This is a genomic window from Epilithonimonas sp. (assembly GCF_036780765.1).
Lineage (GTDB): Bacteria > Bacteroidota > Bacteroidia > Flavobacteriales > Weeksellaceae > Epilithonimonas.
This window is the reverse complement of record NZ_DAIQCG010000003.1, coordinates 57,672-387,912: the sequence shown is the minus strand read 5'-3', so window position 1 is coordinate 387,912 and position 330,241 is coordinate 57,672. Positions and strand designations below refer to the sequence as shown.

The following is a 330,241-nucleotide window of genomic DNA, read 5'->3' as shown; positions in this document are numbered from 1 at the left end:
GCATTGAACAAAATGAGCCTTTCCAAAAGTTGATTAATCAAGGGATGATTTTGGGTATGAGTGCTTTTGTTTATAGATTGGTTGTAAACTACAGAATTCCAACTAAAGAAAACTCTTTTGGAATGTTAGAGTCACAAGTTGTTAATCTAATAGTTTCACCAAAATTAAAGAAGTACTTTACAACTGTATCTAAGGACGAAGAATTCAATTTAAAGCAAAAAGAAGTCCTTGACTTTTATTCACCATTTATCACTACTCAAATTTTAGAAGTATTAAAAAAAGATGGAATAGAATCATTTAATTTAGATGTTTTTCCAGGAACTTTTAATTTTCAGAAAATACATATAGATATATCATTGTTAAAAGGAACATCTGACGAATTAGATGTTGACGCATTTAAAAAATGGAGACAAGAATTTTCCGATGCTGAATTTGTTTTAGATGATGAAGGAAAATACATTACTGAACGTGAAGTTGAAAAAATGTCCAAATCAAAATACAATGTTGTCAACCCTGATGATATCTGTAATGAATACGGAGCAGATGGTTTAAGATTGTATGAAATGTTCCTTGGTCCATTAGAACAATCCAAACCTTGGAACACGCAAGGTCTTAGCGGTGTTTATGGTTTCCTGAAAAAATTCTGGAATCTATATTTTGATGGTGATAATTTTTCTGTTTCTGATATAGAACCAACAAAAGAAGAATATAAAGTTTTGCACACGTTAATCAAGAAAGTGGTTTACGATATTGAGAATTTTTCTTTCAATACTTCGGTGTCTTCTTTTATGATTGCAGTGAACGAATTACAGAAATTAAAATGCAATAAACGCAATATTTTGCAACCTTTGGCTGTTATTATATCACCATATGCGCCACATATTTGCGAAGAGGTGTGGAATTTGCTGGGAAATAATGCCTCTATTGAATTTGAACAATTTCCAAGGCTTGATGAAAGCTATTTGATTGAAAATGAGGTAGATTATCCAGTGAGTTTCAATGGGAAAATGAAATTCAAAATCAAATTAGCCGCTGACTTAGGTAAAGAAGAAGTTGAAAAACTAATGATGGAGAATGATGACGTGAAGAAGTTTTTAGGAGAAAAATCAGTTAAAAATTTCATCTTCGTTCCAAAGAAAATCATTAATATTGTTATCTGATTTTAGAGAATCTTAAGAGATATTAAGAAAATTTATTATTCTTCAAATTGGAAAATGCTGGAATAAGAATCATAAATAATGGAGTGTAATTTTAATTATATTTCCTTAATGTTTTGAAAAGAGATAAAGAATTCATAAAAACCCTGCTTTTATTTAATTAATATTTAAAGTAAGTTAATTTAGTAGATAAAAAAATTAGAAGTCAAACCCGAAATAATTTTGCATTTTTCAAAAAATTGACTTTATTTTACACGATAAAATTTAACAATTATAATTTAGTTTTAATATGGAAATGAATGTTTCAAACACGGATGAGCAAGTAGTTGCTAGAAAAAAAGGAGGTCTTAATCCTGCGGTAATTATACCAATCTTATTTGCAATTGGTATTGCAATCTTTTTATTTGTTTTAGGTAATCCATCTAACTTTCAAGAGGATGCGCGTACAGCTGGCACAGCTTCAGTGGCATTTGCTGATATCAAAGGGACGGAATTACACCCTCACGGATTAGGCGTTATTTATATGGGAGGAGTTCTTGTTCCTGTGTTGATTACTTTTATGATTATCGTTATTGTTTTCGCTATTGAAAGAGCTATTGTATTGAACAAAGCTTCTGGAACTGGAAATGTTGATAATTTTGTTGTAAAAATCAGAAGCTTGCTTAACAAAAACAAAATCGATGAGGCTTTGGAAGAGTGCGATAAGCAACAAGGTTCTATCGGAAATGTTGTGAAAGAAGGTCTTACTACTTACAAAGCATTAGCTCACGATACAACTCTGGACAAAGAACAAAAAATGGCAGGTCTTAACAAAGCTATTGAAGAGGCTACAACTCTTGAGATGCCAATGTTAGAGAAAAATATGAACATCCTTTCTACATTAGGAACAGTTGCAACGTTGGTAGCATTGTTAGGAACAGTATTAGGTATGATTCGTTCATTCCAAGCGTTAGGAGAAGCAGGTGGAACACCAGATGCTGCTGCATTATCAATCGGTATCTCTGAGGCCTTGATGAATACAGCTTTAGGTATTGGTACTTCTGCAATTGCAATTATTCTTTATAACTATTTCACATCAAAAATTGATGGTTTGACTTACAAGATCGACGAGATCTCTATGAGCATCCAACAATCTTTTGCTGAGTTTCACTAAGAAACTGAGTGTTTTCTTAAAATGTAGTTTTATTACATTTTAAATTTCATCAAATAGTTAAATAGACAAAATAATGGCGAGAATTAAACCAAAAAGACATGGTGTAGCTCTAGATATGACAGCAATGTGTGATGTAACATTCTTACTTCTTACATTCTTCATTATGACTACCCAGTTCAAAAAGCCCGATGTGGCACAGATAAAACCGCCTTCTTCTATATCAGAGAAGTTACTTCCTGATGCTAGTCTTATGACTGTAAGTGTTACTCCGGATGGTGTGTTTTATTTTCAGCCTGTAGATAACGGGTCAGAAAAAATACAACTTTTGGATAAAATGGGAGCAAAGTACAATATGACTTTTACAAACCCAGAAAAAGCTGCATTTGCAAAAGTAGAAGCGGTAAGCGTACCAATGGGACAATTGAAAAGTTTTTTGAATCTGCCTGCAGAACAACAAAAAACTTACAAATCAAAAGAAGGTATTCCTATGGATAGTACAAATAAGCAATTAATTGATTGGGTAGAGCAGAGTCTTGCTGTTAATCCTAACTACAAGTTAGCGATTAAAGGTGATGTGACTACAAAATATCCAAAAGTTAAAAGCTTGTTTGAAGGTTTAAGAGATATTGATTTTCTTAAATTTTGGTTGATTACATCACAAGAGACAAATAAAAATTAATCAGTAAATGGCAGAAGTACAAGTAAAAGAGGATTCCGGGAAAGGCGGTAAGGTCCGCTCGAAAAAGCACAATCCCCGTGTAGATATGACTCCGATGGTTGATTTGAATTTCTTGATGTTGATGTTCTTTATGTTCACCACAACATTTAGTAAACCAAATGTGATGGATCTTGGTCTTCCGGCTAAGCCAAAGGAAAACCAGAAACCACCAGATACAGAAATCAAATTAAATAATTCAATTTCTATTATCATAGGAAAAGATAACAAAATTTTCTATCACCAACAAGATCAAGCTGGTCTTAACGATCAAACACTTGTTGAAACAAACTTTGATAGAGAAGGTATTACGAAAGTAATTGAGAGAGCAAAAGCTGGAGCCTCTGATAAAGAAAAATTCACAGTAATTATCAAGCCAACAGACGATGCAGTATATAAGAATTTTGTAGATATTCTTGATGAAATGGCTATCACTAAAAATGAAAGATATGGGGTTACCGATATCAAACCTTGGGAGTTAGCTATTTATAAAAAGAAAGTTGGAGAATAATTTCTTTCTACAAATATCATATTTAATATTATTAAAATGGCAGACGAAAATTTGAAGTACGATCTTTCTCTTGACGAGATTGTATTTGAAAATAGAAATAAAGAATATGGTGCGTACGATCTTAGAACTGCGTATCCTAAGTTGCTTACCAGATCTTTCTTGATAGGAACGGCTTTCTTTATTCTTCTTGCGGTTTCTCCTCTTGTCTATCTGAAAATTCAGCAAATGAATGCTAAAGATGCTGTGGAAGTAGATGCAAAGTTGGTAGATATCTTAGAAGATGAACCAATTATTGAGCAACCTAAAGAAGAAGAACCACCACCACCGCCGCCTCCAAAAGAGCCTGAACAGCAAGAGGTAATTCAGAATGTTGTTCCAGAGCCTAAAAAGGCGCCAAAGATTGAAACACCACCTCCGCCAATTACAAAACAATTGGAAACAACAACTGGGCTTGCTAACCAAGAAGGGGTTAAAACTCCTGCTTATACGCCACCACCGCCACCACCATCTAGTGGAACGGGTAAGGTTGCCGAGGTAAAACCTGTAACTAATGAAGTTTACGAATCTGTGGATCAAAATGCAGAATTCCCAGGTGGAACAAATTCATTCAGATCCAAATTCCAAAATAACTTTGATGCTAGTAATTTGGAAGGAGAAGGAACTCTTAAAACAGAGATTACGTTCGTTGTAGAAAAAGATGGATCTTTGACTCAAGTTAAAGCAACAGGTCCTAACTCAGATTTCAACAGAGAGGCTGAATCTACAGTTAAAGGAATTAAAACCAAATGGACTCCGGGTAAAGTTAATGGACAACCTGTAAGATCTAGATTTAGATTCCCAGTTACAATGAATTTCCAATAAGGATTTAATTTGTATTATTAATATATTATATAAAAGAGAAGTTTTTATAACTTCTCTTTTTTTTATTAAATTTGTGATATGTATAAATGGCTTTCTCTAGTTGTAGGATTTCTCTACATTGCTTTCGGTATCTTTATTATTGCTTATAGGTATCTGGAAATCGTAATATCTTATATTGCTTATCCTCTCGGAGCTTTATTAATTGTTTATGGTATTTTCAGATTTGTAAGAGCTATTATTGCGCTCAAAAATGATAATTAGAATGAAAAAAATATTTTTTCTATTCATGGCAATTCTAGCTGTGATTTACTCGTGTTCAAAAGATAAAGACGTTGACAATCCTAACAAAGGTGAAATTACCATAGAAGCAGACGAATCTTTCAAAAGTGTCTCAGAAGCTTTAGTAGAACGTTATACAGCACTCAACCCAAAAACCAAGATTAATCTTGTTATTAAAAAAGAAGATTTTGGACTGCTTGATCTTTTAGATAGAAAAGTAAGAGTGATTGTTATGTCTAGAGAATTATCTCAAAAAGAAAAAGAAGCTTACGATACTAAAGTAGATTTACCTTGGAAGCCTGCGAAATTTGCTGCTGATGCCGTTTTGTTTGTCGTTCCAAAAAATTCGCCTTTAGAATCTATTTCTATGGATGAGATTGCTAGCGAACTTCAGTCTGAAAAAAAACGTTTTATTTTTGATGGAACTAATTCCAGTAATCTTAATTTTATCGCGCAAAAATTTAGTAAAAACCCGTCCGATTTAAAATTTTCTATCATCAATGGAAACGAAAATGTTGTAGAACAACTTAAAAATTATCCAGACAAGATAGGTGTGATAAGCTACAATACAATTAGTCGTCCTTATGGAAAAGAAGCTGAAAAACTTCGCAACGAATTGAAAATACTGAAAGTCGTTAAGGGCAATAAATCGTATGATGTTTCCAATGATAGTTTAAAAAATATGACTTATCCATTTACAAGAATTTTATATTTCTTAACCAATGAAGGTTATTATGGCCTAGGGAATGGATTTATTAGATTTTCATGCCAACAATTGGGACAGATTGTTGTTGAAAAAGAAGGTCTCCAGCCGTATAATATTTTTAAAAGAGAGGTTCAAATGAGATAATTGAACTTTTAATATTTATTTAACAGAAAGTTTAAACATAAATTTTTATTTTGGTCTAAATATTGCGACTAAAAGAAATTTATAGTTAAGAAAAATGAAAACAGAATATATAATGAATTTATCAAAAAAGATTGCTGTAACAGCAGCAGTAGGGTTTTTTACAAGTTTTAGTTTTGCACAATCTTTACAAGACGGAATTAATTTTGTAGATAGCCAAAAATATGCGAAAGCAAAACAAAATTTTACAGACCTTATTAATCAAAATCCTAAAGACGCCAATAATTATTTCTACTTAGGTAATACATACTTAACTCAATTCGATCCCAATTTTGATTCTGCACAAGAAAACTTCAACAAAGGACTCGCTGCAGATCCTAAAAGTTATTTGAATAAATTAGGCTTAGCTTCTGTTAAATTAGGCAAAGGTGATAAGTCAGCAATTGCAGAGATCCAACAAATTGTAAAAGACTCTAGAGAAAAAGATGCAGAAGTTCTTTTCCGTGCGGGTGAAGCATTGACATTATTTGAAAAAAATAGTTCTCCAGACTTAGCAATTACTTTTTTGAATAAAGCTATTGAGAAGGCAGATAAAAAAGGTGTTCCTGCTAACTATTATTACGCTCTAGGCGATGCTTACAGAATCAAAAAAGATCCAGGAAATGCAATGACAGCTTATGATAAAGCAGAAGCTGTTGCTAAAAATAAAGCCTCTGTTTACACAAGAAAAGGCACGCTTTGGATTGCTGCTCAACAATGGCAACAAGCAAAAACCAATATTGATAAAGCGATTGCAGTAGATCCAACTTATGCTCCAGCTTACAAAGCTTTGGCAGGATTTAATATCAAGTATCAGAAAAATGCAGAAGCAACTCAGAATTTGATTAATTATACAAAGTATGCGGATGAAGATCCATATACACAATTAGAAATTGCTAAACTTTATTTTACTAATGAAGACTATGCTAATGCAAAGAAGACATTAGATGCAGTTTTCGATAAAGTAGATGATGCAATCAAATATAGATTGCGTGCTTATATCCAATATGCAGATGGGGATTATGCAGGAGCTCAGCAAAATATCGAAACTTTTTTATCAAAAGCAGACAAAAGCAGAATCCAACCATCTGATGAAGGTTTGCAAGGTCTAATTGCAGCAGGTATGGCAAAGGGCGAAAAAGATGCTGCTAAAAAAGCACAATTAGATGCAATTGCTCAACAAAAAATTGCTATTGCAAAAGCTGCAAAAGACGAAACACTAAAATGGGACGAAGAACTTGCAAAAGTAAAAGGAGGAATCAATTCAGCATCTGTAGAGCAAGGACCTACCTCACCAGCAATAGAAGCTCTTAAGAAAAAGATTGTAGAAAATCCTAGTGATACAGATTCTCTTTACAAATTAGCTACAGAGTATCAGAACGTTCAAAACTGGAATGGAGCTATCTTAACTTGGGGGAAAATGATTTCAGCATTGCCAGAGTGGGCGCCGGCATATTACAGCCAAGGCTATGCTTATCAGCAAGCTAAAAATAATGATATGGCTAAAGCTTCGTATGAGAAATTTATTTCTCTTGTAAAACCAGCAGAAATAGAAGCTAGTAAACCGAGTTTGGGTTATGCGTATTTCTTTGTAGCATTTATGGAAAAAGATGCTAATCCTGAAAAAGCAAAACAAGATGTTGCAAAATCTCTAGAATATGAACCAACATATCAGGATGCAATCAATCTTCAAAAAACATTAAATAAATAATCTAAGTTATTAAATTATAAAAACTTCCCAACCTCCAAAGTTGGGAAGTTTTGTTTTTACTAATTTTGTAAAAATATTTTTAAAATGAAATGTGATTTTTTGGCGATTGGTGCGCATCCAGATGATGTAGAATTAGGTTGTGGAGGAACAATTATAAAATTAATTTCTGAAGGAAAAACAGTCAGCGTTATTGATTTGACGGAAGGGGAATTAGGAACCAGAGGAACAGCTGAAACACGTGCTGAAGAAGCTGCTGAAGCTGCTAAAATATTAGGAATTAGTTCAAGAGAAAATCTTAAGCTAAAAGATGGTTTCCTTAATAATTCAGAAGATTATCAACTTAAAATCGTTGAGAAAATAAGAAAATACAGACCGGAAATTGTTTTGGCTAATGCAATTGATGACAGACATCCTGATCATGCAAAAGCTGCAAAATTAGTTTCCGATGCTTGTTTTCTTTCTGGTTTGAAGAAAATAGAAACTTTCGATAATGGTCACTCACAAGAAGTTTGGAGACCAAAACATATCTTCCACTATATCCAATGGAAAAACGTGGTTCCGGAGTTTGTGATTGATATTTCTGGATTTATGGAGCAAAAAATAGAAGCATGTTTAGCATATAAAACTCAATTTTATAATCCGGATTCCAAAGAACCAGTTACACCAATTGCAACAAAAGATTTTCTGGAAAGCCTGACTTACAGAGCACAAGACTTGGGAAGACTTTCTGGAGTGGAATATGCGGAAGGCTTTACAACCGAAAAATTGATTGCTCTGAAAAATTTCGATGGAATTATTTGTGATTAACAAAGAAAATATTATATATTTGCACACGCAAAAACGGTGATTGTAGCTCAGTTGGTTAGAGCGCCGGATTGTGGTTCCGGAGGTCGGGGGTTCGAGACCCCTCATTCACCCACAGATAAAAAGCATTTCATTTATGAGATGCTTTTTTTATTTTTTAATCTTCTTTATATATAACAAAAAAGCGCATTCTAAAATGCGCTTTTATTTTGTTTTAAACTTCGTCGTCAGAATCAATCGTAAATGATTTGGATTTGAAGTCTTTATCGTGTCTTTCAGAGATTACATCTTCGCCTTTTTGCTGGATGATAAAGTCTGTAGATTCATTAAATAATTCCTGAAAACTTTTGAAATCCTCTTTGTAAAGATAGATTTTGTGTTTTTCAAAAGTTGCCTCACCGTTTTCCCCGAAGTTTTTCTTACTTTCTGTAATGGTCAAATAATAATCACCCGCCTTTGTCTCTCGCACATCAAAGAAATAAGTTCTTCTTCCTGCTTTCAACACTTTAGTGAAAATCTCATTCTCATGTCGTTCCTTAAATTCACTCATTGTTAAATATTTTTTAGAAATCTGTTCTAACAAATATAACAGAATTCTCGGAATTTCAAAATATTTTGTTAAAAAAATCTGTTAAATCAGCTTTTTTCTTAAAATTTTGATAAAAATATTAATGATATTGTAGTTGAATTTAATTGAGATATAAAATTTCGTCTGCTCTTTTCGCGCTTGATTCTCTGTGGGTTATAATTATAGAAGTTGTGGTTTTGATGTCATTATCAATATTCTGTAAGATATTTTCTTCTGTTTCTGTATCCAAAGCAGAAAGACAATCATCAAAGATTAGAATATTGGGTTGTTTTATCATTGCTCGGGCAATGCAAATTCTCTGTTTTTGCCCTCCAGAAAGCATCACACCACGTTCACCGACCATCGTTTCATATTGTTCTTTAAACTCTTGTATGTTTTTGTGAACGTCTGCTTTTTTCGCCATTTCTACAACCAAGCTACGATTTGGGTTATCCACAGCGAAACCAATATTGTTCTCAATCGTATCTGAAAAAAGATAACTTTCCTGTGGCGTATAGCCCAATTGGTCTCGATAAAGTTTCAGATTATGAGTTTTCAGATTCTTTCCGTCAATTAGAATTTCACCTTCGTCAGGGTCAATTAATCGGCAAAGCAATTGTGCAATTGTAGATTTTCCGCTTCCTGTTTTACCCATTATCGCAAGAGATTTTCCAGCATCAATTTTGAAACTTAGATTTTCAATAGCTTTGATTCCAGTATTCGGATAAGTGTAACTCACATTTCGGAATTCGATTTCTCCTGTTATTGGATATACTTCATTATTGGTATTAATAATGTCGGATTTCATATCCAAAAATTCATTGACACGTTGCATACTAGCGTCAGCTCTTTGATTGACAGATGTTACCCAGCCCAACATAGAGAAAGGAAAAATCAACATATTGATGTACATGAAGAAATCTGCAATTGTTCCAACACTCATTTCTCCTGCAATGTATTTTTGTCCGCCAATGTAAAGAATGGCTACATTCAGAAGTCCGATGACGAAAATAATAATCGTGAAAAAGTAAGCTTCGGTTCTTGCCAAATCCAGCGCTTTGTCCTGATAATCTTTAACCTTGATTCCATAATTTTTCTCGATATATCTTTCCTTACTGAAAAATTTCACCACTCGGATTCCTGAAAAACTATCTTGTACAAAAGTCGAAATACCAGACTGGCTTTTCTGCATTACTTTCGATTTTTTATTGATAATGTCACTCACTTTGTAGATTCCGTAGGATAGAATTGGTAATGGAACCAAAGTCCAAAGTGTCATCTGCAAGTCCGTCATAAACATATAAGTGCTCGTGATAATCAATAAAATAATCAAATTCACCACATACATTACGCCCGGACCAAGATACATTCTGATGGCAACAACATCCTCGCTCAAGCGATTTAGTAAATCTCCAATTGTCGTTTTTTTGTAATCTGTGATGGAAAGTTCCTGATAATGACGGTAGATTTTGTTTTTTAATTCATATTCAATCCTTCTGGATGTAACAATAATGGTTTGTCTCATCATAAAAGTAAAAAAACCGGAAAGTAGAGAACAGCCAATTAATATTCCAGAATTGATAAAGATTATTCTGAAATAAGTCCAATTATTCTTGACATTATCAATAAGGCTAAGGTCAGAAGATAGGTTTAGTGTAGAATAATTTTTCTCGATAATATTGATAGTCTGACCAATATACTGGATTTTGTAAATCGCAAAAAAATTACTCAGAATGATGAATAAAAATCCCCAAAAAAGTAAGACGCGATGTTTCCAGAAATAGGGATTCAGTGTTTTTAAAGCTTTCATTTTTTACACTTCGATTTTCCAAAGTCTTTGCAAAATTAATGATTTAAAATTTCAGAAAAGACTTTAAAGGCAGATTTGAGATTTCTTAACAAATGATAAGATATTAAAAAAGTGACGAGGCACAGAAGTTGACATTTATCACTAATTTTGTATCCGAAAAATCTAAATAAATGAATCCAAAACCTAAATACGATATTGCGTTGGTAGGCGGTGGAATTATGAGTGCAACTTTGGCAACAATGCTTCACGAATTTGACCCAAGTCTGGAAATCGTAATCTTCGAAAGACTGGAAAAAGTAGCCAAAGAGAGTTCTTCTGCTTGGAACAATGCTGGGACAGGACATTCTGCTTTCTGCGAACTGAATTATACGCCTGAAAAAGAAGGCAAAATCGATATCAAGAAGGCGGAATATATCGCTGAACAATTTGAGGTCTCTAAGCAATTCTGGTCTTACTTAATCAACAAAGGAATTATTGATAATCCGAAAGAATTCATCAATTCTTGCGCACATATGAGTTTTGTCTTTGGCGAAAAAGATGTGACTTATCTTAAAAAAAGACACGAAGCTTTGCAAAAATCGCCTTTGTTCCAAGGGATGGAATATTCTGATAATCATAAAAAATTAGAAGAATGGCTTCCGCTGATGATGCAGAAAAGAATGGCAACAGATAAACTGGCTGCTACGAAAATGGATCAAGGAACGGATGTTGATTTTGGGAATTTGACTACGAAATTAATAGACCATCTCAAAAAAACTGAGTCTGTAGAAGTTTTCACTTACCAAGAAGTAAAAGATATAGAAGCAGACGGCAACGGAGGTTGGAACTTGAAAGTGAAAGACAGAAAAAATCTGCATAAACAAACAGTGAATGCAAAGTTCGTTTTCATAGGTGCGGGTGGATATGCACTTCCGCTTTTGGAAAGTTCAGGAATTGAAGAAAGTAAAGGTTACGGTGGTTTCCCTGTGAGTGGGCAATGGTTGGTAACCACTAACCCAGAATTGGTTGAAAAACATCATGCTAAAGTTTATACGCAAGCCACCGTTGGCGCACCACCAATGTCGGTTCCGCATCTTGACCTTAGAATAATTGATGGCCAAAAAGCCTTATTATTCGGTCCTTTTGCCGGATTTTCTACTAAATTTTTGAAAGAAGGAAGTTATCTGGACTTGCCAGAAAGTGTTAATTTCAAAAATATACGTTCTCTGTTTGGTGCTTGGTGGCACAATATGCCTTTGACAAGATATTTGATTCAGCAGGTGACGATGAGCAAATCTCAGAGAATGTCGCATCTAAGAGATTTTGTGAAGGATGCCAAAGATAAAGATTGGGAATTGAAACACGCTGGACAAAGAGTTCAAATCATCAAAAAAGATAGATTCGAAGGAGGAAGATTAGAGTTTGGGACAGAAGTGGTCGTGAACAAAGACAAAAATATCGCATCACTTTTGGGCGCATCTCCTGGGGCAAGTACTTCTGCTTTCGCAATGATTATGGTTTTGGAAAACTGTTTTGCCGATAAATTGAAAACCGATTGGAGAGACAAATTGGTAGAAATGGTTCCTAGTTATGGAAAAAAATTAGCTGAAAATCCCGAACTTATCAATGAAATCAGAACTTATTCTAAAGAGAAATTAGAATTGGAATATTAATGAGCGAAACTATCGTAAAACCAATTATTGCTGAAGAAATTCTGTTGGAACTTCAATCCAAAATGAAAGAAGAGAAACAGGTTATCCTGCATTGCTGTTTCAAATCGGATTTCATTATGGAAGAAAAAATCAGGATTTGGTCATCAACATATCTTATTGACAGGAATTCTGATCATATTTCTAAGCTTATCCATTTTGAGAATATCAGTCTTTTCCCGACTTGGACAGAAGTTCCTATTGCAAAAGAATATTGGTTTACCTTGGTTTTTTCTGGATTACCAGATGATTGTAAGGTTTTTGATTTTATAGAATTGATTCCTCAGTCCGGCGGTTTTTTTCAAGAAGGCATTACGAGGAATTCCTCCGATATCTACAGAATTATCCTTGATATATAAAAAGAAAGGTTCAGAAATCTCTGAACCTTTTTTATTGTTTTAAATTATCAAATGCTTTTTGCAATTCGGGATTTGACGAAAAAGAGTAATTATTTTTGTCCATCAAAGTTTTGGAATAATTCATTCTGTCTTTGGTCAATGGATGGGTTGATAAGATTTTTGGAACTTCCAGATTATCACTTCTTTCGAGTGTTTTGAAGAGTTGATACATCCCTTCCGGATTGATTTTATTTTGTTTTAAAATCTGATAAGAACCTTCATCAGCCGATTGTTCAAATTCTCTGGAAAAAGACAAATTGTTTAGCTCATTGGCGTTATTCGCTAGAGTTGTCATAATTCCATTCACATCGCCAACAACTAATGAAACGATGGCATATCCGGCGATACTTCTTGCCAAAATTTTTGTACTGTGTCTTTCTTTGATGTGAGTTGCTTCGTGTCCTAGAAGAGCTGCTAATTCATTCGGATTTTCAACTTTTGAAAGCAAGCCGGAGTAAACAACAATAGTTCCATCAGGCAAAGCAAAAGCATTCATTTCTTTATCATTAATAACTTTGAAATGGAGTTTTCTCTCGGTTCCAAAATTGATAAGATTAGCAAATTCCTGAAGTTTTTCAGACTTTTTTTCATCAATATCAGAAGTCGATTTGATTTGCTGAAAACTGGTGTTTCCGATTTCTTCATCGAAACTAATTGGTAAAATATCAGTGATTTTTTCGCTGACATACGGAATGATGAAAATGTAAAAACAAGCGATAAGTGTGATTACGGAGACAAGAGCCGTTAAATAAAACTTCGGACCGAAATCCAAAATGTTTTGATACCACGATAGATTTTGGGAAGTTTTTGCAGACTTATAGATTCTATCAACAGTTTCGGGATTTTCGATTTTGATAATTTCGTGGAGGTTGTCTTTTTTGGTGATAGACAGTATTTCTCCATTTTTTTCAAATTTAATATCCTGAAAATTCCATACAAATCTTCTGTTTTCAAAATAAAAAGTTACCTGATTATGCAGAAAAACTTCTAACTCCACAAAATGCGGTTTAGAAGTTTTTCCGTCAAAATATTTTGCTCGTGCCGTGATTTTCATTTAGATGATACCAGAAAGGTCCATTGCATCCAAAGCCTCGTCGCCAAAAGCATTTTTGTATTCTTCTTCTGTTTGCTGAAGCGAGTCCAAATTGATGTTACCTACCATCTCCAGACTGCTGAAAAGCTTAGTCAAAGTTCTTACTTCTACAAAAGCATATCCTAAACCTAATGTAAACATCAAAATCAACATATTGATAATCAGTAATTCGAAGATGTCTCCAGCGGATAATTTGGATTGGAATCTTACTTTCTCATTACCATTGTGTAAAGTCAAATGATCAAAATAAAATCTCAAGATATCTCTCTGGAACCAAAAACTGTAGATGCCTAAAGTAACGTATGTCAAAATAATACCTTTGACATTCAGCCAAAAATAGTCACTTCCACTAGCTTTATATTTGAACTCAGCGCTTCCAAATTTCACATTGCTTAACGTATAATTACGAATATCCGTCGTCATCCAGAAACTATAAATTCCGAAAGTAATAATCGTAAGGAATAAATCTTTGAAATATATTTTCATTAATGTCCCTCTGTCGCCTCTGTATCCAAATCTTACGCCTCGCCAGTTGGTTCTGGACATTCTGTATTTGTAAAATCCGTGGATGGCAAAAGGAATAATTACTAGAAAAAACATATAAAATAGAAAGACAGAAATCCCCATCAGAAATGTATTTTGAGTTTTTATCGCAATAATAATTCCGATGTAAAAAGCCGCAACAATTCCAAAAATCTTTATAAAACCAATAAACATCTCTTTTCCGGTTCCTGTGAACTGAAAATTATCGCCTTCCAGATAAGAATTGGCGTAAAGATATTTGAGTGTTCTCTCTTTTGCCCAAGGATAATAAAGTCCTAGAGTAATGATTGTCAAAAGCCAGTTTACGACTACAACGCCAAAAAAATCGCTGCCTTTTCCTTTGAAAGAAAAGTTGTAAGTTTTAATCTGTGTTTCCATTAGTTTTTAATTTAGTTATGTGGATTTAATGTTCTAATTTTTGCATTTCTTCTTTTATCTTTTCCTGAAGACCTTCCGAAGCTGGAACCAATGGAAGTCTCAGGTAGTTTTTAATTAAACCTTTTTCAGCAAGAATGGTTTTCACACCACAAGGATTACCTTCTGCAAAAATCAATCTTGTAATTTCTACCAAAGAATTGTGAATCTTGTAAGCTTCGTCCACTTCTCTGTTACGAGCCAGTTTTACCATTGTAGAAAACTCTTTTGGATAGGCTTGCCCGATTACAGAAATCACGCCATCGCCTCCAGCCAAAGTTACAGGCAAAGTATACTCATCATCGCCAGACATTAATGAAAAGTTTTCAGGTTTTTGTCTCAAAATATCGAAATACTGAAGAATATTCGGAGCGGCTTCTTTCACCATAAAAAGATTCGGGAATTCATTCGCTAGACGCAAAGTTGTAGAAGCTTCCACATTTTGTCCTGTTCTTCCTGGAACATTATAAATAATGATTTTTTCACCAGTCTCTGCCAAAGCTTTATAATGCTGATAAAGTCCTTCCTGATTCGGTTTGTTGTAATAAGGAGAAACTGATAAAACAGCGTCAAAATCGGATAAATCTGTTTCCTTGATTTGCTTTACAACTTCAGCCGTATTGTTTCCACCAATTCCTAAAACTAGTGGTAATCTGTTATTATTGATCTTCGTGATGTGTGCAACAACTCTGTCCTTTTCTTCCTTAGAAAGTGTTGCAGCTTCTGCTGTAGTTCCCAAAACAACTAAGAAATTGGTTCCGTTGTCTATATTATAATCGATTAATTTGGTAAGAGAATCAAAATCTACGGATAGATCTTCATTGAAAGGTGTTACCAAAGCTACACCTACGCCTTTTAGCTGACCCATTTTTTATATTAAATTTTATTTTTCCAAATTTATTATTTTCAGAGAGTTTATGACTTATATAATCCGAAAAATTTTCTAATTAATGTTTAAGTTGGAAAATGGTGATAGAATCGTATTCTTTTTGCCAGGTTTTTATAGGGTTCTTATAAGACTTTGTAATGCTATAATTTTTCAAATCCAAAGAATCTAATTTTTCTTTTGTCATAGAATTTTTGATAAAATAAGTAGGTTTACCTTTTCTTACCTTTACAAAAATACCAATGAAGCTGTAATCGTCATCTGCAATGAAAGCTGATGGGAGATTGATATAATTAATATTGTTCTTTTTTAAAAACTGATCAAATTTCAAAGTAGAAATTTCATTAAAGAAAGTTTTGTTAGCAACTAGTCCATCTGCAGGAATGATATTAAGATCAGAATAAAAAGCAAGTTTTCCGGGAAAATCATACGTGAATATCCTTGAATTACGTGGTAAAGTACTTTTAAGTTCCTCAGCAAAGACTTTTACTTCATCTTGTTTTTTATCTGAGATTTCAGATTTTTTATCTAATAAGGTAAATTGAATACTGAAATTACTACTCATTTTAAAATACCCAATAAGACAAGAAATTAAAATTCCCGAAATCAGAATAGGATAAACAAAGTAATTGGAATTTCTACTTTTTATTAATAATAAAATAAGGTCTCCAATCAATAAAATTAAAACCAAAATTTGCGCAACATAATACCATTGCCCAATTTGAGATTGAAAACCAATGTTATAAAGAATTTGAAATAATGAACCTAGTGCAAAGAAAAATTTTAGAGAATGATATTTTGTATTCTTTATAAATATTAAAAATAATATAGCGATAATATTGATTGCTAAGAAAAACTTGCTAATAATAGATAACGATAGATTAGGTTGTAGATGTGGGAAAGAACTTTTTATTCTTCCACTAATAGGGACAAAACTTCCAAACCAATAAAAATTGCTTAATAGATAAGTTCCCACAATTAATAAAATTATAATTCCGGATTTTAAGAAAACTCTATAGTCCCATTTTCTTTGAACTAAATAATAAAGCCCTAGAAATGCTAAGAGGAAAATATTATCCAATCTGCTAAGAAAAACAAGTGAAAACAATAACCCGAAAACCCAATCATTGCTTTTTTGTCTTGCTAAGAACCAAAGTAACAAGCAAAAACATAAAAGATTAAGATGAGCCTCGATAAGATAAAGGGTTCCTAAGCTGAAAAATAAAATACTGATGCAGGAAAATCCCAAAATTTTACCAATAAGATTATCTCTGAAAAAGACCTCTAGCTTTTTGAAGCTTAATAAAACAAAAATGACTTGGAAAGCCCAAAGTATATAAACTACATTTTGTTTTGCAAACGGATTAATGAATTCTGCAATGACACAACAGATCATCCAAAGAGGATGATAACCATTAGTGAGATAAAGATCATTAAAATATGAACCTCTGCCTTGTACAATATTAAACGCAATCTGCGGATAAAAAAAACCATCATCCGATGGGAATTTTGCAGGATTAAAAAGAAAGAATATTGAAGAAAAACAAAACAAGAAATATCCGAAGTAACTATTAATCGTGGTTTTCATTAATTAAGAATCAATAATGTGGCTATAAAGATATAATAAATAAAAAGATTTTTGATGTCAAACTAATGACATAGTTTTTATGTTTTTATCGGAAAATTAATAATTCTATGATTGTCAATTTAAATTATTTAAGGATAAAATCATTAAATTTGTAATCAAATTTTTTTCAATGAAAAATAAAATTTTTGGACTTGGTATTGCCAGTTTGTTGTTGATTGGTTGCAAAACGCCGCTCAACATCGCAAACATCCATACCGAAAAGAATATTTACATTACCAGTGATCTCAATGAGGATAAGGAAATGGCTGCCATCATCCAACCTTATAAGCACGAGCTGGAAGGTAAAATGAATACCAAAATTTCTCATACCAATACAGAACTTAATAAATCAGGCGATAACAGTAATCTTGGAAATCTTTTGGCAGATTACACTTTTGAAGGGGCTGATGAGTGGGCAAAAAAGAACAATGTTCCGCCAATGGATGCTGCAGTTATTAATATTGGAGGAATCCGAACCATCATTCCAAAAGGTGATATTTTGACGAAACAGATTTATGAAGTAATGCCATTTGAAAATGAAGTGGTAATTATCAAAATGAATGGTAAAGATGTAGAAGGTTTGTTTGATTATTATTTGAAAACTCAGAAAAATAATCCGGTTTCTCATTTGGTTATTGAAACAGAAGAGAACAATTCAATTTCTAAAAAATTAATCAACGGAAAAACTATCGATTATAATAAGACTTATTACATCGCAACATCAGATTATCTGGCTTTGGGAGGCGATAATATGTTCTTTTTCAGTAAAGGCGAAATGATATCGACAGGAATAAAAATGCGTGATCTTTTCCTAGATAAGTTCAAACAAAACCCAGAGGTTTCTTCTCCAGACGATGTAAGATTGATTTTCAAAAACAAAAAAGTGCAAGAATAATGAAAAGAAAAGAATTTCTAAAATATATCGGTGGCGGAAGTCTTGCTTTGACGCTTGCACCTAATCTTTTGTTGGCAGAGCAATTTGATATTCTGAAAAATGAATCAGCACACAAGTTGACAATTCTACACACTAACGATCAACACAGTAGAATCGAACCATTTGATGCTTCTTATACCAAAAATCCAAATCAAGGTGGATTTGCGAGAAGAGCTTCATTAGTTAAGAAAATCAGGAGCGAAGAAAAAAATGTTTTGCTTTTGGATTCAGGAGATATTTTCCAGGGAACGCCTTACTTTAATTTTTTCGGTGGCGAGTTGGAATTTAGACTAATGAGTATGATGCAATATGATGCTTCTACAATGGGAAATCATGATTTTGATAATGGTTTGGATGGTTTTCTAAAAGTCCTTCCGAATGCAAAATTTCCTTTCATCTGTTCCAATTACGATTTCAAGAATACAATCCTAGACGGAAAAACTGAACAATATAAAATCTTCAACAAAGGCGGAATCAAAATCGGGATTTTTGCTGTAGGAATCGAACTGAATGGCTTAGTTGGTAAGAAAAATTATGGAGAAACAATTTATCAAAATCCAATAGAAGTTGCTCAACATTATGCTGACTTTTTAAGAAATGAGAAAAAATGTGATTTGGTAATTTGTTTATCTCACATCGGTTTTGATTATAAAGATGATCCGGAGAAAATATCTGATAAACATTTGGCTGCAAAAACTTCAGGAATAGATTTAATTTTAGGCGGACACACGCATACTTTCTTAAAAGAACCATTAATTTTTCAGAATAAAATTGGTAAAAATGTCATTGTCAATCAAGTAGGTTGGGCAGGGATTTTATTAGGAAGATTAGATTTTTATTTTGATAAAAATAAGAATGTGAAAAATATTTCGTGGAATAATCAGTTAATAGATGAAAACATAATTGTTTAGAATGAAGAAAATTTTATTAATTATATCAGTTTTTACAGCACTGATTTTTCACGCGCAAACCAGCAAATGGAGCGATCTTTTCTCATACAATAACGTCCTGAAAATAAGAGAAGATGGTGACAGATTAATAGCTGCCACAGAAAACGGAATTTTTTATTATTATCCAGGAACTGGCGAAATCAAAAAATTGTCAAAAGCAAACGGACTTCACGAGGTGAAAATTTCAGCGTTTGATTATAATCCAGCAACTCAAATGGGAATTATTGGTTATCAAAATGGTTCTTTAGATGTAATCACACCTAACGGGATTTTTTTGATTGTAGATATTCCTTTGGCAACAGGTTATAATGGAAGCAAAAAGATTAATCATATTTCAATCAATGGAGATCGAGCCGTAATCTCTGCTGGTTATGGGGTTTCTATCTTCAATATTACCAAAAGAGAGTTTGGAGATACCGCATTTTTTTCAGCCGGAGGGATCTATGAAGCTGTAAATTCTGCTGTTGAGAAAGATAACACTGTTTATGTAGCCACTGATAAAGGTATTAAGTTTCATCCAATCAACGCAACATTTGCTTTATATTCTGAATGGAATACCAATATTATATTCTCGGGCTCTTTCAAAAAAATTGATGCTACAGGTGGTACTATTGCTTTTGCTGATGCAACGCAGGTAAGATATGGATCTGGGACTAGTTTTTCTACTATTCCAGGAACTTTCAGTGCGATTCAAGATATTAAAGTTACCAATAATCAGATTGTTGTAACAGATCAGACTCAGGTTTATGTTTACGGAACAAACGGTATCCAACAAAAGAATTTTAACGCTGAGGAATTAATAAATACAGCATTAATTTACAATGACCAATTATTTACAGGAACTCAAATTTCAGGACTATATAATGAACTGAAAAATGGTTTCAAGCCAGACGGTCCTTACAATAATGCCTCCTATAGGTTATCATTATTGAATGATCAAATATGGATATCTTCTGGAGGTCGAGATAGTTATAATAATGCCATAGTAAGGAATTTAGGTTATTATCATTTTGATGGAAGTAAATGGATTTATCCAGAATATTTTAAAGTGAATATGGGTTTTAATGTTTTAGACGTGGTTCCAAATCCATCTAATGTTTCAGAAGTTTTTTTTACAAATTATCGTCCAGGATCTGATCAAAAAGGAATATTTAAAATGCAAAATGATCAATTTTCAAAGTCTTATATTACTGATGGCTCGTTTTATAATCGCCCTGTTGGATTATCTTTTGATGATCAAAATAGATTATTTTGTAGTGCAATGCTTTTGAATATTGGAAATGGGACTATGGGATACTATTTATATAATAAAACTTCAGATAGCTTTATTTTAAATCCTGTTGCGAATGTTGGAGGTGCTCAAGCTCCTGTTACTAAAGATGGAGTTTTATATATTGCTTCTCCTTTTTCAGGTGATGGAGGTCTTTTAATGTATAACTATAATAATACAGATTCAACCTCAGATGATTCATATAAAGTTTTAAAAACAACAAATAATTTACCTGTTAATGGGACTTCAAGTGTTATTGTAGATAATAATGATGATGTTTGGATCGGATCGAGAGAAGGATTAAGGATTATATCAAATCCAAAAGCAGCAATTTTAGAGGAAAATCCTCAGACAGATCCCATAATTATTGAAGAAAATGGTTTAGCTGAAGAGCTTTTTAGAGATGCTGAAATTTTACAAATTGCTGTGGACTCGGGTAATCAGAAATGGGTTTCGGCCAATGGTGGTGGAGTATTTTATATAAGTCCATCTGGAGATAAAACAATCTATCATTTTACAAAATCCAATTCTCCATTGCCTAACGATACTGTTACTGATATTAAGGTTGATAATAACACGGGAAAAGTATATTTTGTAACATTAGATGGAGTGATGGTTTATCAAGGTGATGCTTCTGAGGTTACATCCAATTTTGGAAATGTCCTAGTCTACCCAAACCCAGTAGTTTATGCTCAATATAAAGGTAATGTGAGAATAAAAGGTTTGGCACAGAAAACCAATATCAGGATTACGGATGCTGCAGGTAATCTAGTCCATTCTGCAGTGGCGAATGGAGGCTATTTTGAGTGGAATCTTAACAACCAAAGAGGAGTGCGGGTAGCTTCAGGAATCTATTATGTTTTGATGACCAACGAGGATGGAACTGATACTGCTACAGCCAAAATTGCTGTCGTAAATTAAGAAATGACCCAAGAAGTTTTTTTACTGTCTTATACGAAATATGGAGATCACGATGCTGTTCTCCATTGTTTTTGCAGAGAAAACGGATTCGAAAGTTTTTTTGCCAAAGGTATCTATGCTCCCAAAAATAAAAAAAAGGCATTTCTTTTTCCTCTAAATGAACTATTGGTTTATACTTCTGACAAAAAAAAAAATATCCAGAATGTTATCAAATTAGAACAGAAAAATTCTGAACTTTTCACGTCTGATATTAGAAAGAATTCGATTTTATTTTTCATATCTGATTTGTTGCATCAAGTTCTTAGGAATGAAAATCAGAATCAGAATATTTATTCGGAAATTTCTCTTTTTCTGAGTCAATTACAAATGGATAATTTCCAATCACATTTGATATTTATTTTCAGATTATTGAAACAGCAAGGTTTACAGCCGTTATTCTCTGATAAAACTTATCTGAATCCTGAATCAGGAAACTTTGAAGACATCGAGTCTCACCATTTTTTTAATCAAGATATTTCAGCAATTTGGAAGGAGCTGATTGTCTCGCAAAATCCGTATGACATTAAATTAAGCAGATTAGGGAAACAGAATTTTCTGGATTCGGTTTTAGTCTACTTTCATTATCATTTTACAGATTTCCGAGAACCAAAATCCTTGGAAATCATCAAAGAAATTTTTTAAATTATGATTATTAAAGCCGAACAAAAAGACATCTCTGTTATTCAAGATTTAGCAAAAAAATCTTGGAGTTTTGCTTATGCTGATATTTTGGAACAGGATCAGATTGATTATATGTTGGATTTGATGTATTCCGAAGAAACGCTTAATGAACATTTTGAAAATCCGAATTATCATTATTATTTGATACAGGAAGACAATCAATTTTTAGGCTTTGTTGGGTTTGAATTCCATCTAGAACCGGAAACCACAAAACTTCACAGGATATATTTTTTAAAAGAAGCGCAAGGAAAAGGATTGGGCAAAAAAGCTTTGCAGTTTATTATCAATGAAGCTGAAAAATCTGGTGATAAAAGAATTATATTGACAGTTAATAAAAATAACCAAGCCAAAAATTTCTATCAATCTCAAGGTTTCAAAATCTATGATGAAGCGATTTTCGACATTGGAAACGGCTATGTGATGGATGATTTTCTGATGGAACTGCTTTTGAAGTAAAATTCTTATAAACTTCCAACTTTCTAACTAATCTGCGACCATTTATTTTTTCCTTTGTATTGGCGGATATAGTATTGTTTCATCACCTGATTATCGGGATGATTGAGAAGAGAATCTTTCTCCAGAATTCTTTCTACAGTTAGTTTTGAAGCTTTGATAATGGCAGAATCTTCTATCAGACTTAGTTTTTTGAAATCCACAACACCACTTTGCTGAGTTCCCAAAATGTCGCCTGGACCGCGCAATTCCATATCAACTTCCGATATTTTGAAACCATCGTTCGTCTGAACCATTGTTTTGATTCTGGTTCTGCTTTCTTTGCTCAGTTTATCATCTGTCATCAGGATACAATAACTTTGCTCTGCGCCTCTTCCAACACGTCCTCGCAACTGATGAAGCTGTGATAATCCAAATCTCTCGGCGCTTTCAATCACCATTACGGAAGCATTCGGGACGTTCACACCAACTTCTATCACTGTTGTTGCCACCATAATTTGAGCATTTCCGGAAGCAAAGAATTGCATATTAATATCTTTTTCTACAGGTTTCATTCGTCCGTGAACCATTGTTACATTATAGCTTTTGAAAAAATTCATAACCTGATCCATACCTTCCATTAGATTTTTATAATCCAAGGTTTCAGATTCTTCAATCAAGGGATAAACGAAATAAATTTGACGACCTTTCTCTATTTCTTCTCTGCAAAATTGATAAACAGAAAGCCGGTCTTTTTCTCTTCGGTGGGCGGTAATAATCGGTTTTCTATTAGCCGGTAATTCATCAATCACAGATACATCTAAATCAGAATAAAAACTCATCGCCAAAGTTCTAGGAATTGGTGTTGCCGTCATTACTAGAATGTGTGGTGGAATATTATTTTTTGCCCAAAGTTTCGCCCGCTGAGCTACTCCAAATCTATGCTGCTCATCAATAATTGCTAATCCCAGTTTATGAAATTTCACTTTATCTTCTAGAATAGCGTGTGTTCCAATCAAAATGGAAAGTTGTCCATTTTCCAATTCCTCGTGAATAATTTTCCTTTCCGAAGTTTTGGATGAACCAGTCAAAAGTTTGACGTTGATATCTGTATTTTTTAATAATTCTTTAATTGAATTGAAATGTTGCTGAGCCAAGATTTCTGTCGGAGCCATAAGACAAGATTGGAAGCCGTTGTCCATCGCAATCAACATTGTTAATAATGCGACCATTGTTTTTCCAGAACCAACATCACCTTGCAACAAACGATTCATTTGGGTCGAACGTTTCATATCGGTTCTGATTTCTTTCAGAACTCTTTTTTGAGCGTTGGTTAATTCGAAAGGAAGATTGTTATTATAGAAATTTGTGAAATGATCGCCGACAATCGGAAACGGATTTCCGAATGATTTTGTTTTCTGATGCAGTTTTTTCAGTCCATAACCTAATTGGAAGAAAAACGCTTCTTCGAATTTCAATCGTCTGTCAGCCGCTTCAAAATGTTTAAAATCTTTTGGGAAGTGTATGTTGTAATAAGAATTTAATCTTCCCATCAACTTCATCGATTTCAAAATATAATCTGGCAAATTTTCTGAAATCAGTTGAGGTAAATCTTTTAAAATGTTGAAGATAATATTCTGAAAAAGCTTATTATTAATTCCTCGCTTACTCAGTTTTTCACTTCCCGGATAAACGGGCAAAAGTGTTCCTGATAATGCTTTTTTTTCGTCCGCTTCAATCTCAGGATGTGGCATAGAAAAATTGCCGTTGAAAAAGTTGACTTTCCCAAAAATAAAAATTTCTTTATTCAGTGGAATCGAGTCTTTCATCCAATTGGTGTATCGGAACCAAACCAAATCCATCGTCCCGGTTTCATCCCGAAATTTTGCGGACAAACGTTTCCCTTTTTCGTAAACAACTTCTTGGATATCCGTGATTTTTCCCTTCAACTGGATATCTGCATCGGGTTCTTTTGTCAAATCCCCAATTTTGTAAATCTTACTCTTATCGATATATCGAATCGGGTAGAAGGTCAATAAATCTTCCACAGTCGTGATGCCCAACACGTTTTTGATGAGTTTTGCGCGTTCGGTTCCGATGTTTTTGAGAAATTCTATAGAAGTTTCTAAAGTCAAGAAAGAAAAATTTGTTCCGACGAATTTCGGGAAATTTTATTGTAAAATAAAATAGGGGATATAATAAAAAACATCCGAATTCGGATGTTTATATAATTAATCTTTAATCTTTGACTTGAACTTCTTCTGATAGCTTTCCCATTCATTTCTGGTTTTGATCGTTTTGTACTCATCAGAAGCAATCATAGAAAAATAGGGTTCTACTTCTTTCGCTTTCAGAAATCCGGAAAGACTAGTAATCGGATCTGTTTTTTCATCCAAGAAAACCATTGTCGGAATCATATTGATGTTCATATATTTGGAAAACTGATGAAGTCCGTTTTTAGATTTTTTGCCTTTATAATCAGGATTTGTGAATGTGTGTGCGGCAAAACTAACCGTTTCGTTCCCATCACTTTCAAACTTAACGGCATAAAATTTTTCATTGATAATTTTAGCAATCTCTGGATGATTGAAAGTGAATTTGTCCATCTCTTTACAAGGTGCACACCAATTTGCATAGAAATCGATAATAATTTTCTTTGGTTCTTTTTTCTGTGCTGCGAGCGCCTGAGTCATCGTCATCCAATGAACTTGAGCAAACCCAGAAACTTGAATCAGAAATAAAGTTAATAATAATATTTTTTTCATCTGCGTGTTTTATATTTCGGTTAATTTCTCATAGTCATAGACGTCTGAATGGTTTAAATTACTTTACACCCTGCATTAGTTTTTTTACAAAAGGTGAAATCAAAATTAATATTACTCCGGCAATCAAGGCATATAATCCCAATTGTTTATATCCATCGGTGTAAGTGATAAGAGCATCATAGTTATTAGCTCCGGATTTTACTTTTGCTAATCCAGCTCCAATTTGTCCCGCAACGTATTGCCCGTAAGCAGATGCGAGAAACCACATTCCCATCATCATTCCTTGTAACTTTTCTGTAGATAATTTTGTCATAATGGACAATCCAATTGGAGACAAACATAGTTCCCCGAAGGTTATCACAAGTAGCGCAATGGTAAAGATATTAAGAGACGTTATTCCTTGAAGATTCGCGAAAAACTTAGTTCCAAAAAGAACATAATAGCCTAATCCTAATAATATAAATCCTAATCCAAATTTGTTGATAGTGTTTGGCTCCAGTTTTTTTTTGCTTAACCAAATCCAAAATAATCCTACTAATGGCGCTAAGAAAATGATAAAGAATGCACCTCCAGAGTTATTAACACCATTGGGATCCAATCCGAAAAGGTCTTTGTTTAGGTTATTGGCTGCGAAAATACTCAATGAACCACCACTTTGCTCGTAGATTCCCCAGAATAGGATTGAGAAGATAATGAAAATCAAAGCTGCCCAAAGTTTTTTTCTTTCAGAAGAATTCACTTTTGTCATCTCATAAAAAAGATACAATAATGTCAAAGGTCCGACTGTCCACATAAAATAATCCGTGTATTGTGGAACAGAAACCATCGTCATAATCAACGGAATAAAGACTAATGATAAAATGTAAACACCATATTCTTTCCATTTTTCAAGAGGCGAAAAAGTGCCGTCGGAATTCAGTTTTTGAGGAGCAAGTCCGATTGGACCTAATTGTCTTTGAGTAAAAATGAAATTAATCAAACTAATAACCATTACAATTGCTGCCAAACCAAAAGCAACGTTCCATCTTTTATGTTCTGGAATTAAATCAGAGAACATTTCTCCTTTTCCTATAGCAATGCAAAGATATCCGCCTAGAAGTGCTCCAAGATTGATTCCGGCATAAAACAAAGAGAATCCGGCATCTGTTCTTGTATCATTGGCTTTGTATAATTTTCCAACCATTGTGGAAATATTCGGTTTAAAAAATCCTGTTCCTACAACAGTGAACGAAATTCCCAAAAAGAAATAATCGTGCGGGTTAGTGGCAAGAATAAGACTTCCGATAATCATCAAAATTCCGCCCCAAAAAAGAGATTTTCTGAATCCTAAAATTTTATCAGCGAACAAACCACCGACAAAAGTAAAGGCATAAACAAAAGCCTGTGTTGCGCCGTATTGAAGATTGGCTTGTTCATCGCCGAATTTCAGTTGAGAAATCATAAAGAAAACGAGCATCCCTCGCATCCCGTAGAAACAGAAACGTTCCCACATTTCTGAGAAAAATAAAGACCAAATTTGTTTGGGATATTTTCCCTTGAAACTCTGGATTTCTTCAAGTGTAAGATTCATCGAATATAATTTTGTTTTATGTTAAAAATACAAACAAATTTAAATAAAAAAACCACCTAAACGGTGGTTTGAATTTATAAATAAATGTGAAAGTTTTTACTTCACACCGTGCATCATTTTTTTCAAGAAAGGAGAAATCAATGCTAAAATAATTCCTGCAATTCCACAAAGAACAACGAATACCATAAAGAATTCATAAAGATTATGGATTTCAAATCCTGCAAAAGTGTGATTTGCTAATGGGATTTGATTTTTTGTGAGCAATTCTGTTTGAGCTGTACTCAATGTTACTTTTTTGTCCAAAACATCTTGAAGATTAACTCCTAATTCTTCCGCTTTTTTAAACTTATCTCCTGTTGCTGGCATAATTGAACCAAGTGTTCCTGCTAGTGCGTAACCAGCTGCATTCGAGATAAAGAAAACACCATAAAGTAAAGATGCAAATCTCTTAGGCGCCAATTTTCCAACCAATGATAATCCGATTGGGGATAAACAAAGTTCACCGCAAGTCTGCAAGAAATATAGTAAAATCAACCATTTAATAGCTAATAAGCCTGAGCTTCCCAAATCTTTTACATTATGTGCAAGTATAAAATAACTGATTGCTATAACAACTAATCCAATGGCTTGCTTCAAAGGTGAAACCGGTTCTTTTCCTGCGCCTCTCAACTTATCCCAAAGGAAACTGAAAGGAACTGCCATTACAACAATAAATAATCCGTTGAAAATCTGAACCATTGATGGTGGCATATTCCAGCCAAAGAAGTTTCTGTCGGTTTGATTATCTGCAATGAAAGTTAAAGATGATCCAGCCTGTTCAAACGCAGCCCAAAAGAAAATTACAAAAAATGAAACGACATAAATAACCAAGATTCTGTCTCTTTCGATTTTAGTAATAGATGAATCGGAAATAATTAATCCAGCTAAAGTTAGGCCTGCAGAATATACTAGTGAATAAACAACATTTTGTCCAATTCCGTAATGGAAAAGAAGCCCTAACAATACAAAGGCGATAACAGCTCCAATAACAGATTTTTGAGAAAATGATGCAGATTGTGCTTCTCCTTCTTCAAAGTCATCAACAGTATTGTTTTTTGGAAGTCCACCAATTGGTCTGCCTTCTGGCGTTACTACATATTTGTTTTTAAGCAATAGGAAAGTAACTGTACCTAAAAACATTGCCAAAGAAGCGGCTAAGAATCCCCATTTGAATGCGTGGATATCTCTGATTCCGTCAACACTTTTCACATCGCCTAAAATTGGACAAATCAACTGACCCAAGAATGCACCTAAGTTGATTCCCATATAGAAAATGGTAAATGCAGAATCCAATTTGTTCTTTTCCTGTTTTGGATAAAGACTTCCCACCATAGATGAAATGTTCGGTTTGAAGAATCCATTACCGAAAATAATAATACCCAAACCTACCCAAAGTAAAGTTTTTGCAAGGTCAAGATTTTCTCCAAATAATGTTGCACTAAAGAATAGAATCAACTGCCCAACTCCCATCAGCGTTCCTCCAAGAAGAATACAATATCTGTTTCCAAGATATTTATCAGCGATGAAACCACCCAACATTGGCGTTAAATAACAAAGAGCCAAAAATCCACCATAAATAATAGAGGTTTCTGACTCGATAATTCCAAGGGAATTAATCATAAAAAGCGTCAACAACGCTCTCATTCCATAGAAATTAAAACGCTCCCACATTTCTGTCCCGAAAAGGACCCACAAACCTTTAGGATGTTTTGAATTAGTCGTAACTGTATCCATATAAATTAATTGTTAAATTTTCTTAAAGGTAACAAATATAGTTTTTTTTCATAAACGTAGGCGATTCCAGATGCTGTTTATGCAAGATTTAATAAATCATATTTTACCAATTTACCTTAACTTTGTCTTTTATGGAAATGAATTTAGAATTTAGAAAAGCAATTTCAGAAGATTCTTCAGCGATTTGGGATATATTGCAAGACGCTATTATAAGAAGAAAAAATGATGGTAGCAGACAATGGCAGGATGGCTACCCGAATCTTGAAACTGTGAAATCCGATATAGAAAAGGGATTTGGCTATGTTTTATTAGTTGATGGAATTGTTGCAGGTTACAGCGCATTAATTTTTAATGATGAACCTGCTTATAAAGATATTGAAGGAGAGTGGCTGACCAATGGTGATTTTCTGGTAGTTCACAGAGTGGCAATTTCGGATAAGTTTGCAGGAAAAGGATTGTCCAAAAATATTTTCAGCTTTATCGAAGATGTTGCCAAGGAGAATAATACTTTTAGTATTAAAGTTGATACCAACTTTGATAATCCTGCAATGTTATCCATTCTAGAAAAATTAGGATATCAATATTGTGGAGAAGTCCATTTCCGAGGAAGTGCTAGAAAAGCGTTCGAAAAAGTCCTTTAAAACTAATTTATAACTCAAAAAAAGCGAAATTAATCAGATTAATTTCGCTTTTTTAATTTAGAAAAGGAACTTTAATTATAATTAATGTCCGCTTTCTCTCATAATTTTATTTAATCTCTTCAACATCATCAATCCCAATAACGTTGCGAAAATCAAAAGTCCAAAATTAACCAAGAAATAATTGGCTTTATTTTCATAATTGTACCAAGTGCTTGCAAGGATTCCGGACAATTTGTTCCCAACCGAATTAGCTAAGAAAAATCCACCCATCATCAAAGCTGTCAATCTTGCTGGAGATAGTTTGGAAACGAATGATAATCCCATCGGTGAAAGACAAAGTTCGCCAATTGTTACAACACCATATCCAGCAATCAACCAAAGTGCAGATACTTTTTCAGCACCATTGTTTCCTGCATAAACAGCGCCAACCATTACCAAACAAGATAAACTGGTGATGAATAATCCCAACACAATTTTACTCGGTGTCAAAGGTTCTTTTCCTCGTTTTCTAAGCATTGCCCAAACACCCACGATGACAGGCGTTAAAGCAATTACCCAAAATGGATTGATGGATTGGAATAATTCTGTGTTATAAAGGAAAACAGGCTTGTCAGTTTTAGTTTCCAGTTCAGCTCTTCTTTCTGCCGAAACATTCCTGAAATAAATATCTTTTCCGGTTTCTTTCAAAGTTTTTCCGTCAGGATCTTTCTGAGAACGAAATTGTTCATCATAAATCGGAGTTTCTTTATCTGCATAGCTTTTTTCTTCAACCAAATAAAGTGAAGCCAAAGGTTTTTCAACAGATTCTGAAACGCTTCTATCTGTGTAATAATTGGCCCATCTTGTCAACGCAGTTCCATTTTGCTTGAAAACCGCCCAGAAAAACATACTGATTAAGAATATCGAAAGCAAAGCGCCAATCGCAGGTTTCTCCAATGGATTGGATTTGAAATAAAGCGAAACATAGAAGTAAATCACAGGAATACAAGCGAAAATAAATGCATCCGTATTTGTGCTACCAAAAATATTAGTTCCAAAAATCATGGTAGGAACAAACCAACCGATAACGCCTGCTATAATCGCGGGAACAAAAACTTTCATTAGAATTTCGGATAGTTTGGTGTCACCTTCTTGGCTCGGCTTCATAACCGCCGCGTGTCTGTAATGTTTCATCCCGATGGTGAAAATTACTAACCCAAGCAACATCCCGACTCCAGCAGTTATAAATGCTTCGCCCCAACCGAATTTGTTACGCATAAACGCTGCAATAATATTACAGATAAACGCCCCGATATTGATTCCCATATAGAAAATATTGTAGCCAGAATCTTTGTTGGCTTTATAAGGTTCTTCGGAATAGAGATTTCCCAAAAGTGTAGAAATCGTCGGTTTGAAGAAACCATTTCCAATAATAATCAATGCGAGAGAGCCATAGAACAAAGGCAAATCTTTGAAAACTCCAACGCCAATATAACCTGCGGCCATCAAAACGCCCCCCAGATAAATGGATTTGATATAACCTAAAACGCGGTCAGCTAAAAAACCGCCAAGAAAAGGCGTAAGATAAGTCAGAGCTATGAAAGTTCCGAAGATATCATCGGCATCTTTATCAGGGATTCCCAATCCTCCGGCAACGCCTTGAGGTTCTATCAAATAGAGAACAAAAATTCCGAGAATCAAATAGTACCCGAAACGTTCCCACATCTCGGTAAAAAACAAAAAGGGTAAACCTTTTGGATGTTTAGTCTTCATAGTGTCAATTTTCACAACGTTTCCAAAAATAGTATTTTAAATTTAATAAATAAGAAAGCCTTTCAAATTTGAAAGGCTTTTGGTTATTTTTTTGTTGACATCGGTGGTGGTGGAGAAGTATATTCAATAATTTCTGCAGTTTTTGATTTTTCAGCTTTTACCAGACCATTGATGAAATTTTGCATTTCTGCTTTCCCTTTATCAAAACTATTTTCATATGAAAAAGCAAAAGAACTAGCATAACCTTCTTCTGTAAGATAGTAATTTCCAATGTATCGGAAATCTATTCCTTTTGTATTGACAGAATAATCCAGAAACAAAACTTTGATTCCATTAACCGTTCTATACTCTGTCTTATTAATCTTAAAATAATCTACAGATCCTTGTAAAGTTGATATTTTAAGTTCCAGCAGATTTTTAAGGGTTTGTATAGGAACAATTTCAGAAATCAGACAACCCATCATCATTACATTTGGATTTTCCGAGTTCTGGAATGTATATTCTGCAGTAGGAAGGTTGGATGTTTTAGAAGTTCTCCATTTTTTTGGATTGATATAGATTCCGGCTTCAATTTTTTTACTTTTCAGAAGAAAAGTAGATTCTTTTGATTTTACAAATGCAGTTTCATTTGTTTCAATTCCATCCAATGTTTTTTCATCAGTTTCATTTACAAAACGCCAAGTTTTATTATCAAAAAGTACCACTTCTTTTCCATCTTCGGTAAGTGCTTTTACTTGAGAGCTAGACAATGAATAAATTGTTATAAATAAAAATGTAATAATTTTTTTCATGGTTGTTTGGAGTAAAATTTTCCCAAAAATAAGTCTTTAAATTTTAATAAATAAAAAAGCATTCCCAATTATCGGAATGCTTTTTTATTTTATTAGAATTAATTCTTACAAATTCTCCAAAATAAAATTCGTCATCTTCTCATAAAGCTGAGGTCTGGTTTGTCCGCCATAGATACCGTGATTTTTATCCGGATAAGCCATAAAATCAAACTGTTTTTTGTTTTGAATCAAAGCCTCAGAAAACTCCATTGAGTTCTGGAAATGAACATTGTCATCGGCTGTTCCGTGGATCAAAAGAAATTTCCCTTTCAACAAATTAGCAAAAGTTGTTGGTGAGTTTTGGTCATAACCTTCCGGATTTTCCTGTGGCGTTTGTAGGAATCTTTCGGTATAGATGCTGTCATAATATCTCCAGTTGGTAACCGGTGCAACAGCAATTCCCATTTTAAAAACATCAGCACCTTTTGTCAGAGCCAAAGAAGTCATATAGCCACCAAAACTCCAACCGAAAATCCCGATTCTAGATTTGTCAATATAAGACTGGTTTCCAAACCATTTGGCGGCAGTAATTTGATCTTCTATTTCATATTTGCCTAATTGTTTGTAAGTTACTTTTTTGAATTTTGCACCTTTATAGCCCGTTCCGCGTCCATCTACACAGGCTACAACGTAACCTTTCTGAGCTAGCATTTCGAACCAAATTCCGTTTCCGCCATCCCAAGAATTGGAAACCTGCTGAGAACCCGGACCAGAATATTGGAACATAAATAATGGATATTTTTTATTAGGGTCAAAGTTTTTAGGTTTGATAATCCAAGCGTTCAATTGGTCTCCAACAGAATTCGGAATGGTAATGAATTCTTTGGTTACGAAATTATCTTTCTGAAGTTTAGAAAGCAACTCGTTATTATTTTGAAGTTCTTTAATTTCCTTTCCGGAAGCATCTTTCAAGACATATTTGTTTGGAGAAGACGCTGTTGAATTAGTATTAATAAAATAATTGAAAGATTTGCTGAAACTTGCAGAATTATTGCCTTCCGGATAAGAAATCAAAGTTGTTTTTCCAGAATTGATATTCAACTTGGAAACGACTTTATTAAGACTTCCTTTTTCCGTTGTCTGGATGTAAGCTTCTTTGGTTTTTGGGTTGTAACCATAGTAATCTGTGATTTCCCAATTGCCTTTCGCTACTTGTTTTTTTAGCTTCCCTGATTTATCGTACCAATACAATTGTCTGTAACCATCGCGCTCCGAAGCCCAAAGGAAAGAATTGTCGTCTAAAAACTCCAAGGTCAAGTTGTCGGTTTCTATCCAAGCGTTATCGGTTTCTGAAAATAATTTGGTTAAGTTTCCAGATTTTGTATCCACTTTTATCAAATCTACTTTGCTGTGATGTCTGTTGCTTGTTGCGATGACAATTTCGTTTGCATCGTTGGTTTGCCAAAGTTGTGGAATGTAATGATTCTCGAAACCTGAAATATTTAACGCAGTTGTTTTTGCTGAATTTAATTGATAGAGATTAGCAGAAACGGTTGAGTTGGTCTCTCCTGCTTTTGGATACTTGTATCGCATCTCCTTTGGATAAAGCGATTTTCCGTAGATTGGAATATAGATTTCCGGAACTTTCGACTCATCGAATCTCACGAAGACAATCGCATCACCCGCTTTGTTCCATTGGTAATAATCTGCATGAGAAAACTCTTCTTCATAAACCCAATCTCCTAATCCATTAATTATAGAATTTTTCTTTCCGTCAGTTGTAATCTGCGTTATTTTTCCGGAAGTCAAATCCTGATAGAATAAATTATTATCAGCAATGAAAGCTACTCTGCTTCCGTCTGGAGAAAATTTCGGTTCCTGAATCCAGTTTCCATTATTAAGTGGTGTTACTGTATTCGATTTCAAATCCTTCACATCAAATTTCCCCAAAAAAGAATGTCTGTAGATATACTGACTTTCTTTTTGTAACAAGATTTTAGACTCATCTGCTGAGAAAGTATAAGATTCGAAGCTTCCATCCACAATATTGCCAGATTTCTGAGATGTTTTGTAATTATATTTGGCAATACCATCTTTCTCAATTGTAGCATAGTTTTCACCGTCGTTAAGGGATGCAATTCCTGCAATGCCTTTTCCACGATAGTATCCGGAGTATATTTTATCAAGTGTAATTTCTTGTGCATCAATGTTTTGTGAGAAAACTGCTGTCATCATAACAACAGAAACAAGGATTTTCTTCATTTTTCAAATTTTAATGACGTAAATATAATAAAGATAAATTGTTTTGAATACAATCTTTGGAACATCGAATTGTAAATGCGTGAGGGATAGTAGTGGAAATCCTTTTCTGTTTATAAAACAGAAAAGATTGTAACGGATAGCCCGACCCAAGATGTGGCTTTAGAATGGGAGAGGGACACGCCGAAAAACTGACAACTATCAACCAATAACTATCAACCAAAAATCCTTATCTTTGCACCATTATTTTTCTCACTTAAAACGTTTATAGCATGCAACTGTACAACACCTTAAGCGCAGAAGAAAGAGCTCGACTTATCGATGAGGCCGGACAAGAGCGCCTTACATTGTCTTTCTATGCGTACGCCAAAATTGAAAATCCCAAAAAATTTCGCGACGATTTATTTATAGCCTGGAATGCGCTAGATGCACTCGGCCGTATTTATGTGGCGCACGAAGGAATCAATGCTCAGATGAGTGTTCCCGCTGAAAATTTTGAAGCCTTCCGGGAGACGCTGGAAGTTTATGATTTTATGAAAGGCATCCGCCTGAATGTCGCTGTTGAGCAGGATAATCACTCTTTTTTGAAGTTAACTATCAAAGTTAGAAACAAAATTGTTGCGGATGGTTTGAATGACGAAACTTTTGATGTCACCAATAAAGGAATTCACTTGAAAGCTCAGCAATTCAATGATATGTTGGCGGATCCAAATACAATTGTAGTAGATTTCAGAAATCATTACGAAAGTGAAGTGGGTCATTTTGAAGGTGCAATTACACCTGATGTTGAGAATTTTCGGGAAAGTTTGCCGATTATTAATGAACAATTACAAGATTTCAAAGAAGATAAAAATCTTTTGATGTATTGTACTGGTGGAATCCGTTGTGAGAAGGCAAGTGCTTATTTCAAACATCAGGGTTTCAAAAATGTTTACCAATTAGAAGGCGGAATTATTGAATATACACGTCAAATCAAAGAAGAAAACATTGAAAGTAAGTTTATTGGAAAGAATTTTGTGTTTGATCATCGTTTAGGAGAAAGGATTACAGACGATATTATTTCTCAGTGTCACCAATGCGGAAAACCTTGTGATAATCATACGAATTGTGCCAATGATGCTTGTCATCTATTATTTATCCAATGCGACGAATGTAAAGCAATAATGGAAAATACTTGCTCAACAGAATGTAACGAGATAATCCATTTACCTCAAGAAGAACAAATTGCTAGAAGAAAAGGTCTTCAGGTAGGCAACAAAGTTTTCAGGAAAGGAAAATCCGAAGCTTTGAAATTTAAAAACTCCGGAGATTTATCAACTCAGACTTTAGCCAAAGCTACAAAAGTTGAAACGAAAGATATTCGACAAAAAATTAAAGTTAAAAAGACTTTGGTTGGTAAAGCAGAACATTATTTTACCAAATCTAAGATTGCACAGTTTTTAATTGAAAATAATGAACTTTCTGTAGGCGATAAAGTTTTAATTTCTGGCCCAACAACTGGAGAACAGGAAATCACGATTACTCAGATTTTTGTTGATGGCGCATTTAGCAATACAGCTAAAGTTGGAGACCAGATTACTTTTGAGCTTCCGTTCAGAGTTCGTTTGTCTGATAAGTTATATAAAATTTTAGATTAAATCATTTTTACGATGAATCTTAGTCTCACCAAAAAGGAACTTAGAAGCATTTATAAAGAAAAAAGAATGGCCTTATCTCAAGATGAGGTCAATTTTTTGTCCAAAAAAATCTTTGATAAGTTTGTTTTACAATTTAATATTATTGAAAATCAAAAGGTTAGTGTTTTTCTACCTATTGAAAAATTTAATGAGATAAACACTCAGATTTTTATAGATTATTTTTTTGATAAAAAAGTTCGTGTTTTTGTGCCGAAAATTCAAGGTGAGAAAATGATTACTGTGGAGATTTTTCATAATTCAGAATTTGAAATTAACAATTGGGGAATCAAAGAGCCTATTTCTAATATTGATGCTAATGTTGAATTAGACTACGTTTTAACACCATTATTATATTGTGACCAATTTGGAAATAGATTAGGCTATGGAAAAGGTTTCTATGATTATTTCTTTTCAACAGATTTGAAGATTCTTAATAAAATTGGTCTAAATTTCTTTTCTCCAAATGAAGACATCGCTGATGTTTTTGAGAAAGATGTAGCTTTAGATGGATTAATTACACCTATTAGATATTTTGATTTTTGATTTAAGTTATTGATAAACAGTGCTTCTTATTTGTAAAAATATTTACAATGATATTACAAGTTATTTAGTAATGATTTTTGTCAGACCGTTCTACCTTTGTCTTGTAATTATGAATGAATAATTAACGAATAAAATATATAATAATTAATTTAAATTTTTAGAAAATGAAAAAGTCATTATTTGTAGCTGCTATCGCTGCTATCGCCCTTGTAGCTTGTAAAAAAACTGATAACGTAGAAGCTGCTGCTGTTGATTCAGTAGATGCTGTTGCTGATTCTGCAGTAACTGCTATCGATTCTACTGCATCTGCAACTGTTGATTCAGTTAAAGCTACTGCTGACTCTGCTAAAGCTGAAGTAAAAGCTGACGAGAAAGCTGCTAAAGAAGAAATCAAAAAATAATTAGATTCCAAATCTAGTTTTAAAACAAAACCCGCTAATTAGCGGGTTTTGTTGCTTTTATAGTGTCAGAATCCTTTTTGTAGAAATTGGTAAAGTAAAACTTAAACTCTTTCTGAAATTTGACTGGCGATGCTTTCAGTGTATATTGTGCTTTTCTGTTGACTGTTGTGATGTAAGTTCTTTTGTTATCGTAATATTCAACATCGAAGTTTGCAAAATCCAAAGTGTCGTTTTCTTGTATCGTTTTTGAGGTAGAAAGTTTACTCACTTTAGCGAATTTCACTTTCAAACTATCCATTTCTTTTAACAAAGGAGTCAAGTTACTGGAATCTTTTGATAAAAAATGAGCCTGCATTTGTGTGTAAATAACAGAATCTATTTCTGTGTCTTTATTACCAGAAGTGTAAAGCGCAGATAAGTCTAACAAATCCTGAACTTTTTGAGTCGTAATTAGATTAATTGCCTGCAAACTATCCAATTTTGTTTTAGAATAAGTTCCATTGTTGTTGGCATTTCTGATAATTTCTATAGAATTTTCGTCGCCTTCATATTTTTTATTGCACGAGATTACTGTAGCGGTTATTATAGTTAAGCCCAATATCCAACAATATACTTTATTTTGTTTTTTCATCGTCAGTGATTTTAAATTTAATCATTACAATTTTTCCGTTTTTCATTTGAGAATCTATCACTTCCAGATTTTCCAAACTCGTAGTAGGAAGCGTAACCAGCGAGATATATTTCTGCTTGTCCATCGTTTCTATTCCATAAATATCACTATCAACGACCTGATAAATCAGTGCATTATCACTAATTAATCTGTTCAATTGCTGCGTTTTTTTCTTGAAATCCTTTATCGATTTTGAGTAATAATATAACTGAACAGCATATTCATTAGGTTTCAGCTCGATATTTTCTGTTTCAGGTGCATTTGTCAAATCCCGTGTAATTTCCTCAGACTTATAGAAAGGAGAAGAAATAATCATCTTCAAGCTTTTACTCTTTGTTTCATATACGAAAGGAGAATTCGGTTTCACCTTAAAAAGAATTGGAGATTCATTTTCTCTGATGATTTTAACATCTAGTTCGCCTTTTATTGATGAGTTCCTGTCCGCATCTGTAAAAGCGTAAGTATATTTTTTATAGAACAAATTGTCATAAAATATTAATATCAAGACAATTGCGAATAGGAAAGCCGAAATTCCCAACCATAGATATCTTTTTAAGAAATTTTGTTTTTGACTTTTGAAATTGATATTTTTATTAATCTCATCAAAAGCTTGATTGTCAATAGAAACTGGAGGCTTTTCCGTAATTGGATTTTGAATTGGTTCTACTGTAACTTTTTCGATTGGATCTTCTATTGCAGGTTCGGAAACTACCACAGTACTTGTTTCTTCTACAGTTTCTGCTATCGGATTTTTCTTTTTAAAATCAGACCATGAATTAAAGCCGGAATAAACGGATAAGATATTCAGCATATCAATTCTAGGGATTTTTTCCTGAGAATTATTCTTGAAGTAAGTGTAAAAAGTTTTCTCGCTGATATTCCCTTTTGCTTTTTGTCTCAAATCTTCCTGAAAATAAATAATATCTATTCCTTTCCATTTGGAAATATCATCATAAGCTGGGGAATGTGTCTCAAGATATTTGTCCTGAACAGCCTTTTTTAAGGATTGAAAATGTAAAAATTCGGTATCGCTCAAAATTCTATTTTATTCTTAATTTATTGATTTACAGTATTTGTTATTTGTAAATCGTGTTTTACAAATATATTACAATTAATTTTCAAAACAAAAATATTTTATCGATATAATTTTGCCCTGTTCAAATAATGGACAATCTATTAACTAACAATTTAATTAAATTATTATGAAAAAGTCATTCTTCGTAGCTGCTATCGCTGCTGTAGCTCTTGTAGCTTGTAAAAAAACTGAAACTGTTGATACTGCTGCTGCTGATTCAGCTGCTGTTGATTCTGCTGTTGCTGTAGTTGATTCTGCTGCTACTGCTGGTGTTGATTCTGTTAAAGCTACTGCTGATTCAGCTGTTGCTAAAGTAGACTCTGCTGCTGCTAAAAAATAATCTTAACCAAGTTAAGAATTTGAAACCGTTTCTTTCGAGAAGCGGTTTTTTTTATTTCTCCAATTTTTGTCTCAAGATTTCATAACAAGTAATAGCAGCAGCATTGCTCAGATTTAAAGAATCTATACTTCCGGACATTGGAATCAAAACATTTTCTCCTTTATCTTTCCAGAAGTCACTTAATCCGGAATGTTCTGTTCCGAATAAAATCGCAGATTTTTCTTTTAAATTTTTTGTATGAATATTTTTTGCATCTTCACTCATAAAAGTTGTAAAAATTGGATATTCGTAAGTTTTCAAAAATTCTAAAGTTTCCTCATTGGATGCTTGAAAGATGTTCATCCCGAAAAGACAGCCAACACTGGAACGAATGACATTTGGATTATAGAAATCTGTTCTTGGGTCGGTTACAATCAATGCATTGATGCCAAAAGCTTCACAACTTCTCAAGATTGCACCAAGATTTCCGGGTTTTTCTACACTTTCTAAAATGATTATGGCTGAATCTTGTTTTGGTTTGAACTCGTCAAGATTTCTTTGTTCTAATTTATAAATTCCAATAATTCCTTCGGTTGTTCCACGGTAGGAGATTTTTTCATAAAGCTTTTCCGAAACGTAATGGATTTTGGAATTTGGCAATTTCCCATTGAAAATAGATTCGCAGATGTAAAATTCTTCTGGCTGATTACCAAAATGCATTGCTCTTTCGTTTTCCTGCTGACCTTCTACAATGAAAACACCGGCTTTTCTTCTGTCCTGATTTTTGGTTAAAAGTCGGGTTAGTTTTTTGATTTTTTCGTTTTGAAGGCTTTCTATGAGCATTTTGAGAATTTTTGCAAAGATAATAAATTGTAAAACTTTAACTTCCATCTTCTGACATCTGTCTTCCAACAAAAAAATATATATCTTTGTTTTATGATTTTACGAGGAGAAAATTTAATCAAGGAATACGGACCGAAAAAAGTGGTGAAAGGCGTGTCATTGGAGGTTCAACAAGGCGAAATCGTCGGACTTTTGGGGCCAAACGGAGCAGGAAAAACAACATCGTTTTATATGATTGTTGGATTGGTGAAGCCTACTTTGGGAAATGTTTTCTTGGATAACCAAAATATCACGAAAGATGCGATGTACAAACGTGCGCAGAACGGAATTGGTTATTTGGCGCAAGAAGCTTCGGTTTTCAGGAAACTGTCTGTTGAGGATAATATTTTGGGTGTTTTGCAATTAACAAAACTTTCCAAAAAACAACAGCAAAAGAAATGTGATGAATTGATTGAAGAATTCCACCTGGAACACGTTCGTAAAAACCGTGGCGATTTGCTTTCCGGAGGTGAAAGACGTAGAACGGAAATCGCGCGTTGTTTGGCAACAAGTCCTAATTTTATTCTTTTGGATGAACCTTTTGCGGGCGTTGACCCGATTGCGGTAGAAGACATTCAAAAAATCGTGAGGTCTTTGGTGGAGAAAAATATCGGGATTTTGATTACCGATCACAACGTTCAACAGACTTTGGCGATTACCAATAAAACTTATATTATGTTCGAAGGGAAAATCCTGAAAGAAGGTTTGCCAGAAGACCTTGCTAATGACCCAGAAGTGAGACAGGCTTATCTTGGAGAGAATTTTAGGTTTGAGAAGTTTTAATATATGGAAGATATTAAAGTTTGTCCAAATTGTTCTACTAAAGTTAAGGGCTTTTTTGCTAGTGGGCATATGTTGTCACAAAATAAGGTTGATTTTATAAATAAATATCATATAGAAAAAAAAGATAGTTATTGCTCTGTCTGTTCAACTCCTATATTACATAAAATAAATTCGACTTTGAATGAAAAGAAGAATGAGCTTAATAATAGGTTAAAAACAATAATAAAATTCTTACCTATAATATCATCTGAAGCTCCAATTAACTGGGAGTATGAAGTAATTGAGATGGTTTCTACTCAACAAACTTCAGGAACTGGTTTTGCAACGGAATTATCAAGAAGTTGGAATGATTTTTTTGGAACAGGTTCTAATGCTACAAATAAAAAGATTTATAATGCAACAGAACTTTGTAAAACTGATTTAAGAATTCAATGCGCTATGTTGGGTGGAAATGCAGTGATTTCAGCAGATATTGACTTTAATGAAATTGGAGCAGGTTCTACTAATATGCTGATGGTTTGTATGGCAGGAACAGCTGTACAAATAAAAAACTTAGACAATGCAAATATTCGTAATTACGAGTATTTATCAGAAATTATTGAAATATCAGAACAGCTAGATATTATAAATAATAAAGTTGATGAAAAGAATATAGCTTTAAATTCATAATTCAAAATTCTACTGACAAGCTATTGTCACAACTGCGCCATAAATTTGTATCAAATAAAACAAACTATTATGAACGCAAACGCAAAAGTCTTGGACTCACAACAACTTTTAATCCATTGGCAAGGTCACAGAAATCTTACTAGAAGAGTGATTGAAGCTTTTCCAGAGAAAGATTTATTCGAGTTTTCAATTGGCGGAATGAGACCTTTCGCAAAATTGGCTTTAGAATTATTGGCAATTGGCGGACCAGCTTTGAAATCAATTGTTGACGGAACAATTAATGCATTCGATGAATCTTTCAATCCAACAACGAAATCCGAAATCCTAGCAAAATGGGACGAAGAAACGGAAACAATCAACGAGTATTTTTCTCAAATTTCAGAAGAACGTTTTCAGGAGATGTTCAATCTTTTTGGACAATATGAGTTTCCGATTTATCAGAATATTCTATATTTTGTTGATAATGAGATTCATCACAGAGGTCAAGGTTATGTTTATTTGAGAGCTTTGGGAATCGAACCTCCGTTTTTCTGGGAAAGACAAAGATAATTTTATATGCTTGATTTGAATTTAAAGTCTGCTTTTTAGCAGACTTTATTTTTTATTCAAATTATCAGAAATCTTGTTCATTAAGTCATTCATCGTGTCTTTGAGATATTCTGGTTCAATGATTTTTGCAAAGTCTAAAAATGTAATCAACCAGCGAGGAAAACCTTCCTTAATCCATTCGGTTTCAAAAGTCAAAAGCATTCCATTTTTAGTTTCTTCTTCAGAAATCAACCCGTAATATTTTTTTGAATTGACAAGAAGTGGCATTATTTTCTTCTCGACCAATAATTCAACTTTTACTTTTTTACCTTCAGATTTTTTTCTGTAATCGCCGATATTGCCATATTCTTGAAGAAACGGAGTTTGAGTTTTCTCGATTTTCAAAATCCTGTCAATTCGAAATTGTCTGAAATCCTTTCGCATCGTACAAAATGCCATCATATACCAATAGTTGACTTCATAAAAAATCCCAACAGCTTCGATAACTCTTTCGCTCGCTTCGTCTTTTACGTTTTGATAATGGATTTTTAACTGATTCTTTTCAGCGATACTTTCCAGAATTGTAGGGATGATATTTTTAATAGCATCCGATTTTTCTGGTCGATAAGAATAGATATCAATCTGATTTTCGAGATTCTGAACCAAATTTTTCTCCGAACTTCGAATAACCGCTTTCACTTTTTCCATTGCAGAATTGTAATGAGAATCGAGACTTTCGTGAGAAAATTTCTGCATCAATTTTTCTGCAGTAATGAAACTCAGAACTTCTTCTTTAGTAAACATCACGGGTGGAAGTTTGTAGCCATCTACCAAAGAATAACCGGAACCAGCTTCTCCAAAAATCGGAATTCCCGCATTTTCCAAAGTCTTGATATCTCTGTAAATCGTTCTAATGCTTACATCAAATTTCTCCGCCAAATCCTGAGCACGGACAATCGATTTGGTTTGTAGTTGTGTGAGAATCGATGTGACTCGGTCTATTTTTTTTATGTAATGGTCTTCGTTCATTTGCTCAGATTCTGTGAAATTATCAATAGGAATGGGCTTTAGCCCATTTTATAAAGTGAAGTATAAATTGGCTTTAGCCAAAACTTAGTTTAAATTTCGGCTGAAGCCTCTCCAAAATCAAATATTTTATCATCGGGCTAAAGCCCGACGCAATTGATATAAATAATATTAATAAACTAGATTTCCTCCTTATAAGTTTTCACCAATCTATCCAGATTTAAACTTCTTGCGGAAGCATCGAAGATTTCGCGGTAAGTTCCGTCTTTTTCATACAATTCTTCGTGTGTTCCGTTTTCCACAACTTCGCCTTTTTTCATCACATAAATCATATCCGAATCCAAAATCTGCGACAACGAATGCGAAATAATAATCACAGTTCGGTCTTTTTTTATCGCATCCAGAGAGTTTTTGATTTGTTCTGTTGCAATAGCATCTAGACTTGCTGTTGGTTCGTCCAAGAAAATAATTGGCGGATTTTTCAGAAATAATCTTGCAATCGCAATTCTCTGTTGTTGACCACCGGAAAGTTGTGTGGCGTCGTGATTATAACCATCTGGCAAATCCAAAATCTGCTCGTGAAGATAAGCTTTTGTCGCAGCTTCTTTGATTTGATCTAATGTCGCTTCCAGATTTCCGTATCGGATATTATCTTCAATACTTCCTTTGAAAATGTGATTTTTCTGAAGTACCAAACCAAGGTCATCCCGCAGATAATCATTATCAAAATCATTCAGATTGTTGCCATCCAAAAGTATTTCTCCGGAATCTGGTTCATAAAATTTACAAAGCAAATTGATAATCGTTGATTTTCCAGCGCCACTTAATCCAACTAAAGCTGTGGTTTTCCCATTTTCGATTTTGAGAGAAACATTTTTCAAAGCTTTCATTCCGTTTGGGTAAGTGAAATCTACATTTTTGATTTCAAAACTGCCTTGAATTGGAATGTTATTGATGGTTCCATTTGGTTCGGTTTCGTCGTCGTCATTCAAGATTTCGAAATAACCTTCTGCGTAAATAAATGCATCATTCATATCATCATAAATCCTGTGAAGCTGACGGATAGGCGCGGAAACGTTGTTGAACAACATAATATGAAGCATAATTGCACCAATCGTCATTTGTTGGTCGAGAACCAAATAAACCGTCAAAAGGATAATTAAAACGACACCAAATTGTTCGATAAAAGTTTTCAAACCATCGAAAATAAAGCTGGTTCTTCTCGTGTATAATTGACTTTCCATCAATTGCATCTGGAGATTGTACTGTTTTTTGCCTTCAAATTTTTCCCGCACAAAACTCTTGATAACCATTATAGAATTGATAAGATTCAAAAGTCCGGATGTTTTTTGCTCCCGTTGATTTCGCAGGGTTCGTCTTACATTGCCTAATTTTTTAGCTTGTCTCGAGGTCACGTAAAAGTAAATCGGAATCACAAATGTCGAAACCAATCCAACATACAGATTCTGCATATACATTACAATCAAAGCAATAATTGCAGTTGAAAATAATGGCAAAATATCAATGAAAAAGTTTTGTACGAGTTTGGTTAAGCTTTCAATTCCTCTGTCGATGCGGATTTGAAGTTTTCCGGATTCGTGTCGGTCGTCGTTGTAATAAGCAATTCTGTAAGTCAGGATTTTGTCAATTGCGGCTTGTGCCAATTCTGAACTGACATTAATTCTAATTTTTTCACCATAAAATTTCTGCCCAAACTGAATAAAAATGTTTGCTAATTCTTTTCCCAAAAGTATAATAGAAATCAGAATCAAAACGTGGATTCCTTCGGACATAGGATGAGGAAGCTGTGTTAATTTCGTGACTTCATCAACTGTGTATTTCAAAACAATCGGATTGACTTGTGCAAATAAAGCGCCGATAAAAGTCAATGCCAAAGTTCCGAAAACCATCCATTTGTAAGGTTTTATGAAACTTTTAAGCTGATTGAAAATATGGATAAGGTTGGTTGTTTTCTGAAAAGGTTTTTTCATAACAGCAAGTTAAGAAATATTGGAGTTTAACACAAAAGCACAATTGTTTTTATTGTCATTGATGTGTTTTTAAGGCACAAGGAAAATCAAAGATTTTTTGCTAACAAAGTCAAACCTTGTGCCTTAAAAACATTCGAATACTTCAAATTAATTCTTTGTGCCTTTGTGTTTAACCTCTGTATTCAAATAAAAAAGTTAATTTTAAACTTTCGTAAAAAATAACAATGAAAATATATACAAAAACCGGCGATAAAGGCGAAACTGGACTTTACGGTGGAAGCAGAATCTCTAAAGCGAGCGCAAGAGTAGAATCTTACGGCAATATAGATGAACTCAATGCTTCGATTGGTGTTGCAAAATCTCACATTGAAGATGAAAATGTCATTGCTCAGCTTAAGAAAATTCAGTTTGATTTGTTTACAGTTGGCTCAGAAGCTTCGACTCCGATTGATAAATTGTTTTTGGCTAATGGAAAAGCAAGATTGCCACTCGTAATTTCTGATAAAGAAATTGAAGAATTGGAAACCTGGATGGACGAAATGGAAGAGAAAGTAGAACCTTTGCAATATTTCATTTTACCTGGAGGTGGAAAAGCGGCGACTTTCCTTCACGTAGCGAGAACGGTTTGCAGACGCGCGGAACGTAGTTTAGTTTTCCTCAATCAATCCGAAGAAGTGCGACCAGAAATGATAAAATATCTAAATCGTTTATCTGATTATCTTTTTGTTTTGGCGAGATATGTTTCGAAACTTCATAATGAGCCTGAGGAATATTGGAATCCTAATGATAGAAGCTAGAATTAGTAATTTGTCATTCAGAACAAAACGTAGTACAGTGAAGAATATAGATTTCTCCTTCGTCGAAATGACAACTGTGAAAATATGAAAATTAAAGCACTTCTTTTCATCAACGGAGATTCTCCGAAAACAATTCCCAATTTGTCTGGTTATGATTTGATTGCTTGTACAGATGGCGCTTTTCATTATTTGAAACAACTGAAGTTTCCTTTGGATAAATTGGATTTTATTTCGGGAGATTTCGATTCTCATAAAATTGAAGAAGAGATTCTTCGACAAGCTCAGAATCACAGTTTTGTTATTATAGAAACACCTGACCAGAACAAAACTGATTTTCACAAAGCTCTGGAAATTATTCTCGAAAAAGGTTTAGAAAATATCGATGTTTATGGCGGAAGTGGAGGAGAACAAGATCATTTTCTTGGGAATCTGAGTGTTGCTTATGCTTTTAAAGATAAATTGAATCTTCAGTTTTTTGATGAATACTCTTCCTATTATTTTATTCCTAAAAATTTCTCAATTTCTGATGTCAAAGGAAAAATGATTTCCTTGATGCCTTTTCCAATAGCCAAAAACATCGAAACAAAAGGACTGAAATGGCCTTTACATCAAGAAGATTTGATTTTGGGAGAAAGAATTGGAACGAGAAATGTTGCAGATAGTCAGGAAGTTTCAATCCAATATAAAGATGGCGATTTGCTAATTTTTGTGGGAAAATAATTCAGTAATTTTTATAGAATTATTAACGCAGAAATTCAGTTTATTTCATCATTTTTGCATCGTAAAACAATTAAATTTTTTTAGCCAGAAATGAAAATAAAATATTCTGAACTAATTGACCAAACGCTTTATTTTCCGACTGAAGAATTCAGTGTAGAAGAAAATAATCTGAAATTTCACGACATCAATCTGATGGAGGTTGTGGAAAAATTCGGGACTCCTTTGAAGTTCAATTATTTACCAAAAATATCTCAGAATATAGAAAGGGCAAAATTCTGGTTCAAAGAAGCTTTTGAAAAGAACGATTATCAGAAAAATTACAGATATTGCTACTGCACAAAGTCCAGTCATTTTGCATTTGTTGTAGAAGAAGCGTTGAAAAATGACATCAGTCTGGAAACATCTTCGGCTTATGATATGGATATCGTGAAATCGCTTTATGACAAAGGTAAAGTTGATAAAAGTATCGAAGTAATCTGTAACGGCTTCAAAACTGACGATTATTTGGCAAAGATTTCTGAGCTGATTAATAATGGTTTCGAAAATATTACGCCGATTCTTGATAACTACAGAGAGTTGGATAAATTGACGGAAAGTATCGACAGAACTTTTGACATCGGAATCAGAATTGCTTCTGAGGAAGAACCAAAATTCGAATTTTATACCTCAAGATTAGGAATTGGATACAAGGATATTATTCCTTATTACAGTCAAAAAATTGCGGAACATCCGAATGCAAGGTTGAAAATGCTTCACTTTTTCATCAATACGGGAATCAAAGACACGGCTTATTATTGGAACGAATTGTACAAATGTCTTCGTGTTTATGCAAGATTGAAAAAAATTGCTCCAGAAGTTGATTCGTTGAATATTGGTGGTGGTTTTCCAATCAAAACATCCTTGAATTTTGATTACGATTACGCTTATATGGTGAACGAAATTGTTTCCCAAATCAAGAAATTCTGTGAGGAAGAAGGTGTTGAAGAACCAAATATCTATACAGAATTCGGAAGTTTCACAGTGGGAGAAAGTGGTGGGCATTTATATAAAATTATTTCTCAGAAACGTCAGAACGACAGAGAAAAATGGAATATGATTGACTCTTCTTTTATGACGACTTTGCCAGATACTTGGGCGATTTCCCGTCATTTCATTATGTTACCACTTAATCGTTGGGATGATTCCTATGAGAGAGTTTTTCTTGGTGGATTAACTTGTGATTCAGATGATTACTATAATTCTGAGCAGCATACGAATGCGATTTATCTTCCTGTTTTCAATGAAACAAAACCTATGTATATTGGGTTTTTCCATACTGGAGCTTATCAGGAAACCATTGGCGGTTACGGCGGTGTTCATCATTGTTTGATGCCTCAGCCAAAACATATTTTGATTGATAAAGACGAGGACGGAAATATCACTTACGAACTATTCCGAGAAGAACAAAGACCAGAAGATGTCTTGAAACTTTTAGGATATTAAGATACTAAATGGTTTGTAATTTTTTATCAATTAATTTCAAATAACTGATCTAAATTCAAACACAAAAAAGGCTTTTCAATTTGAAAAGCCTTTTTTATGTTTGAAAGAAAACTTATTTTTTGATGATTTTCTCTGTCGTTTTATTATTATTGATATCAGTCATTATCAATAAATAATTTCCGCTTGAGATATTCGAGATATCAAATTCTCTTTCTTTAGCATCTAACGTTTTGATGATATTACCAGAATAATCAGAAAGCTTAATTTCTACGAATTTTTTATCTGTATCAATCTTCAAATAATTGGAAACGGGATTTGGGTAAACAGTTATTTTATTTGATTTCAGAAGATTATCTACGGCTAATGATTTGTCTTTTACAATCACAATTTTACCTGATGTAACGTTGGTGCTGTAATTGTAAGAGTACGTTGTGAAAGCGTAGCAACCAGCGCCACAAGAAGTCATCGATCTTGTAGATCCTTGAACGTTTGGAATTGGTGTACTGTCTTTCAATAAGAAAGTGTTTGGGTTGAATCTTTTGAAAGTGATATTTCCAGAAGAATATTCAGAACTTGCATAAGCTACAGATTGTGTAGCTGTGTCAAAAGCGTTTGCTCCTGTTGTGTTTGTAAATTGCCCCAGAAGAAACGGCGTTCCAGATGAGATATCAACTACTTTTCCGTCTGTAGAATAAAGAAAATTACCTTCTCTTATAAAATCAATACTGAAGTTGGAAAAAAGATTGGGATAGACAATTCCTTGCGTTGCTCCTGACGAGCTAATGTTGATTTTTCTCAAACCAAATTCCGTAGTCTCGTTATTGTATCCCCAAAGTAGATTGTTGCTTGAGAATTCGATTCTGTTACTGCCCGTATGATCCTGGGTGGTAGTCGGTCTCATCACATCGTTGTCATAGATTGCAACACCTTCGTGTTTTGGAGAAAAACCTACATTTCTTCTAGAGATGGCAATTGTATTAGGATTGCCTGGCATCACCTCCATATCTTCTACAAATAAAGCTCCAAGAGAAGGATCAGTACCTAATGAGAACTGTAGGTTTACAGATTTACTGGCGATATCCCATCTTCTTACAAGAGAAGCTGTTTCGAAACCAACATACAGATATTGATTATTGTCAGAAATGGCCAATACATTTGGCTCGCTGCCAATGAAGAACGTGTTTTCAAGAGTTTGACTTACTGGATCGATGACGCCGATGCTATTCCCGTTTGCACCATTTGCACTGGGAATGCTGGCGTAGATTTTTTTTGCATTAGAATCATAGATGACCTGATTGGCAATAATGTCAAGGACTTTTACTTCTAGCTGAGCATTGCAAAATAATCCTGCGAAAAGTAATGAAAATGATAGAGTTGTGCGCATTAACTTTTTTTTGGTAAAAATACAGTTTTTATCTACAAGTAAATGACTTCCAATTTAATTTCGTAAATTTTAATATTATTAAAAAAAAGCGTCCTGATATTTTCAGCACGCTTTATAATTTATTTGATTTCAGTAATGAACTCTTCTTTTGGAGTTCTGTACTTTTTCAGATTTACCAGCCAGTCTCCGCTTGTGTCTCTGTAACCTAGAGGTAAAATCACAACACTTTTCAATCCTTTTTCAGCGAGTCCTAATAACTCGTCAAGAGCAGCATTGTTAAAGCCTTCCATCGGTGTTGCATCTACTTTTTGCTCAGCAGCTGCAGCAATTGCTAACCCGAAAGAAATGTAAGCTTGTTTTGCAGCGTGTGTTGCGTGCCATTCGTTTCCAAGAGGTTCGTACATTCCCCAAAGTCTGGTTTTATAATCATCCATCGCTTCTTTAGGAATTCCTCTTTCTGATGTTGTTTTTTCAAAAACTTCGGAGATGCTGTTATGAGAGTAGCCATCCCAAGCTGCCCAAACCAAAAGATGAGAACCATCTGTAATCTGAGCTTGGTCAAAAGCAATCGGTTGTATTTTTTCTAATAACTCTTTATTCGAGATAACGAATAATCTGTAAGGTTGTAAGCCAGATGAAGAAGGTGCTAATCTTGCAGCTTCTACAATGTAATCTACTTTATCTTGAGGAACGGTTTCTCCGTTCATTTTTTTTGTTGCGTAACGCCAATTTAAGTCTTCTAATAAACTCATTTTTAGATGATTTTTTGATTTGAAGTGTCAAAGTTAAATAAGAAAAGTTTATTTTTGTAATCTAGTTACAAAAAGTTACCGTTACCAAAAAGTAACTTATTTGATAATTAGTTAGTTATGAAATAGTATTAATGATAATTTAATATTATGAATTTGAAAATAAAAGTCTAATATGAAAATTAAATGTTGTAAAACCAATCTTCTTGCTGTTCAGGATACGATGGATATTTTGAAAGGCAGATGGAAAGTCCAAATCATTGCAGCGCTTTGTTATGATAAAATGCGTTTTTCGGATTTGCAGAAAGAAATTGAAGGTGTTTCTGCGAAAATGCTGAGCAGTGAATTGAAAGATTTAGAAATCAATCAATTGGTAACGAGAACAGTTCTTAGCACACAACCAATAAGTGTGGAATACGAATTGACGGACTATGGACGAACTTTGAAAAAAATCATTGAACATCTTGCAGAATGGGGTGTTGAACATAGAAAAAAGATTATCGGAAAAGTATTAGAGAATTAGTCCGATTTCTATCTTGTTTTAAATGGAAATAATATTCAAAAATAAATCTGCGTATCTCTTGACTAATTTAAACAAAGCAATTCCAAAACCCGATATTGTCTTCTCGTCATATTTTTCAAACGGATTTTATATAGTTTTTCCAGATCATAATTATTCTTTTACAGTGATGTTTGGATTGATTCTTAGCAGTTCGTTTTTTAATTCGTCAAAATCTCTGGGCGAAATCACGATACTGCCGTCTTTATAATAGATTTCTACTCTTCCAATGATGCTTGGTGCTGGAGCAGAAAGTAGATTCCATGTTTTTTCTATTTTATGAATTTCTTTAATATCAATCTTCGTTGTTCCGAAAATTGAATTTTTGATGTACAGAAATTCCTGATCAATTGTGTATTTTATTGAGAAGCAAAGACCCAAAATCAACGCTAAAATAATGGCTGGAAAAATTAACGCATTCCATTCCAATGTGATGATTTGCTGATAACTGGAAAAAGTGAGTACTATCAAAATAAATAGTAACAATTCCCATCCGATTCTTACATTAATAGTTTTCATTGCTATTGTCGTTTTTTATTTTAAAGTTTTTTTACTTTCTCAATAAGGTCGTCCATTTTGTTTCTCATTGAAAAAAAACTTCCATAGTGGGAAGTTTTTATAAAAAAATTTAACATTAAACCTGAATCACACCTAAATTGAATTTTTCCGTAATTGGAGAATGATTAGCTGCTTCTATTCCCATACTAATCCATTTTCTGGTGTCTAGAGGGTTGATAATAGCATCTGTCCAAAGTCTTGCTGCGGCGTAAGTTGGCTGGATTTGTTTGTTATAATCTTTCAAGATTTTGTCAAGAATTTCTTTTCTTTCTTCTTCCGAAATTTCCTTTCCTTGTTTTTTAAGCGAAGATTCTTGGATTTGTAGCAATACATTTCCTGCTTGTGATCCACCCATAACTGCTAATTCTGCCCACGGCCAAGCAACAATTAATCTTGGATCATAGGCTTTTCCGCACATCGCATAATTTCCTGCGCCATAAGAGTTTCCTGTAATAACAGTGAATTTTGGAACCACAGAATTAGAAACTGCGTTTACCATTTTTGCTCCATCTTTTATGATTCCGCCTTGTTCAGATTTGGAACCAACCATAAATCCTGTAACATCCTGAAGAAATACCAAAGGAATTTTTCTTTGATTACAGTTAGCAATAAAACGTGTGGCTTTATCAGCAGAATCAGAGTAGATAACGCCACCGAACTGCATTTCACCTTTGCCGCTTTTTACCAATTTTCTTTGGTTGGCAACAATTCCCACACTCCAACCATCGATTCTGGCAGTTGCACAAATAATGCTTTTCCCATAATCGGGTTTATATTCTTCGTATTCAGAATTATCTACAAGACATTTGATGATTTCGAAAGTGTCATATTGCTCAGATCTCACAGCTGGCATTATTCCGAAAATATTATCTGGATTTTCTTTAGGAGGAAAACTTTCGGTTCTGTCAAATCCTGCTTTTTCAAAATCTCCAATTGACTTCATTATATTTTTGATACGATCTAAAGCATCTTTGTCATCCTTAGCTTTATAATCTACAACACCAGAAATGGAGCTATGCATTGTTGCTCCACCTAGAGCTTCATTTTCAATAGATTCACCAATTGCTGCTTTCACAAGGTAACTTCCTGCCAAGAAAATACTTCCTGTCTTGTCCACAATCAACGCTTCATCACTCATAATCGGGAGATAAGCACCACCAGCAACACAACTTCCCATAATCGCAGAAATCTGAATAATCCCTGCAGAACTCATTTTTGCATTATTTCTAAAAATTCTGCCAAACATCTCTTTGTCTGGGAAAATTTCATCCTGCATCGGCAAATAAACACCAGCAGAATCTACCAAATAAATAATTGGTAAACGGTTTTCCATCGCGATTTCCTGAGCTCGCAGATTTTTCTTTCCTGTAATTGGAAACCAAGCTCCAGCTTTTACAGTTGCATCATTGGCAACAACAATACACTGTTTACCGGCAATGTATCCAATTTTTACAACCACACCGCCTGCAGGACATCCGCCTTCTTTCTCATACATCTCGTAACCTGCAAATGCACCGATTTCTATGGTGTCAGAATTTTTATCAAAAAGATATTCCAAACGTTCTCTAACCGTCATTTTTCCTTGGTCGCGTTGTTTTTGAAGTGCTTTTTCGCCACCTCCCAATTTGATTTTCGACAAAATTTTCTTGGTGTCAGAAAGTTTTAGTTTGTTGATATCTTCTCTTTTATTGAATTCTAAATCCATAGGGTTTTCTTTGGGTCTAAAGATAAAATTTTTTGATTGATGGCAAAACGAAAGAATTTATTAATTGCAAAATCGAATTGTATTGCATTTAAAAATTAATATTAGTTTCTGTAATATATCTCTGGATTTTCCGTTTGAGTGATAAATGAAATAAATTTTTAGTTAGTTTATGTTTATTTTAATAAGTTTTCTTATTAGAGATCCGTATAAATTTTTGTACGGATTTTTCGTTGAGTCAATCCAGATTATTAGCTTCAAAACAAGAAATTTATTCTAATTTTGCAAATTGAAAATCAATATTTCTATGAAGAATTCTTATTTGCTGAGGTTGCATTTTATCGTGTTTTTATGGGGCTTCACAGCTATTTTAGGAAAGTTGATTTCTACGGATGCGCCACTTTTGGTTTTTTATAGAATGTCATTCGCTGCGGTTTTTCTTTACTTATATCTCAGGATTGTAAAAAAAGAAAGCATTAAAGTTACAAAAGGTTTATTACTAAAATTGGTAGGAATAGGAAGTGTAATGGCTTTTCACTGGTTGTTCTTTTTTCAGTCTATCAAGGTTTCCAATGTATCAATCGCGCTTTCCTGTTTATCATTATCAACATTATTTGCCTCTTTAATAGAACCAATAGTCTTTAAAAGAAAACCAGATTGGGTCGAGGTTATTATCGGAATCATTATTGTGATTTGCATTTCTTTGATTTTCAATGCAGAACTGAAATATAAAGAAGGCATATTTTACGGAATTCTTTGTGCACTTTTTGGAACTATTTTTTCTGTTTTCAATGGTAAAATTTTTGGAAAAACCAGTTCCGGAAATATTATTTTCTACGAGATTGCTGGTGGATGGTTGGTCATTAGTCTGTTTTTTATTGTCACAGGACAAATTTCTTCTCTCAGCGAAATAAGTTATACAGATATTGCGTTAATAGTATTGTTGGCATCTGTTTTTACGGCATATCCAATGTTTGAAAGTGTAAAGCTGATGAAGTTTATTTCACCTTTCACATTGATTTTAACCGTAAATCTTGAGCCTGTTTATGGGATTATTCTAGCTTTTTTTATCTTTGGAGCTTCAGAGCAAATGAGTCCCATTTTTTATATTGCTTCTTTGGTGATGATTACAGTAATTGTTATCAACGGAATTATAAAATCAAAACGAAAAAAAGAAGATACAATTGCAGAAACGAACCATCTGTAAACAGCTTTTGATGAAAAGAATTTTATTTTTTTTACTGATTATTTTTTCACAAATATTTGATGCACAAATCATCAGAAAATATTCTAATGAATTTTTGAATATTGGAGCTGGTGCAAGAGGACTTGCGATGGGTGGCGCTGTTATTTCTAATCAGGATGATGTTTATTCTCCTATGTGGAATCCGGCTGGTCTGATGAAAATCGACCGCGATTGGCAAGTCGCAGCAATGCATGCAGAATATTTTGAATCCATTGCTAAATACGATTACATCGCTTATGCCAAACCTTTGGATTATGGTAACGGTGTTTTCGCCATTTCATTAGTCCGATTGGGTGTTGATAATATTCTAAATACAACTCAATTAATTGATTCCGAAGGGAATATAGATTATGATAAGATCAGTTCTTTTTCTACTTCAGATTATGCGGCTTTATTTTCTTACGCGTTTCATCCTAACGGAAATCAGAAATTAGATGTTGGAGCAACTGCAAAAGTAGTTTATAGAAATGTGGGAAAATTTGCCAGCGGTTATGGATTTGGATTTGATATTGGAGCAGTTTACCGTACAGATACCGATTGGAATTACGGTTTTATGCTGAGAGACGCGACCACGACTGTCAATTTCTGGACAATCAATCAAAAAGAATTATCTGCAGTTGTGAATGGGGAAGAATTCAACCCAGCGCCAACAGATAAAATGGAAATCACAATGCCAAAGTTGAATCTGGGTGTCAGCAAAACCTTTGAGTTCAATAGAGATTTGAAGTTGTTACCAGAAGCAGGCGTTAATATCGATTTTGCGAAAACAGCAGCACTAATTTCTACAGATTTTGCCAGTATCACACCTTATGTCGGCGGAGAATTGATTTTTCAGGATATGATTTTCGTACGATTAGGATTGAATCGATTCCAATCTGTTACCGATATAGAAGACTTAAAAAGAAAAGTCTCTTTCCAGCCAAGCGCAGGTATTGGCATTAAATACAAAGGCTTGACATTGGATTATGCCATCACCAACTCAGGAATAGGAGGTTCTAATTTTTATTCTAATTTCTTTTCTTTGAAATTGGATATGCAAGGTTTCAGAAATTAATTATAATATTCGATATGAAAAATATTTCCATTTTTTTATTTGTTTTCTTGATTTCAGTAGTCAAGGCTCAAACTGTATCAGATTACAAATATGTTTTGATTCCCGCAGAGTTTAATGATTTCAAAGACAACAAAGATTATGGATTAGGCAATCTTTTAGAAAAATCTTTGAAAGCAAAAAAATATACAGTTCTGCCAGCTACTAAAAATGAGTGGCCGTCTGATGCGCTGATGAACCCTTGCGGTATTCTGAATTCCGAACTTCTGAATGACAAAAGTATGTTCCGAAATAAGCTGATTCTACAGTTCAAAGATTGCAGCAACAAGGTTATCTTCACTGAAAAAGGAAACAGCATGATAAAAGAGTTTGAACCAGGTTTTCAAGATGCTTTGAAACAGACATTAGTGAAAATTCCTGTATCTAATCCAACTACAATTGTCAATAAAGTTGCTGAAACAACATCCACTGAGCCTTTTAAAAATGAATTGCAGGGTTCAAAAGAAGCAATTTTACAAACATCGAATGCTGTGAGATATAGCAACGGAACATTAACTGTCCAAAAAATACAAATTGATAATAGTCAGTTTATTTTGGTTGATGGCAACAGTTCTGTACCTTTTGCAACATTTAAATCTACAACAAAAGAAGGTGTTTTTCGAGTAAAATTAGGTTCTGGAGAATCTACAATTGGTTACTATGAAAATGCCAATATTGTGATTGAAATGCCAAAAGCTAATGGCGATTATGCTAAAGAAGTTTTTGTAGCTAAGTAATAATTACAATCCATAATAAAAATAAAAAAGCTCAGATCAATCTGAGCTTTTTCTATGAAAAATCTGAAATTATTTATTCGGTTGCGGTGTGTAGCGCAAATAAGGTTTCACAACTTTCACCCCTTTTGTAAACTTTTTCTCTGCATCTTCTTGCGAAACAGCCGGCGGAATAATCACATCTTCTCCATCTTTCCAATCTACAGGCGTTGCAACGCCATAACCATCTACCAATTGCAGAGAATCCAAAACTCTAAGAATTTCTGTGAAATTTCTACCTGTAGAAGCGGGATAAGTGATGATGAGTCTTACTTTTTTATTAGGGTCAATAATCAACAAAGACCTTACCGTTAGAGTTGCACTTGCATTAGGATGAATGAAATCATACAACTCAGACACTTTTTTGTCTTGATCCGCAATTATTGGGAATTCAACTTCCGTATCTTGAGTTTCATTAATATCGGAGATCCAACCTTTATGATTGTCAATTCCGTCAACGCTTAACGCTAAAACCCTTGTATTTCTTTTATCGAATTCTGGTTTCAGTTGTGATGTTTTTCCCAATTCAGTTGTACAAACGGGTGTATAATCTGCTGGATGTGAAAATAAAATTCCCCAAGAATCTCCGAGGTATTCGTAAAAATTAAGATTTCCTAAACTGCTTTCTGCATCAAAATCCGGAGCGGTATCGCCAAGTTTTATAGACATATTATTAATATTTTTTGATTAATGAATAACAAATTTAATAATAAAAAATTCAATTCATACTAATTTAGTATTATTTATTTTTAGTCACAAAAAAAACCACAAATTCTGTGGTTTTAATTTATTTATGAGGTTGGGATTACAATGTTCCAACTTTAGTGTCATCAATATTGTATTTAGCAATAATCTCCTCGTAAGACAATTTCTTTAAATCTTCTGACGTACCATTTTTTCCATAAACCGCTGGGACTAACACCACTCTGAATGTTTGGTTATTCAAATATTGTGGAGTTGTACTAATATCATAGGTTCCTCCAGCATAAATCATAAAATCATTTTTAGAAAAATCAAAATCATAATCCAATTCTCCCTGATCTAAATAAAGCGTTCTTGGAATCTGTTGCCAAACTGGAGCGTTTCCAGATGTTCCTGTCTGTCTGAAAATAACTACATAATCTTGATCTAATAATGGATTATTAAAACTCTGGCCGTATGTCCATCCATCTGTTGCATTATACGAGAAATTAACATTTCGCAGATCATAAACAGCAGGATAATCTACCTGCACCTGTTGTATATCATCATTATCATCTTTACAACTGAAGATGAATAAGCTACCAACTAGCAATAATAAAAGGGGCAAAAACTTTTTCATAGGTATAAATATTTTACGTTAATTTTTAATTACAAATTACAGACCATAAAAATAGCTAATTTCCGAGGAATTAATATCTTTATGGAAACTTTCTAAATTTTAGATTTTCAAAATATGAAAAGGTTAAGTCTTCTTATAATAACTTTTATTTCGCCATTTTATTTCACCCAGTATCAACCTAAAAATATTTCCAATTCGGAGATTAAAAAAGCCAATGATTGGGTAGATAAAACTTACAACTCACTTTCGCAGGATGAGAAGCTGGGACAGCTTTTTATTGTAGCACTTTACACAAACAAAGATGAAGCTCATATCAACCAAGTTAGAAACATTATAACCAATGAAAAAATCGGTGGGTTGATTCTGATGCAGGACGATGCAGCAAGAGAAATCAATCTAGTTAATGAATTTCAGTCCCAATCAAAAGTGCCAATGATGATCGGAATGGATGCAGAATGGGGCGTTTTCCAAAGAATAGCAAAAGCACACAAATATCCTTGGGCAATTGCTTTGGGAGCGATTCAAGATAAAAACCTGATTTACGAAATGACTGCGAAAATTGCTGAAGATTGCCAAAGAATGGGCATCAATTGGGATTTTGCACCTGTTGTGGATGTGAACACCAATCCAAATAATCCGATTATTGGAAACCGTAGTTTCGGTTCGGATGTCAATAATGTTGTGAATTCTGCTTTGGCTTATTCGAACGGTTTGCAGGATAACAGAATTCTTGCAGCAATTAAACATTTCCCAGGTCACGGCGATACAGATACAGATTCGCATTTGGATCTGCCTGTTGTTTCTCACAACTTAGAAAGATTGGAAAAAATCGAAATAGCACCTTTCAAAGCTTTGATGAATAAAGGAATTGGCGGTGTTATGGTTGCGCATCTCTATGTTCCGACTTTGGAAAGTGATAAAGGAATTCCAGCTTCGATTTCTAAGAAAATTGTCACAGGACTTTTGAAAGAAAAACTAGGTTACAAAGGTTTGATTATTACCGATGCGCTTAATATGGGCGCTGTTGCTAATAAATTCAAAGCGGGAGAATTGGATGCGATGGCTTTCAAAGCAGGAAATGATATTATGTTGTTTTCACAGGATGTTGCTACAGGAAAAAAACTGATTCAAAAAGCGATTGATAATGGCGAAATCCAACAAAGTAGAGTAGAAGAGAGTGTTAAAAAAATTCTTTTGACTAAGTATTATTTAGGTCTTAATCAGTACAACAATATCAATCCTGTAAATGTGAACGAGGATTTGAATAATGCCTCACATTCGGCTTTAGTTCAAAAAATGTATGCGAATGCTTTGACATTAATCAAAGACGACAAAAAGCTATTACCCTTGGATTGTAAAGAAACGTACTATTACGTTCCGTTAGAAGAAGCACCTTATGAAACTTTCCTTAATCAAATCAATACAAGAACAACTGTAATTGTTAAAAAAGCTAATGAAATCAATACAATTCCAGCTAATTCAAAAGTGATTGTTGGTTTCCATAAAGATAATTCTACAGCTTACAAACCATACAAAATTTCTGATGCAAGCAAGAAAATTTTATTAGAATTAAGCAAAAATCAAAATGTAATGCTGGATGTATTTGGAAGTCCTTATGCTTTGAAAGATATGGATATTTCTAAAATTTCTACAGTTTTGGTTTCTTATGAAAATAATGACGACGCGATGAAAGCAACAGCAAACGGACTTCTCGGACAAACAAAAATCTCAGGAAGACTTCCGGTTTTGGTCAATGATAATTTGAAATTCGGATTAGGAATGGATGTAGAAGCGAAAATTCAAAATAAAACTGATAGAAAAAATAGTTCAGAAACGAAAAATTCTAAGATAGTAATGGAGTAAATTTGTTACGCTTTAAAAAGTAAAAAAAAGTCTTTATACTTTTTACATAATACATTGTACAAGAAAAAATGAAAATAGGAATACTTTGCTATCCAACTTACGGCGGAAGCGGAATTGTAGCAACAGAATTGGGAATGTCTCTAGCAGACAAAGGTTTTGAAGTTCATTTCATCAGTTCGGCGTTGCCGGCACGTTTGGATGTTACCAATCCAAATATTTTTTTCCATAAAGTCAACGTTCAGACTTATCCGCTGTTCCAATATCAGCCTTATGATATCGCATTGTCATCGATGATCTACCGAGTTGTGAATCTTTATAAATTGGATATTCTCCACGCTCATTATGCGATTCCTTATGCTTATGCTGCTTTTACAGCTAAGCAAATGTTGAAGGCAGAACAGAAAGATGTGCCTTTGGTGACGACGCTTCACGGGACAGATATTACTTTGGTAGGACAGCACCCAAGTTACAAGCATGCTGTCGAATTTTCTATCAATCAAAGTGATACAATTACGTCAGTATCAGAAAGTTTGAAAAAAGATACATTGCAGTTTTTTGATATTCAAAAGAATATCCAAGTGATAACCAATTTTATAGATAATTCTGTTTTTGATGAAAAGGGAAATGCCTGCCAGAGAAAGCAATTTGCGAGTGATGATGAAAAAATCCTGATTCACGTTTCCAATCTTCGTCCGGTTAAGAGAATTCAGGATGTTTTGGAGATTTTCAAAAATGTTAATAAGAAAGTCAAGTCAAAACTGATTATCATTGGTGAAGGTCCGGAAATGGAAAAAATCTCTGAGTTTATGGAAAATAATCCAGAACTGATTGGCGAAATCAAATTACTTGGAAAAGTCAACGATTTATACAGAATTTTACAACTTTCCGATGTCTTCCTTTTACCTTCTGAACAAGAAAGTTTTGGCTTAGCAGCTTTGGAAGCAATGGCTGCTAGAACGCCGGTTATTAGCAGTAATGCAGGCGGGATTCCAGAAGTTAATATCCAAGGTGAAACTGGATTTTTAGCAGAAACTGGAAATGTAGAAGCAATGTCAAATTATTGCATCAAATTGTTGAGTGATGATAATCTTCTCGAAGAAATGAAAAATAATGCAAAAGAACAGGCCTTTAGATTTGATCTTAAAAACATTTTACCACTCTACATAGAGATGTACGAATATACTATTACCAGATTTGAACATTCTAAACTAATAAATTCAGAAAATTAATTTAGAGTTCAATTTACTTTAGATTTCGGAATTTTTCTTAACTTAACCCTTTCAGAGTTTCAATTTCTGAAAGGGTTTTCTATTTCTGGAATTTAAAAACTATAACACAGATGAATGAAGACATATTGCAATATATCTGGAATTACAAAAAATTTCGCAGATTCGATTTCATCTCGGCAGACGGACGTGTTATCGAAATATTAGAATTCGGAGAGTGGAACAAAAATTCTGGTCCGGATTTTCTCTTTGCCAAAATTAAAATTGATGATATAATTTTTGCAGGAAATATTGAGATTCATACCAAAGCGTCCGATTGGTTTTTCCATAACCATTCTGGCAATCCTGAGTTTGAGAATCTAATTCTTCATGCCGTTTACATTAATGATTGTGATATTCCGGAATTGAACCAACATAACATTCCGACTTTGGAACTCAAAAGTTATATTGATGTAGAATTGATTCAGAAACATCAGAATTTGAAAGCTGAACATTCTTTTATAGCTTGTGAAGAGTTGTTTGATGAGAATAAAATTCCGTTATTTTTTGAAGAAACTGTTTTACTCAAAAAGTTGGAAGCCAAAGTTCAAATTTTCCAAGAATCACTTAACAATAATCAAAATAATTATGAAGCAGTTTTATTTCAAAATCTTGTTTATACTTTCGGATTGAAAGTGAATGCAGAAATTTTTCTTCAAATGGCGGAAAGTCTGGACTTTTCCGTGATTCAGAAAATTAAACAAAATGATATTCATTTAGAAGCATTGTTCTTTGGAATCTGTGGATTTTTGGATGAGTCAAAAGATGAAATAATGCAAATTTGGAAACGTGAATTTGATTTCTTAAAAGTGAAATTTAATTTATCAGATATCATAATTCATCCCAAATTCTCCAAACTTCGTCCTCCGAATTTCCCAACTATAAGATTGTCACAATTAGCCAATCTTTATCATTCTCAGCCTAATCTTTTCTCAAAACTGATTGAAGCCAAAACGATTGAAGACTTGTACAATATTTTCAAAAATGTCAAAGCTTCGGAATATTGGGATAATCGATTTAATTTTGGAAAAGTTTCGACAGTTGAAAGTAAGAAATATCTTAGTCAGGATTTTATTGATTTGATTATCATTAATACGATTTTGCCGTTGAAATATTTCTATCATAAAAATCATAATCCGGAAATAGTAGATGATATTTTTGATTTTTATAAACTGATGAAACCTGAGAAAAATTCTGTTTTGGATGAATGGAAACAGTTAGGAATGAAATTCGAAAATGCGTTGAAGACACAAGCTTTTCTCTATCAATACAAACTATTTTGCAATCATAAAAAATGCTTAAATTGCAGTGTTGGTTTTCAGTTGTTGAAGAGTGATGATTAATCAGATTAAAGAAAATGAAAGAGCCTAAAATTATCAATGGTTTGCGCCATAAAATGGAAAGAGAATGGTTTGGCGTTTTGACGAGATACGGAACCAAATTAGGAATTCCTGTTTCTAAATTGCGCGTTTTCTTTATCTATTCTACGTTTGCAACTGCTGGGATTTTCTTTCTTTTTTATCTTGGTCTTGCATTTATGCTTTGGATCAAAGACTGCATTGTGACTAAAAGACCTAGTGTTTTTGATTTGTAATTATTTCTAGCAGATTTACCAAATTTTATAGATTTCAATATAACATCATATTGTCATTCCGTAGGAATCTCTCAGTATAAATTGACTTTGTCGAACCACTTTGTTTGGTTTCCTACTGAATGACAAGCTTTGTGTTTATTGACAGATGTTGTTTTTATACAGAATTCCGCAGCCCGGCTTGAGCGGAAATCCTTTTTACGCAACGAAGTGAAGTGAAAAGATTGGGAGCGGAAGACGGATTAAGCTGTCCAAATAAAAATCCGATTAAAATTAATTAACCGGACTGTTATATTTCAGATATTTAAAATCTTAAGAATTAGCTGTAGAAAGTTTTGCTGTAACATATTCTCTGTTCATTCTTGCGATATTTTCCAGAGAGATTCCTTTTGGACATTCAACCTCACAAGCTCCGGTGTTGGAACAGTTTCCGAATCCTTCTTCGTCCATTGCTTTTACCATATTCAGAACTCTTCTTTTTGCTTCTACACGACCTTGTGGCAACAATGCGAACTGAGATACTTTTGCACCTACAAATAACATTGCAGAACCGTTTTTACAAGTTGCAACACAAGCACCACAACCGATACAAGCTGCTGCATCCATCGCTTTGTCTGCATCTTCTTTAGGTACAGGAATAGCGTTCGCATCCAAAGTGTTTCCTGAAGTGTTTACAGAAACAAATCCACCTGCAGCCATCACTCTGTCGAATGCACTTCTATCAACCACCAAATCCTTGATCACTGGAAAAGCAGCACTTCTCCAAGGTTCGATGTGAATCGTTTCGCCATCTTTGAAATGACGCATATGCAGCTGACAAGTGGTGATTCCTGTATCTGGACCGTGCGCTCTACCGTTGATGTAAAGTGAACACATTCCGCAGATACCTTCACGACAATCGTGGTCAAACGCAACTGGGTCTTTTCCCTCGTTGATTAATTGCTCGTTTAGGATGTCCAACATTTCTAAGAATGAAGAATCTGTAGAAACATCAGAAATTTTATAGGTATCGAATTGTCCCTTCGATTTATTATTTTTTTGTCTCCAAATTTTCAGCGTAAGATTTAAGCCTTTTTTTGCACTCATTTTTATATATTTTTGAATGGAGATTATTTGTAACTTCTTGCTTTAACTTCGATGTTCTCGTACACCAAGTCTTCTTTATGTAGCAAAGACTGATTGATGTCCATACCTTTATATTCCCAAGCGGCAACATATTTGTAATTCACATCATCACGTTCTGCCTCTCCATCCGGAGTAGAGTGGTCTTCACGGAAGTGTCCTCCGCAAGATTCATTTCTGTTAAGCGCATCAATTGCCATCAATTGTCCTAATTCCAAGAAATCTGCAACTCTGAACGCTTTTTCCAATTCTGGATTCAAGTTATCAGCATCACCAGGAACTTTTACATTTTTCCAGAAATCATTTCTAACTTCTTCGATTTCTTTGATAGCTTCTTTCAAACCTTCAGGCGTTCTTCCCATTCCTACTTTGTTCCACATAATGTGTCCCAATTTTTTGTGGAAATGGTCAACCGAATGTGTTCCTTTATTATTTAAGAAGAAATCGATTTTATCTTTAATTTCTTTTTCAGCATTGTTGAATTCTGGAGTGTCTGTAGAGATTTTTCCAGTTCTAATATCTGCAGAAAGATAATCTGCAATAGTGTAAGGAAGAACGAAATAACCGTCTGCCAAACCTTGCATCAAAGCAGATGCTCCCAATCTGTTTGCTCCGTGGTCTGAGAAATTAGCTTCTCCAACTACGAAACATCCAGGGATTGTAGATTGCAAGTTATAATCAACCCAAACACCACCCATTGTGTAGTGAACCGCTGGATAGATTTTCATTGGTGTCTTGTAAGGGTCATCAGCAGTAATCTTTTCGTACATTACGAATAAGTTACCGTATTTCTCCTCAATCCATGCTTTACCAAGGTCATAAATCTGCTGGTCAGTTGGATTATGAATATGCTTTTCGATAGCGGCTTCTTTACCTTTTTTCATGATTTCTGTTGAGAAATCTAGGTAAACGCCTTCTTTCGTATCATTATTTTCGATTCCGAAACCTGCATCACATCTTTCTTTTCCAGCTCTGGAAGCAACGTCTCTCGGTACCAAGTTTCCAAAAGCAGGATATCTTCTTTCAAGATAGTAATCTCTATCTTCTTCTTTAATATTTTCTGGTCTAAGCTTCCCTTCTCTGATAGCAACAGAATCTTCAATCTTTTTAGGAACCCAGATTCTTCCAGAGTTTCTAAGAGATTCTGACATTAGAGTCAATTTAGACTGCTGAGTTCCGTGAACAGGAATGCAAGTCGGGTGAATCTGAACATAGCAAGGATTTGCGAAATACGCTCCTTTTTTGTGGATTTTCCAAGCTGCAGAAACGTTGGAACCCATTGCATTGGTAGAAAGGAAATAAACATTTCCATAACCTCCAGAAGCAATTACAACTGCGTGTGCAGAATGCTTCTCGATTTCTCCAGTTACAAGGTTTCTTGCGATAATTCCTCTTGCTTTTCCATCTACAATTACAAGATCAAGCATCTCGTGACGGTTATACATTTTGATTCTGCCTTTACCGATTTGTCGGCTCATTGCAGAATATGCTCCTAATAATAACTGCTGTCCGGTCTGTCCTTTGGCGTAGAAAGTTCTTTTTACCTGAACTCCACCAAATGAACGGTTATCCAATTGTCCGCCGTATTCTCTACCAAAAGGAACACCTTGCGCAACACATTGGTCAATAATATTAGCTGAAACTTCAGCTAATCTATATACGTTAGCTTCTCTCGCACGATAATCTCCACCCTTGATTGTATCATAAAACAATCTGTAAGTAGAGTCTCCGTCGCCTTGATAATTCTTAGCAGCGTTAATACCACCTTGAGCTGCAATAGAGTGTGCTCTTCTCGGAGAATCTTGGTAGCAGAAAGCTTTTACGTTGTAACCTTGTTCAGCAAGAGTCGCAGCAGCAGAGCCACCAGCTAATCCTGTCCCAACAATGATAATGTCTATTTTGTCTCGGTTGTTTGGAGCAACCAAGTTCATATGGTCTTTATGATTTTTCCATTTGTCCTTAAGTGGACCGTGAGGAATTTTTGAATCTAAACTCATAATTTATTTTTTATTATTGAGTAACGAAGTGATAAATTGCGATGATGATAAAACCTGCAGGAATGATAACAGAATACCAGTTTCCGAAAGCTTTGATAAAAGGTGTGTACTTTGGATGTCTTGCTCCAACTGATTGGAAAGAAGACTGGAATCCGTGTGCTAAGTGCAGACCTAATAATACAAATGCAACAACGTAAAGAACAACTCTCCACAAATCGTGGAACTTGTGGTGTAGCTCTTCCCAATATCTCAATTCATCAGGATTGTTTCCTTGGATATACTTATAACTGATTTCTGGAACCCAAAAATCGTAAAAGTGTAACGCGATGAAAGCCAAAATAACTGCTCCGGAAATAATCATATTTCTAGACATCCAGGTAGAATTTGCAGAACCTTGGTTCATTGCATATTTCACTGGTCTTGCATTGTTATTTCTGATTTCCAGAATGAATCCCATCACGAAGTGGAAAACAACTGCAAAAATCAAGATTGGCTGCATCAGAAACTGAACCGCAGGATTGTATCCCATAAAATGAGAAGCAGCGTTGAAACTGTCTTCGCTAAAGATGGAAATCATATTGGTGGATAAGTGCATCACCAAAAAAATCAGCAAGAACATTGCTGAAAGTGCCATAGCATATTTTCTGCCTATAGAAGACGTAATCCCTGCCATAATTCTATTGTTATTTTGAATTTCCACAAATTTAGAAAATAGTTGAATCATATAACATTGAGAAATGTCAGAAAAATACAGTTTGTAATCTTTCTAAATAACTTTAATGGAATGTTAACAATATTTCAACTTTGATAATTATTCTATCTTAAATTTCAATAAAAAACCTCGAAAAATAATTCCGAGGTTGTGTTTTATAATTCTTTTCTCAATCTTGCGACTGGGATATTCAATTGTTCGCGGTATTTTGCAATCGTTCTTCTTGCGATATTGTAACCTTTTTCTTTCAAGATTCCTACAAGAGCGTCGTCTGTATAAGGTTTTCTCTTGTTTTCTTTATCAATAGCTTCCTGAAGGTGCATTTTGATTTCTTTAGTCGAAACTTCTTCGCCTTCATCATTGGTTAATGAATCTGAGAATAGGTTTTTCAAATAAACAATTCCGTTTGGTGTGTCAGCGTATTTGCTTTTCACAACTCTGGAAATTGTGGAAATGTCGAAGCCTGTAATATCAGCAACATCTTTCAGAATCATTGGTTTGATGTTTTTCTCATCACCAGAAATAAAATAATCTTTCTGAAGTTTCACAATCGCAGTAATGGTTTGCAGTAAAGTATTTTGTCGTTGATTAATAGCGTCTATATACCATTTTGCAGCATCCAGTTTTTGTTTGATGAAAAGTGCAGCTTGCTTGTGCTCTGTTGACTTTTTATCGTGAGAATAAGTCGAAAGGATCTCCTTGTACTCATCAGAAACTCGAAGGGTAGGTGCATTTTTGTTATTCAAAGATGGAATAACCTGATTGTCCTTAACTTGAATCACAAAATCTGGAATAATTTCTTGATTAATTGTAATCGTCTGCGTGTCGAAGTTTCCACCAACTTTTGGAGATAATCTGGAAATTTCGTCCAAAGCTTCCTTCAAATCTTCTTCTTCGATATCATATTTCTGAAGAATCTTGTTGTAATGCTTGTTTGCCAATGCATCAAATTGATTTCTCAAAATGTTTCCTGCTAAAATAACCGCAGAATCAGAGCTTACTTTTTTCTCAATCTGTAAAAGCAAACATTCTCGCAAATCTCTCGCTCCAACACCTGGCGGGTCGAGTTTTTGTACGTAGTTTTCAAGAACATCAGTAACTTTTTCAATGGTTGTATAAATCCCTTGTGAGAAAGCCAAATCATCAACAATAGATTTGATTTCTCTTCTTAGGTAACCATCTGTATCAAGGTTTCCGATAATATATTCAGCGATTTTCAAATCTTCGTCATCGATGTTTGAAAGTCTGATTTGTTCTAAAAGATAATCATAAAGCGATTGTCCTTCCGTTAATAAAGATTGATTGTCGAACTCTTCATCGTCGGCAGAGTAGTTGCTGCTCGCAGTTTTGTAGCTTGGTTCGTCATCATAAAGATATTCATCAACATCAAAATCGGTTTCGATGCTTTCGTTGCCTTCGCTTTCATATTCTTCGTCAGTTTTGGAGTATTCTTCCTCAGAATTTTCGTCCGCCACTTTTTCTAAAGCAGGATTTTCTTCCAACTCTCTTTCTAGTTCTTCTTCAAATTCCAACGTATGAAGCTGAATCAACTTCATCAACTGAATCTGTTGAGGGGCCAATTTTTGGCCAAGTCGCATTTGTAGATTTTGCTTTAGCATAATTTTTGGTGTTTGTCGATTAATGTCAACTTTACGAAGTTAGAAAAATATTTTTTAAAAACAACAAGTTTAGCACGATTTTTGATGAATGATATTTAACGTAAAAAAAACCTTCAGGATTTCTGAAGGTTTTTTCTTTGGTTTTTTACCAGATTTTTATGCGTTTTTCAGGAGCCACATACAACTTGTCTCCCGGTTTAATATCAAATGCTTTTTGGAACGCATCCATATTAACCAAAGGTCCAAAACTTCTGTAATAACCCGGCGAATGTGGGTCAGTTTTTACCTGATTGGTCATATATTTATCTGTAGATTTGGTTCTCCATACAGTTGCCCAACTCATAAAGAATCTTTGGTCTTGCGTCAATCCGCTGATTTCTCCGGGATTTCCGTGGTCTTTCAGATACATTTGCAAAGCTGTGTAAGCCACATTAATTCCGCCTAAGTCTCCAATATTTTCTCCACTTGTGAATTTTCCGTTGACAAAACTTCCTGCTACAGGTTCATATTTATCATATTGTGCTGCCAGTTGTCCTACTTTTTCATCAAAGTTCTTTCTATCGCTTTCTGTCCACCAATTATTAAGGTTTCCATCTCCGTCAAATCTTGATCCGCTATCATCAAATCCGTGAGAAATCTCGTGACCAATTACGCCACCAATTCCTCCAAAGTTAACCGCTGGGTCTGCATTGAAATTGAAAAACGGAGGCTGCAAAATCGCTGCTGGGAAAACAATCTCATTGTTGGAAGAACTGTAATAAGCATTGACAGTTTGTGGCGACATTCCCCATTCTGTTTTATCAACTGGTTTTCCTACTTTGTCAAGATTTTTTGCGTAATTCCATTCAGAGATTTTCTCAAGATTGTTGTAATAAGTTCCATTATTGGAAGTCAATTGCAAATTTAATTTAGAATAATCTTTCCATTTATCGGGATAAGCAATCTTCACTTTGAATTTTGATAATTTTTCCAAAGCTTTTTCTCTCGTCACAGGCGACATCCATTCTAGATTTTCTATGTGAAGTTTGAAAGACTTTTTGATGTAATCTACATAAGTTTCCATCTTTTGTTTGGCTTGTGCTGGGAAATATTTCTCAACATACAATTTCCCAAAAGCTTCTCCCAAAACACCATTGATTACGCCTAGTCCACGTTTTTCCATAGAACGCTGTTCTTGTTGACCTTGCAAATATTTGGAATAAAAATCAAAACGGGTGTTATCAAGGTTTTGGTCCAGATTTCCTGCGTTGTTATTCAAAAGGTCGTACTTCATATACTCTTTGATGAGTCCAATGTTTTTATCGGTCATCCAAGAGTCCATGTTTTGATAATATTTCAACTCGCCAATAATCACTTTTTCTGTGTTAACTCCAACTGATTTTAGGTAACTTGGAAGATTAACATTTTTTACTAGTGGTTTTAATTCCTCTATTGTTTTTGGATTGTAACGTAAATTGGCATCACGACCTTGTTCCAGAGTGAGAAGGTCTTGCGCTAATTTTTTCTCAAAATCTACAATTTGCTGAGCAGTTGCATCAGGAGTTTTATTTCCAAGAACTGTTTCCAGTTTAGCAACGTAATTTTTATATTCAGCTAATGTTTTGGTGTTGGCTTCATTCACTTTTTGATAATAGTCTTTACCCAAACCTAAACTTGGTCCGCCAAGATATACTGCATTCATTACCGAGTTTTTCATATCTGCACCAACTCGCCATCCATAAAAAGGGTTGTCGCCTGCAGGTGTAGCTTCAATAAGATATTTCTGTAAATCTTTTACATTTTTAATCGCATCGATTTTCGCTAGTTGAGATTTGATAGGATTGATACCTTCAGCATTTCTCTTATTCCAATCGATGAAAGTTCCATAAAGTGCCTGGATTTTTTCGCCTTCAGAATTTGAACTGAATTTTTCTGAAAGAATTTTTCTCAAAATATCCAATGACGCTACATCTACATCTTCTCTTAAAGCGTTGAATGAACCCCAACTTGGTTTATCAGAAGGAATGACGGCGGTTTTCATCCAACCACCATTCACATAATTGTAGAAATCATCATGAGGTCTAACGGACTTGTCCATATATGACAGATTGATTCCATTATCCTCTTGGACTGTAGATGTTGTTTGCTGCTTTTTACTTGGAGATGTGGTTTGGGCAGTAGAGTGATATCCCATAAAAAATGTGGCTCCGACTGTCAAAAGATAAGAACTTAATTTTTTCATTAATGATTTATTTTTTTTAGTATTTTCAAATTTAGCAATTTTAAATTTTGTTTACTATAAAAAAATCCTTCAGTTTAAACCGAAGGATTTTTTAGTGTTTATTTTTATTTTAATTAAAACTCTGCATTTTTAGGCGTTCTTGGGAAAGGAATCACATCTCGGATGTTGGTCATTCCTGTTACGAAAAGAACTAATCTTTCCAGTCCTAATCCGAAACCAGCGTGTGGAACAGAACCGAATCTTCTTGTATCCATATACCACCAAAGTTCTTCTTCGTCCACGTGCATTTCTGCCATTTTAGTTTTCAGAACGTCCAGTCTTGCTTCTCTTTCAGAACCTCCGATGATTTCTCCAATTCCTGGGAAAAGAACGTCCATTGCTGCTACGGTTTTATTATCATCGTTCAGTTTCATATAGAAAGCTTTGATTTCTTTCGGATAATCAAACAAAACAACTGGGCTTTCGAAATGTTTTTCTACCAAGAATCTTTCGTGCTCAGACTGCAAATCTGTTCCCCATTTCTCAACAGGGTAAACAAATTTTCCTTTTTTGTTTTCTTTAGAATTCAACAAGATTTCAATTGCCTCTGTATAAGAAACTCTCTTGAATCTTTTTGCAATCACATTTTCCAGTTTTTCGATAAGACCTTCTTTCGCTCTTTCTTTTTCTGGTTTTTGTTTTTGTTCTTCAGCAAAACGATTATCAAGGAAATCTAAATCATCCTTGCAGTTATCAAGAACATATTTAATAACATATTTCAAGAAATCTTCTGCCAAATCGATGTTATCTTCCAAATTGTTGAAAGCCACTTCTGGCTCAATCATCCAGAACTCAGCCAAGTGACGCGTTGTGTTGGAGTTTTCTGCCCGGAAAGTTGGTCCGAAAGTATAAATTCTTCCCAATCCCATAGCAGCTGTTTCACCTTCCAATTGTCCGGAAACCGTTAAGTTGGTTTTCTTTCCGAAGAAATCTTGAGAAAAATCGATGTCACCCTCTTCTGTTTTTGGAATATTATCAAGGTCAAAATTAGTAACACCAAACATTTCGCCAGCACCTTCTGCATCAGCTCCCGTAATTACAGGTGTGTTGATATAAAAAAACTGATTTTGATTGAAGAAAGAGTGGATTGCAAAACTCACAGCGTGACGCACTCTGAAAACTGCGCCAAACAAATTGGTTCTGAATCTCAAATGGGCTTGCTCACGCAACTTCTCCAAACTATGTTTCTTAGGCTGAAGAATAGTTGCCTGTAATTCGTCAAAGAAATTATCTCCAAGAACAGTGATTTTCTTAGCGATGATTTCAACAGTTTGACCAGCACCTTGGCTTTCCACAACTTCACCTACAACTTTCAAAGACGAAGCAGTATTGATTTTCTTGATAGTTTCTTCGTCGAAATTTTCAAAATCTACTACAACTTGCAAATTATTAATCGTAGAACCGTCATTCAATGCGATAAAGCGATTGGAACGAAACGCACGAACCCAACCCTGAACGGTGATGTCGTGATGCAATACTTTTTTGTAATCTGCCAAAAGGTCTTTAATTGTCTGTCTTTTCATCTTTAGATAAAATATATTTTCAAATCGAAATACACCATTTAAACAATGGTGTTTGATGGTTTAAAATTAATGATTGCAAATGTAATAAAAAATGCAGATAAAGCTGCGTTCCAATAGCTCTCGTGTTAATGTTCTTTACTCATCCTTTTTAGAAGGAACCAAGAAAACATCCATCAAACCTTCTGGCAGAAACATTTGGATAAATTTCTCTTCACGATTTACTTCCAAAATCCAGTCTTTGATAATCGGGATGATAATTTCTTTTCCGGCAAGGTCTAGAATGAAATAATTTTGAGCCGTTTGGTCATTGATAGAAACGATATTTCCACAGGTTTTTCCATCAGTTTCACGGATTTCGAAACCAATTACTTCGTGGTAATAGAATTTTTTTCCAGTCAGTGGCGGTAGAGTAGAGAGCGGAAGATAAACACCTTTTCCAATCGATTGATTCACCAAGGCTTCGGAAGAATTTTTGAAAGAGATAATTTTGGTGTCGGCTTTGGACCAGGTCTGTTTTTCCACAAAAAAAGGAACCAATAAACCATTGACTTCCACAAAAATCGATTCCAATTTGTTGTACATCTCAGGTTGATCTGTATCCAGTTTTAAGATAACATTCCCTTGTAATCCGTGTGTTCTGGTAATTGTTCCTAAAAAATAGCAATCTTCTTTTCTCATTATTTCAAAAAATTAATTTTCTTCTTTTCCCCAACCAAAAGGAAGGTAGAAACCTGGCGAAGTGGTTCGACGAAGTCAAAAATTAATTTGCTCCCTTTAGGGTTGGGGAAACAAATTGATTTTTTATTAAACAACAAAGACACGAAAACTTCGTGTCTTTGTTTTGTATCTTTTGTTAAAGAATTAAGCCTGAGTTTCTTCAGTTCCTTCTGCTTCAGCAGTTGGCTCTTCAGTAGCAGCTTCTTCTGTTGCAACTTCCTCAGCAGGCGCGTTAGCAGCCTCTTCAGCAGCTTTAGCATCAGCTTCTGCTTTAGCAGCAGCATCAATTCTTGCTTGGTTTACTTTAGCTTCAGCCTCTAGAGCCGCTTTTTTAGCATCAGCTTTAGCAGTAGATAAACCTTCAACTTTTCCTTGTACTTTAGCATCTTTAGCCTCAACCCAAGCAGCGAATCTCTTCTCAGCTTCAGCCTCGTCAAAAGCACCTTTAGCAACACCACCTTGAAGGTGTTTTTTGTACAAAGCACCTTTGTAAGAAAGGATAGCTCTTGCAGTATCAGTTGGTTGAGCTCCGTTGTTTAACCACTTTACAGCAGAATCAACATTCAAGTCGATAGTTGCAGGGTTTGTAATTGGGTTGTAAGTACCTAATTTTTCGATGAATCTACCATCTCTTCTAGCTCTTGCATCCGCAACTACGATGTGGAAGAAAGGTTTTCCTTTCGAACCGTGTCTTTGTAATCTGATTTTTACTGACATAAATTTTAAATTTGTGGGAACACGTCCCGGTTAAATGTTTAAGTTTGCAAAGATATAAAAAAAGTTCGATGTTCAATAGCTTGAATTAAAAAATATAAAAACCTTAAACATAGAACTTTAAACTTCCAATATTTAGGAGCCGGGAACCTGCTTTCCGTTGCAATCTTTTTTGCATCAAGATTTATCCATCAAAAGTGAAAGAAGTGCAAGCAAAAAAGGATTTTCACTACAATCAGGGCTACGGATTCGGGGTTACATTTCCTCGTTACTTTCGTAACCATAAAATTTCGGGATTCTCCAATGGTATTTTACGGCGAGCGTTCTGATGGTAACAATCAACAGAATTGTGAAAATCTGAACCAATGTATAAGAAAGCGTTGTGAATTTTGACAACAAAAGAAAAGTTCCTCCACCTACGATACAAGCAGTCGCATAGATCTCTTTTCGGAAGATTAACGGAATTCTGTTTAGCAAAATATCACGAATAATCCCCCCGAAACACCCCGTGATTGTTCCTAATGTTAAGCATATCAAAGGATGAAAACCTGTGCTCAAACCTTTTTGTACACCAATAATGGTAAACAATCCCAAGCCGAAACTATCAAAAATAAATAACGTTACTTTAAAATTTTTCTCAATCGATTTGAAAATCATTGAGAACACACAAGTGGTGAAAATCAATCCACAAGTCAGCATATCTGTCATCCAAAAAACGGGAACGTCTAGCAACAAATCCCGCACTGTTCCTCCCCCAACAGATGTTACAAATGCAATAATCAAAACGCCAAATGGGTCTAAACGTTTTTGCATCGCGGCAAAACTGCCCGACATCGCAAAGGAAATAGTTCCCAAGATTTCTATGATAAGATTAATTTGCTCGTGCACGATTTTTATAAATGATGATTGATGAATGATAAATTATAAAATTAGATGAAATAATCGCCGATGAAACATTAATTATCGATTATTATTTATTATCTATAAGCTCAACTCTACAAGAACTGGACAATGGTCAGAATGTTTGACTTCTGGGAGAATCACGGCGCGGGTCATTTTTTCTTTTAAAGGTTCGGAGACAAAGTTGTAATCCAAACGCCAGCCTTTGTTCCTTGCTCTGGAACCAGCTCTGTAGCTCCACCAAGAATATTGGTCCGGTTGGTCATTAAAATATCTAAAACTATCTGTTAAACTATTTTCAATCATAAAGTTGGTCATCCATTCTCGTTCCATTGGTAGGAAACCAGAAGTGTTTGCTAAACCGATTGGATTATGAATATCAATCGCTTCGTGGCAAATGTTGAAATCGCCGCTGATAATTAGATTCGGGATGGTTTTTCTGAGTTCTTTGATGTAAGCCAAAAAATCAAAACAGAATTGCATTTTGAAATCTAATCTCTCAATATTGGAAGCAGAAGGAATGTAAACAGAAATCACAGAAAAACTGTCGAAATCTGCGCGCATAATTCTCCCTTCGTTGTCGTAGCTTTCTACTCCGCAACCGTATTCTACGTGATTTGGTTTTACTTTAGAAGCGATTCCTACTCCGCTGTAACCTTTTTTCACTGCAGAATGCCAATAGCTGTGATAGCCTAATTTCTCCAGACTTTCTATATCGATTTGGTCATTTCCAGCTTTGCTTTCTTGGATGCAAATAACGTCTGGACTGGCGACAGCCAGCCAACCAAGGAAATCTTTTGTAAATGCTGCGCGGATTCCGTTGACGTTGTAGGAAATGATTCTCATTATTTTACAAATGGTAAGTTATATTTAAGACCTATTGATGCTGAATTTCTTTGTAAATAATTTTGACTAATATTTAGTAATCCGAAAATTTCAAAATCTTTATAACGGAAACCTGCTTCTATATTATTAAGAGTTAATAATTGTGATGCATTCTCTTTTACTATAGGATTACCTGAATAGAATGTTCTTGTAACATAATTACTCATCGACCAATCAAATGCATAAACCCCCACAAAAACTTTATATTTTTTAGTATTTAAAGGATAAAATCTTAACATTAATGCAACTTCAAACTGATTAGCAAGATTAGCATAATGAATCTCTGTCTTTTCTTCATCTCTATCAAATATTGTATAATTTGCAGCAAAAGCAATTGAAAAAGAATTATTCACAAATGGCATATTACGTTCAAACTCTAATCCAAAAGTATAAGAACTTTTAACATCATAAATATCATATTTCTCTTTACCAAAGTTTTTTGCTGCTACAACTTTTAGATAATTTTTAGTATAATCTTTTTTAATAGTTTGGTAAGTATCTCCGGCGCATTCATTAGCCTTTTTAAAAAACTTAATAAGTTCTGAATCAGAATATTTTACATAATTCACAGAAGCATCTTTACAAGCTAAATTTTTCAAATCAGTTCTAAACTCATTATTTTTAACAATTATACTCTCACTATCAGGATGATAATACTCTTTATAAAAAAGTGATTTCATCAAACCATCATTTGCAGAATAGAAGAATGCCGTATTTTTTTCATCCACAAACTTATAAAGCGTATTAGTTCCCTTAACTAAAATCTCTAAGATTAAGTTTTCTTTCTGAATATTAAATTTCCCATTATATGAAATTTTATTCTGAGCTTCATCGTGTCTAGAGATTTCCACATCAGTCTTCACAAATTCTCCGTAGTTATTAATATTTACACTTTTGATATCATTTTTATTAAAAATTTTTTCTGCAGAAGTTTCAGAAGCTTTAAATCTAAAGGATTGTGGCGTATGGTATGGTGCATTATAGAATACTAAACCAGAAATTTTTGAATTATTTTCTAATGTTATTTCTGCTGGTTTGAAATTTTGTGAAAAAGCATTCATACTCAGAAGCAATGTGAAAATTTGTAATATTAATTTCATAGTGTTAATTTAATTTTCACAAAAATATATAAAAAAGGCGGAAAAAGTTGCCTCTTTCCGCCCAATAAACCCAAATCAAATAAACTATGAAAAAACTACTTGGGTTCTAGTATGCTTATCGGGATGATGACCTCTTCTAAGGAAATTCCCCCGTGTTGATAAGTATCTTTGTAATAATTTACAAAGTGATTATAGTTCTTCGGGTATGCTAAAAATATATTGTTCTTGGCGAAAATATATTTGGAACTTAGGTTGCCTTTTGGTAGAAAAAGCTTGTCGGGATTGTTAATCGCCCAAACATCTTTGTCTTCATAAGTCAAACTTCGTCCGGTTTTGTATCTTATATTAGTTGACGTTTCTCTGTCGCCAACTACCTTACTAGGTTTTTTAACATAAATTGTGCCGTGATCGGTTGTAATGACCAATTTGAATCCATTTTCTGCTGCAGTCTTGATAATTTTCAGCAAAGATGAGTTCTCGAACCAATTATATGTCAAAGACCTGAAGGTTTTATCGTCTCTAATTAATTGATTGACAATATTATTATCTGTTTTTGCATGAGACAAAATATCGATGAAATTGTAAACGATAACTAGTAAGTCATTGTTCTTATGTTGGTTGAAATCGTCTAAAATTTTTCTTTCAAAGTCGGAATTCAGGATTTTCAGGTATTTCATTGATTTGCTAGATAGTCCCAAACGCTTCATTTGGTCTTCCAGGAAATCTCTCTCGTACTCGTTTTTGTTACCTTCTTCGTTATCATTGAACCAATATTCTGGGAATCTTTTTTCGATTTCAGAAGGCATCAAACCTGCGAAAAAAGAATTTCTTGCATATTGTGTCGCTGTTGGCAAAATACTGAAATAATAATCCTCGGAAGTTTTGTTGTAGAACTTGGTGAACAGAGGTTCTATGACTTTCCACTGATCGTATCTCAAATTATCAATCATCAGCAAAAGAACTTTTTCTTTTTCCAATTCTGGTTTCACTTTGTCTTTGAAAAGTGTGTGACTCATCATCGGTTTCTCATTGCTGTGAAGCCATTCTTCGTAATTATTCTCGATGAATTTTGAGAATTGAATGTTCGCTTCTTCTTTTTGATTTTGAAGCAAATCTGCAAACTCATTATCTGAAACTTTATCAAACTTAACTTCCCAGCTTAAGATTTTCTTGTAATATTCTGCCCAGTCTTGATATGTTCTTAGATATGACAATTCCATACTCAAGTTACGGAACTCTTGCTGATAATCTACAATTGTTTTTTGCTCAACTAGAGATTCGCTTTGTAGAATTTTCTTTAATGACAGAAGAACTTGATTTGGATTTACAGGTTTCAAAATGTAATCTGAAATCTGAGAACCAATCGCCTGTTCCATAATATGCTCCTCTTCACTTTTCGTAACCATTACGATTTTAAGCGCATTGTCTTTTTCCTTAATCATGGGAATCGCTTCTAAACCGGAGATTCCGGGCATATTTTCGTCAAGAAATGTTAACTCGTATTTTTCTTTTTCTATCATTTCCAACGCCTCATTCACATTATTCACCGGAGTAACGTTGTAACCTTTATTTTCGAGAAAAACAATGTGTGGTTTTAGCAAATCTACCTCATCATCTATCCATAAAATTTTTCCTGACATATATTTTTTAATTTAAGTTTATGTATCAAAGTTATGACCAAAATATCATAATTATAATTAAATAACAGAATATGGAAGTTAAATATTAGTTAAAGGAAATTTTATTTTTAAAACAAATATGCTTAATCAATTTTGAGCATAAAAAAAACAGACCTAAAAAGTCTGTTTTAATATTTTCTTTAATTAGAGAAACTCATCAATTCCTTTTTCTCTGCGTTATAGAGATGAAACTCTAACATCTTGAAAGAATCTCTCGGAATCACGGTCACCCATTTTTTGTATTTCAAAAACCACTTGTTTTGGATGCTGGCAAGACCTTTTGTAAGATAAGCTTCTACAAAAGGATGCACGTGTAAGTATAGTTTTCCTTTTTCTTTTTGCATAATAGTTCTGATAGAATCCTCCATTTTTTCAACAATTACGATTGGAGCAATAATTTCTCCATCTTTGTTGGGGTTTTCTTCAGAAGTCTCGATGTGTTTCTCGGCACGGACACGTTGTCTTGTCATTTGGATTAGACCAAATTTGGAAGGAGGTAAAATCTTGTGTCTGGCCTTATCACGCTTCATTTCGTCTCGGAAATGCTCGTAAAGCTCTTTTCTGTGTTCCGGATCCACCATATCGATAAAATCTACCACGATAATCCCGCCCATATCCCGAAGTCGCAATTGTCTTGCAATTTCCGTCGCTGCCATTTTGTTGACAGTCAAAGCGTGCGTTTTGTTGGTAGAAGATGATGAGATATTGTTTCCAGAATTCACATCTACAACGTGAAGCGCTTCTGTATGCTCAATCACAAGGTAAGCACCTTTGGAAGCCGGAATATTCACGTGCTTTCCAAAACTTTGTTTCAATTGTTTCTCGACATTGTAATACTCCATCAAAGGAATATGAGAATCATAAAACTGAACAATATTCTTACGTTCCGGCGCAATAACTTCGATGTAAGACTTCATATCCTCCACCATTTTTTCGTCGTCGCAAATAATGCTTACGAAATCCTGGTTAAAGTTATCTCTAAGGATAGAAGACGCTTTATCTTCTTCACTCAAAACCTTACTCGGAACCTTATTTTTCTGAATATTCTTAAACGTCGTTTCCCATTTTTTTACCAACTGATTCATATCATTGTGAAGTTCAGCTACTTTCTTCCCTTCTGCAACCGTTCTGATAATCACGCCGAAACCTTCCGGACGGATACTTTCTATCAATGTTTTCAGACGATTTTTTTCTTCGGGGTCGGTTACTTTTTTGGAAATTGAAATTTTGTTATCGAAAGGAATCAAAACCAAAAAACGACCTGTAAGTGAGATTTGCGTAGAGATACGCGGTCCTTTTGTAGAAATTGGTTCTTTGGTGATTTGAAGAAGGACTAGGTCGCCCGCCGTCAAAACTTTGTCAACAGTTCCCATTTTATCTATATCCTTAGCAGTTTCAAAACTTTTAAGGCTGGGAGATTGTTGTTTTTTCGATATCGTATTTTTCAGAAATCTTTGGTAAGATAGGAACTGAGGACCAAGATCCTGATAATGCAAGAATGCGTCTTTGTCTGTCCCGATGTTTACAAAAGCTGCATTAAGATTGGGCGCCAATTTTTTGATTTTGCCCAGAAAAAGGTCACCTACAACAAAATCTGACTTCGTCTCTTGCTCGTGAAGCTCAAAAAGACGGCCATCTTCCAACAAAGCTATTTTTGAAGCATCTCCCTCATTGGAAATAATCAGTTCTTTCTTCATAACTTCATAAAAAGGTTTTTATTAAGGATTAGGTTGTAAATATAAAACAAAAATATAGCTGGCAAAGTGCCAACTATATTTAATATGTTTAAGACTGAAAAAATACAGATTATTTTTTCTTTTTGTGTCTGTTTGCTCTTCTTCTTTTCTTTCTTTTGTGAGTTGCAACCTTGTGTCTTTTTCTCTTTTTTCCGCTTGGCATAATTTATATATTTTTTATACTGTTAATATTCAACTAATTTATTTTACTGCAACTTTAGTCTTAACTTTCTCTACAAAAGTTTTTGAAGGTTTAAAAGCAGGAATGTTGTGAGCAGGGATTTCTATAGCTGTGTTCTTAGAAATATTTCTACCTGTTTTAGCTGCTCTAGTTTTGATAATAAAAGAACCGAATCCTCTTAAATATACGTTATCTCCATTATACATAGAGGTCCTGATTTCTTGCATAAAAGCTTCGATAACTTTCTGTGTATCATTCTTTTCTACTCCCAGCTTGTTCGAGATGGTGTTTACCAATTCTGCCTTTGTCATTTTCTAAAATTCTTTATATTTTTGGTGTGCAAATATAAGACATATTTTTGAAAACAAACAAACAAAATGCTGATTTTCTTCACATTGGAAAAAAGCTCACAAAGTGGTATGATAAGAATGCCAGACATCTTCCTTGGAGAGAAAACCAGCTTCCTTATAATATATGGATAAGTGAAATTGTTTTGCAGCAAACGCAGGTAAAACAAGGACTCGGTCATTATCTTAGATTTATAGAAAGATTTCCGACGGTAAAGGAACTTCATCAAGCTTCTGAAGATGACGTTTTATTATATTGGAAAGGTTTGGGTTATTATTCCAGAGCGATTAACCTGCATAAAGCCGCGCATCAAGTTATTGAAGATTTTAATGGTGAGTTTCCCAATCATTATAATGATATTCTAAAATTAAAAGGTGTCGGGAAATATACCGCTGCTGCGATTGCAAGTATATGCTTTGATGAAAAAGTTCCTGCTGTTGATGGGAACTTCTATAGAGTTTTGTCGAGGATTTTTGCTGATGATTTTGATATTTCTAGTTCGAAGGCTTTTCAATATTTTTCTAATTTAGCTTTGTTAATTATGCCTGATGATAAATCCGGAGACTTCAATCAGGCGATAATGGATATTGGTGCTGAGATTTGCAAACCGAAAAATCCACTTTGCGAAGAATGCCCTGTTAATGATGATTGCATTGCTTTCCAAACCGGAAGAGTTTCAGAATTTCCTGTGAAAACGAAAAAAGTAAAAGTTTCTGATTTGAGTTTGAAATATCTCTTTGTGAAACATAAAAATCAATTCCTTATCAAACAAAGAGGCAATGACTTCATTTGGAAGAAACTGTATGAATTCCCGATTTTGATTCCTGAGAATTGGAATGGTTATATTATCAATTCAAAAATAATTAATCATAAACTGACGCATAAAAATCTTTCAATAGAAATCAATCTCGTTGAAATAGATTCCCAGAAAGAATTTAAAAAGTTCGCTTCTGATAATGATTTTATCATCGTAACAGAAAAACAAGCTGATGAAAAATCTTTTCCAAAACCATTGGAAAATTATTATAAAACAAATGGTAAACCTGAGATTGGAGAATTTCAATTTTAAGAATTATTAAAAATATAGACTCAACTTTATTATATTTGCAAAAAATTTGGTTCCGATATTTTCGGATTAAAATGGGAATGAAGTGCAATTCTTCAACTGTCCCCGCAACTGTAGATCGCTAAAATGTATCTTGCAATCTTGCCATTGTTCTAAAAAGGATGAGAAGGCGCAAAATCAGCGAAAGTCAGGAGACCTGCCAGAGATAAATTTTTAAATAAAGATGCTTTCGGTGGAAAGGCAGATTATGAAAAAACTTGTTTTTGCGCTCTTTTTCCTTTTATTACTGAATCAATTTTCCGCTCAGGAAACATTGATAGATTCTGTATTGATTGATAATCAGTACAGAAAAGTATCTAAAACTGCGAAAATTGAAAACATTAACTCTGATAAGATTTTACAAAATTCCACATCGTTATCGGATTTACTACGTTTTCAATCTAACATTTACATTAAGGAAAATGGTCGTGGCGCAACATCATCACCATCTTTTCGTGGAACAACCGCACAACAAACCGCTTTTGTCTGGAACGGAATTAATATCAATTCTGTTTTCCTTGGTCAAGGCGACATTAATACTTTGAGTCCGCTGAGTTATGAAAATGTCGGAGTTAAATATGGCGGGGGAAGTGTGGTTTATGGAAGCGGTGCAATTGGAGGCTCTATTCATCTCAACAATATTCTGGATTATAATAAAGGTTTTAGAGGGAATTTGTTTTCGGAATATAGTTCTTTTGCAACAATTAACTCGCTGGCATCTGCTAAATATAGCGATGAGAATTTCAGTTTTAATTTTAACATCAACCATTCTCAAAGTGAAAATGAGTATGAAGTGGAAGAAAAATATTACAAAAACAGAAATGGAGCTTATCAGAATTCTGCTTTCAATCTGGGAATTGCCTACAAAATATCCCCAAACAATGAACTTTATTGGCAAACTCAACTGTATGACGGTGTTCAAAACTATGCGCTTTTGTCTGAGTTTTCTACACCAACAAAATATCAAACCCAAAATTTCCGCAGTTTACTTGGTTGGAAATTAAAAAACAGGAAACTCAGCAACGAATTTAAAATTGCGTATTTAACTGATGACTATCAGTACTTTTCAAATTCTACAAAAAACGATTCTCAAAGCAGTGGCGCTTCTGAACAATATATTTTAAAATCAGATTTTAATTATGAACTAACTCAAAAATCTTCTTTCAACACCATTTTAGAATACAATTACCTCACTTCTGAAAACTTCAACACCCAAAGATTGCCGGCTAATAGAAATCAAGGTTCTATAGCCGTTTTGTACCGAAATAATGAACTGAAAAACCTTTTTGTGGAAGTGGGGGTCAAGAAAGATTTTGTAGAAGGCTTCAGTAGTCCTTATTTATTTTCTGCGGGAGCAAGCTATCAAGCAAAACCTTGGTATCAGGTAAAATTGAATCTGTCAAAAAATTTCAGAGCACCTAGTTTTAATGATTTGTATTGGGTACAGGGAGGCAATTTGAATTTAAAATCAGAAACTTCACATCAGGCAGAATTAGCTCAAACCATAAAGTTGAAAAATTGGAAACTTTTCGTCACTTCCTACTTTATGGACATCAAAGACATGATACGATGGCTTCCAAATATTACCGGAATGTATGAAGCCGCCAATACAGACAGAGTCAAATCTTGGGGATTGGAATCACAAGTTGGATATAATTATGTCAAAAATAATCATCACATTGAAACACAAATATCCTACTCATATACGCAATCTACTGATCAGAAACTGAAAAAACAACTTCCATACGTTCCCTTTCACAACCTAAGTGGTTATTTTTCTTACCATTATAAAAAGTATCAGATTTTTGCTCAGGGTATCTGGAATGGGAAAATATTCAGCGATTCAGAAGAGTCTGAAAAATTAGCTTTAGAATCATTCGCCGTAATTAATGGAGGTATTTCAATAGAAATCATCCGAGGTGTCAAATTAGGTCTCAAAGTCAATAACATTACAGACAAAGTTTACAGAACGGTTTACGGTTATTATATGCCGAAACGGAATTTTGCCATCCATTTGAATTTAAATTTTTAATCTATATATTATGAAAATCAGAAAATTACTCACAGGATTTTTTGCAGCAACATTACTTCTTACAACCGCTTGTAATGAAGACGAAATCATGGATAACGACATCATAAAAGGGGCTTATCAAGGTGGGATTCTTATGGGTGTAGAAGGTGGGTTTAACAAAAACCAGGCAGAAGTATCTTATCTATCTTCAGACTTATCAACTTTATCAGAAAATATCTATGCTAGTAATAATGACAATCAACCTTTAGGTGATGTTTTGCAAACTATAGCTTTCAAAGAGGACAAGGCTTATCTTGTAGTCAACAACTCCAACAAAGTAGAAGTGATAGACCGTTATACTTTTAAGAAAACAGCAACATTCCAGGCAGAACAAGCCAGAGGAATCGCTTTTGCAGGAAATTATGTTTATGTAACAAGCAATGATTTTTTCAGCACTTATGCAGTCAATGTTTACAATGCTACTACTTTTGCTCCGGTTAAAAAACTTTCTTTTGACAGATACGCAGAAAAAATTGTAAATGTTGGAGATCAGATTATTGTTCAGACAGATGGTTCTACTTATGAGATGACACCGCCTTATAACGAGATTCCATCCGGACATACAATTACTACAATCAATTCTACTTCCAATGCAGTTGATAAAACCATTACACTTACGGATAACGGCATCATCAATGATATGATATCAGCTAATGGTTTTGCTTATGTTCTTTCTACGGAAAACACAGATTCTTATATCTATGAAGTTAATACAAAGACAGGTACTTTCACCAGTTCTAAATTAGCCGGAATAAAAGCTACTAAACTCAGATTCGCAGATAACAAATTGTATTTTGCAGATTCAGAAGGTAATATTTACAGTAAAGGAACAGCATCTAACACAACAGCTACTAAACTTTTCAAATATACTAAGACGGCAGGATTATACCTATACGGTCTTAACATCATAGATGACAAAGTTTATATCTCTGATGTCAATTTCAACGGACCAAGCAAAGTGATGATTTATACTCTACAAGGCAGTTTGATAAAAACACTTTCTGCAGGAATAGGCGTAAATGCTTTCTATAAAAATTAATTTTACACAATTTGTGTTTTTAGAGCTCTTTCAAGTTTTTTTTGAAAGGGCTCTTTTTTTGTTTAAGTGATACAAATAATTGTTTTTAAAAATTTCAAGCATAATTTTTGCTATTACTGATGCAGATAAAAAAACCTTAATTTTATAAAAAAATTGCAATGAGGGAAAAGATTGTTATTATCGGAGGCGGATTTGCTGGTTTACAACTTGCAAAACATCTTAATAATCAAGGAAAATATAAAGTAATGGTCATCGATAAGATGAATCATCATATGTTCCAGCCGTTATTTTATCAGGTTGCAACAGGACGAATCGAGCCTTCTAATATCTCTTTCCCTTTCAGAAAAATCTTTCAAAAGTCCAAGAATATCCAATTCCGAATGACAGAGGTTAAGAAGATTATTCCTTCTGAAAATAAAGTGATTGGCGAAGATGGGGTTTTTACTTATGACAAACTCGTGATTGCGACAGGTTGTAAAACCAATTTCTTTGGCAATAAAAAGATGCAAGAATTGGCTTTGGGAATGAAAAACACGCAGGAAGCCATTACTATCCGAAATCATATCTTGATGACGTTCGAAAAGATGATTATCGAAAGAAAATCCAGCGATGATGGAAACTGGAATCTCGTGATTGTAGGAAGCGGACCAACCGGAGTAGAGTTAGCAGGTGCATTTTCTGAAATGAAAACCCATATTCTTCCCAGAGATTATCCTAGAATGAATTTCTCCGACCTTAATATCATTCTGATAAGTGCCGGCGATAAACCATTAGAAGCAATGAGTCAAGAATCTCAGAACGCTGCAGAAGACTATCTGAAACAACTTGGTGTCAAATTTTTAAAAAACGAACGCGTTACGGATTACGATGGAGAAATCATTAATATGGCAAGTGGCAATTCTATCCCTACTAACAATGTGATTTGGGCCGCTGGAGTTACAGGAAATATCATTGATGATTTCAATAAAGAAAACTTAGTTCGCAATCGATATATCGTCAATCGTTACAATCAGGTCAAAGGTTTTGACAACATTTTTGCTATCGGCGATATCGCTTATATGGAAACGCCAAAATATCCGCAAGGTCATCCTCAGGTGGCTAATGTTGCCATTAACCAAGGGAAAAATTTGGCTAAGAATTTCAAGAAAAATTCAGAAAAAGACTGGCAGGAATACGAATATATCGACCGTGGCTCTATGGCAACGATTGGGAAACACAGAGCTGTTGTTGACCTTCCGAAATTTAAATTTCAGGGATTTCTTGCGTGGTATCTATGGATGTTCTTACATTTGATGCTGATTCTGAGCGTCAGAAACAAACTCGCAATTTTCTTCAACTGGATGTGGAGCTACATCAACAAAGACTCTTCTCTGCGACTGATTATTGCGCCATCTAATAAAAACCCGACAGAACAATAGTATAAATGATGATTGGTAATTGATTTAATTTTATTCATCATTTATCAATTATCATTCATCAATTATAAAAAACATGAGAATCGATATCATCAGCGTACTTCCGGAACTTATGGAAAGTCCTTTCAGAACTTCAATCCTAAAAAGAGCAATGGAAAAAGGACTGGCAGAAGTTCATTTTCATAACATCAGAGACTGGAGCATTGGAAAACATCGCCAGATTGATGATGAACCTTACGGCGGTGGCGCAGGAATGATAATGATGGTAGAACCTTTGGACAAATGTATTTCTGAATTGAAATCCCAAAGAGATTATGACGAAATAATCTATCTAACGCCTGACGGAGAAACACTTAATCAAAGAATCGCCAACACACTTTCCATTAAAAAGAATCTGATTTTTCTTTGCGGACATTATAAAGGCATCGATCAAAGAGTTCGTGATTTGCATATTACCAAAGAAATATCTATCGGAGACTATGTCTTAACTGGCGGAGAATTAGCAGCTTGTGTTTTAGCAGACTCTGTCATCAGATTATTGCCTGGCGTTTTGAATGATGAACAAAGTGCATTGACAGATAGTTTCCAAGACGATCTTTTATCTTACCCAATCTACACAAGACCAGAAACTTACAAAGGCTTATCCGTTCCTAAAATTTTATTGAGCGGCAACTTCGGGGCAATCGAAGAATGGCAACACGACGAAGCAGTAAGAATCACAAAAGAGCGCAGACCAGACCTTTTGGAGTAATTCAAAAACTAAAACTAAACTTTTAACCAATTTCAAAACACAAATGAGAAATTATTTCAAAATTATTTCTGCTACTATTTCCGTCATACTAGTTTTATTAATTAGCTGTCAATCAAATAAAAAATTAAACGATATAAATAAAGAAATTAATTATGTTTTCTTTTTGCATAACAAATTTCTGGAAGACAATCCGGATGGAACGGATTTATGGTTTTTAGTGAAAAAAGAAAAACAAAAACCAATGGAATCCAATACGCTGAGAAAGTAAAATATCAAATTGACAGTTTAATTTCAAAGGGAATTAAGCCCAGTCAAATAACAATTATAGGAACTTCAAAAGGTGGCTATATTGCTCAATTCGTTTCCACTTTTGCTAAAAATCCAGATTTGAATTTTGTTTTTATTGGCTGTTTTCAGGATTCAGACATTGAAGAATTTCCTCAAATCCAATTTTGCGGAAATATTCTAACCATTTATGAAAAATCTGACATTTTTGGAGTTACCGCAATCAAACGAAAAGAAACTTCAAAATTAAAAATCAATCAATTCAAAGAAATCGAACTAAACACAGGTTTGCAACACGGATTTTTATACATCGCTTCCGATGAATGGATTAAGCCTTGTAAAATATGGGCGAAACGGAAGTATGATTTGATTGATTAAACCTTATTTTTAAAATTTCTAATAAAATCATTTAAAATTCCATATTTAGATAAACTCAATTCCAAAAAAATATTTTTTATCTTTATTTAAAATTGGATTTATGCAGAAGACATTTTATGATAAAAGTGAATTACGGAATTTTGTGAATGACTCTCTTTCGGGGAAAGTTAAAACATTGGAATTTTATCTCAATTTTTCTTTGGAAGCCAGCCGAGACATCAAAAAAACATCAAAATACGATTCGATAAGAGAGGAAATTCAAGAAGAGATTTATCATTTGGATAGACAAATGGTTTCTCTGAAAAGTATGCAAAACCAAATGCGAAAAGTCCTGAACTCAGAATCTGATGTTGTAAAATTGGGATCGCTTGTCATTACCAACAAAGCACGTTTTTATATTTCTGTTTCTTTGGGAGAATTTTTCTTTCAAGGCGACCGTTTTTATGCTATCTCTCCCGAAAGTCCAATGGCACAGATAATGCTGGGGAATAAAATCGGTGACGATTTTGTCCTTAATAAAATTCATCAGGAGATTGTGGAGATTCTTTAAAATCAGATAATGGATGTCAGATGCCTGAATATTCTCACTTTAATCTTTATCTTGTTCCTTTTTACTTTGCTCTTGTTTCTTCTTTCCCTTATCTTTGAACTATGGAAAACGCAACAATTCTCAAACATATTATAGAAGAGCGCAGAAGCATCTTCCCAAAAGATTACTCAGACAAAGAAATTCCACAGCATATTATTGACGAAATTCTCAGCAATGCCGTTCTAGCTCCGAATCACAAACGTACAAAACCTTGGCGTTTTAAAGTTTTCAAAGGAGAAGATAAGCAAAATCTAGGACAGGAACTTCAGAATATTTATAAGGAAATAACACCAGAATTTCAGTTTTTACAAAAGAAATATAATGATATAGGTTTTAAAATTTCAAAAGCTAATGCAGTAATTTCGATTGTGGTTGAGTTCAGTGGATTGGTTCCGGATTGGGAAGAAATCGCTGCAACATCTATGGCTGTTCAAAATATGTATCTCACTTGCACAGCCAACAGAATCGGCTGTTATTGGAGTTCTCCAAAATTAGTCAATCATCTCAAAGATTCTTTGAAAATCGAAGAAAATCAGCAATGTTTGGGATTGTTCTATTTGGGAAGTTTGGATTAATTTTTTATTGATTATAAAATTATCAATGCAAAAAATATCAATATTCTGTTTTCGCCAAGACCTTCGTTTAGAGGATAATAAAGGTCTGTCTGAAGCTTCGAAATCCAGATGAGCAGACGAAAAAATTCTATAAAGCGTTGAGATATATCCGAAAATGAAATCCCGATTTTGAGAAAAATGTTTTGGATGACAGAATCCTGGAACATAAATTTGCCAGAGAAAGAGCTTTGGAGACTTATAAGAAAGGAAAGGTTTGAGCTGATATTTTCCAAACCATAAAGCACAATTTTTTTTGTAGAAAGCACTTTTGTTATTCCTTAAAATTTCAAAAATCTAGATTCCTTTGAAATGATGTAATTCTGTTTTGTTGACAAATCTTTGTTTGGATTACAAATCCATAGCCCTGATTGATTCTTTCTTTTTATAATTATTTAAGGGAATCGTCTAGACTTCGTTTTGTAGCGGTTGCCCAGCAGTGATGACGCGAAGGAAGAAGAGCGCCAGAGCGAGGAGTGTGAGCGGAAAACAGTTCCTGCTCCTAAAAATAAAAAAGGACTGAAATTACTTTCAATCCTTTAAATTATTTCTTAGTGGAATTTTCCTCTCATTCTCATATTGGGGTTGTGCATATGTTTTTGCATCGTCGGCATTTTCATTTGGTCTTTCATCATTTTGATTTGGTCAGTCATCATTCCTGCAGAATCCAATTGTTTAGCTTCATCTAATAGTTTTTGAGCTTCATTTTTTCTACCTTTGGAAAGTGCCGCCGCCGCTAGATTCAGTTTTGCCATTGCTCTGTCGTGCTTCATGTTAAGGCCGTAATCTAAAGCTTTTTTCATTAATCCTTCTGTTTTTTGAGGATTATCCTGAGCTGTTGTTAACGCTTGTAGGTAATGGAAATAACCGTATTGGCTCTTGTGAAGCTGAGATTGATAATTGTTGATATTCGCCAAAAATTTAGAAGCTTTTTCCATATTTTGTTTTCTCAGTTGCCAAAAAGCTAAAAGAATATTTTCATTTTTGAAGAAAAGTGCGATTGGAATTGCAGATAGCACAACCAAAACAATTCCCCAGCCGATGTTACGGTTGAACATCAAATAAACGCCTAAAGCGATAATGATTGAAGCGACTACAAATTTTATGTATTTGTTCATTTTTAAAATTTAGGTTGCAAAGATAAGAATTAACAAGAAGATTTCCGATAGTTGTAATGTTATCAATTCTCCGAAGAATTAAAAAACTCCCAGACAATTTTTGCCTTGGATTTTCCAAGAATTTCTTCCAAAGTTACAATATCTGCTTCTTTTACTCTTTTTACAGATTTCAATTTTGATAAAAGTAATTCAATTGTTTTTCCACCAACGCCTGGGATTTCTTCAAGCTCAGATTTTATGGTAGAATTTTTCCTTCTCGTTCTGTGATGTTTTACACCAAAACGGTGGGCTTCGTCTCTCACGCGTTGAAGAATCTTAAGTGTTTCTGCTTTTTTATCAATATACAATGGGATCGAATCTTCTGGGAAATAAATTTCTTCCAGACGTTTTGCAATGCCAATAATTGTGATTTTCCCATAAAGTCCAAGCAACTTCAAACTTTTGACCGCGGAAGATAATTGACCTTTTCCACCGTCAATCAAAATAAGCTGAGGTAATGGTTCGCCTTCATCAATCAATCTTCTGTAACGTCTGTAGATAACTTCTTCCATTGTTTTGAAATCATCTGGACCTTCAACTGTTTTTGGATGGAAAATTCTGTAATCTGCCTTGCTCGGTTTCCCGTCTTTGAACACAACACAAGCCGAAACAGGATTGGTTCCTTGGATATTCGAGTTGTCAAAACCTTCGATATGTCTTGGTTCAACCGGCATATGTAGGATTTTTTGCATCTCAGCCATTATTCTGTTCGTATGTCTTTCTGGGTCTACGATTTGAACTTGTTTCAATTTCTCTACACGATATTCTTTGGCGTTTTTTTCGGAAAGTTCTACAATTCTTTTCTTGTCGCCGACTTTTGGAACAATAAGTTTCACATTCGGAATTTCGATTCCTAAATGAAATGGAACTAAAATCTCTTTCGAACCAGAATCAAATTTTTGACGAATTTCCACAATCGCTTCTTCCAGAATATCTTCATCCGTTTCTTCTAAAACTTTCTTGATTTCCGTTGTAAAACTTTGAACAATAGAACCATTTCTGATTTTAAAATAATTGACATAGGCCGCGGTTTCATCGCTTGTCATCCCAAAAACATCCACGTCATCAATACTTGGATTCACAACCGTATGCTTCGCTTGATAATCATCCAGAGATTCGATATTCTGCTTTATCATCTGCGCTTTCTCGAATTCCAAATTCGCAGCAAAACGATACATTCTTTCTTCCAGATATTTCTTCGCGAAACGGAAATCCCCTTTGATGATTCCTCGGATGGCTTCTACTTTTTCGTCGTAATCTTCCTTAGATTCCAAGTCTTCACAAGGTCCATTACAATTTTTGATATGATATTCTAGACAGACTTTGTACTTGCCTTCAGCAATTTTTTCAGGTGAAAGATTAAGGTTGCAAGTTCTGATTTTATAAAGATTCTTAATGGTGTCGAGTAAGATTCTGGCAGGTCTCACTTTCGCATAAGGACCAAAATATTCTGAACCATCTTTAATTTTAGTTCTTGTCAAGAAAATTCTTGGAAAATCCTCATTCTTGATGCAGATCCACGGATAGGTTTTATCATCTTTCAACATCACATTGTAGAAAGGTTGATGCGTTTTTATCAAGTTGTTTTCCAGAAGAAGCGCGTCGTACTCACTATTCACAACAGTAGTTTCCAATCTGTGGATTTTAGAAACCATTATTCTGGTTCTATAGCCGTTCTGATTTTTGTTGAAATAAGAAAGAACTCTTTTGTTAAGATGTTTGGCTTTCCCGACATACAAAAGCTGATCGTTTTTGTCATAATAACGATAAACGCCAGGTTCCGAGGGAAGAGTTTTGAGCTGAAGTTCTAAATTGGGATTCACATTACAAATTTAACTAAATCGAAGGTTTAAATCTAATAATGTCAAAAAAATTACCGTGTGTGATTTGTATTGGATGAAGATTTAAATTTCAAAAAATTATTGATTAATTTGTACCTTGCCTTAACGAAACCGAAATCATTATGAACGAGATAATTTGTCCCAATTGTAAAAAAGCATTTAAAGTTGACGAAGCTGGATTTGCTGAGATTCTGAAACAAGTTCGCAATCATCAATTTGAAGAAGAATTGCAGGAGCGTTTGAAGCTGGCTGAAAGAGAAAAGAACAGCGAGATTGAACTTACTAAAGAAAAATTCAAAAGTCATTTGCAAGAACAGCTTTCTAAAAAGGATGCTGAGATTTCTCAATTAAAATCGGTTAAAGAATTAGAGATTACAGGAATAGTTTCTGAAAAAGAAAAAGAAATTTTGGAGCTTAAAGCAAGAATTGAAAAGGCTGAAACAGAGAAAAAATTAGCGATTTCAGAAGCTGTTCAGAAAGTTGAAAAAGAAAAAAATAATCTAGAGCAAGAGAAAACTGAACTTCGTAACAAGTTAGGAAATAAAGATTTAGAAAAAGAACTTTCGGAGAAATCTTTGAAAGAACAATTTGATGAAAAGCTTAAATCAAAAGATGCGATTATCAAGTTTAAAGACGAAGAAATCGACCGTGTAAAAGATATGAAAGCCAGACTTTCTACCAAAATGCTTGGTGAAACTTTGGAACAACATTGCGAAATAGAGTTTAATAAATTGCGTGCTACTGCGTTTCCAAATGTTTATTTCGAAAAGGATAATGATTCGCGTTCCGGCAGTAAAGGTGATTTTATTTTTAAGGAATTTGATGATTCGGGTAACGAAATCATTTCAATTATGTTTGAAATGAAAAATGAAGCTGACCAGACTGCAACTAAAAAAAGAAACGATGATTTTTTCCGGGAACTAGACAAAGACAGAAGTGAAAAAAAATGCGAATATGCCGTAATGGTTTCTTTGCTGGAAACCGAAAATGAGTTTTATAACACAGGTATTGTGGATGTTTCGCATCGTTTCCCAAAAATGTATGTGGTTCGTCCGCAGTTTTTTATTCCGATTATCACACTTTTGAGAAATGCTGCTATGAACTCACTGCAGTATAAAAAAGAACTCGCTTTAGTGAGGAATCAGAATATTGACATTACCAATTTTGAAGAAAAAATCAATGTATTCAAAGAAGGATTTGCGAAGAATTATGAATTAGCGAGTCGACAGTTTAAGACTGCGGTGGATGAAATTGATAAAACGATAATTCATCTTCAAAAAACAAAAGATGCATTGCTTTCTTCTGTTAATAATCTGCGTCTTGCCAATAACAAAGCGGAAGATTTGACCATCAAAAAACTGACTTACGGAAATCCTACAATGAAGGAAAAATTTGATGATTTAAAATAGAATAACATTCAAAAGAGTCAAAGAATATTTGGCTCTTTTTTTAGAATTAAATCTTTCTATTCTTTGCCAACATCGGAATTGAAATTAAACCCATTACGAGCATAATGATGATTTGCAAAGGTAAAGTTATGAAAGAGTAGGCTAAGCCTAATTCTCCGCCTTCAATCGCGTCTTTTCCCATAGAAATGAATAATGCTGTGAATCCGAATTTCATAGCTAAATTAAAGGCTCCAATTCCGCCGCTTGCAGGGATAATCATTCCTAATGTTCCAACGACTAAAATAAAACATCCATCAGCTGGCGTAAAGTTCGAAGTTTCTGGAAGGGAAAAGCAAACTAAGTAAGAAGCGAAGAAATAGCAAATCCAAATGCCTGCGGTAAGAAGGATGAATTTTCCTTTTTGACGAAGTTTTAAAATTGATTTCAAACCTTCAAAAATTCCTTTACCAAAACCAATGATTTTATTATAGAGAGATAGTTTTTGTAATGATTTTCTGAAAATAAAGAAGATAATAAGAATAAAAACAATGCAACCTAAAACGATGTAACTTGTGTTAGAATCAGATTGAGTTTGTGTTTGCTCTTTTTGTTGAGTTGCAGATTTGTAAAAAGCTAAAAGCGCATCGTATTTGAAAATCAAAGTCAGCAATGCGAAAATCCCCATACAAACCAAATCAACAACTCTTTCCAAAATAATAGTTCCAAAAGATTTGTCAACCGGAACTTTTTCAACACCATAAAGTGCAGTAGAACGAGCAACCTCTCCACTTCTAGGGATTGTAAGATTCATCAGATATCCGAAAGAAAGTGACCAAAGTGAATTGCTATTGGAAATTTTGTAACCCATTGGTTCCAAAAGAAGATTCCATCTTACAGCTCTGAAAATATAAGCTGAAACTCCAAAAACTGCTGCAAATGCTACCCAAAGATAATTGGCTTTTTGCAAAGAACTTTTGATTTTATCAAAGTCCAACCCTCTGAGAGCAACCCAAAGAAAAACTCCCGCAATTGCAATGGAGATTAAAACTGTGAGAAGGTTTTTTAGAACCGATGGTTTTTTTTCTTCCAAAATATCGAGAAATTATGTTAGAAGATTAGTCTTTTCGTCTGGGAAAACGATTTTTGGTTGGAAATCCTTAGCTTCCTCTGGGCTCATCTGTGCATACGCAATAATGATGATGATGTCGCCTTTTTGGACTTTTCTTGCAGCGGGTCCGTTTAGGCAGATTTCGCCAGACTTTCTTTTTCCTTTGATTACATAAGTGTCAAAACGCTCGCCGTTATTCACATTCACAATGTAAACTCTTTCCCCAACAATCAGGCCTGCAGCTTCTATAAGATCTTCATCAATAGTGATACTCCCAATATAATCAAGATCCGAAGCTGTGACACGGACTCTGTGAATTTTCGATTTAAAAACTTCGATAAACATAGGTGCAAATTTACGCTAAATAAATAAAAGTTTTGAAAAATTTTGTGCCTAAAAAGTCAAAATAAAACCTCGTAAAATAAATAGCAATTATTATGAATTTATGAATATTAATATTACTAATTATGTTTTGGCGCAATTGTTGATTAATAGTGGGGAATTATTAAAAATAGAGTAGTGTAAAACGTGTGTTTTCGGTAAAATTGATTTTAATAAAAATTCATTATAATAAAATAAAAGATATATTTTTCACTAAATTCTTTAAAAATATTTGCGTGATATCAAAATTGTCTTATATTTGCTATAACAACATAACTTTAATTAATAAATATTATGAACAAGTCTGAATTAATCGACGCTATTGCGAAGGATGCAGAAATCACAAAAGCTGCTGCAAAAAAAGCTTTGGAATCATTTGTTGCTAATGTAACAGAAACTCTTAAGAAAAAAGATGGTAAAGTATCTCTAGTAGGTTTTGGAACTTTCTCAGTATCTGAAAGAGCTGCTAGACAAGGTATCAATCCTGCAACAAAAAAACCAATCCAAATTGCTGCTAAAACAGTTGCTAAATTTAAGGCTGGTGCTGATTTGGCTACTGCTGTTGCTGGTCCTGTAAAAGGAAAGAAAAAATAATTTTATTTGAGTTTATATCAAATAAAAAAACCCGTCTCAGACGGGTTTTTTTATTTCTATGAATTAAAGATTTTAGTTTTCATCATCCAAAAGGTGTCCGAAAAAATCTTTCTTTGTTTTTAAATAAGAAGCGCTTGACTCATTTGATTTGATTTGAAGCGGAATTCTTGAGTTGAAATTAATTGAACTATCCTTAATAATTTGAATTTTCTCCGGATTATTAGTCATTAGATTCAAAGATTTGATTCCGATTTTTTCCAGCATTTCTATGGCGATTCCAAAATCTCTATCATCTGCAGGTAATCCTAATTCCAAATTAGCCTGAACAGTATCAAAACCTTTTTCCTGAAGGGCATAAGCTTTCAATTTATTGATGATTCCGATATTTCTACCTTCCTGCCTTAGATAAATAATTATGCCTCCATTTTCCTGCATAAATTGCATTGCGGAATTAAGTTGCTGTCCACATTCGCATTTTTGAGAATGAAAAACTTCGCCGGTGATACACTCAGAATGAATTCTCACATTAACAGGTTTTTCTAAATCTGTATTTTTGGCAATTAGAGCCATATGTGGCATCCAGTTTTTATCGTCTTCAGAAAAAGCCATCATTTTGAACTCTCCAAATTCTGTGGGAACATTCGCTTGTGCTTGTATATTTAACATCGAATATTGGTGTAATTAATTGGAAGACATAGAAGTCGTTTCCAAGCTTTTGTTGAGAGAAGCTTCCAAAAGATTCATGTTGGTTTTCATTTTAACCATATATCTGTTCAAAACTTCGTCATCATCTTTGATCAAAAACTTTCTAAGTTTCTGAATTTTCTTATATGATTTTTCAAATCCTTCTAATGACTTGTGTTTATCAGATTGGTTGAAATTACGAACGGCTGTTAAGTAATCTGTAAGGGAATTTTTCAAAGCTCCAACTTCTCTATTTACAGCATCGTTTCTGAATTTAGGAAAAGTGGAAACTAAATTTGAAATCGATGAAGCATAAACTATTGCCTCTGGAGTGAGATATGCATAGGTGTCTGATAAAGAATCACCATACAATTCTTCTGATGCGGCTGAGCTGGTAGAACAAGAACCAGCAACATTGATAATTAATATTGTCGTTAAAAGTTTAAAAAAACTTTTCATTTTTTCTGCATTTTTTGATACAGGATTGGGTTAAGACTTTCATCATTATACATCTTCATTTGTTTATAAAGCTTCATCTTAACTTTACCGTTCTCTATATCAGAAAGCAGCTGATCTATAGCTGTTGACAAATCTTTTTGTTGTTCCAAAAGGATTTGTAGTTTTTGAGAACATTGTAATTTGTGTTCTTCAGAAGCATCTTCACGAGAAGCTTCTATAGACATGTGATAAATTTTCAAGGATAAAATAGAAAATCTATCGATAGACCAAGCTGGTGTTTCGCTGTTGATTCTGGCATCAGAATTAGGAGTAATGGTCTCAAAATTTTTATAGAACCAAAAGTCGATTTGCTCAACAAGATCTGTTCTTTTTTGATTGAGTTTATCAATCCTTCTTTTTATTTTTAAAGCCTCTATGGGGTCAATATCTTCTTCTCGAATAATATCTTCCAAATGCCATTGAACGGTATCAATCCAATTTTTTGAATACAAAATCCATTCCAAACTATTAGCTTGGTATGGATTGTTTTCTGGCAAATCTACGTTGTCTGTAATGTGATAATCTTTAACCGATTGGTTAAAGATTTCCCAAGCTTTTTCTGTCAAATTCATTCAAATGCTTCTCTTAATTAAGACGGATTTTTGGGAGAAGAAGAAGAGTCGTTATTCTTCTTGTCTTCGTCTTTTACAGCATCTTTAAATTCTTTGATACCTGAGCCTAAACCTTTCATTAATTCTGGGATTTTTTTACCTCCGAATAATAAAAGTAATATCAAAGCAACAATTAAAATATGTTGCCAAGAAAGACTTAATATAACTGTGGATATTGTCATTTCAATTTTTTTGCAAAGTTAAATTATTTTTTAATACGAAACCCAGCCTAAAGGATCAACTGGTGTGGTTCCGTTCCAAATCTGAAAATCTAGCGTAATGGACTCATCAAAATCGCTTCCAACTTCTCCAATTAAAGTTCCAGCAGATATTTGCTGGTTGGCTCTTACCAGTGTGTTTGCAAGATTGGAATATACAGTAAAGTAATTCCCATGTTTCACCACCACTGTTCTGCTTCCGTTAATCGCCTGAATGCTAGAAACTACACCTGGAAATACGCATCTTGCTTTTGTTCCAGGGGATACAGCAATCTTAATACCGATATTTTCTTCAACAATATTTTTGAATACTGGATGTGGCTGTCTACCAAATCTGTGCGTTACGGTTCCTTTGTCCACTGGGAAACTCATACGGCCTCTATTATCTGCAAAATTACTTCCAACAGTAGATCCAACGCCATAGCTTTTCATTACTTTTTTCTCAGCCTCATCTTTTGCGTCTTCATTCCTTTTGTTGATGGCTGCTTCATTGGCCTTGGCTGCTGCCAGTTTTTCAGATGCAGCTTTTGCTCTTTCAGCTGCTTCTCTGGTTGCTTTTTCGGCTGCTGCTTTCCGTTCAGCCGTTTTGTTGGATTCTGCTAATTTTCTTTCTTCTTCAATTCTTTTAGCTGCTAGTTCTGCTGCTTTTTTTGATTCTGCTTCTGCTCTTTTTCTTTCTGCTTCTGCAGCTGCCAGTCTGGCTCTATTTTCAGCCTCGATTCTTTCTTTTTCTTTTTTAGCAGCTATATCTGCCAGTCTTTTTCTTTCGGCTTCAGCTTTTCTTTCTGCTTCTTCTTTAGCTTTAGCAAGTCGGATTTCTTCAGCAATGATATTTCTAATTTGACGTTCTAAGTCTTTAGATTGCGCTTGTTTTTGTCTAAGTTCAGCGGTTAATTTGGCCTCATTCTTTTTAAAATCATTAAGGAGATCCTGCTTTTGTTTTCTTTCGATTTCTATTGTTGCAAGGTCTTTTTTCTGACTAATCAAAAGATTATCTTTTTCAGATATCGATTTTTTCTTTAATGCAATGTTTCTTTTGATTTGTGTTGCTTTGTTTGTGATTTCAGCAGCCTTCTTATCTTGATATTCAGAGTATCTTTTGAGGTATTCGACCCTGCTAAGTGCTTCTCCAACATTTTTAGATGAAAGAATGAAGGTTACTTTATTCTGTACACCCTTCGTTTTGTAAGCTTTTACAAGAATATCAGCATAATTTTTACGCAGAACTTCTAACTCACGATTGTTTTTGTTGATTTCCAGCTGACGTTTGTATATATCATCTTCTATGAATCTTTTCTCTTTCTGTGTGTTAGTATAAACTTTTTCTCTTAATGTAATCTTTTGATTCAATGCATTTAAGTATGAAATAGAAAGTTTGGATTCTTTTTTAGTTTGATTCAAAGAAGCATTGATGGAAGATATTTGTTTTTTAAGGTCTGCATTTTGCTTTTGCAATACCTCTTTATCTTTTTGCCCAAAAACGCTTCCGAAAAGGATGATACTTATAAAAAAGCTTAATTTCTTAATCATTTGATCTCTGTCTTAGTATAATTGGCAGGAACGGAATAAGTAGTTTCCATCCGGGAAAAATCAAATTTCGTATTTTCAATTAATATTTCGTCAGTTTTCTTAGCTTTTATAATTATTTTAACATTTTTCGGAAAGCTTTCGTTGTTTAAAATTACCCTGTTAGAATAAGTAATTTCGAGTTGATTATTGTTAGTGGGATTTGTTAAAAGAACGTGATTTAAATTTAAATCCTGATCATAACCCAAAGAGATATTGTACTCTGTAGTTTTACCGTTTTCAGTAATTTTTTGAGTTTCTTTTGATGTTAAAGTAAATCCAGAAATATCAGGCGTTAGGTTATAATTCTTTTCTGATACAGGAATGAAAGTTTTACCAAGAAGCAAATTCTGTAAAGCATTATAATCAATGAAATTGACATTCAAAAGTTTGTTAAGATAACCAAAATCTGAATCGATATAAGTTTTGTCCAATTTATAATAACCTTTGATGCCTTCTGGTGTTGCAACGCCTCTGGCAGCTTGTAAAATGACCGCTGTAAGATTCATCCAAACTTTTTGTCCATTTTCAACATAAATTACTGCATTCAAAGTTGGAATGAAAGAACCTGTTCTGGCGTCAATTTTACTGTTGATTTTAACAGCATCAAAAGTTGATTTTTTTTCTATTGTCGAGAAAAATTGGTGGTTATTCTCAATAGGTTTTGTTGTGCTAATTGGCTGTTCTGGAGTTACGTTTTTCTTGACACTACAAGATGTAACTAATAGAGCTGAAAATATGATTAGAAAATATGATTTCATAAATTTTTTTCGAATGGATCTAACAATATTAACGCCAAAAAAGAATTAATATTTCTAAAAACTTAGTTAAATAAAATAACAAACTTTGCCAGATATCTGACAAAGTTTGAATTATAATTGATGCTGAATTAATCCTTTGAAAGGAAATCCAAAACTGAATAATCTCCTAAAGAAATCTCTCTTGCTACTCCAAAATATTTGGCAGAATTACCAATCATAGAGTTGCTTAAGTTACCGTGATCGATAATCGTATTTTCTTGGATTAATGAATTGTCAATATTAGAATTAATAACTATTGTATCATTTCCAAGAGAAACGTTAGGTCCGATTTTCGAATTGGAAATTTTCACATTTTCTCCTATAAAACATGGTGGGATAATCAAACAGTTTTCAATGTCAGCAGATTCAGGATATTTTACCATACATTCTTTTTCATATTGCAAAATTTTGCTGTTGGTTTCTACTGTTGCATTTTTGTTGCCACAATCCATCCAATCATCCACTTTTCCAAGAGAGAATTTAGCCCCTTTTGCTCTTAGGTTTTCTAATGCTGTTGTCAATTGATATTCTCCACCTTCCATAATATTGTTATCCATAATATGGTCAATTTCTTTCATCAATTTTTCAGCAGAATTGAAGTAATAAATTCCAATAATCGCTAGATCAGAAACGTATTCTTTTGGCTTTTCTACAAAATCTGTAATGAAACCATAATCGTCCAATTTCACAACACCAAAAGCAGAAGGATCTTCAACTTTTTTCACCCAAATTACACCATCAGCATTGGTATCCAAATGGAAATCTGCACGGAATAATGTGTCAGCAAATGCAATAATTACGGGTCCGCTCATACTTTCTCTAGCGCAGTTAATCGCGTGAGCTGTTCCAAGGGGTTCATTTTGTGTATAAATGCTACCTTTTGCACCAAGATTTTCAGCAACTTTTACAAGAGAAGCCTCTACTTCCGGCCCGAAATCTCCAATGATAAAAGCAATCTCCTCGATAGGTTGATTGGCAACTTTTGCAATGTCTTCTACCAGTCTCTGTACGATTGGTTTTCCCGCAATTGGGATGAGCGGTTTAGGCACCGTCAAAGTATGTGGTCTAAGTCTGGATCCACGTCCAGCCATTGGAACTATTATTTTCATATTTTTTTTAAAAATTGTTGGCTATTAGCTTGTTAATAGCGGGTTTGAATTGTTATTTTATGCCTAACTTGTTAAGGACTTTAGCAGGGATTAATTTTTCCTTTCTTAGCAAGAAGGTTGCCAAAAGTAGAAATATAACATTTCCCAACCAAATATTTTCTTTTAAATATTGGTAATATAAAAGAGACACTACCATTGTAATAAGAATTACAATTACATTTTTATAAATATTGTAAGGAATTGGATATTTGTAATGTCCCCAAATGTACGAGATAACCATCATTGCGAAGTAACTCGCAATGGTTGCCCAAGTCGATGCCCAATAACCATATTTGGGAATAAAAAAGAAATTAATAAGGATAGTTATTAAAACACCAATTCCTGATATATAAGCACCAATTATGGTTTTGTCTGTTAGTTTGTACCAGATGGAAAGGTTAAGATAGATTCCTAAGAATAAACTGGCGAAGAATAAAATTGGAATGATTGATATTCCTTCAAAATATTCAGGGTTTCTGATGTAACCTTTCGCAATCCAATCAAGATTTACTGATAAAAACAAGACAATTAAACAATTGATAGCAATGAAAATATCCATCAATCTCACATAAGTTTGATTGGCATTTTTGCTTTTAGAATTACTGAAGAAAAATGGTTCGATTCCCAATGAATAAGCTTGTCTGAACAAAATCACAAAAGTCACAACCTTTGCAACACCACCATAAACACCCAATTCGTGACGTCCGATTTCTTCAGGTAAAAGGAATTTAAGGAACTGTCTATCAAACGTTTCGTTAATAATTCCAGCCAGTCCGGCAATGGTAATTGGCCAGGAATATTTTATCATCTTTTTCCAAAGTTCCCAAGAGAAATGCTTTATTCTTGCGATTAATAATTCTTGGGACAACATCAAAAATGTGATTGAACTCGCAACAAGATTCGCAACAAAAACATAACCGATTCCAAAATCAGAGTTGTATTTTAAACCAAAAATTCCGTTTGGATATTTTGGTAGAATAATGATGAAAAAAACAACTAAAAGGAAATTTATAATTCCATTTGTGATTCTGATTCCCGCATATTTCAACGGTCTTTCATTCTTTCTTAGCATCACAAAAGGCATTGCACAAAAAGCGTCTAAAGCCAAAGTCACTGTTAAGATTGCCAATAAGTCAACTTGGTCCGGCGTTTTGAAAGCTTCCGCCAATGGTTGTCTGTACAATAATGTGAAAATCAAATAAACCAAAGTCACAGCTAAAACACTGAAAAATGAAGTCGAAATCAGTTTTCTGTCATCTTTCTCGTCCAAAGCAAAACGGAAAAAAGTCGTTTCCATTCCGTGGGTTAGAAGCACAGCAATAACGCCAGCCACCGAATAAAAATCGGCAAATGGAGAATACGCTGTAGGTCCAAAAGTTCTCGTAATAATTGGATTGATAACGAAAGGGAAAAGTCTGATAATCACAGTCGTTAATCCATAAAGAGCGGTTTGTCCGAGAAGTTTCTTCATTTTGATTTCAGTTCGAAAATTTTTGCAAAATTAATGGATTCTGTCAAAATTCAATTTTATTTCTTCGGTTTGTTGGTCATATAGAAAGTCAGTTTTCCACCCTTCATAATATCCTGATGTTTGATTGTGAAATCTTTTACAGCTTTTCCATTCAGTTCTATTTTTTCGATGTAAACATTATTATCAGATTGATTTTTAGCTTCAATCTCGAATGATTTTCCATTTTCAAGATTCAAAGTTGCATTCTTCACACTTGGACTTCCAATTTGATATTCATCAGTGCCGGGCGAAATCGGGTAAAATCCCAAACTACTGAAAATATACCAAGCACTCATTTGTCCGCAATCATCATTTCCTCCCAATCCATCTGGTTTTGCTTTGTATTGCATTGTCAGAATTTTGCGAATTTGAGCTTGAGTTTTCCAAGGTTGTCCTGCAAAATTGTAAAGATAAGCGACGTGATGCGCAGGTTCGTTTCCGTGAACATAACCACCGATAATTCCTTCTCGTGTAATGTCTTCGGTGTCAGCGAAAAATTCGTCTGGCAAATGCATAGTGAATAATTGATCCAGATTTTCCCCGAATTTCTTTTTTCCGCCCATCGCATCAATCAAACCATTCGGATTGTGAGGAACAAAAAAACTGAAATTCCAAGAATTTCCTTCAATAAAACCTTGTCCGTGCGTGCTCAGCAAATCAAATTCTTTTTTGAAACTTCCGTCAGACAATCTCGGTCTCATAAAACCAATAGATTTGTCGAAAACATTTTTCCAATTTTCGGAACGTTTCAGATATTCATTATAAATATCAGTTTTACCTAATTTTTTAGCGATTTGAGCAATTGCCCAATCGTCATAAGCATATTCCAAAGTGTTGGAAACAGACGTTCCGTTTTTCTCTGCAGAGATGTAACCTTTGTCGATATATTCGCCGATGCCTTCGTAATTTCTTTTGTTGGAAGTGGCGATACAAGCTTGCAAAGCTTCTTCGAGATTTCCAGTAAATGTATTTTTAATAATCGCATCAGCAATCAAAGAAACCGAATGATAACCGCTCATACACCAATTTTCATTAGCATAATGAGACCAAACTGGCAACATTTTCAAACTGAATTGGTCATAATGCGCCAACATCGATTTTACCATATCATTATTTCGTTTTGGCTGAATAATATTGAAAAATGGATGCAAAGCCCGATAAGTATCCCAAAGTGAAAACGTCGTATAATTCGTAAAATCTTTAGCCTGATGAACATTTTGGTCAAGACCTTTATATTCTCCATTGCTATCCATATAAGTTGTCGGATTGATGAAAGTGTGATACATCGCCGTGTAAAAATTAACTTTGTCATCTTCATTTAATGTATTGACAACGATTTTATTCAATTCCTTATTCCAATCATTTTGAGCTTGATTTTTCACATTTTCAAAATTCCAATCCGGAGTTTCTTTTTGTAAATTTTCCAAAGCATTAGCTTGACTGACAGGCGAAATTGCAAATTTAATTTGAACTTTTTCATTTTCTTGAGTATCGAAATCAAAATGCATTCTAATTTTCTTTCCAGCAATTTCTGGGAAATTTTCATCCTGATTCCACTTTCTCCAAAAACCTCTGTAAGCTTGCTTGGAATCAAAATTTTTCTGTCCGTAAGATTTGAAAGGCTTCGAAAATTCCATTGCAAAATAAACCGTTCTTGTTCTTGCCCAGCCATTTGTTTGTCTGTAACCTGTGATTCTGTGGTCATTTTCAATTCTTACATAAGTCCAAACATTCTTGTCGTCATAATTGTAAATTCCGGACATCAAATCCAAAATAATATGCGCATCATCAGATTTTGGAAACGTGTATTGATGAAATCCAACTCTTGTTGTTGCTGTCAATTCCGCTAAAATATTTGAATCATCGAGTTTTACTCTGTAATATCCGGCTTCTGCTTTTTCATTCTGATGAGAAAATCTGGAACGGAATCCACTTTCTGGATTTTGCGCAGTTCCAGGGTTTAATTTTACTTTTCCAACTGTTGGCATTATCAGAAAATCTCCCAAATCCGAATGTCCAGTTCCACTGAAATGGGTGTGCGAAAATCCGACAATTGTTTTGTCTTCATAACGATAACCTGCACAATATTTATAAACATCAGGATTATATTTTCCATTGATTTCATAAGATAAAGTATCAGTTTCCGGACTCAATTGGACAGCTCCAAAAGGAACAGTTGCGCCTGGGAAAGTATGTCCCATTTTTTCGGTTCCGATAATTGGATTGACGAATTTCGCTAAGTTTTCTAATTTTTGAGAGTTGAATAATGATGCGAATAAAACAGGTAGAATTAAAATTAATTTTCTCGGAGACATTATTTTGAATTTTGAAGCAATTTAATCAAATATTAATTATGATTGCATTAATCTCAACCACATAGACAAATAGAAATATTTTAAATTTTAATTAGAAAAAATAGAATTTGAAACTATTTAATATTAAACTTTTTAATCTATGTGCCTATGTGGTTTAATTTTATCGATTCAAAAACTTAATTTTGTTTCTATCTAAAAAAGTAAAATGAAAATCCTAATAAAAAACGCCCAAATCGTCAACGAAGGAAAAATAGTTGAAAGTGATATTCTCATCGAAAACGATTTGATTTCCAAAATAGAATCCAATATTTCCGAAGAAGCAGACCAAATTATCGATGCTTCCGGAAAATATCTTTTGCCGGGAGTAATTGACGACCAAGTTCATTTTCGTGAACCGGGTTTGACTCATAAAGGTGATATCGAATCTGAATCCCGTTCTGCGATTGCAGGTGGAACAACAAGTTTTATTGAACAGCCAAATACAGTTCCTAATGCGGTAACTCAGGAGTTGTTGGCTGACAAATATGAAATTGCTTCCCAAAAATCTTTTGCCAATTACGGTTTTATGATGGGTGGAACCAATGATAATCTCGAAGAAGTTTTAAAAACAAACCCCAGAAATGTTCCCGGAATTAAATTGTTTTTAGGTTCATCCACAGGAAATATGCTCGTTGACAATCCGGAAACGCTGGAAAATATTTTCAGCAATACCAAAATGTTGATCGCCGTTCATTGTGAAGATGAAGCAACAATTAGAGCCAATACCCAAAAATATCTGGATGAATATGGCGAAGATATTCCTGTGAAATTCCACCATTTGATAAGAAGTGAAGAAGCTTGTTATAAATCATCCTCAAAAGCAATCGAATTGGCAAAGAAAACTGGAGCGAGACTTCACGTTTTCCATTTATCAACGGCGATTGAAACTGAACTTTTCAGAAATGATATTCCTTTAAAAGATAAAAAAATTACCGCTGAAGTTTGCGTACATCACTTAACTTTTACTAATGAAGATTACGAAACAAAAGGTGGATTAATCAAATGGAACCCAGCTGTAAAAACGCAAAAAGACAAAGACGGACTTTGGGAAGCTTTGTTGGATGACAGAATCGATGTGATTGCAACTGACCACGCACCTCACACTTGGGAAGAAAAGCAGAATGTTTATACCAAATGTCCTTCCGGAGCACCTTTGGTTCAACATTCTTTGGTTGTTATGTTGGAGAATTACAAAAACGGGAAAATTTCTTTGGAAAGAATCGTTGAGAAAATGGCTCACAATCCTGCGATTTTGTTCAGAATTGAAAAGAGAGGTTTCATCAGAGAAGGTTATAAAGCAGATTTGGTTTTGGTTGATTTAAATCAAAATTGGACGGTTGAGAAAGAAAATATTCTCTACAAATGTGGTTGGAGTCCGTTGGAAGGAACAGAATTTCATTCTAAAGTAACACACACTTTCGTCAATGGAAATCTGGTTTACGAAAACGGAAAAATCAATGAAGAAAAATTCGGAGAGCGTTTGCTTTTTGAAGTGGAAGGGTAAGTTATTAAGAAAGCGAGCCAAAGTACTCTTTTTTTTGTTTTATAATCGTGTCTTCGTATTTTAAGCATATCTTTTTTTAATTCCCATTTCAAAATAAAAATCTAAATTTACCACAGGCACAAATTAATCTTTTATTAATATCAAAAATCATTTACTAAATGAATCTATACACACAACCAATGCTGCGCGAAGACGCACTGAAAGATAAAGTAGCCATCGTAACCGGAGGCGGAAGTGGTCTTGGAAAAGCAATGACCAAGTACTTTCTTCAGCTTGGAGCAAAAGTCGTAATCACTTCTAGAAACTTGGAAAAACTACAAGGAACAGCCAAAGAATTGGAAGATGAAACTGGCGGAAAAGTTCTTTGTGTGGCTTGCGATGTCAGAAATTGGGATGAGGTAGAAGCTATGAAAGAAGCAGCAATAAAAGAATTCGGGAGGATTGACATTCTTTTGAATAATGCAGCAGGTAATTTCATTTCACCAACCGAAAGATTGACGCATTCCGCGTTTGATTCTATTCTTGATATTGTTTTGAAGGGAACTAAAAACTGTACTTTGTCCATTGGTAAATATTGGATCGATAATAAAATTCCAGGAACAGTTCTTAATATTGTAACAACTTACGCTTGGACGGGTTCAGCTTATGTTGTTCCATCGGCTTGTGCAAAAGCAGGGGTTTTAGCAATGACGAGAAGTTTAGCGGTTGAATGGGCAAAATATGGCATCCGTTTCAACGCTATTGCGCCAGGACCATTTCCTACGAAAGGTGCTTGGGACAGATTGTTGCCGGGAGATTTGCAGGAGAAATTTGATATGAGAAAAAAAGTGCCTTTGAGAAGAGTAGGAGAACATCAGGAACTGGCGAATCTTGCCGCATATCTGGTTTCAGATTATTCAGCTTATATGAATGGGGAAGTTGTGACTATTGATGGAGGGGAATGGCTGCAAGGTGCTGGCGAATTCAATATGTTGGAAGATATTCCGCAGGAGATGTGGGATGCTTTGGAAGCAATGATAAAAGCGAAAAAATCGAATTGATTTTAATTTGTGAAAAAAGATAATAATAATGAAATTCAATCCAATGAAATACAGTTTAAAGTCCTTTTGATTTTAGGCTTATGTATTGGTTTTGCAATTTTAGTTACTGTTGTCCAAGAAAACTCTAAAAGTTATATCGAGCGAAATTATTTCGAAATTAAAAATGAAAATTATTCAGGTGTAATTTCTGATTTATTTGAAGATAGAAATAATGATAAAATTAAAAAAGTCAAATTGAACGATAATTCTATCAGAAAAGTTCCTTTTTATATTTATGATAAGTTAAATGTTGGAGATTCAATAATCAAAAGAAAAGGTTCAGATTCTATTATTTATATTAAATTAAATGGAGAAATATTTTACGAAGATTTAAATGATTTGTCTAGAAATAAATATTTAAATCAATGATTTTGAATGTAATGTTTAAAAATAAACCTTATTTAATCTCAAGTTTGTAACAAATTTGAGATTTTTTTTACCTATTTTTAAATGTTATAAATCTTTTTTACGTAATGAAATTCAAACTCCCTAATTTGATTTCTGCTGTAGCGATATTTGCTTTTGTCGGCAATTCTTACGCTCAGGAATCTCCAAAGTATGATTATACAGAAGCTTTCAAACCGTTTTTCTATCCTCAGACCGGAACCGAAACCCGCTCTGCAAGCGGACAGCCAGGTCATAAATATTGGCAAAACTCAGCCGATTATCAATTGAATGTCAGTCTTAATGAAGTTAACAATGAATTGACAGGTTCTGCTGAAATTACTTATACCAATAATAGCCCAGACCAATTGAGTTTTCTTTGGCTTCAATTAGACCAAAATCTTTTTGCTAAAGATTCCAGAGGTAATTCTGTAGTTCCATTGTCAGGCAGTAGAAATGGAGCTCACGGCGAAACATTTGATGGCGGTTATAAAATTAAATCTGTAAAATACGACGGGAAAGATGTAAAATATACCATTACAGACACAAGAATGCAGATCGACCTTCCAAGCGATTTGAAAGCGAACGGCGGTGTTGCAAAATTGAAAATCGAATATTCTTTCTTGTCTCCAAAATACGGCTCGGACAGAATGGGAGTTGAAGATACCAAGAATGGGAAAATTTTCACAATGGCGCAATGGTATCCGAGAATGTGTGTGTATGATGATGTGATGGGTTGGAATACTTTGCCTTATCTTGGAGCTTCGGAATTTTATTTAGAATATGGCACTTTGTCTGCTAATATCACTGTTCCGGCTAATCATTACGTTGTAGCTTCGGGAGAGTTATTGAATGAAAAAGAAGTTTATTCCAAAGAAGAAATCAACCGTTGGAACTCTGCAAGAAGCAGTGAGAAAACAGTCATGATTCATCCGGAATCTGAATTAGGTAAAGGAAACAATTCAGGTAAAAAAACTTGGAAATTTAAAATAGAAAAAGCAAGAGATTTTGCGTGGGCTTCTTCGGCCGCTTTTATTATTGATGCGGCGAGAATTAATCTTCCGAGCGGTAAAAAATCTTTGGCTATCTCGGCTTATCCTGTAGAAAGTGCTGGCGACAAAGCTTGGGGACGTTCTACTGAATATACAAAAGCGTCTATCGAACATTACTCCGGAAAATGGTTCGAATATCCTTATCCTGCTGCGACCAATGTTGCCGGAAACGAAGGCGGAATGGAATATCCAGGAATTGTCTTCTGCCACAGAAACTCAAAAGGTGAAGGACTTTGGGGCGTTACAGACCACGAATTTGGCCACACTTGGTTTCCAATGATTGTTGGTTCCAATGAGAGGGTTTTTGCGTGGATGGATGAAGGTTTTAACACTTTTATTAATGAACTTTCCACAGAAGCTTTTAACAAGGGAGAATATTACCACAAACAAGATATCGGCAAAATAGGACCGTTTGTTCAGAGTGATAATTTTGAGCAAATAATGGTTGGACCTGATAATATGAAGGAAAGAAGTATTGGAGTTTTGGCTTATTTCAAACCAGGAGTTGGATTGGGAATTTTGAGAGAAACAATTCTTGGACCTGAAAAATTTGATAAGGCTTTCAAAACTTATGTTCACAGATGGGCGTTCAAACATCCTACACCGTGGGATTTCTTCCACACAATGGAAAATGTTTCCGGTGAAGAACTGAACTGGTTCTGGAGAGGTTGGTTTATGAACAAATGGAAAGTTGACCAAGCGGTAAAAGCAGTAAAACCTGTGAATGGCGATTTCAAAAATGGCGCACAAATTACAGTTGAAAATATTGGCCAATTGCCAATGCCAACAACGGTTCTTGTAACTTTCAAAGATGGAACGTCGCAGACTGTAAAATTACCTGTTGAAGTTTGGAAACGTAACACAGAATGGACTTTCCAAATCGATTCTACTAAAGAAGTAACCAATGTAAAATTGGACCCACAATCCATTGTTCCGGATATCAATCCTAAGAATAATGCTTGGCCGAATTAGACATATAGATTCAAAATAAAAGAAATAAGACATGAAAAAAACGCTCCAACTTAGGAGCGTTTTTTATTTATATAAGATGAAAGTCTATCATATATTAGTTTATTATCTCAACGTCTACTTACAAACCAACCATCTCAGTCACTTCTACATCATAACCAGAAAGAATAGGTTTGATATTAGGATTCTGAGTAATGACTTTAAATTTATTAATTCCAAGGTCTTTCAAAATCTGAGTTCCGATACCATAATCACGGAAGTTAGGCGCAATTGTTGGTTGGGCACTTGCGCCATCTTGGAAGTTAAGGAAATGTTTGATTCTGCTCAATGTATTTTCTTTGTTAGAAACATTGTTGATGAAAACCACTGCGCCTTTCCCTTCAGCGTTGATAAGATCTGTAATTTGTTGCATCAATGGATGTTCTCCATTTGATAATCTGCTGAAAACATCAAAATAAGTTCCTGTTGATTGCACTCTTACCAAAACAGGCTCATCTGCTGACCAAGTTCCTTTTGTTAAAGCATAATGGATTTGTTCCGTTGGTTTTTCTTCAAAAACATAAAATTTGAAATCCCCAAAATGCGTTTTGATATCACGCTCCTCGATTCTTTCCACAAGGTCGCCTTGTCTCAGTCTATAATGGATCAAATCCTCAATAGAAACCACTTTCAAATCGTGCTTCTTTCCAAATTCCAAAAGTTGAGGCAATCTCGACATACTTCCGTCTTCATTCAGGATTTCGCAGATAACGCCACCTTCTTTTAGTCCGGCCAATCTTGTCAGATCAACTGCTGCTTCCGTATGTCCAGCTCTTTTTAGAACGCCGCCTTCTTTTGCACGCAATGGGAAAATGTGCCCAGGTCGCATCAAGTCGGCGGGCTTTGTATTAGAATCCATAATCGCTTGGATGGTTTTCGCACGGTCACCAGCAGAAATACCAGTAGTCGCACCTTTTCCAAGAAGGTCAACAGAAATTGTAAAAGCCGTTTCTTTTGGGTCGGTAGAATTCGAAACCATAGAGTGCAGTTCCAATTCGTCACATCTCGTTTCGGTTAGTGGCATACAAATCAAACCTCTCGCATAAGTCGCCATAAAGTTGACAATCTCAGGTGTGGTCAATTCCGCAGCAGCGATGAGGTCTCCCTCATTTTCGCGGTCTTCATCATCTACTACGATGACCATTTTGCCATTTTTAAGGTCTTCCAGCGCTTCTTCTATCGTATTAAGTTGGAATTTATCCATCATTTCTAAAAATTTTTTACAAAGATACTTATTTAGAACCTAACCAAAGATTGTATTAATGGATTAAAGATATGTAAATCATTAATATTTAGGAGTCGGGAACCTACTGTCTATTACAATTCCTAGCAAGCCAGCCTGTCCTGAGTATGTTGAAGATCTTGTTGCAGAATTTCCATTACCATCAGGGCTATGAGACGTAAGCTTTATAAATCAACATTTTACCGTAACTAAAAAGATTTTTTTGAAATTAAAAGCTTTTAAAATTTGAAATTAGAAAAATTTCATTAAATTTGCATTCCAATAAAACGGTGCTTTGGCCGAGCGGCTAGGCAGTGGTCTGCAACACCATCTACAGCGGTTCGAATCCGCTAGGCACCTCAATTGTAACCTCTAATCATTTGTAAATCAAATTTTTAGAGGTTTTTTTGTTTGAAATAAAAAGTAGGAAGACCAACGAAGCATCCCCCTACTTATATTTTTAGAAACAATTATTCTGCCAATATTGATTTTAGAATTTTTTCACCAATCCTATTCCCGCTGTTTTGTTCTGATAGAAAGGCATCATCATCACAGAAGAATTTTTATTTTTTCCGGATAATAAGTTATTGATTTTTGGATACAGCCAATATGCGGCTTCTGTAGACAAAATCCCGATTCCCGCACCGGCAACCACATCGCTGAACCAATGTTTATCATTCAACATTCTGTAAACACCAGTGAAAACTGCAAGCGAATAACCGGAAACTCCCAGCCAGAAATTAGTATCCTTATATTCTCTGTACATAAACTGGGCGGAAGCAAAAGCAAACGCTGTGTGACCGGATGGAAATGATAACCGATTAGATTGATCTGGTCTTTCTTCTTTTACCAGATGTTTTGTAGGCATTACAATTGCTGATGCCAATAACACTGATGTTCCATAAATGATGCTTCGATCTCGAAAATTGTGTTTTCCCTCAACTCCAAAAGCATTTAGTCCATAAACTAAAGCGGCAGGCGCAAATTGCGTATAATTGTCTAATCTGATGTGATCTGGCTTATGTTCATTAATCTCATCTCGAGTAGAAAAATTCAATTGTTTTAGTTTGTCAAACTTCAAAGTAGCAACACCGTAACTTATAAAAGCAACTGGAATTATCAGTTTTTTATAACTGAATTGATATGATTTATCCGGAAGTAATTTGGGAGTAGAAATGCTGTTTGTTGAATCATTTTTTACGGCAATGCTGTCCTGAGCCAAAAGGTTTTGAGAACTTAATAAAATAATTATGAAGCATGAGAATAATAGTTTCATCGGAGAAATTCTGATTTAAAAATTAACTTTCAAATTTGGTAAGATGATTGTCTTTGTAACAATAGAATTCATAGGAAGGTTCATTTCGAAACGTAAAAACTTTTTCGAGGTGAATCACATCATAACGATTTTTCAACGCATCATATTTAGTTTTAAGATGATTGGGCAATTCTTCCCGATGGATTGGTCTTTCGATTTCCAGCCCGTCATCGAAAGCAAATTCTATCACAAAGTCTGTTGACCGCCACGAAATAATAGATTCACTTTTTGCAATCGTAACATTTAATTTATCTTGTTGGATGATTTTGTCTGAAGTTCCTATCAATAAAGTTATTCCCGCAACAACCATTGCTCCGTAACCAATTTTTCTGAAGAGATTTTCACTGAGATAAGGAAGAATATATTTCACTGTATAAGAAGAAATAATCGTTGCGAAGGCAATTGCTAATCCCAACCACAAAGCAAGATTGGAGTACAATCCGAGCGAAATATAAATCACCAGTTTAATTAGATGAAGGAAAACTTCATTTGCGGCTCGTGTCGCAACAATTTCTTCTTTTTTTAATCCAAATTTCAAATAAAATCGATTAAATAAAAGTCCAATCGCTCCAGTAATTCCGGAAACAAATCCTGTCAGAAAACCGATGATTGCCAAAACATACTTGGGAGTTGCTTTTTCATTAGTATCATTATTCTTCACTTTTTTGAAAAGTTGCGGAATATTGGCGATGAGAAAAAATGCGACAATCAATTGCAGGTAATTCGGGTTGATGTATTTGATGAGGTAAGCACCAATCAAAACCGCAGGAATTGAAAACGGAACAAACCAAAAGAACATCTTCCAGTTGATGTGTTTTTTGAAAACCGCAATTCGTGATACCGAACTCGTAAACGTCCCAATTGTCAGAGAAAAAGGAACAACAGAAGCCGGTAACAAAAGATTTAAAATAGGAATCAGAATAAGGCTTGCGCCGCCTCCGCAAATTGCACTTAGCCAGAATGCGAAAATGGTTCCGAAGAACAATAAAATAACTTCAACAATCATTTTTACTAATAAAAAAGGTTACACCATAAATTTTATTTTACAAAGGTGCAACCTGATTTAGAAGATATTTTGAAGAAAGCTATTTCACTTTCATTTTTCCATTTTTGAATCTCTCACTCGCAGTCTGATAATAAGAAATCGTCTCGGAAACCAATGGCTGATTTTTGGATTTAATTTCATTCAAAGTTTTGTCAGAATTTTTTACTGCAAATTGTTTTACTGTTTTTCTGTCATCGATTTGAGTGAAAATATTGCTTTTCAACATTCCCAACGTTCTGTAATTTCCGATGAAAGCACGTTCGTCCCCAATTTTAGTTTGGTTGATGTCTTTTCCATACAGGCTTGTCGTATAATTCCAGCCAAGATAACCGAATAATGTCGGCATCAAATCAATCTGAGAAGTCAAACGATTGATTTTCTCCGCTTTTTGAGGAAGATTGTAAATAATCGCAGGAATATGATGTTTGTCTATATTGATTTCCCATTTTCCAGCACTGCTCGCACAATGGTCTGCAACGATGACGAATACTGTATTTTTGAACCAAGGTTTTGTTTTCGCATCCGCTAAAAACTTTCCTAAAGCATAATCTGTGTATTTCACAGCAGCGTTTCTGTTTCCTTGCGGAAGGTCGATTTTTCCAGCCGGAAAAGTATAAGGTTTATGATTGGAAGTCGTCATCACAAACTGAAAAAACGGCTTGTTTAATTTGCTGCTTTTATCTGCATATTTTATCGATTGTTTGTACAAATCTTCATCACAGATTCCCCACGCATTTTCAAACCTCACTTCATTATCCGGAATGTTGAATCGCTGTGTTTGGATTTCGTCTGATAAAGGATTTCCACGATTTCTGTCAACGATATCAAATCCTTGTCCTCCGAAAAAATTATTCATATTATCAAAATAACCATCACCGCCATAAATAAAATAAGGTTGATAATTTTTATTTTCAAAAATCGTAGCTACAGAAAAAATATTCTGATTGTCGGGTCTTCTCACAATACTGTTTCCGGGGGTTGGCGGGACAGATAAAGTTAAAGCTTCCATCCCTCGGACGGTTCTAGTTCCTGTTGCGTAAAGGTTGGTAAAGAAAATACTTTCTTCAGCCAATTTATCATAATTAGGAGTGATGTTGTCTTTATTTCCAAATGCTTTTAAAAAATCCCCACTGAAACTTTCTATAGCAATCAAAATGATGTTTGGGCGCTGTTCATTTTCAGATTTTGTAAGTCTTGAAATATCGTCCCATTTATTAGAAGCATAAGTTTGATTTTCCTGTAAAAGATTTTTCTTGAGAACAGAATATGCTTCTTTGTCATCAATTTTCGGATAGAAAGTTTCGTAGTCTAATTCATTGGATTTGAAGGCGGTAAAAAATGAAAATGTTCCGTTTTTCCCTAATTCATTCAAAACTAAATTATTGCTGAAATCCGCTTGTTTGTTTTTCAATACTAAACTTAAAATTAAGGCTGGAATCAATACAGAAAAAAGTGCAAATCTCTTGGAAATCTGTTTTTTGTCTGAAAATGTTTTTTGGAATATTTTTCTTTTATGTAGAATGACAAACGTCGAAACAATCAATGCAACCAATACGAAAATAATGAGCGGCAAAGGATAAGATTCGTTGATATTGGAAACAACTTCGTAAGTGTAAATCAAATAATCAACAGCGATAAAATTGAATCTCACACCAAATTCATCCCAAAAAGGAATCTCCGCCAAAAGACTGAAATAAATAATCAGAAGGACGATTGCCAGATAAACATAAGTGATAATCTTGTCGAATCTAGAGCCAACCCATCGTTTCGGAAATACTAAAAGATAGACCGAATACAGCAATAAAAACAATGTTCCAACAGCGAAATCATAGCAGAATCCCGTGAAAAATGCCCTCAGAATATTGAAGAGGTTAAAGTCTAAATCTGCTGATGACCAGAATAAAAATGCAATTCTGATGATTGTTGATAATACAATATATAAGCTTAAAATTGAGAATAATACAGAAAATCTGTTGTTAAAAATCTTTTTAAAATTTTTGATAATCATTACTTTTTACCCGTTTAAAAACGTGTAAAGATGAAACTCAATTTAGAAGAAATTTAGAATTTACAGTTTGACTGAAAAAATATGGTTATGATTTTCAAATCTGTAATCAATCGTCCAGTTCTGAGATTTACAAATTTCTTTTACAATAGCCAATCCAAGCCCACTTCCGTTATTGTCTTTCGAAAATCTTGAAAACCTTTTGAATAACAAGTTCGAATTCAATTTCTCTGTTCCGGAATTGGAAACTTCAAAGACAGAATTGTTTAATTTTATAGAAATCGAACCGTTAATTGAAGTATGTCTTATAGCGTTTAAAATCAAATTGTTAATTAGGACTTCAGTTAATCCAATGTTTCCATTCACTTTTACGTTAGATGAAATTTCTGTCTGTACAGAAATATTTTTCTGTTCAAAATGTTCCTGCAGGATTTCCATACTTTGATTGAGTAATTCATCAAAATTTATTTCAGAATTTTCAAACTGATTGTTTTCAATTTTTGCTAATAATAAAAGATTTTTATTGATTCTGGAACTTCTGGACAAAGCACGGTTCATTTCTTCTGCAATATGATATTGCTTTTCTGTCAAATCTTCGTTTTGCAAAAGAATATCGAGTTTGTTTTTCAGAATTGCCAAAGGGGTCTGTAGCTCGTGCGAAGCGTTTTCTGTGAACTCTTTTTGGGTTTTATAAACAGAAACATTATGCTCTATCAACTTGCTCAATGACTGATTGAGCTCACCAAATTCAGTAACATCGGTTTTTGGAAATTCAATTTTTGTCTGATTGTTAAGATTGAAGGTTTTCAGTTTATCCAAGGTTCCCCGAAATGGCTTCCAGACCGATTTTGAAAGCCTTCTGTTGAGAAATAATAATCCACCGACAATTAGGATAAATAGAATAACTGTGGTTGCCGAGATGAAAAAAATAGTTTCCTGAGATTCTTCGATATTGGTTTCTATATTGAATCGATAAGGTTTTTTGTTAAGGTAAATGATTTTCGACAAACATCGGAACCTGTCAATATCTTCAAAATCAAGAAAGTCGTGGGGCTTTTCTACAATGAAAACGCTGTCTTTGAAATGGTCATTTTTTTCAACATTCTGGATGTTTGTAGTGGGCTGTACTTCGTTCCACAACTTTATCGTTTTATCTAGGTTTTCATCGGACAATTTTAAACTGTTGATTTGAGAAGTAGTTTTTTCGGCAACAATTTCGTTGTGTTCATCCAACTCGTGTTTCCAAATAGCATCCACAACAAGATAATATACAGGAACACTTATGACCAGAATAATCAGGACATAGATGATGAAAGGTTTGGTTGTTTTACTAAGTAATGGTTTCAAATTAATTATCAGTTTTTCCATTTATAACCAGTTCCGTAAACCGTTTTTAGGTAAGGTTCACAACCTGCATCGTTCAGTTTTTTCTTGAGATTTTTAACGTGGGCGTAGACAAAATCGTGATTGTCCAGCATATCTGCAAAATCTCCGGAAAGATGTTCTGCCAAAGTACTTTTGGATATGACTTTGTTTTTATTTCCTATAAAATAAATCAACAGATCAAACTCTTTTTTTGTCAATGCAATTATTTCGTTATTGACGGATACAGTTTTTGCTAAAAGGTCGATTTGTAATTCATTTTGATTGATGATGTTCGAATTATTAAATTGTTTTCTACGAATGATAGAATAAATTCGCGCCATCAATTCCGACAAGTGAAATGGCTTTGTCAAATAATCATCCGCACCCAATTGCAAGCCTTTGATTTTATCATCCAAAGCATTTTTTGCAGAAACGATGATTACGCCGTCCTGCTTGTTTTGCTTTTTCAGCTCTTCCAAAATTTTCAGACCATTGCCGTCTGGGAGCATAATATCGAGAATAATGCAATCGTACTGAAATGTTTCTATCTTGTACATCGCTTCATAAAAAGTGTAAGCAAATTCACACAGGTAGTTCTCCTCAGAAAGGTATTCTGCAATGCTTTTTGCCAATTCGGTTTCGTCTTCAACAATCAGGATTTTCATCAGCAATTATTTTTAATTAGATCTAAATTTTTAACCCGCTAATTTATATTTCGAATTTAGAAGAAATTTTGAATGAATTTAAAAATAAAATTAAAAAGGTGAAAACATTAGCTTTCACCTTTTTTGAATATCGATTTGATTTGATTTTATGCTTTTGGTTTCAGTTGTCTGGATAAAAAGACCAATGCTGCGACGCCTAGACCAGTTAAAATCAGGTTTTTTGATTTTTTCGAAGGACTCAACATCGTTTGCCCATAGATTCGCATTGGGTTTTTGGATTGCGTAAGAACATTTCCGTCGGTATCAGTTTCGCTGTCTTCTTTCATCAATAATCGTAATGCTGCTGAAGTGGTGTTGATAACAGGTTTCGGTATCAGGCTGTACATTCCTTTCATCATCAGAGAAGAGAAATCTGTGAACTTGCTTTTCTGTGGATTTTTTGCCATTTCTACCATCGCTTCGGCTAACTTTTTCGGGTCAGCAGCCGTTGGCGGAATTTTAAAATCCAATCCTGAATATTTTGCCGAATGCATATTTCCTGTTGATTTCTGAATACTCGGATACAACCCACAAATATGAATATCTGGTTCATCGGAAACTTCACCTTGCAAACATTCCGTCATTCCACGGATGCCATATTTTGAAGCGGAGTATGCAGTTCCGTACGGTGCAGGCATCCATCCACCGATTGAAATGTTATTAATTAAAATTCCGTGTTTTTGTTTTTTGAAAATTGGTAAAATGCTTCGTGCGCCGTGCAGATAGCCGAGAAGATTGGTTTTGATGACTTGGTCAATGACCTCAATCGGGGTTTCTTCATATCGTCCGGTTGCCATTACGCCAGCATTATTGACCCAGAAATCTACAGTTCCGGTAATCTTCAAAGCTTCTTCTGCTAGGTGTTCAACTTCTTTGAAGTCCGAAACATCAGTCGGAATTCCTACGGCAATTGCGCCTAAATTTTGGCAAGTTTCAACTGCGTTTTCCAATGCTTCTTTTCCACGAGCTGCGAGAATAAGATTGCAGCCTTCTTTAGCAAATGCTTCTGCTGCGGCTAATCCGACACCACTTGATGCACCAGTGATGACCACGGTTTTATTATTAAGATCGTTTGGTTTCATAATGTTTTGCTTTTTGGAATTCCATTCAGTTCAAAGAATATACCATCGGTTTAATTTGATTTTACATATTAATGTTATAATAAAAAAGAAATTATAAATTTCTCATAATAGGATCACAACGAAGAAACGACGGAGAGATAACGGAGGAATCTTATAGCGGTAGCTTAAATATGAAACAATAATGTTTTCAATCATAATGTAATTTTATTATTGATTTTGCATCGGCTTGGCAGACGTTTTGCAAGTACATTTTCACACCCCTAACACTTAAATCATACTATAATATGGAAGCGACAGAACTTAGATTAAACAATTTGCTGATTTACGGCAACGAGATAGTTCCGATAATGGGAATGGAAAATAGTAACAACAATCTTATTGTTAAAATAGATGCTGATACAGCTATCGATTATAGAAATTTAAAACCAATTGCGTTGACAGCGGAATGGTTTCAGAAGCTAGGCTTCAAAGAGGTTTATCGCTCATCTAGCAGAATAAGATTTGATTTGCCAAATTATTGTCGTTATGATTTTGATTTAAATTCGAACAAGATTTTGCAAGGTTTCCTTTATTTTGGAAACTACATCAAATGCAACTATCTTCATCAGCTTCAGAACATCTATTTCACGCTGACTGGCGAAGAACTCAAAATCGAATACGATATTCCACACGCCCAAACCACTCTATCATAAATATTCTCGAAACCTGATTTTTTATAAAGTCAGGTTTTTTATTTCTAAGAAGAATGATAAAAATCTAATATCTAACTTCTAAAATCTAGCTTCTTTCTAATATAAACTTCTTACTTTTGTTTAAAATTATTTAGAATTGAAAACCCATTTCATTGCTATTGGCGGTTCTGCGATGCACAATCTTGCCATAGCTCTCAAAGATAAAGGCTATCAGGTAACTGGTTCCGATGATGCTATTTTCGAACCTTCAAAGTCCCGTTTAGAGAAGAAAGGAATTCTTCCCCAAGAATTGGGCTGGTTTCCAGAAAAACTGACTTCGGATATTGATGCTGTAATTCTTGGCATGCATGCGCACGCAGATAATCCAGAATTGGCAAAAGCAAAGGAATTAGGTTTGAAAATTTACTCTTATCCAGAGTTTCTTTACGAACAATCCAAAGAAAAAACCAGAGTTGTAATTGGTGGTTCTCATGGGAAAACGACAATTACATCAATGATTCTTCACGTTTTGAACTTCCATCAGAAAGACATCGATTATATGGTGGGTGCACAATTAGAAGGTTTTGATTGTATGGTCAAGATTACTGAAGATAATGATTTTATGATTCTTGAAGGTGATGAATATCTGTCCTCTCCAATTGATTTGCGTTCCAAATTTTTATTATATCAACCCAATATCGCTTTAATTTCAGGAATTGCTTGGGACCACATCAATGTTTTTAAAACGTTTGATGATTATGTTGAGCAATTCAGAAAATTCGTGGCGAGCATTACGCCAGGCGGCGTTTTGGTTTATAATGTTGAGGATATGGAAGTGGTAAAAGTGGTTGAAAATGCTGAAAATTATTTTAGAAAAATCCCTTATAAAACCCCAGAATACGAAATCGTCAACGGAATTGTAAACCTGAAAACCGATATGGGAGATATCCCGTTATCTGTTTTTGGAAAACATAATTTGTTGAATATGGAGGGAGCAAGATTCATCTGTTCTCAGTTGGGAATTATGGAGGAGGAATTCTATGAAGCAATTATGAGTTTCAAAGGGGCTTCCAAGAGATTAGAGAAAGTAGAAAGACAAGATGGTGGTTTGCTATACAAAGATTTTGCCCACGCACCAAGCAAAGTAAAGGCAACAGTTGCGGCGTTTGCAGAACAATTTGAAAAAACTGAAACATTCGGTTTCTTAGAATTGCATACTTATTCAAGCCTTAATCCAATTTTCTTGGAACAATACGACCACGCTTTAGATGAATTACATAATGCGGTTGTTTTCTATTCGGAAGATGCTTTGAAAATCAAAAGAATGGAGCCAATCTCTCCAGAATTAATCAAAGAGAAATTCAAGAATGAAAATCTGAAAGTCTTTACCAATGCAGAAGATTTACATCAATATTGGGAAACCTTAGACAAATCAAAAGGAGCATTTGTAATGATGAGTTCCGGTAATTTTGGCGGTTTGGATTTGACGAAATAAACTACAATCAAAATAAAATATCAACCTTCTGGATTAGTTTTCAGAAGGTTTTTTATTTGATGTAACACAGAGCGAAGTCGAAGTATTGATCTGTAATTTCAAAATTCTATGATCAATCAAACCTTCCTGATAAAACAAAACTTTCTCACCAGAATCAATCAAAATCCAAGTTGGAAAAAGGGGTTTTTTATTTCTCGAAATTTCCATCGCCAATTCGTGAATTCCGGAATTTCCATTTGAGATATATTGATAAGTTTTCCCAAAGAATTTAATTTTTTCATTCGATTTTTCCGCATCGAAAACGATGAAGTCAACTTTTTCATTTAACAATCTTTTCAATTCCGAATCTCTCTCGATCTGATGGATCTGAATTTTACAAATCGAACACCAACTCGTCTTCATATAAATCAAAATTGGTTTGTCTGATTTTTCAGGTAAGTTTTGAAATGAACAAGTTTTCAATTCTTGAGAATCAAGAATTCCAAAAGTCATCAATAATATGAAAGTGATTATTTTCATTAATATAACCTAACCTCTAATTTCTAAATATAACTTCTACCTAATCTGATAACGAACGCCAATATAACTTCGGATTCCCTGCATCGGTGCATAACCGTAAGTCGTATCAAAAGTATAACCGTAAGGATTGTTCACAATATCATTAACTTGATTGTCAAAAGGGTCAAACGGTCTCAAAATCGGATTTTTCGGAACAAAGTTCAAAAGATTTCTGATTCCACCATAAACTTCAAAACCATTATCAAATTTCTTACTCAACTGGATATTCATCAAAGTAAACCACTGCGAATATTCCGGTCGAAAATCATCTGGAACAGTTGGCAAGCGCATTGGTCCGTACAATTGTCCAGTCAAATCCAATGAAAATTGATTCCCGAATTGATAAGTCAGGTTGTAAGTTCCGCTCCATTTCGGTGCGTGCAATTGCTGTGTTTTTTTATCATCATTCACAGAATAAACATCCATATAAGTCACACCAAACATCACTAGAAATGGCAAAGTCCAATTCGTGCTCACATCAGCTGAAATTCCTCTGGAAATGGCATGTCCGGATAAATTGTTATAAATAATTTTGTCAGGCTCCGAATCAAAATCGCCAATGATTTTGTTGTTGAAATAAGAATAAAATCCATTAATATCAACATTGATAAAATAATTGTTCACAGGAATTTTCATCAAATAACTCAGATTCCCATTCAAAGATTTTTCTGGTTTCAAATCTTCTTTGATGACGACTTCTCGCGAACCAGTCAACGCTGCGTGGTCTTCCGTAAAAAGATTTACAACACGAAAGCCTGTTCCAAAACTCAACCTCAAAGTATTGTATGGATTAGGTTCAAATTTCCAAGCTAATCTCGGCGAATGTACCGATTTATGAACCTTATGATAAACAAATCTGTAACCGATTAGCAATGTGTTTTTATCATTGATTTCCGATTCGTCTTCCAGATAAATTCCAGCAATTGGTGATTTCATTGGCTGATTTTCTCCTGAAGAATTGGCTGTTCCAGGCGTGTTGTCATCATAGTAATTAGATTTGTAACTGATTCCTGATTTCAAATTATGTTTCCCCAATTGCTTTTCCCAATTCAATTGTAAAAACAAAACTTTCTGAGTTGCCAAGTAAGGCGTGTTTCCGTAAAAAGAATTCTGGTCGTGATAATTGTAAGAATATTGAAGCAAAAATTTTTCCTTCATCGGCAATTGATAAATTCCAAATAATTCAAATCTGTTGGTGTAGATACTTTCGCCATAAATGTCATCCGAACCTCGGTTTTGCTTTTTCCACTGCATTTCTCCGCCGAATCTATCTTCATAAAAATATCTCAAAGCAAAACTTGCCAATCGGTTTTCTTTCCTTTTAAAATTCCATTTGTTGAAGATTGAGATTCTGTGTTGCAAAGCAGTGTCGGTGAAATTGTCTTTATTCTGGTCGATTTTATTCTCAAAATAAAAATAATTGAGGCTTAATAAACTTGAGAAATTCTTGTTTTCAATTACTTTTTTTGCAATATCCAAATTAATTTCTCCTTGATTTCCAGTCATCAAATCTGTTGAGAAATTCGGAGCTTGTAGTGCATTTTTTGTAATAATATTAATGACTCCGCCCATCGCTTCCGAGCCATAAATAGAAGAAGCCGGACCTTTTGTAATTTCAATTCTATCAATCAAACTATTCGGGATTCCGCTCAGTCCGTAAACTGTGGAAAGTGAACTTACTATGGGCATTCCGTCAATCAAAATCATCGTGTAAGCACCTTCCAAACCATTGATGTGAATATCACCTGTGTTACAAACCGAACAATTGAGTTGAGGTTTTACGCCGTTTACCATTGCAATTGATTCAAAAATATTAGGTGTTGGATTTTTTTTGAAAAATTGTTGAGAATAAACGTCTGTAGAAATCGGGCTGCTCAATTTCTTCACAGAAAACTGTGTAATCGTAACTTCATCAATATGGTTTTGATTTTTCACAGAATCAACGGCATTAGTTTTCACAGAATCAATTTTGATTGAATCTGTCTGAGCAAAAATTAAACTCGATAAAAGTGTTAGAAAAAGAATAAATAATTTCATTAAAACAAAAATGTTAGATAAAGCTAACAATTTTATTTTAATATTAAAATTCTGTACTCAAATAAAATTTAGGTATAAAAAAAAACTCACCAAAAAGGTGAGTTTAGTATCATTGGTCTAAAATCTAATATCTAGATTCTAACATCTTTCCTAATCTCTTCTGCTCAAGAATATTCTCAAGATATACCAGAACAAAAGCATTATAGACGAGAACATTTGCAAAGCTGCACCAACATATTGTCCTTTTGTGTAAACATTTTTGATGTTGTAAGTCTCATAAAGAATACTTGCGCTCGCCAATCCAACCATCGCCAGAGAGAACCAAAGTCCCAAATTGAACCCAAAAATAGCACCCACAACGATAACGCCTAATGCTACAAAACCACCAATTACGATGATATTTCTAAGAAATGAAAAATCTTTATTCGTGAAAAACACTGTTGCTGTCAGTCCTGCAAACATAAAAAGTGTAACCAAAGCCGCTTGCGTGATGATTTGTGGTGCATACAAACTTGCGATTCCCAACATTGGCAAGAAAATCACAGCTTCTATCAAAACAAACAATCCTAGTCCCAAATATTGTGTGTTTCTGGATACAGAGAAGGATAATTTTGTTGCCAGCATAGAAACCATCCAAAAAATCCCAATCACGGCAAGCCAAATATATTTTCCCGTCATCAAAGACAAAATCGTCTCCAGCGGAATTGTTTGCAATAACAAATATTCCACCGCTCCAAACGCCAAAATAGCAACTGCAACGTGCATATACGTTTTCCTGTAAAATTCTGCTCTTTCGATTTCTGACAACTGAGAAACCATTAATGAATCATTCATCTTTACTAATTTTAATATTCTCAAAGATAACATTTTCTCTTAAATAACAAATCTTAAGGATTTCATAATTCTTTTTTTTTGACGAATTTTTAGGAGCCGGGAACCTGCTGTCCGCTATATCTTTTTTGTCATTGCGAACGAAGTGAAGCAATCTCTTCAACATTGTAAAACCGCAATAACAAAAAAGGATGCCGCTACCATCAGGGCTATGGCATTCTACATCCAAACAACATTCGTCATAAAAAAGCAATTTTGTCATTCCGCAGGAATCTAAACTGTCGAGATTTCTACGGAATGATAAAATTATGTTGATTTCTTTGCTAAGTTTTACGCCTTTGCGAACCTTAAAATGTTTTCAATAATTAATAAAAATCTTTGCGCACTTTGCGTTCAAAACAAAGTATCAGAAAAAAATATTACATTTGAGAAAAGCCAAATCTAATAAAATGAGATACGTTCAGCTCGGGAAAATCCCTCAAAAAAGACATACGATTTTCAAATCAGAAGATGACCAGTTCTACTACGAACAACTTTTTGGGACAGAAGGTTTTCACGGGATTGCGTCTTTGCTTTATCATACGCATCGTCCGACTCAAATCAAATCTATTGGCAATGTAAAAGATGTCACACCAAAAATTGCAGTCGAGAAAAACGTAACACCAAGAATGATAAAAGGTGCAAAAGTGACTGGTGAAGACGATTTTTTGGAAAGCCGAAAAGTTCTGATGCTAAACAACGATTTGAAAATGGGTTTGGCAAAACCAAGAAAATCCACTAATTATTTTTATAAAAATGCAGAATGCGACGAGTTACTTTTCGTTCACGAAGGAAAAGGAATCTTGAAAACAATGCTTGGCAATATCGATTTTTCTGTTGGTGATTATCTCATTATTCCAAGAGGAACGATCTACCAATTGGAAGTAGAAACTGAACAAAATGTTTTCTTTTTCATAGAAGCGCATTCTCCGATTTATACGCCAAAACGTTACCGAAATGAATTTGGGCAATTGTTGGAACATTCGCCGTTTTGTGAGCGAGATATTATTCCGCCAACTTTTGTAGAACCGAAAAATGAAAAAGGCGATTTTCTCATCAAAGTCAAAAAAGAAAACCAAATTACCGATTTCATCTATGCGACACATCCTTTTGATGTCGTTGGTTGGGACGGTTATTTTTATCCATATAAATTCAATATCAAAAACTTTGAACCCATTACAGGTCGTGTTCATCAACCGCCTCCAGTTCATCAGAATTTTGAAGCACACAATTTTGTGGTTTGTTCTTTCTGTGCAAGAATGTATGATTATCATCCGCAGGCCATTCCCGCGCCGTATAATCATTCCAACATCGATTCAGACGAGGTTTTGTTTTATACAGAAGGTGATTTTATGAGCCGAAATCACGTCGATTTGATGGATTTTTCCCTTCACCCAGGCGGGATTGTTCATGGTCCACATCCAGGCGCAATGGAAAGAAGTATTGGAAAAAAATTCACTGATGAATATGCGGTGATGATTGACCCTTTCCGACCTTTAAAATTGACCGAAGAAGCGATAAAAGTAGAAGACCCAACATATAAAACGAGTTGGTTGGAGTAAGTAATAAACTCCATAATATGACTTTTTACCAAACTGATAACGCTCATCTTTTATATTTACAGTATTGATTATTTTTGAAAAAACAAAACAACCTATGGTCAATTACGTTAGTTCAGAAGAAGCGGTTTCAATCATCAAAAGCGGTGACAGGATTTTCGGACACGGAAGTGCGTGCACGCCCAATCTTTTGTATGATGAATTAGCAAAACAATCTTCCCGTTTGAGCAATGTGGAAATGGTTTCTATCACGCAACAAGGGAATGTTGAAATTGCAAAACCTCAATATAAAGACAGTTTTTATGTCAATTCATTATTCACTTCTGCACCAGTTCGCGAGGCTGTGAATAATGAAAACGGTGATTATGTTCCGATTTTTTTAAGTGAAATCCCCATTCTTTTCAAAAACGGTATTCTACCAATTGATGTGGCTTTGATAACAGTTTCTCCACCAGATAATCATGGGTATTGTACTTTGGGAACTTCTGTAGATGTTGCGCGAAGTGCGATTGATACAGCTAAAACCATCATTGCTATTGTGAATCCAAAAATGCCAAGAACACACGGCGACGGAATGATTCACTTCAGCCGAATCTCCAAAGCGGTCTGGAGTGAGGAAGAATTGCTAACCATTGATTACGGGGCAAAAGTAGGAGCAGAGGAAATGCTGATTGGTAAACACGTTGCAGAATTAATTGATGATAAAGCAACGCTTCAAATGGGAATTGGAACTATCCCAGATGCGGTTTTGAAATGTCTGGGAAATCATAAAGATCTTGGTGTTCATACCGAAATGTTGAGCGATGGCGTTGTCGATTTGATTCAAAATGATATTATTAACAATAAGTACAAAGGAACGCATACACACAGAACGATTACCAGTTTTTGTTTTGGAACAAGGAAATTGTATGATTTTGTAGATGATAATCCGTCTATTGCATTTATGGACGTTCAGCACGTTAATTTCCCGATTAACATTATGAAAAATAAGAAAATGCACGCCATCAATTCGGCAATAGAAATTGATTTGACAGGTCAGGTTTGTGCAGATTCAATCGGAACATATCAGTTCAGCGGGATTGGCGGACAAATGGATTTTATGCGAGGCGCCGCATTGAGTGAAGGTGGAAAGCCAATTATGGCTTTATCTTCAAGAACCAAAAAAGGCGTTCCGAGAATTGTTCCTTTCCTAAAACAAGGCGCAGGTGTTGTAACTACCAGAGGTCATATTCATTATGTGGTTACGGAATTTGGTACGGCTTATCTTTATGGTAAAAATCTTCGTCAAAGAGCTAAAGCTTTAATCGAGATTTCTCATCCAGATGACAGAGAGATGTTGGACAGAGCAGCTTACGAAAGATTCAAATAAAAGAAATTATTTCTTATTGAAAAGCCTTTACACAAAGGCTTTTTTTCTTAATATTTTTCATTGTTTCTGTATGAATAATTAATGTGAGTTAATGATTTTTTTGATTTAAAATTAAATTTTAAATGTTTTTATATTGGTATTGTTAATTATACATTATGCGATCGGTTGCAATTTTATTATTATCAAATTTTAATTCAATCTTAAGAATTCTGAACTTATATCAGACTTTTGCTTAAAATAGTAATAAAACTAACAATCGTTAGTTTGTTTTCGAAAAATTCTTATCTTGGCATCATTAGTTATAAAAGTAAAAAGTAAAATGTCAACACTCACTTTTGCCGAGAAAATCGCACAAGCCGAGAATTTTCTCCCAATCAATGGAACCGATTTTATAGAATTTTATGTAGGAAATGCCAAGCAGGCAGCTCATTTTTACAAAACGGCGTTTGGATTTCAATCAGTTGCTTATGCTGGTCCAGAAACTGGAGTTAGAGATAGAGCGTCTTATGTTTTACAGCAAGGAAAAATCAGATTGGTTTTAACTTCAGGTCTTAGGTCAGATTCTCCAATTTGTGAACATCAGAAAAAACACGGTGATGGTGTCAAGATTCTGGCACTTTGGGTGGATGATGCTTACAAAGCTTTTGAAGAAACAACAAAACGAGGCGGAAAGCCTTACCTAGAACCTCAAACTTTGACCGATAAATTTGGGGAAGTGAAAATGTCGGGTGTCTATACTTATGGCGAAACCGTTCATATGTTCATCGAGCGCAAAAATTATACAGGTGCTTTTATGCCAGGCTACGAAAAATGGGAAAGCGATTATAATCCTTCAGATGTCGGATTGTTATACGTCGATCATTGTGTAGGAAATGTCGGTTGGGACAGGATGATTCCAACAGTTGAATGGTACGAAAAAGTAATGGGATTCGTGAATATCCTTTCGTTTGACGACAAACAAATCAATACCGAATATTCTGCATTGATGTCAAAAGTGATGTCCAACGGAAATGGTTTTGCTAAGTTCCCAATCAATGAACCAGCCGAAGGACAGCGAAAATCTCAGGTAGAAGAATATCTGGATTTCTACGAAGGCGAAGGCGTTCAGCATATCGCAGTGGCGACAAAAGATATAGTAAAAACAGTTACCGAACTTAAAAACAGAGGCGTAGAGTTTCTTTCTCCACCACCAGAAGCTTATTACGAGATGATTCCGGAAAGAGTGGGAGATATTGAAGAAGACATCAAAAAACTTCAGAATCTTGGAATCCTTGTAGATTGTGATGAGGAAGGTTACTTGCTTCAGATTTTCACAAAACCTGTGGAAGACAGACCAACTTTGTTCTACGAAATCATCGAAAGACACGGCGCACAAAGTTTCGGAGCTGGGAATTTCAAGGCGCTTTTCGAAGCTTTGGAAAGAGAGCAGGAGAGACGCGGAAACCTATAAACCCAAATTATTTTCTTATATTTTTACAATTAAAGCATTATTTTTAATGCTTTAATTTTTTAATCTAATTCTAAATTCAAAAAATGAAATCCTTCATCAATTATCCTTCAGATTCAGATTTTTCAATTCATAATATTCCGTTTGGAGTTTGTGTTTTCAACAAAGAATTTATTGCCTGCGCTACAAGAATTGGCGATATTATCATCGATTTGGCAACATTATTTGACCTTGGTTATTTTGAAGATATCAAAGGTTTCGAAGAAAATGTTTTCGAAGGTTACACGATTAATGAATTTATAGAACTAGGAAAACCAATTACGAATAAAGTTCGTGAGAGGATTCAGCAATTGTTGTTAGAAGATTCTTTGTTGTCGAAAGACGAAAGAGCTTTGGAAGAATGTTTCTATAATCTGGATGAAATCCAAATGATGATGCCTCTACACATCCCGAATTATACAGATTTTTACAGCAGTATCCAACACGCAACTAATGTTGGAATGATGTTCCGAGATCCTGCGAATGCGCTTCTTCCAAACTGGAAACATTTGCCGGTTGGTTATCACGGTCGCGCTTCATCCATTGTTTTATCAGGAATCGATATCACAAGACCTTGCGGACAAATCAAACCTGCTGATTCTGACAAACCGATTTTCAGTGCCTCAAAACAACTCGATTTCGAATTAGAAATGGCTTTTGTTGTGAATAAGAATACAGATTTGGGAGAAAGGATTTCTATTGCAGAAACTGAAGATGCAATTTTTGGAATGATGATTTTCAATGATTGGTCGGCGAGAGATATTCAAAGTTGGGAATATGTTCCTTTGGGTCCATTTTTAGGGAAAAACTTCGGTTCGTCCATTTCGCCTTGGATTGTAACTTTGGAAGCTTTACAACCATTTAAAACTGAATCTCCGAAGCAAGAACCTGAAGTTTTAGATTATTTGAAATTCGAAGGCAATAAAAATTATGATATCAATCTTCAGGTTTATTTAAAACCAGAAAATTCTGAAGAAAACCTAATTTCTGAAAGCAATTACAAATTTATGTATTGGAATATGTGTCAGCAATTGGCGCATCATACTGTAAATGGTTGTAATGTTGAAGTTGGCGATGTTTATGCGAGTGGAACGATTTCCGGAGAAGATGAAAAATCCTACGGTTCTATGTTGGAACTGACTTGGAGAGGTACAAAACCTTTGCAACTGAAAAACGGAATAGAAAGAAAATTCATAGAAGATGGCGATACCATTACAATGAAAGCTTGGTCAGAGAAAAACGGAATCCGAGTTGGCTTTGGGGAAGTTTCTGGGAAGATTTTGCCAGCAATTCCATTTAATTAATCAACCACAAAGGCACAAAGATTTTTACAAGGCTCACAAATGATTTAAACTTGTGACCTTTGTGAAATAATCTTGTGTTCTTTGTGTTTAAAAGAAAGTCTATGAAAACCATCATCCCTTCCGATATTTCCGCAGTTCAATTGCAACAAGTAATGCAAACTGCAATTGCGCCGAGGCCGATTGCTTTGGCAAGTACGATTAACAGCAAAGGAGAAATCAATCTTTCGCCTTTCAGTTTTTTCAATATGTTCAGCACGGTTCCGCCGGTTGTGATTATTTCGCCTTCCAGAAGAGTTCGTGATAATAAGACAAAACACACTTTGGAGAACCTGAAAGAAGTTCCGGAATTGGTTATCGGAAATGTCAATTTCGATATGGTTCAGCAGGTTTCTTTAGCCAGTACAGAATACGAAGACGGAGTAAATGAATTTATCAAATCAGGATTGACAATGAAACATGCTGACATCGTAAAACCACCTTTGATTGCAGAATCGCCGGTTAATCTTGAATGTAAAGTTTTAGAAATTAAATCGCTTGGGAATTTTGGAGGTTCAGGAAATCTTGTGATTGCAGAAATTGTCAAAATTCACATCCAAGAAAAATATCTGGATGAAGCTGGAAATCTTGACCAAAAACAACTTGACTTGGTAGCGAGATTAGGCGGTAATTTCTATTCCAGAAACAACGAGAATAATATCTTCGAGGTTCCTAAGCCATTGGTTACGAAAGGAATTGGCTATGATGAATTACCATCCGAAATAAAATCCAGCGATATTTTTACAGGAAATGACCTTGGAATGCTCGCAAATGTCGAAATTTTACCAAATGGAGATTTTTCTTCAGAAAAAGATGTACATTTATTAGCACAAAAGTTTTTAAAAAATAATGAAATCGAAAAAGCTTGGGAAATATTAAAACTTTGACAATGATTTAAAACTAAAACTTACAACCAAAAACTAACCCAATAAACTATGAGAAAGCCGGTATATAATACCATCATCAGTCTTCTGATTTTGGTTATTTTGGTATCCGTTTTCGGTGTTATTAATACTCAAGTAAGTCTGAAATATGAAACCGAAAATCCGAAAGACTGCATTTCTGTCATTACTGGCAGAGACCTTTGTTTATGGGTTAAAAGTCTGAAAATCATTATCATAATTTGTTTGATATTGACTTCGGGATTAATAAGTTTTAGGTATCGAATTATTAAGGATTAAATCGTTTTCTCTCCATCCTCACTCACAACCTGAGCTTTGTAAAGAACCGAATAGTAACCATTCTTAGCCAGAAGCTCCTGATGTGTTCCTTCTTCCACAATCAGTCCTTGGTCCATCACGATGATTTTATCTGCTTTTTCAATTGTAGAAAGTCTATGTGCAATGATGATTGACGTTCTTTTTTTCGTGATTTTTTCAGTCGCCCTTTGGATTAATTTCTCACTTTCGTGGTCAATCGAAGATGTGGCTTCATCGAGAATCAAAATTTTTGGGTCAGAAAGATAAGCTCTTAAAAATGACAATAACTGTCTCTGTCCCAGTGAAATAGAAGTGCCTCTTTCGCTCACAACATAATCGTAGCCGTTTGGTAATCTTTCGATAAACTCATCGACCTCAATTTCTCTCGCACCTTTTTTAACTTGTTCCAAAGTGATACTTTCGTCGCCCAAAGTCAGGTTTTCAAAAATACTACCGTGGAAAAGAAAAACATCCTGAAGGACAACACCAATATGACTTCTTAGATTATATAATTCGTAATCTCTGATGTCCACATCGTCCAGCATTATTTTTCCGGAATTAATATCGTATAATCTGGTAATCAGACTAATAATCGTAGATTTTCCGGCGCCAGTTGCTCCAACAATCGCAACAGTTTCACCTGGATTCACTTTGAAATCAATGCCTTTCAGGACTTGCTGTTTTTCATCATAAGCAAAATGAACTTTCTCGAATTCGATTTTTCCGTCAAAATGGTCTTTAGCAATTGTTCCGTTATTCGGCATCGCTTGGTCTTCATCCATTATGCCAAGAACTCTTTCTGCACCAACAATTCCTCTCTGGATATTATTGAATCTATCCGCAATCTGTCTCAGCGGACGAATCAGCATATTAATAAATTGAATAAATGCAATGATAATCCCAGGTGTAGATTTGATGAAACCGCCATAAAATAAGATAAATCCAATAAACAATGACGAGATCAATTCAACAACGGGAAAGAATAATGAGAAAATGAAAACCGTTCTCAATAAAGCTTTCTTCAATTCAATATTGATGTTATCAAACTTAGTAAACTCTGCTTCCTGACGATTGAAAACCTGAATCAATGGCATTCCCGCCAAACGTTCCTGAACAAAACTATTTTGTGTTGATGTCCAGCTTCTTTCGGAGCCAAAGGCCACTTTTAATCGTTTTTGAAAAGCTCTTGTAATGATGACCATCAACGGCAGAATCGCCAAAGAAATCATACTAAGATGGGTATCCACCTGAAACATCGCAAAAAGAACCATCACAATTCTTAGGATGTCGCCGAAAACCATCAAAAATCCATCTGTGTAAACTGTTGCAATGGTTTCAACATCGCCGACAGCTCTGGTTACAAGATTTCCAATCGCGGTTTTGTCAAAAAATGCCGTTTTGAAATAAATCAGCTTGTGATACAATCTTTCGCGGATATCACGGATTACATTCTGAGAAATGAAATTCGAAAAGTAAACCAGGAAAAAGTTAAGAACCGTTTCAGCAACCACCAATCCAATCAGCAAATAGATGTGCTTCATCAGCTGGGCTTTATCCTTAAGCTGAACAATGTCTATATCGACAACATTTTTAGTAAGAATCGGTCTGTAAGTGGAAACGATTGCTAGAAAAATTGAAATAATTAGTGTGAAAATAAACCACGACCTAAATTTCATTCCGATTAAAAATAATCGTTTTACAATGTCCCAAGTAGTTTGTTGCTTCATTTTCTTTTAGATTCCGTAAATTTTTTCAGAGTTGAAAAAACCGTTGCAAAAATAAGATATTAAAAATTGAAATCTCAGCTTAATGATTTAAATAAAAATTAAAAATCATAGCCAACATCTACCAGGAAAAGTCCTTGTGCAGGCGCAGAAACACCGGCAGAATTTCGGAATTTGTCTTCAAAGATTGGTCGCAAATCGGTTGGTGCGATTTTTCCGCTTCCGACTTCAACCATTGTTCCGACAATAGCTCTTACCATATTCCTCAGGAATCGGTCGGCAGAAATCGTGAATTTTAATTGATTTCCAAGTTGTTCCCATTCTGCTTTATAGATTTTGCAAATGTTGGTTTTGTTATCAGTGTGGAGTTTGGCAAAACTCGTAAAATCATCATATTCAAAAAGGATTTTGCAAGCTTCATTCATCAACTCGATATTCAAAGGTTTTTGACGCCAATATTGCCAAGAAGAATCTTTTGAAAACGGATTTTTTTCTAACGAAATATAATATTCGTAAGTCCTATAAGTCGCATTAAATCTTGCGTGCAAATCAGCAGGAACTTCAAAAATTCTTTTAACCGCGATATTTTCTGACAAAAAAGAATTGAGTTTAAAAACAAGATTTTCATCAAGAGTTTCTTCAGTTTCAAAATGGGCGAACATTTTCTTGGCGTGAACACCTGTATCCGTTCTACCTGCGCCAGTTGTTTTGATAGGTTCGCGAAGAATAGTCGATAATGCTTTTTCCAATTCTTCCTGAACAGAAATTTGTTTAGGTTGAATCTGATAACCAAAATAAGCTGAACCGTTGTAAGAAAACTCTATAAAATATCTCATTTCGGGTGTAAATTTCCTGATTTTTTTTTAATTATAAAGAAAATCTTAATTCGTAATTTCGTGATTCGAAAAATCCTGAAAATGAAACCTCTCAAAACCAATAAACTTTCCAATCCTTCCGAATTTATCAAACTAATGGCCATCATCTTCGTTTTGGTATCGGTTTTTCTTTTTAGTCAGAAATTGACACAAACTCAAATTTTTGTGAATGTGATCGTTCTGCTAATTCTTTTCATTGGATTGCAGACGACGTTTGTCATTTTGTATAAAAAAGGAATTAAAACTTTGGCTTTTTGGATTATGATAATTTTGCTACTATTGGGCATTTCGGTTGGAGTGGCAATTTGGTATTTTTCAAAATATGGAATTTCTTTTCAGCTTTAATCATTAACTTTAATTTAAAAATGAAACGTATTCTTCTTCTCTCAGACACACATTCTTACATCGATGACAGGATTCTCGATTACGTAAAAGATGCCGATGAAGTTTGGCATTGTGGCGATTTCGGAAATATGACTGTGATTGAGGAATTAGAAAAAATAAAACCAATTCGTGGTGTTTATGGTAATATTGATGAAGCAAAAATCAGAACAATTTTCCCAGAAGTTTTGAGTTTCAAATGTGAGGAAGTTGATGTTTTGATGATTCATATTGGTGGTTATCCGGACAAATATTCGACGTTAGCGAAGAAAGAAATTGCTGAAAAAAAACCGAAATTATTCATTTCCGGACATTCTCATATTTTGAAAGCAATGCACGATAAAAAGAATAATCTTCTTCATCTTAATCCAGGCGCTTGTGGAAAATCCGGTTGGCACAAAGTGAGGACAATGATACGCTTTACCATTAATAAAGAAGAAATTAAAGATTTGGAAATCATAGAACTCGGAGCTCGGGTTTGAGAGTTTTAGAAGAATAGAGAATTTGAGTTTTTATTTTTGCTGAGTGAAACGCCTTTGCGACCTTAAAAGTATTTAGTCTTTAAAAAAGAGCTTTGCGGACTTTGCGTTAAAAATATTATTAATTATAAAATGAAAGTTGGGGATTTAGTTTCTGTAATAGATGAAAATCTTAGAGGAAAAGTTCTGAAGATTATTGCTAATCAAGTAAAAATCGAAGACGAACACGGTTTCACCTATAATTTTTCTAAGGATAAATTAACAATCATTGATTCCGATTTGTACGAAAATTCTCCAATTATCAGAAAAAATGAAGCACCCAAAGTTGTTTCGAAAAAACATAACAAAGCACCTTTGAAACTCGATTTGCATTTTAATTTCTTGGTCAAAAATCCATCAGATTATGAAGCTTTTGAAAGATTGATGATTCAGAGAGAAAAATTGCTGGAAACGATTGATTTTTGCAGAAAGAATAAAATCAAAACCTTACAAATCATCCACGGAATCGGCGATGGTGTGGTGCAAAAAATGGTTTATGATGTTTTGGAAAGTCTTACAAATATCGAATATGACAGTGACGGATTTTTCTATCATCAATCTGGGAATGTTGAAGTCAAATTTTTATAAAAAGTTTAACTTTTATAAGCGAAGCGCCTTTGTGAGCCTCAAAGCGTTTAATATTAAAAAAAAATCTTTGTATCCTTTGTGTTTAAAATAATAAAAAGTAATTATGTTCAGAAAACAAATCAGTCTTATTTTAATTTTAGTATTTGCATTCAATTTTGCTCAAACCCAATATAAAACCGAAAGCAACATCTCTTATTATCCTGAAAAAATCAGTAAAACAGATGCATACATCAGTTCTCAATGCAAACTGAATTTTTATTATCCAAGCAATATCAAAAATTTTTCAACTGTTATTTGGTTTCACGGTGGCGGATTAACTGGCGGAAATAATGAGTTACCAAAAGAATTATTAAACGAAAATATTGCTGTTGTAAGTGTAGAATATCGTTTGGCGCCAAAAGTAAAAGCACCGGCTTACATAGAAGATGCAGCAGCTGCAACGGCTTGGGTTTTCGAGAATATTGAGAAATATGGAGGAAACAAGAACTTAATTTTCCAATCCGGACATTCGGCGGGAGGTTATTTGGCGACGATGATTACGCTGGACAAAAAGTATCTTCAGAAATATAAAATCGATGCAAACCAAATTGCTGGACTTATTCCGTTCAGTGGGCAAGCTATCACGCATTTTCAAGTCAGAAAAGAACAAGGAATCTCCGAATTACAACCCACAATTGACCAATATGCACCATTATTCCACGTCAGAAAAGATGCACCTCCAATAGTTTTGATTACTGGCGATAGAGAATTAGAATTGTTCGGGCGATACGAAGAAAATGCTTATTTGGCAAGAATGTTGAAATTAGTAAATCATCCTTCTATAAAATTATTAGAAGAAGACGGATTCGACCACGTAGCGATGGCGAAACCTGGTTTTCCATTGTTATTAAAAGAAATCAGAGAATTATCAAAGAAAATAAAAACACAGAAAAATTTAGAATAATGTTTACACTACAACAAATTCAAGATGCACATTCCAACGTAGAAAGTGGAAAAGGATTTCCACAATTCGCAAAAACAATCAGAGAATTGGGCGTTAAAAGCTTGGAAGCTTTCGTAGAAGACGGTTCTACAAATTATTTAGGAAATAATGATTACAAAGTTTCTGCACCACAACAATACGCTCCATTGTTGATTTATGGAATCGCAAATCCCGAAAAATTTTTAGCTGATTTAAGAAATCATCAACAAGGAGGAACAGATTTTTACCAATTCTGTAAAGATTGTGCAGACAGCGGAATTTACAAATGGATTGTCGATATAGATGCTAAAACTTGTACCTATTATACAGAAGCAGGAACAGTCGTTTTTGAAGAACAAATCCCTATTTAATAGGGATTTTTTATTTTAATTCAAACTCACATCTTCTGGCGCATTTGCCCAAAGAAGAAACTCGCCGCCAAGATTTTGCATAATGTTTTTCCAAAGATTCTGGTCATTTGGAAGCGTATAATCTAAGTTGTAAACTTCCACAATTGTCCACATTTTACGCTGGATTTCGCTTTCAAGTTGCATCGCAGACCAACCCGAATATCCGGAAAAAACCTTGATATTTTCTATATTAGTAGAGCCTTCAACAATTGACGAAACTACAGAGTCTATATCTTCAGTAATATAGAATTCATCATTGATTTCAGAATATTCCTCCGTAATTTTTTGACCTTTCAGGATAAAATAAACCTTATCATTTTCCACCGGTCCGCCTTCATACAAATCCACTGGAAACCCAAAAATATTCAGCAGACGGGAACTCATGTTTTTGTTCTTTTTGTTCAAAATCAGCCCAAAAGCACCATTCTCGTTATGCTCAATAATCAGCACCACAGAACGCGAAAATATATCGCCGGAAATATCAGGCGTTGAGATTAAAATTTTACCTTTGTAAGAGTAATTCATCTATCAAAGCTATTAAAAAATATTTTTTTTGAAAAAGAATTCAAGCAAAAATTAGTTTAAAATTGTGGCAAGTTGAATAATTTGGGCGCCTTTATCCGCCCTCCGTTCCCGCTTTTTTGTTTTTTCTAAAAAACAAAAAGAGCTCCACTCAGGTCGGGGCGTGCTTCGCAAAGTTGAAGTTTTTTCTTTCAAATATAATTTTTTCTCATAATTTGAAGTTTTTATCTTTGATTAGTTTTACGTCTTTGCGAACTTAAAAACAGTTAGTAAGTAAAAGAAATCTTTGCGAACTTTGCGTTTAAAATTTTAGCATTTCAAATAAAATGAACCAATCAGAAAACCTCCACGATAAAAGAAAAGTTTACGATAAGTCTCAATTAGTCGAAAGTGAAATCAAAGAAAATCCAATCGAACAATTTCGAAATTGGTTTCTTGAGGCCGAAGAAAATCCAGAAGTTTCCGAAGCCAATGCAATGGCGATTTCTACAGTCGAAGATGATGGGTGTCCGAGAACCAGAATGGTTTTGCTGAAGTCTTACAATTGGGAAGGTTTTATTTTTTATACCAATTATGAAAGCCGAAAAGGAAAATCTTTGGAGAAAACTCAAAAAGCCTGTCTTCATTTTTTCTGGCCAAGTTTGGAAAGACAAATCATTATCAAAGCGAATGTTGAGAGAATTGCAGAAAATCTGAGCGACGGTTATTTTCATTCCAGGCCAAAAGGAAGTCAGTTAGGCGCCGTTGTTTCGCCACAAAGTCAGGAAATTCCTGACCGAAATTTTCTAGAAAACAGACTAAAAGATTTAGAAACCGAATACGAAAACAAAGAAATCCCAAGACCGGAAAACTGGGGCGGCTACATCGCAAAACCCTACGAAATCGAATTTTGGCAAGGTCGTCCAAACCGTCTTCACGACAGGATTTTGTATTCTTTGACAGAAAATTTCGATTGGAAAATTTCAAGATTAGCACCATAGCAAAAATCCAGCAGACGCTGGATTTTTTATTTACTTCTTGACTTTAAAATTTTCTCTACATCTTCAATTGAAAAACCTTTAGTTTTAAGTAAAATTAAATAATGATAAAGCAAATCTGCGGCTTCGTTTAGGAACAATTCATCATTATTATCTTTCGCTTCAATGACCAATTCCACAGCTTCTTCACCTACTTTTTGTGCGACTTTGTTGATCCCTTTTTTATATAGAAGATTGGTGTAAGAATTTTCATCATTATTGTCAATCTTATCAGAAATGGTTTGCTGTAATTCATACAAAAATCCTTTGTCAGATTCTTCTGCAAAACAAGTCGTCGTTCCTTTGTGACAAGTCGGTCCAAGCGGTTTTGCTTTGATGAGAATCGTATCGCTGTCGCAATCCAATTTCCAATCCATCAATTCCAGAAAATGACCAGATGTTTCACCTTTTGTCCAGAGACGGTTTTTGGAACGGGAAAAGAAAGTTACTCGTTTTTCTTGTAGCGTTTTATCAAAAGCTTCTTGATTCATATAACCCAGCATCAGAACTTTCAGATTAAGATAATCCTGAATGATGACAGGAACTAATCCTGTGTTGTTATCAAATTTTATATTCATCTTATTGGTAAATTTTTGGATTTAAGATAATTTTTAAGCTCGGGAATTTCGATTTCATTAAAGTGAAAAATACTCGCTGCCAAAGCTCCGGTTGCTTTGGTTTCTGTAAAAACATCTGCAAAATGTTGCATTGTTCCAGCGCCTCCCGAAGCAATCACTGGAATATTGACTAATTTTGAAAGTTGCTTTGTAATTTCTATTGCAAAACCAGATTTTGTTCCGTCTGTATTCATCGAGGTTAAGAGGATTTCCCCAGCGCCAAGATTTTCGACTTCTTTTGCCCAATAAAACAATTCTTTTTCGGTTTCGATTTTGCCGCCGTTGCTGAAAATCTTATTCTGATTTTGTACCAATTTGGTGTCAATTGCGACAACCATACATTGTGAACCAAATCTTTTGGCAACTTCGGTTATCAGATTCGGATTGGAAATCGCAGCAGAATTAATCGTGATTTTATCTGCGCCGTTTTTCAAAAGTTCTTCTACATTTTCCAAAGCATTGATTCCACCGCCAACCGTGAAAGGAATGTTGATGTATTTTGCGATTTCTTTAACCAGCGGAATCAAGGTCTTCCGGCGTTCCTCGGTTGCAGAAATATCGAGGAAAACCAATTCATCTGCACCTTTTTCAGAATATTTCACAGCCATTTCCACAGGATTTCCAACTTCTTTCAAGTCTAGGAAATTAACGCCTTTTACCGTTTGTCCGTTCTGGATATCAAGGCACGGAATGATTCTTTTTGCTAACATTGTAGAAATGGTTTTAAATCGCTAAGAGAAATTCTGTTTTCGTACAACGCTTTGCCGATAATTGCGCCTTCGCAACCAATTGATTCTAGTTGTACTAAATCTTCAGTAGAAGTAACTCCACCTGAGGCAATGAGTTTTACTTCGGGATTTTGCGATATAATATTTTTGTAAAGATCAAAAGAAGCACCTTCCAACATTCCATCTTTATCGATGTCTGTCGAGATAACATATTGAATTCCGTCTTCTGTTTTTTCTTTGATGAAATCATAAATATTGGTTTCGCTTTCCTCTAACCAACCGGAAACTGCAATTTTTTCTTTCCTTGCATCAGCTCCCAAAATGATTTTTTCCGAACCATATTTTTCTAAAGACTTTAAAAATAATTCAGGATTTTTGACTGCAACACTTCCCAAAGTCACTTGTTTTGCGCCACTTTCAAAAGCGATTTTGATATCTTCTTCTGATTTTAAACCGCCACCAAAATCTATGATTAAGTTAGTTCTAGATGAGATTTTTTCTAAGATTTTATAATTGATAATTCGGTTCTGTTTAGCGCCGTCCAAATCAACTAAATGCAGAAATTGGATTCCATTATCTTCAAAGTTTTTTGCAACGTCCAAAACATTGGAATTATAAATCGTTTTCTGATTGTAATCGCCTTTGGAAAGACGAACACATTCTCCGTTGATAATATCTATTGCTGGGATAATTCTCATTTTCTATTTTTATTTTTAATGAATTAATAGATTTTAACCACAAAAGGCACAAAAGATTTTTATATTTTTTAGTTATTCAAAAGTTCAAAATAGGTTTATTTGAAATTTTGTTTTCTTTTGAAAAGCTTTTATTTTAATTTTTCCTTTTGTGTCTTTTGTGGTTGAAATCAATCATAATTTTAAAAAGTTTTCTAATATTTTACTTCCGAAAACACCACTTTTTTCTGGGTGAAATTGCACTCCAAAAAAATTATCTTTTTGCAAAGCTGTGCTGTAAGCTTCAGAATAATCTGTTATTGCAATTGTATTTTCGTTTTTCTCAGCATAATAACTGTGAACGAGATACATATAACTCTGCTGAGGAATGCTTTTGAACAAATCCGATTTCAGATCATAAATCTGATTCCAGCCAATCTGCGGAACAAGAACGGAATCTGAAAATCTTTTGACCGAAATATCAAAAATCCCCAAAGCTTTTGTGTCATTTTCTTGCGAATCTCTGCAGAGTAATTGCATCCCAAGACAAATCCCCAAAAGTGGTTGTTTAAGTTTTGGAATCAACAAATCCAAGTTGGTTTCTTTCAAAGAATTCATTGCGAAAGACGCTTCTCCAACACCTGGAAAAATCACTTTGTCAGCTTTGGAAATTTCATCAGGATTATTCGTGAGTTTTGCTGAAAACCCCAATCTTTCTATTGCAAACAGAAGACTTTGGACATTTCCGGCTTTGTAATCTATAATTGCTAAGTTCATAACATTCCTTTTGTTGATGGTAAAATCATTTTCTCCGAATCTCTTTTTACCGCAGATTTTAAACACTTTGCAAAAGCCTTGAAAATCGATTCTATTTTATGATGCTCATTGTCGCCTTCCGCTTTGATGTTGATATTTGCTTTCGCTGAGTCTGAAAAAGATTTGAAGAAATGAAAGAACATTTCGGTTGGCATTTTTCCAATCATTTCACGTTTGAAATCGGCATTCCAGACGATCCAGTTTCGTCCTCCAAAATCCAATGCAACTTGAGCTAAACAATCGTCCATAGGCAAAACAAAAGCATAACGCTCGATTCCTAATTTGTTTCCTAAAGCCTGATAAAAAGCTTCGCCAAGCGCAATTCCTGTATCTTCAATCGTGTGATGCTCATCAACTTCCAAATCACCATCTACTTTGATATCTAAATCTATTTGACCGTGTTTTGCAATTTGGTCGAGCATATGGTCGAAGAAGGCAATTCCAGTATCGATATTGGATTTTCCTGTTCCATCGAGATTTAATTTGATTTTGATTTTCGTTTCGTTGGTATTTCTGATGAATTCCGAAGTTCTGTTTTCAAGTTTTAGAAATTCATAAATCGCTTTCCACGAAGTTGTTTTCAATGCAATCACATTTTCCAAATCATCACTTTCTAAAATTTCATCGGCTCCGAGATTTTCATCATTATTAATGAAAATCGCTTTTGAATTGAGGTTTTTCGCCAACATAACATCAGTAATTCGGTCACCAATCACGAATGAATTTTCTAAATCGTAAATGTTTTTGTCTAAATATTTCGTCAGTAAACCTGTATTCGGTTTTCTTGTTGGCGCATTATCTTTTGCAAAAGTTTTGTCGATGAAAATATCTTCGAATTTCACATCTTCATTCTCAAACGTTTCGATAATGAAATTTTGAACCGGCCAAAAGTTCTCTTCTGGATGAGATTCCGTTCCCAAGCCGTCCTGATTAGTAACAATTACCAATTTGTAATCCAATTCTTTCGCAATTTTTGGGAGATATGTGAAGACTTTTGGGTAGAATTTCAGTTTTTGAAAAGAATCAACCTGATAATCTTCTGGCTCTAGAACCAAAGTTCCATCACGGTCTATAAATAATATTTTTTTCATTTTAATTAATTGATTTTAAGGTTTCTATGAGTTTTTCATTTTCTTCAGGAGAACCGACAGTAATTCTCAAACAGTTTTTAACGGCGGAATTTCGATTTCTGATAATGATATTTTGTTCCACTAAATTTTGATAAACAGAATCAGCATTATCAACTTTAACCAAAATAAAATTGGTGTCTGAAGGGTAAATTTTCTTAACTAATTCCAGCTTTTCTAAGTTTTCAATTAGGTTCTTTTTCTCTTTCAGAATGATTTTGATATTTTCTGAAACCTGATCATTGTCAATTGTGTTTAGAATCGCATCCTGATTGAGCTGACTAATGTTATAAGGTGGTTTTATTTTATTGTAAAATTTGATAATTTGCTCGGAAGCGTACGCAATTCCAACCCGCACAGAAGCCATTCCCCAAGCTTTGCTGAATGTTTGACTCACGACAAGATTCGGGTAATTTTCGATTTGGTTCCTGAAAGTTTCTTCCGGACTAAAATCAATGTAAGCTTCATCGATGAAAACAATTCCGTTGAAGTTTTCTAGAATGTATTTTATATTTTGAATGGAATTTCCTGTTGGATTATTAGGCGAACAAATGAAGATAATTTTCAGATTTTCATCATTCAAATAAGGTTTTAAAGTTTCTAAATTAATTTGAAAATTTTTGTTCAAATCAAGATTGATTAATTCAACATCATTGATATTGGCCGAAACTTCGTACATCCCATAAGTTGGCGAGAATGTGAGAACTTTATCTTTTTTTGGTTCGCAAAAGATTCTGAAAGCCAGATCTATGACTTCATCGCTTCCGTTGCCGAGGAAAATATTTTCGGTTGAGATTTGATTCAATTCGCTCAATTTTTCTTTGATTTTTCTCTGAGATGGGTCAGGATAACGATTCAGTTTTCCGAAGGGATTTTCGTTGGCATCCAGAAAAATCCCATTTTCGCCTTCAAACTCATCTCTTGCGGAAGAATAAGGTTGGAGATTCAGAATTTTTTTTCTAACTAAATTTTTTATATCAATTGTCATTGTCTAAAGATTTTAATCGGATTGAAACGGCGTTTTTGTGAGCCATTAATTCTTCGGCTTCTGCCATTAACTCAATGGTTTTTCCTAAGTTTTTAATTCCAGTCTTTGTGATATTTTGAAAAGTGATTTTCTTCACAAAACTGTCCAGAGAAACACCGCTGTAATTTTTCGAAAAACCGTTGGTTGGCAAAGTATGATTGGTTCCCGATGCATAATCGCCAGCACTTTCTGGACTGTAATTTCCAAGAAAAACAGAACCTGCATTAGTGATTTTATTGATGAAAATTTCAGCATTTTCAGTTGCTAAAATCAAATGTTCGGGGGCGTAATAATTTGAAAACTCAATAGCTTCGTCGATAGAACTTAACAAAATTGATTTGCTGTTTTGTAAAGCGATTTCTGCGATTTCTTTTCGAGGTAAATCGTTAAGTTGTTTATTAATTTCAATATTAATTTCGTTAATGATTCTTTCAGAATTACTCAATAAAATGACTTGAGAATCCGTTCCGTGTTCGGCTTGTGAAAGCAAATCCGAAGCGACAAAACTAGGAATCGACATTTCATCAGCAATCACCAAAACTTCACTCGGACCAGCTGGAATATCAATTGCAAGATTGTAGTTAAGAGCCAATTGTTTCGCAGCTGTAACATATTGATTGCCCGGTCCGAAAATCTTATCCACTTTCGGAATTGTTTCTGTTCCAAAAGCCAAAGCTGCAATCGCTTGACTTCCACCAATTTTGAAAATGTTTTTTATCCCGATTAAGTTTGCAGTAAACAAAATTGCCGGGTGGATTTTTCCATTTTTATCAGGAGGCGAACAAAGCGAAATATTCTTACAACCTGCAATAGTTGCTGGAATTCCCAACATCAAAACTGTAGAAAACAAAGGTGCAGTTCCTCCAGGAATGTAAATCCCAATATTTTCTATGGCTCGATTTTCTCGCCAGCAGAAAACACCTTCGGTTGTCTCGATGATTTTTTTTTCTTCCTGTTGACAACTGTGAAATTTTCTGATATTTTCCGCAGCAATTTTGATGGCTGATTTTAATTCTTCAGAAACTATTTTTTCTGCTTCAATGATTTCTGAATCAGTAGCTTTTAATTCTTGAAGAGAAACGTTATCAAATTTTTCTGTCAAGAATTTTAATGCTTTATCACCGTTATTTTTGACTTCAGAAAAAACTTCTTTAATTTGACTTTCAAGATTTTCTTGATTTTGTAAAGGTCTTTCACAAAGTGATTTCCATTGGGAAATTGGAGGATATTTGTACTGCTTCATCATAATATCATTTTTTCAATTTCTAAAACCAAAATTCCTTGTGCGCCTTCTTTTTTCAGATTCTCTATCACTTCCCAAAATTTATCTTCTTTGATGACTGAATGAATAGACGACCAACCACTTTCAGCTAACGGAAGAACAGTTGGTGATTTCATTCCTGGTAAGAGATTGATGATTTTTTCGAGGTTTTCATTTGGAGCATTTAGAAGAATATATTTGCTTTCTGAAGCTTCTTTTACCGCATTAATTCTGAATAAAAGTTTCTTTAAAATTTCTTGATTATCATCAGATAAATTCTGGCTTGAAATCAAAACTGCTTCACTTTCTAAAACAGTTTCCACCTCTTTCAAACCATTCGTAAGTAGAGTAGAGCCTGTGCTGATGATGTCGAAAATACCGTCCGAAAGTCCAATTCCAGGCGCTATTTCTACGCTTCCTCCGATTTTTTCGATTTGAGCATTGATATTATTTTCTTGGAAATAATTTGAAAGAATCTCAGGATAAGAAGTTGCTACTTTTTTATTTTCGAAAAATTGAATTCCGTTATAAGTTTCTTCTTTTGGAATGGCCAAAGACAATCTGCATTGTGCAAATCCAAGTTTCTGAACAAGGTCAGTATTTTTCTTTTGTTCCAAGACTTCATTTAGTCCGATAATTCCGATATCAGCAACGCCTTGCTCAACATATTGCGGAATATCATCATCACGAAGAAATAAGATTTCTAATGAAAAGTTAGACGAAACAGCTTTCAGTTTTCTGGTGCCGTTGGAGATTTTGATGCCACATTCTTCCAGAAGTTTCAGAGACTTTTCACTCAGTCTTCCGTTTTTTTGTATGGCTAATTTTAGTTTACTCATTTTGGATTTTATAGATAAAGCCTGAGTAAACAACAAGGAAAATTGGGAAACAAAAAACCGTCTGATTACTCAGACGGTTAATAATATTTAGAAGTTATGACATACCATTACCTTCCCGCCTGAACGTGAAAATGATGGTGATGAAGCATAAATTGTATAGACATTTTTTGTTTTTTGTTGGGACAAAGTTAGAAATTATTTTTAATATGAAATATTTTTTGCGACAAAAATTATTCAAAACTATTTTTCCATTGAGTAATTATTTCTGAAAATCTCGTGTTTTCAAAAGTCTTATTTCTGATTTTTGAAACCGAATGAACGCCCTTTTCATCAGAGATTCTAAGGATTTCTTCAGCTTTTTGAGATTCGAAAGCGATGATTTCTGCTTCCTCTATTTCTGCTAATTTATTTTTGTGAACAAACGTGACAAAGTTTTCCATCAATGGCGAGATGTATGCACCTTCCGTTTGCTTAGGAATTTTAATCACATTGTCTTGAAGAAACAAAAGATTTCCGAAAATACTTCTGGCGATTTTCTTGTTCGGATTTAGAAGAATTACGTCATCCAAATCATTTTCTTTCGCATAGATCTCGGCGTAAATATTCTCTGCAGAATGAACTCGAATGTTACTAAGAAGATTGGCATTCACATTGATTTCCTTAATCAAATCCAATTCGATATTACCTTTGATATCAAGGATGTCATTAGATTCTTCAACTTCAAAAAAGAAAGCTATTTCAGATTTTGATAAAGGTTTTTCGTCTTGGATTCTGTAAGTCATCAATTGGACAATTCCGTTCTGGATGCCCTTGTCCAAAACTTCTCTTTGGAAAAGTTCCTGGAAGAATTCTAAAGTATAAGTTAATGGGATATTCAACCTCATTTTTCTCATTGATGCCATTAGGAAAAAATAAGATTCTTCTGCCATTATGAGATTTCCGTTTCGTACGAAAAATGAAACCCAAACCGAATCTCCAAAAAGAAAAGAACGGTTCAGCAATTGTAAATTGTCTTGTGTATAAACTATCTTCTGCATTGTTGTGTACAAAAAAAATAATGAACGATAAAAAATCGTTCATCCATTTATATTAAGCGGCGCCTAATTTTATCTGTAGATTTTCTATCAAGTTTTCCCAATAGAGTTTGTTTTCCTCTTCGTCGCCATCTTCGCAAAAATCTGTGATGTTAAGAGAAAGGTCGTCTGTGATTTCGTCGATAACGATAGAAAGCTCGAAGAAATATTTCGTTCCTTCGTCCTCTTCCCAACGGAATCTTACAAAACTTTCTGGCTTATAACGGATGAGCGTCGCTCTCTCAGCAGGACCGCCGCCCCAACTGAAAAAGAAATCGTCACCACGCTCTACAACGTCGTCTGCAAACCATTCTGATAATCCTTCTGCACTTGCCAAATACTCATACAATATCTCTGAGAGACAATGCATATTGTATTCATACTGCACTTTCGTTTTCGCCATATTCTAATTCTAATTGTGGCGCAATATATAAATTAATTTCTTATTTCCAAATCAAAATGTCTATGGAAATACAAATTTTTTATAGAAATAATGTATGATTTTTATTAGCTGATTGGATATAGTTGATGAACACTAATTTTTACAATTATTTGGGCAGCTTAATCCGCCTTCCGCTCCCAATCTTTTCACTCCACTACGTTGCGTAAAAAGGATTTCCGCTCAAGTCGGGCTGCAGATTCTACATCAAAACAAAGGCTAACCTAAAAACGCAAATTTGTCATTCCGTAGGAATCTAAACTTCGTTGTCAAGATTCCTACGAAATGACAAACTGAATGTTAATTTAAAATCTATTCCACTTCATTCAAAGCTTCCAAAATAATGGCGCAACCTTTTCGGATTTCGTCTTCCGAGAGAGTGAGTGGAGGAGAGATTCTCAAATATTCATTTCTGTATAGTTGCCAGAAAACAATCAGACCTTTTTCCATACATTTTGAAGCGACTTTCAGAGTATATTCAGGAGAACCGAGATTTACGGCCAGCATCAATCCTTTTCCGTTCACATTTTTGATTTTTGGATGAACCAATAAGTCTCGGAAGAGTTTTTCTTTTTTATCCGTTTCGTTCATCAGTCCGCTTTCCAAAACTTCTTTTAAAGTAGCGTGAGAAGCTGCTGCAATCAAAGGATTTCCTCCAAAAGTGGTGATATGTCCCAACTTCGGCGAATGTGAAAGGCTTGTCATAATTTCTTTAGAACTCATAAAAGCACCAACCGGAACACCGCCGCCCATTCCTTTTCCCATTACGAGAATATCGGGAACAATCCCAAAATGTTCGAAAGCAAATAGTTTTCCGGTTCTTCCAAATCCAGGCTGAATCTCATCAAGGATTAACAAAGCGCCAACTTCTTCACAACGTTTTTTCAGATTAATGAAATAATTGTCTTTAGGCATAATAAATCCCGCCGCACCTTGGATGGTTTCTACAATTACACAAGCTGTTTTCTCTGTGATTTTATCAAAATCATTTTCATTATTAAACTCGATGAAATTGACCATTGGCAGCAACGGACGAAATTCTCTTTTGTGAACTTCATTCCCAGCAACAGAAAGGGCACCGTGTGTGTTTCCGTGATAAGCATTTTTAAAGGCAATGATTTCTTCTCTTCCTGTGTATCGTTTAGCTAATTTCAAACTTCCATCAATGGCTTCCGCTCCAGAATTTACAAGATAAGTAACCTCTAAAGGTTCTGGCGTTGCTTCTGCCAAAAGCCTGCAAAGCGCAACAGGTTTTTCCTGAGCATATTCGCCGTAAACCATTACGTGTAGGTATTTATCTGCTTGTTCTTTGATAGCGTTAACCACTTTGGGATGAGAATGTCCAAGTGTGTTGGCTGAAACACCAGCTACAAAATCCAGATAAGCTTTTCCGTCTTTTCCGTAGATGTAGCTTCCTTCGGCTTTTTCAACTTCGAAACCGGCTGCATAAGGTGTTGTTTGAGCTTGGTATTTAAAGAAATCTTGTTTCATTTGAGATAGATGTTAGAAATTAGATTTTAGAAGTTAGAATGTTTTTCTATAATAAATGGACTTCTAAACTTTTACAAAGTTCGTAAATTTTGAGTTTCGATGTTATGAAATGACAAAATTTCCGACTTGGCGAAGCGCGCCCCGACTTGAGTGAAAATCCTTTTTTGCTGGTTTTCAATTTCTAGTTAATCTGAAATGCTCTGCAAAAAAGATTGGGGACGGAAGGCGGATAAAGGCGCTCAAATAAAATTCTTACTTTTTAACTCGTATTGGAGTCTTCGGCTTATTCTTTTCTTCCTGTTTTTTCCGCTCAGCTTCAGCTAGGTTGAAGAGTGAGTTGTCGGACTCGTAGACTATTTCGGGATAATTAGGTGTGTCGAGGAAAATGTCGCCCCATTTTTGAGGACGGTCTTTGGTATTCCAGTTGAAATCTTTGAAAAAACGTTCTTCTTTCGAGATTCGGCTCATCGGATAAGTGTCGTTATTCGCGCCAATATTACAAGAAACAATTTCCAGACGACGCTCCAAAAATTCTGCTGTAATCTCGCCACAAGTGGACAACATTACACCAATTCTTTTTATTTGTTTAGTTTTTTTATCCTCGTCATCTGCGTAAGTAATAGCTTGCGCATTGCCGACCGCTTTTGCGCTATCTATCGCATTGTTGTTGAGATAGACAATCATATTTTTACTTTTGATTTGATGGAACTCATCTTTCAAATTCAGAGAATCTGCTTTGCTGATGGCAAAGGCATTACCCAAAACTCTGATAGAATCTGTGATTTCTTTTTCGGGATTGCTGTAAACACGGATTTCGTCTCCAGTGACTTGTTTTACGCCCATCCAAAGAATTGGTTTTCTCATCAGGTGCATCTCTCCGTCGGTTTCATTAAAACTCAATGAATCTCCTCGACCTTGCATATTGGTTTTGAAAATTCTTACTTTTCTGTAAGCTCGCAAGTAACTTTTTTTCTTCAATGCATTGGCAGAATCTGGCCTTTGAAACGTGATGAATTTTTCTGCAGAAAAATAGACTGAATCTTTGCTGAGAATCTTTACAGCGTAGGGTTTATCCGTAACCATTGCAGAGTCTTTCTTTTCATAGATTTCGCCATAACCACCTTTGATAAAACGTTTTTGCTGAGGGTCGTCCAACGTTACATTACCTGTTCCTTTACCAAAACCCGTATTTCTGTTGAAGTATAATTTGTCTCCAGTCAGGATTTTTCCATTATTATGAATTCTGGAATTTTTGTTAAGGAAAGACTCGCCTGTTTTGGAATTATGAGTTCCCAATTCTGTATAGATATAGTTGGCGTAATTTTCTTTACTTCTAATGGTTGTTGGTCCGGTAAAATCTGAAACGCCTGTGTTTTGGTTATGTTTGATATTATCACTAACAATCGTGTATTTATCCGTCTCGATATTAGAACGACCGATAAAATCTATCATTTTCGAATTAAGATAATAGGTCGCCGATTTGGTGTACATCACACTTCCATCATTACTATAGATTGTTCCGCCAGTATTGAAATAAGCTGTGTTCGGGATTTTATCGTAATAAAGTGTTTCTGTTTTGATAGTTTGTTTTGGGTCGGTGAGAACTACATTTTTACGCGCAATTCCACGTTGTGTATTACCATCGTATTCCATTTCTTCTGAAGTTATTTTGCTTCCATCAGAAGTTGTAAGAACTACATTTCCTATTGCTTTCAAAAAGTTATCTTTCTGATAATAAATAACTTTGTCAGCCAATAAAACAGAGCCTTGATGTTCAAATTGGACATTGCCTGAGAATACTTGATTTCCTTCATATTCATCGGCTTTTACACCAAAAGTATCGGAATGGATATGTTTTACTTTTTTGGAAGTATCGGTCTTAGCAGACGAATTTGAGAAAAAAGGATCTTTTACCAAACCTTTATTTTGAGCAGGCGCAACCTGTCCAAATATCTTGATGACAATAAAAAAAATAACGACAAAAAAGGATTTCTTCATTAATTTTCAGACTTCTTGTGTCCGTAGAAGTACAGCGAGTGCGTATCAATACTTACGCCAAATGCTTTTTCTATCGAGTCTTTGATACCTTGGATTCTTGGGTCGCAGAACTCGATTATTTCTTCGATTTCTTTGTCAGAATCCGCTTTGTAAATTACCAAGTGGTCGTGCTGTTTGTCAAAATAAGACTTCTCGTAAGAAGATGTGTTCAATGTTTTTTCTCCGAATTGGTGCTTTCTAATCAAGCCAGCATCCAAGAAAATTTCTATAGTATTATAAATCGTAGCCTTGCTTACGTGGTATTTTTTCTGCATCATCAGCAGATAAAGGTCATCCACGTTGAAGTGGTGTTCCATATTGTAAATCTCCTCAAGAATAGTATATCTCTCAGGCGTATTACGGAAGCCTTTATCCATCAGATATTGTCTAAGGACGTCTTTTATAGTTGCGATATTCAACTCTTTTTGTTTCGTATCCATAGTACAAAATTAATGAAATTTTTCGGGATTATTCGAAATGCTTGTGTTCTACTTTTTCGATTCTCTCGATTTTGATTTTCTGGTCAAGAAGCGGCGCCGATTCTACCACAACATTATGACTTGCAACACCATAAGCTGTGAAGTCGTTACTACCGAGTTTCTTTACAAAATTATAAATGTTAAGAATGATTTTATCTCTAATTGTTAGAAGGAAATCATTGATATAAACATTATCGATAATCACAAATTTCAAATCCGGCGGAATGTTATGCGCTCTCAAAGATGGGTGTGAGCTTCTTGCAGGAATAGTCCCTTCTTCCATCATTTCTGCTAAAATCTGCTGAAAATAATCATTAATTCTTCTATCTCTTTTGAAACCCAACAAGAAACTGATTTTATAAATTGTTCCAGGCAAAACTTCTTCAACATTGTATTTGAAGCTATAAGGGTCTTCCTGATTCACAATATTCAAAATGAAATAATGGTCGGCTCTTTTAGGTTGCGCTCGAATGATAGAATATATAATTTTAGATTCTACTTCATCTTCTCTTTTTGCACGGCTGATAAATGCAAGATTTGTAGCGTATTTTGGAATCGTTTCATCTAACTTCATATCCTTGATGGTTGAAACATATTTGTCCAATTTTACAAATTTGATGAAAGTTGTTTTGATAATTCTACCATTATACCAAGCGTACATACAAACGCCAATGAAGCCGGCAAGAAGAACAGACATCCAACCACCGTCAAAGAATTTAATAATGTTGGCACTGAAAAATCCACCTTCGATAACCAAATAAATTAATGCAAAAAAAGCAATGTAGATTTTTTTAGTTCTGGATTTTAAGAACCAGAAAATCAAAAGAATTGTTGTCATCAGCATCGTGACTGTTATGGAAAGTCCATAAGCAGCTTCCATTTTGCTGGATTCTTCAAAATGAATTACCACGATAAAACAAAGCAACAATAAGCCCCAGTTGATTTTTGGGATATACATTTGACCTTTGATTCCTGATGGATATTCGATTTCCTGATTGGGCCAAAAGTTGAGTGACATTGCTTCCGAAAACATTGTGAAAGCTCCGGTTATAACAGCTTGACTGGCAATAATCGCGGCCATTGTTGCTAAAACTACGGCAGGAATAATGAACCATTCCGGCATAATTCCGAAGAATGGATTTTTCCCTTGGAACACTTCACTATAATTGTTAAGTAACCAAGCACCTTGACCTAAGTAATTAAGAATCAGCATTGCTTTTACAAAAATCCAACTTACACGGATGTTCTTGATTCCGCAATGTCCAAGGTCAGAGTATAATGCTTCTGCTCCCGTTGTACAAAGGAAAACAGCGCCCAGAATCACGATTGCACTTGGAGAATTATAAATTAATTTAACAGCATAATAAGGGTTGAAGGCCTTAAGAACCATTGGATGGTCTATCAAATGTACCAAACCGAAACCTCCTAAAACAAGGAACCACAAAACCATTATTGGTCCAAAAAATTTCCCAATAAAACTGGTTCCAAATTGCTGAACAAAAAAGATGATGATTAAAATAACCAAAGTTATCGGAACAACAGGTGGTTTGTGCATTACCAATTCAAGACCTTCTATAGCCGAAATCACGGTCATAGACGGCGTAATGATACTATCTGCAACCAAAGTTGCCGCACCAATTATTGCAATGATGTAGAGCCATTTTTTCTTAAATCTTTTGACAAGGGAATAAAGTGATAGAATTCCACCTTCACCTTTGTTATCGGCTTTCAGAGCGATGATAACATATTTTATGGTCGTCTGTAAAGTCAGGGTCCAAATGATGCAAGATAATGCACCTTCTATGTATTCTTCAGAAATAATTCCTCCTTCTCTTCCTGCGTTAATGATGGCTTTCATCACGTACAACGGTGAAGTTCCGATGTCTCCGAAAACAATTCCTAATGAAACCAAAACTCCCACGGCGGAAAGTTTTTTGAGGTCAAAATGACCGCTGCTATCTTGCGACATAATAAAGTCTTATTGTGAAAATAATTCTGCAAATTTAGATTATTTTAGAGATTGAGAAATTTTTTTGACGAAAATGTAATATTGGAGAAAAAAGTAATTCAGAAATTCATCTTCGTAATTGTTTCTCATATTGATTTTAGAGATATTTAATAAAACTCCAGAATTTTCTTTTTTTGAGGTAATTTGGGTTTTGATCATTGTCGTAAGCTTCTCTTTCAAAGCTGATATTACGGTAAGCGAGATGTGGATTTTTGTACTTCAGATATTTGAGATAATATTCTGATAAGTACCAAAGGTAAAATGGAATAATCAACAATTCCATTTGCTGGCGGATGTGGATTTTTTCGTGATTGATAAGAATCTTATTCTGTCTGTATTCTTTTTTTCTCAGCAATATAAACGGAAATATTGTTATCCCCGAAATTTTAGTATTTTTGAGTAATCTTTGACAGACGATGATTATCATACATCAAAGATAAAAATTTTGGTAAAGTTTTTTAACTTATGAAACTAAATGACATCAAAGAGAATGAAGACTTTTATTATAACGAGCAAGGTTATAAGGTTTTTACAGAAAAATTCCATTTGAAACGTGGCTATTGCTGTAAAAGCGGATGCAGACATTGCCCGTACGGTTATGATAAAAAGACGGATACCTTTATTAAAAAACCTAAATAATCTTAATATTATGAAATCGAAGATTCACGAATTCCAAAATAAAAATATATTAGCGATGAGTAAAAAATATTTCTTCATATTACTGGCTGCGGTTTCTTTGGGAGTGACTTCTTGTAGCCCTTTCCAAGTGAAATCTGATTATTCTGCAACAGCGAATTTTACTAATTACAAAACATATTTGCTAAGAACGGATGATCTCAAGCTGAATGATCTGGACAAAGACAGAGTTTTGAATGAATTATCCAAACAAGTTCAGGCAAAAGGATTGATTTCTGCTCAAAATCCGGATTTAATTATCAATGTAAAAGCGTCACACAAAAAAGTTCAGGATATTACAACTTCTTACGGCGGCGGCTGGGGTTGGGGAAGACCTTGGGGCTGGGGCGGAGGTTTCGGTATGGGGAATACTTGGACCAACAACTATAACAGCGGAACAATTGTAATTGACATCATTGATGCGAAAACTCAAAAATTGGTTTGGCAAGGTGCAGGAAGCGGAATTTCTGTAGATTCTCCAAAGTCAAAACAAAAACAAATCCCTCAAGTCGTGGCTGAGATAATGGCTAATTATCCACCACAAAAAGGGAAATAAATTGAGATGTTAGATTTTAGAATCTAGATTTTAGAAAAAAAATGCCTTGTTTTAAGCAAGGCATTTTGTTATTCTGATATTTTTATTGTCATCAATTCTCTGGCTTCTTTCAGAACTTCTAATTTTTTTTCTTGATTAAGTTCTAAAATATTCAATAAATTCTGATTCTGGAATAATTCTTTTACCAAAATACATTTTTTCTCCAACAATTTTTGTTTTTGATTTCCGTCCAAAGTCGTTAGGCAAGTAATGGGATAAAGCGCATTTTGGTCCACCAGACTTTTAATCGACTTATTTTCTGGGAAATCCCAAGACAACAATCTCAGTCCGTAATATTCTGAAAAAGCAATCGAATCCTTAGTAAAATAAGTGTTCGTAATCAACCAGCCGTCGGTAAATTCTGTTTTAGTTTCGAAAAGGTTGTATTGAATATTTGAAATATCCTTGATTCTTGACAAAACGTACATTGGCGTTGTGACTGATATTTTCGTGTCTTCTGCATTCCGGAATTTACATTCTACCCAATAAGTTTTGTCGTCTTTCTTGGCAATAACGTCCGCTTCGTGTGTCACGGCGTGTCCTTTTATCAATTGTCCCGTTTCGGTCTTGTATCCGATGTTTTGAAACACTCGCGAAATCCATTGTTCAAAATAAAATCCCGCAGGTCCCAACTCCAGCAATGCCTTTTTTAAACTATATCTCGCAGCGACAGAATTCGAGATTTTTTTCAGCTCGTCAAATGCCATTTTGTATAGTTCTCCAGTTGTGATTCCTTCAAAACATTTTGGCAAAACCGTTTCCAAAACCCTTTTCACAGACTGTTCGCCTGCTCCAGAATTCCGAAGTGAGTTTTCCAGTTTCGAGATTTCGAAGTCTACTGTTTCGCCAGCGTTGTTTTTTATTTTCATAATTTATATTTTTTATTTGGGCAGCTATTTCCGCCTTCCGCTCCCAATCTTTTTTGCAGAACATTTCAGAGTAGATAGAAATTAAGTACAAGCAAAAAAGGATTTCCGCTCAAGTCGGGCTGCAGTTCAGCATAAAACTCCGTTTGTCATAAAGTACAATATTTGTCATTCCGTAGGAAACCTAACGAAGTGGTTCGATGTAGTCAATCTCAGCAGTCTAGATTCCTATGGAATGACAAACGGGATGTTTTAATTGTATTTCTTTGATAAGTGAAGCGTCTTTGAGCGTCTTAAAAATATTTTCAATAAAGATAAAAAAACTTTGCGCTCTTTACGTTTTAAATAGATTTATCAATTAACTTATTTTCAAAAAAACAACTTTTCTGATTTTAAATTTTTCCGCAACTTTGCTTCCCTTTCTAAAGTGAAAAATTAATGAAACTTTGTATTGCCGAAAAACCAAGCGTTGCCCGTGATATTGCCAAAGTTTTGGGCGCTACAACTCCCAAAAGCGGTTATATGGAGGGAAATGGCTATTGCGTGACTTGGACTTTTGGTCATCTTTGTACTTTGAAAGAACCGCACGATTACGCATCGCATTACAAATCTTGGGATTTAATTTTCCTTCCAATTATTCCCAAAAACTTCGGAATCAAATTGATTGATAATAATGGCGTTGAGAAACAATTTCAGACCATAGAAAAACTGGTTCAAGAATGCGATGAGGTCATTAACTGTGGTGATGCTGGGCAAGAAGGTGAACTCATTCAACGTTGGGTTTTGCAGAAAGTGAAATGTGACAAACCAATGAAACGTTTATGGATTTCGTCTTTGACAGAAGATTCAATCAAAGAGGGTTTTGAGAATCTGAAACCGGCTGATGATTACAAAAATCTTTATTTGGCAGGAAATGCAAGAGCCATCGGTGATTGGCTTTTAGGAATCAATGCAACGCGATTATTCACGAAAAGATTTGGCGGAAACAAAGGTGTTTTATCGATTGGGCGAGTTCAGACTCCAACTTTGGCAATGCTCGTTCAGCGTCAAAAGGAGATTGATGCTTTTTCTCAGGAAGAATATTGGGAACTCAAAACCAAATATCGGGATGTTCTTTTCAGTGCGTCGATTGACCGATTAAAAACTTTAGAAAAAGCCGAAAAAGGTCTGGAATATCTCAAACAAAATCAATTTGAGATTGTTTCTTTTGAAATCAAAGAAGGAAAAGAAAAAAATCCTAGATTGTTCGATTTGACGGGACTTCAGGTGGAAGCGAATAAAAAATATGGTTATTCTGCCGAGAAAACTTTGAGTTACATACAAAGTCTTTACGAGAAGAAATATACGACTTACCCTAGAGTTGATACAACTTATTTATCCGAAAATCTTTATCCGAAAATTGCTGGAATTTTAAGGAGTATGACTATTTATTCTGAGTTTACTGCGCCATTATTGACTCAACCGATTCCGAAAACAAAAGCAGTTTTTGATGATACAAAAGTAACTGACCACCACGCGATTATTCCTACAGAAATTCCGCCTTCATCCAATCTTAGCAGAGAAGAGAAGCTGGTTTACGATTTGGTTGCGAGACGCTTCATCGCCGTTTTTTATCCGGAATGTAAAATTTCGAATACTTTGGTGGAAGGTCAGGTTGGAACGATTCCTTTCAAAGCTTCCGGAAAGCAGATTTTGGAACTAGGCTGGAGAATTATTTATGCCAAAGACAAAAAAGAGGAGAAGGACGAAAAAGATAAAGACGAGGAACAAACTATTCCAGAATTCGTCGCTGGCGAAAAAGGTGGCCACGAACCTTTGATTCATCAAGGGAAAACCTCGCCACCAAAACCATACACAGAAGCAACTTTGCTGAGAGCAATGGAAACTGCAGGAAAACATGTGGAAGATGAAGAATTGCGCGAAATGCTAAAAAATAACGGAATCGGAAGACCTTCAACCAGAGCCAACATCATCGAAACGCTTTTTAAACGAAAATACATCGAGAAGAAACGTAAAAATCTTATCGCCACGCAAACCGGCATCGAACTCATCGACACCATTGAAGATGAACTTCTCAAAAGTCCTGAACTGACGGGAGAATGGGAATCGAAACTTAGAAAAATCGAAAAAGGGGAGTACGAAGCGAATCAGTTTAAAGAAGAATTGATTGAAATGGTTACCGATTTGACCCAAAAAGTCATCAGCGGAAAAGGGAAAGTTATCATTCAGGAAGAAAAAAAAGAAGCTCCAAAAGAAAAGAAGCCAAGAGTAAAAAACGAAATTATATGGGAAGAAACTCAATGTCCAAAATGTAAATCGAACAATCTGATGAAAGGCAAAACTGCCGTTGGATGTTCCGATTATAAAGGTTGTGGTTTCAAAGTTCCATTTGAAATATTTGGGAAAAAGTTATCAGAAAAACAATTGCAGGATTTGATTCTGAAAAGCAAAACTTCCAAACTGAAAGGTTTCATAGGCGAACAAGAAGAAGGAGTTTTAATCCTAAATGAAGATTTTTCAATTATTATAAAATAAAATTTACATCAATAGAAATGGGCTTTAGCCCATTAATAGGATATAAATGAAAAAGGCTTTAGCCAAAAATTATTATAAATTTTGGCTAAAGCCTCGAACTATTTTTCAAATTACATCGGGCTAAAGCCCGACGCAATTGATATTATTTCACAACAATCGCTTTTTTCAAACCGCTGTCCATTTTATAATCAGTCGAATTATTGATTTTTACATTTTCAAAAACGATATTCTGTGCATTCTTGCCAACAATACCTTTCTTACTCGTGATACTCACATTCTTGAAATAAAGATTTTCAATCAGTTTTTCAGGAAGTCCATTGAAACTGAAAGCCGTTTCAGACGAAGCACAATTCACATTACTAACATAAAAATCGTGAAAATATGGCACTTTTTCGCCCGTATGTTGTGCTGCTTCGCTTTCTTTCGTGCTTCCGACTGGCGCATCAGCATAGAACGTATCAAATAAAACTGCTTCTTTGATAATGTTTTTCATTTGGATATTATCGATGTAGATTTGACTCACATCGCCACCTCTTCCCGAGTTACTTTTTACACGGATTCCGATGTCTGTCCCATCAAAAGTACAGTTGGTCACGTAGATGTTTTTCATTCCGCCATCCGTATTACTTCCGATTACAAAACCGCCGTGACCTTCATTCACTGTACATTCTGCGATGATGATGTTTTGCAGAAGTGCTTCACTATTTTTCGGATTTCCGCTGGATTTCATACAGATTCCGTCGTCACCGGCGTTCACTTTTGTGTTGTAAATAATCACATTTTTTGAAGCACTGATGTCGATTCCGTCTCCATTTTGCGCCCATTTCGGATTGTAAACTGTGGTGTTTCTAATCACAAGATTGGTGATTTGCTTTGGATTAATCACAAACTTCGGTGAGTTTCTAAACGTTGGGCCGTCAATTAAAAGATTTGTCACTTTCGACAACGTGAACATCATTGGTCTTAGATAATGATGCAATTGCTGGTACATATCAATCGTTGCATTCGGCATTTTGGTAATCACTTTGGCCAGTTCTTCCCCACGTTTTGCCGATTCGCTTGGATACCATATTTTCCCGTCGTCACTCAAAACACTTCCTGATTTTGCAACCAACTCCTGCCATTGTCCTGCCGTTGTTTTGAATTTCTTCACAGGTCGCCACGCTTCTCCGGCTCCATCGAAAATTCCTTTTCCTGTAAACGAAACGTCTTTCAGATTATTTCCCCAAATCGGTGGTGTCACTTCAAATTTCCCTGACGAAGTTTCTCTCATTGGAAATTGCTTGATATCGCTACTGAATTGTACAATCGCTCCTTCTTCAACGTGAAAATCGATTTTACTTTTCAGTTCGATTGGTCCAGTTAACCAAGTTCCGGCTGGGACAATCAATCTTCCGCCACCGTTTGCGGCGATGATAGTAATCGCTTTTTCAAATGCTTTTGTATTCAAAGTTTTTCCGTCGCACACGCCACCAAAATCCTTGAAGTTATAATCCTTTCGCGGAATCGTCGGCAAAACCATTTCCCCAAATTTGAAAGGTGCTTTCTCGATGTAATAATTAATGTCATTTTTCTGCGCAGAAATCATTGTTGCTACAGAAAATGTAAGACCAATTAATAGTTTTTTCATTGTTTATCTAAGTAATTTATTCTATTCTAAATTTTATTTTGGGCAGCTTAATCCGCTTGTAGTTTATCCAGAGCTTGCCGAAGGGCTCTTCCGCTCAAGTAGGGCTGCGAGTAATTCTTCGTTCTTAGATTGTATTTAATTTTTTAAATAACATACTTTACCATTTCGAATGTTTGTAAAATTAAATAAAATATTGACTTGCGCAATCGATTGCGCAAAATAAAAACAACGACTCTCCGAAAGCATTATTAATACTCGAAAAATAGAAAACAGTAATACGCTTTTTTCTAGATAATTCTTAATATATGATTCAAATTTCTTTAATTTGCAATGCTAAAAATAATTTCAACAATGATTATTCAACCTAGAACAAGAGGATTTATTTGTTTGACTGCACATCCGGACGGAGCGCATCAAAGCATTAAAAATCAGATAGAATATGTAAAGTCCAAAGGCGAAATCAAAAACGGACCAAAAAAAGTATTGGTAATTGGAGCTTCTACCGGATTCGGGATTGCTTCAAGAATTACTGCGGCTTTCGGTTCCGGTGCCGCTACAGTTGGTGTTTTCTTCGAAAAACCAGCATCTGAAGGAAAAATGGGAACAGCAGGTTGGTACAATTCTGCAGCTTTTGAAAAAGAGGCGCACGAAGCTGGACTTTATGCAAAGAGTATCAACGGCGATGCATTTTCTGACGAAGTGAAAAAAGAAACAATTGAGTTGATAAAAAAAGACCTTGGTCAGGTTGATTTGGTGGTTTACAGTTTGGCTTCTCCAAGAAGAACACATCCAAAAACTGGTGTTGCTTATGCATCCGTTCTTAAACCAATTGGTCAGCCATTTACTAATAAAACAGTTGATTTTCATACAGGTGTAGTTTCTGATATCACCATTAATCCGGTTGAAAACGACGAAGATATTTCCAACACAATTGCTGTAATGGGTGGTGAAGACTGGAAATTCTGGATAGAAGATTTAAAGGCTGCTGGTGTTTTGGCAGAAGGTGTTCAAACCGTTGCTTATTCTTACATCGGTCCTGAATTGACTTTCCCAATCTACAGAAACGGAACAATCGGACAGGCTAAAAATGACTTGGAGGCAACTGTTACAGTTTTGAATGACTTATTAAAAGACCTAAACGGAAAATCTTATGTTTCTGTGAACAAAGCTTTGGTAACGCAGTCTAGTTCAGCGATTCCTGTAGTTCCATTATACATTTCTTTACTTTATAAAGTGATGAAAGCAAAAGGAACACACGAAGGAACGATTGAGCAAATCCAGAGATTGTTTGCTGACAGATTATATACTGAGAGCGGAAATGTTGAATTAGATTCAGCAGGAAGAATCAGAATTGATGACTGGGAAATGGCTGATGATGTTCAGGCAGAAGTGGCTAAATTGTGGGAACAAACTTCTACTGAAAACCTTTCTGAAATCAGTGATATCGAAGGTTACAGAAAAGAGTTTTTCAACCTTTTCGGATTCCAATTTGACGAAATCGATTATGAGAAAGATGCGAATGAGAACGTACAAGTTCCAAGTATCGAAGCTTAGATTTTAGACTCGGAGTAATAGACTGATAGATAATAGATTTTTTTCAGTCATTAATGAAAAATAAAAACGGCTACTGAAAAAGTAGCCGTTTTTTTATTGTTGTGATTGAGATTTTATTTCTTTCTGTTTAGTGTCGTAATCGTGGAGCAGGTTGTGTTCCGGAGTTTGCTCGATAGCGTGCATTATTTTATCCAAAATTTGCGTTGCAGACTCATTATCATAATCGATATCCAAAGCTGGTTTGAACTCCATTGTTGGTTTTACACCGGTTACTTTTATTTTCAATCCTTTCTTATCAAAAGCTCTTCGGAATCCATTTATTTTAATCGGAATTACCGTTGGCCTTTGGTTTTTAATCAACTTTGCCGTTCCTTTTCTACCTTGTGCATAAGCAGAAGTCGTTCCTTGAGGAAAAGTAATAACCCAACCGTTGTCCAAGGCTTTCATAATGTTTTCAACTTCGGTAAGGTCAACCATTCTGTTTACGTTTTGACCTTCTGCTCTCCAAGTTCTTTTAACTGTAACTGCGCCGGCAATCTTGAAAATTCTCGCTAGAATTCCTTTATTCATTGTTTCTTCCGCAGCCACATAATAGAAATCTACTTTTGGGTTGAGAAGATAAACAGGATTTTTTATCGTATTGTGATAACCGTTATTCACAGCGCAAAATGCGTGGTACATTGCCGCAACATCTGCAAAATAAGTTTGATGATTGGAAACGAAAAGAACATTGCTGTCTGGCAAATCAGAAAGATTTTCAGTTCCGGTAATCTTCAATTTATTAAAACCATTGAATCTCCTATAGGAAACAATTCCCAGAATGAAAATAATTATTCTTTTCAGAATATAGATATTTCCAAAAGAATCGGTGAAAATATTTTTTTTTGCCATTGATATTTAATTATAACTTCTAAGGTCATAAATTACTGCAAAATTAAACATTTTTTAACAAGTTGCTAAACTCACTCAAAATCATCGATGTAGCACCCCAAATGATGTAACCGTTAAAATCTATAACAGGAACTTCATAACCCTTTGTAGAAGGTAAAGCCATTATTTTCGGCTGGTCGGGAAGACTTAATAAAGATGAAATCGGGAATTCAATCAGTTCTACAGCTTCGGTTTCTTGTAAAAAAAATTCTGGATTTTTCTTTGTATAAGAAACAAACGAATGAACATAAAAATTACTCGGCGGAATGTAAATCGGAGACATTTCGCGGATAATCCTCACATAATGTTCATCAATTCCTAATTCTTCCGAAGTTTCTCGTTTAGCCGTATAAGCAAAATCTGGGTCTTCTTTTTCTTTTTTTCCTCCAGGCAAAGAGATTTGTCCACTGTGTCTGTCGTTTTCATTCACGCTTCTCACTATCAAAGGAAAATGCCATTCATTATTCTTAAGATAGAGTAGAATGTTCACAGCTGCAAACTTCGGATTCTTAGTTAGAATATCCTCATAACTGAAGACAGGACGATAGGGCGGAGAATAAATTTTGTGTGCATTTTCGCCCAACAATTCCGCGGCTTTGATATCTCTGAGTAAATCTTTTCCAAAAATCTGCATATCTCAAAGATAAGGAAAATTGGAAGATTTTAAAATTAAAGCAAAGTTTTTCTATATTTTAAATTAAAAAAGTCGCAAGGATTGACTTTGCGACATAGTTTAGATTTATCTTTGGAAAAGAATTTTATTAAGCTTTGATTTTTTTGTCTTTTGCAATTTTGACATCGATATTAATTGCTGGAGCACCAGCTGGTATTTTCTGCCATTTGTCATAATATGACCTGATGTAAACAGTACTTAGTAAAGCAGCGCTAAAACTAATCTTTCCCTTGTAACCACTCACGATTTGTACCGATACAAAGAAGTTTTCATTATCTACCCAGATAGATTCGTCACTGATATCATAAGTAAAAGTACCGTCTTTGATTTTATCTTTGGACAATTCCACAGTAAGAACCTTATCCAAAATAGATTTTCCGGGTCTGTTTTTATCTTCAGAATAGATGTTGAAGTTCAACAAAACTGGTTTATTGGTGTCGAATTGGTTGACGTTCAAGTTGATTTTTTCAATTTTTACTTTCTTTTTATTAGAAAATGAAATTGCAATCTCTTCTCGCCAGTTTCCTTTACTATCATCATTGGAATTATACCAGAATCCTACTTTTTTAGCTTTTGTATTGATTCCCCAATTCTTATTCTCATAAGTTTTAGGACTTAGTTTAACTTCAGCAATTTCATTTACTTTTTCTTTTAAAACAATAGTATGATTATTAGAATTAATGAAATTTTGAATGTCTTGCTCAAAGGGATTATAACCACCCAATTGAACGGTAACCTTTTTAGATTTATCAACGTTGGTTAAATCGATTTTGTAGTTTCCGTTTTCATCTGTTATAGTGCCTATGTTTTGTCCATCAACACCAATTCTTACATAAGGAATGGAATTGTTATTTTCACTGGAAATTATTCTTCCCGAGATGATTTGCGAATTTACAATACCGAAAAAAGAAAGAAATAATAAAGTAAATTTTATTTTCATAGTTTTTAATTTTTATAAAATTAGTCTATTCTATGAAGATTTCCTAGTCGAAATTTACTTTATTTAAAATTTTGATAAAATATTACTTAAAGTGTAATACCACGCCCAGCATAGAAATCAAGAACTTTTCTACTGAACAGATAATTATATTTGGCTTGAGCAACAGAACCTTGTGCATTCATATAATTGTTTCGTGCTATTGTTACATCATAGATTGTGGAACGTCCAGCCGCAAAACTTTTCTCTGCAAAATCTAAAGCTAATCTCGTACTTTTTTCAGCTTCGATGGCAGAAATATAGATTTCATAATTAGAATCTGCATTAAATTGCGCTTGCTGAATGTCCTGTTTCAACTGGAATTTCTGTTGCTCCAGATTATTCTTCGCAATCACTTCATTAATTTTGGTTTGCTCAACCTGAAGTTTTGTAATTCCTTTATTGAAAATCGGAATGTTCGCCGTTAAGCTTAACTGTTGTCCAAAATTATCACTATACTGCTGTGTGAAGTTTCTTTCTGTAACAGGATAAGAGTTTCCAGCCGCATCTATGTCATAACCAATAGTGTTTTTATTTAAAAGATTGTTGTAAAAACTTCCAATTCCGGCTGTTGCGGAGATTGTTGGATAAAAGTTGGTTTTTACAACTTCCGTTTGGGCTTCAGCAGATTTTATTCTGATTTCAGCAGCTTTTACAACTGGCTGAGATGTATAAGCAATATTAAGAACATCTTCTACAGATTCTGTTTGTGGCGTCAAATCATCAGGAACAGGAATGTCAACCACATCAAAAGTTTTATAGTCAGGTAATTGAAGAAGCTGAGCCATTGCAAACAATGCTTTATCTACATTGATTTGAGCTGTTTTTACATTTTGTTTTTCTCTCGTAAGAGAAGCAGTTGCTTCTGCCAAAACCGTCTGAGCAGTTGTTCCAACATCTGTTGTGATTTTCGCTCTGTCGTATAATTTTTGTGCATTTTCCATAGCGCTTTCAGAGATTTTTTTAATTTCTCTGTTTAGCATTACGTTCAGGTATTGCTGAGCAATTTGAAGGGAAATATTATTTTTAATAGTTTCAATATCTTGTAAACTCGCATCAACGTCGAAGCTATTTTTTTTAATCGATTTTTCAAGTCTTCCATTATTGTAAACCAAAATACTAGCACCAACATTAGCCCCGTTATAGTAACTGTCATTTCTGATACTGCTTGTTCCAACGAGCGTTTGTCCAAAATTCGCATTGTTGTTAATTGTCCCGGAAACCGAAGGCAAATATTCCTTTTTTGCCATTTCCAGATTTTTTGTCTGCACATCTTTGTTATAAGCTTGCGCCTGGATTTGCAAGTTGTTTTTAATTGCATAATCCACACATTCCTGAATTGTCCATTTTTTCTGAGAAAATCCCAAAATTCCTAACGACAAAAGAGAAATACAAAAAACTTTTTTTAGCATAAAAGAAAAATTATACCCAATAAGACTTCAAAATATCTGAAATGTTACGCTCCTTTTTAAATTTTTTTAAATTTTAATCTAAAAGAAAAATAACAAAATATTTTTTCTAAGGCTGTAACAATTTGATATTAGGATTTACTTATAATGTAAAATCCAGACAATGTCTCATCCGATTCTGAAAATAGAAGATGTCAACAAATCTTACGATACAGGCAAGAGCAAACTTCACGTGCTGAAAGGTATCAATCTAAATATTGAGCAAGGTGAGTTTGTTTCTATTATGGGAAGTTCTGGCTCCGGAAAATCAACTTTGCTTAATATCATCGGGATTTTGGACGAGGCTGATAACGGAATTTATGAACTGGATGGTTTTCCTATCAAACATCTCACAGAAGTAAAAGCGGCAGAATATAGAAGTCGTTTCATTGGATTTATTTTTCAGTCTTTTAATTTGATTAATTATAAAACAGCGTTGGAAAATGTAGCACTTCCATTATATTATCAGAACGTTTCCAGAAAAGAAAGAACAAAAAAAGCTTTGGAATATCTGGAAAAAGTTGGGTTGAAAGAATGGGCAGAACACCTTCCGAGTGAACTTTCCGGAGGACAAAAACAAAGAGTTGCCATTGCAAGAGCGTTAATCTCTGAACCGAAATTAATCCTTGCAGATGAACCAACTGGAGCTTTGGACTCCAAAACGACGCACGATATTATGAAGTTGCTTCAGGAAATCAACAACGAGGGAAAAACAATTGTTGTTGTAACTCACGAGAACGATGTGGCAGCACAAACCAAAAGAAACGTTGTTCTGAAAGACGGCAGAATAGAAAGTGATGATTACATCCAACAAATCGTTTTATAAAGCATTAATCATTAACAATTCATCATTAATAATTAAAGAAAATGTTTGATCTAGACCGTTGGCAAGAGATATTTAGTTCTATTCGCAGTAATGTATTGCGGACTGTGCTTTCTGGTTTTACGGTGGCGTTAGGTCTTTTCATTTTCATTGTTTTATTCGGAATTGGTAATGGACTTAATAATTCATTTGCCAAGGCATTTACAAGAGATGCAACCAATCTGATAATGGTTTGGGGCGGAAAAACAACCGTTCCTTATGCAGGTTTGCAATCGGATAGAGCTATTACATTTAATAATGATGATTTCGATGCGATTGTAAAAGAGAGCAAAGGGAAATTAGAATATGCTTCACCAAGATATACGACTAATCTTACGGTGAAATATGGTAAAGAAAGTGGCAGTTATCAAATCAATGGTGTTTTAGGAGATGAAAAGTTTCTTGAAAACAGAACGATGATTGATGGTCGTTACATCAATGAACGAGATAACGAATTGAAGCAAAACGTCGCATCCATCGGAAGAATGGCGTGGCGTGATTTGATTCGGGATGGTAATCCGATTGGAAAGGATTTGGAAATCAATGGAACGATGTTCAAAGTCGTTGGTGTTTTCTCTGATCCGGGAGGAGATTGGGACGAAAGACATATTTCTATTCCACTTTCGACACTTCAACAGATGAAGAAAAGTTCGGATACCATCAGTACTGTAATGCTTTCTTACAATCCGAATATGACACCGGATGAAGGTGTGAAATATGGCGACCAATTGGAGAAAAATATCAGAGCAAGACATAATATTTCCCCAGATGATCAGCAAGGGATTCGGGTTAATAATAATGCTAAAAATACACAGGATTCTTATGCTTTTTTATGGGTTATAACACTTGTTGTCGGTTTTATTGGTCTTGGGACTTTGATGGCAGGAATCATAGGAATCAGTAATATAATGGTTTACATTATCAAGGAAAGAACCAAGGAAATCGGAGTCAGAAAAGCAATTGGTGCAAAACCAGCTGGAATTGTCGCTTTGATTTTACAGGAAAGCATTGTTATTACTGTGATTTCTGGATTCGTTGGAGTAGGACTAGGAGTTTTAGCTTTGAAATTAATTGGAAATAATCTTGAGGATTTCTTCATCACAGAACCTTCCGTAGGTTGGGGCTTGATTGCTGCAGCATTTTTCTGTTTGGTGCTTTCTGGCGCAATTGCAGGATTTGTTCCGGCTTACAAAGCTTCGAAAATCAAACCAATTGAAGCACTCAGAACAGATTGAGTTTGAGGCTAGGGGAATTTGAGAGAACTTGAAAATATAATAAAATCATTTATCAATCATCATTAATCATATATAAACAAAAACGTGAATATACTTTTCAAAAGAGATACCTGGCAAGAGATTTATTATTCCCTTCGGAATAATAAGCTCAGAACGTTTCTTACGATGATAGGCGTGGGTTGGGGTATGTTTTTGTATGTGAGTCTTTTGGGTGCGGCAAAAGGCATGGAAAATGGTTTTAATAAATTGTTTTCGGGGTTTGCAACCAACTCGATATTCCTTTGGCCACAAAATACAAATATTCCTTACGAAGGTTTTGCGAAAGGCAGAAAGATGGATCTTCATCTGAAAGATATAGAATACATTACGAAGAAAATTCCGGAAGTTGATTACATTTCGCCACAGAGTGTGAGGGGGAATTTTGGAACTGCAGGAGAACAAATTTCTAGAAACGGAAAGAAAAACACTTATATGATTACCGGTGATTTTCCAGTTGGTAATCAGATTTCCAAGAAAAAATTATTGTTCGGAAGATATATTAATGACGCAGATATCCAGGCAAAAAAAAATGTGATTGTAATAGGTGAAGAGATTTATAAAAATCTTTTTGATGCCAAGAAAAATGAAAATCCAATTGGAAAATCAGTCAATCTGAAAGGGATATTTTTTAATGTCATAGGAGTTTTCCGAGTTCCGCGAGGTGGTGGGATGGAGAATGACCAATCGGCGTATATTCCGTTTTCTACTTATTCTGGGATGTATAATGAAGGCGATAAAGTAGGTTTCTTTGCGATTGTTGGAAAACCTAATGCAGAAGCTGCGATTGTGGAAACGAAGGTGAAAGACGAATTGAAAAAAATCAATCATGTTTCACCCGAAGATACCAACGCATTTGGAAGTTTTAACTTGGCTAAAGAATTCAAAAAACTCACAGGATTTCTTACCGGAATGCAATTATTAACAATCACGGTTGGAACATTAACAATATTGGCAGGAGTTATTGCGATCTCCAATATTTTACTGATTACAGTTAAAGAAAGAACAAAAGAAATAGGAATCAGAAGGGCTTTGGGAGCAAAACCAGCTGAGGTAAGAAATCAGATATTGCTGGAAAGTGTTGTTATCACTTTGTCATCAGGATTATTAGGCTTTTTATCAGGAATTTTCCTGCTCATCATTCTGAATATTGCAACAATGAACAATGATGCTTTCCCTTTCAGTAATCCAACTGTAGATTATGGAAACGTATTTTCAGCAATGGCAATTATGATTTTCCTTGGATTGATTATCGGATTGATTCCTGCACAAAGAGCGGTGAAAATCAAACCAATTGAAGCCTTAAGAACCGAATAAAACTAACAATTAATCATTTATAATTAAACTATATTTCTACATAATGGAAAAAGAGAAAAAGAAATTTACATTCAAAAAATTGATGACCATCATTTTGGGAATTATTTTTGTGTTGGCTTTGGTTGGCGGAATCGGTTATCTTATTAAGTCCAATTCAGCTGAGAACGAAGTCTTCCTTACCAGAAAACCAAGCATCAAAAACTTGGATGATAAAGTAATGGCAACAGGAAAAATAGAACCTCGCGAAGAAATCGAAATCAAACCAAACATTGCAGGAATCATCCAAAGCATTAATGTAGATGAAGGAGATAAAGTGGAAGCGGGACAACTGATAGCAACTATTAAAATTGTTCCAAACATTACTGAGGTTAATAATGCCACTATGCAGGTTAATAATGCACAGATTCAATTATCAAACGCAAAAATCAATGTTGATAATCAGCAAAAGCAATACGAGATGCAGGCGAAATTGTACAAGCAAGGTGTAATTTCTAAACAGGAATATATTACCGCTGAACAACAGTTGCAAACGACCACTCAGCAAAAAAAATTAGCTGTTCAACAACTGAATGCCGCTCAAAAACAATTACAAATTGTAAGAACCGGAGCAACGCCGGAATTGCAAAGTATGGCAACTACTCAAATCCGAGCAAAAGCGGCAGGAACAGTTTTGGAAATTCCTGTAAAAGTGGGAAGTCAGGTGATTGAAGCTAACTCGTTCAATGCAGGAACTACGATTTGTTCTATTGCAGACCTTAATTCATTAATTTTCAAAGGTGATATTGACGAAGCTCAGGCTGGAAAATTGAAGCAAGGAATGGATATGAGTGTGGTTATTGGTGCTTTGCAAAACAAATCTTTTCCCGGAAAATTAACTTTAATTGCGCCAAAAGGAACTGAAGAAAGTGGAACGATAAAATTTGCTGTAGAAGGTGATGTTTTCAATAAAACTGGTGAATATATCCGAGCAGGATTCAGTGCCAACGGAGAAATTTTATTGAGTTCTAAGAAAAATGCATTACTTTTGGATGAGTCGCTAATTCAATATGAAAAGGGAAATAACAAAGCTTTTGTAGAAGTAAAACAACCGAATGGCGGTTTCAAAAAAGTTTATGTTAAGCTAGGCTCAAGCGATGGTATCAATGTTCAAATCCTCTCTGGAATTGATAAAAACGCGGAAGTAAAAGTTTGGAATCCTTCTGATAAAGATAAAGAAGAACTGAAGGAACAAAAGAAATAATAGACCTTTAATTATAATTGTTAAAAGAATCCGTCTCGTTTTTATAGCGAGACGGATTTTTTATTTTAGAACATTTTGCCATAGAAAGATGTAATGTCAAAGTAATATTGGACTTCCGTTCCATCAGCTTTTTTGAGGGAAAGGATGTCATACATTTTTCCTTTGTTTTCTGAGAGAGATTGGCTTTGCATTGTGCAGTCTGCGCAATTTTCTTTCACATATTTGTATTCGTCAGGCACGCTTTTTACTTTGATGGCTTTTTCAAAAGATGAACCGTCTTTCGCAGATTTACTTTTGTTATCAGAATCTTTGCGAGTGTCTATGAACTCATAAGAATCTTGATTCATATCTACACTGATTTTATCGGACTTAAATTTGATATGATTTTTGTCGATGACTTGATAAGTGTAAGTATCAGTCAGGCCAGATTCGGTGTGGGATTCGAAGAATTTTCCATCCTGGATCCACCAATTTCCAGTCTCAATACTTTTTTGACTTTCCCCGTCTTTATGGAATGTAAAATCTAAGACAAAAGTGCCATCATTGTTTCTTGTCATAACCCATTCTTTCGTCATTCCTTCTATTTGCTCATCTTTTTCTGAGCCAGACCATTCGCCAGATAAACGCTTGTCGATTTGTTTTCCATTGGACAAAGTTGTCATTGAGCTTCCACAAGACATTAGAAAGAGGCTACAAATAGTAATAGCCATACAATTGATCATTAGTTTCATTTTATTTTTTTTGTTAAAAGTAAACTATTATTTGATTATTAGTCAAAAAAAATACTGCAAAAAAATGCAGTATTTATATTTCTATTGTTTTAGAATTACATTGGTGGCATATCGTCACCGCCTGTACTATTGGAGTTAATATCTTTTTTACGTTTTGGTTGGTCAATCTTTTCTCCTTGTTTAAATCTGTAAGTAAGAGAAAGAGACATTTGTCTTGGTTGCCACTGCATATACATGTCATTTTGGAAATCCGGACCATAAGTAGTGGATTTTCTAGCTCTGGTATTAAAAATATCCTGAATGTTAAATGCTAAGGTTCCATCGCCTTTCCAGATAGTTTTTGTAGCACCTAGATTGAAAAAATAAATAGACTTAATATCCTGACTCGCATTTTTCTGACCTCCACGGAAATTTCCTTGTATTTGTACACTCAATGTTTTGTCGAATTTGAATGTATTGGATAATCTCATTCTCGTAGATAAACCATCTCCATTGTAGGATTGGATAAATTTGTTATCAATGTATAAATCTCCTCTTGTGTTATATCCAAATACATCGATATTACCCATGATTTTCCACCAAGAAAAAGGATCATAAGTTCCATTAAGATCCAAACCATATCGGTCTTCATTTCCAACATTAAATGGTTTTATGTTGAAAGCACTTGGGTCTGTTGGACTTTGAATAACGGCCATTTGCACATTATCCTTTTCTTTCCTGTAATACAATGTTGGATTAATAGTCAGTTTACTCTTAGAATAATTATACCCAAATTCAAAAGAATCGATGTATGATGGGTTCAAATCAGGATTTCCGGAGAAAAGGTTTCTGCTATTGTTAAAGGAAAAGAAAGGTATCAAAAACCAAGATCTAGGTCTGTCTATCCTTCTGGAATAGTTGACTAATAATTGGTTGTTCTTTGCAAAGTCATAACTCAGGAAAACGCTTGGGAATAGATTGTTGTAATCTTTATTTTTTGCCACTACATTTCCTGTGATGGTGTCTGGATAAGAAAAATCAATTTTGGAATGCTCGTTTCTTAAACCTACTTGATACCCAATAGGTCCCAATTTGCTTTTAAACTGAACATATCCCGCATTGAAGGTTTCGTTATATTTACTTATTCCGGTAAAACTTGGCAGTACAAAGCTAGGTACATCTATGTCATTTTGCTGTAATACTAGATTGTCATAATCATTTTGATTGTCATCCAATTTGTATCCAGCATTGAAGGTGGAGTTTTCTCCAATCGGAAGTTCATAGTCCAATTTTACTACCAGTGATTTGTTTTTTGTTTCCTGTCTTGTAAAATTATAGTAATCTAGGACATTGTTTGTAATTTGGGTGATATCGTTACTATTGTTGGATTTGTTACTTTGTAAACTTACAGAGACCGAGATATTCTGTCCTTTGTCATCCAGTTTCTGATCTATCCCAAAGTCTCCCTGCATCCCTGTATTGGTCATTCTTCCAATACTGTTACGTGTTGTGAAGTCTATAGTGCCATCTCTGTTAAAATCATAATAATCAATCGGATTATCTGAGTCATTGCTGAATGTTCTGATATTTCCTGAAAGATTGATACTTGTTTTTGGCGAGATATCATACGTAACTCCGGCCATTGCGTTGTAATTATCAGATTTTGAATTGTTTTCACTATTTTGGGTAGCTGTAGCAATATTACCTCCAGTGTAAGATATGTTATTTCGGCTAGTGTTTTTTCCTTCCTGATAACCACCACCGCCATTCAAAAACCAACTCCAGTTACCTTTTTTCCAGCTAAGATTGGTGTTAAGGTTGGTTTTGGGAAGATAGCCCAGTGTTCCTATCACGCTACCATTGAAGCCTAATTTTGTGGTTTTTTTCAAAATAATATTAAGAATACCAGCAGTTCCGGAAGCGTCATATTTTGCAGAAGGATTAGTAATAACTTCTATTCTGTCAATCTGATCTGCAGGAATAGCTTGTAGCGCATTAGCTCCATCATCTATTCCAAGAAGAGCAGACGGTTTTCCATTAACCAAGAATCTTACATTAGAACTTCCTCTCATAGAAACCGTTCCGTCCGTATCTACAGAAACCGAAGGGACATTTTGCAGAACATCTTGTAAATTTCCACCAACAGCGGTTAGATCACTTTTTACATCATAGGTTTTTTTGTCTAGCTCAACTTTATAAGGTTTTGTAGATTGTGCTGTAATCACAACACCTTGGATGTCTGTCGTATTATTAAGATTGGCTTTTCCATCAGAAACAACAACGAAAGGTGCAATGGCGCCAGCTTTTTCTACTCTGATTGTCTGTGTGAATTTTTTATAATCAACCGCTTCTATGCTAACATCATAGCTTCCGGGAGCCAAGTCTAATTTATAATTTCCATCAGCATCTGCTAGCGCAGCATCACTTAACTGGCTGTTTTGCTGGCTTTTAAAAGTTATGGATGCATATCCAACACTACCATTTGCGTCTTTTACGTTTCCAAAAACATTCACTTTTTGCTGAGCCATTACAAAACTCGCTGCTCCAATGGTTAAGGCTAACCCAAAGAATTTTTTCTGAAATACACTTACGATTTCCGTTCGTTCCATTATTGTTTATTTTTCGCTTTTTCTCTTTATTTATTTTATTTGTTTGCTGTTCAGCCAGTCTTGATAGGCTTTTGCATTCTTAGCGTGTTCAGCATCGTTGTCTGTGAATTTATGATAACCAAATCTCGCAGGATCGGCACACATAAAAATATAGTTGTTTTTTTCTGCGTTCAAAACTGCAATCAAGGAGTTTTTATCTACAATACAAATTGGTCCAGGCGGAATTCCCTTATTCGCATAAGTGTTATAAGGAGAAGGTTCTTTCAGATGTTTGTAATAAACTCTTTTAATTTGTTGAGTGAAATTGCTTGCTTTGTTTACTGCATAAATTACAGTTGGATCGCTTTGCAACTTCATTCCTTTTTTATAACGGTTAAGATATAATCCCGCAATTGTTCTTTGTTCATCAGGTTTTCCGCCAGATTCTTTGTAAACGATAGATGCTAATGCATAGATTTGATCTCTCGATAATCCAGATTGCTTTTCTTTTTCGATTCTATCAGCCGTCCAAAAATCTTTATAATCATTTTCGAATTTGTTGAAGAATTCTTTTGGAGTAACCGTCCAGAAAAAGTCATAAGTATTATTGAAGAAATATTTTTTAAGATCTTCAGCATTCTTGTAACCTTTGTTGATAGCGATTTCGTTCAGTTGATTAGCAAATTTCAAAGAATCAATTTCTGTCTTTTTGGTCACTCTTCCAATCATCTGATAAACATCATCAAAATCTTTAATCCTGAAAGAATTAGGCGTTTGATTTCCCGCAAGAATCATATTGGCAATTTCCCGGTTGTTCATTCCCGGCTTTACTTCATATCGTCCCGGTTTATAATTTTCTTTCAGATTTTTATCATCAGCAATACTTGCGAAGTTGTCTTGATTTTTAACAAACGGAGCGATAGAATCCAGAATTTGCTTGTAGGAAGAATGATGCGGAATCAAAACAAATCCTTCTTTTTCCACATTGTTTCCAAGATATTTATTATAAAATCTCAATCCAAAAAAACCAAGGATTGCTACTAATACAACTAATATGACAAGAATTATTTTTTTCATAGTTTTAAATTCTCAGGCTTTTACAAATTGGTATCTCCTTTAAAAACCTGAACTGCTGGACCTTCTAACCAAATATTTTTGAATCCGTCACCATTTTTTTCGGCATAAACTTTTAAATTGCCGCCCATCACTTTAATTTCAACAAACGTTTGATCGTTATTTTTCATAAAAGTTAAAGCTGCAGCCGTAACTCCGGTTCCACAGCTGTAAGTTTCATCTTCAACACCACGTTCATAAGTTCTTACAAAAAGTTCTTTATCAGAAATTTTTTCTACGAAGTTGACATTGATTCCTTCTTTCTTATAAGTTTCAGAATTTCGGATTTTGTTACCATTTTCGTAAACATTATAATTATTTAACATTTCAACATACTTAACATAATGTGGTGATCCGGTATTTAGAACAAAATCATTTCCGTCTGTATTGATGTTGTTGACATCTCCCATTTTCAACTTCACGATACCGTTTTTAATTTCAGCTTCGTGGATTCCGTCAATCGCAGTGAAAGTGGTTTTATCTTCAATCATATCCAGAAAATGAGCAAAAGCAACAGAGCAACGCGCACCGTTTCCGCAAAAACTTTTGGATCCATCAGAGTTATAATAATCCACTTCGAAATCAACACCTTCTGCAGAATTAATTTTAATTAACCCATCAGCACCAATCCCAAATCTACGATCACAAAGTTTTTGTATGTTTTCGATTGATAAGTCGTCCCATTCCCCTAAACGGTTGTCGATCATCACAAAATCATTTCCTGTTCCTTGATATTTATAAAATTTCATTATTTATTTGTCTGATTTTTAAATGTTTATTTTGATTTCTCTAATCCAAAATCAAGCCAGTAAAAGTACTCAATTTATCAGGATTTCAATCTTGATATTTGTTATTTAAATTCGCTCTAAAATTGTGAATTATTTTACTCCATAGCCAATAGGAAATAGAGTAACATCATTTCAAAAAAGATAAAGTGAAAATGGTAATCTTTATAAACCTCTATGAATATTGTTTTTCTTTGATAAAGTTTACGCCTTTGCGGACCTTAAAATATTTTCAATAATCTCAAATAAATCTTTGCTTCCTTTGCGTTTATTATTCTACTAAGAATTTTGTATTGATTATAGAAATTCTCAATCTCTTGATATTAATATTTTTTAATAATATATAGCTATCTTTGTTCCTTGAAAAATGAAAGAAGACCAGTTACTCGCTCTCATCATAAAGGCTAGAGATAAAAATCAAAAATCTCAGACACAGCTCATTAACTTGTTTTGGGTTGATGTTTTTTCTTTTGTGATGAACAGGGTAAAGGATGAAAATGATGCAGATGAGATTACGGTTTCGGTATTTTCAAAAGTTCTTAACAAGCTGGATTTGTTCGACCCTAATTTTCAATTCAAAACCTGGATTCTGACCATTGCTCAAAATACAATCATCGATTTCTGGCGAAGAAAAAGCAGAGAAAACGAAGATGCGAGCGATGGATTGGAAAATGTAAAGAATGAATTTGCAAGGTCGCCTGAAGAATTGTTGATTTCTGAAGAAGACCAGCAAAAGATTATCAAAATCATAGAAACAATGGATGCTAAAAATCAGGACATTATCCGTCTGAGATTTTTTGAGGAAAAAAGCATCAAAGAAATAGCGGAAGAACTCAATCTTTCCCTTGCCAATACAAAAGTAAGAATAATGAGAGCTAAGAAAATCTTGGCCGAATTATTAAAAGAAGACGAAACGGATTTTTAATTTCAAAAAATCAGAATGGAAGAAACAGTGACTCAAAAACCCAAATGGATTCGTGTAAAATTGCCAACTGGTAAGAATTACAGAGAGCTGAGAAATTTGGTTGATAAATATAAGCTGAATACAATTTGCCAAAGTGGAAGCTGTCCAAATATGGGCGAATGTTGGGGCGAAGGAACAGCAACTTTTATGATTCTGGGAAATATCTGTACCAGAAGTTGTGGTTTCTGCGGTGTAAAAACCGGAAAGCCAATGGATGTGAATTGGGACGAACCGGAAAAAGTAGCACGTTCTATCAAATTAATGAAAATCAAACACGCAGTTCTGACTTCGGTGGACAGAGATGATTTGAAAGATATGGGTTCCATTCTTTGGGCAGAAACGGTAAATGCAGTTCGCAGAATTTCTCCTGGAACTACGATGGAAACTTTGATTCCGGATTTTCAAGGTTTGACAAAACATCTTGACAGATTGGTGGAAGTAGCTCCAGAAGTGATTTCTCACAATATGGAAACAGTAAAACGCTTGACAAGGGAAGTGAGGATTCAAGCTAAATACGAACGAAGTTTGGATGTTCTGAGATATTTGAAAGAAGCTGGACAAAACCGTACAAAAACTGGTGTAATGCTTGGTTTGGGCGAAACTAAAGATGAGGTTTTTCAAACAATAGAAGATATTAGAAATGCCAATGTAGATGTGATTACTTTAGGTCAATATTTGCAACCAACGAAAAAACATCTTCCTGTGAAAAGTTTCATCACGCCAGAAGAATTCAACGAGTTTGGAGATTTTGCAAGAAGTTTAGGTTTCCGTCACGTAGAAAGTTCACCTTTGGTAAGAAGTTCTTATCACGCAGAGAAACATATTCACTAAAAATTAATTTTGAAATAAAAATAAAAAAAGACTCCTATATGGAGTCTTTTACTTTTTGTTCTGTTGTCTGCACTTTATCGGTTTGGTTCATTTGTTCAACTTGTTTTGGAATAAACATCATATAACCGAAATAACCTAAAATAAATAAAACAACAATAATGATGATTGCTATCATCGGACCTTTGTTGCTTTCGCTGTCGGGTTTTGGAATATCTGGTCTCATAATTTATTATTTTTAACTCTATTGCAAAACTGATGCCTTATTATTTTAAGCTTTGTTGATTTGTTATTTGATGTAATTTTATTTTTATTAATAAAAAATTAAGGGTTATTGTGTTTAATTTTACAATTATTTCAAATTAACCCTATATATTTGCAGGGTTAAAATTTAAATATATGAAAATTGAAAAACGTTGGGTGATTTCATTCGTGATAATTAGTATCGTTTCAATTGTTGCAGTTTTTTGGCCGGAACAGACTTCTTTACCAAAACCAGGAACTTTTTTAGGAGAAGATAGCATTGTAGGAGCAGATGTTGCCTGGATTCTTGCTTCTTCAGGTTTGGTTTTGTTGATGACGCCTGGACTTTCTTTCTTTTATGGAGGAATGGTCGGCAAAAAGAATATGATTTCCACAATGTTGCAAAGTTTTATTGCTTTGGGAGTTATAAGTATTCTTTGGGTTGTTGTAGGATTCAGTTTGTCGTTTGGTGATTCAATCGGGATTACAATCAATGGAGAACATTATGGCTTGATAGGAAATCCGACATCCTATTTGTTTTTTAATAATGTGGGCGTTTTTCCGCATAGCCAAATGGCTTCCACTATTCCATTTATTTTGTTCGCCATGTTTCAAATGAAATTTGCGGTGATTACGCCAGCTTTAATTACAGGTTCGTTTGCCGAAAGAGTGAGATTTATTTCTTACTTATTATTTATGGTTTTATTTCATTTAATTATCTATACACCACTTTGTCATATGGTTTGGCATCCTGACGGTTTGTTGAATAAATATTTTGGCGTTAAGGATTTTGCGGGTGGAACAGTCGTTCATATGAGTGCAGGATTTGCCGCTTTGGCGGGCGCAATGATGATTGGGAAACGTAAAAATCCACACCACGAACCATCTAATATTCCGTTTGTGATTCTCGGAACCGGAATGCTTTGGTTTGGTTGGTTTGGTTTCAATGCAGGTTCAGCTTTGTCAGCTAATGCAACTGCTGCAATGGCTTTTGGAACAACAACCGTAGCTTCTGCAACAGCAATGCTGTCTTGGATTTTCTTTGATAGAGTCAATGGTCGCAAAGTTTCTGCTTTAGGTGCTTGTATTGGGGCGGTCGTCGGATTGGTTGCTATTACGCCAGCTGCGGGATTTGTGACAATTCCGCATGCTATTTTCATCGGATTCATTTCAGCAATTGTTTCGAATCTGATGTGCAATTGGAAAAGATTGAAAAAAGTAGATGATACTTTGGATGTTTTCGCTTGTCACGGCGTTGGTGGGATTATGGGAATGATTTTGACAGCAATATTAGCTCAAGGCGAAAATGCAAGTTTGCTTCACGGTGGATTCGAAGTGTTTGCTCATCATATGATGGCGCTGGTTTTAGTTTCCGCATTTACATTTTTAGGATCTATGATTTTATACAAATTGACAGATTTAATAATTCCTCTCAGAGTTGCAGAAGATTCCGAAAATATAGGTTTGGATTTGTCTCAGCACGATGAGACTTGCATATAATAAGGTTTTTGATTTTGTTTAAGAAGGATGCCTCATTTGTTTTTTTAACGGTGAGGCTCTTTTATTTTTTAGAACAAAACAAAATATGTTCATTTTCACTTAAACCCAAAAAATCATCTTTTGAGAAAGTTTGAACATCAACCAAAAATCCACTTTTCTCCAAACGTTCTTTCAAACCGTTGATAGAATAAATGCGAACGTGATCATACTGTCCAAAATGTTTTAATCGATCTTCCTTGGTTTTGATAGAAAAATCCTCATAAGTTTCTCCATCTCTAAAAGGTGTTTGAATCAGGCAAGTTCCATCAACTCTTAAAACTCGGAACAATTCATTCATTGCTTGCTGGTCAGAATCGATATGTTCTAGGATATGATAACAAATAATTAAATCAAAACTTTCAGATTCTGAATCAATATGATTGATATCAAAACGATAATCAGCTAAAAATTCATTCTCAAAATCCGTGGGAAAATAATGGATGTTTTTATTTTTTTTTAGTTTCCTGTAAATCGCTCTGGATGGCGAAAAATCTAAAATCTTAATTTCATGTTTTAAATATTTCTCATTCAGAAGTTTCCAAAGCCTTCTAGTTCTTGGCAAGCTGCCACAAACAGGACAAACCAAATTTCCATTTTCTACTAGTACAAAATCTTTCAAGTGCTTTTTGCAAATATTACACTCGTGATTTTCTCCTTTGTAAAGAGGATAAATCAACGAACGCAACAGAACCTCATTTTCAAAAAGAAATTTTTGAGGTATAATATTTTTGACGACTTTTTTTAAAGTTTTGTACATCCCGAATTAAAAATGAACCGCAAGATAATAAACCGTCGCTATATTTAGGCGATTTCCATAAGATTTTCTAACTTCGTGTCTTAAAATTTTTAAAATGACGAAATTCGGAGTTGATGCGGCCAGTTTTTATGTGCCTTCTTTATATTTAGAAATCAAAGACCTTGCTGAGAAAAGAGGAATAGAACCAGCAAAATTGGAAAAAGGTTTAGGCTTACACAAAATGGCTTTACCCGATGTTCACGAGGATGCAGCAACTTTTGCAGCGGAAGCTTTGCTTAAATTAATTCAATATTATAACATCAATCCGAAAGAAATTTCCAGAGTTTACCTCGGAACAGAGAGTGCTTTAGATGCTGCGAAACCAACAGCGACTTATGCCGTTCAAATGGTAGAAGAATTCCTAAGTGAAGAATTTGGGGAAAGAAGTTTCAAAAACTGCGATGTTGTTGATATGACTTTTGCTTGTGTTGGAGCCGTTGATGCGCTTCATAATTCATTGGATTTTGTAAGAGCAAATCCAACGAAAAAAGCAGTTGTGATTGCAAGCGATTATGCAAAATACGAGTTGGCTTCTTCCGGAGAATATACACAAGGTGGTGGTGCGGTTGCTTTATTGGTTTCTGCGAATCCAAGATTGATTGAGATTGATAATAATTGGGGTGTTGCAACAGAAAGCGTTTTCGATTTCTTCAAACCGAGACGTCTTCATTCAAAATCTGAATTTAATTCTGCGCCAGAAAATTATCCAGATAAAATCGAAGTTTTTACAGACGAACCTGTTTTCGACGGTCAATATTCTAATGCTTGTTATCAAGATAGGATTCGTGAAGCTTATCAGCATTATAAAGAACAGACTTTCACCGTTAGGCCTTATGAAGATTGGAGATATTTGATTTTCCATTTACCTTACGCATTTCACGGGAAAAGAGTTTTTACCGAGATTTATAGTTTAGAAAATAATCTTGATTTTTCTGATGCTGAGAAACAAAAAGCCATCGCAAAATCTGAAGATTATATTAATTTCATCAATGAAAAAATTGAGAAATCTCAAAGAGCTTCTTCCGAAATCGGAAATATGTATACGGCTTCTATTTTTATGGCGTTGCTATCTGCACTACAAACTTCGTTTAACGAAAATGAAGAGTTGACAGAGAAAGAAATTGGTTTCTTGGCTTACGGAAGTGGTTCTAAATCAAAAGTGTTTGTAGGAAAAATCTCTCCAGAATGGAAATCAATTGTCAAAAAATGGAACGTTTTCGAAAACTTGAAAAACAGATTAGCAATTGATTTCGATAGTTATGAAAAGTTGCACCGCAAACAATTAGATTCTTCTGTAAATCCAGATTATAAAGGATTCGGATTGACAAGAGTTGAAAAAGAAAGTTCGGTTCTGAAAGGTGCAAGATATTATTCTTATCAAAAATAAAATTCCATAAACGGAACATAAAAATCGAAGGCGAGCAAATGATTATTTGCTCGCCTTCTTTTTGAAAATATCTATAACTAACTATTTAATTCAAATTAATTTTTTGTTTTGAAAGATTTTTGGCGTAACACCTTCCATTTGCTTAAAAACCCGAATGAAATAATTGGTGTCCGAAAATCCTGTACTGAAAGCAGTTTCGCTTACAGAACTATTATGAATCAGCATTTCTTTCGCTCTCTTGATTCTCTCTTGAATGATGAATTCATTTGGTGAAATTCCCAATTCTTCTTTGAACATCTTGAAGAAATTCGATTTGCTGACATAAGCCATTTTTGCAATGGCATCAATCGATAATTTCTGATGTAGATTTTTCTTGATGTAATCTGCCACAAAACCAATTCTCGACTTGTTTTTCAAAGTATTTTTCTCAACCAGATTTCTCGCTTGGGTTTGCATTAATCTTATCAAAAGCTCTTTCAAAGCAAAATCCGCAATTACATCTTTATAAGAATTATCATCCATAGCAATTCTCATAATATTGTTGGTTGCAGAAGCCAAAGCTTTGCTGTTTAGGAGATAAAATTCATCCAAAGAAATGTTCCAGTGAGAAGAATCATCCACTTTTGTCGCATTAAAGTTAAGATGGTCTAATGACTGCTGAACAAATTCTGGATTCAAAGTCAAAGAAATACATTGTGAAGCGTCAATATCTGCGTCTGGGAAATCAATCACCATTGTTTCTCCGGGGGCGACCAAAACACTTTCTCCAGGCAGATATTCAAAGTAATTACTCTTATCTTGGAGCTTCATCCATTTCTTTCCTCTCAACATTCCTGTAAACGCAAGATGCTCAAAATGCAATTTCACATCATAAGCACTCTTATGTGTCTCATAGATACTGAATTCACAATTATTTAAACTGAACTTGGTTTGATTTTCCACCAAAGTATTCAGCTTATTTTCTTGTGTCAGATTAGGTTTGTTAAGATGAAAATGATTTGGATTCATTATTCAAGATTTTTATAACATCTTGTTTCTCAAATATAATAATTTTAGAAATACAGCCAAACATAATTTTTTCTTAATGAAATTATAAAGAATCTTAAAAGTAGGATTTTACTATTTTTTTGGAGAATTGTGCTATTCTGTTTGTTGATTATGGAATTAACTTAGCCTTAATCAAATGTTAACTGATTATTAATTACAAAACAAATATTATTATGAGCACAACAGCAGAACAAACACAGAACTCAACAACTTTAGCTTGGCCAGAGTTCAAAGCTAAGTATGATAATTACATTGGAGGCAAATTTGTTGCGTCCGCAGGCGGACAATATTTTGATGTTGTTTCTCCTATCAACGGGAAAGTTTTCACACAGGCAGCACATTCTAACAAAGAAGATTTGGAAGCAGCGGTTAATGCCGCAACAGAAGCTTTTAAAACTTGGAAAGACACGTCTCCAACAGAAAGAAGTATTATTCTAAACAAAATCGCTGATAGAATCGAAGAAAACCTTGAATACATCGCAACTGTAGAAACAATTGATAACGGAAAAGCAGTGAGAGAAACTTTGGCTGCGGATATTCCTTTGGCGATTGACCATTTCAGATACTTCGCATCCGTGATTAGAGCAGAAGAAGGTTCGCATAATGAATTGGATAAAGACACAGTTTCATTAATCGTTCACGAACCGCTTGGTGTAATTGCACAAATCATCCCTTGGAATTTCCCAATCCTAATGGCTGTTTGGAAACTCGCTCCGGCTTTGGCAGCAGGAAATTGCGTTGTTCTGAAACCGGCAGAGAGTACACCAATTTCTATTATGGTTTTAATGGAATTGATTGGAGATTTGCTTCCGGCAGGTGTTGTAAACATTGTTAATGGTTTCGGAGCAGAATTAGGAAGAGCTTTGGTAACTAATCCAAAAGTGAATAAAGCTGCTTTCACAGGTTCTACAGCTACAGGTCGTTTGGTAATGCAGTATGCGACGGAAAATATCATTCCTGTGACGTTGGAATTAGGAGGTAAATCGCCTAACATTTTCTTCAATTCAGTGATGGATGCAGATGATGAGTTCCTAGATAAAGCGATTGAAGGCGCAGTTCTTTTCGCTTTGAATCAAGGAGAAATTTGTACTTGCCCTTCAAGATTATTAGTTCAGGAAGATATTGCAGATGCTTTCATCGCAAAAGTAATCGAAAGAACCGAAGCTATTAAAGTCGGAAATCCATTAGACAAAACAGTAATGATGGGAGCACAGGCTTCTAAAATTCAAAAAGATAAAATTGAAGGTTACTTGAAACTCGGTAAAGAAGAAGGTGCAGAAGTGCTGACTGGTGGGGAAGCCAATCACATCGAAGGTCTGGAAGACGGTTACTACATCAAGCCAACCATTTTCAAAGGTAATAACAGAATGAGAATCTTCCAGGAAGAGATTTTCGGACCAGTTGTAGCGTTCACTACTTTCAAAGATGAGGCGGAAGCTTTAGAGATTGCAAACGATACAATTTATGGTCTTGGCGCTGGCGTTTGGACAAGAGATGCGCATCAGTTGTATCAGATTCCTCGTCACGTTCAGGCGGGTAGAGTTTGGGTCAATCAATATCACGCATATCCTGCTGGAGCGCCTTTCGGAGGTTACAAGCAGTCTGGAGTTGGTAGAGAAAATCACAAAATGATGCTAGACCATTACCGTCAAACCAAAAATATGTTGATATCCTATAACAAAAACAAATTAGGATTCTTCTAAGAATTAGTTGTGTTTTTTAAGGGCGTGCCCGCTTGCCTTGGCTAAGTCCAGGGCGGCGGTCGGGCTTTTCAGGGCTTCTCCGCCTCTGGCGGATCCGGTGCTGCATTTCATTTCGCACTTGCTCGTTCCTCACAACCCTTACAATCCCTCACGCAAATGACACATTGATAGAAATTTGGAACATCAAATAACAATAAAAACAATAATAATTAACCATTTTAAAAAGTAAATTATGATTCCAAAAACAATGAAAGCGGCAGTTGTACAAGGTTACGGACAGCCATTGAAAATTATGGAAGTTCCGGTAAAAACTCCCGGACGCTATGAAGTATTAGTAAAAGTAATTGCCTGTGGCGTTTGCCACACCGATTTACACGCTGTAGATGGTGACTGGCCAGCAAAACCAAAAATGCCATTGATTCCAGGACACGAAAGTGTGGGGATTGTGGTAGCCTGCGGACCGGAAGCTCAGGTAAAAGAAGGCGATGCAGTAGGTGTTCCTTGGTTGTATTCGGCGTGTGGATGCTGCGATTATTGTATCACAGGATGGGAAACATTGTGTGAAGCTCAGCAAAATGGAGGTTACAGCGTAGATGGAGGATTTGCAGAATATGTAATTGCAGATTCCAGATATGTTGGACATTTGAAAGATAATGTCAACTTTTTGGAAATCGCTCCGATTCTTTGCGCTGGTGTAACAGTTTACAAAGGTCTTAAAGAAACCGAAACAAAACCGGGTGAATGGGTTGCCATTTCTGGAATCGGTGGGTTGGGACATGTTGCGGTTCAGTATGCAAAAGCGATGGGAATGCACGTTGCTGCGATAGATGTTGCTGATGATAAGTTGGAATTAGCGAAAAAACTAGGTGCGGATTTGGTTGTGAACGCAAAAGAAACCGACCCGGGAACTTATCTTCACAAAGAAGTTGGAGGAATGCACGGTGCATTGATTACCGCTGTTTCTCCAATTGCTTTCAAGCAGGGGATAGATGTTCTCAGAAGAAAGGGTACGATTGCACTCAATGGTCTGCCACCAGGTTCTTTTGAACTTCCGATTTTTGAAACGGTTCTTAAGAGAATTACAGTGAGAGGTTCTATTGTTGGAACCAGAAAAGACCTTCAGGAAGCGCTTGATTTTGCGAACGAAGGTTTGGTGAAAGCAACCGTAACTTCTGCAAAACTGGAGGATATCAACGATGTTTTTGATAAGATGAAGGCTGGACAAATCGACGGACGTATCGTTCTGGACATCGCTGGACAAAATTAATTTATTGTTATTTGAGTTTTAAGCCCGGCAGATTTTGTTTGTCGGGTTTTTGTTAACTTTATTAAAAATGAAATTTATCACAAAGGCACAAAGCTTACATTATAATGACTGAGTTTTTAAGGCACCAAGTTTTTAACTTCGTTAATATTAAAAAATCTTTGATTTTTTTAGTGCCTTGAAACAAGTTTAAAATAAATTAATCTTTGTGCCTTTGTGTTTAAATCATTAATTTAAAAATATAGAATATGGAAATCAAAGATAAAATCTCAAGACTTTCTGTGACGGAAAAAGCTTTGGAAGTCATCTGGGAACTGGAAAAGAAACACGGCGAACTGATGTTTTATCAGGCAGGTGGCTGTTGTGAAGGAACTCAACCACAATGTTTCGAAAAAGGTGGTTATTTCCCAAGAATGAATGACGCAATGATCGGAACTATCAACGGTCACGAGTTCTGGATAGACCGCGACCTGTTCGAATATTGGAAATACTCCCACTTCACCTTGGATGTTTTGGATGGCTGGGGACCTGGTGGATTTTCTCTGGAAACGCCTTTGGGTAAAACATTTAAAGTTCAGTATACATTATTTACCCCAGAAGAGTTACAAAATCTGGAACCAGTGAAGCGGAGTGAATAGTTTGCTAAAGATTTGGGAAGCCACGAAGTGGCGAAATGTTGGTAGAAAAACCTAAGTTAATTTCAAGGTGCGAAGCACCGACATCTAAAAAATCTTGCGAATTGCTAACTAGCCCCGATGCGCATGGCATACTTTTTTGTTTTCTGATTGTCATTTCAATCGGATTGACAAACTTTATGAAAACAAAAAAGATATAGTCCTTCGACAAGCTCAGGATAAATTACCAGCGGGAATTGCTCCTAAAAAAATAAATATTTAGCAATCGACGAAGTCAAACAGTTCCAAATATTTATTATTAACTAGCTGTTCAACGAAGTCAATAAGCTCCTAAAAAATTTATGCAGTTTCGGTTTTTACAAACTTCGAGACAATCATTGATGCGAGAATGTTTCCGACGGAATTGAGAACGGTTGCTAAAGGGTCAACCAAAGTTCCGATTATGATGACTGCAGGAACTACATCGGGCGGAATTTTGTAAACCGAAATCATTAGCATTTCTCCGATATAACCACCATTCGGGATTCCGCCAGCCACTGCGCTTACGAAAACAGTGATTCCGAGAGCCATTATTAGATTCATTGGTTCGAAAAAATTCCAGCCAAGTAATTGAAAAGCGACATAAATCTTGATAATCGATGAAATCGACGAACCGTTTTTGTGAATTGTAGTTCCAATCGGAATTACAACATTAGCGATGGACGCAGGTACGCCCATTCTTTTCGCAGACTCTATCGCAACAGGCATTGTGGCTAAACTACTGCAAGTGCTAATCGCTGTTGCTGTTGGTAGAAGACTTTCTTTCCAAAATGCTTTTACGCCGTTCCCTCCTTTCCAAATGAAAGCGTAGAGACTGAAAAATATAATGAAATAAATAGTTCCGGCAATATAATACAATCCCAAAGGTTTAGCATAAAATCCGAAAAGCTGAGGTCCAATAGTCCCAACTTGATAAGCGAAGTAAGCACCTAATCCAATTGGCGCAATTTTCATTATTAATAACAAAAGTTGTTTCATTACCTCATTGCCAGAAAGGATGAAGTTTTGGAACAGTTTTCCTTTTTCTCCCGACTTTCTGATGGATATTCCGACTAAAAAAGAGAAGACCAACAAGGCTAGCATATTTTGTCTCGAAAACAAATGGTAAAACTCGCTGACGGTGAAGAATCCTACAATTTGGTCATTGATATTGGCATTATTCTGAAGATTTTCTGAGATAGTTTCGCTGATGTTTTTCGGCGTTTCGGTAGGGAAGAAGTAAACCATTATGATACAAAACGTGGCCGAAATCAAAATGAAACTCAAGAAAGTCAATGCCATTGTTCCGATGATTTTGCCTAATTGATTTTGCTGCTCGATGCCGGAAATGGCGGAAACAATCGCAAAAAACACTAATGGAATAACGGTTACAAATAACAAATTCAGGAAAATGTCGCCAATTGGTTTTAGATAAGTTACAAAATCAGGTGCAAAAATCCCGACAAGGCTTCCGATGAAAATCCCGATGAGAAGCAGAATAATGTTGCTATAGTTGTTCCAGAAAGATGATTTCATTCTCTCAATTTTAACCAAAGATAAAATAAAACCATATAGTGACATAAAAGTAAATCAAATTTTAGAAGAAAAAAATAGTTGTGTAATTTCCAAATTAAATCTTAAAAAAAACTATGTGTCTATGTGGTTGAAAATCTAAAATATTAACGAAATTTGTCTTTATGAAAACAGCAGTTCTGATTACTATTGGTGATGAAATCCTTTCGGGAAATACCGTTGATACCAATTCCAATTTTATTGCAACACAACTCAAAGAAATTGGGATAAAAGTGCTTTCTATTTTTACAATTCCGGATGAGGAACAAGCGATTGTTTCTACTTTGGGGAAAGCTTTTGAAATGGCTGATGTTGTTTTTACAACAGGTGGATTGGGACCAACAAAAGACGATATCACCAAAAAAGCCTACGCTGAATTCTTTGAAGATGAAATGATTTTCTCTGACGAAATCTATGAACATCTCAGAACTTACCTCGAAAAAAGAAACCGACTTTGGATTTTGGAACATAACAAAGACCAGGCAATGGTTCTGTCCAAAGCAAATATTTTCCTAAACTATTTTGGAACGGCGCCGTGTATGATTTTGGAAAAAAACGGAACTTATTGTTTCAGTTTGCCGGGTGTTCCGTACGAAGTAAAACCTTTGGTAAAAGATCAGATTATTCCGTTCCTGAAAGAAAAATTATCGCTTGACCACATCGTAACCAGAATTGTTTCTGTGGTTGATATTCCTGAAAGTATTTTGTCAGAAACGATTGAAGAATGGGAATTGGCTTTACCAAAATACATTAGTTTATCTTACTTGCCAGTTGGAACAAGAGTGAAGTTAAGATTAACAGCGTCTGGAACTTCTCAACAATTACTGAATGCAGAACTGGAAAACGAAATCACAAAATTATTTCCACTAATTGGAGAAAATATCATTGCTACGCACGAAGATAAAATTGAAAAAATTCTTGGCGAAATTTTATCCGACAAAAAACTGACCATCTCAGTTGCGGAAAGTTGTACTGGTGGAGAATTGGCACATTTGATTACGTCCGTTTCCGGAAGCTCCAATTATTTTCTGGGAAGCGTTGTAACATATGCAACTCAAAAGAAAATCGATCTTTTGAATGTTAATCCGAAAACTGTTGAAGAATTCACAGTGGTGAGTGAACAAGTTGCATCAGAAATGGCGATTGGCTGTCAGAATTTATTCAAAACCAATATTGCAGTTTCTACAACTGGCGTTGCTGGTCCATCAAAAGGCGAAGATGGAAAAGATATTGGAACGGTTTTCTATACGATAAGAATTGGAAATGAAGAAGTAACTTCGAAGTTATTTTTGCCACATTTGGAAAGGCTTGATTTTATGAACTTTGTCTCGCAAAAAGTCATTCAAGATATTGTTTCACTATTGATTAAAAAATAAAAAAGACAGCTCAAAAGGCTGTCTTTCTAACTCTAATATCTAAAGTCTAACTTTTCTATTGTAGAATTTCTTTCAAGAACATTAATGTGTGATTCCACGCACGTTTTGCCATTACTTCGTTATAATCTGGAGCTTCTTGATTGGTAAAGGTGTGGGTTGTATTAGCGTAAGTAATAATTTGCCAATCCGCTTTGCCATCGTTCATTTCTTTTACAAAAGCATCGTAATGGACTTGAGGAACACTTCTGTCATTAGCAGGATGTTCTACCAAAACTTTAGTTGTAATTGGATTATTTGGTCTTTCAGAATCCTTATACAATCCACCGTGAATCGAGATTACACCAACAACAGGTAGATTTCCTCTTGCAGCTTCCAAAGCTCCTGTTCCTCCAAAGCAGTAACCAATAACTGCAATTTTATCCACATTGGCACCCGCTTTTTTTAATTCTTCCAAAGCAAGCGAAATTCTCTTTTGGTAAAGATTAAAATTTTTCTTATAAGTATTGGCTAGTCTAGCCGCATTTTCATTACCTGCCGGAAGATTGCCTTCTCCATAAATATCTGCAATAAAAGCGATGTAACCTTGTTTTTGTAATTCGAGAGCTGCATTTTTGGCTTCTTCGTCAATGCCTTTCCAAGCGGGTAAAATCAAAACGCCAGGAAGTTTTTTTCCAGAATTAGATGTTACCATTCCTAATAGTTTTTGTTCGCCATCTTTATAAGAGACTGTTTTCAGTTTTTGAGCAAATGCTATTTGAATTCCTAAGAAAAGACTTAATAATGTGATTGAAATTTTCATAAAGAATGATTTTATTATTGGTTTGTATTGGATTTTATAGTTTTGAATAAGTTCATCAAAAATACAAAAATACTGAAAACAACAAGCTGTAAACCGACATAATACCAACCTCCCGATTCCCAGCATTTCAAACCAATAAAAGTTCCGATGGCTCCGCCAGCAAAATAAGAAGTCATATAAATCGTATTGATTCTGCTGTTCGCTTTTTGGTCTAATCTGTAAATCAAAGCAACATTCGTCACTTGAATAGATTGAACGCCGACGTCGATAAAAATTACAGCCAAAATAATTGATATTAAATAATGGGGGAACAGAAAGATAATAACCGAACCTGCTAATAAAATAATACTTGCAATCAGTTGAGTCTTGCCAGAACCTCCTTTGTCAGAAGCTTTACCAATCATTGGTGCAACTAATGCGCCTGCAATTCCCAGCATTCCGAAAAGCCCAATGGTATCAGAACTATAATTGTAAGGTTTTTCTACCAAAAGGAATGTCAGCGTTGTCCAGAATGAGCAAAAAATGGAAAATGCAATTCCTCCCATTAAGGCTAATAATCTCAGCTGTGGAAATCGTTTTAACTGATAAAATGAGGATGAAATTAATTTAAAATAAGAGTCTTTGAATGTGGGTTTTACACTCGGTAATTTGAAATAGACAAAAGCTAAAGAAAAAATCGAAAACACAGCCGAGATATAATAGACCATTTTCCAATTGCTCCATTCGGAAATATAACCACTGAAAACTCTTGCCATCAAGATTCCGACAAGAATTCCTGTGAAAATAATCCCGACGTTTTTTCCTTTTTCGTTCCCAGATAATTCGGCTGCCATTGGTAAGATGACTTGTGCTGCAACAGCGGTCAAGCCTAACAGTAAACTGAATAAAAATATGAAATTATAATTGGAAACCATTCCGATTCCTGCTAAAATACAGAATAAAATGGCTAATAAAATCAGGATTAATTTTTTACGATTGACTTTATCTCCTAATGGAACCAAGGTCAGCAATCCTGCTCCGTAACCAACTTGTCCCAAACCGACCATAATTCCCATTTTGCTTTCGGACACGTTGAAAGTCTCTGCAATTTGATGCAGAATTGGCTGTGCGTAATAGATATTTGAAACACAAATTCCTGCTACGACAGCCATTCCGAGAACCTGAACTTTACTCAGTTTCGATTGTTCTTCTATCATTGATTATTTTGAAGCTTGATTAAGAATTTCCAAATCTTCCGAATCCAGCTGTAATTTCGGAGCGTCGAAAATTGTCTGCAATTGTCTTTCACTTGTTGCACTTACAATTGGCGCAGTAATTAATGGATTAGCTATAAGCCAAGCCAAAGCAACCGTTGCAGGCTGAGATTGGTGCTTTTCGGAAATTTTATCCAATGCTGCTAAAACCGCTTTACCTTTATCATCAAAATATTTTTTGATTCCGCCACCTCTTGCTGTGTTTTCAAAATCAGCTTCAGTTCTATATTTTCCCGTTAAGAAACCTGCTGCCAAAGACCAATATGGAAATGCGCTTAATCCGAATTTTTCAACTAATGGCGCATATTCTGTCTCAAATTTTTCTCTTTCTACTAAATTATAGTGTGGCTGTAGAGCGACATATTTTGGGAAATTATTTTTTTCAGCGACTTCAAAAGATTCAATCAATCTTTCTGGGGAAACATTGGAAGCTGCGATGTATCTTACTTTTCCAGCTTTTACGATTTCGTCATAAGCCGATAAAGTTTCCTCCACAGGCGTTTTGGTATCATCAAAGTGGGTGTAATACAAATCGATATGGTCTGTTCCAAGACGTTTCAAAGATTCATCAACAGATTTCAGAATATGTTTTTTACTGATGTCAAATCCGTGTTCTTGGGTTTCAGAACCTACTTTTGTAGCCAATACAATATCCTGACGGTTTTTTCTTTCCTTCATCCATTTTCCGATGATTTCTTCAGATTGTCCGCCTTTTCCGTTCACCCACCAAGAATAAGTGTCGGCTGTATCAATAAAATTGAATCCGCCTTCTGTGAATTTATTCAGAATATTGAATGATTCTTTTTCATCCAAAGTCCATCCAAAAACATTACCTCCAAAATTGATTGGAGCGATTTCTAAGTCTGTATTTTTAATTGTTACTTTTTTCATTATTAATAATTTATAGTTTTAAAAATTCTTTGACAGGTTTGATGAATTGGTCAAAAACTTCGATGTGCGGAAGATGTCCTACATTCTCGATTTCTACCAATTTCGAACCTTTTATTTTTTGTTGAGTTGCTTTTCCCAATAAGTCATATCTTCCCATCGTTTCAGCTATTTTCGGGTCTTTCACATTAGCTTTTCCGATTGCAGTTCTGTCTCTTGTTCCGATGATTAATAAGGTTGGAACATTCAGATTTTGGAATTCATAAACAACGGGCTGTGTGAAAATCATATCCGAAGTTTTTGCATTGACGAGAGCTACTTTCGGATAATCCGAAGCCTTTGTCCAACCTGTTAGAAGATAAACCCATTCGTCATATTCTGGTTTCCATTTGTTGTCGTAATAAAAATTGTTTTGATATTTTTTGGTTGATTCGTAATCAGCTTTCAATTCTGTTTGATAATTCTGGTCGATAGAACCGTAAGGCGCAACCAATTTCCAATCTTCCAGTCCGATTGGGTTTTCAAGGATTAATTTTTCAACCGTTTCCGGATACATTAATGTAAATCTTGTCGCCAACATCCCACCCATCGAATGTCCAAGAAGATAAATTTTATCCAAATTCAACTCATCCAAAATCGCTTTCGTATTCTGAGCCAATTGCTGAAAACTGAATTGGTATTCTGTAGGTTTTGATGATTTACCAAATCCAATTTGGTCAGGAACAATCACTCGATAGCCTTCTTTTATCAAAGCTTCAATCGTCGTTTTCCAATAAGCTCCATTGAAGTTTTTTCCGTGAAGCAGAACAACCGTCTTTCCGTTTTGCTTTTCTGGTTTGATGTCCATATAAGTCATTTTCAAATCCTGATTCTGGCTTTTGAAATCAAGAAAATGAACAGCGTAAGGATATTGGTAATTGGTCAGCATAATATCCAAAACTGGGCGATTCTGAGCCGATAAATAATTAATGGATAAAATTAAAAATGTTATTATTTTTAAGAATTTCATATTTTATTTTTAGAAATTAATGATTAGAAACAGGCTTATATTTTTCATAAAACCAAAGCAATCCACCCAAATAAACTGAATGCAATAATTGTGCTTCTATCGCACTCCAATTCTCGATGGATGCACTTCCCAATATTAAAATACTCATTAAAACTAATCCTGAATAAATCGTGTATTTAGTTTTAAATCCAATTAATAATAACAATCCAATCAGAAATTCTGCAATTGGCAGAAAATAACTGAAAGGTATAATCATAAAACTTGGAATTGCAGATTTTTCCATTGATGTTACCATCCAATTGCTGAACATTTCAAGCTTCGGAAGTCTTACCAATCCGTGACCTAACAAGGAAATGGCGATTGGCAATCTCAAAAAGAAATAAGTCGTTTTGAAGTCTTTCATAATTACTGACTTTTCAATTTCTTCATAAATTCCAAGATAGCTGGTCTAAGTTCTTCGAATAGAGGATGTTGTTTGTTCTTCAACATTACTTCTGTGAATAACTTCAATCCTAAAGAAAATTCCTGTGCTGTATTGTCATCTTCGAATATTTTCTTTGATTTTATCACTTCAAAAATATTAAACAAATCATCGTGATTATCAAACTCGAAACTTAAATTTTTTGTGCCTTCAGAACCGTCTTTCAGTTTTATTTCTTTCAAATCTAATTGATAAGAATTATTTCTTTTTTCAATCATTAAAAAGCATTGACTAATTCATTAATACTTTCGATTTCTTCTTTTGAAAGACTGATTTCAATCGCTTTTGCATTTTGAACGGCTTGTTCTGCATTTCGCGCGCCGACTAAGGCAATTGTAATTCCTGTTCTTTCTATTGTCCAACGCAAAACCAATTGTCCCAAAGTGGCGTTGTGTTTTTCCGCAATTGGTTTGATTTTATCTAAAAGTGCATTCGTTTTTTCAATAAACTCAGGCTGAAAATGTGGGAGTTTTGCTCTGTGGTCACCCTCTTGGAATTTGTAATCAGAAGTAATCTTTCCTGTTAGCAAGCCTCTTTCCAAAGGACTGTAAGCCAAAATAGATTTGTTATTTTCGATGCAATAAGGAACAGTTTCTTCCTCAATCCCACGATTCACCATACTAAACGGAATTTGATTGGAAACCAAATTCAACGTTTTTGCAGCTTCTGCCATTTGCTTCGCATTGTAATTGCAAACACCGGCAAAACGAACTTTTCCTTGTTCAATTAATTTTGAAACGGCTTCGAAAGTTTCATCAATCGGCGTTGTAGAATCTGGCCAGTGGATTTGATACAAATCGATGTAATCCGTTCCCAGACGTTTCAAACTTTGTTCGCATTCGTTGATGATGCTGTCTTTTCCGGCATATTTGTAAACATCGATATCTTGTCCGTCGTTATTTTGGCTGTGCATCGCAAAATCGCCTTTTGCCAAATCCCAACGCATCCCAAATTTGGTCAAAATCTGAACTTTATCACGGGAAATTCCTTTAATTGCTTCACCAACGATTTCTTCACTTGTTCCTTGTCCGTAGATTGGAGCTGTATCAATAGAAGTTACGCCAACGTCATAAGATGCTTTTATCGCTTCGATAGCTTCGTTTCTGTCTGTGCTTCCCCACATCCAGCCACCGGCAGCCCAAGCTCCGAAAGTGATTGCTGAAACTTCTAAATCGCTGCTGCCTAATTTTCTATATTCCATTTTGTTGATTGATTTTATGATTGAATTTAAAATTGCCTTTATCAAGCTTTACAAATTTCGTTTTTTGAGTTGTGAAATAGGATGTAATATTTTGATAGATTATTGTAAATTTGTGATATGAAGAGAAAGCAATTTAATCCGTTGGAAATCGATTCTTTTGATGTGGAAGAATATCCTTTGCCTCGACACAGTCATACTTATTACGAATTGGTTTATATCTTCAAAGGTTGTGGTAATCATCATCTCAATCATTTGGTAATGCCTTACAAAGCTGGAGATTTGTATCTGATTTCTCCCGAAGATGAGCATTATTTCGATATCAAAAAACAAACGAAATTTGCTTTTATCAAATTCAATGACAGTTTTTTCGAGAGCAACAAACATCTTGCGCCGGACACTTTGATGACAGCTTCTCCGATTGATATTATGCGAAACTCAATGTTGAAAGAGATAAAACTCTGTTTTGATGAACCTTGCAAAACGATTCTCAGAAAAACGGTAGAAAATATTGTGGATTATGATAAAATCTGCGATGTGACGACTTCTCCGATTATGTTTTTCCAAGTCTTGTCATTATTTGGATTGATTCGCGAGGCTTCTGCTAAACTGAATGTCAGAATTGATAATGGCGTTCCGAGTCAGGAAGATTTGATTTCATATATTCATCAGAATATTTATCGTCCGGAAATGATTAGAATCAAAACGATTGCGTTGCATTTCAATATTTCACCGACTTATTTCAGTGCTTATTTTAAACGGAATTTCGAGATGTCTTATCGCAATTACATCAATAATTACAGATTGGCTTTAATTGAAAAACGAGTAGAATCTGGTCAGAACACCATCAAGCAGATTGCTTATGAGTTTGGATTTACGGATGAAAGTCATCTTTCGCATTATTTCAAAAATAAGAAAAGCAAAACGCTGGGATCTTATAAAGTAAAGAGTAAGATTGGAATTTCAATGAATTAATTCCATTATCTTTTGGATTTCATTGCCTTAACTTTTTTCACAGAATCATCTTTCAACAACTGCTGATATTCTTCCGACTCCACAGGAATCAATTTAACTTTCGAATCCTGATTATGAAAAATCCCAAATCCACTTTTCTTAGCTAAAGGCGAAGTCCGCAAACAAGCTTGCCCTTTGGAAAAATAGTTTTGTTTTTCTTCTTCCAATTCTGAGGATGAGATATCATTTCGTTCCGCAAAAATTTCGAAGAGCAGCTCGTCGGAAGTATATTTCAGAGGATGTTTGGAAAGTTTCTCGTATTGGTAATTGGCAATAGTTTTTTTATCATTTTTCGCAACCGGAATTACCGATGCAGAAACAGGAGAATCTTCCGCGATTTCTATCAATGTGTTGGTGTAATTGGTTGTGTGGGTTTTCATTGAAGTGATTTTTAAGTCAGGAGTTTCTTTAAATCTTCTCTTAGTGATATATGTTTATATAAAACGGGAACATTCAACTTGAAATTTTCTTTGATTACTGTAATATAAACATCACTGTTGTCAAGTAATATTATCCTCGAAGTTTGATAATTAGGATTGAAGTAAAAATCATTTTCTTCGTTGTAAATTAAAATGTTTAAAGCATTTCTATATCTTTCATAACTGTTCTGCTCAAAATATTCAGTGATGACTTTTCTGTTTTTTTCCTGAGTATAATTGCTTTTTAATTTAATTAATTTCTTTTCAGTTGCTTTCCGGTAAATTACATATAAACAAAATATTGTTCCAAGAAATAAAAGATAATATTCAAATCCTGTTTTTGAGAAATCTCGATCAGGGTCAAAAAAAACTAAAAAAGGTAAAATAGCTCCCCAAAGAAAGAAAATGTATATAGTTATTTTATCAAAAATATCTAGCCAACTTTCTTTATAAATTAGTTTTTTTTTCTCAATACTTTCTTTTATGTCTAGATTTTTTATTTGACGCATTTTTGACGTTTAAAATTATGCTAAAACTTTCTCTTTAACATTAGACCTAACCAACCACAACCCAACAAAAGTCAAAAATCCATTCAGGATAATCAGTTCCACACCAATTCTGTAATCCGTGTTATTCGTTACTAGATAATTAATCAGATAAGTCGCAATCGGTGCTAAAATCGTCACGGCTAAAATGGAATATTTCTTTGTGATTTGATATTTCGTCAAGATTCCGAAAGCAAATAATCCCAACAACGGACCATAAGTATAACCTGCGATTTCCATTATCAGATAAACAATCGATTTATCATTGATGGCTTTGAAAACCATTATCAACGCAAAGAAAATCACTGTGAAAGTCAAATGAACTTTCATTCTCAGATGTTTCTTTTGTTTCTCGGTTTTTTGTTGGTCTTCGTTCAGATTTAAAAGATCCACACAGTAAGAACTCGTAACCGCCGTCAAAGCACCATCAGCAGAAGGAAACAAAGCCGAAATCAAACCGATGATGAAAATCACAGAAAGCGCCATCGGGAAATGTCCTTGCAGCGATAGAGCTGGGAACAGGTCGTCACCTATTATATTTTTGATTTGACCAGCAGAATCCTTGAAGCCAAAAGTATTCGTAATCACTTCTTTTCCGTCAACCATAGTCGAGATTTGTCCGTAATCTGCGCCGTGTTGCATCGCAAAAAGGTAAAGCAAACCTCCTAAAAATAAGAACGCCAGATTCACGAAAAGCAAAGTTCCCGCAAACGTCAGCATATTCTTTTTCGAGTTTTTCAGGTTGTCAACAGAGATATTTTTCTGCATCATTTCTTGGTCAAGACCGGTCATTGCAATCGTAATGAACATCCCGCCCAGAATCGTTTTCAGGAAAAATGTTTTAGAATTCACATCCGTATTGATAAAATGCGTGAATTGCTTCTGCTCCAGAATCGTGAAAGCTTCTCCAAAAGACAGATTAAGATTTGATAAAATATAAACAATGCAGGCAATCAAGCTGATAATCATAAACGAAGTCTGCAAAGTATCTGTAATCACAATCGTTTTCACACCGCCTTCAAACGTATAAAGCAGAATCATCAAAAGCAACACAAAAGCCGTTACCCAAAACGGAACGCCAAGACTTTCAAGCAAGAAAATCTGAAGAATATTTACCACCAGATATAACCTCGCCGTCGCTCCAATCGCTCTCGAAATAATGAAAAACACAGAACCGATTTTATGCGCCTCTACATTGAAACGTTTTCCCAAATAAGTGTAAATAGAGGTCAGATTCATCCGGTAATAGAGTGGGAGCAGAATCCCCGCAACGATGAAGTAACCGATGAAAAACCCAATCACCATCATATAATATTCGAAACCGCCAAACGGATTTTCGCCACCCAGCAGTTTTCCCACTGTTCCCGGAACCGAAATAAAAGTCACGCCGGAAAGTGATGTCCCAATCATCCCAAATGCCACCAGCCACCATTTACTTTTCTTGTTTCCGATGAAAAAAGACTGGTTGTCCGAGTTACGGCTTGTAAAATAAGAGATGACCAAAAGCCCGATAAAATAGGCAAAAACGAATAATAGTAAAACAGTTCCCGGATTCATTGTTCAAATTTGAGTTGAACAAAAATAGTTTTTTTTATGAATAAAGCTTTTATTAACCTACATCAATTAATTAAAACCTTTTAAGCATCTAACTTTGTGGTATTAATAAATAAAAAAAACAATTCATTATGAAAAAGTTATTCTTATCGTTTTTATTTGCAACAATCAGTATTTTAGGATTTTCGCAAACTACTTGGAATGTTGATCCAATGCATTCTTCTTTCAATTTTAACATCAAACACATGGGAATTAGCTTTGTACAAGGGCGTTTTGATAAGTTTGAAGGAAAAGTTGTAACGACTGCTGATGATCTTAGCAATGCAAAATTTGATTTTACTGTTAATACAACTTCTGTTAACACGGGTGTTGAGATGCGTGATAATCACTTGAAATCTGCTGATTTTTTTGATGCAGAAAAATTTCCTGCAATGAAATTTGAAAGTACTTCTATCAAAAAATTAAAAGGAAATACTTATCAGTTGACAGGTAAGTTAACAATCAAAAATGTTACAAAACCAGTTACTGTAACTGCTGTTTATGGTGGTAAGAACAAAGATCAGCAAGGAAATGAGAAATTAGGTTTCCAGACTACTTTCAAAGTTAACAGATTAGATTATAATATCAGTTATGATCCAACAGGCGCAGGTGTTGCAAAAGATGTGGATGTTGCTGTATATGTAGAGTTTGTTAAAAGCAAATAATTAAATTTATAGTCCATATTCCAAAATAGCAAAAAGCTTTCCCCATTATGGAGAAAGCTTTTTGTTATTTTATCATTTTTTTAGTGATCCAAAAAATTAAAAAAGCTGTAACCGATAAAATAGCAAACGAACCTATCCAAAGACTATCAAACCCAAAGTGGCTCACAACATAAGTCCCCAAAAACGGTGTGAAAATAAATGAAAACGAAAATGAAATTCCGTTAAGTCCCATATAAGCACCTTTGTTTCCTCTTTCAGCACGCAAAGCCGTAATGGTTGACATAAACGGTAGAACCCAAATCTCCGCAATAGATAATATAGACATCGATAACAAAAGCAACGGGATGTTACTTCCAAAAAGTAGCAGCAGATAAGAAACACCGGACATTATAATCCCAATAGATAAGATTTGCGGAATCTTCAAAACCCGTTCTGCAAGACTTACCAAAGGCATCTCCAATAAAACGATAATGAAGCCGCTATAACCTAAAATAAAACCGATGGTGCTTTGATCCAGCTTCGCAACATCCTTATAAAACAACGGGATTGTATTGAAAAACTGGAAGAAACAAACAGCAAAAACCGCACACAGAAAACTGTAAAGCAAAAATGGATAATCTTTGTAAGGTGATTTGGTAACTGTCTTTTCAATGGGTTTTGTAGGTTCTAATTTCTTTTTCTCTCGGAAGATTTTATTGCGTCTTCGGAAAAATATAACGTAGATAATTCCTGCAGTCACAGCCCCGATTGCATTAACAATGAAAAGGAAATTATAAGAAATTCCCGACAAGATTCCGCCCAAAGCAGGACCAATTGAAAAGCCTAGATTAACCGCCATTCTGTTGAGAGAAAAAGCTTTAGTCAGATTCTCAGGTCTTGCATATTTTGTAATCGCCACCGAGTTCGCGGGACGAAAAGTATCACTGATGGTACTTTGTAGAAAAATTAATAAAGCCATCATTTCCACACTTGAAAAAAATGGCATAATGATAAATATCGGCGCACTTAGAAACAAACTCCAACTTTGGATATAATATTCCCCGAATTTATCAGTCAAAAATCCTCCCAACCAAGAACCTAACACGGAACCGATTCCGTAAAAACTCAACACAATCCCTGTATTTTCCAAGGAAAACTTCAAATAGTCTGTCATATAAACACCTAAAAACGGCAAAACCATCGAACCAGAACGGTTGATGAGCATCACGATAGACAACATCCAGGCTTCTCTGGAAAGTCCTTTGAAAGTGTTGATATAAGAATTGAAAAGTTTCATTTTGTATAAATGCAAAAATATCTTTTTTGTTGGGTTAAAAGAAAAAAAACCAATCTTGATCAGATTGGTTTTAAAAATTTATTGTGTTATTAACTAAGGCATTTTGAAACCTCTTGTAGTAATTCTTCCGTAACTATCCACATATTTTACCTGAACATTTCCTTTGTATCCGTTCAATATTTTTTCTACGTCTTTTTGTGAATTAACCGGTTTTCCGTTGATTTCCATCACAATAAAATTATCAACCACACCTATTTTGTCCATTTCTCCACCTTCTGCTACATTTTTTGCAAGTACGCCACTTTCCAGGCCATAATCTGTTTTTACTCTGTCACTCAAAGGTTCGAACTCGGATCCAATTTTCTCAGTCACAGTCAAATCCTCTCTGCTTCTAGAAGAAGTTCCACCTTTTTGATCTTTTAGGGTAACAGTTACAGTATTTGGTTTACCATTTCGGGAGTAAGTTACATTCACTTTATCGCCAGGTCTTCTACTTCCAATTGCTAATGAAAGGTCGGAGAATCCGGAAATATCTGTATTGTCAATTTTTGTAATAATATCACCAACTTGGATTCCAGCATCCTCAGCACCACTTTTTTTGGTGATTTCTGTAACGTATATTCCGTCACCAGCTTTCAGATTTTTCTTTTCTTTTTGGTTGTACGCTGCAACTTGCATATCGTTGGACAAATCAAGACTTCCTACACCAAGAAAACCTCTCTGTACCAATCCAAATTTCTTGATATCTTCAACAATTTTTCTAGCTAAATTGGATGGAACAGCAAATCCATAACCTTCATAATATCCTGTTTTGGACTGAATTGCAGTGTTGATTCCAATCAAATCTCCATTCACATTCACCAAAGCACCACCACTGTTTCCAGGATTAATGGCCGCATCTGTTTGGATGAAACTTTCAATTGGTGTTCTGGATTGTTGGCTGAGAATATCAATGCTTCTTCCTTTTGCAGAAACAATTCCGGCTGTTACTGTAGAATTTAATCCAAGAGGATTTCCTACCGCCAACACCCATTGTCCAACTTCTACCATATCAGAATTGGCAAAATTGAGATAAGGCAAACCTTTTTCCTCAATTTTCAGAAGTGAAATATCTGTATTTGGGTCTGTTCCAACTAGGGTTGCTATATATGATTTTTTGTTACTAAGAACTACTTCCAGCTTGTTGGCACCAGCTACTACGTGATTATTGGAGATGATGTAACCGTCTGGTGAAATAATAACACCGGAACCTAAGCCAGAGGGCATGTTTTTAGGAGTCTGTTGCTGTTGTCTTTGCTGACCGCCGCCAAAAGGATTTCCGAAGAAAAAATCAAACATATCCTGATCAGGCATCCTTTGTGCAGATCTGTCCTGATAATTTTTAATGGTAACAACTGCTGGAACAGTCGTTTTGGAAGCTTTTACAAAATCATCTCCAACTGCAGATCCCATTCCTACAAAAGCAGAATTCTTAGATGCTTTCGTAAAATACTCAAAATCTTCTGTATTATTTTCGTGGCTGAAATATTGACTAGCTCCGAACACTGTTGCTCCAGAGATAACTCCTGTCAATGCAAATGGCATTAGTTTTTTTAATGTATTCTTCATTTTAATATTCATTTCTTATTTGAGATTTTTGTTAGACAAATTTAATGCTAAATTAGTATGAACTAAAAACTTAGTGTTACACTTTTAACGAAGTTTAACCATATTTAAAAAATTATTAATAAAATCATTGATTTGATTAAGATAATAAGATGGATTAAATTATTGATAATTATTAAAAAGTGTTTGTTTTATTATGTTGATAATCAGTTTGATTTGAATTTTTTTATTGGATTGAACTTCCTATAAAACTTCGTAGTGACTTTTTGTCATATTCTGTTTGTCATCATTTCCAATTTAATTTCTTTCGGAACCATTTCTTAAAATTTGAATAAAACTCTTTGGCAAAACTTTTGTTTTCTATACCGAAAATGAAAGAATATGAATAACAATGTAAAAATAGCTTTAGGAATTATCGCAGGCGGAAGTTTGGTTTTGGCAACTCAGTTACTGAAATCCAAAAAGACTAAAAAGAAAATTTTTAAAGCACCAGACGGCAATTCTTATAAAGAAAATCAATTGTATAGAAATGCGCACGGAGAAATTTTCCAAAACGGAAAACAGTTACATTTTGAAACGCCCGAATTCCTGTCGGAAGCTGATCAATCTTTAGATTCTAATTATGGTAATGATTATTTTTCGAGAAGTCATCAAACTGTTCCTAGAAACATCAATTATCATCAAAAAGGGGTAAGACATCATTGATTTTCTAAGTTTCAAAAAGTATTTTAAATAATAATTAACCAAAAAAAATAAATTATGGAATCTGAGAATATAGTAGAAAGACTTACCAAATATGGTTTTGACAACAGTAATCTTTATACGGGGTTTAAATCTGTTGTAGAAGCTCAGAAATTTGCTGAAGAGAGAAGTGGTCGATTGGTTGAAGTTGGATTTTTGGATGGAAATGATAATCCAATAGAAGATTCTTCTCAGAATCTTTTGGCTGAAAGTAAATGTTATAAAGCATTTGCTGGACCAGATTATAGAATTCTACATTCTTCCGACGAAGGTTTTCAGGAAGTTGCAGAACGTTTGAAAGAACGAAAAAATGAATTGAACGAGAAAAGTCCAGATGAGAAATATTTTTCTGATGCAGACTGGCAGATTGAGGAAGATGCTGTAATTGTTCTTTTTAAAGATGAATTTCAGGAAGTAACTTCGCGTGAACGTTCCAAATATCTGATGCATACCAAAGTTTATGAATTAGCTGTTGAAGTCCCAAAAACAGAATAATTATGACAACTAAAAAATATTCAGATAAAGCGCAGGAAAAGATTGGCGAAGTAATGCACGAGTTCAAAGATGGAAAGCTAAAATCCAGCTCTGGCGATAAAGTCAAAGACAGAAAACAAGCCATCGCCATCGGAATCTCCGAAGCAAAATAAGCAGGATTGAAAGTCCCAAAACTGAAAAAATCTAAATAAATTATAATCCGGCTATGGTCGGATTTTTTGATGTTTATAAGTTAAGTTTTAGAAAAATCCTTCATTTGGAATGATTTGGATTTTATTAATAACTTTGCAGACTTATGTCAAATGTAATTTCACAACCCAAAACCGTTGCTTTTCATACACTTGGCTGCAAACTGAACTTTGCAGAAACCTCTACTATTGCAAGGCAATTGACGGATGCTGGTTATCAAAAAGTTAATTTTGATGAACCTGCGAATGTTTATATTATCAACACTTGTTCTGTTACAGAAAATGCAGATAAGGAATGTAAACTTCACGTCAAGCGCGCTGCGAAAGCTAATCCGGAAGGTTTGGTGGCAATAATTGGTTGTTATGCACAGTTGAAACCGGAAGAAATTTCTTCTATTACCGGTGTAGATTTGGTTTTAGGAGCTAAAGAAAAATTCAATATTCTAAGTTATCTGGAGGATTTGGAAAAGTCTGAAAGTTATGCAGAGATTCATTCTTGTGAAATTGATGAAGCTGATTTTTTCGTTGGTTCTTATTCTATTGGCGATAGAACCAGAGCTTTTTTGAAAGTTCAGGATGGTTGCGATTACAAATGTACTTATTGCACAATCCCTTTAGCCAGAGGAATTTCTCGTTCTGATACCATTGATAATGTTGTTGCGAATGCAAAAGAAATTGCCGCAAGAGATATTAAGGAAATTGTTCTTACGGGCGTTAATATTGGAGATTATGGAAAAGGAGAATTCGGGAATAAAAAGCACGAACATACTTTTCTCGATTTGATTTCTGAATTGGATAAAGTTGAAGGTATTGAAAGAATCCGAATTTCTTCCATCGAACCCAATCTTTTGAAGGACGAAAGTATCGATTTGGTTGCCAAAAGCAGAAGCTTTGTACCACATTTTCATATTCCGCTTCAGTCTGGTAGTGATGAATTGTTGAAGAAAATGAAACGCCGTTATTTAACCAAATTATATAATAATCGAGTTAATAAAATCCGTGAAGTAATGCCGGATGCAGCGATTGGCGTGGATGTGATTGTTGGATTTCCTGGAGAAACAGAAGAATTATTTATGGAAACTTATAATTTCTTAAATAATTTGCCAATCAGTTATCTTCACGTTTTCACCTATTCTGAAAGAGAAAATACGGAAGCTGCCGATATGCAAGGTGCTGTTCCCATCCCAGAAAGAAAAAGACGTAACAAAATGCTGAGAATCCTTTCCGAGAAAAAGAAAATGGAATTCTACAGAACACAGCTAGGCAATAAACTTACTGTTCTTTGGGAACATGAAAACAAAAACGGAATGATGTACGGTTTCACGGAAAACTACGTGAGGGTAGCTAAACCATTTGATGAAAAATCAATCAATCAAATCGAAATGATTGTCTTAGATAAAATTACAGAAGAAGGCAATGTTTCTATCAAAGAAATGCAATTTGAAGATTTTCTGGCAAAGATTTAAACACATACAAATATCAAAAATAAAAAAACCGCAAATCCAATTTTGCGGTTTTTATTTATTCTAAAAGAATACTAAATTAGTCCTCTTTTGGTAATCTAGTTCTTGTGTTATAAAGCTGGAAGTTAAAAACAAAACTTCTGTTGGCATATAAGGTTCCGTAGATGGTGTTGTCTCTTGCGTATGCAGCTCTTGATGGAACAATAATTACACCTTGCATATTGTAGTCTGTTGCAGAATCTAAATTATCAAAAGATTTGAAATATTTCAGACCTTCCTGTAATCCCTCCAATTCATAAAAACTTCTTCCAACAGTTGCACTGCTATTGGCTTCGTTATATTTGTCCAAAACAGATTGCTTTACGTAGTAATAAGCGGGATCTACGCTAGGAACACCAGAAGTAGTAAGATTGTTGATAAAAGTTGATTCGCTTGAATAAGCAATTTTATCGTCAGTTTTAGTCGCAACGTAAGTTTTTGTTACTTGCATTATGCTGATTACATCAGATGTTGCAATTTCTTTACCTGGATTGGGTTGGAAAGCATCCTCTCTTTTTATATAAATAACTCCTGATGGTAATGTCTCGTGAGGATAGGAAGATAATTTTGGATAGTTATCGTCAGTAGTCACGGTATCATCAAATGCAGTGATAACGCCTTTGTCATTGAAGTAATTAGATTCCATGAACTTTATTGCGGCTGCATCGTCATAGGCATTTTGATCTTCTATAGGTACAATTACAACCTCTTCCTCATCATTGTTATCCTTCTTACAGCCCTGTAGCACAACAAGAGAAAGAGCAATTCCTAAAAGTATTTTCTTCATTTTTTTATTTAATGTTAAATTGCAATTAATTTTAACGTGACAAAAGTATAAAAAATTATGAGAATAGATAAATTTTTATGGAGTGTGAGATTTTATAAAACCAGAACGCTTGCTGCAGACGAAATCAAAAAAAATAGGGTTAGCATAGGTGAAAATGCTGTGAAATCTTCCAAGGAAGTAAAAAATGGCGATGTTATTAAAATCAGAAAAAATCAAATCGATTATAAAATCAAGGTTATAGATATCCCAAAAAGTAGAGTAGGAGCCAAATTAGTCTCTGTCTATGTTGTTGATATGACAGAGAAAGATCAATATGAAATATTAGCCTTGAGAAAATCTTCACAAGATTACTACAGACAAAAAGGCATCGGGCGACCTACCAAAAAAGACCGAAGAGATATGGATGATTATTCTGCCGGCGATTCTTCAGAAGATATGGATAATGATGATTGGGATGTTTTTTTCAAAGAAAATACAGATGATGAAGATTAAATTTTTAAAAGTGATATAATCTCATCGGAAATATTAGAAGGTTCTTTAGAATCTGTATCTATTGTGAAGTGAGCTTTTGAGTAAAAAGGGTTTCTTTCAAAAAGATGTTTGGCAATAAACTCGGGAACCTCAGAGTCTTCTAATTTGGCAATCAAAGGTCTGGTGTGTTTTTGTAAAAGAATGCGTTCTGTCAAAGTTTTTACAGAGCCTCTCAAAAATATACTTTTAGATTTCTCATTGATGATTTCCATATTATTATAATAGACAGGAGTTCCACCGCCAAGACTTAAAATAATATTGTCTTCTGAGTTTAAAATTTTTTCTAAAATTCTTTTTTCCTCTTTTCGAAAGAAGATTTCACCCTTGTTTTGGAAGATTTCTGGGATTGTCTGTTGATGTTCTTCAGAAATCTTTTGATCAAGGTCAATTAATGTAAAATTTATTTTTTGACTCAAGTTTTTGGAAATGTGAGATTTACCACTACCCATATACCCCAATAGAGAAATAATCATAATTTTATTTTAAACAAAGTTCGAAAAAAATTTTGAGATTTTAAAAAAAGCCCTATCTTTGCACCACTCTAAACGGAACAACATATGTTGCTAAGTTTAAGAAGTGGCCGACCTGGTAGCTCAGCTGGTAGAGCAATACACTTTTAATGTATGGGTCCTGGGTTCGAATCCCAGCCAGGTCACTAGCAAATAAATCCGTAGCGATACGGTTTTTTTTTGCCTGCGTGGTGAAATTGGTAGACACGCCATCTTGAGGGGGTGGTTTCCTAAGGATGTGCTGGTTCGAGTCCAGTCGCAGGCACTGCAAAAATTTAATTTTAATTAATAATTCTATTATTAATTAAAGTGGCCGACCTGGTAGCTCAGCTGGTAGAGCAATACACTTTTAATGTATGGGTCCTGGGTTCGAATCCCAGCCAGGTCACAATTTACGCAAGTAAATTTTTTTCATATTAATATTTTGTGATTTGGTGTAGAAGCTTCTTGTAAAAGAAGCTTCTTTTTTTGCCTTAATCTCTTTAGTTTAAATGAAGGTTATCGATTAATCTTACGCCGCCAACATTAACAACAATAAAAGCTCTGTAGTTTTTGTTTTCTGATAAAGAATCTACCTCTTTCAAAGTTTCTTCGTCCGCAATCATAAAATATTCCAAACACATTTTTCCTTGGTTGAAGATATTTTCAACCTTTTCTTTAATATCGGGAATGCTTAATTTTTTTATCCAGTCATTAACCTGTTTCAAAGTCTTATATATAAGAGAAGATGTTTCTTTTTCATTTTCAGAAAGTCTCATGTTACGGGAGCTCATAGCTAATCCGTTATCTTCTCTATGAATTTTTACACCATGGATTTTGATTTTCAAATCCAAAACTTCAACCAGTTTTTCGATAATTTTCAATTGCTGAAAATCTTTTTCTCCAAAATAAGCATTATCTGGTTGTACTTGTCGGAATAATTCTTCTACAACTGTTCCAACACCATCAAAATGTCCTGGTCTGGCAGATCCTTCCATTTCATTTTCGATTCCTCCAAAATTGTAACTTTTCCTCATCATTCCGTTTGGGTAAACATCTTCAACTCTCGGGATGTAAACTGCATCTACAAGCTCCGAATTTTCTAACTTCTTTATGTCATCTTCAATTGTTCGGGGATATTTTTCAAGATCTTCAGGATTATTAAACTGAGTAGGATTAACAAAAATAGAAGATACGACCGTGTCATTCTCTTTTCTCGCTTCATGGTAAAGTGAAATATGTCCCGCATGCAAAGCACCCATTGTAGGCGCAAAACCTATCGATTTGCCTTGTTCTTTTTGAGTGTTAATATAATTAGAAAATGAATTGTAGTCGTAAAAAACCTGCATTATTATATTGATATTTATAATTCAAAGGTAACTTTTTTTTAGATTGATTTTATTAGAATCGATATAGTTTCATCCAAATTTAAAAACATTCAAAATGTTGAAAATTGTAATTAAGAGACATGTAATGTTTAGTTAACTCATTCTTTCATTTGGAAATTAACATTTAATGATAATTAACTAATTGATATCTAGTGTGTTTTAATGTTAAGTATTAATATTAAGGAAAATAAAAGTTTTGATTTAATTTTTTGTAATTTTGCAAAATGAAGTTTTTGTACTTCGGTTAAAGTAAATTTTATGCCTAATCAAAAGATTTTATACGTTACTACGGAAATGTTTCCCTACCAAGAGGAGACGAATATCGGGAGCTTGGTACACAAAATGGCGCTGAAAATGCACGGCGGAGGTAACGATGTAAGGGTTTTTATGCCTAGATTCGGACAGATCAGTGAGAGAAAATTCCAATTACACGAGGTAATCAGACTTTCTGGGATGAACATCATTATTAATGATCTCGATCAACCATTGATTATTAAAGTTGCTTCTTTACCTGGCGAGCGTTTGCAGGTTTATTTCATTGATAATGAAGAGTACTTCAAAAGAAAACAATATTATTTTGATGACGAAGGTGCGCCTTTCGAAGACAACAACGAGAGAGCAGTTTTCTTTGCAAGAGGTGTTATAGAAACTATCAAAAAACTGAATTGGGTTCCAGATGTTATCCATCTTAATGGTTGGATGTCAGCTTTAATCCCGATTTATTTGAAGACTTATTACAAAGACGATACTTATTTCAAGGATACCAAAATTGTTCTTTCTGTATATAATGAGGATGATATTCCGTTGAATGAAAATACCAAAGAAATTTTGGAATTCGATAATATTTCTGGCTTACAATCGTTAGATAAACCAAGCTTCCTAAACTTTGTGAATGCAAGTATGGATTATGTAGATGTCATCGTAAAAGGAAATGAATTTCTGGAAGAAAAACTTGAAGAGGCTTATGGAAAATCAGATGCTGAAAAATCAGACTATCTGAATGCAGATTCTATAGCTCAGGTTTATTAATTACTATTGTTCATAAAATAATGATAAAAATAAAAACATTAATGAAATTGCTTCCGTTCTTGTTGATGGGAGTAATTGTATTAAATTCTTGTGAAGGAGAATTAGATGATCTAGGTTCTCAATTGGTAGATGGAGCAGATGGTGCTGATCAAGCTTATAGTATTATCGCGTATAATATTGATAATAATGATATAATCCGAGCCGACGCTTCAAAATTGGATAGTGTTAGAATCGGTAATTTTCAAGAAGATGTTTTCGGAAGTCAGAAAGTATCATATCTTACTCAGTTAAGATTGGATACTTATGATCCTGATTTTGGAAAAAATCCTGTTATCGACTCTGTAGTTCTTACTTTGAAGCCGAGATATGCAACAGATTCTGTTACCACAAATACAACCGAAGATTATATTTATCCAGATGGTTCAGTTGCTGCTAAAAAAGTCGTTACGACATATCCTGTAAGCAAATACGGTAGAACCAAAAATGGAAATGATAAATTAGTTGTTAATATAAAAGTGAATGAAGTCACCGACTTTATGGGCGGAGCTTCAGATTCATTATCTTCTAATAAAATTTTTGCGATAGGTTCACAGATTGGATCTAAGTCTTTTGATGGAACAGTAAATTCAGTGGTAATTACTAAAGATTCAGATGCTTCAGAATTGTTGAACAGAAGTGTTTCTATGAGAATGAAACTGGATAGTGCATTTTTCCAAAATAAAATTATTGCTAAACAAGGTAATCAGGTTTTAAAAGATGCCGCTTCTTTTATCAGATATTTTAAAGGAATCAGTATTTCTGTTGATGAACCAAATGCCTATCTTTTTTCTATGGCACCTAACGATGCCGGAATTGTAATTTATTACAAGAATGATGTAACCGCGACAGATGGAACAGTTACCAGAACAAAAGCAGAAGCTACTTTAAACTTAGGATCTTCTAATACGCATTTTAGTAATATAGTTTTCAGCAACAGATCTGCAAATTATACGGCAGCAATGGCAAAAGCTGTTAATGTAAATGATCTGAAAACAAAAGAGATTTTACCGGATAATTATGCCTCAAAATTATATATGCAGGGAATGGGTGGGAGTAGTATTGGTTTGAAAATCCCAGCTACAACCATTATAGCACTTAAAAAATTATATAAAGAAGATAAAGTAGGAATTGTTTCTGCAAAACTTCGTTTATATAATGATGACGAAACTTGGAAAAACTCTTACAGAAAACCAAGTAGTTTAATCGTTCGACAAAATAATGAAACTGGATTTTTACCAGATATGACAGAGTTATCTAGCGCTGGATATTCTTTAATAAAAACGGCTAATCTTTCTACGGAAAATGCATCATATGATATAGGAATTACTGCATCTTTGAAAAAAATTATTGAAGATGAGACTTATGATGTTACTAAAGGAAAAGATTTTATTGTCAATATTGGAAGCTATTTAATGGATAGTTCTACTGGTCTTTTGCTAGGACAAAATTATAACGATAGAGCTTACAACCCATTCCGAATTGTTCTTAAAGGGACAGATACTAATAATATTGGACAAGGAATATCAAATACTTCCAAGGTAGCTCAACTTAGAATAATTTACACAAAAAAATAAATACATAAACTATGTGTGGAATCGTAGGATATACAGGTTTTAGAGATGCATATGAGATAGTTATCAATGGATTGCGTCGTCTTGAATATCGTGGTTATGATAGTGCTGGGATTATTTTAGAATCTCAAAACGGAGATTTGGAAGTGAAAAAAACCAAAGGAAAGGTAGATGATCTTGTTGCTATTTCCAAAGGTTTGAAAGAGACTGCCAAATTGGGAATGGGTCACACAAGATGGGCTACACACGGCGTTCCTAGTGATAGCAATTCACATCCACACCTTTCTAATAATGGTAAAATAGCAATTGTTCATAATGGTATTATTGAAAATTATGATACAATTAAAACAATGCTTGTCAATAAAGATTACGAGTTCAAATCTGAAACAGATACAGAAGTTTTGGTGAACCTTATCCAGTATTTTATGGATAAAGAGCCTACTTTGGATTTTCCAGAAGCCGTTAGATATGCTTTGAACGAAGTGTATGGTGCTTATGCTGTTTCTGTGATACACGAAGATTTTCCAGGACAATTAGTAGTGGCGAGATTAGGTTCCCCTTTAGCAGTTGGTATTGGAGAAAACGAATATTTTGTAGCTTCTGATGCTTCTCCATTTGTTGAATTTACAAAAGAAGCAGTTTATTTGGAAGAAGGTCACATGGCAACAATCTCTTTAGAATCTGGAATCGATATCAGAACAATTAAAGAAAATGCTAAAATCGAACCAGCAATTCAGGAATTAAGATTGAATCTTGAGCAAATAGAAAAAGGTGGGTATGATCATTTTATGTTAAAAGAAATCTTCGAACAGCCAAAATCCATTCAGGATACAATGAGAGGTCGTCTTTTGGTTGACGAAGGAATTATTAAAATGGCTGGTATCTGGGATCATTTAGAGAGATTAACTAATGCTGAAAGAATTATCATTATTGCTTGTGGTACTTCTTGGCATGCAGGATTAATTGGTGAGTATCTAATTGAAGAATTTGCAAGAGTTCCTGTGGAAGTAGAATATGCTTCAGAATTCAGATACAGAAATCCAATTATCAGCTCTAAAGATGTTGTAATAGCAATTTCTCAATCTGGTGAAACTGCTGATACAATGGCCGCAATCAAATTAGCTAAAGAAAAAGGAGCTTTCGTTTTCGGAATTTGTAATGTGGTAGATTCTTCTATCGCTCGTTATACAGATGCTGGTGCTTATACGCATGCTGGACCAGAAATTGGTGTAGCTTCTACAAAAGCTTTCACAGCACAATTAACAATTTTATCATTAATTGCAATCAAGTTAGGTAATCACAACGGAAATCTTGGAAAAGCAGATTTTATGAGATTGATTACTGAATTGGACGCAATTCCTAAGAAAGTAGAAGATGTTCTTAATTCAGTGGATGAAAATGTAAAAGCTATTGCATCCAAATTTGTTGATGCTACTAACTTCTTATATTTGGGAAGAGGTTATAATTTCCCTGCAGCATTGGAAGGAGCTCTAAAACTAAAAGAGATTTCTTATATCCATGCAGAAGGTTATCCTGCTGCAGAAATGAAGCACGGACCGATTGCTTTAATTGATGAAAACATGCCAATCGTTATTATTGCTCCAAAAGTTGGACATTATGATAAGATTGTCAGCAATGTACAAGAAATCAAAGCGAGAAAAGGAAAGGTGATTGCCATTGTTAATAAAGGTGATACTCAAGTTTCTGCAATGGCAGATTATATTATAGAGATTCCTGAGACATCAGAATGTTTCTCTCCAATCTTGGCATCTATACCTTTACAGTTATTGTCATATTATATTGCTGTGGCTAGAGGAGCTAATGTAGACCAGCCGAGAAATCTTGCAAAATCAGTTACTGTAGAATAATTTTGTGGTTTGTGAAATATTCTTTAACAAATTACGTTTTCAATTAAAATTGATAATTATTCATAAAAAAAATTATATATTTACCGCTTAATTTCTTTAAAATAGGATGAAAAGGATATTATTTATATTGTTGTCAACTTCGGTTATCGTTTCTTGTTCCAAAGGTGGAGGGAAAGGTATTACAGGTAACCCCGGAATCAAAGGTGAACTTGTTCCAAGAGGATCTTCAAAATCATTTATAGCAGAAAGACCTTATGGGATGGTTCCAATTCCTGGTGGATCTTTTGTAATGGGTATGGCAGATCAAGATTTTGCAAGTACACCGGAGAAAGCAATGCCAAAAACCGTGACAGTTTCTTCCTTTTTTATGGATGAAACAGAAGTTACAAATGCAGAATATCGTGTTTTCATCAACGCTGTTCGAGATTCAATTGCCAGAGGTTTACTAGCTGAAGCTGCCGGTGAAGGTGGTGGCGAAGAAGGCGGGAACGGAGGTTCTATTGCGGACTATGCTTACGCTTCTAAAAAAACTGGTGAAGAGGCGAGTCCTTATCAGAAATTTTTGGAATCTCAAGGTGGGAGAGATGGTTATGATGAGTCTAAAAAATTAGATAAAAAAGTACCATTAACCTATAATACTTCTGCTTATCCAGATGAGAAGTATGCAGAGGTTTTAGAATCGATGTATTTACCAACTGAAAAGAGAATCAATAATGAGAGAATTATTGATTGGTCTAAAATTAAATACAATTATCAGTGGGAAGATGTAGCTTCTGCAGTAAAAGATAAAGATAGAGGGACGAAGTATCTTAAAAAAGAAAGTATTGCCGTTTATCCGGATACCACAGTTTGGGTTAAGGATTTTAACTATGCTTACAACGAGCCTTTGTTCGATCAATATTTTTGGCATAATGCATACAAAGAATATCCTGTTGTTGGTGTAACTTGGGATCAGGCGAGAGCTTATTGTGATTTCAAAACTAAAATCAAAACAGATTATAACAACAGCCTTAAAAAGAAAAAGCAAAAAGCTATGAGATTCCGTCTTCCGACAGAATCTGAGTGGGAGTATGCTGCAAAAGGTGGAATCCAAAATGCTACTTATCCTTGGGGAGGACCTTATTTGCAGGATGACAGAGGTTGCTACTTAGCCAACTTCAAACCTAAAAGAGGGACTTATATCGAGGATGAGAAAAAAGGAACTTATACTTACACAGGTCCTGTGAAAAAATTCCCTAAAAATGGTTACGGATTATATGATATGGCTGGGAATGTTGCAGAATGGACAGAGTCTCCTTATAATAATTCTACATATGAATTTTCATCAACTTTAAATCCTTATCTATCTAACCAAGCTTACAGAGAAGTTAAGAAAACTGTAAGAGGTGGTTCTTGGAAAGATGTCGGCTATCTATTGATGACTGGATACAGAGATTGGGAAAGAAAAGATTCTGCAAGAAGTTATATCGGATTCAGAACAATTCAGGATATACCAGCTGGTGCAGGTAAATTCACAAGAAAAACAAAATAAATTATAAAATAAACTAACTTTTACTAACTAACTAAAAATTGAAAAAATGTTTAAAACTAAAGAATCAATAACTAACTTTGTTTATTCGTTTGGTGCGGCTATCGTAATCCTAGGTGCTTTATTCAAAATGACACACTGGAGTTTAGGCCCTATTTCTGGTAACGTTGCGCTTGCTGCCGGTTTGATCACAGAAGCATTAATCTTCTTATTCTTTGCATTCGATCCACCAGCAAAAGAGGAGCATTATGCTTGGGAAAATGTTTATCCGGAACTATTGGATGAGTCTGCTGAAAGACAACCAAGAAAAGTTGTTGCTAAAGTAGAAAATAAAGAATTAGAAGTTTCATTATCTGATAAACTTGACAAAATGTTAGCGGATGCTAAATTAGACGTGAGTTTATTCGAAAGATTAAGAGGTGGAATTGATAAATTCTCTTCTTCTGTAGATCAAATTAACCAAACTGTAGATGTTTCTGCTTCTACTCACAAATATAACGAGCAATTGAATCTTGCGGCTTCTCACTTGGAGAGCATGAATGCTTTATATGCTTTGCAATTAGAACAAGGTCAAAAACAATCTGAGTTCAGTAAAAAATATGTTGAAGATATTCAAAAGTCTGCAGCACAATCAGAAAAATTCAACGAGGAATTGCAAGGTTTAACTTCTAATCTTAATAGCCTTAACAGAGTTTACGGTGGTATGCTTAGTGCAATGAAGTCTTAATTTACTATCATTTTAATTTTTGTTTAACAATTAAATTATTTTATTAAAATGGCAGGAGGTAAACAGACACCACGTCAGAAGATGATTAACCTGATGTATTTGGTTTTCATTGCAATGCTTGCAATGACAATCGATCAGCAAATCATCAGATCATATAAAGATACGAATCAGTCTTTGACTGATACGAGATTGACAGTTGAGGAACGTAACGATAAAATCTTTAAGAAAACTTTGGAGGCTAAAGCTATTGCTTCTCCAGAAACTTATGGACCTTTATTAGATCAATACAAAAATTTGGAAGGAAAAACCAATGATTTAGTTGGTTTTATTGAAGGTGTTAAAAATAAAATGAGTGTAGAGGCTGAGTATGATAGTAAATTACCTATCGAGGAAAGTCTAACTGCGCTTAATAATACAGAACCAGCAACTCAGAATTTCTTTAAAGATGGTGATGAAAAAACACCATCAAAAACTGCTCAAGATTTAAAAACAAAAGTAGATGATTTAAGAAGTTTTATCGTTTCTACTTTTGGAGGCAACCCACAACTTAAAACAGTTGCGGATAGAGCTCAAAAAATGCTAATAGTAGATTTTCCTAAAGGAGATAAGAGAAGTACACAAGGTTGGATTCAATATAAGTTTTACAACCAACCATTGGTAGCAGCTTTGTCTAACTTAGAAATTATTCAGTCTGAGGCTAGAAACTTGCAATCAGATGCAATCACTTCAATGCTTCAGGAAAAAGTAGATGCTGATATCAAGTTTGACGCTTATGAAGCGTTGGTTTCTGGACCAAGTTCAGTGATGAAAGGAGAGCCTGCTCAAATCAAAGTTTCTATCGGAACTTTTGCTAGTTCTGTTCCTGGTTTAGCTATTAGCGGTGCAAAGGTTGTTAATGGACAAGGTATTATTACTCCTGCTACTGGTACTCCTGGAGATCAGAAGTTCCAAGGAACTATTACTTTCAATGATAAAAATGGAAAAGCTCATTCTCTTCCTTATTCTCATACATTGAGTGTTGTATCTGGACAAGAAGCGCTTAAAGAGCAAAGCGGTGCAATTTTAGCGGCGGATAAGATGAATGTTCTATATAGAGGTTTAGCTAACCCAATTTCTGGATCTATCTTAGGAGCTGATCTTAATGCGACTACTTTATCAGCAGCAGGTGCTTCTGTAAGTGGAGGTAAAGGAAAATGGAATGTGACACCTGGTGCAGGAAATACTGTTAAATTAACAATTTCTGGAAAATCACCTAGTGGAAAAATGATTACCCAAGCTTTTGATTTTAGAATTAAAAATATTCCACCTCCAAGAGGAGAAATTAGAGGTAAAGGTTACGATGTAATGCCTGCAAATATGATTTCAAAACAAACGTTGACAGCAACACTCAAAGATTTTGATTTCCCTGTTTCGTTTAACGTTGTAAGCTTCAAAGTTAAAGTTCCTGGTAAAGCTGTAATGTCTGTAAACGGAAATTCATTAGCTCCAGTTGAACCTCTAACAAAAGGCTTAAGATCTGGAGATAACGTAGCAATCTTTGATGTTCAGGCAACTGCTCAAGGATTAAGTGGAGTAGTACTTCCTAATATTAGTGGTGTTGTTATTAGTGCACTATAAAAATTAAATAAACAGTTTTACCTGATTGATTTTATATTTCAATACTTATTATGAAAAAGATTATATATAGTTTAATTTGTCTTTCCTCTACAATGGTTTTTGGACAGAATAGCATTCTGAATGCTAATTCGCCTCAGACATTCAGAGAAAATCGTGAGATTAAGAAAGATAGTATTACACCTCTTAAATATGGATTTATCGAAGATAAAGACATCTTGAGAAGTATGGTTGTATGGGAGATTATTGATATGAATGATAAAATCAATCAGCCTTTTTACCATAATTCTGATGGCTTGGTTTCTCAAAACAAATCTCTTTATCAAATCTTATTAGATGCTGTTAATTCTGGTAAAATAAAAGAAGTTTATTCTGGAGATGATTTTACAAGCAGATTGACTCCGGAGGCTATTGCTGCTGCTACGTCTGTTCCAATGGTAGATAACTATTTTACCGAAGTGATGAATGCGAATAAAATCGAAGATGCAGAAGCGCAAAGACTTTTGAAATATTTTACTTCATTAAAAGGAACTGGTAATAAGCAAGTTGATGGAATGTTTATGAAATATTCTACCAGATTATCTGATGTTTTGGAATATAACGGAGCTGCTCAGCCTGCTGCTACTGAAGAAACTGTAACTACAGGTAAAGGAAAGAAGAAAAAGACTGTTAAGAAAACATCTAAAGCGCCTTCTATTGAACCTGGTACTATGCTTGTGAACTTAGACGGGTCTTGGTATAAAATCAAAAAAAGCGACATCGAAGCTAACGTTGGTTTTTCCGAGACTAAAACTGAAAAAGTTAAAGCGCTTAAGCTAATGGGTATGTGGTATATCGACAAGAGAGATACTCAATTAAGATATAGACTTCTTGGAATTGCAGCTATGGGTGAAGATCCAAACGCAGCATTACTAAAAGCAGAAAGAGCACAGCAAATGCAGGAATCTGGAGCACCAGTTGATCCTTCTATTCTCAATGAAACAGGAGATTTAATTGATCTTTTCTGGATCTATTATCCAGATGCTAGACAAGTTCTAAGCAGCAATTATATCTTTAATGCGAAGAACTCTTCTTCTGATATTACTTTTGATGATGTTCTTAATGCAAGAAGATTTTCTTCAGTGATTTATAAAGCAGATAATGGTCTTGGTAGAGGCGGAAGCGGTGTTATCGATGAGTATATACCAAATGATGCGGAAGGTCAACTTGAAGAAAGCGACAGAATCAAAGCACAGATTCTTCAAATGGAAAATGATATGTGGAATTACTAATATTTCTCATATTCGAAATAAAAAAACCTGAGTATCTTTACTCAGGTTTTTTTATTTTATGGAACAGGTAGATTACATCATCGTTGGAGCTGGATATGCAGGAGTTTTTTTTGCCCATCAGTTGATTAAAGAAAAGAAATCGTTTAAGATTTTTTACGATGAAAATATTTCTGCGTCTCAAATTTCTGCTGGCGTTTGTAATCCGGTTATTTTGAAACGTTTCAACACATTTTGGAAGTCTCAGGAACAGATCGATTATCTGGATGTCATTTTCAAAGAAATAGAAACCTATACTTCTAAAAATTATTTGATTGATGAAAACGTTATTCGAATTTTTCATAATGATTCTGAGAAAGTGCAATGGACAAAGAACGCCCAAAAAGAAGATTTAAAGTCTTACCTTAGTCTAGATTTTATAAAATTAGAGTCTGTTGAAAATCTTTTTGGAGCTGGAAAAGTCAATCAATCCTGCAGAATTGATGTCTCTAATTTCTTTCTTGATATGTTGAGTTATTTAGAAGACAATAATTATCTGGTCAAAGAAAAATTCAACCATCAATTAATTAATACTACAAGCAACTCTTATAAAAATATTAGCTTCAAGAATATTATTTTCTGCGAAGGTGTTGCTAGTAACAACAATCCATTTTTTAGGCATATTCCAATCCAACCCAACAAAGGGCATTGTTTGAAAGTTAAACTTAAAGAAAAACCTGAATCATACATTATCAAGAAAAAACATTTCTTATTTAACCTTCAGGATGATGAATATTATTACGGTGGAACTTATGACCGTTTTGATAATTCTGATGATATCAACAAAGCATCTTTTGAGGAATTAGAAAATGGACTTCGTGAATTATACAAAAACGATTTTGAAATCAAAGATATCAACTTTGCTTTTCGAGCTACGGTTGCAGACAGAAGACCCATTTTAGGAAGGCATAAGATACATCATAATTTTTATATTTTTAATGGACTGGGTGCGAGAGGTGTTTATAATGGAAGTTATTTTTCAAAAGTCCTTTTTGATTACTTAGAAAACAATATTGAACTCGATTCCGAAATTGATGTGAAAAGATTTTACTAAATTAATTAACAAAATTTAAATTATACTAATTTGGTCAGATTTCAATGAATTGTTAAATTTGCACTTCGGATAATATCTAATGATGATGAACGAACTAAAAGAAACTTACCAGAAACTGATTGATGAAAACCTAGAATCAAAATCAATAGAAGAAGTTCTGGAGATTCTGACAAATACTTTTCCCAATGAAGTTTGCTTTTCTACGAGCTTTAGTTTCGAAGACCAAGTCATTACAGATTATGTGAAAAATTCTGGAATCAAAGTTTTCACACTAGATACAGGTCGTCTGTTCGAAGATACTTACAACACTTGGAATTTAACCAAATCCAAGTACATACTACCCATCAAAGCTTATTATCCAAATCCTGAAGAATTGGAACCATTCATTCAGGACAATGGACCAGATTCCTTTTACAGGTCTGTAGAAAACAGAAAAACCTGTTGTGATATAAGAAAAGTTCATCCCTTAAAAAGAGCTTTGAGAGGTAATAAAATCTGGATTACAGGACTCAGAGCCGAGCATTCCGTCGCAAGAGAAAATCTTTCTCAATTAGAATGGGACGAGTCCAACCAAATCATCAAATATCATCCTATCCTTTTTTGGACGACGGAACAGGTTAAAGAATACATCAAAAAAAATAATATTCCGTATAATATTTTGCACGACAAAGGTTTCGTTAGCATCGGCTGTGCGCCTTGTACACGTGCGATTCAACCAGGTGAAGATTTTCGTGCCGGTAGATGGTGGTGGGAAGATGCCAGCAAAAAAGAGTGTGGACTTCACGTTCACAAATAATTGATTAATTATTTAAAAAATATAAAATATATCCAATTGTAAACATTTATAAATATAAATTTTTGCTGAGTGAAACGCCTTCGCGAATCTTAAAATATTTTCAATTAGATAAAAAAAACTTTGCGCACTTTGCGTTTAAAAAAATAAAAAAATGTCAAAATATCATTTGGATTATCTGGAACAATTAGAATCCGAAGCCATTCATATTTTCAGAGAAGTTGCGGGTCAGTTTGAGCGTCCTGCTCTACTTTTCAGCGGAGGAAAAGATAGCATTACGCTCGTTCATCTGGCGCTGAAAGCTTTTCGCCCCGGGAAATTCCCGTTTCCATTGGTTCACATTGATACAGGTCATAACTTCCCAGAAGTTCTTGAATTTCGTGACCAATTGGCTGAGCAGATTGGAGAGAAACTAATCGTAAGAAAAGTCGAAGATACCATCAAAGAAAAAGGTTTGAGAGAACCAAAAGGTAAATTGCCGAGCAGAAATGCTTTGCAGACTTTCACGTTGTTGGACACCGTAGAAGAATTCGAATTCGACTGTTGTATCGGTGGCGGAAGACGTGATGAAGAAAAAGCCCGAGCCAAAGAACGTATTTTCTCCGTTCGTGATGATTTCGGACAGTGGGATCCAAAACTTCAGCGTCCTGAACTTTGGAATACCTATAACGGGAAAATCCACAAAGGCGAGCATGTGCGCGCTTTCCCAATCAGCAACTGGACAGAATTGGATGTTTGGAATTACATTCTGAAAGAAAATATCCAACTACCTTCCATCTACTTCTCACACGAACGCGAAGTTCTCAATTTCGATAACCAATTCATCGCAATGAACGAGTTCGTCAATCTTGATGAAAACGATGTCGTGACCAAAGAAAAAGTTCGCTACAGAACGGTTGGAGATATGACTTGTACTGCAGCAGTATTATCGGAAGCGACCAATCTGGAGCAAGTGATTGCCGAAATTATCACGACCAAAACCAGCGAACGTGGCGAAACCAGAATAGACGACAGAACCTCCGAAGCTGCGATGGAAGACAGAAAAAAAGCGGGTTATTTCTAAATCATATTTAGGAGTCGGGAACCTGCTGTCCGCTGTATCTTTTTTGTCATTGCGAACGAAGTGAAGCAATCTTTAGAATTTTTCAGCAATCGCAATAACAAAAAAGGATGCCGCTTCCATCAGGACTAGGGAGCAATTCTATGGTTAGACGAAAACCATTCAACATTAACAATTAACCATTACAACAATGGACATATTAAGATTCATAACTGCAGGAAGTGTAGATGACGGAAAAAGTACACTGATAGGCAGATTATTATACGATAGCAAAAACATTCTGATTGACCAGTTAGAGGCTGTTGAACGTGCCAGCAAATTTAAAAACGAAGGTGAACTGGATTTGGCCTTGCTTACGGATGGCCTGAGAGCAGAACGCGAACAAGGAATTACAATCGATGTGGCGTACAAATATTTCTCTACTCCGAAACGTAAATTCATCATTGCAGATGCGCCAGGACACGTTCAGTACACCCGAAATATGATTACGGGTGCCAGCAATTCTGATTTGATTATCATCCTGATTGACGCCAGAAACGGGATCATCGAACAAACCAAAAGACATTCGATTATTGCATCATTGCTCAATATCTCGAATGTTGTAGTGGCGATTAACAAGCTGGATTTGGTTAATTATTCTGAAGAGATTTTCAACAATATCAAGAACGAGTATTCAAAAATGGCAGAACAGCTGTCTCTGAATAATGTTGTTTTTATTCCAATCTCAGCTCTTGATGGGGACAATATCGTTGACAAATCCGAAAACCTGAATTGGTACGAAGGAAAAACTTTATTGGATTATTTGGAGTCCGTAGAGTTAGAAAATACGATTAATCTTGATAAAGCGAGATTCCCTGTTCAATATGTGATTCGTCCTCAGACAGAAGAACTTCACGATTATCGTGGTTATGCAGGAAAAATCACAAGCGGGATTTACAAAGTTGGAGATTTGGTAACTGTTTTACCTTCTGGAACCGAAAGTAAGATTTCCGCTATCGAAATCAACCAGGAAAAAGTAGAAGAAGCATTTGCACCTCAAAGTGTGATTTTACATTTGGAAGACGATGTAGATATTAGCCGAGGCGATTTGATTGTAAAATCCGGCGACCTTCCGAAAGTAGAACAGGAATTAGAAGTTTTGGTTTGCTGGATGGGCGATAAACCTTTGAAGTCCGGTTCGAAATATCTGATTCAAAACAACACAACGCAAGTCAAAGGTGTTATTAAAGAAATTGAATATAAACTGGATGTCAATACATTGGAAAAACAAGAAGTAGAGCAGGTTTCTCTTAATGAAATTGTGAAACTTAAACTCAAAACTGCAAAACCTTTGGCTTATGATTCTTACAAAGATTTGGCTTCCAATGGCGGAATAATCTTTATAGATGAGTCTAGTTTTGTGACAGTTGGTGCCGGTTTGATTCAATAATCTTAAATAAGAAAAGACTTTGACATCCAAAATTTCACTTCCGGTTTTCATCAATGCATCGGCTAACAGAATCCTGATTGTCGGTGGTGGAAAGTTAGCGTCAGAACAGCTCAATGATTTGATGCAAAATATTCCGGATGCTAATATCAGCGTTCTTGCCAAGAGACTTTCTGATGATATCAAAAATCTTCTGTTAGAAAATACATCGGTTAAGATTATCAATGATGATTTCAAAGATGATTATCTGGAGTTGGCGAATTTGTTCATTGTAGCCACAGAAAACTCTGAACAAGATCAGATCATAATCAATAAACTAAAGGAGCATAAAAACCTTTATTACGCACCAAATTTCCCATCACAAAGTGATTTTTTCTTTGAAGCAGCTTCGGACAAACAAGAAGAAAAGCAATTATTCCCGATCAATAATGAAAAGAAATGGAGAAGAATTGCAACCTTCTTTTTTCTGGCTTTTGTTGTATTACTGATAGTCAATATTCTTTCATTTTATATTGGCTTTAAAGACTTAGAAGTTGCTTATCAATATCTGAATCACAATACAGACGAAAGATTTTTCTGGTTATTCTTGGTCGGATTTGTAGCACAATTGATTGATGGAGCCTTGGGTATGGGTTATGGTGTGACTTGTACAGCTGCACTTTTATACATCGGGATTCCTTTGCCGGCAATCAGCAGCAGTATCCATACGGCAGAGATGTTTTCGAGCGGTGCTTCAGGTTTCAGCCATTACAAATTTGGGAATATCAATAAAAAATTATTCAAAAACATATTGATTCCGGGTGTTATCGGTGCTGTTTTTGGAGCATTGTTGTTAGCTTATTTTGGAGAAAAATATGCTGGGATTATCAAACCGATTTTAGCCACTTACACATTCATTCTTGGAATAAGAATTTTGTTTAATGCATTCAAGAAGAATAAAAAACGTAAAAAAACCAGGAGAGTAGGATGGTTAGCCGGAGCTGGAGGTTTCTTAGATTCCTTTGGTGGCGGTGGTTGGGGACCATTGGTAACTTCAACTTTAATTTCTAAAGGAAAAACACCGCGCTATATCATCGGAACTGTTAGTCTCACTGAGTTTTTCGTAACCTTTGCCAGCGCACTGACATTCTTTTCAGTTATCGGAATCAGCCATTGGCAATTGATTGCTGCTTTGATATTTGGAGGCGTTCTTGCTGCTCCCATTGCAGCCAAATTAGCCGGAAAATTGCCTCTGAAAGTAATGTTTATCGGAGTTGGTGCAATGGTAATTATCTGGAGTCTGAATGTTCTTTTGAAAGCAATCCATATACTATAAATAGGTTGGGCAAAACCCTCGCCACGGCTTTCCAATCGCTAGGGTCGGGCTATCCGTTACAATCTTTTTCTTTTCCTTATATGAAAGAAAAGAAAAAGGATTTCCACTACTATCCCTTTTGCAGTATAATAACCAATCAACAAGTTTAGAGGTTACAAGAAAGTCAATAGCAACGCAAGCACAATTCCGATAGCGGTAAAAACCATTCCTCTTTTGAAAACTTTTGACTTCGGTGGAAACATCCAAAAACTAGAGATCACAAAGAATAAAAGACAAATTCCGAAGAAAGTATTCAATGGAGAAAGTGTGTCTTTGGATTGTGATTTATGCAGTTTTGTCATTTTGTCCCATACAAAAGGCAATTCTTTCTTCTTATATTTAGCCTCGCCGGTTTTGATATTGTAAGTTCCTTGTTTGAAATACATCAAATCACCTTCTGTTTTATCAACCTCAAATCCTTTGATTTTGATTTCTTTGCCCAGTTTCTTCTCATCCAGATTAGCCTCGAATTTCTTCTCATAGCTCTTTTCTTTTTTCAGAAAATCGGTATCTCTGTAAACCAACAAAACACCACTGATGGCGTAAACAGCCATTATTCCAGCCAGCAAATACCCAAGATATCTGTGGGTAATTCTCATAAACGTTTTTGTATTCTTGATTTTATCCATTATTATAATTTTTTTATTACCTCAAAAAAGTGGAGGCAAAAATATGACTCCACTTCTATTATTAGAAATTTGATTTGATATTTTATTAAAGTTTATACGTCAAGGTCACATAAACATTTCTCGGCATTATCGGATTTACGGAGTAATTCTCGTGTACAACATAATTATGAGTGTCAAAAAGATTCCCAATTTTACCTTGAATCAAGAATTTTTTGTATTCATATCCAACAGATAGATCAAAGATGTTGTAATCTTTCAATTTAAATATTCTGGAAATGCCGTTTCTTGCTTCCAAGCTGTTTGCTCCGGTTTTTGTATCATTCCAGCCTGCTAGTCTGTCTCCGATGAAATAGCAAGTCCCACCAAGTTTAAGACCTTTGACCCATTTATCAAATGTGTAGAACACAGAACCATTCACTGTAGTTGCTGGTGTGCGAACTACTCTTTGCTTTTCCACATATCCGAAAACTTCTGGTGTATCTTTGTAAATAGCGTGGTTGTATGCAAATCCTGCAATGATGGAAAGATTTTTAGTTGGATTTCCAGTGATGTCTGCTTCAACGCCTCGACTTAATAATTTACCAGCAAATTCTTTGATGTTGGCGTCGCTGTTTGCAGTTCCATTAGACAAAAACTGAGCTTGCTGATAAAAATTTTTGTTCAAAATTTGGTAAGCTGATACGTTGAAAGCCACAGCATTGTTCCAAACATTTTTCTTAAATCCAACTTCAAACTGATCGATGATGCTTGGCTTCAAGCCTGTATCTGTATTTACATCACGGCCTGTGTTCGGAGAAAATGAATTGGTATATGTGGCAAAAAATGATAAATTTTCATTAGGCATATAAACCAATCCTGCCTTTGGAGAGAAAGCACGGTCTGATGTTTTAGAATTATCTTTACCAACTTTAGAGTTATTCATAAAGTTTGAAACCAACGTGGTCATATTCTCCAAATAAGAATATCTAAGACCAGCAATGACTTTCAACTCTTTCGTAAGACTTATAAAATCTTGTGCATAGACTCCGATTCTTCTGGTTGGGATTCTTGTTTTTTCATATTTGTTGGCAGTTGGTATCGTTCCACCATTCCAAGAAAATGGATCATCCAGATAAACGTAGCCAGATGCATCACCATTGGTACCATAATAATAAGACGTTCCGTAAACAGCATTGTTTCTGTTAGGATCAAAATAAGTGTAGGCATCTGATTTCAAATAATCTGCATCTGCACCAATCAAAATTTTATGATTGATTTTGCCAGTATAGAATTCTCCATTCACATTAATCTGTGCGCTGGTGTAATTTTGTTCGTTATAAGTTCTGTTAAGATTTCTTCTCCATCTGTATCGGTTATTATTTTGAGTCCAAGCTGTACGCTCTGTTGAAAAATAATCTTTGGTATAATTCTGATAAGTAACTACAGCATTCAACGTCCAGTTTTCATTAAACTGATGATTCACGATGATGTCAGTAGAAGCTTGTTTCACATTTTGATATTGCCAATCTGTACCAAAAAAGGTGCTGATGGGCGAAGTCGTATTCAGAGAATAACTTTTGTCTGGATTTTCAAATGTTCCTAATCCGAAATCTGGTGTGAAATTATTCTGAAGATAATCTGCTTCAACAATAATCTGAGTTTTAGAACCGATGTTAAAAGCAAAAGATGGATTGAAATAGTACTTTTCAGAATTTACTACATCACGAAAGCTATTCGCTTTTTCATAAGTACCATTAACGCGAAAAGCAATCTTCTCTGTCAATGGTCCGTAGATATCTACTGTAGGTTTGTAAGAATCCCAACTTCCTGCCGAGAAACCAAGTGTTCCGCCGGATTTGAAAATTGGTTTTTTTGTAATCATATTGATAATCCCACCAGCGGCTACATTACCATATAACAGGGCGTTGGCACCTTTTGCAACTTCTACGCGTTCCAATCCGGAAACTTCGGGATTCACACCACTGTTGATTCTTGCACCGTTTTTATATAGATTCTCTGAACCGAAAGTAAAACCTCTACCTCCAAAACTAGCCTGAGAATTTCCTCTGGCAGATGTCAAGTACAATCCACTAACGTTTTGAATAACTTCCGACAGTTGGCGGATTTGCTGTTGTTCAATAATCTCGTGAGTCACGATGGAAACCGGTTGAGGATTTTCCATTGCTGTAAGATTGGATTTGGAAGTTGGTGTTTTGGCCTTATTAGGATTGCCCGTTTTATGCAACGCTACGTCTTCAATTTCTTGAATTTTGATAGTGTCACTATCTTTTTGTCCACCTTTTTGGGAATAGACCGAGATAGAAAGCAAAATTAGACTTGCAGAGATGATGGACTTCTTCATTGTTTATTTAGAATATTTAAAAACTGGGCAAAAGTATAAAATGTATCTTTACCAACACAGTATTATTTTAAATAATTCTAAATAAAGAAGTTTGATTGATTTAATTATATGTAAATCAATGTTTTATAATGTTATGATATTTATCAATTATTCCTGAAGCTCCAACCAACGCATTTCAAATTCTTCAAGTTTTTCTGATATTGTTTCAAGTTCCGAAGATAATTTTGAGATTTTATCGTAATCAGATTCGTTGTTGAGTTGCTCCAGAATTTCAGCTCTTTTTTCTTCCAATTTTGGCATTTCTTTTTCGATAGTCTCCAATTCACGTTGCTCTTTGAAAGATAATTTTTTCTTTGGTGGTTGGTTATTGGTTGTTGGTTGTTGGGTTGTTACACTAATCGGAATCGAAGCGTCATTCGGAGTTTCACCCTTTTCAACTTTAGGCGCTTCTATTTTCTGACCTTTGTCTTCATTTTTTTTCAAGTGCTCACGATATTCAGAAAAATTCCCAACAAATTCTTTGATTTTTCCTTCCCCTTCAAAAGCTAAGACGTGGTCTACAATTCTGTCCATAAAATAACGGTCGTGCGAAACGATGATTAAACTCCCTTGGAAATTCTGTAAAAAGTTTTCCAAAACCGTTAGCGTAGGCAAATCCAAATCATTGGTAGGCTCATCAAAAATCAGGAAATTCGGATTTTGATAAAGAATATACATCAAATGCAAACGACGTTTTTCTCCTCCGGAAAGCTTGGAAATCGGAGAATATTGCGTCTGATCATCAAACAAAAATAATCTCAAAAACTGAGAAGCAGAGATTGTTTTTCCATTAGCCAAAGGGAAATTTTCGCCAATTTCTTTGATGAAATCAATAACTCTTTCGTCTTCTTTATATTGCAATCCTTTCTGTGCAAAATACCCGAATTTAATTGTTTCTCCGGTTTCAATTTCCCCAGAGTCTTTTGGCTCAAAACCTTGAATGATATTCAATAATGTGGATTTTCCGGCACCATTTTTTCCAACAATTCCGACTTTTTCTCCTCTTTGAAATTGATAAGAAAAATCTTTAAACAGAACTTTTTCACCAAAGCTTTTGTTGATGTTTTTCAATTCAAGAACTTTATTTCCCAATCTTTTCATTTCGAAATCCAATTCCAAAGCCTGCTTTCTGGTATCAGTTTTAGCAATTTTTTCGGTTTCGTAGAAATCATCTTGTCTGGATTTTGATTTCGTAGTTCTCGCTTTTGGTTGTCTTCGCATCCATTCCAACTCCTTTCTGTAAAGGTTTTGTGCTTTATCAATCGTTGAGTTCAGATTATCCTCGCGAATCATTTTATTCTCAAGATAAGTTGCGTAACTTCCGTTGTGGAGATAAAGATTTCCATCTTCCATTTCCCAGATTTTGTCACAAACAGCATCCAAAAAGTAACGATCGTGGGTTACGAGAAGCAATGTGATTTTAGCCTTACTCAGATAATTTTCCAGCCATTCTACCATTTCCACATCCAAGTGGTTGGTCGGTTCATCCATAATCAACAGCGTGTGACGATGTTCTGCTCTAGTTTCTGTCAAAAGTTTCGCTAGCGCAATTCTCTTGATTTGTCCTCCGGAAAGCGTTCCCATTTTTGCTTTCAAATCTGTGATTTTCAACTGGGAAAGGATTTGTTCCATTTCGTTTTCCAAATCCCAAGCTTTATGGATTTCCATTTCTGCCAAAGCAGCTTCCATATCATCAGGATTTTCAGAAGTCAAAGCGTGATGATACTTTTTCAAAGCTAAAATCGGTGCAGAATCAAGCGTCATCATAAACTCTTCTACAGACAATTTCGGGTCAAAATCAATTTCTTGGTCAAACAAAACGACCTGAATATCTTTGTTGATAACCGTAGTTCCGCTATCAGCAATTTCTTTTCCCATCAGGATTTTCAGAAGAGTGGATTTCCCGCTTCCGTTTTTGGCAACGATAGCAATTTTGTCGCCCTCGTTCACGTGGAAATTGATGTTTTTGAATAAGACTTTGACGCCGTAAGATTTGCTCAGATTTTCTGCAGAAACGTAATTCATTATGGATAAATGATGGTTGATAAAATTAAGATTTGCAAAAATAAGGATTTGAAAGTCGAAAACTCCATTAAAGACTGTTCATCTTTATTTTTTTATAAATATTCGGCAAAAAATAAAAAATTTGAGAACTTAATAATGATATGATTTATAGTGAATTGTATGAATTTGGCTCAACTAAGTGAATCAGCGTTATATTTAAGTGAATCGGTAGCTTAACTAATTGAATCAATGATGCATCTTAATATGTTTTGAGATTGATTTTGTTGAATCTGGAAAATATAATAGTACTGAAATCTTAGAAAGCTGATATTTAAAACATATTCGGAAAATTTTAACAAACGCATAATCATATTTAACTTTTCTTTGAGATGCTTGAAAAATAAAAATTCAGAAGTTTGCTGTCAAATTAAACCTATGAAAAAACTCAACTTTCTTGTTGCACTCTTTGTTTGCGTCATTTCTCAAGCTCAATTGATTTCCGGAACTGTTTTATCAAAAGATGACAATCAACCAATTCCTTATGCTAAAATCGGAATTCTGAACAGCAATTTTGGAACCCAGGCAAACGAAAATGGAAAATTTCAAATTCAGTTAGAGAGTTTTTCTACAGATAAAGAATTGATAGTAGCTGTTGCAGGTTACAAACAATTCCGTAGTTCTGTAGAAGACTTTGTAAAGCAAAATCTACATAACATTTATTTGTATGAGAAAGTAACCAATATTCAGGAAGTTGTTATTGCGCCTAAAAATTACAAAGACAAAAATTTGGGAGTTAACAGCAAATCAAAATCTGTGATGTTCACACCAAATATGGAGAAAGGAAATTCGGTAGTGGAAGAAACTGCTGTTGAGTTCAATTCTAATAAAAAACTGAAAATCAATAAAATCAATATTAATTTTTCCAGATTCGAATCTACTACGCCTATTAAAGTTCGTTATACGGTTTATGATGAAAAAGATGGCAAGCCCAATAATCTGGTTTTGGACAAAGATATCATCGCCACAATTGATAAAGATAATTTGGATGCTTATAGTTTTTCTGTAGATGTAAGCAATGAGAGAATCTGGCTTCAAGGTAAATTTTTTGTGGGAATTCAATTTATAGGACAATCGAGTGGTAAAGTAGCTTTGAGTGGCGCTTTATTCAGGTCAGGATATTACCGTTCTTTTTATGGTAATTGGGAAAAAATCGGAATGGCTGCACCGGCAATTAATATTGATGTGAAAGTTCAAAAGTAGTTGGATTTATTTTTAAATTTGATTAAAATTTATCACGCAGATATTCCTAATTAGGCAAATTTTTCAAAGTTTTAAATCTGCAATATCCGCATCATCAGCGAGAGTTGAACAAGCTTTAATCAAAATGAGAATAATAATTTCGTTAATAGCTCTCTGTCTTTTTACAATTTCTTTTGCTCAAGTCTATGATTTTGGAAAAAATTCAGAAGTTGGAAAAATCCTTCATTTGAAAGACGCAGATATCTATTATGAAGTTTATGGAAAAGGCAAACCGCTCTTTTTAATTCACGGCAATGGCGGAAGCATCGGTGCTTTTCAAAAGAAATCCCAAACTCTCAACTGAAAATCTTCGAAGGCGCTTCTCACGGCGTTCCTGTTGAAAGAGCTGAAGAGTTGAGTAAAGATGTGATGGGGTTTATTAAAAACTAATCAATCGTCAGCATTTTCAACGACCAAAGGTTTCCGTTATAAATATCCAAATCTACTTTTGAATTAATCCCGTAAACAATTCCGTTTTCTGAGAATTGCCAAAATTGCCATTCATCATCAGGAGAAGGGGTTGGAACATCATTGTAATTGGCTAACCAAAGCGGATAATCATCAAACTCGCCTTTCAGATAATCTTTGTAATAGTGATAATAAGTGTAGATAATCGGTTTTTCGCCGTATGTGTCTTCCATTATTTTAATCCATACTTTGAGTTCAGAAATCAATTGTTCTTTTGATTTTTTTCTTGGATTTTTCTCAATGTCAAGAATTGGAGGAAGGTCACCTGATTCTAATTTTGCTACCGAAAGGAAAGAATTGGCCTGCATCACAGGGTCTTCATCTGGACGATAAAAATGATAAGCGCCACGAATCAAGTTATGCTGTTTAGCCGTTTCCCAAAAATGGTCAAAGTTTTTATCTAACTTTCGGTTTCCCATACTTGCTCGCAGAACCACAAATTTCAAAGGAATTGTTTGGTTTCCAATACTTAAGCTGTCCCACTGGATATCTTCTTTTCTTTGATAATGCGAAATATCAAAACCAAAAGTCTGATTGGCATAAAGTCCAGTGATTTTTTCAATTCTTGCAGCTTCGGCTTCTGTATTAGAAAGTTTTTTGTGTTCGAAGTGTTTTCCGAGATAATAAGCGAAGTAATAATTAATTTTCTGTCTTAGATAAAATCCTGTTCCCAACAAAGAAATACAAAGTATAATCAAAAGAATCCAACGTTTTTTCATAAAAACACCCTTTCTTTTCTGATGGATTTTCTTCTTTGTACTGAGATTTGCCTTTGTCATAAGTTTTGCAAAAATATTATTTTTCCTCATCGAAAAGAACGGAAAAATTTATTTTTAAAAATTAAAACATTAATTAATTTTTTTGGCTTATTTTATGCTAATATTATAATGTTAATTTTAAAAACATTTAGAAAATGGAAAAAAGAATTTTGTCATTGGCAGCAGTAGTTTTAGTAGCTGTGGCAATGAACGCTCAAACTGTAAAACAAGAAGTTAAAAAAGATGCTAAAGCTGTTGGAAACGCAGTTGAGAAGGGCGCAAAAGCTACAGGAGAAGGTGTAGAAGATGCTGCAAAATGGACAGGAAAAACAGCCAAGAAAGGAGCAAAAGCCACTGCAAAAGGCGTAAAGCAAGGTGCTAATTGGACTGGAAAAACTGTAAAAAAAGGTGCTAATGCAACTGCAGAAGGCGTAAAAGATGGTGCTAAATGGACAGGCAAGACTGCCAAAAAGGGAGCAAAAGCAGTGAGCGATACTTATAAAGATGTGAAAGATGATATCAAGAAAAAAGATTAATCTTTCCTAAAAAAATTAAAACAACTTCAGTATTTGAAGTTGTTTTTTTGTAACAAAAATGTTCTATTGTGAACTAATGATAAAAGATAACCATAATATTTAACTATCTTAGTTGATATAAATTAAAAATTAAAATGAAAAAATTGATTTTGACATTTGCTCTTTCTGTTGCGACAGTAGCAAATATTTCTGCTCAGACGGCAAAGCAAGTGATTGATAATTATGTAACTGCATTGGGCGGGAAACAGAAATTAGAATCTGTAAAAACGCTTTCTATGAAAAATACTATCAGTGTGATGGGAATGGAAATGGAAGGAAAAACAGTTAAAAAAGACAATAAATTCAAGTCTACGCAAAGTATGATGGGGCAGGAGATGTCACAGGTTTTTGATGGAGAAAAAGGTTTTGCTAACCAAATGGGACAAAAAATAGATTTCCCTGCTGACCAAGTTGCAAAATTGAAAGATGCAAAAATAATGGATGCACTCGGGTTGAATCCTGAGAAAATGAAAACTGTTGAGAAAAAGCAAATCGATGGAAAAGATTATATCGTTTTGTCTTCTGACGATAGCAAGTATTATTTTGATGCAAAAACCAATTTGCTTTGGAAAACAGAAGGTGATAAAGGAACAATGATTATTTCAAAATACGCAGATATTGACGGAATCAAATTTGTAGAAGAAATGTCTATCGATGCAGCAGGTCAACAGGTTTCTGTAAAGAACTCTGACATTAAAATCAATCAGCCGGTTTCTGATGAAGAATTCAAATAATTGAATTTAAGAATAAAATAAAAAAGGATTCAAAATTAATTTTGAATCCTTTTTTTTGTGAAATATTTTGAAATTTGAAGTCTCGAATCTTGTATCCTGACTCTCAAATCTTATTAAGAATTATATTCTTTTTCCCATTCTTCAGCAGCTTCACAAAGTGTATTGTAGAACGCTTCTCCGTATTTTCTGATCAACGGCTCTTTTAGGAATTGATAAATTCTAACCTGTAATTCTTTTCCCAAAGTACAAGCATCATTACAGATTTCCCATTCGTGGTAATTAAGTGCAACAAAAGTTTTATAATCATTCACACGAATTGGATAAAGGTGACAAGAAATTGGTTTTTTCCAATCCACAACGCCGTCTTCATAAGCTTTTTCAATGCCACATTTCGTGGTTCCTTTTTCGTCAAAAATAACATAAGCACATTCGCTTCCGTTCACCAAAGTTGTTACGTAACCACCATCATAAGGGTCAATCACCCAAGTTCCTTGTTCCTCGATAGCTTTCACGCCTTCTGGTCTTAGATAAGATTTGATTTTCGGAAAAATTTCGTCAAGAATTGGCAATTCATCTTTATCCAAAGGCGCACCAGTGTCGCCATCTACACAACAAACACCTTTACATTTGGTAAGATTGCAGACAAAACTTTCTGCGAAAACATCTTCTGAAATTAATTTATCATCTATCTGAATCATTCTTCATCAAATTTTAATATTGTGCAAAATTAGCAATTTTAAATGCTGCCAAGCAAAAAACAATTATCCAAAGTCCCAATTCCTGCATCCAATATTTGGGTAAGAAACGCAACATTCTGCTGATAATAATGCTGGAAGGCAAAGCCAAAAGCAACAGATATTCATAATCTTTACCCATATAAAAAATGATGGTAATCAATTGTGCAAGGGAAAAAACGAGTACGAAAGTATATTTGTATCTGCTGATAGGACTTTTCTCATTGTAATGTTTGAAATGATCTGACAATGAGTATAATAACATCAAAGCAATCGGAATCAAAAAGTATAATGGATAATGAGAATCCATCATTTCGAACTTTCCGTAAAATGGCAAATAAGTTTTGTCCCAAGTTGTGTAATGAATCAAATACATTAATCCAAAATAACTTAAGACAATCAAAATAATCCCGAATAACAAACGGAAAATATTAAGTCCAATTCTACTAGAAGTTCCAATAATATGGAAAATCACGAACACTCCCAAAGGCCAGCTAGCAGGAGAAACCAGATAATTAAAAGCCAAAATAGAACCAACAAGCATAAAAGAACTCTTTCTAAGTTGGTCGTTTTGGCTCGTAAGAATTAATAAAATAATAGCGCTCGTCAAAAATGTAAATGCCAATCCAACGTCAATTGCCCCATCATAAAACGAAGCCACAAAAATCGTGTAAAGAAAAAGTGGAAGATGAGAAAACTGGTTAAGCGCTATCGCATTGAATAAAAAATATCCTAAACTGATTCCCATAAATGTAATTATCGCTGGAAATACATCTATATATTTGAAATCTAATAGATTAAGCGATAAAAAAATCAAAAACAGGAAACCAATGTAAACCGGAACCGAAAAAATATTGCTTTCTTTAGAAAGTAATCGAAACATTTTTTATAAATTTGTGCAAAGTTAATTTAAAAAAAGAAAAAGATGACATCTTTCTGGTTAGCATTAAGCGCAGCTTTCAAATGGTCGTTCGGTTTTTATACTCTTTTTGGCAATGTGTTGAATTGGGTTTTATTCCTGGTTGCTACAGGATATTTTTGCTATTGGTGTTATATTTTGGTAGTCACTTTAGGTGCTCAAAAGGATAAAGATTATTTCTCTCCTACAGAAGGGAAACACCCTTATTATGATCCAAAAATCTACAAAAACGAAGGTTAAATAAATTGATTATATTTATAAAAAACCCGTCTTGTTATTCTAACGAGACGGGTTCTTTTATTTTTTAACCTACATTTTTGGTGCAATTATTCTTCGTCGTGACAAGGAACTACTAAAACTGGGATTTTAGATTTTTTTGTAATTTCTTTTGTCAGACTTCCAATAAAAACATCGTAAACACCGCTTCTGCCGTGCGAACCAACTACGATATAATCTGCATTTTTTTCATCAGCAAATTCTAAAATGGTATCTCCGGCAATGCCCTGTTTCAAAATATGAGTGCAATTTACGCCTTGAGAAATCACTTGTTGTTCTAGTTTGTTCAATTCTTTTAGTTCATATTTGATTTCGTTTTCTTCCACTTCCGGAAAATATTGGAAACCCATATCGCCAATTACAAAACCGATGTCCGTTGCAGCAACGTGAATCAAAGCGATTTCTGCGTTCACATCTTTCGCAAAATTCACAGCATAATCTACCAATTTATTTGAGCTATCAGAAAAATCTACAGGTAAAATAATTTTTTTCATAATCCTAAGTTTATAGTTTGTTTAAAGCAAATATTTAGCCATTAATATAATAGAACAACTGATATTTATCTACTGAATCTTAAGTGAAAATAATTTTTCTTTTTCCAAATAAGCTTCCAGAATATCATTCTCAGAAACTTTCCCAACACCTTTTGGAGTTCCTGTAAAAATCAAATCACCAACTCTTAAAGTGAAATATTGCGATGCAAAAGCAATAATATCATCAAAACTGAAAATCATTTCGCGGGTATTTCCGTCCTGAACTTTTTCATTGTTTTTGGTTAATGAGAAATTTAGACTCTGCAAATCATAATTTTCTTTTGATATAAAATCCGAGACAACAGCAGAACCATCAAAACCTTTCGCCAGTTCCCAAGGCAAGCCTTTTCCTTTCAGTTTTGACTGTAAATCTCGTGCTGTAAAATCAATACCAAGACCTATTTCTTCAAAATGTTTTCCGGCATTTTCTTTTTGGATGTATTTTCCGCCTTTTGAGATTTTCAAAACCACTTCCAACTCATAATGAACATCATCAGAAAATTCTGGGATATAAAAATCAGAACCTTTTTTCAGGATTGCAGTATCAGGCTTCATAAAAATTACTGGGTCTTCAGGAATTTCGTTTCCTAATTCTTTGGCGTGTTCGCCGTAATTTCTTCCTATGCAGATTATTTTCATTGGTTTAAATTTAATTTTAAAACTTAGACTTCAATTGAATTTTCGTGAAAATCTTTTTAGTGTAAAGTGGAAAATCGGCACTCTGAAGCCAACCGTAATAGCCCAAATCTTTTTGGAAAACTTCTTTCACCACTTGACCTTTATATTTTCCAAAGGCAAAAATCTCTTGTTCTTTTTCATTGAAATGAATCATTCCTGCTAAATCTGCAAATCTGTTATGGAAAGAAAAATCGCTTAAACCGGCAACTTCATTTGGCAAATCTTCATAATGACCAACTTGCGCATCCAAAACTTCAAAAGTTGCCAAGACATCTGCTTCTGCAGAATGGGCATTTTCCAAAGTTTTTTGACAGTAAAAATTGTAAGCAGCAGAAAGATTTCTAGGTTCCATTTTGTGATAAATCGTTTGAGCATCAATCAATTTAAATTTACTCAAATCGAAATCCAAACCTGCACGCAACAATTCTTCTGCTAAAAGAGGCACATCAAAACGATTGGAATTGAAACCTCCTAAATCTGTTCCGGAAATCATTTCCATAATTTTAGGCGCAATGTCTTTAAAAGTTGGCGCTTCTGCAACATCAGCATCATAAATTCCGTGGATTGCCGAAGATTCTTTTGGGATTGGCATTTCTGGATTCACTTTCCAAGTTTTACTTTCTCGGGAAGCATCTGGATTGACTTTCAGAATACAGATTTCTACAATTCTGTCTTTTCCAACATTGGTTCCCGTTGTTTCCAAATCGAAAACACAAAGCGGTTTATATAATTTTAAGTTCATTTGTTTGTAATTATGAGTTATTAGTTATGAATTATGAATGATTTTTAGAATTGATAATTCATCATTTATAATTATTTAAGTTGTTTTTGGAATATCAGTGAAATCAAAATATAATAGATAATGATTAACGGAATTCCGACGGTTTTAAAAATTAGTAAAATCAAAATTCCACCAATCAATAAAGCTAGTTTTGGATAGTTGTCTTTCAGTTGTTTTGATTTGAATTTCATTGCAATCATTTTGATTGGTGAAACCAGTAACCAAGAAGAAATAACGGTGAAAATCAATAAATAAATTTCGTTCTCAAAAAGAAAACTAAAATTTCCGGATTCTTTGTAAGCATAAAATAATCCAAAAATCAAAATCGTATTGCTTGGCGTATTCAGTCCTTTGAAATAATATTTTTGGTCATCATCCAAATTGAAAATTGCTAATCTAAGACAAGAGAAAAGTGTAACGAGAAAACCTAAATAATAATACCAAGGAAAATCGATGTATTGATTTCCAACAAAAGCTATAAACAATGTAAATCCTGGCAAAAAACCAAAACTCACCATATCTGCCAAAGAATCAAGTTGTCCTCCAAGATTACTGCTGGAATTCATTGCTCTCGCAATAAAACCATCGAAAAAATCAAGGACTAAGGAAATAATAATGCAAATTGCCGTCGTCTGATAATCGCCGGAAAATAAATGAACAATCCCAACGCAACCAGAAAAAAGATTCCCTAAAGTAAATGCGTTGGCGAGGTTATTTTTTATGAAATTCATATCACAAAAATAGGAAAATAGTTGGAGGATGGATGACGGAAGATGGAAGTTTTTAATGCCCATAGAAAAACTTCCATCTTCAAACTTTTGGCTTCCATCTTTTCGTAATTTTGCAAAATGAAGAATTTGAGATGGCAAGAATTTTTTGCCTTGATTTACAGACTTTTTTTGGTTTTTTTCTTTTATCAGATTGCGAGACTTTTGTTTTGGGTTTTCAACAAAGATTTGATAAAAGTTGAAGGGATATCAGAATATTTTAAACTGTCATATTATGGAACTGCGTTTGATACAACTGCAATTCTTTATGTGAATGCGGTTTTTATCTTATTAAGTATTATTCCAATTACCATCAATACAAAGAAAAGCTATCAGAAATTTTTGTTCTATTGGTATTTTATCACAAATGGGATTACCTATTCTTTTAATTTCGGAGATATTATTTATTATAGATTCAGTCAGGCAAGATTGACTTCTGCAGCAATAGAAGTTGGTAAGAATGAAAATAATCTTGGCCGGATTTTTTGGAATGCATTGTTACAACATCCATTTGTTTTTATTTGGTTTATCGTCATCATTTTCATCTGGATTTTCCTTTACAAAAAAGTGAAAGTCAATGAAGAAAAGCCGAAACAGTTGGTTTCTTATTTTATTTCGTCAATTGTTATTTTATGCATTACAGCAACATTGGTTGTTGGAGGAATCCGTGGTGATTTTAAACATTCTACAAGACCAATTAATTTGGTGGATGCCAATAAACAAGTCAGCAATCCGTTACAGGGCAATCTTGTTCTGAACAGCGTTTTCTCTTTTTTCAGAACATTGAATACCAATAATTTTAAATTGGTTCATTTTGTTGATGAGAAGTTTATTGATAAAGAAATACAACCTTACAAATTATATAATCGTGAGGCGGAACCAAAACCAAACGTAGTCATTTTCATTATAGAAAGTTTTGGAAAAGAATATTCCGGTGCTTTTAATAGAAATACAAATATTAAAGATTTTGTTTCTTACACGCCATTTTTTGATAGTCTGGCTACTAAGAGCTTGATTTTTACTAATGCTTTTGCCAACGGAAGACAATCTATCCACGGGATGAGTTCAGTTTTAGCAGGAATTCCGAGTTTGACGGATGCTTTTACGAGTTCACCATATTCTAATCAAAAAATCCAATCTATTGTTTCGGTTTGTAATGATATGGGTTATGATACAAGCTTTTATCACGGTGCGCCAAATGGATCAATGGGATTTCAGGGATTTGGAAATATTTTAGGCTTCAAACATTATTTCGGAAAAACCGAATATAATAATGATAATGATTTTGATGGAATCTGGGCGATTTGGGATGAACCGTTTTTTCAATATTTTGCAAAGAATATCGGAAAGAAGCAACCATTTATGTCAACATTATTTTCTGCGTCTTCTCACGATCCGTTTAAAGTTCCGGAGAAATATCAGAATAAATTCAAATCTGGACCATTGCAAATTCATATTCCGATTCAGTACACAGATTATGCTTTGAAAAAATTCTTTGAAACAGCGAGTAAACAACCTTGGTATCAGAATACGATTTTTGTGATAACAGCAGATCATACTAATCAAACTTACTATCCGGAATATCAAAAAGCAATGAACCGATTTGCAATTCCGTTGTTATTTTTCTCTCCCAATTCAAAATATAATTTGAAAGGAGTGGATGATAGATTTGCACAACAAATGGATATTTATCCAACATTGGCAGATTTATTAGGTTACAATAAAAAAATCAGAAGTTGGGGAAGAAGTTTGGTTTCTGATAAAAATGAAGATTATATGATTGTAAATTCAGATTCGATTCAAGAGCAATTGATTATTGGAAATTACATTTATACTTTCAATGGAAAAGAGGTAACTGGGATTTACGATAAAACAGATTTAGCATTATCAAAAAATCTTATTAAAAATAATTTGAATGCTGAACAAAAACTCGGGATTGAAAAAACTAAAGCTTGGTATCAGGATTATATGGATAGAGTAATTAACAGAAAACTGAGATAGCATCATTGTTTAAGTTTTGAAAATTCTTCCAAAAGGCTTTATTTATGCTTCGGATAGCAAATAATTCTTGTTTGTTTAAAATTAATTTATATTTTTATCAATATTAATTTAACGTTAATAATTTAAAATAATCAAACAACAAACAACTTAAAAATAAAGACAATGAAAAAGTTAATTTTAGCATTTACCTTATCATTTATCGGAGTTCTATCATTTGCTCAAATCGAAGGAAAATGGAAAACCATCGATGACGAAACAGGAAAGCCAAAATCCATTGTAGAAATTTGGAAAAAATCAGATGGCAAATATTACGGTAAAATTGTTCAGTTACTTATAAAACCAGAGAACAACAGCTGCGTAAAATGTAAAGACGACCGCAAGAACAAACCTTTGATTGGTCTGGAAATCATCCGCGGACTTTCAAAAGACGGCAACGAATTCTCTGGAGGAACAATCACCAATCCTAAAGACGGAAAATCTTACAAAACAGAAATTGTTAGAGAAGGCGACTTGCTAAAAGTAAAAGCAATCATTCTAGGAATTGCGGTTAAAACTCAAACTTGGCACAAAGCAGACTAACTGAAAATTATGATAAATCGCAGGCTCCCATTTGGGAGCCTTTTTTGTTATGCAGATAATAAAAAAATTAATACTTTTGTAGTTCGAAATTTTAAACAAAGAACATTTTCATAATCTTTATATCAAATGAAAGAACATACATTTCGTGAAGTAATTGCTCAAGCTATGAGCGAAGAAATGCGTAAAGACGAATCCATTTTTCTTGTAGGAGAAGAAGTTGCAGAATATAATGGAGCTTACAAAGCATCCAAAGGAATGTTAGATGAGTTTGGTGCAAAAAGAATCATCGATGCACCAATTGCAGAGCTTGGTTTTACGGGTATTTCTGTAGGAGCCGCAATGAATGGGAATCGTCCAATCGTAGAATATATGACTTTCAACTTCTCGTTGGTAGCGATTGACCAGATTATCAACAACGCTGCAAAAATTTATCAGATGAGCGGTGGACAATGGAACTGTCCAATTGTTTTCCGTGGTCCAACAGGATCTGCAGGACAATTGGGAGCAACGCACTCTCAGGCTTTCGAAAGCTGGTATGCAAACTGCCCAGGTCTTAAAGTAATCGTTCCTTCCAATCCTTACGATGCGAAGGGACTTTTGAAATCTGCAATCCAGGATAACGACCCAGTTATTTTTATGGAGTCTGAGCAGATGTATGGAGACAAAATGGAAATTCCGGAAGAAGAATATTACATCCCAATCGGAAAAGCAGATATCAAGAAAGAAGGAAAAGATGTGACTTTGGTTTCTTTCGGTAAAATTATGAAAGTAGCTTTACAAGCTGCAGAAGATTTGGAAAAAGAAGGGATTTCTGTAGAAGTTATCGACCTTAGAACAATCCGTCCTTTGGATTACGATACAATTCTTGAGTCTGTGAAGAAAACCAACAGATTGGTAATTTTGGAAGAATCTTGGCCATTCGCTTCTATTTCTACGGAGATTACTTACATGGTTCAACAAAAAGCATTTGACTATTTGGATGCGCCAATCAAGAGAATCACTACACCAGATGCTTCGGCACCATATTCAGCACCATTATTTGCAGAATGGTTCCCTAAAGTGGACAAGGTGAAAGAAGAAATCAAAAACGCATTGTACATCAAAGCATAAAACAAACTAACTCCCGGATTTATTCGGGAGTTTTTTATTGGTAAATATTTTTAGGAGCTATTTCCCGCTTTCCGTTGCAATCTTTTGCTTTTTCATAGGTGAAAAAAAGCAAAAGGATTTCCACTACAATCGGGGCTATGGGATTTGTCATCCAAATTCAACATTCTACAAAAAAATACAATTTTGTCATTCCACAGGAATCTCATCGGTTTAGATTCCTACGGAATGACAAACTTCCTTTTAATTTATGTCTTTGCTGAGCGCAAGCGTCTTTGCGAACCTTAAAAATATTTTCAATAATATCAAAAAAAATCTTTACGTACTTTGCGTTTTAAATTTATATTGAAAGTAAATCTCAAATTATTTCTCAAAATAAAACCATAAAAATTTGTAGGTTAATAAATTATTCCTATTTTTGCACCTCAAAATGAGATGTAAATTATGTTAATAATACCAGTAAAAGACGGAGAGTCTATCGATAGAGCTTTAAAAAAGTACAAAAGAAAATTTGATAAAACTAGAGTTGTAAGAGAACTTAGATCTAGACAACAATTTATTAAGCCTTCTGTAACTTTGAGACAAGCTAAACTTAAAGCAGCTCACAAACAAAGAAACTTGAGCAAAGAAGAACAAGCTTAAGTTCTTTTTTAGCAAAACATAATAAAAATCACTTCCGAATTTCTATATTTGGAAGTGATTTTGCATTTATAGACCTATGATAGAAAGATTTCTAGATTACATAACAGTAGAAAAAAGATATTCTCCACATACGTTGACCAACTACAAAAAAGATTTGTCAGATTTTTCAGCCTTTGTTTTGAAGACAGAGGCTTTAGAAGATATTGTTCACGTTCATAAGAAAGTGATTAAAAACTTTATTGTAGAGTTGAGTAACTCTGGATTGAGTAAAAGAAGTATCAATAGAAAGCTTTCATCTTTGCGTAGTTTCTATGTCTTTATGCTTCGTTTGGAAGAGATAAAGGTTTCTCCGATGGAGACTATCGATTCTCTCAAATTCTACGCAGAAAAAAGAATTCCTTTCTCTGTAGTAGAAATGGATCAAATAAAAACAGAAGTAGAGGAGAAGGGCAATATGACCCTTCTTGATAAATTGATTATAGAAACATTATATCAAACAGGAATTAGAAAAGCTGAGTTGTGTGGTCTATTGATGGAAAATGTAGATTTCTCAAAAAAAGAAATATTGGTTATTGGTAAAGGAAACAAAGCTAGGGTAATCCCTATCGCGGATGATTTGCTTGCAGATTTTCAATTATATCTCAATATTCGTAAAGCCAATTCTGAAAATGAGCATTATTTTTTTGTTAATAAAAATGGAAAAAAACTGGGTGAAAAGTTTGTGTATTTGGTCGTTAATAAGTACTTTAGTGTAGTTACTTCTAAGCAGAAAAGGAGTCCGCATATTCTCAGACATACTTTTGCTACCCACGTTTTAAACCAAGGTGCAGAAATATCTAAGGTTCAAAAAATATTAGGACACGCCAGTTTAGCTAGTACACAAGTTTATACCAGTGCGAATATAGAAAAGCTGAAAGAAGTTTATAAAAATGCACATCCAAGAGAAACTAAGAATAAATAAACGATATGGAGTAAAATTTACTATTTAATTGTTTAACCATTAAAATCAGACGTTATGAAGATTACAATTCAGACTGTAGGTGTAACACCTCACGAACCATTAAAAGAAAGAATTGAGAAAAAATTAGCCAAGCTTGAAACTTTTTATGACAAAATTGTAGAAGCTGCGGTTTACCTTAAAGTAGAAAATACATCAGAAAAAGAAAATAAAACCACGGAGCTTGTTGTGAAAATTCCGGGTAATGATATAGTCGTAAAGAAGACGTGCGCTAGTTTTGAGGAGAGTTTAGACGATTCTGTAGAAACTGCTAAGAAACTGCTAATCAAGAAAAAAGAATTAGCTTAGAAAAAAAATGCGTTTTTTTGTAAAAAAAGACTTGTAGGTTTCAAAAAAGAGTCTCATATTTGCACTCGCAAAACGGAAACATCCGCAGCGCAGAAATATGATCTTTAATTTGAAGCCTACTTTTTATAAACTATAAAGTTTAAAAGATGTCAGAAAAATATTTTTAAAAAAATATTTGCAAGATTCAAAAAAAAATCATCATATTTGCTCTCGCAAAAAGGAAGTAACCAAAATGCAAGATTAACGATCTTTATTTTAAAATATAAATGCCTCCATAGCTCAGTTGGCCAGAGCACGTGATTTGTAATCTCGGGGTCGTGGGTTCGAATCCCTCTGGAGGCTCAATTTATAAAAATTACTGGGGAGATACCAGAGCGGTCAAATGGGGCTGACTGTAACTCAGCTGCTTCGGCTACGTAGGTTCGAATCCTGCTCTCCCCACTTTTTATAATTTATTTTAGTTGCATAATTCAAAATTTATTTTTAGATTTGCACACCTTTACCAACAATTTAGAAAACAAAAATTGCGAAAGTAGCTCAGTTGGTAGAGCGTCAGCCTTCCAAGCTGAATGTCGCGGGTTCGACCCCCGTCTTTCGCTCAAAAAATCACAAACCCTCGGGAATGTGATTTTTTTTTAAGCCGACTTAGCTCAGGGGTAGAGTGCTTCCTTGGTAAGGAAGAGGTCACGGGTTCAAATCCCGTAGTTGGCTCAGAAGATTCTTTTTTTAGGATTTTTTTGGAATGGTTTTTTATGTTTTTTAATGTAAATTTGCGTTCCGACTGAGGAGTGTAGCTGATGGATTGTTTTAAGTTATTTTAAATTGAAAATCATATTATTATTTTTTATTCAAAATAATTTTTGATATTCAAAAATTCATTATATTTGCAGACCGAAAAAAACAATATTAAATAAATTAAATATTAAAATCATGGCAAAGGAAACGTTTAATCGTTCAAAACCACACTTGAACATTGGTACTATTGGTCACGTTGACCATGGTAAAACTACTCTTACAGCTGCTATTTCTGCTGTATTAGCTAGCAAAGGTCTTGCTGAGAAAAAAGACTTCTCTGCAATTGACTCTGCTCCTGAAGAAAAAGAAAGAGGTATTACTATCAATACTGCTCACATCGAGTACGAAACTGAAAAAAGACACTACGCTCACGTTGACTGCCCAGGTCACGCGGATTATGTAAAGAACATGGTAACGGGTGCTGCTCAGATGGACGGTGCTATCGTTGTATGTGCTGCTACAGACGGACCTATGCCTCAAACTAGAGAACACATCCTACTTTGCCGTCAGGTAAACGTACCTAGAATTGTTGTTTTCATGAACAAAGTAGATATGGTGGATGATCCAGAATTGTTAGAGCTTGTTGAAATGGAATTGAGAGACTTATTGTCTACTTATGATTTCGATGGTGATAACTCTCCAGTAATCCAAGGTTCTGCATTAGGAGCTCTTACTGCTGCTACTGCTGCTACAGTTGATACAGAAGATAAATGGTTCAAATCTGTTGAAGAATTAATGAACGCTGTTGATGAGTGGATCGAGCAACCACCAAGAGATACTGATAAGCCTTTCTTGATGCCAATCGAAGACGTATTCTCTATTACAGGTAGAGGTACTGTAGCAACTGGTAGAATCGAGGCTGGTGTTATCAACACTGGAGATCCAGTTGATATCGTTGGTATGGGTGATGAGAAATTGACTTCTACTATTACAGGAGTTGAGATGTTCAGAAAAATCCTTGATAGAGGTGAAGCTGGAGATAACGTAGGTCTATTGTTGAGAGGTATTGAAAAAACTGACATCAAGAGAGGTATGGTTATCGCTAAGAAAGATTCTGTGAAGCCACACAAAAAATTCAAAGCTTCTGTTTATATCCTTTCTAAAGAAGAAGGTGGACGTCACACTCCATTCCACAACAAATACCGTCCTCAGTTCTACGTTAGAACTACAGACGTTACAGGTGAGATCTTCTTGCCAGAAGGAGTGGAAATGGTAATGCCTGGTGATAACTTAGAGATCACTGTAGAATTGTTACAACCAATCGCTCTTAACGTAGGTCTTAGATTTGCGATCAGAGAAGGTGGTAGAACAGTTGGTTCAGGTCAGGTTACTGAAATCCTAGACTAATCGTCTTAGAATAATATAAAGCTTCCGCAAGGAAATCTTGCGGAACTTTTTAATCTACGGGCATCGTCCAATGGTAGGATACCGGTCTCCAACACCGTTGATCTGGGTTCGAATCCTAGTGCCCGTGCAAAAATAAAATAATGAGCTCATTAGTTAATTTTTTAAAAGGTTCTTATACAGAATTTAAAGATAAAGTAGAGTGGCCAAAATGGCCAGACCTGCAGTCTTCTACAATTGTTGTAGCAGTGACTACTGTTATCCTTGCTTTATTTACATTTGGAGTAGATTCTTTGTTTAGTGTGACTATTAAGAATTTTATTGCGACGTTTATTAATCTATTTAACTAATTCAAAATTACTTTCCTCATGAGCGAATCGAAATGGTATGTGCTGAAAGCTATTAGCGGACAGGAAAATAAAGTTAAGAATTATATTGAGAACGAAATCCAACGTTTAGGGATGGATGCTTATGTTACTCAAGTTGTAATTCCTATGGAAAAAGTTATCCAGATTAGAAATGGAAAAAAAGTTCCAAAAGAGAAACCTTATTATCCTGGTTACCTTATGGTAGAAGCTGATTTGGTAGGAGAGGTTCCTCACGTGATAAAAAACATCCCAGGGGTTATTTCTTTCTTGAGCCTTACAAAAGGAGGTGAGCCTGTTCCTATGAGAAAATCTGAGGTTAACAGAATGCTTGGAAGAATGGATGAGCTTTCAGAATTTGCTACAGATGTCGAGATTCCTTTCATTGTTGGAGAAAATGTTAAGGTAATCGATGGTCCTTTCAACGGTTTCAATGGAACTATTGAAAGGATTCTTGAAGACAAAAAGAAAATCGAAGTTTCGGTTCTGATTTTCGGAAGAAAGACACCAATGGAATTGAGCTTTATGCAAGTAGAAAAAGTATAATTACTTTTACAAAATATATAAAACACCTAAGAATTTTCTTAGGTGTTTTTCTATTTTATCATCTCGTTATTAAATTCAGTAGGTGTTTTGCCAACATATTTTTTGAAAGCTCTATTGAAATAAGAAATATTATTATATCCCGTACTATAACAGCTTTCTGATACACTTTTACCTTGTAGAATATGATGACATGCTTTTTCAATTCTGTATTGATTGAGAAAATCTGTAAAAGTGATTTTCATTGTTTTTTTGAAAAAGTTGCAAAATGATGGCAAAGTAAGATTTACAATTGCAGCAATTTCATTGATGTCAATCTCTTTCTGATAGTTCTTTTCTACAAACGTAAATATTGATTGTAACCTTTCTCTATTTTTGGAAATAATCGTGTGTGGCATCACTTCTTTATTCAATAATACATAATCTTTTTCATCTGAAAGTTCTACCAAAAGCTTAAGCAATAATAGATATCTTTTATTGTTTTTTGTTTTGAGTATCTCTTGTAATTTCGGAAGTATTCTTTTTTTTGTTGAGCTACTAAACAAGACTCCGAATTTTGCCACAGACAACATCTTTCTTAGATTTGTTAATTCAACTATATCTTTTGAAAATTGGATGATTTCTTCTCGAAACTGTATAACGATCTCTTCATGTGGATCGGATGAATTAAGACCAAATCCTGAGTGTGGAATATTAGAACCAATCAAAACCAAGTCTCCATCACGAAAACTACTTTTGTGATAACCAACGTGCCGTGTTCCACTTCCAGAAAGCACGCAAACCAATTCTAGTTCGGGATGATAATGATATTCCCAACGAAATTCCTTCACAGGAAAATTCATATGTAACGTACGAAAAGACGAATTTTCATCTGGCTTAACATTTTCATAACTTACTCTCATTTGATTAATTAATAATTTTGATAAATATACTATTTTATATTAATGCAGTGTCACTAATGATTTATAGTGTTAAATTAATGTAAACAGTTTCTAGATAATTTTGTAATCGATGAGAAACTTAAATATCAAAGTAATCCTTTTCCTGAACTATTTCCTTTTTGCCATTCTTTTGAATTCGGTGGGAACAGTTATTCTTCAAGTTCAACAAAATTTTGGAATTTCGAAATCCGAAGCTAGTATTCTGGAAGGCTTCAAAGATTTACCAATTGCAATCTGTTCTTTTCTGATTGCATCATTTCTTCCCAAGATTGGATTGAAAAAATCTATGTTGATCGCATTGGCTCTTGTAAGTATAATGTGTTTTCTTATGCCTTTTACGAATGCTTTTTGGTATTTTAAATGTTTGTTTTGTGTTGTAGGAGTTTCCTTTGCGCTTATCAAAATATCGGTTTTCACTTCCATTGGGCTTATTTCTGAAAATGATAAAGAGCATTCTAGCATTATGGGATTTTTGGAAGGATTCTTTATGATAGGCGTGTTGGTGGGGAATGTTCTCTTTAGTATTTTCATAGATGATAAAAATCCACAATCAAGAAGCTGGCTCAATACCTATTGGGTTTTGGGAACGATATCCGTTGTCTCATTTGTGATTCTGACTTTTTCCAAGCTGGATGAAAGTGAGGCCAAAATTGAAAATACAAGTTTGAAAGGTGATATTAAAAATAGCATTAGTTTGTTCAAATTAAGAAGTGTTTTATTCTTTGTCATTTGTGCCTTTTTATTTGTTTTGGTAGAACAGAGTTTCCAAACTTGGACACCCACTTTCTATAAAGAGATTCTTCATCTTCCGACAAGTATGGCGGTTCAAGCTGGAGCTGTTTTAGCTGGAGCATTTGCTTTGGGAAGATTTCTTTCGGGATTTTTCTCAAGAAAGTATAAATGGATATACGTTGTTTCTTTTTGCGTTATCTGTTTTGCACTAAGTATATTTTTGGTTTTACCATTAACTCATAATATTCACTTGGATGAAAATGTAACTTGGTTCAATGCGCCTTTAGCGGTTTATATTTTTCCGATGATGGGTATTTTTCTCGCTCCCATTTATCCAAGTATCAATTCTGTAATTCTTGCATCAATCCCAAAATATCTGCAAAGTTCTATGTCTGGTCTTATAGTCGTTTTCTCTGCAATTGGAGGAACGCTTGGCTCGATGATAACAGGATTTGTATTTCAAGAAACTAGTGGACAACAAGCATTTTATCTCTCATTCATTCCATTGTCACTATTACTGATTTTTGTGATAATGATGAACAAACAACTTGGCAAGAAATGAAACACAGGCATTCAAAAATTCTTTCGAAGAAAAAATGATATGAGTGTTCCATTTGACCTTTGAAAATTAAATATATACAAATGAAAAATTATATCGATATAAAAGATTTTTACAATCTGTTTGAAGCTGTTCAACAAGCTGAGATTTTCGAAGACCAAAAAACAATGGTCGATGCGATTCCCTTATTTCCAATTGCTGAAATCGAGACGAAGTATGAAGAAGAAAAAAATCATATTGATTTTGATTTGAAAGATTTTGTCTTACGAAATTTCTTTTTAGAGAAATTATCAGAAAAAGGGAATGAGATTTCTGCAAACAAATTACCTATCAAAGAACATATTAAGAAGCTTTGGAACCAGCTTACAAAAACAGCTTATGAAGAAAAAGGGACACTCTTGGGGCTTCCGAAGCCATATATTGTTCCTGGGGGAAGATTCATTGAGTTTTTTTATTGGGACAGTTATTTTGTGATGCTTGGATTGCAGGTTTCCGGAAATATCGAAATGATGAAAAATATCGTGGAGAATTGCTCTTACCTGATAATGAATTATGGATTTGTTCCAAATGCAAGCAGGAGTTATTTCTTAACTCGTTCACAGCCACCCTATTTTTCTTTGATGTTGGATTTGATTTATGAAAGTACAAATGATGAAAAAATCTACTTACAGTATTTCGAAACATTGGAGAAAGAATATCAGTTTTGGATGAGTGGGGAAGAAAATTTAGAATTTGGGCAATCTTATAAAAGGGTTTTAAAAACTAATGATGGCGATATTCTTAATCGATATTACGATGATGAAAATCTCCCTCGCCCAGAAAGTTATTTGATAGATGTTAAAGATTTTAAAAATTCCGAGAATCGAGAATTTTATAGAAATATAAGAGCAGCTTGTGAGTCTGGATGGGATTTTTCTAGTAGATGGTTCGCAGATGGTGAGAGTATTAAAACCATCAATACCCTAGAATTGGCACAAATAGATCTCAACTCTCTTCTTTGGAATCTTGAAAATACACTTGCAAAGGCTTCTCGTATTAAAGAAAATTTGACTTTAGAAAAAAAATACCAATCATTAGCAGATCAACGTCTATCAAATATTGAAAAATATTTTTGGGATAAAGAATCAAAAATTTACAGAGACTTCAACTTCTTAAAAAATGAACAGACATCATCAGAGCATATTGCTTCCCTCTATCCATTATTTCTGGGTTTTTCCAATATGCAACAAGCTTTAGATATGAAATATTGGGTTTCCAAAAAGTTCTTGCATCCAGGTGGTCTGGTGACAACTACAAAACAAACAGGAGAACAATGGGATTTTCCTAATGCTTGGGCGCCTAACCAATGGATAGGTTATACCGCGATGAAAAAATATGGCTTTGATGATGTGGCAGATGAAATAAAAACTAATTGGAGTAAAAATGTTGAGAGAGTATATAATAATGTAGGAAAACTGATGGAAAAGTATAATGCAGTGGATGTGAAAACTATTGCAGGTGGAGGAGAATATCCAAATCAAGATGGGTTTGGATGGACTAATGGAGTTTATTTGAAAATAAACAATTAACTTTAAATAACTATAAGATATGAAAAGAAAAGCGTATTTTTTGATGGTAGGCATTGCTTCGGTATACTTTCAAAATGTTTATGGGCAACAGACCGAGAACGATTCTCTAAAATCTAATAATATAGACGAAGTAGTTGTAACTGGAGTTTTTGATAAAAGATTGAAAATGAATTCTCCAATTGCGATCAGCGTTCTTAAAAAAGATTTCATAGAAAAACAAACACCCAACAGCGCAGCAGATTTGTTGAAAAACGTACCAGGAGTTTATGTAAATTCTTCGAATGGTGAAATCCGTAACTCTATTGCTTCTCGCGGAATTACAATAGGAACACAAGACGGAAGTTTTGGTTATGAGTATGTTTCAATGCAAGAAGATGGTTTGCCTATTACTAATACAACTTATTTTAATTATGGGCCAGATTTTTTTCTCCGTGCAGATGCCACAATAGATCAATTAGACGCTGTACGTGGAGGTTCATCATCTATCACTACAGCTAATGCGCCTGGTGGGATATTCAATTATATTTCAAAAACAGGAGGTAATAAATTTGCTGGAGAAGTAAGATTTAGAACAGGTTTCCAAGGTGCTAATACCAGTGGATTGTATAGAACGGATATTAATTTTGGTGGTCCTTTGGGCAATAATTGGTTCTATAATATTGGTGGTTTCTATCGGTATGATGAGGGTGCAAGAAATCCTGGAGATTATGCGCTAAATAATGGAGGCCAAATTAAGATGAATATTGTAAAGAAGTATAATAGAGGTTCTGTAAAAGTCTATTTAAAATATTTGAATGATAAAAACGGATACTCTATGTCTTTGCCAACTAGAGGTTTTACGGATCCAAAAGTAGCAGAAGGCTTCAATAATAGTTCTTCGGTTTTGCTTCCGGAGGTGCAATACACTCAGCAAAATTTTGTAGAAGGTGGAACGCTCAATTATAATTCTAGTAACTTGGTTAATAGCAAATACCGCTCGATAGGTATGAATTGGGATCACAAATTGGGAGAAGGTTGGACTCTGGATAATAAAATACGTTATTCTAATAATGATGTTATTTATAATACATCCAGTTCTACATCTATTATTTCTGCAACATCTACCGCACTTTATAATTTGGTTGGAGCAACTGGATTTGGGACATATAATTTTAGAGATTTGATAACAGGGCAAACAATGTTGAGTGTAAATGCAGCAGCTCCAAATACTGGCACAATGCCTATCTATTCTGTTAATCAAAATAATTTAACCAATCAGTCGTTGGGCGCCAACTCTGTTTTTGTAACTCCTTTGAATCTTTATGAAAATAGGGTAGAGGAATTACTAGAACAATTCACAATTAACAAAAAATGGAGAAATATGAGTTTTTCTTTAGGTGGTTATTTTGGATATTCTGATGCTGCGAGAGTTTCCGGTGGTGGAGGTGTATCATTTACAACATTGGAGCCCCAGCCTCGTATTTTAACAGTAGATTTCAATGGGAGTATCAATGGTTTAGGAGGGAATTATCAGATTACCAATCCAAATGGAGTGGCTCAGTTTCCCGGGAACAATGGTGTTTTGCTAGGTTTTTATGCTAAGCAACGTCAACTGGCAGGTTTCTTTGGTCATACTTGGGATATTACACCAGCATTAACTCTAGATTGGGGTGTGCGTTATGAAAACGGAAATGTAAAGGGGCATAATACAAGAACTTATCTGAAAGTTGCTTCTGGTTTAGACAACAATCCTTATACTTTATATGATAATACTATTTTGGATTATGCACAAACCGTAGATTATAACCGTACTCTAGAAACTTTTGCTTATTCTGCAGCACTTAATTATAGGATTAATACCAATTTGGCTGTTTACGGAAGGTATTCTCACGGAAACAAAGCACCAGATTTGGATGTTTATTTTGCTACAAACCGTGTCACAACTATCCAGTTTTTGGATCCTCAAAAAAGAACTACAGATCAAATAGAAGCTGGTATAAAAGCCAAATATAACGCATTTGATCTATTTGTAACACCATTCTATAGTGTTTTGAAAAACGTTCCTGCAAGTGGTTTTGCTAATATGCCAGACGGAAGTTTCTACGCGCTGCCAACTCTATACAATGATTTTAAAACTTTGGGAGTAGAAATAGAAACCACCGTTCGTCCAATTGATAATTTTAGCATCAGAGCAGTAGCAACACTTCAAAAATCCAAAATTACAAACGGAACATTCTGGATTACCAATGCAGCAGGTCCGCAAGATGATATCAAAGGAGATTTTAGTGGAAATGAAACATCCGCAACACCTAGAGCATTTTTTAACATCACACCAATGTATTCTAAAAATAAGTTCTATACATTTTTAACTTGGAATTATATGGGAGAAAGACAAGCCAACAACAGAAATGCTTTCAAACTACCATCTTTTTCTTTGTTTGATTTTGCTTTAGGATACAATTTCTCAGAGAGTATTTCTGCTTCATTTAATGTGAATAATTTATTTGACAAATATGCAGTGATGAGTTGGCTTCGTCCTGGTTCCTATGCAGAACAAAGAGGTACTTTGGATTCTTTTACTCCAGAATTATACCAAGCTGCTGTCGCAAATAATTCGCCATATTTTACAGTTGCCAACCCACCGAGATCATATTTTTTGACGGTTGTTTATAAACTATAGTATTTTTGGATTGTGAAAAAGAGAATATTATTAGTTGTTTTATTAATGATTGCTTTTCAGAATAGCAATGCTCAAAGATTAATTGAAGTTGATTCTGAAAATAAACTGCATATTAATACCTTATTGAAAGACTCGGTAAATATAAAGTTGCAAGGTCCTGATTTTTTTGCTAATTCAGATTACAAAATATCAAAAAACAACCTTGGGTATTGGACTGTAGAAACGCCTCCAATGCCAATTGGCTTCCATTACTTTTGGATTTTGATAAATGGTAAAAAGTATTTGTTACCCAAAGAGGAGACTTATTTTGGTTACAATCAAGATGTTAATGCCTTCGAAATTAATTCTAATGAAACTTTTTTTGAGCCAAAAACCAATCAAAAAGGATTAATAGAAAAACGGACAATTCATAAAACCTCTGAAGAAAAATATTTTCTTTACAAGCCTTTTGGTTTTTCGATTAAGAAAAGATACCCGTTATTGGTTTTGTATCATGGCGCAGGAGAAGATGCTTCTGGTTGGGTAAAACAAGGGAAAATTCAAAATGTCTTGGACAATCTTATCTCCGAGAAAAAAATAAAACCTTTGATTGTTTTGATGTTAAATGGTGATGTTAAGAGCGAGATTTCTTACAAAAATTTAGAAGATGAGACTTTGTCTGAGATTACATTAATAGAAAAAGAATTGATAAATCAAGTTTTACCAGAATTAGAAAAAGAATTTTTTCTTTCAAAAAAAAGCATCGCGGGTTTATCAAAAGGAAGCTATCAAGCTTTCAAAATTGGGACAGATCATCCAGAAGTGTTTTCAAAAGTTGGGGTGTTTAGTCCTGTACTATACAGTAATGTAGTAGAAGATAAGTTTGCTAAAATAAAAACAGAGAATTTAAGTAAACAAAAATTTTTCTTAAGTATTGGAAGTCTTGATAATGAGCGTTTTATTAATTTTAAAACTATTTTAGAAAAAGAATTCAGGGAGAGAAAGATTCCATTCAAATCTTACATATCTCCAGAAACATATCACGAATGGTTAACCTGGCGTAGAAGTTTGTATAATTTTCTGCTTTGGCAAAAATGAAATTAACTAAATCAAATTTTTTGAGTGGTTGTATCGCACTATGATACAACCACTTATTTTTTATTAATTTGAAAAAAAATATTTAATTTTGGTTTGTAAATTCAAATATAATTAATACTTTTGCAAACCGAAATATAGGTATACTTTCTATGCAGGTTGCTTATGTTGAATAATAAATGCTTCCACATTCATTATTTATTAATTTAATCAAACATTAAAATGGCTAAAAAAGTCTTTAAAATGGTAAAACTTCAGGTGAAAGGTGGCGCTGCTAACCCTTCTCCACCAGTAGGTCCAGCTTTGGGTTCTGCGGGTGTGAACATCATGGAGTTTTGTAAACAATTCAACGGTAGAACTCAGGATAAGCCTGGTCAAGTTTTGCCAGTTGTTATTACGGTGTATGAAGACAAATCTTTTGAATTCATCATCAAAACACCTCCAGTTGCAATCCAATTATTGGAAGCTGCAAAACTGAAGAGTGGATCTGGAGAACCTAACAGAAACAAAGTAGGTGCTGTATCTTGGGCTCAAGTTCAGAAAATTGCTGAGGACAAAATGGGAGATCTTAACTGTTTCTCTGTTGAACCTGCAATTTCTATGGTAGCTGGTACTGCTAGATCTATGGGATTGAGAGTAACAGGAGCTAAACCAACTAACGCTTAAAACTTAAAGAAATGGCAAAATTGACAAAAAAGCAAAAAGAAGCTTTAAGTAAAGTAGAAAAAAACAAAATTTACAATCTTGACGAAGCATCTGCTTTGGTAAAAGAAGTAAATTTCGCAAAGTTTGACGCGTCTGTAGATATCGCTGTTAGATTAGGTGTAGATCCAAGAAAAGCAAACCAAATGGTAAGAGGTGTTGTATCTCTTCCTCACGGTACTGGTAAAGATATCAAAGTTTTAGCTTTGGTAACTCCAGATAAAGAAGCAGAAGCTAAAGAAGCAGGTGCTGACTATGTAGGTCTTGATGAGTATTTGCAAAAAATTAAAGAAGGTTGGACAGATGTTGACGTTATCGTTACTATGCCAGCTGTAATGGGTAAATTAGGACCATTAGGTAGAGTTTTAGGACCAAGAGGTCTTATGCCAAACCCTAAATCTGGTACTGTAACTATGGAAATTGGTAAAGCTGTAGCTGAAGTAAAAGCTGGTAAAATCGATTTCAAAGTAGATAAATACGGTATTATCCACGCAGGCATTGGTAAAGTATCTTTCGATGCTGCTAAAATCAAAGAAAATGCTCAAGAATTGATCTCTACTTTGATTAAGTTGAAGCCAACTGCTGCTAAAGGTACTTATGTTAAGAGTATTTTCATCTCTTCTACAATGAGTCCTGGAATTGCAATTGATACTAAATCTGTTAACTAATTATAATCCTTAAGACAATGACAAAAGACCAAAAAGTTGTAGCGATACAAGAGATCAAAGACTTGCTTCAGGATGCAAAAGTAGTTTATGTAGCAGATCTTGAAGGATTGAATGCTTCTAAATCTTCTGATTTCAGAAGACAAGCTTTCAAACAAAATATCAAAGTAAAAGTTGTGAAGAACACATTGCTTCAAAAAGCAATGGAACAAATCGAAGGTGTAGATTACTCTGAGATGTTCGAAACTTTCAAAGGAAACTCTGCGATTATGATTGCTGAAACGGCTAACGCTCCAGCAAAATTGATCAAAGATTTCAGAAAGAAAGAAGAGAAGCCAGCTCTTAAATCAGCTTTCGTTCAAGAAACTTTCTATGTTGGTGATGAGAACCTTGACGCATTAGTAAGCATCAAGTCTAGAGAAGAAATGATCGGTGAAATAATCGGATTACTTCAATCTCCAATCCAAAGAGTTGTTTCTGCTCTTCAAAACAAATCTGAAGCTGGAGAAGCTACAACTGAAGAAGTTGCTGCTCCTGCAGTAGAAGAAACTCCTGCTGAGGCTGCTCCAGAAGCTCCTGCTGCAGAAAGCACTGACGAAACGCCAGCTGCTGAATAATTACACTCAAAAAAATAGATAAATAATCAACAAAAAACATTACAACAATGTCAGATTTAAAAAATTTAGCTGAAACGCTAGTAAACTTAACAGTAAAAGACGTAAACGAATTAGCTGCTATCCTTAAGGATGAGTACGGAATTGAGCCAGCTGCTGCTGCAGTAGTAGTTGCTGCAGGTGGTGCAGGTGAAGCTGCTGAAGAAAAAACAGAATTCGATGTAATTCTTAAATCAGCTGGTGCTTCTAAATTAGCTGTTGTTAAATTGGTAAAAGATTTAACTGGTGCTGGTCTTAAAGAAGCTAAAGACATCGTAGATGGTGCTCCTGCTCCATTGAAGCAAGGTGTTTCTAAAGACGAAGCTGAAGCTTTGAAAAAGCAATTAGAAGAAGCTGGTGCTGAAGTAGAATTGAAGTAATCATTTACTCAATAATATTATAAAGCGGTAAGTCCTAGACTTACCGCTTTTTTTATGCTTATGTTAAGTTTAAATATATTTCGTTAATAAGTAATTAATTTTACTAATTTTGCAAAGTGAAAAAAAATTTATTACCTTCCTTTGCGAATGTAAAAGATTATGCCAATTTATTACCTAAATTCTGGCAATTTTCTGTTATACTTTTATTTCTTTTTCTAAATTCTCTTGCTGCTCAGGAAACTCAGATACAAGAACCTGTTTCTTCTGGACTAATTATTACTGTTGGAGATGCGGTAATATATTCCAAAGATGCTTCTTTTAATGAGCAGATTTCCAAAAGTAAATCTATACAGCAATATTCTGAAATTGTTAAAATCAACGATAACGAATTAAAGATTGTTGCTAAGTACTCTGATAAACCAACTAAGAAACCACAACCTAGAATTAATGAAAAGGTTGATTTGTTGGCTGCTAAAAAATTAAAAGAGAATAAGAAAGTAGATCTTCCTAAAAAGAAAATTGATCTTCATATTTCTGTTGGTTATACAGATAGTCAATTTCTTGCAGGTGTCGGCTCTGTAAGAGGTTCATATCTTCCTCCTAGTAATGATTATCAGTATTCCAAATATTTTTTGATATCTTCTGTTAGCTCAGAAAATGTATCATTAGAATTCTTACATTATACCAATTGTTTTTATAAAAATGACAATTCGAAATTACAGGTAAACGTTTCTAGTTTTTCTGTGAGGCCTCCTCCCTCTGATTTAATTAATCATTAAATTTTTACATTCTTATTTCTTGGGAAATTCTTTTTCTCAAAGGAATTTTATTTTCAATAATCAATTTTTTATGAAAAAATTAAATCTACTTTTTACAGTAGTAGTATTTCTATTGGCTAATAGTTTGTTATTCTCTCAAGCAGCAGCTGATAAGCTTTATTTGTCTTCTGCTCAAACAGGACGTATTTATGATATAACAACAGCGCCGGCAAATGCTGCGACTGCAATTGCTTTACCATCTCCAATAATTACTCCTGGTGTGCCAGGAAACCCTGCAGCTAATGCAAATGCAAGTAACCTAGCGGTGGGGTATGACGTTCAAGGTGGCAATTCCAATAGTATTGTTTTTTTGCAGTCTAATACGGATCCGGCTACGAATGCTACAATTTATAAAAACGGAGTGGCTATCAGTGGGACTACGATGCCTACTGGTATTACAATTGGTGGTATTGCAACAAACAACGTTCCGGGTACATACTTAGGAAGAACTTACGGTTTTTCCTCTGGGACAAAAACTCTTTATCCTATATATCCTTCTGGGGCTGCTATCAATGTTACAGGAGATGCAGAATGGACAAATGGAGCGACGGTAGGTACGGATACCTTTTTTGATTATCAAAATAATATCTACATGTTTATTAATTTCCCAGCAACTAATCCTACAGCTAGATATTTATATAAAATTACGCCAGAAGGTGTAGCTAGTAAAGCATCTCCAGCTATTACTGGTGTTGCTGGAACAGCTTTGACATCTATCCAAGGTATGGCATACCTACAAGGCTATGTATATGTTGCCACTGCAACAGCTACACCAACGATTGAAGTTCGCAGAATAAATATTTTTAACGGAACTTCAGCTTTATTTGCAACGTATTCAATTGCTGGTCAGTCAAACTTAGATCTAGCAACAGTTCCATATTATGTTCCTTTCCAATTTACCTGCGGAGGAATTACACAAACTTCTAGTGTGCCATTTGTTAGAAACGTTGCTAGTAATGGACAAAAATTTTTAAACATTCCAATTAACAGCGTATACGCAGATGGTACTTATACGATCAATATTATAGGTACAAACTTTAATAGTTCATCAACTGTCAATATTACATCTTCAACAACTTCTATCCAAGTTCCTTTAGTTTATAATGGTGGTGGAGCTGCAGGTGTAAGAACTCTTCAGGTTAATTTAAATGGTAGTACGACTGCGTGTAGTGTCAACGTATTAGTTGACGAGGATACAGATGGCGACGGTATTGGTAACTCAGAAGATTTAGATGATGACAATGATGGGATTCTGGATACTGTAGAAGATGCTTGTGCAACAGAAGGAATACCAATTTTGACTGAAACTTTTGGAACTGGTGCAAGGACAAATGATCCTTATGTATTACGCCATGGATATACAGCTACTGGAACTATTAATGATGGGTTTTATGCGGTTACTAATTCTCCTGATGCAACAGATACTTGGAACAAAACAGATCTTACGGGTAATTTAGATGCTGGTAATCCAAATATTGGCGCTGGTTCTACAACCGGACGTTATCTTATGATTAATGTAGGTCCAAACCTATTAAATCAAGCTATTTACAGACGTACACTTCCAGTTACTAATGGAACAAGATATCGTTTCAGAATTGATATGGCTGGCCTTACTAATGGTACTGCAGATATCCCAAATCTTCAGCTTGCTATAAAAGACACCAATGGTAACATTCTTGCATCAGCCAATTCGGGTCAAATTGGAATGGCGAATGATGATGTTTGGAGAAGATTAATCCTAAATTTTGTTGCTTCAACAAGTAATGTTGTTTTAGAAATTGTTAACCTTCAGCCAAATGGTAACAATGGTAATGATATTGGCATAGATAATATTGTTGTGGTTCCTATAACTATTTGTGATACAGATGGAGATGGGATTCCTAACTCTCAGGATTTGGATTCTGATAACGATCTTTGCTTTGATGCTATTGAAGGTAGTGAAAATGTACTTCCAGGTCAATTGAATGCCAATGGAAGTATCAATACCACAACAACTGGTGGACTAGGCTCTACTCCTGGAGTTAATTATGGAGTTCCTAATCTTGTGAACCCTGGCGGAGCAGCAGATACGGGAAGCAATGTTGGACAAGGTATAGGAGACTCTCAAAATCTTTTATTAAATATTCAATGTATAGATACAGATGGTGATGGTTTGCCAGATAATATTGATCTTGATGATGATAATGATGGTATTTTGGATTGTGTTGAAAAAGGATTTGCGCCAAATTCTTCGGTTACTACTATTTTTAAATTTAACGGAAGTACTTCTCAAATCAGTTCAAATGAATTAAGATTAACTCCAGATGCAGGTAGTCAAAGCGGTAATGCTTGGAGTTATGGTAAAGTAGATTTTGCTAGAAGCTTTACGGTCTCATATAGTGCGTATTTTGGCACAAAAGATGCAACTGGCGCAGATGGTATTGCAACTGTATTCCATAACTCACCTCAAGGCATCAATGCTACTGGAGCTATTGGTTTGGGTATGGGTGCACAAGGAATTGCCAATGGTATTGTATTAGAGATTGACACTTTTGATAACGGTACAGGGGTTGGAGATATCGGTAATGACCACGGTCAGATTTGGGTAGCTAACAATCAGAGTGGTGCTGGTTTGTTAACCACTGCTAAGGATCTAGGAAATGTTGAAGATGGTGCCTATCATAATATTGTTGTGAATTGGAACTTTGCTACTAAAACTTTATCATTTACTTTAGATGGTATCAACGCAGGTACATACACTTTTCCTCAAAACACTCCGATTACAAGTTATTTTGGAGGTGTAAGCAAGGTTTATTTTGGATATACAGCATCTACCGGAGATTCTACTAATGATCAAAGAGTAAGATTTAATAATTTCTGTTCAGATTTACCACTTGAACTGGATTCAGATAATGACGGAACGCCTAATCATTTAGAAGTAGATTCAGATAATGATGGTTGTGCAGATGCGTTGGAGGGGTCAGAATTTGTGAGAAGAACTCACATCCATTCATTATCTCTACCTACAACAGATGCGAATTATCCTTACCGTGGTCAAATTAAAGTGACTTATAATGGCACAACAACGGGTACTCCGGCTCAAATCATTAGTACATCTACGGGGGCTAACGGAGTTCCTCAATTGGTGAATATTGCAGGAAGTAACTTGAATACAAATACAAACCCATCCAACTTAGCAGGTATTTCTGATAATACAGATGGAACGGCTGACATTGGTCAAAATTTTGGAAGTTCTCAAGATAGTCTTGTAAGAGATCCAGATTGTGATCGGTGTTTCCGCCCTGCTACTACTACAGGAACAACATTGCCTACTAATCACGGTATTACTGCTCTTGCTAGAGCTGGAGGTAATACTGGTAATTGGCCAGTTAGAGTGAACGGAGCATATACAGTGCTAGATGCGAAAACAAAAGGTTTCGTTATCAACAGAGTTCCTACTTCTGCATTGACCTCTATTATTGGAGTAGCAGGAATGATGGTGTATGACACAACTGTCAATTGTCTTAAGATTTATGACGGGACATCTTGGAACTGTTATACTAAACAAACTTGTAATGATTCAAATCCATAATTAAGATGAAAACATATATAACATCTCTAATAATTTTAGTTTCGAGCCTTAGTTTTGCTCAAGTTACCATTGGAAAATCAAGCCCATATACAGCTGCTAATGCCACAGTGTCCTTAGAATTTGGAAATGCAACTGGAGGCGTGAGAGGAGTTGTACTACCTTGGGTAACGGCTGCCACAGGAGTTACATCTGCTGTTCCTGGAACTATAATTTTTGATAGTGCGGATCAAAAAGTTAAATTTGGAACTGCAGTTACAGCTAATGCAACGGCTGTGACTAGCTGGGGAGATTTGTCAGCTGGGGCCTATGCGCCAACAACAGCCAACGTTCCAGATACTAATACTGAGAATGCAACAGCAAAAACTTTGATTGGTGGAACGCCTGCTACAGATACAACTTCTGGGATTTTGGTCTTAGGAGACGCGAATAAAGCGATGGTTTTACCGAGAGTTAGTTCTCACACAGATATCGTCAATCCAGCAGCTGGAATGATGGTCTATGTAACCGGAACCCAGCAATTGGCTTTGTACAACGGTAGAGAATGGACTTTCTGGACCAAGCCTTAAGATTTTTAAATCTAAATATTTCTAAACCACTTCTTTGTGAAGTGGTTTTTTTGTATATGTCAATTATTTTATATAAATTTGCAAATCTTTTGGCGCTAATAATTTCATATATTGTAATCAATTTATAACTCTTTCATTTTATGGAAGGGAATTTCTTGTTTATATATATTATTCCGTCATTAGATATAAAAATATTTTGCATTACGCCGTGAAAAGATATACCGGTGTTGCAGTTAGAGAAGATTGATAATTAGGGATTTAAGGTTTATTCTGATAGCGCCAAAAATCAAAAAACCTGAATCTTTATTTTAAATCTAGTCTGATATTTTTTAAAACAAAATATTTTTTAACCCTTTTTCTTATAATTTTATGAGTAAAACACAGGCCGCTCCTAAAGTTCAAGGTACTGAGAGAATCAACTTTTCGTCAGCGAAAGGTAGAATTGATACACCTGACTTTTTGGACATCCAAATCCAGTCTTTCAAGGAGTTTTTCCAGTTAGACACGCTTCCTGAGCAACGTTTGAATGAATCACTTTACAAAACGTTCCAGGAAAATTTCCCAATTACAGACTCTAGAAACCAATTCGTTTTAGAATTTCTAGATTATCTGGTAGATTCTCCACGTTATTCTATCGATGAGTGCGTAGAGAGAGGTTTAACGTATAACGTTCCTCTAAAAGCTAGACTTAAATTGTATTGTACAGATCCGGAACACGAAGATTTCCAGACTGTTGTTCAAGATGTTTATTTAGGTCCGGTTCCTTATATGACGCCGTCTGGTTCATTCATTATCAATGGAGCAGAGCGTGTGATCGTAACTCAGTTACACAGGTCTCCAGGTGTATTCTTCGGACAGACTTACCACGCCAACGGAACTAAACTTTACTATTCAAGAATTATCCCTTTCAAAGGATCTTGGATGGAATTTACAACTGACATCAACAGCGTAATGTACGCGTATATCGACCGTAAGAAAAAATTACCTTTAACAACATTACTAAGAGCGATTGGTTATGAGTCTGATAAAGAAATTCTTCAGATTTTTGACTTGGCAGAAGAAGTGAAAGTTTCTAAAGCTGCTCTTAAAAAAGTAGAAGGTAGAACTTTGGCTGCGAGAGTATTGAACACTTGGTTCGAGGATTTCGTAGACGAGGATACAGGTGAGGTTGTTTCTATCGAAAGAAACGAAATCATCTTGGATAGAGAAACTATTCTTGAAAAAGAACACCTTGATGTTATCTTAGATTCTGGAGTTAAGTCAATCTTGATTCACAAAGAAAATTCTAACGAGTTCTCTATCATCCAAAATACTTTACAAAAAGATCCAACCAACTCAGAAAAAGAAGCGGTTGAATATATCTACCGTCAGTTAAGAAATGCTGATGCACCGGATGAGGAAACTGCAAGAGGAATTATTGAAAAATTATTCTTCTCAGAGCAGAGATATTCATTAGGGGAAGTTGGTCGTTACAGATTGAACAAAAAATTAGGTCTTAATATTTCTGAGGATAATCAAGTTTTGACGAAAGAAGATATCATCTCTATCGTAAAACATTTGATCGAATTGGTTAATTCTAAGGCTGAAGTTGATGATATCGACCACTTGTCAAACAGAAGAATCAAGACTGTTGGGGAGCAATTATCAGGACAGTTTGGTGTAGGTCTTTCTAGAATTGCTAGAACGATCAAAGAAAGAATGAACGTTAGAGATAACGAAATCTTTACACCAGTTGATTTGGTTAATGCTAAGACTTTGACGTCTGTTATCAACTCATTCTTCGGTACCAACCAGCTTTCTCAGTTTATGGATCAAACCAACCCACTATCAGAAATCACGCATAAGCGTAGACTTTCTGCACTAGGACCTGGTGGTTTATCTAGAGAAAGAGCAGGTTTCGAGGTTCGTGACGTTCACCATACGCACTATGGTCGTATTTGTCCAATTGAAACTCCGGAAGGACCAAACATTGGTTTGATTTCTTCTTTGGGTATGTATGCGAAAATCAATACTTTAGGTTTCATCGAAACGCCATATAGAAAAGTTGAAAACGGTAAGGTAGATTTACAATCTGCACCAACTTATCTTAATGCTGAAGATGAGGAATACAAAGTAATTGCTCAAGCGAACGTTGGAATGAATGACGATGGTAGTATCAATACAGACAGAGTTATTGCTCGTCTTGATGGAGATTACCCAGTTGTTGAGCCTCAGCAAGTAGATTTGATTGATGTTGCTCCTAACCAGATTTCTGGTATTTCTGCATCATTGATTCCTTTCCTAGAGCACGATGATGCGAACAGAGCATTGATGGGATCGAATATGATGCGTCAGGCTGTTCCATTATTGAAACCTCAGGCACCAATCGTAGGTACTGGTTTGGAAAAACAAGTAGCTAGAGATTCTAGAATCTTGATTAATGCTGAAGGTACTGGTGTTGTAGAATATGTAGATGCTGAAAGAATTGTTATTAAGTATGAAAGAAGTGAGGAAGACGATTTAGTTAACTTCGATTCTGCTACTAAAACTTATAAACTGACTAAGTTCAGAAAAACCAACCAAAGTACGACTATTACATTGAGACCAAATGTAAGAGTAGGTGATACAGTGGAAAAAGGTCAGGTTCTTTGCGATGGTTATGCTACTGAAAACGGAGAATTGGCTCTTGGTAGAAACCTGGTAGTTGCGTTTATGCCTTGGAAAGGATATAACTTCGAGGATGCAATCGTAATCAACGAAAAAGTAGTTCGTGAGGACTGGTTTACTTCAATCCACGTGGATGAATATTCACTAGAAGTTCGTGATACCAAATTAGGTATGGAAGAATTGACAGCTGATATTCCAAACGTTTCTGAAGAAGCTACAAAAGATCTTGATGAGAACGGTATGATCCGTATCGGAGCAGAGGTTAAGCCTGGTGATATCCTTATCGGAAAAATCACACCAAAAGGTGAATCTGATCCAACGCCGGAAGAAAAACTTCTTAGAGCAATCTTCGGAGACAAAGCTGGTGATGTAAAAGATGCTTCATTGAAAGCTGATTCTTCTCTTAGAGGAGTTGTTATCAACAAAAAATTGTTCTCTAGAAACATCAAAGACAAAAAGAAAAGAAGCGAAGAGAAAATCAAGTTGGAAGAAATCGAAAATACTTACAAAAATAAGTTTGACGATCTTAGAAATACTTTGATTGAAAAATTGAATACTCTAGTTTCTGGTAAAACTTCTCAAGGTGTGAAAAATGACCTAGAAGAAGAAGTTATCGGTAAAGGAACTAAGTTCACTTTGAAATTGCTTCAATCTGTTGAGGATTATGTAAACATCAGTGGTGCAGATTGGACTGTTGATGCTGACAAAAACGAATGGATCAAACAATTGATTCATAATTATAAGATTAAATACAATGATCTTTCGGGAGTTAAAAACCGTGAGAAATTTGCATTGTCAATCGGAGACGAGTTACCAGCAGGTATTATCAAATTAGCTAAAGTTTACATCGCTAAGAAACGTAAATTGAATGTTGGTGATAAAATGGCGGGTCGTCACGGTAATAAAGGTATCGTTTCAAGAATTGTTCGTGAAGAAGATATGCCATTCCTAGAAGACGGAACACCAGTAGATATCGTTCTGAATCCACTTGGGGTACCTTCTCGTATGAACATCGGTCAGATCTACGAAACTGTTCTTGGATGGGCTGGTAGAAAATTAGGATTAAAATTCGCTACGCCAATCTTTGATGGAGCTAGTTTAGAGCAGATTACAGAATATACAGACCAAGCAGGTCTTCCTAAATTCGGTCACACTCACCTTTATGATGGTGGAACTGGAGAGAGATTTACTCAGGCTGCAACAGTTGGTATTATCTATATGTTGAAACTAGGTCACATGGTAGATGACAAAATGCACGCACGTTCTATCGGACCATACTCATTGATTACGCAACAGCCATTAGGAGGTAAAGCGCAATTTGGAGGTCAGAGATTTGGAGAGATGGAGGTTTGGGCTCTAGAAGCATTTGGTGCTTCCAATATCTTGAGAGAAATCTTGACTGTAAAGTCGGATGACGTGATTGGTAGAGCAAAAACTTACGAAGCGATTGCGAAAGGAGAAGCAATGCCAGAACCTGGTATTCCGGAATCTTTCAACGTATTACTTCACGAGTTACAAGGTCTTGGACTTGATGTAAGACTTGAAGAGTAATTTTAAATTTTAAATGATAAATTTTAGATGATTTTAGTTTCTATGCCTCTGCGTTTAATCTAAAATCTAAAATCTAAAATCTAAAATCTGATTCAAAAATGTCAAATAAAAATAAAACAAGTCGATTTAATAAAATCACTATTGGTTTAGCTTCACCAGAATCTATTCTTCAGGAATCGAGAGGAGAAGTTCTAAAACCAGAAACGATCAACTATCGTACGCACAAACCAGAAAGAGACGGTTTGTTCTGCGAGAAGATCTTCGGTCCTGTAAAAGACTACGAGTGTGCTTGTGGAAAATACAAAAGAATCCGTTACAAAGGGATTGTTTGTGATAGATGTGGTGTAGAAGTTACAGAGAAAAAAGTACGTAGAGAAAGAATCGGACACATTGGTTTGGTTGTTCCTGTAGCGCACATCTGGTACTTCCGTTCTTTACCGAACAAAATTGGTTATCTATTGGGTATTCCTTCCAAGAAATTGGATATGATCATCTATTATGAGAGATATGTTGTTATTCAGCAAGGTATCGCTAAGAAAGCAGATGGTTCAGATTTCGATGATAAAGAATTCCTTACAGAAGAAGAATATCTTGATGTTTTGGAAACTCTTCCTATCGAGAACCAATATCTTGATGACTCTGATCCGAACAAATTTGTTGCGAAAATGGGAGCAGAAGCTGTTGAAGAATTGTTGAAGAGAATCGACCTAGATTCTTTATCATTTGATCTAAGACACAAAGCTCACAATGAGTCTTCAAAGCAAAGAAGAACAGAAGCGCTTAAGAGATTGAACGTGGTAGAAGCATTGAGAGGTGCTAATACAAGAATGATCAACAGACCAGAATGGATGATTATGCGTGTTCTTCCTATCATACCCCCAGAACTAAGACCATTGGTTCCATTGGATGGAGGACGTTTCGCAACTTCCGATCTTAATGATCTTTACAGAAGAGTAATTATCAGAAACAACCGTTTGAAGAGACTATTGGAGATCAAAGCTCCAGAAGTAATCTTGAGAAACGAGAAGCGTATGCTTCAGGAATCTGTAGATTCATTATTCGATAATACAAGAAAATCTTCTGCTGTAAAATCTGAATCAAACAGACCATTGAAATCTCTTTCAGATTCATTGAAAGGTAAGCAAGGTCGTTTCCGTCAGAACTTATTAGGAAAAAGGGTAGATTACTCGGCTCGTTCGGTTATTGTTGTAGGTCCTAGCTTACAATTGCACGAGTGTGGTCTTCCAAAAGATATGGCTGCAGAACTTTACAAACCGTTTATCATTAGAAAACTAATCGAGAGAGGGATTGTAAAAACTGTAAAATCAGCTAAAAGAATCATCGATAGAAAAGAGCCTGTAGTTTATGATATCCTAGAAAACGTGATGAAAGGTCACCCAGTTCTTTTGAACAGAGCGCCTACGCTTCACAGACTTGGTATCCAAGCGTTCCAGCCTAAGATGATCGAAGGTAAGGCAATCCAACTTCACCCATTGGTAACAACGGCTTTCAACGCCGATTTCGATGGGGATCAGATGGCGGTTCACTTACCATTAGGTCCAGAAGCTATTTTGGAAGCTCAACTACTGATGTTAGGTTCTCAGAATATCTTGAACCCTGCGAATGGTTCTCCAATTACGGTACCATCTCAGGACATGGTTTTGGGTCTATATTTTATGACCAAAGAAGCTCATTCTACTGACGAGAACAAAATCCAAGGTGAAGGTCTTGCTTTCTATTCTCCGGAAGAAGTAGAAATCGCTTATGCAGAAGGGAAAGTTTCTCTTAACGCAAAAGTAAGATGTCGTCTTCCAGTAAAAGAAAATGGAGAAATCGTAACAAGATTGTTGAATACAACTGTTGGTAGAATTTTGTTCAACCAGATTGTACCAGTACAAGTTGGATATATTGACGAGTTATTGACTAAGAAATCTCTTAGAAATGTAATTGGTCAGATTTTGGCAGATACGGATTTCCCAACTACTGTTAAGTTCTTGGATGATATGAAAAACCTTGGTTATGCAAACGCATTCAAAGGAGGTCTTTCATTCTCTCTAGGAGATATCGTAATTCCTGCTGAGAAAAAAGGAATGATTGCTACAGCGGTTGAGAACGTAGACGAAATTAAGGCTAACTATAACATGGGTCTTATTACAGATACAGAGCGTTATAATCAGGTAATCGACGTTTGGACTAATACCAACGCAGGTCTTACCGAAATGATTATGAGCAGAATGAAGTCTGATCAAGGTGGATTCAACTCTGTATTTATGATGCTGGATTCTGGTGCGAGGGGTTCTAAGGAGCAGATCCGTCAGCTATCTGGTATGAGAGGTTTGATGGCAAAACCACAAAAAGCTGGTTCTGTTGGAGCTGAGATTATTGAAAACCCGATTGTTGCGAACTTTAAAGAAGGTTTGTCGATTTTGGAGTACTTTATCTCTACCCACGGTGCTCGTAAGGGTCTTGCGGATACCGCTCTTAAAACAGCCGATGCTGGTTACTTGACCAGAAGATTGGTAGACGTTGCACAAGATGTTATCATTACTGAGGACGATTGTGGAACTTTGAGAGGTACAGAAATTACTGCACTTAAGAAAAATGATGATATCGTTGAAAGAATCTCTGACAGAATTCTTGGTAGAGTTTCTCTTCACAACGTTTATCACCCAGAAACCGATGAGTTGTTGGCTAATGCAGACGAGTTAATTGTTGAAGCTGTTGCAAAACAAATCGAGGAAGCTGGAATCGAAGCTGTAGAAGTTCGTTCTCCATTAACTTGTGAAACTAAAAAAGGTATCTGTGCAAAATGTTACGGTCGTAACCTTGCAACAGGTAAAGGAATCCATATGGGAGAAGCTGTAGGTGTTATCGCTGCACAGTCTATTGGTGAGCCGGGAACTCAGTTAACATTGAGAACTTTCCACCAAGGGGGTACTGCAAGTAACATTTCAGAAAATCCAAGTATCGTTGCAAAACGTGATGGTATTGTTGAGATGGATGAGGTTAGAACTATTAAATCTGAGGATGAGGATGGAAATTCAGCGGATATCGTTGTATCTCGTTCAACTGAATTTAGATTGGTAGCAGATAACGAAGCTAGAACACCAATTATGATTGCTAACGTTCCTTATGGATCTGTATTGTCTGTTAAGCCAGGTGATAAAGTGAAAAAAGGAGATCTTATTGCGAAATGGGATCCATATAACGCGGTTATCATTGCAGAAACTTCTGGTAAGGTAGAGTATGAGGATATTATCCAAGGTATCTCTTTCGTATTGGAGATTGATGAGCAAACAGGATTCGAAGAGAAAGTAATCTCTGAATCTAGAAATAAAAAAGCGGTTCCAACATTGAAAGTTGTAGATGCGAAAGGCGTAGAGCAAAAAGCTTACAACTTACCGGTAGGTGCCCACCTTATGGTTAACGATGGTGAAAAGATCAAGGCTGGTAAAGTCCTAATCAAGATTCCAAGAAAATCTGCAAAAGCAGGGGATATCACCGGAGGTCTTCCAAGAGTTACCGAATTATTCGAAGCTAGAAACCCTTCTAATCCAGCTGTAGTTACAGAGATTGATGGTGTAGTTTCTTACGGTAAGATCAAGAGAGGTAACCGTGAGCTTATCGTTGAGGCTAAAACTGGAGAGATCAAGAAATATTTGGTTAAATTATCTAACCAGATCTTGGTTCAGGAAAATGACTTCGTGTATGCTGGTGGTCCACTTTCTGATGGTTCTATCACGCCAGACGATATCTTAAGAATCAAAGGTCCAACTGCGGTTCAGGAATATTTGGTTAATGAGATTCAGGAAGTTTACCGTCTTCAAGGGGTGAAGATCGATGACAAACACTTCGAGATTATTGTTCGTCAGATGATGACAAAAGTATCGATTGTGGATGGAGGAGATACTCAGTTCCTGGAAGGAGCATTGGAGCACAAATTCGATTTCTTGGAAGAGAACAACAGAGTTTTCGGACTGAAAGTTGTTACCGAGCCGGGAGATTCTAAAGTATTCCAAGCAGGACAGATGATCACTGCAAGAGAATTGAGAGACGAGAATTCTAAATTGAAGAGAGAAGATCAAGTTTTGGTACAAGTTAGAGAAGCGCTTCCTGCAACTGCAACACCAGTATTGCAAGGTATTACAAGAGCAGCGTTACAGACCAAGTCATTTATGTCTGCAGCGTCATTCCAGGAAACAACTAAGGTTCTTAACGAAGCGGCGGTATCTGGAAAAATCGACTTCTTGACAGGTCTTAAAGAAAATGTAATTGTAGGACACAGAATCCCTGCAGGTACAGGTCTTAAAGATTACCAAAACGTAATCGTAGGTTCTAGAAAAGAATTCGAAGATATTAACTAAGACTTTAGATAATAGACTGATAGATAATAGATTTTAATTTAATAATAATTTCTCTTGTCTATTAGTCTATCATCTATTATCTTGCAATCTATAATTTAAAATATTAAAACAAAAAATGGACAATAATCAAAACCAAGATCCAAACAACATCAACATCGAACTTAATGAAGTTGTAGCAGCAGGAGTTTATGTGAACTTAGCTTTAGTAAACCATTCACCTTCAGAATTCGTATTGGATTTCATCCAATTGATGCCAGGTGTACAACAAGCGAAAGTAAGATCTAGAGTTATCGTAGCACCTCTTCACGCAAAAAGAGTTTTGGCTGCACTTCAGCAAAATGTTGCTAACTATGAGCAGCAGTTTGGTGAGATCAAAGAAGTTGAGCCTTTCGTATTAGGAGGTAACAACGTTCAAGCTTAAGATATTCTTAAACATATAAAATCCCGTTTCATTTAATTGAATCGGGATTTTTTTTAGGTTTAATATTTTATTAACTCAACATTTTTTCCAGTTGGACTCTCACAAACTACCTTTGCCAAAATTTTTATAATGAAGAAGATATTAGTATTTCTGCAGCTATTTTTATCATTAATGATATTCTCTCAGAAAGGAATTGTAGATACAGCTCAGGTTGTAATTCCGGATCGATTTAATAATACAGAAGCAATGCAGAAACCTTATGTTATTATGATTTCTACAGATGGTTTCAGAAGTGATTATACTAAAAAATACAATGCAGAGAATCTTCTGAAATATTCTAAAGGAGGTGTTCAGGCAAAAGCAATGTTGCCAAGTTATCCGAGCATTACTTTTCCCAATCATTGGACTTTGATTACGGGTTTATATCCATCTCATCACGGTTTGATAGATAACTTTTTCTACGATTATAAAAGAAAAGAACCTTACGCAATGAGCAATCGCAAGAATGCAGAGGACGGCTCTTGGTACGGCGGAATTCCTTTGTGGAGTCTGGCAGAAAAACAAAATATGGTTAGTGCTTCTTTGCAATGGGTAGGTTCTGCTAGTGATGCAGGCGGCATTAGACCGACTTACTATTATCCTTATCACGAGAAATTTTCGCCTTCAGAAAAAGTCAGTAAAGTGATTAATTGGTTAAAGCTTCCGGAAGAGAAACGTCCGCATTTTATCTCCTTATATTTTCCTGAAGTAGACGGTGCCGGACATCATTACGGCCCAGAAGCAAAAGAAACTGAAATGGCTGTTCATTTGATTGATAATGCCATTGGAGAGTTAGTCCAAAAAGTTAATGATTTGGGATTGGAGAATGTCAACTTTGTTTTTGTTTCAGACCACGGGATGATACAGGTTGATGGTGGAAATCCGCTCGAGATTCCTTCTGTTTTGTTGGATAAGAATAGATTTGATTATTATAATTCTCAGACTTTGCTAAGAGTTTATGTTAAAAATCCTAATGAGGTTAAGTCAGTTTACAAGGAATTGAAAGCCACTAAAACCGACGATTATGAAGTTTATTTGGATAAAAGATTACCAAAATACCTTCATTTCGCGACAAGAGATGATAAGTACAATAGAATCGGACAAATTATATTAATCCCAAAAGCGCCGAAGATATTCTTAGAAAAAGGAAGAAAAACATCAGTTGGAAAACACGGTTATAACCCAAGAATTGTCCCTGAAATGAAAGCGACTTTCTTCGCTTGGGGACCAGAGTTCAAAAATAATTTGGTAATTGATGAGTTTGAGAATATCAATGTTTATCCTTTGGTTGCTGAGATTCTAGACTTGAAAATCAATGATAAGATTGATGGAAAATTGAAGGTTTTGAAGCCAATTTTAAAAAATAAAAAGTAATTAAGATTTAAAATAATAAAATCAGCGGGTGAAAAACTCGCTGATTTTATTTTGTGTCAATTCGGAAAAGGAATATTAAGCATTATATCGATTAGCAAATTCTTCCGCAAAATTCTCCAATTTAACTTCGCCCTCCACAACAGAACCATTGTCAATGAATTCTTTTTAAATATTATAGTTATTAAAGATAAAGACAGTTCTGCCATTCAGCAGAATAAAAAATATGCATTAGATTCTTGTCTTGTAACGATTGTTATGGAGAAAATCGGCGGATTTTGGAAACCTAATTTTGTCTAAATTTTGACCTGAGAAATTTCTAAAACAAAAAGAGAGAACACCAGCCGATGTTCTCTCTTTTTTATGATTTGAATTAAAATTAATTCTTCAAACTCTTCATATCGATCACGAATCTGTACTTCACATCACTTTTCAGCATTCTCTCATAAGCATCATTGATGTCTTGGATGTTGATGATTTCTATGTCAGAAACAATATTCTTTTCGCCACAGAAATCCAACATCTCTTGAGTTTCTTTGATGCCGCCAATCAATGAACCAGCAACAGAACGTCTTTTGGAGATCATCGGCCTTGTACTAACCGCATTATTTTCAAATTCTCCAATAAGACCTACCAGGACTAATGTTCCGTCTAGGGTCAAAGTATTCATATAAGGATTGATGTCATGCTCATAAGGAACAGTATCGATAATCAAATCAAACTTATTGAAAACAGATTTCATTTGATCCTCGTCTGTAGAGATAACAACGTGGTCTGCACCCAGTTGTTTGGCATCGTCTGTTTTCCCAGGAGTTCTGGAGAACAAAGTAACTTCTGCACCCAAACCTTTTGCCAATTTGATTGCCATATGACCTAAGCCTCCCAAACCTACAACAGCAACTTTAGAGTTTTCTGTCACATTCCAATGTTTAAGCGGTGACCAAGTCGTGATTCCGGCACAAAGAAGCGGTGCAGCAGCAGCCATATCAAGATTCTCCGGAAGGCTTAACACAAAATGCTCATCTACAACCACAGACTCAGAGTAACCTCCGAATGTTCTGGTTTCTTTAAAGTATTTGTCTTTTCCGTTGTAAGTTCCTGTAAAGCCATTTTCACAGAATTGCTCCAAATCCTGCTCACAGCTATGACAAGTTCTGCAAGAATCTACCATACAACCTACGGCGACTAGATCTCCAACTTTGAATTTGGTAACATCGCTTCCTACTTGCAATACTTTTCCTACAATCTCGTGTCCTGGAACTGCTGGGTAAACCGTTCCGCCCCAGTCGTTTCTTGCTGTATGAAGGTCAGAATGGCAAACGCCACAGTAATAGATATCGATTTCGATGTCTTTTGGCTGAACTTCTCTTCTTTCAATCGTTAATAGTTTCAGATCGTTTTCGGCAGCTTGCGTTCCGAACGCTTTTATTTTTGTTGTGTTCATTTTTTTTGAATATTTTTATAGGGTCAAATTTATTTTTAATGAAGTTGTTTGTTAATAGGTATTATCCTGTTTTTATTAATGTTTATACGATTTGGATTTTATACTTGTTGTTTTTCGCATCTTTTCGCTATTCTCCAACCATTCTTTTTGAAATAAAAACTGTTCCATTTGAAACGATTAATGAGTATTCTACAAATGTGATCAGGTTTGATAAAATAGCGGCTGTCAAAAATATTTTAGGAAACATTATTTTATTTGTTCCTTATGGTTTTCTTGGGATTATTTATCCAAAACTAAATCAATTTAAATGGTTATTACTATCATTTTTCCTGATAATCAACATTGTCGAGTTTTCTCAATTCTATTTCAAAAGAGGTTATGCAGATGTAGACGATGTAATCCTTAACACTTTTGGTGCTTTAATAGGCTTTCTCATTTACAAAAAATGGTTTTTCATCAAGGGCAGATAACTTTCATTTCTGTTCTTCTATTGGTTTGATGTTGTTCTTCTGAACAATCTATGCCATTAGTGCATTGATTCAGAAGCCGAGTTTCACCATATCCGATTGGCTTTAGTCTTGTGTTACTTATTCCTTTGGAAACTAAATAATCCACTGCTGCATTGGCACGATTCTGCGAAAGTGTTTTATTATAATCATCAGAAGCTCGCGAGTCTGTATGAGAAAATAATTCTACGCTAATTTTGGGATTATCTTTCATAAACTGAACCAGCTTATTTAGTTCTGCCTTTGCATCTTCGCGGATAAAATATTTATCAAGGTCGTAATGAATATTCTTCAGGTTAATTTGCTTTCCACACGTTGTTTCTTCCATACAAACTTGGAGATTTAGAAAAAGTGTATTCGTTCTATCTACTTTTTTAGAAGTCACCATTTCTGTTTGGGAAAAGTAATTTCCTTTTTTACCATAAATAGTATAAGTCGAATTCTTGTTTGCTTTGAAATAAAATTTTCCGTCAGCATCTGTCTTTATTTCGTGATAGATTTCAGTTTCATTATTTTTTATAATAACAGTTACGTCTCGTAAAGGATTTTTAGAATTACAAATATTCACCTGACCTTTCACAAAGAACATTTCAGCATCGGTTGATATCTCTTTTTTGATGGTAGAATTTCTTACAAATTCATCTTTGTCTGCTTTATTGGAGATGAGGTCTATATTATAAAGACTTCCTTTGATTTCGTAATTATCTGGTTTGATATTTTTGAAAAAAGCGACACCCTGCGAATTGGTTCTTGCAAAATAAATACGTTTCCCGTTTTTAAAAAGTTCTACAAAGGTATCAGGCAAAATTAAACCCGTTTCTTTATCTCGAGCAATAACTGATAAACCATAATTAGGTCCAGAACTATCAGTCGGAATTCTAAAAGTCAAACCAGCAAAAACTCCAGCTGAATGGATCTCATGTTCAAGACTTTTATTTCTGATTTCAAGAGCTGAAGGATTGATATTATAACGATTGTTGTTTTCCGTAAAAGGAATATATCCCGCAACAGAATTATTTTTAATTTGATCATTAGCTTTAAAATGCTGAATATAATAACCACCAATATTCAGCCCAACATATTCTGAAAAAAACCAATTCAATTCAATCTGACCTTTTCCCGTTAGAATGTTTTTTTCGTTGTATCCATTATGAAAATTAAGAGTGTAATTATTTGCCATTACTGATGTTTCACCACCTTGGATATTAGAAATTCCGCCTTTTAATTTAAAAGCTAGACTCAGATTATCATTAATCACATATCGGAAGTTGGGACCAATTCCAAGAAATAACCTTTCAACATTATTCTCATTTAAATGGATATTAGAAAGTGGAGTAGTTCCGTTGTATAAATTTTCTGTTGGATAAATATTCTTCGGTGTGTTTTTAAGATAATCGAAATCAAATCCAAGTCCAATCCAGTTGAAATAATAGTCAAAAGAGGTTCCTAGATTTAGATTGTACTTGTAATCTATGAATTTGGTTTGATTGTCATATGAAGGAAAATCCAAGCCGCCTCTCAGAGAAATATTTAGCTGTTGGTTATCGTACAAAGAATTCCTGAATTGACCGTTGATAGCTTGGAATAAAATGATAAAAACTAAAGTAATTAATTTTCCCATAATTTAATTTTCTTGGTTACGGCAAATTTATGCAACTGAAAGATAAATTAAAAAATGCCGGCTAAAAAACCGGCAATATATTTTAAAAACTAAACTTACTGTTTGATGATCTGTGTGATTTTCTGTGTGTTATCATCCAAAAGATATCTCATTAGATATTTTCCCGGACGTAATTTGTCCAGCCTCAACTCGGCATTGTTACTGTTTATTGTATATTCTGCAACCTGTGCACCCAAAATCGAAAAGAAAGTGACGGTTTTGATTTTAGCAGAATCATCTTTTGATTTTAGGATTAGGACATCTTTTGTAGGATTTGGATAAGCTACAAGAATACCGTCATCCGATCTTTGTCCTCCGATGATACGAGTAGACTGAGCCTTCATTTCTCCCGAAAATCCAATTGAAACTACCGTAAATATAATAAAGAATAGAAATTTTTTCATTCGCTTTAGTCTGTACTTAAACAATTACCTACAAATATATTTTAAATAATTTTTATATGCAATAGCCTATCCGCGAAAGTATAAGTAAATTTGCATAAATAATTTTTATCAAGATGATTTCAAGAAACAGAAGACTAAGAGCCAACGATTCTATCAGAAGTCTAGTTCGTGAAACTAACCTTACAACAAACGATTTGGTGTTGCCAATGTTTGTTATGGAAGGTAATAACAAAAAAGAAGCCATTTCCTCGATGCCTGGTGTTTTTAGGCAAAGTTTAGATTTAACCGTACAAACTGTTAAAGAAAATTATGATTTGGGAATCAAGGCGGTCAATCTTTATATGAAGGTTGCAGATAACTTGAAAGATAATACAGGAAAAGAAGCTTGGAATCCAAACGGATTGATGCAAACCACTATCAAAGCTATCAAAGATGCAGTTCCTGGAGTTGTAATAATGCCCGATGTAGCGCTGGATCCATATTCAATGTATGGTCACGACGGGATTATCAAAAATGGAAAAATCGACAACGATTCTACGGTAGAAGCACTCACAAAAATGGGAATTTCACTAGCAGAAGCTGGAGCAGACATTTTAGCACCAAGCGATATGATGGACGGCCGCGTTTTGGCAATGCGAGAAGGTTTGGAAGAGAACGGATTTACAGATGTTGGAATTTTATCTTATGCAGCCAAATATGCAAGTGCTTTTTATGGACCTTTCAGAAGTGCTTTGGACAGTGCGCCTGTTGATGCCCAAGAAATTCCTGCTGACAAAAAAACTTACCAGATGGATTTTCACAACTCACGCGAAGCGATTGATGAAGCATTGAGAGATGTAGAAGAAGGCGCAGATATCATTATGATAAAACCTGGAATGCCTTATCTGGATATCGTTTCAAAAATCCGTGAACTCATCACGCAACCCATCGCTGTTTATCAAGTCAGTGGAGAATATGCAATGCTGAAAGCGGCTGCCCAAAACGGTTGGTTAGATAATGATAAAGTATTGCTAGAAAGTTTAACCAGCATCAAACGCGCCGGTGCAGATATGATTTTCACTTATGCTGCACCAGAAGTTGCCAAACTTTTGAACAAATAAAATTTTTAGGAGCTATTTCCCGCTTTTCACTATATCTTTTTTTGTTTAGAAAGTTTTAGTCATAAACAACAAATTTTCAGTAAAACAAAAAAAGGATGCCGTTGCAATCGGGGCTATGGATTTTGTCAGTCAAACAACTTTTGTCAAAAAATTAAGAATGGATTTTAGAATCAGAAAATCAACATAGTATTTGTCATTCCGTAGGAATCCAATAGTTTGGATTCCTACGGAATGACAATATTGTGCAATTATTCTAACGAAAATTTTCTCTATTTCTTTGATGTCTTTTACGCCTTTGCGAACTTTAAAATGTTTTCAATAATTGTAAAAAAATCTTTGCGGACTTTGCGTTAAAAAATAATTACAAATCTTCCTCGCCCAAACTCTGAGGAAGATTTTTTTTGTTCTTAATGCCAAGATTTTTCAACTTTTGAGTCTGGATAATCAGATTGTCATTACCAGAACTCAATTGTTTAAAAGCATCATTGTAAGAATTTTTTGCTTGGTCAATATTTTTTCCAACTCTTTCCAGATTCTCCACAAATCCAACAAATTTATCATACAATTTGGCGCCTCTATCCGCAATTTCCATTGCATTCCGATTCTGATGTTCCCGTTTCCAAAGGTCTTGAACTAACTTGAGAGAAGTAATCAAATTAGTTGGACTTAATAATAAGATTCGTTTATCATACGCAAAATTCCAAAGATTCGGGTCTGCTTGTAAAGCAGCAATATAAGCAGCTTCACTTGGGATAAACATCATCACAAAATCCAAACTTTTATCAAAATCATCATAAGCTTTCTGACTCAGTTGATTAATGTGATTTTTCACCGATTGAAGATGAAGATTCTGTTTTTGAGTGAATAATTCTGAATTAGTTTCATCCGTCATTTCAACAAAAGCCGTCAAAGAAACTTTACTGTCAATAATCACATTTCTGTTGTCTGGATATTTTACAACAGCATCTGGACGCATTTTTTTACCAGAAAATTCAGAGAAAATGGCTTTGTTGTTTTCATCTCGCAGTTCGTGTTCCAGAAAATATTCCTGATTTTTTCTCAAACCAGATTTTTCCAAAATACTTTCCAAGATCATTTCGCCCCAGTTTCCCTGTGTTTTGCTTTCGCCTTTCAAAGCTCTTGTCAATTGTTTGGCATCTTCAGAAATTTGTTGATTGAGGTCTTTCAGTTCTCTTACTTTTTCACCAAGAGAGAAACGTTCTTTCGCTTCTTTATCGTAAGTTTCATTCACCGTATTTTTCAACTCATTGATTTTTTCCTGAAAAGGTTCCAGAATAGTTTTGAGTTGATTTTGATTAAGCTGCGTGAATTTCTTAGACTTCTCTTCCAAAATTTGATTCGCCGTTTTCTCAAATTGCAAACGAGTCGTTTCCTGAAGTTTTAAAAATTCATCTTTTTGATTTTCAAGTTGGTCTTGCAGATTTTTATAATGAGCATTCAGTTCAGCATTCGTGAAAAGTAATTCCTCTTTACTTCTTTGAATAATGGAAATTTCATTTGTTAAATTAGAATTTGAAAGTTTTACTTCCTCAATTTTTTGTTGGTAATGATTCTCATTTTCTTGTGAACGGATTAATTTTTCATTCAGAGTTTCAACCGTTTTTTTACTGACAAACAAAGATTTCATCAAAAGAAAAACAATAATTCCCCCGATGATTCCTCCAACAAATACATAAATAATCTCCATTTTAATCTTCGTTATTTCTCACAATTTTAAAATAACTTTCGTTCATAAAATTGAGCTTTTCCGTAATTTACTTTTCGTTTGCTAATTTGGCTTTTGATTCAACTAATTCGTTTTTATCTTTTTCAGAAAGTTCCGGGAATTTCAAATTCATTTCTTCCATTGCATCAATGATAATTTGAATGGCAGCAACTCTGGAAAACCACTTTTGGTCAGCGGGAATTACGAACCAAGGCGCAGAATCTGTTGAGGTTTCATGGATAGCTTGCTCATAAGCTTTTTGGTAGTCTTCCCAAAAGCCACGTTCCGTAATGTCAGCAGAAGAGAATTTCCAGTTTTTATCATCCTCATTGATTCTGTCTAGAAAACGTTGCTTTTGTTCTTCTTTAGAAACATTCAGGAAAATTTTGACAATTTTGGTTCCGTTGTTAGCCAGATGCTTTTCAAAATTCCGGATACTTTCATATCGGTTTTCCCAGAATTTTTTGTCAAATTGTTTTACATCTGTCCATACTTTTTCGCTGAGATTATACTCTGGATGAACTTTACAGACCAAAACACTTTCGTAATGCGAACGGTTGAAAATTCCGATTTTTCCCTTAGCTGGAAGCGCTAAATAATGTCGCCATATAAAATCATGAGAATATTCTTTTGTGCTCGGACCTTTGAAGCTTGTTACCTCACAACCTTGTGGATTCACGCCCCCGAAAACGTGTTCTATCAAACTGTCTTTTCCTGCTGCATCCATTGCTTGTAGAACAATTAATAAAGATTGACTTCCGTCTGCGTATAGTTTTTCCTGTAATAATCTGAGTTTATTTTTTTCAATTTCGAGAAGTTGTTTCGCTTCATCTTTATTGATTTTTCCTTTATAACTGGTATTATGTTTTTTGATCTCGAATTTTGAATTTTCTTTAATCAAAAAGTCGTCTGAAAAATTGTAATCCATAAAAATTGATTTATTGTAAAGATAAAAAAAAACGCCTCGTTAAAAAACGAGACGGTTTTATAAAATTTGAAAATTTTTATTATTGCGCAGCAGTTGCTGCTTTTTTTGCTACTTTTTTCGCATTATTTCTTGCTGGTGCAGGCTGAGCTTTTGCCGTAGCTGTTACAGTACTAGGAGCAGCAACTAATTTAGCTTCTTGGTTTACACCTTGCAAATCTTCTACATTTCCTTTGATGTAAAGAACAGATCTGTTGTTTGCAGGGTCATTAGAATAAACTTCAATCAATTTGTTGAAAGAACCTTTGATTCCTGTGTTGTATCCAACTTTGATTTGAGAAGATTTACCAGGCAAGATCGGATCTTTGCTCCATTCTGGCGTTGTACATCCGCAAGAAGGCTTAACTTCACTAATAATTAATGGTTTATCTCCTGTGTTTTTTACGGTAAAGAATCTGTGACCATCTGATCCAGCTTTTACATTTCCGTAGTCAAAAGTTGTTTTATCAAATGAGATTGTTTGAGCAGATACAAAAGCGATAGCTCCTGTCATAAATAATCCTGCAAGAATCTTTTTCATATTTTTTTGTTTTAAATAATTAAATTTTTGAATAACAAAGTTATAAATAATTTGAATATGTGCTGTTAATTTTTTCACATTGTCTTATTTTTGCAAATTACAAGCTTAAAAAATTTTTAAAATGCAGATTGCTGACAAATACAATCCACAGGAAACTGAACAAAAATGGTATGACTTCTGGTTAGAAAATAAATTTTTCCACTCGGAGCCAGATGACAGACCTCCTTATACGATTGTAATTCCACCACCAAACGTGACTGGGATTCTTCATATGGGGCATATGTTGAACAACACAATTCAGGATGTATTGGTCAGAAGAGCAAGAATGCAGGGTTTCAATGCTTGTTGGGTTCCGGGAACAGATCACGCATCTATTGCAACAGAAGCAAAAGTTGTAGCGAAGCTGAAAGCTGAAGGAATCAATAAGAAAGATATTACGAGAGAAGAATTTCTAAAGCACGCTTGGGAATGGACTGATAAATACGGAGGAACTATTCTTGAGCAACTGAAAAAATTAGGTTGTTCTTGCGATTGGGACAGAACCAGATTTACTTTGGAAGATAATTTGTCCAAATCTGTAATCAAGGTTTTTGTTGATCTTTATAACAAAGGATTAATTTATCGTGGTTACAAAGTTGTCAACTGGGATCCAGAAGCTCAAACGAATATTTCTGACGAAGAGGTAATTTTCAAAGAGCAAAATGGAAAATTATTTTATCTCAAATATAAAATCGAAGGCACAGAAGATTTCTTAACTGTTGCAACCACTCGTCCCGAAACTATTTTTGGCGATGTTGCAGTTTGTGTTAATCCAAATGACGAAAGATACCAGCATTTGAAAGGTAAAAACGTAATTGTTCCGATTGTAAATCGTGTAATTCCAATTATCGAGGATGATTATGTTGATATCGAATTCGGAACTGGAGCGCTGAAAATTACTCCAGCTCACGATATCAATGATTACGAAATCGGACAAAGACATAATCTGCCAATCATAGATTCTATGGATAATGATGCTGTTCTGAACGAACACGGAATGCATTACCAAGGAATGGGGAGATTCACGGTAAGAAAAGAAATAGCCAAAGAACTAGAAAAAAATGATCTTCTGCTAAAAGCCGAAGATTATGTGAATAAAGTTGGAACTTCTGAGAGAACAGGTGCTGTTATTGAACCGAAAATCTCTGTTCAATGGTTTTTGAAAATGTCCGAAATGTCCAAACCTGCTTTGGATGTTGTGATGGATGATACAATCAAATTCCATCCTGAGAAATTCAAAAATACTTATCGCCATTGGATGGAAAATGTTCACGATTGGAACATTTCTCGTCAGCTTTGGTGGGGACAACAGATTCCAGCGTTCTATTATGGAACTGGCGAAAACGATTTTGTTGTAGCTGAAAATATTGACGACGCTGTAAAATTAGCCCAAGAAAAAACTTCCAACTTCCAACTTCAGGCTTCTGACTTGAAGCAAGACGAGGATGCATTAGACACTTGGTTCTCATCTTGGTTGTGGCCGCTTTCGGTTTTTGAAGGTATTTTAGATCCAGAAAATAAAGACATCAATTATTATTATCCAACTTCAGATTTGGTAACAGGTCCGGATATTATTTTCTTTTGGGTTGCCAGAATGATTATGGCTGGATTGGAATATAGAAAAGACGTTCCGTTCAAAAATGTTTATTTCACTGGAATCGTGAGAGATAAGCAAAGAAGAAAAATGTCTAAGCAACTAGGAAATTCACCAGATCCAATCGATTTGATTGAAAAATATGGAGCAGATGGCGTTCGTGTAGGAAGTTTGTTGAGTTCTGCAGCAGGAAATGATCTTTTGTTTGATGAAGATTTGATGTTGCAGGGAAGAAATTTCGCCACTAAAATCTGGAATGCCTACAAATTGATTCAAGGTTTGAAACGTGACGAAAATATCAAAGCTAAAGAGTTTGATACACAGACGATTAATTGGTTTGGAGAACAATTGAACAAAACAATTGGCGAAATTGAAGATCAGTTCTCAAAATTCAGGATTTCCGATGCATTGCATTTGGTTTATAAACTGATTTGGGACGATTTCTGTGCTTGGTATTTGGAAGCAATCAAACCAAATTTCGGGGAAGCAATCAGTGAAGAGGTTTATCAAAAAACGATTGCTTATTTTGAAGAATTGATGAAATTGTTGCATCCATTTATGCCTTTCTTGTCAGAAGAACTTTGGCAAAATATATCTGAAAGAAGTATTTCCGAAGCTTTGGTAATTGCTCAACAGAAAAAATCAGAACCTTATAATGAAGATAAAATTAAGGATTTTGATTTTGCTAAGGAAGTAATTTCTGGCGTTAGAAATTATCGTCAATCCAAAGGAATTTCGCCAAGAGAAACTGTTGAAGTTTTCACGAACGTTTCGGAATTAGCAAATGCTGAGGTTATTCAGAAATTGGCTAATATTTCAGAAATTAATTTCAATCAAAAAACGGATAAACCAAGTTTTACATTTTTAGTTGGAGCGAATGAATTTTCAATTCCATTAAGCGAAAATCTTGACCTGGGCGAAGAAAAAGAAAAAACCGAAGAAGAAATCAAATATCTGAAAGGTTTCTTGATCTCTGTTGATAAGAAACTGTCGAATGAAAAATTTGTTGCGAACGCAAAACCAGAAGTTGTAGAAATCGAGCGTAAAAAGCAAAAAGATGCGCAGGATAAAATTGCGCTTCTAGAAGAAAAACTGAAAAGTTTGTAATGACTCACATAGAAAACATTAAAAAATTATTCTCCCGCGACTTCGTAGAAAATCCATTGTTGGAAACCTACGAAGTCGGGAAGATTCATATATCATCAGGAAAAATTGTCGCAAGTGATGCTTTGATTTCGCCCGATCATTCGGCTTTTAATCAAGAATTTCCTAAAGGAGATTTTCAGGTTTTGGTTCATAAAGAAAGAGAATCCAATTGTATTGCTTACGCAGAAATTGTATTTGATAAAAAGCAATTGGCTGAAAATTGGTCTTTGGCCCTTTGTGATAATCAAAATATTAATGATCTGAAAGACGAAGAAATCTACGGTTATCTTGTAGAGTCTGGAATGGGAACTTTTATGGATAAGGAAGCTCAAGTTTCTCTGAATGCTTTGGAGCAAGATCTTTTCCACAAAAAAGGAGCTGATTTTATGGGAATTTATGAAGAATTTTTCCACTCTCATTTTTTTGATGAAAAAGGTGCTATAGATCAGTTTGCGGTTTTGAAACCTTATGATAATAAACCGGAAAATATTGTCGCATTTGAAACGGGTTATGGTGAAGGATTTTATGCAACGTATATTGGTTATTCTAAAGATAATCAACCAGTTAAATTAATTTCTGAATTTATAGAAATCGGAAACGATTAATTGATTACATTAGCTTCCGATGAAATGGTGACTATACACTCTCATCAGATTTTTGAAAACAATCAATGTTAGCAAATGAAACTTAGAAATACAAAACCTCAAATAGTAGTTGTTGGAAGCTCTTCCATAGATATTGTTCTGAAAACTTCTAAAATTCCTACGGCAAATAATACGGTTCTGGCTCAGAATCTGAGAAGTTTTCTTGGCGGAAAAGGTGCCAATCAAGCAATTGCAACGTCACGTTTGGGTGCCCATACTTCTTTGGTTAGCAGGATTGGGATGGATCCTTACGGACAACAAGTTTTGAGAAATCTGAATGATGAAGATGTGAACGTAGCGTATGTTTTTGAAGATGAGGATGAAGAAACTGGTACAGCTTATGTGAATGCTTCAGACGAAGGAAATGCTATCACAGTTGTTCCGGCAGCCAATTACAACCTTTCCCCATCGGATATAGATGAAGCAGAAAAATTTTTACTGACAGCTGATTTGATTCTAACTCAACTGGAAATCCCATCAAAAACGGTAGAATATCTATTTAAAAAAGCGAAAAGTCTTGGCAAAAAAATCGGGATTTATGCAGCTCCGGCGAGCAGACTTTCTGATGATATTATAGATTACGCTTCTTTTATTGTGGCTAAAAGTACAGATTTGGAGACCATTTTTGGAAAAGGCAATCACGAAGACATCATCAAACATTTGCCAAACAAATTATTTGTGAGAGATGGTGCCAACAGCACAAGTTTCTTCGATGGTTCTGAGATGAAATATTTCCGAAATAATCCTCAGACAGAAGCTCACAGTATGGGATTGGGCGATGCTTTTACATCAGGTTTTTCAATTGCTTTACTTCACGGAAATACAGTAGAAGATTGTGTGGTTTTTGGAAATCAAGTAGCCTTAAAAGCTGCTGATTACAGAGGTTCTCAGAAAGGTTTGCCATATTTGGACGACTTTCAAAATTAATATTTTCAGCATATCGAAAAATAATTTTCAACGGATTGAATTTTCTACATTTATAAAGTGATTCTCTTAAATCATTTTTGATGCAAAGTATTAATATTTTAACTGAGGATGATTACAGTTTATCTGCACATCTTTTTGAACCCAATAATTCCAATGGAAAATTATTGTTGATTAATTCTGCAACAGGAGTTAAGCAACAAATTTATTTTTCTTTTGCTCAATTTTTTTCGGAGCAAGGATTTACAGTAATTACTTATGATTACAGAGGAATTGGACAGTCGAAACCTGATAAAATGAAAGGTTTTGAAGCTTCGATGAGAATTTGGGGAAGTAAAGATTACAATGCCGTTACTAATTATATTAAAACCAATTTTCCAGATTATCAAAAATTCTGTCTCGGACATTCGGTTGGAGCGTTGATTTTAGGAATGAATGAAGATTCGAAGATATTTGAAGAGTTTGTATTTGTAGGAACTCAGAATGCTTTTGTTGGAAATTTGAAATTCAAAACAAAATTAGAAGCTTATCTGGGCTTCGGAATTGCGCAACCTTTATCAACACGATTATTAGGTTATTTTCCAGCTAATTGGTTTGGCTTGGGAGAAAGTTTACCACTAGGAAGTGCTTTTGATTGGCGAACTTTGATTTTAAATAAAAAATCTACCAACAAATTATTAGAAAAAATCGATGATTTTTCCCGAAATTTGACACAGAAAGTATTTGTTATTCGCGCTGAAGATGATGTTTGGCTCACGGAAAAGGGCGTAAAATCTTTATTAGAAAATACTTACCACAATCTGAAGCCAACTTACAGAATCATCAAAACTTCGGAATCGGAAAAAGGAGAAATTGGACATATTAATTTTTTCAGAAGCTATAACAAAAAACTCTGGAATATTATTTTTGATAGGCTTGAAGATGGATGTCAAGAGTCAGAAGTTGATTGATAACTTTTGTAGGAAGATCTTTGCGATCATAAAATAATCGCAATAATTATAAATAAAACTTTGTGCTCTTTGCGTCAAAAAATATGGAATTGATTAACAAAACAATAGAACTTGTAAAAGAAAAATTAGAAGGAACAGAATCTGGTCACGATTGGTTTCATATAGAACGTGTTTGGAGACTAAGCTTGAAAATACAAGAAAAAGAAGGTGGAGATAAATTAATCATAGAATTAGCAGCACTTTTACACGACATCGCTGACCCAAAATTCCACAACGGAGATGAGACGATTGCGTCAAAGATTGTCAATGAATTTTTAACCGAGCAAAAAGTAGATTCGGAAACGATTGAAAAAGTTCTTTTCATTATCGAGAATATGTCGTTCAAAAACCGAAATGATGCTCCCGAAAATTTGCCTTTAGAACTCAAAATCGTACAAGATGCAGATAGATTAGATGCGATTGGAGCGATTGGAATTGCACGAACTTTCAATTTCGGTGGTTACAAAAATAATCTGATGTATCATCCTGATATAGAACCAAAACTTAATCAAACCAAAGAAGAATATAAGAAATCCAATGGAACTACAATCAATCATTTCTATGAAAAATTGTTGCTTTTGAAAGATTTGCTCAATACAAAAACTGCCAAAGAAATCGCTAAGCATAGACATCAATTTATGCTTCAGTTTCTTGATGAGTTTTATAAAGAATGGAATGTCACTTTCTAATTAAGGATAAACCGCTATCTTTGTTTTAATGATAATCATTTTAATCCTCATTTTTCTGATCATTGCGCTGTTTCTTTCTTCTGCCAAAGGAGGAAAATGGACTTTATGGAACACGGCTGTCAGAACTATTATTACAATTTCTGCTGCGGCTTATTTCACATTTTGGTTTGTAGAGAAAAGTGTTTCCCAGTTTTTAGAAAATTCTTTGGCTATTCAAGTAATTAATTATTTGCCGCAACCTGTTGACTTTTATGTGATTAGGATTAACGATGGAGAGGGTGTTCAAAAATTTAATTCCAAACACGTTGGTCAGATTCGTCCAGAATATTTCAGGATAGAATATCTTAATATGCAGAAATCCAATGAGTTTTGGGTGGTTGGATACATCGGGAAAAACAAATTGGTTTACTTTTCACAAGTCGCAGTTCCGAATAAAAATGAAGACCAAATCATAGAAGTCAGAAATTACATCAATCACAGTCTCAAACTTTCCGCCATTGCCACAGAGAAAATAGAAGAGTTGAAGTACGACAATATCAAGCTCAGCATTTGGGTGACGTTGGATTTGTTGTTGATTTTTCTCAACTCCGTTCTGCTTTTCAGAAGTAGCAAGAAACATTAAAATAATAATTTGACTACGTCGAACCTCTTTGTTAGGTTTGGGCGCCTTTATCCGCCCTCCGCTCCCAATCTTTTCACTCCACTGCGTTGCGTAAAAAGGATTTCCGCTCAAGTCGGGACGCGTGCAATTCTATGTTTTAGAAACACTCCTAAAATCAAATTACATTATTCATAAAAATTAATAACAAAATTTAAATAAAATATGAAAATAGAGTTTGAGATTCTAATCAACTTTGTACATTTAGCAACGCAAAAATTGGTACAATTACTGCAACCCTAATTAATTAAATGAAAGTAGAAATGGATTTATCAAAACATATAGATTCTGCACACCAAACATTCTCGGATTGGAAAAAAGTTCCGTTCCAAGACCGCCAAAAATTACTTCTAAAGCTCGCAGAGGTTTTGGAAAAGAATAAAGAAAAGTACGCTAAAATCATCACGACAGAAATGCATAAACCGATTTCACAATCCACAGCAGAAATCGAAAAAAGTGCAGGAATGATAAAATTTTATGCTCAAGCAGAAAATGTCCTAAAACCTGAAGAAATCAAAACCGAATTCAATGTCAGTGAAGTTCATTATGAAGCGTTAGGTGTTATACTTGGCGTAATGCCTTGGAATTTTCCTTTCTGGCAAGTTTTGAGATTCGCAGTTCCAGCGATTCTTGCAGGAAATGTAATCGTTTTGAAACACGCATCTATCTGCTTCGGAAGTGGTGATGAAATCGAATCAGCTTTTGCGGAAGCTGGTTTTCCTAAATATATTTTTCAGAATCTGAGAATAGGTCATAACGAAATCAAAGAGATTTTGGAAAATCCTTTGGTGAGAGGTGTGAGTCTCACAGGAAGTGAAAAAGCAGGAAGTGAAGTGGCTTCTATGGCTGGAAAAAATATCAAGAAATCAATTTTGGAATTAGGTGGAAGCGATGCTTTTATCGTTTTGGAAGATTCTGATTTTGAAAAAGCAGCCAAAGATGGACCGTTAGCAAAATTGTCTAACACAGGTCAAATCTGTAATGCAGCAAAAAGATTCATCATTCACGAAAAAATAGAAAAGGATTTTCTCCCTTTGTTTATAGAAGAATATAACTCGTTTCAGCCAGCCGACCCTTTTAAAATGGAAACTAAGTTGAGCAAAATGGCAAGACCAGATTTGGCGGATGAATTGGAAAATCAATATAAAAAAGCTTTGAAAAATGGAGCAGAAGTGATTTTGGCTTTGGAACGAATTTCGGAAAGTGAATTTCGCCCGGGAATTATCTCTGTCAAAGAAGGAAACCCAATTTTGCAGGAAGAATTATTTGGACCTTTAGCAATTCTGATGATTGGAAAGAATGATGAGGAAATCTTAAAATTGGCGAATGATATTCCGTTTGGATTGGGGAATTCGCTTTGGACAAAGGATAAAAAACGTGCTCAGTTTTTCATTGAAAATCTGGAATCTGGAACAGTTTCGATTAATAAAGCGACCAGTTCTGATACAAGATTGCCTTTTGGTGGCGCAAAATCTTCCGGTTATGGCGTAGAGTTGTCTTTGCACGCCGTCAAAGAGTTTACTCAAGTAAAAACTGTGGTTGGGAATATTTAAAATGTGGACTTGACTGATAAAAATAAAAACCGTTCAAATTAATTTTGAACGGTTTTCTATTTATTGACAAATCTTTTTTTTTTGTTGAATCCCATAGCCCCGATAGTAGCGGCATCCTTTTTCTTTTTTGCCAAAAAAGAAAAAGATATAGCGGATAGCGGGATTAAGCTCCTAATTCACATTGTTCGAAACTAATGTTTTAGCTGAAGCTAATGAATCTGCTTTTGCTTTTTTCTCTTGCTGCACTTGCTGAATAACCGCATCACGATTGTCTTGTTCCTTGATGATTTCTGCCAATTGTGGCTGTATGATTTGGTTCATTTCATCTTCAGAAATATTATTAGCTTCCGGAGAATCCAAAAGTTTTTTCCAAGGTCTGCGTTGTCCCCAAGGATAATCGCCATAGACAATCAGTGGTGTTCCTTTTGCTCTTGTGGTAGCTCCGCCTTTATTCAGAATCCAAGTATCTACCCAAGTGTACATCCATTTAGCATCCTCTTCCAGCATACGTAGGCAAGAGTGTGATGCAGGATAGCCAGGCATTGCATATTGGTGCCAGCCGATACCGTCAAAATTGGCAACGTTCACATTCCAACGAAGTTTCCACTCGTCACTAACTGTTGAGATGGCAACTTCTTTTTTCCAGTTGGCGAACATCAAACCTGTTTTGGTTTTAGTGGCCTTTTTGCCCATGCTTGTTGGTCCCCATTTGATGAGGTTCCCATATTCGTAAACACCGAATGCTTGAATAGGATAGGAGAAGAAAACGAATTTTTTAACATTTTCCAAAGTCGTAACGTGACCAGGAAATGGAGAGTATCTAAGAAAATCTTCTTCTATCTTTGCAGGAACAACCAAAGTGTCGGCTGCGCCAATATTGGCTCTGTCTAGTCGATTGAGCGCCAAAATTGTGTAAAGTGCTTTTCCTGTAAATTCTTTTTTGTTCTTCTGAGACACAGAATCTGTGTTTTTGTAAACCCAAGGGAAAAAGCCAAAATCTTTTCTTGGAATGACAACATCGGGAACTTTTGGTTTTTCTTCTTCTTTTTTAATACTATCCTCTTTCTTTTCATCAGAAGTCAGAATATCTGAAGCAGTTGTGCTTTTTAAGTCAGGAGAAGAAATAGCTTCATCCTTTTTACATTGAATCAAGCTTAAAGAAATAACGATAAATAAAGGAAATAATTTGGAAATTGTTGTTCTGTTCATAGTTCTAATTGTCTAGTAATAAATTACAAAAAGAATACCAATTAAATTAAACAAATTGTGATTTGGAAAATAATTTATAAATTTGTGACACAAAAGGAAATGGTGTTCTTCCTTGCCCAACCGTCTCGTTACCATCGAGTCTGATGACGCCTGATTAAAATAAGATTCATCTTTAATATCAGGAAAAGTATGTCAAAAAATCAACAAAAATCAATCAGTAGAAAAATTTTAATTACTCTAAAAGTTTTCTTTAGACAATATCCATCTCTCCCTTATATCAGCAAATGGCTACTGATAAGTTTGCTAATCGGAGCGTTGGTAGGAAGTGCTTCTGCATTTTTTCTGCAAACATTAGATTGGGTAACCAATTTTCGTGAAACCCATATTTGGATAATTGCTTTGCTGCCTTTAGCCGGACTTTTTGTTGGATTGATGTATCAAAAAATGGGTAAAGGTGTTGAAGGTGGGAATAATCTTTTGATTGATACCATTCACAATCCGAAAGAAATTATTCCTTTCAAAATGGCACCTTTGGTTTATCTGGGAACGATGATTACACATTTGTTTGGAGGTTCTGCGGGACGAGAAGGTACGGCCATCCAAATGGCGGGTTCTATTGCGGATCAATTTACCAATTTGTTGCGATTGACTTCTGAAGAAAGGAAAATTTTAATTATTTCTGCAATAGCAGCTGGATTTGGTTCTGTTTTTGGGACGCCTTTGGCTGGAGCAATTTTCGGATTGGAAGTTTTTTTAATTGGTCGTTTAAAATACAATGCTATTTTTCCGGCTTTTATGGCGGCGATTATTGCGGATTTGGTGACAAAACTATGGAATACAAATCATACTCATTATCAAATCAACTTAGTTCCAGAATTATCTTTTCAAAATATTTTTTATGCTTTGATTGCCGGAATCATTTTCGGGATTTGCGCCGCTTTATTCAGTAAAACTATTCATAAAGTTGGCGCTTTTTTCAACTCAAAAATCAAATATCCGCCACTGAGACCTTTTGTCGGAGGAATTATTGTCGTTGCAAGCGTTTGGCTTTTAGGAACAACCAAATTCATTGGCTTAGGAATTCCGACGATTCAGGATTCTTTTCAAGAGCAATTGATGCCTTATGATTTTGCATTGAAAATGATTTTCACAATCGTGACTTTAGCATCTGGATTCAAAGGTGGTGAGGTTACGCCGTTATTCTTTATTGGAGCAACTTTAGGAAATGCTTTAAGTTATTTCATTCCGCTTCCAACCGCACTTTTGGCAGGGATGGGATTTGTAGCAGTTTTCGCTGGCGCAACTAATACGCCTTTGGCTTGCAGTGTGATGGCGATAGAATTATTCGGTGCCGAATGTGGCGTGTATGTGGCAATTGCTTGCGTAGTTTCTTACTTGTTTTCTGGGATGACAACCATTTACAACCGACAAATGATTGGCGAGGCAAAGCACCACCGTTTTCAAAATAATTCTGGGAAAAGGTTTAATGAACTATAATTATTTATTCTTCGAAACAATATCCTGAATGATTTGTTTTGCGTGAATTCTGGAATTCTCTATGAACCAAAGATGTGTGTCTTTACCACCACAAACTACGCCAGCGAGATAAATTCCTTCCACATTACTTTCCATAGTTTCTTTGTCATAGTGAGGATTAAGACAATCACCTTTCAAATTGATTCCGATATTTTTCAGAAATTCAAAGTCGGGTAGATAACCAGTCATTGCAAGAACAAAATCATTTTCAATTTCTTTGATTTCTCCTTTGCTGGTTTTGAAAATTACAGAATGTGGTTTTACTTCCAAAAGTTCAGCCTCAAAAAAAGCTTTGATGCTTCCTTCTTTAATTCTGTTTTCGATGTCTGGTTTTACCCAATATTTTACACTTTTAGAAATCTCTTGGTTGCGGATAATCATCGTTACATTCCCTCCTTTTCTATAAATTTCCAAAGCTGCATCTACAGAAGAATTGCTGGAACCTATTATCACAACATTCTGAAAAGCATAAGGATAAGGTTCTGTGTAATAATGCTTAACTTTTGGTAAATCTTCTCCCGGAATGTCCATCAAATTCGGGATGTCATAAAAACCTGTCGCAATAATCACATTTTTTGCAAAGTAAATCTGTTTACTGGTTTCTACTTGAAAAAAAGTAGATTTTTGAATGTTGATTACCTTTTCATAAGGTCGGATGTTGATTTCTTTAGCTCGTGCGATTCCTTGATAATATTCAAGCGCATCTTGTCTGCCAGGTTTCGGTTTGGTTGTTATAAAGGGGATTTCGTCAATTTCCAATCGGTCGGCCGTTGAAAAAAAAGTCATATATAAGGGATAGTTGTATATGCTGTTTGTAACAGTTCCTTTTTCTATAACGATATATTTCAGGTTATTTTTCTTCGCTTCCAAAGCACTCGCTAAACCAATTGGACCACCACCAACAATAAGAACATCAAATAATTCCATATGACAAATTTACAAAAAAAATTATCTACAGATCGGCATCTTCCCAATCTTCGTATTTTGAAACATTCTGAAGCAGGCGTCTGTTTTCATTTCTTAACTCTTCCATCTGATTCAGAAGTTTATGGATAATTTCTATGCCAGGTAGATTGACGTCTAGATCATAATGCCAGTTTGCGAAGCGTTCGAGATGCGGCAGTTCTTCGTAAACAATGTAGCGGATGCTGTTTTCAGTTTGCGGATGCAGCAATTCCGAATCGATCAGTTGATCCAGAAACGTATAATGTATTTTATATAACCGGATGATTTCTTCTACGGAGATTCTTTCGTTCATAGCTAAGAATTTTTGAGTTGCTGAAACAGTTCTTTTTGTTTTTCTGTGAGGTGAGTCGGGATTTTTACGTTATAAGTCACATAAAGATCACCAAATTCATTTTCTTTTTTATAAATTGGAAATCCTTTGCCTTTTAACCGCACTGTAGTTCCGTTCTGCGTTCCCGGTTTTACTTTAAGTTTCACGGCGCCGTCAAGTGTCTGGATATTTACATCCCCACCTAAAACGGCGGTGTAAAGATCAATATCAACAGAAGCCCTGAGATCGTCACCTTCGCGCTTAAAATCTTTGTCTTCGTTAATGTTGAATGTAATGTAAAGATCACCGTTTGGACCGCCATTCATTCCCGGATTTCCGTGACCTTTGAGCTTGATCTGTTGCCCGTCGTAAACGCCAGCTGGAATCGTAATTCTAATCTTTTTACCATTAATTTCGAAAGTCTGCTGATGCGTTTTATAGGCATCTCTCAGATCTAGATTCAGCTCTGCCGAAATATCCTGACCTTTGAATTTTCCGCTGGCACTGCCTCTGGCATTTCTTCCGAAATTTCCGTTTCCGCCAAACATGGATTGGAAAAAATCCGAAAAATCTTCACTTCCATCGTAATCTGCTCCCGAAAATCCACTGCCAGAATTTCCGGAGTACTGCTGATGCTTTCTCTGCTGTTGCTGTGCACGTTCATATTCTTCACCATGTTTCCAATGTTCACCATATTTGTCATACTTAGTGCGGTTTTCAGCATTGCTTAGGACTTCGTTAGCTTCATTAATTTCCTTGAATTTCTTTTCTGCCTCTTTATCGTTCGGATTCATGTCAGGATGATATTTCCGCGCCAGCTTTCTGTACGCTTTTTTGATATCTTCGGCAGTCGCATTTTTTTCAAGTCCAAGAATTTTATAATAGTCTATAAATGCCATTTTATCAGTTGGTTTTTATCAAAATTTACTTTCCTAAGTTAACAATTATTAGAACAAAATAAAAGTGATTCGAAGATTTTTTAGGTGAATTAGATTTCAGGTTGCGATCATCTTTACACTGTTTTCTGCTGTACCTTTTTGTTGACGCTCGGTAGGCTTTGGTCTGCATTACAACAGCAACCCAAACCTACTTCTGTTCCACCCAAATCAATTGTGATGTGTCATAACCGATAGCTTTTGCTTTTTCCAAAAATCTATTTTTGATATTATCTGGAATCGTTTTTTCGCGAGACAGAATCCAAAGATAATCCAGGTTTTTTCCTGCAACCAAAGCGTATTTGTAATCATCATCCAAATCAACCACATTGTAACCTGCCCAAAAAGGTTTGAAAAAAGAAACTTTTAATCTTGCTTCATTTTCAGAATTGACGAATTTGGCTTCACCTGTACTTTGCTTCCATTCGTTCTTAACGTAATCGTAACCTTTGTTTTCAACTTTGATGGTTCCATCTGCATTTTTGGAATAAGTTGCGGTAACCTGATTTATATTTTTCTCAAAACGATAATCGAATCTTGCAATCTCATACCATTTTCCAAGATATTTCTCAGAATCAAAATTCTGTATTGCGTTAGCTTTCTCCGGAATTCCCACTGAAGAGCAGGATTTGAATAAAATTAATCCTAAAATCCCAACCGAAATTGGAACTGCAATTTTTATGAATGAATTTTTCATTTCTTTATTTTTCACTCATTATTCAAAAATGATTCCATCAAAAATCAGTTTAAAATTTAAGTTAATTCAAAATGATAATCAATTCAATAATTCTTTAAGGAATTTGATTATTTTTACAGAAATAAAAGTTAAATAATTAATAATCAATGAAACTAAAATTACTTTCTATATTTTCTCTGGTTTTGTTCAATCAGGCGTTTGCTCAATCGGATAAATTCTATGTTACAACAGACTCAGAAAATGCAAAAGAATTAAAAGAAAAATTCCCGCAGGATATTGAAATAGTTGGTGCAACTGGCAATCACTCTGCTGTCTTTCTGACTAAAAAAGCTGCAGAATTTCTTCATCATAATGTCATCACACACGGTCCAGGTTATGTTTACAAATCTTCCAAAGAAGAAGCGTTATCTGCAATCAACAAAGCCAAAAAATCCAATAAAATTTTAGCATTTACGATTGACCAAGATGCAGCTGTGAATTCTGCGATTGCAAAAGTTAGCGCGGATAATATCAAAGCTCATATTCAGGTTTTGGAAAATTATGGAACGCGTCATCATACGACTGCCAAAGCTCAAACTGCGGTTCAAGATTTGAAAACGAAATGGGAAGGTTTGATTGCATCTTCCGGAAGAACAGATGTTTCCGTAAGAGTTGTAAATCACGTTGGAACGCCTATGCCTTCTTTGGTTTTTACAATCACTGGAGTAACCGCACCTAATGATTTTATCATAGTTGGAGCACATATGGATACGATTACTTTGACTGGTTCAGCCAATGCGCCAGGAGCAGATGATGACGCTTCCGGAATTGCAACCATTACCGAAATGATTCGTATTCTTTTGGATGTCAATTATAAACCTTCCAAAACGGTTGAATTTATGGCGTTTGCAGCAGAAGAAATTGGCTTGGTTGGTTCGTCTGAAATTGCGCAGGATTATGCTAGTAACAATAAGAATGTTGTTTCTTTTGTTCAATTTGATATGACGAATTATAAAGGTTCTACAAGAGATATTTATTTAACGACAGATTCTTATAATAGTAATGACCTTAATCTGTTTCTAATTGAATTGATGGAGCATTACAACAAAACCGGAGCTCACGCTTTCACTTACGGGAATACGATTTGTAACTATGGCTGTTCAGACCATTTTAGCTGGGCTGATAATGGCTATGATGCAGCTTTTCCTTTCGAAGCTTCTTTTACACAGTACAATCCCAATATTCATTCTGCTAATGATAAGCTTTCCAATATGGGGAACAGTGCGACACACGCTGCGAAATTTGCAAAACTTGGTTTGGAGTTTATTATAGAAACCGCAAAAGGTTCTGTTTTAGCTGTTTCCGATGTTGCTGATAATTCGGTTAATATTTTTGTAAAAGACAAATTTCTGAATTATCAGTTAGGAAAAGAAACTATAGAATCTGTTGTGATTGTTGATACAAGTGGAAGACAATTGTTGGAATCTAAAAATCTTCTTTCTTTTGGAAAAATCGATTTGAGTAAAATTAATAATGGATTTTATTTAGCGGTTTTCAAAACTAAATCGGGAAAAATTGTTACTAAGAAATTCATTTTAGATTAATGAAGAATCTTTTTAGTCTTTTTATTTTATTAATCTTTATTAGTTGTAATTTTTATAAAGATTACAAAGTTTTTAATTCAGAATATGATTACTCTATAAATCTTCCTAAGAGTTGGGCAGAATATGAAACTGATGAAAAAAATACAAATGCTTTTTTTGATAGGACAAAATGGAGTGGAAACTTAAGGATTTCTCCAATTAATATTAAAATTAATAACCTGAGAGATGTTATGATTCAAAGAAAAGTTGAAAATATTGATTGGGGTAATATTCGAGGTATTTATTATATTGAAAATATCAAGAATGAAGAAATACATTATTGGTATTTAAAGGTAAATAACAAACTTTATATTTGTTCATTTACTATTGGTAATATCAAAGGGAGAAAAGAAATTAAAAATGAACTGGCAAAGGTTGAAACAATACTTAAATCAATAAAGAGTAATTAATTTGATTACTCTTTTTATTTTAAGATTCTGGCGCAAGTTCTACAACTAAACCTTCCAGTTCCATTGTTACAGGGATTTGGCATCCTAATCTGCTGTTAGGTTTCACATTATAAGCTTCATCCAACATTGCTTCTTCGTCTGGTAGCATTTCCGGAAGTGGAACATCCTCGCTCAAAACATAACATTGGCAAGAAGCGCACATCGCCATTCCGCCGCAGATTCCGATGGTTCCTTCTTCTGCTAACTCGTAAGCACGAACGATTTCCATCAAGCTCATCGCCATATCTGTTGGTGCGGGAATTGTGTGAGAAACGCCGTTTCTGTCTATGATTGTAATATTAACGTCTGACATTTTGCAAAGATAGTGAGTAGAATTTAGAAATTAGATTTTAGAAGTTAGATTTTGATTAATAGCCTAAAAATCTGTCACAAAAAAGGGAGGATTCGAAAATCCTCTCCTAATATTATGTTGAATTAAAGAAAAAAGTCTAATCTCTAATTTCTAAAATCTAACCTCTTATAATTAGTCAATAGATTTTACGACTGCTTTTTCAGCTTCTTTTCTAGTTCCATCAAAACCGTCAACACCGCTTACAGTTGTATATTTCAAAACGAATTTTTTACCTGGATTCATTCTATTATAAACACTTTGAACCATCATTGTTGCTTCGTGGAAACCGCAAAGAATTAATTTCAATTTTCCTGGATAGGTATTGATGTCGCCTATTGCGTAGATGCCATCAATATTGGTCTGATAATCCAAAGCATTATTGACTTTTATTGCATTTTTTTCAATTTCCAATCCCCATTCTGCCAGAGGCCCCAATTTCGGAGTTAGTCCGAATAATGGAATCAAATAATCCGTTTCGATTGTTGATTTTTCTCCATCTTTCTCGATTTCGATTCCTGTTAAAGTTTCTTCACCAATCAATCCTGTAACTTCTGCTGGTGTGATAAGGTTGATTTTTCCTTGATGTTTCAATTCCGTTACTTTTTCTACAGAATCCAAAGCGCCACGGAACTCATTTCGTCTATGTATCAAAGTGACATCAGCAGCCACATCTGCCAAGAAAACTGACCAATCCAAGGCAGAATCTCCACCGCCGGCAATCACAATTTTTTTGTCACGGAACATTTCTGGTTCTCTTACGAAATATTCAACACCTTTTTCTTCAAACTTATCGATGTTTACCAACTCTGGTTTTCTCGGGTCGAAACTTCCCAAACCACCGGCAATAGCAATAGCCTTACCTTTTACTTTTATACCACGACTTGTTGTGACTATGAAATCACCTTCTTCAGTTTTCTCATAACTTACAGCCTTTTGAGATAATGAAAATTGAGGTTCGAATTGTTTGATTTGCTCCATCAAATTATCCACTAAAACACCTGCATCCACACTTGGAAATCCAGGAATGTCAAAAATCGGTTTTTTAGGATATAGTTCTGTCAATTGTCCTCCCGGTTGTGGAAGAGCATCTATCAAATGACATCTTAATTTTAATAATCCAGCTTCGAAAACGGTAAAAAGTCCGGTTGGTCCCGCACCTATTATAATGATATCTGTTTCAAACATTTAAATAAATTTTGGAATTGCAAATTTAAACATTAAATCTGACTTTAGAATGATTCTAAAGTATGATATTGGTTAGAGATTTGAATTATATTTGTAAAAAATTAATTTATGCCAGAAAAAATTTATTCTCTTAAAATTTTTAAATCTGTATTTTTTGCCATTTCAACAATCTGTTCAATTCCAGCAATTGCTCAAGTTGTGCCCGAAAATACCAGATTTGTTCAACTTAATACGCTAAAAGGAAGCAGGCTTTCCCTGATAGAAAGTACAGATAATTTTGTTTATCACGTCGGCACAATAAACTCATCAGAAGTTGGTTTAGATAATCTTTCTGCTACCAATGTAGGTTTAGATGATCTTTTTATTCTGAAGTCCACAGCTTCTATTGGAACTAATTCTTGGTTTAAAACATTTAATGCAGGAGTTGCGGGGAAGATTAGCCCTAAAACCATTTTTGTAGATGCGAATGAAAATGTGTATGTTTTCGCTCAATTTCAAGGCAGTGTGAAAGTAGGTAACAAAACCATTACTTCTTCTGCCGCAACAGATTCTTTTTTGATGAAAATCGATGCGTTAGGTACTGCGCAATGGATATCATATTTGCCAGAAGGAAATAGTACATATAATAACACTATACCCAAATCAAAATGCATTACTAGTGGAACTGATACTTTTCTAATTTATGGCGGAAATCATTTGCTGAGGCTTAATAATGCCAATGGAGAAGTGATCTACAATAATATTTATGATAATGTTGAATTAAAGTCTTTAGCGGTCAATGGTCAGGATTTGTATATTGCCGGTGCTACAATGACAGAAGGCGTCAATTTTCAAAATGAATTTATCGATGAAAGATTTGTTGGTTTCATTGTGAAAGGTGATAAAGAAGGAAATTTCAACGCATCGCTTAGAACATCGCAAAATATTTCTTTTCAAAGTTATTCTGACATTAGTGATATTGCTTTATCAGGTGATGGATCTTTGTTGGTAACTGGATTTTACACTAGAAATGCTGTAAATCTGATAACCGAAACCAGCTCATACACATTCACTTATAATCCGAATGACAGTTATAATAATATTAACCGACTTTATAATTACGTAGCGAAAGTTGATCTTAATCTTGGTGCTGTTTCTTTTTACAGATCCTCAAGTGCTATTAATCAAGAAGGGATTTATAACATAAGAACGGATCTAAGTTCTTCAAAATTGATTCCTTACGGAAATACTGGCAGTTTTAGACAAATAAATTATATCACGACTAGGACTTCAACTATTACAGAATATACAAACCCTAATGGAACGTCTACCTCATTAACACCTTTATCGGGTACACAAACTTATTCCGCACTATTATCATATAATAATTTGGGAGCATATTCATCCGGAGCACAGTTCACAAAATACGGTTTTAAAATAAGTGCTTCTGGTAACGGATATACCACAACAGAAAATAGTAATATTAGAGTTTTTAAAACTTCTCAGCATAATGCGGAAAATGATGCAATCTTTTGGACTAAAGAAAAAACCAATTCTATAGGAGGCAACTTCTCCAAGCAATTTCAAAAGCATCTGAATTCGGTAAAATCTGATATTTTCTTTACAGCTTTGGCAGAGGGAAAAGGTCAGTTTTTCAATAGTCAATTCGATAATGGACAAAATGTTTTTTCCAGATACATCTCTAGGCTAGGTGCGGATGGAACTGTGAAATGGACTGCAAAATTTGAATCTTCTGGAACAAGTAATCTGGAGAATGTTTCTCAAAATTTTGCAACAACAGATAAAGATGATAATTTCTATGTTCTTTGTGATAAGCCTTCCCAAAATTCAAATTTCATTGATGGTACTGGAGCTATAATTAGTTTCACAAAGAATTTTATGGATGGAAAAGTACTTATCAAACTTAATAAAGACGGACAATATATTTGGGGTAAAGAAATAGGTAATACCAATTACACAGCATTGATAACAGATTCGTCAAACAACATTTATGTTACTGGCAGTACAGGAAATCTATATTTAGATGGTCAAAGTTATAACGGCACGACGAACGCCATGCATATTTTAAAATTTGACACAACAGGCAATCTTGTTTATGGCAAATTTCTTCCAAATAATATCACATATTATTCTATCACACCTATTTTAGATGCTCAAAGTAATCTGTATATTTTTACCGAGCCATCAAACAGTTCTGGATTAGACTATACCTTCGGAAATATAACTGTGCCAACCAATGAATCCCACACGGATTTGCTAATGTTGAAATTTGATAACATCGGTAACGCGGTTTTTGGAAAAAACTTCTTTGCTAATTCTTCGGATTATAAATACGCTTGGTCCAATGATGTCGCTTTTGACGGACAGGATTTCATTATGATGGGAAATATCTTAGGCGATGTAAATGACCCTACTTATACAGGTCTAAACCTCGTAAATATTCCAAAAAAATATCCATCGTCAACATATTCACCTTTTCTTGCGAAAATAAAAACAGATGGTACAGCAATCTGGCAGAAAGTTTTGGAGTCCAACAATAGTAACGCTGGAAACTACACCAATATAGCATTGGATGACAATAAAAATATCTATATGTATTACTCTGTAAAGGATAAAGTTGATATTAGTGGTACGGAATATTCTTTCGATTCTGTAAACGGAAACAAAATTTTCATAAAATTAAATACAAGCGGAGAATTAGTTTACTATAGAACTGTAGATAAAGGAATGTTTGCATATTCCTTGGTTGATGTTATTGATAATGATAAAATCAATTTGTCAGGTTTCAGTCATGAGAACAATTTTCTCAATTATAAAATAAATAATAATAATGCAACAAATTTATATGTAGCTACCTTCGGAACTTTGGATCAAAAATATTTAACACCGCAAAGCAATTATTCATTATTATCCAATACATCAATTTCCAATAATCCTGCAAACGCCAATTCTTTTGAATTTGATTTAGTTAATAATGTTAATTGGATTGCAACGAGCGATCAAACTTGGTTAGGATTATCTTTTTCAAAAGTGGCAGAGGGAAAAAATAGCGTCAATACTATTTCTGGATATGGTGATGCTAAAATTATTTTAACTGCAGAAACCAATAATTCTGGAGTAGACAGATCTGCTAATGTTTTATTAAATAGTGATGGAGGAGTTGCTTCCAAAACAGTAGTCGTAACCCAATCAAGAGTGCTTGGTACTCAGGAATCAAAAACATTTGTCACTGTTATTTATCCAAACCCAACTTCTGATATTCTCAATATCCAAACAGAACAGAAAATTTCTAAAATAGAAATCTATGATACAACTGGAAAGTTATTAAAATCAAATTCTAAAGAAACAAATATTAATGTTTCTGAACTGATTAAAGGAATGTATTTGATTAAGATTTATACTGATCAAAGTATTATAAACTCTAAGTTTATCAAAAATTAAATTAATTAATAAAACAAAAAAAACGATTCAATTGAATCGCTTTTTTTATGCTCAAAATTTTAAAAATTCTTTTTATTACCAAATGATAAGATTAAAAAAAAATTAATTTGTAATTTTGCCCTTTCATCATTTGTGTTTTTAATTCCTGTGAATAGTCAATTATTCCAGGAATTTTTTTTATCCATTACGCTTGATAAGCGCCATATAAAATCCGTCATAACCTTCGCTAGGCATAATTTTCTCATCTTTAATCAAAGAAAAATCTGGATTATTGCTTAAGAATGTCTTTACCTGCTCATTGTTTTCTGAAGGCAGAATAGAACAAGTCGCATAAATCATTTGCCCGCCTTTTTTTAGAATTTTAGAATAATCTTGCAAGATCTGTTGCTGTTCCCCTTTGATTCTATCAATAAAATCTTGATCGATTTTCCATTTAGAATCCGGGTTTCTTTTCAAAACACCAAGACCAGAACAAGGCGCATCAATCAATAATCTGTCCGCTTTTTCGTGAAGTCTTTTGATAACTTTATTATCAGAAATTACTCTAGCTTCTATGTTGTGAGCTCCGGCTCTTTTTGCACGTCTTTTCAACTCGGCTAATTTCCATTCGTAGATGTCAAGGGCAATGATTTGACCTTTGTTTTTCATCAACGCCGCAAGATGTAAAGTTTTTCCACCAGCACCAGCACAAGCATCTACAACACGCATTCCTTCTTTAACATCCAATAATTCTCCAATTTTTTGTGAACTTGCATCCTGAACTTCAAACAATCCATCTTTGAAAGCAGAAGTTAAGAATACATTTTTCTTTTCTGCTAATTGTACAGCATCCGGATAATTCTTGATTGTGAAAGCTTCAACGTTTTCGTCATTCAAATCAGCAATCAGTTCTCTTGGTGTTGTTTTAAGAGAGTTAGTTCGCAAAACAGTTGGCGCTTGTTCATTAAGAGCCAGCATTTCTCTTTCCCAGTTTTTGCCCAATTCTTTTTCAAGAGTTTCGGCCAACCAATCAGGGATTGAATATTCGATGGCTTTTGTAGGAACTGTTCCTTTTTTTAGTTTTGTTAAAATGTCCGCAACTTTGATTCCGTCAAATTCTTCGAATTTTTTATAATGCGTTTTGCTCCAAAGAAGGTAAGCAATAATCATTTTATAAACGTTCGTTGGTTTCACGCCCTCACCCATATAATATTCCAAACGTTTTTTCCAACGGATGATATTATAGAAGATTTCAGAAACAACTTTTCTGTCTTCGCTGCCCCATTTTCTGTGAGATTTTAGAAGTCTTTCTATGACTTTGTCAGCATATTTTCTGTCTTCGAAAAATGTTTCCTGTAGCGAATCATGAATCCCGATTAACAGGTTACGATGTATTAGTTCCATTAAATTTTAATAAGCGTTATGAATGATTTTTAGATTCCCATTTTAGGATTTAACATTATTTGGAAACCTATTTTATCGATTTTGCAAAGTTACTCTTTTTAAGTTTATGAGAGAAGTGTAATTCTTGTCTTAAGCGAAGTGTTAATAAATGAGCTAGTATTAATTTTATATTAATTTTATCAATTTAGTTTAATTATTTTGTTTAACAATTTTGTCAAAAATTAAAATTGACATATTTTTGCACAAAATTGTTTAACAAAAATGTCAAAACAAGAAAAAAAAGATCAAACACAAGAGTTAATCAAAGAAACAACGAAGAATCTGTTCTTTGTTAAAGGGAAATTTGATGCGACAACTCAAGAGATTGCGGACGAAGCAGGCGTTAACAGAACACTGATTAACTATTACTTCCGGTCACGAGATAATCTAGTACAGATTGTTTTTGATGAAGCCCACAAAGTAGAAAAAGAGAAATCGGAAATCATTATGAGATCTGATATGCCTTTCAAAGAAAAAATTGCTCATTTCATTGATGGTAGTTTACAGACGAGTTTACAGTATCCTTATTTGGAAACATACATCGTTTCACAGATTAATAAAGGAAGTTGTCATAAAACAGATGTGGAGGAAGAAGACCTTAAAAATTTTTATAAAAATATCGAAAAAGAAATGGAATTGGGAAATTTGGCAAAAATGGAACCGATGCAATTCATTTTTAATATGATTTCGCTTTTGGTTTTTCCAAGTGCTGTAAGACCATTGTTTATGGAGAATATGATGATAACTGATGAAGAATTTGATCGGTTGATTTCTCAAAGAAAAGATATAATCCTTAATCTACTTTTTAAGAATTAATTAAAAACTGTTAAAGTATTTTTCAATTTCAATCGTCCCAAATAAGTAAAAGATTTTAAGAAAATAAAAGAACTATGAAAATTAACGATTCAATAAATTATGATAAATAACAAAATGATAAAGTGGAGAAAATTGGCTTTAGGTGTTTTGACTGTTACAGGATCCTTACTGTATTCTCAGCAGTCCATTACTCTGAAACAAGCCATAGAATATGCTTTGCAAAATAAGTCAGACGCACTGAAGGCAAAGTTAGATATTAGTGATGCAGATGCAAAAATTTTAGAAGCCAGAGCGGGAGCACTTCCAAAAGTTAATGGAACAGCTAATCTTACATATAACCCGATTATCCAAGAGGTTTCTCTTGCTGGTCAGACTTTTAAAATGGGACAACCTTGGGTTGCGGTTGCGGGAGTACAGGTTACTCAAGCAATTTTCAATCAACAGGTATTTGTAGGTTTAAAAGCTGCAAAATCAACTAAGGAATTTTATCAGTTGAACGCAGATCTTACTGACGAGCAAATTATCGAGAGAGTTTCTAATGCTTATTTCCAGGTTTTTACAGCTCGGGAAAAGAAAACCACTCTGGAGAGCAGTTTCGCAAGTACAGAAAAAGTAAGAAATGTAATCAAGAGTTTGTTTGATAACGGTTTATCTAAAAAAATTGATTTGGATAGAACGAATGTAAATCTTACAAATATTGAAACGAACATTAAGCAGAGCAACAACGGCATTGCTCAGGCGGAAAATGCGCTTAAGTTCTATATGGGAATGCCAATCCAGACTGAGATTCAATTGGTTCAACAAGATATGGAAGTAACGCCACATCTTTTGGAAGATATGATAAGTACGGATAACAGAACAGAGGTGAAAGTTCTTTTAAAGAATAAAGAACTTCTTGAATATCAGAAGAAAGCTACAGAGGCTGCTTATTATCCAACTGTTAATTTAACTGCAAATTATAACTGGCAAGGTATGGGAGAAAAATTCCCATTAACAAATGGAAGTTCTCAAGGTGTAATGTGGTCAGATTATTCAGCAATAGGTTTAGCTATTAATGTCCCAATTTTTAATGGATTTGCAACGAAAGCGAAAGTTCAGCAAAACCAAATTGAGATTGATAAGCTAGAAGCTGACTTGAAAGATACAAAACTAGGATTGGATCAAGCATATCAAAACGCTAAATCTCAAATCGAAAATAGTTTAGCATCTATCGAAAACCAAAAAGCAAATGTTGAATTAGCAGAAAGTGTTTTAGCAGATACAAAAAGTAATTACCAATACGGTTTAGCAACATTGACGGATTTGCTTGATGCAGAAAACTCTTTAGTTCAAGCTAAAAATAATTATACTACTGCAGTTCTTGATTACAAAATCGCTGAAGTACAGTACTATAAATCAAAAGGAGAACTTAAAACTTATTTAAAATAAACTATCAAAAATAACAGTTATAAAATGAAAAAAACTTTAATATATATCATCGTAGCGGCTGTCCTAATTGGTTTAGCAGCTTGGAAAATTGCCGACAATAAGAAGAAGCAGGAAACTGAAGTTAAAGAAGTGGCAAAGCAGGTTGACAAAATCAATGTGAATGTGGTAACGGTTTCCAGACAAGATATTGATACGGATTATTCGGCAAACGGAACATTCATCCCAAAGCAGGAGTCCAAGCAATCTTCAGAAATTTCTGGTCGTATTGTGAACGTTTTGGTAAAAGAAGGTTCTAGAGTTGGAGCAGGACAAGTTTTGGCAACCATCAAAAGAGATGCAATAGAAGTGGATGTAACTCAAGCTCAGAATAATCTGCAGAATGCCATTATTGATAACCAGCGTTATGAGAATGCTTACAAAACTGGAGGTGTGACCAAACAACAACTTGATAACTCAAGATTACAACTTAAAAATGCACAATCAGCATTAAGAGCACAAGGTGTAAGAGTAAACGATACCAGTGTGAGAGCAGGAATCAGTGGAACGATTAATAAGAAAATGGTGGAACCGGGAATGGTGGTTTCTCCTGGAACAGCCCTGTTTGAAATCGTTAATATCAATTCTTTGAAATTGTCTGTTTTGGTAGACGAAAGTCAAGTTGGTAGAATCCAGTTAGGACAAGAAGTAAAAATCAATGTTAATGTTTTGCCTGAGGATTCTTTCAGCGGTAGAATTACTTTTATTGCTCCAAAAAGTGATGCTTCTCTCAACTTCCCTGTAGAAGTAGAAGTGTCCAATAATGGTAAATTGAAAGCTGGTATGTACGCGACTGCAGTATTCAAAACCAATCACGGTGCGGAAACTCAAAATATGTTGACTGTTCCAGCAGAAGCATTCGTGAATGGTGTTAGTTCAGGACAATTATTTGTGGTGAATAACGGAACAGCAAAATTAATTAAAGTTCAAACCGGAAAAGTTTACGGAGATAAAGTTCAAATTCTAAGCGGACTGAATGGCGGTGAACAAGTTATAACAAGTGGACAAATCAATCTAGATAACGGTTCAAAAATCAACATCGTAAAGTAGTAGAAGATGAAGTTAGCAGAAATAGCCATTAAAAGACCTTCGCTCGTTATCGTATTATTTACGATTCTGACGCTAGGAGGTTTGTTGAGTTACTCTATGATGGGGTACGAGTTGATTCCGAAGTTTGAAACCAATATGGTAACAATTTCTACGGTTTATCCGGGAGCTTCGCCTGCAGAGGTGGAAACGTCGGTTACCAGAAAGATTGAAGATGCAGTTGGATCTTTGGAAAACGTTAAAAAAGTAGAATCTTCTTCTTACGAGAGTTTATCGGTTATTATGGTTCAGCTGAATACTGGTGCCGATGTAAACTACGCTTTGAATGATGCACAAAGAAAAGTGAATGCCATCTTGGCAGATCTTCCGGATGATGCAGATCCGCCGTCGTTACAGAAATTCTCACTGGACGATCTCCCGATTATGACGTTGAGTATCTCCAGTAACAAATTGAATAACAAAGATCTTTATGATCTTTTGGATAAAAAAATAGAACCCATCTTTTCCCGTGTAAACGGTGTGGCTCAGGTTGATCTTGTTGGTGGGCAGGAGAGAGAGATTCAGGTTAGTTTGGATGAAAAGAAAATGCAGGGTTACGGTCTTGCGATTGCAGATGTACAGCAAGCGATTCTTTCTTCAAACTTAGATTTCCCGACAGGAGCTTTGAAAACGAGAACTTCGCGTTCTACCATCAGACTTTCTGGGAAATATAGAGATGTGGCAGAAATGAACAATTTGGTGGTTTCCAACAAAGATGGAGCACAAGTTCGTTTGTCGGATATTGCAACGGTTTTCGATACTCAGAAAGATGTCGAGAAAGTAGCACGATACAATCAGAATTCTACCATTTTGATGCAGATCAAAAAACAGTCAGATGCTAATGCAGTATCCGTTTCAGAATTAGTACAAAAGACAATTGCTCAGGTTGAAGGTAATTATAAAGCTCAGGACATCAAGGTCAATATCGTAGATGATACAACAAACTTTACCCTTGAAGCAGCAGATCACGTAATCTTCGATTTATTCTTGGCGATTATTCTCGTAGCTGTGGTAATGTTATTGTTCCTTCACAACATTAGAAATGCCTTCATCGTAATGGTTTCTATTCCGGTATCGTTGATTGCAACAGTAATCGGAATGTATCTGATGGGATATACCCTGAACTTGATGAGTTTATTAGGACTTTCGCTCGTGGTAGGTATTCTTGTGGATGATGCGATTGTAGTTTTGGAGAACGTTTACCGTCACATGGAGATGGGGAAAAGCAGAATCCGTGCGGCGTATGATGGAGCATCAGAAATTGGATTTACAGTAACAGCAATTACAATGGTAATTGTGGTGGTATTCTTACCAATTGCGATGAGTTCAGGTTTAGTTTCCGATATTCTGGCACAGTTCTGTGTGACTGTAGTTATCGCAACAATGTTTTCTTTATTAGCATCATTTACCATTATTCCTTGGTTGTCATCAAGATTTGGTAAACTGGTTCATTTGACTGGGAAAAATCCTTTTGAGAAATTCATCCTTTGGTTTGAAAAACAATTAGATAAATTCACGCATTGGATTTCTGATATCCTAGAATGGTCCCTTAAAACAGGAATGAGAAGAATAATGGTAGTTGTAGTAACATTTGTTATTTTGATTGCATCATTTATGTTAGTTGCATTCGGGTTTATTGGAGGAGAGTTCTTCCCAAAAATGGACAGAGGACAGTTCCTTGTTCAGATGGAATTACCAAAAGATGCTTCGGTAGAGAAAACAAATCAAGTAACATTGGCTGTTGAAAAATATCTGAGAGATGATAAAGATGTAGTGGATATGATTACAACAGTTGGTCAGCAATCATCAGGTTTTGGTGGTGCTCAGGCTACTTTGTACCAATCAGAAATTCAGGTAATCTTAGTTGATAAATCTGAGCGTAACGAAAGTACGGATATCAAATCAGCTAAAATCAAGAGAGCTTTAGAGGAGAAATTCACCGGAGTGGAGTTCAAAACAGCACCAATTGGATTGATGGGAGCAGATAACGCACCAATCGAAATGGTGGTAACGGCTCAGGATAACGAAACAGCAAATAAAGAAGCAAACAGAATTCTGGAATTATTGAAAAAAGTTCCTGGTTCTGTAGATGCAGAATTGTCAACTGACTCTGGAAGCCCAGAAGTTCAGGTGAATATCGACAGAGATAAAATGGCTTCTTTAGGTTTAAATCTTTCCAGTGTAGGACAAACAATGCAGACAGCATTCAGTGGAAATACAGATGGGAAATTCAGAGCCGGAGAATATGAATATGACATCAACATCCGTTTTGGTGATGCCAACAGACAGTCTATTGATGATGTTAGAAACTTGATGTTTACAAATCCTAGAGGTGAACAAATCAGATTAAGTCAATTCGCTGAAGTGAAAATGGGATCTGGACCAAGTTTGTTGGAACGTAGAGACAAAGCACCTTCTGTAAAAGTAAAATCTAAAGTTGTAGGTCGTCCTGTGGGTGATGTAGCCAACGAATGGGCAGCGCAGTTTATGGATAACGAAAAAACAAAACCAGCTGGTGTAAGCTACATTTGGAGTGGTGATATGGAAAACCAGACCGAAGGTTTCGGTACTTTAGGAATCGCATTATTGGCGGCTATCGTATTGGTTTATTTGGTAATGGTATCATTATATGACTCGTTTGTTTATCCGTTTGTGGTATTATTCTCAATTCCGTTGGCATTGATCGGGGTAATGGTGATCCTGGCAATTACAGGAAACTCATTAAACATCTTTACGATGCTCGGTATGATTATGTTGATTGGTTTGGTAGCGAAGAATGCGATTATGATTGTCGATTTTGCTAATATGAGAAAAGCCGCTGGAGCTACCACGCACGACGCTTTGATTCAGGCAAACCACGCTCGTCTTCGTCCGATCTTGATGACAACCATTGCGATGATCTTCGGTATGATCCCGATTGCGATTGCAAAAGGAGCCGGAGCAGAGATGAACAACGGACTAGCTTGGGTAATTATCGGTGGTTTGACATCGTCATTATTCCTGACTTTGATTATTGTACCAGTTGTTTATTCGTTATTCGATTCTTTGCTGAGAAGATTAGGTAAGGATGAAAAAGTAGATTATGACGCTGAAATGAAAGCTGAGTATGAACACAGAGAACTAAGTGAAGATGGTTATACACCGAAGCACGTAGATTAATCTCAATTTAATTAACCTTGAAACCGTATCAATTTTATTGATGCGGTTTTTTGTTTTTAAACAAAAAAAGACTCCCAGAAAAATCTGAAAGCTTTCAATATATTTTAAAATAAAAAGATTAATCTGCCATTGCCTCGCCAGACTTCCTATAAATGAAATTACCATAGATGTGTCTTCTTGCAAAACGACTTGGTGAATCTGAGTTAACCATTTTGATGTAAGTATTTCTTGGAACGCCAATGTATTCGAACATTTTTCCGTTCAAATGCTGCACTTTTAAAATTGATTTTTCAAGATAGAAATCGGTGATGATAGAGTTGGTGATAGTTTCCGTGTATTCTTCTTTATATTTTTCCTGAGTTTCTTCATTAATGCTCACTAGAAAATGATAGGCTTCTATCACAGATTTGCTTCTCTCTTCCGCTTCCTGTTTTCCAGCTTCATCATTGATGAATTTGTCCGGATGTGTTTCCTTCATCACATTTCTGTAGATGTTTTTAAGATCCTTCAAAGTTGCAGTTTTGTCAATGCCAAGAAGTTTTCTGTGTTCAGCAATTCGTTTCATAATATGATTCCTTATTTCGGAGTGCAAAATTAAGCTTTTAAAATTTATAAATCATAACTTATTCATTATTAATTTAATTCGCCTTTTTAGAAGGATTTCTGGATATTATTTTTGAAGGGTTTTAGCTAAAAATAACTTACTTTGTAATATGGTCTTCAAATCTTAAAAATGAAAAAAATAATTCCGAATAATGGTATATTTCCAAAAGTATTGGGATTATGTTTTATATTCCATTTTATTTTTATTACAGCTAATGACAAAAATGCAATCCATATCTCGCAAGAGCTCATTCGTAAAAATAAAATAGATTCGGCAATTGTTTACATCAATCAAAATATTTCGCAATCAAAATCATTAGTAACCAAAGCTTTATTATATGTTGAATTGGGAAATGCTTACAAACTAAACCATCAGTATGAAAAAGCTCCAGAGGCTTATCAAAATGCACTGAAGATTTTTTCTATGAAGAAACTTTTGCAGGAAGAGTTTTATGTTTATACTCATCTAGCAGAATTTTATAGATACCGCAGGCAAAACACGAGAGCCAAAGAGTATATTGACTTTTGTGATAAAATTCTGAAACGTGAAAAAATCAATGATTTTTATCGGTTAAAATTCTACAACAGAAAAGCAGCAATTTTTTCAGAAGACCCAAGCAATGAAGATAGTGTAATGTTTTATTCAAAAAAAGCATTGATATTATCTCAAAAACTTAATGATTCAGAAAATACATTGATTTCTTTGCTCGAAATCGCAAGAGTCTATGAGTACAGGAAGAATTATAGTAAAGCAATAAAACATTTGCAAAATATCGTTGTACTAGCCAAAGACAAAGGAGATATCCAAGTTCAATGTGATGCAATGGTGAATCTTTCTCGGAATTTGGATTTTATAAAAAATTATCAAGAATCTATAAAAGTTTCTTTAGAAGGTTTTGAAATTGCGACGGAGAACAAATTAAGCTATAACCAGCTCTTGTTTGCAGACAATCTTCAGGCGGCCTATAAAAAAGTGGGCGATTATAAACAAGCCTACAAATACCTCAGAATTAGGCTGCAACTAACAGAGGATTATTATCACAAACTCTATGATGATAAAGTTCTGGACTACGAAAAAAGATTTAAAAGTGCTGAAAGAGAAAAAGTTATAAACGACAGTAGAAAACTTTTGGAACTGCAGGGCGAACAAATCAAAAGGCAAAATCTGATTGGATATTTCATACTTTCCGGACTAATCACGATATTGATTTTTGCGATTATTCTCCTCAATTATGTTAAGATTATTAGAAAACAGAACAGAAAACTTAAATTTGTTTCGGAACAGAATGAGTTTTTGGTTGCTGAAACGCATCATAGAATTAATAATAATCTTCAGCTTGTGAGAATATTGATTGATAATGAGTTGAAAAAGAATTCTACTGATGATCTTAGCAACAGAAGAATCACTGCGAAAATCGATTCTTTGGGAATTTTGCACCGTCAATTGTATAATAACCACGACAAGAAAAACTTGAATCTGAAAAATTTCTTATTAGAAATTAAACAAAATCTTGATTTTCTGTTTGTTGAAAATCAGATCGAAGTTAAGTTTGATGTTAAGGATTTGGTGATTCCTGTTAGTAATGCGATGTACATCGGATTGCTGGTCACGGAGCTTTGTATGAATTCTATGAAGCACGCTTTTCCAAATCAGCATCATAAAAATATAGATCTGAAAATCGATACAGACGAAACTAAAGTCTATTTCCATTATGATGATAATGGCGAAGCGAAAAATGAAATCACGAAACTTAATCTCATAGAAAAACTCTGTCGCCAATTGAAAATAGAGTACAGAATCGATTTGGAAAATGGGTTTAAGTTTAGTTTTAATATGAAATTGTAGGTTGTGAATTTTATCAAAATTTTAATCGCAGAAGACGAGGTTTTAATCGCCGATTATATCAAAGAAATATTGGAGAATAATGGCTGTAAAAATGTTTTTATGGCACATTCCGTTTCAGAAACTCAGGAGAAAATGAAAACTTTGCAACCAGATGTTGTTCTAATGGATATCAATCTGGAAGGTCATTTTGAAGGTATAAAACTATGTAAAGAAAAAAATGAAGAAACATCTGTTATTTTCATCACTGGACAAACCGATTCTAAAATGGTGGAAAATGCACTTGCTACCACGCCAGAATCTTATCTTACCAAACCAATTAGAGAAGTGGATTTACTCACTGCGATAAAAATTATCATCCAGAAAAAACAAAAGCAATATGTTTTTGTGAAAGATGGTTATAGTGATATTAAATTAAAATTAGCCGACATTGTGTACATCCAATCGGATCGAAATTATCTGGATATTATCACTACAAATTCTAAATTCACCATTAGAAATACGTTGCTGGAGTTTTCTAAGTTGTTACCTTCATCTTTTAAACAAATCCACCGTTCGATTTTTATAAACTCTGCTTTTTTGGAAAAAATATCATCCGATGAAGTGGTTGTAAACAGCTTTAAATTGCCACTTTCTAGGAATTTCAGACAAAATTTATAGTCAATTTTTACATTCATATACAAAGTTCTGCATTTCGTCCCAGTTTAATATTATGTTAAATCGCGGTCGTTATTTTTGCACCATTAATTAGGAAAATAAACGACTATGAAAAACTTTATCAATTTGTTTTGTTTGTCTGTGGCATTGTCATTAGTGTCTATGTTATCGGCACAAACTATATTGGTCCAAAATGTAAATGGGCCATATGATATAATCGCAAATCAACAAGGAGATTTGTATATAAGTGATACAGCAAGTAACAGGATTATAAAAACAAATTCCGAAGGAACCAATCAAGAGGTTATTAAAACATTTGAAAGTAATGTTTTTGGAATTTTAATCAGTAATGATAAATTGTTTGCGCTAACTGGAGGAAACCTTGTAAAAATGGATCTTGATGGTAGTAACCTTGAAACTGTAGCACCAGCAGCTAAAGCTTATTACATTGCGTCAGGCAATGATGGTTATATCTATTTTCCAACTACAAGTAATAAAAATGTCACAAAAGTAAAAGAGGACGGAACAGATCTTTCTACCATTGTAACAGACCAATACAATCCAATGGGAATTACTTACGATCCAAATTTAGATGTATTGTACTTTTCAGATGGTGGTTTTGTTTATTCAATTGACAGAGACGGGAGTAATAAAAATATAATCGCATCAGGGTTTAATAATCCACATAATTTGAGATTAGACTCATCTGGAAATATCTATATTGCTGATACAAGTAATAACTGGATTAGAAAAATATCTTCAGATAGAAAAACAGTGATGACATTTCCAAACACAACCTTGAATGCTCCAACATCTACATTTGTAACGAAGAACGGAAGAATTTTAGTTGCTGATACTTGGGGCTCAAAAATCCGGTATATCAGTGCGCCTGCAGCAACTTCTCTTAATTTTGATGGCATAAACGATCAAATCTCAGGAACAAATCTTTCTTTGCCACAAGGTTCAAAAGAAAGAACAATAGAAGCTATGATAAAAGTACCATCCGTAACAACAAGTCCATACGCCTCTTCTTCAATTTTCAATTATGGAGCATACTCTAATTCCAAAAGATTTTGTTTAATGCTTTCTTACGGTTATTTAGCTTTTATTGGAGAAAATAATGACGTAACAAGTTCATATTATTTGCGAGATGACCAATGGCATCATGTGGCCGTAACTTTTAAAAATAATACCTTAAAATTATATCTAGATGGCGAATTGGTAAAGACTTCAATTTTGAATAATCTTAATACAACAGGAACTTCATTTCTTATTGGGGCAAGCCAAAGGAATGTTATTGATGAACTTTTCGAAGGTGACATAGATGAGGTTCGTGTTTGGAACAAAGCTCTCAGCCAAAACGAATTGAAAAATAATAAAAGCTGTGAAGTTGCCAATACAGTTTCTCAGGATGGATTGGTGAGTTATTTCAAACTCAACCAAGGAAACAATGAAGCTGACAATACATCAGTAGTAACTGCCTTGGATGAAACAGGAAACAGTACTTCTGCTGTTCTAAATAATTTTGCTTTGACAGGAACCAAGTCCAATTGGTTGTTGGCTTCTCCAATTGTAACAGGCAATTCTTGTCCGCAATATGTTTCGCCACTTTCTTGTGCAACAGTAACAGTGCCTTCTAATGGAATAGCTCCAAATGGAAATCCTACTGTGAGTTGGTTAGCAGTAAACGGAGCGACCAGTTACAAAGTTTTCGTAGGAAAATCCTCTAAAAAATATGATTTAATATCTGAGTACGTCACATCTACAACTTATCAATTACAAGGTTTAGAGGAAAATACCACCTATTTTGTAAAAATTGTTCCGGATAGTGCTACCGAAACAGCTACTGATTGTGCAGAATATTCTTTTACAACAGGTTCATTCTTGTCAATAAATGATTTGAATAAAAAACAGATTAGCATTTATCCAAATCCATTTACAGATTTTGTTAATATATCGAACTTAGATTCTGTTGCATCAATTTCTATCGGTGATAGCTCAGGAAAACTGGTCAAAACTTTAAAGCCTGAAAAATTATTAATACTATCTTCTTTATCAAAAGGCTTTTATATTATCAATTTAAAAATGATAGATGGAACTACAAAATCCTTCAAAGTCATCAAAAAATAAAACATAACCATAAAAACACAAATTTTGAAATGAGGCAGCCTACGGGTTGTCTCTTTTTTTCATTAGTAGATGGTAATTGTGTTAAGAAAGAAAATCTTATCTTTGAAATGTAATTTTTATAAAAATGAAAAAACTTTTTTTTACATCCATATTAGCTTTAACTGTTGTTTCTTGTACCAGTAGGGTAGGAAACGCATCCAAAGTGGGAAAGATTCAGGCAGCAGTTACTGGGACGCAATGGGTTTTGGCAGATGATGTTACCAATAAACCAACTTTGCAAATTGAGCAAAACAGAATATCTGGTAATGCAGGCTGTAACAATTATTTTTCCGATGTAACAGTTGATACTTCTGCGGGAAATTTCTCTGCGAAAAACATTGGCTCTACGAGAAAAATTTGTAACAATATGACTACAGAAAACAGTTATCTTGGTGTTTTGAAAGAGGTGAACAAGTACGTAGTAACAGAAACTACATTAGAATTGTATAAAGACAATCTGTTATTATTGAAATTCAATAAGCAACAATAATCTAAAATATTAAACACAAAAAAGGAACTCAAATTTGAGTTCCTTTTTTATTATTCTTCGTCTTCCTCGTCGTCGTATTTAGCAAGTTCTTCATCACACCATTTGAAGGCTTCTTCTACAACTTTCGTAGCTTCCGTAGCTACAGTTTCTTCATCATCTCCTTCCAAATCGTCTAACCATTCTACATCCTCTTCTTCTACGTTAAGGATGAAACGCGGGTACTCTGTGTGTACTACAAAAAGATCTTCTGGAAAATCAGAATTGTCGGCTAATAAAAACTTAGGTAATTTCATATGCAAAAATTTATTGTTTTTCTAAAGTCATATGTGATCGCTTTGGCGATTTCATAATATAAAATTTTAAACTAAATCAGAGTATTTGTGACTATCACTCTATGGCTCAAAGATAGAAAAATTCCCGAAAACTACTATTGATAATTATTTTTTTTGATATTGATTTTCTTTTCTACCTTATATCTGGTTAATGTATTATTTTTCAGAGTGTCAGACGGTTTGAAGGTGATGTAGATTCGAGGATTTACGGTACTTATCAACTCGGCAGTTTGTCCGTCATTATCCATTTGATCTTTCATGAAGAACTTCAACTCTTTGTCCATCATTGTTTCGCTCTTTAAAAACTCGGTAATCGCTTTTCTATTTTCAAGATAATTGCCTTTTGATAACCAACTGAATACAAATCCCGTCGCCAAACTCAGAAAAGCAATTGCGTAAGTCGCATCATCAAATATTTGAAATATTTTTCTGAAGAAAACCATCCAAATCCCGATAGAAAAAGGCGCCAATAAACGATAATCTATAGCGTTCACGGAATAAACATATTGGATGAAATAGGATAAAACAATGGTGACTAAAGATATAATCAGAATGAATTTTTCTGTCTCGGAAAGCTTGGTTTTTACAAAAAGAAAAACCATTACAACAATCGTTAACAGACCGATTCCGTATATTCCGTAGTTGATAATTCCGCCATTAGGATCTGCAATATGGATGAAGGGATTGAAGGTGGTTGTCAGCCCTTGGAATAATTCTAATAGTAATTTAGGCGTAGATTTGAGACCGATTTCTAAAAACGAATTGATATAATCTTTGTTAAAATAATCAATAAAAGTTATTTTGTAAAGTCCATAAAAACCAACACCAAAAAAACCTGAAATTGCAAATGATTTCCAGTAATGTTTTCCGATTTTCATCAATCCAAATACAAGACTTCCGACGCAAAAAAACAAAGCACTGTAACGGATATTAAGCAACAGAATCAAAACCAGAGTAAGATAAAAAATGCCTTGCGTTTGGCTGATTTTGTTTTTGATTATTTGATGCGCTGTGAAGAAAAATAGTATGACAAAAGGTAGAGTTAAAGCTTCAGACATCGTATAAGAAAAAATACTCACAAAGCTGAATAACGCTGAAGAAATTATCAATTCTTTGAAGAAAAATTTCCTCTTATAAGCAAAAATTAAAATGAAAGTATAAGCTAATAGCCCCACTAGTTTGCTGCTCCAAAAATCATCTAAACCAAAGAGGGTGAAGAATTTTATAAATAAAGGATATCCCAAAGGCGCTGTTGTATTATCGATGATCGGAAACATCTCAGATTGTCTCAAATATCTTATAGAATCTGGACTCACACGACCTTTTTCATTCGATAAAAACCGAAAGATTATCATTATGTAAGTCAGGATAATCAGTAAAGTCTGAAGCGTTTTCTCGTATTTTGGATTTAGTTTTACAGATATCATAGTTTAAAAATAAAAAACTTTGTCAAATCAATATTAACAAAGTTATAAATCGTATTCGGAATTATTAATTTCTGATCAGTAATAATTTATTTTAAAAACATTTTAGATACTTTCTCAGCCTTTTTACTTTCAGAATAATCGTAGAAACCTTCACCAGATTTTACACCTTTTTTGCCAGCCATTACCATATTGACTAATAATGGATTGGGTGCATATTTAGGATTTTTGAAACCGTCATACATGACATTCAGGATTGCCAAACAAACATCCAATCCGATGAAATCTGCCAATTGCAAAGGTCCCATTGGATGAGCCATTCCCAGTTTCATCACGGTGTCAATTTCTTCTACGCCAGCAACGCCGTTGTAAAGTGTTTCGATAGCTTCATTAATCATTGGCATTAGGATTCTGTTGGCAACAAATCCTGGATAATCATTCACTTCTGTTGGAACTTTTCCTAACTGTTTGGACATCTCGAAAATGATATCAAAAGTCTCTTTCGACGTGGAGTAACCTTTGATGATTTCTACCAGTTTCATAATCGGAACTGGATTCATAAAGTGCATTCCAATCACTTTTTCCGGACGTTTTGTTGCTGCAGCAATCTGAGTAATAGAAATAGAAGAAGTGTTAGTCGCAAGAATACAGTTTTCCGGTGCCAACTCATCTATCTGATTAAATATTTTCAGCTTCAAATCCAGATTTTCTGTTGCCGCTTCTACTATCAAATCAGCATTTGGAGTGGCATCTTTTAAATCAGTGAATGTGGTAATGTTGCCAAGTGTATTAGCTTTTTCTTCCTCGGTCAAATTTCCTTTAGCGATAATTCTGTCAAGATTGGTGGTGATGGTTTTCAAAGCTCTGTCCAGATTGTCTTGTTTCACATCTACCAAACTCACTTGGAAACCGCTTTGAGCAAAGGTATGGGCAATGCCATTTCCCATAGTTCCGGCGCCTATTACAACAATGTTTTTCATATTTAATTTTTTTATTTCTGATTACGTGAACCTTTCGGTTGTATATTTATTTAAAATACTTTTTCAAAAATGCCGAAAGAACATCCTGAACAAGTTTCGATAACTAAATTTCTTTTTTTGATATGACTATAAATCTTTAACTCATCAGATTCTAATTCAATCAAATTCTTCTTCAATAATTTTTCAATTTCTGAATATCCCCACATTTGTAATTCGGGATTATAGGATTTCATCCATTCGATATATTTCTCTGAATTTTCAATATTATCTCTATCCACGTCATCAATTTTTTTAATCCTAGTCATTTCGTAACCACAGCCGTCACTGTAAACTTTCCTATTCAAAATATCTTTGATAAAATCGTCTTTATTAGTTTTTGTATTATAAAAAGAATTATGCTTTAAAATATAGGTGATGAATTCATTAGAAATTTTGCTGGAAATTTGTTTTACTTCATTTTCATACTGATTATAATCAATAATTTTTCCAATGTCTTTTCCTCCTAAGTAAAATAAATGTATTCTGACTCCTCTTCCTCTTAGAATATGATCAACAGAATACATGAATCTTAATTCATAAATACTTTCTTTCAAATCAAAATCAAGTGATCTTGTAATAGGATGATAATATTCCTGAATATCAATTATTTTTTCAAATTTCTCATTCTTAATATTCTGAATTTTGATTGAATCTGAGCTGAAAATCAAGTTCTCAAATTCTTTTTTAGCAACTTCATAATCATTCTTTTGACAGAAAACTATCAATGAGATTAAGGTCAGCAAAAAAGAAAAGATAAATTTCATTAATGTAATTTCTCCAAGTAATAAAGATACTCCGTCGTTCCCGAAGCTTTATGATTTCTGTTTTCTTCCTTGTCTGCACGGAAACGCTGATACTCGGTTGTAAATATATCATATTTCCCGAATTTGGAAAGTATATTTCTGATTTCACTTTCAGGCATCAATCCTTCGTTGTTGTAGCTTAGGAAAATGTGTTGAAATTTCGCATTGTTGATGAGTTCTTCAAAGCTTTTTGAAACTTCAATTTTACTACAATATTTTGATTTTTGATAATGTCGAAGTCCCGTTTTTCCTTTTGGTGAGAAGTTATCGTATTTCGCAATCGTGTTCAGAAGATGATAGTTGGCACCGTATTGTCGCGCGTTGTAAGGCGGATCGAGATACAGAATATCGCCTTCGATTGTTTTGATTAATTCGTTGGCATCTTCATTATAAACCTCGTGCTTGTTTTTAGTCAGTTCAAAATTAGCAGGCTGAAGTTCCAATTTTTTCTGCGCCGATTTTTTAATTTGTTTTAAAAACGCACCATAAACCGAAGCCGTGTTGGCAATTTTATCAGCCGCTTCCAAAAGTGAACAAAGCAGAAAATAATATTGATCTTCATTGATTTTCTCAGACAATTTCCACTTCTCAATTTTTTGCCTAATCGAATCTATTTTTTTTCCGTTTTCTTCTGAAAAATAAAGACGTTCAGATTTTCCGTTTTCCGAATATTCTTGTGAAATAAAACCAGATTTTCCTTCAAGAAGATTTAGCTCTTCAATCAAATAATCGAATTCAATTGTTTGATGATTTCCGATATAATTTCGGTTAAGAACATAACTGTAAAATTCGAAATCGTTGCTGATGATTTTCTTAGTTTCCGCTTTGAAATTACGTCCTACAATTCCGGTTCCGGCAAAGAGATCGCAAAATGTTTTTTCGGATAGATTTTTACCAACAACTTGATAAACACTTTTTTTGATAAAATCTGAAAGTTTGTTTTTGGAACCGATGTAATTCATTAATTAAGCTTTGATCCAAATAATATCAGACAGGATCGCGTGAGAATCCAAATTTAAGGAAACTAAATTGTCCTTGGAAAAATTACGCAGATAATCTTCAATCTTTTCTTGGATTAGAGTCAATTCGGTTTTCAGTTTCCAATGTTCGCTACTTTTCTCATTGAAGAAAATAATAAACAAACGGTTTTCAAGATGTTTTCTACCTTGCTGACTTTGATTTTGATAAAGCCATTCGATCAATTCTTTTTTATGATTAATCGAATAATCCAGACTCTTCCCAAATTGTTTTGGAAACACACTACTTTTATGATCAAAAGGAATTTCCGAGATATAAAAATCTACAGTTTTCGAAAACTGATTTTCTTCTTTTCTGACGTTTGGATGATTTGTAAATATTTGTTCAATCGCCTTTGCAGACCAGAAATTCAGCCAACGATTGAAAGCGTAATTTCTCAACTCTGAATCAAAATCTTTACATTGATTTTCCAGACTTTCAAAATCCTGAGTTTGGTAAATGAATTTCGTTTTTCTATCCCATTCATCCGATTGCTTTCTTCCCCACTTGTAAGGAAAATCAAGCCGCGTTTTGAGCTCGGATTCTAAGGATTGGAGATTCATTTGTATTTAAATTTTCATCCGATTATTTCTGAATCAACCTCATAATCTCTAAAGCCACTTTTAACGCTTCCGTCCCATCTTCCAAAGAAACCTGAACAGGCAAATCATTGTTAATGGCATTTGCAAAACTTTCTAGTTCGTCTAGGATTGCATTGTTGGGTTGAATGTTTGGATATTCGAAAAGAATTTGGTTTTTTTCGCCTTCCGCATTTTCGATAATCATATCAAAGTCAGACGGATTTTCCGGCGCTGGTTTCATACGGATAACTTCCGCTTTTTTCTCCAAGAAATCTACAGAAACATAAGCGTCTTGCTGGAAAAACCTAGATTTTCGCATTGCTTTCATTGATATTCTGGAGGTTGTCAAGTTCGCTACACAACCATTTTCGAACTCAATTCTTGCGTTGCAAATGTCCGGCGTTTTGCTCACAACGGAAACGCCACTCGCGTGGATTTGCTTCACTTTAGATTTTACCAAACTCAACAAAATATCCAAATCGTGAATCATCAAGTCCAAAACCACAGAAACATCCGTTCCTCTCGGATTGAATTCTGCCAATCTGTGAATCTCGATAAACATTGGATTTTTGATATAATCTTTAGCCCCAATGAAAGCCGGATTATATCTTTCAACGTGACCAACTTGCGCTTTGATTCCGAATTCTCTGCATTTGTAAAGAATTTCTTCTGCTTGTTGCAAGGTTTGTGTAACAGGTTTTTCGATGAAGAAGTGAATTCCTTTTTCAATCGCTTTTACAGCATAATCATAGTGATAAACAGTGGGCGTTACAATATCCAGCATTTCGATTTCATCCAGCAAATCTTCGAAACTTTCAAAATATTTATAACCCAATTCGGCTTCCAGTTTTCTTCCACTTTCCGCATCTTTATCGTGGAAACCAACCAATTCGTATTTTTCAGATTGATTCAGTAATCTCAAATGGATTTTCCCCAAATGTCCTGCGCCTACAAGTCCTGCTTTTATCATAGCTTATTTTTCTTCAGGAGGTAAATTTAAGAATTATCACAAATCCAAATAAAAAAAGACTCAGAATTTTTTAGCTTTCTGAGTCTTGTCACTTTTATTTTAATTTATGAATAGTCGAAATCTGTTTGATTTTCATCTCGTCTTGCATCCCAAATTGATAATATAATTATCTCTTTAACATTTATTTCATAGAAGATTAAATAATTGCGAACAATACTTATTCTAGTTTTTATCATTTGTTGTCCTTCCAATTTTTGGATGTTGTGATAACAAATCGATGGCTTCAGTAAATAATGTGTTGAGTTTTTTGCTGTAAGTTTTGGAGTTCAAATTTTGCAGAATTAGTCCAGACTATTTTTCGTTTAGCCATTTTTCTATTTCTTTTTTCACTTCTTCATCACTGGAAACTTCTCCATTTGTATATTCTTTTCTTGCTTCAGCGATTCTACTTTCTTGCTGTTTAGATAATAAGTAAATCTCTTCATCGAGTTCAAAATCCAAAAGTTTTTTGATTTCTTTTATCACTCGAATTTCCTTTAATTCGGTTATTCTATTAATAACATCTAATTTTAATTGTAATTCAGCGGAACTCATTTTCGAAATTATTTATATCAAATTTACAGAAAAAATTAAAAACTTAAATGTTTTCATTCTAAAAATATAACTTCTCCTTTCTCAGAACTTTCCTTCGCCGCTTCAATCACTTTCATAGTATGGAAAGCTTGTTTAGCAGTCACTGGAACTTTTTTGTCATTAACAATTGCGTTATAAAGGTCATCGTAGAAATCCAGATAATTTCCTTGAAAACTTGGGAAATTCACAACTCTATCGTTGTAAACCAAAAGTCCGGTTTTTTCCTCAGGTTCGGTTCCCCAATTGTCACGATTCGGAACTTTGCCCAATTTCAATTCATCTTCTTGGATGTCCGCTCTGTGTTTTAAAAAACTTCCTTTCTTACCGTGAAGAACATATGAAGGTGTCATTTCTTTTACAAAAAAACTGGCTTTCAACCTCACACGTTTGTCAGGATAGTAAAGAAGAATATCAAAATAATCATCAATCTGAGTGTTTTCTCGAGTTTTTCTAATGTCAGCAAAAACTTTTTCCGGATTTCCAAATAATGTCAAAGCTTGATCAATCACGTGCGAGCCCAAATCCATCAAAATACTTGCGCCAGGATTTCCATTTTCTTTCCACGCTTTTGGACTTAGTTCCGGATTATATCTTTCAAATCTAATTTCTGCTTCCACAATATCGCCAAGATAATTTTCTTCCAAAACTTTTTTCACGGTGCGGAAATCGCTGTCATATCTTCGGTTTTGATACACGCAAAGTTTCCGATTCTTTTCTTTAGCCAATTTGTGCAATTCTTCAGCTTCATCAGAAGTAGTCGTAAAAGCTTTTTCTACCAAAGCGTGTTTTCCGGCTTCCAAAACTTTCTTTGTGAATTCGAAATGCGTGTCAATTGGCGTATTCACAACAACCAATTCCGCATCGCTTTCCAGAACTTCTTCCAGAGAGTTAAAGCTTTTAACGTTTGGATAATCGGTTTGTATATTTTTTTTGCTTCGTTCGTATGCGCCTATCAGTTCAAATCCATCATTGACCTCAAGAAAAGGAGCGTGGAATAATTTCCCCGAACCGCCATAAGCCAACAAAGCAGTCTTTATTTGTCTCATAAATTTTAAAATAATTTTGATGATGCAATTTAACTAAATAAAAATTCAAGCCACAAAGCTTGCGACTTGAAACTTTATCGAAATATTTCTGATGTTTTAATTTGTCATTTATTATTGATATTTAATATGAAATGGCTTCGAGAGCCTCAGCCTGACATCGCTGAAAATAGACTGTCAATTCTAGATTTGTAAGTCTCAAATTAGTAAAATACATTCAAACTCTCGACTCTCAAAATCTCCAACCCAATCTATCCCATAATATGAAATCCGCCATCAACGTGACGAATTTCTCCAGTAATTCTGGTTTCTTTTCGGAAAAGATGAACAATCTCGTGCGCTAAATCTTCTGGCAAAGCATTCCCCAACGGACTGATTCTGTTCGCTCTTCCCACATCTTCAACCTTCAAAGTTGCGTTTCCAGCTTTGCTTCCCATATAAGGCGAGAATCTAATAGCATTGGCACGGATTCCGTATTTTTTTCCGAGTTCATAAGCCATTTCAATCGTTAATCTTTCAAGAGCCGCTTTTGCAATACTCATATTGATGTAAGGAAAAAACGAAACTTTCTCCGCAGCAATATAACTTAACGAAACAATCGAAGCGCCATTTTGCAAAACACCGTTCGCAAGTAAAGCGTGACAAAGTGTAACCAACGAAAACGCAGACACATTCATCGTATCATTGAATTCCTCTGCCGTAACTTCCAACATTGGTTTTACTGATTTATTTCTAATGGTTTTGTCCATTGCAATAGCGTGAAGAAAACCGTTCAGTTCAATATTTTTTGTTTTTAAATCATCCGCAAAATGACTTAAACTTTCTGGCAAAGTCACATCCAAAGGCGCTGTGTAAACATCTTTTCCCAACACTTTTTTACAAGCATTTTCGAAGTCTTCGTAATTTTTATTGAGAAAAGATTCTGCTTTTTCGGAAAGATTTTTGTGAAATGGCGTTACGCCTAAACCTGTACAAACCACTTTGCCGTTGTTCGCAAGAATTTTTTCAGCGGTTTTCATTGCGAGAGAATTTTCATCTGCAATTCCGGTAATTAGAAAAGTTTGATTGTCTAACATCTTGTTAATTAACAATTAATAATTAAAAATTAATGAATTAGCTTACGCTTTATAAAGTGCAGTTCCCCAGGTCCAGCCAGAACCAACTGCGGCAAACAATAAAAGATTTCCATCTTGTATACGACCGCTTTTGAATGTTTCGTCTAAAACAATAGGGATTGTGCCGCCGGAAGTGTTGGCGTACTTGTCCATATTCGTCATTACTTTTTCGAAAGGTATATTAGTTTTTCTCGCCGTTTCTTGCAAAATTCTGATACTTGGCTGATGAGGAATGACCCAATCTACATTGTCGGAAGTCAGTTGATTAGCTTCTAATATTTCGGTGATGGTTTCAGGTAAAACTCTTGTTGCCGTTTCGAAAACTTCTTTTCCATTCATTTGGAAATAATGAAGTCTCTGTTTTAAAGTTTCCTCCGAAGCCGGAATTTCTGAACCACCTGCCGGAATATTGAAGTGATATTTACCCGTTCCGTCAGCGTGCAATTTGAAATCGAAAAAGCCTTTATCTTCAGTCGTAGCGGATAACAAAATCGCGCCAGCTCCATCGCCAAAGAAAACCGAATCTTTTCTTTCCCAGTCGGTAATTGTTGAAAAAGTATCTGCTCCGATGACCAAAACATTTTTATACATTCCGGTTTCGATGAATTGACAGCCAATCGCAATGCCGTAAAGTCCACCTGAACAAACCGCAGAAATATCGAAAGCAACCGCTTGAGGTGCTTCCATTTTTTCCTGTACGAAACACGCTGTAGATGGGGCTTGTCTGTCTGGAGTGGAAGTGGCAACAATAATCAGGTCGATGTCTTTTGGTGAAACGTCTGTGTTTTCCAAAGCGCGCAGTCCGGCTTTGTAAGCTAAATCACTTGTTACTTCACCTTCAGCAATTCGGCGTTCTCTGATTCCTAGATTCTTAAAAATCCATTCGTCAGACGAACCTACTTTTTCGAAAAAATCATTCTTTAAAATTTTTGGCGGAACATACGAACCAGTTCCTTTGATGTAAGCTCTTAATTTCTGCATAACATTCATTCTATCATTCAATTAATGGGAAATATATTTAATTTTTTAATAAAAAAACAATCAAAGCTATAAAGTTTATTTTAGATATAGGTTAAATTTTTGATAATTTTTTAATTTTATGATTCCTGTTTGGAAATTCAAATTTTACTTCGGAAATTGCAGAAGAATTATTAAAGAACTAAAACTAATAATGAGAGATACTTACGTTCACAAAGGCAAAAGGAAACAATTAATCGATTATCTTCATCAGAAAATCGGGATTACTGATTCTTTTGTTTTGAATGCGATGAACGAAGTTCCGAGACATCTTTTTATTGAGAGTGTTTTTGAAGATTACGCTTATGAAGACCGTGCATTTCCGATTGCTGCAAAACAAACGATTTCTCATCCGTCAACTGTTGCTGAACAAACTGAATTGCTGGAAGTGAATGAAGGTGAAAAAGTATTAGAAATCGGGACAGGCTGCGGTTATCAGACCGCTGTTCTGATTCAAATGAAAGCTTTGGTTTACACGGTTGAACGCCAAAAAGATTTGTACAACTTTTCTACTAAGATTCTCAGAGAATTGGATATGAGACCTAAATTTCAGAGTTTCGGCGATGGATTTGCAGGTTTGCCAACGTTTGCACCTTTTGATAAAGTATTGGTAACGTGTGGCGCAGAAATTCTACCAACCGAATTATTAAAGCAGCTAAAAGTTGGTGGAAAAATGGTGATTCCGTTGGGGAAAACTGATGAACAGATTCTTTACAGATTTACTAAAATTTCTGATACGCAATTTGAAAAAGAGGAATTTGGAGTTTATAAATTTGTACCGATGTTGCAAAATAAATCACATTGATTGGTTGATTGTTGTCGGTTGAAAGTTGGTAGGAAATTGATTTTTTAATAACGAATGTCGAACCTTTGCGAAGCTGTAGCCCGACTTGAACGGAAATCCTTTTTTGCTTGTTCTCAAGTTCTATTTACTTTGAAAAGTTCTGCAAAAAAGATTGGGAGTGGAAGGCGGAAATAGCTGCCCAAAAAAATTATAAGAAAATGAATACAAGACAGGAAAAAATGGAAGCTTTTGGAAGGCTTCTCGATATAATGGATGACTTGCGGGAAAAATGTCCGTGGGATCAGAAGCAGACTTTTGAAACCTTGCGCCATCTGACTTTGGAGGAAACTTACGAATTGTCTGACGCACTTTTAAATGAAGATTTGCAGGAAATCAAAAAGGAGTTGGGCGATGTGTTGTTGCATTTGGTTTTCTATGCAAAAATCGGTTCTGAAAAGAAGAGTTTTGATATTGCTGATGTCATTAATTCTCTGAACGAAAAATTGATTTTCCGTCATCCACATATTTACGGTGATACAGTTGCAGAAGATGAAGAAATGGTAAAACAAAACTGGGAAAAGCTGAAATTGAAAGAAGGGAACAAATCTGTGCTTTCTGGCGTGACAAAAGGAACTCCGAGTTTGATAAAAGCTTACAGAATCCAAGATAAAGTGAAAGGAATTGGCTTCGAATTTGATTCTGCTGACGAAGCTTGGGAGAAAGTGCGAGAAGAATTGCAGGAATTTCATCAAGAGACTGATAAACATAAAAAAGAAATAGAGTTGGGAGACGTTTTTTTTTCTTTGATTAATTATGCCAGAATCTCCGGAATGAATGCAGATACGGCTCTTGAAAAAACCAATTCAAAATTCATTTCCAGGTTTCAGAAAATGGAGGAAATTGCCATCAATAAAAACTTGGTTTTGGCTGATTTGAATCTTGTTGAAATGGATGAACTTTGGGAAGAGGCGAAGGTTTCTGAAAAATAAAATTTCTTCGTTTTATTTAATTTGTATATTTGGTTTAATTAAAATTTTAAAACACATCAAACTATGAAAGGTAAAGGTTGTATTGTATTAATCGTTATTGTAGCGTTAATCGCAATTGTGGGATTTTGGGCAGTTGGAATTAGAAATGGATTTGTAGCTCAGGAACAAACTGTGAATGCCAAATGGTCAAACGTGGAAACTGTTTATCAGAAAAGAGCGAACCTAATTCCGAATTTGGAAAGAACAGTAAAATCTTATGCTAAATTCGAGTCTGAAACTTTAACAAAAGTAGTAGAAGCAAGGTCAAAAGCCACTTCAGTTAACATCGATCCGACAAATATGACCGAGGCGGATATGGCAAAATTCCAAGCGGCACAAGGCGAATTGAGCGGTTCATTGAGCAGATTATTAGCAGTTGTAGAAAGTTATCCAAACTTGAAAGCTGACCAGCAATATATTAACTTCCAAAGAGAATATACAGCGATTGAGAATAGTATTCGTTCAGAAACGGTTTACTATAATGATGCTGCGAAAGAATATAACACAAATATCAAAAAGTTCCCGAACAACGTTATCGCAAACTTCTCAAACTTCAAAGAAAAACCATATTTCAAAGCTGAAGCTGGCGCAGAAAAAGCACCAAGTGTTTTCTCAGAATAATGACAGATTTTCTTACCAATACAGAGATGGCTTCCCTTGTGGAGGCCATCAAAATAGCTGAAGACCATTCTTCGGGAGAGATTCGTGTGCATATCGATTCTACGAGTGAGGATAATTTTGCAAAAAAAGCTTTCGAGATATTTCGTTCGTTAGAAATGCATCTGACCAAAGAAAGAAATGGCGTTTTGTTCTATGTGAATTTCGAACAACATTATCTCACGATTATCGGAGACGAAGGCATTCATAAAAAAGTAAAGCAAACATTTTGGGATAATCTTCACGATGAGATTACTGCCGAATTTGCAAAAGAAAATTACTACAAAGGTCTGAAAGATGCCATTCTGAAAACCGGACTCGAACTGAAAAAATATTTCCCAATATCTGGGGAAAATATCAATGAATTACCCAATGATATCAGCTTCTCTTAAACGATATATTTTCGCATTATTCCTGATTTTTGGATTATTTTCCAAAGCTCAGTTGGTGCCGGAAAAACCTGCAGTTCTTTATCCGGTTTATGATAAAGCAGGGTTGTTGTCGAAATCTGAAAAAGACGCGCTGAATCAAAAACTAATCAAGTTTTCCGATTCTACTTCTACAGAAATCGAGGTCATTATTCTTCCAACTACAAGTGGTGAAGACGTGAATTATCTCGCAACAATGTACGGAGAAAAGTGGGGAATCGGACAAAAAGGTGTTGATAACGGTGTGGTTTTCCTGATTGCGACAGAAGACAGAACTATGTCTATTCAGCAAGGTCGTGCGGTGGAGCAATATTTAACGGCTTCGGTGGCGGGACAGATTTTGGATTATCTTGTAACGCCAGCTTTTAAAAACGGAGAGTTTTATAACGGAATTGACCGTGGAACTTCTGCAATTATGGAAGCAGTTCAGGGGAAATTTAAACCGATTGTCAAAAAACAACAGAATGAAAGCGGAATAAGCGTTGGAGCTATTATTTTAATCATTGTAATCATTATCATTTTGATAAGTATAATTAATGGAAATAACGGTGGTGGAAATTATGACGAGGATGATTATACGCTATCAAGAAAAGGAAGACGAAGATACAGAGGCGGATTCTTTCCATTTCCGGGAAGTTTCGGCGGAGGTGGATTTGGTGGCGGAAGTTCTGGAGGCGGAGGCTTTGGCGGTTTCGGCGGAGGCGGAAGTTTTGGCGGAGGTGGTGCTTCTGGCGGATGGTAAATTAAGAAATGAATATATAATAAAACCCAGATTTTTGTCCGGGTTTTCTTTTTGATTAGAATTATTATCAATTTCGTAACAATCCAAATCAGGACATCACGTAAAAAATCACTATATTTACGAAAATCGAGATTTCTTTGAAAAAAACATTGGTTCTATTTGCTCATCCATACTTCGAACATTCTACCACAAATATTAGATTGTTAGAATGTTATGATGATATGGACAATGTCACGTTTCGAGATTTGTACGAGGATTATCCAGATTTTCATATTCAGCCTTTTCGGGAAAGAAAAAGAATTGTAGAATATGAACGCATTATTTTTCATTTTCCCATCATTTGGTTTGGTTTGCCACCATTACTGAAACTTTGGATAGATGAGGTTTTTGATATGCGCTGGATTTCTGAGAACGGTATTAATATTCTTTCTGGAAAAGACGCGCTTATTATTACAAGTGTTGGCGGAAGAGAAAGTAATTATAATTCAGAAGGAAAATATAAAACCGAGGTAGAAGAATTACTTTCTGGACTCAGAGTTTCTTTGCACGTTAACAATATCGACCTTAAAAAAATACACATCATTTATAATGCCGACAATCTGCACGAGACAGAGCTTAATCTGCTTTCCGAAGAGTTGGCTGAAACTTTAAAAATAGAATAGATGCAAGGATCCATTGCGATGACAATTCTGATTTTTCTTGGAGCGGCCATTATTATGGTTCCGTTAGGAAAGAAACTGGGATTGAGTTCTGTCATTGGTTACATTCTTGGTGGAATTTTGATTGGTCCGTTTTGCCTTCAACTGACAGGACGAGATGCAGCAGATATTATGCACGCTTCGGAATTAGGTGTTGTGATGCTTTTGTTTTTGGTTGGACTGGAACTGGAGCCTCATAAACTTTGGCAAATCAGAAAAAGAATTCTGGGGTTAGGACTCAGTCAGATGATTCTGAGTATAGTTGGGATTTTCTTTGTGTTCTATGTTGCAGGATTTGGATTAAAAAAATCACTGATCATATCGCTCTGTTTCGCAATGTCATCTACAGCAATTGTTTTACAAACTTTAAAAGAAAAAAATCTTTTCAGAACGGTAAGCGGAGAATCATCGTTTTCAATCTTATTATTTCAGGATATTGCTGTTATCCCGATTCTGGCATTGCTTCCATTTTTATCTAAATCCGAGAGTGCGGTAAAACAGTCAGAACATGAGGAAATTCTGCTGCAATATGTACCAGATTGGCTACAGCCTTTTACAGTTATTTTGGGAGTTTTGGCTTTGATACTGTTAGGGCGCTATATTTTTATTCCTTTTCTGAGATTTGTGTCGAAGTCTGGCTTAAATGAATTGCTGACTGCTGCTTCGTTATTTTTAATAATAGGAGTTTCGGAACTGATGATCTCTGTGGGTCTGAGTCCGGCTTTAGGTGCTTTTATTGCTGGTGTAATGTTAGCTAACAGCGAGTTTCGCCACGAGTTAGAAAGCGATATCGACCCCTTTAAAGGATTATTACTGGCGGTTTTCTTTGTAAGTGTAGGCGCTACAATCAACTTCAATATCATTGCAGAAAAACCTTTCTTTGTTTTCTCGGCAGCATTTATTGTTTTGGCAATCAAAGCAGTGGTTCTTTTTGCAATTGGAAAATATTATAAGATGAACAATGAGCAAAGTTTTTTTCTGGCTTTTGCATTATCTCAGGTGGGAGAATTTGCATTTGTTCTCGTTAATTTTGCAGCGAGTCTGTACCTTATTGATTATCAAGCTAATTCGGAGCTGATGGCTATTGTCGCAATTACAATGTGTATTTCGCCACTGCTTTTGATATTCAAAGAAAAAGTTTTGGATAATCGTTTTATTAAACAAAAAAATGAAGAGAATACAGAGCTTGGCATCATCAAGCAAAGAAAAATAATTATAGTGGGTTTTGGATTTTTTGGCAGTACAGTCGGTCGTCTTTTGAAGGCCAACGGAATCCATTCAACCGTCCTAGATAACGACCCAGACAGAGTTGCTTTGTTAAGGTCGAACGGTTTTAATGTTTATTATGGTGATGCCACCAAACCTGCTTTACTACGAGCAGCAGGAATCGAAGAAGCTGAGCTTCTTGTGCTTTGTCTGGATGATCCTGAAAAAAATAAATTTTTGGTAGATTATTGTAAAGAAAATTATCCCGATCTGAAAATATTTGTCAGGGCCAAAAACCGCTTAGATGCCTATGATTTTCTAAATAAGAATGTTAATAATATCTATCGCGAGACCTTGGGTACAGCTGTGGATATGGCAGTTGATATTCTGAAAGAAAACGGAATGAGAAAATATACGGCCCGAAGAATGGGCAAACGTTTTATGCTGATTGATAAAGCAATGACCAAACGTTTGGCAAAAGAAAAAGACAAGGATAAGATCACCTTCACCCTGCGGGAATCTCTGGAACGTGAAGCCGAATTACTGGCTCTGGACAGTATTTCCTTCGAAGAAAATCATTGGAGCGGAGAAGGAGAGGAGGATGATAAATAAATTCATTGGGGGTAGATTAATCCGCTTTCTACTCCAAGTCTGTCCGTATGAGACTTTCGAAGAACCAGTTCCAGTCGCGCTGGAGATTGGTTTTACAATCCACTTTAGTCAATCATTAGACCAGAAAGTTTTCTAATTTCAAAGTTTCTCTTTGATTCTAATTAGATTAATTCCTCACTTTTCATTACTTTTATTCCCCGAAATAATTTCTATTTTATGAAGAAAATAAGAACGACTTTACTGGTCACTTTCCTAGCCTTCAACGCAGGAAATATGACCATAAATGCTCAGAAGAAAACAGCTTCTGCAACCACACAAAAATCTATGAACAGTAATCCATTTCTTAAAAAAAGTCCGTTGCAATACCAAGCTCCGGAATTCGATAAAATAAAAGATGAACACTTCAAACCCGCTTTCGAAGTTGGTTTGAAAGAGCAATTGGCAAACATTGATAAAATCGTCAATAACAAAGCTGTTCCAACTTTTGAGAATACCGTTTTGACTTTAGAAAACAGCGGCGAAACCCTTGGAAGAGCGACGATTCTTTTTTATAATTTGACGAGTTCTAATACCAACGACCAACTTCAAAAATTAGAAGAAGAATATGCTCCGATTTTTGCCTCACATTCGGATAAAATTAATCTGAATGAAAAGCTTTACAAAAGATTAAAAGCAGTCCAAACTGATAAATTGGATGCGGAAAGCAAAAGATTAACTGAATTTTATTTGACTAATTTTGAAATTGCTGGAGCTAATCTTTCTGCTGAAAACAAAGAAAAATTAAAAGAAATCAATCAGCAATTAGCCACTTTAGCGACTCAATTCAGTAACAAATTATTGGAAGCTAGAAAAAAAGGAGCTGTTTTGATTTCTGATGTCAAAGAATTAGACGGACTTTCTGCAGACGAAATTGCTGCAGCAGCAAACGATGCAGAACAAGCCGGCCAAAAAGGAAAATATCTTCTGGCTTTACAAAATACAACACAACAACCACTTTTGCAGAATCTGAAAAACAGAGCCACAAGAGAAAAACTCTTCAAAGCATCTTGGACAAGAGCTGAAAAAGGTGACGAAAACGATACAAGGGAAACGGTTGAGAAATTAGCAAAATTAAGATTGCAAAAAGCTCAACTGTTCGGGAAGAAAAACTTCGCTGAATGGAGTTTGCAAGATCAAATGGCAAAAACACCAGAAGCAGCAATGGGACTTTTGGCTCAACTGGCAAAACCTGCAGTGGAAACAGCTAATCGTGAAGCTAAAGAAATTCAGGAAGTGATTGATGCACAGAAAGGAGGTTTCAAAGTTGAACCTTGGGACTGGAATTTCTATTCTGAGCAAGTGAGAAAAGCCAAATATGATCTTGATGAAAACGAAATAAAACCTTATTTCGAAGTGACAACGGTTTTGGAAAAAGGCGTGTTCTACGCTGCTGAACAATTCTACGGCATCACGTTCAAAGAAAGAAAAGATCTTCCGGTTTATCATCCGGATGTTGTAGCTTACGAGGTTTTTGACAGAGACGGAAAATCTTTGGCGCTTTATTATTTGGATTTCTATACCAGAAGCAACAAAAGTGGAGGCGCTTGGATGAACAATTTTGTTCCTCAGTCTCATTTATTAGGACAGAAACCAGTGATTGTTAATGTTTACAATTTCCAAAAACCTGCAGCAGGAAAGCCTTCTTTGATTTCTTATGACGATGTAGAAACTATGTTCCACGAGTTTGGTCATACCTTGCACGGCTTATTTGCAGACCAAAAATATGCATCCATTTCTGGAGCTAATACACCGAGAGACTTTGTAGAATTCCCTTCACAAATCAACGAGCATTTTGCTTTGGAACCAGAGATTTTGAAAAATTATGCTTTGCATTATCAAACCAAACAGCCGATGCCTCAGACTTTGATTGATAAAATCAAGAAAGCATCGAACTTCAATCAAGGTTATGCAACAACAGAATTGGTAGCTGCTGCGACTTTGGATATGAATTGGCACACGGTAACTTCTGACAGCCAGTTGATTCCGGTTTTAGATTTTGAAAATCAAGCCTTGTCCAAATATGGATTGTTAGTTCCACAAGTTCCGCCAAGATATCACACGCCTTACTTTGCACACATTTGGGGTGGTGGATATTCGGCAGGTTATTACGCTTACCTTTGGTCAGAAACTTTGGATTCTGACGCTTGGGAATGGATAAAAGCCAATGGCGGAATCAAGAGAGAAAATGGTGACAGATTCAGAAAATATATCCTTTCTGTCGGCAACAGTGTAGATTTGAACAAAGCTTTTGAAGAGTTTACAGGTCATAAAGCAGACATCAAACCTTTGTTGAGAAGTAGAGGTTTTATCAAATAAATTTAAATAGTCTCTCCTTAAACCACCTATAATTTACTGATTATTAGTATTTTGGGTTTAAAATAGCTTGTTTTTTATTGCAAGAATTTGTATCTTAGAGCTTTAAAACCTTGCAAATATGTTGGGGAAAAATCCAGAAAAGAAGCCAGAATTATTCCGCCCAATGTTGGTGGATTTTATTGACCACGAGCATGAACTTGTTCTACTTTCAGAAAAAATAGATTGGAATTATTTTGAGAAAGAATTTTCGCCCTTGTATTCCAAAGTGGGCAATCCGAGCCATCCGATTCGGTTTATGGTGGGTTGTTTGCTACTGAAACATTTGTATAATTTGGGCGATGAGACGTTGGAAAAAGCCTGGATCATGAATCCTTATATGCAGTATTTTTGTGGCAGGGTTTTCTTTGAACACGAATTTCCTTGTGACCCGAGTAATTTTGTTCATTTCCGAAAAAGAATTGGCGAAAAAGGTATCGAAAAAATCTTTGCCTACAGCGTAAGAATGCACGATGCCAAGACGAACACCTCAAATTTTGTTTTGTCCGATACTACCGTTCAGGAGAATAATACCTCTTTTCCTACCGATGCAAAATTGTGCAAAAAAGTGATTGATTATTGCAACAAAATAGCCGGAAATGAAGGCATAAAACAAAGACAACGCTACACAAAAGTCAGCAAACAAATGGTGCGCAACACCTACAACGGAAAACATCCCAAGCGGGCAAAAGCGGCAAGGAAATCTCAAAGACAGCTCAAAACCATCGCCATGAGGCTGATTCGTGAATTGCAACGGAATTTTAATGCAGAACAGCAAGAATTTTATAAAGATTTAAT

At 34.8% G+C, this 330,241-nt stretch carries 302 protein-coding genes, 10 tRNA genes and 2 riboswitches (1 of these 314 running past the window's edge); of the genes, 167 read left to right on the top strand and 145 right to left on the bottom strand.

The annotated features are described in order from the left end of the window. From V7P73_RS08340 to V7P73_RS08295, 10 genes are all read left to right on the top strand, one after another. On the top strand, positions 1 to 1,160 hold a 1,160-nt coding region (locus V7P73_RS08340), incomplete at its 5' end, for a class I tRNA ligase family protein (RefSeq protein WP_333852601.1). Positions 1,161 to 1,446: 286 nt separating this feature from the next. Next, positions 1,447 to 2,310, top strand: a complete 864-nt coding sequence (locus V7P73_RS08335; RefSeq protein WP_123281527.1) for a MotA/TolQ/ExbB proton channel family protein — start codon at positions 1,447 to 1,449, stop codon at positions 2,308 to 2,310. Positions 2,311 to 2,383: 73 nt separating this feature from the next. Next, positions 2,384 to 2,989, top strand: a complete 606-nt coding sequence (locus V7P73_RS08330; RefSeq protein ID WP_312422011.1) for an ExbD/TolR family protein — start codon at positions 2,384 to 2,386, stop codon at positions 2,987 to 2,989. Between the two features lie 7 nt (positions 2,990 to 2,996). Beyond that, on the top strand, positions 2,997 to 3,536 hold the full coding sequence (locus V7P73_RS08325) for an ExbD/TolR family protein (protein ID WP_313099048.1): 540 nt from the start codon (positions 2,997 to 2,999) through the stop codon (positions 3,534 to 3,536). 36 nt (positions 3,537 to 3,572) lie between these two features. Continuing rightward, entirely contained in the window at positions 3,573 to 4,397 is an 825-nt protein-coding gene (locus V7P73_RS08320; protein WP_333852596.1) for an energy transducer TonB, read from the top strand. 78 nt (positions 4,398 to 4,475) lie between these two features. Next, complete coding sequence (locus tag V7P73_RS08315; protein ID WP_333852594.1) at positions 4,476 to 4,658, top strand: C4-dicarboxylate ABC transporter; 183 nt, start codon at positions 4,476 to 4,478, stop codon at positions 4,656 to 4,658. 1 nt (position 4,659) lies between these two features. Beyond that, positions 4,660 to 5,526 carry a PstS family phosphate ABC transporter substrate-binding protein gene (locus V7P73_RS08310; RefSeq protein ID WP_333852592.1) on the top strand — a complete coding sequence of 289 codons (867 nt, stop codon included), beginning with the start codon at positions 4,660 to 4,662 and terminating at the stop codon, positions 5,524 to 5,526. Positions 5,527 to 5,638: 112 nt separating this feature from the next. Further along, a complete protein-coding gene (locus V7P73_RS08305) occupies positions 5,639 to 7,273 on the top strand; it encodes a tetratricopeptide repeat protein (RefSeq protein WP_333852590.1) in 1,635 nt (544 codons plus the stop codon). Between the two features lie 84 nt (positions 7,274 to 7,357). After that, positions 7,358 to 8,080, top strand: a complete 723-nt coding sequence (gene bshB1 / locus V7P73_RS08300) for a bacillithiol biosynthesis deacetylase BshB1 (protein WP_333852588.1) — start codon at positions 7,358 to 7,360, stop codon at positions 8,078 to 8,080. A gap of 35 nt (positions 8,081 to 8,115) precedes the next feature. Further along, positions 8,116 to 8,191: transfer RNA gene (locus V7P73_RS08295), tRNA-His, on the top strand. Between the two features lie 100 nt (positions 8,192 to 8,291). On the opposite strand, the gene V7P73_RS08290 is transcribed toward V7P73_RS08295, so the two are convergent. Together V7P73_RS08290 and V7P73_RS08285 are read right to left on the bottom strand one after the other, a co-directional pair. Then, positions 8,292 to 8,627, bottom strand: coding sequence for a DUF3276 family protein (locus tag V7P73_RS08290; protein ID WP_027383662.1), 336 nt, complete (start codon positions 8,625 to 8,627; stop codon positions 8,292 to 8,294). 139 nt (positions 8,628 to 8,766) lie between these two features. Further along, positions 8,767 to 10,455 carry an ABC transporter ATP-binding protein gene (locus V7P73_RS08285; RefSeq protein WP_333852585.1) on the bottom strand — a complete coding sequence of 563 codons (1,689 nt, stop codon included), beginning with the start codon at positions 10,453 to 10,455 and terminating at the stop codon, positions 8,767 to 8,769. Between the two features lie 170 nt (positions 10,456 to 10,625). Here V7P73_RS08285 and mqo point away from each other — a divergent pair, with 170 nt between their 5' ends. Both mqo and V7P73_RS08275 read left to right on the top strand, forming a co-directional pair. Continuing rightward, the gene (mqo, locus tag V7P73_RS08280; protein WP_333852583.1) at positions 10,626 to 12,107 is read left to right on the top strand and encodes a malate dehydrogenase (quinone); all 1,482 of its coding nucleotides are present in this window, start codon (positions 10,626 to 10,628) and stop codon (positions 12,105 to 12,107) included. Then, the gene (locus V7P73_RS08275; protein WP_333852582.1) at positions 12,107 to 12,502 is read left to right on the top strand and encodes a hypothetical protein; all 396 of its coding nucleotides are present in this window, start codon (positions 12,107 to 12,109) and stop codon (positions 12,500 to 12,502) included. Before mqo ends, V7P73_RS08275 begins: the two co-directional genes overlap by 1 nt. 31 nt (positions 12,503 to 12,533) lie before the next feature. On the opposite strand, the gene V7P73_RS08270 is transcribed toward V7P73_RS08275, so the two are convergent. The 4 genes from V7P73_RS08270 to V7P73_RS08255 all read right to left on the bottom strand — a co-directional run bounded on the left by V7P73_RS08270 (position 12,534) and on the right by V7P73_RS08255 (position 17,065). Then, positions 12,534 to 13,595, bottom strand: coding sequence for a M48 family metallopeptidase (locus tag V7P73_RS08270; RefSeq protein WP_333852580.1), 1,062 nt, complete (start codon positions 13,593 to 13,595; stop codon positions 12,534 to 12,536). After that, positions 13,596 to 14,555, bottom strand: coding sequence for a YjgN family protein (locus V7P73_RS08265; RefSeq protein WP_333852579.1), 960 nt, complete (start codon positions 14,553 to 14,555; stop codon positions 13,596 to 13,598). Positions 14,556 to 14,580: 25 nt separating this feature from the next. Further along, positions 14,581 to 15,459, bottom strand: coding sequence for a 4-hydroxy-tetrahydrodipicolinate synthase (gene dapA / locus V7P73_RS08260; protein ID WP_333852578.1), 879 nt, complete (start codon positions 15,457 to 15,459; stop codon positions 14,581 to 14,583). Positions 15,460 to 15,538: 79 nt separating this feature from the next. Continuing rightward, the gene (locus tag V7P73_RS08255; RefSeq protein ID WP_333852576.1) at positions 15,539 to 17,065 is read right to left on the bottom strand and encodes a hypothetical protein; all 1,527 of its coding nucleotides are present in this window, start codon (positions 17,063 to 17,065) and stop codon (positions 15,539 to 15,541) included. 169 nt (positions 17,066 to 17,234) lie between these two features. Between V7P73_RS08255 and V7P73_RS08250 the strand changes: the two genes are divergently transcribed. Genes V7P73_RS08250 through V7P73_RS08230 form a run of 5 tightly spaced genes read left to right on the top strand, consistent with a single transcriptional unit; the run spans position 17,235 to position 22,355 of the window. Next, entirely contained in the window at positions 17,235 to 17,999 is a 765-nt protein-coding gene (locus tag V7P73_RS08250; protein WP_333852574.1) for a 5'-nucleotidase, read from the top strand. After that, positions 17,999 to 18,949, top strand: a complete 951-nt coding sequence (locus tag V7P73_RS08245) for a bifunctional metallophosphatase/5'-nucleotidase (protein ID WP_333852573.1) — start codon at positions 17,999 to 18,001, stop codon at positions 18,947 to 18,949. Before V7P73_RS08250 ends, V7P73_RS08245 begins: the two co-directional genes overlap by 1 nt. A gap of 1 nt (position 18,950) precedes the next feature. Next, positions 18,951 to 21,179 (top strand): type IX secretion system anionic LPS delivery protein PorZ, encoded by a 2,229-nt coding sequence (porZ, locus tag V7P73_RS08240; protein ID WP_333852571.1) that lies wholly within the window; start codon positions 18,951 to 18,953, stop codon positions 21,177 to 21,179. A 3-nt stretch (positions 21,180 to 21,182) separates the two neighbouring features. Further along, a complete protein-coding gene (gene recO, locus V7P73_RS08235; protein WP_313099069.1) occupies positions 21,183 to 21,860 on the top strand; it encodes a DNA repair protein RecO in 678 nt (225 codons plus the stop codon). A 3-nt stretch (positions 21,861 to 21,863) separates the two neighbouring features. Next, complete coding sequence (locus tag V7P73_RS08230; RefSeq protein WP_333852568.1) at positions 21,864 to 22,355, top strand: GNAT family N-acetyltransferase; 492 nt, start codon at positions 21,864 to 21,866, stop codon at positions 22,353 to 22,355. Positions 22,356 to 22,378: 23 nt separating this feature from the next. On the opposite strand, the gene recG is transcribed toward V7P73_RS08230, so the two are convergent. The 4 genes from recG to V7P73_RS08210 form a co-directional block, all read right to left on the bottom strand. Beyond that, the gene (gene recG / locus V7P73_RS08225; RefSeq protein ID WP_333852566.1) at positions 22,379 to 24,466 is read right to left on the bottom strand and encodes an ATP-dependent DNA helicase RecG; all 2,088 of its coding nucleotides are present in this window, start codon (positions 24,464 to 24,466) and stop codon (positions 22,379 to 22,381) included. A gap of 96 nt (positions 24,467 to 24,562) precedes the next feature. Continuing rightward, complete coding sequence (locus V7P73_RS08220; RefSeq protein ID WP_333852564.1) at positions 24,563 to 25,096, bottom strand: thioredoxin family protein; 534 nt, start codon at positions 25,094 to 25,096, stop codon at positions 24,563 to 24,565. A gap of 58 nt (positions 25,097 to 25,154) precedes the next feature. Next, positions 25,155 to 26,666 carry a peptide MFS transporter gene (locus V7P73_RS08215; protein WP_333852562.1) on the bottom strand — a complete coding sequence of 504 codons (1,512 nt, stop codon included), beginning with the start codon at positions 26,664 to 26,666 and terminating at the stop codon, positions 25,155 to 25,157. Positions 26,667 to 26,762: 96 nt separating this feature from the next. Then, positions 26,763 to 28,439, bottom strand: a complete 1,677-nt coding sequence (locus V7P73_RS08210) for a peptide MFS transporter (protein WP_333852560.1) — start codon at positions 28,437 to 28,439, stop codon at positions 26,763 to 26,765. 131 nt (positions 28,440 to 28,570) lie between these two features. On the opposite strand from V7P73_RS08210, the gene V7P73_RS08205 reads away from it, so the two are divergent. After that, on the top strand, positions 28,571 to 29,080 hold the full coding sequence (locus tag V7P73_RS08205; RefSeq protein WP_333852558.1) for a GNAT family N-acetyltransferase: 510 nt from the start codon (positions 28,571 to 28,573) through the stop codon (positions 29,078 to 29,080). Positions 29,081 to 29,161: 81 nt separating this feature from the next. Here the strand turns inward: V7P73_RS08205 and V7P73_RS08200 are convergent, their stop codons facing one another. The 3 genes from V7P73_RS08200 to V7P73_RS08190 all read right to left on the bottom strand — a co-directional run bounded on the left by V7P73_RS08200 (position 29,162) and on the right by V7P73_RS08190 (position 33,864). Further along, positions 29,162 to 30,832, bottom strand: a complete 1,671-nt coding sequence (locus V7P73_RS08200; RefSeq protein ID WP_333852556.1) for a peptide MFS transporter — start codon at positions 30,830 to 30,832, stop codon at positions 29,162 to 29,164. 83 nt (positions 30,833 to 30,915) lie between these two features. Beyond that, positions 30,916 to 31,581 carry a hypothetical protein gene (locus V7P73_RS08195; RefSeq protein ID WP_333852554.1) on the bottom strand — a complete coding sequence of 222 codons (666 nt, stop codon included), beginning with the start codon at positions 31,579 to 31,581 and terminating at the stop codon, positions 30,916 to 30,918. Positions 31,582 to 31,728: 147 nt separating this feature from the next. Then, on the bottom strand, positions 31,729 to 33,864 hold the full coding sequence (locus V7P73_RS08190; protein ID WP_333852552.1) for a S9 family peptidase: 2,136 nt from the start codon (positions 33,862 to 33,864) through the stop codon (positions 31,729 to 31,731). A gap of 269 nt (positions 33,865 to 34,133) precedes the next feature. Here V7P73_RS08190 and trhO point away from each other — a divergent pair, with 269 nt between their 5' ends. The 3 genes from trhO to V7P73_RS08175 all read left to right on the top strand — a co-directional run bounded on the left by trhO (position 34,134) and on the right by V7P73_RS08175 (position 36,481). Further along, the gene (trhO, locus tag V7P73_RS08185; protein WP_333852550.1) at positions 34,134 to 35,498 is read left to right on the top strand and encodes an oxygen-dependent tRNA uridine(34) hydroxylase TrhO; all 1,365 of its coding nucleotides are present in this window, start codon (positions 34,134 to 34,136) and stop codon (positions 35,496 to 35,498) included. A 12-nt stretch (positions 35,499 to 35,510) separates the two neighbouring features. After that, on the top strand, positions 35,511 to 36,080 hold the full coding sequence (locus V7P73_RS08180; protein ID WP_333852548.1) for a 5-formyltetrahydrofolate cyclo-ligase: 570 nt from the start codon (positions 35,511 to 35,513) through the stop codon (positions 36,078 to 36,080). Between the two features lie 164 nt (positions 36,081 to 36,244). Next, positions 36,245 to 36,481: a hypothetical protein gene (locus V7P73_RS08175; RefSeq protein ID WP_333852547.1), complete on the top strand. Its 237-nt coding sequence runs from the start codon at positions 36,245 to 36,247 to the stop codon at positions 36,479 to 36,481. A gap of 34 nt (positions 36,482 to 36,515) precedes the next feature. On the opposite strand, the gene V7P73_RS08170 is transcribed toward V7P73_RS08175, so the two are convergent. Together V7P73_RS08170 and V7P73_RS08165 are read right to left on the bottom strand one after the other, a co-directional pair. Continuing rightward, the gene (locus tag V7P73_RS08170) at positions 36,516 to 37,112 is read right to left on the bottom strand and encodes a hypothetical protein (protein WP_333852545.1); all 597 of its coding nucleotides are present in this window, start codon (positions 37,110 to 37,112) and stop codon (positions 36,516 to 36,518) included. Further along, positions 37,096 to 38,187: a hypothetical protein gene (locus V7P73_RS08165; RefSeq protein WP_333852543.1), complete on the bottom strand. Its 1,092-nt coding sequence runs from the start codon at positions 38,185 to 38,187 to the stop codon at positions 37,096 to 37,098. The genes V7P73_RS08170 and V7P73_RS08165 overlap by 17 nt, the downstream gene beginning before the upstream one ends. A 166-nt stretch (positions 38,188 to 38,353) precedes the next feature. Between V7P73_RS08165 and V7P73_RS08160 the strand changes: the two genes are divergently transcribed. Beyond that, positions 38,354 to 38,566 carry a hypothetical protein gene (locus tag V7P73_RS08160; protein WP_333852542.1) on the top strand — a complete coding sequence of 71 codons (213 nt, stop codon included), beginning with the start codon at positions 38,354 to 38,356 and terminating at the stop codon, positions 38,564 to 38,566. A 51-nt stretch (positions 38,567 to 38,617) separates the two neighbouring features. Here the strand turns inward: V7P73_RS08160 and V7P73_RS08155 are convergent, their stop codons facing one another. Then, a complete protein-coding gene (locus tag V7P73_RS08155) occupies positions 38,618 to 39,388 on the bottom strand; it encodes a TrmH family RNA methyltransferase (RefSeq protein ID WP_333852540.1) in 771 nt (256 codons plus the stop codon). Positions 39,389 to 39,481: 93 nt separating this feature from the next. Here V7P73_RS08155 and lptB point away from each other — a divergent pair, with 93 nt between their 5' ends. The 3 genes from lptB to V7P73_RS08140 all read left to right on the top strand — a co-directional run bounded on the left by lptB (position 39,482) and on the right by V7P73_RS08140 (position 41,428). Beyond that, complete coding sequence (lptB, locus tag V7P73_RS08150) at positions 39,482 to 40,210, top strand: LPS export ABC transporter ATP-binding protein (RefSeq protein WP_333852538.1); 729 nt, start codon at positions 39,482 to 39,484, stop codon at positions 40,208 to 40,210. A 3-nt stretch (positions 40,211 to 40,213) separates the two neighbouring features. Then, positions 40,214 to 40,879, top strand: coding sequence for a heavy metal-binding domain-containing protein (locus V7P73_RS08145; RefSeq protein WP_333852536.1), 666 nt, complete (start codon positions 40,214 to 40,216; stop codon positions 40,877 to 40,879). Between the two features lie 69 nt (positions 40,880 to 40,948). Further along, the gene (locus tag V7P73_RS08140; RefSeq protein WP_333852534.1) at positions 40,949 to 41,428 is read left to right on the top strand and encodes a DinB family protein; all 480 of its coding nucleotides are present in this window, start codon (positions 40,949 to 40,951) and stop codon (positions 41,426 to 41,428) included. A 45-nt stretch (positions 41,429 to 41,473) separates the two neighbouring features. On the opposite strand, the gene V7P73_RS08135 is transcribed toward V7P73_RS08140, so the two are convergent. Together V7P73_RS08135 and V7P73_RS08130 are read right to left on the bottom strand one after the other, a co-directional pair. Further along, positions 41,474 to 42,436 (bottom strand): helix-turn-helix transcriptional regulator, encoded by a 963-nt coding sequence (locus V7P73_RS08135; RefSeq protein ID WP_333852532.1) that lies wholly within the window; start codon positions 42,434 to 42,436, stop codon positions 41,474 to 41,476. Between the two features lie 176 nt (positions 42,437 to 42,612). Then, positions 42,613 to 44,343 carry an ABC transporter ATP-binding protein gene (locus V7P73_RS08130; protein ID WP_333852691.1) on the bottom strand — a complete coding sequence of 577 codons (1,731 nt, stop codon included), beginning with the start codon at positions 44,341 to 44,343 and terminating at the stop codon, positions 42,613 to 42,615. Positions 44,344 to 44,648: 305 nt separating this feature from the next. On the opposite strand from V7P73_RS08130, the gene V7P73_RS08125 reads away from it, so the two are divergent. The 3 genes from V7P73_RS08125 to V7P73_RS08115 all read left to right on the top strand — a co-directional run bounded on the left by V7P73_RS08125 (position 44,649) and on the right by V7P73_RS08115 (position 47,423). Next, positions 44,649 to 45,221: a cob(I)yrinic acid a,c-diamide adenosyltransferase gene (locus tag V7P73_RS08125; protein ID WP_313099102.1), complete on the top strand. Its 573-nt coding sequence runs from the start codon at positions 44,649 to 44,651 to the stop codon at positions 45,219 to 45,221. Positions 45,222 to 45,305: 84 nt separating this feature from the next. Continuing rightward, a complete protein-coding gene (locus V7P73_RS08120) occupies positions 45,306 to 45,941 on the top strand; it encodes a thiamine diphosphokinase (RefSeq protein WP_333852530.1) in 636 nt (211 codons plus the stop codon). A gap of 90 nt (positions 45,942 to 46,031) precedes the next feature. Beyond that, a complete protein-coding gene (locus tag V7P73_RS08115) occupies positions 46,032 to 47,423 on the top strand; it encodes an arginine decarboxylase (RefSeq protein WP_312422078.1) in 1,392 nt (463 codons plus the stop codon). 112 nt (positions 47,424 to 47,535) lie between these two features. On the opposite strand, the gene V7P73_RS08110 is transcribed toward V7P73_RS08115, so the two are convergent. Beyond that, positions 47,536 to 48,807 carry a T9SS type A sorting domain-containing protein gene (locus V7P73_RS08110; protein WP_333852529.1) on the bottom strand — a complete coding sequence of 424 codons (1,272 nt, stop codon included), beginning with the start codon at positions 48,805 to 48,807 and terminating at the stop codon, positions 47,536 to 47,538. Between the two features lie 119 nt (positions 48,808 to 48,926). Then, positions 48,927 to 49,559, bottom strand: a complete 633-nt coding sequence (locus V7P73_RS08105; protein ID WP_333852528.1) for an NAD(P)H-dependent oxidoreductase — start codon at positions 49,557 to 49,559, stop codon at positions 48,927 to 48,929. A gap of 172 nt (positions 49,560 to 49,731) precedes the next feature. On the opposite strand from V7P73_RS08105, the gene V7P73_RS08100 reads away from it, so the two are divergent. Next, the gene (locus V7P73_RS08100; protein WP_089768908.1) at positions 49,732 to 50,079 is read left to right on the top strand and encodes a winged helix-turn-helix transcriptional regulator; all 348 of its coding nucleotides are present in this window, start codon (positions 49,732 to 49,734) and stop codon (positions 50,077 to 50,079) included. A gap of 150 nt (positions 50,080 to 50,229) precedes the next feature. Here V7P73_RS08100 and V7P73_RS08095 read toward each other — a convergent pair whose 3' ends face one another. Further along, positions 50,230 to 50,634 carry a PH domain-containing protein gene (locus V7P73_RS08095; RefSeq protein WP_333852527.1) on the bottom strand — a complete coding sequence of 135 codons (405 nt, stop codon included), beginning with the start codon at positions 50,632 to 50,634 and terminating at the stop codon, positions 50,230 to 50,232. A 115-nt stretch (positions 50,635 to 50,749) separates the two neighbouring features. Next, on the bottom strand, positions 50,750 to 52,378 hold the full coding sequence (locus V7P73_RS08090) for an acyl-CoA carboxylase subunit beta (RefSeq protein ID WP_333852526.1): 1,629 nt from the start codon (positions 52,376 to 52,378) through the stop codon (positions 50,750 to 50,752). A 304-nt stretch (positions 52,379 to 52,682) separates the two neighbouring features. On the opposite strand from V7P73_RS08090, the gene V7P73_RS08085 reads away from it, so the two are divergent. From V7P73_RS08085 to V7P73_RS08075, 3 genes are read left to right on the top strand one after another with little or no spacing between them, the layout of a single operon-like run. Next, positions 52,683 to 53,582 (top strand): DMT family transporter, encoded by a 900-nt coding sequence (locus V7P73_RS08085; RefSeq protein ID WP_333852525.1) that lies wholly within the window; start codon positions 52,683 to 52,685, stop codon positions 53,580 to 53,582. Between the two features lie 10 nt (positions 53,583 to 53,592). Next, positions 53,593 to 54,675 carry a PorV/PorQ family protein gene (locus V7P73_RS08080; RefSeq protein WP_333852524.1) on the top strand — a complete coding sequence of 361 codons (1,083 nt, stop codon included), beginning with the start codon at positions 53,593 to 53,595 and terminating at the stop codon, positions 54,673 to 54,675. Positions 54,676 to 54,689: 14 nt separating this feature from the next. Continuing rightward, a complete protein-coding gene (locus V7P73_RS08075) occupies positions 54,690 to 55,448 on the top strand; it encodes a hypothetical protein (protein ID WP_333852523.1) in 759 nt (252 codons plus the stop codon). A gap of 69 nt (positions 55,449 to 55,517) precedes the next feature. Here V7P73_RS08075 and V7P73_RS08070 read toward each other — a convergent pair whose 3' ends face one another. Together V7P73_RS08070 and V7P73_RS08065 are read right to left on the bottom strand one after the other, a co-directional pair. Further along, positions 55,518 to 56,153, bottom strand: a complete 636-nt coding sequence (locus V7P73_RS08070) for a peroxiredoxin (protein WP_333852522.1) — start codon at positions 56,151 to 56,153, stop codon at positions 55,518 to 55,520. A gap of 136 nt (positions 56,154 to 56,289) precedes the next feature. Beyond that, on the bottom strand, positions 56,290 to 56,805 hold the full coding sequence (locus tag V7P73_RS08065; RefSeq protein ID WP_333852521.1) for a hypothetical protein: 516 nt from the start codon (positions 56,803 to 56,805) through the stop codon (positions 56,290 to 56,292). A 114-nt stretch (positions 56,806 to 56,919) separates the two neighbouring features. Here V7P73_RS08065 and V7P73_RS08060 point away from each other — a divergent pair, with 114 nt between their 5' ends. The 4 genes from V7P73_RS08060 to V7P73_RS08045 all read left to right on the top strand — a co-directional run bounded on the left by V7P73_RS08060 (position 56,920) and on the right by V7P73_RS08045 (position 61,527). Then, entirely contained in the window at positions 56,920 to 58,668 is a 1,749-nt protein-coding gene (locus tag V7P73_RS08060; RefSeq protein ID WP_333852520.1) for a glycoside hydrolase family 3 protein, read from the top strand. A 68-nt stretch (positions 58,669 to 58,736) separates the two neighbouring features. Continuing rightward, positions 58,737 to 59,897, top strand: a complete 1,161-nt coding sequence (bshA, locus tag V7P73_RS08055) for an N-acetyl-alpha-D-glucosaminyl L-malate synthase BshA (RefSeq protein ID WP_333852519.1) — start codon at positions 58,737 to 58,739, stop codon at positions 59,895 to 59,897. Positions 59,898 to 60,007: 110 nt separating this feature from the next. Then, positions 60,008 to 61,276: a DUF2851 family protein gene (locus V7P73_RS08050; RefSeq protein WP_333852518.1), complete on the top strand. Its 1,269-nt coding sequence runs from the start codon at positions 60,008 to 60,010 to the stop codon at positions 61,274 to 61,276. A gap of 14 nt (positions 61,277 to 61,290) precedes the next feature. Continuing rightward, positions 61,291 to 61,527 (top strand): PspC family transcriptional regulator, encoded by a 237-nt coding sequence (locus V7P73_RS08045; RefSeq protein WP_376746201.1) that lies wholly within the window; start codon positions 61,291 to 61,293, stop codon positions 61,525 to 61,527. Between the two features lie 309 nt (positions 61,528 to 61,836). On the opposite strand, the gene V7P73_RS08040 is transcribed toward V7P73_RS08045, so the two are convergent. The 14 genes from V7P73_RS08040 to V7P73_RS07975 all read right to left on the bottom strand — a co-directional run bounded on the left by V7P73_RS08040 (position 61,837) and on the right by V7P73_RS07975 (position 78,980). Then, positions 61,837 to 62,610 carry a succinate dehydrogenase/fumarate reductase iron-sulfur subunit gene (locus V7P73_RS08040; RefSeq protein WP_333852517.1) on the bottom strand — a complete coding sequence of 258 codons (774 nt, stop codon included), beginning with the start codon at positions 62,608 to 62,610 and terminating at the stop codon, positions 61,837 to 61,839. A 23-nt stretch (positions 62,611 to 62,633) separates the two neighbouring features. Continuing rightward, on the bottom strand, positions 62,634 to 64,646 hold the full coding sequence (locus V7P73_RS08035) for a fumarate reductase/succinate dehydrogenase flavoprotein subunit (RefSeq protein WP_333852688.1): 2,013 nt from the start codon (positions 64,644 to 64,646) through the stop codon (positions 62,634 to 62,636). A gap of 10 nt (positions 64,647 to 64,656) precedes the next feature. Beyond that, on the bottom strand, positions 64,657 to 65,316 hold the full coding sequence (locus V7P73_RS08030; protein WP_333852516.1) for a succinate dehydrogenase cytochrome b subunit: 660 nt from the start codon (positions 65,314 to 65,316) through the stop codon (positions 64,657 to 64,659). Positions 65,317 to 65,510: 194 nt separating this feature from the next. Beyond that, positions 65,511 to 66,974 carry an RNA polymerase factor sigma-54 gene (gene rpoN, locus V7P73_RS08025; RefSeq protein ID WP_333852515.1) on the bottom strand — a complete coding sequence of 488 codons (1,464 nt, stop codon included), beginning with the start codon at positions 66,972 to 66,974 and terminating at the stop codon, positions 65,511 to 65,513. 145 nt (positions 66,975 to 67,119) lie between these two features. Beyond that, on the bottom strand, positions 67,120 to 69,195 hold the full coding sequence (locus V7P73_RS08020) for a M13 family metallopeptidase (RefSeq protein WP_333852514.1): 2,076 nt from the start codon (positions 69,193 to 69,195) through the stop codon (positions 67,120 to 67,122). Positions 69,196 to 69,308: 113 nt separating this feature from the next. Continuing rightward, positions 69,309 to 70,757: an asparagine--tRNA ligase gene (asnS, locus tag V7P73_RS08015; protein WP_333852513.1), complete on the bottom strand. Its 1,449-nt coding sequence runs from the start codon at positions 70,755 to 70,757 to the stop codon at positions 69,309 to 69,311. 135 nt (positions 70,758 to 70,892) lie between these two features. Continuing rightward, the gene (gene rimM, locus V7P73_RS08010; protein ID WP_333852512.1) at positions 70,893 to 71,435 is read right to left on the bottom strand and encodes a ribosome maturation factor RimM; all 543 of its coding nucleotides are present in this window, start codon (positions 71,433 to 71,435) and stop codon (positions 70,893 to 70,895) included. A gap of 183 nt (positions 71,436 to 71,618) precedes the next feature. Further along, positions 71,619 to 72,191 (bottom strand): 30S ribosomal protein S16, encoded by a 573-nt coding sequence (locus V7P73_RS08005; RefSeq protein WP_120213955.1) that lies wholly within the window; start codon positions 72,189 to 72,191, stop codon positions 71,619 to 71,621. Between the two features lie 252 nt (positions 72,192 to 72,443). Further along, a complete protein-coding gene (locus V7P73_RS08000) occupies positions 72,444 to 73,076 on the bottom strand; it encodes a trimeric intracellular cation channel family protein (RefSeq protein WP_248878354.1) in 633 nt (210 codons plus the stop codon). A 93-nt stretch (positions 73,077 to 73,169) separates the two neighbouring features. Further along, a complete protein-coding gene (locus tag V7P73_RS07995; RefSeq protein ID WP_333852511.1) occupies positions 73,170 to 73,934 on the bottom strand; it encodes an exodeoxyribonuclease III in 765 nt (254 codons plus the stop codon). Then, positions 73,934 to 75,073 carry a hypothetical protein gene (locus V7P73_RS07990; protein WP_333852510.1) on the bottom strand — a complete coding sequence of 380 codons (1,140 nt, stop codon included), beginning with the start codon at positions 75,071 to 75,073 and terminating at the stop codon, positions 73,934 to 73,936. Before V7P73_RS07990 ends, V7P73_RS07995 begins: the two co-directional genes overlap by 1 nt. A 95-nt stretch (positions 75,074 to 75,168) precedes the next feature. After that, the gene (porX, locus tag V7P73_RS07985) at positions 75,169 to 76,713 is read right to left on the bottom strand and encodes a T9SS response regulator signal transducer PorX (protein ID WP_333852509.1); all 1,545 of its coding nucleotides are present in this window, start codon (positions 76,711 to 76,713) and stop codon (positions 75,169 to 75,171) included. Between the two features lie 179 nt (positions 76,714 to 76,892). Next, on the bottom strand, positions 76,893 to 78,449 hold the full coding sequence (locus V7P73_RS07980; RefSeq protein WP_333852508.1) for a ribonuclease E/G: 1,557 nt from the start codon (positions 78,447 to 78,449) through the stop codon (positions 76,893 to 76,895). A 240-nt stretch (positions 78,450 to 78,689) separates the two neighbouring features. After that, positions 78,690 to 78,980, bottom strand: a complete 291-nt coding sequence (locus tag V7P73_RS07975; RefSeq protein WP_027383593.1) for an HU family DNA-binding protein — start codon at positions 78,978 to 78,980, stop codon at positions 78,690 to 78,692. A 47-nt stretch (positions 78,981 to 79,027) separates the two neighbouring features. On the opposite strand from V7P73_RS07975, the gene mutY reads away from it, so the two are divergent. The 8 genes from mutY to V7P73_RS07935 all read left to right on the top strand — a co-directional run bounded on the left by mutY (position 79,028) and on the right by V7P73_RS07935 (position 87,225). Further along, entirely contained in the window at positions 79,028 to 80,086 is a 1,059-nt protein-coding gene (gene mutY / locus V7P73_RS07970) for an A/G-specific adenine glycosylase (protein ID WP_333852507.1), read from the top strand. Between the two features lie 30 nt (positions 80,087 to 80,116). Then, a riboswitch (cobalamin riboswitch) is annotated at positions 80,117 to 80,301 on the top strand. Between the two features lie 29 nt (positions 80,302 to 80,330). Next, positions 80,331 to 82,154 (top strand): TonB-dependent receptor, encoded by a 1,824-nt coding sequence (locus tag V7P73_RS07965; RefSeq protein WP_333852506.1) that lies wholly within the window; start codon positions 80,331 to 80,333, stop codon positions 82,152 to 82,154. A gap of 10 nt (positions 82,155 to 82,164) precedes the next feature. Beyond that, positions 82,165 to 83,232, top strand: coding sequence for a hypothetical protein (locus V7P73_RS07960; RefSeq protein ID WP_333852505.1), 1,068 nt, complete (start codon positions 82,165 to 82,167; stop codon positions 83,230 to 83,232). A gap of 158 nt (positions 83,233 to 83,390) precedes the next feature. Then, positions 83,391 to 84,650 carry an NAD(P)/FAD-dependent oxidoreductase gene (locus V7P73_RS07955; RefSeq protein WP_333852504.1) on the top strand — a complete coding sequence of 420 codons (1,260 nt, stop codon included), beginning with the start codon at positions 83,391 to 83,393 and terminating at the stop codon, positions 84,648 to 84,650. 73 nt (positions 84,651 to 84,723) lie between these two features. Continuing rightward, complete coding sequence (trmD, locus tag V7P73_RS07950) at positions 84,724 to 85,398, top strand: tRNA (guanosine(37)-N1)-methyltransferase TrmD (protein WP_333852503.1); 675 nt, start codon at positions 84,724 to 84,726, stop codon at positions 85,396 to 85,398. Between the two features lie 207 nt (positions 85,399 to 85,605). After that, on the top strand, positions 85,606 to 86,061 hold the full coding sequence (locus V7P73_RS07945; protein ID WP_333852502.1) for a hypothetical protein: 456 nt from the start codon (positions 85,606 to 85,608) through the stop codon (positions 86,059 to 86,061). Positions 86,062 to 86,161: 100 nt separating this feature from the next. Continuing rightward, entirely contained in the window at positions 86,162 to 86,611 is a 450-nt protein-coding gene (locus V7P73_RS07940; protein ID WP_333852501.1) for a hypothetical protein, read from the top strand. Positions 86,612 to 86,712: 101 nt separating this feature from the next. Beyond that, entirely contained in the window at positions 86,713 to 87,225 is a 513-nt protein-coding gene (locus V7P73_RS07935) for a nitroreductase family protein (RefSeq protein WP_333852500.1), read from the top strand. Between the two features lie 587 nt (positions 87,226 to 87,812). Here the strand turns inward: V7P73_RS07935 and V7P73_RS07930 are convergent. Both V7P73_RS07930 and uvrC read right to left on the bottom strand, forming a co-directional pair. Continuing rightward, a complete protein-coding gene (locus V7P73_RS07930) occupies positions 87,813 to 88,379 on the bottom strand; it encodes a DUF2892 domain-containing protein (RefSeq protein ID WP_333852499.1) in 567 nt (188 codons plus the stop codon). A 62-nt stretch (positions 88,380 to 88,441) separates the two neighbouring features. Beyond that, positions 88,442 to 90,241: an excinuclease ABC subunit UvrC gene (gene uvrC / locus V7P73_RS07925; protein WP_333852498.1), complete on the bottom strand. Its 1,800-nt coding sequence runs from the start codon at positions 90,239 to 90,241 to the stop codon at positions 88,442 to 88,444. 140 nt (positions 90,242 to 90,381) lie between these two features. Between uvrC and V7P73_RS07920 the strand changes: the two genes are divergently transcribed. Beyond that, positions 90,382 to 91,668, top strand: a complete 1,287-nt coding sequence (locus V7P73_RS07920) for a DUF2130 domain-containing protein (RefSeq protein WP_333852497.1) — start codon at positions 90,382 to 90,384, stop codon at positions 91,666 to 91,668. A 46-nt stretch (positions 91,669 to 91,714) separates the two neighbouring features. Here the strand turns inward: V7P73_RS07920 and V7P73_RS07915 are convergent, their stop codons facing one another. Together V7P73_RS07915 and panD are read right to left on the bottom strand one after the other, a co-directional pair. Beyond that, on the bottom strand, positions 91,715 to 92,740 hold the full coding sequence (locus tag V7P73_RS07915) for a lysylphosphatidylglycerol synthase transmembrane domain-containing protein (protein ID WP_333852686.1): 1,026 nt from the start codon (positions 92,738 to 92,740) through the stop codon (positions 91,715 to 91,717). Positions 92,741 to 92,749: 9 nt separating this feature from the next. After that, a complete protein-coding gene (gene panD / locus V7P73_RS07910) occupies positions 92,750 to 93,100 on the bottom strand; it encodes an aspartate 1-decarboxylase (RefSeq protein WP_074236846.1) in 351 nt (116 codons plus the stop codon). Between the two features lie 330 nt (positions 93,101 to 93,430). Between panD and V7P73_RS07905 the strand changes: the two genes are divergently transcribed. After that, positions 93,431 to 93,730 (top strand): HU family DNA-binding protein, encoded by a 300-nt coding sequence (locus tag V7P73_RS07905; RefSeq protein WP_333852496.1) that lies wholly within the window; start codon positions 93,431 to 93,433, stop codon positions 93,728 to 93,730. Positions 93,731 to 93,802: 72 nt separating this feature from the next. On the opposite strand, the gene ribA is transcribed toward V7P73_RS07905, so the two are convergent. The 9 genes from ribA to V7P73_RS07860 all read right to left on the bottom strand — a co-directional run bounded on the left by ribA (position 93,803) and on the right by V7P73_RS07860 (position 103,080). After that, complete coding sequence (ribA, locus tag V7P73_RS07900; protein WP_333852495.1) at positions 93,803 to 94,396, bottom strand: GTP cyclohydrolase II; 594 nt, start codon at positions 94,394 to 94,396, stop codon at positions 93,803 to 93,805. Between the two features lie 15 nt (positions 94,397 to 94,411). Continuing rightward, a complete protein-coding gene (locus tag V7P73_RS07895) occupies positions 94,412 to 94,873 on the bottom strand; it encodes a hypothetical protein (RefSeq protein WP_333852494.1) in 462 nt (153 codons plus the stop codon). Next, complete coding sequence (locus V7P73_RS07890) at positions 94,870 to 95,484, bottom strand: DUF4254 domain-containing protein (RefSeq protein WP_333852493.1); 615 nt, start codon at positions 95,482 to 95,484, stop codon at positions 94,870 to 94,872. The genes V7P73_RS07895 and V7P73_RS07890 overlap by 4 nt, the downstream gene beginning before the upstream one ends. Before the next feature lie 17 nt (positions 95,485 to 95,501). Beyond that, complete coding sequence (locus V7P73_RS07885; RefSeq protein WP_333852492.1) at positions 95,502 to 95,705, bottom strand: twin-arginine translocase TatA/TatE family subunit; 204 nt, start codon at positions 95,703 to 95,705, stop codon at positions 95,502 to 95,504. 30 nt (positions 95,706 to 95,735) lie between these two features. Next, positions 95,736 to 97,271, bottom strand: a complete 1,536-nt coding sequence (locus tag V7P73_RS07880) for a peptidoglycan DD-metalloendopeptidase family protein (RefSeq protein WP_333852490.1) — start codon at positions 97,269 to 97,271, stop codon at positions 95,736 to 95,738. Further along, positions 97,268 to 98,068: a DUF4292 domain-containing protein gene (locus V7P73_RS07875; RefSeq protein WP_333852488.1), complete on the bottom strand. Its 801-nt coding sequence runs from the start codon at positions 98,066 to 98,068 to the stop codon at positions 97,268 to 97,270. The genes V7P73_RS07880 and V7P73_RS07875 overlap by 4 nt, the downstream gene beginning before the upstream one ends. A 128-nt stretch (positions 98,069 to 98,196) precedes the next feature. Next, on the bottom strand, positions 98,197 to 99,216 hold the full coding sequence (locus V7P73_RS07870) for a sugar phosphate nucleotidyltransferase (RefSeq protein WP_333852486.1): 1,020 nt from the start codon (positions 99,214 to 99,216) through the stop codon (positions 98,197 to 98,199). 52 nt (positions 99,217 to 99,268) lie between these two features. After that, positions 99,269 to 100,726: a lipopolysaccharide biosynthesis protein gene (locus tag V7P73_RS07865; protein WP_333852483.1), complete on the bottom strand. Its 1,458-nt coding sequence runs from the start codon at positions 100,724 to 100,726 to the stop codon at positions 99,269 to 99,271. A 56-nt stretch (positions 100,727 to 100,782) separates the two neighbouring features. Further along, positions 100,783 to 103,080, bottom strand: a complete 2,298-nt coding sequence (locus tag V7P73_RS07860; RefSeq protein ID WP_333852481.1) for a GH92 family glycosyl hydrolase — start codon at positions 103,078 to 103,080, stop codon at positions 100,783 to 100,785. Between the two features lie 205 nt (positions 103,081 to 103,285). Here V7P73_RS07860 and V7P73_RS07855 point away from each other — a divergent pair, with 205 nt between their 5' ends. The 4 genes from V7P73_RS07855 to V7P73_RS07840 all read left to right on the top strand — a co-directional run bounded on the left by V7P73_RS07855 (position 103,286) and on the right by V7P73_RS07840 (position 108,110). Continuing rightward, entirely contained in the window at positions 103,286 to 104,623 is a 1,338-nt protein-coding gene (locus V7P73_RS07855; protein WP_333852479.1) for a dihydroorotase, read from the top strand. Positions 104,624 to 104,781: 158 nt separating this feature from the next. Next, a complete protein-coding gene (locus tag V7P73_RS07850; protein WP_312760752.1) occupies positions 104,782 to 105,663 on the top strand; it encodes an SDR family oxidoreductase in 882 nt (293 codons plus the stop codon). A 9-nt stretch (positions 105,664 to 105,672) separates the two neighbouring features. Then, entirely contained in the window at positions 105,673 to 106,071 is a 399-nt protein-coding gene (locus V7P73_RS07845; RefSeq protein ID WP_333852475.1) for a hypothetical protein, read from the top strand. Positions 106,072 to 106,175: 104 nt separating this feature from the next. Then, a complete protein-coding gene (locus V7P73_RS07840) occupies positions 106,176 to 108,110 on the top strand; it encodes a M1 family metallopeptidase (RefSeq protein WP_333852473.1) in 1,935 nt (644 codons plus the stop codon). Between the two features lie 118 nt (positions 108,111 to 108,228). Here the strand turns inward: V7P73_RS07840 and ribB are convergent, their stop codons facing one another. Beyond that, positions 108,229 to 109,350: a 3,4-dihydroxy-2-butanone-4-phosphate synthase gene (ribB, locus tag V7P73_RS07835; RefSeq protein WP_333852684.1), complete on the bottom strand. Its 1,122-nt coding sequence runs from the start codon at positions 109,348 to 109,350 to the stop codon at positions 108,229 to 108,231. Positions 109,351 to 109,657: 307 nt separating this feature from the next. Here ribB and V7P73_RS07830 point away from each other — a divergent pair. Next, a tRNA-Cys gene (locus V7P73_RS07830) sits at positions 109,658 to 109,728 on the top strand. A gap of 130 nt (positions 109,729 to 109,858) precedes the next feature. Here V7P73_RS07830 and V7P73_RS07825 read toward each other — a convergent pair. The 6 genes from V7P73_RS07825 to V7P73_RS07800 form a co-directional block, all read right to left on the bottom strand. After that, a complete protein-coding gene (locus V7P73_RS07825; RefSeq protein ID WP_333852471.1) occupies positions 109,859 to 110,644 on the bottom strand; it encodes a phosphatase PAP2 family protein in 786 nt (261 codons plus the stop codon). A gap of 22 nt (positions 110,645 to 110,666) precedes the next feature. Further along, positions 110,667 to 111,689 carry a sulfite exporter TauE/SafE family protein gene (locus V7P73_RS07820; protein WP_333852469.1) on the bottom strand — a complete coding sequence of 341 codons (1,023 nt, stop codon included), beginning with the start codon at positions 111,687 to 111,689 and terminating at the stop codon, positions 110,667 to 110,669. A gap of 79 nt (positions 111,690 to 111,768) precedes the next feature. Continuing rightward, positions 111,769 to 113,736, bottom strand: a complete 1,968-nt coding sequence (locus V7P73_RS07815; RefSeq protein ID WP_333852468.1) for an LTA synthase family protein — start codon at positions 113,734 to 113,736, stop codon at positions 111,769 to 111,771. A 60-nt stretch (positions 113,737 to 113,796) separates the two neighbouring features. Next, entirely contained in the window at positions 113,797 to 115,101 is a 1,305-nt protein-coding gene (gene porY / locus V7P73_RS07810; protein ID WP_333852466.1) for a sensor histidine kinase, read from the bottom strand. Further along, positions 115,089 to 115,763: a response regulator transcription factor gene (locus V7P73_RS07805; RefSeq protein WP_333852464.1), complete on the bottom strand. Its 675-nt coding sequence runs from the start codon at positions 115,761 to 115,763 to the stop codon at positions 115,089 to 115,091. Before V7P73_RS07805 ends, porY begins: the two co-directional genes overlap by 13 nt. 146 nt (positions 115,764 to 115,909) lie before the next feature. Beyond that, complete coding sequence (locus V7P73_RS07800) at positions 115,910 to 116,884, bottom strand: SDR family oxidoreductase (RefSeq protein WP_089770662.1); 975 nt, start codon at positions 116,882 to 116,884, stop codon at positions 115,910 to 115,912. Between the two features lie 284 nt (positions 116,885 to 117,168). Between V7P73_RS07800 and V7P73_RS07795 the strand changes: the two genes are divergently transcribed. Both V7P73_RS07795 and V7P73_RS07790 read left to right on the top strand, forming a co-directional pair. Further along, on the top strand, positions 117,169 to 117,576 hold the full coding sequence (locus V7P73_RS07795) for a hypothetical protein (protein ID WP_333852461.1): 408 nt from the start codon (positions 117,169 to 117,171) through the stop codon (positions 117,574 to 117,576). 136 nt (positions 117,577 to 117,712) lie between these two features. Beyond that, complete coding sequence (locus V7P73_RS07790; protein WP_333852459.1) at positions 117,713 to 119,050, top strand: UDP-N-acetylmuramate--L-alanine ligase; 1,338 nt, start codon at positions 117,713 to 117,715, stop codon at positions 119,048 to 119,050. Positions 119,051 to 119,083: 33 nt separating this feature from the next. Here the strand turns inward: V7P73_RS07790 and V7P73_RS07785 are convergent, their stop codons facing one another. The 3 genes from V7P73_RS07785 to V7P73_RS07775 form a co-directional block, all read right to left on the bottom strand. Beyond that, positions 119,084 to 119,569 (bottom strand): thioredoxin family protein, encoded by a 486-nt coding sequence (locus V7P73_RS07785; RefSeq protein ID WP_333852457.1) that lies wholly within the window; start codon positions 119,567 to 119,569, stop codon positions 119,084 to 119,086. Positions 119,570 to 119,605: 36 nt separating this feature from the next. Further along, the gene (locus tag V7P73_RS07780; protein ID WP_333852456.1) at positions 119,606 to 121,645 is read right to left on the bottom strand and encodes a TonB-dependent receptor plug domain-containing protein; all 2,040 of its coding nucleotides are present in this window, start codon (positions 121,643 to 121,645) and stop codon (positions 119,606 to 119,608) included. 150 nt (positions 121,646 to 121,795) lie between these two features. Beyond that, on the bottom strand, positions 121,796 to 122,479 hold the full coding sequence (locus V7P73_RS07775; RefSeq protein ID WP_312082681.1) for a Bax inhibitor-1/YccA family protein: 684 nt from the start codon (positions 122,477 to 122,479) through the stop codon (positions 121,796 to 121,798). Between the two features lie 446 nt (positions 122,480 to 122,925). Here V7P73_RS07775 and V7P73_RS07770 point away from each other — a divergent pair, with 446 nt between their 5' ends. The 6 genes from V7P73_RS07770 (at position 122,926) to V7P73_RS07745 (ending at position 129,450) form a co-directional block, all read left to right on the top strand. Next, positions 122,926 to 124,077 (top strand): homogentisate 1,2-dioxygenase, encoded by a 1,152-nt coding sequence (locus tag V7P73_RS07770; protein WP_333852455.1) that lies wholly within the window; start codon positions 122,926 to 122,928, stop codon positions 124,075 to 124,077. A gap of 94 nt (positions 124,078 to 124,171) precedes the next feature. Next, complete coding sequence (locus tag V7P73_RS07765; protein WP_333852454.1) at positions 124,172 to 125,443, top strand: acetyl-CoA hydrolase/transferase family protein; 1,272 nt, start codon at positions 124,172 to 124,174, stop codon at positions 125,441 to 125,443. A gap of 319 nt (positions 125,444 to 125,762) precedes the next feature. Continuing rightward, positions 125,763 to 126,893 carry a 4-hydroxyphenylpyruvate dioxygenase gene (gene hppD / locus V7P73_RS07760; protein WP_333852453.1) on the top strand — a complete coding sequence of 377 codons (1,131 nt, stop codon included), beginning with the start codon at positions 125,763 to 125,765 and terminating at the stop codon, positions 126,891 to 126,893. Positions 126,894 to 126,976: 83 nt separating this feature from the next. Further along, positions 126,977 to 128,233 carry a fumarylacetoacetase gene (gene fahA, locus V7P73_RS07755; RefSeq protein WP_333852452.1) on the top strand — a complete coding sequence of 419 codons (1,257 nt, stop codon included), beginning with the start codon at positions 126,977 to 126,979 and terminating at the stop codon, positions 128,231 to 128,233. Between the two features lie 101 nt (positions 128,234 to 128,334). Further along, the gene (locus tag V7P73_RS07750) at positions 128,335 to 129,156 is read left to right on the top strand and encodes a flavin reductase family protein (RefSeq protein ID WP_333852451.1); all 822 of its coding nucleotides are present in this window, start codon (positions 128,335 to 128,337) and stop codon (positions 129,154 to 129,156) included. A gap of 48 nt (positions 129,157 to 129,204) precedes the next feature. Next, on the top strand, positions 129,205 to 129,450 hold the full coding sequence (locus tag V7P73_RS07745) for a hypothetical protein (RefSeq protein ID WP_333852449.1): 246 nt from the start codon (positions 129,205 to 129,207) through the stop codon (positions 129,448 to 129,450). On the opposite strand, the gene V7P73_RS07740 is transcribed toward V7P73_RS07745, so the two are convergent. Beyond that, positions 129,447 to 131,195: an ABC transporter ATP-binding protein gene (locus V7P73_RS07740; protein ID WP_333852447.1), complete on the bottom strand. Its 1,749-nt coding sequence runs from the start codon at positions 131,193 to 131,195 to the stop codon at positions 129,447 to 129,449. The two genes, V7P73_RS07745 and V7P73_RS07740, sit on opposite strands and share 4 nt — an antisense overlap. Before the next feature lie 98 nt (positions 131,196 to 131,293). Continuing rightward, on the bottom strand, positions 131,294 to 132,028 hold the full coding sequence (truA, locus tag V7P73_RS07735) for a tRNA pseudouridine(38-40) synthase TruA (protein WP_333852445.1): 735 nt from the start codon (positions 132,026 to 132,028) through the stop codon (positions 131,294 to 131,296). Positions 132,029 to 132,109: 81 nt separating this feature from the next. Between truA and V7P73_RS07730 the strand changes: the two genes are divergently transcribed. The 5 genes from V7P73_RS07730 to V7P73_RS07710 all read left to right on the top strand — a co-directional run bounded on the left by V7P73_RS07730 (position 132,110) and on the right by V7P73_RS07710 (position 134,886). Next, on the top strand, positions 132,110 to 132,412 hold the full coding sequence (locus V7P73_RS07730) for a hypothetical protein (RefSeq protein WP_333852443.1): 303 nt from the start codon (positions 132,110 to 132,112) through the stop codon (positions 132,410 to 132,412). Positions 132,413 to 132,432: 20 nt separating this feature from the next. Next, positions 132,433 to 132,930 (top strand): metallophosphoesterase family protein, encoded by a 498-nt coding sequence (locus V7P73_RS07725; protein WP_333852442.1) that lies wholly within the window; start codon positions 132,433 to 132,435, stop codon positions 132,928 to 132,930. Positions 132,931 to 133,059: 129 nt separating this feature from the next. Further along, positions 133,060 to 133,554, top strand: coding sequence for a Smr/MutS family protein (locus V7P73_RS07720; RefSeq protein WP_333852439.1), 495 nt, complete (start codon positions 133,060 to 133,062; stop codon positions 133,552 to 133,554). Between the two features lie 103 nt (positions 133,555 to 133,657). After that, positions 133,658 to 134,497: an alpha/beta hydrolase gene (locus V7P73_RS07715; protein ID WP_333852437.1), complete on the top strand. Its 840-nt coding sequence runs from the start codon at positions 133,658 to 133,660 to the stop codon at positions 134,495 to 134,497. Then, the gene (locus V7P73_RS07710; protein WP_333852435.1) at positions 134,497 to 134,886 is read left to right on the top strand and encodes a DUF1398 domain-containing protein; all 390 of its coding nucleotides are present in this window, start codon (positions 134,497 to 134,499) and stop codon (positions 134,884 to 134,886) included. Before V7P73_RS07715 ends, V7P73_RS07710 begins: the two co-directional genes overlap by 1 nt. Positions 134,887 to 134,901: 15 nt before the next feature. Here V7P73_RS07710 and V7P73_RS07705 read toward each other — a convergent pair whose 3' ends face one another. After that, a complete protein-coding gene (locus tag V7P73_RS07705; RefSeq protein WP_333852433.1) occupies positions 134,902 to 135,450 on the bottom strand; it encodes a YqgE/AlgH family protein in 549 nt (182 codons plus the stop codon). A 323-nt stretch (positions 135,451 to 135,773) separates the two neighbouring features. On the opposite strand from V7P73_RS07705, the gene pdxH reads away from it, so the two are divergent. Then, the gene (gene pdxH, locus V7P73_RS07700; protein WP_313099252.1) at positions 135,774 to 136,427 is read left to right on the top strand and encodes a pyridoxamine 5'-phosphate oxidase; all 654 of its coding nucleotides are present in this window, start codon (positions 135,774 to 135,776) and stop codon (positions 136,425 to 136,427) included. Positions 136,428 to 136,453: 26 nt separating this feature from the next. On the opposite strand, the gene hisIE is transcribed toward pdxH, so the two are convergent. From hisIE to V7P73_RS07625, 15 genes are all read right to left on the bottom strand, one after another. Continuing rightward, positions 136,454 to 137,041: a bifunctional phosphoribosyl-AMP cyclohydrolase/phosphoribosyl-ATP diphosphatase HisIE gene (hisIE, locus tag V7P73_RS07695; protein WP_333852430.1), complete on the bottom strand. Its 588-nt coding sequence runs from the start codon at positions 137,039 to 137,041 to the stop codon at positions 136,454 to 136,456. Next, a complete protein-coding gene (gene hisF, locus V7P73_RS07690; RefSeq protein ID WP_333852429.1) occupies positions 137,038 to 137,790 on the bottom strand; it encodes an imidazole glycerol phosphate synthase subunit HisF in 753 nt (250 codons plus the stop codon). Before hisF ends, hisIE begins: the two co-directional genes overlap by 4 nt. After that, entirely contained in the window at positions 137,784 to 138,506 is a 723-nt protein-coding gene (gene hisA / locus V7P73_RS07685; protein WP_333852428.1) for a 1-(5-phosphoribosyl)-5-[(5-phosphoribosylamino)methylideneamino]imidazole-4-carboxamide isomerase, read from the bottom strand. The genes hisF and hisA overlap by 7 nt, the downstream gene beginning before the upstream one ends. Before the next feature lie 171 nt (positions 138,507 to 138,677). Beyond that, positions 138,678 to 139,259: an imidazole glycerol phosphate synthase subunit HisH gene (hisH, locus tag V7P73_RS07680; protein ID WP_333852426.1), complete on the bottom strand. Its 582-nt coding sequence runs from the start codon at positions 139,257 to 139,259 to the stop codon at positions 138,678 to 138,680. Then, positions 139,256 to 140,389 carry a bifunctional histidinol-phosphatase/imidazoleglycerol-phosphate dehydratase HisB gene (gene hisB, locus V7P73_RS07675; protein WP_333852424.1) on the bottom strand — a complete coding sequence of 378 codons (1,134 nt, stop codon included), beginning with the start codon at positions 140,387 to 140,389 and terminating at the stop codon, positions 139,256 to 139,258. Before hisB ends, hisH begins: the two co-directional genes overlap by 4 nt. 1 nt (position 140,390) lies before the next feature. Next, a complete protein-coding gene (gene hisC / locus V7P73_RS07670; protein ID WP_333852422.1) occupies positions 140,391 to 141,413 on the bottom strand; it encodes a histidinol-phosphate transaminase in 1,023 nt (340 codons plus the stop codon). Continuing rightward, positions 141,403 to 142,695 (bottom strand): histidinol dehydrogenase, encoded by a 1,293-nt coding sequence (gene hisD, locus V7P73_RS07665; protein WP_333852682.1) that lies wholly within the window; start codon positions 142,693 to 142,695, stop codon positions 141,403 to 141,405. The genes hisC and hisD overlap by 11 nt, the downstream gene beginning before the upstream one ends. Continuing rightward, complete coding sequence (hisG, locus tag V7P73_RS07660) at positions 142,695 to 143,552, bottom strand: ATP phosphoribosyltransferase (protein WP_333852421.1); 858 nt, start codon at positions 143,550 to 143,552, stop codon at positions 142,695 to 142,697. The genes hisD and hisG overlap by 1 nt, the downstream gene beginning before the upstream one ends. Positions 143,553 to 143,782: 230 nt before the next feature. Continuing rightward, the gene (locus tag V7P73_RS07655) at positions 143,783 to 144,589 is read right to left on the bottom strand and encodes an aminotransferase class IV (protein WP_333852420.1); all 807 of its coding nucleotides are present in this window, start codon (positions 144,587 to 144,589) and stop codon (positions 143,783 to 143,785) included. A 52-nt stretch (positions 144,590 to 144,641) separates the two neighbouring features. Next, positions 144,642 to 145,028, bottom strand: coding sequence for an START-like domain-containing protein (locus V7P73_RS07650; RefSeq protein ID WP_074236789.1), 387 nt, complete (start codon positions 145,026 to 145,028; stop codon positions 144,642 to 144,644). 348 nt (positions 145,029 to 145,376) lie between these two features. After that, positions 145,377 to 146,555, bottom strand: coding sequence for an aspartate aminotransferase family protein (locus tag V7P73_RS07645; protein ID WP_333852417.1), 1,179 nt, complete (start codon positions 146,553 to 146,555; stop codon positions 145,377 to 145,379). A gap of 252 nt (positions 146,556 to 146,807) precedes the next feature. Then, the gene (locus V7P73_RS07640; RefSeq protein ID WP_333852415.1) at positions 146,808 to 148,553 is read right to left on the bottom strand and encodes an OstA-like protein; all 1,746 of its coding nucleotides are present in this window, start codon (positions 148,551 to 148,553) and stop codon (positions 146,808 to 146,810) included. Next, a complete protein-coding gene (locus V7P73_RS07635) occupies positions 148,553 to 149,032 on the bottom strand; it encodes a Fur family transcriptional regulator (protein ID WP_333852413.1) in 480 nt (159 codons plus the stop codon). Before V7P73_RS07635 ends, V7P73_RS07640 begins: the two co-directional genes overlap by 1 nt. A 28-nt stretch (positions 149,033 to 149,060) precedes the next feature. Next, positions 149,061 to 151,040 carry a KUP/HAK/KT family potassium transporter gene (locus V7P73_RS07630; RefSeq protein WP_333852411.1) on the bottom strand — a complete coding sequence of 660 codons (1,980 nt, stop codon included), beginning with the start codon at positions 151,038 to 151,040 and terminating at the stop codon, positions 149,061 to 149,063. 136 nt (positions 151,041 to 151,176) lie between these two features. Beyond that, positions 151,177 to 151,503: a hypothetical protein gene (locus V7P73_RS07625; RefSeq protein ID WP_333852680.1), complete on the bottom strand. Its 327-nt coding sequence runs from the start codon at positions 151,501 to 151,503 to the stop codon at positions 151,177 to 151,179. A 41-nt stretch (positions 151,504 to 151,544) separates the two neighbouring features. Here V7P73_RS07625 and V7P73_RS07620 point away from each other — a divergent pair, with 41 nt between their 5' ends. Then, the gene (locus V7P73_RS07620; protein WP_177165167.1) at positions 151,545 to 151,718 is read left to right on the top strand and encodes a DUF5522 domain-containing protein; all 174 of its coding nucleotides are present in this window, start codon (positions 151,545 to 151,547) and stop codon (positions 151,716 to 151,718) included. Positions 151,719 to 151,773: 55 nt separating this feature from the next. Continuing rightward, complete coding sequence (locus V7P73_RS07615) at positions 151,774 to 152,310, top strand: DUF4136 domain-containing protein (RefSeq protein ID WP_333852678.1); 537 nt, start codon at positions 151,774 to 151,776, stop codon at positions 152,308 to 152,310. Between the two features lie 68 nt (positions 152,311 to 152,378). Here V7P73_RS07615 and V7P73_RS07610 read toward each other — a convergent pair whose 3' ends face one another. After that, positions 152,379 to 153,218: a restriction endonuclease gene (locus tag V7P73_RS07610; RefSeq protein ID WP_333852409.1), complete on the bottom strand. Its 840-nt coding sequence runs from the start codon at positions 153,216 to 153,218 to the stop codon at positions 152,379 to 152,381. Between the two features lie 435 nt (positions 153,219 to 153,653). On the opposite strand from V7P73_RS07610, the gene V7P73_RS07605 reads away from it, so the two are divergent. Then, on the top strand, positions 153,654 to 155,750 hold the full coding sequence (locus V7P73_RS07605) for a type IA DNA topoisomerase (RefSeq protein ID WP_333852407.1): 2,097 nt from the start codon (positions 153,654 to 153,656) through the stop codon (positions 155,748 to 155,750). 142 nt (positions 155,751 to 155,892) lie between these two features. Here V7P73_RS07605 and V7P73_RS07600 read toward each other — a convergent pair whose 3' ends face one another. Continuing rightward, positions 155,893 to 157,380, bottom strand: a complete 1,488-nt coding sequence (locus V7P73_RS07600; RefSeq protein WP_333852405.1) for a glycoside hydrolase family 28 protein — start codon at positions 157,378 to 157,380, stop codon at positions 155,893 to 155,895. A gap of 351 nt (positions 157,381 to 157,731) precedes the next feature. Here V7P73_RS07600 and fabV point away from each other — a divergent pair, with 351 nt between their 5' ends. After that, positions 157,732 to 158,934: an enoyl-ACP reductase FabV gene (gene fabV / locus V7P73_RS07595; protein WP_333852403.1), complete on the top strand. Its 1,203-nt coding sequence runs from the start codon at positions 157,732 to 157,734 to the stop codon at positions 158,932 to 158,934. 93 nt (positions 158,935 to 159,027) lie between these two features. Here fabV and V7P73_RS07590 read toward each other — a convergent pair whose 3' ends face one another. From V7P73_RS07590 to V7P73_RS07575, 4 genes are all read right to left on the bottom strand, one after another. Next, complete coding sequence (locus tag V7P73_RS07590; RefSeq protein ID WP_333852401.1) at positions 159,028 to 159,825, bottom strand: lysophospholipid acyltransferase family protein; 798 nt, start codon at positions 159,823 to 159,825, stop codon at positions 159,028 to 159,030. A gap of 43 nt (positions 159,826 to 159,868) precedes the next feature. Further along, positions 159,869 to 160,498 (bottom strand): NUDIX hydrolase, encoded by a 630-nt coding sequence (locus V7P73_RS07585; RefSeq protein ID WP_333852399.1) that lies wholly within the window; start codon positions 160,496 to 160,498, stop codon positions 159,869 to 159,871. Positions 160,499 to 160,625: 127 nt separating this feature from the next. After that, positions 160,626 to 161,477 carry a carboxypeptidase-like regulatory domain-containing protein gene (locus tag V7P73_RS07580; protein WP_333852397.1) on the bottom strand — a complete coding sequence of 284 codons (852 nt, stop codon included), beginning with the start codon at positions 161,475 to 161,477 and terminating at the stop codon, positions 160,626 to 160,628. Between the two features lie 86 nt (positions 161,478 to 161,563). Next, positions 161,564 to 162,925: a TolC family protein gene (locus V7P73_RS07575; RefSeq protein WP_333852395.1), complete on the bottom strand. Its 1,362-nt coding sequence runs from the start codon at positions 162,923 to 162,925 to the stop codon at positions 161,564 to 161,566. A 172-nt stretch (positions 162,926 to 163,097) separates the two neighbouring features. On the opposite strand from V7P73_RS07575, the gene V7P73_RS07570 reads away from it, so the two are divergent. The 4 genes from V7P73_RS07570 to V7P73_RS07555 all read left to right on the top strand — a co-directional run bounded on the left by V7P73_RS07570 (position 163,098) and on the right by V7P73_RS07555 (position 167,651). After that, entirely contained in the window at positions 163,098 to 163,787 is a 690-nt protein-coding gene (locus V7P73_RS07570) for an ABC transporter ATP-binding protein (protein ID WP_333852676.1), read from the top strand. Between the two features lie 41 nt (positions 163,788 to 163,828). Continuing rightward, positions 163,829 to 165,058, top strand: a complete 1,230-nt coding sequence (locus V7P73_RS07565; RefSeq protein ID WP_333852393.1) for an ABC transporter permease — start codon at positions 163,829 to 163,831, stop codon at positions 165,056 to 165,058. 84 nt (positions 165,059 to 165,142) lie between these two features. Further along, complete coding sequence (locus V7P73_RS07560) at positions 165,143 to 166,411, top strand: ABC transporter permease (protein ID WP_333852391.1); 1,269 nt, start codon at positions 165,143 to 165,145, stop codon at positions 166,409 to 166,411. Positions 166,412 to 166,454: 43 nt separating this feature from the next. Further along, complete coding sequence (locus V7P73_RS07555; protein WP_333852389.1) at positions 166,455 to 167,651, top strand: efflux RND transporter periplasmic adaptor subunit; 1,197 nt, start codon at positions 166,455 to 166,457, stop codon at positions 167,649 to 167,651. A gap of 65 nt (positions 167,652 to 167,716) precedes the next feature. Here the strand turns inward: V7P73_RS07555 and V7P73_RS07550 are convergent, their stop codons facing one another. From V7P73_RS07550 to dapF, 4 genes are all read right to left on the bottom strand, one after another. Beyond that, positions 167,717 to 168,382, bottom strand: a complete 666-nt coding sequence (locus tag V7P73_RS07550) for a hypothetical protein (RefSeq protein WP_333852387.1) — start codon at positions 168,380 to 168,382, stop codon at positions 167,717 to 167,719. Between the two features lie 95 nt (positions 168,383 to 168,477). Next, positions 168,478 to 170,970 (bottom strand): TonB-dependent receptor domain-containing protein, encoded by a 2,493-nt coding sequence (locus V7P73_RS07545; RefSeq protein WP_333852385.1) that lies wholly within the window; start codon positions 170,968 to 170,970, stop codon positions 168,478 to 168,480. A gap of 30 nt (positions 170,971 to 171,000) precedes the next feature. Further along, a complete protein-coding gene (mltG, locus tag V7P73_RS07540; RefSeq protein ID WP_333852383.1) occupies positions 171,001 to 172,026 on the bottom strand; it encodes an endolytic transglycosylase MltG in 1,026 nt (341 codons plus the stop codon). A gap of 20 nt (positions 172,027 to 172,046) precedes the next feature. Then, positions 172,047 to 172,811, bottom strand: coding sequence for a diaminopimelate epimerase (gene dapF / locus V7P73_RS07535; RefSeq protein WP_333852381.1), 765 nt, complete (start codon positions 172,809 to 172,811; stop codon positions 172,047 to 172,049). Between the two features lie 403 nt (positions 172,812 to 173,214). On the opposite strand from dapF, the gene V7P73_RS07530 reads away from it, so the two are divergent. Together V7P73_RS07530 and lipA are read left to right on the top strand one after the other, a co-directional pair. After that, complete coding sequence (locus tag V7P73_RS07530) at positions 173,215 to 173,772, top strand: RNA polymerase sigma factor (protein ID WP_333852379.1); 558 nt, start codon at positions 173,215 to 173,217, stop codon at positions 173,770 to 173,772. A 15-nt stretch (positions 173,773 to 173,787) separates the two neighbouring features. Then, positions 173,788 to 174,642 carry a lipoyl synthase gene (lipA, locus tag V7P73_RS07525; RefSeq protein WP_333852377.1) on the top strand — a complete coding sequence of 285 codons (855 nt, stop codon included), beginning with the start codon at positions 173,788 to 173,790 and terminating at the stop codon, positions 174,640 to 174,642. A 34-nt stretch (positions 174,643 to 174,676) separates the two neighbouring features. Here lipA and V7P73_RS07520 read toward each other — a convergent pair whose 3' ends face one another. After that, entirely contained in the window at positions 174,677 to 174,865 is a 189-nt protein-coding gene (locus tag V7P73_RS07520; RefSeq protein ID WP_333852375.1) for a hypothetical protein, read from the bottom strand. A gap of 173 nt (positions 174,866 to 175,038) precedes the next feature. Between V7P73_RS07520 and V7P73_RS07515 the strand changes: the two genes are divergently transcribed. Beyond that, positions 175,039 to 176,382, top strand: a complete 1,344-nt coding sequence (locus tag V7P73_RS07515; RefSeq protein ID WP_333852373.1) for an ammonium transporter — start codon at positions 175,039 to 175,041, stop codon at positions 176,380 to 176,382. A 61-nt stretch (positions 176,383 to 176,443) separates the two neighbouring features. Here V7P73_RS07515 and V7P73_RS07510 read toward each other — a convergent pair whose 3' ends face one another. After that, the gene (locus V7P73_RS07510) at positions 176,444 to 177,178 is read right to left on the bottom strand and encodes a class I SAM-dependent methyltransferase (protein ID WP_333852371.1); all 735 of its coding nucleotides are present in this window, start codon (positions 177,176 to 177,178) and stop codon (positions 176,444 to 176,446) included. A gap of 94 nt (positions 177,179 to 177,272) precedes the next feature. Between V7P73_RS07510 and V7P73_RS07505 the strand changes: the two genes are divergently transcribed. Further along, positions 177,273 to 178,604 (top strand): hydroxymethylglutaryl-CoA synthase family protein, encoded by a 1,332-nt coding sequence (locus tag V7P73_RS07505; protein ID WP_333852369.1) that lies wholly within the window; start codon positions 177,273 to 177,275, stop codon positions 178,602 to 178,604. Between the two features lie 90 nt (positions 178,605 to 178,694). Here the strand turns inward: V7P73_RS07505 and V7P73_RS07500 are convergent, their stop codons facing one another. Then, positions 178,695 to 179,612 (bottom strand): helix-turn-helix domain-containing protein, encoded by a 918-nt coding sequence (locus tag V7P73_RS07500; RefSeq protein WP_333852367.1) that lies wholly within the window; start codon positions 179,610 to 179,612, stop codon positions 178,695 to 178,697. 212 nt (positions 179,613 to 179,824) lie between these two features. On the opposite strand from V7P73_RS07500, the gene V7P73_RS07495 reads away from it, so the two are divergent. From V7P73_RS07495 to V7P73_RS07485, 3 genes are all read left to right on the top strand, one after another. Beyond that, positions 179,825 to 181,354 (top strand): aldehyde dehydrogenase family protein, encoded by a 1,530-nt coding sequence (locus tag V7P73_RS07495; protein ID WP_333852365.1) that lies wholly within the window; start codon positions 179,825 to 179,827, stop codon positions 181,352 to 181,354. 232 nt (positions 181,355 to 181,586) lie between these two features. Further along, positions 181,587 to 182,621 carry an alcohol dehydrogenase AdhP gene (adhP, locus tag V7P73_RS07490; protein WP_333852363.1) on the top strand — a complete coding sequence of 345 codons (1,035 nt, stop codon included), beginning with the start codon at positions 181,587 to 181,589 and terminating at the stop codon, positions 182,619 to 182,621. Between the two features lie 245 nt (positions 182,622 to 182,866). Next, positions 182,867 to 183,256, top strand: coding sequence for a DUF779 domain-containing protein (locus V7P73_RS07485; protein WP_333852361.1), 390 nt, complete (start codon positions 182,867 to 182,869; stop codon positions 183,254 to 183,256). Positions 183,257 to 183,592: 336 nt separating this feature from the next. Here V7P73_RS07485 and V7P73_RS07480 read toward each other — a convergent pair whose 3' ends face one another. Further along, complete coding sequence (locus V7P73_RS07480; RefSeq protein ID WP_442896961.1) at positions 183,593 to 184,816, bottom strand: dicarboxylate/amino acid:cation symporter; 1,224 nt, start codon at positions 184,814 to 184,816, stop codon at positions 183,593 to 183,595. A 152-nt stretch (positions 184,817 to 184,968) separates the two neighbouring features. Between V7P73_RS07480 and V7P73_RS07475 the strand changes: the two genes are divergently transcribed. Further along, on the top strand, positions 184,969 to 186,219 hold the full coding sequence (locus V7P73_RS07475; RefSeq protein WP_333852357.1) for a CinA family nicotinamide mononucleotide deamidase-related protein: 1,251 nt from the start codon (positions 184,969 to 184,971) through the stop codon (positions 186,217 to 186,219). 55 nt (positions 186,220 to 186,274) lie between these two features. Here the strand turns inward: V7P73_RS07475 and V7P73_RS07470 are convergent, their stop codons facing one another. Genes V7P73_RS07470 through V7P73_RS07440 form a run of 7 tightly spaced genes read right to left on the bottom strand, consistent with a single transcriptional unit; the run spans position 186,275 to position 191,850 of the window. Continuing rightward, positions 186,275 to 187,018, bottom strand: coding sequence for a dienelactone hydrolase family protein (locus V7P73_RS07470; RefSeq protein WP_333852355.1), 744 nt, complete (start codon positions 187,016 to 187,018; stop codon positions 186,275 to 186,277). A 14-nt stretch (positions 187,019 to 187,032) separates the two neighbouring features. After that, positions 187,033 to 188,214 (bottom strand): MFS transporter, encoded by a 1,182-nt coding sequence (locus V7P73_RS07465; RefSeq protein ID WP_333852353.1) that lies wholly within the window; start codon positions 188,212 to 188,214, stop codon positions 187,033 to 187,035. 3 nt (positions 188,215 to 188,217) lie between these two features. Beyond that, positions 188,218 to 189,162 (bottom strand): aldo/keto reductase, encoded by a 945-nt coding sequence (locus tag V7P73_RS07460; protein ID WP_333852351.1) that lies wholly within the window; start codon positions 189,160 to 189,162, stop codon positions 188,218 to 188,220. Between the two features lie 10 nt (positions 189,163 to 189,172). Next, the gene (locus tag V7P73_RS07455; RefSeq protein ID WP_333852349.1) at positions 189,173 to 190,168 is read right to left on the bottom strand and encodes an alpha/beta fold hydrolase; all 996 of its coding nucleotides are present in this window, start codon (positions 190,166 to 190,168) and stop codon (positions 189,173 to 189,175) included. A 16-nt stretch (positions 190,169 to 190,184) separates the two neighbouring features. Next, a complete protein-coding gene (locus V7P73_RS07450) occupies positions 190,185 to 190,571 on the bottom strand; it encodes a DoxX family membrane protein (protein ID WP_333852347.1) in 387 nt (128 codons plus the stop codon). Between the two features lie 2 nt (positions 190,572 to 190,573). Continuing rightward, positions 190,574 to 190,867 carry a DUF3861 domain-containing protein gene (locus tag V7P73_RS07445; RefSeq protein WP_333852346.1) on the bottom strand — a complete coding sequence of 98 codons (294 nt, stop codon included), beginning with the start codon at positions 190,865 to 190,867 and terminating at the stop codon, positions 190,574 to 190,576. Continuing rightward, a complete protein-coding gene (locus V7P73_RS07440; RefSeq protein ID WP_333852345.1) occupies positions 190,867 to 191,850 on the bottom strand; it encodes an aldo/keto reductase in 984 nt (327 codons plus the stop codon). The genes V7P73_RS07445 and V7P73_RS07440 overlap by 1 nt, the downstream gene beginning before the upstream one ends. A gap of 117 nt (positions 191,851 to 191,967) precedes the next feature. Here V7P73_RS07440 and V7P73_RS07435 point away from each other — a divergent pair, with 117 nt between their 5' ends. Beyond that, positions 191,968 to 192,822 (top strand): AraC family transcriptional regulator, encoded by an 855-nt coding sequence (locus V7P73_RS07435; protein WP_333852343.1) that lies wholly within the window; start codon positions 191,968 to 191,970, stop codon positions 192,820 to 192,822. 5 nt (positions 192,823 to 192,827) lie between these two features. Here the strand turns inward: V7P73_RS07435 and V7P73_RS07430 are convergent, their stop codons facing one another. The 3 genes from V7P73_RS07430 to V7P73_RS07420 are packed head-to-tail and all read right to left on the bottom strand — an operon-like array spanning position 192,828 to position 195,382. Continuing rightward, positions 192,828 to 193,241, bottom strand: a complete 414-nt coding sequence (locus tag V7P73_RS07430) for a DUF6157 family protein (protein WP_333852341.1) — start codon at positions 193,239 to 193,241, stop codon at positions 192,828 to 192,830. Between the two features lie 11 nt (positions 193,242 to 193,252). Further along, positions 193,253 to 193,789 (bottom strand): hypothetical protein, encoded by a 537-nt coding sequence (locus tag V7P73_RS07425; protein ID WP_333852339.1) that lies wholly within the window; start codon positions 193,787 to 193,789, stop codon positions 193,253 to 193,255. A gap of 15 nt (positions 193,790 to 193,804) precedes the next feature. Next, entirely contained in the window at positions 193,805 to 195,382 is a 1,578-nt protein-coding gene (locus tag V7P73_RS07420; protein ID WP_333852337.1) for a sodium:solute symporter, read from the bottom strand. A 128-nt stretch (positions 195,383 to 195,510) separates the two neighbouring features. On the opposite strand from V7P73_RS07420, the gene V7P73_RS07415 reads away from it, so the two are divergent. Then, a complete protein-coding gene (locus V7P73_RS07415) occupies positions 195,511 to 196,083 on the top strand; it encodes a YceI family protein (RefSeq protein ID WP_312083235.1) in 573 nt (190 codons plus the stop codon). Between the two features lie 64 nt (positions 196,084 to 196,147). Here V7P73_RS07415 and V7P73_RS07410 read toward each other — a convergent pair whose 3' ends face one another. Further along, positions 196,148 to 197,359 carry an MFS transporter gene (locus V7P73_RS07410; protein WP_333852332.1) on the bottom strand — a complete coding sequence of 404 codons (1,212 nt, stop codon included), beginning with the start codon at positions 197,357 to 197,359 and terminating at the stop codon, positions 196,148 to 196,150. 93 nt (positions 197,360 to 197,452) lie between these two features. Then, positions 197,453 to 198,967 carry a trypsin-like peptidase domain-containing protein gene (locus V7P73_RS07405; RefSeq protein ID WP_333852330.1) on the bottom strand — a complete coding sequence of 505 codons (1,515 nt, stop codon included), beginning with the start codon at positions 198,965 to 198,967 and terminating at the stop codon, positions 197,453 to 197,455. A gap of 378 nt (positions 198,968 to 199,345) precedes the next feature. Here V7P73_RS07405 and V7P73_RS07400 point away from each other — a divergent pair, with 378 nt between their 5' ends. The 4 genes from V7P73_RS07400 to mtaB all read left to right on the top strand — a co-directional run bounded on the left by V7P73_RS07400 (position 199,346) and on the right by mtaB (position 201,854). Further along, a complete protein-coding gene (locus V7P73_RS07400; protein ID WP_333852328.1) occupies positions 199,346 to 199,669 on the top strand; it encodes a hypothetical protein in 324 nt (107 codons plus the stop codon). Between the two features lie 54 nt (positions 199,670 to 199,723). Beyond that, positions 199,724 to 200,200 carry a hypothetical protein gene (locus V7P73_RS07395; RefSeq protein WP_333852326.1) on the top strand — a complete coding sequence of 159 codons (477 nt, stop codon included), beginning with the start codon at positions 199,724 to 199,726 and terminating at the stop codon, positions 200,198 to 200,200. A gap of 2 nt (positions 200,201 to 200,202) precedes the next feature. Beyond that, positions 200,203 to 200,352, top strand: a complete 150-nt coding sequence (locus V7P73_RS07390) for a DUF6496 domain-containing protein (RefSeq protein ID WP_333852324.1) — start codon at positions 200,203 to 200,205, stop codon at positions 200,350 to 200,352. A 143-nt stretch (positions 200,353 to 200,495) separates the two neighbouring features. Beyond that, entirely contained in the window at positions 200,496 to 201,854 is a 1,359-nt protein-coding gene (mtaB, locus tag V7P73_RS07385; RefSeq protein ID WP_333852322.1) for a tRNA (N(6)-L-threonylcarbamoyladenosine(37)-C(2))-methylthiotransferase MtaB, read from the top strand. A 76-nt stretch (positions 201,855 to 201,930) separates the two neighbouring features. Here the strand turns inward: mtaB and V7P73_RS07380 are convergent, their stop codons facing one another. Continuing rightward, positions 201,931 to 202,677, bottom strand: a complete 747-nt coding sequence (locus tag V7P73_RS07380) for a hypothetical protein (RefSeq protein ID WP_333852320.1) — start codon at positions 202,675 to 202,677, stop codon at positions 201,931 to 201,933. 57 nt (positions 202,678 to 202,734) lie between these two features. Between V7P73_RS07380 and V7P73_RS07375 the strand changes: the two genes are divergently transcribed. After that, positions 202,735 to 203,169, top strand: coding sequence for an RNA-binding S4 domain-containing protein (locus tag V7P73_RS07375; RefSeq protein ID WP_333852319.1), 435 nt, complete (start codon positions 202,735 to 202,737; stop codon positions 203,167 to 203,169). Here V7P73_RS07375 and V7P73_RS07370 read toward each other — a convergent pair. Next, a complete protein-coding gene (locus V7P73_RS07370) occupies positions 203,166 to 203,681 on the bottom strand; it encodes a shikimate kinase (RefSeq protein WP_333852317.1) in 516 nt (171 codons plus the stop codon). The two genes, V7P73_RS07375 and V7P73_RS07370, sit on opposite strands and share 4 nt — an antisense overlap. Before the next feature lie 109 nt (positions 203,682 to 203,790). On the opposite strand from V7P73_RS07370, the gene V7P73_RS07365 reads away from it, so the two are divergent. The 3 genes from V7P73_RS07365 (at position 203,791) to V7P73_RS07355 (ending at position 204,105) form a co-directional block, all read left to right on the top strand. After that, positions 203,791 to 203,863: transfer RNA gene (locus V7P73_RS07365), tRNA-Lys, on the top strand. 36 nt (positions 203,864 to 203,899) lie between these two features. Next, a tRNA-Leu gene (locus V7P73_RS07360) sits at positions 203,900 to 203,982 on the top strand. Positions 203,983 to 204,032: 50 nt separating this feature from the next. Next, positions 204,033 to 204,105: transfer RNA gene (locus V7P73_RS07355), tRNA-Lys, on the top strand. Positions 204,106 to 204,199: 94 nt separating this feature from the next. Here the strand turns inward: V7P73_RS07355 and panC are convergent. Continuing rightward, positions 204,200 to 205,045, bottom strand: coding sequence for a pantoate--beta-alanine ligase (gene panC, locus V7P73_RS07350; protein WP_333852315.1), 846 nt, complete (start codon positions 205,043 to 205,045; stop codon positions 204,200 to 204,202). Positions 205,046 to 205,342: 297 nt separating this feature from the next. Between panC and V7P73_RS07345 the strand changes: the two genes are divergently transcribed. The 12 genes from V7P73_RS07345 to V7P73_RS07290 all read left to right on the top strand — a co-directional run bounded on the left by V7P73_RS07345 (position 205,343) and on the right by V7P73_RS07290 (position 220,415). Continuing rightward, positions 205,343 to 206,113 (top strand): glycogen/starch synthase, encoded by a 771-nt coding sequence (locus V7P73_RS07345; protein ID WP_333852313.1) that lies wholly within the window; start codon positions 205,343 to 205,345, stop codon positions 206,111 to 206,113. Between the two features lie 20 nt (positions 206,114 to 206,133). Continuing rightward, positions 206,134 to 207,726: a DUF4270 family protein gene (locus V7P73_RS07340; RefSeq protein WP_333852311.1), complete on the top strand. Its 1,593-nt coding sequence runs from the start codon at positions 206,134 to 206,136 to the stop codon at positions 207,724 to 207,726. Positions 207,727 to 207,737: 11 nt separating this feature from the next. Further along, entirely contained in the window at positions 207,738 to 209,591 is a 1,854-nt protein-coding gene (gene glmS, locus V7P73_RS07335) for a glutamine--fructose-6-phosphate transaminase (isomerizing) (RefSeq protein WP_333852309.1), read from the top strand. Between the two features lie 106 nt (positions 209,592 to 209,697). Beyond that, complete coding sequence (gene porK, locus V7P73_RS07330) at positions 209,698 to 211,122, top strand: type IX secretion system lipoprotein PorK/GldK (protein WP_333852307.1); 1,425 nt, start codon at positions 209,698 to 209,700, stop codon at positions 211,120 to 211,122. Between the two features lie 46 nt (positions 211,123 to 211,168). Further along, complete coding sequence (gene porL, locus V7P73_RS07325) at positions 211,169 to 211,846, top strand: type IX secretion system motor protein PorL/GldL (protein WP_333852305.1); 678 nt, start codon at positions 211,169 to 211,171, stop codon at positions 211,844 to 211,846. Between the two features lie 48 nt (positions 211,847 to 211,894). After that, the gene (porM, locus tag V7P73_RS07320) at positions 211,895 to 213,463 is read left to right on the top strand and encodes a type IX secretion system motor protein PorM/GldM (protein ID WP_333852303.1); all 1,569 of its coding nucleotides are present in this window, start codon (positions 211,895 to 211,897) and stop codon (positions 213,461 to 213,463) included. A 50-nt stretch (positions 213,464 to 213,513) separates the two neighbouring features. Further along, a complete protein-coding gene (porN, locus tag V7P73_RS07315) occupies positions 213,514 to 214,731 on the top strand; it encodes a type IX secretion system ring protein PorN/GldN (RefSeq protein WP_333852300.1) in 1,218 nt (405 codons plus the stop codon). Between the two features lie 58 nt (positions 214,732 to 214,789). Further along, a complete protein-coding gene (locus tag V7P73_RS07310) occupies positions 214,790 to 215,821 on the top strand; it encodes an NAD(P)/FAD-dependent oxidoreductase (protein ID WP_333852298.1) in 1,032 nt (343 codons plus the stop codon). An 82-nt stretch (positions 215,822 to 215,903) separates the two neighbouring features. Continuing rightward, on the top strand, positions 215,904 to 216,617 hold the full coding sequence (locus tag V7P73_RS07305; protein WP_333852296.1) for a phosphoadenylyl-sulfate reductase: 714 nt from the start codon (positions 215,904 to 215,906) through the stop codon (positions 216,615 to 216,617). A 151-nt stretch (positions 216,618 to 216,768) separates the two neighbouring features. Next, on the top strand, positions 216,769 to 217,677 hold the full coding sequence (cysD, locus tag V7P73_RS07300) for a sulfate adenylyltransferase subunit CysD (RefSeq protein WP_333852294.1): 909 nt from the start codon (positions 216,769 to 216,771) through the stop codon (positions 217,675 to 217,677). Positions 217,678 to 217,864: 187 nt separating this feature from the next. Continuing rightward, positions 217,865 to 219,103 (top strand): sulfate adenylyltransferase subunit 1, encoded by a 1,239-nt coding sequence (locus tag V7P73_RS07295; protein WP_333852292.1) that lies wholly within the window; start codon positions 217,865 to 217,867, stop codon positions 219,101 to 219,103. Positions 219,104 to 219,122: 19 nt separating this feature from the next. Beyond that, on the top strand, positions 219,123 to 220,415 hold the full coding sequence (locus V7P73_RS07290; protein ID WP_333852291.1) for a TSUP family transporter: 1,293 nt from the start codon (positions 219,123 to 219,125) through the stop codon (positions 220,413 to 220,415). Positions 220,416 to 220,567: 152 nt separating this feature from the next. On the opposite strand, the gene V7P73_RS07285 is transcribed toward V7P73_RS07290, so the two are convergent. The 3 genes from V7P73_RS07285 to V7P73_RS07275 form a co-directional block, all read right to left on the bottom strand. After that, positions 220,568 to 221,083 (bottom strand): hypothetical protein, encoded by a 516-nt coding sequence (locus tag V7P73_RS07285; protein WP_312421730.1) that lies wholly within the window; start codon positions 221,081 to 221,083, stop codon positions 220,568 to 220,570. Between the two features lie 85 nt (positions 221,084 to 221,168). Continuing rightward, positions 221,169 to 223,424: a TonB-dependent siderophore receptor gene (locus tag V7P73_RS07280; RefSeq protein ID WP_333852288.1), complete on the bottom strand. Its 2,256-nt coding sequence runs from the start codon at positions 223,422 to 223,424 to the stop codon at positions 221,169 to 221,171. 147 nt (positions 223,425 to 223,571) lie between these two features. After that, complete coding sequence (locus V7P73_RS07275; RefSeq protein ID WP_333852286.1) at positions 223,572 to 225,488, bottom strand: ABC-F family ATP-binding cassette domain-containing protein; 1,917 nt, start codon at positions 225,486 to 225,488, stop codon at positions 223,572 to 223,574. 414 nt (positions 225,489 to 225,902) lie between these two features. Between V7P73_RS07275 and V7P73_RS07270 the strand changes: the two genes are divergently transcribed. Together V7P73_RS07270 and V7P73_RS07265 are read left to right on the top strand one after the other, a co-directional pair. Continuing rightward, on the top strand, positions 225,903 to 226,727 hold the full coding sequence (locus tag V7P73_RS07270; protein WP_333852284.1) for a carboxypeptidase-like regulatory domain-containing protein: 825 nt from the start codon (positions 225,903 to 225,905) through the stop codon (positions 226,725 to 226,727). Between the two features lie 124 nt (positions 226,728 to 226,851). After that, positions 226,852 to 227,070: a hypothetical protein gene (locus V7P73_RS07265; RefSeq protein ID WP_333852282.1), complete on the top strand. Its 219-nt coding sequence runs from the start codon at positions 226,852 to 226,854 to the stop codon at positions 227,068 to 227,070. Between the two features lie 82 nt (positions 227,071 to 227,152). Here V7P73_RS07265 and V7P73_RS07260 read toward each other — a convergent pair whose 3' ends face one another. Further along, positions 227,153 to 228,013 (bottom strand): GH25 family lysozyme, encoded by an 861-nt coding sequence (locus V7P73_RS07260; RefSeq protein WP_333852280.1) that lies wholly within the window; start codon positions 228,011 to 228,013, stop codon positions 227,153 to 227,155. Between the two features lie 134 nt (positions 228,014 to 228,147). Between V7P73_RS07260 and V7P73_RS07255 the strand changes: the two genes are divergently transcribed. Then, entirely contained in the window at positions 228,148 to 228,528 is a 381-nt protein-coding gene (locus V7P73_RS07255) for a hypothetical protein (protein WP_333852278.1), read from the top strand. Between the two features lie 134 nt (positions 228,529 to 228,662). Then, a complete protein-coding gene (locus V7P73_RS07250) occupies positions 228,663 to 229,301 on the top strand; it encodes a LolA family protein (RefSeq protein WP_333852276.1) in 639 nt (212 codons plus the stop codon). Positions 229,302 to 229,414: 113 nt separating this feature from the next. On the opposite strand, the gene V7P73_RS07245 is transcribed toward V7P73_RS07250, so the two are convergent. Together V7P73_RS07245 and V7P73_RS07240 are read right to left on the bottom strand one after the other, a co-directional pair. Continuing rightward, positions 229,415 to 229,999, bottom strand: a complete 585-nt coding sequence (locus tag V7P73_RS07245; RefSeq protein WP_333852274.1) for a DUF3109 family protein — start codon at positions 229,997 to 229,999, stop codon at positions 229,415 to 229,417. A gap of 13 nt (positions 230,000 to 230,012) precedes the next feature. Further along, positions 230,013 to 230,918, bottom strand: coding sequence for a DUF6427 family protein (locus V7P73_RS07240; RefSeq protein WP_333852272.1), 906 nt, complete (start codon positions 230,916 to 230,918; stop codon positions 230,013 to 230,015). A 42-nt stretch (positions 230,919 to 230,960) separates the two neighbouring features. Between V7P73_RS07240 and V7P73_RS07235 the strand changes: the two genes are divergently transcribed. Further along, entirely contained in the window at positions 230,961 to 231,194 is a 234-nt protein-coding gene (locus tag V7P73_RS07235) for a hypothetical protein (RefSeq protein ID WP_333852270.1), read from the top strand. Between the two features lie 86 nt (positions 231,195 to 231,280). Here V7P73_RS07235 and V7P73_RS07230 read toward each other — a convergent pair whose 3' ends face one another. The 4 genes from V7P73_RS07230 to V7P73_RS07215 all read right to left on the bottom strand — a co-directional run bounded on the left by V7P73_RS07230 (position 231,281) and on the right by V7P73_RS07215 (position 233,953). Further along, the gene (locus V7P73_RS07230) at positions 231,281 to 231,724 is read right to left on the bottom strand and encodes a universal stress protein (protein ID WP_333852268.1); all 444 of its coding nucleotides are present in this window, start codon (positions 231,722 to 231,724) and stop codon (positions 231,281 to 231,283) included. A gap of 69 nt (positions 231,725 to 231,793) precedes the next feature. Then, positions 231,794 to 232,402, bottom strand: coding sequence for a fumarylacetoacetate hydrolase family protein (locus V7P73_RS07225; RefSeq protein ID WP_333852266.1), 609 nt, complete (start codon positions 232,400 to 232,402; stop codon positions 231,794 to 231,796). Positions 232,403 to 232,418: 16 nt separating this feature from the next. Further along, positions 232,419 to 233,183, bottom strand: a complete 765-nt coding sequence (locus tag V7P73_RS07220) for a 3'-5' exonuclease (protein WP_333852264.1) — start codon at positions 233,181 to 233,183, stop codon at positions 232,419 to 232,421. Positions 233,184 to 233,254: 71 nt separating this feature from the next. After that, positions 233,255 to 233,953, bottom strand: a complete 699-nt coding sequence (locus V7P73_RS07215) for a CDP-alcohol phosphatidyltransferase family protein (RefSeq protein WP_333852262.1) — start codon at positions 233,951 to 233,953, stop codon at positions 233,255 to 233,257. 117 nt (positions 233,954 to 234,070) lie between these two features. Here V7P73_RS07215 and V7P73_RS07210 point away from each other — a divergent pair, with 117 nt between their 5' ends. The 14 genes from V7P73_RS07210 to nusG all read left to right on the top strand — a co-directional run bounded on the left by V7P73_RS07210 (position 234,071) and on the right by nusG (position 242,674). After that, positions 234,071 to 235,990 (top strand): LTA synthase family protein, encoded by a 1,920-nt coding sequence (locus V7P73_RS07210; RefSeq protein WP_333852260.1) that lies wholly within the window; start codon positions 234,071 to 234,073, stop codon positions 235,988 to 235,990. Positions 235,991 to 236,152: 162 nt separating this feature from the next. Then, complete coding sequence (locus tag V7P73_RS07205) at positions 236,153 to 236,569, top strand: DUF2147 domain-containing protein (RefSeq protein WP_333852258.1); 417 nt, start codon at positions 236,153 to 236,155, stop codon at positions 236,567 to 236,569. Between the two features lie 126 nt (positions 236,570 to 236,695). Continuing rightward, positions 236,696 to 237,679 (top strand): pyruvate dehydrogenase complex E1 component subunit beta, encoded by a 984-nt coding sequence (locus V7P73_RS07200; RefSeq protein ID WP_333852256.1) that lies wholly within the window; start codon positions 236,696 to 236,698, stop codon positions 237,677 to 237,679. Positions 237,680 to 238,120: 441 nt separating this feature from the next. Next, a complete protein-coding gene (gene rpsU, locus V7P73_RS07195) occupies positions 238,121 to 238,318 on the top strand; it encodes a 30S ribosomal protein S21 (RefSeq protein ID WP_027384137.1) in 198 nt (65 codons plus the stop codon). 76 nt (positions 238,319 to 238,394) lie between these two features. Next, the gene (locus V7P73_RS07190; RefSeq protein WP_333852253.1) at positions 238,395 to 239,279 is read left to right on the top strand and encodes a tyrosine-type recombinase/integrase; all 885 of its coding nucleotides are present in this window, start codon (positions 238,395 to 238,397) and stop codon (positions 239,277 to 239,279) included. A 54-nt stretch (positions 239,280 to 239,333) separates the two neighbouring features. Beyond that, positions 239,334 to 239,624 (top strand): HPF/RaiA family ribosome-associated protein, encoded by a 291-nt coding sequence (locus V7P73_RS07185; RefSeq protein ID WP_333852251.1) that lies wholly within the window; start codon positions 239,334 to 239,336, stop codon positions 239,622 to 239,624. Between the two features lie 268 nt (positions 239,625 to 239,892). After that, positions 239,893 to 239,966 (top strand) — tRNA-Thr (locus V7P73_RS07180). 18 nt (positions 239,967 to 239,984) lie between these two features. Beyond that, positions 239,985 to 240,065: transfer RNA gene (locus V7P73_RS07175), tRNA-Tyr, on the top strand. Between the two features lie 85 nt (positions 240,066 to 240,150). After that, a tRNA-Gly gene (locus V7P73_RS07170) sits at positions 240,151 to 240,223 on the top strand. Between the two features lie 40 nt (positions 240,224 to 240,263). After that, positions 240,264 to 240,335 (top strand) — tRNA-Thr (locus V7P73_RS07165). A 219-nt stretch (positions 240,336 to 240,554) separates the two neighbouring features. After that, positions 240,555 to 241,766 (top strand): elongation factor Tu, encoded by a 1,212-nt coding sequence (gene tuf / locus V7P73_RS07160; protein WP_333852249.1) that lies wholly within the window; start codon positions 240,555 to 240,557, stop codon positions 241,764 to 241,766. Positions 241,767 to 241,822: 56 nt separating this feature from the next. After that, a tRNA-Trp gene (locus tag V7P73_RS07155) sits at positions 241,823 to 241,893 on the top strand. Between the two features lie 13 nt (positions 241,894 to 241,906). Next, complete coding sequence (gene secE / locus V7P73_RS07150; protein ID WP_074236638.1) at positions 241,907 to 242,113, top strand: preprotein translocase subunit SecE; 207 nt, start codon at positions 241,907 to 241,909, stop codon at positions 242,111 to 242,113. Between the two features lie 18 nt (positions 242,114 to 242,131). After that, entirely contained in the window at positions 242,132 to 242,674 is a 543-nt protein-coding gene (gene nusG, locus V7P73_RS07145) for a transcription termination/antitermination protein NusG (RefSeq protein ID WP_333852246.1), read from the top strand. Between the two features lie 50 nt (positions 242,675 to 242,724). Here the strand turns inward: nusG and V7P73_RS07140 are convergent, their stop codons facing one another. Further along, on the bottom strand, positions 242,725 to 243,573 hold the full coding sequence (locus tag V7P73_RS07140; RefSeq protein WP_333852244.1) for an AraC family transcriptional regulator: 849 nt from the start codon (positions 243,571 to 243,573) through the stop codon (positions 242,725 to 242,727). Between the two features lie 109 nt (positions 243,574 to 243,682). On the opposite strand from V7P73_RS07140, the gene V7P73_RS07135 reads away from it, so the two are divergent. From V7P73_RS07135 to V7P73_RS07065, 15 genes are all read left to right on the top strand, one after another. Further along, the gene (locus V7P73_RS07135; protein ID WP_333852243.1) at positions 243,683 to 244,906 is read left to right on the top strand and encodes an MFS transporter; all 1,224 of its coding nucleotides are present in this window, start codon (positions 243,683 to 243,685) and stop codon (positions 244,904 to 244,906) included. Between the two features lie 80 nt (positions 244,907 to 244,986). Continuing rightward, complete coding sequence (locus tag V7P73_RS07130) at positions 244,987 to 246,471, top strand: trehalase family glycosidase (protein WP_333852241.1); 1,485 nt, start codon at positions 244,987 to 244,989, stop codon at positions 246,469 to 246,471. Between the two features lie 19 nt (positions 246,472 to 246,490). Further along, positions 246,491 to 249,130, top strand: a complete 2,640-nt coding sequence (locus V7P73_RS07125; RefSeq protein WP_333852239.1) for a TonB-dependent receptor domain-containing protein — start codon at positions 246,491 to 246,493, stop codon at positions 249,128 to 249,130. Between the two features lie 12 nt (positions 249,131 to 249,142). After that, on the top strand, positions 249,143 to 250,207 hold the full coding sequence (locus V7P73_RS07120; protein WP_333852237.1) for an alpha/beta hydrolase-fold protein: 1,065 nt from the start codon (positions 249,143 to 249,145) through the stop codon (positions 250,205 to 250,207). Between the two features lie 219 nt (positions 250,208 to 250,426). Then, entirely contained in the window at positions 250,427 to 250,870 is a 444-nt protein-coding gene (gene rplK, locus V7P73_RS07115; RefSeq protein ID WP_116031731.1) for a 50S ribosomal protein L11, read from the top strand. A gap of 11 nt (positions 250,871 to 250,881) precedes the next feature. Beyond that, on the top strand, positions 250,882 to 251,574 hold the full coding sequence (gene rplA, locus V7P73_RS07110) for a 50S ribosomal protein L1 (RefSeq protein WP_116031730.1): 693 nt from the start codon (positions 250,882 to 250,884) through the stop codon (positions 251,572 to 251,574). Positions 251,575 to 251,591: 17 nt separating this feature from the next. Further along, a complete protein-coding gene (gene rplJ / locus V7P73_RS07105; protein WP_312823398.1) occupies positions 251,592 to 252,188 on the top strand; it encodes a 50S ribosomal protein L10 in 597 nt (198 codons plus the stop codon). A 47-nt stretch (positions 252,189 to 252,235) separates the two neighbouring features. Then, entirely contained in the window at positions 252,236 to 252,604 is a 369-nt protein-coding gene (gene rplL, locus V7P73_RS07100; RefSeq protein WP_333852234.1) for a 50S ribosomal protein L7/L12, read from the top strand. A gap of 116 nt (positions 252,605 to 252,720) precedes the next feature. After that, positions 252,721 to 253,383 (top strand): hypothetical protein, encoded by a 663-nt coding sequence (locus V7P73_RS07095; RefSeq protein WP_333852232.1) that lies wholly within the window; start codon positions 252,721 to 252,723, stop codon positions 253,381 to 253,383. Between the two features lie 112 nt (positions 253,384 to 253,495). Then, positions 253,496 to 256,993 carry a lectin-like domain-containing protein gene (locus V7P73_RS07090; protein ID WP_333852230.1) on the top strand — a complete coding sequence of 1,166 codons (3,498 nt, stop codon included), beginning with the start codon at positions 253,496 to 253,498 and terminating at the stop codon, positions 256,991 to 256,993. A gap of 5 nt (positions 256,994 to 256,998) precedes the next feature. After that, positions 256,999 to 257,559 (top strand): hypothetical protein, encoded by a 561-nt coding sequence (locus tag V7P73_RS07085; protein WP_333852228.1) that lies wholly within the window; start codon positions 256,999 to 257,001, stop codon positions 257,557 to 257,559. 369 nt (positions 257,560 to 257,928) lie between these two features. Beyond that, entirely contained in the window at positions 257,929 to 261,756 is a 3,828-nt protein-coding gene (gene rpoB, locus V7P73_RS07080; RefSeq protein WP_333852227.1) for a DNA-directed RNA polymerase subunit beta, read from the top strand. Positions 261,757 to 261,854: 98 nt separating this feature from the next. Then, on the top strand, positions 261,855 to 266,120 hold the full coding sequence (rpoC, locus tag V7P73_RS07075; RefSeq protein ID WP_333852226.1) for a DNA-directed RNA polymerase subunit beta': 4,266 nt from the start codon (positions 261,855 to 261,857) through the stop codon (positions 266,118 to 266,120). A 115-nt stretch (positions 266,121 to 266,235) separates the two neighbouring features. Further along, the gene (locus V7P73_RS07070; RefSeq protein WP_027384121.1) at positions 266,236 to 266,541 is read left to right on the top strand and encodes a DUF3467 domain-containing protein; all 306 of its coding nucleotides are present in this window, start codon (positions 266,236 to 266,238) and stop codon (positions 266,539 to 266,541) included. Between the two features lie 129 nt (positions 266,542 to 266,670). Further along, on the top strand, positions 266,671 to 267,954 hold the full coding sequence (locus V7P73_RS07065) for an alkaline phosphatase family protein (RefSeq protein WP_333852225.1): 1,284 nt from the start codon (positions 266,671 to 266,673) through the stop codon (positions 267,952 to 267,954). Between the two features lie 376 nt (positions 267,955 to 268,330). Here the strand turns inward: V7P73_RS07065 and V7P73_RS07060 are convergent, their stop codons facing one another. Continuing rightward, a complete protein-coding gene (locus V7P73_RS07060) occupies positions 268,331 to 269,395 on the bottom strand; it encodes an NAD(P)-dependent alcohol dehydrogenase (protein WP_333852224.1) in 1,065 nt (354 codons plus the stop codon). A gap of 38 nt (positions 269,396 to 269,433) precedes the next feature. Here V7P73_RS07060 and V7P73_RS07055 point away from each other — a divergent pair, with 38 nt between their 5' ends. Beyond that, positions 269,434 to 269,865 carry a VanZ family protein gene (locus V7P73_RS07055; protein ID WP_333852223.1) on the top strand — a complete coding sequence of 144 codons (432 nt, stop codon included), beginning with the start codon at positions 269,434 to 269,436 and terminating at the stop codon, positions 269,863 to 269,865. On the opposite strand, the gene V7P73_RS07050 is transcribed toward V7P73_RS07055, so the two are convergent. Together V7P73_RS07050 and V7P73_RS07045 are read right to left on the bottom strand one after the other, a co-directional pair. Continuing rightward, on the bottom strand, positions 269,852 to 271,522 hold the full coding sequence (locus V7P73_RS07050; RefSeq protein WP_333852222.1) for an OmpA family protein: 1,671 nt from the start codon (positions 271,520 to 271,522) through the stop codon (positions 269,852 to 269,854). The genes V7P73_RS07055 and V7P73_RS07050 overlap by 14 nt on opposite strands. 95 nt (positions 271,523 to 271,617) lie before the next feature. After that, on the bottom strand, positions 271,618 to 271,965 hold the full coding sequence (locus tag V7P73_RS07045; protein WP_089769807.1) for a T9SS type A sorting domain-containing protein: 348 nt from the start codon (positions 271,963 to 271,965) through the stop codon (positions 271,618 to 271,620). A 107-nt stretch (positions 271,966 to 272,072) separates the two neighbouring features. On the opposite strand from V7P73_RS07045, the gene hemB reads away from it, so the two are divergent. Then, positions 272,073 to 273,065: a porphobilinogen synthase gene (gene hemB / locus V7P73_RS07040; protein ID WP_333852675.1), complete on the top strand. Its 993-nt coding sequence runs from the start codon at positions 272,073 to 272,075 to the stop codon at positions 273,063 to 273,065. 361 nt (positions 273,066 to 273,426) lie between these two features. Here hemB and V7P73_RS07035 read toward each other — a convergent pair whose 3' ends face one another. The 3 genes from V7P73_RS07035 to V7P73_RS07025 all read right to left on the bottom strand — a co-directional run bounded on the left by V7P73_RS07035 (position 273,427) and on the right by V7P73_RS07025 (position 276,296). Next, positions 273,427 to 274,773, bottom strand: a complete 1,347-nt coding sequence (locus V7P73_RS07035) for a DNA recombination protein RmuC (protein ID WP_333852221.1) — start codon at positions 274,771 to 274,773, stop codon at positions 273,427 to 273,429. Positions 274,774 to 274,840: 67 nt separating this feature from the next. Further along, positions 274,841 to 275,719 carry a polyphosphate kinase 2 family protein gene (locus V7P73_RS07030; RefSeq protein ID WP_333852220.1) on the bottom strand — a complete coding sequence of 293 codons (879 nt, stop codon included), beginning with the start codon at positions 275,717 to 275,719 and terminating at the stop codon, positions 274,841 to 274,843. Positions 275,720 to 275,798: 79 nt separating this feature from the next. After that, positions 275,799 to 276,296: a DUF1573 domain-containing protein gene (locus V7P73_RS07025; RefSeq protein WP_442896960.1), complete on the bottom strand. Its 498-nt coding sequence runs from the start codon at positions 276,294 to 276,296 to the stop codon at positions 275,799 to 275,801. Between the two features lie 121 nt (positions 276,297 to 276,417). On the opposite strand from V7P73_RS07025, the gene V7P73_RS07020 reads away from it, so the two are divergent. From V7P73_RS07020 to V7P73_RS06990, 7 genes are all read left to right on the top strand, one after another. Next, positions 276,418 to 279,036, top strand: a complete 2,619-nt coding sequence (locus V7P73_RS07020) for a valine--tRNA ligase (RefSeq protein ID WP_333852219.1) — start codon at positions 276,418 to 276,420, stop codon at positions 279,034 to 279,036. Next, positions 279,036 to 279,680, top strand: a complete 645-nt coding sequence (locus V7P73_RS07015; RefSeq protein ID WP_333852218.1) for a DUF4241 domain-containing protein — start codon at positions 279,036 to 279,038, stop codon at positions 279,678 to 279,680. Before V7P73_RS07020 ends, V7P73_RS07015 begins: the two co-directional genes overlap by 1 nt. Positions 279,681 to 279,755: 75 nt before the next feature. After that, a complete protein-coding gene (locus V7P73_RS07010) occupies positions 279,756 to 280,646 on the top strand; it encodes a PfkB family carbohydrate kinase (RefSeq protein WP_333852217.1) in 891 nt (296 codons plus the stop codon). Between the two features lie 80 nt (positions 280,647 to 280,726). Further along, on the top strand, positions 280,727 to 281,593 hold the full coding sequence (locus V7P73_RS07005; protein ID WP_333852216.1) for an alpha/beta hydrolase family protein: 867 nt from the start codon (positions 280,727 to 280,729) through the stop codon (positions 281,591 to 281,593). Positions 281,594 to 281,676: 83 nt separating this feature from the next. Then, positions 281,677 to 282,321 (top strand): HD domain-containing protein, encoded by a 645-nt coding sequence (locus V7P73_RS07000; RefSeq protein ID WP_333852215.1) that lies wholly within the window; start codon positions 281,677 to 281,679, stop codon positions 282,319 to 282,321. A 28-nt stretch (positions 282,322 to 282,349) separates the two neighbouring features. After that, positions 282,350 to 282,943, top strand: coding sequence for a hypothetical protein (locus tag V7P73_RS06995; protein ID WP_333852214.1), 594 nt, complete (start codon positions 282,350 to 282,352; stop codon positions 282,941 to 282,943). A gap of 287 nt (positions 282,944 to 283,230) precedes the next feature. Further along, positions 283,231 to 284,532: an aldehyde dehydrogenase family protein gene (locus tag V7P73_RS06990; RefSeq protein ID WP_333852213.1), complete on the top strand. Its 1,302-nt coding sequence runs from the start codon at positions 283,231 to 283,233 to the stop codon at positions 284,530 to 284,532. Positions 284,533 to 284,703: 171 nt separating this feature from the next. On the opposite strand, the gene V7P73_RS06985 is transcribed toward V7P73_RS06990, so the two are convergent. Continuing rightward, the gene (locus V7P73_RS06985; protein WP_333852212.1) at positions 284,704 to 285,741 is read right to left on the bottom strand and encodes a L,D-transpeptidase; all 1,038 of its coding nucleotides are present in this window, start codon (positions 285,739 to 285,741) and stop codon (positions 284,704 to 284,706) included. Positions 285,742 to 285,827: 86 nt separating this feature from the next. Continuing rightward, positions 285,828 to 285,901: riboswitch (Fluoride riboswitch) on the top strand. Positions 285,902 to 285,930: 29 nt separating this feature from the next. Between V7P73_RS06985 and V7P73_RS06980 the strand changes: the two genes are divergently transcribed. After that, positions 285,931 to 287,238, top strand: a complete 1,308-nt coding sequence (locus V7P73_RS06980) for a voltage-gated chloride channel family protein (RefSeq protein ID WP_333852211.1) — start codon at positions 285,931 to 285,933, stop codon at positions 287,236 to 287,238. On the opposite strand, the gene V7P73_RS06975 is transcribed toward V7P73_RS06980, so the two are convergent. From V7P73_RS06975 to V7P73_RS06960, 4 genes are all read right to left on the bottom strand, one after another. Continuing rightward, positions 287,239 to 288,204: a YpdA family putative bacillithiol disulfide reductase gene (locus V7P73_RS06975; protein ID WP_333852210.1), complete on the bottom strand. Its 966-nt coding sequence runs from the start codon at positions 288,202 to 288,204 to the stop codon at positions 287,239 to 287,241. 25 nt (positions 288,205 to 288,229) lie between these two features. Then, on the bottom strand, positions 288,230 to 288,535 hold the full coding sequence (locus tag V7P73_RS06970; protein WP_333852209.1) for a chaperone modulator CbpM: 306 nt from the start codon (positions 288,533 to 288,535) through the stop codon (positions 288,230 to 288,232). A 2-nt stretch (positions 288,536 to 288,537) separates the two neighbouring features. Beyond that, positions 288,538 to 289,452, bottom strand: a complete 915-nt coding sequence (locus V7P73_RS06965; protein ID WP_333852208.1) for a J domain-containing protein — start codon at positions 289,450 to 289,452, stop codon at positions 288,538 to 288,540. A gap of 187 nt (positions 289,453 to 289,639) precedes the next feature. Continuing rightward, positions 289,640 to 290,185 carry a lipocalin family protein gene (locus tag V7P73_RS06960; RefSeq protein ID WP_333852207.1) on the bottom strand — a complete coding sequence of 182 codons (546 nt, stop codon included), beginning with the start codon at positions 290,183 to 290,185 and terminating at the stop codon, positions 289,640 to 289,642. 146 nt (positions 290,186 to 290,331) lie between these two features. Here V7P73_RS06960 and V7P73_RS06955 point away from each other — a divergent pair, with 146 nt between their 5' ends. Beyond that, complete coding sequence (locus V7P73_RS06955; protein WP_333852206.1) at positions 290,332 to 291,768, top strand: M20/M25/M40 family metallo-hydrolase; 1,437 nt, start codon at positions 290,332 to 290,334, stop codon at positions 291,766 to 291,768. Further along, the gene (locus tag V7P73_RS06950; protein WP_333852205.1) at positions 291,768 to 292,217 is read left to right on the top strand and encodes a DUF3805 domain-containing protein; all 450 of its coding nucleotides are present in this window, start codon (positions 291,768 to 291,770) and stop codon (positions 292,215 to 292,217) included. The genes V7P73_RS06955 and V7P73_RS06950 overlap by 1 nt, the downstream gene beginning before the upstream one ends. Before the next feature lie 19 nt (positions 292,218 to 292,236). On the opposite strand, the gene V7P73_RS06945 is transcribed toward V7P73_RS06950, so the two are convergent. Together V7P73_RS06945 and V7P73_RS06940 are read right to left on the bottom strand one after the other, a co-directional pair. After that, on the bottom strand, positions 292,237 to 292,569 hold the full coding sequence (locus V7P73_RS06945) for a 2Fe-2S iron-sulfur cluster-binding protein (protein WP_333852204.1): 333 nt from the start codon (positions 292,567 to 292,569) through the stop codon (positions 292,237 to 292,239). 171 nt (positions 292,570 to 292,740) lie between these two features. Beyond that, complete coding sequence (locus V7P73_RS06940) at positions 292,741 to 293,793, bottom strand: NAD(P)/FAD-dependent oxidoreductase (RefSeq protein ID WP_333852203.1); 1,053 nt, start codon at positions 293,791 to 293,793, stop codon at positions 292,741 to 292,743. A 108-nt stretch (positions 293,794 to 293,901) separates the two neighbouring features. On the opposite strand from V7P73_RS06940, the gene V7P73_RS06935 reads away from it, so the two are divergent. Next, a complete protein-coding gene (locus V7P73_RS06935) occupies positions 293,902 to 297,234 on the top strand; it encodes a T9SS type A sorting domain-containing protein (protein WP_333852202.1) in 3,333 nt (1,110 codons plus the stop codon). A 177-nt stretch (positions 297,235 to 297,411) separates the two neighbouring features. Here V7P73_RS06935 and V7P73_RS06930 read toward each other — a convergent pair whose 3' ends face one another. Further along, complete coding sequence (locus tag V7P73_RS06930; protein ID WP_333852201.1) at positions 297,412 to 298,617, bottom strand: RsmB/NOP family class I SAM-dependent RNA methyltransferase; 1,206 nt, start codon at positions 298,615 to 298,617, stop codon at positions 297,412 to 297,414. 261 nt (positions 298,618 to 298,878) lie between these two features. Here V7P73_RS06930 and V7P73_RS06925 point away from each other — a divergent pair, with 261 nt between their 5' ends. The 4 genes from V7P73_RS06925 (at position 298,879) to V7P73_RS06910 (ending at position 305,181) form a co-directional block, all read left to right on the top strand. Further along, complete coding sequence (locus V7P73_RS06925; protein WP_333852200.1) at positions 298,879 to 299,472, top strand: TetR/AcrR family transcriptional regulator; 594 nt, start codon at positions 298,879 to 298,881, stop codon at positions 299,470 to 299,472. Positions 299,473 to 299,586: 114 nt separating this feature from the next. After that, positions 299,587 to 300,900 (top strand): TolC family protein, encoded by a 1,314-nt coding sequence (locus V7P73_RS06920; RefSeq protein ID WP_333852199.1) that lies wholly within the window; start codon positions 299,587 to 299,589, stop codon positions 300,898 to 300,900. Positions 300,901 to 300,924: 24 nt separating this feature from the next. Continuing rightward, on the top strand, positions 300,925 to 301,986 hold the full coding sequence (locus tag V7P73_RS06915) for an efflux RND transporter periplasmic adaptor subunit (RefSeq protein ID WP_333852198.1): 1,062 nt from the start codon (positions 300,925 to 300,927) through the stop codon (positions 301,984 to 301,986). A gap of 6 nt (positions 301,987 to 301,992) precedes the next feature. Further along, positions 301,993 to 305,181, top strand: a complete 3,189-nt coding sequence (locus tag V7P73_RS06910; RefSeq protein WP_333852197.1) for an efflux RND transporter permease subunit — start codon at positions 301,993 to 301,995, stop codon at positions 305,179 to 305,181. A 118-nt stretch (positions 305,182 to 305,299) separates the two neighbouring features. Here V7P73_RS06910 and V7P73_RS06905 read toward each other — a convergent pair whose 3' ends face one another. After that, entirely contained in the window at positions 305,300 to 305,746 is a 447-nt protein-coding gene (locus tag V7P73_RS06905; RefSeq protein ID WP_333852196.1) for a KTSC domain-containing protein, read from the bottom strand. Between the two features lie 168 nt (positions 305,747 to 305,914). Between V7P73_RS06905 and V7P73_RS06900 the strand changes: the two genes are divergently transcribed. From V7P73_RS06900 to V7P73_RS06885, 4 genes are all read left to right on the top strand, one after another. Then, positions 305,915 to 307,630 (top strand): tetratricopeptide repeat-containing sensor histidine kinase, encoded by a 1,716-nt coding sequence (locus tag V7P73_RS06900; RefSeq protein WP_333852195.1) that lies wholly within the window; start codon positions 305,915 to 305,917, stop codon positions 307,628 to 307,630. A 3-nt stretch (positions 307,631 to 307,633) separates the two neighbouring features. Then, the gene (locus V7P73_RS06895) at positions 307,634 to 308,287 is read left to right on the top strand and encodes a LytR/AlgR family response regulator transcription factor (RefSeq protein ID WP_333852194.1); all 654 of its coding nucleotides are present in this window, start codon (positions 307,634 to 307,636) and stop codon (positions 308,285 to 308,287) included. Between the two features lie 105 nt (positions 308,288 to 308,392). Further along, positions 308,393 to 310,414 carry a LamG-like jellyroll fold domain-containing protein gene (locus tag V7P73_RS06890; RefSeq protein ID WP_333852193.1) on the top strand — a complete coding sequence of 674 codons (2,022 nt, stop codon included), beginning with the start codon at positions 308,393 to 308,395 and terminating at the stop codon, positions 310,412 to 310,414. 124 nt (positions 310,415 to 310,538) lie between these two features. Beyond that, a complete protein-coding gene (locus V7P73_RS06885) occupies positions 310,539 to 310,943 on the top strand; it encodes an META domain-containing protein (RefSeq protein WP_333852192.1) in 405 nt (134 codons plus the stop codon). Positions 310,944 to 310,993: 50 nt separating this feature from the next. Here V7P73_RS06885 and V7P73_RS06880 read toward each other — a convergent pair whose 3' ends face one another. The 11 genes from V7P73_RS06880 to V7P73_RS06830 form a co-directional block, all read right to left on the bottom strand. Beyond that, the gene (locus V7P73_RS06880) at positions 310,994 to 311,236 is read right to left on the bottom strand and encodes a hypothetical protein (protein ID WP_074236598.1); all 243 of its coding nucleotides are present in this window, start codon (positions 311,234 to 311,236) and stop codon (positions 310,994 to 310,996) included. A 134-nt stretch (positions 311,237 to 311,370) separates the two neighbouring features. Continuing rightward, on the bottom strand, positions 311,371 to 312,702 hold the full coding sequence (locus V7P73_RS06875; protein WP_333852191.1) for a hypothetical protein: 1,332 nt from the start codon (positions 312,700 to 312,702) through the stop codon (positions 311,371 to 311,373). A gap of 86 nt (positions 312,703 to 312,788) precedes the next feature. Beyond that, positions 312,789 to 313,679, bottom strand: coding sequence for a 3-hydroxyacyl-CoA dehydrogenase family protein (locus tag V7P73_RS06870; RefSeq protein ID WP_333852190.1), 891 nt, complete (start codon positions 313,677 to 313,679; stop codon positions 312,789 to 312,791). A 50-nt stretch (positions 313,680 to 313,729) separates the two neighbouring features. Continuing rightward, positions 313,730 to 314,482, bottom strand: coding sequence for a hypothetical protein (locus V7P73_RS06865; RefSeq protein WP_333852189.1), 753 nt, complete (start codon positions 314,480 to 314,482; stop codon positions 313,730 to 313,732). Beyond that, entirely contained in the window at positions 314,482 to 315,483 is a 1,002-nt protein-coding gene (locus V7P73_RS06860) for a DNA adenine methylase (RefSeq protein WP_333852188.1), read from the bottom strand. Before V7P73_RS06860 ends, V7P73_RS06865 begins: the two co-directional genes overlap by 1 nt. Positions 315,484 to 315,486: 3 nt before the next feature. Then, positions 315,487 to 316,101: a hypothetical protein gene (locus V7P73_RS06855; RefSeq protein ID WP_333852187.1), complete on the bottom strand. Its 615-nt coding sequence runs from the start codon at positions 316,099 to 316,101 to the stop codon at positions 315,487 to 315,489. 22 nt (positions 316,102 to 316,123) lie between these two features. Then, complete coding sequence (locus V7P73_RS06850) at positions 316,124 to 317,089, bottom strand: Gfo/Idh/MocA family protein (RefSeq protein ID WP_333852186.1); 966 nt, start codon at positions 317,087 to 317,089, stop codon at positions 316,124 to 316,126. A gap of 351 nt (positions 317,090 to 317,440) precedes the next feature. Then, the gene (locus V7P73_RS06845) at positions 317,441 to 317,683 is read right to left on the bottom strand and encodes a hypothetical protein (protein WP_333852185.1); all 243 of its coding nucleotides are present in this window, start codon (positions 317,681 to 317,683) and stop codon (positions 317,441 to 317,443) included. Between the two features lie 53 nt (positions 317,684 to 317,736). Further along, positions 317,737 to 318,768, bottom strand: a complete 1,032-nt coding sequence (locus tag V7P73_RS06840) for a Gfo/Idh/MocA family oxidoreductase (protein WP_333852184.1) — start codon at positions 318,766 to 318,768, stop codon at positions 317,737 to 317,739. Positions 318,769 to 319,016: 248 nt separating this feature from the next. Next, positions 319,017 to 319,841 (bottom strand): SDR family oxidoreductase, encoded by an 825-nt coding sequence (locus V7P73_RS06835; protein ID WP_333852183.1) that lies wholly within the window; start codon positions 319,839 to 319,841, stop codon positions 319,017 to 319,019. A gap of 42 nt (positions 319,842 to 319,883) precedes the next feature. Continuing rightward, a complete protein-coding gene (locus V7P73_RS06830) occupies positions 319,884 to 320,861 on the bottom strand; it encodes a 3-oxoacyl-ACP synthase III family protein (protein ID WP_333852182.1) in 978 nt (325 codons plus the stop codon). A gap of 190 nt (positions 320,862 to 321,051) precedes the next feature. On the opposite strand from V7P73_RS06830, the gene V7P73_RS06825 reads away from it, so the two are divergent. From V7P73_RS06825 to V7P73_RS06785, 9 genes are all read left to right on the top strand, one after another. Next, entirely contained in the window at positions 321,052 to 321,702 is a 651-nt protein-coding gene (locus tag V7P73_RS06825; protein ID WP_333852181.1) for a protein-L-isoaspartate(D-aspartate) O-methyltransferase, read from the top strand. 197 nt (positions 321,703 to 321,899) lie between these two features. Further along, positions 321,900 to 322,670, top strand: coding sequence for a nucleoside triphosphate pyrophosphohydrolase (gene mazG / locus V7P73_RS06820; protein WP_333852180.1), 771 nt, complete (start codon positions 321,900 to 321,902; stop codon positions 322,668 to 322,670). 63 nt (positions 322,671 to 322,733) lie between these two features. Continuing rightward, entirely contained in the window at positions 322,734 to 323,330 is a 597-nt protein-coding gene (locus V7P73_RS06815) for a LemA family protein (protein ID WP_333852179.1), read from the top strand. Then, positions 323,327 to 323,758, top strand: coding sequence for a TPM domain-containing protein (locus V7P73_RS06810; RefSeq protein WP_333852673.1), 432 nt, complete (start codon positions 323,327 to 323,329; stop codon positions 323,756 to 323,758). Before V7P73_RS06815 ends, V7P73_RS06810 begins: the two co-directional genes overlap by 4 nt. After that, entirely contained in the window at positions 323,739 to 324,536 is a 798-nt protein-coding gene (locus V7P73_RS06805; protein WP_333852671.1) for a TPM domain-containing protein, read from the top strand. Before V7P73_RS06810 ends, V7P73_RS06805 begins: the two co-directional genes overlap by 20 nt. 137 nt (positions 324,537 to 324,673) lie before the next feature. After that, a complete protein-coding gene (locus tag V7P73_RS06800) occupies positions 324,674 to 325,198 on the top strand; it encodes an NAD(P)H-dependent oxidoreductase (RefSeq protein WP_333852178.1) in 525 nt (174 codons plus the stop codon). Continuing rightward, complete coding sequence (locus tag V7P73_RS06795; RefSeq protein WP_333852177.1) at positions 325,199 to 327,052, top strand: monovalent cation:proton antiporter-2 (CPA2) family protein; 1,854 nt, start codon at positions 325,199 to 325,201, stop codon at positions 327,050 to 327,052. 273 nt (positions 327,053 to 327,325) lie between these two features. Beyond that, on the top strand, positions 327,326 to 329,407 hold the full coding sequence (locus tag V7P73_RS06790; protein WP_333852670.1) for a M3 family metallopeptidase: 2,082 nt from the start codon (positions 327,326 to 327,328) through the stop codon (positions 329,405 to 329,407). A gap of 118 nt (positions 329,408 to 329,525) precedes the next feature. Next, positions 329,526 to 330,241 carry the 5' portion of an IS5 family transposase gene (locus V7P73_RS06785; RefSeq protein WP_333852176.1) on the top strand. It continues 631 nt past the right edge of the window, so the window shows 716 of its 1,347 coding nt (coding positions 1–716); it begins with the start codon at positions 329,526 to 329,528; its stop codon lies beyond the right edge, outside the window.

What these genes read in the sequence shown, in the direction of transcription:
- V7P73_RS08285 (WP_333852585.1), bottom strand. Translation starts at nt 10,455, where the DNA reads ATGAAAGCTTTAAAAACACTGAATCCCTATTTCTGGAAACATCGCGTC.
- V7P73_RS07260 (WP_333852280.1), bottom strand. Translation starts at nt 228,013, where the DNA reads ATGACAAAGGCAAATCTCAGTACAAAGAAGAAAATCCATCAGAAAAGA.
- secE (WP_074236638.1), top strand. Translation starts at nt 241,907, where the DNA reads ATGAGCTCATTAGTTAATTTTTTAAAAGGTTCTTATACAGAATTTAAA.
- V7P73_RS08045 (WP_376746201.1), top strand. Translation starts at nt 61,291, where the DNA reads ATGAAAGAGCCTAAAATTATCAATGGTTTGCGCCATAAAATGGAAAGA.
- asnS (WP_333852513.1), bottom strand. Translation starts at nt 70,757, where the DNA reads ATGAAAAGACAGACAATTAAAGACCTTTTGGCAGATTACAAAAAAGTA.
- V7P73_RS08205 (WP_333852558.1), top strand. Translation starts at nt 28,571, where the DNA reads ATGGAAATGAATTTAGAATTTAGAAAAGCAATTTCAGAAGATTCTTCA.
- V7P73_RS08180 (WP_333852548.1), top strand. Translation starts at nt 35,511, where the DNA reads ATGAATCTTAGTCTCACCAAAAAGGAACTTAGAAGCATTTATAAAGAA.
- V7P73_RS07295 (WP_333852292.1), top strand. Translation starts at nt 217,865, where the DNA reads ATGGACATATTAAGATTCATAACTGCAGGAAGTGTAGATGACGGAAAA.
- V7P73_RS07215 (WP_333852262.1), bottom strand. Translation starts at nt 233,953, where the DNA reads ATGAATTTCATAAAAAATAACCTCGCCAACGCATTTACTTTAGGGAAT.
- V7P73_RS07865 (WP_333852483.1), bottom strand. Translation starts at nt 100,726, where the DNA reads ATGAAGAAACTTCTCGGACAAACCGCTCTTTATGGATTAACGACTGTG.
- V7P73_RS07185 (WP_333852251.1), top strand. Translation starts at nt 239,334, where the DNA reads ATGAAGATTACAATTCAGACTGTAGGTGTAACACCTCACGAACCATTA.
- V7P73_RS07285 (WP_312421730.1), bottom strand. Translation starts at nt 221,083, where the DNA reads ATGGATAAAATCAAGAATACAAAAACGTTTATGAGAATTACCCACAGA.
- V7P73_RS07740 (WP_333852447.1), bottom strand. Translation starts at nt 131,195, where the DNA reads ATGAAGCAACAAACTACTTGGGACATTGTAAAACGATTATTTTTAATC.
- rplA (WP_116031730.1), top strand. Translation starts at nt 250,882, where the DNA reads ATGGCAAAATTGACAAAAAAGCAAAAAGAAGCTTTAAGTAAAGTAGAA.
- V7P73_RS07895 (WP_333852494.1), bottom strand. Translation starts at nt 94,873, where the DNA reads ATGAAAAGTTTTTTTAAACTTTTAACGACAATATTAATTATCAATGTT.
- V7P73_RS07135 (WP_333852243.1), top strand. Translation starts at nt 243,683, where the DNA reads ATGAGAAACTTAAATATCAAAGTAATCCTTTTCCTGAACTATTTCCTT.
- hppD (WP_333852453.1), top strand. Translation starts at nt 125,763, where the DNA reads ATGTCAACACTCACTTTTGCCGAGAAAATCGCACAAGCCGAGAATTTT.
- V7P73_RS08145 (WP_333852536.1), top strand. Translation starts at nt 40,214, where the DNA reads ATGGAAGATATTAAAGTTTGTCCAAATTGTTCTACTAAAGTTAAGGGC.
- V7P73_RS06930 (WP_333852201.1), bottom strand. Translation starts at nt 298,617, where the DNA reads ATGGAACTAATACATCGTAACCTGTTAATCGGGATTCATGATTCGCTA.
- trmD (WP_333852503.1), top strand. Translation starts at nt 84,724, where the DNA reads ATGAGAATCGATATCATCAGCGTACTTCCGGAACTTATGGAAAGTCCT.
- V7P73_RS07905 (WP_333852496.1), top strand. Translation starts at nt 93,431, where the DNA reads ATGAACAAGTCTGAATTAATCGACGCTATTGCGAAGGATGCAGAAATC.
- rpsU (WP_027384137.1), top strand. Translation starts at nt 238,121, where the DNA reads ATGTTAATAATACCAGTAAAAGACGGAGAGTCTATCGATAGAGCTTTA.
- V7P73_RS08060 (WP_333852520.1), top strand. Translation starts at nt 56,920, where the DNA reads ATGAAAAGGTTAAGTCTTCTTATAATAACTTTTATTTCGCCATTTTAT.
- V7P73_RS08125 (WP_313099102.1), top strand. Translation starts at nt 44,649, where the DNA reads ATGAAAATATATACAAAAACCGGCGATAAAGGCGAAACTGGACTTTAC.
- V7P73_RS06950 (WP_333852205.1), top strand. Translation starts at nt 291,768, where the DNA reads ATGAAGAATCTTTTTAGTCTTTTTATTTTATTAATCTTTATTAGTTGT.
- V7P73_RS07370 (WP_333852317.1), bottom strand. Translation starts at nt 203,681, where the DNA reads ATGATTATTTCTCTATTGGGGTATATGGGTAGTGGTAAATCTCACATT.
- V7P73_RS07520 (WP_333852375.1), bottom strand. Translation starts at nt 174,865, where the DNA reads ATGAGACCAGATATTCCAAAACCCGACAGCGAAAGCAACAAAGGTCCG.
- rpoC (WP_333852226.1), top strand. Translation starts at nt 261,855, where the DNA reads ATGTCAAATAAAAATAAAACAAGTCGATTTAATAAAATCACTATTGGT.
- V7P73_RS08250 (WP_333852574.1), top strand. Translation starts at nt 17,235, where the DNA reads ATGAAAAATAAAATTTTTGGACTTGGTATTGCCAGTTTGTTGTTGATT.
- V7P73_RS07430 (WP_333852341.1), bottom strand. Translation starts at nt 193,241, where the DNA reads ATGAAAACCCACACAACCAATTACACCAACACATTGATAGAAATCGCG.
- hisA (WP_333852428.1), bottom strand. Translation starts at nt 138,506, where the DNA reads ATGAGAATTATCCCAGCAATAGATATTATCAACGGAGAATGTGTTCGT.
- V7P73_RS07475 (WP_333852357.1), top strand. Translation starts at nt 184,969, where the DNA reads ATGAAAACAGCAGTTCTGATTACTATTGGTGATGAAATCCTTTCGGGA.
- V7P73_RS06905 (WP_333852196.1), bottom strand. Translation starts at nt 305,746, where the DNA reads ATGAAACGAATTGCTGAACACAGAAAACTTCTTGGCATTGACAAAACT.
- hisIE (WP_333852430.1), bottom strand. Translation starts at nt 137,041, where the DNA reads ATGAATATAAAATTTGATAACAACACAGGATTAGTTCCTGTCATCATT.
- V7P73_RS06815 (WP_333852179.1), top strand. Translation starts at nt 322,734, where the DNA reads ATGAAAGGTAAAGGTTGTATTGTATTAATCGTTATTGTAGCGTTAATC.
- cysD (WP_333852294.1), top strand. Translation starts at nt 216,769, where the DNA reads ATGTCAAAATATCATTTGGATTATCTGGAACAATTAGAATCCGAAGCC.
- V7P73_RS07275 (WP_333852286.1), bottom strand. Translation starts at nt 225,488, where the DNA reads ATGAATTACGTTTCTGCAGAAAATCTGAGCAAATCTTACGGCGTCAAA.
- V7P73_RS07655 (WP_333852420.1), bottom strand. Translation starts at nt 144,589, where the DNA reads ATGCAGAAGATAGTTTATACACAAGACAATTTACAATTGCTGAACCGT.
- recO (WP_313099069.1), top strand. Translation starts at nt 21,183, where the DNA reads ATGACCCAAGAAGTTTTTTTACTGTCTTATACGAAATATGGAGATCAC.
- mqo (WP_333852583.1), top strand. Translation starts at nt 10,626, where the DNA reads ATGAATCCAAAACCTAAATACGATATTGCGTTGGTAGGCGGTGGAATT.
- porM (WP_333852303.1), top strand. Translation starts at nt 211,895, where the DNA reads ATGGCAGGAGGTAAACAGACACCACGTCAGAAGATGATTAACCTGATG.
- V7P73_RS07085 (WP_333852228.1), top strand. Translation starts at nt 256,999, where the DNA reads ATGAAAACATATATAACATCTCTAATAATTTTAGTTTCGAGCCTTAGT.
- V7P73_RS07400 (WP_333852328.1), top strand. Translation starts at nt 199,346, where the DNA reads ATGAATAACAATGTAAAAATAGCTTTAGGAATTATCGCAGGCGGAAGT.
- V7P73_RS07140 (WP_333852244.1), bottom strand. Translation starts at nt 243,573, where the DNA reads ATGAGAGTAAGTTATGAAAATGTTAAGCCAGATGAAAATTCGTCTTTT.
- V7P73_RS07405 (WP_333852330.1), bottom strand. Translation starts at nt 198,967, where the DNA reads ATGAAGAATACATTAAAAAAACTAATGCCATTTGCATTGACAGGAGTT.
- V7P73_RS06845 (WP_333852185.1), bottom strand. Translation starts at nt 317,683, where the DNA reads ATGAGTTCCGCTGAATTACAATTAAAATTAGATGTTATTAATAGAATA.
- V7P73_RS07565 (WP_333852393.1), top strand. Translation starts at nt 163,829, where the DNA reads ATGTTTGATCTAGACCGTTGGCAAGAGATATTTAGTTCTATTCGCAGT.
- V7P73_RS07465 (WP_333852353.1), bottom strand. Translation starts at nt 188,214, where the DNA reads ATGATAGAAGAACAATCGAAACTGAGTAAAGTTCAGGTTCTCGGAATG.
- V7P73_RS06835 (WP_333852183.1), bottom strand. Translation starts at nt 319,841, where the DNA reads ATGTTAGACAATCAAACTTTTCTAATTACCGGAATTGCAGATGAAAAT.
- rimM (WP_333852512.1), bottom strand. Translation starts at nt 71,435, where the DNA reads ATGAGAAAAGAAGATTGCTATTTTTTAGGAACAATTACCAGAACACAC.
- V7P73_RS06840 (WP_333852184.1), bottom strand. Translation starts at nt 318,768, where the DNA reads ATGAGACAAATAAAGACTGCTTTGTTGGCTTATGGCGGTTCGGGGAAA.
- V7P73_RS07980 (WP_333852508.1), bottom strand. Translation starts at nt 78,449, where the DNA reads ATGAAGAAAGAACTGATTATTTCCAATGAGGGAGATGCTTCAAAAATA.
- V7P73_RS07250 (WP_333852276.1), top strand. Translation starts at nt 228,663, where the DNA reads ATGAAAAAATTGATTTTGACATTTGCTCTTTCTGTTGCGACAGTAGCA.
- V7P73_RS07220 (WP_333852264.1), bottom strand. Translation starts at nt 233,183, where the DNA reads ATGAACTTAAAATTATATAAACCGCTTTGTGTTTTCGATTTGGAAACA.
- V7P73_RS07795 (WP_333852461.1), top strand. Translation starts at nt 117,169, where the DNA reads ATGGAAGCGACAGAACTTAGATTAAACAATTTGCTGATTTACGGCAAC.
- rplJ (WP_312823398.1), top strand. Translation starts at nt 251,592, where the DNA reads ATGACAAAAGACCAAAAAGTTGTAGCGATACAAGAGATCAAAGACTTG.
- V7P73_RS06795 (WP_333852177.1), top strand. Translation starts at nt 325,199, where the DNA reads ATGCAAGGATCCATTGCGATGACAATTCTGATTTTTCTTGGAGCGGCC.
- V7P73_RS07340 (WP_333852311.1), top strand. Translation starts at nt 206,134, where the DNA reads ATGATAAAAATAAAAACATTAATGAAATTGCTTCCGTTCTTGTTGATG.
- V7P73_RS08105 (WP_333852528.1), bottom strand. Translation starts at nt 49,559, where the DNA reads ATGAGTTTATTAGAAGACTTAAATTGGCGTTACGCAACAAAAAAAATG.
- V7P73_RS07965 (WP_333852506.1), top strand. Translation starts at nt 80,331, where the DNA reads ATGAAAAAACTTGTTTTTGCGCTCTTTTTCCTTTTATTACTGAATCAA.
- V7P73_RS07310 (WP_333852298.1), top strand. Translation starts at nt 214,790, where the DNA reads ATGGAACAGGTAGATTACATCATCGTTGGAGCTGGATATGCAGGAGTT.
- dapA (WP_333852578.1), bottom strand. Translation starts at nt 15,459, where the DNA reads ATGGGTCAGCTAAAAGGCGTAGGTGTAGCTTTGGTAACACCTTTCAAT.
- rplK (WP_116031731.1), top strand. Translation starts at nt 250,427, where the DNA reads ATGGCTAAAAAAGTCTTTAAAATGGTAAAACTTCAGGTGAAAGGTGGC.
- rpoN (WP_333852515.1), bottom strand. Translation starts at nt 66,974, where the DNA reads ATGCTAAAGCAAAATCTACAAATGCGACTTGGCCAAAAATTGGCCCCT.
- V7P73_RS08090 (WP_333852526.1), bottom strand. Translation starts at nt 52,378, where the DNA reads ATGGATTTAGAATTCAATAAAAGAGAAGATATCAACAAACTAAAACTT.
- bshA (WP_333852519.1), top strand. Translation starts at nt 58,737, where the DNA reads ATGAAAATAGGAATACTTTGCTATCCAACTTACGGCGGAAGCGGAATT.
- V7P73_RS07225 (WP_333852266.1), bottom strand. Translation starts at nt 232,402, where the DNA reads ATGAAAATAATCTGCATAGGAAGAAATTACGGCGAACACGCCAAAGAA.
- V7P73_RS06915 (WP_333852198.1), top strand. Translation starts at nt 300,925, where the DNA reads ATGAAAAAAACTTTAATATATATCATCGTAGCGGCTGTCCTAATTGGT.
- V7P73_RS08135 (WP_333852532.1), bottom strand. Translation starts at nt 42,436, where the DNA reads ATGAACGAAGACCATTACATAAAAAAAATAGACCGAGTCACATCGATT.
- V7P73_RS07875 (WP_333852488.1), bottom strand. Translation starts at nt 98,068, where the DNA reads ATGAAATCATATTTTCTAATCATATTTTCAGCTCTATTAGTTACATCT.
- V7P73_RS08335 (WP_123281527.1), top strand. Translation starts at nt 1,447, where the DNA reads ATGGAAATGAATGTTTCAAACACGGATGAGCAAGTAGTTGCTAGAAAA.
- V7P73_RS06995 (WP_333852214.1), top strand. Translation starts at nt 282,350, where the DNA reads ATGATAATCATTTTAATCCTCATTTTTCTGATCATTGCGCTGTTTCTT.
- mtaB (WP_333852322.1), top strand. Translation starts at nt 200,496, where the DNA reads ATGTCAAATGTAATTTCACAACCCAAAACCGTTGCTTTTCATACACTT.
- V7P73_RS07725 (WP_333852442.1), top strand. Translation starts at nt 132,433, where the DNA reads ATGAAACGTATTCTTCTTCTCTCAGACACACATTCTTACATCGATGAC.
- V7P73_RS08085 (WP_333852525.1), top strand. Translation starts at nt 52,683, where the DNA reads ATGAAGAATTCTTATTTGCTGAGGTTGCATTTTATCGTGTTTTTATGG.
- V7P73_RS07555 (WP_333852389.1), top strand. Translation starts at nt 166,455, where the DNA reads ATGGAAAAAGAGAAAAAGAAATTTACATTCAAAAAATTGATGACCATC.
- V7P73_RS07255 (WP_333852278.1), top strand. Translation starts at nt 228,148, where the DNA reads ATGGAAAAAAGAATTTTGTCATTGGCAGCAGTAGTTTTAGTAGCTGTG.
- V7P73_RS07880 (WP_333852490.1), bottom strand. Translation starts at nt 97,271, where the DNA reads ATGATTAAGAAATTAAGCTTTTTTATAAGTATCATCCTTTTCGGAAGC.
- V7P73_RS06940 (WP_333852203.1), bottom strand. Translation starts at nt 293,793, where the DNA reads ATGTTTGAAACAGATATCATTATAATAGGTGCGGGACCAACCGGACTT.
- V7P73_RS08330 (WP_312422011.1), top strand. Translation starts at nt 2,384, where the DNA reads ATGGCGAGAATTAAACCAAAAAGACATGGTGTAGCTCTAGATATGACA.
- V7P73_RS07125 (WP_333852239.1), top strand. Translation starts at nt 246,491, where the DNA reads ATGAAAAGAAAAGCGTATTTTTTGATGGTAGGCATTGCTTCGGTATAC.
- V7P73_RS08005 (WP_120213955.1), bottom strand. Translation starts at nt 72,191, where the DNA reads ATGTCAGTAAAAATCAGATTACAAAGACACGGTTCGAAAGGAAAACCT.
- V7P73_RS08175 (WP_333852547.1), top strand. Translation starts at nt 36,245, where the DNA reads ATGAAAAAGTCATTATTTGTAGCTGCTATCGCTGCTATCGCCCTTGTA.
- V7P73_RS07995 (WP_333852511.1), bottom strand. Translation starts at nt 73,934, where the DNA reads ATGAGAATCATTTCCTACAACGTCAACGGAATCCGCGCAGCATTTACA.
- adhP (WP_333852363.1), top strand. Translation starts at nt 181,587, where the DNA reads ATGATTCCAAAAACAATGAAAGCGGCAGTTGTACAAGGTTACGGACAG.
- V7P73_RS07990 (WP_333852510.1), bottom strand. Translation starts at nt 75,073, where the DNA reads ATGAAATTAATATTACAAATTTTCACATTGCTTCTGAGTATGAATGCT.
- dapF (WP_333852381.1), bottom strand. Translation starts at nt 172,811, where the DNA reads ATGAAATTTTATAAATATCAAGGAACAGGAAATGATTTTGTGATGATC.
- V7P73_RS07770 (WP_333852455.1), top strand. Translation starts at nt 122,926, where the DNA reads ATGAGATACGTTCAGCTCGGGAAAATCCCTCAAAAAAGACATACGATT.
- V7P73_RS07265 (WP_333852282.1), top strand. Translation starts at nt 226,852, where the DNA reads ATGAGAATAATAATTTCGTTAATAGCTCTCTGTCTTTTTACAATTTCT.
- V7P73_RS07345 (WP_333852313.1), top strand. Translation starts at nt 205,343, where the DNA reads ATGCCTAATCAAAAGATTTTATACGTTACTACGGAAATGTTTCCCTAC.
- V7P73_RS06805 (WP_333852671.1), top strand. Translation starts at nt 323,739, where the DNA reads ATGATATCAGCTTCTCTTAAACGATATATTTTCGCATTATTCCTGATT.
- V7P73_RS06830 (WP_333852182.1), bottom strand. Translation starts at nt 320,861, where the DNA reads ATGCAGAAATTAAGAGCTTACATCAAAGGAACTGGTTCGTATGTTCCG.
- hisD (WP_333852682.1), bottom strand. Translation starts at nt 142,695, where the DNA reads ATGAAGCAGTACAAATATCCTCCAATTTCCCAATGGAAATCACTTTGT.
- V7P73_RS07025 (WP_442896960.1), bottom strand. Translation starts at nt 276,296, where the DNA reads ATGAAAAAGATTCTTGCAGGATTATTTATGACAGGAGCTATCGCTTTT.
- V7P73_RS06900 (WP_333852195.1), top strand. Translation starts at nt 305,915, where the DNA reads ATGAAAAAAATAATTCCGAATAATGGTATATTTCCAAAAGTATTGGGA.
- V7P73_RS07205 (WP_333852258.1), top strand. Translation starts at nt 236,153, where the DNA reads ATGAAAAAGTTAATTTTAGCATTTACCTTATCATTTATCGGAGTTCTA.
- panC (WP_333852315.1), bottom strand. Translation starts at nt 205,045, where the DNA reads ATGCAGGTTTTTTACGACTACAATTCATTTTCTAATTATATTAACACT.
- V7P73_RS06880 (WP_074236598.1), bottom strand. Translation starts at nt 311,236, where the DNA reads ATGAAATTACCTAAGTTTTTATTAGCCGACAATTCTGATTTTCCAGAA.
- V7P73_RS07015 (WP_333852218.1), top strand. Translation starts at nt 279,036, where the DNA reads ATGACTCACATAGAAAACATTAAAAAATTATTCTCCCGCGACTTCGTA.
- V7P73_RS08155 (WP_333852540.1), bottom strand. Translation starts at nt 39,388, where the DNA reads ATGCTCATAGAAAGCCTTCAAAACGAAAAAATCAAAAAACTAACCCGA.
- V7P73_RS06935 (WP_333852202.1), top strand. Translation starts at nt 293,902, where the DNA reads ATGCCAGAAAAAATTTATTCTCTTAAAATTTTTAAATCTGTATTTTTT.
- V7P73_RS07210 (WP_333852260.1), top strand. Translation starts at nt 234,071, where the DNA reads ATGAAGAATTTGAGATGGCAAGAATTTTTTGCCTTGATTTACAGACTT.
- V7P73_RS07130 (WP_333852241.1), top strand. Translation starts at nt 244,987, where the DNA reads ATGAAAAATTATATCGATATAAAAGATTTTTACAATCTGTTTGAAGCT.
- V7P73_RS07445 (WP_333852346.1), bottom strand. Translation starts at nt 190,867, where the DNA reads ATGATTGAAAAAAGAAATAATTCTTATCAATTAGATTTGAAAGAAATA.
- V7P73_RS07460 (WP_333852351.1), bottom strand. Translation starts at nt 189,162, where the DNA reads ATGAAAAAAGTAACAATTAAAAATACAGACTTAGAAATCGCTCCAATC.
- V7P73_RS07305 (WP_333852296.1), top strand. Translation starts at nt 215,904, where the DNA reads ATGATGAACGAACTAAAAGAAACTTACCAGAAACTGATTGATGAAAAC.
- ribA (WP_333852495.1), bottom strand. Translation starts at nt 94,396, where the DNA reads ATGTTAAATATACAAGCACAAGCGAATGTTCCCACAGAATTTGGAGAG.
- glmS (WP_333852309.1), top strand. Translation starts at nt 207,738, where the DNA reads ATGTGTGGAATCGTAGGATATACAGGTTTTAGAGATGCATATGAGATA.
- ribB (WP_333852684.1), bottom strand. Translation starts at nt 109,350, where the DNA reads ATGGATAAATTCCAACTTAATACGATAGAAGAAGCGCTGGAAGACCTT.
- hisB (WP_333852424.1), bottom strand. Translation starts at nt 140,389, where the DNA reads ATGAAAAAAATATTATTTATAGACCGTGATGGAACTTTGGTTCTAGAG.
- V7P73_RS07010 (WP_333852217.1), top strand. Translation starts at nt 279,756, where the DNA reads ATGAAACTTAGAAATACAAAACCTCAAATAGTAGTTGTTGGAAGCTCT.
- V7P73_RS08310 (WP_333852592.1), top strand. Translation starts at nt 4,660, where the DNA reads ATGAAAAAAATATTTTTTCTATTCATGGCAATTCTAGCTGTGATTTAC.
- V7P73_RS07630 (WP_333852411.1), bottom strand. Translation starts at nt 151,040, where the DNA reads ATGTCGCAAGATAGCAGCGGTCATTTTGACCTCAAAAAACTTTCCGCC.
- V7P73_RS07785 (WP_333852457.1), bottom strand. Translation starts at nt 119,569, where the DNA reads ATGAAAATAATCACTTTCATATTATTGATGACTTTTGGAATTCTTGAT.
- V7P73_RS07455 (WP_333852349.1), bottom strand. Translation starts at nt 190,168, where the DNA reads ATGAAATTCTTAAAAATAATAACATTTTTAATTTTATCCATTAATTAT.
- V7P73_RS07635 (WP_333852413.1), bottom strand. Translation starts at nt 149,032, where the DNA reads ATGGATACGAAACAAAAAGAGTTGAATATCGCAACTATAAAAGACGTC.
- V7P73_RS07030 (WP_333852220.1), bottom strand. Translation starts at nt 275,719, where the DNA reads ATGGATTACAATTTTTCAGACGACTTTTTGATTAAAGAAAATTCAAAA.
- V7P73_RS07380 (WP_333852320.1), bottom strand. Translation starts at nt 202,677, where the DNA reads ATGAAGAAAATACTTTTAGGAATTGCTCTTTCTCTTGTTGTGCTACAG.
- V7P73_RS07820 (WP_333852469.1), bottom strand. Translation starts at nt 111,689, where the DNA reads ATGATTGTTGAAGTTATTTTATTGTTCTTCGGAACCATTTTCGCATTC.
- V7P73_RS08220 (WP_333852564.1), bottom strand. Translation starts at nt 25,096, where the DNA reads ATGAAAAAAATATTATTATTAACTTTATTTCTGATTCAAGTTTCTGGG.
- V7P73_RS08140 (WP_333852534.1), top strand. Translation starts at nt 40,949, where the DNA reads ATGAACGCAAACGCAAAAGTCTTGGACTCACAACAACTTTTAATCCAT.
- V7P73_RS07390 (WP_333852324.1), top strand. Translation starts at nt 200,203, where the DNA reads ATGACAACTAAAAAATATTCAGATAAAGCGCAGGAAAAGATTGGCGAA.
- V7P73_RS07410 (WP_333852332.1), bottom strand. Translation starts at nt 197,359, where the DNA reads ATGAAACTTTTCAATTCTTATATCAACACTTTCAAAGGACTTTCCAGA.
- V7P73_RS07200 (WP_333852256.1), top strand. Translation starts at nt 236,696, where the DNA reads ATGAAAGAACATACATTTCGTGAAGTAATTGCTCAAGCTATGAGCGAA.
- V7P73_RS08290 (WP_027383662.1), bottom strand. Translation starts at nt 8,627, where the DNA reads ATGAGTGAATTTAAGGAACGACATGAGAATGAGATTTTCACTAAAGTG.
- V7P73_RS07615 (WP_333852678.1), top strand. Translation starts at nt 151,774, where the DNA reads ATGAGTAAAAAATATTTCTTCATATTACTGGCTGCGGTTTCTTTGGGA.
- V7P73_RS07000 (WP_333852215.1), top strand. Translation starts at nt 281,677, where the DNA reads ATGGAATTGATTAACAAAACAATAGAACTTGTAAAAGAAAAATTAGAA.
- V7P73_RS07240 (WP_333852272.1), bottom strand. Translation starts at nt 230,918, where the DNA reads ATGTTTCGATTACTTTCTAAAGAAAGCAATATTTTTTCGGTTCCGGTT.
- V7P73_RS08075 (WP_333852523.1), top strand. Translation starts at nt 54,690, where the DNA reads ATGAAAAATATTTCCATTTTTTTATTTGTTTTCTTGATTTCAGTAGTC.
- porK (WP_333852307.1), top strand. Translation starts at nt 209,698, where the DNA reads ATGAAAAGGATATTATTTATATTGTTGTCAACTTCGGTTATCGTTTCT.
- V7P73_RS08020 (WP_333852514.1), bottom strand. Translation starts at nt 69,195, where the DNA reads ATGAAAAAATTAAGTTCTTATCTTTTGACAGTCGGAGCCACATTTTTT.
- V7P73_RS07750 (WP_333852451.1), top strand. Translation starts at nt 128,335, where the DNA reads ATGAAAACCATCATCCCTTCCGATATTTCCGCAGTTCAATTGCAACAA.
- V7P73_RS08040 (WP_333852517.1), bottom strand. Translation starts at nt 62,610, where the DNA reads ATGAGTGCAAAAAAAGGCTTAAATCTTACGCTGAAAATTTGGAGACAA.
- V7P73_RS06945 (WP_333852204.1), bottom strand. Translation starts at nt 292,569, where the DNA reads ATGTCAGACGTTAATATTACAATCATAGACAGAAACGGCGTTTCTCAC.
- pdxH (WP_313099252.1), top strand. Translation starts at nt 135,774, where the DNA reads ATGAACCAATCAGAAAACCTCCACGATAAAAGAAAAGTTTACGATAAG.
- V7P73_RS06885 (WP_333852192.1), top strand. Translation starts at nt 310,539, where the DNA reads ATGAAAAAACTTTTTTTTACATCCATATTAGCTTTAACTGTTGTTTCT.
- fabV (WP_333852403.1), top strand. Translation starts at nt 157,732, where the DNA reads ATGATTATTCAACCTAGAACAAGAGGATTTATTTGTTTGACTGCACAT.
- V7P73_RS07530 (WP_333852379.1), top strand. Translation starts at nt 173,215, where the DNA reads ATGAAAGAAGACCAGTTACTCGCTCTCATCATAAAGGCTAGAGATAAA.
- V7P73_RS07840 (WP_333852473.1), top strand. Translation starts at nt 106,176, where the DNA reads ATGAAATTCAAACTCCCTAATTTGATTTCTGCTGTAGCGATATTTGCT.
- V7P73_RS08200 (WP_333852556.1), bottom strand. Translation starts at nt 30,832, where the DNA reads ATGAAGACTAAACATCCAAAAGGTTTACCCTTTTTGTTTTTTACCGAG.
- mltG (WP_333852383.1), bottom strand. Translation starts at nt 172,026, where the DNA reads ATGAAAAAAATAATTCTTGTCATATTAGTTGTATTAGTAGCAATCCTT.
- V7P73_RS07590 (WP_333852401.1), bottom strand. Translation starts at nt 159,825, where the DNA reads ATGGCAAAAAAAAATATTTTCACCGATTCTTTTGGAAATATCTATATT.
- V7P73_RS07505 (WP_333852369.1), top strand. Translation starts at nt 177,273, where the DNA reads ATGACGAAATTCGGAGTTGATGCGGCCAGTTTTTATGTGCCTTCTTTA.
- V7P73_RS07245 (WP_333852274.1), bottom strand. Translation starts at nt 229,999, where the DNA reads ATGATTCAGATAGATGATAAATTAATTTCAGAAGATGTTTTCGCAGAA.
- V7P73_RS08130 (WP_333852691.1), bottom strand. Translation starts at nt 44,343, where the DNA reads ATGGTTTTCGGAACTTTGGCATTGACTTTTATCGGCGCTTTATTTGCA.
- V7P73_RS07720 (WP_333852439.1), top strand. Translation starts at nt 133,060, where the DNA reads ATGAAAGTTGGGGATTTAGTTTCTGTAATAGATGAAAATCTTAGAGGA.
- V7P73_RS08160 (WP_333852542.1), top strand. Translation starts at nt 38,354, where the DNA reads ATGAAAAAGTCATTCTTCGTAGCTGCTATCGCTGCTGTAGCTCTTGTA.
- V7P73_RS06850 (WP_333852186.1), bottom strand. Translation starts at nt 317,089, where the DNA reads ATGATAAAAGCAGGACTTGTAGGCGCAGGACATTTGGGGAAAATCCAT.
- lipA (WP_333852377.1), top strand. Translation starts at nt 173,788, where the DNA reads ATGGAAGAAACAGTGACTCAAAAACCCAAATGGATTCGTGTAAAATTG.
- V7P73_RS07280 (WP_333852288.1), bottom strand. Translation starts at nt 223,424, where the DNA reads ATGAAGAAGTCCATCATCTCTGCAAGTCTAATTTTGCTTTCTATCTCG.
- V7P73_RS08305 (WP_333852590.1), top strand. Translation starts at nt 5,639, where the DNA reads ATGAATTTATCAAAAAAGATTGCTGTAACAGCAGCAGTAGGGTTTTTT.
- V7P73_RS07450 (WP_333852347.1), bottom strand. Translation starts at nt 190,571, where the DNA reads ATGAAAGACTTCAAAACGACTTATTTCTTTTTGAGATTGCCAATCGCC.
- V7P73_RS07585 (WP_333852399.1), bottom strand. Translation starts at nt 160,498, where the DNA reads ATGCAGATTTTTGGAAAAGATTTACTCAGAGATATCAAAGCCGCGGAA.
- rplL (WP_333852234.1), top strand. Translation starts at nt 252,236, where the DNA reads ATGTCAGATTTAAAAAATTTAGCTGAAACGCTAGTAAACTTAACAGTA.
- V7P73_RS07960 (WP_333852505.1), top strand. Translation starts at nt 82,165, where the DNA reads ATGAAAATCAGAAAATTACTCACAGGATTTTTTGCAGCAACATTACTT.
- porY (WP_333852466.1), bottom strand. Translation starts at nt 115,101, where the DNA reads ATGGAAAAACTGATAATTAATTTGAAACCATTACTTAGTAAAACAACC.
- V7P73_RS07500 (WP_333852367.1), bottom strand. Translation starts at nt 179,612, where the DNA reads ATGAATCCAAATCATTTTCATCTTAACAAACCTAATCTGACACAAGAA.
- V7P73_RS06990 (WP_333852213.1), top strand. Translation starts at nt 283,231, where the DNA reads ATGAAAGTAGAAATGGATTTATCAAAACATATAGATTCTGCACACCAA.
- V7P73_RS07610 (WP_333852409.1), bottom strand. Translation starts at nt 153,218, where the DNA reads ATGAAAATAAAAAACAACGCTGGCGAAACAGTAGACTTCGAAATCTCG.
- V7P73_RS07045 (WP_089769807.1), bottom strand. Translation starts at nt 271,965, where the DNA reads ATGAAAAAATTTCTATTCTTTATTATATTTACGGTAGTTTCAATTGGA.
- V7P73_RS08050 (WP_333852518.1), top strand. Translation starts at nt 60,008, where the DNA reads ATGAATGAAGACATATTGCAATATATCTGGAATTACAAAAAATTTCGC.
- porZ (WP_333852571.1), top strand. Translation starts at nt 18,951, where the DNA reads ATGAAGAAAATTTTATTAATTATATCAGTTTTTACAGCACTGATTTTT.
- V7P73_RS07005 (WP_333852216.1), top strand. Translation starts at nt 280,727, where the DNA reads ATGCAAAGTATTAATATTTTAACTGAGGATGATTACAGTTTATCTGCA.
- hisG (WP_333852421.1), bottom strand. Translation starts at nt 143,552, where the DNA reads ATGAGTAAACTAAAATTAGCCATACAAAAAAACGGAAGACTGAGTGAA.
- V7P73_RS07600 (WP_333852405.1), bottom strand. Translation starts at nt 157,380, where the DNA reads ATGAAAAAACTATTAATTGGTCTTACATTTTCTGTAGCAACAATGATT.
- V7P73_RS08315 (WP_333852594.1), top strand. Translation starts at nt 4,476, where the DNA reads ATGTATAAATGGCTTTCTCTAGTTGTAGGATTTCTCTACATTGCTTTC.
- V7P73_RS06910 (WP_333852197.1), top strand. Translation starts at nt 301,993, where the DNA reads ATGAAGTTAGCAGAAATAGCCATTAAAAGACCTTCGCTCGTTATCGTA.
- V7P73_RS07070 (WP_027384121.1), top strand. Translation starts at nt 266,236, where the DNA reads ATGGACAATAATCAAAACCAAGATCCAAACAACATCAACATCGAACTT.
- hisC (WP_333852422.1), bottom strand. Translation starts at nt 141,413, where the DNA reads ATGACAATTGATATAAAAAATTTAGTTAGAAAAAAAATTCTGAATCTC.
- V7P73_RS08080 (WP_333852524.1), top strand. Translation starts at nt 53,593, where the DNA reads ATGAAAAGAATTTTATTTTTTTTACTGATTATTTTTTCACAAATATTT.
- V7P73_RS07640 (WP_333852415.1), bottom strand. Translation starts at nt 148,553, where the DNA reads ATGAAGAAATCCTTTTTTGTCGTTATTTTTTTTATTGTCATCAAGATA.
- V7P73_RS08115 (WP_312422078.1), top strand. Translation starts at nt 46,032, where the DNA reads ATGAAAATAAAATATTCTGAACTAATTGACCAAACGCTTTATTTTCCG.
- V7P73_RS08275 (WP_333852582.1), top strand. Translation starts at nt 12,107, where the DNA reads ATGAGCGAAACTATCGTAAAACCAATTATTGCTGAAGAAATTCTGTTG.
- V7P73_RS06860 (WP_333852188.1), bottom strand. Translation starts at nt 315,483, where the DNA reads ATGAATTACATCGGTTCCAAAAACAAACTTTCAGATTTTATCAAAAAA.
- V7P73_RS08110 (WP_333852529.1), bottom strand. Translation starts at nt 48,807, where the DNA reads ATGCGCACAACTCTATCATTTTCATTACTTTTCGCAGGATTATTTTGC.
- V7P73_RS07235 (WP_333852270.1), top strand. Translation starts at nt 230,961, where the DNA reads ATGACATCTTTCTGGTTAGCATTAAGCGCAGCTTTCAAATGGTCGTTC.
- V7P73_RS07545 (WP_333852385.1), bottom strand. Translation starts at nt 170,970, where the DNA reads ATGGAACGAACGGAAATCGTAAGTGTATTTCAGAAAAAATTCTTTGGG.
- V7P73_RS07230 (WP_333852268.1), bottom strand. Translation starts at nt 231,724, where the DNA reads ATGAAAAAAATTATTTTACCTGTAGATTTTTCTGATAGCTCAAATAAA.
- V7P73_RS07890 (WP_333852493.1), bottom strand. Translation starts at nt 95,484, where the DNA reads ATGAATTTGACAGAAAAAGCTTGGGAAATCTTTAACCAATCGGTTAAA.
- V7P73_RS07645 (WP_333852417.1), bottom strand. Translation starts at nt 146,555, where the DNA reads ATGAAACAAGATTTCTTTAAATACCAAGCTCAAACAACACCTTATGCA.
- lptB (WP_333852538.1), top strand. Translation starts at nt 39,482, where the DNA reads ATGATTTTACGAGGAGAAAATTTAATCAAGGAATACGGACCGAAAAAA.
- V7P73_RS08070 (WP_333852522.1), bottom strand. Translation starts at nt 56,153, where the DNA reads ATGTCTATAAAACTTGGCGATACCGCTCCGGATTTTGATGCAGAAAGC.
- V7P73_RS06920 (WP_333852199.1), top strand. Translation starts at nt 299,587, where the DNA reads ATGATAAAGTGGAGAAAATTGGCTTTAGGTGTTTTGACTGTTACAGGA.
- V7P73_RS08215 (WP_333852562.1), bottom strand. Translation starts at nt 26,666, where the DNA reads ATGAATCTTACACTTGAAGAAATCCAGAGTTTCAAGGGAAAATATCCC.
- V7P73_RS07705 (WP_333852433.1), bottom strand. Translation starts at nt 135,450, where the DNA reads ATGAATTACTCTTACAAAGGTAAAATTTTAATCTCAACGCCTGATATT.
- V7P73_RS07715 (WP_333852437.1), top strand. Translation starts at nt 133,658, where the DNA reads ATGTTCAGAAAACAAATCAGTCTTATTTTAATTTTAGTATTTGCATTC.
- V7P73_RS08210 (WP_333852560.1), bottom strand. Translation starts at nt 28,439, where the DNA reads ATGGATACAGTTACGACTAATTCAAAACATCCTAAAGGTTTGTGGGTC.
- V7P73_RS06925 (WP_333852200.1), top strand. Translation starts at nt 298,879, where the DNA reads ATGTCAAAACAAGAAAAAAAAGATCAAACACAAGAGTTAATCAAAGAA.
- V7P73_RS07855 (WP_333852479.1), top strand. Translation starts at nt 103,286, where the DNA reads ATGAAAATCCTAATAAAAAACGCCCAAATCGTCAACGAAGGAAAAATA.
- V7P73_RS07930 (WP_333852499.1), bottom strand. Translation starts at nt 88,379, where the DNA reads ATGAACAAATACATAAAATTTGTAGTCGCTTCAATCATTATCGCTTTA.
- V7P73_RS08170 (WP_333852545.1), bottom strand. Translation starts at nt 37,112, where the DNA reads ATGAAAAAACAAAATAAAGTATATTGTTGGATATTGGGCTTAACTATA.
- V7P73_RS07470 (WP_333852355.1), bottom strand. Translation starts at nt 187,018, where the DNA reads ATGAAAATTTCAATCACATTATTAAGTCTTTTCTTAGGAATTCAAATA.
- V7P73_RS07580 (WP_333852397.1), bottom strand. Translation starts at nt 161,477, where the DNA reads ATGAAAATAAAATTTACTTTATTATTTCTTTCTTTTTTCGGTATTGTA.
- V7P73_RS07575 (WP_333852395.1), bottom strand. Translation starts at nt 162,925, where the DNA reads ATGCTAAAAAAAGTTTTTTGTATTTCTCTTTTGTCGTTAGGAATTTTG.
- V7P73_RS06790 (WP_333852670.1), top strand. Translation starts at nt 327,326, where the DNA reads ATGACCATAAATGCTCAGAAGAAAACAGCTTCTGCAACCACACAAAAA.
- V7P73_RS07485 (WP_333852361.1), top strand. Translation starts at nt 182,867, where the DNA reads ATGGAAATCAAAGATAAAATCTCAAGACTTTCTGTGACGGAAAAAGCT.
- V7P73_RS06870 (WP_333852190.1), bottom strand. Translation starts at nt 313,679, where the DNA reads ATGAAAAACATTGTTGTAATAGGCGCCGGAACTATGGGAAATGGCATT.
- V7P73_RS06825 (WP_333852181.1), top strand. Translation starts at nt 321,052, where the DNA reads ATGAGAGATACTTACGTTCACAAAGGCAAAAGGAAACAATTAATCGAT.
- rpoB (WP_333852227.1), top strand. Translation starts at nt 257,929, where the DNA reads ATGAGTAAAACACAGGCCGCTCCTAAAGTTCAAGGTACTGAGAGAATC.
- hisF (WP_333852429.1), bottom strand. Translation starts at nt 137,790, where the DNA reads ATGTTAGCAAAAAGAATCATTCCGTGCCTTGATATCCAGAACGGACAA.
- V7P73_RS07035 (WP_333852221.1), bottom strand. Translation starts at nt 274,773, where the DNA reads ATGGAGATTATTTATGTATTTGTTGGAGGAATCATCGGGGGAATTATT.
- V7P73_RS08065 (WP_333852521.1), bottom strand. Translation starts at nt 56,805, where the DNA reads ATGAAAAAGTTTTTGCCCCTTTTATTATTGCTAGTTGGTAGCTTATTC.
- V7P73_RS07510 (WP_333852371.1), bottom strand. Translation starts at nt 177,178, where the DNA reads ATGTACAAAACTTTAAAAAAAGTCGTCAAAAATATTATACCTCAAAAA.
- V7P73_RS07065 (WP_333852225.1), top strand. Translation starts at nt 266,671, where the DNA reads ATGAAGAAGATATTAGTATTTCTGCAGCTATTTTTATCATTAATGATA.
- V7P73_RS08245 (WP_333852573.1), top strand. Translation starts at nt 17,999, where the DNA reads ATGAAAAGAAAAGAATTTCTAAAATATATCGGTGGCGGAAGTCTTGCT.
- fahA (WP_333852452.1), top strand. Translation starts at nt 126,977, where the DNA reads ATGAAATCCTTCATCAATTATCCTTCAGATTCAGATTTTTCAATTCAT.
- V7P73_RS07825 (WP_333852471.1), bottom strand. Translation starts at nt 110,644, where the DNA reads ATGAAACTATTATTCTCATGCTTCATAATTATTTTATTAAGTTCTCAA.
- V7P73_RS07765 (WP_333852454.1), top strand. Translation starts at nt 124,172, where the DNA reads ATGGTCAATTACGTTAGTTCAGAAGAAGCGGTTTCAATCATCAAAAGC.
- V7P73_RS07415 (WP_312083235.1), top strand. Translation starts at nt 195,511, where the DNA reads ATGAAAAAGTTATTCTTATCGTTTTTATTTGCAACAATCAGTATTTTA.
- V7P73_RS07775 (WP_312082681.1), bottom strand. Translation starts at nt 122,479, where the DNA reads ATGAATGATTCATTAATGGTTTCTCAGTTGTCAGAAATCGAAAGAGCA.
- V7P73_RS06865 (WP_333852189.1), bottom strand. Translation starts at nt 314,482, where the DNA reads ATGAAATTTATCTTTTCTTTTTTGCTGACCTTAATCTCATTGATAGTT.
- V7P73_RS07605 (WP_333852407.1), top strand. Translation starts at nt 153,654, where the DNA reads ATGAAACTTTGTATTGCCGAAAAACCAAGCGTTGCCCGTGATATTGCC.
- V7P73_RS08120 (WP_333852530.1), top strand. Translation starts at nt 45,306, where the DNA reads ATGAAAATTAAAGCACTTCTTTTCATCAACGGAGATTCTCCGAAAACA.
- V7P73_RS07850 (WP_312760752.1), top strand. Translation starts at nt 104,782, where the DNA reads ATGAATCTATACACACAACCAATGCTGCGCGAAGACGCACTGAAAGAT.
- V7P73_RS07780 (WP_333852456.1), bottom strand. Translation starts at nt 121,645, where the DNA reads ATGAAATTATTTATTCTTTTTCTAACACTTTTATCGAGTTTAATTTTT.
- V7P73_RS07420 (WP_333852337.1), bottom strand. Translation starts at nt 195,382, where the DNA reads ATGAATCCGGGAACTGTTTTACTATTATTCGTTTTTGCCTATTTTATC.
- V7P73_RS07515 (WP_333852373.1), top strand. Translation starts at nt 175,039, where the DNA reads ATGAAAATTGAAAAACGTTGGGTGATTTCATTCGTGATAATTAGTATC.
- V7P73_RS06970 (WP_333852209.1), bottom strand. Translation starts at nt 288,535, where the DNA reads ATGAACGAAAGAATCTCCGTAGAAGAAATCATCCGGTTATATAAAATA.
- V7P73_RS06875 (WP_333852191.1), bottom strand. Translation starts at nt 312,702, where the DNA reads ATGATATCTGTAAAACTAAATCCAAAATACGAGAAAACGCTTCAGACT.
- V7P73_RS07395 (WP_333852326.1), top strand. Translation starts at nt 199,724, where the DNA reads ATGGAATCTGAGAATATAGTAGAAAGACTTACCAAATATGGTTTTGAC.
- V7P73_RS07550 (WP_333852387.1), bottom strand. Translation starts at nt 168,382, where the DNA reads ATGAAACTAATGATCAATTGTATGGCTATTACTATTTGTAGCCTCTTT.
- V7P73_RS08270 (WP_333852580.1), bottom strand. Translation starts at nt 13,595, where the DNA reads ATGAAAATCACGGCACGAGCAAAATATTTTGACGGAAAAACTTCTAAA.
- V7P73_RS08030 (WP_333852516.1), bottom strand. Translation starts at nt 65,316, where the DNA reads ATGGCAGGGATTACGTCTTCTATAGGCAGAAAATATGCTATGGCACTT.
- V7P73_RS08095 (WP_333852527.1), bottom strand. Translation starts at nt 50,634, where the DNA reads ATGAAAACTATTAATGTAAGAATCGGATGGGAATTGTTACTATTTATT.
- V7P73_RS07975 (WP_027383593.1), bottom strand. Translation starts at nt 78,980, where the DNA reads ATGACAAAGGCAGAATTGGTAAACACCATCTCGAACAAGCTGGGAGTA.
- V7P73_RS07945 (WP_333852502.1), top strand. Translation starts at nt 85,606, where the DNA reads ATGGTTTTTAGTGAAAAAAGAAAAACAAAAACCAATGGAATCCAATAC.
- V7P73_RS07745 (WP_333852449.1), top strand. Translation starts at nt 129,205, where the DNA reads ATGAGAAAGCCGGTATATAATACCATCATCAGTCTTCTGATTTTGGTT.
- V7P73_RS07650 (WP_074236789.1), bottom strand. Translation starts at nt 145,028, where the DNA reads ATGGCGAAAACGAAAGTGCAGTATGAATACAATATGCATTGTCTCTCA.
- V7P73_RS07270 (WP_333852284.1), top strand. Translation starts at nt 225,903, where the DNA reads ATGAAAAAACTCAACTTTCTTGTTGCACTCTTTGTTTGCGTCATTTCT.
- nusG (WP_333852246.1), top strand. Translation starts at nt 242,132, where the DNA reads ATGAGCGAATCGAAATGGTATGTGCTGAAAGCTATTAGCGGACAGGAA.
- V7P73_RS08100 (WP_089768908.1), top strand. Translation starts at nt 49,732, where the DNA reads ATGAAAATTAAATGTTGTAAAACCAATCTTCTTGCTGTTCAGGATACG.
- V7P73_RS06890 (WP_333852193.1), top strand. Translation starts at nt 308,393, where the DNA reads ATGAAAAACTTTATCAATTTGTTTTGTTTGTCTGTGGCATTGTCATTA.
- V7P73_RS07050 (WP_333852222.1), bottom strand. Translation starts at nt 271,522, where the DNA reads ATGGGAAAATTAATTACTTTAGTTTTTATCATTTTATTCCAAGCTATC.
- panD (WP_074236846.1), bottom strand. Translation starts at nt 93,100, where the DNA reads ATGTTTATCGAAGTTTTTAAATCGAAAATTCACAGAGTCCGTGTCACA.
- V7P73_RS07190 (WP_333852253.1), top strand. Translation starts at nt 238,395, where the DNA reads ATGATAGAAAGATTTCTAGATTACATAACAGTAGAAAAAAGATATTCT.
- V7P73_RS07375 (WP_333852319.1), top strand. Translation starts at nt 202,735, where the DNA reads ATGAGAATAGATAAATTTTTATGGAGTGTGAGATTTTATAAAACCAGA.
- V7P73_RS07060 (WP_333852224.1), bottom strand. Translation starts at nt 269,395, where the DNA reads ATGAACACAACAAAAATAAAAGCGTTCGGAACGCAAGCTGCCGAAAAC.
- V7P73_RS06965 (WP_333852208.1), bottom strand. Translation starts at nt 289,452, where the DNA reads ATGGCATTTATAGACTATTATAAAATTCTTGGACTTGAAAAAAATGCG.
- V7P73_RS07920 (WP_333852497.1), top strand. Translation starts at nt 90,382, where the DNA reads ATGAACGAGATAATTTGTCCCAATTGTAAAAAAGCATTTAAAGTTGAC.
- V7P73_RS07800 (WP_089770662.1), bottom strand. Translation starts at nt 116,884, where the DNA reads ATGAAACCAAACGATCTTAATAATAAAACCGTGGTCATCACTGGTGCA.
- porL (WP_333852305.1), top strand. Translation starts at nt 211,169, where the DNA reads ATGTTTAAAACTAAAGAATCAATAACTAACTTTGTTTATTCGTTTGGT.
- V7P73_RS07710 (WP_333852435.1), top strand. Translation starts at nt 134,497, where the DNA reads ATGTTTACACTACAACAAATTCAAGATGCACATTCCAACGTAGAAAGT.
- hisH (WP_333852426.1), bottom strand. Translation starts at nt 139,259, where the DNA reads ATGAACTTAGCAATTATAGATTACAAAGCCGGAAATGTCCAAAGTCTT.
- V7P73_RS07495 (WP_333852365.1), top strand. Translation starts at nt 179,825, where the DNA reads ATGAGCACAACAGCAGAACAAACACAGAACTCAACAACTTTAGCTTGG.
- V7P73_RS07955 (WP_333852504.1), top strand. Translation starts at nt 83,391, where the DNA reads ATGAGGGAAAAGATTGTTATTATCGGAGGCGGATTTGCTGGTTTACAA.
- trhO (WP_333852550.1), top strand. Translation starts at nt 34,134, where the DNA reads ATGCAACTGTACAACACCTTAAGCGCAGAAGAAAGAGCTCGACTTATC.
- V7P73_RS08255 (WP_333852576.1), bottom strand. Translation starts at nt 17,065, where the DNA reads ATGAAAACCACGATTAATAGTTACTTCGGATATTTCTTGTTTTGTTTT.
- truA (WP_333852445.1), bottom strand. Translation starts at nt 132,028, where the DNA reads ATGAGATATTTTATAGAGTTTTCTTACAACGGTTCAGCTTATTTTGGT.
- V7P73_RS06985 (WP_333852212.1), bottom strand. Translation starts at nt 285,741, where the DNA reads ATGAACAGAACAACAATTTCCAAATTATTTCCTTTATTTATCGTTATT.
- V7P73_RS07440 (WP_333852345.1), bottom strand. Translation starts at nt 191,850, where the DNA reads ATGGAATATAGAAAATTAGGCAGCAGCGATTTAGAAGTTTCAGCAATC.
- V7P73_RS07870 (WP_333852486.1), bottom strand. Translation starts at nt 99,216, where the DNA reads ATGAAAATAATAGTTCCAATGGCTGGACGTGGATCCAGACTTAGACCA.
- V7P73_RS08325 (WP_313099048.1), top strand. Translation starts at nt 2,997, where the DNA reads ATGGCAGAAGTACAAGTAAAAGAGGATTCCGGGAAAGGCGGTAAGGTC.
- porN (WP_333852300.1), top strand. Translation starts at nt 213,514, where the DNA reads ATGAAAAAGATTATATATAGTTTAATTTGTCTTTCCTCTACAATGGTT.
- V7P73_RS08190 (WP_333852552.1), bottom strand. Translation starts at nt 33,864, where the DNA reads ATGAAGAAAATCCTTGTTTCTGTTGTTATGATGACAGCAGTTTTCTCA.
- V7P73_RS08320 (WP_333852596.1), top strand. Translation starts at nt 3,573, where the DNA reads ATGGCAGACGAAAATTTGAAGTACGATCTTTCTCTTGACGAGATTGTA.
- V7P73_RS07940 (WP_333852501.1), top strand. Translation starts at nt 86,162, where the DNA reads ATGCAGAAGACATTTTATGATAAAAGTGAATTACGGAATTTTGTGAAT.
- V7P73_RS07620 (WP_177165167.1), top strand. Translation starts at nt 151,545, where the DNA reads ATGAAACTAAATGACATCAAAGAGAATGAAGACTTTTATTATAACGAG.
- V7P73_RS06960 (WP_333852207.1), bottom strand. Translation starts at nt 290,185, where the DNA reads ATGAAAAATTCATTCATAAAAATTGCAGTTCCAATTTCGGTTGGGATT.
- V7P73_RS06855 (WP_333852187.1), bottom strand. Translation starts at nt 316,101, where the DNA reads ATGAATCTCCAATCCTTAGAATCCGAGCTCAAAACGCGGCTTGATTTT.
- porX (WP_333852509.1), bottom strand. Translation starts at nt 76,713, where the DNA reads ATGTCAGGAAAAATTTTATGGATAGATGATGAGGTAGATTTGCTAAAA.
- V7P73_RS07805 (WP_333852464.1), bottom strand. Translation starts at nt 115,763, where the DNA reads ATGAAAATCCTGATTGTTGAAGACGAAACCGAATTGGCAAAAAGCATT.
- V7P73_RS06955 (WP_333852206.1), top strand. Translation starts at nt 290,332, where the DNA reads ATGAAACTAAAATTACTTTCTATATTTTCTCTGGTTTTGTTCAATCAG.
- V7P73_RS07435 (WP_333852343.1), top strand. Translation starts at nt 191,968, where the DNA reads ATGAAGAGAAAGCAATTTAATCCGTTGGAAATCGATTCTTTTGATGTG.
- V7P73_RS07885 (WP_333852492.1), bottom strand. Translation starts at nt 95,705, where the DNA reads ATGACAATATCCACAGTTATATTAAGTCTTTCTTGGCAACATATTTTA.
- mazG (WP_333852180.1), top strand. Translation starts at nt 321,900, where the DNA reads ATGAATACAAGACAGGAAAAAATGGAAGCTTTTGGAAGGCTTCTCGAT.
- V7P73_RS07730 (WP_333852443.1), top strand. Translation starts at nt 132,110, where the DNA reads ATGAAACCTCTCAAAACCAATAAACTTTCCAATCCTTCCGAATTTATC.
- V7P73_RS07815 (WP_333852468.1), bottom strand. Translation starts at nt 113,736, where the DNA reads ATGATTATCAAAAATTTTAAAAAGATTTTTAACAACAGATTTTCTGTA.
- V7P73_RS07935 (WP_333852500.1), top strand. Translation starts at nt 86,713, where the DNA reads ATGGAAAACGCAACAATTCTCAAACATATTATAGAAGAGCGCAGAAGC.
- bshB1 (WP_333852588.1), top strand. Translation starts at nt 7,358, where the DNA reads ATGAAATGTGATTTTTTGGCGATTGGTGCGCATCCAGATGATGTAGAA.
- V7P73_RS06980 (WP_333852211.1), top strand. Translation starts at nt 285,931, where the DNA reads ATGTCAAAAAATCAACAAAAATCAATCAGTAGAAAAATTTTAATTACT.
- V7P73_RS07020 (WP_333852219.1), top strand. Translation starts at nt 276,418, where the DNA reads ATGCAGATTGCTGACAAATACAATCCACAGGAAACTGAACAAAAATGG.
- tuf (WP_333852249.1), top strand. Translation starts at nt 240,555, where the DNA reads ATGGCAAAGGAAACGTTTAATCGTTCAAAACCACACTTGAACATTGGT.
- V7P73_RS07860 (WP_333852481.1), bottom strand. Translation starts at nt 103,080, where the DNA reads ATGTCTCCGAGAAAATTAATTTTAATTCTACCTGTTTTATTCGCATCA.
- V7P73_RS08265 (WP_333852579.1), bottom strand. Translation starts at nt 14,555, where the DNA reads ATGGAAACACAGATTAAAACTTACAACTTTTCTTTCAAAGGAAAAGGC.
- V7P73_RS07055 (WP_333852223.1), top strand. Translation starts at nt 269,434, where the DNA reads ATGAAGTTGTTTGTTAATAGGTATTATCCTGTTTTTATTAATGTTTAT.
- V7P73_RS08230 (WP_333852568.1), top strand. Translation starts at nt 21,864, where the DNA reads ATGATTATTAAAGCCGAACAAAAAGACATCTCTGTTATTCAAGATTTA.
- V7P73_RS06975 (WP_333852210.1), bottom strand. Translation starts at nt 288,204, where the DNA reads ATGGAATTATTTGATGTTCTTATTGTTGGTGGTGGTCCAATTGGTTTA.
- V7P73_RS07425 (WP_333852339.1), bottom strand. Translation starts at nt 193,789, where the DNA reads ATGCGTCAAATAAAAAATCTAGACATAAAAGAAAGTATTGAGAAAAAA.